This window comes from Clostridium chromiireducens, assembly GCF_003575225.1.
GTDB classification, from domain to species: Bacteria; Bacillota; Clostridia; order Clostridiales; family Clostridiaceae; genus Clostridium; species Clostridium chromiireducens.
The window spans coordinates 233,135-694,507 of the sequence record NZ_QXDJ01000003.1; the positions used below are offsets into that span (position 1 = coordinate 233,135).

General features: G+C 30.4%; 488 protein-coding genes, 14 pseudogenes and 3 other annotated features (2 of these 505 only partly in view). Of the genes and pseudogenes, 89 read left to right on the plus strand and 413 right to left on the minus strand.

Translation table 11 applies throughout. The features are described from left to right. From D2A34_RS12300 to D2A34_RS12315, 4 genes are all read right to left on the minus strand, one after another. On the minus strand, positions 1-1,692 hold the 5' portion of the coding sequence (locus D2A34_RS12300; RefSeq protein WP_119366807.1) for a DEAD/DEAH box helicase. Its footprint begins 1,563 nt before the window's first position; 1,692 of the gene's 3,255 nt are visible here — the first part of the coding sequence; the start codon lies at positions 1,690-1,692; its stop codon lies beyond the left edge, outside the window. Beyond that, positions 1,689-1,892: a hypothetical protein gene (locus D2A34_RS12305; RefSeq protein ID WP_079442330.1), complete on the minus strand. Its 204-nt coding sequence runs from the start codon at positions 1,890-1,892 to the stop codon at positions 1,689-1,691. The genes D2A34_RS12300 and D2A34_RS12305 overlap by 4 nt, the downstream gene beginning before the upstream one ends. 88 nt (positions 1,893-1,980) lie before the next feature. Further along, positions 1,981-3,921 (minus strand): ABC-F family ATP-binding cassette domain-containing protein, encoded by a 1,941-nt coding sequence (locus D2A34_RS12310; RefSeq protein ID WP_119366808.1) that lies wholly within the window; start codon positions 3,919-3,921, stop codon positions 1,981-1,983. Positions 3,922-4,111: 190 nt separating this feature from the next. Then, positions 4,112-5,074, minus strand: a complete 963-nt coding sequence (locus tag D2A34_RS12315; RefSeq protein WP_119366809.1) for a transglutaminase domain-containing protein — start codon at positions 5,072-5,074, stop codon at positions 4,112-4,114. 208 nt (positions 5,075-5,282) lie between these two features. Continuing rightward, positions 5,283-5,536, plus strand: a binding site (T-box leader). A gap of 104 nt (positions 5,537-5,640) precedes the next feature. Between D2A34_RS12315 and ilvB the strand changes: the two genes are divergently transcribed. Together ilvB and ilvN are read left to right on the plus strand one after the other, a co-directional pair. Beyond that, entirely contained in the window at positions 5,641-7,320 is a 1,680-nt protein-coding gene (ilvB, locus tag D2A34_RS12320; RefSeq protein ID WP_119366810.1) for a biosynthetic-type acetolactate synthase large subunit, read from the plus strand. After that, complete coding sequence (gene ilvN, locus D2A34_RS12325; protein WP_079442326.1) at positions 7,313-7,618, plus strand: acetolactate synthase small subunit; 306 nt, start codon at positions 7,313-7,315, stop codon at positions 7,616-7,618. The genes ilvB and ilvN overlap by 8 nt, the downstream gene beginning before the upstream one ends. Positions 7,619-7,787: 169 nt before the next feature. On the opposite strand, the gene D2A34_RS12330 is transcribed toward ilvN, so the two are convergent. The 10 genes from D2A34_RS12330 to D2A34_RS12375 all read right to left on the minus strand — a co-directional run bounded on the left by D2A34_RS12330 (position 7,788) and on the right by D2A34_RS12375 (position 19,603). Then, positions 7,788-8,192: a hypothetical protein gene (locus D2A34_RS12330; RefSeq protein ID WP_119366811.1), complete on the minus strand. Its 405-nt coding sequence runs from the start codon at positions 8,190-8,192 to the stop codon at positions 7,788-7,790. Between the two features lie 340 nt (positions 8,193-8,532). Then, a complete protein-coding gene (locus tag D2A34_RS12335; RefSeq protein WP_119366812.1) occupies positions 8,533-9,141 on the minus strand; it encodes a thioester domain-containing protein in 609 nt (202 codons plus the stop codon). Between the two features lie 195 nt (positions 9,142-9,336). Next, positions 9,337-11,199: a hypothetical protein gene (locus tag D2A34_RS12340; RefSeq protein WP_119366813.1), complete on the minus strand. Its 1,863-nt coding sequence runs from the start codon at positions 11,197-11,199 to the stop codon at positions 9,337-9,339. 225 nt (positions 11,200-11,424) lie between these two features. Next, the gene (gatB, locus tag D2A34_RS12345; protein WP_079441963.1) at positions 11,425-12,864 is read right to left on the minus strand and encodes an Asp-tRNA(Asn)/Glu-tRNA(Gln) amidotransferase subunit GatB; all 1,440 of its coding nucleotides are present in this window, start codon (positions 12,862-12,864) and stop codon (positions 11,425-11,427) included. Positions 12,865-12,876: 12 nt separating this feature from the next. Then, complete coding sequence (gatA, locus tag D2A34_RS12350) at positions 12,877-14,316, minus strand: Asp-tRNA(Asn)/Glu-tRNA(Gln) amidotransferase subunit GatA (RefSeq protein WP_119366814.1); 1,440 nt, start codon at positions 14,314-14,316, stop codon at positions 12,877-12,879. A 15-nt stretch (positions 14,317-14,331) separates the two neighbouring features. Further along, the gene (gene gatC, locus D2A34_RS12355; RefSeq protein ID WP_079441965.1) at positions 14,332-14,613 is read right to left on the minus strand and encodes an Asp-tRNA(Asn)/Glu-tRNA(Gln) amidotransferase subunit GatC; all 282 of its coding nucleotides are present in this window, start codon (positions 14,611-14,613) and stop codon (positions 14,332-14,334) included. Between the two features lie 166 nt (positions 14,614-14,779). Beyond that, complete coding sequence (aspS, locus tag D2A34_RS12360; RefSeq protein ID WP_079441966.1) at positions 14,780-16,069, minus strand: aspartate--tRNA(Asn) ligase; 1,290 nt, start codon at positions 16,067-16,069, stop codon at positions 14,780-14,782. A 246-nt stretch (positions 16,070-16,315) separates the two neighbouring features. Continuing rightward, positions 16,316-16,572 (minus strand) — a binding site (T-box leader). Positions 16,573-16,785: 213 nt separating this feature from the next. Next, on the minus strand, positions 16,786-17,337 hold the full coding sequence (locus D2A34_RS12365) for a GNAT family N-acetyltransferase (protein WP_119366815.1): 552 nt from the start codon (positions 17,335-17,337) through the stop codon (positions 16,786-16,788). 219 nt (positions 17,338-17,556) lie between these two features. Beyond that, positions 17,557-18,666 carry an amidase domain-containing protein gene (locus D2A34_RS12370; protein WP_119366816.1) on the minus strand — a complete coding sequence of 370 codons (1,110 nt, stop codon included), beginning with the start codon at positions 18,664-18,666 and terminating at the stop codon, positions 17,557-17,559. Between the two features lie 31 nt (positions 18,667-18,697). Continuing rightward, positions 18,698-19,603 carry a M15 family metallopeptidase gene (locus D2A34_RS12375; protein ID WP_079441969.1) on the minus strand — a complete coding sequence of 302 codons (906 nt, stop codon included), beginning with the start codon at positions 19,601-19,603 and terminating at the stop codon, positions 18,698-18,700. Between the two features lie 309 nt (positions 19,604-19,912). On the opposite strand from D2A34_RS12375, the gene D2A34_RS12380 reads away from it, so the two are divergent. Further along, the gene (locus D2A34_RS12380) at positions 19,913-22,822 is read left to right on the plus strand and encodes an ABC transporter substrate binding protein (protein ID WP_119366817.1); all 2,910 of its coding nucleotides are present in this window, start codon (positions 19,913-19,915) and stop codon (positions 22,820-22,822) included. A 454-nt stretch (positions 22,823-23,276) separates the two neighbouring features. After that, positions 23,277-24,473, plus strand: coding sequence for an IS110 family RNA-guided transposase (locus tag D2A34_RS12385; RefSeq protein WP_119365626.1), 1,197 nt, complete (start codon positions 23,277-23,279; stop codon positions 24,471-24,473). 459 nt (positions 24,474-24,932) lie between these two features. On the opposite strand, the gene D2A34_RS12390 is transcribed toward D2A34_RS12385, so the two are convergent. The 34 genes from D2A34_RS12390 to D2A34_RS12560 form a co-directional block, all read right to left on the minus strand. Continuing rightward, positions 24,933-26,036, minus strand: a complete 1,104-nt coding sequence (locus D2A34_RS12390) for an alpha/beta fold hydrolase (RefSeq protein WP_119366818.1) — start codon at positions 26,034-26,036, stop codon at positions 24,933-24,935. A gap of 97 nt (positions 26,037-26,133) precedes the next feature. Further along, positions 26,134-26,475 carry a hypothetical protein gene (locus tag D2A34_RS12395; protein ID WP_079441972.1) on the minus strand — a complete coding sequence of 114 codons (342 nt, stop codon included), beginning with the start codon at positions 26,473-26,475 and terminating at the stop codon, positions 26,134-26,136. A gap of 195 nt (positions 26,476-26,670) precedes the next feature. Beyond that, positions 26,671-26,850 carry a hypothetical protein gene (locus D2A34_RS12400; RefSeq protein ID WP_079441973.1) on the minus strand — a complete coding sequence of 60 codons (180 nt, stop codon included), beginning with the start codon at positions 26,848-26,850 and terminating at the stop codon, positions 26,671-26,673. Between the two features lie 107 nt (positions 26,851-26,957). After that, positions 26,958-29,114, minus strand: a complete 2,157-nt coding sequence (locus D2A34_RS12405; RefSeq protein WP_119367269.1) for a sensor histidine kinase — start codon at positions 29,112-29,114, stop codon at positions 26,958-26,960. Further along, complete coding sequence (locus tag D2A34_RS12410; protein ID WP_119366819.1) at positions 29,101-29,805, minus strand: response regulator transcription factor; 705 nt, start codon at positions 29,803-29,805, stop codon at positions 29,101-29,103. The genes D2A34_RS12405 and D2A34_RS12410 overlap by 14 nt, the downstream gene beginning before the upstream one ends. 465 nt (positions 29,806-30,270) lie before the next feature. Then, a complete protein-coding gene (locus D2A34_RS12415; RefSeq protein ID WP_119366820.1) occupies positions 30,271-31,524 on the minus strand; it encodes an HD-GYP domain-containing protein in 1,254 nt (417 codons plus the stop codon). A 270-nt stretch (positions 31,525-31,794) separates the two neighbouring features. Next, complete coding sequence (locus tag D2A34_RS12420) at positions 31,795-33,303, minus strand: IMP dehydrogenase (protein WP_119366821.1); 1,509 nt, start codon at positions 33,301-33,303, stop codon at positions 31,795-31,797. 135 nt (positions 33,304-33,438) lie between these two features. Continuing rightward, complete coding sequence (locus D2A34_RS12425; protein WP_119366822.1) at positions 33,439-34,053, minus strand: YdcF family protein; 615 nt, start codon at positions 34,051-34,053, stop codon at positions 33,439-33,441. 55 nt (positions 34,054-34,108) lie between these two features. Then, complete coding sequence (hisJ, locus tag D2A34_RS12430; RefSeq protein ID WP_119366823.1) at positions 34,109-34,909, minus strand: histidinol-phosphatase HisJ; 801 nt, start codon at positions 34,907-34,909, stop codon at positions 34,109-34,111. Between the two features lie 87 nt (positions 34,910-34,996). Further along, positions 34,997-35,377: a VOC family protein gene (locus tag D2A34_RS12435; protein ID WP_119366824.1), complete on the minus strand. Its 381-nt coding sequence runs from the start codon at positions 35,375-35,377 to the stop codon at positions 34,997-34,999. A 122-nt stretch (positions 35,378-35,499) separates the two neighbouring features. Continuing rightward, positions 35,500-35,982 carry a GNAT family N-acetyltransferase gene (locus D2A34_RS12440; RefSeq protein ID WP_119366825.1) on the minus strand — a complete coding sequence of 161 codons (483 nt, stop codon included), beginning with the start codon at positions 35,980-35,982 and terminating at the stop codon, positions 35,500-35,502. Between the two features lie 312 nt (positions 35,983-36,294). Further along, entirely contained in the window at positions 36,295-37,659 is a 1,365-nt protein-coding gene (locus tag D2A34_RS12445) for a permease family protein (RefSeq protein WP_119366826.1), read from the minus strand. A gap of 47 nt (positions 37,660-37,706) precedes the next feature. Continuing rightward, on the minus strand, positions 37,707-39,008 hold the full coding sequence (locus D2A34_RS12450; protein ID WP_182629402.1) for an acetyl-CoA hydrolase/transferase family protein: 1,302 nt from the start codon (positions 39,006-39,008) through the stop codon (positions 37,707-37,709). 27 nt (positions 39,009-39,035) lie between these two features. Then, the gene (locus D2A34_RS12455) at positions 39,036-39,293 is read right to left on the minus strand and encodes a hypothetical protein (protein ID WP_243128330.1); all 258 of its coding nucleotides are present in this window, start codon (positions 39,291-39,293) and stop codon (positions 39,036-39,038) included. Positions 39,294-39,311: 18 nt separating this feature from the next. Further along, the gene (locus tag D2A34_RS12460; RefSeq protein ID WP_079441890.1) at positions 39,312-39,581 is read right to left on the minus strand and encodes a NifU family protein; all 270 of its coding nucleotides are present in this window, start codon (positions 39,579-39,581) and stop codon (positions 39,312-39,314) included. 12 nt (positions 39,582-39,593) lie between these two features. Beyond that, the gene (locus tag D2A34_RS12465; RefSeq protein WP_119366829.1) at positions 39,594-41,048 is read right to left on the minus strand and encodes a 4-hydroxyphenylacetate 3-hydroxylase family protein; all 1,455 of its coding nucleotides are present in this window, start codon (positions 41,046-41,048) and stop codon (positions 39,594-39,596) included. Positions 41,049-41,662: 614 nt separating this feature from the next. Next, positions 41,663-43,450, minus strand: coding sequence for a sigma 54-interacting transcriptional regulator (locus D2A34_RS12475; RefSeq protein ID WP_119366831.1), 1,788 nt, complete (start codon positions 43,448-43,450; stop codon positions 41,663-41,665). Between the two features lie 110 nt (positions 43,451-43,560). Further along, complete coding sequence (locus D2A34_RS12480; protein ID WP_119366832.1) at positions 43,561-44,856, minus strand: acyl-CoA reductase; 1,296 nt, start codon at positions 44,854-44,856, stop codon at positions 43,561-43,563. Continuing rightward, complete coding sequence (locus D2A34_RS12485) at positions 44,853-45,950, minus strand: LuxE/PaaK family acyltransferase (protein ID WP_119366833.1); 1,098 nt, start codon at positions 45,948-45,950, stop codon at positions 44,853-44,855. Before D2A34_RS12485 ends, D2A34_RS12480 begins: the two co-directional genes overlap by 4 nt. Beyond that, entirely contained in the window at positions 45,947-47,428 is a 1,482-nt protein-coding gene (locus D2A34_RS12490) for a class I adenylate-forming enzyme family protein (RefSeq protein ID WP_119366834.1), read from the minus strand. Before D2A34_RS12490 ends, D2A34_RS12485 begins: the two co-directional genes overlap by 4 nt. Then, on the minus strand, positions 47,425-47,667 hold the full coding sequence (locus D2A34_RS12495) for an acyl carrier protein (protein WP_079441896.1): 243 nt from the start codon (positions 47,665-47,667) through the stop codon (positions 47,425-47,427). Before D2A34_RS12495 ends, D2A34_RS12490 begins: the two co-directional genes overlap by 4 nt. Before the next feature lie 234 nt (positions 47,668-47,901). Next, entirely contained in the window at positions 47,902-48,255 is a 354-nt protein-coding gene (locus D2A34_RS12500; RefSeq protein WP_119366835.1) for a hypothetical protein, read from the minus strand. 676 nt (positions 48,256-48,931) lie between these two features. After that, entirely contained in the window at positions 48,932-49,228 is a 297-nt protein-coding gene (locus tag D2A34_RS12505) for a hypothetical protein (RefSeq protein WP_079441796.1), read from the minus strand. 180 nt (positions 49,229-49,408) lie between these two features. Then, entirely contained in the window at positions 49,409-49,633 is a 225-nt protein-coding gene (locus D2A34_RS12510) for a hypothetical protein (protein ID WP_079441795.1), read from the minus strand. Between the two features lie 199 nt (positions 49,634-49,832). Beyond that, the gene (locus D2A34_RS12515; protein ID WP_079441794.1) at positions 49,833-50,294 is read right to left on the minus strand and encodes a hypothetical protein; all 462 of its coding nucleotides are present in this window, start codon (positions 50,292-50,294) and stop codon (positions 49,833-49,835) included. Positions 50,295-50,429: 135 nt separating this feature from the next. Then, positions 50,430-50,771: a zinc ribbon domain-containing protein YjdM gene (locus D2A34_RS12520; protein WP_079441793.1), complete on the minus strand. Its 342-nt coding sequence runs from the start codon at positions 50,769-50,771 to the stop codon at positions 50,430-50,432. A gap of 95 nt (positions 50,772-50,866) precedes the next feature. Beyond that, positions 50,867-52,087 (minus strand): adenylosuccinate synthetase, encoded by a 1,221-nt coding sequence (locus D2A34_RS12525; RefSeq protein ID WP_119366836.1) that lies wholly within the window; start codon positions 52,085-52,087, stop codon positions 50,867-50,869. A 62-nt stretch (positions 52,088-52,149) separates the two neighbouring features. Next, on the minus strand, positions 52,150-53,073 hold the full coding sequence (locus D2A34_RS12530; RefSeq protein ID WP_079441791.1) for a hypothetical protein: 924 nt from the start codon (positions 53,071-53,073) through the stop codon (positions 52,150-52,152). Positions 53,074-53,092: 19 nt separating this feature from the next. Next, a complete protein-coding gene (locus tag D2A34_RS12535; protein WP_119366837.1) occupies positions 53,093-54,127 on the minus strand; it encodes a J domain-containing protein in 1,035 nt (344 codons plus the stop codon). A gap of 10 nt (positions 54,128-54,137) precedes the next feature. Continuing rightward, positions 54,138-55,601 (minus strand): nicotinate phosphoribosyltransferase, encoded by a 1,464-nt coding sequence (locus D2A34_RS12540; protein ID WP_119366838.1) that lies wholly within the window; start codon positions 55,599-55,601, stop codon positions 54,138-54,140. Positions 55,602-55,612: 11 nt separating this feature from the next. Further along, entirely contained in the window at positions 55,613-56,152 is a 540-nt protein-coding gene (locus D2A34_RS12545; protein ID WP_119366839.1) for a cysteine hydrolase family protein, read from the minus strand. A gap of 248 nt (positions 56,153-56,400) precedes the next feature. After that, a complete protein-coding gene (locus D2A34_RS12550; protein ID WP_119366840.1) occupies positions 56,401-57,201 on the minus strand; it encodes a ribose-phosphate diphosphokinase in 801 nt (266 codons plus the stop codon). Positions 57,202-57,224: 23 nt separating this feature from the next. Beyond that, positions 57,225-58,118, minus strand: a complete 894-nt coding sequence (locus D2A34_RS12555; RefSeq protein WP_243128332.1) for an NUDIX hydrolase — start codon at positions 58,116-58,118, stop codon at positions 57,225-57,227. A gap of 294 nt (positions 58,119-58,412) precedes the next feature. Beyond that, on the minus strand, positions 58,413-59,201 hold the full coding sequence (locus tag D2A34_RS12560; RefSeq protein WP_119366842.1) for an RNA polymerase sigma factor: 789 nt from the start codon (positions 59,199-59,201) through the stop codon (positions 58,413-58,415). Positions 59,202-59,432: 231 nt separating this feature from the next. Between D2A34_RS12560 and D2A34_RS12565 the strand changes: the two genes are divergently transcribed. The 3 genes and pseudogenes from D2A34_RS12565 to D2A34_RS12575 all read left to right on the plus strand — a co-directional run. After that, positions 59,433-59,645 (plus strand): spore coat associated protein CotJA, encoded by a 213-nt coding sequence (locus D2A34_RS12565; RefSeq protein ID WP_079441784.1) that lies wholly within the window; start codon positions 59,433-59,435, stop codon positions 59,643-59,645. Between the two features lie 5 nt (positions 59,646-59,650). After that, positions 59,651-59,899 carry a spore coat protein CotJB gene (locus D2A34_RS12570; RefSeq protein ID WP_079441783.1) on the plus strand — a complete coding sequence of 83 codons (249 nt, stop codon included), beginning with the start codon at positions 59,651-59,653 and terminating at the stop codon, positions 59,897-59,899. An 18-nt stretch (positions 59,900-59,917) separates the two neighbouring features. After that, positions 59,918-60,265: pseudogene (locus tag D2A34_RS12575) on the plus strand (manganese catalase family protein); the annotation flags it as partial. Between the two features lie 226 nt (positions 60,266-60,491). On the opposite strand, the gene D2A34_RS12580 reads toward D2A34_RS12575, so the two are convergent. From D2A34_RS12580 to D2A34_RS12635, 12 genes are all read right to left on the minus strand, one after another. Next, the gene (locus tag D2A34_RS12580; RefSeq protein WP_119366843.1) at positions 60,492-62,204 is read right to left on the minus strand and encodes a methyl-accepting chemotaxis protein; all 1,713 of its coding nucleotides are present in this window, start codon (positions 62,202-62,204) and stop codon (positions 60,492-60,494) included. A 235-nt stretch (positions 62,205-62,439) separates the two neighbouring features. Next, entirely contained in the window at positions 62,440-64,053 is a 1,614-nt protein-coding gene (locus tag D2A34_RS12585; RefSeq protein ID WP_119366844.1) for a HAMP domain-containing methyl-accepting chemotaxis protein, read from the minus strand. Between the two features lie 25 nt (positions 64,054-64,078). Next, the gene (locus D2A34_RS12590) at positions 64,079-64,537 is read right to left on the minus strand and encodes a chemotaxis protein CheW (protein WP_119366845.1); all 459 of its coding nucleotides are present in this window, start codon (positions 64,535-64,537) and stop codon (positions 64,079-64,081) included. Between the two features lie 28 nt (positions 64,538-64,565). Further along, positions 64,566-65,612 (minus strand): protein-glutamate methylesterase/protein-glutamine glutaminase, encoded by a 1,047-nt coding sequence (locus D2A34_RS12595; protein ID WP_119366846.1) that lies wholly within the window; start codon positions 65,610-65,612, stop codon positions 64,566-64,568. Positions 65,613-65,646: 34 nt separating this feature from the next. Next, positions 65,647-67,698, minus strand: a complete 2,052-nt coding sequence (locus D2A34_RS12600; protein ID WP_119366847.1) for a chemotaxis protein CheA — start codon at positions 67,696-67,698, stop codon at positions 65,647-65,649. A gap of 19 nt (positions 67,699-67,717) precedes the next feature. Continuing rightward, the gene (locus D2A34_RS12605; protein WP_119366848.1) at positions 67,718-68,524 is read right to left on the minus strand and encodes a CheR family methyltransferase; all 807 of its coding nucleotides are present in this window, start codon (positions 68,522-68,524) and stop codon (positions 67,718-67,720) included. 385 nt (positions 68,525-68,909) lie between these two features. Next, positions 68,910-70,199, minus strand: coding sequence for an O-acetylhomoserine aminocarboxypropyltransferase/cysteine synthase family protein (locus D2A34_RS12610; protein WP_079439994.1), 1,290 nt, complete (start codon positions 70,197-70,199; stop codon positions 68,910-68,912). Positions 70,200-70,444: 245 nt separating this feature from the next. After that, a complete protein-coding gene (metA, locus tag D2A34_RS12615; RefSeq protein ID WP_079439995.1) occupies positions 70,445-71,362 on the minus strand; it encodes a homoserine O-acetyltransferase MetA in 918 nt (305 codons plus the stop codon). Positions 71,363-71,392: 30 nt separating this feature from the next. After that, entirely contained in the window at positions 71,393-72,226 is an 834-nt protein-coding gene (gene nifH / locus D2A34_RS12620; RefSeq protein WP_079439996.1) for a nitrogenase iron protein, read from the minus strand. Positions 72,227-72,510: 284 nt separating this feature from the next. Beyond that, a complete protein-coding gene (locus D2A34_RS12625; protein WP_079439997.1) occupies positions 72,511-73,860 on the minus strand; it encodes a nitrogenase component 1 in 1,350 nt (449 codons plus the stop codon). Between the two features lie 139 nt (positions 73,861-73,999). Further along, entirely contained in the window at positions 74,000-75,553 is a 1,554-nt protein-coding gene (locus tag D2A34_RS12630; protein ID WP_119366849.1) for a nitrogenase component 1, read from the minus strand. A gap of 435 nt (positions 75,554-75,988) precedes the next feature. Then, positions 75,989-76,642 carry a DUF975 family protein gene (locus tag D2A34_RS12635; protein ID WP_079439999.1) on the minus strand — a complete coding sequence of 218 codons (654 nt, stop codon included), beginning with the start codon at positions 76,640-76,642 and terminating at the stop codon, positions 75,989-75,991. Between the two features lie 453 nt (positions 76,643-77,095). Between D2A34_RS12635 and D2A34_RS12640 the strand changes: the two genes are divergently transcribed. Further along, on the plus strand, positions 77,096-77,356 hold the full coding sequence (locus D2A34_RS12640; protein ID WP_079440000.1) for a hypothetical protein: 261 nt from the start codon (positions 77,096-77,098) through the stop codon (positions 77,354-77,356). A 293-nt stretch (positions 77,357-77,649) separates the two neighbouring features. On the opposite strand, the gene hcp is transcribed toward D2A34_RS12640, so the two are convergent. From hcp to D2A34_RS27025, 6 genes are all read right to left on the minus strand, one after another. Then, a complete protein-coding gene (hcp, locus tag D2A34_RS12645) occupies positions 77,650-79,305 on the minus strand; it encodes a hydroxylamine reductase (protein WP_182629365.1) in 1,656 nt (551 codons plus the stop codon). 519 nt (positions 79,306-79,824) lie between these two features. Further along, on the minus strand, positions 79,825-79,947 hold the full coding sequence (locus D2A34_RS27430; RefSeq protein WP_279221620.1) for a hypothetical protein: 123 nt from the start codon (positions 79,945-79,947) through the stop codon (positions 79,825-79,827). A gap of 206 nt (positions 79,948-80,153) precedes the next feature. Then, positions 80,154-80,300 (minus strand): hypothetical protein, encoded by a 147-nt coding sequence (locus D2A34_RS26705; protein ID WP_182629366.1) that lies wholly within the window; start codon positions 80,298-80,300, stop codon positions 80,154-80,156. Positions 80,301-80,314: 14 nt separating this feature from the next. After that, the gene (locus tag D2A34_RS12650) at positions 80,315-80,623 is read right to left on the minus strand and encodes an MGMT family protein (RefSeq protein WP_079440001.1); all 309 of its coding nucleotides are present in this window, start codon (positions 80,621-80,623) and stop codon (positions 80,315-80,317) included. Positions 80,624-80,662: 39 nt separating this feature from the next. Further along, entirely contained in the window at positions 80,663-82,360 is a 1,698-nt protein-coding gene (locus D2A34_RS12655; RefSeq protein ID WP_119366850.1) for a methyl-accepting chemotaxis protein, read from the minus strand. Between the two features lie 266 nt (positions 82,361-82,626). Further along, positions 82,627-82,812 (minus strand): nucleoside triphosphate pyrophosphohydrolase family protein, encoded by a 186-nt coding sequence (locus D2A34_RS27025; RefSeq protein ID WP_243128333.1) that lies wholly within the window; start codon positions 82,810-82,812, stop codon positions 82,627-82,629. Here D2A34_RS27025 and D2A34_RS27655 point away from each other — a divergent pair. From D2A34_RS27655 to D2A34_RS12675, 3 genes are all read left to right on the plus strand, one after another. Next, a complete protein-coding gene (locus D2A34_RS27655) occupies positions 82,781-82,948 on the plus strand; it encodes a helix-turn-helix transcriptional regulator (protein WP_423243120.1) in 168 nt (55 codons plus the stop codon). The genes D2A34_RS27025 and D2A34_RS27655 overlap by 32 nt on opposite strands. Positions 82,949-83,361: 413 nt before the next feature. After that, positions 83,362-83,928: a flavin reductase family protein gene (locus D2A34_RS12670; RefSeq protein ID WP_079440003.1), complete on the plus strand. Its 567-nt coding sequence runs from the start codon at positions 83,362-83,364 to the stop codon at positions 83,926-83,928. 422 nt (positions 83,929-84,350) lie between these two features. Beyond that, positions 84,351-84,773, plus strand: a complete 423-nt coding sequence (locus D2A34_RS12675) for a hypothetical protein (protein WP_079440004.1) — start codon at positions 84,351-84,353, stop codon at positions 84,771-84,773. 42 nt (positions 84,774-84,815) lie between these two features. Here D2A34_RS12675 and D2A34_RS12680 read toward each other — a convergent pair. From D2A34_RS12680 to D2A34_RS12705, 6 genes and pseudogenes are all read right to left on the minus strand, one after another. Then, a pseudogene (locus D2A34_RS12680) lies at positions 84,816-85,223 on the minus strand (ATP phosphoribosyltransferase regulatory subunit); the annotation flags it as partial. Between the two features lie 269 nt (positions 85,224-85,492). Beyond that, the gene (locus D2A34_RS12685; RefSeq protein ID WP_079440006.1) at positions 85,493-86,005 is read right to left on the minus strand and encodes a heme-degrading domain-containing protein; all 513 of its coding nucleotides are present in this window, start codon (positions 86,003-86,005) and stop codon (positions 85,493-85,495) included. Positions 86,006-86,019: 14 nt separating this feature from the next. After that, a complete protein-coding gene (locus D2A34_RS12690; protein ID WP_119366851.1) occupies positions 86,020-87,195 on the minus strand; it encodes an iron-containing alcohol dehydrogenase in 1,176 nt (391 codons plus the stop codon). Between the two features lie 103 nt (positions 87,196-87,298). Further along, positions 87,299-87,655 (minus strand): winged helix-turn-helix transcriptional regulator, encoded by a 357-nt coding sequence (locus D2A34_RS12695; protein ID WP_079440008.1) that lies wholly within the window; start codon positions 87,653-87,655, stop codon positions 87,299-87,301. Then, positions 87,640-87,771, minus strand: coding sequence for a winged helix-turn-helix transcriptional regulator (locus D2A34_RS27660; protein WP_423243117.1), 132 nt, complete (start codon positions 87,769-87,771; stop codon positions 87,640-87,642). Before D2A34_RS27660 ends, D2A34_RS12695 begins: the two co-directional genes overlap by 16 nt. Before the next feature lie 325 nt (positions 87,772-88,096). Beyond that, on the minus strand, positions 88,097-89,110 hold the full coding sequence (locus tag D2A34_RS12705) for an aldo/keto reductase (RefSeq protein WP_119366852.1): 1,014 nt from the start codon (positions 89,108-89,110) through the stop codon (positions 88,097-88,099). Between the two features lie 249 nt (positions 89,111-89,359). On the opposite strand from D2A34_RS12705, the gene D2A34_RS12710 reads away from it, so the two are divergent. Then, entirely contained in the window at positions 89,360-90,241 is an 882-nt protein-coding gene (locus D2A34_RS12710) for a LysR family transcriptional regulator (protein ID WP_119366853.1), read from the plus strand. Positions 90,242-90,243: 2 nt separating this feature from the next. Here the strand turns inward: D2A34_RS12710 and D2A34_RS12715 are convergent, their stop codons facing one another. Further along, entirely contained in the window at positions 90,244-91,209 is a 966-nt protein-coding gene (locus D2A34_RS12715; protein ID WP_119366854.1) for an AraC family transcriptional regulator, read from the minus strand. 124 nt (positions 91,210-91,333) lie between these two features. Here D2A34_RS12715 and D2A34_RS12720 point away from each other — a divergent pair, with 124 nt between their 5' ends. Continuing rightward, complete coding sequence (locus tag D2A34_RS12720) at positions 91,334-92,428, plus strand: oxidoreductase (RefSeq protein WP_341467247.1); 1,095 nt, start codon at positions 91,334-91,336, stop codon at positions 92,426-92,428. A 25-nt stretch (positions 92,429-92,453) separates the two neighbouring features. On the opposite strand, the gene D2A34_RS12725 is transcribed toward D2A34_RS12720, so the two are convergent. Continuing rightward, the gene (locus D2A34_RS12725) at positions 92,454-93,035 is read right to left on the minus strand and encodes a TetR/AcrR family transcriptional regulator (protein WP_119366856.1); all 582 of its coding nucleotides are present in this window, start codon (positions 93,033-93,035) and stop codon (positions 92,454-92,456) included. 256 nt (positions 93,036-93,291) lie between these two features. Here D2A34_RS12725 and D2A34_RS12730 point away from each other — a divergent pair, with 256 nt between their 5' ends. Continuing rightward, the gene (locus D2A34_RS12730; RefSeq protein WP_119366857.1) at positions 93,292-93,846 is read left to right on the plus strand and encodes a nitroreductase family protein; all 555 of its coding nucleotides are present in this window, start codon (positions 93,292-93,294) and stop codon (positions 93,844-93,846) included. 253 nt (positions 93,847-94,099) lie between these two features. Here D2A34_RS12730 and hisS read toward each other — a convergent pair whose 3' ends face one another. Together hisS and D2A34_RS12745 are read right to left on the minus strand one after the other, a co-directional pair. Beyond that, the gene (hisS, locus tag D2A34_RS12735; RefSeq protein ID WP_079440015.1) at positions 94,100-95,389 is read right to left on the minus strand and encodes a histidine--tRNA ligase; all 1,290 of its coding nucleotides are present in this window, start codon (positions 95,387-95,389) and stop codon (positions 94,100-94,102) included. A gap of 623 nt (positions 95,390-96,012) precedes the next feature. Further along, positions 96,013-96,930, minus strand: a complete 918-nt coding sequence (locus tag D2A34_RS12745) for an AraC family transcriptional regulator (RefSeq protein WP_119366858.1) — start codon at positions 96,928-96,930, stop codon at positions 96,013-96,015. Between the two features lie 367 nt (positions 96,931-97,297). On the opposite strand from D2A34_RS12745, the gene D2A34_RS12750 reads away from it, so the two are divergent. The 4 genes from D2A34_RS12750 (at position 97,298) to D2A34_RS12765 (ending at position 100,824) form a co-directional block, all read left to right on the plus strand. After that, on the plus strand, positions 97,298-98,341 hold the full coding sequence (locus D2A34_RS12750; protein WP_119366859.1) for an NADH:flavin oxidoreductase: 1,044 nt from the start codon (positions 97,298-97,300) through the stop codon (positions 98,339-98,341). Between the two features lie 149 nt (positions 98,342-98,490). Further along, on the plus strand, positions 98,491-99,255 hold the full coding sequence (locus tag D2A34_RS12755; RefSeq protein ID WP_119366860.1) for an EFR1 family ferrodoxin: 765 nt from the start codon (positions 98,491-98,493) through the stop codon (positions 99,253-99,255). A 379-nt stretch (positions 99,256-99,634) separates the two neighbouring features. Then, positions 99,635-100,441, plus strand: coding sequence for a HipA family kinase (locus D2A34_RS12760; RefSeq protein ID WP_119366861.1), 807 nt, complete (start codon positions 99,635-99,637; stop codon positions 100,439-100,441). Between the two features lie 11 nt (positions 100,442-100,452). Beyond that, entirely contained in the window at positions 100,453-100,824 is a 372-nt protein-coding gene (locus tag D2A34_RS12765) for a DUF3037 domain-containing protein (RefSeq protein WP_119366862.1), read from the plus strand. A gap of 207 nt (positions 100,825-101,031) precedes the next feature. Here the strand turns inward: D2A34_RS12765 and D2A34_RS12770 are convergent, their stop codons facing one another. Further along, complete coding sequence (locus tag D2A34_RS12770) at positions 101,032-101,856, minus strand: TrmB family transcriptional regulator (protein WP_119366863.1); 825 nt, start codon at positions 101,854-101,856, stop codon at positions 101,032-101,034. 140 nt (positions 101,857-101,996) lie between these two features. On the opposite strand from D2A34_RS12770, the gene D2A34_RS12775 reads away from it, so the two are divergent. Next, positions 101,997-102,920, plus strand: a complete 924-nt coding sequence (locus D2A34_RS12775; protein WP_119366864.1) for a DMT family transporter — start codon at positions 101,997-101,999, stop codon at positions 102,918-102,920. A 1-nt stretch (position 102,921) separates the two neighbouring features. Then, positions 102,922-103,368 carry a DUF2000 domain-containing protein gene (locus D2A34_RS12780; protein ID WP_119366865.1) on the plus strand — a complete coding sequence of 149 codons (447 nt, stop codon included), beginning with the start codon at positions 102,922-102,924 and terminating at the stop codon, positions 103,366-103,368. Between the two features lie 145 nt (positions 103,369-103,513). On the opposite strand, the gene D2A34_RS12785 is transcribed toward D2A34_RS12780, so the two are convergent. The 3 genes from D2A34_RS12785 to D2A34_RS12795 form a co-directional block, all read right to left on the minus strand. Next, positions 103,514-104,395: an SDR family oxidoreductase gene (locus D2A34_RS12785; protein WP_119366866.1), complete on the minus strand. Its 882-nt coding sequence runs from the start codon at positions 104,393-104,395 to the stop codon at positions 103,514-103,516. 191 nt (positions 104,396-104,586) lie between these two features. Continuing rightward, the gene (locus tag D2A34_RS12790; RefSeq protein ID WP_341467248.1) at positions 104,587-105,420 is read right to left on the minus strand and encodes an AraC family transcriptional regulator; all 834 of its coding nucleotides are present in this window, start codon (positions 105,418-105,420) and stop codon (positions 104,587-104,589) included. A gap of 199 nt (positions 105,421-105,619) precedes the next feature. Further along, positions 105,620-106,039: a GNAT family N-acetyltransferase gene (locus D2A34_RS12795; RefSeq protein ID WP_079440025.1), complete on the minus strand. Its 420-nt coding sequence runs from the start codon at positions 106,037-106,039 to the stop codon at positions 105,620-105,622. A gap of 207 nt (positions 106,040-106,246) precedes the next feature. Here D2A34_RS12795 and D2A34_RS12800 point away from each other — a divergent pair, with 207 nt between their 5' ends. Together D2A34_RS12800 and D2A34_RS12805 are read left to right on the plus strand one after the other, a co-directional pair. Then, on the plus strand, positions 106,247-106,774 hold the full coding sequence (locus D2A34_RS12800; protein ID WP_119366868.1) for a PadR family transcriptional regulator: 528 nt from the start codon (positions 106,247-106,249) through the stop codon (positions 106,772-106,774). 5 nt (positions 106,775-106,779) lie between these two features. Continuing rightward, positions 106,780-108,144, plus strand: coding sequence for an MFS transporter (locus D2A34_RS12805; RefSeq protein ID WP_119366869.1), 1,365 nt, complete (start codon positions 106,780-106,782; stop codon positions 108,142-108,144). Between the two features lie 348 nt (positions 108,145-108,492). On the opposite strand, the gene D2A34_RS12810 is transcribed toward D2A34_RS12805, so the two are convergent. Beyond that, positions 108,493-109,386, minus strand: coding sequence for a LysR family transcriptional regulator (locus D2A34_RS12810; protein ID WP_079440028.1), 894 nt, complete (start codon positions 109,384-109,386; stop codon positions 108,493-108,495). 285 nt (positions 109,387-109,671) lie between these two features. Between D2A34_RS12810 and D2A34_RS12815 the strand changes: the two genes are divergently transcribed. Both D2A34_RS12815 and D2A34_RS12820 read left to right on the plus strand, forming a co-directional pair. Then, on the plus strand, positions 109,672-110,232 hold the full coding sequence (locus D2A34_RS12815; RefSeq protein ID WP_119366870.1) for a nitroreductase family protein: 561 nt from the start codon (positions 109,672-109,674) through the stop codon (positions 110,230-110,232). A 277-nt stretch (positions 110,233-110,509) separates the two neighbouring features. After that, positions 110,510-111,670, plus strand: a complete 1,161-nt coding sequence (locus D2A34_RS12820) for an FtsW/RodA/SpoVE family cell cycle protein (RefSeq protein ID WP_079440030.1) — start codon at positions 110,510-110,512, stop codon at positions 111,668-111,670. Between the two features lie 327 nt (positions 111,671-111,997). Here the strand turns inward: D2A34_RS12820 and D2A34_RS12825 are convergent, their stop codons facing one another. The 18 genes from D2A34_RS12825 to D2A34_RS12905 form a co-directional block, all read right to left on the minus strand. Then, on the minus strand, positions 111,998-112,432 hold the full coding sequence (locus tag D2A34_RS12825) for a hypothetical protein (protein WP_079440031.1): 435 nt from the start codon (positions 112,430-112,432) through the stop codon (positions 111,998-112,000). 59 nt (positions 112,433-112,491) lie between these two features. Next, on the minus strand, positions 112,492-112,926 hold the full coding sequence (locus D2A34_RS12830) for a hypothetical protein (protein WP_119366871.1): 435 nt from the start codon (positions 112,924-112,926) through the stop codon (positions 112,492-112,494). A gap of 347 nt (positions 112,927-113,273) precedes the next feature. Continuing rightward, on the minus strand, positions 113,274-114,068 hold the full coding sequence (locus D2A34_RS12835) for a nucleotidyltransferase domain-containing protein (protein ID WP_119366872.1): 795 nt from the start codon (positions 114,066-114,068) through the stop codon (positions 113,274-113,276). A 184-nt stretch (positions 114,069-114,252) separates the two neighbouring features. Further along, positions 114,253-115,509, minus strand: a complete 1,257-nt coding sequence (locus D2A34_RS12840; RefSeq protein WP_119366873.1) for an MFS transporter — start codon at positions 115,507-115,509, stop codon at positions 114,253-114,255. A gap of 123 nt (positions 115,510-115,632) precedes the next feature. Beyond that, on the minus strand, positions 115,633-116,850 hold the full coding sequence (locus D2A34_RS12845) for a MerR family transcriptional regulator (RefSeq protein ID WP_119366874.1): 1,218 nt from the start codon (positions 116,848-116,850) through the stop codon (positions 115,633-115,635). Between the two features lie 185 nt (positions 116,851-117,035). Further along, positions 117,036-117,905: an aldo/keto reductase gene (locus tag D2A34_RS12850; RefSeq protein ID WP_119366875.1), complete on the minus strand. Its 870-nt coding sequence runs from the start codon at positions 117,903-117,905 to the stop codon at positions 117,036-117,038. A gap of 54 nt (positions 117,906-117,959) precedes the next feature. Further along, positions 117,960-118,325 carry an ArsR/SmtB family transcription factor gene (locus tag D2A34_RS12855; protein ID WP_079440037.1) on the minus strand — a complete coding sequence of 122 codons (366 nt, stop codon included), beginning with the start codon at positions 118,323-118,325 and terminating at the stop codon, positions 117,960-117,962. 304 nt (positions 118,326-118,629) lie between these two features. Then, positions 118,630-118,866: a PHP domain-containing protein gene (locus D2A34_RS27225; RefSeq protein ID WP_242966020.1), complete on the minus strand. Its 237-nt coding sequence runs from the start codon at positions 118,864-118,866 to the stop codon at positions 118,630-118,632. After that, positions 118,854-119,192 (minus strand): hypothetical protein, encoded by a 339-nt coding sequence (locus D2A34_RS27230; RefSeq protein ID WP_243128334.1) that lies wholly within the window; start codon positions 119,190-119,192, stop codon positions 118,854-118,856. Before D2A34_RS27230 ends, D2A34_RS27225 begins: the two co-directional genes overlap by 13 nt. A gap of 294 nt (positions 119,193-119,486) precedes the next feature. Further along, on the minus strand, positions 119,487-120,419 hold the full coding sequence (locus D2A34_RS12865; protein WP_119366876.1) for an exonuclease domain-containing protein: 933 nt from the start codon (positions 120,417-120,419) through the stop codon (positions 119,487-119,489). Positions 120,420-120,760: 341 nt separating this feature from the next. After that, entirely contained in the window at positions 120,761-121,216 is a 456-nt protein-coding gene (locus D2A34_RS12870; RefSeq protein WP_119366877.1) for a zf-HC2 domain-containing protein, read from the minus strand. Then, entirely contained in the window at positions 121,213-121,701 is a 489-nt protein-coding gene (locus D2A34_RS12875; RefSeq protein ID WP_119366878.1) for an RNA polymerase sigma factor, read from the minus strand. Before D2A34_RS12875 ends, D2A34_RS12870 begins: the two co-directional genes overlap by 4 nt. Before the next feature lie 447 nt (positions 121,702-122,148). Continuing rightward, a complete protein-coding gene (locus D2A34_RS12880; RefSeq protein WP_182629367.1) occupies positions 122,149-122,523 on the minus strand; it encodes a hypothetical protein in 375 nt (124 codons plus the stop codon). Between the two features lie 84 nt (positions 122,524-122,607). After that, positions 122,608-122,844, minus strand: coding sequence for a carotenoid biosynthesis protein (locus D2A34_RS12885; protein ID WP_207669017.1), 237 nt, complete (start codon positions 122,842-122,844; stop codon positions 122,608-122,610). A gap of 8 nt (positions 122,845-122,852) precedes the next feature. Next, positions 122,853-123,785, minus strand: coding sequence for an oxidoreductase (locus D2A34_RS12890; protein ID WP_119366880.1), 933 nt, complete (start codon positions 123,783-123,785; stop codon positions 122,853-122,855). Between the two features lie 116 nt (positions 123,786-123,901). Continuing rightward, on the minus strand, positions 123,902-124,984 hold the full coding sequence (locus tag D2A34_RS12895; RefSeq protein WP_207669018.1) for a HAMP domain-containing sensor histidine kinase: 1,083 nt from the start codon (positions 124,982-124,984) through the stop codon (positions 123,902-123,904). Then, complete coding sequence (locus tag D2A34_RS12900; RefSeq protein ID WP_079440043.1) at positions 124,981-125,667, minus strand: response regulator transcription factor; 687 nt, start codon at positions 125,665-125,667, stop codon at positions 124,981-124,983. The genes D2A34_RS12895 and D2A34_RS12900 overlap by 4 nt, the downstream gene beginning before the upstream one ends. A gap of 17 nt (positions 125,668-125,684) precedes the next feature. After that, entirely contained in the window at positions 125,685-126,245 is a 561-nt protein-coding gene (locus D2A34_RS12905) for a class I SAM-dependent methyltransferase (RefSeq protein ID WP_079440044.1), read from the minus strand. Between the two features lie 131 nt (positions 126,246-126,376). Between D2A34_RS12905 and D2A34_RS12910 the strand changes: the two are divergent. Then, positions 126,377-126,705, plus strand: a pseudogene (locus D2A34_RS12910) (sigma-70 family RNA polymerase sigma factor); the annotation flags it as partial. Positions 126,706-127,024: 319 nt separating this feature from the next. Here the strand turns inward: D2A34_RS12910 and D2A34_RS12915 are convergent. Next, the gene (locus D2A34_RS12915; protein WP_079440045.1) at positions 127,025-127,897 is read right to left on the minus strand and encodes a carotenoid biosynthesis protein; all 873 of its coding nucleotides are present in this window, start codon (positions 127,895-127,897) and stop codon (positions 127,025-127,027) included. Between the two features lie 18 nt (positions 127,898-127,915). Beyond that, positions 127,916-128,869 (minus strand): SDR family oxidoreductase, encoded by a 954-nt coding sequence (locus D2A34_RS12920; RefSeq protein ID WP_119366881.1) that lies wholly within the window; start codon positions 128,867-128,869, stop codon positions 127,916-127,918. A gap of 567 nt (positions 128,870-129,436) precedes the next feature. On the opposite strand from D2A34_RS12920, the gene D2A34_RS12925 reads away from it, so the two are divergent. Then, on the plus strand, positions 129,437-129,964 hold the full coding sequence (locus D2A34_RS12925) for a TetR/AcrR family transcriptional regulator (RefSeq protein ID WP_119366882.1): 528 nt from the start codon (positions 129,437-129,439) through the stop codon (positions 129,962-129,964). An 864-nt stretch (positions 129,965-130,828) separates the two neighbouring features. Here the strand turns inward: D2A34_RS12925 and D2A34_RS12930 are convergent. After that, entirely contained in the window at positions 130,829-131,854 is a 1,026-nt protein-coding gene (locus D2A34_RS12930) for an SDR family oxidoreductase (protein WP_182629368.1), read from the minus strand. Positions 131,855-131,969: 115 nt separating this feature from the next. On the opposite strand from D2A34_RS12930, the gene D2A34_RS12935 reads away from it, so the two are divergent. Beyond that, positions 131,970-132,491, plus strand: coding sequence for a TetR/AcrR family transcriptional regulator (locus D2A34_RS12935; RefSeq protein ID WP_079440049.1), 522 nt, complete (start codon positions 131,970-131,972; stop codon positions 132,489-132,491). A 411-nt stretch (positions 132,492-132,902) separates the two neighbouring features. Here the strand turns inward: D2A34_RS12935 and D2A34_RS12940 are convergent, their stop codons facing one another. Genes D2A34_RS12940 through D2A34_RS12950 form a run of 3 tightly spaced genes read right to left on the minus strand, consistent with a single transcriptional unit; the run spans position 132,903 to position 137,525 of the window. Further along, a complete protein-coding gene (locus D2A34_RS12940) occupies positions 132,903-134,228 on the minus strand; it encodes an MFS transporter (RefSeq protein WP_119366884.1) in 1,326 nt (441 codons plus the stop codon). Between the two features lie 12 nt (positions 134,229-134,240). After that, a complete protein-coding gene (locus D2A34_RS12945) occupies positions 134,241-136,895 on the minus strand; it encodes a phosphoenolpyruvate synthase (RefSeq protein WP_119366885.1) in 2,655 nt (884 codons plus the stop codon). 15 nt (positions 136,896-136,910) lie between these two features. Continuing rightward, positions 136,911-137,525, minus strand: a complete 615-nt coding sequence (locus tag D2A34_RS12950; RefSeq protein ID WP_079440051.1) for a TetR/AcrR family transcriptional regulator — start codon at positions 137,523-137,525, stop codon at positions 136,911-136,913. Positions 137,526-138,057: 532 nt separating this feature from the next. On the opposite strand from D2A34_RS12950, the gene D2A34_RS12955 reads away from it, so the two are divergent. The 5 genes from D2A34_RS12955 to D2A34_RS12975 all read left to right on the plus strand — a co-directional run bounded on the left by D2A34_RS12955 (position 138,058) and on the right by D2A34_RS12975 (position 141,557). Then, positions 138,058-138,636 carry a sigma-70 family RNA polymerase sigma factor gene (locus D2A34_RS12955; RefSeq protein ID WP_079441951.1) on the plus strand — a complete coding sequence of 193 codons (579 nt, stop codon included), beginning with the start codon at positions 138,058-138,060 and terminating at the stop codon, positions 138,634-138,636. A 160-nt stretch (positions 138,637-138,796) separates the two neighbouring features. Next, on the plus strand, positions 138,797-139,309 hold the full coding sequence (locus D2A34_RS12960; protein ID WP_079441950.1) for a hypothetical protein: 513 nt from the start codon (positions 138,797-138,799) through the stop codon (positions 139,307-139,309). A gap of 190 nt (positions 139,310-139,499) precedes the next feature. After that, positions 139,500-139,697, plus strand: a complete 198-nt coding sequence (locus D2A34_RS12965) for a YvrJ family protein (protein ID WP_079441949.1) — start codon at positions 139,500-139,502, stop codon at positions 139,695-139,697. Between the two features lie 465 nt (positions 139,698-140,162). Next, on the plus strand, positions 140,163-140,570 hold the full coding sequence (locus D2A34_RS12970; RefSeq protein ID WP_119366886.1) for a FliH/SctL family protein: 408 nt from the start codon (positions 140,163-140,165) through the stop codon (positions 140,568-140,570). A gap of 345 nt (positions 140,571-140,915) precedes the next feature. Then, a complete protein-coding gene (locus tag D2A34_RS12975; protein WP_119366887.1) occupies positions 140,916-141,557 on the plus strand; it encodes a hypothetical protein in 642 nt (213 codons plus the stop codon). A gap of 47 nt (positions 141,558-141,604) precedes the next feature. Here the strand turns inward: D2A34_RS12975 and D2A34_RS12980 are convergent, their stop codons facing one another. The 10 genes from D2A34_RS12980 to D2A34_RS27235 all read right to left on the minus strand — a co-directional run bounded on the left by D2A34_RS12980 (position 141,605) and on the right by D2A34_RS27235 (position 150,722). Continuing rightward, positions 141,605-143,041 carry an MFS transporter gene (locus D2A34_RS12980; protein ID WP_119366888.1) on the minus strand — a complete coding sequence of 479 codons (1,437 nt, stop codon included), beginning with the start codon at positions 143,039-143,041 and terminating at the stop codon, positions 141,605-141,607. 106 nt (positions 143,042-143,147) lie between these two features. Then, complete coding sequence (locus D2A34_RS12985; protein ID WP_119366889.1) at positions 143,148-144,041, minus strand: SDR family oxidoreductase; 894 nt, start codon at positions 144,039-144,041, stop codon at positions 143,148-143,150. A gap of 314 nt (positions 144,042-144,355) precedes the next feature. Further along, complete coding sequence (locus tag D2A34_RS12990; RefSeq protein WP_079441944.1) at positions 144,356-145,243, minus strand: AraC family transcriptional regulator; 888 nt, start codon at positions 145,241-145,243, stop codon at positions 144,356-144,358. 186 nt (positions 145,244-145,429) lie between these two features. After that, positions 145,430-147,103, minus strand: a complete 1,674-nt coding sequence (locus tag D2A34_RS12995) for an AAA family ATPase (RefSeq protein WP_079441943.1) — start codon at positions 147,101-147,103, stop codon at positions 145,430-145,432. Between the two features lie 830 nt (positions 147,104-147,933). Continuing rightward, positions 147,934-148,482 carry a nitroreductase family protein gene (locus tag D2A34_RS13000; RefSeq protein WP_079441942.1) on the minus strand — a complete coding sequence of 183 codons (549 nt, stop codon included), beginning with the start codon at positions 148,480-148,482 and terminating at the stop codon, positions 147,934-147,936. Between the two features lie 155 nt (positions 148,483-148,637). Then, positions 148,638-149,018 (minus strand): winged helix-turn-helix transcriptional regulator, encoded by a 381-nt coding sequence (locus D2A34_RS13005; protein ID WP_079441941.1) that lies wholly within the window; start codon positions 149,016-149,018, stop codon positions 148,638-148,640. 29 nt (positions 149,019-149,047) lie between these two features. Beyond that, on the minus strand, positions 149,048-149,722 hold the full coding sequence (gene rpiA, locus D2A34_RS13010; protein WP_119366890.1) for a ribose-5-phosphate isomerase RpiA: 675 nt from the start codon (positions 149,720-149,722) through the stop codon (positions 149,048-149,050). Positions 149,723-149,782: 60 nt separating this feature from the next. After that, positions 149,783-149,953: a hypothetical protein gene (locus D2A34_RS26710; RefSeq protein ID WP_182629369.1), complete on the minus strand. Its 171-nt coding sequence runs from the start codon at positions 149,951-149,953 to the stop codon at positions 149,783-149,785. A gap of 129 nt (positions 149,954-150,082) precedes the next feature. Then, positions 150,083-150,361 carry an SDR family NAD(P)-dependent oxidoreductase gene (locus D2A34_RS13015; RefSeq protein ID WP_207669019.1) on the minus strand — a complete coding sequence of 93 codons (279 nt, stop codon included), beginning with the start codon at positions 150,359-150,361 and terminating at the stop codon, positions 150,083-150,085. Next, complete coding sequence (locus tag D2A34_RS27235) at positions 150,354-150,722, minus strand: MerR family transcriptional regulator (RefSeq protein ID WP_079441938.1); 369 nt, start codon at positions 150,720-150,722, stop codon at positions 150,354-150,356. The genes D2A34_RS13015 and D2A34_RS27235 overlap by 8 nt, the downstream gene beginning before the upstream one ends. A 303-nt stretch (positions 150,723-151,025) precedes the next feature. On the opposite strand from D2A34_RS27235, the gene D2A34_RS26715 reads away from it, so the two are divergent. Continuing rightward, positions 151,026-151,169 (plus strand): hypothetical protein, encoded by a 144-nt coding sequence (locus D2A34_RS26715; protein ID WP_169896812.1) that lies wholly within the window; start codon positions 151,026-151,028, stop codon positions 151,167-151,169. Between the two features lie 442 nt (positions 151,170-151,611). On the opposite strand, the gene D2A34_RS13030 is transcribed toward D2A34_RS26715, so the two are convergent. The 13 genes from D2A34_RS13030 to D2A34_RS13085 all read right to left on the minus strand — a co-directional run bounded on the left by D2A34_RS13030 (position 151,612) and on the right by D2A34_RS13085 (position 158,756). Continuing rightward, positions 151,612-152,067, minus strand: coding sequence for a GNAT family N-acetyltransferase (locus tag D2A34_RS13030; protein WP_079441937.1), 456 nt, complete (start codon positions 152,065-152,067; stop codon positions 151,612-151,614). 53 nt (positions 152,068-152,120) lie between these two features. Next, on the minus strand, positions 152,121-152,393 hold the full coding sequence (locus tag D2A34_RS13035) for a hypothetical protein (RefSeq protein WP_079441936.1): 273 nt from the start codon (positions 152,391-152,393) through the stop codon (positions 152,121-152,123). A gap of 94 nt (positions 152,394-152,487) precedes the next feature. Beyond that, entirely contained in the window at positions 152,488-152,874 is a 387-nt protein-coding gene (locus D2A34_RS13040; RefSeq protein ID WP_119367271.1) for a VOC family protein, read from the minus strand. An 80-nt stretch (positions 152,875-152,954) separates the two neighbouring features. Then, entirely contained in the window at positions 152,955-153,449 is a 495-nt protein-coding gene (locus D2A34_RS13045) for a GNAT family N-acetyltransferase (protein ID WP_119366893.1), read from the minus strand. Positions 153,450-153,507: 58 nt separating this feature from the next. Beyond that, the gene (locus tag D2A34_RS26720) at positions 153,508-153,681 is read right to left on the minus strand and encodes a nucleoside/nucleotide kinase family protein (RefSeq protein WP_207652340.1); all 174 of its coding nucleotides are present in this window, start codon (positions 153,679-153,681) and stop codon (positions 153,508-153,510) included. Positions 153,682-153,707: 26 nt separating this feature from the next. Continuing rightward, a complete protein-coding gene (locus D2A34_RS13050; RefSeq protein WP_119366894.1) occupies positions 153,708-154,406 on the minus strand; it encodes a CPBP family intramembrane glutamic endopeptidase in 699 nt (232 codons plus the stop codon). Positions 154,407-154,502: 96 nt separating this feature from the next. Then, entirely contained in the window at positions 154,503-154,928 is a 426-nt protein-coding gene (locus D2A34_RS13055) for a GNAT family N-acetyltransferase (protein WP_119366895.1), read from the minus strand. Between the two features lie 70 nt (positions 154,929-154,998). Continuing rightward, on the minus strand, positions 154,999-155,133 hold the full coding sequence (locus D2A34_RS13060; RefSeq protein WP_423236642.1) for a hypothetical protein: 135 nt from the start codon (positions 155,131-155,133) through the stop codon (positions 154,999-155,001). Between the two features lie 129 nt (positions 155,134-155,262). Continuing rightward, the gene (locus D2A34_RS13065; protein WP_079440675.1) at positions 155,263-155,499 is read right to left on the minus strand and encodes a hypothetical protein; all 237 of its coding nucleotides are present in this window, start codon (positions 155,497-155,499) and stop codon (positions 155,263-155,265) included. A 30-nt stretch (positions 155,500-155,529) separates the two neighbouring features. Continuing rightward, positions 155,530-156,231 (minus strand): alpha/beta hydrolase, encoded by a 702-nt coding sequence (locus tag D2A34_RS13070; RefSeq protein WP_119366896.1) that lies wholly within the window; start codon positions 156,229-156,231, stop codon positions 155,530-155,532. A gap of 67 nt (positions 156,232-156,298) precedes the next feature. Continuing rightward, on the minus strand, positions 156,299-157,057 hold the full coding sequence (locus D2A34_RS13075; RefSeq protein WP_119366897.1) for a nucleoside phosphorylase: 759 nt from the start codon (positions 157,055-157,057) through the stop codon (positions 156,299-156,301). Positions 157,058-157,113: 56 nt separating this feature from the next. Further along, positions 157,114-157,839, minus strand: a complete 726-nt coding sequence (locus D2A34_RS13080) for an ABC transporter permease (RefSeq protein WP_119366898.1) — start codon at positions 157,837-157,839, stop codon at positions 157,114-157,116. Next, complete coding sequence (locus tag D2A34_RS13085) at positions 157,836-158,756, minus strand: ATP-binding cassette domain-containing protein (protein ID WP_243128335.1); 921 nt, start codon at positions 158,754-158,756, stop codon at positions 157,836-157,838. Before D2A34_RS13085 ends, D2A34_RS13080 begins: the two co-directional genes overlap by 4 nt. A gap of 300 nt (positions 158,757-159,056) precedes the next feature. Between D2A34_RS13085 and D2A34_RS26725 the strand changes: the two genes are divergently transcribed. After that, the gene (locus D2A34_RS26725) at positions 159,057-159,200 is read left to right on the plus strand and encodes a hypothetical protein (RefSeq protein WP_169896812.1); all 144 of its coding nucleotides are present in this window, start codon (positions 159,057-159,059) and stop codon (positions 159,198-159,200) included. On the opposite strand, the pseudogene D2A34_RS27665 reads toward D2A34_RS26725, so the two are convergent. From D2A34_RS27665 to D2A34_RS13265, 38 genes and pseudogenes are all read right to left on the minus strand, one after another. Next, positions 159,140-159,289 (minus strand): annotated as a pseudogene (locus D2A34_RS27665) (hypothetical protein); the annotation flags it as partial. The gene D2A34_RS26725 and the pseudogene D2A34_RS27665 sit on opposite strands and share 61 nt — an antisense overlap. Before the next feature lie 372 nt (positions 159,290-159,661). Further along, positions 159,662-160,435 carry an SPL family radical SAM protein gene (locus tag D2A34_RS13095; RefSeq protein WP_119366901.1) on the minus strand — a complete coding sequence of 258 codons (774 nt, stop codon included), beginning with the start codon at positions 160,433-160,435 and terminating at the stop codon, positions 159,662-159,664. A gap of 270 nt (positions 160,436-160,705) precedes the next feature. Continuing rightward, positions 160,706-162,081, minus strand: a pseudogene (locus D2A34_RS13100) (IS1182 family transposase). A gap of 518 nt (positions 162,082-162,599) precedes the next feature. Continuing rightward, on the minus strand, positions 162,600-163,073 hold the full coding sequence (locus D2A34_RS13105; RefSeq protein ID WP_119366902.1) for a hypothetical protein: 474 nt from the start codon (positions 163,071-163,073) through the stop codon (positions 162,600-162,602). Between the two features lie 530 nt (positions 163,074-163,603). Then, a complete protein-coding gene (locus D2A34_RS13110) occupies positions 163,604-163,819 on the minus strand; it encodes a hypothetical protein (RefSeq protein ID WP_119366903.1) in 216 nt (71 codons plus the stop codon). A 70-nt stretch (positions 163,820-163,889) separates the two neighbouring features. Beyond that, positions 163,890-164,072: a hypothetical protein gene (locus tag D2A34_RS13115; protein WP_119366904.1), complete on the minus strand. Its 183-nt coding sequence runs from the start codon at positions 164,070-164,072 to the stop codon at positions 163,890-163,892. A gap of 417 nt (positions 164,073-164,489) precedes the next feature. Then, a complete protein-coding gene (locus D2A34_RS13120) occupies positions 164,490-164,744 on the minus strand; it encodes a hypothetical protein (RefSeq protein ID WP_119366905.1) in 255 nt (84 codons plus the stop codon). Positions 164,745-164,851: 107 nt separating this feature from the next. Then, positions 164,852-165,319, minus strand: a complete 468-nt coding sequence (locus D2A34_RS13125; protein WP_119366906.1) for a GNAT family N-acetyltransferase — start codon at positions 165,317-165,319, stop codon at positions 164,852-164,854. Positions 165,320-165,422: 103 nt separating this feature from the next. Continuing rightward, positions 165,423-165,887: a GNAT family N-acetyltransferase gene (locus D2A34_RS13130; protein WP_182629372.1), complete on the minus strand. Its 465-nt coding sequence runs from the start codon at positions 165,885-165,887 to the stop codon at positions 165,423-165,425. 75 nt (positions 165,888-165,962) lie between these two features. Next, positions 165,963-167,144, minus strand: coding sequence for a cation diffusion facilitator family transporter (locus D2A34_RS13135; RefSeq protein WP_119366908.1), 1,182 nt, complete (start codon positions 167,142-167,144; stop codon positions 165,963-165,965). 136 nt (positions 167,145-167,280) lie between these two features. Then, on the minus strand, positions 167,281-167,826 hold the full coding sequence (locus D2A34_RS13140; protein ID WP_119366909.1) for a GNAT family N-acetyltransferase: 546 nt from the start codon (positions 167,824-167,826) through the stop codon (positions 167,281-167,283). Positions 167,827-167,879: 53 nt separating this feature from the next. After that, positions 167,880-168,647: a GNAT family N-acetyltransferase gene (locus D2A34_RS13145; RefSeq protein ID WP_119366910.1), complete on the minus strand. Its 768-nt coding sequence runs from the start codon at positions 168,645-168,647 to the stop codon at positions 167,880-167,882. A gap of 31 nt (positions 168,648-168,678) precedes the next feature. Next, positions 168,679-169,380 (minus strand): alpha/beta hydrolase, encoded by a 702-nt coding sequence (locus tag D2A34_RS13150; RefSeq protein ID WP_182629373.1) that lies wholly within the window; start codon positions 169,378-169,380, stop codon positions 168,679-168,681. Between the two features lie 223 nt (positions 169,381-169,603). Beyond that, a complete protein-coding gene (locus tag D2A34_RS13155; RefSeq protein WP_119366911.1) occupies positions 169,604-170,230 on the minus strand; it encodes a type 1 glutamine amidotransferase family protein in 627 nt (208 codons plus the stop codon). Between the two features lie 99 nt (positions 170,231-170,329). Further along, entirely contained in the window at positions 170,330-171,292 is a 963-nt protein-coding gene (locus D2A34_RS13160) for a helix-turn-helix transcriptional regulator (RefSeq protein WP_119366912.1), read from the minus strand. A gap of 50 nt (positions 171,293-171,342) precedes the next feature. After that, complete coding sequence (locus D2A34_RS13165) at positions 171,343-171,504, minus strand: hypothetical protein (RefSeq protein ID WP_243128336.1); 162 nt, start codon at positions 171,502-171,504, stop codon at positions 171,343-171,345. Between the two features lie 245 nt (positions 171,505-171,749). After that, entirely contained in the window at positions 171,750-172,652 is a 903-nt protein-coding gene (locus D2A34_RS13170; protein ID WP_119366913.1) for an aminoglycoside phosphotransferase family protein, read from the minus strand. 214 nt (positions 172,653-172,866) lie between these two features. After that, positions 172,867-173,535, minus strand: coding sequence for a nucleoside/nucleotide kinase family protein (locus tag D2A34_RS13175; protein ID WP_182629374.1), 669 nt, complete (start codon positions 173,533-173,535; stop codon positions 172,867-172,869). 23 nt (positions 173,536-173,558) lie between these two features. Then, a complete protein-coding gene (locus D2A34_RS13180; RefSeq protein ID WP_119366915.1) occupies positions 173,559-174,164 on the minus strand; it encodes an NUDIX hydrolase N-terminal domain-containing protein in 606 nt (201 codons plus the stop codon). 90 nt (positions 174,165-174,254) lie between these two features. Beyond that, the gene (locus D2A34_RS26730; protein ID WP_169896811.1) at positions 174,255-174,398 is read right to left on the minus strand and encodes a hypothetical protein; all 144 of its coding nucleotides are present in this window, start codon (positions 174,396-174,398) and stop codon (positions 174,255-174,257) included. Positions 174,399-174,476: 78 nt separating this feature from the next. Beyond that, on the minus strand, positions 174,477-175,142 hold the full coding sequence (locus D2A34_RS13185; protein ID WP_079440664.1) for a Type 1 glutamine amidotransferase-like domain-containing protein: 666 nt from the start codon (positions 175,140-175,142) through the stop codon (positions 174,477-174,479). A gap of 43 nt (positions 175,143-175,185) precedes the next feature. Further along, positions 175,186-175,506: a hypothetical protein gene (locus D2A34_RS13190; RefSeq protein WP_079440663.1), complete on the minus strand. Its 321-nt coding sequence runs from the start codon at positions 175,504-175,506 to the stop codon at positions 175,186-175,188. Between the two features lie 248 nt (positions 175,507-175,754). Then, positions 175,755-176,210, minus strand: a complete 456-nt coding sequence (locus D2A34_RS13195; protein WP_079440662.1) for a GNAT family N-acetyltransferase — start codon at positions 176,208-176,210, stop codon at positions 175,755-175,757. Between the two features lie 78 nt (positions 176,211-176,288). Further along, on the minus strand, positions 176,289-176,717 hold the full coding sequence (locus tag D2A34_RS13200) for a hypothetical protein (protein ID WP_119366916.1): 429 nt from the start codon (positions 176,715-176,717) through the stop codon (positions 176,289-176,291). 90 nt (positions 176,718-176,807) lie between these two features. Beyond that, positions 176,808-177,131: a Rossmann-fold NAD(P)-binding domain-containing protein gene (locus tag D2A34_RS13205; RefSeq protein WP_119366917.1), complete on the minus strand. Its 324-nt coding sequence runs from the start codon at positions 177,129-177,131 to the stop codon at positions 176,808-176,810. 348 nt (positions 177,132-177,479) lie between these two features. Further along, positions 177,480-177,608: a hypothetical protein gene (locus D2A34_RS27435; protein ID WP_279221622.1), complete on the minus strand. Its 129-nt coding sequence runs from the start codon at positions 177,606-177,608 to the stop codon at positions 177,480-177,482. A 12-nt stretch (positions 177,609-177,620) separates the two neighbouring features. Then, positions 177,621-178,169, minus strand: a complete 549-nt coding sequence (locus tag D2A34_RS13215; RefSeq protein WP_079440661.1) for a GNAT family N-acetyltransferase — start codon at positions 178,167-178,169, stop codon at positions 177,621-177,623. A gap of 119 nt (positions 178,170-178,288) precedes the next feature. After that, positions 178,289-178,723, minus strand: coding sequence for a GNAT family N-acetyltransferase (locus D2A34_RS13220; RefSeq protein WP_119366918.1), 435 nt, complete (start codon positions 178,721-178,723; stop codon positions 178,289-178,291). Positions 178,724-178,833: 110 nt separating this feature from the next. Beyond that, a complete protein-coding gene (locus D2A34_RS13225; protein WP_341467252.1) occupies positions 178,834-179,175 on the minus strand; it encodes a WecB/TagA/CpsF family glycosyltransferase in 342 nt (113 codons plus the stop codon). Between the two features lie 59 nt (positions 179,176-179,234). Then, positions 179,235-179,972 carry a GNAT family N-acetyltransferase gene (locus tag D2A34_RS13230; RefSeq protein ID WP_079440658.1) on the minus strand — a complete coding sequence of 246 codons (738 nt, stop codon included), beginning with the start codon at positions 179,970-179,972 and terminating at the stop codon, positions 179,235-179,237. 92 nt (positions 179,973-180,064) lie between these two features. Next, on the minus strand, positions 180,065-180,496 hold the full coding sequence (locus D2A34_RS27240; protein ID WP_243128337.1) for a DUF4829 domain-containing protein: 432 nt from the start codon (positions 180,494-180,496) through the stop codon (positions 180,065-180,067). Between the two features lie 262 nt (positions 180,497-180,758). Further along, positions 180,759-181,163, minus strand: a complete 405-nt coding sequence (locus D2A34_RS13240) for a hypothetical protein (protein ID WP_119366919.1) — start codon at positions 181,161-181,163, stop codon at positions 180,759-180,761. A gap of 125 nt (positions 181,164-181,288) precedes the next feature. After that, on the minus strand, positions 181,289-181,900 hold the full coding sequence (locus D2A34_RS13245) for a hypothetical protein (protein WP_119366920.1): 612 nt from the start codon (positions 181,898-181,900) through the stop codon (positions 181,289-181,291). A gap of 129 nt (positions 181,901-182,029) precedes the next feature. Continuing rightward, positions 182,030-182,563, minus strand: coding sequence for an amidohydrolase family protein (locus D2A34_RS27560; RefSeq protein ID WP_341467253.1), 534 nt, complete (start codon positions 182,561-182,563; stop codon positions 182,030-182,032). Positions 182,564-182,572: 9 nt separating this feature from the next. Then, positions 182,573-182,983 carry a hypothetical protein gene (locus D2A34_RS27565; protein WP_341467249.1) on the minus strand — a complete coding sequence of 137 codons (411 nt, stop codon included), beginning with the start codon at positions 182,981-182,983 and terminating at the stop codon, positions 182,573-182,575. Between the two features lie 88 nt (positions 182,984-183,071). After that, positions 183,072-183,458: a VOC family protein gene (locus tag D2A34_RS13255; protein WP_119366921.1), complete on the minus strand. Its 387-nt coding sequence runs from the start codon at positions 183,456-183,458 to the stop codon at positions 183,072-183,074. A 32-nt stretch (positions 183,459-183,490) separates the two neighbouring features. Beyond that, positions 183,491-184,192: a hypothetical protein gene (locus D2A34_RS13260; protein WP_119366922.1), complete on the minus strand. Its 702-nt coding sequence runs from the start codon at positions 184,190-184,192 to the stop codon at positions 183,491-183,493. An 88-nt stretch (positions 184,193-184,280) separates the two neighbouring features. Continuing rightward, positions 184,281-184,577, minus strand: coding sequence for a hypothetical protein (locus tag D2A34_RS13265; RefSeq protein ID WP_119366923.1), 297 nt, complete (start codon positions 184,575-184,577; stop codon positions 184,281-184,283). Between the two features lie 316 nt (positions 184,578-184,893). On the opposite strand from D2A34_RS13265, the gene D2A34_RS13270 reads away from it, so the two are divergent. The 4 genes from D2A34_RS13270 to D2A34_RS13285 all read left to right on the plus strand — a co-directional run bounded on the left by D2A34_RS13270 (position 184,894) and on the right by D2A34_RS13285 (position 186,429). Continuing rightward, a complete protein-coding gene (locus tag D2A34_RS13270; RefSeq protein ID WP_119366924.1) occupies positions 184,894-185,205 on the plus strand; it encodes a hypothetical protein in 312 nt (103 codons plus the stop codon). A 43-nt stretch (positions 185,206-185,248) separates the two neighbouring features. After that, positions 185,249-185,566, plus strand: coding sequence for a hypothetical protein (locus tag D2A34_RS13275; RefSeq protein ID WP_079440649.1), 318 nt, complete (start codon positions 185,249-185,251; stop codon positions 185,564-185,566). A gap of 302 nt (positions 185,567-185,868) precedes the next feature. Then, positions 185,869-186,093: a DUF1659 domain-containing protein gene (locus tag D2A34_RS13280; RefSeq protein WP_119366925.1), complete on the plus strand. Its 225-nt coding sequence runs from the start codon at positions 185,869-185,871 to the stop codon at positions 186,091-186,093. Positions 186,094-186,210: 117 nt separating this feature from the next. After that, positions 186,211-186,429 (plus strand): DUF2922 domain-containing protein, encoded by a 219-nt coding sequence (locus D2A34_RS13285; RefSeq protein ID WP_119366926.1) that lies wholly within the window; start codon positions 186,211-186,213, stop codon positions 186,427-186,429. Positions 186,430-186,578: 149 nt separating this feature from the next. Here D2A34_RS13285 and D2A34_RS13290 read toward each other — a convergent pair whose 3' ends face one another. Beyond that, positions 186,579-188,075, minus strand: a complete 1,497-nt coding sequence (locus tag D2A34_RS13290; protein ID WP_119366927.1) for an MFS transporter — start codon at positions 188,073-188,075, stop codon at positions 186,579-186,581. Positions 188,076-188,304: 229 nt separating this feature from the next. On the opposite strand from D2A34_RS13290, the pseudogene D2A34_RS13295 reads away from it, so the two are divergent. Further along, positions 188,305-188,522: pseudogene (locus tag D2A34_RS13295) on the plus strand (IS1595 family transposase); the annotation flags it as partial. A gap of 137 nt (positions 188,523-188,659) precedes the next feature. Then, positions 188,660-189,322, plus strand: coding sequence for a Type 1 glutamine amidotransferase-like domain-containing protein (locus D2A34_RS13300; protein WP_119366928.1), 663 nt, complete (start codon positions 188,660-188,662; stop codon positions 189,320-189,322). Positions 189,323-189,626: 304 nt separating this feature from the next. On the opposite strand, the gene D2A34_RS13305 is transcribed toward D2A34_RS13300, so the two are convergent. The 10 genes from D2A34_RS13305 to D2A34_RS27440 all read right to left on the minus strand — a co-directional run bounded on the left by D2A34_RS13305 (position 189,627) and on the right by D2A34_RS27440 (position 197,659). Then, entirely contained in the window at positions 189,627-191,042 is a 1,416-nt protein-coding gene (locus D2A34_RS13305; RefSeq protein WP_119366929.1) for a family 43 glycosylhydrolase, read from the minus strand. A gap of 73 nt (positions 191,043-191,115) precedes the next feature. Then, a complete protein-coding gene (locus tag D2A34_RS13310) occupies positions 191,116-191,853 on the minus strand; it encodes a GNAT family N-acetyltransferase (protein WP_119366930.1) in 738 nt (245 codons plus the stop codon). A 405-nt stretch (positions 191,854-192,258) separates the two neighbouring features. Continuing rightward, positions 192,259-192,822: a flavin reductase family protein gene (locus D2A34_RS13320; protein ID WP_119366931.1), complete on the minus strand. Its 564-nt coding sequence runs from the start codon at positions 192,820-192,822 to the stop codon at positions 192,259-192,261. A 203-nt stretch (positions 192,823-193,025) separates the two neighbouring features. Beyond that, entirely contained in the window at positions 193,026-193,478 is a 453-nt protein-coding gene (gene def, locus D2A34_RS13325) for a peptide deformylase (protein WP_119366932.1), read from the minus strand. After that, complete coding sequence (locus D2A34_RS13330; RefSeq protein ID WP_119366933.1) at positions 193,479-193,715, minus strand: helix-turn-helix transcriptional regulator; 237 nt, start codon at positions 193,713-193,715, stop codon at positions 193,479-193,481. A gap of 302 nt (positions 193,716-194,017) precedes the next feature. Continuing rightward, positions 194,018-194,434, minus strand: coding sequence for an NAD(+)--rifampin ADP-ribosyltransferase (arr, locus tag D2A34_RS13335; RefSeq protein ID WP_119366934.1), 417 nt, complete (start codon positions 194,432-194,434; stop codon positions 194,018-194,020). 430 nt (positions 194,435-194,864) lie between these two features. Next, positions 194,865-196,010 carry a glycoside hydrolase family 113 gene (locus tag D2A34_RS13340; protein ID WP_119366935.1) on the minus strand — a complete coding sequence of 382 codons (1,146 nt, stop codon included), beginning with the start codon at positions 196,008-196,010 and terminating at the stop codon, positions 194,865-194,867. A gap of 447 nt (positions 196,011-196,457) precedes the next feature. After that, complete coding sequence (locus D2A34_RS13345; protein ID WP_119366936.1) at positions 196,458-197,102, minus strand: C39 family peptidase; 645 nt, start codon at positions 197,100-197,102, stop codon at positions 196,458-196,460. A 190-nt stretch (positions 197,103-197,292) separates the two neighbouring features. Then, positions 197,293-197,457 carry a GNAT family N-acetyltransferase gene (locus D2A34_RS26735; RefSeq protein ID WP_182629375.1) on the minus strand — a complete coding sequence of 55 codons (165 nt, stop codon included), beginning with the start codon at positions 197,455-197,457 and terminating at the stop codon, positions 197,293-197,295. Between the two features lie 70 nt (positions 197,458-197,527). Then, positions 197,528-197,659 carry a hypothetical protein gene (locus D2A34_RS27440; protein ID WP_279221623.1) on the minus strand — a complete coding sequence of 44 codons (132 nt, stop codon included), beginning with the start codon at positions 197,657-197,659 and terminating at the stop codon, positions 197,528-197,530. Between the two features lie 414 nt (positions 197,660-198,073). On the opposite strand from D2A34_RS27440, the gene D2A34_RS13350 reads away from it, so the two are divergent. Continuing rightward, positions 198,074-198,505, plus strand: coding sequence for a DUF3888 domain-containing protein (locus D2A34_RS13350; protein WP_182629376.1), 432 nt, complete (start codon positions 198,074-198,076; stop codon positions 198,503-198,505). Positions 198,506-198,615: 110 nt separating this feature from the next. Here D2A34_RS13350 and D2A34_RS13355 read toward each other — a convergent pair. The 9 genes and pseudogenes from D2A34_RS13355 to D2A34_RS13395 all read right to left on the minus strand — a co-directional run. Further along, a pseudogene (locus tag D2A34_RS13355) lies at positions 198,616-199,041 on the minus strand (CAP domain-containing protein); the annotation flags it as partial. 415 nt (positions 199,042-199,456) lie between these two features. Further along, complete coding sequence (gene dnaB, locus D2A34_RS13360) at positions 199,457-200,758, minus strand: replicative DNA helicase (protein ID WP_119366938.1); 1,302 nt, start codon at positions 200,756-200,758, stop codon at positions 199,457-199,459. 61 nt (positions 200,759-200,819) lie between these two features. Further along, on the minus strand, positions 200,820-201,587 hold the full coding sequence (locus D2A34_RS13365; RefSeq protein ID WP_119366939.1) for a DnaD domain protein: 768 nt from the start codon (positions 201,585-201,587) through the stop codon (positions 200,820-200,822). A 632-nt stretch (positions 201,588-202,219) separates the two neighbouring features. After that, positions 202,220-203,083: a RecT family recombinase gene (locus D2A34_RS13370; RefSeq protein WP_119366940.1), complete on the minus strand. Its 864-nt coding sequence runs from the start codon at positions 203,081-203,083 to the stop codon at positions 202,220-202,222. Beyond that, the gene (locus tag D2A34_RS13375) at positions 203,083-205,056 is read right to left on the minus strand and encodes an AAA family ATPase (RefSeq protein WP_119366941.1); all 1,974 of its coding nucleotides are present in this window, start codon (positions 205,054-205,056) and stop codon (positions 203,083-203,085) included. Before D2A34_RS13375 ends, D2A34_RS13370 begins: the two co-directional genes overlap by 1 nt. Beyond that, complete coding sequence (locus D2A34_RS13380) at positions 205,046-205,312, minus strand: AbrB/MazE/SpoVT family DNA-binding domain-containing protein (RefSeq protein WP_119366942.1); 267 nt, start codon at positions 205,310-205,312, stop codon at positions 205,046-205,048. Before D2A34_RS13380 ends, D2A34_RS13375 begins: the two co-directional genes overlap by 11 nt. A 160-nt stretch (positions 205,313-205,472) precedes the next feature. Beyond that, positions 205,473-205,658: a hypothetical protein gene (locus tag D2A34_RS13385; protein WP_119366943.1), complete on the minus strand. Its 186-nt coding sequence runs from the start codon at positions 205,656-205,658 to the stop codon at positions 205,473-205,475. Positions 205,659-205,748: 90 nt separating this feature from the next. Next, complete coding sequence (locus tag D2A34_RS13390; protein ID WP_119366944.1) at positions 205,749-206,543, minus strand: phage antirepressor; 795 nt, start codon at positions 206,541-206,543, stop codon at positions 205,749-205,751. Positions 206,544-206,596: 53 nt separating this feature from the next. Further along, positions 206,597-206,815 (minus strand): helix-turn-helix transcriptional regulator, encoded by a 219-nt coding sequence (locus D2A34_RS13395; RefSeq protein ID WP_119366945.1) that lies wholly within the window; start codon positions 206,813-206,815, stop codon positions 206,597-206,599. A gap of 251 nt (positions 206,816-207,066) precedes the next feature. Between D2A34_RS13395 and D2A34_RS13400 the strand changes: the two genes are divergently transcribed. Then, positions 207,067-207,513, plus strand: coding sequence for a helix-turn-helix transcriptional regulator (locus D2A34_RS13400; protein ID WP_079440626.1), 447 nt, complete (start codon positions 207,067-207,069; stop codon positions 207,511-207,513). Between the two features lie 33 nt (positions 207,514-207,546). Next, positions 207,547-208,011: an ImmA/IrrE family metallo-endopeptidase gene (locus D2A34_RS13405; protein ID WP_119366946.1), complete on the plus strand. Its 465-nt coding sequence runs from the start codon at positions 207,547-207,549 to the stop codon at positions 208,009-208,011. Positions 208,012-208,247: 236 nt separating this feature from the next. Here the strand turns inward: D2A34_RS13405 and D2A34_RS27570 are convergent. Continuing rightward, a pseudogene (locus D2A34_RS27570) lies at positions 208,248-208,337 on the minus strand (PhzF family phenazine biosynthesis isomerase); the annotation flags it as partial. A gap of 162 nt (positions 208,338-208,499) precedes the next feature. Here D2A34_RS27570 and D2A34_RS26740 point away from each other — a divergent pair. Beyond that, positions 208,500-208,769 (plus strand): annotated as a pseudogene (locus D2A34_RS26740) (IS1595 family transposase); the annotation flags it as partial. Between the two features lie 95 nt (positions 208,770-208,864). Then, entirely contained in the window at positions 208,865-209,185 is a 321-nt protein-coding gene (locus D2A34_RS13415) for a hypothetical protein (RefSeq protein WP_119366948.1), read from the plus strand. Positions 209,186-209,553: 368 nt separating this feature from the next. Here D2A34_RS13415 and D2A34_RS13420 read toward each other — a convergent pair whose 3' ends face one another. Both D2A34_RS13420 and D2A34_RS26745 read right to left on the minus strand, forming a co-directional pair. Beyond that, a complete protein-coding gene (locus D2A34_RS13420; RefSeq protein ID WP_243128338.1) occupies positions 209,554-210,027 on the minus strand; it encodes a GyrI-like domain-containing protein in 474 nt (157 codons plus the stop codon). Between the two features lie 233 nt (positions 210,028-210,260). Then, positions 210,261-210,608, minus strand: coding sequence for a hypothetical protein (locus D2A34_RS26745; RefSeq protein WP_182629377.1), 348 nt, complete (start codon positions 210,606-210,608; stop codon positions 210,261-210,263). Between the two features lie 113 nt (positions 210,609-210,721). Here D2A34_RS26745 and D2A34_RS13430 point away from each other — a divergent pair, with 113 nt between their 5' ends. From D2A34_RS13430 to D2A34_RS13450, 5 genes are all read left to right on the plus strand, one after another. After that, entirely contained in the window at positions 210,722-211,903 is a 1,182-nt protein-coding gene (locus D2A34_RS13430; RefSeq protein ID WP_119366949.1) for an MFS transporter, read from the plus strand. Positions 211,904-212,107: 204 nt separating this feature from the next. After that, entirely contained in the window at positions 212,108-212,551 is a 444-nt protein-coding gene (locus D2A34_RS13435) for a MarR family winged helix-turn-helix transcriptional regulator (RefSeq protein WP_119366950.1), read from the plus strand. 394 nt (positions 212,552-212,945) lie between these two features. Beyond that, positions 212,946-213,479, plus strand: a complete 534-nt coding sequence (locus tag D2A34_RS13440) for a hypothetical protein (protein WP_119366951.1) — start codon at positions 212,946-212,948, stop codon at positions 213,477-213,479. Between the two features lie 431 nt (positions 213,480-213,910). After that, positions 213,911-214,564: a response regulator transcription factor gene (locus D2A34_RS13445; protein WP_119366952.1), complete on the plus strand. Its 654-nt coding sequence runs from the start codon at positions 213,911-213,913 to the stop codon at positions 214,562-214,564. Beyond that, entirely contained in the window at positions 214,554-215,804 is a 1,251-nt protein-coding gene (locus D2A34_RS13450; RefSeq protein WP_119366953.1) for a sensor histidine kinase, read from the plus strand. Before D2A34_RS13445 ends, D2A34_RS13450 begins: the two co-directional genes overlap by 11 nt. Before the next feature lie 428 nt (positions 215,805-216,232). On the opposite strand, the gene D2A34_RS13455 is transcribed toward D2A34_RS13450, so the two are convergent. Then, on the minus strand, positions 216,233-217,195 hold the full coding sequence (locus tag D2A34_RS13455) for a ketopantoate reductase family protein (protein WP_119366954.1): 963 nt from the start codon (positions 217,193-217,195) through the stop codon (positions 216,233-216,235). Between the two features lie 159 nt (positions 217,196-217,354). On the opposite strand from D2A34_RS13455, the gene D2A34_RS13460 reads away from it, so the two are divergent. Further along, a complete protein-coding gene (locus tag D2A34_RS13460) occupies positions 217,355-217,921 on the plus strand; it encodes a TetR/AcrR family transcriptional regulator (protein WP_119366955.1) in 567 nt (188 codons plus the stop codon). A 68-nt stretch (positions 217,922-217,989) separates the two neighbouring features. On the opposite strand, the gene D2A34_RS13465 is transcribed toward D2A34_RS13460, so the two are convergent. The 7 genes from D2A34_RS13465 to D2A34_RS13495 all read right to left on the minus strand — a co-directional run bounded on the left by D2A34_RS13465 (position 217,990) and on the right by D2A34_RS13495 (position 225,821). Continuing rightward, positions 217,990-218,388: a hypothetical protein gene (locus D2A34_RS13465; protein WP_119366956.1), complete on the minus strand. Its 399-nt coding sequence runs from the start codon at positions 218,386-218,388 to the stop codon at positions 217,990-217,992. A gap of 355 nt (positions 218,389-218,743) precedes the next feature. Beyond that, the gene (locus tag D2A34_RS13470) at positions 218,744-219,352 is read right to left on the minus strand and encodes a hypothetical protein (protein ID WP_119366957.1); all 609 of its coding nucleotides are present in this window, start codon (positions 219,350-219,352) and stop codon (positions 218,744-218,746) included. 390 nt (positions 219,353-219,742) lie between these two features. Next, a complete protein-coding gene (locus D2A34_RS13475) occupies positions 219,743-221,062 on the minus strand; it encodes an SEC-C metal-binding domain-containing protein (protein WP_119366958.1) in 1,320 nt (439 codons plus the stop codon). Positions 221,063-221,276: 214 nt separating this feature from the next. Next, the gene (locus D2A34_RS13480) at positions 221,277-221,927 is read right to left on the minus strand and encodes a DsbA family oxidoreductase (protein ID WP_182629378.1); all 651 of its coding nucleotides are present in this window, start codon (positions 221,925-221,927) and stop codon (positions 221,277-221,279) included. Between the two features lie 82 nt (positions 221,928-222,009). After that, positions 222,010-222,378, minus strand: a complete 369-nt coding sequence (locus D2A34_RS13485; RefSeq protein ID WP_119366960.1) for a DUF1304 domain-containing protein — start codon at positions 222,376-222,378, stop codon at positions 222,010-222,012. 405 nt (positions 222,379-222,783) lie between these two features. Beyond that, a complete protein-coding gene (locus tag D2A34_RS13490; protein ID WP_119366961.1) occupies positions 222,784-225,207 on the minus strand; it encodes a flavocytochrome c in 2,424 nt (807 codons plus the stop codon). 14 nt (positions 225,208-225,221) lie between these two features. Further along, positions 225,222-225,821 carry an NADPH-dependent FMN reductase gene (locus D2A34_RS13495; protein ID WP_119366962.1) on the minus strand — a complete coding sequence of 200 codons (600 nt, stop codon included), beginning with the start codon at positions 225,819-225,821 and terminating at the stop codon, positions 225,222-225,224. Between the two features lie 442 nt (positions 225,822-226,263). Between D2A34_RS13495 and D2A34_RS13500 the strand changes: the two genes are divergently transcribed. Both D2A34_RS13500 and D2A34_RS13505 read left to right on the plus strand, forming a co-directional pair. After that, a complete protein-coding gene (locus tag D2A34_RS13500) occupies positions 226,264-227,211 on the plus strand; it encodes a LysR family transcriptional regulator (protein WP_119366963.1) in 948 nt (315 codons plus the stop codon). Continuing rightward, positions 227,204-228,142, plus strand: a complete 939-nt coding sequence (locus D2A34_RS13505) for an FAD:protein FMN transferase (RefSeq protein ID WP_119366964.1) — start codon at positions 227,204-227,206, stop codon at positions 228,140-228,142. Before D2A34_RS13500 ends, D2A34_RS13505 begins: the two co-directional genes overlap by 8 nt. A 145-nt stretch (positions 228,143-228,287) precedes the next feature. On the opposite strand, the gene D2A34_RS13510 is transcribed toward D2A34_RS13505, so the two are convergent. The 8 genes from D2A34_RS13510 to D2A34_RS13550 all read right to left on the minus strand — a co-directional run bounded on the left by D2A34_RS13510 (position 228,288) and on the right by D2A34_RS13550 (position 235,003). Beyond that, positions 228,288-229,055 carry a hypothetical protein gene (locus tag D2A34_RS13510; protein ID WP_119366965.1) on the minus strand — a complete coding sequence of 256 codons (768 nt, stop codon included), beginning with the start codon at positions 229,053-229,055 and terminating at the stop codon, positions 228,288-228,290. Positions 229,056-229,162: 107 nt separating this feature from the next. Then, on the minus strand, positions 229,163-229,825 hold the full coding sequence (locus tag D2A34_RS13515) for a response regulator transcription factor (protein WP_119366966.1): 663 nt from the start codon (positions 229,823-229,825) through the stop codon (positions 229,163-229,165). Further along, positions 229,818-231,098 (minus strand): sensor histidine kinase, encoded by a 1,281-nt coding sequence (locus D2A34_RS13520; protein ID WP_119366967.1) that lies wholly within the window; start codon positions 231,096-231,098, stop codon positions 229,818-229,820. Before D2A34_RS13520 ends, D2A34_RS13515 begins: the two co-directional genes overlap by 8 nt. Positions 231,099-231,580: 482 nt before the next feature. Beyond that, the gene (locus D2A34_RS13525; protein ID WP_182629379.1) at positions 231,581-231,991 is read right to left on the minus strand and encodes a retropepsin-like aspartic protease; all 411 of its coding nucleotides are present in this window, start codon (positions 231,989-231,991) and stop codon (positions 231,581-231,583) included. After that, complete coding sequence (locus tag D2A34_RS13530; protein ID WP_119366968.1) at positions 231,984-232,244, minus strand: hypothetical protein; 261 nt, start codon at positions 232,242-232,244, stop codon at positions 231,984-231,986. The genes D2A34_RS13525 and D2A34_RS13530 overlap by 8 nt, the downstream gene beginning before the upstream one ends. A 402-nt stretch (positions 232,245-232,646) precedes the next feature. Next, positions 232,647-232,970, minus strand: coding sequence for a hypothetical protein (locus D2A34_RS13535; RefSeq protein WP_147357741.1), 324 nt, complete (start codon positions 232,968-232,970; stop codon positions 232,647-232,649). 402 nt (positions 232,971-233,372) lie between these two features. Next, positions 233,373-234,038 carry a hypothetical protein gene (locus tag D2A34_RS13545; RefSeq protein ID WP_147357742.1) on the minus strand — a complete coding sequence of 222 codons (666 nt, stop codon included), beginning with the start codon at positions 234,036-234,038 and terminating at the stop codon, positions 233,373-233,375. Between the two features lie 206 nt (positions 234,039-234,244). Then, the gene (locus tag D2A34_RS13550) at positions 234,245-235,003 is read right to left on the minus strand and encodes an EFR1 family ferrodoxin (RefSeq protein ID WP_119366971.1); all 759 of its coding nucleotides are present in this window, start codon (positions 235,001-235,003) and stop codon (positions 234,245-234,247) included. 116 nt (positions 235,004-235,119) lie between these two features. Here D2A34_RS13550 and D2A34_RS13555 point away from each other — a divergent pair, with 116 nt between their 5' ends. Continuing rightward, entirely contained in the window at positions 235,120-235,680 is a 561-nt protein-coding gene (locus tag D2A34_RS13555) for a TetR/AcrR family transcriptional regulator (protein WP_119366972.1), read from the plus strand. Here the strand turns inward: D2A34_RS13555 and D2A34_RS13560 are convergent. The 8 genes from D2A34_RS13560 to D2A34_RS13595 all read right to left on the minus strand — a co-directional run bounded on the left by D2A34_RS13560 (position 235,653) and on the right by D2A34_RS13595 (position 243,457). Continuing rightward, positions 235,653-235,838, minus strand: coding sequence for a hypothetical protein (locus D2A34_RS13560; protein ID WP_119366973.1), 186 nt, complete (start codon positions 235,836-235,838; stop codon positions 235,653-235,655). The two genes, D2A34_RS13555 and D2A34_RS13560, sit on opposite strands and share 28 nt — an antisense overlap. A gap of 426 nt (positions 235,839-236,264) precedes the next feature. After that, positions 236,265-237,728, minus strand: coding sequence for a multicopper oxidase domain-containing protein (locus tag D2A34_RS13565; RefSeq protein WP_119366974.1), 1,464 nt, complete (start codon positions 237,726-237,728; stop codon positions 236,265-236,267). A 490-nt stretch (positions 237,729-238,218) separates the two neighbouring features. Further along, positions 238,219-239,448 (minus strand): tryptophan synthase subunit beta, encoded by a 1,230-nt coding sequence (trpB, locus tag D2A34_RS13570; RefSeq protein ID WP_119367275.1) that lies wholly within the window; start codon positions 239,446-239,448, stop codon positions 238,219-238,221. 54 nt (positions 239,449-239,502) lie between these two features. Further along, positions 239,503-240,063 carry a hypothetical protein gene (locus tag D2A34_RS13575; protein ID WP_119366975.1) on the minus strand — a complete coding sequence of 187 codons (561 nt, stop codon included), beginning with the start codon at positions 240,061-240,063 and terminating at the stop codon, positions 239,503-239,505. Beyond that, on the minus strand, positions 240,060-240,536 hold the full coding sequence (locus D2A34_RS13580; protein ID WP_119366976.1) for a permease: 477 nt from the start codon (positions 240,534-240,536) through the stop codon (positions 240,060-240,062). The genes D2A34_RS13575 and D2A34_RS13580 overlap by 4 nt, the downstream gene beginning before the upstream one ends. 5 nt (positions 240,537-240,541) lie before the next feature. Further along, positions 240,542-241,594: a histidinol-phosphate transaminase gene (gene hisC / locus D2A34_RS13585; protein WP_119366977.1), complete on the minus strand. Its 1,053-nt coding sequence runs from the start codon at positions 241,592-241,594 to the stop codon at positions 240,542-240,544. Further along, a complete protein-coding gene (locus tag D2A34_RS13590; RefSeq protein WP_119366978.1) occupies positions 241,591-242,430 on the minus strand; it encodes an MBL fold metallo-hydrolase in 840 nt (279 codons plus the stop codon). Before D2A34_RS13590 ends, hisC begins: the two co-directional genes overlap by 4 nt. Before the next feature lies 1 nt (position 242,431). Continuing rightward, positions 242,432-243,457: an ATP phosphoribosyltransferase regulatory subunit gene (locus D2A34_RS13595; protein ID WP_119366979.1), complete on the minus strand. Its 1,026-nt coding sequence runs from the start codon at positions 243,455-243,457 to the stop codon at positions 242,432-242,434. A gap of 327 nt (positions 243,458-243,784) precedes the next feature. Between D2A34_RS13595 and D2A34_RS13600 the strand changes: the two genes are divergently transcribed. Both D2A34_RS13600 and D2A34_RS13605 read left to right on the plus strand, forming a co-directional pair. Beyond that, positions 243,785-244,228, plus strand: a complete 444-nt coding sequence (locus D2A34_RS13600; RefSeq protein ID WP_079441368.1) for a MarR family winged helix-turn-helix transcriptional regulator — start codon at positions 243,785-243,787, stop codon at positions 244,226-244,228. Between the two features lie 271 nt (positions 244,229-244,499). Next, a complete protein-coding gene (locus D2A34_RS13605; RefSeq protein WP_119366980.1) occupies positions 244,500-245,096 on the plus strand; it encodes a DJ-1/PfpI family protein in 597 nt (198 codons plus the stop codon). A 137-nt stretch (positions 245,097-245,233) separates the two neighbouring features. Here the strand turns inward: D2A34_RS13605 and D2A34_RS13610 are convergent, their stop codons facing one another. Both D2A34_RS13610 and D2A34_RS13615 read right to left on the minus strand, forming a co-directional pair. Beyond that, a complete protein-coding gene (locus D2A34_RS13610; RefSeq protein ID WP_119366981.1) occupies positions 245,234-246,991 on the minus strand; it encodes a glycoside hydrolase family 28 protein in 1,758 nt (585 codons plus the stop codon). Positions 246,992-246,993: 2 nt separating this feature from the next. Then, the gene (locus tag D2A34_RS13615) at positions 246,994-248,511 is read right to left on the minus strand and encodes a GH39 family glycosyl hydrolase (RefSeq protein ID WP_119366982.1); all 1,518 of its coding nucleotides are present in this window, start codon (positions 248,509-248,511) and stop codon (positions 246,994-246,996) included. 196 nt (positions 248,512-248,707) lie between these two features. Here D2A34_RS13615 and D2A34_RS13620 point away from each other — a divergent pair, with 196 nt between their 5' ends. Next, a complete protein-coding gene (locus D2A34_RS13620; RefSeq protein ID WP_119366983.1) occupies positions 248,708-249,547 on the plus strand; it encodes an AraC family transcriptional regulator in 840 nt (279 codons plus the stop codon). 820 nt (positions 249,548-250,367) lie between these two features. Here the strand turns inward: D2A34_RS13620 and D2A34_RS13625 are convergent. From D2A34_RS13625 to D2A34_RS13635, 3 genes are all read right to left on the minus strand, one after another. Next, a complete protein-coding gene (locus tag D2A34_RS13625; protein WP_119366984.1) occupies positions 250,368-251,534 on the minus strand; it encodes an MFS transporter in 1,167 nt (388 codons plus the stop codon). 248 nt (positions 251,535-251,782) lie between these two features. After that, complete coding sequence (locus D2A34_RS13630) at positions 251,783-252,679, minus strand: PHP domain-containing protein (protein ID WP_119366985.1); 897 nt, start codon at positions 252,677-252,679, stop codon at positions 251,783-251,785. Between the two features lie 268 nt (positions 252,680-252,947). Next, positions 252,948-253,955, minus strand: a complete 1,008-nt coding sequence (locus D2A34_RS13635) for an ROK family protein (protein ID WP_119366986.1) — start codon at positions 253,953-253,955, stop codon at positions 252,948-252,950. Positions 253,956-254,270: 315 nt separating this feature from the next. Here D2A34_RS13635 and D2A34_RS13640 point away from each other — a divergent pair, with 315 nt between their 5' ends. Then, positions 254,271-255,167 carry an ankyrin repeat domain-containing protein gene (locus D2A34_RS13640; protein ID WP_119366987.1) on the plus strand — a complete coding sequence of 299 codons (897 nt, stop codon included), beginning with the start codon at positions 254,271-254,273 and terminating at the stop codon, positions 255,165-255,167. Between the two features lie 310 nt (positions 255,168-255,477). On the opposite strand, the gene D2A34_RS27445 is transcribed toward D2A34_RS13640, so the two are convergent. Continuing rightward, a complete protein-coding gene (locus tag D2A34_RS27445; protein ID WP_279221625.1) occupies positions 255,478-255,606 on the minus strand; it encodes a hypothetical protein in 129 nt (42 codons plus the stop codon). Positions 255,607-255,743: 137 nt separating this feature from the next. Here D2A34_RS27445 and D2A34_RS13645 point away from each other — a divergent pair, with 137 nt between their 5' ends. The 4 genes from D2A34_RS13645 to D2A34_RS13660 all read left to right on the plus strand — a co-directional run bounded on the left by D2A34_RS13645 (position 255,744) and on the right by D2A34_RS13660 (position 258,411). Continuing rightward, on the plus strand, positions 255,744-256,217 hold the full coding sequence (locus tag D2A34_RS13645; RefSeq protein ID WP_119366988.1) for a MarR family winged helix-turn-helix transcriptional regulator: 474 nt from the start codon (positions 255,744-255,746) through the stop codon (positions 256,215-256,217). Positions 256,218-256,281: 64 nt separating this feature from the next. Continuing rightward, positions 256,282-256,479 carry a hypothetical protein gene (locus D2A34_RS13650; RefSeq protein ID WP_242966183.1) on the plus strand — a complete coding sequence of 66 codons (198 nt, stop codon included), beginning with the start codon at positions 256,282-256,284 and terminating at the stop codon, positions 256,477-256,479. A gap of 70 nt (positions 256,480-256,549) precedes the next feature. Next, the gene (locus tag D2A34_RS13655; RefSeq protein WP_119366989.1) at positions 256,550-256,867 is read left to right on the plus strand and encodes a hypothetical protein; all 318 of its coding nucleotides are present in this window, start codon (positions 256,550-256,552) and stop codon (positions 256,865-256,867) included. A gap of 248 nt (positions 256,868-257,115) precedes the next feature. Next, positions 257,116-258,411 (plus strand): CynX/NimT family MFS transporter, encoded by a 1,296-nt coding sequence (locus D2A34_RS13660; RefSeq protein WP_119366990.1) that lies wholly within the window; start codon positions 257,116-257,118, stop codon positions 258,409-258,411. A 317-nt stretch (positions 258,412-258,728) separates the two neighbouring features. On the opposite strand, the gene D2A34_RS13665 is transcribed toward D2A34_RS13660, so the two are convergent. Continuing rightward, positions 258,729-259,493, minus strand: coding sequence for an SDR family NAD(P)-dependent oxidoreductase (locus tag D2A34_RS13665; protein WP_119366991.1), 765 nt, complete (start codon positions 259,491-259,493; stop codon positions 258,729-258,731). A 577-nt stretch (positions 259,494-260,070) separates the two neighbouring features. On the opposite strand from D2A34_RS13665, the gene D2A34_RS13670 reads away from it, so the two are divergent. Then, positions 260,071-260,919, plus strand: a complete 849-nt coding sequence (locus tag D2A34_RS13670) for a hypothetical protein (protein WP_119366992.1) — start codon at positions 260,071-260,073, stop codon at positions 260,917-260,919. Positions 260,920-261,341: 422 nt separating this feature from the next. Here the strand turns inward: D2A34_RS13670 and D2A34_RS26750 are convergent, their stop codons facing one another. The 5 genes from D2A34_RS26750 to D2A34_RS13690 all read right to left on the minus strand — a co-directional run bounded on the left by D2A34_RS26750 (position 261,342) and on the right by D2A34_RS13690 (position 264,934). After that, positions 261,342-261,479, minus strand: a complete 138-nt coding sequence (locus D2A34_RS26750; protein ID WP_182629405.1) for a hypothetical protein — start codon at positions 261,477-261,479, stop codon at positions 261,342-261,344. Positions 261,480-261,551: 72 nt separating this feature from the next. Further along, complete coding sequence (locus D2A34_RS13675) at positions 261,552-261,743, minus strand: YwbE family protein (protein ID WP_119366993.1); 192 nt, start codon at positions 261,741-261,743, stop codon at positions 261,552-261,554. A 269-nt stretch (positions 261,744-262,012) separates the two neighbouring features. Continuing rightward, a complete protein-coding gene (locus D2A34_RS13680) occupies positions 262,013-262,792 on the minus strand; it encodes a hypothetical protein (RefSeq protein ID WP_119366994.1) in 780 nt (259 codons plus the stop codon). Positions 262,793-262,875: 83 nt separating this feature from the next. Next, complete coding sequence (locus tag D2A34_RS13685; protein ID WP_119366995.1) at positions 262,876-263,319, minus strand: MarR family winged helix-turn-helix transcriptional regulator; 444 nt, start codon at positions 263,317-263,319, stop codon at positions 262,876-262,878. 706 nt (positions 263,320-264,025) lie between these two features. Continuing rightward, on the minus strand, positions 264,026-264,934 hold the full coding sequence (locus D2A34_RS13690) for a ketopantoate reductase family protein (protein WP_119366996.1): 909 nt from the start codon (positions 264,932-264,934) through the stop codon (positions 264,026-264,028). 142 nt (positions 264,935-265,076) lie between these two features. Between D2A34_RS13690 and D2A34_RS13695 the strand changes: the two genes are divergently transcribed. Beyond that, complete coding sequence (locus D2A34_RS13695) at positions 265,077-265,628, plus strand: TetR/AcrR family transcriptional regulator (RefSeq protein WP_119366997.1); 552 nt, start codon at positions 265,077-265,079, stop codon at positions 265,626-265,628. Positions 265,629-266,116: 488 nt separating this feature from the next. Here the strand turns inward: D2A34_RS13695 and D2A34_RS13700 are convergent, their stop codons facing one another. Next, on the minus strand, positions 266,117-266,683 hold the full coding sequence (locus D2A34_RS13700) for a TetR/AcrR family transcriptional regulator (protein WP_051144922.1): 567 nt from the start codon (positions 266,681-266,683) through the stop codon (positions 266,117-266,119). A gap of 100 nt (positions 266,684-266,783) precedes the next feature. Next, a pseudogene (locus D2A34_RS13705) lies at positions 266,784-267,092 on the minus strand (transposase); the annotation flags it as partial. Positions 267,093-267,415: 323 nt separating this feature from the next. On the opposite strand from D2A34_RS13705, the gene D2A34_RS13710 reads away from it, so the two are divergent. Beyond that, positions 267,416-268,384, plus strand: a complete 969-nt coding sequence (locus D2A34_RS13710; protein WP_119366998.1) for a carotenoid biosynthesis protein — start codon at positions 267,416-267,418, stop codon at positions 268,382-268,384. A gap of 287 nt (positions 268,385-268,671) precedes the next feature. Here D2A34_RS13710 and D2A34_RS13720 read toward each other — a convergent pair whose 3' ends face one another. Together D2A34_RS13720 and D2A34_RS13725 are read right to left on the minus strand one after the other, a co-directional pair. Next, positions 268,672-269,514 (minus strand): nitroreductase family protein, encoded by an 843-nt coding sequence (locus D2A34_RS13720; protein ID WP_119366999.1) that lies wholly within the window; start codon positions 269,512-269,514, stop codon positions 268,672-268,674. Positions 269,515-269,577: 63 nt separating this feature from the next. Then, complete coding sequence (locus D2A34_RS13725) at positions 269,578-269,757, minus strand: hypothetical protein (RefSeq protein ID WP_119367000.1); 180 nt, start codon at positions 269,755-269,757, stop codon at positions 269,578-269,580. Positions 269,758-269,955: 198 nt separating this feature from the next. Here D2A34_RS13725 and D2A34_RS13730 point away from each other — a divergent pair, with 198 nt between their 5' ends. Then, entirely contained in the window at positions 269,956-270,537 is a 582-nt protein-coding gene (locus D2A34_RS13730) for a TetR/AcrR family transcriptional regulator (RefSeq protein ID WP_119367001.1), read from the plus strand. A gap of 256 nt (positions 270,538-270,793) precedes the next feature. Here the strand turns inward: D2A34_RS13730 and D2A34_RS13735 are convergent, their stop codons facing one another. From D2A34_RS13735 to D2A34_RS13755, 5 genes are all read right to left on the minus strand, one after another. After that, a complete protein-coding gene (locus D2A34_RS13735) occupies positions 270,794-271,117 on the minus strand; it encodes a putative quinol monooxygenase (RefSeq protein ID WP_119367002.1) in 324 nt (107 codons plus the stop codon). 154 nt (positions 271,118-271,271) lie between these two features. After that, the gene (locus D2A34_RS13740; protein ID WP_182629380.1) at positions 271,272-271,697 is read right to left on the minus strand and encodes a MarR family winged helix-turn-helix transcriptional regulator; all 426 of its coding nucleotides are present in this window, start codon (positions 271,695-271,697) and stop codon (positions 271,272-271,274) included. A gap of 409 nt (positions 271,698-272,106) precedes the next feature. Next, a complete protein-coding gene (locus tag D2A34_RS13745; RefSeq protein WP_119367003.1) occupies positions 272,107-273,087 on the minus strand; it encodes a VanZ family protein in 981 nt (326 codons plus the stop codon). Between the two features lie 241 nt (positions 273,088-273,328). Then, positions 273,329-273,514 carry an SGNH/GDSL hydrolase family protein gene (locus tag D2A34_RS13750; RefSeq protein ID WP_243128340.1) on the minus strand — a complete coding sequence of 62 codons (186 nt, stop codon included), beginning with the start codon at positions 273,512-273,514 and terminating at the stop codon, positions 273,329-273,331. A gap of 158 nt (positions 273,515-273,672) precedes the next feature. Next, the gene (locus D2A34_RS13755; protein WP_119367004.1) at positions 273,673-274,338 is read right to left on the minus strand and encodes a hypothetical protein; all 666 of its coding nucleotides are present in this window, start codon (positions 274,336-274,338) and stop codon (positions 273,673-273,675) included. 262 nt (positions 274,339-274,600) lie between these two features. Between D2A34_RS13755 and D2A34_RS13760 the strand changes: the two genes are divergently transcribed. The 4 genes from D2A34_RS13760 (at position 274,601) to D2A34_RS13775 (ending at position 278,677) form a co-directional block, all read left to right on the plus strand. Continuing rightward, positions 274,601-275,533, plus strand: a complete 933-nt coding sequence (locus D2A34_RS13760; RefSeq protein WP_119367005.1) for an AraC family transcriptional regulator — start codon at positions 274,601-274,603, stop codon at positions 275,531-275,533. Positions 275,534-275,754: 221 nt separating this feature from the next. Then, a complete protein-coding gene (locus D2A34_RS13765; protein WP_119367006.1) occupies positions 275,755-276,810 on the plus strand; it encodes an aldo/keto reductase in 1,056 nt (351 codons plus the stop codon). Between the two features lie 377 nt (positions 276,811-277,187). Continuing rightward, positions 277,188-277,868: a TetR/AcrR family transcriptional regulator gene (locus tag D2A34_RS13770; protein WP_119367007.1), complete on the plus strand. Its 681-nt coding sequence runs from the start codon at positions 277,188-277,190 to the stop codon at positions 277,866-277,868. A 29-nt stretch (positions 277,869-277,897) separates the two neighbouring features. Beyond that, positions 277,898-278,677 carry an acyl-CoA thioester hydrolase/BAAT C-terminal domain-containing protein gene (locus tag D2A34_RS13775; protein ID WP_119367008.1) on the plus strand — a complete coding sequence of 260 codons (780 nt, stop codon included), beginning with the start codon at positions 277,898-277,900 and terminating at the stop codon, positions 278,675-278,677. A gap of 430 nt (positions 278,678-279,107) precedes the next feature. On the opposite strand, the gene D2A34_RS13780 is transcribed toward D2A34_RS13775, so the two are convergent. Continuing rightward, entirely contained in the window at positions 279,108-279,482 is a 375-nt protein-coding gene (locus tag D2A34_RS13780; protein WP_341467254.1) for a TetR-like C-terminal domain-containing protein, read from the minus strand. Here D2A34_RS13780 and D2A34_RS13785 point away from each other — a divergent pair. Beyond that, positions 279,402-279,746 (plus strand): annotated as a pseudogene (locus D2A34_RS13785) (flavodoxin family protein); the annotation flags it as partial. The gene D2A34_RS13780 and the pseudogene D2A34_RS13785 sit on opposite strands and share 81 nt — an antisense overlap. On the opposite strand, the gene D2A34_RS13790 reads toward D2A34_RS13785, so the two are convergent. The 23 genes from D2A34_RS13790 to dmpI form a co-directional block, all read right to left on the minus strand. Beyond that, positions 279,746-280,255 carry a GNAT family N-acetyltransferase gene (locus D2A34_RS13790; protein WP_079440879.1) on the minus strand — a complete coding sequence of 170 codons (510 nt, stop codon included), beginning with the start codon at positions 280,253-280,255 and terminating at the stop codon, positions 279,746-279,748. The pseudogene D2A34_RS13785 and the gene D2A34_RS13790 sit on opposite strands and share 1 nt — an antisense overlap. After that, complete coding sequence (locus D2A34_RS26755; protein WP_160359264.1) at positions 280,227-280,364, minus strand: hypothetical protein; 138 nt, start codon at positions 280,362-280,364, stop codon at positions 280,227-280,229. Before D2A34_RS26755 ends, D2A34_RS13790 begins: the two co-directional genes overlap by 29 nt. A 474-nt stretch (positions 280,365-280,838) precedes the next feature. Continuing rightward, positions 280,839-281,012 (minus strand): hypothetical protein, encoded by a 174-nt coding sequence (locus D2A34_RS26760; protein ID WP_182629381.1) that lies wholly within the window; start codon positions 281,010-281,012, stop codon positions 280,839-280,841. Between the two features lie 191 nt (positions 281,013-281,203). Further along, positions 281,204-282,751 carry a DHA2 family efflux MFS transporter permease subunit gene (locus D2A34_RS13795; RefSeq protein ID WP_119367009.1) on the minus strand — a complete coding sequence of 516 codons (1,548 nt, stop codon included), beginning with the start codon at positions 282,749-282,751 and terminating at the stop codon, positions 281,204-281,206. Between the two features lie 8 nt (positions 282,752-282,759). Next, entirely contained in the window at positions 282,760-283,413 is a 654-nt protein-coding gene (locus D2A34_RS13800; RefSeq protein ID WP_119367010.1) for an HlyD family secretion protein, read from the minus strand. Between the two features lie 15 nt (positions 283,414-283,428). Then, complete coding sequence (locus tag D2A34_RS13805; protein WP_119367011.1) at positions 283,429-284,415, minus strand: HlyD family secretion protein; 987 nt, start codon at positions 284,413-284,415, stop codon at positions 283,429-283,431. 413 nt (positions 284,416-284,828) lie between these two features. Then, positions 284,829-285,422, minus strand: a complete 594-nt coding sequence (locus D2A34_RS13810; RefSeq protein WP_119367012.1) for a TetR/AcrR family transcriptional regulator — start codon at positions 285,420-285,422, stop codon at positions 284,829-284,831. A gap of 11 nt (positions 285,423-285,433) precedes the next feature. Continuing rightward, entirely contained in the window at positions 285,434-286,132 is a 699-nt protein-coding gene (locus D2A34_RS13815) for an ABC transporter permease (RefSeq protein ID WP_119367013.1), read from the minus strand. Beyond that, complete coding sequence (locus D2A34_RS13820) at positions 286,129-287,052, minus strand: ABC transporter ATP-binding protein (protein WP_119367014.1); 924 nt, start codon at positions 287,050-287,052, stop codon at positions 286,129-286,131. The genes D2A34_RS13815 and D2A34_RS13820 overlap by 4 nt, the downstream gene beginning before the upstream one ends. A 355-nt stretch (positions 287,053-287,407) precedes the next feature. Further along, positions 287,408-288,316, minus strand: coding sequence for a macrolide 2'-phosphotransferase (locus D2A34_RS13825; RefSeq protein ID WP_079440872.1), 909 nt, complete (start codon positions 288,314-288,316; stop codon positions 287,408-287,410). A gap of 187 nt (positions 288,317-288,503) precedes the next feature. Continuing rightward, positions 288,504-289,100: a TetR/AcrR family transcriptional regulator gene (locus D2A34_RS13830; protein ID WP_119367015.1), complete on the minus strand. Its 597-nt coding sequence runs from the start codon at positions 289,098-289,100 to the stop codon at positions 288,504-288,506. A gap of 473 nt (positions 289,101-289,573) precedes the next feature. Further along, positions 289,574-290,338 (minus strand): ABC transporter permease, encoded by a 765-nt coding sequence (locus tag D2A34_RS13835; RefSeq protein ID WP_119367016.1) that lies wholly within the window; start codon positions 290,336-290,338, stop codon positions 289,574-289,576. Beyond that, on the minus strand, positions 290,339-291,100 hold the full coding sequence (locus D2A34_RS13840; RefSeq protein WP_119367017.1) for an ABC transporter ATP-binding protein: 762 nt from the start codon (positions 291,098-291,100) through the stop codon (positions 290,339-290,341). Positions 291,101-291,213: 113 nt separating this feature from the next. Then, positions 291,214-291,435 (minus strand): cysteine-rich KTR domain-containing protein, encoded by a 222-nt coding sequence (locus D2A34_RS13845; RefSeq protein WP_079440868.1) that lies wholly within the window; start codon positions 291,433-291,435, stop codon positions 291,214-291,216. A 15-nt stretch (positions 291,436-291,450) separates the two neighbouring features. Continuing rightward, a complete protein-coding gene (locus D2A34_RS13850; protein ID WP_119367018.1) occupies positions 291,451-291,801 on the minus strand; it encodes a DUF1048 domain-containing protein in 351 nt (116 codons plus the stop codon). Between the two features lie 9 nt (positions 291,802-291,810). Next, positions 291,811-292,158 (minus strand): DUF1048 domain-containing protein, encoded by a 348-nt coding sequence (locus D2A34_RS13855; protein ID WP_119367019.1) that lies wholly within the window; start codon positions 292,156-292,158, stop codon positions 291,811-291,813. Continuing rightward, positions 292,158-292,481 carry a PadR family transcriptional regulator gene (locus D2A34_RS13860; RefSeq protein WP_119367276.1) on the minus strand — a complete coding sequence of 108 codons (324 nt, stop codon included), beginning with the start codon at positions 292,479-292,481 and terminating at the stop codon, positions 292,158-292,160. The genes D2A34_RS13855 and D2A34_RS13860 overlap by 1 nt, the downstream gene beginning before the upstream one ends. Before the next feature lie 368 nt (positions 292,482-292,849). Further along, entirely contained in the window at positions 292,850-293,125 is a 276-nt protein-coding gene (locus tag D2A34_RS27030; RefSeq protein ID WP_139376252.1) for a Tn3 family transposase, read from the minus strand. A gap of 40 nt (positions 293,126-293,165) precedes the next feature. Further along, positions 293,166-294,179: a Tn3 family transposase gene (locus tag D2A34_RS27035; RefSeq protein ID WP_207669020.1), complete on the minus strand. Its 1,014-nt coding sequence runs from the start codon at positions 294,177-294,179 to the stop codon at positions 293,166-293,168. A 97-nt stretch (positions 294,180-294,276) separates the two neighbouring features. Next, entirely contained in the window at positions 294,277-294,837 is a 561-nt protein-coding gene (locus D2A34_RS27040) for a DUF4158 domain-containing protein (RefSeq protein WP_207669021.1), read from the minus strand. Positions 294,838-294,976: 139 nt separating this feature from the next. Then, positions 294,977-295,789, minus strand: coding sequence for a nitroreductase family protein (locus D2A34_RS13870; protein ID WP_079440865.1), 813 nt, complete (start codon positions 295,787-295,789; stop codon positions 294,977-294,979). A gap of 111 nt (positions 295,790-295,900) precedes the next feature. Beyond that, entirely contained in the window at positions 295,901-296,251 is a 351-nt protein-coding gene (locus tag D2A34_RS13875; protein WP_041897937.1) for a winged helix-turn-helix transcriptional regulator, read from the minus strand. A gap of 93 nt (positions 296,252-296,344) precedes the next feature. Then, positions 296,345-296,539 (minus strand): 4-oxalocrotonate tautomerase DmpI, encoded by a 195-nt coding sequence (dmpI, locus tag D2A34_RS13880; protein WP_119367020.1) that lies wholly within the window; start codon positions 296,537-296,539, stop codon positions 296,345-296,347. A gap of 503 nt (positions 296,540-297,042) precedes the next feature. Here dmpI and D2A34_RS13885 point away from each other — a divergent pair. After that, positions 297,043-297,624: pseudogene (locus tag D2A34_RS13885) on the plus strand (recombinase family protein). A gap of 138 nt (positions 297,625-297,762) precedes the next feature. On the opposite strand, the gene D2A34_RS13890 reads toward D2A34_RS13885, so the two are convergent. From D2A34_RS13890 to D2A34_RS26765, 7 genes are all read right to left on the minus strand, one after another. Next, positions 297,763-298,245 carry a DUF6790 family protein gene (locus D2A34_RS13890; protein ID WP_119367021.1) on the minus strand — a complete coding sequence of 161 codons (483 nt, stop codon included), beginning with the start codon at positions 298,243-298,245 and terminating at the stop codon, positions 297,763-297,765. 14 nt (positions 298,246-298,259) lie between these two features. Further along, positions 298,260-298,865, minus strand: a complete 606-nt coding sequence (locus tag D2A34_RS13895) for a class I SAM-dependent methyltransferase (protein WP_119367022.1) — start codon at positions 298,863-298,865, stop codon at positions 298,260-298,262. Between the two features lie 109 nt (positions 298,866-298,974). Continuing rightward, complete coding sequence (locus D2A34_RS13900; protein ID WP_079440862.1) at positions 298,975-299,550, minus strand: TetR/AcrR family transcriptional regulator; 576 nt, start codon at positions 299,548-299,550, stop codon at positions 298,975-298,977. A 195-nt stretch (positions 299,551-299,745) separates the two neighbouring features. Then, positions 299,746-299,997, minus strand: coding sequence for a cell division topological specificity factor MinE (minE, locus tag D2A34_RS13905; protein WP_119367023.1), 252 nt, complete (start codon positions 299,995-299,997; stop codon positions 299,746-299,748). 12 nt (positions 299,998-300,009) lie between these two features. After that, positions 300,010-300,804 carry a septum site-determining protein MinD gene (minD, locus tag D2A34_RS13910; protein WP_119367024.1) on the minus strand — a complete coding sequence of 265 codons (795 nt, stop codon included), beginning with the start codon at positions 300,802-300,804 and terminating at the stop codon, positions 300,010-300,012. 525 nt (positions 300,805-301,329) lie between these two features. Then, positions 301,330-302,049, minus strand: a complete 720-nt coding sequence (locus D2A34_RS13915) for a LytR/AlgR family response regulator transcription factor (protein WP_119367025.1) — start codon at positions 302,047-302,049, stop codon at positions 301,330-301,332. Between the two features lie 22 nt (positions 302,050-302,071). Beyond that, entirely contained in the window at positions 302,072-302,866 is a 795-nt protein-coding gene (locus D2A34_RS26765) for a sensor histidine kinase (protein ID WP_182629382.1), read from the minus strand. Positions 302,867-303,592: 726 nt separating this feature from the next. Between D2A34_RS26765 and D2A34_RS13925 the strand changes: the two genes are divergently transcribed. After that, complete coding sequence (locus tag D2A34_RS13925; RefSeq protein WP_119367027.1) at positions 303,593-305,059, plus strand: methyl-accepting chemotaxis protein; 1,467 nt, start codon at positions 303,593-303,595, stop codon at positions 305,057-305,059. A 706-nt stretch (positions 305,060-305,765) separates the two neighbouring features. Here the strand turns inward: D2A34_RS13925 and D2A34_RS13930 are convergent. Beyond that, on the minus strand, positions 305,766-306,779 hold the full coding sequence (locus D2A34_RS13930; RefSeq protein ID WP_119367028.1) for a DUF4489 domain-containing protein: 1,014 nt from the start codon (positions 306,777-306,779) through the stop codon (positions 305,766-305,768). 535 nt (positions 306,780-307,314) lie between these two features. After that, positions 307,315-307,626 (minus strand): glutaredoxin, encoded by a 312-nt coding sequence (locus tag D2A34_RS13935; protein WP_119367029.1) that lies wholly within the window; start codon positions 307,624-307,626, stop codon positions 307,315-307,317. 396 nt (positions 307,627-308,022) lie between these two features. Between D2A34_RS13935 and D2A34_RS13940 the strand changes: the two genes are divergently transcribed. Beyond that, the gene (locus D2A34_RS13940; RefSeq protein ID WP_119367030.1) at positions 308,023-308,658 is read left to right on the plus strand and encodes a hypothetical protein; all 636 of its coding nucleotides are present in this window, start codon (positions 308,023-308,025) and stop codon (positions 308,656-308,658) included. A 179-nt stretch (positions 308,659-308,837) separates the two neighbouring features. On the opposite strand, the gene D2A34_RS13945 is transcribed toward D2A34_RS13940, so the two are convergent. After that, entirely contained in the window at positions 308,838-310,742 is a 1,905-nt protein-coding gene (locus D2A34_RS13945) for an endonuclease MutS2 (RefSeq protein ID WP_119367031.1), read from the minus strand. A gap of 581 nt (positions 310,743-311,323) precedes the next feature. Between D2A34_RS13945 and D2A34_RS26770 the strand changes: the two genes are divergently transcribed. From D2A34_RS26770 to D2A34_RS13960, 3 genes are all read left to right on the plus strand, one after another. Continuing rightward, positions 311,324-311,500: a hypothetical protein gene (locus D2A34_RS26770; protein ID WP_169896834.1), complete on the plus strand. Its 177-nt coding sequence runs from the start codon at positions 311,324-311,326 to the stop codon at positions 311,498-311,500. A gap of 208 nt (positions 311,501-311,708) precedes the next feature. Then, positions 311,709-312,035: a hypothetical protein gene (locus D2A34_RS13955; protein WP_079440991.1), complete on the plus strand. Its 327-nt coding sequence runs from the start codon at positions 311,709-311,711 to the stop codon at positions 312,033-312,035. Between the two features lie 161 nt (positions 312,036-312,196). Then, positions 312,197-312,517, plus strand: coding sequence for a hypothetical protein (locus D2A34_RS13960; protein ID WP_079440990.1), 321 nt, complete (start codon positions 312,197-312,199; stop codon positions 312,515-312,517). A 176-nt stretch (positions 312,518-312,693) separates the two neighbouring features. On the opposite strand, the gene D2A34_RS27575 is transcribed toward D2A34_RS13960, so the two are convergent. The 6 genes from D2A34_RS27575 to D2A34_RS27455 all read right to left on the minus strand — a co-directional run bounded on the left by D2A34_RS27575 (position 312,694) and on the right by D2A34_RS27455 (position 319,955). After that, the gene (locus tag D2A34_RS27575; RefSeq protein WP_242966138.1) at positions 312,694-312,813 is read right to left on the minus strand and encodes a DUF6485 family protein; all 120 of its coding nucleotides are present in this window, start codon (positions 312,811-312,813) and stop codon (positions 312,694-312,696) included. 547 nt (positions 312,814-313,360) lie between these two features. Further along, positions 313,361-314,242: an immunoglobulin-like domain-containing protein gene (locus D2A34_RS13975; protein ID WP_119367032.1), complete on the minus strand. Its 882-nt coding sequence runs from the start codon at positions 314,240-314,242 to the stop codon at positions 313,361-313,363. Positions 314,243-314,440: 198 nt separating this feature from the next. Beyond that, the gene (locus tag D2A34_RS13980; RefSeq protein ID WP_119367033.1) at positions 314,441-314,668 is read right to left on the minus strand and encodes a hypothetical protein; all 228 of its coding nucleotides are present in this window, start codon (positions 314,666-314,668) and stop codon (positions 314,441-314,443) included. 1,112 nt (positions 314,669-315,780) lie between these two features. Further along, complete coding sequence (lysS, locus tag D2A34_RS13990; RefSeq protein ID WP_119367034.1) at positions 315,781-317,307, minus strand: lysine--tRNA ligase; 1,527 nt, start codon at positions 317,305-317,307, stop codon at positions 315,781-315,783. 145 nt (positions 317,308-317,452) lie between these two features. Continuing rightward, positions 317,453-317,707, minus strand: a binding site (T-box leader). A gap of 540 nt (positions 317,708-318,247) precedes the next feature. Beyond that, positions 318,248-319,702 (minus strand): glycoside hydrolase family 43 protein, encoded by a 1,455-nt coding sequence (locus D2A34_RS13995; protein WP_119367035.1) that lies wholly within the window; start codon positions 319,700-319,702, stop codon positions 318,248-318,250. 118 nt (positions 319,703-319,820) lie between these two features. Next, entirely contained in the window at positions 319,821-319,955 is a 135-nt protein-coding gene (locus tag D2A34_RS27455; protein ID WP_279221626.1) for a hypothetical protein, read from the minus strand. 155 nt (positions 319,956-320,110) lie between these two features. Between D2A34_RS27455 and D2A34_RS14000 the strand changes: the two genes are divergently transcribed. Beyond that, positions 320,111-320,893, plus strand: coding sequence for a class I SAM-dependent methyltransferase (locus tag D2A34_RS14000; RefSeq protein ID WP_119367036.1), 783 nt, complete (start codon positions 320,111-320,113; stop codon positions 320,891-320,893). A 279-nt stretch (positions 320,894-321,172) separates the two neighbouring features. On the opposite strand, the gene D2A34_RS14005 is transcribed toward D2A34_RS14000, so the two are convergent. The 3 genes from D2A34_RS14005 to D2A34_RS27460 all read right to left on the minus strand — a co-directional run bounded on the left by D2A34_RS14005 (position 321,173) and on the right by D2A34_RS27460 (position 322,827). Beyond that, a complete protein-coding gene (locus tag D2A34_RS14005) occupies positions 321,173-321,796 on the minus strand; it encodes a DUF4085 family protein (RefSeq protein ID WP_119367037.1) in 624 nt (207 codons plus the stop codon). A gap of 130 nt (positions 321,797-321,926) precedes the next feature. After that, on the minus strand, positions 321,927-322,511 hold the full coding sequence (locus tag D2A34_RS14010) for a GNAT family N-acetyltransferase (RefSeq protein WP_243128342.1): 585 nt from the start codon (positions 322,509-322,511) through the stop codon (positions 321,927-321,929). A 190-nt stretch (positions 322,512-322,701) separates the two neighbouring features. Next, positions 322,702-322,827, minus strand: a complete 126-nt coding sequence (locus D2A34_RS27460) for a hypothetical protein (RefSeq protein WP_279221627.1) — start codon at positions 322,825-322,827, stop codon at positions 322,702-322,704. A 143-nt stretch (positions 322,828-322,970) separates the two neighbouring features. Between D2A34_RS27460 and D2A34_RS14015 the strand changes: the two genes are divergently transcribed. Then, the gene (locus D2A34_RS14015; protein ID WP_079440980.1) at positions 322,971-323,339 is read left to right on the plus strand and encodes a DUF6568 family protein; all 369 of its coding nucleotides are present in this window, start codon (positions 322,971-322,973) and stop codon (positions 323,337-323,339) included. Positions 323,340-323,412: 73 nt separating this feature from the next. Here D2A34_RS14015 and D2A34_RS14020 read toward each other — a convergent pair whose 3' ends face one another. The 46 genes from D2A34_RS14020 to D2A34_RS14235 form a co-directional block, all read right to left on the minus strand. After that, entirely contained in the window at positions 323,413-323,832 is a 420-nt protein-coding gene (locus D2A34_RS14020; RefSeq protein ID WP_119367039.1) for an SRPBCC family protein, read from the minus strand. 20 nt (positions 323,833-323,852) lie between these two features. Further along, positions 323,853-323,975 (minus strand): hypothetical protein, encoded by a 123-nt coding sequence (locus tag D2A34_RS27465; RefSeq protein ID WP_279221628.1) that lies wholly within the window; start codon positions 323,973-323,975, stop codon positions 323,853-323,855. Between the two features lie 141 nt (positions 323,976-324,116). Beyond that, positions 324,117-326,441: a transglutaminase-like domain-containing protein gene (locus tag D2A34_RS14025; RefSeq protein ID WP_119367040.1), complete on the minus strand. Its 2,325-nt coding sequence runs from the start codon at positions 326,439-326,441 to the stop codon at positions 324,117-324,119. Then, positions 326,431-327,603 carry a DUF58 domain-containing protein gene (locus D2A34_RS14030; protein ID WP_119367041.1) on the minus strand — a complete coding sequence of 391 codons (1,173 nt, stop codon included), beginning with the start codon at positions 327,601-327,603 and terminating at the stop codon, positions 326,431-326,433. The genes D2A34_RS14025 and D2A34_RS14030 overlap by 11 nt, the downstream gene beginning before the upstream one ends. A gap of 17 nt (positions 327,604-327,620) precedes the next feature. Beyond that, positions 327,621-328,556 (minus strand): AAA family ATPase, encoded by a 936-nt coding sequence (locus D2A34_RS14035; protein ID WP_119367042.1) that lies wholly within the window; start codon positions 328,554-328,556, stop codon positions 327,621-327,623. A 244-nt stretch (positions 328,557-328,800) separates the two neighbouring features. Then, positions 328,801-330,534, minus strand: a complete 1,734-nt coding sequence (locus D2A34_RS14040) for an ABC transporter ATP-binding protein (protein ID WP_182629383.1) — start codon at positions 330,532-330,534, stop codon at positions 328,801-328,803. A 14-nt stretch (positions 330,535-330,548) separates the two neighbouring features. After that, positions 330,549-332,312, minus strand: a complete 1,764-nt coding sequence (locus D2A34_RS14045; RefSeq protein WP_119367044.1) for an ABC transporter ATP-binding protein — start codon at positions 332,310-332,312, stop codon at positions 330,549-330,551. A 453-nt stretch (positions 332,313-332,765) separates the two neighbouring features. Further along, on the minus strand, positions 332,766-333,077 hold the full coding sequence (locus tag D2A34_RS14050) for a hypothetical protein (protein WP_139376256.1): 312 nt from the start codon (positions 333,075-333,077) through the stop codon (positions 332,766-332,768). After that, on the minus strand, positions 333,068-333,502 hold the full coding sequence (locus D2A34_RS14055; protein ID WP_079440972.1) for a GNAT family N-acetyltransferase: 435 nt from the start codon (positions 333,500-333,502) through the stop codon (positions 333,068-333,070). Before D2A34_RS14055 ends, D2A34_RS14050 begins: the two co-directional genes overlap by 10 nt. A gap of 214 nt (positions 333,503-333,716) precedes the next feature. After that, positions 333,717-334,931 carry a DUF6688 domain-containing protein gene (locus tag D2A34_RS14060; RefSeq protein ID WP_119367045.1) on the minus strand — a complete coding sequence of 405 codons (1,215 nt, stop codon included), beginning with the start codon at positions 334,929-334,931 and terminating at the stop codon, positions 333,717-333,719. Continuing rightward, positions 334,918-335,136 (minus strand): helix-turn-helix domain-containing protein, encoded by a 219-nt coding sequence (locus D2A34_RS14065; RefSeq protein ID WP_119367046.1) that lies wholly within the window; start codon positions 335,134-335,136, stop codon positions 334,918-334,920. The genes D2A34_RS14060 and D2A34_RS14065 overlap by 14 nt, the downstream gene beginning before the upstream one ends. 11 nt (positions 335,137-335,147) lie before the next feature. Beyond that, the gene (locus tag D2A34_RS14070; RefSeq protein WP_119367047.1) at positions 335,148-335,627 is read right to left on the minus strand and encodes a DUF2975 domain-containing protein; all 480 of its coding nucleotides are present in this window, start codon (positions 335,625-335,627) and stop codon (positions 335,148-335,150) included. Positions 335,628-336,186: 559 nt separating this feature from the next. Beyond that, positions 336,187-337,197, minus strand: a complete 1,011-nt coding sequence (locus tag D2A34_RS14075; RefSeq protein ID WP_119367048.1) for a sensor domain-containing diguanylate cyclase — start codon at positions 337,195-337,197, stop codon at positions 336,187-336,189. A 179-nt stretch (positions 337,198-337,376) separates the two neighbouring features. Beyond that, a complete protein-coding gene (locus D2A34_RS14080; protein ID WP_119367049.1) occupies positions 337,377-338,243 on the minus strand; it encodes an alpha/beta hydrolase family protein in 867 nt (288 codons plus the stop codon). A gap of 91 nt (positions 338,244-338,334) precedes the next feature. Continuing rightward, complete coding sequence (locus tag D2A34_RS14085) at positions 338,335-338,586, minus strand: hypothetical protein (RefSeq protein WP_119367050.1); 252 nt, start codon at positions 338,584-338,586, stop codon at positions 338,335-338,337. Between the two features lie 262 nt (positions 338,587-338,848). Continuing rightward, the gene (locus D2A34_RS14090; RefSeq protein WP_119367051.1) at positions 338,849-339,535 is read right to left on the minus strand and encodes a hypothetical protein; all 687 of its coding nucleotides are present in this window, start codon (positions 339,533-339,535) and stop codon (positions 338,849-338,851) included. A 67-nt stretch (positions 339,536-339,602) separates the two neighbouring features. Further along, entirely contained in the window at positions 339,603-339,995 is a 393-nt protein-coding gene (locus D2A34_RS14095) for a hypothetical protein (RefSeq protein WP_079440964.1), read from the minus strand. A gap of 460 nt (positions 339,996-340,455) precedes the next feature. Continuing rightward, positions 340,456-340,755: a hypothetical protein gene (locus D2A34_RS14100; protein ID WP_079440963.1), complete on the minus strand. Its 300-nt coding sequence runs from the start codon at positions 340,753-340,755 to the stop codon at positions 340,456-340,458. Between the two features lie 548 nt (positions 340,756-341,303). Then, positions 341,304-342,002 (minus strand): hypothetical protein, encoded by a 699-nt coding sequence (locus D2A34_RS14105; RefSeq protein ID WP_119367052.1) that lies wholly within the window; start codon positions 342,000-342,002, stop codon positions 341,304-341,306. A gap of 373 nt (positions 342,003-342,375) precedes the next feature. Continuing rightward, a complete protein-coding gene (locus D2A34_RS14110) occupies positions 342,376-345,498 on the minus strand; it encodes an HD domain-containing protein (protein WP_119367053.1) in 3,123 nt (1,040 codons plus the stop codon). A 712-nt stretch (positions 345,499-346,210) separates the two neighbouring features. Further along, entirely contained in the window at positions 346,211-346,339 is a 129-nt protein-coding gene (locus D2A34_RS27470; protein ID WP_278337014.1) for a hypothetical protein, read from the minus strand. Positions 346,340-346,348: 9 nt separating this feature from the next. Beyond that, positions 346,349-347,260 carry a S66 peptidase family protein gene (locus D2A34_RS14115; RefSeq protein WP_119367054.1) on the minus strand — a complete coding sequence of 304 codons (912 nt, stop codon included), beginning with the start codon at positions 347,258-347,260 and terminating at the stop codon, positions 346,349-346,351. 45 nt (positions 347,261-347,305) lie between these two features. Continuing rightward, entirely contained in the window at positions 347,306-348,106 is an 801-nt protein-coding gene (locus D2A34_RS14120) for a M55 family metallopeptidase (protein WP_079441100.1), read from the minus strand. 77 nt (positions 348,107-348,183) lie between these two features. Then, positions 348,184-348,918, minus strand: a complete 735-nt coding sequence (locus D2A34_RS14125; RefSeq protein ID WP_119367055.1) for an MBL fold metallo-hydrolase — start codon at positions 348,916-348,918, stop codon at positions 348,184-348,186. A 170-nt stretch (positions 348,919-349,088) separates the two neighbouring features. Continuing rightward, a complete protein-coding gene (locus D2A34_RS27045) occupies positions 349,089-349,316 on the minus strand; it encodes a hypothetical protein (RefSeq protein WP_079441102.1) in 228 nt (75 codons plus the stop codon). A 318-nt stretch (positions 349,317-349,634) separates the two neighbouring features. Then, the gene (locus D2A34_RS14135; RefSeq protein ID WP_119367056.1) at positions 349,635-349,877 is read right to left on the minus strand and encodes an SHOCT domain-containing protein; all 243 of its coding nucleotides are present in this window, start codon (positions 349,875-349,877) and stop codon (positions 349,635-349,637) included. Positions 349,878-350,141: 264 nt separating this feature from the next. Beyond that, positions 350,142-351,518 carry a sensor histidine kinase gene (locus D2A34_RS14140; protein ID WP_079441104.1) on the minus strand — a complete coding sequence of 459 codons (1,377 nt, stop codon included), beginning with the start codon at positions 351,516-351,518 and terminating at the stop codon, positions 350,142-350,144. Then, entirely contained in the window at positions 351,515-352,192 is a 678-nt protein-coding gene (locus tag D2A34_RS14145) for a response regulator transcription factor (RefSeq protein ID WP_119367057.1), read from the minus strand. The genes D2A34_RS14140 and D2A34_RS14145 overlap by 4 nt, the downstream gene beginning before the upstream one ends. Before the next feature lie 255 nt (positions 352,193-352,447). Next, positions 352,448-352,699, minus strand: a complete 252-nt coding sequence (locus D2A34_RS14150; protein WP_119367058.1) for a permuted SH3 domain-containing protein — start codon at positions 352,697-352,699, stop codon at positions 352,448-352,450. A gap of 122 nt (positions 352,700-352,821) precedes the next feature. Then, positions 352,822-353,043 carry a helix-turn-helix domain-containing protein gene (locus D2A34_RS14155; protein WP_119367059.1) on the minus strand — a complete coding sequence of 74 codons (222 nt, stop codon included), beginning with the start codon at positions 353,041-353,043 and terminating at the stop codon, positions 352,822-352,824. 137 nt (positions 353,044-353,180) lie between these two features. Beyond that, positions 353,181-353,936: a DNA adenine methylase gene (locus tag D2A34_RS14160; protein WP_119367277.1), complete on the minus strand. Its 756-nt coding sequence runs from the start codon at positions 353,934-353,936 to the stop codon at positions 353,181-353,183. A 61-nt stretch (positions 353,937-353,997) separates the two neighbouring features. Next, positions 353,998-354,675 (minus strand): hypothetical protein, encoded by a 678-nt coding sequence (locus tag D2A34_RS14165; protein ID WP_119367060.1) that lies wholly within the window; start codon positions 354,673-354,675, stop codon positions 353,998-354,000. A 78-nt stretch (positions 354,676-354,753) separates the two neighbouring features. Then, positions 354,754-355,617: an N-acetylmuramoyl-L-alanine amidase gene (locus tag D2A34_RS14170; protein ID WP_119367278.1), complete on the minus strand. Its 864-nt coding sequence runs from the start codon at positions 355,615-355,617 to the stop codon at positions 354,754-354,756. A gap of 58 nt (positions 355,618-355,675) precedes the next feature. Then, a complete protein-coding gene (locus D2A34_RS14175) occupies positions 355,676-356,767 on the minus strand; it encodes an RNA-directed DNA polymerase (RefSeq protein ID WP_119367061.1) in 1,092 nt (363 codons plus the stop codon). Between the two features lie 304 nt (positions 356,768-357,071). After that, entirely contained in the window at positions 357,072-357,413 is a 342-nt protein-coding gene (gene avd, locus D2A34_RS14180; protein ID WP_119367062.1) for a diversity-generating retroelement protein Avd, read from the minus strand. Positions 357,414-357,544: 131 nt separating this feature from the next. Next, positions 357,545-358,708 (minus strand): SUMF1/EgtB/PvdO family nonheme iron enzyme, encoded by a 1,164-nt coding sequence (locus tag D2A34_RS14185; protein WP_119367063.1) that lies wholly within the window; start codon positions 358,706-358,708, stop codon positions 357,545-357,547. Between the two features lies 1 nt (position 358,709). After that, positions 358,710-359,066: an AAA family ATPase gene (locus D2A34_RS14190; protein ID WP_119367064.1), complete on the minus strand. Its 357-nt coding sequence runs from the start codon at positions 359,064-359,066 to the stop codon at positions 358,710-358,712. 10 nt (positions 359,067-359,076) lie between these two features. Continuing rightward, the gene (locus tag D2A34_RS14195; RefSeq protein WP_119367065.1) at positions 359,077-359,904 is read right to left on the minus strand and encodes a hypothetical protein; all 828 of its coding nucleotides are present in this window, start codon (positions 359,902-359,904) and stop codon (positions 359,077-359,079) included. A gap of 3 nt (positions 359,905-359,907) precedes the next feature. Next, a complete protein-coding gene (locus tag D2A34_RS14200; protein WP_119367066.1) occupies positions 359,908-360,201 on the minus strand; it encodes a hypothetical protein in 294 nt (97 codons plus the stop codon). Then, on the minus strand, positions 360,198-361,193 hold the full coding sequence (locus D2A34_RS14205) for a putative phage tail protein (RefSeq protein ID WP_147357745.1): 996 nt from the start codon (positions 361,191-361,193) through the stop codon (positions 360,198-360,200). Before D2A34_RS14205 ends, D2A34_RS14200 begins: the two co-directional genes overlap by 4 nt. Positions 361,194-361,197: 4 nt before the next feature. Continuing rightward, complete coding sequence (locus D2A34_RS14210; protein ID WP_119367068.1) at positions 361,198-362,319, minus strand: baseplate J/gp47 family protein; 1,122 nt, start codon at positions 362,317-362,319, stop codon at positions 361,198-361,200. After that, complete coding sequence (locus D2A34_RS14215; protein ID WP_119367069.1) at positions 362,312-362,683, minus strand: GPW/gp25 family protein; 372 nt, start codon at positions 362,681-362,683, stop codon at positions 362,312-362,314. Before D2A34_RS14215 ends, D2A34_RS14210 begins: the two co-directional genes overlap by 8 nt. Positions 362,684-362,688: 5 nt before the next feature. After that, positions 362,689-362,994, minus strand: coding sequence for a hypothetical protein (locus D2A34_RS14220; protein ID WP_119367070.1), 306 nt, complete (start codon positions 362,992-362,994; stop codon positions 362,689-362,691). A gap of 14 nt (positions 362,995-363,008) precedes the next feature. Next, complete coding sequence (locus D2A34_RS14225) at positions 363,009-364,067, minus strand: phage late control D family protein (RefSeq protein WP_182629385.1); 1,059 nt, start codon at positions 364,065-364,067, stop codon at positions 363,009-363,011. Positions 364,068-364,072: 5 nt separating this feature from the next. Continuing rightward, a complete protein-coding gene (locus D2A34_RS14230) occupies positions 364,073-364,675 on the minus strand; it encodes a LysM peptidoglycan-binding domain-containing protein (protein ID WP_207669022.1) in 603 nt (200 codons plus the stop codon). Positions 364,676-364,687: 12 nt separating this feature from the next. After that, entirely contained in the window at positions 364,688-367,204 is a 2,517-nt protein-coding gene (locus D2A34_RS14235; RefSeq protein WP_119367072.1) for a phage tail tape measure protein, read from the minus strand. A 68-nt stretch (positions 367,205-367,272) separates the two neighbouring features. On the opposite strand from D2A34_RS14235, the gene D2A34_RS14240 reads away from it, so the two are divergent. Continuing rightward, positions 367,273-367,554, plus strand: a complete 282-nt coding sequence (locus D2A34_RS14240) for a hypothetical protein (protein ID WP_119367073.1) — start codon at positions 367,273-367,275, stop codon at positions 367,552-367,554. Between the two features lie 99 nt (positions 367,555-367,653). Here D2A34_RS14240 and D2A34_RS14245 read toward each other — a convergent pair whose 3' ends face one another. The 42 genes from D2A34_RS14245 to D2A34_RS14435 all read right to left on the minus strand — a co-directional run bounded on the left by D2A34_RS14245 (position 367,654) and on the right by D2A34_RS14435 (position 391,145). Further along, positions 367,654-368,052 carry a hypothetical protein gene (locus tag D2A34_RS14245; RefSeq protein WP_182629386.1) on the minus strand — a complete coding sequence of 133 codons (399 nt, stop codon included), beginning with the start codon at positions 368,050-368,052 and terminating at the stop codon, positions 367,654-367,656. A 4-nt stretch (positions 368,053-368,056) separates the two neighbouring features. Beyond that, a complete protein-coding gene (locus D2A34_RS14250) occupies positions 368,057-368,494 on the minus strand; it encodes a hypothetical protein (RefSeq protein WP_119367074.1) in 438 nt (145 codons plus the stop codon). A gap of 3 nt (positions 368,495-368,497) precedes the next feature. Beyond that, positions 368,498-368,710, minus strand: coding sequence for a DUF362 domain-containing protein (locus D2A34_RS14255; protein ID WP_119367075.1), 213 nt, complete (start codon positions 368,708-368,710; stop codon positions 368,498-368,500). A 12-nt stretch (positions 368,711-368,722) separates the two neighbouring features. After that, the gene (locus tag D2A34_RS14260; protein WP_119367076.1) at positions 368,723-370,111 is read right to left on the minus strand and encodes a phage tail sheath C-terminal domain-containing protein; all 1,389 of its coding nucleotides are present in this window, start codon (positions 370,109-370,111) and stop codon (positions 368,723-368,725) included. A gap of 5 nt (positions 370,112-370,116) precedes the next feature. After that, positions 370,117-370,596 (minus strand): histidine kinase, encoded by a 480-nt coding sequence (locus D2A34_RS14265; protein WP_119367077.1) that lies wholly within the window; start codon positions 370,594-370,596, stop codon positions 370,117-370,119. Continuing rightward, positions 370,583-371,230: a phage virion morphogenesis protein gene (locus D2A34_RS14270; RefSeq protein ID WP_119367078.1), complete on the minus strand. Its 648-nt coding sequence runs from the start codon at positions 371,228-371,230 to the stop codon at positions 370,583-370,585. The genes D2A34_RS14265 and D2A34_RS14270 overlap by 14 nt, the downstream gene beginning before the upstream one ends. Continuing rightward, entirely contained in the window at positions 371,224-371,652 is a 429-nt protein-coding gene (locus tag D2A34_RS14275) for a phage protein Gp36 family protein (RefSeq protein WP_182629387.1), read from the minus strand. Before D2A34_RS14275 ends, D2A34_RS14270 begins: the two co-directional genes overlap by 7 nt. Before the next feature lie 11 nt (positions 371,653-371,663). Next, a complete protein-coding gene (locus tag D2A34_RS14280; protein WP_119367080.1) occupies positions 371,664-372,671 on the minus strand; it encodes a major capsid protein in 1,008 nt (335 codons plus the stop codon). 17 nt (positions 372,672-372,688) lie between these two features. Then, positions 372,689-373,231, minus strand: coding sequence for a hypothetical protein (locus D2A34_RS14285; RefSeq protein WP_119367081.1), 543 nt, complete (start codon positions 373,229-373,231; stop codon positions 372,689-372,691). Positions 373,232-373,250: 19 nt separating this feature from the next. Further along, a complete protein-coding gene (locus D2A34_RS14290; RefSeq protein WP_182629388.1) occupies positions 373,251-374,288 on the minus strand; it encodes a hypothetical protein in 1,038 nt (345 codons plus the stop codon). A 221-nt stretch (positions 374,289-374,509) separates the two neighbouring features. Continuing rightward, positions 374,510-375,331: a minor capsid protein gene (locus D2A34_RS14295; protein WP_119367082.1), complete on the minus strand. Its 822-nt coding sequence runs from the start codon at positions 375,329-375,331 to the stop codon at positions 374,510-374,512. After that, positions 375,324-376,604 (minus strand): phage portal protein family protein, encoded by a 1,281-nt coding sequence (locus D2A34_RS14300; RefSeq protein WP_119367083.1) that lies wholly within the window; start codon positions 376,602-376,604, stop codon positions 375,324-375,326. Before D2A34_RS14300 ends, D2A34_RS14295 begins: the two co-directional genes overlap by 8 nt. 12 nt (positions 376,605-376,616) lie before the next feature. Then, the gene (locus tag D2A34_RS14305; protein WP_182629389.1) at positions 376,617-378,278 is read right to left on the minus strand and encodes a phage terminase large subunit family protein; all 1,662 of its coding nucleotides are present in this window, start codon (positions 378,276-378,278) and stop codon (positions 376,617-376,619) included. A gap of 24 nt (positions 378,279-378,302) precedes the next feature. Beyond that, positions 378,303-378,575, minus strand: coding sequence for a hypothetical protein (locus D2A34_RS14310; RefSeq protein WP_119367085.1), 273 nt, complete (start codon positions 378,573-378,575; stop codon positions 378,303-378,305). A gap of 119 nt (positions 378,576-378,694) precedes the next feature. After that, positions 378,695-379,216, minus strand: coding sequence for an antiterminator LoaP (loaP, locus tag D2A34_RS14315; RefSeq protein ID WP_182629390.1), 522 nt, complete (start codon positions 379,214-379,216; stop codon positions 378,695-378,697). Next, entirely contained in the window at positions 379,209-379,769 is a 561-nt protein-coding gene (locus D2A34_RS14320; RefSeq protein ID WP_119367087.1) for a DUF3486 family protein, read from the minus strand. The genes loaP and D2A34_RS14320 overlap by 8 nt, the downstream gene beginning before the upstream one ends. Further along, positions 379,769-380,077: a hypothetical protein gene (locus tag D2A34_RS14325; protein ID WP_243128343.1), complete on the minus strand. Its 309-nt coding sequence runs from the start codon at positions 380,075-380,077 to the stop codon at positions 379,769-379,771. The genes D2A34_RS14320 and D2A34_RS14325 overlap by 1 nt, the downstream gene beginning before the upstream one ends. Next, positions 380,078-380,374: a hypothetical protein gene (locus D2A34_RS14330; RefSeq protein WP_119367088.1), complete on the minus strand. Its 297-nt coding sequence runs from the start codon at positions 380,372-380,374 to the stop codon at positions 380,078-380,080. Positions 380,375-380,493: 119 nt separating this feature from the next. Beyond that, positions 380,494-380,805 (minus strand): Mor transcription activator family protein, encoded by a 312-nt coding sequence (locus D2A34_RS14335; protein WP_243128344.1) that lies wholly within the window; start codon positions 380,803-380,805, stop codon positions 380,494-380,496. A 102-nt stretch (positions 380,806-380,907) separates the two neighbouring features. Further along, on the minus strand, positions 380,908-381,153 hold the full coding sequence (locus D2A34_RS14340) for a hypothetical protein (RefSeq protein WP_119367089.1): 246 nt from the start codon (positions 381,151-381,153) through the stop codon (positions 380,908-380,910). 32 nt (positions 381,154-381,185) lie between these two features. Beyond that, complete coding sequence (locus D2A34_RS14345; protein WP_119367090.1) at positions 381,186-381,404, minus strand: hypothetical protein; 219 nt, start codon at positions 381,402-381,404, stop codon at positions 381,186-381,188. Positions 381,405-381,424: 20 nt separating this feature from the next. Then, positions 381,425-381,610, minus strand: coding sequence for a hypothetical protein (locus tag D2A34_RS14350; RefSeq protein ID WP_119367091.1), 186 nt, complete (start codon positions 381,608-381,610; stop codon positions 381,425-381,427). Positions 381,611-381,658: 48 nt separating this feature from the next. After that, positions 381,659-382,084: a hypothetical protein gene (locus D2A34_RS14355; protein ID WP_119367092.1), complete on the minus strand. Its 426-nt coding sequence runs from the start codon at positions 382,082-382,084 to the stop codon at positions 381,659-381,661. A gap of 23 nt (positions 382,085-382,107) precedes the next feature. Continuing rightward, on the minus strand, positions 382,108-382,392 hold the full coding sequence (locus tag D2A34_RS14360; protein WP_119367093.1) for a hypothetical protein: 285 nt from the start codon (positions 382,390-382,392) through the stop codon (positions 382,108-382,110). Next, positions 382,382-382,606: a hypothetical protein gene (locus D2A34_RS14365; protein ID WP_243128345.1), complete on the minus strand. Its 225-nt coding sequence runs from the start codon at positions 382,604-382,606 to the stop codon at positions 382,382-382,384. The genes D2A34_RS14360 and D2A34_RS14365 overlap by 11 nt, the downstream gene beginning before the upstream one ends. Beyond that, entirely contained in the window at positions 382,599-382,841 is a 243-nt protein-coding gene (locus D2A34_RS14370) for a hypothetical protein (protein WP_119367095.1), read from the minus strand. The genes D2A34_RS14365 and D2A34_RS14370 overlap by 8 nt, the downstream gene beginning before the upstream one ends. Continuing rightward, complete coding sequence (locus D2A34_RS14375) at positions 382,826-383,200, minus strand: hypothetical protein (RefSeq protein ID WP_119367096.1); 375 nt, start codon at positions 383,198-383,200, stop codon at positions 382,826-382,828. The genes D2A34_RS14370 and D2A34_RS14375 overlap by 16 nt, the downstream gene beginning before the upstream one ends. Beyond that, positions 383,190-383,948 (minus strand): hypothetical protein, encoded by a 759-nt coding sequence (locus D2A34_RS27255; protein ID WP_243128346.1) that lies wholly within the window; start codon positions 383,946-383,948, stop codon positions 383,190-383,192. Before D2A34_RS27255 ends, D2A34_RS14375 begins: the two co-directional genes overlap by 11 nt. Continuing rightward, positions 383,941-384,105, minus strand: coding sequence for a hypothetical protein (locus D2A34_RS26780; RefSeq protein ID WP_182629391.1), 165 nt, complete (start codon positions 384,103-384,105; stop codon positions 383,941-383,943). The genes D2A34_RS27255 and D2A34_RS26780 overlap by 8 nt, the downstream gene beginning before the upstream one ends. A 68-nt stretch (positions 384,106-384,173) precedes the next feature. Then, on the minus strand, positions 384,174-384,590 hold the full coding sequence (locus D2A34_RS14385) for a regulatory protein GemA (protein ID WP_182629392.1): 417 nt from the start codon (positions 384,588-384,590) through the stop codon (positions 384,174-384,176). Continuing rightward, positions 384,583-385,245 carry a hypothetical protein gene (locus tag D2A34_RS14390; RefSeq protein WP_119367098.1) on the minus strand — a complete coding sequence of 221 codons (663 nt, stop codon included), beginning with the start codon at positions 385,243-385,245 and terminating at the stop codon, positions 384,583-384,585. Before D2A34_RS14390 ends, D2A34_RS14385 begins: the two co-directional genes overlap by 8 nt. Beyond that, complete coding sequence (locus tag D2A34_RS14395) at positions 385,238-385,480, minus strand: AbrB/MazE/SpoVT family DNA-binding domain-containing protein (protein WP_119367099.1); 243 nt, start codon at positions 385,478-385,480, stop codon at positions 385,238-385,240. Before D2A34_RS14395 ends, D2A34_RS14390 begins: the two co-directional genes overlap by 8 nt. A gap of 71 nt (positions 385,481-385,551) precedes the next feature. Beyond that, complete coding sequence (locus tag D2A34_RS26785) at positions 385,552-385,701, minus strand: hypothetical protein (RefSeq protein WP_182629393.1); 150 nt, start codon at positions 385,699-385,701, stop codon at positions 385,552-385,554. Positions 385,702-385,723: 22 nt separating this feature from the next. After that, positions 385,724-386,107, minus strand: coding sequence for a hypothetical protein (locus D2A34_RS14400; RefSeq protein WP_119367100.1), 384 nt, complete (start codon positions 386,105-386,107; stop codon positions 385,724-385,726). Next, the gene (locus D2A34_RS14405; RefSeq protein WP_119367101.1) at positions 386,091-386,276 is read right to left on the minus strand and encodes an aspartyl-phosphate phosphatase Spo0E family protein; all 186 of its coding nucleotides are present in this window, start codon (positions 386,274-386,276) and stop codon (positions 386,091-386,093) included. Before D2A34_RS14405 ends, D2A34_RS14400 begins: the two co-directional genes overlap by 17 nt. A gap of 72 nt (positions 386,277-386,348) precedes the next feature. Continuing rightward, positions 386,349-387,323, minus strand: a complete 975-nt coding sequence (locus D2A34_RS14410; protein WP_119367102.1) for an AAA family ATPase — start codon at positions 387,321-387,323, stop codon at positions 386,349-386,351. A gap of 11 nt (positions 387,324-387,334) precedes the next feature. Then, positions 387,335-389,431: a Mu transposase C-terminal domain-containing protein gene (locus tag D2A34_RS14415; RefSeq protein WP_119367103.1), complete on the minus strand. Its 2,097-nt coding sequence runs from the start codon at positions 389,429-389,431 to the stop codon at positions 387,335-387,337. A gap of 54 nt (positions 389,432-389,485) precedes the next feature. Then, entirely contained in the window at positions 389,486-389,743 is a 258-nt protein-coding gene (locus D2A34_RS14420; protein WP_119367104.1) for a hypothetical protein, read from the minus strand. 12 nt (positions 389,744-389,755) lie between these two features. Beyond that, positions 389,756-390,112, minus strand: a complete 357-nt coding sequence (locus tag D2A34_RS14425) for a hypothetical protein (protein WP_119367105.1) — start codon at positions 390,110-390,112, stop codon at positions 389,756-389,758. Between the two features lies 1 nt (position 390,113). After that, positions 390,114-390,344, minus strand: coding sequence for a helix-turn-helix domain-containing protein (locus tag D2A34_RS14430; RefSeq protein ID WP_119367106.1), 231 nt, complete (start codon positions 390,342-390,344; stop codon positions 390,114-390,116). 16 nt (positions 390,345-390,360) lie between these two features. Continuing rightward, complete coding sequence (locus D2A34_RS26790; RefSeq protein WP_182629394.1) at positions 390,361-390,516, minus strand: DUF6906 family protein; 156 nt, start codon at positions 390,514-390,516, stop codon at positions 390,361-390,363. Between the two features lie 410 nt (positions 390,517-390,926). Further along, entirely contained in the window at positions 390,927-391,145 is a 219-nt protein-coding gene (locus tag D2A34_RS14435) for a hypothetical protein (RefSeq protein WP_119367107.1), read from the minus strand. Positions 391,146-391,336: 191 nt separating this feature from the next. On the opposite strand from D2A34_RS14435, the gene D2A34_RS14440 reads away from it, so the two are divergent. After that, the gene (locus D2A34_RS14440; RefSeq protein ID WP_119367108.1) at positions 391,337-391,765 is read left to right on the plus strand and encodes a helix-turn-helix domain-containing protein; all 429 of its coding nucleotides are present in this window, start codon (positions 391,337-391,339) and stop codon (positions 391,763-391,765) included. Positions 391,766-391,819: 54 nt separating this feature from the next. After that, the gene (locus tag D2A34_RS14445) at positions 391,820-392,353 is read left to right on the plus strand and encodes a hypothetical protein (protein ID WP_119367109.1); all 534 of its coding nucleotides are present in this window, start codon (positions 391,820-391,822) and stop codon (positions 392,351-392,353) included. A gap of 365 nt (positions 392,354-392,718) precedes the next feature. On the opposite strand, the gene D2A34_RS14450 is transcribed toward D2A34_RS14445, so the two are convergent. The 3 genes from D2A34_RS14450 to D2A34_RS14460 form a co-directional block, all read right to left on the minus strand. After that, entirely contained in the window at positions 392,719-393,798 is a 1,080-nt protein-coding gene (locus D2A34_RS14450) for an efflux RND transporter periplasmic adaptor subunit (RefSeq protein ID WP_119367110.1), read from the minus strand. A 65-nt stretch (positions 393,799-393,863) separates the two neighbouring features. Beyond that, the gene (locus D2A34_RS14455) at positions 393,864-396,956 is read right to left on the minus strand and encodes an efflux RND transporter permease subunit (RefSeq protein WP_119367111.1); all 3,093 of its coding nucleotides are present in this window, start codon (positions 396,954-396,956) and stop codon (positions 393,864-393,866) included. Positions 396,957-397,106: 150 nt separating this feature from the next. Next, positions 397,107-397,286, minus strand: coding sequence for a hypothetical protein (locus D2A34_RS14460; RefSeq protein WP_119367112.1), 180 nt, complete (start codon positions 397,284-397,286; stop codon positions 397,107-397,109). Positions 397,287-397,754: 468 nt separating this feature from the next. Here D2A34_RS14460 and D2A34_RS14465 point away from each other — a divergent pair, with 468 nt between their 5' ends. After that, positions 397,755-399,386, plus strand: a complete 1,632-nt coding sequence (locus tag D2A34_RS14465) for a recombinase family protein (RefSeq protein ID WP_119367113.1) — start codon at positions 397,755-397,757, stop codon at positions 399,384-399,386. 618 nt (positions 399,387-400,004) lie between these two features. Here the strand turns inward: D2A34_RS14465 and D2A34_RS14470 are convergent. From D2A34_RS14470 to D2A34_RS14545, 16 genes are all read right to left on the minus strand, one after another. Then, positions 400,005-400,649, minus strand: coding sequence for an MBL fold metallo-hydrolase (locus D2A34_RS14470; protein WP_119367114.1), 645 nt, complete (start codon positions 400,647-400,649; stop codon positions 400,005-400,007). A 32-nt stretch (positions 400,650-400,681) separates the two neighbouring features. Further along, on the minus strand, positions 400,682-401,878 hold the full coding sequence (locus D2A34_RS14475; protein ID WP_119367115.1) for a multidrug efflux MFS transporter: 1,197 nt from the start codon (positions 401,876-401,878) through the stop codon (positions 400,682-400,684). A 76-nt stretch (positions 401,879-401,954) separates the two neighbouring features. Further along, positions 401,955-402,788 carry an AraC family transcriptional regulator gene (locus tag D2A34_RS14480; RefSeq protein ID WP_119367116.1) on the minus strand — a complete coding sequence of 278 codons (834 nt, stop codon included), beginning with the start codon at positions 402,786-402,788 and terminating at the stop codon, positions 401,955-401,957. A gap of 440 nt (positions 402,789-403,228) precedes the next feature. Next, positions 403,229-403,621, minus strand: a complete 393-nt coding sequence (locus tag D2A34_RS14485; protein WP_119367117.1) for a hypothetical protein — start codon at positions 403,619-403,621, stop codon at positions 403,229-403,231. Between the two features lie 82 nt (positions 403,622-403,703). After that, entirely contained in the window at positions 403,704-405,620 is a 1,917-nt protein-coding gene (locus D2A34_RS14490) for a serine hydrolase domain-containing protein (RefSeq protein ID WP_119367118.1), read from the minus strand. A 108-nt stretch (positions 405,621-405,728) separates the two neighbouring features. Beyond that, positions 405,729-406,733: a response regulator transcription factor gene (locus tag D2A34_RS14495; RefSeq protein ID WP_119367119.1), complete on the minus strand. Its 1,005-nt coding sequence runs from the start codon at positions 406,731-406,733 to the stop codon at positions 405,729-405,731. Positions 406,734-407,005: 272 nt separating this feature from the next. Beyond that, positions 407,006-408,214: a DUF5667 domain-containing protein gene (locus D2A34_RS14500; RefSeq protein ID WP_119367120.1), complete on the minus strand. Its 1,209-nt coding sequence runs from the start codon at positions 408,212-408,214 to the stop codon at positions 407,006-407,008. A gap of 306 nt (positions 408,215-408,520) precedes the next feature. Further along, complete coding sequence (locus D2A34_RS14505; RefSeq protein WP_119367121.1) at positions 408,521-409,033, minus strand: PTS sugar transporter subunit IIA; 513 nt, start codon at positions 409,031-409,033, stop codon at positions 408,521-408,523. Positions 409,034-409,257: 224 nt separating this feature from the next. Next, entirely contained in the window at positions 409,258-410,682 is a 1,425-nt protein-coding gene (ascB, locus tag D2A34_RS14510) for a 6-phospho-beta-glucosidase (RefSeq protein ID WP_119367122.1), read from the minus strand. After that, the gene (gene ascF, locus D2A34_RS14515) at positions 410,675-412,102 is read right to left on the minus strand and encodes a PTS cellobiose/arbutin/salicin transporter subunit IIBC (RefSeq protein ID WP_079441113.1); all 1,428 of its coding nucleotides are present in this window, start codon (positions 412,100-412,102) and stop codon (positions 410,675-410,677) included. The genes ascB and ascF overlap by 8 nt, the downstream gene beginning before the upstream one ends. A gap of 256 nt (positions 412,103-412,358) precedes the next feature. Beyond that, complete coding sequence (locus tag D2A34_RS14520) at positions 412,359-413,102, minus strand: MurR/RpiR family transcriptional regulator (protein WP_119367123.1); 744 nt, start codon at positions 413,100-413,102, stop codon at positions 412,359-412,361. Positions 413,103-413,459: 357 nt separating this feature from the next. Further along, entirely contained in the window at positions 413,460-415,181 is a 1,722-nt protein-coding gene (locus D2A34_RS14525) for an RICIN domain-containing protein (RefSeq protein ID WP_147357746.1), read from the minus strand. Between the two features lie 95 nt (positions 415,182-415,276). Then, on the minus strand, positions 415,277-417,484 hold the full coding sequence (locus D2A34_RS14530; protein ID WP_119367125.1) for an alpha-galactosidase: 2,208 nt from the start codon (positions 417,482-417,484) through the stop codon (positions 415,277-415,279). 39 nt (positions 417,485-417,523) lie between these two features. After that, a complete protein-coding gene (locus tag D2A34_RS14535) occupies positions 417,524-418,363 on the minus strand; it encodes a carbohydrate ABC transporter permease (protein WP_119367126.1) in 840 nt (279 codons plus the stop codon). Between the two features lie 14 nt (positions 418,364-418,377). Further along, positions 418,378-419,313, minus strand: coding sequence for a carbohydrate ABC transporter permease (locus tag D2A34_RS14540; protein ID WP_079441119.1), 936 nt, complete (start codon positions 419,311-419,313; stop codon positions 418,378-418,380). A gap of 66 nt (positions 419,314-419,379) precedes the next feature. Then, complete coding sequence (locus tag D2A34_RS14545) at positions 419,380-420,672, minus strand: ABC transporter substrate-binding protein (protein ID WP_079441120.1); 1,293 nt, start codon at positions 420,670-420,672, stop codon at positions 419,380-419,382. Positions 420,673-421,136: 464 nt separating this feature from the next. Between D2A34_RS14545 and D2A34_RS14550 the strand changes: the two genes are divergently transcribed. Both D2A34_RS14550 and D2A34_RS14555 read left to right on the plus strand, forming a co-directional pair. Next, positions 421,137-421,988 (plus strand): AraC family transcriptional regulator, encoded by an 852-nt coding sequence (locus D2A34_RS14550; RefSeq protein ID WP_079441121.1) that lies wholly within the window; start codon positions 421,137-421,139, stop codon positions 421,986-421,988. A gap of 23 nt (positions 421,989-422,011) precedes the next feature. Next, a pseudogene (locus tag D2A34_RS14555) lies at positions 422,012-422,254 on the plus strand (manganese catalase family protein); the annotation flags it as partial. A 153-nt stretch (positions 422,255-422,407) separates the two neighbouring features. Here the strand turns inward: D2A34_RS14555 and D2A34_RS26795 are convergent. The 16 genes and pseudogenes from D2A34_RS26795 to nifH (D2A34_RS14630) form a co-directional block, all read right to left on the minus strand. Next, the gene (locus D2A34_RS26795; RefSeq protein ID WP_169896838.1) at positions 422,408-422,572 is read right to left on the minus strand and encodes a hypothetical protein; all 165 of its coding nucleotides are present in this window, start codon (positions 422,570-422,572) and stop codon (positions 422,408-422,410) included. Between the two features lie 271 nt (positions 422,573-422,843). Further along, complete coding sequence (locus tag D2A34_RS14560) at positions 422,844-425,774, minus strand: helicase C-terminal domain-containing protein (protein WP_119367127.1); 2,931 nt, start codon at positions 425,772-425,774, stop codon at positions 422,844-422,846. Positions 425,775-426,109: 335 nt separating this feature from the next. Further along, a complete protein-coding gene (locus D2A34_RS14565) occupies positions 426,110-427,060 on the minus strand; it encodes an ABC transporter substrate-binding protein (RefSeq protein ID WP_182629395.1) in 951 nt (316 codons plus the stop codon). Between the two features lie 29 nt (positions 427,061-427,089). Further along, the gene (locus D2A34_RS14570) at positions 427,090-428,172 is read right to left on the minus strand and encodes an ABC transporter substrate-binding protein (RefSeq protein WP_119367129.1); all 1,083 of its coding nucleotides are present in this window, start codon (positions 428,170-428,172) and stop codon (positions 427,090-427,092) included. A 261-nt stretch (positions 428,173-428,433) separates the two neighbouring features. Then, positions 428,434-429,219, minus strand: coding sequence for a beta/alpha barrel domain-containing protein (locus tag D2A34_RS14575; RefSeq protein ID WP_119367130.1), 786 nt, complete (start codon positions 429,217-429,219; stop codon positions 428,434-428,436). 83 nt (positions 429,220-429,302) lie between these two features. After that, a complete protein-coding gene (locus tag D2A34_RS14580; RefSeq protein WP_119367131.1) occupies positions 429,303-430,223 on the minus strand; it encodes a homocitrate synthase/isopropylmalate synthase family protein in 921 nt (306 codons plus the stop codon). 224 nt (positions 430,224-430,447) lie between these two features. Beyond that, positions 430,448-431,686: pseudogene (nifB, locus tag D2A34_RS14585) on the minus strand (nitrogenase cofactor biosynthesis protein NifB); the annotation flags it as partial. 196 nt (positions 431,687-431,882) lie between these two features. Then, positions 431,883-432,266, minus strand: coding sequence for a P-II family nitrogen regulator (locus tag D2A34_RS14590; RefSeq protein ID WP_119367133.1), 384 nt, complete (start codon positions 432,264-432,266; stop codon positions 431,883-431,885). A 23-nt stretch (positions 432,267-432,289) separates the two neighbouring features. After that, on the minus strand, positions 432,290-432,616 hold the full coding sequence (locus tag D2A34_RS14595; protein WP_119367134.1) for a P-II family nitrogen regulator: 327 nt from the start codon (positions 432,614-432,616) through the stop codon (positions 432,290-432,292). A gap of 158 nt (positions 432,617-432,774) precedes the next feature. Beyond that, positions 432,775-433,746, minus strand: a complete 972-nt coding sequence (locus D2A34_RS14600) for a substrate-binding domain-containing protein (RefSeq protein ID WP_119367135.1) — start codon at positions 433,744-433,746, stop codon at positions 432,775-432,777. 148 nt (positions 433,747-433,894) lie between these two features. Beyond that, a complete protein-coding gene (locus tag D2A34_RS14605; RefSeq protein WP_119367136.1) occupies positions 433,895-435,238 on the minus strand; it encodes a nitrogenase component 1 in 1,344 nt (447 codons plus the stop codon). Then, on the minus strand, positions 435,223-436,758 hold the full coding sequence (locus tag D2A34_RS14610; RefSeq protein WP_119367137.1) for a nitrogenase component 1: 1,536 nt from the start codon (positions 436,756-436,758) through the stop codon (positions 435,223-435,225). The genes D2A34_RS14605 and D2A34_RS14610 overlap by 16 nt, the downstream gene beginning before the upstream one ends. Positions 436,759-436,894: 136 nt before the next feature. Then, positions 436,895-438,280, minus strand: coding sequence for a nitrogenase component 1 (locus D2A34_RS14615; protein WP_119367138.1), 1,386 nt, complete (start codon positions 438,278-438,280; stop codon positions 436,895-436,897). A gap of 52 nt (positions 438,281-438,332) precedes the next feature. Then, positions 438,333-438,674: a Fe-only/vanadium nitrogenase subunit delta gene (locus D2A34_RS14620; RefSeq protein ID WP_182629396.1), complete on the minus strand. Its 342-nt coding sequence runs from the start codon at positions 438,672-438,674 to the stop codon at positions 438,333-438,335. Positions 438,675-438,698: 24 nt separating this feature from the next. Next, entirely contained in the window at positions 438,699-440,114 is a 1,416-nt protein-coding gene (gene vnfD, locus D2A34_RS14625; protein ID WP_119367140.1) for a nitrogenase vanadium-iron protein, alpha chain, read from the minus strand. Between the two features lie 22 nt (positions 440,115-440,136). Continuing rightward, the gene (gene nifH / locus D2A34_RS14630; RefSeq protein WP_119367141.1) at positions 440,137-440,961 is read right to left on the minus strand and encodes a nitrogenase iron protein; all 825 of its coding nucleotides are present in this window, start codon (positions 440,959-440,961) and stop codon (positions 440,137-440,139) included. A gap of 858 nt (positions 440,962-441,819) precedes the next feature. Between nifH (D2A34_RS14630) and anfO the strand changes: the two genes are divergently transcribed. Next, positions 441,820-442,455, plus strand: a complete 636-nt coding sequence (gene anfO / locus D2A34_RS14635; RefSeq protein WP_119367142.1) for a Fe-only nitrogenase accessory protein AnfO — start codon at positions 441,820-441,822, stop codon at positions 442,453-442,455. Positions 442,456-442,528: 73 nt separating this feature from the next. Next, entirely contained in the window at positions 442,529-443,497 is a 969-nt protein-coding gene (locus D2A34_RS14640; RefSeq protein WP_119367143.1) for a hypothetical protein, read from the plus strand. A 97-nt stretch (positions 443,498-443,594) separates the two neighbouring features. Here the strand turns inward: D2A34_RS14640 and D2A34_RS14645 are convergent, their stop codons facing one another. Beyond that, positions 443,595-444,569 carry a substrate-binding domain-containing protein gene (locus D2A34_RS14645; RefSeq protein ID WP_119367144.1) on the minus strand — a complete coding sequence of 325 codons (975 nt, stop codon included), beginning with the start codon at positions 444,567-444,569 and terminating at the stop codon, positions 443,595-443,597. A gap of 303 nt (positions 444,570-444,872) precedes the next feature. Between D2A34_RS14645 and D2A34_RS14650 the strand changes: the two genes are divergently transcribed. Further along, the gene (locus tag D2A34_RS14650; RefSeq protein ID WP_119367145.1) at positions 444,873-446,423 is read left to right on the plus strand and encodes a hypothetical protein; all 1,551 of its coding nucleotides are present in this window, start codon (positions 444,873-444,875) and stop codon (positions 446,421-446,423) included. A gap of 209 nt (positions 446,424-446,632) precedes the next feature. On the opposite strand, the gene D2A34_RS14655 is transcribed toward D2A34_RS14650, so the two are convergent. The 10 genes from D2A34_RS14655 to D2A34_RS14700 form a co-directional block, all read right to left on the minus strand. Further along, positions 446,633-447,730, minus strand: a complete 1,098-nt coding sequence (locus D2A34_RS14655) for a FecCD family ABC transporter permease (protein WP_119367146.1) — start codon at positions 447,728-447,730, stop codon at positions 446,633-446,635. Between the two features lie 38 nt (positions 447,731-447,768). Next, positions 447,769-448,875 (minus strand): ABC transporter substrate-binding protein, encoded by a 1,107-nt coding sequence (locus D2A34_RS14660; RefSeq protein WP_119367147.1) that lies wholly within the window; start codon positions 448,873-448,875, stop codon positions 447,769-447,771. Between the two features lie 322 nt (positions 448,876-449,197). Beyond that, positions 449,198-449,980: an ABC transporter ATP-binding protein gene (locus D2A34_RS14665; protein WP_119367148.1), complete on the minus strand. Its 783-nt coding sequence runs from the start codon at positions 449,978-449,980 to the stop codon at positions 449,198-449,200. Further along, positions 449,977-451,056, minus strand: coding sequence for a FecCD family ABC transporter permease (locus D2A34_RS14670; RefSeq protein ID WP_119367149.1), 1,080 nt, complete (start codon positions 451,054-451,056; stop codon positions 449,977-449,979). Before D2A34_RS14670 ends, D2A34_RS14665 begins: the two co-directional genes overlap by 4 nt. Before the next feature lie 103 nt (positions 451,057-451,159). Beyond that, positions 451,160-452,263: an ABC transporter substrate-binding protein gene (locus tag D2A34_RS14675; RefSeq protein WP_119367150.1), complete on the minus strand. Its 1,104-nt coding sequence runs from the start codon at positions 452,261-452,263 to the stop codon at positions 451,160-451,162. A 27-nt stretch (positions 452,264-452,290) separates the two neighbouring features. Then, a complete protein-coding gene (locus D2A34_RS14680; protein WP_119367151.1) occupies positions 452,291-453,316 on the minus strand; it encodes a radical SAM protein in 1,026 nt (341 codons plus the stop codon). A gap of 34 nt (positions 453,317-453,350) precedes the next feature. Continuing rightward, positions 453,351-453,839 carry a hypothetical protein gene (locus D2A34_RS14685; protein ID WP_119367152.1) on the minus strand — a complete coding sequence of 163 codons (489 nt, stop codon included), beginning with the start codon at positions 453,837-453,839 and terminating at the stop codon, positions 453,351-453,353. 69 nt (positions 453,840-453,908) lie between these two features. Continuing rightward, positions 453,909-454,997 (minus strand): ABC transporter substrate-binding protein, encoded by a 1,089-nt coding sequence (locus D2A34_RS14690; protein WP_119367153.1) that lies wholly within the window; start codon positions 454,995-454,997, stop codon positions 453,909-453,911. 440 nt (positions 454,998-455,437) lie between these two features. Further along, positions 455,438-456,418 (minus strand): substrate-binding domain-containing protein, encoded by a 981-nt coding sequence (locus tag D2A34_RS14695; protein WP_119367154.1) that lies wholly within the window; start codon positions 456,416-456,418, stop codon positions 455,438-455,440. Between the two features lie 262 nt (positions 456,419-456,680). Beyond that, positions 456,681-457,847 carry an ABC transporter substrate-binding protein gene (locus D2A34_RS14700; RefSeq protein WP_119367155.1) on the minus strand — a complete coding sequence of 389 codons (1,167 nt, stop codon included), beginning with the start codon at positions 457,845-457,847 and terminating at the stop codon, positions 456,681-456,683. A 177-nt stretch (positions 457,848-458,024) separates the two neighbouring features. On the opposite strand from D2A34_RS14700, the gene D2A34_RS14705 reads away from it, so the two are divergent. Further along, positions 458,025-459,464 carry a DDE-type integrase/transposase/recombinase gene (locus tag D2A34_RS14705; protein ID WP_119365494.1) on the plus strand — a complete coding sequence of 480 codons (1,440 nt, stop codon included), beginning with the start codon at positions 458,025-458,027 and terminating at the stop codon, positions 459,462-459,464. Between the two features lie 190 nt (positions 459,465-459,654). On the opposite strand, the gene D2A34_RS14710 is transcribed toward D2A34_RS14705, so the two are convergent. After that, positions 459,655-460,812 (minus strand): ABC transporter substrate-binding protein, encoded by a 1,158-nt coding sequence (locus tag D2A34_RS14710; protein WP_119367156.1) that lies wholly within the window; start codon positions 460,810-460,812, stop codon positions 459,655-459,657. 27 nt (positions 460,813-460,839) lie between these two features. Continuing rightward, positions 460,840-461,373 carry the 3' portion of an ABC transporter ATP-binding protein gene (locus tag D2A34_RS14715; protein ID WP_119367157.1) on the minus strand. 267 nt of this gene lie beyond the right edge of the window, so only the last 534 of its 801 coding nucleotides appear in the window; the start codon falls outside the window, past its right edge; its stop codon occupies positions 460,840-460,842.

The following is a 461,373-nucleotide window of genomic DNA, read 5'->3' on the forward strand; positions in this document are numbered from 1 at the left end:
GAGTAAATTATCCATTAATATTAATGCTTCCTTTAATGAAGCTTCCTCTAAGTCTAAAAACTCACCATTTCCCAGTTTATAATACTTTAAGTTATCTCGAAAACTCCTAAGTATTTTAGCAGTCTCTTCCTCTGAAATATCTCCAATCTGGAACTCAAATTCAAAATAATTATACTTCCCTTTTCTTACTTCTCCTTTAAAGTCAGATTTTTTAATATCTTTTATACCCTTAAACCTTTCAGAATAAAAAACCTCCCCGTATTTTTGAAGTTTTTCTATCTCATATTTAAAAAATTTAAATGCATCTTCATCATCTCTTAAAAAATACATCCTGCCGTTTATTTCTTCAAAACCTAGACTTTTAAGGACTCCAAATACCTCATATTCTTTGTTACTATCTCTGTAAATAACTTTGTCTTTATATTCATCAAAATAGTTAAATTCATGGCCTTCATATGACACCTTAAATAATAGAGATATATCCTTGTCTTTATCAAAATAGAAACTAAAATTTACAGGTCCAATAACAACCTTATCTCTTATTTCCTTTGATAATATTAAATCATTTGAAACTTTCTGAACAGATGGAATTAATTGCGTTAATATCTTGTTTTCATCACTTTTTGCAAAACTAACTTTAGTTGTAGCACTGAAAATTTTTAAATATGGTGATAGTCGTTCACATTGTTCTACTGACGGAATATAAATTGCTGTACCGTATAAATAAACATCTTCATTTTGAGTTAAAGGTTCTGGCATTCCACTTTTCGCCTCTAAAATAATATCGTCCTTTTTACTACTTAATGAAAAAGGAATAGGAATATCATCCTCAATTACTTCAGATTCTAAAATCCTGTAAAAGAAACCATCCCCTAAAAATATTCTATTTTTCTTTATAATATTTAAAAACTCCTTAAACATGAAATCTGGGATTGTAATAGTTTTACCATCAATCAATTTGTCTTGAAATCGCCTAAAGTTCCTATCATTTTCAGCCAAACTTTTAATAGTATACATGAACCTTATTAATCTCTTATCTTCGAAAGAAAAAAAATGATTTTTTAGATCAACTATAAAGTCTTTCCCGTATTTTATAGGAATCTTATTGTATATAGATATTAAAAATTGATTTATATCTTTAATTATATACATTTTGTTACTTCTATTTCTTAGACCTATTTTAAATTCCACTTGAAGTTTGGATGACCAATTATTTTTATTTATAGTAATTTCGAATTTAAGTTTTTCCTTACCGCTATCCCCTATAAGTAAAGTTAATAAATCATCATTTGAGTTTTCTTTAATTTTCTTCTTTTTATTTTTAACATCAACATTATTAGAGATTGTATTTCTTAATTTTTCATCTTCATCGATTCTCTTTAAGAATGTATAAAAAGTGGCAATTAAATGCTTACAACAATAATTATCCTTTAGAAACTCATTTTTCTCAAAATCTAAACAACTACAATGAGTACCGATAATTTCTTTTGTTACATTATCTATTTCAAGCTTACATGAGTACTCACTTAGAAGGCTTTCTGACACTACAGACGAGTTTATTTTAATGTAATCTTTGTCTACAGTACAGTTTAACTCTCTAAGCAAGTCATTTTTTAATATGCGTTGACCTTTCATTAAAGATGAATTTGTTATATTCTTATTAAACCCTTCAAGTAATATCTGTTTAATCACTTTATATCTCCTTCATTTTCAATTGCCTTCATCTTTTTTATCAAATCAACACTTATGTATTGCGATTTAGAAATTCCTTTTCTAAAGTATCTTATTTGTTTATATTTCTTACCTTGAAGCTCAATATCTAAAGTATCTATGCGCTCTCCTTTAAATATAGTTGGCTCATCTTTTCCCTTTAAATAAATATGTAGTTCCATGATATATTGAACAAGTTTATCTTTAATTAACATATTTAATAATGATAAACTTATTATCCTCCTTGAATCAGATTATTTGTATATTAACCTAGTTACTACCTTTATACTCTTCGATAGCTTCTGCAATTTCATTTAGATATTCCCATCTTTCATATTTGGTATCTAATTCATTTTGTACTTGCTCTTTTTCTTTCATAAGCTCATTAAGTTTGCCGTAATTTGAAGAATTTTTACTCATATCTTCTTCAATATTTTTAAGTTTTTCTTCTAATTTAGCTATATTTTCATCTATTGTTTCATATTCCTTTTGTTCCTTGAATGTAAACTTAGGCTTATTCTCTTTAGTCTTCTCCTTTAGAAATTTACTCTTATCTTCCTTTGATTCATTTGTATTTTTCTCATTATTTGACTGTGAGCTGGCTTTTTCTAGTTCTTTAGAAATCAAGAAGTCACTGTAGTTTCCATTGTATTCTTTAATTAGCCCATTACCTTCATATGAAAATATTTTACTGCAAATTCTATCTAAGAAGTATCTATCATGGGATACAACAATTACTACTCCCAAGAATTTATCTAAAAAGTCTTCTAATATTTTCAATGTTTCAATATCTAAATCATTTGTAGGCTCATCTAAAATTAGAAAATTAGGTGATTCCATAAGAACTCTAAGCAAATGAAGTCTTCTTCTTTCTCCACCAGACAATTTTTCTATAGGAGTATACTGCATAATACTATCAAATAAAAATCTTTCGCACATTGTTGATGCTGTTATCTTTGTTCCATCCTCTACAGGAATGTACTCTCCGCCTTCTTTTACATAATCTATAACTCTTAATTTAGGGTCCATATTACTATTATCTTGAGAAAAACACCCTACTTTAACTGTGTCTCCAATTTCTATTTTTCCACTATCTAATGGAACTATCCCTCTAAGTAAATTTACTAAAGTTGTCTTACCAGCACCATTTTCACCGATTATACCAACTCTGTCACTTCTTAAAAATATGTAACTAAAATCTTTAATTAAAGTTCTATCCCCAAAAGATTTACAAACATCGTATAGTTCAACTACTTTTTTACCTAGTCTAGAACCTACAAATGAAATATCAACATCTTCTTGTCTTCTTATAATTTCAGTATTTACAAGATCATCAAATCTTTGAAGTCTAGCTTTTTGTTTAGTACTTCTTGCTTTTGCACCTCTTCTAACCCACTTTAATTCGTTTCTTATTAAGGCATTTTTCTTTTCTTCCTGAACTTGTTCAGTTTCCAGTCTTTCTATTTTTTTTTCTAGAAAAGCTGTATAATTACCTGGATATGAATATAAGTTACCTCTATCTAATTCAATAATTCTATTTGTAACTCTATCTAAAAAATACCTATCATGAGTGATCATTAATAGAGCACCTTTTCTCATATTTAAAAATTCTTCTAACCACTCGATAGAATCCGAATCTAGATGATTCGTAGGCTCATCTAGTATAAGTAAGTCACATGGAGTTATAAGAGCGCAGGCAAGTGCTATTCTCTTTTTTTGTCCCCCCGATAAATTACCTACTTTGTCACTATAGTTTTTGATTCCAAGTTTAGTTAATATAGTTTTAGCGTCACTTTCAATATCCCATAAATTTAAAGAATCAATTTGACTTTGAACTTTTATCAATTCATTATTTAATGATTCAAATTTATCAACTTCACAATTATTAATCTTTTCTAATAATTCTTCATATTTTTTTAGGAGATTCATTTCCTTAGTATCACCTTTAAATACTTGTTCTAAAACAGTTGCATCTATATCAAAAATTGGATTTTGATCTAAATACTCAATTCTAACATTTTTACCTTTAGTAATATTTCCCTCAAAAAATTCTTCTCTTCCAGAAATTATTTTTAAAAATGTTGATTTTCCGGCACCATTTAGTCCTATCAAACCAACTTTATCTCCTTCATTAATCCCTAAAGATATAGCATTTAATAATATTTTATCACTATAGCTCTTACTTATTCTTTCCAATGTAATAATATTCATTAACCTTAAATCTCCTTTATGTAAATATATACTCTCCTATTTTATCATAGTAAGCTCATAAACCCAAATGATTGATAATATAAAAAAAATCACTAACATTTCCAAGCTACTTCTACAGTTTCTTGAAAATATTAGTGAGATAAATTTTATTCAATCAATTATTAAGTTCTAGAAATTACAATGAAATTTACTACTTAGCACTTGGATATTTTGATGTATCCCAAGAGTGGTCTTTACTAATTTGATTATCTGTTAGATTAAAATAGTCATATCTTAAAATATCTCTAGATGATATTGGGTCGTCCCATGTAAGATCCACATGATGCCATTGGCCATTTATATAAACCATATTCCATGCATGACTCTGTCCATCTGCAGCACCTTCTATAAGAATTGATTTAATTCCAGCAGCTGTAAACATTTTTTGAGCAAGTAAAGTATATCCTTCGCAAACACCACTATGCTTAATCAAAGTATTGTATGGATCATAGATTGTATAAGATTGATCATATCGTGTATTCTTAATTATCCAATCATGGATTGCTCTTTCTTTTTCAAATAGATCCATACTATTTGGAGCAATATCTGCCACTATTTTTTTAACTCTAGAATCTAAATCTGATGCCATCGCTGCTGACATCTTATATGTGCAATTAATTTTAACATTTACATCTGATGAACCCCATCTTGATGTCATCTGAATATAATAATCAGATACGTTGTATGCTTCAAGTGGATTTGTATACTTAAGCTTGTCTATCTCAGATTGAATAGCATTTCCCACATTATTTATATCTCCATAATATTTTATAGAAAAAGAAGCATTCTCTAATCTAATGTTACTTAATATTGCCTGTCCTAATGAATCCAAATCTGATGCATAGCTGCTTTGTACAGAATTAGTCCATGCACCACTAGAATTTAAATAGTACCCATCTATGGTAGTATCGTGTGCCATATAACCATTAGAATAAAAATAATACCAGTTTTTATCTATTAATTTCCAACCCGTATAATAAGAACTACCTGACTTATACCACCAGCCATGATTGTCTTTTTTCCATTCAGCATTAGCTCCAACTGGATTTAATGCCATTACTGAAGTTACTACTAATGAAACTATTGTAAGCTTTACTAATCTAGATTTCTTCATCTTGTGTACCTCCTTAACCATTATAATATAATTGTATACTAATTTACCGCTTTGTGAAATAATACAATTATTAAAAATACATGAAATTTTTGCTTGAAATTATTTATAATGCGAATTTTATTTGAATATTCAGATTTTTTATTATATTTTGAAATATTCATTGACAAGTTTGATAATTTTTTACTATAATTATATAAAGCATAATAAGATAAAAACTGTGAAGAGGAAGAGTACATATATTATTGAAACGCAGAGAGAGAATGGTTGCTGTAAATTCTCATGAAGTATATATAGAATGTAGCCTTGGAGTTTTTAATCGAAATCTTTGGAGAGTAGAATTAAACGGACAGTCTACCGTTAAAGAGACAATAATATCGGATTTTTCCTGTATTATATTAATGAGTGTGTATTTAATAATACAAATTTAGGTGGTATCGCGGTGAGTATCTCTTCGTCCTATATAATTAGGACGAAGAGTTTTTTTATTACATAAACTAATATGAAATAAATTTATATATATTTCATATTAATTCATATAACTTAATTTTACGTAAGGAGTGATATTCTTGAAATATAGTGGTTCTGAAATTGTTATTAAATTATTAGAAAATGAAGGTGTAGAATATATATCAGGTATTCCTGGCGGGTTTAATCTCCCACTTTATGATGCATTATATAAAAGTAATATTAAACATATATTAGCCCGTCATGAACAAGGGTGTGGTTTCATAGCACAAGGAATCTCAAGAAGTACTAATAAAGTAGGTGTATGTTTTGCAACATCAGGCCCTGGAGCAACAAACCTTTTAACTGCTATTGCAGATGCTAAGCTAGACTCTATTCCTCTTGTTGCGATAACTGGTCAAGTTCCTCTATCTGCAATAGGTACTGATGCTTTCCAAGAGGTAGATGCATATGGTCTTACAATTCCTATAACAAAGCATAATTTTTTAATTAGAAATATCCATGAACTTTTTACGGTAATTCCTGAAGCTTTTAAAATAGCATTAGAAGGCAGGCCAGGTCCTGTACTTGTTGATATACCAAAAAACATTCAAACAGAGATTATTGAATTAGAAGAGTTTCCTAATAAAAATGTTAAAAATAATTCATTTCAAAGAGAAAGTTTAAAAGGATCTACCCTTTTATGTATTGCAGAATTGATAAATAATTCTAAGAAACCTATTATCTATGCCGGTGGAGGTATCATTAATTCTAATGCATCTTCAAACTTGTATGATCTTGCAAAGAAAAATAATATACCTGTTGCTTTAAGTCTTATGGGATTGGGAGCATTTCCGTGTGATGATGATTTATGTCTAGGAATGCTTGGAATGCATGGAGCTCCTTTTACTAATTACCTACTTAACGAAGCTGATTTAATATTAGCACTAGGAGTAAGATTCGATGATAGAGCTACAGGAAACGTAGAAAAGTTTTGTCCTAATGCATCAATAATTCATATTGATATAGATCCTTCAGAAATAAATAAAGTTAAAACTAGTAGTTTATCAATGGTTGCAAATGTTAATGACTTTTTAGAAGATATTCTACCACATATAGAAGATAAGCCAAGGGATACCTGGAATCAAAGAGTTAAATGTTATAAGGAAAAATATCCATTACCTACTTATAATAATGAATTACATCCTTCAAACATTATTCCGTATGTTGGAAATAAAGTGCCAGAAGATGCTATAATTACATCTGATGTTGGTCAGCATCAAATGTGGGTAGCACAAAGATACCCATTTAAAAAAGCCAAGTCATACTTATCATCAAGCGGCTTAGGAACTATGGGATTTGGGCTTCCTGTAGCCATAGGTGCAGCCTTATCAAATAAAGATAAGACAATAATTTGTTTTAGCGGTGATGGTTCAATTTTAATGAATATTCAAGAACTAGCAACACTTGCTGACTATAATCTTAATGTTAAGATTATCATACTAAACAATCATCATTTGGGTTTAGTTCGTCAACAGCAACAACTATTTTATAGTGAGCATTATATAGCGTCACATTTTATATCAAATCCAAACTTCAAAATTATTGCTGAAGGCTTTGGCATACAATCATGTGATTTAGGCTGTGAGGAGAATCCTCTTGAAAAATTAGAGGAATTATTATCAATAAATGGCCCTTGTTTAATTAATGTACCAATCGAAGAAACTGAGAATGTACTTCCTATGGTACCACCTGGAAAAGCAAATATTGAAATGATTGGTGGTGAATATTTATATGATTAATACAAATTTTTATCTTATTGAACTATTAGTTAGAAATCATTCCGGAGTGATGAGCCATATTACAGGATTATTTGCTAGACGAGCGTTCAATCTTGAAGGAATATTATGTGCTCAAACTGGTGATGGTTCAACTAGTAAGATGTTTTTATTGGTTAAAAACGATTCTGTTTTAGATCAAATTATTAAACAATTAGAAAAACTATATGATGTGCTCGAAGTATCCTTACATCAGGATTATGATCAATCTGTTTTTGAGAGCCTTGACAAAGTTTTAAAAATTAAACACGAAAGATTATAAATACTGTTTAAAAAAATAATCATTAATTTAGTCTAAATAATTATTGTTTAAACTATTAATTTTTTTATGTGATTGGTGGCAGCTACAGCTGCTACCCTTTTATCAGGTTTGTTAAATAAAAAAATACAGCCAAATTGTTGACTGTATAAAGAAAAAAGAAAAACCTGTGTTACTTAACCTCAAAGTTTTTAGTAGCTCTTGTTATATATCCATTATTATCTATTTCAGCATATGTTAATACATTTATACATGCAACTGATACTATTCCTTTTGTCTTATCTTTTTCGTTTATTAAAGTATAATAGTCATAGCCCGAATTTTTAATTTTGTCTTTATAGAAATTACTTAAGGATTCCTCGGTTATTTTATCAGGATTATATTTTACTATACCCCTTTTGCCAATTTCTTCTCCTAAATTATTTAATACTTTATCTTCCTTTATCTCCTGCATATTTATTCCTGAATACTTAATGTTATCACTAAAACTTGTCCTAATTTTGTCTGCAAAATTACTATAACCAATTAACGAAAACAATATAATTCCAAATATTAATCCAAAAAACGTTTTTTTCATTTATTTTTCCTCCTAAACCTTATAACATAATTGTATATTGTTTCATACTTTTGTCAAATATACATAACAATTAAACTTATTCACATGAATCATATAATAAATGAATGTAAAATTTAATAGTATATATAAGATTTACAAAATAATATAATAACAATTTTAGAAAAAAGAGCAGTACTAACTTCCTAATACTGCTCTTTTTAAGTAAATAATTTGAAAAGTGTTATTTTTAGATATATTTTAACATAATACTACATTATGCACCACACTTTTTTGTTTTATTAATCTGAATACTTACATATCGTATGTTATTTAGTTTTGATAAATACACCTTAATATTTTTTTATCCTTCTTGTGGCGGATATTCAGATTCCATTGACTCAACTTGTTCTTCAATAGTGAGATCGTCATAAGATATAACTACTACATCTTGTACTGACTCATCACTTGTTTTATAAATTCTACTTTGAAAGATACTATTGTATTTTGCAGCAACCCCACCAGCGTATATTTTTTTTATGGCCTCTATAATTTTAGTATTTTGACTTTTAATTGCATTAACATCATAACCCTGAATTAAACTCCATATTGCAATTTGAGTAGCAAAATATGCTTGATTATCATTATCTACATTTAACTCACTCGCAGACTTGTTAGGGTATCCTGCTGCAAGAATGTTATTAAGTTTCTCATTAATATCTGTACTCATCGTATAACTATGACCTGATGGATAATGTCTATTTATCTCTAAGCAATATGTTACATTTTTACTTCCTTCAATTCTTAATCTATGTACCGAAATATTATTACCATTATACTGAACTGTATTTATTGCCTCCTTTTCTGTAATTATTTTTATCTTTTCTGGCATAGTGGCCCCAATAATATTACTTAATAAAACCATACAAATCATAAATATAGTTGATACTCTTATAAACTTACTTAATTTCATTATAATCACTCCTAACATATTTATATGTATTAAGTTTTTTCTTTTTTTAGCTTATATATACATAATAATCTAAAATTTATATTATAGTTCAATATCAGAAAATAGAAAAACTTCAGTAATAGCTACTTTAACTATTACTGAAGTTTTTCAAAGCATTTTAGTTCTCAAAATATTATTATTTCACTTGAATTATATCTAAATTGATTGAAGAATAACTTCATATCTTAGTATATTATCACTTATTTTTCTAAAGGCCTCTTGAAAAGCACTATAAAAATCATCAATAGTTATATTTTTTTCTATTTCTAAAGCTTTATGCAAATTATTAGTGTTAAATTTATTTTTTGTTACTTCCATTAAGAAAGAGTTTTCAAAATAATTAATTGCGCTTTCCTCCAATCTACCTTTAATTGATTTCACAAGTTTTTCCTTGTCCTCTTTAGATATTTCACCATTAACATTTACTATAATCTTATTTTCAGTAGAATCAAAGCCAACAATATTATATCCATAGTTTAACAACAATTTCAAAATTTTTTTACTATCTTTATTATCCCCACTTTTTAAACTGAAATCGATTATATGTTTCTCCTCTTCATCGCAACATAGGATATAGTTCTGATAATTATCTTTTCGATTTCTAATAATAATTTTATTTTTGCTATAACAATATACACAATTCCTTCTATTACTAATAACGCCATTCCAAACCTCAACTAAATATCCATTATATCTCTCATAAAGCATACTAACTAAAGCCTGCACACTCATTCTTTCTTGATTTAATGATATATTTATTATATTCTCTTTATTCTTTGATTTTATTTTTATTGTTCTTCTGTAACTTTCGCTTTCTTTTTGTATAAGTTTAACTAATTCGATAAAATCACTATTAGTACATGAATTTTCTAATGAATCCTTATGGATCTCATTAAGTTGCATAGTTCCAGCAATTTTATCTTTTGAAATACCGATTTTCTTAGATACATCTGATTTTAATAGATCAGCAAGACTTTCATAATCATTATTAATCCATTTTTCTTTAAACTTTAGTATTTGTTCTTTAACATAACTTCCATCAGTTATAATGCAAAATACTCTATTATTTAGAGTTTCACTGCTAATTTTTTCTTTTAGTACTGAAAGGCTGTTTATATCTTTATTAGATTCTATATTAAATAAAAATACTTCCTTATAATCTTCACATATTCTCTCTTCTAATAGCCTTGTTAAATTATTGCATTGTGTACTTTGTAAATAATCAATAAAAACAACACCTGAAAACTGTTCTTTTTTAGATGGAATTTCCATGTAAACTCTATCAATCATAAGAGAACAAGAACTTCTGATTCCATATAATGCTTTGCATAAATTTTCAAGATCTTTATTTATATAATTATTTGAATTTTCTTGCTCCTCGTTAATGTATTCATAGCCTTCATCGCTATGTATATAATACTTGGAGATTAATTGTAACCACTTATAATATTGATTTTTTAAACTAATTTCAAATTTATTAAAATATAATTCCCAAATATAATCATCCTTTTCTTCACTTATATCCTTCAAATCATTTAATTTTTTTATTTGTTCAAATAATTCAGTAAAGTCTATATCCTCATTCATTTTACTCATAATATCATCTATTCCATAATATTTACTTAGAGATATACCATAAAATTTATTTAGTATTTCAATGAAGTTATCTTGAAATCTTTTTTCTATATTTTTAAGTATAGAGTTTTCATCTTCAATGATGACATCTATTTTGGAATAGGTTTCGTGTAAGGCCTTTAAAATATTATCTTTTAATTCTGATATAAGATTTTCCTCATTCTTCAATGCTAAATAAATAACTATATTATTATTTTCAGATGCTGAACATAATATTTCTGTTGGAAAAGAAACGGGAGTATTTAAGTCTATAGAATCTTTCTCAAAAAAAATTCTAGGTTTAATTATTGATGCCAAAAACCTTTTCTTATATGAATTTGCCGAGCCTATTATGTTGATTCTTGTTTTAGTTTCTTTTTCAATCTTCATTTTCAAATTTCTCATAATACTCTCCTTATTAAACTTTATTTTAAAAAATATTTTTATGTTCTAAATATCTACTATAATAATATTATTATATTTACTTAATATTTATTCCATTTGCTATAACTTCTATATAAATAAAAGATCTCTATTTTTATAATAATTCAGCTGCTATTAGATGTGATTAATTGAAATAAAGAAAGACCATGCAATTCAATTTTGCATGGTCTTATTAAAACTATTGTTCTATAATTCACTAAGTTTTTTATCTACAAGCTCTTTAGCTAACTTTGGATTTGCTTTTCCTTTTGAAAGTTTCATCACTTGACCCATTAAGAATCCAGCACTTTGAGTCTTTCCTGCCTTATAATCTTCTACAGATTGAGGATTATTAGCTATTACATCGGCAACTATTTTTTCTAATTCATCAGTAGAACTAATTTGCATAAGTCCCTTTTCTTCAATTACTTTCATTGGGTCTTTATTTTCATCAAAGATTTCTTCAAGTACTTCTCTACCTACATTGTTACTGATTTTTCCTTCCTCAACAACTTTAAGAAGCTTTGCAAAGTTCTCAGCATCTATTGTAATATCTTGTGATTCTATTTTTCTATCTTTTAAAATTCTTAAAATATCTCCTAGAATCCAGTTTGCAGCAATTTTAGGCGCAACTGCGAATCCTACAACTTTTTCAAAGAACATAGCAAGACCTTTATCTCCTACTAGGATCTCAACTTCTTTTTCTGTAAGTTCATATGCTTTTAGGAATCTTTCTCTCTTCGCATCTGGCATTTCAGGTAGAGAGTTTTTAGCTGCTTCAATTTGTTCGTCGTATATTATGATTGGTGGTAAATCTGGTTCAACAACATATCTATAGTCATGAGCTTGCTCTTTAGATCTCATTGAAATTGTTTTACCCTTTGCAGCATCCCATCTTCTAGTTTCTTGAACTACTTTATGACCTTCACCATAAGTATAAAGTTCCATTTGTCTTCTTTGTTCTTTTTCTAAAGCCTTTTGAAGTTCTCTAAATGAGTTGATATTTTTAAGCTCAACCTTAGTTCCATATTCTTCTTGGCCTACTGGTCTTAAAGAGATATTAGCATCACATCTAAGTGAACCTTGTTCCATACGGCAATCTGAAATCTCACCATATTCTAAGATTGATTTAAGCTTCTTCATAAACGCTACAGCTTCATCAACACTTCTCAAATCTGGTTCTGTAACAATTTCTGCAAGTGGAACACCAACTCTGTTATAATCCACTAATGAAACTGGTTCACCTTCTACGTGAACTAATTTTCCTGCATCTTCTTCTATATGGATTCTATTTAATCTAACCTTAATATGTTTTCCTTCATGTTCAAATTCAACATTTCCACCTGAACATATTGGCTTATCAAATTGTGATGTTTGATAATTCTTTGTAAGGTCAGGATAAAAATAATTTTTTCTATCCATCTTATTGTATTTGTTTATAGTACATCCAAGTGCAGTACCTGCTTTTATTGCTAAATTTACAACTTCTTCATTTAAAACTGGAAGAGTTCCTGGTACCCCTGTGCAAATTGGACATGTATTTGCATTAGGCTCTGATCCAAATTTGTTCGAACAAGAACAAAATATTTTCGTTTTTGATTTTAGCTCTGCATGTATTTCTAGTCCTATTACTGTTTCAAAATTCATTTTTGTCCCCTCCTATAATTCAAGTGCTAATGCTTGTTCTAAGCTATACGCAGCCTTAAATATTTTCTCTTCGCATAACATATCGCCCATTAACTGAATTCCTATTGGTAATCCTTCATTACTTATTCCTGATGGAATTGAAATTGCAGGGTTTCCTCCTAAATTTGCAGTTATTGTATAAATATCGGCCAAATACATAGCTAATGGATCAGTATTTTTCTCACCAATTTTAAATGGTAACACTGGAGATACTGGTCCAGCAATTAAATCGTATTTATTGAAAGCTTCTTTTAAATCATGTTTTAATTTTGTTCTAAACTTATCTGCTTTATTATAATAAGCATCGTAGTATCCTGAAGATAATGCATATGTACCCATCATTATTCTTCTTTTAACTTCTGGACCAAAGCCCTCGCTTCTGCTGTTTTCCATTAATTCATCTATGTTAGTATAATTAGGTGACTTATATCCATATCTTATACCATCATATCTAGATAAATTTGTACTTGCTTCTGCAGAAGACATTATATAATAGGCAGCTAAACCGTCTTTTATAATTGGAAGAGAAAAAATTTCAACTTCTGCTCCTAGTGCTTTTAATGCCTCTAAGCTGTTATTAACTGAAGCTTTAATTTCTTCATCTAATCCTTCACCAAAGAATTCTTCTGGAACACCTATTTTCATTCCCTTAATTCCTTCTTTAAGTGAAGATGTATAATCAATTTCTTTTAAATCTCTAATGCTAGTAGAATCATATTGATCAGTTCCTGATATTATATTTAAAATATAAGCACTATCTTCAACTGAGTTTGAAAATGGTCCAATTTGATCTAAAGATGAACCAAAAGCTATAAGTCCAAATCTTGAAACTAATCCATATGTAGGTTTAAGACCTACAACTCCACAAAATGCTGCTGGCTGCCTTATCGATCCTCCTGTATCAGAACCAAGTGATACAGGTGCCATTTTTCCTGCAACAGCTGCAGCAGATCCACCTGATGATCCTCCTGGAACTCTAGCTAAATCTCTTGGATTCAAAGTTTTCTTAAATGCTGAATTTTCATTAGATGATCCCATTGCAAATTCATCCATATTAGTTTTTCCTATAATTATTGCATCTTCAGCCAATAATTTTTTTACTACTGTTGCATCATATGGTGGAATAAAATCTTCTAACATTTTAGATGCACACGTAGTGTTAACTCCTTCTGTACAGATGTTATCTTTTATAGCTATTGGAATACCTGCAAGTCTTCCTAAACTTTCTCCTGCTTTAATTCTTGAATCAATTTCCTTTGCTTTAGCTAATGCTTCTTCACAAGTAAGCGTTAGGAAAGCATTTACTGTCGGCTCTGTTTTAACTATTTCATCTATATATGACTGTACTAGTGCTTCACTAGTTAACTCTCCAGTTTTAACTTTATCTACCATATCTTTAATATTCATTTTCATTATGCTTTCACCACCCTATTCAATAACCTTTGGTACTTTAATATAAGTATCTTGCATGTCTTTAACATTTCTGAATAAATCATTACATTCAAATGACTTAACTTCATCTTGTCTAATTACTGGTTTCAATTCTACATTTTCGTTATCTTCGTTTATATCTAAATTCAATTCATTTAAATATTGAAAATTATCTAAAATACTTTCAAATTCTTTTGCAAATTTTGCAGCTTCATCATCTGAAAATTTTAATTTAGATAATTTAGCTATATATTTTACTTCATCAATACTAACTTTCATTGCTTTCACCTCTTTAAAATTTTAAGTATCTCTATAACTTAATAGCGTTCTAATTCCTAACTTCCAGAGCACCATATTAGTTACTTATGGATTATTAGAAATTCTATTTAGGAATTTCTAATAATCATATTCAAACTTCTTGTAATTTATCTAATGCTGCCTGAAACTATGGAGTTAATCTCTTCATATCTCTTGGGAATAGAGATGCTTCTCTTATATTACCAAGATTTAAAATTTGCATTGTGATTCTTTCAAGACCAATAGCGAATCCTCCATGTGGCGGCATACCATATTTAAATGTATCTAAATAGAAAGCAAAGTCTTCGATTTTTAATCCCCATCTTTCCATCTTAGCTTTTAGTGCTTCATAATCATGAATTCTTTGACCTCCAGTAGTTATTTCAACACCTTTGAAAATCAAGTCGAAACTCTTGGTCATTTCTGGATTTTCTTCACATTCCATTGCATACATTGGTCTTTTTGCTGTTGGGTATTCTGTTAAAAATACATAATCACAATTATATTTTTCCTTAATATACTTATGGAATAACGCTTCACCTTCATTATCAATATTTCCTACTGGCGATTTTTTATTAAATTCTGTTAGTAGAATTTCTTGAGCCTTAGCAAGTGGAATTCTTGGAATATTAATTTCTTCTGGTAGAACTACATCAAATAGCTTTAATTCTTCAGCACATTTTTCATTTAAATGCTTATATAAAAATCTTATAAAGTTTTCTTCCATATCCATAAGATCTGTTTCGTCTTTAATAAAGCCCATTTCAACGTCTAAACTCACGTATTCATTTAAATGTCTCCATGTATTATGAAGTTCTGCTCTATATGCATAACCAACTTCAAATACTCTTTCAAATCCTGCTCCAACCATCATTTGTTTCCAAAATTGAGGACTTTGTGATAGGAATGCTCTTCTATTAAAGTAATTAACAGTAAACATTTCAGATCCACCTTCAGTTCCTGAGTGAGTTATCTTTGGTGTATGTATTTCCTCAAAGTCATTGTTCTTAAAGAACGTTCTAAATGCTTCTTCAATTTCATTTTGAATTTTAAATATTGCTTTCTTCTTAGGAATTCTAAGACTTACTGTTCTGTAATCTAATTGAGTTTCAAGCGAAGCTTTCTCTTTATAGCTTTGTATTTCAAATGGTAATTTATCGTAAAATACCTTACCTTGTATTTCTAAATTTGTTACTTCAACTTCTATGCCTTTAGGTGATTTTTCATTAGCACGAACTACCCCAGTTACTTCGATTGCATTTTCTAGTCTTAGTCCTTTGATTTGCTCTTTAGTACATACAAGTTGAACTATCCCTGACTTATCTCTAAGCATGATGAAAGAAACATGTGATAGATCACGGATTTTATGAACCCATCCTTTAAGCATTACTGTTTCATCGCCATTTACAACTAAATCTTTAACAAATATTCTCTTCATTATTATTACTCCTTTTTCAATTTATTGCTTATTTTTACATTTGGTTTTTATCCGATAGATAGCATCCGTAAAACTCCAACTTTTTGAAGTTAGATATAACGGCTGCACGCTCCTGGACAATGTACCCCTTGAGGATATAAGTTCAACTAGGATTCAGATGCCTGAATCAAGTTTCACTTTATAAATATACTCTTTATTAAGAGAATTTTTTCAAATTAGGTAACAAAAAAGTCCCTATGCTTAATGCATAGGGACGAGATTACTTTCGCGGTACCACCCTAGTTAGTTTATAAAAAACTCACCTCAAACAAGCACAAAACAGCTAATATGTTTTATACCCTCCAATTTTAACGGTATGGACCCGATTAAGCCTACTCTTCTTTCAAATTTCAGTTAATTGCTCCGAAGTGTTCTTCAATTCAAGATTCATACAGATATTCCACCATCATCTGCTCTCTTAAAATCATCTATTTGAATTTACTTTTCTTCATCATAGCATATATAAATTTTCATTTCCAAAAATTAAATTCTTAAATTACTTATAAGCCTATCGCTTATGAAATTCATTATATTGCAAAATAATTCATAAATCAATACTTTTTTCTAAAAATTTGTTAACATTTTTTCAAATAATACTGCTTAATGAATATTTTACCGCAGATTTACTTGGTTTAACAATTGAATATATTTATATTAAAATTAATAATTATACAGTATTATAGATTTTTCATTAACACGTATCTATTCAAACCACCATATTTTAATTTCTCAGTGATAATATTATAACCAAGTTTTTTAAATGTATTTAAGCTATAGATATTTTCAGGAGCAACAGTTGCACAAATGTAATTCATTTCTCTTCTGATTCCTATATCTTCAAGACTTTCGCACATAATTTTTTGCAGGCTATTTCCTCTGTACTCTTGTTTTACTAAAGTGGATTCAATTTGTCCAACTTTTAAAAGTTCTTCTTTTTTAATATTTACATCATATCCATAGTTATGTTCTTCATATCCATACTCAATATATACACCAATAGCGATTAACTCATCCTCATTCATAGATAAACATCCAATAATTTTTCCCTTACTTTTTATAGTTTCCTCAAATTCTTCTTTCTCAGAACAAGCATAATGATTTTTATCTTCTAAACCATTATAAATAATTTTTTGAAAATCCATTATTTTATTTATATAAGTTAAATCTAATTCTTTTAACTGTGCCTCTATTTGTCTTCCGTCTTTTCTATTTAAAATTATTTTATTCATTTTTATCCAACAAGAATATATCTAAAACTAATAATTCTTGTCAATTTCCCCCTTAATATTATTTATTTGAATTATAATATATCTAAATAGTATATGCAAATTTTATCTGATATGTAGCATTGTGAAATCCCACCGAACCAAATTTAATTTAATACTTTTTATGCAAAAACCATTAAAAAATGCTTTAAGACACTAATAAATCCTAAAGCATTTGTGAAACTAATAGTGTACTCTGATGAGCCAAAACTTTATTTTTTTATCGCTCCAGCCTAAATCCCATGGAACATCATTTCTATCAGAATTATGGCAAGTAACTAATGAATAACCTTTTGAATCAGCACCTGTAACCATAGATACATGGGTGATATCTCCCTTTTTTTCATAAGCAACAAAATCACCTGGAAGAAGCTTATAAGATGCTTTATATACTTTTTCATAGCTTCCTTTAGCAACAAGAGAAGCTCTTCCGCTGTTTAGCATATAATATGTAAATTTCCCTGCATTTACCCAAGGTCCTGTAGCACTTCCGTTATCATAATTCCATGTTGAATTCTCTTTAAATTTTGCACCTTCATGCAAAATTTGTGATGCAAAATTTGCACAATCGCCACCTTCTGGATTAAAATCCCGATATTTATTATTATATTTAAATCCATATTCTTCTTTTGTAGCTGCACCACAATATTTATCTGCATATTCCTTTGCACCTTTTCTTTTATCATTAATTCCAGATAAATCTCTTGAAGGTTGAGAGGCTATATATTCTTTAATTGTATCAACTTTAATTGATTCTAAACTTAAAGAATCTGCAAATGGATCAGTATACCATTCTTTAGTAATTATCCATCCACTATCTCTTTTTGTTAATTGAAATGAGTGATATGTACCAATTCTTGAACTATTTATTTGTTCAGGTTGATCAGGATATATATATTTATATTCTGCATTACATAATATACTAAATGAGCATTTGTTATCTCCAACTTTAGACTTTCTTATAACGATCCTTGGAATTATATCAACAAATTGAATCCCCTGTTTTTCCGCCCAATTATTTACATACTTCGCTTTCCTTTGTTCATATTCATATGCCCACTGACCATATTTGGTATCAGTGGCATATAAAGATTTTATTGAGTCTAAATCTTTATTTAAGATAGCTTTATTTTTTATCGAAAAAATATTTTGAACTATATCACATATTTCATCATTTGAATTGTTATCAGCTAGTGCAACTAGTTCAATAGGTTTAAATAGTGAAATTATTATATAAATAGTAGAAATACTTGTGATAAGTAACAAACTCTTTCTTTTTTTAGAGAGTCGCATATTTAATACCCCTTTCTAAACGAATATCATTCTATTGTAATGCATTATCTATTATTTCGATGTGATTTTTAGTGTTCTCATCTACTGGTGAACCGTCATACCACTCATGATTCCCATCCCATTTTCCAAAATATTTTGCTTTTAAAATTATTTCTGGTCTATATTCAAAATGTAAGATATCAAAATGATTCCATTTTCCACCCCAAACAAAGTTATTCCTCTCAAAAGCTTCGACTAATTCTTTTGGGTAATCTAATAGCCTCTTCTGCCCTTGTATTTCTGAACTCCATTTCCAGTAATCCCTTTTATCACTTTTTAAGTCAATAGCAATTCCATAAGAATGTGGACTGAGCCTTCCTGTTCCTGAAATAACTCTGTAATTATAGGTTCCACTAGCTGGATAAAGAATGCTACCAATATCTCCTCTTGTTTTAGCTAAGGGTATAAGCTCTTTAAAGACAGCATCTAGAGATGCATTAGCTTTATTATTTTTATTAAATTGATAATTTGTATATCCAAATTTCAAGTTAGTTAAATTTTTCTCTATAACTCCTTTAGAACCACCATAAACTTCACTAAAAAGTTCATAATGCCTTGCTCTGCCTGGATCAAAATCTTTTTTCATAATCTCGGTAGTCATTTGCAGTGGATATTCCTGCTCTAACATGTCTTGTAAATCTGGATTAGCCAATTTTTCCTCATGATTCTTATTTTTCATATCATCATATATAATTTTCTTTCCTGATTTCATTATTAGGTAAACTTCATCATCACTTTTCTTTTCCACACCCTGAATATACTCAGGGTAAGCTAACATAAGGATTAATACATCTTGTTTCATCTGTGTTTTATAATCTTTTTCCGCAGGCACCTTTGATATTACAGGTATGTTAATAATAATTAATATTGATACAATAAAAATATTTATTTTTTTCATAAAAATTCACCACCTTTTTTGACCCTATAAATATATACTGTCCCAAGAATAATCATACTATGTACAATAATTTATTTGTAATGAAAAGATATAGGTTTATATTTGTAAATTTCTGAAATTTTTATCTAGCTTTTGTGAGTATATATAAATTATTATCATTATTTTTTTACATGACATATTTTTTTGTTAAATATCATGTTATTTAATGTAGAGAAAAGAGGTAATATAAGGTATAATTGTATTTAAATATGTTCTAAACTTATTTAGTTAACTTTGATTATTAAAAAATAAGAATAGGAGGACTACCATATGAAAAATACCTTAAAAATCAAAAGAAGATTAGCTATAGTACTTTTCTTAACATGCATATTAATAAACTTTGAGAGCATTTCTGTAAAATCCAATGAACTTAATAAAAATATTCTAATCTTAAATTCCTATTCTAGTGGATATGATTGGACAGACGGACAAAATCAAGGAATTGTTGACACTTTAGACTCTAAGGATAATATTATAAAATACGTAGAATATATGGATTGGAAAAGATATAATTCAAAAGAAAGTTTAAATAATTTCTATGAATATTGTAAAAACAAATATTCAAACAAAAAAATAGATTTAATAATTACAACAGACGACGCTGCTTTGAACTTTGCAATAAAGTACAGAAAGGATTTATTCTCAGATGCACCATTAGTATTTGGTGGCGTTAATAAGGACTCTGCCGATACAATATTGAAAGATATTTCCAATGTAACAGGTGTTTATGAATGTATCGATCCTGAAGGGACTATTGAAGATGCATTAAAAATTAAACCTGAAACAAAAAATATCTATGTAATTCATGATAATACTGAGACTGGAATTGCCTATTATAATTTAATTGAAAAATTTGTATACTCACTAAATAAAAATCTTACTTTATATGATTTAGGTAACTATAGCTTTGTAGAAATATGCAATATAACTTCATCTCTAAATAATGACAGTATTATTCTTTTAGATGCTTATAGTTCTGAATATAATGGTTTTTCTCTTCCTTTAAAAAAGATTTCACATATAATTTCTAGTAACAGCTCCGTACCTGTTTTTACCACATCAGAAGCATTAGTAGGTGAAGGATGTATTGGTGGTAGTACACTTAGTGCTAAAGTTCATGGAAAGGATATTGGGGATCTTGCACTTAGAGCTCTTGACGCTGAAGATATAAACACAAATTCTTACGGTGATAAAAAATCACTCCGCTCTATCTATGACTACAATGTACTCAAAAAGTATAATTTAACATCAGCAATACTCCCACAAAATAGTATTGTTATCAATAAGCCATTTTCATTTTATGAAACATATAAAGTCCAAATTTATATTGTTTTATTAATATTTATAATTCTTATAATATTAATCATATATCTAATAATTAATATTAGGAAAAGAATTGAAGTTGAAAAAAAGCTCATTGAAAACAATGAGGAAATTAATGCCCTATATGAAGAGCTGCTTGCATCTGAAGAATCATTACAAATGAATTATGGGGAATTGAATAGAAGACAAAATGACCTGCTTTTAAGTGAAGAAAAATACAGATTAGTAGCTGAATCTACCAATGATATAATTTGGGAGGAAGATGTAAAAGATAATACAAGGAAATTCTCTGATAAGCTGTTTGAAATACTTGGTTATACTGGTAATGAATTAAGTACCTATTTTGATTGGTATAACATAATTCATCCAATGGATAGAAATATTGTAGAGAAAGCAAGAGAACAATATCCCAATAGAAGCGTTGAAGAAAATAACATCGAATACAGAGTTCGATGTAAAAATGGACAATATAAATGGATTACTTCAAATTCTAATCCACAGCACGATGAAAATGGAAAAATAATAAAAATATTTGGGGCTTATAAAGATATAAGCAAATTGAAAGAAAATCAATTAGAAATAAACGACCTTGCATTTTATGATTCAATTACTAAACTTCCCAACAGAGTATCCTTATACGATACAGTACCAAAAATAATAAATTCAGCAATAAATTTTACAATGTTTTTTGTGGATCTTGATAATTTTAAAATAATAAATGATTCTTTTGGTCATTCAGCTGGAGATAAATTGTTAGTATTGGTAACTCAACGTCTAAATTCTATGACAAAAAATGAGTTTACAGCTTTCAGACTTGGCGGTGATGAATTTATTATAATTTATAAAGGTCTAAATGATAAAAAAAATATTGAAGATATAGCAGATAAAATCCTTTATAAAATCTCACAACCATATAAAATAGATGATAATTACTTTTATATAAGTGCAAGTATAGGTATAACATCTTATCCTGAAAACGGTAATGATCTTAGTGAATTGCTTAAGAATGCTGATACTGCAATGTACAAATCAAAAGAATCAGGAAAAAATAAATATACATTTTTTAATGCAGCCATGGGAGAAGATACCTTAAAGAAAATAAATCTGCATAATAATTTACAAAATGCAATCAAAAATAATGAATTTATTTTATATTATCAACCAATAACAGATGTTATTAGTGGAAAAATAGTTGGTATGGAGGCTTTAATAAGATGGTTTAATCCTAAAGAAGGCTTAATTTCTCCAGATAAATTTATAGCTGCTGCTGAGGAATCAGGACAGATTATTGAAATAGGAACTTGGGTCATAAAAAATGCTTGTCATTTTGCCAAAGAGCTTTTAAATAAAGGACATAGAGATTTCTATATCTCAGTAAATGTATCTGCAGTGCAACTTATACAAAAAAATTTCAAAGATGTATTATTTAGTATCATTAATGAAACAGGTATACTTCCTGAAAATTTAATGTTAGAGATTACAGAATCTGTATTTATGGAATCTTTTCACGATATGTCAACTCTATTTTCAGATATTAGAGAGCGAGGTGTAAAAATAGCTCTTGATGATTTTGGTTGTGGGTATTCTTCACTGACATATTTAAAAAATCTTCCTATGGATTCAATAAAAATTGATAAATCTTTTATAGATGACATCTTAAGTACTAATGAGAAAAATTGCATTGTTGGGTTAATAATAACTCTCATGAAACAGCTTGAATTTAAAGTTATAGCTGAAGGGATTGAACAAAAAGAGCAGCTAGAATATATAAAAAAATACAAATGTGACTATTTTCAAGGCTATTTAATCAGCAAGCCAGTTACAAAAGATCAAATTCTAGAACTACTCGATGTATAGATAACCCAACTATAACTTAGACTTATGCATATAACCAACCGAAAGAGAAGGTACTCTGTTTCTCGGTTGCTAGAAAAAATTAACTGTGGATTTCTACCAGCAAAAGTTGCACCAGTCCTGCTTGCTCCTTAGGCAAGCTAATGACAAGCAGGACTGGAACAACTTTTACTGAAGAAATACCTACAGTTATTTTGGTACTGTATATAGTGTAAATACTACCCAAGAAATAAGGTTAGTATTTGCACTTATTTTATTTATAATTAAGGGAGTAATTGGTCTGACGACAGCTATTTTGGATTAATAACATCCGTTTGAGAAACTGTCAGCCATCCTTTATTATAAAAATTCGATTAAGCAGGTTGAAACCTTAGAGGCTTTCGTGTAACTAACCAAAATGAATTCTAATAAGTGTAGATGGGTACAATTACGAAAAAAATATATCTGGAGGTCACTTATGATAAGTGTAGGAATTGATGTATCAAAAGAAAAAAGTACAGTATGTATATTGAAACCATGCGGCGAGATTGTTAAATCTCCATATGAGGTTACTCATACAGAAAATCATCTATTGGAATTAACATCATTGATAAAATGTTTTAATGAAGAAGTAAGAGTCGTAATGGAAGCGACAGGAACTTATCATTTGCCAGTACTTAGTTTTCTTAAAGAGCATGGTATTTTTGTAACTATTATTAATCCACTAGTAATGAAAAAATATGCAAGTATAGTTCTTAGAAAAGGAAAAACAGATAAGTTAGATGCTATAAAGATTGCTAGCTATGGAATAGATAACTGGTTTCATTTAGTTAACTATGAATCAAGTGAAGATGTTTATAATGAACTACGTCTTCTTGGAAGACAATACAGTCACTACATAAAACTCAGGGTAGAAAGTAAATTATCATTAACTTCAATGCTTGACCATACAATGCCAGGAATTAAAAAAATGCTACAAAATCGATCTGATAAACCCGAAAAAGATAAATTAAATGATTTCGTTGAAGAATACTGGCACTATGATAACATTGCAGTAAAAAGTAAGGAACAGTTTATTAATAGTTATAAAAATTGGGCAAAAAAGAAGGGATACCAACAAAGCGAAGCGAAAGCCATAAAGATATATGACTTGGCTCAACAAGGAATCCCTACTCTATCTTCCAATGCCCCATCGACCAAAATGTTAGTATTGGAAGCTGTTAGAGTTCTTCGTGAAGTAGATAAAACTCTTGCATTGATTTTATCACAAATGCAAGAATTAGCAAAGTCTCTAAAGGAGTATGCTGTTGTTCGTGAAATGGGTGGAGTAGGTGACATTATTGCACCAAGACTAATAGCAGAAATAGGCGATATCAGAAGATTTCATAGCGGAAAAGCTTTAATAGCATATGCAGGCATTGATGCGCCACCATATCAATCAGGGCAATTTAACGGAACGCGAAGGAGAATATCTAAGAGAGGTTCTGCTACATTAAGAAAAACTGGATTTGAAATAATGAAATATTTAAAAATTAATAAACCTGAGAGTAATTCAGTATATTTATTTATACTAAAAAAAGAGGCGGAAGGAAAAGCTTCAAAAGTAGCAAAAATTGCTGGATTAAATAAATTTTTAAGAATATATTATGCTAGAATAAAAGAAGTATATAAATAGAATCTAATTTAATAATCGGAAGCTTGGACCAGAAAAATAGCTGGTCTAATTAGTATGCAATAAAATATAAAAAATAATTAAAAAACCTGCTATAAAAAGTATTGACTTTCATTAGCAGGTTTCTCAATGCAACACTACGAAAAAGAGTACCTTCTCTTTCTGGTATGGAAAGCATTTCAAGGTATAAATCAAATTCGTAGTTTGGATATCTATAAGGGGGTGTGATTAACCATAATTTCACATTAGATAAGCCCTTATGAATTAGTAGATTAGACATTTGATTTTCCATATCTTGATGTATAAAAAAGACTTTATCACACTCTCCTATAGATAAGCAACATGTAACCTTAACATATACTTTGAAATATAACCCAAGTAGAAATGAGTAGCATACTTTTGTGGAATGTTTCATAAGGAATAAAAGTATGCTACTTATTTCGGTGAGTTTATTACATAAATCTAATTCTTATCATAAAATTCAAAGACTTCTTTTAAGTAAGGCCTTTGGATTTCATCTTTTTCGAAATATATTTCGTGCCTTGAGTTATCTACTTTTATTATTTTACAATCCTTTGCGGCTTTTGCAAATTTATTTTCTCCTTCTGGTTTTACATAGGTGTCATGTCCAGCTTGAAATAATAATACGGGAATTTCAACTTTTGAAGCATTTTTCTCTTTTACAATTTCCTCAGTTGTTATAAATGCTTGCTTTGTCCAATTATAACTTGCGCCACCTCTTTGTAGCTTTTCATTATCAACAACGATATTATGGAAGTACTCATATCGATTAAGAGAGGTTGTACCAATTTCATCTTTATTGTATACAGGTGTGTAGGGCTTTTTACCTAATACATATGCTCCACCATTTCCAATTGCAACTTCAAAATCAACAATTATCTCTGCTAAAAATTTAGGAATATTTCCTGTATTAACTTCTAACATTGGCGCATTTAATATAGCAGCATCAAAATAATTAGGATAATCTTCTAAAAATTTTGTTCCAATTGCTCCTCCCATAGAATGGGCAAATAAGAATATTTTTTTATTATCTTTGTTTGGTATAACAATTTCATCCATGAAACTTTTGAAATCAGTAACATACTGATCGAAATTCTTTACATCTATTTGAGTTTTGTCTGCTATTCCAAGTGTCCCTGATCTTCCATGTCCTCTATGTTCAATTCCAAAGACATTATATCCATTTTTAAGAAAATAATAAATAATTTCATGGTATTTTTCTAAACTCTCAGTATATCCATGTGAAATTACTATACTTGCTTTTGCATTTTCAGCTTCATACTTTTCATAGTATAATTTCACGTCTTCATCTCCATTAATATATCCTGACTCCATTCTTGCATTTATATACGGTTCAACAATACTTTTCATATCACTCTCATAATTATTTTCTGAAATATAGAAATTGTCTGTATTATTATTTGTAGTTGAAGCATTTACAACAGGATTTAATACATTAATATTCGCAAAAAATTCTACAAATAGCATTATAAATATGAGCAACACTTTTAATCTAAACTTTAATTTTTTAATATCGTAATTCATCGATTAATCCCCCTACTCAGTTAAAGGTTTAGGTGTTATTTTGACTAAATCTTCTGTATAAAATAAAAAGCTGTATGTACAGCTAATTATCTCTTAATTATTCTAAAATTGAAATTACCCATTTACTGCAAGCAGTACATTTGTGAACAGTTATAACAAACAAATCAAATTTCTTATTATGTGCAATTATACCCATTGCATCTCTTTCTTCTTTTGTAACAAATTCATCATTCTCATCAATATATCCTATAATTTCAACTAAGTAATTTTTCTTAGTTTCATCGCAGCAACCATTCGATCCAGCTACTTCTATCATTTCATAATCTAAATCTGGACTTAACTCACTTATGATGTCTATTATATCTTCATAATCTTTAATATCATCAACGAAATCCTCCTCATAAAATTCTAAATCTTTTACTTGAAATAATTTATTCATATTTTTAACTCCTCTTTTGAATTTCATAAAAACCAATCATAATTAAAATATTATAATATGTTATATTGTTTTGCAAATAAATTGATATAATATGCATTCATTTTTTTCCACTAGTTCTAATTATACATTAATTTAAGCACAAAAAAATAGTAGATTCATCTTTTTAAAGTATAAATAATGAATCTACTATTCTTCTTAATTTTCTTCTATAAGTTTTCTCAGTTTATTTTGAACCAGCCATAATTTTTTTTGCTTTCTATTAAAAGCAACCATTCTATTTTTGTTATTTTTATTTTCATCAATCAGCCTTATATATTCTGCATCTGCAATTTTTAAAGCATCTTCAATTACTAAAAGATCCTCTTTAGTAAACATTAAATCCCCTCCGTTAATAATAGTTTTTATAAATCATATTAATATTTTCCGGAGTTAAATTTTATCACTAAAGGATGAAAAATTCAATAATAGAAGTTCTTCTTTGACTATTTTTTAAAAATAATTATTACTTTAAATAAATCCCCATCGATATCAATATTAAAAGTTCCTCCTTGAACCTCAACAAAACTTTTTGCAATTGCAAGTCCAAGCCCTGAGCCTTCAGTATTTCTTGATTTATCTCCTCTTTGAAATCTCTCCACTATATCAAAAGGATCAAATTCAATTTCTTCTGCAGACATATTTTTTATTGTTATTTTAACTTTGTCTTCTTCATCTATTATATCTACATATACTCTTGAACCTTCCATTGCATATTTAACTACATTAATTAAAAGATTTTCAAAAATTCTATATGTCTTTTGGCTATCTAATTCCAAAATAGTTTTATCTTTAGGATAATTGTTCTTTATATATAGTTTGGATTTCGTTATTTTGTCATCTAGTTCAATTTGTGTCTGTCTCATTAATTCTACAATATCTACATTCACAAGATTTAGACTTATATCTCCACTCGTAGCTCTGCTCACCTCAAATAAATCTTCAATCAAGAACTTTAATCTCTGAGATTTTTTATCTATAGTATCTATATATGATTTGCATTCTTCATCAGCTATATTGCTTTTTTTTAGTAAATCAACATAAGTTATTATTGATGTTAGCGGTGTTTTTAAATCATGTGAAACATTCGAAATAAGTTCTGTTTTCATTTTTTGGCTTTTAATTTCTTCATTAACTGCTTTTTTTAATCCACTTTGTATTTTTTCTATTTTATCTTTTAAAGGATTAAACAAACCTAAATCACTATTAATTTTTACATCTATATTGCCATTGGAAATTTTTTCGGTCTCATTGGATAGTATTATAAATTTATTCTTTATATCTTCATAGTGTTTTCTTATTAAATAAAATAACCCAATGCTATAAATCAGTAAAAGAACTATTCCAAAAAACCAGAATATGCAGCATATTGATGTAATTAACAAATTTATGCCAATAACTTTTATAATAAACTTATTAGATTTGTCATTTAAATCTATATGTCCTATATAATTAATTAAGTTATTAAAACACTTTTTCAAGAAATTCACTATTTTTATAATTAACAATCTTTCCTTAAGATATTTAAGTATTCCAGTATTAATTATAAACTTTAAGAGCATAGCCCCTGCAAAAATAGCATAAATAGTTATAGTCCATATAATTACATTCATCGTAATTATGGCAAAATTTTCTAATGATTTATCCATTCCAGGTCTAATGAGTGTATTCTTTAAAGTTTCAATAATAGTAGATGCAAGGACAAATCCAGAACCAATTCCTCCAAAACCTAAAATCAAACAGTTAATCTCGAATGATAACTTTTCTAAATACTTAATTCCAAATACATTTCTTCCAATTCTATAAGGTACTAATAACGCTAATATTAACATAAAACCGAATATTGATAAAACAACAGTAGCTACAGCTCTGTTATATATTCTATTTTGTGAATTATCTACAAGTGAACTTATTGTATCGGAATATTTTAAATCCTTAGGAATTCCATAGACAAAAGTCACATTTTTAATAGGATTAAATTTTATATTATTTATAATGATATAATTATCATTCCAAACTTTTTTCATTGTAAGATCTAAAAACCTATTTCTTATTACATAATCATCAGAACCATAAACCTTATTTACAGCGGCTACTCCATTTTCATCATACTTTACTACCATGTAAAACGCATATTTATCGGTTAAAGATTGACTTTTAGTTTCATCTTCTAATAAACTTAAATCATTTTCCGTATTAGTCTTCTTCATAGACATATCGTTACTATGAACTAAATAATTCAAATTTTTATAGTCATTATTTAGATTATCTTTCCATGAGTCTAAAATATTATCAAAGTTTCTAGGTACATCCAAATCATTATTTGACTCTCCATTATTATTTGAATTTTTCTCATATGATTTTATATAAATTTTCTCAGCGCTTAATTCTTCTTGACTTGTTTGGCTCAAAAGGTCTTTATATAAAACATAATTACTTTGATACATAGTTCTCATCAATTCATAATCTTCATAAGGTTGTGAAGGTTCTCCCTTCGACAATTCCTTTATCTTTGGATAAAAGTTAAAAATGCCCATTGACATTATTATAAGTATTGTAAATGCTACTAAATTAGTAATATATAAATTTTTACTGCTTTTCAATTTTGTATCCAACTCCCCATACCACCTTTAAATATTTCGGATTTTTTGTATCTATTTCTATTTTTTCTCTTATATTTCTAATATGAACCATTACTGTATCTGTGTTAATCGCCTTCTCATTCCAAACTATTTCATAAATTTCTTCAGCTGAGAAAACTCTTCCTGGTTTTTTCATAAGTAAATGTAAAATCTTAAATTCTATTGGTGTGAGCTTTACTAAATCCCCATCTAAAGTCACTTCTTTTGTATTAATATTTAGTTCTAATCCGCCAATTACAAAATTATTATCCTTTTCTGTTGAATCATTTACTACTCTTAAGTATTTTGAATATCTCCTAAGTTGAGAATTAACCCTAGCTAATAATTCCATTGGATTAAATGGCTTAGTCACATAATCATCTGCACCTATATTAAGTCCAAGTATCTTATCCATCTCTTCAGATTTTGCCGTTAACATAATTACTGGAAATTCATAATTCTCTCTTAATTTCATGACCATTGTTACGCCATCCATTTTCGGCATCATTATGTCTACTATTGCCAAATGTAGATTTTGATTTTCAATAACCTCTAATCCTTCTACTCCATTACTTGCTCTAAAAACATTGTAACCCTGATTTTTTAAGTATATTTCTATGCCATCACCTATCTCTTTTTCATCTTCTACAATTAAAACATTATACTGATTCATAATTATTAAACACCCTCACTTACTATAATTAACATTCTATTATAATATCACATAAATTTTATTCTATATTATTATGAGAACTATGTTATAAATTCATTAAAATTTGAGTTTTTCCTTTTAATAGTATTGGTATTTTTAAAATGTAAGATATTGAGTGCATAATAGTACTAATAAGGATTTAATTTTCAAAGCAATATAAATAAAATATTTTAACATCTTATCTCACCCTAATTTTTATTTCTTTCATATTTCACCTCAACCTTTCTTAAATTACGCCAACTTCTCATAACTACAATTAATAATATATAATTTAAAAATTAAGATAAACTATATTTAAAACGAAAGAATTTCTAAAGAAAATATTAATAATCTATTAGATTACTTTAATAGATTATTAGATTACTTTAATAGATTATTAAAAAAGGCCACATACATATTCTTTTGCGAATATTATGTGACCTTTTTCTAAGAAAAACCCTTTAATAAATTATTATATTCATCTGTTATATTTAAATATTTAGCCATTAAATCACTTGACTCTTTTGTTGCTTCTTTAATAATAAAATCGTAATTTTCTATAAATAGGTTTGCGATATTCTTATCAATTTTATTATACTGAGTCATGTTTTTTAAAATTTTTATTACTTTTTCTTTATTAAACTCTTCTTTATAACTTCTAACGCCTAATAAAGCACTTACTATATCTCCAATTGCTACAATTCTCATTTCCGGCGTTATATCACTGTTCTTAAGCCCAAATGGATATCCAGAACCATCAAGTTTTTCATGGTGAAGAGTACCAATATCTCTTATGTCATCTACTTTTAAATCACTTAAAATATTATATCCAATTATTGCATGACTTTTCATAACTTCGAATTCTTCATCTGTTAACTTTCCTGGCTTCTCTAATATTTCTATTGGTATAGCTATCTTTCCTATATCATGTAGTGCTGCTGCAACCTTTATTTCTTCTAAAGTATCCTCATCTAAACCGTACAATTTTGCTATTTGATAACTTACAGCTTCAACTAATATTGTATGTTTGACTGTTGCCTCGCTTCTGAAATCAATTGAGTATGCCAACATTTTGCTATATGAAATTATTTCTTCTCTTGTAACTGTTTTAGTTCTCAAAAAATCATATAATTCTTCCACATATGATCCATCTATTAACTTATCAATAAGGTTATTCTTCGCATCGGCATCAATTAATAGTTCAATATACTCTATTAAATATTCTTTTTTATTATTCATCATATAATCAATTGTTGAAGCCTTCTTAAACGAATATATTCTATCTATATTATCTGCAAAATTCAATAATAACCCTTCTTCAGATATTATATCTATCTTATTTTCCGTATAATACATAGATGAAAAATGGTGCGTTAATACTACCTTATATAACTTTGAAAGTGGAGAGAAATATTTTATAAATAAAGATCCATAAATTGCATGATCAAATGGAGCTACGGTATCAATTGTCACTAGCTTGTCCCTCTCAGCCACTTTGTAGGCACCAATATCGTGAAAAATAGATATTGCACAAAGTTCAAGGATTTCTTTTTCACTATGACGCCCCTGTGCTCTTAGTAAATTTAACATTATGTATGCAACTCTTTCCCCATGATTTAATAACCTATTATCTACTGAATTAATTGCTCTATGTATAACTTGAATTATTTGCTTTAATGTTACTTCCGATTTTTTCTTCATTTTTCCTCCTGATTGCAAGGAATAAGTTTGATAAAAGTTAAATATATTTTTTATCAGCTAAATTATATAAATACTGTTTAATACCCATAATAATTCCTTTATGTATTAATATTATTATAACACCATTTATCAATACAAAAAAGACATATATCACCATAAACCGCGGATAGTAACATTAACTAGTAATTTTTCCTTATAAATAAAAAGTTATCTTAGAGATAATAATCTCGTAAGATAACTTTTATTGATTTAATTATTTATCTTATATCTCTATTGTTGAGTACTATAAGTATTATCTTTTAACATAACATCATGAGAACTTCCTTCGACAATACTTGTTGAAGATACTAAAGTCATTTTTGCATTCTTTTGCAATTCAGGGATAGTAAGTGCTCCGCAGTTACACATTGTTGATTTAACTTTATTTAACGATATTGTAACATTATCTTTTAAGCTTCCTGCGTATGGAACATATGAATCAACACCTTCTTCAAAAGATAACTTCTTATCGCCACCAAGGTCATATCTTTGCCAATTTCTTGCCCTATTAGAACCTTCACCCCAATATTCTTTCATATAGCTTCCATTTATATTAACCTTATTAGTTGGACTTTCATCAAATCTAGAAAAATATCTGCCAAGCATTACAAAATCTGCTCCCATTGCCAGAGCTAAAGTAATATGATAATCATGAACTATACCACCATCTGAACATACTGGTATATAAACTCCTGTTTTTTCAAAATATTCATCTCTAGCTTTAACTACATCAATTAGTGATGTTGCTTGTCCTCGGCCTATTCCTTTTTGCTCACGAGTTATACAAATAGAGCCTCCACCGATTCCCACTTTAACAAAATCAGCTCCTGCTTCTGCTAAAAATAAGAAACCATCTCTATCAACTACATTTCCAGCTCCTACTTTAATATGTTCACCAAAATTTTTATGTATATATTGGATTGTAATCTTTTGCCATTCCGAAAAACCTTCTGATGAATCAATGCATAAAACATCTGCTCCTGCATTTATTAATGCAGGTACTCTCTCCGCATAATCTCTAGTATTAATTCCGGCACCTACTACATATCTTTTTTGAGAGTCAATAAGTTCGCTTGAATTTTCTTTGTTGGCCGAATAATCTTTACGGAATACCATGTATTTTAGCTTTTGATCTTTATCAACTAATGGTAGCATATTTAATTTATTATCCCAAATAATATTATTAGCTTCTTTTAAAGTAATATTAGCATCAGCATATATCAATTCATTAAAAGGTGTCATAAACTCTGATACTTTAGTACTCATATCCATTCTAGTAATTCTATAATCCCTGCTTGTTACGATACCAAGAAGTTTTCCATTAGGTGTCCCATCTTCAGTAACCGCCACTGAAGAGTGACCTGTCTTTTCCTTCAAATCTACTATTTCAGCTAGCGTAGAATCTGGCTTAACATTAGAATCACTAGTAACAAAGCCTGATTTATAATTTTTAACTTTTGCAACCATGGCCGCTTCATTTTCAATCGATTGTGATCCGTAGATAAATGAAACTCCGCCTTCTTTTGCTAAAGCAACTGCCATATTATCATCTGAGACAGATTGCATAATAGCTGAAACCAATGGAATATTCAGACTTAAAGATGATTCTTCACCTTTCTTAAATTTAACAAGAGGTGTTTTCAAACTTACATTCTGAGGAATGCAGTCTGTTGAAGAATAACCTGGTACTAGTAAATACTCTCCGAAAGTATGGGATGGTTCATTGAAATAATATGCCATTTTATCTTGCTCCTTTTTACAATTTAGATATTTTATTCTATATAATAATACACTTTCCATGTTATTGTCAACATACTTATTATACTAATGAAAGGTTTATATAACCCTATTATTTAAAGACTTTTATAGAGTAGTTTAACAATTTTCAAGCCATATTGGAATAGCTTTCTTAAGCTGGCCTCCACAACGAGATAATTCTCCCATAACATGTTCAATTCCACTTTCTGTTTTAAACCAGTTATCCTTAGTGATATCTTCTATATCAACAGGACATACAATGAATTCTGCTTCAGGATATGCAAGGCTGTAAAACATTAGGCAGCGTTTTGCGTGAAAGGACTTGCAACAAATTATAGCTTTTTTAATCACTAAATTGTGTTTGTCAGTAACTTCACGAGATTTAAATGCATTTTCTCTTGTCCAAACCGCATCATCTTCTTTAAGTATTGCAGTTTCATTTACTCCATAGGACATAATAACATCTTTCATAAATTCCCATTCTGTTTTAAAGTTTCCCCTGTATTTATCTTTTTTAGTCATGGTTCCTGGGAAGTATCCCTTACTCATGCTATACTTTCCCGAAGGTAAGATATAAGGAGCATGTCCATCAAGCCAAATTTTTGCTGCATTTTCTGCTGGCTCTGGCCAGGAACCACCCGGAACAAAAATAATATCAGCTTTTTCAGGTTTGTCCTCAACAAAAATATACGAAGTTATTTCCTTAATAAATTCCATACCCTTTATTCCCATAATTCTCCCCTTTATTAAGATATAAAAATATTAATGCATTTCAGTTTTGATAAAGTTATTCATTATCAAAATCTCTCCCAATATCACTTGCTGTATGCGAGTCAGATCCATAAACTTGATTAACACCATATTTATTTACTAATTCCTTGAATATTCCGGATACATAGATTTCACCACAATATGGCTTTCTAAGACCAGCTGTATTAACATCTAATTCATAATTTCTATTTTTAATCTCCTTAACTATTTCCTCTAAAAGTTTTGTGTTTTTATACTCAAATGGATATAATTGATTAAAAATTCTAATTAAATTTGGATGTCCAATTCGACGTGGTTTATAGTCTCCTAAATCAGCTTTAATCGCTTTGAGTAATGTTTCATAATACTTATCATAGACACATTCAAGTGTTCCTAGTATCTCCAAAGCTTCTTCAAATCCTTGTTTCCAGTCAATAGCTATATATTGATCTTCTATCTTTATAAAATGTACTGAAAGTAATCCATCTTCAAGCTTTGGACCATAAATATTTAGGAGTTTCTTTGTTTCTTCCTCATATCCGTCTATGAAATCAACTTCTAATCCTGAATTAATCTTAATTTTATTTTTGTATTTTAATTTTGTATTTTCAACATCTTTAAAGTATTCATCCATAACATCTTTACTTGGAGCACATTCATCTTGAAATTCTTTATCCTCTACGAAATAACACGGAAATGGCATATGTTCAGTAAATGTTATTTCTTCTAAGCCCTCATTAAGTGCTTTTTCAACATACATTTCAAATGTGTCCTTAGTTCCATGAGGACAATATGGAGAATGAATATGTCCATCTCTTACTACTTTTTTGTTTCCCATAATAGTTATTCAAAGAGAGATTGCAATAATACATCCGCTCTTTAAATGTTCACTTCCTTTCTATTTTGGAATTTATAATTAATTTGATTATTTATCCTCACGAAGCATATAATCATTTTTATCTAAATCCTTAAAAGAGAACATTCTACCATAAGGCATATTCATTAATTCTCCTACTTCTACAGAATTATTTTTCATTTCTGAATAAACTTTATCTATATCATCTGTACTTAAAATTATAGAAGGATGCTCAACGTTCATGTTTGGATTTTGAACTTTCATTAAATTTTTATCATATATTATAAAAGTCGTTTGTGAATCCATACTTGGAGCAACTTCAATCCATTTCATATTTGGTCCGATTTGTTGTTCAAATTTAATAACGAATTTTAATTTGTTAACCCAAAATTCTTTTGCTGCCTCTTGATCTTCAACATATATTGTTATTTTACTTATATTATTTATCATAATTATCCTCCTATCTTTATATAAAATATTTATTTGTTTTAAATTCAAAGTTTTCTTAAAGCATTGAATACTTCCTTATATTATGTAATAGACAATTTACTATTCAATACTTTAGTCTTTACTTATTTTTCATACTCATACATATGATAATTACATTCACACATACCTAATGATTTATATGTAGCTTTAGCATTTACATTTTCCTTTTCTACATACAATCTTATACCAGCTATATTTTCATCATTATCACAGATATTTTTAACATTATGGTATAACTTTTTATATATACCTTTTTTTCTATAATCAGCATCTACATATACGCTTTGCACCCAAAGAAATGTACCATTTCTCCAGTCACTCCATTCATAAGTATACATAATCTGCCCAACTACTTTATTATCTACTTCATATACGTAATACTGTCCCTTTGAAGAATCAGTTAGTATTGATTTGACACCTTGGCTAAGAATCTCTAAATCTAATTCTTTATCTTCGGTTTCTTTGGCTAAATTATAGTTAAATTTTACTACAGTCTCTAAATCTCTTATTTCAGCCTTTCTTATTTTTCCAAACGTTTCATTTTCATAATTTGTTATATTACTCATTTGTTTCCTCCATATATTTATTACCTATATTTTAGCATTTAACTCTTATGTTATACAGTATTTTTATTGATTATATTTAAAATCTCATGAGTCTTTGTAGCTGTACTCGCTATTTTAAAGCAAAAAAAGAAGTAGAAATTTTGATATCCTACTTCTCTTGATAGTTACTTACTACTATTTATTCATAACATTCAGGTGCATGTTTTATTGTTTTAAAAAGGCATTTTATATCTAAATATAATTTTAACATAATAGCTAATTGATTATTTTCTTAATTTCCCAATAAGTTTAAATACATGAAAAAATAAAAATTTACTCCGCATTACTTTGTTGAAAAATATTCACATCATAATCTTTTTTATTTCCAAGTTGAATTAATAAACATAATATTATACCTACAGCAAGTCCCCATGCTGCACCCCTAGCGATTACTACTGCAGCCATGACCCCTGCAATTCCTAAATCGTTTGCAGTGCGTACCTTCTGAACTCCAATTTTAACTGAAACATAACCTTGTATTAGCATTGTTGAAGCTAATGCAATATCTAAGATAGGTGTAACAAGAGTTACTATTGGCAACAAGAAATATCCTGTTAGGGTACCAAATCTAAAAGAACCCGTACCACCATGAAGAGAATCCATTGATTTTCGACCATGCTTATACCTATCGCTAATAACTACTTGCATTGCAGCCCATAGTGGCCCACACATACTAATATCTGGTCCTATTATTGACATTATCATATTACGTAGCCCAAATACCATATGGGATCTGTTTGGATTATAATCTACAATTTCATCTGTACGTGTTTTACCAGCATCCTCTATCAATGCCTGTGCTTGTATCATTTCACCAAATAAAATTATATAAGCAGAGAAGACCATTGGAAAAGCATTTATAAACATACTTAAAGGAGGAAAACCAGTGCTGAATATTGTCCAATTACTCCAGAGCTCACCAAAAGCAGGCTTTGAAAATCCAAACTCAATAGCTGGCCATGCAGTTTCTTTAAATATAGGTCCAACTATAACTGCTAAAATCATTATTGGAAGAATCCCTAAATTAGATATTGTAACTAGTAATTTATTTTTGTTTCGTATGCTTTTAAAGTGATTTGAGAATAAGAGATAAAAGGCTAATCCAATGCAAATAGTAATTGAATAAGGAAATCTTTCAATTCTTCCGCCTGCATTAAATACTACGTTTACTGCAGCAAGACCAGCACCCATAATAATGCCTGCTTGCATTGCATTAGGTATTAAACTAATTATCTTTTTACCAAGACCTGCAACACCTATTAAAAAAGCTGTTATTCCTAATAATAATTCAAAAGCTACTAAAGCCTGTACCCTTTGAGGTCCCATTGGATAACCATTAAGATACAGTATTAAAAGTGGTATAGCAGGTGTTACCCATCCTGGGACAACTGGATCTCCTAAAAATACATGCGCGCAATATAAAATTCCATTAAGAACTACAATAGCTAAGGCAACATCGAATGGCATTCCCAAGTATTCCTGAAGAACAGGAATTGCACTTAAACATACAGCACACATAATAAGGCCTTGAACATAATCTGCAACTTCAAATTTGTAATGAACTCCTGGTATTCGGATTTTAAAAGGACCTGCAGAAATAAATGGTTGTTCTTTTCCATCAATTCTTTTCTGTGGCATATTTTTGCCCCTTTCTAATTTGATTTAAAAATATACTTTAACTTAATTTAAAATTTACATTTGAATCTAATTTCAAATTCATTTGATAGTGATTCTCTAAAGTCTGGATGCGCAATATTTATAAGTGCTCTTGCTCTTTCTTTTAATGTCTTACCTTTAAGTTCAGCTATTCCATATTCAGTTACAACATAATGAACATCGTTTCTTGAAGTTGTAACTGTTGATCCTTCATCTAAAAGTGGAACTATTCTTGAGACTTTTCCTTTACTTGCAGTTGATGGCATTGCTATTATTGATTTGCCATCTTTAGCCATTGCTGTTCCTCTTACAAAGTCAACCTGGCCACCTACACCACTGAATTGCTTGAAGCCTATTGTTTCGGATGCAACTTGTCCCATAAGATCTATTTGAATACATGAATTTATAGAAACCATTTTATAATTTTCTGCTATAACACATGGATTATTTACATAGTCTACAGGATACATTTCTACACTAGGATTTTCATTAACATAATCATAAAGCCTCTTTGTACCCATTAGAAATGTAACTACTGATTTCCCACAATGTAAAGTCTTTGCTTTATTGGTTATAACACCTGATTCAATTAATTCTACAACTCCATCGGATATCATTTCCGAATGAATTCCAAGATCTTTCTTATCCTTTAAGAATAGTAATACTGCATCAGGTATTGCACCAATGCCAAGTTGAAGTGTAGAACCATCTTCTATAAGTTTTGCACAATTTTCACCAATAGATTTTTCTACTTCTCCTATTTTAGGTGGCATGAGCTCTATAATTTCATTCGAGGTTTCAACTATATAGTCAATTTCAGAAATATGAATAAATGAATCTCCTGATGTTCTTGGCATTTTGTCATTTAATTCGGCAATAACAATTTTTGCTGCTTCTGCTGCAGGTTTTGTATAATCATTTGAAACTCCAAAACTACAATAGCCATGTTGATCAGGAATGCTTAATTGAACAATTGCCACATCTACTGGTAAAGTGCCTTCCTTAAACATTTTAGGTACTTCTGAAAAAAAACATGGTGTAAAATCTGCTCTTCCCTCAAGAATAGCCTGTCTTGTTGTTCCACCTGCAAATATAGAATTATGGCGGAAATTAGCAGCCAGTTCAGGTTTACAATATTCACTTTTTCCCATTGATACCATATGAACAATCTCAACATTTTCATATAAATCTTTGTTTCTAACCATAGCATCTATTATTTCTTTTGGTTCTCCACATGCATGTCCAGTTACTACTCTGTCTCCACTCTTAATTTTTTTTACAGCTTCATCGGCTGTGACTACCTTGCTCTTGTATAAATCCTCCCAGCTAATTTTAGACACCTCCTAAAGATAACCTAACTAAAATTCTTTTAGATTACTTAATAATTTTGTATAATCATTAATACTTTTGATAAATATTTTATTATTTGATATATATTTTTCATGACTTACACAGCAATTAAAACATCCACATACTAAAATTAAATAATCATATTCTTTATTTTCCTTTGCAATCTCAAAATTGTGAATGCTATCAAGATTTTTGATTAATTTTGTAACAAAATCTTTCCTGTCATAGCTAGCATTACATCCACCACAGTATCTAATACCTATCACCAAAATTCCACCTGACCTTTATTTTCTAAGTAATTGCCTAGCAAAATCTAGCATTTCGCTGCTAATTGGATCAGCCATTTTTACATCTTTTACTTCTGGTATCTCTTTTAGAACACTTGAAACTAATTCTTCCATTGTGAATCTAGCGGAAGGACAGCCGCTGCAAGCACCTAAAAGTTTTACGTAAACTACGCCGTCATTCACTTTTGCAAGCTCAATATCACCATTATGTTCTGCAAGTATTGGTCTTATTTTAGAATTTATGGCATTATTAATTTCATCCAACATTTGCGGCTCCTATTATTCTTCAATCTTAGCAATTTTCTTAGCTATCTTCTTCTTAGCTGCTAAATTTCCTTGTCTAGCTATCATAATTCTTTGAGCTTGTGGTGAACCAGCCCCATGCATTGACTCTGTTCTGTACCCAACAGCAGCAGTTCCTAAACAAAGATTTTCTATTAATCTTAATATTCGCATTCTATTTTCAGTTGAAACAGAATTAACGCCTCTTAAATACTTCTCTATATATGGACCTACTGTTTCATCCTTAAAATCTGCTTCTGAAGGCATAGTAACCATTATTCCACCTGCAATATCTTCTGCTAATCTGCATATTTCATAAGGAAATCTTGTTACATTTTGTTTACATACATTTGCAAGTAAATTATCAATATAATAATTTCCTGATTCTGTTTTAGTTCCCATTGCTGAACATGCAATGCCGCAAGAGTATAGAGTTTCATTTAAATGAGTCATTTCAATTAATTTATCTTTAACATGTGATGCTTTATGAGCTCCATTATAATCAGCGGCTACTGCAGCGGCACCAATTAGGACATCTCCTACACCAACTTTACATCCACCATAGCTTTGTCTATGATATCCGGCAAATCTTTCAACAATCATTCCAGCGAAATCAGTTTCTCCATTTAAGAATATTCTTTCATTTGGTACAAATACATTATCAAATATTGTTAATGTTTCTTGTCCGCCAAATTCAGCATTTCCAAGATCAATATCAGCGCCTGGTTCTAACTTTCTTGTATCACAAGATTGTCTTCCATATATATGAATTATTCCTTCTGTATCTGTTGGTATTGCAAAAGATATTGCCCACTCCTTGTCCTTTGGAGTTAATGCTATTGTTGGCATTACTACTACTTCGTGAGAATTTAACATTCCAGTTTGGTGACACTTAGCTCCTCTAACAACAACACCATCTGGTCTTCTTTCAACAACTCTTAAGAATAAATCACCGTCAACTTGATTACTTGGCGATAATCCTCTATCTCCTTTAGGATCAGTCATTGCACCATCAACTGTTAAATCATTTTCCTGAACATATAATAAGAACTTTTTAAAGTTTTCATGATAATTAGTTCCACAAGCTTTATCTAATTCAAAAGTTGAACTAAATATAGCATTAAAAGCATCCATACCAACACATCTTTGGAAACAAGATGCAGTTTTTTGGCCAAGTAATCTTTGCATTTTTACTTTCTTAATAAGATCATCTGTGCTTTGATGTAAATGCACAAACCTATTTACCTTTTCACCTGTTAAGTTTGAAGTAGCAGTCATTAAGTCTTCATATTCTGGCATTTGTGCTAATTCATAAGTCATAGCAACTGAATTTAATGATGGTCTTATAATTGGATGATCAACAACGTTGTCAACTGGTTTTCCAAACATGTACACTTTTAAGTTTAATTTTCTAAGACTTTCAATATATTGTTCCTTTGTTTTTAATGGCATAATATCGCTTCCTTTACTTATTTTTGTTTCTAATAATTATATAAGCAATAAGCGTGCCAAAACAAAATAATTTGCCTATAAGTTAATACTTCCCATAATAATTTCCAAAACACTCCCGCTAATACTTGTAATTAATTCCATAATATTACTTTCAGTTGCAAAAATGCAACTAATTCTTTCATAAATTTTTGAAGAAACCTCACAAACCGTTTACACAACACCATAGTTGTAAAATATCTTTCATTGTTGCATTTTTGCATCATGTTTTAATTTTGCAACGGGTTCTAATATGTTCTTGTTAATTATTATATTGGGTTGAGCATACTTTAAGTTCTCGTTGAGGAACCCTATATAGATATCCAGACTATGAATTTGATTTATGCTTTGAAATACTTTCCATACCAGAAAGAGAAGGTACTCTTTTTCGTAGTGTTGCATCGAGAAAATTGCTGTAGGTATTTCTTCAGCAAAAGTTGTTCCAGTCCTGCTTGTCATTAGCTTGCCTAAGGAACAAGCAGGACTGGTGCAACTTTTACTGATAGAAATCCACAGTTATTTTCTCTAGCAACCGAGAAACAGAGTACCTTCTCTTTCGGTTGGTTATATGCATAACTCTAAGTTTTGTATTGGGTATCTATATTATTTATATATTTTTGCCTCTTCCTTACAAATGTTGATGGATCTATACCTAATGATTTTGCTGCTGCTCTGACATTTCCGTATTTATCATAAGCTTTCTTTATTAGTTTTCCTTCTATAGAATCTAAGGTTTCTTTTAAGTTTATGCCTTCTTCAAATGTATTTAAAGTTACAACCATGCCATTAGATCCATTTATATTTTTAGGAAGATCTAACCTTTTTATCTTATCATCTTCACTCATTATTACTACTCTCTCAACTATATTTTTAAGCTCCCTAACGTTTCCAGGCCAATTATATTCATACAAACAATTTAAAGCATCTGAAGCAAATACCTTATTAAAATTGTATTTTTTATTAAGTTGAGTAAGAAAAAAATTTATCAATGGAAAGATGTCCTGCTTTCTTTCCCTAAGGGGTGGAATATATAATGGCACTACATTTAACCTATAATATAAATCCTCCCTAAATTGTTTTTTCTTTATCATTTCCTCTAAATCTCTATTAGTTGCAGCTAGAACCCTAACATCAATTTTTATTGACTTTGTTCCACCTATTCGCACTACTTCCATTTCTTGAAGTACTCTTAGAAGCTTAACCTGCATATCCATTGGAAGCTCTCCAACCTCATCTAAGAAAATAGTACCTCCAGACGCCAGTTCAAATAAGCCTATTTTACCTTCTTTATTTGCTCCAGTAAATGCCCCTTTTTCATATCCAAAAAATTCCGATTCTATTAAACTTGTAGGTATCGCTCCACAATTGACTTTAATAAATTGCTTTTTGCTTCGTTTGCTCACTTTGTGTATATGTTTTGCAATTTGATCTTTTCCAGCTCCAGTTTCTCCAAGCATAAGAATCGTAGTGTCCACTTTTGCAATTCTATTAGCAAGCTGAATAATTTCAATAGTTTTATGATCCTCAGCTACAATTTCAGAAGTATTTAATAGTTGAGTTCTCATTTCTTCAATCTCAGAAACATACTTACGTGTAATTTCTTTATTTCTTTGAAGCTGTTCTTTTAACTCATACAACTGTGTCACATCTCTTACATTTGTAACCACCATTATTATTTTTCCACTTTTATCAAAAATAGGATTGCTGCTTACTAATACCTTAACTCCCGTATTGAATTCCTGTTGAATTGTAGTCGTTTCTCCATTTTTAAGTACCAAAAGAGTAGCAGATTGTGATATAAAACCTTCCAACTCTAACTCTCTCATATTTCGGCCTAGAACCGCTTCCTTTTTAAGCCCTGTAATTCTTTCATATGCATTATTTACTTTTATAGTGTTACCTTCTCCATCCGTTATATAGATTCCATCATAAGAGCATTCAATAACAGAATCTAACTCCATTAAACTTAACTTTGTATTTTTCAGATCTCTATATTTTTTTGTGATTTTTTCAACTAAATTGTTAATCAAATCAGTCTGAGTTATAATACCTATAATTTTATTATTTTTATCAATAATCGGAAGACGACTAACTTTATATTTTAATACATCTTCTAAATTCATTTCACCATTTATTGTTGTTACTTTTTTAGGTCCTAACGTCTCAATTCTTTCATTCATTTTCCATTTATTAAGAATAGCCTTCATTAAGTCCGTTTTTGTTATAATGCTAATTAACTTTCCATCTTTATCTACAACGGGTGCTCCATCTATGCCATTTTCAATAAAAAGCTTTGCTGCCTCTTCAAACGTATTATTAGGTTTTAATACCAATACCTTTTTTGTCATCAATTCTTTTACTTTCACATTCTCCACACCCTATATCTTATTTATAAAAATTTATAATCCACCAGTAACATAATACTGGTTATAAAACAAATCTGAAGATTTGTCAGTTACTTAAGTATTTTTCATTTTCAATTTAGATTCAGCACTGTCCATTTAACTATTTGGTTAATAAAAAGCATTCCATCCCAAGGCGAATCATATAGATTCATAAAACCTACTCTAACTAACCTATCGACTCCGTTTAAACTAACTTTGTTTGCAAAATTTATAATTTTATTATTATCTTCAGAAGCTATTCCAATAGTTTGTACCCTTGGAGTTACTAGCTTGCATACTTCGAAGATATCTTCTACCTCTTTTAAAAATATAGTTCTATGCTGAATTGGTTCCTCAAGAGCTATATCTTTATCAATTAGTATTGTATATTGCAGATCTCTACTACATATTATATCCTTTTCTGGAGATAAAAGATATTCTCCTCTTTTGTTTATTATATTAGCAGATGTTCCTTGGTTAATTTCGGTTTCAGGATAACGTTTTAATACTCTTTCTAAAGATTTCGATAGCTTAAGTGCTGCTTCCTTTAAAGTTACATTACTTTTTTCTATAAATAATACTTGAGGCGAAGAGCATGCCTTTTGATCAAAGCTAATTATATCCTTTGCAAAATCATCAAAAGTTTTAGATAGATTAAGACTTTCCATAGCAGATTTTTCAAATACAGCAAAGGAGTATTTAGGTCCAAATATGATATCTTTACAAGTGGTTTTCTTCTGAAGAGTAGATAATGAATTTACAGCTTTTTCACCACCACATATTACTCTTACATCTGCTACCTTTGACATTTCAGTATTTAATTCTATATTATCACTTGAAAAATTTATTACTGAAATACTTTTTAATAATGTAATACCATTATACTCCACACCATTATAATTTACTTTAATGTCCAATAAAGGTTTTAAAAGTTCTGTAGCTATGCGTATGCTTTCAAGTGGTACTCTGCATATATTAATATTTTTGCAAAGAAGAGCCTGAATTAGATAATATATTGGAAGAGTAGGCACGTTTCCAGCCATAAAATGACACACAACTCCCCTTGGCTGGGCTTTCATAAATTTATTATCTTCAATTTGTACAAAATCATCTAAGTACTCCTGCTTATTTAAATCTAAACATAAAAGCTTTATAATATTGCTCTTTTTAAGCCATAATGCTAAAAAGGGCACACCTTCGTAATTCAAGAACTTTCTATCCCTTGACAATATTTTACTATATTTATTAATTATTTCAACTATGGCCCCTGAAGGATAAGAGTAAATTACTTCTCTATTTTTATTAAGTTCTTCTATAATTCTATCTAAATTTTGATACTTCTTAGGTTCTGTAAAAAATTTATCTCCTAACATAAAACAACTTATCATGTCTTATCCCTCTTTTCTGCAAAAGTGTCTCCACATCCTCTTGTTTCAGATTTTTCAACCCTATTTTTAAACTTGAAGTATTTACCTTTCCTTCCGCACTTGCAGTCATCTATACCTATAAATTCACCAATATCCTCAGTTAATATGGCTTGACCTGGGTAACTTGAAGTAAGGCCGCTCAAAACTTCTATAAATCCACACTGACCTTTTTCTACTTCCTTAAGAGTTGAAAAATCTCTTATAATAATTTCTCCAAAGTCAGGGACGTGTTTATATCCGCATTCACAGTCAAGAAAAACTACGCCTAACTGTTCAACCATTCCGTAGAAATCAATTATATTTTCAGGATCAGTACCAAATACTTCAGCCACGGATTTATTAAATTCTTCCTTTTCAACCTTTTGATCATTTAGTTTTTTCCATCCTCCACTATGAAGTAGTTTTATTTTTCCCATGTTTAACTTTATGCCTTTTTCTTTTAAGATCTTAACAAATCTAGTCCAAATAATATAGGTAAAGCCATATACCAATATGTCTGCATCTTTATATTTTTCTTCAAATTCTTTAAGCCTTTCTACATTAAGTACAAGATTCCCATCTACCAAATCCATTACATAAGTTAAACTTTTGCCAAAACTGCTTACTCCTCTTATGGCAGCTCCTCTAGCAGTTAGAGTTTCATTTTTTTTATTAACCTCTTTACTATCAATTACTAACATGGGCCTTCTATAAGACCCTAAAAAGCTTGTTAATGTTGATATTAACCCGCTAGATTGCCTTATCGAAGTTTCTTTATCAATATATATCTTGCTTGGCTCATTTCCAGTTGTAGAGCTTGAATTTAATATTCTAACCACATTTTCTTCACTGCAAGTTCTAAGGTCAAAATACTTAAACATATTTACAGGAATAAAAGGGATTTCCTCCAGGGATTTTATAGTATTTATATCAACTCCTAGTTTTTTATACATGCTGTTTAAGTTTTCATTTTTTCTATTTTCATCTATCTGTGGCTTTAATATATCTAATAATTTACTTTCTTTATCTTTTTGCAACAATTTAAACTGCTCATTATTTATAATTGTATCTATCATTTCAAATCACCTATCATTACTTTACCAGAAGAATTTTTTGGAAGCGCGTCTAAGAACACCACATGCTTAGGTACTTTATAGGATGGCAGATTAGCTTTGCAATACTCAATTATAAACTTTTCATTAACTTCTAAATCTTTATTATTTAGTACAATAAACGCTTTTATTGCTTCTCCTAATATATCATCAGGTGTTCCAATTACTGCAGCTTCAATAACACTTGGAATTTGAATTATTATGTTTTCTATTTCTTTGGGACTTATTCTATTTCCGCCACTTTTGATGATTTGTTTTTCTCTTGCCACAATATAAATATATCCATCCTTATCCACTGTAGCCAAATCTCCTGTATATAAATATCCATTTCTAATAACCTTATCTGTTTCTTCTTTGTCATTGAAGTAACCCTTCATTATATTCCCACCAGACGCCACTACTTCACCAATATCACCTGCTTTTATCTTATTGCCTTCTTTATCTATAACCTTAAGTTCAGTCCCAGGAATCCCCTTACCTATGGACCCCAATTTTTTTTCAAGCATATTAGGTGGAAGATATGAAAGTCTTGCAGTTGCTTCAGTTTGTCCATACATTATAAATATTTCCACGCCACTAAGAGTTTGTATAAGTTCTTTAATAAAACTGTCAGGAAGTTTTCCTCCAGCTTGTGCTATATATCTTATACTTGGTAAATCTCTATTTTTAATACTCGACTTTCTAAGCAGTATTTGATAATTACTTGGAACTCCGGCAAATCCTGTACACTGATATTTTTCTATATCATCCAAGACTGACTCAGGAAACATAAATTTATTATTTATTACTAAGCTTCCGCCAACTCTAAAATGAGTATGGAGTAATGATGTTCCAAAGCAATAATAAAATGGTAGAACTACTTCTATTCTATCTTTACTGCTTAACTTAAAATATTCTATTATGGAATTTGTATTATAACGAAGATTATAATGTGTAAGCATTACCCCTTTTGGTTTTGCAGTAGAACCAGATGTAAATAATATTACGGCTACATGATTTTTTAAGTCACTTTCTATCGCTTCTTCATCAACATTAAGATTCTCTTCTATTTCTAGAAAATCATTTAATGATTCTTCAGTAATTATTTTAATATCTTTATTTATAGTTGTACATAACTTATCTAAAAAACGCTTTTCTATAAAAATTGCATTAGAATTGCAGCTATTAATAATATATTCAATGTCCTGATTACTTAAGGTCGGATTTATGGGTACACAAGTGCACCCACTTTTTATTATTCCAAAATAACTTGCTATGAAGAAAGGCGAATTCTCTGATATTAAGAGAATTCTATCTTCATATCCAGCTTTAGTTCTTTTTATCCCATTCGATATCATTAATATTTTTAAATATATTTCTTTATAGCTAATATTGCCTTTATGGATTATTGCAGTTTCATCAAGCTTTGAGGAAAATTCAAAAATATAATCAGTAAAATTCATATTTCAACTCCATACTTTTCTAGTGTCTTTTTAATATCTCCAATAGTATATAATCTTGAAACATCTTGGACTGCTATTGATATTTCAAACTCTTCCTCAAGGGCTACAATTAATTCAATATGACTAAGTGAATCCCATGCCTCAATTTCATCTGGTCCAAAACTATCTTCAATTTCATCAACATTATTGATGCTCCAAACAGATTTTATTATTTTCTTAAAAGTTTCCAAATTACTCATTTCTAATTCCTCCAATAATTTAAAATATTTAATAATATTAGTAGCAAGAATCATGCCAATATTAATATCTACTTATTTTAAATATTAACGAAATTTCACCTGAAAGATAATATTGAGCTATTTAATGCATAAAGTCTAAGATATTTTTTTCAATAAGAAAGCACCCTGAATGTTAGATTCTGCATAACATTCAAGGTGCACTTAAACTAAAGTTATAATAAAACCATTCACAAGTTAATATCCTAATATTAATCTTTGCCTACATTCTGATTTTTGACCAGGAGACATCTTTAATATATTGGATTCCATCCATCTTCGTTGTGGGTAAGAAAATCTTTCCCCAAAGAATAGCATAAATTGATTAATCTGAAGTTCATCTGTCTTACCATATTTTGATTGGGTAAACTTAATAAATCCCAGTGTTTCTAATAATGCTGTATCATGAAGATAAATAGATTTGTCTTCATCAAACCTTTTTAAATCTAACTCTTTCTCCAATCTAGATGCTAAAAGATTATGTTTTGATTCTCCACACTCATAAAATTTCCCTTCTCTAGATAGCCATCCACAAATACCTAATTCACTCATTCAATCAATAGGATAGATATTTCTTAATTTCTGTCTGCTAACAAAAATATACCTACCTATTTTCCCCCTTTCGTACATAAATATTTTTTATTAATTATGTTTTTTTATAGCGTTTATTTAAATACAAAAAATAATAAATACTCTATTTTTATTTTATATAGGGTTCCGAAATGAAAATCGAACTTATGTATATACTCACCGAAATTGGATACATGTTTCTTCCATAGGGCTATGAAAATAAGCTGAAAGGTTCTAAATGCCTATTTAATATTATGACCCTTGTGGTTACAAACATGTATTCAATTTCTAGGTTGAGCATACTTTAAGTTCTCGATGAGGAACCCTTGTATATTATATAATTATATATAAATAGAGAAATTCCTGCTAATTATGACTAGTTATAAAAGAAGGCTTTAACAAAAATATCCTGTACAGTTTTATAAATCTTAAGTACAAATTTAAGACTTCAACTTTACAGGATATTTTGTATTAAGGGTATAGGATATAGTTTTGTGGGAATAACATCCAATTTAAATCAAGGAATATACTATATTGGATTTTTATTCTTTCATTATATAATTCGATACTTAATATTAATTTCTGACATTAAACACAAATAAATATTAAAAATTCTTTTGTTTATGTACTTATTGATATTTCACTTTTTAGTGAAGACCTAAGTTTTCTTCTTCTTACTAACCTTTTTATTTACGCATTTTGGTTTATTCAGTATTAGTTCATTACTTTTTTCTACTAATCTTGTTCCAAACGTTACTATTTCTTGTACATCTATTACAGTTATATAATCTGTTTTTAATTCTTTTAATTCAAAGCTACCTCTCATAAGTTGTTTCTTAGCAGTACTTATAAGTTCTCTTAGCCTAAAAATACTTTCTTCAGTTGGATCGTCTTCATTTATTGGTGTAAAATACCCGATGTATCCACTTTTAAATAATATTTTTATTTCTAACATTCTGATTTTCCTTTTTGCAGAATTACTATCAATACATATATATTCATTTAAAATTGAAATGCTATTGTTGCAAATTTCAAACTAACAAAATTATTTAAGAGGTAATATTATACTAACCTTATTATTTAACAATGGTTTATATGAATATAAAAAGAACCCTATCACTAGAGTTCTCAAAAATTACGCTGAAACATCTACATATATCTTTGCTATATAAATATTTCTACGTTCTACCTTTAATATTTTAACTATGTTATGTTCCCAAATGTATTCAATAGCTTCACTAAAACGCTCAGTATTTAATTTTGTATCGTTACTAGATAACACTACTATTGATTGTTTACCACAACGCACTTTAGGCGTAACCTTTATTTTTTCTAATATCATATTTACATCATTATTCATCCGCTCACTCCATACAAGTTATATATATGATTTTATTCAGTCAATCTATATAATATACGTTGTTTGTACTATTTTTCTGACACAAGAAGCAAGTATCACGCTAATAAACTATATTTTTATTTATTATATTGTAAGCACACACTTTTAAATCCATATAGCATGGCACTAAAATCATATATCTTTATTTTTAACTTACTGATTATGCCAATATATCCTGAATAAGAACTAAATCAATTGAAATAAATCTTCCATAATCCTTAAAAACTGAATTAAAGCTAGGGGCACTTTCTAAGCATCTCCTAAATTCACGTTGTACTTCTTCACGCACTTTATTAAATACTCCCTCGAAATCATCTGACAAAAGTGAATTGTCATTTGAAGGCAGTACTGGATCAAGTAATTTTTTCGCTTTTATCTGTAAATCACTTAAACATTGTCCCATTTCGTTATTTATTGTTTCTCGTAACAATGGTGATTCTTCTAGTGGAAAACTTACTATTATAAAAAGTTTGCCTTTAGCTTTATACTGATCTCCCCAATCAGCTTCTACTAAATATTTAAGATCGTTTATCTCCATAGTTATGCTATCAAAAGCTTGCCGATAAATATTTTCACTCAAAATATTACAATCCAATATATACCCTTGATAATTTTTATCCATTTTTTTCTCCAATAAAATACTCTTTAACTTATATATTATTCGATAATAATATTTTCGTGAAATTTATTATTTTAAACAACGAAATAAGGAGAGCCAAATCCATCTCGATTTGCTCTCCTAAATACTCTAATAAGTTTATATCTTTTTAACGAATTCAGATTTTAAACTCATAGCTCCAAATCCATCAATCTTGCAATCAATATTATGATCTCCATCAACTAAACGTATATTTTTTACTTTTGTACCTTTTTTTAATGCTGATGAAGCACCTTTTACTTTAAGATCCTTAACTATTGTTACAGAATCACCATCACTTAAAATATTTCCGTTAGCGTCTTTAACAATTTTATTATCTTCACTATTTTGGCTTTCTAATCCTGCAGACCACTCATGAGCACATTCTGGACAAATTAGAAGACTCCCATCTTCATAAGTATATTCTGAATTACATTTTGGGCAATTTGGTAAATTATCCATGAATTCATTTCTCCCCTCGTTCTTATTATTTCTAAGAATTACATGATACCATACTCTTCACTAATTAACAAACGTTCCAAAAGTTTATCTATATTTCAACGCTTTGTAATAGTGTTTCTGGTTTTTCCATAACTTAAATAACAATTATCTGGGTTGATTTTTTCACATATTTCCTCGACGAACCTATTGGTGCTATTTACGTACAACTGATTATTCTTATAATAAATTGCCTTATCATCATCTATTTGATCTAAACATGTTAATCCTATTGATTTTTTTAGGTTGCAATATTCATGTTGTTTTACAGGCAGTATCTTCGTATAATCATTTTTTATATTCTCTTCCAATAAATCTATATCTAATGGTGCAAATCTCAATGTCCCTTGAAATTCATTGGAGATGTTTGTTGAATCAATAATGTTTTTATATGGTTTTTCTTGAACTTCATTTAGCAAAGGTCCAGCCCCATGCCTTGTTAGATAACTTCTTGTAAGGTAAATTACTTCTATATCTAATTGATCATTATTTATTTCTTCTAATAAATTTACTACATTGCTTACACCAGTTTTTGAATGTGTTACATGGGGAAAATATTTATAATCCTCTGATAACATTAACCCTTGAGCTCCTTCAAAAATCAGAGTATTATATTTTTCTGCTGCCTTTTTTATATTACTAAAGTGTACTTTCGGTATAAAATACTTCTCGATATCATTAATAAAATGAGTAATTAGATTATCATCATATAATTTTTCCATTAACTTGTCTTTACAACCAACTAAATTTAACTCCTTGAGTCTATCTTTTATATATTCATTTTTTATAAGCTCTAATTTATCTATATAATTCTTGTTTAAAAGCTCACTGCATGTTATCTTATATCTTTCAATATTATTTCTTATAATAGATTCGTTATATCCTAGCCCACAGCTGCCATGCCTATCATCTCCTCTATATCTTTCTACTATTTGATTTAAAATCATATCTTGAGGGATAATCACAGGACAAGTTAAATCAATCATAGTATACGGGTCAACATTTTTCATTTTCAACTCATCATATTCCTTTATAAATAATAATGGATTTACTGAAAAATAATTGCTTAAAAATGTTGGAATGCCTTGTAAACTTCCTGAGCAGAAATGACCAAATACATGCCTTTTACCATCTGGAGTAACTACTGTATGACCTGCTTGTGCAGAAGAGTTAAATCTAATTACAATCGGATTCTCATTTATAGAACACATGTAATCTGTCATTAACCCTTTTCCTTCATCTCCAAAATTAGAACCTATTATCACTTTTATGTATTTCATGTTCCACTCTCCTTTTATGATATTAAACACATCCCCCCATTATAAATAATAGGGGGATAATATTAAAACTTTACAAGTCCATTATCATCTTTTGCATTTGGAACTAGTTCTTTTATAGCATTTCTAATTATTAAATTTGTACTTCCATCCCAGCTATCTGAAACTATATCTTTATTTTCACCATTCAATACTTGAAGTGTTGATACTATAAGTTCAGGAAGCTTTGTATAATCTGATAATTTTAAAGCTCTCTGCCCCAATATTTCATTCCACGATTTTATTACCTCATCTGGCTGATAACGCATATGGTTTCCTTCTTCAATAATAATGTGAAATACTTCATATTGCTTAGATACAAGCCTTAATAAATCTTGAGCCGACATACTATCAGTCTGGATTGTATCTCCAAAGACCTTTTCAATTTCGCTTTTTAGGACTGTTTTCGGACACTCTTCATCTCCTATAGTAAATAAATATCCCTTTTTTCCTCTTTTTATATAATTATCACATTTTGTATGCATCCCAGCAAACCACCAAGGCAGAGTATAACTTTCAGAGTTGTTTCCTCCCCCGCCGTGTTCTACATAAATTTTAGTTAGCTCTTTTGCAATTCTAATATCAGCTTCAAATTGTGTTACTTGTAAAGGAGCCGAATCATACTTTACATCACCAATCCCCATAAACATTATATGAGGGTCAGACACAGGCTTTCTATTATATACTTCAGTCGCTAACTTTTCTAATCCTACCCTTGCGATATTGTCAGCGATTATACCCATTGAACCAGTTACATCTAATCCAATAATAATTGGTGTTGAGTTTGGATTATCACTGCTGTCACAGCTTTCCCTAAAACTCACTTTATAAGGATTCAAGGTTGGATCAAGACTCCTTGCCGCAAATACATCATCTACTGTTTTCTTTCCTCTTATTGCCGCACTTGAATAGCTATCCCAAGCCCTTGAATCCCATCTTCCTGTTCCCATTTTAATACCTCCTAAATTCTCATATTTTATTGGTATATAATTTATCTTTATCAATATTCATTTCTATAAATTTTCTCGCTCCATAGCTTTCGTTAATAACTTTATCCCAAAGCTTATATTCTTCTATAGGGTTATTTACCGAAACTCCTCTAACACAATCAATAAGCGGTTTCGGTATATCTGGATCTCCAATGATATCTATTCCATTTTTATCTCCAAGTAAAGTTCTACCAATCAATCTTATAGATTCCAAATCTAAGAGAAACGTTCCCTTTTTAGTAGATTTCATATCTGGAGACATGATATTATAAATTTCATTAGATACTCCAAGCATCTTCCCATCTAGAGGTACTGTATACCACCAACCACCTAATAAAAATCCATTATGATATGATGGAGATATAAAGTAATTATCAATAGTTAATCCATTGTGTGACAGATTATTATAATATAGAAAACATGCTATATTGTATAAACTGCTTAAAATCCATGTTACATGTCTTGGTGGAACTTTATTACTATAATAGCTTAATATATCTTTAAGAGAAAAAGCATCTTCTGATTTTTCTATAAGAATGCCTATTTTTCCATCTATGGTTTCGAATTTTCTTGATACTTTGGGAAAATACTTTTCAAACTCAAATTTCATATTGTTATTCTCGTACTTTAAATTTTTGATTCTGTCTAATGCATTATCTATAAATTTTAGATGTACTTTATCAATTAAATATAAAATTGATCTATTTCCAATATAATATTTTCCAAGCTCAAATGAATATTGTACATTATATTTCATTGAGTATTTTTCACCATCAGAACTGGTTATTTTAATCAATCCATCTCCTATCCAATTCCCATTCACTAATAATTTAATAGCTTCAGTATATAATTCATTAATTTTACTTGCAGCCTCTTTGTATTTCTCTGAATCTTTATGCAAATCAGGATGAAACATTTTAAGAAGATTAATGTGCTCTTTTTTCGCTATATCCTTGTCACCTGTAAAAAGTTCATAGGGGTATTTCATTCCAAGTATCTCATCAACATTAAACAAGATCATCACCTCAACCGTGTAACCTATCCCTTATTTCCTTAAGTGAATAATCTTTGATTAAATTTCCATCCTTAAAAACCACTTCTAATAAATTGTCTTTAAACTCGTCCTGCTCTTTTATAGTAAGCTCGTCCCTATAAATAATATCTTCTCCATCTTTGTATACATAGCACATACCCTTTTGAGATTTTTTGAAATTCCCTGTATCAGTTTTAGGATCTTTAAAGATGAATTTTTCTTCACCATTAATTACTGCATGAGTTGCTTTTAGAGCGAATCCAAAAGTATCACGAGTATTATATTGATAAGTGTATGATCCAATTCCAAAAGTACAGTTGCTTACTGCAAATCCTTTTTGTTCAAGGCACTTACAGATCTCTTCGCATCTTTCAACTGTAATACTATCACCATAAATTGTTCCTATATGAGAATTTAAGACTTTATACCCTTTAGCATTAATTTCTCCGCCAAATATATCCCATAGAAGTTCAACTGTTCCTTTGTATTCAGGACTATCTTTTGGTGCTTCACTATCTCCACAGATTATTTTAACTGGATCTCCGCTATCCCCTCTAATCACTATCTTTCCATCTCTATTTAATATATCTTCTTTTAATGTTGGAAGTATATTAGTTATAAGATTCCAATAATCATAGGTATCTGAAACAATACTAAGAATACCACTAGGAAATACTTCATTAATCAATCTCTTATAAGCCTTAAGCTCATCAGTTCCATAAGTGCACATCACACTATGCTCAGTTGATGGAGTTCCAAGACCTACTATTTCATTATCAATATTACAGTTATAATATTTTTCAAGGTAAAGTATTGAAGAAATTGTTGCTGTTCCTGTAAATGAGAGCAAATGTCCTGCGCTACTGACCTGTGCACTCTCAATAGAGCTAAATCCTCTCATACTAAAATCTCCACAAGCTTTTTTTACATCGCCATTTTCCATGGTTAAATCAAAATACTTTTCTACAATTTCTCTATACCTATATGCAATTGTTGCACTTGTCATAGGCTGCCATATATTACAACTCATAAAAGTTTCCAAATAATTTACAAGCCACGCAAATTCATCGTGAGTATTAGTTATTTCGATCATAGGTGTTTTTATATTTACTCTTGTTCCTTCTGGAACTGCTTTAATTTGTATAGGTAAATAGCCTAAATCATGCAATTTCTCTATATGAGCTGTATCTGCAGCTATGCTTCCCATGGTTTTAGATATTACTCTCCTATACTCCATAACAACTTCATCCTTAGGAACCATAAAGAAATTTTGGTTGAAATATTCTATTAAATATTTTTTTATAAAAGACTGAAGTCCAAACATAACTACTTTATTCATGTCTTCTTTTCTGGACATTCTAGGAGTCCAATAACTTACAAGCTTTGTGAGTCCTGGTGCATAACACATATGATGTATTGTTTTATAAAAATCAGTTAACAATAATGGATCTATCATTTATATCTCTCCTATCTTATAACCTTAATGCCTAGTGATTCAATTACATCTAATGCTTTTTCATGAAGACTATCATCAAAACTTGCACATAAAGTTCCGTCTACACTTAAGTCTGCATTTATATACTGAGATTGAAATGTAATCACATTGCTTATCACGCATATATTCGTAACAATCCCAACAAACTCTATTTCATCTATATCTTCTCCAACATCTTTTGATATCTTTAGCATATCCTTTGGTGCTATTCCAAAAGAGTTCTTATTATAATGAAAAGTATTTTCTACACCTACAAATTCTTTTAATTCTCCATAAAGATTGTGACCTTCAGTATATATATAACAATGAGGTACAGGTAAATTCTTTCCTTCTCTTGTTTCTAGATAATTTTCAAAATGAGTATCATAAGTGAATAAAACCTTGTAACCATTATCTAGATATTTTTTTACTTTATTATATATTCCCTCTTCTAAGCTCTCTGCTTTTTTAAATCCTAAAGTACCATTAACGAAATCCTTTTGATAATCTACAACAACTAATAATTTATTCATAATCTTCTCCCCCAATTTTACTAATTAAATTTTTAAATAATTTCACTATTTCCATGTCATACTTTCTCAATACATTGAAAACACTATAAATTGTTAACTTTTTATATTTTTATCTTTAAAAATATTTTTGTTTTTAAATTTATTAATTTAAAAGTTCTAAAATTCTTTTATTTTTAACAAGTAAACTTTATTTCTTTTTAAACATTTAAATTTATATAAATTACTTATCTTGAACTTTTTACGTTTATTTATATAATTATAGTGACTTCTAATTTCTCATGAACTTTTGATAAAATACTATTTGTGGTAAATACTTTAGTGATTAAATCCGTCTTTAAAATTTCACCATCAAAAATTGAATCTTCACAATGAGTAACTACTAAATAGATTTCAGAAGCCCCCATTTCTTTTAATTTTTTTGCAGTTAAAATGAAAGTTCCACCCTTTGAACATAAATCATCTACTATAATTGCTTTGAAGTTATCATCATCAATATTTCCATTCATATCAAGCTTTTTTATATATCCTGTCTTAAAATCTCTTTCTTTATTGGCAGTTAGTATTTTTTCATATTCTATTTGTTTTCCATATCTTTTAGCAGCACCTGCATCTGGATAAACTAAATAAACAGGTTCTTGACTATTATTTAGTTTTTCAAGCACATTATTTGCTAACTTTTGTGACATATCTATAACCTTAACTCGATCCAATAAAGCAATACATACATCTGAGTGAGGTTCGTAAATTAAAACTTCTTCAAATCTTAAGCGGTTAATAAGTCTGCAAAAATATTTTAAAGTAAAAATTGTCATTCCTTCAGTCCTATCCATTCTGCTGTAGGGCATATATGGAATAACCAAATTACTTTTTTTATTTAATTCATCTAAATGTTCTTTTAAAAACATTAGGTGAGTAATGTCTTTATCATCTTGAAATTTAACTTTTATTTCATTGATATCTTCTTGTATCTTCAATTCTTTGGAGTTTATTAGGCTCTCTCCATTTGGAAATTTTGTAATAGATACTTCTTTACCATTTAAATAAATCATTTTATACCCCTCATTTCTCTTATTTAAAATTCATGTTCAAAATTCTCATTAAACTTAAAAACCTTTGCTGGTCTAAATGGCTTACCTTCGATTATCTCATCGGTTTCTATAATCATATTATCCATCTTTCTTCTAAAATTAAGAATTTCTCTCCCCATTATAGCTTCATAAACATTTTGGAGTTCTTTTACTGTAAACAACTTTGGTAAAAGATTTAAAGCAATAGGAGTATATTCAATTTTATTTCTAATTCTATCAACTGCGTAATTAATTATTTTATTATGATCAAAAGCTAACTCTTGGTCACTATTACTTAGTAATTTAAACTTTTCTTCTTTTTTTCTAAAAATACTTCTTTCAATCTTTTCAATTATTTCATATTCAATATCTATCTCATTATCTTCGCTTTGAAAATTCAATTTATATCTGTTTGTAGTAAAGCTTTCATCTTTACTAGAGTCTAATAGGCTTTTTTCAACCCAAAACCAGTTTGTTTCTTTGCTATTCTTTTCTTTTTTCAAAGTAATTTTATCCTTTGATATTAAAGCTATATTTCCTATACTTATAACTCGTGTTCTAGGATCTCTATTAAGTTCACCAAATGTATATAGCTGCTCAGTATACACATTATCAATCCCCGTCTCCTCTTTTAATATTCTAATGGCTCCTGATTCTAAGCTTTCATTATTTCTAACAAAACCGCCTGGTATTGCCCACTTACCTATATCAGGATAATCATCTCTTTTAATTAAAAGAATCTGCATACCTTTTTTAGGAACTTTCCTGGAATTCTTTTCAATACGATCACTTGTAGTAAATATTATTACATCATTTGTAACACTCGGTCTTTCGTAAATGCTTACATCATATTTCTTTAGGAACTCTTCTTCATTCTTATATAAACTATTACAACTCAATTGCAGCACCTTCTTCATTAATTTTTGCGATATTATATCAATTAATCTTGTATCAATTTAATATTACTAAATATTAATCTGCCATATATCTCTTGTTTTAATCATTTAGATATTATCAAATTGACTTTATGTATTTATCATACTTCTAAATTTTGTATTTGTAAATACTTTTCCAAAATATTTTTCTATAAATTATTTATCCATATCAATTTTGTATATAAGAAAAGCCGCATCTATAAATAATGCGACTTTTCTTAATTAACATTTCTTTCATTGCAAAATGATGTAGAAGGGTTAATTATATTTAATTTCATTAGTTTTATGTAAAGCTGTAATTACGCTTGTATACCATTCATCTGAAGGCTTCTTATCTGGCATATTTTCATATAGGTATTTAACTTTTTTTCTTACTTCCTCATCATACTTGTAATCTTTCTCTTTATAATCTAAATAGTTAACCAACTTAATTTTTTCTACTTCTTTCTGTAAATCACTTCTTCTTTTAGAAAACTCAATCCAAGCACTGCAGCTACATGGATTATCAATGCTCAGAATATTGCAATGGTCTCCAAAAAACGAATCAAGATTCATTCTTGCTCTATAAAGGAGTCCTTTTGTAGCAGCTTTAGAAAGTTGTAATATTTCTGCAGTTTCATCTACCTTTATGCCAAACATATCTACAAGTGAAAATGCTATTCTTTGATTTAATGTTAACCTTCGTACCATTGCCAGAAAACAACCATTTTGTAAATCTTTAATTGATTCATCAACTATTACATAATCTTCTGGAAGAGGATCATTAGATGTAAAAAGCTTCCCATCTCCTTCTAGTTCATTAATTTCTTCATAAGATAATTCCCTAAATCCTTTTTCTTTTCTCATTTTCATCCTAAAAATATTAAGACAAATTATTGTAATCCATTTTTTTATTGCATTGTCATCTTTAAGTTGCGAAATGTTTTCCCAAACTTTAATTAAAGTTTCTTGAGCTATATCTTCAGCAACACTAGGATTGCAAGAAAGTTTAAGTGCATAATTATAAATATATTTACTATAATTTTCAAATACATTATCAAAATTCATAATCCTGTCCCCCAATAAATTTTAATTCTTAAAATTCTTCATCTTTAATTTTACCTTCTTAAAATAAATTAACACCATAACCATTATTTGTAAACATATTTATATAATTTTTATCTATATTACTACAAAAAACATTCTAATTCTAAAATTTGTAATATTTTATATCACATTAATTTATAATCTGCATAGATTATTAATTAAGTAAGTCACAAACAAAGGAGAGTAAACCTTATGTACAGACATGATGACTGTATGTGTAAACCAGAAAAAGAATATGCTCGTGCATATATAATTCCTCAAAAATATGAAAATTTGTATTCAATCAAGGAAGGATTTCTTAAAGGTACAATCTTTAAAGACCTTTACAGACCATACCGTGCTCATGATCATGGGGATCCAAATGAGCATTATTATCAATACAAAAAAATGAAATATGAGAGGTGAAAAAAATGCACGCTAAAGATGCACTAGATACTATAAGAATATACCAATTTTCTGCCATAGAACTTAATCTTTACCTTGACAATTTTCCAGATGATAAAAATGCAAAAGATGATTATGACAAAGTATCTTGCAAGTTAAATGACTTGATTAATCAATATGAAAAAGATTATGGTCCACTAACTAATCTGGGTTCTGCTCATGTAGAAAATCCACGCGCATGGGTCGAACAACCATGGCCATGGGAAAATTGTTAATAGGAGGAATAAAAGTTTATGTGGTATTATGTAAAAACATTAGAATATCCAGTAAATCTTAAATGCAAAGATTTAACTATGGCCAAATACCTAATAACTCAATATGGTGGTCCAGATGGTGAATTAAGTGCTGCATTAAGATATTTAGATCAAAGATTTACAATGCCTACTGGTAAATCTAAGGCACTTTTAACAGATATAGGAACAGAAGAAATGGCTCATGTAGAAATAATTGCTACTATGGTATATCAACTTATGGAGAATGCAACTGTGGACGAAATTAAAAAAGCAGGTCTTGCCGGACATTATGCAGAACATGGAAAAGCTGTATTCTATACCGATGCAACTGGAAATCCTTGTGCTGCTAAACAGCGATATTTTTAGGGAGGAAGAGTTCTGAGGAAAATGGGAAATTCAGGAATCTTATGCATGTATGGTAATTTATCATAAGCTAAAGGAATTGAATATACCATAATAAATTGAAGCAGCAAAAGGAACCAGGGATATTTATAACCCCTAGTTCTTGTTTAAATTCTTGGCAATTCAAGAAAATCTCAGCTTACCGGTCACTATTTGATTTATATTTAATAAACTAGACTATAAATTTTGAAATTTCTTGTTTTAATTTTTCTGAGCTATCTTGTGATTTATTTGATAGGTCTAACACATTACTAGATTTTAAAGTAACGTCAGCTATTCTTTGGGAAATATCAGTTGTTCCCTCAGCTCCATCACTAGCTGCTTGTGCCACTTCATCAATAGTCTTTAATACATCCTGTATTGATGCTAAAAGTTCTTCTGATGTTGAACTGAACTCTGTAACAAGATTCTCAACAAAGTTTGCATCCTCTTTATATTTATCTGCAACCTCAAGCATTGTTTTATAATCCTCATACACATCAGTAGACACAAATTGAAGGAGTTTATTTGAACTGACAGTAAGTTCAGTAAATGAATCTGTTACCTTGGTAGTAATATTTTGAATCTCAATTACGGCTTCCTTAGACTGTTCAGCTAATTTTCTTATTTCTTCTGCTACAACAGAAAATCCTTTTCCTGCTTCCCCTGCTCTTGCGGCTTCAATCGCTGCATTTAATGCAAGTAAATTGGTTTGCTCAGTGATCGCCATTATTGATTGTGATAAAACATTTATCTGATTTACTATCTTAGAATTCTCAATTGCTTTTTCAAGCTCTCCTTTTGTTCCATCAAATATATCAGCTGCCTTCTTTTGTGCTATATTAACACTTTCTTTTGTATCTGCTGCTCTTTTATTAATATTTAAAACTTCAACTGCACCCTTTTGTGAATTTTTAGCTATAGTATCTATAGCTCTTTCTATTTCCTGTGTGGCAGCTGTCATTTCTTCTGAACACGCTGCTGTTTCTTCCATGTTCGCTGCTAACTCTTCTGTTCTTGCAGAAACATCCTCTAAATTATTATTCATAATATTTATATTATCTAAGCTTCCATTTACATTTTGATTAACATTTATTGCTTCATTTTTAACCATTTCAATTAATTTCTTTAAAGATCCTTGCATAAGAAAAACATCCATTGACATTACTCCAATTTCGTCCTTTACGCTACGCACATCTTCAGGAACCTCTACAGTAAAATCTCCATTTTTCATAGAATTTAACGTAAGTGATAAACTTGACATTGACTTTCTGATATTCTTAATAATATATAAGCTAATACCTAAAGCCGTAGTAATAGCTAAAATTACAATAAAAAATGTAATACGTTCTGTATTTTGTGCATTTGTTTTATAATTGTCATAAATAGCTTTAGCATTATTTGAGTTATAATCATTTAAATCCCTTACACTTGCTTGATATGTTTCTAATAAATTAACACTATTACTATATGATTTATAGGCTTCATCAACTTTATCAGCTTTTACTAGATCTACCGAATTCAAAAACTCCTTTTGATAAGCTGCTAAGTTATTTTTTATTGTTTGGTACAATTCCTTCTGTTTGTTATCTGCTGATAATTCATTTAATTTATCCATATCATCATTTATAGTCTTTTTTCGCTTTTCAATATCATTATTTACTTGTGTTCTATATTTTTCATCTTTTGAAATGATTAAATCGAGCAAATTAGCCTTATTAGCTCTTGTCTGTGTTCTTAAGTCTCCTCCAATTTCAATGGATTTTTCGCTATTATTGTACATCTTATCCATATTAGCAGTAGCTATTCGCCCATTATAAATTGAGAATAATCCTACAATAATCAAAGCAACAATTACAACTGATACTAATATACCTAATTTCGTGCTAATTTTGAAGTTTCTCATTTTGATTCCCCCTAATGTTCAAATTTCATTTTAGATCGATTTTATCGCTAAATTTTGCTAATTAAATATTAAAAAATAGCAGAAAGTTTTCTATTGAAAACAAAACTTTCTGCTGTAGTCCCTTATCTATCAAATATACTTTTTATATTTGCACTGATTCAATTTATAATCATCTTATTTAGGCAAATTCAAAAAATAATTAATATATCTGACAGCATATTTTATTTCATATGCCTTAAAAATCATCATCTTCATTTAAAGGGATTATATCTTCTGGATTTGTCATAGTTTTAGTATATTTTACTTTCTTGTTCTGTAAAGAAGATTTTGTATTATAGTATGAAGTCCCTTTACTTTTTTTCTTTCCCATATTATTTTTAATATTCATATTAAATCCTTCATCATCAATCTCAATAGCACCCTTAACCATTAAAGTAAGGCTTTCAACTATCTTTTGTAATATGAGTGCTTGAGCTTTCATTTCTTCTGCTGCTGAAGCACTTTCTTCTGCTCCAGATGCATTTTGCTGTGTTACTGATTCCATCTGACTAATAGCTCTATTCACCTGTTCTATTCCTTGAGCCTGTTCTTGGCTAGCAGCGCTAATTTCTGAAATAAGATTATTTAATTTATCAACCTTAGACGAAATATCATCTAATGCAGTATCTACCTTCCCAGCAGCATCACTTCCACGTCCAGAAAGTTGTATATTTTTCTCAATGATTCCTGCTGTATCTTTAGCAGCATCTGCACTTCTTTGGGCTAAATTTCGTACTTCTTCAGCAACTACAGCAAATCCTTTTCCTGCATCTCCAGCTCTTGCTGCTTCTACTGCTGCATTTAGTGCCAAGATGTTTGTTTGGAATGCTATTTCATCAATAACTTTAATTATTTTCCCTATTTCTGAACTAGACTGCTTGATTTCCTCCATAGAAACCATCATGTCCTTCATTTCCAAACTAGCTGCAGTTGAAGCTTCATTAGCTTGATTTGCAAGGGTTGAGGCTTGTCTTGTATTTTCTGTGCTCTGAATCACCATAGAAGATGATTCATCCATTGTTGCAGATACCTCTTCAATAGAAGCCGCTTGTTCAGAACTTGCTTCTGCTAATTGCTGGCTTGAAGCTGCCAATTGACTTGATGCTCCAGCAATAGACCTAGCAACTTCTCCTAATTTGTTAGAATTCTTTGTTAGTGGCTTAGTAATAGATAAAAGTATCAAAACATTTACTGCTATAGAAGTTACTGTACCAATACATAAAAATATTATAGTTCCTATTTTAGTAGCACTATATGTGGAACTGAGATCATCAGTATCTTCCTTTGAAAGCTTTTGATTAAATGCAACTAAATCATTAAGAAGCTTACTAGCATCGTCAAAACTTGGAAGTCCCTGAGTTTCCATTAATTTCATAGCATCTGCAGTTTTCATATCCCTGCTAAGTGCCGTTACTTTAGAGCTTGCCTCCATATAACTATCCCATTTTTGTTTAACAGAATCTATTAATTTCTTGTCTTCATCGTTAGAAATCAAATCTTTACTATATGTTTGTATTAGCTGCTGTATTTGTGAATTTTTATCCACCATGTTTTTTTCTAAATTTTCCATTTGACCTTTATCCTCTGAGATTACATGACGATATTGCAATGATAAAAAATCACTCGTTGCCGTATTTATGGCATTGGCTGTATCAATACTAGGCAGACTATTTGTAGCTATATAACTTCCACTGTCATATATTTTTCCAGTTGCGAATATTGCAACAACACCCATTGTAACAAACATTATAAACGACATTATAATACTTAAAATGATTTTGTTTTTTACTTTCCAATTATTAAAATTCATCTTCTTTTCCTCCAATTTCTAATTCTTAGATTACATCCTTTTCATCTGTTGACATAATATTTATAGGTTCAAGCAGCATAATAACTTTATCTTTTATCTTTCCTATTCCTGTAAGATAATCCTTATTGACTCCTCCAAAACATGATGAAGGTAATTCTATTGTTTCGTTATTTATATCTAAAACTTCAGAAACTGTATCAACTACCATCCCAGTTAAACGAGTTTGATTTGATACTTCTGTTTCAATAACAATAATGCAAGTTCTAGCATCATATTCTCTACTTGGTATTCCAAATCTAATTCTTAAATCCATTACAGGAATAATCTTACCCCTTAAATTTATAATTCCTCTTATATATTCTGGCATTTTATGTACCGGAGTAATATCTAACATGCCAATTATCTCTTTAACATTTAAAACTGGTATTCCATAAAACTCTTCTCCAATATTAAATGTAAGAAATTTATTCAATTCTAATGCCATTTCTATACCTCCACTCTGATTTAATGATTTAATTATTTAAATATTGAATTATGTCATCTACAATGTGATTTAGTGAAACTATTTTTTTAGCAGCTCCCATTTCGATTGCTTCCTTCGGCATTCCAAAAACCACACAACTTTTTTCATCTTGGGCAATAGTATATGCGCCCTCATTTTTCATATTCAAAAGACCAGCTGCACCATCTTTTCCCATACCTGTAAGTATAACCCCTACAGCATTCCTTCCTGCATACTTTGCGACTGAATCAAAGAGAATATCCACTGAAGGACGTTGATGATAAACCATAGGTCCATTATGAAGCTGCACATAATATACTGCTCCGCTTCTTCTTAGTTCCATGTGCATATTACCAGGCGCTATTAATGCTTTACCAGGAGAAAGTATTTCCCTATCTTCTGCCTCTTTTACTTCTATGGCACATATTTGATTCAGCCTTTGTGCAAAGGATTTCGTAAAATGCTGAGGCATATGCTGCACTATCATTATTGGAGGTGCAGATGGAGGCATTTTTTCTAGTAATTCTTTCAATGCTTCTGTGCCTCCTGTAGATGCACCAATCGCAATAATTTTATTTGTAGTTTTAATTAGAGACGATTTCTTATTTTCACTAAAAACAGCAACCTCTTTTTTATTTTCTTTAATTCCTACTTTCCAATTTGGAATTTTTGAAACAGCTAATATCTTTTCTATGAGCTGTTCAATCATATCATTTACTGAATATGAAACTGATGGTTTTGCCACTACTTCTAATGCACCATATTCCAATGCCTTTAGAGCTGTTTCGCTGCCATTTTCTGCTATGGAACTAACAATGATAACTCTAATTGGATAGTACTTCATTAACTTGCGCAAAAAAGTCAATCCATCCATTCTAGGCATTTCTATATCTAAAAGAACAATATCAGGTTTTAATTTTATGATTTTATCCCTTGCAATATAGGGATCTGGTGCTGTATCAATAACCTGAATTTCTTTTGTTTTTGACAGTTCACTACTTAACATTTTCCTTACCATAGCGGAGTCATCCACTACCAATACCTTTATCTTATCCATATTAATTTCCATCCTTTAAAAACAGTTTTAATTCCTACATTTTAAACATTTCCTCAACATCTAATATAAGAGATACCCTTCCATCCCCAAGTATAGCTGCCCCTGATGCATAAGAAATCGAAGAAAATTCACTTTCTAAAGGTTTAGATACAATTTCCTGCCTTGCAATAATCCTATCAACAGGAAATGCTAGTAATTTTTGATCCATTTCTAATATAACAACTTCTCTTAAATTATGTAGTGTATCGCTTTCAGGAATATTAAACATCTTAGGCACATCTACAACTGAAATAACGTTGTTTCTTATGAGTAATGCTTCCGTTTTATTTTGAATACTAATCAAATTACTCTTATCTACTATAAAAAACTCTTTAATAAATAAAGTAGGTATAATATATCTTCCTCCTGCTGCTTCAATTATTGTTCCATTCATTACAGCAAGATTCATAGGGATTTTTACTGTAAAAGCACAACCTTCCCCTAAAACATTTACTACATCAATCTTTCCACCCAAATGCGAAATAACTTCTTCTACTACATTCATTCCTACACCTCTGCCAGAAATGTTATTAACAACTTCTTGTGTAGAGAAGCCAGGCTTAAAAATAAATTTTATAATTTCTTCTTCACTATATACTTTATTTTCTTCAGCCATATTTAAAGTTAAAGCTTTTTTAAGAATTTTTTGCGTATCAATACCTTTTCCATCGTCAGATACCTCTACATAGACACTATCTCTTTTACTATAAGCTTTTATTTTTATTGTGCCGTCATTCTTTTTACCAGCTTTTATTCTTTCTTCTTCCTCTTCTATACCATGAGAAACAGCATTTCTAACCAGATGCATTAATGGATCAAATATTTTTTCTGCTGCACTTCTGTCAATTTCTGTTTCTTCCCCTTCAATTATTATGGAGATTTTTTTATTAAGTTCAGCCGCTGTATCCCTTGCAACTCTATGAAGTCTATGTAATGTTGGTTTAATTTCTATCATTCTAAGAGACATAGATGAAGCTTGTATTTCCTTAATCAGCTTTGATGACCTTGATAAATTATTCATCATCGCAGAATTTCTTCCAAAAGCTTCACTAATCTGCTGCTCAAACTGAGAATTTAAAATAAGAAGCTCTCCAAGCATATCCATAAGGCCATCGACTTTCACTACAGGTATCCTGATAAAATTATCTGCCTGCTTTTCACTCGCTGGGCTTTGTTTTATATTCCGCGAATTTGATGCATTTGCTTTTTCATCAATAGTAACTTCATTTTCTTTTTTGCTGCCTTCTAGTTCTTGCTTAATTAAATCTATAACAATTTCTTGCTTTTTTACTTTGGTTACTTCTGATGTATTGAACAATTCATTAATTAGCAAATCTACATCTTTATCAGTAACAATTAGGAAACTAATGCTATTATTATTAATTATAAATTCTTCATCACTTCCTAGTTCCTCTTCACTTGGGCATTTAGGCACAGATGAAATTATTGAACCATAAGCACTTGCTACTTCAAAAACAAGCCAGGTTCTAATAGATTTCATTACACACTTTTCATCTATAGTTACCTCAATCCAATATGGTATAAACCCTCTATTAAAATTTTCTAATATTCTATTCCATAATTCCGTATCACTCTTAAATTCTTCTAGTTTGCTTAATATCTCATCATGTTTATTATTATTTTCAGATGATTCATCTATATCTGGCGCATTTCCTGTTAAAATTTTTATTAATCCTTCAACTATTTCGGTAATAACAATATTTTCATCACATTTATCTTTATTAATAAATGTAAGACAATCCTCCATAAAGTCATGGAAAGAATACAAAATATTGATAATTTCATCTGTCAAGACTCTCTGACCGCTACGTACCTCTTGAAGAAGGTCTTCCATCTTATGTGTTACTTTTTCTATATTATAAAATTCCATAGCTGCTGAATTACCCTTAATTGTATGAGCTACTCGAAAAACGGTATTTATTACATCATTTTTGGTATTTCCTTTTTCCATTTCCATTAAGGCTTCATTTAAACTCATTAAATTATACTTTAAATCTTCAATATACCCCACAAGTATTTCATTCATATTTTTATCTCACTTCCAATCACTTCATATATATAGCAGGTCCAATATATTGATATTTGTGGGATTTACTAACTAAACTTTCAGAATGGCCAATAAATAGTAGTCCTCCCTGCACAATATTGTTATAGAATTTATTAATTAACATTTCCTGAATAGGATTACTAAAATAAATCATTACATTTCTACAGAAAATAATATCAAATCCTTTTTTAAAATTGTAATCTTGCATTAAATTAAAATGCCTATATTGAATCATGGATCTAATTTCTTCTTTTATAGAAAAACCATTTCTAACTTTATCAAAATATTTATAAAGAAATTCTTCAGGTATATCTTTACATTCAGAGTAAGAATATATCCCCTTTACTGCTTTTGATAATATTTCGCTATCTATATCTGTTGCTAAAATTTTAATGTTTATGCGGTTACCAAAACACTCTCTAAAAAGTATTGCTAATGATACAGCTTCCTGTCCTGAAGAAGAAGCTGCACTCCATATTCTAATTTCATTCTTACTTGCAATTCTAGGGTTGTTTTTCATTATAAATGGTATATTATTTTCTATAAAATCAAAATGCTGCTTCTCTCGAAAGAATTCAGTTGTATTTGTAGTCATATCATTTATAAATTGTTGAAAATGCTCTTCACAATCATATTTCTGCAAATATAGTAAGTATTCATCATGATTGTGTATATTTAATTTTCTCATTGACTTCTCTATTTTCAATTTGAAGGTTTCTTTTTTGTTTTCTTTGACAAATATGCCCGTCCTTTTGTATAGCAGATCACAATATTTCTTAAAATATATATCTGTAAATTCATCCATTATATCTTCACCTCCAAATCACTGTCGTTAATTATATTCGACTATTTACTACATTATTCCTTTATATATTCGACTATATTTTTATAAACTTTATCAAATAACATAAATATATATATATTGAAATAAAGGTAAATAATATACCCTCTAATAATTATTACCATATATTAGATTATAGTTATTATGATATTTCTTATATTATTAAGGACAACTACGTTAAACTTCTATAATCTCATTAATAAAATAGCAAAAGACTAATTATTTCGTTAAATTTATTTAACAAAATAATTAGTCCCTAGTTTTCTAGTCGACTATTCTAAATATAATATTTTACTATTTAATAATGTCAACTATTTCTTACAAAAATTCATTCATTCGCATTTTTAACTTAACTTTCAAAGGCTTGTGATAAATCATAGATTATATCATCAATATGCTCAGTTCCTATAGAAAGGCGAACTGTATTTGGCTTAATTCCTTGATCTAATAATTCTTCTCCACTTAATTGTGAGTGAGTAGTACTTGCTGGATGTATTACTAATGATTTAACATCTGCAACATTTGCAAGTAATGAGAATATTTCTAACTTATCAATAAATTCTTGAGCTTCTTTTGCTTTGCCTTTAATTTCAAAAGTGAATATAGATCCTGCACCATTTGGAAAATATTTATTATATAATGCGTTATCCGGGCTATCTGCTAATGATGGATGATTTACTTTTTCAACTTTTGGATGTTTATTTAAGAAATCTACTACCTTTAATGTATTTTCAACATGTCTTTCAAGTCTTAAAGAAAGAGTTTCCAATCCTTGTAATAGTAAAAATGCATTAAATGGACTAATTGATGCACCAGTATCTCTTAGTAGAATTGCTCTTATTCTTGTTACATAAGCTGCTGGTCCAACTACTTCTGCAAATTTAATTCCATGATAGCTTGGATCAGCTTCTGTTAATTGTGGGAACTTTCCTGATCCTATCCAATCAAATTTTCCTGAATCTACAATTACTCCACCTAATGATGTACCATGTCCACCTATAAATTTAGTTGCTGAATGAACTACTATATCTGCACCATGTTCAATTGGTCTAAATAAATATGGTGTTCCAAATGTGTTATCAACTATTAGTGGAATTTTATGATTATGTGCAATTTCTGATAATGCATCAACATCTATAATATTTGAATTAGGATTTCCAAGTGATTCTATAAATATTGCTTTTGTATTATCTTTAATTGCATTTTTAAAGTTTTCTAAATTTCCTGGATCTACAAATGTTGTAGTTACTCCATAATCAGCTAACGTATGTGCTAATAAATTATATGTTCCTCCATATATAGTCTTAGCTGCTACTACATGGTCTCCTGCCTTTGTTATATTTTGAATTGAATACGCTATTGAAGCTGCCCCTGATGCTACTGCAAGACCTGCTACCCCTCCTTCTAAAGCTGCAACACGCCTTTCAAAAACATCTTGTGTAGAATTTGTTAAACGTCCATATATATTTCCTGCATCTGCTAGTCCAAATCTTGCAGCTGCATGTGCTGAATTTCTAAATACATATGAAGTTGTTTGATATATTGGCACTGCTCTTGAATCTGTTGTTGGGTCTGCTTGTTCTTGTCCCACATGAAGTTGTAACGTTTCGAATTTTAATTTTCTTTCTTGATTACTCATAATTTTTCCTCCATTATTTTTATCTTTATTTTTATTAATCATGGTTATATGATTAATTTACTATGATTTCCACGCGATTTTTTTCTCAATTGTTAATACAAGCTGTCCTATTTTTTATTAATATATAATTAATTCTTTTCCTAAATCTGCAAGCCTCGCCCCCTTTAATTATTATGACTTATTAATCGATATCCATTTTTTATATCATTATTTAATAACTGTAATTTTAGTTTTGTGATTTTAAATTAATGAAGTGTTTCAATATCATAAGGTGTATTTTGATATACACAATAGTTTAGCCAATTACTAAAAACTATATTTGCACTACCTCTCCACGAATGAATAGGGATTTCATTTGGATCATTATTCTTAAAATAATTTTTAGGAATATCTATTTTTTCTCCTTTTTCTTTATCTCTTATATATTCATCATTTAATGTGTTTCTATCATACTCAAGATGTCCTGTAATATAAATTTTTCTTCTATCTTGTGTCGCTACAATAAATATTCCTGCTTCTTCTGATTCAGATAAAATCTCAAGATAATTAACTTTTTCTATATCCTCTCCTTTAACTTCAGTATATCTAGAATGAGGAGCATTGAAAATATCACTAAGCCCTCTTGTAATATCAGCTTTCTCATCATTTACGCGATGCAAAAATATTCCAAACATCTTTTCCTTTAAATCATATTTAGGTACATTATGATGATAATATAACCCTGCTTGAGCTCCCCAGCAAATATGTAGTGTTGAGAATACATTAGTCTTACTCCACTCCATAATTTCAGTAAGTTCTTTCCAGTATGTTACGTCTTCGAATTTCATTTTTTCTACTGGCGCACCTGTTATTATAAGTCCATCAAACTTTTCATTCTTTATTTCATCAAAATAATTATAGAACTTCTCTAAGTGGTCTAACAGTGTGGTATGAGAGACATAGCTCTTTGTTTGAATCAACTTGATTTCTACTTGTAATGGTGTATTAGACAAATATCTTAATAATTGATTTTCTGTTACTATTTTCTTTGGCATTAAATTAATAATTGCTATTTTCAATACTCTTATATCTTGGGTATCTGCCCTTTCACTGTTAATTACAAATATATTATCATCACGTAACACCTTAAATGCAGGTAATTCAGCAGGAATTTTTATTGGCATTGCTCTGCTCCTTCCCTTATTTTTAACATTTTAAGCATCTAATCCATATTCAGATAATATTTCTTCTAATCTTTCTTGTTTCATTGGTTTTGGTATTACAAACAATTGATTTTCTTCTATTTTTTTAGCTAATGTTCTATATTCATCAGCTTGTTTTGCTTCTGGTTCAAATTCAATAACTGTCTTTTTTCTTATCTCTGCTCTTTGTACTACATTGTCTCTTGGAACAAAGTGTATTAATTGTGTTCCAAGCTCCTTTGCAAAAGCTTCTAAAAGATCCAATTCTCCATCAACATTTCTGCTATTACAAATTATTCCCCCAAGTCTTACTCCACCTTTTAATGCATACTTTTGAATACCTCTTGAAATATTATTTGCTGCATACAATGCCATCATTTCTCCTGAAGCTACTATATATATTTCTTGTGCCTTTCCTTCTCTTATTGGCATAGCAAATCCACCACAAACAACATCACCAAGTACATCGTAAAATACGTAATCTAAATCTTCTGTGTAAGCTCCTAATCTTTCAAGTAATCCAATTGATGTAATTATTCCTCTTCCTGCACATCCAACTCCAGGTTCTGGCCCTCCTGATTCAACGCATTTAGTATTTCCAAATCCAGTCTTTACAACTGCATCTAAATCTATATTCTCGCCTTCTTCCCTTAATGTATCCAATACTGTTTTTTGAGCTAACCCTCCTAGTAATAATCTAGTTGAATCTGCCTTAGGATCACATCCTACTACTAAAACATGCTTTCCAAGTTCAGTAAGTCCTGCTGTTAAATTTTGTGTTGTTGTTGACTTACCTATTCCTCCTTTTCCATATATAGCTACTTGTCTTAATCTTTTTCCTCCCATTTATAACACTCCAATTCATTAAAATTTTATACAAAAGTTAGAGGCCAGTATATTCTTAAATATTTAAGAATATACTTAGCCTCTAGTTTTCTAGTCAACTGTTTATTATTAAATTATATTTACCAACAAATCACATCCATTCCTAGGATATTACTTAAGCTTTTATGCATTCATCTTAATTGAACTCTTCTGTTCTGTCATTTTCTGCATGGATAAAATAGAAAAGATATTTTTAATTACCATTGTATAAAGTATTTCGTCTATATATGTAATATAGATAACTTTTATTTTCCACCTACAGTTGACGTGTAAATTCTTTCTATAAACTGTAAAGCACCTCTATATCCTATGTGACTTCTATTCAGTACTACTGTCTCAGAAGAAGGCGGATCTATTTCTATTAGTAATGCATTTTTTTCTCGTGCTACTTCAGATTCCCATGTCGAACCTAATATCAATGGAACTCCTGAACCAAAATCAGCTTCTGAAAGTGATTTTTCTGCAAGATAACCATCTTCAATATATTCTACCTCCACAGACACACCTTCTGATAGGTTTCTAAATTCCTTACTTATTTCCTCTCTAAATTTCTCTGGTGGATTATCCGTAATTATTTGTTTTACTGGTATAAGTCCTATTTGATCTGCCAAAAACTTTGTATATGCAAGTGTATAAGCACTGTCTCCCACAACAGCAAATCGAGAAGGTAAGCCATACCAATACTCTGCAAACATATGTGAAAAAGAATCTAAAAAGTAATAATACAATTCTGTTTCTTCTGCAATAAACGCTTCTGATTTTTCAGCATCAATTCCTGAATATTGAACTAATTGTCTTATAAAAGCAGTAGTAGCTTCCTCACCAACAGGTATTACAGGAATATGCAAATAAGGCTGATCATATTTTTTTTCTAAATGTTTCGCAATATTTACCCCTACCCAAGGCGAAATTACAAGATTAAATTGTGCTTTAGGAATTTCCTTCCATTCTTTTGCACCGCCACTTTGTGGTCCAAAAAGTACATTTACTTCAAATCCTATGCTTCTTAAGATTCTTACAATTTCCAAGTAATCTCCACGCCAATTTGTATTAAAAAATGGTGTCTCAAGCCACAAATTAATTAATCCCTTTTTCTTTTCACCTTTATAATCTCCAACAAATTGATCTATTATTGCTTGCACAACAATTTCATGACCTATAAGGTTTGAACCTTTAAAGCCCGCTGTATCTGCATATACTATAGGATAACCTGCCTCACGATATTTCTTTACAATTGATCCAACATCATCTCCTATAAGTTCTCCAGTACATCCTGTAGCTACCACAAATAATTCACCATTATAAATTGCTAAAACTGATTTTATTAAATCATCAAGTTTTTTTTCACCACCAAATACTATGTCATTCTCACCTACATTTGCACTAGGAACATTACCGCCGCCATAACTAGTAGAACCTTGAAAACCATTTTCAAACCCCATAAAAAAATATTGCTTGTACATACATCCAGGACCACAATTTGCAATCGGAACCCCACCCTTAATTGCTACTGTAGTATATACACCACCAACCGCACAAGCATAATGTGGATGTACTATTGTATTACTTTTTTTCTCTATATTAATCTTAGTCATTCTAATCCTCCTTATATATTCTTACAAAAATTCTTCTCCTGAATTTTCTCGATTTTTTATTTTTTTAATTATTTTATCGTAACGCCAATAGTTATTGATTCCCCTTACCTCTCTTAACCAAAGTCTCAGTGTAACTCACTTACAAAAGTTTAACTCGTTCGTCAAGAACTTCAGGATGTCTTGCAAGCAAAAATGGATCATTTTGACTAAGCCACCATTCATTATACGGACTTTTAACATGTCTAGAAAGAACTTCATTAAATTTCTTTCTAGCAAGAATATCTAACAAAACCTCACCTGTCCGAATTATTCCATCATAACCAACAGGGAAATGTTCATCACCCATGGCTAAAGATGGGATACCAAGCTTTGCTGCCTCAGGTGCAAGTCCTTGATGTCGAATTATTACAAAATCTGTCTCCACTCGTTTAAATAAAGCATTTAGTTGGAATGCCTGTGTTTTACTTACTGTAAAATTAGGAATGTCTCCATAATTGCTGATGAGTTCATGCAGGGTATCTTGTTTCTCATGTCCACCATCATAAACAGGATCGTGATGAAATACCACCGAACCATCAACTCCTATTCCTAATTCACGTAAAACTGAAATAAGGCTATGTGCATAGGATGAGCCTGTCATAACAAATCCTTTAATTCCCTTAAACTTTTCGCGCAATTTTTGAATTTGAGGGAGCACTCTTTCATGCTCAGTCTTTATATACTCTTCGGTTTCTTTTTCTTTGCCAACAATCTTTCCAATTGCTCGGAGCCAAGCATCCGTACCTTCGATTCCATAAGGTTGAGGTGCATCAACTTGAGGAACATCAAATTGTTCTTCAAGCACTGTAGCCATATAAGAACCAAGTGTGTGACAAAAAGTTGCAGTAGCCACTGCTTCAGAAGCCTGAGCAAGTTCATCGTAGCTTGCCATGTCTATCATATAATTTACTTTCAAACCAAGAGGTTTTAATATTTCTGTAAAATAATCAGTTCCCCACAAAGCTACAATGTTAATTAAATCTTTCTGCTTTTCAGGGTTACGCTTCACTATTTGACGTAAAACTCCATGCTGTGAAACATCAAATCCAGTACTCCAGTGTTTTGATCGAAACCCTTCGCAATGCAACGGAATAACTGTTATTCCAATTTCCTCCTCCATCTCTTCTGCAACACTATCTATATCTTCACCTATAATAGCAGTAGCACACGACATGGAGATAAAAATTGCTCTAGGATTAAAACGTTCCTTTACATCCCGTATTGTTTGTCTTAGTTTATCCGATGCGCCAAAAACCATATCATTTTCCAAAAGATTTGTGCTATAAATCTGTAAATTTTGTGGTGGCTTATTCCTTCTTCCAAGCCCCATGTTAAAAGCAAGATTAAACCAAGGATTATCTGCTGAGCACCCAATTGGAGCATGCTGAATAAGTATACAATCTGTAATATTTCCTATTTGACATTCAACAATCGCATTGGCACACATGGTCTGTTGATTTAACGGCGAATCTAATTCACACAATCGACAAGCTTTTTGGTTTCCAGCACAGCCATTTTTTCTTTGACTTCTCAATTCATAATTTGATTCTTTCCACAACTCCGTTGCTGAACCATCCCAAGCAGTTATAGTTCCTAATCTCATTTCTCTGTTATCTACTTCTGTTAATTCAATATTTATTGTTTTTTTTGACATTGTATCACCCTCTCTATACATATGGAAAAATATCTTTATGTAAAATACTTTTCAAATTATAATTATAACTTTGAATAAAGTTATATATAAAAAGGACATGCTTCTATTCTTAGAAACATGTCCTCTGGTTTACCAGTCAGATACTGTTTGATAAATTTTATTATTCAATTTATTAATCTAGGATGTATTCTATATAAGTTGCATTTTGAATTCCCATCAGAAAAATTTTCCTAATGCACTTATTCCCTTCACTGCATTAACTTCATATAAATATCCTTTTTTTCATATTACTCCTATTAACTTACTATGTTTTGCTTATTACCAATTATATTCTATACATGTATATTTAGTCAATAATATTTTTATTAAAAATTACTACTAAATTATAATGTTGCATTTTTGCTTGAATAATCTATTCCATATATCAGCACAAATCTATATTTCGGTTTTTTGCTCTTCAGCTAACTTAGTATATAAAGTTCCCATTGCTAAATCGATATATGGAGTTAGAAAAACCATTCCAACAGATGCAATTATGGTAAAGTATTGTTGATGCCAGTATCCAACAATAGCAGCTGGAACAAATATTAATGCTATCCAGCCAATAAAACTTAGTCCTAATGTAAATATATCCATTATATGCCCATCAGTCATTTCAGTACTTCTACTTATTGCTTCATTAATGCCAATGTTTGGATTATCTACCCATACATAAAAAGTCATAGAATATTTAATTGCTGCTATAATTCCGGGAATTATCAAAAGCAGTGACCACAATATAGTATAAATACCCACTACTACGTTTATTGCTAATGCTTTTAAAAACCTTCCAGAAAGCATATCTTTTAATTTAATATTTTGGCCTCTTACTAGTTTCAATATTACGGATGTGTATCCAAACAAAAAAAATGATCCATAGATAGTAGAAATAACTGACATTAGAACAATCACTAAAGTACTTGATTTTGGAATGAAATCCCCAACAATGTCAACAAGCTTATATACCAGACTAATTAATATTATAACCTTCCAAAATCCTTTCAAACTCCGTCTTGCTTCCGCTCTGATATCCTTACAATTAATTATCATAACTAACTTACCTCTATCAATTTACTTATTTTGTTAATTATAGCATATTTACGAAAAATTTTAAACTATATAATATAGTAAGTCGTTCATAAACTCTAGGCCACTACCCCTTAGGTCCTAATGTTGGACCTAAGGGGTAGTGGCCTAGAGTTTACTTATTCTCTGGAATTTATCTATTGCAATTGAGGCATTAGTTATTATAGTTTCACTATTACCTATCGTAATAGTGCATTCAAGTATTATTACAAGAAAATTTATTATAACAATAAATATCAATGATTTCTTTAATATATTATTGTGTGCAGTATTAAAATAAATATACCAGTATTACTACTGTTAAGTTATGCCATAAATAAAACCATTCCGACCGTTCAAATATACATAAATATTAAATTTACTATACATAATAATACTGAAAATGTTTTCTATGAAAAAAGGAGATTGAGTTATATTATGGATAAAATCAAATTGAATGACATTGAAGAAAAACTTCTACGAGATGCTTATACATCATATTTAAAAAATAAAAAATGGTGTATTTGCCATCATTCATATCGTCACTCATATAGTAATGAGGATAGACAGATTACTAAGGCAAAAATAGATGGTTTAGAACATTTAAAAAAAATTATATTTATTGAAGTTGATAGGTGTGTGGGTCTTACAAGCTATAACATATTACCAGACGGTATAGGATATATTCAATCTAAATAATAAATGTATCATCAAGCTGTTTAAATCTAATGATACGCTTTAAGCAAGTCGTTCGTAAACTCACGACTATTACCCCAGAGGTTCTGAGCGAAATGAATAACAAATTAGTATTGTATAACTTCTGATGAGACAAAATTTAAAGTTTGCAATTATGCTAAATCATAACAAAGCCTATGATGTACGTTTATAATAATACAAAAAAATCTAATTGATAATATAACCTTCATCAATTAGATTCTTTTAAATAGTTTATAACACTTTTATTAATATTGTTAATGTATTTTTTTTATATTTTACACACCTTGTTGCAAACAAGTTTTTAAATCATCATCTGGTTCACTTATAGGTCTTATGTTAAATGTATCCACTAAATATTGTAATACATTAGGGCTTACAAATGCTGGAAGTGATGGTCCAAGGTAGATTCCTTTTACGCCTAATGAAAGTAATGCTAAAAGGTCAGCAACTGCTTTTTGCTCATACCATGAAAGAATTATTGATAATGGTAATCCATTAACATCTGTATTAAATGCATCTGCAAGTGCTGTTGCAATTCTAACTGCCGAATATGCATCATTACATTGACCTACATCTAATAATCTTGGAAGTCCAGCCACTTCTCCGAAGTCTAATTTATTAAATCTATATTTTCCACATGCCAGTGTAAGGATAATACAATCTTTTGGTACCTTTTGAGCAAATTCAGTATAATAACTTCTTCCTGGCCTTGCACCATCACACCCACCGATTAAGAAGAAATGTCTAACCTTTCCTTCCTTAACCGCATTAACAATTGCTTCAGCATGAGATAATGTTGCATGATGTCCAAAGCCCACTAAGATTTCTTTTTCTTCTTCATCTTCTTTAAAGCCGCCTAATTCTAATGCTTTATTTATTATCTCACTAAAATCCTTAGTTCCATCTTCTAGAACATCGATATGCTTTATTCCATCCCAGCCTACAACACTTGTTGAAAATATCCTATCTTTATAGGTTTCTCTTGGTCTCATCAAACAGTTAGTAGTCATTAAAATACAGCCCGGAATTCCATCGAATTCTTTTTGTTGGTTTTGCCATGCAGAACCAAAGTTTCCTACTAAATGTTTATATTTTTTTAGTTCTGGATATCCATGGGATGGCAACATTTCACCATGTGTATAAATATTAATTCCTTTACCTTCTGTCTGCTCTAAAAGCATTTCTAAATCCCTAAGGTCATGACCAGATACTATAATAAATGGACCTTTTTTAATATTAACATTTACCTTATGAGGAGAAGGATTTTTGTATCTAGTAGTATTAGCTTCATCTAAAAGCTGCATTACTTGCACGCTCATATCTCCAACCCTCATTGTCATACGTATCATATCATCCAAGCTTAAGTTATCATTTGTAGTAGCTTCTAATCCTAAGAAATAAATATTATCTACCTGGTCATTATTGTAATTAATAAACCTTGCTTGATGCCCATAAGCAGCCACACCTTTTAATCCATATAGAATAGTTGATCTTAAGGAACGAATATCAGCATCTAGATTCTGATCATACATTATCCCTGCTTTTACTGAATCCTTTAACATCTCTTCTTTTGTATCACTTAAATTGTATGTAGCTGCATCTGGATATTCTCCTTCTGGTGCTTGATCTCTTAATGATTCTTTTATCTTTTGAGATTCCTTCAATAATCTCACATGAACTTCAGCATCAAAGTTTACATTTGTTAATGTTGTAAATAAACCATTCTCTACAAATTTAACTATTTCTTTATCTATAATTTTACCTTGTTCAATTAAAGGTTTTGCATAACAAGAAATTCCCTTTAATTGATATATTAATAAGTCCTGTAAATTTGCAATTTCTGGTGTTTTTCCACATACACCAATCTTTGTACATCCTTTTCCCCCTGCTGTTTGTTCACACTGATAGCAAAACATAGGATTTTCATCCATAAATATCACTCCTTAAATATTAGTCTATTTTATTGTCTTCATAATATTAGATAATATTCTTTAATGGCTTAAGTAATCTTTCGATTTTTAGAAAATATAAGGCAGAGAAATAAAATAAAACCAGGGCTTATTCTTAAACCCTGGCTTCTTTTGAAATAAGTGTACTTATGGGGATTTAAAAGTTATTTTCGGAGTAATCCCCAAATATCATCTTCAAAATCGTTTCCCATGACAATCACCTCTTTCATATATTATTTTGTGCAGTTTTAAATTATATATACCAGTATTACTACTGTTAAGTTATGCCATAAATAAAACCATTCCCACCGTTCCAATATACATAAATATTAAATTTACTATCCATAATAAGATTGAAAATGTTTACTGTCGGAAAAGGAGATTGAGTTATATTATGGATAAAATTGAATTAAATGAAATTGAAGAAAAATTTCTACGAGATGCTTATACATCATATTTAAAAAATAAAAAATGGTGTATTTGTCATCACTCATATAGTAATTATGATACTTTACTTAAAAAGCTCTTTGCATAATCTCTATCTTCAATTATTAACCCTTTCGAAATTAAATTATCAATTTGATAATCTATTGAAATTGGATTTTGCAAAGTTTTCTTATCCATACTTTAAAAAGCTCCTTAAATCAAAATAACCTAACGTGGTCCGCATTGTTAAGAGGCGTGTTAGGTCTTATTAATTATAATATACGCTAAATTAATTCTACTGTCAATATTAAAAACTTTGACTCATAGATTAAGTCATCATTGGTTGAAATGTATAGCCGTTGGTATTTTTCTCTTAATATCTATTATCTTAGATTTCTAATATTTTAATGGATATACCTCAATCCGGCTATCGGTACAATTGCCATATTACTTGGTTTAGATGCCTTGTAGTGCAGCTTTTTTTTATTTATTTGCAACAAATCGCCTTCCTTTTTTTGATCTATCGAATTTAAATAATTCTGTTTATTCATCTTGCATAACCATCCTAACAGTCCCATTGATTTTTCTTCATATCAACATGATTCTCATCTTTAAAGGATACACCTTCTTCTAATAGCAGAAATCGTTGTTCCTGCCATCCCGGTGCCAACCTTCCAGCATGATTTACCACTCGATGGCATGGATATCTACCATAAAATTCTGCCTGGCTAAGAGCCTTCCCCACAAGCCGTGCATTTTTTTCTCTGCCAATAAGGCTGGCAATTTGTCCATATGTAGCTACTTTGCCTGCAGGGATTTCTTCCACAACAGAAAGTATTTCATAAATTAATTGTTCATTCATAATCTTTTTCATATATTCACCTGTGATACGAATCCTTATTTGGAGATATTGTTATACTTTAAAATTATTAACCATTCCGACTAATTTATTTGTACTAGTGTTAACTTCTTTTATTAATTGCACCACATTATCAGATTTTTCAGATATAGTATTCAATTTTTCAGCAATATTATTTGTTCCATTTGCAGATTCATTATTTGCATTAGTTATTTGATTTACGGATTCTGCAACTGTAACCATTGAAGTCATTATTTTATTGGACTTTTCACTAAATTCAGTTGTCATATTGTTAATCATAATTGCATCATTATTATACTGCTCGCCAGTATTAACAATCATTTCGTAATCCCTTATAACTTGAGTGTTTATGAACTCAATTATATCTTCTGATGTAGCCACTAAGTTTTGTACTGTTCCTACAACTACGCTGCTAATATTTTGTATTTCTGATACAGTGTTTTTTGAGTCTTCAGCAAGTTTTCTAATTTCTTCTGCTACCACCGAGAAACCTTTTCCAGCCTCTCCTGCTCTTGCGGCTTCTATGGCTGCATTTAATGCTAGTAAATTAGTTTGAGATGCAATTTGTAAAATAGCTTCAGATAAAACACTTATTTTCTCTACTTCTTTAGATTTTTCAATAGCATCTAAAAGCTTGTCCTGTGTTTTGTTATTAATTTGCTTTGCTGTTTCTTTAGAATAAACAGCTTTATTTTTAAGATCATTTGCTCTATCTTTAATTTCTGATGATTTTTCAGCTTCGTTCTTTGCCTTTTCTGCAATTGATTCTATTTCTAACTCAATTTGAGAATTTGCTACACTCATTTCTTCTGTTGATGCTGCTGTTTCTTCCATGCCGCTAGATAATTCTTCTGTTGTAGAATAAACATCTTCAATCAATAAAGATAACTGATCAATATTTTCATTAGTTTTCTTAACTTTATTTTCAACATTTCTAGATTCATCAATAACAACACTAATTATTTCTCTAAATGAATTTTGCATTAAGTTAAAGTTATTTGCAAGTTCACCAATTTCATCTTTACTAACAAAATCAATATGCTTTGTTAAATCTCCTTCACTACTTGCCATGTCTTTTAATTTTGATAAAATTAAAGTTATTGGATTAGCAATATTTTTGGTAACATAGATCCATGCCATTATAGATAATATTATTACAGCTAAAATAGATACTACTATTAAAATTATTGTATTTGTTATTGATTTTTCTATATTTTTTATAGAAACTTCAATATTTTGAGAAGCTAAAATCTTAAAGTTATCAACTTCACTGTTAATTGCTTCAGCAGTACTATCAAATTCTTCCATAGATAAATTACCTTTATCAGGGCCCCCATCAATATATGCTCTAGCCATTGTTTTTCCTGTTTCATAATATGGATCAAAACTTTTCTCTATTTTTTCAATTTCTCCTGTACTTTCAGGATTTATTTGTTTAAGCTCTTGTATAACAACTTTTACATCTTGTGCATAGGTTTCAGCCTTATCAAATCCATCATCAAATCCTTTTGCTGCTCTTGTTGCACTTATGTCCGTAAGCCACTGTTGAACCTCCACAACATCAAGTTTTAATTTATCAGTTTTGGAAATAGTAGAAAAATATTTTGTATTCATTTCTTTTACCAATTTTAAATTATTTTTCGCGAAGATAAACTGAATTGTCATGAAACCCACAAAAAATATAATCATTAAAAAAAGTGGTAATAATATTTTGATCTTTATACTTCTCATAAATACCCTTCCCTTCTTTTGTATATACGTTTATTTTAACATCAATATATTATTTAATAAACAAAAACTGTAAAAGGTTACTCAGATTTAATAATTTCTTTAATTTCTTTTAATCATTGATATATATATTCGTCAAATAGTTCTAAACGCTAGATAAAACAGAACTTTCAACAGTCGAAACTTGTTAATACTCTAAGCATAAAAAACCCCTCACTAAACATTAACTTAGTGAAGTGCTTCACTTATATCAATATTTATACGATTAGCTAAAACAACCAGCCACCATATACATTCAGCAAGCTATGTTCAAGTTCAGAAGTTGTATATCCCCCTTTAGGCCAACGCTCTTGCTGAGACATGGTTAAACGTCCAACCAAACCATCATCTGTTAAAAAAGTAAATACTTCTCGCAAAAAATCCATAACTGCTAAAGAATTAGCTGAAAACTTCAAAGTATCAACACGAACTATTTATCGAGATGTTGATGTTCTTTCTTCCGTTGGCGTACCTGTATACATGAGTAAAGGTAATGGAGGCAGAATACATTTTGGGGAAAATTATACATTGAGCAAAGCGCTTTTTTTCTGATTTAGAAATCAAAAACTTAATGTTATTACTCAAAGCCATGCAGGCAACTCAATATCATGAATTAGACAGCGTACTTGAAAAGATGGGCCACTGCTTCTCAGCCTTTAATTAACTTTGCTAGTTTATTCAATGAAAATCATCATTTCATTTCTAACTTTTTATTTAGTATAAAACAAAAGAATACATACTACAATTATCTGTAATTAAATTATATAACTATGTCTTTTTAAATTAAGATGAATTTCTGTGGCTAAATCGCGATTTCCCATCGTGACTATTATACTCAAAAAAATGAAGAAAGAAGAAAAATAAACAACTCTAACTTTAACATGACATACTGTCGTCAAGTTTGACATGATAATATGATGACAATGACAATATGTATTAAAAACAAATTTTGGAGGTAGCATACATTGAAGAAAATTAGTATTGAGCCAAGTTTAATATTCTTTCCACAACCTATATATATTATTGGTACCCAAAATGCCGATGGTTCACCCAACTTCGGTACTGTCACATGGCTAGAGGTAACTATTGACAATACTCCGCATATTGTTATGACCATCGGGGGGAATAAACAGACGAGAATTAATCTCCTAAGAGAAAATAAGTTTTCTGCTAACTTAGTCAGCAAGGATATGATTTGGCTTGCAGATTATTTGGGATCAACTACGGGTACTAGCGAAACAAAAAATAAGGTCAAATATGATTACATATGGAATGAGGATCAAAATATACCTATGCTTGAACAAAGCAGATGGATATACGAATGCAATGTTAGCAAAGTAATTGAGTTAAATGGAAGTCATTTATTCATTTCAGAAATAGAAAATATACAAATAGATGAGGCCTTAGAAAATATAGATTTCAGTAAGATCGATCTAAACAAACTGGATCCTGCTATTTATGCCCCATTTAATTATTATGCTATTGGTAATAAAATTGGAAACCGTGGAGACTGGATGAAATATTTGAAATGATTCCGATATTTTTCCTAATTATTTTTTATGTTAATATCAGCATTAAGCGCTTTCAATTAATCTACTCCCTATGTAAATCAATATCAAGCGCTTAATGTATCTCCTAACACACCTCAATAATTCATTTACAGCATTAATAATTTATCTGCTACTCTTATGGATATATGACTAGTGCTATAAAAATCATTAAATATTAATACTTTTATAAAAAATCACTCTCAATCCGCATTTTAGGCGCATATTCTTTAGAATATATATTTTATTATGTTTTAGAATATATATTCTCCTATGGTAATATTCTGAAGAATAAGTACCCGTAACTCTTTAATATATTGAATATAATTTATATGATTTGTATAATAATTCTAAAGTAATATTTAAGATTGTATAGTTAAAATATAATGATGGGAGGCAGTACATTAATGAATATCTTAAACTTAAAAAAATTTATGATAATTTTTATTCCTATAACAATCTTTATTTTATACTATACAAATTATGATTTTCATCTTATTATTAAAAGTACTTTTTTTGCAACTAATAATTACACGGTGCATTACAAAAAAGATAAAGAATTATCTATTCCATTACCATCCAACTCTGCTTTTTTATTTAAAACTCCAACTGAAATTTATTATAATAAATATGACATAAATAAATGTAAGTCTTTTTTTGATTCAACTTTAAATAAAATGAAACAAAATCAACAAATTGGTAATTATAATTTTAATGATAGTGAACAAAAATATATAATAGAAATAGATGACCAGCTAACTGTTGAAATTTATCTTATAGGAAATGAAGATTCAAGAAGGTATGGAATTTCTAATTCTATTAATAAATAAACATTAATAAATAAATTCTTTCTTACATATTTATTAATGGTATATTAATAACATTTTATATATCTCGACGCAATATTCTAGTGTATCCCCAATTGGTATAATTAAATATTCCATGGGTTTTTCTACCTTATAATTATCTAAAAACCCTATTTCTTTTAATACAAAAAATAATCTTGTAAGCCCAATAGATATTCCTACCCCTGGTAAGATGTTATCTGTATAATTTTCAGCTAGGTTATCGTACCTTCCTCCTGAACATATGGAACCATAATTTTCATTTCCAATTAAAAATGTTTCAATTACTGTTCCTGTATAATAATCAAGTCCTCTTATTATTTTAAAATTTATTGTATACTCATTATCGTCTACTCCTAAGATCTCTAGCATTTTTCTAACTGTTTCAATTTCTTCTATGCCCTTTTTAAATTCCTCTGAAATCAAATATAATTTCTAGTTGCTCTTTTTTGTACCATTTTATCATCTTATTATCTCTTTAAAATAGAAAAAGGAATACTCAAAACTTCTATTGTTATGAGTATTCCTTTTATTTTGATTATGATAATATATACTTATATCTTAGTTTAATACCTTTTAAACTTCACATAAGAAAACTCCGAACTACCTTTATGTAAATTAGTTATTTAAAACTATTCTGATTCTTTTGATAGCCCTAACTGCTTAAAAATTAATAGAATCACACAGTTTTCTGCCTTTTCAGACTAATATGACAGTGATAAATCTATTTCAGGAACGTTATCAATACCGAGCCAATCACTTAAAGCTTTTACTATAAAATCATGATCCAACTCGTGTGGAAAATTAGATACGATCAAAACCGCAACCATTTCCCCCGTTTTCAATCGAATTGGAAATCCACCTCCGCAAAATATATAATCTTTCTCAGTCAATCCATGGGTACTAACCACTTCACCAGTAGTAGCGGCAACCGCCCATGCACCTAGTGAACTTCTTTCCATTAAGGATACTGTATTATATTTTCTATCCATCCAGTTTTGATTATTAAGGTTTGTTCCTTCTGTACAATGCTGAAAGAGAATATTTCCATTTAATTTTCGAATAGCAATAGCTAATTCCTGTTTCTTTTCATAAACTTTATTTACCATATAATTTCCTAGTTCCCAAGCATCTCTATTTGAAAACTGCGGAAATCTAAGCATCTCTTCCTGTTTTAATATAATCTCATTCAATTTAATATAATCTTCACTAGTCATATCATCTAATCTCCTTACAGCATCAAACGATAAATATTTACAACATCTTTTTCGTTTAGCGTTACAAAGCCGCCTAAATTACCAACTTTCACATCTCCATAACAAGCAGTATGAGCCAATTTTTCAATGTCTTCTTCTTTTGCTCCCAGTTCCTCAAAGTTCTTTGGCATGCCAATGGAAATCAAGAATTGACGAAATGCCTGAATACCAGCTTTTGCTGTCTCTTCTGGATGATTAAAATTCATTTCACATCCCCATACCCTGCATGCAACTTGAGCAAAACGCATAACATTATGCTCCATGTTATATATCATAACTGCTGGCATCGTTACTGCTAAACCAGCACCATGAGCACAATCATATAGAGCAGATAACTCATGTTCTATATCATGACTTGTCCAATCTTGTGACCTTCCCACACCACATGAATTATTATGTGCCATCATTCCTGCCCACATAATATTAGCACGTGCTTGATAATTATCTGGATCGGCAATAACTCTTGGTCCTTCATGAACCATAGTCATCATCAATCCCTCTATTATACGATCTGTAACTTCAACTTCTTCAGTATTAGTAAAATATCTTTCATATAAATGTGCAAGAATATCCGTAATTCCACACGCAGTCTGATATTTTGATAAAGTTTGAGTCAATGCTGGATTTAGAATAGAAAATTTAGGTCTTAGTGCTTCTCCTGTTGTAGCACGTTTAAACATTCCATTTTCATTTGTAATAACAGAATCTGCTGATCCCTCACTTCCAGCAGCAGAAATTGTGAGAATTGTGCCTATAGGCAATGCCTTTTCCACTACTTTCCCTTGATAATAATTCCAGAAATCTTCGTCATAAACTGCTCCTGCTGCAATTGCTTTCGCCGAATCAATTGCACTTCCGCCTCCTACAGCTAGAATAAAATCAACTTTTTCTTTCTTACAAATATCAATACCTTCATATACCAAACCACTTCGTGGATTTGGCTTTACGCCACCTAATTCCACATAAGATAAATTTTCCTTTTTCAAAGCTTCTTTTACTCGATCCAATAAACCAGAACGAATAACTGATCCACCACCATAATGAATTAAGACTTTAGTTCCGCCAAATTTTTTTATATATTTTCCTGTCTCATTCTCCGTATCTTTTCCAAATGCAAAATACGTTGGTGCATAAAATGTGAAATTCTCCATAGTAAATACCTTCTTTCTCTTAGTCTAAATATATTTTATTTCCAAATGAAAACAAATACAAGAAGGCACTTTTTTTTGCCTAGGTTACTTATATGTACCCTACTTACTCCTCACAACACTGCCTATTTGTCACTTCATATCTATCCCCTTCGTTTTGACTGCCCCATTCACACATCATTTCCAAAATTGGATATAACGTTTCCCCGTGCTTTGTGACAGAATACTCTACCTTCACTGGAGTTGTTGAAAAAACTTTCCTTTGTATAATTTCCTGTTCTTCTAGTTCGCGTAACTGATTCGTCAAAGTTTTTTTAGGTGCACTTTCCAAAAAATGCAGAATCTCATTATAACGTTTTGGTCCTTCCTCCTGCAAATAATGCAAAATAAGAGGTTTCCATTTACCACCAATCACTTTCAACGTAATTTCCATTTCACAAGTAACTTTTATTTTCTCCGACATAATTTCCTCCACATTTTTATATTAGTTAATGAATATTCTACCTTTGATGGAACTTCTAGACATACTTTGCACTCTATAAGTTGATACTTTTCTAAAGTACGAAGTTCTTTTGTCAAAGTAGCTTATGTTACATTTGGCAACAACCTATCTAATTCTCCAAAGCGAATAATTCCAGTTATAGTATATCATGATAACTCATCCCCAACAATTTCCATACAATTATTCTAGTATCTCAATCTACTATATTTTAATTGTAAACATAATAAAAAAAGGTTTATAATGCGTTATTCAAATATTTGAACGCCTCATAAACCTTTCAATATCAATTTATTGCTCACTTTATCATTTATTTATAATATGGTCCACAGTATTATTTATTTAGCACTAATGTAAATTTTTTTTATATTCCCTCAGTCGTTTCTTATATAACATACTTTATTATTATCTTGTTTGAGGTTTAAAATTGTAATTATTCAAAGAGGCATGAGGTTTATAAAATTCTTCTAATGCTGCTATTTCATCCTCTGATAGCTCTAATTCCACCGCTTCTACAGCATCTTTTATATGTTGTTCTTTTGTTGCACCTACTATTGGAGAAGTAATTACACTTTTTGAAAGCAGCCATGCTAATGCAATTTGTGCCATAGGTACTCCTCTTCTCTCTGCAACTTCAGCTAATCTATCAACTACAGGCTTATCTAAATTTGTTGTTATGTTCAACTGTGATGCATGTGCATCAGTTTTTCCTCGTTCTGTAGTCTGCACACCATCCGCCCAAGGACGAGTTAATCGACCGCGCGCTAATGGTGACCAAGGTGTAACACCTATCCCCTCACTTTCACATAATGGAAGCATTTCTCGTTCTTCTTCCCTGTAAAGAAGGTTATAATAATTCTCCATTACCACAAAACGATGCCATCCATTGGCTTTTTGAATACCAATAGCCTTCATAAGCTGCCATGCATACATAGTTGATGCACCTAGATAACGTACCTTACCAGCTTTCACTAAATCATTAAGAGCCTCTAAAGTCTCTTCAAGAGGTGTGTTATAATCAAAGCGACCTATTTCATATATATCAATATAATCTGTACCGAGTCGCATTAAACTATCATCTATTTCTGTCATTATTGCCTTACGAGAAAGCCCCATGCCATTTGGAACAGGACGCATTGGTGCAAATACTCTATCCGCAATAACTATATCATCTCTACGAACAAAATCTTTAATTGCTCGTCCAACTATCCTTTCAGTGTCCCCATCAGAGTAATTATTTGAAAGATCAAAATAGTTCACACCGTTATCTAGAGCTAATTTTATAAATTTCCTACTCTCCTCCTCCCTTAAGGTCCATGGTCTATCATTTATACCTGTACCAGTATTTCCATAGCTCATGCATCCTAAACATATTCTAGAAACTTCTAATCCCGTATTACCTAATCTCGTATATTTCATAAATAACCTTCCTCACTTTCTTCTATAAAATGTATTGCTCCCTATTTAAAGTTATATTCTCAAATTTCCTTAAAATATCGAAAGTCCTTTAAAAACTGCTTTAATATTGAAGCTATGCATTTATAATTATTGTTTTCTATTTTCTTTAATGTTATTATAAAATGCAATTAAGTATTAGTAAAACGGAAATATCGAATAGAATGATTTCGATTTATCGAATTATCTATATACAATGAAGGAGGAAGTATTTTGGACATTCAAGTTGTAAAAACATTTTTCAGCATATTAAAAAATGGCAGCTTCCAAGAGGCTGCAAAAGAACTTGGTTACGCTCAATCAACTGTAACCAATCATATACAAAGCCTTGAGACAGAACTTGGAGTGGTTCTTATGGAAAGAGGCAAGAAAATACGATTAACTCAGGCTGGAGAATTATTTAAAAATCCTGCAAAACAAATGCTCACTGATTATGAAAATCTTATGATGTCTATAAATGAATTTTCAGATAACACAAAGGGAACTGTACAAATTGGTGCAAATGAACCCATCGCCAGTCGCATATTACCTAAAATTCTAAATGCTTTCCACAAACAATTTCCGCTTATTAATGTTGAAATTACAATTGATACCAGCATTGCTTTAAACAACATGGTAATTGAAGGCAAACTAGATCTTGCTATCTGTACCCTATCCATTAATAATAATGACATGAATTTTATCCCTATTCTTGAACTTCCAATCCTCTTAGCGGTTCCTATATCACACCCACTTGCCTCAAAGAAAAAGATATATTTAAAGGATTTACGAAATGAACGAATCTTAATGCCAAGACCACAAACCTCAGCTTTAAAAAAATTAGAGGACTTATTAGATAAAAGAACAGGCCCCTATGTTTCAGTTAAAATTACAAATATGATTTCACCAATGGCTTTTGTACAAAATGAATTTGGTATTGGCTTTTTAAATAGTCTCAAGGTAGAATCTTCAATGCCAGGAGTTGCGCTAAAGGAAATAGAAGATTTAAAAGATAAAAACGTAAATGGAATCTTTATAAAAAAAGATAGCAGACTTCTTACTCCAGCTACTCGCAATTTGGCAGCTTTTATAAAAGACAGTAGTTTTTTACTTTAGAATCACATAAAGTTCATCTTAGTGTTTATACGCACTTCTTTTATATCCTGAAGAGGTGGAAGTCCAAATAATCTTCGATATTCCCTGTTAAATTGTGAATAACTTTCATAACCAACTTTTATAGCCACATCTCCCACACTCATAGATCCACTAACTAATAAACGTCTTGCCTCTTGAAGTCGAAGATTTTTTTGATATTGTAAAGGTCCCATGTTTAATGTAGCTTTAAATTTGTGATGAAGTCCAGACACACTCATGTTGCAGAGTTTTGCCAGTTCTTCAACAGTAAATGATCGTGATAGATTTTCTTTTATCAAAGTAATTGCTCTACCAATACTATCTATATTGGAATCAATAAAGGCTTGTTGAAGAAACAATTGACCATAGTTCCCTGTAAGTAAATGATATATTATTTCACGTTTAATCAGTGTTGACAGAAAAGGAATAGAATCAGGCTTATTAAGTAATCTTAGTAATCGCATAAGCAGATCTAATAGCTCAAAATTGGATTTTCCAATGAATGCAGCCATATTTAAGTTATTATCTTTTGAATTCACATTAATTTTTGCATCCATCATCACTGAGAAAATTTCTTGGGCAGTAAATTCAACACGTAAGCCAATATATGGTTTATCTTCGCTTGCGCCAATGACTTGTGCTGAAACAGGAAAATCAATCAAAGATGCTACATAGTCTCCAGGATTATATTGAATTATATTCTGCTTAATATGAATATTTTTTTCTCCTTGTAGAATAAGACAAATTGATGGCGTTAAAATTCCAGGAAGTAACGGTGTTTCCTTGCTGCTTTTATAAAGTGTTATAAAAGGAATTGCTGTCTCCATGTCTCCATCTGATGTAAGATTTTTTTCGCATAAAGCAGCCAGTTGATTTAGAACTTCTTGATAACTCGTATTTGACTCTACATAAGCTTCTTGCCTTGTAATACCTTGTTGCTGCTTAGACATACATTTTCACCTTACCTTAATTTACATAATAGAAATAAATATTTTTATTATACGTTACTAGCTAAGATAATTCAATCTTACTCTAAAAATATCTATTGCAGTATTAGGCAATTTTTATACATTAATGTGTCTAGCTGTTTCTATCCTTTTAGGGCATAATTTCGTCATAAAGATTTTAAAAATAAAATCTTATTATTTATTAATTTTTATGGAGGTATTTTTTATGAAAACAGAACAAAAACCTATAGGCTCAGGTTTTGGAGCCGCTTCTACTACTAATGACGTTATTACTGGTATTAGCCTTAAAGGTAAAACAGCTATCGTAACTGGTGGTTACTCTGGACTCGGAAAAGAAACTGTTCGTACATTGCGTTTAGCAGGTGCTGAGGTTATAGTGCCTACAAGGGACTATGAACGAGCTGAAGCAGCCTTGAAGGATATTGATGGTGTAAAAATTGAGTTAATGGATTTACTTGATCCTTCTTCTATCGATGCCTTTGCTGATAAATTCTTAGCATCTGACCGCCCATTGCACATCTTGGTAAACTGTGCAGCTATTATGGCATGCCCATTGTATCGTGATAGTAGAGGCTATGAATTTCAGCTTGCAACCAATCATCTAGGACACTTTCAACTAACTACAAGACTTTTACCAGCTCTACGTAAAGCAAATGGATCTAGAGTAGTCTCTGTATCTTCTTGGGGGCACCACTTTTCACCTTTTGTGTTCGATGATCCCAACTTTGAGAATCGTAATTATACACCTTGGGAAGGTTATGGTCAATCCAAAACTGCTAACGTCTTATTTACGGTTGAATTAGATATACGCTTTAAAAAAGATGGTATAAGAGCCTTTTCTCTTCATCCAGGCAGCATTGCTGGAACAGGCTTAGGCAGGTACTTACCAGAAGAGGCACTTTTAGCTTCTGGTTCTTATGATGAACAAGGAAATCCTATAATCGATCCTTCAAAAAATCTAAAATCCATTGAACAAGGTGCAGCTACTATCGTATGGTGTGCGGTAAGTCCTCAATTGCACAATATGGGCGGCGTATATTGCGAAAACTGTGATATAGCTTACATAGATTTTAATAATTATGAAAATTGGAAAATTGAAGATACAACAGACTTTTCAGGTGTAATGCCTTTTGCTATTGATAATGAAGCAGCTGAAAGCCTTTGGAATTTAAGTGAACGACTTATTGGCGGAAAACAATAGTTATTATTTCTATTACACTCTAATTTTAAAGCAGTGTGAAATATGTCATTATAAAAGGTAACATTTCCTCAACTAAAATGATGGAATTTACCTTTTTACCTAAGCTATACCAATACTGAACGCCATCATAAATAGAACTGCTTATCATAGTAAAAATTAATTCTATTTTCATTTTATCATGGGCAAACTTATTTTCATTTTTTATAAAAAGTGTAAGCATTACCTGGCGCAATTGAACTTTAGCTTTAATCTCTATTACAGAGGCAAAAGAGCGATAGCTATATTTACAACGCTGACTTAAATCTTCATGGTAATCACATATGGACAGAATCAAATTCCTTATAACTTCTTCTGTTATTTCTAATTTGTCGCCAATTCTTTTAGAAATAAAATATTCTAACTGATCGGAAACAATTGATTCTAATAAATCATACTTATCATGAAAATGAGCATAGAACGTTGACCTGTTTATTTCGGCCTTTTGGGCGATATCACTTACTGTAATAGTATCGAAGTTCTTCACCTTTGATAAATTAAAAATTGTTTCTTGAATTAGTTTACGTGTTTTAATTACTCTTGGATTCTTTTCATTTATTGATAATGCCATAATTAATCCCTTTCCTTTTCAACATAAAATTCTGTTAAACACCCAACAGAATGATTTTATTGTTGGTTGTTTCGAGTATTATTATGCACTATAATAACATATATACAAGACATAAACAACACATGTTGTTTATGCTTTGATATAGATATTCATGAAAATCTTTAAAATTCAACAAAATATTTTTGTATTAAATATAATAGGTATACCGAAAAAATTCAAAATGTATTTTCAAACAACGAAGAAAAGGAGAAAAAATATGAATGAAGTATTAAAAACAATAAAAAATAGAAGAAGTATAAGATCTTATCTACCAGATCAAATAAATCAGGAAGAATTACATTTAATCATAGAGGCAGGTATTTATGCACCTACTGCACACAATGATCAACCTTGGCATTTTACAGTAATACAAAACGAGGAATTGCTTTCACATATAAACGAAAAAACTAAGGAATTAATGGCTAAGTCTGAAGATAACTTTATAAGAACTCTAGGGTTAAATCCTAAAATAAATACAATATATAATGCTCCTACTTTAATTATAGTTTCCGGAAAAAAAGATGCTCTTGAACCAAAAATAGACTGTTCAGCAGCAATTCAAAATATGCTAATTGCTGCTGAAAGCTTAAATATCGGCTCTGTTTGGCTTAGTTTTATGACTCCTTTGTTTAGTTTACAAGATGAAGTAGAAAAACTCGGCATACCAGAAGGATATGAGCCTTATTATGGTGCAGCGTTTGGTTATAAAAACATAGAGAAAGAGTTAACTGCTCCAAAAAGAAATGTTGATGTAATCAATCATATTAAATAAACAAATATACTAAAGTAAAGCCTTCGATATTCACGAAGGCTTTATTACAATACTATCTAAAATCCCGGTGCAGCGAAAAGTATTTATATATGCTTCACTATCCGGCTTGTTTAAAACTATAAAGAATTTTTCATCTAGTCAAATAAAACAAGAATTTCGTCTTAAAGTCTTGTTCCTCCTCCATTTACTTATATTTACATTTATTTTAACAGCCTTAAAATAAAATTTCAAACAAATATCAGTATACTTATATTCAAAGTAGATTAATAACTTTTTCTTCCCCACTAGCCATATCCTTAATTTTTATTTCTCTTTTTAAAACTTCATTTTCTCCAATTAATATTACATTAGGTATTGCTAATTTATTTGCATAATTAAGTTTTTTCTTTAATTTATCTTCTTCTAGATATATTTCTGTATATTTTCCTTTAGCCAATAACATTTTATATATCTCGACGCAATATTCTAGTGTGTCCCCAATTGGTATAATTAAATATTCTATGGATTTTTCCACCTTATAATTATCTAAAAATCCTATTTCTTTTAATACAAAAAATAATCTTGTAAGCCCAATAGATATTCCTACCCCTGGTAAGATGTTATCTGTATAATTTTCAGCTAGGTTGTCGTACCTTCCACCTGAACATATTGAACCATAATTCTCATTTCCAATTAAAAATGTTTCAATTACTGTTCCTGTATAATAATCAAGTCCTCTTATTATTTTTAAGTTTATTGTATACTCATTATCGTCTACGCCTAAGAGCTTTAACATTTTTCTAACTGTATCAATTTCTTCTATACCCTTTTTTAATTCCTCTGAATTCATATCTAATTTCTTCAACTCAGCTAATATTTCTTCATTGCTTCCATTAATATTAATGATTTTATTAATATAATCTGCTTTTTCTTTACCTATTAATTCAATTAATGAACTTTCAAATTCTGCTGCTCCTATTTTGTCGTACTTGTCAATTAATATCAAAACTTCTGTTGTATTCGTAATTTCTAACTCCTTCAAAACAGATGATAATATTTTTCTATTGCTTATTTGTAATTTATAATCCTTTAAACCAATGGCTTTAAAGGCTCTTGAGGCCATACTAATTACTAAGGCATCATTATTAATACTCAGTTTATTATTCCCTATAATATCAACATCAAATTGATAAAACTCTCTATATCTTCCTCTTTGGTTTCTTTCCCCTCTATATACCTTTCCGATTTGATATCTTTTAAACGGGAATATTAACTCATTAAAATACTGAGCTGAAAATCTAGCGAAAGGCACTGTCAAATCAAATCTTAAAGATAAATCATTACTTCCTCTATTAAATCTGTATACTTGTTTTTCTGTCTCACCTGCACTTTTAGCTAATAATACCTCCGACTTTTCAATTATTGGTGTATCCATCTCTAAAAAGCCATTTTTCTCATAAACATTAGTTATTTTTCTTATTATATCCTTAAATATTTGTTGCTCTCTAGGTAATAGCTCCATAAAGCCGGGTAATATACTTGGTTGTATTTTATTATTTTTCATAATCTCTTTCTCCTTACTTATGATAAATTTTGAATCAATAAAATTAATTTAATCTTTATTTTGAATAACAAAAAACCATGCAGGCATATATCCCACATGGCTCAATAAATTATTACTAACATTTAATTTATCATCACCAGAAGATACAAGCCTACAAATTATAGACTTGCATCTGCTTTTGAACAGACCAAGTCTTGCTAGTGATGATGATGTATGAAGTTTACTACTTTCAAATTAAATGCTTTCATAATATTTCCTCCTAGAATTTAATTGTTAGTATTATACGATATATAAATTTAATTTTCAATGCTGACTCAATTAATGTATCATTTAATACCTAGCTTGTGGCATAAAAATCTTTAAATCCACATACTCAAGGTAAGCATGAGCAATTCAGCACTGCATAATCAGTTTAAAATAGTAACTAGCATGAGTCATCTTCAATATCAAAAGCTTGTATGATTACAGGATACTCGTCGCTTACTGCTATCAGAAATATTAGACGCCGCTATCATTAGTTTTCAGGTTGGTTATGAAAGCCTATCTCAATTTAACAGAGAATATGCCAGATAGAAAGAAATTGACTTAAAAGCAGTTCTAACTTTCTTACATCACCATTTTTCTTAATTTATGCTTGCTTTTGTTAATATATTTTTAATATCTTTCAAAGGTGGCAAGCCAAAAAGCCGCTTATATTCACGATTAAACTGAGTCATACTTTCATACCCCACCTCTAAAGCAGTTCTAGTGACATCAACTCCACCGCTTAAAAGTATTCTTCTTGCTTCCTGAAGTCTAAGCTGCTTTTGGTATTGTATTGGACTAAGTGTAGTAATTACTTTAAATTTATGATACAAAGTAGACATACTCATATTGCAGACACGGGCGATTTCTTCCACACTAAGCGAATTTTTGTAATTACTTTTTATATAGTTAATTGCTTTATTAATACTTAAAGCTTCATTATGTAAAAGCATATTATTATAAAACATATCACCATCTTCTCCAGTAAGCAGGTAATATATAATTTCTCGCTTCATTGCTGGTGCAAGAAAGTCAGCGGCCTTAGTATCCCCTATGAATTTGAGCAATTTTTCAATTACTAAAAGTACATCAACTCCTATTTTCCCAACGCATGCACCCTCCTTTAATTCAATTTCCCTTCTTGACTTAATATTAGCGTTTAATGCAACATCTACAAATTCATCGGAAGTAAATTCAATTTTAATGGCTATATATGGTACTTCATTTGAGGCTTTAGAAACATATCCACTAATTGGCATATCAATATTTGAAGCAATATAATTTTCAGCTTCTAAATCAATGGACTTGTTACCTATATATAATTTTTTATTCCCTTGAATTAAGATGCATATTTGTGGATTGAGAAATCCATGCTCAAATTCAGTGGGGTTAGCTGCTCGTAGTACAGAAAGAAATGGAATATTAGTTTTGAAAAATCCATCTGTAAATTGAAACTTTGAAGTTATTTCTAAAAGATCGTTTATCACAGACGCTGCTGTTTTAGAATTTAAAGACATTTTATGTTTCCTTTCATATGCTTATATTCTTATCCTCATAAAGTAAAACTTGATTCATGTGTGGCTTGATTCCTATCTGGAATCTAGTTGAACTTATACCCACAAAAAGCACAATGTGACTACAAGGGTACCTCATCTAGGATCATGCTTAACTCCCACTTGTAGAAATTGGAGTGTTACAAAGGCTAAACATCAAATAAATAAATCGTAGTTTTAGGCAATAAATAAGCATTATTTAACTATAATCTCAATTATAAATCATTTATATTTAAATACAAGGGCATCTATATAAGAACTATTATATGATAATCTTGATAGTTTATGAGGTGATTGCTTATTAACAAATTAAATGGAGGAAATAATTATTATGGAGAAAAACTTATTTGAAAAAACTAAAATTGGAAATATGAATATGAAAAATAGATTTATTGCAGCTGCCGTTACTAGCTTTCATGCTATTAATGGTCATATGACAGAAAAAGATTTTAAAGTTTATGAAGATTTAGCCAAAGGAGGCTCTAGTACAATAATAACTGGTTATACTTATATATCTCATTATGCTGTATCAGATGGTATGCTTGGTATTTATGATGATTCTTTTATACAAGAATATAAAGAGCTTACAGATGTAGTACATCAACAAGATGCCAATATTATACTCCAATTAGTACACCCTGGTTCTGTAACTTTAGTGAACACTCATGTAGCTAGAATATTAGGGCCAAGTGAAGTTGAAAATCTTCTTTCTAAAAAAGTTCCCTTTGAAATGACAAAAGAAGATATAAAAAAGGTTCAACATTCATTTGCTGATGCTGCTCTAAGGGCTCAAAAAGCTGGATTTGACGGAATAGAACTACATGCAGCTCATGGTTTGCTGCTCAGTCAATTCTTAACTCCATATTATAATCAACGTACGGATGAATATGGCGGATCAGACGAAAATCGAGCAAGGATGTTAGTGGAAACCATTCAATGCATAAGAGAAAAGGTTGGCTTAGAATATCCGATATTTGTGAAAATAAATTGCAGCGATAATATTGAAAATGGAATTACATCTGAAGGTTTTCACACCGCATGCAAGCAAATTATAAGCTCTGGTGTGAGTGCTATTGAGGTAAGCGGCCCTTGGATGATATTTAAAAATACAGACTCGTTTTACTTCCTTGATCATACTAAGAAAATTGCTGAAGAAAAAGAAATTCCTATAATTTTGGTAGGAGGGATAAATGATATTGCCACAGCAAATAAAATAATAAACGATACTTCAATAGAGTATCTTTCACTAGCTAGACCATTAATTGCTGAACCTGATTTAATAAATCGCTTAGCATCAGGTGATACAAGTAAAATGAAGTGTATTAGATGCAACGGATGCGCTCAAAATTCAGGACAATGTGTTCTAAATCAATAATAATTTTTTAGTTTGTAAAACTATTTATGGATTATTAAAGCTAATAATCATTTAGATTTTATTATACAAATTTGAAAACTATCCTTAAAACTTGACAATCATTTCGATGATTGTCAAAGTATTAAAATTTTGAAACATGGAGGCTTATTATGAAAATTTTTTACTTTACTGCTACTGGTAACAGCTTGGATATTGCTAAAAGATTTGGCGGAGAACTCTATTCAATACCAAAAATCTTGAAGGGCGATATATTTAATTTTGAAGATGACAAAATCGGGATAATTTTCCCTTGTTATGATGCTGCTGCGCCTAATATAGTACGTGAATTTATAAAGAAAGTAACCTTAAAAAGTCCTTATATATTTACAATTATGACCTATGGAAATTTTACTTTAGGCGGTATTAATTGGTTTGTAAAATTTGCAGAAACAAATAATATTCATATACATTATGCAGATAAGTTACTTATGATTGATAATTACTTACCAGTTTTTGATATAGAAAAACAAAAACTTAAACAAAAAAATATAAACGAAAACTTCAATCGCATATTAAATAACATCAAGGAAAACAAACACTATATTAATAGTAGCTCATTCCTTGCTTCAATAGTCACAAGTGCCGCTCATAGTATGCTAACATTACCAAACCCTAATTCTGCCAAGAAGTTTTCCGTTGAAAATAGTTGCAATGGCTGCAGCACATGTTCAAGGGTATGCCCTCGTATCAATATTACTTTTAACAAGAATATTGATAAATCTAAACCGATTTTCGGAGAAAACTGTGAATTTTGTCTTGCTTGCATAAACCTTTGTCCAAAAAAAGCAATTAAATTAAAAAATGAGAAAAATCCAAATGCAAGATTTATGAATGAAAATGTTACTTTAAAAGAAATTATAAATTCAAATGATTAAAAAACGAATTCTTAATGCCAGTATTTATATAAGAAAATAAAGGCTTTTCATTTATTTACCCACAGGGGGCACTATGCGAAGAAGGCATTGAAAAATGAGCTGATAAAGGTTTTTAGCTGTAGGTTGTCACATTTTAGCTTGTCACACTGAAAGCGGGAGCATGCTTAAATGTGTGCAACATGCTGCTTAGAACCTTCAGCGATATTTTTTTAGTCCTTTGGGGCATTGTGACCCTTGAGGTTATAACAATATTTATGATTTCGGTTAGTTCCCACATAATTCTAAGTTCAAATTTGGATATATATATGTAAAATATGATATAATTAAAACACTTATCTTTTAACTATAATTATCGAACTATGTATAGGAGGATTAAAAGTTGGACACGTATCATGTAGATGAATTATTATATCCAATAGGCAATGGAGCTACTATTCCTATACTTGGAGTTGTTAATAATAAAAATTATATTATAAAAACCTTTAATAATATCGAAGGAAATAAAACTTTAATAAATGAATTGGTTTGTCATTACATAGCTAAAAAACTAAACTTTCCAATTCCTGATGCAAAATTAGGGATTATAGATGCAAACACAGTAATATCTAAAAAAGTATTAGACTTAGAGGACTTTTCTGATGACTGTTTTGGATTAGCCTTTTGTTCAGAATTTTTAGAACCTGTTACTGTAGTAACCTCAAGCAAAATGCTGAAGCTTGCAAGTAATTATAAATGGTTATTGCCTAAATTAATGTTATTTGATCATTTAATTTATAATAAAGATAGAAATAAGGGTAATCTTCTTATTTCACTTTCAAAATCCAATAGACATCTATATATTATAGATCATAGTCATACTTTTAATCTAGAAGCCTTATGGAATACCCATGCACTTGAATATAAGATTATTGATGAAGACTTTAAAGATTCTGCTATAATGGCTGATAATTGGTACCATTATGCAAAATTCAAATCAGTCTTAGAGCTTGACCTTATTGTTATGAAAGAAACAGTAGATTATTTCAAAGAAAATTTAACAAAAGACTTTTTGGAAAGTATCGTTGATAAAATCCCTGAAGTATTTGAACATAATAAAAATGAATTAAAGGCATTAATTCAATATTTACTGTATAGAATGGAGCATATTGACTACTATGCAGATTTAATTCTAAATACTAATTATTAGGAAGTGATTTCATGTTTACTATAGATTATTCTATTTTATGCCATCATCCATCTTTAATTTCAAAAGACTGCATAACATTAGCTATTTTATTATTTAATAGAGATACAAAAGAAACCGCTTTAATTTCAACAAAAAATTGGGATAGAGTACATTTATTTAATGAGAACTTAGATATCGATTTAGTCAAATTACAACTTGAAGGTATCCAAGATGAGATTGTGGATATTGCTAAAGCTCCTAAATTTTCATTAGAGAAATATACCAAGTTTTATATTAATGATTTAAAATTCACAGAAATTATTTCAACTAAGGCAGAAAACTTTGAAGACTTTGTAAAAAAATGCTCAAGGCAATATTTAGTTTCTGATTTTAATAAATCATAAAGCCCTTCCACCATTTCCGAGGTATTATCATAAAAAACACCTTGGAAATGGCCATATATAATATAAACCCAATATTATTCTAGCTCCACACGATGCAAATGTGAAACTTCAATGATTCTTTAAATCATCGGTTATACTCCCTATTCAGCTTGCCTATTAACAAAACTACGACTCTCTTGCGCTCAAATATATTACCATCTAGATTAATTATACATAATGTTTCTTCAAATCTTGGTAGATAGAAAATTTCTTACGAAGTTCAATAAGATTTTTTCCAAAGCTTTCTTCTAGTAACTCTCTATGCTTCTCCATTATTTCCATAATATACAGATCGTGAATCATGACTTCTGTAATAGGCATAACCAATCCTTGGTGCATAGTCCACGCTGCTCTGCTATCTTTTCCGAGCGAAACAATACCTGCTACAACTTCTGAATTATCAGCACTTGCTACAAGCCAGCGTCCTCCATATTCTTCTGTAATTTCTGCACTCATATCATGTAAGTAAACATTTGCGAAAGTAGATGTTATTTCTCCATAAGCAATAATAGTTACTACTACCCCTCTGTCAGCTGCCTTATTTAATTCAGTTTCTAATTCCTTGAATTCCTCTTCCCAAAGTTCAATCAAAATTCTATGTTTTGCTGAAAGGATACATTCTTTCACCTTATCAAGTATTTCATCATGACCGGTTATATTCCAGATATTCTCACGATTTTTTGATGCTTTATTATATTGCTCTAAAGATTTTTCTGCAAGCTTAAAGTTTTCTTCTGCTTTTACTCGACGATTCTTAATAAGTTCTTTTGCTGGAATTGGGACGTATTGTTGTGTATTTCCATGACTAATCAAAATATCTCCACGCATAGCAAGACTATCTAAAACCTCGTATATTTTTGAACGAGGTACGCCTGAATTTTTTGCTACTGCATAGCCTGTTAGCGGTGATTCCTCTAATAAAGCAAGGTATGCCTTAGCTTCATATTCCGTAAAATTTAAATTCTTCAATGTATCTAAAATATTATCTTTCATAAACCCTCCAATAATATTAGTTGCTACTTTAGTAACTAATATTATAACCAAATCTATTGACACAATCAACCAAAACTGATATCGTAATTAAAAGTAGTTACATAGGTAGTCACTAAATATAAAAAAGGGGGATATATTTAATGTTAAAGGCCAAACCATTAATAGATAATCAAAAAATGGATTTATTTAAAGGAACATTACCTCACTATTACTTAGCTAGTACTGGCGCCGTTATATTGTGGAGTGCATCTTTTATTGCGACAAAATTAGCTTATGAAACTTTTGCTCCTATTCAATTAGGTGCAGTTAGAACACTTTTTGCTGTAATTATCTTTTGGTTCATACGAAGATTCACATCAAATAATGAAAAAATAAAAAAAGAATATCGTATACGTATTGCATTCAGTGGATTTTTAGGCATTACACTATATTTTGCAATAGAAAACATTGGGGTTAGTATGACCTCTTCTTCAAATTCTGCCTTGATAGTAGCTTCCTTTCCTGCCGTTACAACGTTACTGGAATTTTTTATTTATCATTTAAAACCAAATTTTAAAAAGGTACTTGGAATTATAATCGCCGTCATTGGTGTTGCTATTCTAACTCAAATTAATGTGGATGGTGATTCTAAATCAATGCTCGGAAATGTAATTCTAATAGGAGCCGGAATTGTATGGGCCTTCTACAACTTTATTACTAGAGATCTAACAAATAAATATTCTGCTATAACATTAACTTATTATCAGATGAAGGCAGGTTTAATCTTCTTTTTACCACTTGTTCTCATTGAGAATAAGACATGGAAAATGCCAACTATCACTTCAGCAAGTGCATTAATATACCTAAGTATAGGCTGCTCTATTGTTGCATTCCTATTATATAATTTGGGGCTTAGAAAACTTTCTGCTAGCATTTCAGTATCTCTTATGAATCTAGTTCCTGTTTTAGGTTTGATATTTTCAATATTAATCTTGCATGAAAGTGTATCTGCCATACAAATATTAGGCGGAATTATTGTCATCTTCGGTGTTATATTAAGTTCTATTCAGAGAGGAGAAAATTAAAATGTATAATGAAAATAACGAATTTTTAACTGTATTATCTGAAGTCCCAACTCGCTGTACTATTATCATGGACAGCTCTTTATCAGGTGGTCTGCTTGCGAATGCAATTGCTGTAATAGCACTAACAGCAGGTAGACGTCACCCTGCACTTCTTGGAGAACCACTCATTGACGCATCGGGTGAAACACATCCTGGTTTAATTCCTACTGGAATTCCTATGTTGTGCACAACTCAGGACGATTTACAAGCTCTCCGTAAAGCTGCATTAGAAAAAGGCTGCGATGTTATAGACTTCCCTGTAGAAGGTCAAAAAACAAAAAATTATGAAGAATTTCTAGCGATCACAAAAGATATACCATCAGAAGATATGAACTACCTTGGAATAGCTTTAGTTGGTGCAAAAAATAAAATTAGCAAACTCACTGGGAAATGTGAAATGATAAAATAGCAGATGACTTTCGCAGCTTAGCACCTGCTATACTTAGAGCCCAACAATAAAGGCAGACTAAATCTCTACAATTTAATCTGCCTTTATAATGTTTATATAATTAGTCATAATTATTATTTTATCTAATTCTTTCAATAAAAATAATTTATTTCATTCCTAAATCAGCTAACAATGTAGGCCCCTCTGGTTTCCATCCTAACCACTTCTGTGTAAGTTCATTAGACGTAGGATTATCGCTTACAACGAAACCTGCAAGCCAAGTAAAATGTCTGTCTGCTGCTTCACTAGAAATGCTTTCAACTGGTAGATTAAGGCGATGCCCAATTGCTTCGGCAATATGCTTAAATGGTATTCCTTCTTCACCGACACCGTGCAAGCATGAACCAGCAGGAGCAGATTCCAAAGCCATTCGATATAATTTTACTGCATCAAGCTTATGTATAGCTGGCCAACGGTTGAGTCCATCGCCAACATAAGCTGAAACACCTTTTTCACGTGCCATATAAGTCAAAGCTGTAGCAAAACCTTGACGATTTTCATCATGCACACATGGTGCAAGTCGTACTACCGAAACACGTACACCATATGGTACCATCTCAAGTGCTACATTCTCAGAAGGAATACGTGGTGCTCCGATAGAATTTGGATCAGTTTCGTCATTTTCCGTTCCAAGACGACCCGCCTTAAGGGCTGTGATCACTGAAGTGGTGACAAAAGGTTTATTGGATCCTTTAAGAGCCTCTCCTAGTGTTTTTATGGCACGGCGATCTATTTCACATACATTGGCTAGATCTAATAAATCATTTGTAAATCCTGTATGAATCACACCATCTGCAGCGGCTGCTCCACTGCGCAAACTTTCAATATCCTCAAGAGATCCACGATGCACCTCTGCACCTGCTGCCAGTAATTTTTCTGCTGCCTCATCAGAACGTGCAAGCCCCAACACCTGATGCCCTGCGCTTATTAATTCTTGAACAATAGCTGAACCTATGAAACCTGTTGCACCTGTAACAAAAACTCTCATTATTAATTCCTCCTAAATCCTATTAACTTAGAGTTAAATCCTCCTTAGCATAAGACATACAAAAAACAACTAGTGCTTAGCTTAGTTAGATGTAATACTCTGAATTTATTATAATCTAGGTCTCAAAAAAATTGTTGCTGCTTACTCTCAACTTATTGCCTGATTCTCTTGTTGTAAATATATTTCTTCTACTAACTGTCATATGCTTTATCAGATTTTTTAAGCTGCTGATATAGTATAGAAATATCTTTTTTGGGCGGATTTCCAAAATAGTTGCTATAATCCCGACTGAATTGTGATGCACTTGCATATCCTACCAACTGACATGCAGTAGTTGCATCCATTTTCCTAGATAACATAAGATGTTTAGCTTCTTGCAATCGTAGTACTTTTTGGTATTGCAAAGGGCTCATAGATGTTGCTTCTTTAAAATGCTTGTGAAAAACAGAAACACTCATATTTGAAATAGTCGCTAAATCAGAAACCTTCATTGGCTGAGAGAAGTTATTTAACAGCCACTTAATAGCTTTTGTAATATGCTGCACCCTAGACTCTGCAAAACCTAATTCCGCAATTTGAATACCAATCGGGCTGCGCAAAAGACGCATTAAAATCTCATCCTTAACAATTGGCGCAAGTAATTCTGCATCACTAGAACTTTGCAAACATTCCATAAGCCTCGTCACTGCATTTATAATACCTGCATCAGCTTTTGAAGCATAGGCAGCACTCCGTTCTGGCATAGGTGGCAGACCTTTGGGATAAACTTTTGGGACAAATTCCGCGATTTTTTCCGGTTCCAAAGTTAATCCAATGCCTAGAAATGGCTCTTCAGAACTAGCCTGTATAGTCCTTAGAGCAACTGGTACCCCAACTGGAAGCATTAGTATACAACCTTTGTCTATCTGAAAGATTTCCTTTCCTATCCTAACAGCCTTTACCCCCTGTGCAACAATTATCACAGAAGGAAAGTAAAATGATTTCTCCCAATCCTTGCTTATTTTGGAGTAACGTCTGGTATGCAAGCCAGAAATACTTTGACTAAAGGTACCATCCTTCTGAGAATTATTATAGATTAAGTTGACCAACCTACTCATTTCTGTTTCATTTGATGCCTGAGAATTAATTGTACCTAATTCTTCACAATATTTGCCTAACATTATTAAAGCACTCCTTTCCTAATAGCAATAATCCTATACTTGTTTTATTCAATCTATTATTCACCTAATAAACCTTTCTAAATCCTCTTACACTATCTGTAAATCCATGATTCTCATAAAATTTATGTGCATTCTTTCTAAAATCAGAAGATACAAGAATTGCATAAGCACAGTTTTTTCTTTCAGCAAAATCATCAAGTGCTTTCATTAGTTTTCCGCCTATGCCTTTTCCTCTTAATCCATCTTTAACTACTACATCTTCTATTACTAAAAAAGGTACTGCTAATGTTTTGCAACATATTCCAGTTGCAGTACCAATAATTTCTTCATCTTCTTTAGCAATTACCAAAAAATAATTTTCATCCAACAACATTTCCTTATATGTCTCAAGTGCCTTATCAAATGATATTTCAAACGGAATAATTGTACTATGTAATTCTAATACCTGGGAAAGTTCCTCTATTTTTAGCTTTTCAATAATCATAATATTTAAATATCCTTTCCTTGAACACATATTATAATTTTAACCACTAAATTATAGCATGTTTACAAATATTGTACTATTTAGTTTTTACGAACCTTTTTGATTATCAAATTTTTTTATTCAAAGAACTTGCAATATGTATCTAAAAGATATATATTAAATATATCTTTTAGATACATATTTTACATATACAGGAGGAATAAAACAATGAATGAACTCTTTATTTTAGGTGAATTAATGGAAGAACCTCAAAGTGGTTATGATCTACGTAATGCATTGCAGGTTTCTTTGGGCCGTCACCGTAAAGTCAGCTATGGAGTGATTTATCCCCTACTTGAAAAATTAGAAAAAGAGGGGCTTGTAGAAATAACCAATGTTGGTTCAGACGGAAAAAATAAGAAGATGTCTACTATCACAGAAAAAGGAACAAAACGTTTTTTTGAACTAATGAAAATGCCAGTTCCAGGTAGTGCGCACAACGCCGATATCTATTTAATAAAGCTTGATGTAATGCAACACCTTGCTATTGATGAACAAATACAAATATTAGATCAATTCTATCAGGAGCAAAAAGATATCATCGAAGATGCACAAATTGCATTACAAAAGTTGGCTGAAGAAAATTCAAAAGATCACTGGTATGCAAGTAAAAAGTTTGAGTTACGACTTCAGCAGGCCAATGTTGCAATTGAATGGATCGAAAGATTTAAGCAGGAAATGAAGAAAGAATGGTGAACATAATGACAAAAGAAATTAAAATAGCCTTATTAATGGCTGCAAGTCTCTTTATGGAGATTTTAGATGGAACAATTGTAACTACTGCCCTGCCTAGAATGGCTCAATACTTTAGTACGAGTTCAGCAACAATTGCTTTACTTGTCAGTGTGTATTTAATTACCGTTGCCGTTTTTATCCCTTTAAGTGGGTGGATGGCTAATCGATTTGGGAAAAAGAAAATTTGGATTATTGCCGTTATAATTTTTACTCTTAGTTCACTAAGCAGTGCAATAGCACCTAACTTCTCCTTCCTTTTGATAATGAGAATTATACAAGGAATTTCTGGTGCTTTGATGACACCTACAGCAAGATTAATTGTATTAGAAAAGACACCTGCTTCACAGCTATTAAGGATGTTTAGTTATCTCATTTGGCCTGCACTTATAGCTCCAGCAATAGCTCCAGTGGTTGGAGGCTTTATTGTTACTTATTGGAACTGGCAGTGGATTTTCCTAATTAATATACCAATAGGATTAATTATCGTATTAATTGGAACAAAGCTAATCGATAGTGATAAAGTAAAAACGGAAGCTGCTTTTGATTTTTTAGGATTTATAGAAATTGCATTTTCATCCGGTATTATTTTAGTTGGAGCAGAAGTAGCGACTCGTGGAGAAAATTATTGGCTTATTGCATTAGGATTAATTATTTTAGGATTGATATTAGCCTTTGTTGTTTTCAAGCACCTAAAAACAATAAACAATCCATTATTTTCACTGGATTCATTAAAAGTAGCTTCTTTTAGAATCTGCCAAACAAGTGGTTCTGTTATGTGGCTATGTGTTGGAGCATTACCTTATATATTAACAATCTTTTTACAAACTGTCTTTCATTGGTCTGCAGTAAAAGCTGGAAGTTATGTGTTATTTATTTTTGTTGGAAATATTGGAATCAAGCCTTTCACTAATCCGATTATTCGTAAACTAGGATATCGTGGTTCACTATTATCATCATTTGGAATGGTATTTATTACATCAATTGCCTTAGCATTTATTCAAATTGATACCTTACCTATTTGGATAATGTTTCTTGCATTAGTTTCAGGTGTTGGACGTTCATTAGCTTTAACTGCTTACAGTGGACTTAGTTTTTCTGAAATAGCTCCTAAAGATCGTAACAGTGCAAATACTTTAAATGCTGTAGTATCAACATTGGCCCAAGGAATGGGAATATCACTTATTACAGTAATTGTGAATTTACTTCAAATTTACTTTTCAATTACTTTAGCATATAAATTAGGTTTTATTTTCCTTGGTCTATTGATGCTATTTCCAGCAATTGAAGTACTATTTCTACCTAAAAATATTGGACATGCTACAATTAGCTAATTTTACTTGCTATCTAAATTGTTGCATGAGATATTCGCCTAATAGAAGAATATCTGAAAGTAAAGAAATTATATAAATACATGTAATTTCAAAGAAAATAATACAATTAGGTATTTGAAAATTAACTGAAAAAAGCACTTAATAAAGGATTATTTTACTTCTGCTTATCAAAATAGTATTTGAATCAAGTTGAAGTAATGCAACCTTTCATTTAGTGCTTTTAGTGATATTTTCATAATTTAAAGAAGTAAACATTTATATTACTTGGTTTGATTTTCACATAAACCAAATTATAATTCGGAAATCAACTGTATATTTCCAGAGTCTAAACAAAATCAACAAAACCTATTAAATTATGATTTTTGAGGAGGCCTCTATAACAAAATCTTTAAATATTTTAGCTGAAGGCGTCATATATCCATTCTTTAACCATCCCATATGTACAGTTCTATAGCAATAAGGTTCTTTTATTCTTAATACTGATAATTCATGGGTTATTAAATTTGGGGTATCGGGAACTATAGAAATACCAATTCCTGCACTAACAAAACCTGTTACCACCATACTGCTTTCATTAGGTCTCATGGACACTTTCGGGATAAAACCAAGATTTTCAAAAACAGAACACATTTTTCCTTTGATTCCCTCTGAAAAAAACACAAAAGATTCCTCTTTTAAATCTTTTAGAAATACTTCTGTTTTATCAGCAAGATGATGATTTTTAGGCACTATTACAACAAGTTCCTCATTTTTTATTGGAAATGACTCTATTTCTTCATACTTTTTAATATCTTCAAATTCGTCATAGAAACCAAAATCAAACTTACCATCCTTAAGACCTTTTAAAATATTAGATGTTGATTGAATCCCAAATTCAAATTTTATATTTGGACTTTCCTTCAAAAACTCACTTATGATTGAAGGAATAAAATGTGTTCCAATAGTGTAGAGTGAGGAAATAGAAACAGTACCTGTCATGGGATTAATTATATCCTGTAATTCTTGAACTCCTTCATTAATTTCTTTTATTGCAATATTTGCGTGCTTTAAAAACATAATGCCAAAACGAGTTAACTTTATATTCCTACCACTTTTCTCAAATAAAGGTACATTTAGCTCTTCTTCTAATTTGGAAATAGACTTACTCAAGGCTGGTTGAGTTACAGAAAGTAAATTAGCCGCTGATGTAAAATTTTGTGTTTCTGCTACGGTTTTAAAATATTCTAATTGCTGCCAATTCATAATATGCACCCCTTAATCTATAATATCTCAAATTATAAAGCATCTATAACTTATAGTTATGGATTTAATGAAAAATATCAATTAGACATATTCTATACATATTGATATCATTATACTACTTTATAAATTTCATTTAAATTTCGATTAGTTAATTATAAAATTATTTTATATATTAGTCAAACATAGCAATGTTCTTTATAAAGTAAAAGTCTAATATATTTTTTCATCATCTAGTAAATACTAAGATAGAATGAAAATGTCTTTTACATTGAAAGGAGAAAAATTATGAATGAAGTAATCCAAAATATTTTAACAAGAAGAAGTATAAGAACTTATAAAGAAGATCAAATTTCCGATGCTGATTTAAATACGATCTTAGAAACTGCCCAATTTGCTCCAAGTGGTATGAGCAAACAAAGCTGGCATTTCACAGCAGTTCAAAATAAAGAAGAGATTGAAAAGCTAGTTTCTGCAATAAAAGAAGCTATGCTAAAATCTTCTATAGAACAATATAGAAAGATGGGAGAAAATCCTAATTTCAATCCATTTTATAATGCGCCTACAATAGTTATTACAGCTTATGATAAAAATTCACTAACAAAGGAATCTGATTGTGCAGCAGCACTTCAAGATATGCTTTTAGCTGCTCATTCACTTAATATTGGATCATGTTGGATTCACATATTAGCTCTTACTGGTAATGATCCTAATGTTAGAAATGTACTTACAGAACTAGGCGTTCCAGAAGATTATTCAGTATATGGTACTGCTGTTTTAGGTTACAATAGCAAAGAAGAACCTAAAGCAACACCAAGAAAAGAAGGAACTATTAATATAGTAAAATAACATTAAAACGCTGGTAACAAGCTTTTTTGCTTATTACCAGCGTTAATTGCATCCCAATATTTTTTTATTTTAATTAGTCTGTGAGTAATTAATGTTCCAAAAACTTTCAAAATCGGTATTAAGTATTTCTATAAATTGTAATAATTTCTTATAACTTAAAAATATATTACAATTATATGTATTTTAATGAAAATAACTCCAAATATGATATAGTCAAAATGGATATTTTTTTAATATGACAAAACAAATGCTATCAAAAAAGGGGGGCCTTATATTTATGTTAAAAAAATACAATCTAGATTTTACATCATTAAAGAAATTGGATTTTAAATTATTAACTACTTTAGTTCTCCTTACATCATTTGGTATTATTAACATATACTTATGTACTAAAGGTGGGGTTTTCAATGATCCTTTTTTATTTACAAGAAAACAATTAACATGGTTTTTTATTTCACTAATTTCAATTTGTTTATTTTTAACTTTTGACTATAGAGTTATCTATCAATATGTTCCAATAATATATTGGATAACAATTGCACTCCTAATTGCAGTTTGGATACCTGGAATAGGTATAAATATTAATGGGGAACGTGGTTGGATAGATTTAAAAATTTCTTTATTGCAGCCATCTGAAGTGGCTAAGTTTTCTATAATTTTAATGTTATCTAAATTGCTAGATGATATGAATTGTCATATTAATAATCGGGATAATTTCAGAAAAATTTTACTTTATGTTTCACTTCCTGTGGGGTTAATTTTAATCCAAAAAGATATGGGAATGACAATGGTATGTTTCTTTATTATTTTAGGCATGATGTATATAGCCGGATTAGATGAAAAAATAATATTAGGTGGATTTTCAATCTTGGTATTAGCTATAGCTCTTTTATGGAATTCTGGATTAATCTTTCAACATCAGAAAGATAGAATTCTGGAGTTTTTAAATACCAATAATAATACAACAGGTAAAGGGTATCAGCTTGATCAGGGGCTAATTAGTATTGGATCTGGCGGATTATTAGGGTATAGTTTATCATTAGATCCAGAAGTATCCCCAGAATATGCTGGAACTCATGTTCCCGAAGTTCAAACAGACTTTATTTTTACTGCCATAGCTGAACAATGGGGCTTTATAGGATCATTGTTTCTATTATTTTTATATGCAATATTAATTATACAAATATTAAAAATTGCAAAAAAAGCTCAGGATAGATTTGGAGAATTTATTTGTGTTGGTATGGCTTCATACATTTTATTCGCTGTAACCCAAAATATTGGAATGACGTTAGAATTACTTCCAATTACAGGTATAACTTTACCATTTATAAGTTATGGGGGGAGTTCTTTATTTACAACAATGATTTCTATGGCATTAATTCTTAATATAGAAATAGGCACAAAAAAATTAACTTTTAGTAAATCAAATATAATATAGTTTTATGTTAGGTTTATTCAATATACCCACAGATATGTAGGTAGTAACATATGTACATCCGAAGTTACATTTTCTAATCTGTAATACAATGGCTTACATATCCAACCATCGCCGCTAATGACTAGCAAGTCCAGTCATTTGGCTTTCACAAAACCCCTGGGCGTGCCTCTAAGGCCGAAGGACTGAAGTTGATCATTGTAATAAAAATATGAAAAAGCTCATCTAAAAATAAAGATTAAGTTTTGTATTTTTAGATGAGTAAAATGAAATTAGTTCATGTGTCTTAATTTAAAATTCTATCATTTTTACTTTTTGTAATTAATGGTGTTATTTTCTAATTCTAGCAGCTGTAAAGGTAATTGGTCCATCAACAAATACATTTTTATTACCTGTTGTTTCTTGAATAGTTATTACATACTTCACATTAGTAGCATTTTTATCTATAACATCTACATAAGACAATGGAGTATTAACTAAATCTCCATCGCCTTCTTTATCAACCTCTGTAGAAATTGAATAAACTTGTTTACTTGGGATAAATACATCCCCTTTAAATATTTTTATATCAAAGGAAGCATAAGTTGTTTCATTGTCATTATCAAGACCACCAACCACACCAGTTAACCAAATAAGATCACCTACAATTACTTCATCTATAACTAGTTCACCTATTACAGTAGGAGTGCTTGTTACTGGAATTAAATTATCAGTAGCTGAGGTAGCTCCAGTGAAAAAGTCAAATTGTTGTATAGTTATTGCCATTTTAGTTCCTCCTCAGATTATAGCTTTTAAATTGTGAAAAGATATATTTTTTAATCTATTCAAGGTCTTATGCGTAATGCTGTAAAGGTAATTGGCCCTCTTATAAATACATTTTTTACATTACTAGTTAATTGTACTGTTAACACATACCTGACATTTGTAGCAGCTTTATTTATAGCGTCAACATAAGAAAGAGGGACATTTGTAATATCTCCATCTCCATCTTTATCAACTTCTATATAAGACGAATATATTTCCTTTCCTGGTATAAAAACATTTCCCTTATACAAATTAATGTTAAGTGATGCGGCTTTAGTTTCATTGTCATTATCCACACCACCAATTACTGCATTTATCCAAATAAGATCCCCAGGAATAACCTCATCTATAAACACCTCACTAATTACATAAGGCATAATTGATACTGGTATTTCGGTGCTATTGAATTCATTAGGATTCAGCTCAAAATACTCGAATTGTTCTATCGAAGCCATTTTTACTCCTTCCAAACATTTATACATACTAGTTAAGAATATAATCCCTAACTAATATATTGTATGACAACCGTATCTTATTAGTTACTACATTTTACAATTAAAATATTATTTTTTATATAATATAAGTAAGTCAAAATAAGAAGAGGCAGCATACATTTGTTACCTCTTCTTTTCATTATAATCTTAAATTTTTTATTCTAGTTTTGCATTTGATTTATCATCATTTTTGCATTTGAAAGAACAAGCTCAGTCATTCTTCCTTCACATGAAGGCCGAAGAGCTGAAGTTGCTAAAGGAGCGACCACAAGACACCTTATAGAAGTAGGTGAAAGAAATTTTATGGATTACTTATTCCCATGATTTATTTTATTTAAATAATCTACAGAACATTTTTCAGCTTCTACACGTTTCACAAAATCTTCCGTTATAAAGTATTCTCTTAATTCCAAATATATTTGCATTATCACCTTTAACGATTTTATACAACTTTCTATGCTATATGATGGTATAGTATCTTTCAATAGGCTTATGCTATCTGGAGCAACAAATTCTATTTTTCTAACTCCCCTTGGTAATTCTCCATTTTTCATTAATATTAGTGGACCTATTACCATTTGCCTCAATGATGATATAAATTCTATAGTCTCAAAAATTTCACCTCGGCCTATTTTGGTAGCTCCATAATGAATCCAAACCCAAAATCTATCCTCTATCCATTGTAGTTTTGGAATTGGAAATTTTGCATTATCTTGCTTTAATGCTTCTGATACACAATTGTCTCGTTCCCACAAAATAACAGGATCTTCAACTCTATGTGCTATATCATTTATTGATACAAATTTCAAATCAACATGTAGCAATTCTGGACCATATAAGCATATTAAGAGTCGTGGTTCTCCAACATGTTCTCCTGTAAATGCTGATAATAATGTACCTAAATTTGCTGCTATTTTAGTCCTCTCATTCATTACTTCTTCATAGTAGTTAGAATCTACTGCAATTATAAAATCAATATCTGAATATTCATCCATTTCATTTGTAATATATGATCCTCCTGTTGCAACTCCTACAATTCTAAAGTCATCCTTTAAAACTTTTATTGAATTATCTATAAAACTTTTATGATTTATTGGTATCATATCAACCATCTCCTTTTAAAATAGCCAAACTTTAAAATTAGGCATTAGTATAGAATATCATATTCTTAAAAATATTACTATACTCTAAAAAAGCTTTTAAATTTTAATGCTTAATTCATCTTCCAATAAATATTTAGATAATTTAGTAGGTTTATATTTTATAATCATTTTTTCTCAAGTAAAGCTAGTCAGCTTTAGCATATAATATACTAAAAACATAAAGTCCTACTCCACTTATTATTGGTAATATATATGCCGGTATACGATTTATAAGAGCTCCCGCTATGATTAGCGCGATAGGTAGAATTATTTTAGCTATGCTAATTCCTATACTTAATACTCTTCCTCTAAAACTTTCTGAAATAGTTTGTTGTAGTATATAAAAAATAGGTATATCAATCGAAGATACAGCTATGCCTGCTAATAACATTATCAAACTGAAATATATTAAATAAATGTTTTTATCATATATTTTATAGTGCATTATAACAGAGATTCCTATTGCTATCATACATATTGATAATATGATATTAGAGGATTTTATAATTTGGAGATAGGAATACTTATTCATAACTTTTTTTATTATTAGTGCACCAGCAATCATTCCTACAGAGAAAAAAGCCTGTATTATGCCAAAAAAATTAGCATTTAATTTTAAAATATTATTGATTATATATGGCATTGGCACATTAATTGAAAGTCCAATAAAAAAATTCAATGCTATAAAAATTCCAAACATATTTATAATACTTTTTTTACTTCTTAAATATTTGATGCCGTCAATAATATCAATGAAAATATTAAATTTTTCTTCAGTTTTCTCATTTTTATCATAATTGAACTTAAAATTCATAAATAGCTGAAGTAATGCTGAAATACCGAAAGAAAAACCATTAATTATTATGAATAACCTTATATCTAACAAAGCAAAAACTATACCTCCAACCATTGGACCTAGTATAGAAGAGGAAGCTTCAATTACTTTATTGATGGAATTTATATGAATAAGCCTTTCTTTTGATACTATATTAGGTTTTGCTGCTTCAATACTTATTGCATAAATAGTAGAAGATACATTTAAGAAAAATGTACTTAAATATATAATTGTTAGATTTAGATTCTGTTTTGCAGTTAACATAAATATACCTAATAATAGAATTCCATTTAGTGCATCTGTAATAACGGCAAGCAGTTTTTTATCAATTCTATCAGCAAGTGCACCTGCAAATGGATTTACAAGAACGGTAGATAGAATGGCAATTATTAATGTAGTTGCAAAGCTTAATCCTGAACCAGTAAGCTTTAACACATATAGGCTGATGGCGAAATTATATATTGACGTTCCAAATAGAGATATAAAACTTGCAATTGAAAATAAAAATACATTTACTAGCTCCGCATTCTTTAGAAGCTTTTTCAATGATAAGACTGATACTAACAATTTAATTCCTTCTTCCTTAAAAATAATATTTCTAATTTCATTGTAAATAGTAGTCTTATCACCATATCAATTGATTAATTCAGTAAAATTTTGTGCTAAAATGAAGAAAAGATAGGGTTAACCCTACCTTTTTCCAAAAATCAAATATGAATATACCTTTTCTCCATCTCTAAAATAACTTTCATATTTTCCGCCTTTTTCTATATAGTTTGATATATTTTCTTCAAAGATATTATAGTTAAGTTTTGAAAGCTGATTCTTAACATTATCTATTGTGAAGTTTTTTCGGTATTTATCTTCTATTAAGCAGTTTGATGCAAAATTTTTGAATAGAATATAGCTTCCTATTATATCTGCACTATCCTTTACATAATTATTAACTTGATTTAATAAAAACTCCTCATGATCAAAACTGTAGTTACTTGTTCCTGAAATATCTAAGAGCATATCAACAGATTTATCTTTTATTGGAATTTGCTCAAAATCAGAACAAATGAATAATATATTCTTTTTACAATTTATACTCTCTAAAATGCTTTTTAAGAATAAATGTTTATTTATATCGTGATCTACAGCAATATATATTGAATCGTCAGGTAAATTTTGATAAACATTTCTTAAAAAAAATCCAATTCCAGAACCTAGCTCAAGTAAAACTTTATTTTTTAAATTCTGAAAATCAATTTTTTTATATATCCAATCCATTCCACGATAAACATTTTCAAGATAAGCTTCATTAGTAGAATTTATATAATCTATAATGTAGTTAAAGTCAAAATTAAAATCAGAATCTACTTTTGTATTAGAGACCCTTAATATGCCGTCTTCAATTATATATTCCTCACCACAAGAGCATTCCAATTTTCCATTAATAATTTGATTATTTGTTATATTACCTTCAAGAAGTTCTAAATCTTTTTTGCATCTAAAACACTTTAAAATATTAAGTGCTCTAATATCTATACCTATAATAGATTTATCTTTGCCTTCTACATTTGAAAGATCACTTAATTTTGTTTCGAGCTTTTGCTTCATTCCTCTAAGTTCTTTTATCTGATTTTCTATTTGCTTATATTTATTTATGAAAAATGTTTTAAAACATTCCTCTTCCTCATATTTAGTTAGTTTCCCTAATCTTTTAAACATAAAAATTGATTTAATTTCGCTTAATGAAAAACCCATTCCTTTAAGCAGGAGCACATCTTCCAAATCACTTTGGCATCTATTATCAAAGTTGTATTGTCCACCTTGCTTTTCGGGTATTATCAGAGTCATATCCATATAATGTCTTATAGTATCTATTGTCAAATTGTTGACTTTAACAAATTCACCAATTTTCATGTTATCACCTCATATCCAGTAAGTTTTAAAGTAAATAATTATTACCTAAGTCTATACTTATTAGTTAACTATGATGTATTTATATTAGAGATTATAGCATATTTTTACATAACGTACGACCTACACCATTTATTTATATATTAACCGTAGAATATTAATCGCTGATTTTAGGATAGAGTCCCAATCTACTTAAGGAAAATTTTCATCAGTTTATTATAAAGGGGATTAACCATATAACCTGAAGGATTGTGAGAATACCTTTTGCCTGTATTTAGTTGATTAACTTTTCCCATTTCTTCACTGGATAATTCAAAATCAAACAGCTGAATGTTTTCTTTTATTCTTTTTGGATTTGATGATTTTGGGATAATAATAATTCCCCTTTGCGTATGCCACCGTAGAATGACTTGAGCCACTGTTTTTTTATGATCATTTGCAATTTCCTCCAACACCTTATTTTTCAATAAATCTTTATTCCCTTGCCCTAAAGGTGCCCAAGCTGCATGTAAAATTTTATGTTTAATTAAATAATCATGTAAATCATTTTGCGGGAACTCTGGATGAGTCTCAATTTGATTAACCATAGGTGCAATCTTGGAATGTTTCATTAATTCTTCAAGGTGCTGAATTTCAAAATTCGCAACTCCAATGACTTTGATTTTTCCTTCAGAATACAAATCCTCCATAGCTCTCCATGCTTCTAAATAACAAGGGGCTGCAAAATGAATTAAATACATATCAATATATTCTACATTTAGATTTTCACAAGTTCTTTTAAATGCTTTCTTAGTAGCTTCATAACCAAGATCCGTATTCCAGACCTTAGAAGTAATAAAAAATTCCTCTCTAGGTATCTTACTTTTTTGAATTTCCATCCCTAACTTTTTTTCATTTCCATAAATTTTAGCTGTATCAAAATGACGATAACCATTTCTAATAGCTTCCCCAACTGCATTCTCAAAATCTTCTTCCTTAATTAGTTTATATACTCCGAACCCTACTTGTGGAATTTTCACCCCATTAGCTGCCTTTATTTCTCTGTTAGCTACATTCATTTATTTACTCCTTTCAAAACAATTTAAAATACTATAGCAATTGTAAATTATTATTTATATCTCTTTTTCATCCAAATTCTCTTTCCAGCAATCAGACATAAATTCTTCAAGATGGGAAAATAACAATTTCACCAAAGCCAATCCACTTTTTGCTGGATTGTTTATATGATAAAAATTCATCGTACCTTGTTTTACCACATTCACAATTTTTGCTTCTTTCAATATTTTCAAATGATGCGAAACGGCTGGGCGTGATAAGTTTGTTCTTCTAGTTATTTCTCCAACTCTCATTCCAGGATATGTTCCTTTAGACAAACTTAAAATAATTAATTGTCTTGTCTCATCCCCAATAGCAGTTAACACAGGTCTACATTCTTTGAATTCATTTTCTAGCTTTTTTAAATTTTCTAATTCATTCATTGATATGCCTGCTTTAAGTAAAGAATCAAATAATGAATGGTTAACTCCTTTTACAATAAATCAACTCATTCACGTATTAATGGTTTAATCTTTTAATCAATAATAGCAATTTATAATTACCTTATCAACATCGGGAAAGTAAATCGAGACGAATACTTTATCATATAAATTAACTTGCTAAAGATAAATTCTTTATATCTATAAATGGAAAATCAGATAAACTAAAATTTGAAGCATACACAAAAGCACTATCCTATACAGAATAGTGCTGTAATCTCTTAAATCTTTATATTAAATTTTATTTTCATATTAGAAGCTCTTTTAATCTTGATATAATATTCTCTTCACTGTTTTCACAGTCTGTTCCATCAATAGATATACTTGGTTTAGTTTTACCATGAAAATCACTTCCACATGTTAAAATCAATTTATTTTTTAAAGCAAATTCCTTATAAAAATCTACTTGTTCTCTGCTATGATAACTGCTGTAAACTTCTATACCTTTAATGCCACAAGAAATAATATCTCTTAATAGAGGCATATTTTCTTTAACATTATTTCCAGGGTCGCTAAAACAGGTATTCCACCACTTTCTTCAATAATTTTAATTGCTTCTTGCAAGTCTATAAGCTTTACTTTCGCATAAGCAGGCTTCCCTTGAGCACAATAATCCCAGTAAAAATTAACATACGGATTATCATGTCTTGAACCATTTTCATAATACGGCATAAGTAGTGGATTTTTATGTTCCTTATCGAATTCCATAGCAGCTTCAGCAATCATCTCACCATTAACTACCCCATTCCTAGATAATGATGCAATAACTTCATCTGAAAAATCTATTCCTAATTCACGAATCAGCTTCATACGTTTTTTTGATGCAGCTTGTTCCTGCTGTATAATATTTTCTTCAATTTCATGAAATATAGAATTTTTATAATCTATGCCGTAACCTAAAACATGTAAGTTAACTTTATCAATAGTGCAATCTAATTCAATTGCCGGAATAATTTCAATATCCTTGCCAATTCAATATTCTTTTGCTTCCTCTATTCCATTTGTACTATTATGGTCTGCAATAGAAAAATATTTTATTTTATATTATTTATTTTTAATAATACATTATATCCCCAAAATACTTAGATGTCTTATTCTAAGACTTTATAAAGGCGCCTCACATAAATTCAAGAATTCTTCTTCATTTAATAACTTTATATTTTGCCCTTTTTGCTTTAAATCCATCACTTTTTTAAGCTTATTACTCATTTCCTCTCTATGCAAATCTTCTATATTTTTCGTATTAGTGACTATACAGGTTGTTTTCTTAGTTACAGAACTTCCTACAGTGCCACTAAGCTTTCTAACTAGATTTATTGCTTCATCTCTTGTCATAGAAGCTAATCCACCAGTAAATACAATAATCTCATTTTCAAATGCAGTAGAATTAAGATTTTTTACTGTATTTTCATTTTGTTTTGAAAACTGTTTATTAGATTTTTTTAAAACTTTTCCTTTTATTGAACATGGAGTATATTCAATTTTATTTACTGTACCTAAAGTCACTCCAACTAATTTTGATATTTCATTAATATCTTTACAGTTTAATTCTTTACTTATATTAGTTAAGATATTACCACAAGCTATTGCATCTGCTAAAGCATCATGGTGTTTAAATTCATATCCTAAAAAATTATTTACTGTATTAAGCCTTGCATTGTCAAGATTACTATAAAAATTTCTAGAAAGCTTCATTGTGCATATATACTGAAATTTTGGCATTTCTATTTCATAAAGCTCTAATGTTCTTCTTAATACAGATATATCAAAAGAAGCATTATGAGCTATTATCAAATTATCATTAAAATATTGCTTAATTTTTTCCCACACTTTATCAAATTCTAATTCATCCTTTACCATACTAGGTCTTATTCCATGAATTCCAATATTTATTGGCATAAATCTCATTTCCTTAGGCTTTATTAAGTGATGTTCTTTTTCTACAATCTCACCATTTTTTACAACAATAATTCCTATAGAACATGGACTATTTCTTTTTTCATTTGCAGTTTCAAAATCTATTGCTACAAAATTCATTGATTTTTCTCCCATATCTTTAATTATGATACTAATTTTTTATCATAAATTGATGTAAATTACAATGGAAACTCAGTTTGCATAGAACTCATTAATTCATGTTAAGATTAATATTTTTATACTTTCTATGGAAATCAAAAAGAGGTTGTCGCACAAAAAGTAAAAACTCTCGATATTTCTATAGTGAGTTTTTACTTTACGCTCTACTTTTAACCAATGCTTATAAATTAGTATCTTAAAAGTTATCAGGTTAATTTGTCCACTTTTATTTTTAGTCGTCTATTAAAAATAATATGTAATACAAAAGCTATGTATTATACTATATCCCTTGTTGTCCATGTCTAAAAAAGATGTAATACATTTTTCATCAATAGATAAATCCCCAATATAGTAAAGATAATTATTGTAACAATAGCTCTTCCTAGAAAGAAATTTTTCATATACCTATCCCCTTTCAAGTCAAATTTAAATATTAGTAAACTTACAAAAACAATACCTAAAACAACAATTATTGCTGGCATAAAGTTTGAAGATGAATTTTTATTTAATGCCATTCCGATAAATGCTCCAATAAATAATAACGCTGACATTACAAGAAATAGCTTTTTCTTAATTGAGGATACTACTCTTTTATCATCTAATTCTGTTTGAATTGGCAAAGTATGTCTTCCAAGCTCTAGTTTACAGCTTTCGCAGCTTTTTATATGCTCTGTAACTAATTTAATACTATCTTCACTCGCAACGTTATCTTTAACTAGCGGTATTAAATCCAATATGACATCACATGATATGTTCAAATTAATTCCTCCTTTTTCAAAACGGATTTGAGCCATTTCTTTGTTCTAAAATCTAGTACTCTTGCCGAGTTTTCAGAAATACCTATTTTCTCTGATATTTCACAGTAACTTATCCCATCGACACGCATACTTACTACCTTTTGTACTTGCTCATCTTTGGTTTTTAAGAGTTCACACACTCTATGTGCTATTTGTTTTGTATTAAAGTTGTCAAAGGCACTATCTGCAATATATAACTCTAAAAGATCACTATACTCCACAGTAGGCTTGTTTTTTCGTAAATTTTGCAACCATAAATGGCGAGCTATGCTAAATAACCAGGTTTTAATTGATGAATTCCCCTTAAAGCTTCCAATAGAATAAATAGCCTTTATAAAGGTTTCTGAGAGCAAATCTTCTGAAAGGGTCTGATTATGAGTAATACTAAGCAAATAATTATATATATCCTGCTTATATTCTAAGTACAATTTTTCTATTTGCTTCATTTAAATCCCCCTTTCATATAATTAGTCACATTAAAACTCAAAATATTACACTACTCACAAAAAAAATTTTAGCGTGCCAGTTTTAGACACGCTTGTAGTAAATATAAAAAATCTTGTGCTACAATAGAAATTTGATTTCATCTATATTATGACCTAGTTTCATAAAAGTATCTACATGGACACTTGTTTAAAATGGATTCTTAAGTTATACAAGACCAACAGATGTACTTAAAAAGGCTGATAATGAAAAACAAGAAGTTTTCAAGAAAGAACCGATTAGTTCATGCCCATGCTGGGCACACCAAAAAAATAGCAGAAAAAGTCAATGCTTTTTCTGCTATTTTTATAAATGACACTATTTAAATTGTAATGTTAATTCTACTCTAATGCATTCATGACAATTGTTATCTTTTTGAACATCACTAACAGTACATTTATTATACTAATCTATCTATGAACGTACTTAGCGGATATAGTCGCCGTAGTATGAAGTGCAATAAATATGAAAACCATGTTTTGGGGCTGGCGATATTCAATAAAGAAATGACCAAATACCAGCCAGGCGCCTGCTGCAAGATAACTAAGTGCAATTGTGGGCAATTTCTTTAGGATTCCGAAAGCATACCGAGCAACTAAAAGTGCAAACACTCCGAATATAATTTGTCCCATTCCATAAGCGATATTCAAGCCCCAATAAAGTGTTGTTTCGGCACTGGGTACACGGGTATTTCGGAAATATTGCGAAACAACGTCAATTAATATGTGCATTGTTCCACTAAAAGTTAGCCAGCCATATGCTGCGTAAATAAGAATTTTATTCATATAATTTCTCCCTTTCAAATTTTACTGCATTTATTGGTTGAAAAGTAATTGTCCTACATCATAACAGCGTCACCTACTATCTATTCATGATGATATTACTTTTATCATGAATATAATTTGTAGAAAAATATAAACCACTAAAAACCAACCTAAATAATTTGAAATAGGAACCCCAAAGTAACTGCCCCCATCTTCCCATATCCATACTTTATTTACTGTTGCGGTAATTGGATCCATAACAACATCCCACATTACCATAATAAAGGTTGCAATAAGCGGTACTAGGAATACATTGATCCATTGGGCATAAATTTTCCTCAACAGTTTTATTAAATAAACTTTATCTTTGTCAGTTTTTCAGATACTTCCCAAAGATTTGAAGCCACCTCAACATCCATAGCTTGTGGTGCAACTTTAGCTATCGTAGGATACCCTCTCATCTCTTTCATTTTTGATGGACCATAATATGTTCCGCCTTTTACATTTTCTGCTGTCGCAGCATAAAGTGATGGCCATGCTCCATGAGCTGCTGGCTGAAATAAAAACGGACCCATTAAACGTCTTACAATTCCAGTTGGGCTATTCTTTCCAGCTCCATTAGGGATTAATTCCGTTCTTGATATCCCCGGATGTGTACTCATGCTAGTAATCCCCCAGCCAGCTGCACCACTTCGTCGTTGCAATTCAAATGCAAACATAAGGCATGCGAGTTTTGACTGACCATAGGTTACCATTGGTTTGTAATTGTGTTCTGATTGAAGATCACCAAATTCTATAACTCCTGCAGTATGAGCTAAACTACTCAATGTGATTACCCTAGGCTTGTCTCCTTTCTTAAGAAGAGGAAGCATTTGTGCTGTTAATGCAAAATGTCCAAAATAATTTGTACCCATTTGTAGTTCAAATCCATCTTTTGTAACCAAACGCTTAGGCGGAGCCATTACCGCTGCATTGTTTATAAGAATATCCAAACTTTTGCGCTCAGATCTCATTCGTTCACCAAAGGCCTCTATAGAAGCAAGATCTGCTAGGTCAAGTTTTTCAAAACGTATATTGCCATTAGGATTTATTTTCTTAATCTTTCTTATAGCTTCTTCTCCTTTATCCTTGTTTCTACCTGCCATTATAACTTCAGCTCCAGCACGTGTCATCTCCAATGCTGTCTCATATCCAATTCCACCTGTTCCAGTAATAACAACTGAACGACCTTTTTGTGAAGTAATATCTTCTGAAGTCCAATTTTTTTTCATATTTTTTGCCATAATAACAGCTCCTTATTATTTTATAATTATTGAGATTCCGTAAATGAGTATTATGTCTACTTCGTACCTTTAAGCTAATCTATAGGTTTTATTGGAACTATTGAGTATAACGCAATTTAATTGCTAATAGGCAATTTAATATGTATTCTTATCATATCATCCTCACATTCAGCCCAAACCTCACCATTATGAAGTGCTATAATTTTTTGTGATATTGCCAATCCCAGTCCTGAACCTTCGATTTTGCTTGATCTTGAAATATCAACTCTATAAAATTTCTCAAACATTTTATTCAACTTGTCCTGTTCAATATGTTTACCCTTGTTTGAAATAGAAATATGAGTGTAGTCTGACTTGTTTTCTGCCTTGATAATAATTTCTGATGGTTTAATACTATACTTTTCTGCATTATTTAAAATGTTATCAAAAACTCTGACTATTTTTTCAATATCTATTTTAATTGGGATTTCTTCAGCTATATCTGTTATAATACTTAAACCTTTAGTTTCAAGCACTGGAGTATATTCTCCTAGTATTTGAATAAGTATAGAACTCAAATCCACTTCTTCAAGTTTTAAGGATATATCTCTACTAGATAGCTTTGTGTACTCGAATAATTCATCAATAAGATTTTTCAATTTTATTGATAAGTTATATGTTGAGATTAAATGTTCCTTCTCTTCTTCTTTACTTTTATATTTTTCATTTTTTAAAATATCTATATATCCAATTATCGCTGTTAAAGGAGTTCTTAAATCATGAGAAACATTGGTTATTAACTCAGTCTTTGTATTTTCTATTCCTCTTTCATGTTCAAACTTATCCTTTAGCTCCAAAGACATAGAATTAATGCTTTTGCAAAGTTCTGCTAATTCATCATTCCCACGTACTTTCAAGGTTGAACCTAATTGTTCATTTGCAATTTTAGAGACTTCTTCAGAAATATATTTTATATATTTTATTTTCTTATTTACTAATAATAAAAATATGACCAAAAAAGCTGCTATTCCAATTGCAGAGATAATAAAGCTTATAATACAATAATCTATTACTTCCCCAGCGTTATCTCTTGCCAAGAAATAGGGTATAGTAATAAAAGTCGAAGATATATATACTAACAAAAATGCAAATGAGACAGAAATTATAATTGATAATATAAGTTCAACACTGATTTTTTTTGTAAATATTGAAAATTTCATATCTTATACCCAACTCCCCAAACAGTCTTGATATATATAGGTTTTCTTGGGTCTTCCTCAATTTTTTCTCTTATCTTTGTTATATGCACCATAACTGCATTATCTGATTTATAAAAGATTTCTCCCCATACTCTTTCGTAAATCTTTTTTATACTGAAAACAATTCCTTTATTACTTGCAAGAAGTTCAAGTATATCAAATTCTTTTGGTGTAAGTCTGATCTCATTGCCTCCTGAATACACTTGCCTTGTATCGGTATTTATTATCAAGTTACCAATTTCAATTATATTCTTTGCTATATTTTGGGGAGTGGAGTATTTTGTATATCTTCTAAGCTGCGACTTAACTCTTGCAATAAGTTCCATAGCATTAAAGGGCTTTGTTATATAGTCATCAGCACCTGATGCCAGACCATGAATTTTATCAAGTTCTTCTGATTTTGCAGATAAAAAGATAATAGGCATCATATTAACTTCTCTAATTTTCATACAGAGTTCTATCCCATCCATAATCGGCATCATGATGTCTAAAAGGATAAGATCAATATTATATTCATCAATAAGTTTAAGAGCCTGTTCTCCATTTTCTGCTTTTAACACCTCATAGCCTTCGTTTTCTAAATATATCCCTGTAATTTTTCTTATTTCACTATCATCATCAACTATTAAAATTTTGTTTGACATAAAGTTACTCCTTTTCTTTAAGAATTTTGACATTTTAGTACATAAGCTGGCGGAACATTAAGTACCACTCTTTCTAAATCTATTTTTTTAAAAAATCCTGCAATAAATTCTTTCTTTAAAAGAGTGTACTGAAAAGTTATAAATAACCCATCTTTCTTCAATATACTTCTAGTTTTTCTTAATATGTTATTTGAAACATTCTTAGGTAAACTTGCAAAAGGTAGACCTGAAACTACATAATCAACTTCATTAATATTGTGCTCTTTTAAATATTTATCTACATTTTCAGCAGAGTCATTTTTTAAGATAATTTTATCATATCCCTTATATCTTTCCTCTAGTTGCTTACAAAATTCTTTATTAAATTCTAACAGCAGTAATATCGTGTCCTTTCTTTTCCCCTCTACAAGCTTGTCTGTAAATACACCTGTACCTGGTCCGTATTCAACTATGCACTTTGCATTTTCAAAATCAATATCTCTGATCATTTTCTCAGCTAACCTTTGTGAACTAGGAGCCACGGCTCCAACAATTCTTGGCGATTTAAAATATTCTCTCAGAAATTTTACTATCTTCACACTAAATCTTCCCCCTTATTTTTAATAATTGATGGACAGCTATTGCTGATTTGTTTTAAGAATTATTACATGGTCCTAGTATAAAGATAAAAGCTTAACATTCTCCCCCAAAAAATCTTAAGAATTCTTAAGAAAATGAATGTTACAAATCATTATTCAAATGTGTTTCCATGTGCAATTTAGAAAGACATAGATTTGTTGCCTATGCCACTAATTCAATTAAAAATAACATGAATGATCTTATAAAACGAATTAAAACTAGAAGCTCAACTGGAGGATATGATGCTTTAAGTCTCCTTGATGATTTTGAAAAAGAACTTTAGATTTTATTTTCTTTAAAAACAATACAGTTCAAAAATATACTCATTTTTAAAATATGTGCAACTCTACAGCTACTCGAAAAAAGAAAGTTGCTTTAAATAAAATCTTCAACTATATTTCCTTAAATTATCAAGCTTAAGAGCTCCAAGATTACTAAATTCTTGGAGCTTTTATTTTCATAATGAGATTATTAAGTTCAGATATACTGTCAAATGAACTTGTTATTTTTTGATTTTGCTGACGCACTCTTGTTAAATGTGTGAAAGTTCTGAATTGCAGCATAGCTGCTTTTTTTATAGGTGTATATTCTTCTATGGTAATATTCTTCAGAATAAATATTGTTTAGAATATCTATTCTAGTATTCTTTAGATGCATCCAGCAAAATTCTCAGCAACTGGAATAAATGCATGCACCTTATTTCGGTAAGTTCTATGCTAAAGTATAGTTTTCAACTTGTTTATCTATATCTAAGCTCATTTGAATTGTATATCGTTATGGCGGAGAGAATACTCACAAACATCATCGTAAATACACAAACTAAGCCCATAGAACTAAATATTTCTCTATTTCCCGTTTCCACCAAAGCTTGCCCTATAAAGCTCAAGCCTTGTATCCCATATATGATTGATGCTTCAAGCCAGAATGTTTTCTTAAAATCATCTCTTTTTTCCACTATATCATATCTTGAGATGTAGATGGAAAAAATCTGTAGAAATATATAGACTACTAAAAACCAACCTAAATAGTTTGAAATTGGAACGTTAAAGTAACTGCCTCCATCCTCCCATATCCATACTTTATAAACTGTTGCAGTAATAGGATCCATAACTACATCCCACATTACCATAATAAAAGATGCAATTAACGGTACTAGGAATACATGAGCACCTTTAAGTCTTTTGCCAGTCTGTCCATTTAGTATGTTTGATAAAGTCCATGCCATATAACCCATTCCAAAGTAAGCAGGCATTATTAATAATGGGACTTCCAATATTCGTGGACCAGACATGGTATAGTGATAATTCCCAAAAGGAAACCCCATGTAAATACTTAAAGCCTCAAAGGAATTACTGACTATCCACGTAACTACAAAAAATATAGCCATATTTTTGAATCCATAACGCTTACCCCCATGAATAAACGCCAAAAGGCATATGCAAAGAGCACCCGCAGGCCTTGCAACGTCACTTAAAGGGTTGTGTGGGGCAACTAGAATTGAAGTATACAGTATAAATACAACTGCAATTAATGACCATCTTAAAAAACTAAATTCTTTATTTTTATTCGTTGTTATTATATTTTCATTTAAACTAATTGAACTATTTGACATAGCTTTTCCTCCTCATTTTTATTTTTCACACATTGATGCTATCTTGTCAAAATCTACACTCGTTAACTGTTTTGAAACTTCCCATAAGCGTTTTGCAACATTTACATCTTGTGCTTTAGTCGGTATCTTAGCTTGTCCAGGTAGACCTTTAATTTCATAAAATCCACCCGGTCCGTAATACCCTCCGCCTTCAGCATTTGGTGCAGCTGCTGCGTACAGGGAAGGTAACGCTCCATTTTGAGCCGATTGTCGCATAAATGTAAAGATATTTAACATCCTTGCTAATAAACTTTTTTCACCTGGACCATTAGCCATCAAATCCGTACTTGAAATTCCTGGATGAGATGCGATGCTCATGATACCCCAGCCTGCTGCATCACTACGACGTTGAAGTTCTAAAGTAAACATTAAATCTGCAAGTTTTGATTGATCATAAGCATCCATTGAGTGATAATTACGCTCTGACTGCAAGTCATCAAAATTAATTTTAGCTTTTCTTTCTCTGTTTGCCATACTGCTGACAGTGACCACTCGCGGTTTATTTCCTTTTCTTAATAGTGGCATTAGATGAGCAGTTAATGCAAAGTGCCCAAGGTAATTTGTCCCAAATTGCAACTCAAATCCATCCTTAGTGACTTTTCGCTTTGGTGGCGTCATCACACCTGCATTATTGATAAGTAGGTCGAGGCTTTGACGCTGATTTTTTATACGAGCACCAAATGCTTCTATAGATGCAAGATCAGCTAAGTCGATACTCTCAAAGCGTATATTAGCTGAAGGAACTATTGTACGAATTTTATTTACTGATTCAGCTCCCTTTTTTTCATTACGACCTGCCAAAATGACCTCTGCTCCTGCACGAACCAAAACCAATGCCGTCTCGTATCCCAATCCACCTGTACCTGTAATGATAACTGAACGACTATGTTGTTTGGGAATATTGATATTTATCCATTCTTCTGATTTTTTCATGCTTTTTCCCCTTCCTATCTCTAATTAATGTTATAAGTTGCAACTCCCTTGTGGTGAATATTCTTGAAATCTCCTGTTAATTGGACATTGTTGTTTTGTTTTTTACTTAAGATAAAATCTCGTTAATTTGTTAAACTTTTTATCGTTCCGTTATATTTGTAACGTTACATATGCAACGGATTAATTCTTATATTATATTGCTAATCACCTGAAGTCAATACTCTCAAGGCCGTCTGTTACAATAGAGAAAAATTTGTTACGCATGATTCATAAACTGAAGCTCAAAAAATCACATGATTTCAATATGGTTGCAATGGTACATCATAATCTATACCTATGTTTGAGTTTGCTTGTACCTTAGGCAATATCCGCCCATTATAAATCTGGGAAAATTCTTAATGAAGAAATGAGATTTATGGAATTGTTATTTCGGAACATCTGTAGTTATCCATTTTCTAAATTACAAGTGTAACGTTACACTTGTAATGGATTTATTCTTATATTATAATGTTAATTATTGAAATTTATATTCCCAAAGTCATCTATTACATAAAGGGGGAATTTATTTTGCCTGATTCTTATACCGAGGTCCAAAAAAAACTCACAAAAGAAAGTATATTTATTGCCCTGATAAAATTATTAGAAAAACATCAGTTTAATGAAGTAACCATAACGCAGATAACTAATCTTGCAGGTGTATCAAGAATGGCTTTCTATAGAAACTATAATGTTAAAGAAGATATTATAACCACCTATCTGGATGAGCTGTTCAATGAATTTATGAATGAAATTAAAAATTCAAGGGCCAGCGAAAAATACGATGTTGCGTTGCTTTACTTTTCTTATTTTAAAGAAAGGAAAGATTTTATTGAAGTATTAATTAAGTCAGGATTGATATATATCTTTTATGATAGATTGAGTTATTATTTATTCAACTTTCTTGAGAGTATAGGTGGTAATAACTTGCCATATAATAATTATCTTACAAGATACGCATCGGGTGGCCTCTACAGCATTTTAATAGAATGGATAAATAACGATACTAAGGAGAGTGTTGAAGAAATGGCCAAACTTATTGCTGAAATTAATATTTAATGTCAATTCTTATAATAAAGAAATACATATGAAATACTACAAAATGAAAAACCTAATCATATAGATAAACAATGTGTAACTTAGACTTATGAATGCAACTCGCCGAAAGAAAGGGTATTCTGTTGCTCGGTTGCGAGAGAATACCCTTTCTTTCTGGTGAGGAATATACTTCAAAGTATAAATCAAACTCTTGTTTGGGTTATCTATAGTAGGGGCAGTTTTTTCAGTGCTCTCCAGTTACTAAAGAAAAATAGGCTTTACCTTCAAAACGTTAACATTTTGAAGGTAAAGCCTTATTAATTTACAATTCTTATGTGCATGTTGAAGCACTTATCTTCAGAGCTGCCAATCCATCAAAACTAATATACTACTGTTCTATCATTTTACTCCTTATGAAGAAGATAATATTAAGCTCCATACATATTTACATCATTAGCTAGCTTCCGAGACGATGGCTATTCCGTATCCTAGGTGGCTGATATTCTAGGATTTGGCAGCGTATCATATTTCTCCAAAGTATTTCGCATCGTTAATTCCTGTTCCCCCCAAGATTTTATTCGTGATTATAGTTATTAACCCGTCATAAAATTAATTTATAGATTATTCATCTTTTACAAAATATATACAATTAAGCCACCAGACAAGAAAAAACCATGACCACCTGTAAATAGCTATTTAAGCCATATACAAATGATCGTGGATTTCATGGTGGAGGCAAAGCGTTCTATACACATGTTCAAAAAAATACGTTATTTATGATACGGTTCCCCGTATCGCTACTAAGCACGATTTTTGCTTAATGGAAGACAACTCAAAAACTTAATGATTGCCTGTTATTTAGAGGAACTTAATATATTTTAATGTCTATTTATCAATTAATCCAAGTTCAATCATACTTTTTGCAGTTGCCACGATTGCTTCTTCTGCTGATCTTGGCTGCCAGCTAAGTAACTTTTTAGCTTTTGCATTGCTGCAAGCTGTGTTTTGTCCTAAAAATGTTGCTGGCATGCGCAAATCCTTTTTAAAAATTGCCATAAATTTAATTATAAAATCCGGCAGTACCTTAGTAGATACTTTTTTTGCTGTACTTCCTAAGTATCTCTGCAAAATTTTAGCTTCTTCTTTATATGTCAGATTTTCACCCGTAGTAGCAATAAATCGCTCTCCCGCTGCTTCTGGACATGTCATTGCAAGCAAATGTAATTCTGCAACATCTCTCACATCAACGTAATCAAATCCAATTTTTAAGAGGAATGGCATATTCCCGCTGAGCATCGCACGAATAATCTGATTAGAGTGAGAAAAATCCTGTCCAAGTACAGGTCCCATGACTGCCACAGGATTAACAGCAGAGAGTTCCATATTCTCTTTCTTTGCAAATTTCCAAGCCGCAAGCTCTGCCATAGTTTTTGAACGTTGGTATGCATCAATATCCCCTGACAAGTCAGTCCAATCTTCCTCTGTGAAAATCTCCGGGTGAGACTTATGGCCTGCAAGCACTGCCCCGGAAGCAGAAGTTAGGACTACACGTTTAACACCTGCCGCTTTCGCTGCCTTCATCACGCGCAATGTACCATCAACCGCCATTTTCACCATTTCATCACCATCATCAGGACGTGTGGCTGGTGTTGGTGATGCCACATGAATAACGTAAGTCGCATCAGTTGCAGCCTTCATCCAGTTTATATCACTTGTCAAATCTGTCTGTATAAACTCAAGGTTTTCAAAATTAACTGCTCCACCTTGTTCAAGCATTGACTTAACCTCATCCTGACGTGACAATGTGCGAAGTGTTGTACGAACTCGATATCCCCGTTTCAAAAGCTTTAATATTATATGGACGGCAATGAAGCCGCTTCCGCCTGTTACTAAAACTAATTCTTTTTCCATAATAATTCCCCCTCACTAAAGTTTCACTTGTAACCTCTGTGCCATTAGCATATACTATTATCAAGATGAAATCAACACAGAAACGATCATATGTGACAATAAGGAAGGTATTGTAATGGCAGCAACAAATCACTCGCAAACCATCAAAAAAGATACAAAGGATTTTATTACAACTGCTATGTTGCAATTGCTTGCAACAGAAAAGTTATCAGAATTGACAGTTTCACAAGTTTGTAAACGGGCAGGGGTAAGCCGCATGGCTTTTTACCGAAATTTTAACGATCTCGAGCAGATTTTGTATGAGTATTACAAGCCAAAGATTGCGGCTGTATTTTATACGATTCAGCAGAATCCACCCTTCTCTGATAAATTTGATATCCAATTAAAGTTTTTCAGTACCTTTAGTGATGATTTACTTTCATCTGTTGACCGTGGATATGAACCAATTATTCAGCAGATTTTCATAGAAGAAATAACCAAATTTTATGCTCCTGATAGTGGTGAATACTGGACAACTTTCATGTCAGCGGGTGTTTATGCTGTTTGGCGAAAATGGTTTCTAAGTGGCCAGCAAAAACCACTCCAAGAAATAATGGAATTTTTTAAGCAATTTGATACATTAAAAAAGACTTTTTAAGATTTCTGCATCTATCACTTATCGTACATTTTTTATTAATTGTTGAGCAAATACTTTTAGTCTCAATCTTTTTATCTGGTATAAATTCAGATTTATAACTAAAATTTCTTTCGACAGGCATTCCAATATCTCTTAATTGAGAATGCTTACAATAAATTTAATGTAGCTTAGTCTTAGGCAAAATTATAGAAGCTTATCCGTGTAAAAAATATCGGATAGGCTTCTATTTTTATGCCTTCTATTTGGGGAATTTATTCGAAGTTTTGCTCTGCTAGTTTGCCATGAATAATTTTTTGTTATTCTAGTAACTCACCTTCTAGAAAAGAACACTTCAAATATTCTAGACTGCTATAACATACTGATAGATTAAAAAATAAAGTCTAAATCTCCTATTACAAGGATGATATAAAATTAAATACTTTCATTAACTAACCCTGCAATGCAAAGCAAACTTAAAAGTACGAAAACCCCTAAAAATTGTGTTGTATTATTTATCAATTTCACTTCAGGCGCCATACTTGTGAGAATTATCACTCCAATAGAAGCACCTAAATATCTGCTGAGTTGAATTAATCCACTTAGCACAGTTCTATCTTCACTGTTTACTGCATTTTGAGAATTTGTTAGAAACATTGCCATAATCGCACCAGTACATATACCAATAATTATATTTAATGTATTAAGTACCATTAGATTTCCTCTATTTAAAAAATATAATATTAAACTTGAGCTAAAACATAATATAATCCATAATATTCTTGTCATCTTCATTGAATTTAATTTTACTAATTCTCTTCCACCTATAAGCATTCCAACAGTAATTCCTAACATAAAAAAGAACAGTATTCTACTTTCATTTATCAAAGCTCCCTGCTTCATAAAAGCAATTCCGCATAAAGGAAGAATTGTAATAAGACCATACATAATTGCTCCAGAAATTATTGCACTAAAAATTGCCCTTCTAATAATTTTATTTTTAAAGAATTCTAGTTTTATAACTGGATTTTTATGACGTTTTTCATTTGATACAAATAATAGTATTAATATTACTACTCCTATTAGTAATAAACTTGATTCTATATCAAATTTACGATGCTTGCTAAGCATATCAGAAAAACCTACAAGAGCAACACAGAAGCTTCCAAAAAGTAATCCTCCTTTAATATCAATTTCAGATAATCTGATTTGAGAACTAGTTTCTAATACTTTAATACCAACACTTACTAAAGCCATTGCAAGAAGTATCATAATCGCAGTTACAAAAAATATCCAATGCCAGCCTAACTGTCCTGTTATAAAGGTTCCAATAGATGGACTTAAAATATTTGATAAGAGCTGAACAAATCCAAAAAGCCCTATCATCTTTCCTCTTTTACTCTCCTCAAACATATCAGAAATCATAGCTAAGGACACAGGCGTTATAATTCCTGCACCTAACCCCTGAAGCACCCTTGAAATAACAAGCTGATACATATTGGGCGCAAATCCACCATAAATAGTTCCAAAAGCAAATATACAAAGCCCTAATAAATAAAATTTCTTTTTTCCAAATATATCTGCAAGTTTTGAAAAGATAGGGATAGTTATAATAGATGAAAGCATATAACTCGAAAAAACCCAGCTATATAGACTATCCCCTCCAATTTCATTAACTATATAAGGAAGTGCAGTGGCTAGTACCAGCTGCATCATTCCCATAGCAAACATGCTTAAGAGTATTCCCATAAATCCTATCATAGAAAACACCGCCTATTCTTCTATTACCATCACATACCCGTTATTTCCGTCCACTCTGATTTTTTGACCTGTTTTAATCTTTTGGGTAGCTTCTGATATTCCTACAACTGCTGGTATTCCATACTCTCTAGCTACTACAGTCCCATGAGTTAGTAGACCTCCAACTTCCATGACTAATCCAGCTGCATTTATGAAAAGTGGTGTCCATCCTGGATCCGTAAAAGGTGCTACAAGAATCTCCCCTTTATTCAATGCTGCCTTTGAAGGATCAGTTATTACCTTTGCAATTCCCTCAATAACTCCTGAAGAAACTGGAATGCCTGGAAGTGCTCCTTTTGGAAGATTCCCTATCTTATATCCTCCTTTTATTTCTTCCCCTTCACTTGTAATAACACGAGGAGCATTTAACTTTTTATAATGTTCATATTCTTCTTTTCTTTGTTCTACTATTGTTTTAAGACTTTCATTATTTTCAATCGCTCTATATAATTCACTGAAATTTACATAAAAAATATCCTTTTCTTCATTTAAATTACCTTTAGCAACCAAATTTTCTGCTTCTTTTAGCAATTCCTTCTTAAAAATCATACAAAGTCTCATCATCATAAATTTGTGATGTTCTCTTATTGGAAAAGAATTTCTTAAAACAAATATAAGCCTTTTTGCAACTTTCGCTTTAATTTTACCATGCTTTTTTTGTATTTCCTCTATCATATTTTCTGTTGCTGCCTTAGCTTTTTTTATAGTATTTTTGTATTCTTCCCTATGAGCGCCTTCCTCTGATGTTTTAATAGTTGCAAGTATCGATTTCACAAGTGGCTCTGGGTTTTCTGTCCATCTATCTCTAGCTATATCTATTTCTCCTGAGGCACGCACTCCGTACATATTTATGAAATCATTGAAAAAAATCTTAAATTCCTCATTTCCTTTAACTTCATTTATTCTTGAAGCCAAAGTTTCATAATCTTCATTTTCAAACTCATCAATTAAGCTTTGAGATCTTCTCACCATATCCGCCAAGTCTCCAGTAAGTAATCCCATTTCTGTTGTAATGTTACCTTCTAAACCTTTTGCAATTATATTAGTATAATTATTTGTTCCTAGAAGCTTCATTTCCAGCTTTTCAAGAAGCTTAAAAGCAATAATTCCTGGTGCTAAATACGGAATTACTTTTTTAGCATCCTCATAAAGACTTGCTTTTTCATATATTATATTTAATCTTTCAGCACCTTGCTTTGCATTTAAAATAGTCTTCAAGGTATCTTCTTCACGCTGTTTAATGTAGTTATTCATAAACTCTATTGTTCCCTCAGGATTAGTGAAAATAAGATTTTTCATAACTTTAACTGCTACTGGAGCTATATATTTCAAGAAAGGTTTAATGTTAGTTTTCTTTCCTCTAAACTTTTCCTCAAAATCTTTTCTTTTTAGAAGCTCCCCTAAAGCTTCTGCCATCAAGGCATCTGCATTTTTTAATAAGTCTAAACTCTTTTCCTTTATTCTCTCTGAACACATAAGACCACTTACATCTGCATAAATTCTACCACCTGCTGAAGCCAAAATCTTATATTTTTCTTCTCTTTTAATATTTTTTCCAAAAGGCAGCATATCCCTAAATAAATCAATCCCTAAAGGAGACATTGGATCTGTCATAACTTGAAGATGATTTATAGAAATATATACATGTGCGTTATCATCATTATTATTAGGAGTTGGAAGTGGAAATAATGATGTAATTGCACGACTCTGCACAATATACAGCTCACCATTTTCTAGACACCACTCAATATCCTGAGGGCAGCCATAATGTTTTTCTATCTTCATTCCAAGTTCAGCAAGCCTTTTTATCTCAGAATCCTTCATTACCTGGTTAGTAGATTTTTCACCTGTAATATCAACTTTTTTAGTTCCCCCACCTTGAATTGGCATTATAGCAAGTTTCTTTTCTGCTATAGTCTTATCTATTATTTCCTTTTTCTTCTTATTAAATTTATATATATCTGGGGATACAAGACCAGAAACTAACGCTTCTCCAAGTCCAAAGCTTGCATCAATAGAAATAATTCCTCTATGTCCTGATACGGGATCTGCAGTAAACATAATACCAGCTATATCTGGTAAAACCATCTTTTGAACTACTACAGACATATGTACTTTTTCGTGCTCAATTTTATTTTGCAATCTGTAAAGTATAGCTCTATCAGTAAATAATGACGCCCAACAATTTCTTACGGAATTAATTAGTGAAGCTTTTCCTTTAATATTAAGATAGGTATCTTGTTGACCTGCGAAAGAGGCAAAAGCTAAATCTTCTGCAGTAGCACTGGATCTAACAGCATAATAGTTATCAATCCCAATCTTATCAGCTGCTTTAATGATTTCTTCTTCTACTTTTTTAGGCATTTCTGCTTGTTCTATTTTTTCTCTTATTTTAGCTCCTATGGTAGCAATATTTTCAAGATTTGCATCTTTAATTTCTTCTATAATAAAATCATAAAGTTTATTATAATTTATAAATTCCTTATAACTTTCTGTAGTTACACAAAAACCAAAAGGAACTGGAAAACCAGCCTTAGTCATCTCTCCTAGATTTGCACCTTTGCCTCCTAGAAGTGATAAATCTTTCTTATCTATTTCATCAAAATATAATATGTAGTTGTTTTCCATGGCAATCATCTCCCTCTAATTATTTTGTGCCCCTGCTCCATTTATAAACAATTCTATAATTTGTGCTTTTGATATCTCTAAATTAATATCTTCATTTCCATAAACACTTGAAATGAAATAATTCATATACATGAATTGAAAATTTCTCGCCATTATTACTGAAGGAATATCATTTCTAAGCTCATTATTTTCTTGTGCATTTTTTATAACTTCTGAAATCAAATTTTCCAATCCACTTCTATTAGGATTATCTAAAGGATTGACGCTAAAAAGTGTTTGGAGTCTGTATCTAAAATAAATTGCTGTATATTGAATATTTCCACTAAATATATGATTTATGAAATCTAATATCTTATTTAATGTTTCTTTTATATCTCTTGTTTCTTTGAATTTTTCACTAACTTCACTAAAATTATTATCATGATTATTTATAAGACCCTGAAAATAAGCTGATAATATTGACTCTTTATCTTGGAAGTAATTATATAATGTACCTTTAGAAATATCAGATTTAGTAGCTATTTCCTCCATATAAGTCTCTTGAAAACCTTTTTCTTCAAATAGAGATAATGCACTATCTATTATTATTTCCTTAGTCAATTCTTTTTTACGTTCTCTTCTATTTATCATTGTAATTCCTCCCAAAATTTATTTTTGAACTAAGTTCATTTTTATACTTCGTATAATTTTATACTACATCAAATATTTTTAGAAGTCAATATTCTTTATATTAAGACTTTGAAATAAAAAACACGACCATCTGTAAGCAGCTATTTAAGCCACATACAAATGGTCGTAGTTCATGGTGAAAGCGAAGCACTCGTTACTTCTGTTCAAAAAATAATATGTTATTTATGATACGGTTCACACTTCATCATCCTAAACTTTTTTCAATATTATAAGTCTTTTATTATATTCGCTTCATCTTCCCATTATAAACATTATGAGAGTAAATCGCTTGCTCATCTGACTTTAGGAAGAGGAGTTTCATCTATAGTGGGAGTGTTACGGATGCTAGCTATCGGTTAAAATTTTTCATTTTTATACACCTCGTTGGAGATATATGAAATTTCACCATATATACTATATGTAGAGAGAATTTTATATTTCGCACTACATATAGTGGTAAAATAATTTTATATAATACTCATAGGAGGTCTGTATGGATTTTAATTACATTGAAGAATTAGTTTATAAATGTAAAAATGGAGATATGTTATCAAAAGATAAATTGGCTGAAGAATTTAGACCTTTAATCTTAAATGTTTCTAAAAAAACTTTTATTGATGGATATGACATACAGGATCTTCATAATGAATGTTACAAATCATTATTTAAATGTGTTTCCATGTACAATTTAGAAAGGCATAGATTTGTCGCATATGCCACTAATTCAATTAAAAATAACATGAATGATCTTATAAAACGAATTAAAACTAGAAGCTCCACTGAAGGATATGGGGCTTTAAGTCTCCTTGATAATTTCGAAAAAGATCTGCCATCTCATGATATCAGCTTAGAAGATTTATTTTGTGAGGAATGTGATTATACGGATTTGAGACTAGCCCTTAATTATTTAAACGATGATGAAAAAGAACTTATAGATTTTATTTTCTTTAAAAACAATACAGTTCAAAAATATGCTCACTTTAAAAATATGTGCTACTCTACAGCTACTCGAAAAAAGAAAGTTGCTTTAAATAAAATCTTCAACTATATTTCCCTAAATTATCAAGCTTAAGGGCTCCAAGATTACTATTCTTGGAGCTCTTATTTTTGTAATAGAATAGTACAATATCTATTCTAATATTCTTTAGAATATTTATGGCCTGCCATATTAGAATATCCTCTTCTTAGTCATATATCTTAAGTGATGATATTAAGTAAAGGAGATTATATTTATGGCTAAGAAAAAAATATCAAAGCCCCCTAAAAATGATTTTGCTCCTGTGGAGGATCTTGAAATATGTAGCTTCTCTTCTGAACCCGTTATAAATGGAGATTGTATTTCTTCATTTTCATTTGATGGTGATTCTAACGAAAATATTTCTATAGATAACAATCAGACTAATGAATCTTCACCTGGAGCCGTTAATTCTGTAAATTTGAATATTTCTTATGGAAATACTCAAGGCAATGCAACAACTGCTTCCTCATCAAATAATAAATCTATATCAAATGATAACAGCATATTAGCTGGCAAAAGGAAAATTCCAATAGCAAATGGCATGGCACCTCCAATTGATGGAGAATTTCTTGATGTCAAGAGAACTTACATGCTTAGAAGTTCCACTGTTAGAAAGCTCAATGAACTTAAGAGTATTCACCCTGAATTAAATACTTATGTCAGTACAATAGTTGATATGGCTATAGCTCATTACTATAATCACATAATTAATGAAGGTGGCAATTAATAATTACTCATAATAATAAAACCTAGACAGAGGATAATACTTAAATTTATGCCATCTATATCTAGGTTTCTTTACATTTTCTATTGTTCTTTTTGAATCAATTTGCCTTCATTTATTTATCACTTTTTAATCTGATTTCATGAAATTATATGCTTCTGATCATATATCCATTATGGGAGGTGATGGAGTTGTGGAAATAAATGACTTAATTAATCTGGTAGTTAATAATGGATTTGCTGTGGCTGTTTCAGCGTATTTGCTGATTCGGTTAGAAAAGCAAATAAATGGACTATCAGCTTCAATTAATAAACTAAATACCATAATATCAGCAAAGCTAGGAGTTGCTCTTGATGTAGATTCTAATGACGATTCTCATAGAGTAGCTTAAATAAAGGCAATAAACATTATAAATTGATGTTTATTGCCTTTAAAATTATTTTTATTGTTAATTATTTTTTAAATTTATAGTATCTAATAAGAACCAGGTGTTATATACAGCTCTTCTGTAATACATGTTAGTATAATATTTAACATTGATATATAGATTATTACAGAATTCCTGAATAGTTCCCGAGAACTTACTCTTGTGGTAGTTCTTGAATTCTTCATATATCTTTGAAAAATTAGGGATCTTTTCTTCAAAAAATTATAATTATCAATAATTCTTGAAGAGCAAACTCAATTATAACAAGGATTTATTATAAATGTTTTTTTATTTTATTCAGTTGTAAAATTATTCAAGCATTTTTTCACTATAATAGTCTTAAAATTAATAGCAAATTAAAATATTCAGCATAATATATATTATAAAATTAATTATAATAAGTAAATTAATTATACGGAGGATGAAAAAATGGGAGATTATGAATTAATGGTATATGGAAAAGAAGACGATTGCGAAGAAAAAAAAGATATTTGCTGTGGAAAGAGAAATTATCCAACAGCTGATGCATTAGAGGAAGCATTTAATGCAGGTTTAAGAAAAGGATATTGTGAAGGTTTAGAAGCTGGAGAAAAGGAAGGTTTCCATAAAGGTTTTGAAGAGGGCTTAGAGAAAGGCTTCCGCAAAGGCTATGAAAAAGGTAGAAAAGAAGGCTTTGAAGAAGGCTTTGAAAAAGGTAAAAAAGAAGGCTTTGAAAAAGGCTATGAAAAAGGTGTAAAAGAGGGCTTCAAGGAAGGCTATGAAAAAGGTGTTAAAAACGGATGTAAGGTTGCTAAAGAAAAGGCTTTAAATTGTATAGATAAAATTGAATGCTGTTAATGGTTAATTTTTAGTAAACAGAATTAAAAATAAGTAAAAATCAAGGCTTTGTTTGATATAGTATAATAATATAGTGGGATATATAGATTAATTAATAACTATATATCCCATTTTTATTTTTAGGTTCTTCGAATGGTATAGGAATTATAACTTTGATGATATTGCTATTATCTGCATTGTTAAAAAAATATATTCTTATTTTGCAATATAGAATGTTAGTGTAAACTCAAAGGTTATTATAGTTTAGTAATATATCAAAATGCACTTTCATACACTTATTATTGATACCAAAAACTTTATAGTTAACATATAAGCTATATAAAGATTATTGATTGGAGTGCATCTATGAGTACAAATAAATTAAATAATAAAGATGATACGAATGATAAACTTATCGAGTGTCCATTTGTTATTAATGCAGGTGGTACTCCTTCTATCCAAGAAGGGCCTATCATAGAAAGACCTGCACCCAAAATTAAGGGCAGACTTTATTTAGATACTAAGCAAGGTATTCTTTATCGTGATACTGGAAAATGGTGGGTGAGGCTACAACTAGGACCTCGGGGACCTCAAGGACCAGAAGGGCCTCAAGGGCCTCCTGGGCCAGATCCAACTACTCGCTTTCAAGTTAGCGGTGATGTAGGTGGAGCTGATAATTTTAACTCTGGAATACCATTTAACTCATTTAGAAATTTGCAACGTATTTCTATAAATATACCTAGTGGGACGCAATTGGTTATTAATAGGATACGGTATTATTTTGCTAACAGTTTTCTTCGACTACGCATTGCAGTAGGTTCCACAATATTTCTATCCTCCAGCAATGCGAATGAAGAAACACCTGCTTTTGTCCTTTATAACAACACTACTGCAGTTCCAATATTAGTAACTTTAGAGATTGGTACACAAAATACAAATCCAGATCCAAACACACCAGTAAGAGCTTCTGGAGCAGATGGTTGGTGGATTGACCTATCTTTTGTATAAAATTATTATTTTCTTATAGAAATATAATAGTTAAATTAAATTATATTTCAAAACAAACTCTCTCTAATCTGGCTGTCCCCTCGTTCTTTTTTTGAGGAAAGTGCTATTACTCCTATGATTAATCCACAAGCCATTATCAGTGCCGCAATTAAAAAAGTATTGTGTATACCTGCTGTGATATTCTCAGGACTTGAACTATCCATTGTTTTAGTTTTATTAAAAAGATAAAATATTGCACCTATTACAGCAGCCCCTGTAGTTTGTCCAATAGTGCGCGATAAGTTAAGAAGACCAGATGCGAGTCCACGCTGCTCAGGTTTTGCCATAGAAATAATAGAAGCATTGTTAGGTGTTTGGAAAAATGCCAGGCCACCATTAAATACGAACAATACTATGGCAAATAACACAGCACTTGAAGATAAATTCATCATGGACATCAGCAAAGTTCCTATACACAAGGCTAAGATTCCAAATATCATAACAGTAAAATTTCCAAAGCGTTTAGCAGCCCTTCCTGCTATAGGTGTAAAAATTGCACACCCTATAGGCCCAGTCATCATTAATAGTCCTGATGACGCTGTTGTAAATCCTTTTGCCTGTTGGAGATAAAAAGGAAGAATAACAACAGCTCCTGATATAACCGTATAAACTAATATACTTATAACAAGGCTTGAACTTAACACACTGTTTCTAAATATTTTTAAATCTATCAAAGGAAAAGTACTGTTTTTTTCTAAAAATATAAATAGTATTATTCCAATGATTGCCACAATTGCAAGTATAATAACTTCAGCACTAAATCCCTGTTCTTCCGCTAATGTTACAGAAAGGACATAACAAATAAGCGTGGAAGTTAATATTAACATCCCTAAAAAATCAAATTTTTGTTTCTTTTTAGATATTGGAATTTCATGAAATTTTGTAGTCAATATTAATGCAAGAATCCCCATTGGTATGTTAATAAAAAATATGTATCTCCATCCAAATAAGCTTATTAAAAAACCTCCAACGGATGGTCCAAGAGCAAATCCTATGGGCAGCATTGACGTAAGTACTCCCATACTTTGTATTAGTTTTTCTTTAGGAACCAAATCTCCTGCAATTGCAAACGATAATGTTACAAGTATTGAACCACCTATTCCTTGCAAAGCTCTAAATATAATCAGTTCATAAATTGATGTTGAAATTCCACATAACAAGGACGCCACAGTAAATATTATAATTCCATAAATAAAAATATTTTTCTTACCAAATATATCTCCTATTCGTCCTATACCCACTATAAGAGACGTAACTGCCAGAAGATAACTAAGTGCTATCCACTGTAAGCTTGCAAAATCGGCATTGAATGCTCTTGCTATAGTTGGTAATCCTATATTTACAATACTAGTATCAATAGCTGACATAAGAGTTGTAAGTGAGAGAACAAAAATCACTAATCCTCTACTTGCTTTATTTAAACTTAATCTATTTGTTTTTTCCATTATATTTCTTTCTCCTTATATTTTTACATAAATGATTTCTCTAGTAACATGAGTTTTCCTAGAATTCATGCCTAAAGTATTAAGACGCCACAAATGCGGCGCTAGTTTACATTTCAAAATAGCACGAACTATTAAGATCTTCCATAAGACCAAGTTGTGTAGGATGCCACCCAAGCTGTTTTCTAGTTATATCACTAGAAGATATAATATCCATCATTGCAAAATGATTGAACCATGTAAAATAATTATTTGCTTCATCCAAGGTTTTGCTTACAACTGGCATGTTCAGTCTGCAACCAATCACATTAGCAATTTCCCTAAAAGGAACTCCTTCTTCAGCTACTGCATGATACACTCCTGAAACTCCCTTTTCAAGAACAAGTCTAAAGAGATGAGCCGCATCTAATCTATGAACCGCAGGCCAAGTGTTATCCCCTTTATCTACAAAGGCTGCAATACCCTTTGCGCGGGCAATGCCAATCAAGTTAGAAACAAAACCATGATCACCCACGCCATGAACAGATGGAGGAAGTCGTACTACTGACACCTTTGCACCTCGTGCTATAGCAGAAGCTACAGCCTCTTCTGAAGCTACTCGAGGATTTGCATTAGTCCCAGAGACTGGTAAAGTTTCTTCTGTAACAATTTTACCTTTAGGAAGAATTCCTATAGCAGATGTAACAATCAATTGGCGGTCAGATCCAGCGAGAACTGAACTTAAAGCCTCTATTGCATTCTTATCTTTTTCACAGTTTTCTTTAAATTTTGAGAAGTCATGATTGAATCCTGTATGAATTACAGCATCTGCAAGGGCCGCTCCCCTGCGCAAACTTTCTAGATCTTCAAGATCGCCTTTATGTACCTCAGCGCCAACCTCTATAAGAGACTTAGCCGCCTTCTCTGAACGGGCAAGTCCAATTACTTGATGCCCATTATTAATTAATTCCTGAACAATAGCAGAGCCAACAAATCCAGTCGCTCCTGTTACAAATACACGCATTATAATCCCTCTTTTCTTTTATTTTAGCTATAGTATCTCTGTTATTTTCTATAGGAGACTATTGGCTAATATCCCCTAAAAGTGTTTTGCACTTTCTATAATAAATTTATCATATCTAAATTTCAGGTTCATGAATTATTCAATCAGAATATAGCACAATTCTATCATTTAGAAAGAAAAAAGACACTCCATTAGTAGAATGTCTTTTTATTCTTGTATAAGATATTAGCATAATCTTATGATCAAAAGCTTTAAATAATCATCTCACTTTTATTTTTACAAAGAAAAATCAGGAGACAAATGTTTTAACTTCTTCATCCTCTTAAATACCTTTCCCTAAATTCACTAGGAGTTTCGTTACGGCATTTCTTAAAAGCTCTGCTAAAATAATTCCCATCATTAAATCCTGTGTCCATAGCGATTTCAACAATAGTTTTATTAGTATTTAGCAAAAGTTGAGCAGCTTTCTGAACCCTTATTCTATTTAGATATTCCATTGGTGAAAATCCTGACACGATTTTGAAAACTCTAGAGAAATGGTTAGGGCTTAAGTGCGTTACTTCTGAAAGCTCTACAAGAGTGATTTTTTCTGCCATATGCGTCTCCATATATGTAATAGCTGGTTTGATTTGCTTCAATCTTCTATACTGCATATCCAATTCTGATTGATCTGGTACTGTCTTTTTATGCCGCCTCAAAAGAGCTATCAATATCTGACAGGCTAATCCTCTAACTACAAGTTCATAGCCTTCTTCTTTCTCTTGAAACTCTTCAATGATATTGTTCATGATTCCAAATATATAATCATCATAGTTGATTTTATTTTCAAACAATAAGCGGTTTTTTAAAAGCGGCTCCGTATATATATTTTGCTGTAAATCAGACTGGTTTCCTAAAAGTAACAAAAGATCAATTTTTATTAAATAATACTCTAAATCCGAATTTAAAGTTTCTATGGAATGTATTTCATTTGGGTTCACAACAGCAATTGAATCCTGCTCTGCTAAAATTCTTTCTTCCCTACACTTAAGCAGCAATTCCCCTTTTTTAATATACATTAGCAGAAGTTGCTCATGCCAATGAGGCGGAAAAACACTTCCACTTCCACTCACAAAACAGTGCTCTACATGAACCGAGGCTCCTCCTACATTCTCTAATGAATAACCATACATATTCTCATCTATTATAAAATCTTTTCCCATGTTTCCCCCCAGATTCTAATACTGTACTGAATTTTTGCTTAATCATCTAAAATTGTATCTAGCAGACAACTTTAAATTTTTATAACTTAATAATACAATAATAAATTACATTTGATAACAAAAAAATGGCAGAGAAAGTCAATGCTTTTTCTGCTATTATTATATATTATCTCTTTGTTACTACATTTATCTTTCTTTAATATATAATTCTTTTCCTTTAAATACTATAGCAATTTCTTTCATATTATTTATTCCACGTGCTTCTAATGTAGTAATATATTTCTTGTCAGAAATTTGCTTTAAAGCTATATCTGCTGTTTCTTCCAATGTTTCATCATCGTCAGGATCTAACTTTTTAAATTCTATAACGATACCAAGTTTAGATATATCCTTTGGTATTATCATTACATCGTATCTGCCATAGCCACTTTCCCTGTTGGATAAAACTTCATGGGTATCATTTAGGGATATTAACATTCCAAGTACAAAGGCATGATAAACCTTTTCCCCCTCATATCCACCTACATCAAAGTAACTTATGCTTTTTAAAACAAATTGCCTTAATAGCTTGCCAAAGATTTTAATATCACCATTTATAAGACTATTTATCATAAGCTCATAATTTTCTTTAGTTATTGTATCTTCAAACCATTTTTCAATTAAATCATAGTAAAGTGTTGTAACTTCTAAATTAGGTATTGAAAGAGTATAATAATCTTTCAACCCCTTTCTTTTCTTAGAGTTAACTTTTAAATATCCTGTGAATAATAGAAAACTCCATAAATTATCAGCAGATTTTTCTATATCTTCCATTACTATATTTTCATCTATTACTTTTTCTATATTATTTCCATTAACTAAATCCTCAAGGTTTTTCTTAACTTCGTTAGATCCTTTTGATAAAAGAATCCCAACTAAGTCATTTGAACTACTATTTACCCAATATGGTTTGAGTCCTGCTTTAGGGCTTGATAAGTAGTTTAATATTGACCAGGGATTGTAAATGGTAGTTTCTCCAAAATAATAACCATTGTACCAATCTTTTATATTATTAAGCTCTTCTTTTATATTATAATCAGAAACTAATTGTTCAATTTCTGAATCAGTAAATCCAAATTTATCAGAAAGATTATAACTTAAAATGCTTTCAACTTTAAGATTGTTTAATCCTGAGAATATAGACTCACGAGCAACTCTAAGTATCCCTGTAATCATTCCCTTTTGAAGAGAATTATTATCCTTAAAGGCTCCACTTAGTAAGTTTCTCATAAATTCTATAGCTTCATTATAATAGTTATTTATATAAGAAGCTTGAATTGGCACATCATACTCATCTATTAGAATTATTACCTTTTTACCATAATAATCATACAGATATTCCGATAATTTCTTTAACGTATTAGACAAATCAATTATATCTGCTTCTTTATTTGTTATTGAATTATAGTATTTTTTATCTATAGCATCCATCTTATCTGCGTTTAAACAATACTTATGATCTTGATATAATTTACCTAATATATTTCTTAAACCAGCTTGCAAATATTCAAATGAGCTATATTTTTCATCTTTAAAAGTTAAATATATAACTGGATATTTTCCTTGAAGCTCCATAATATCCTTATGATTTTCTATTTCAAGTCCTTTAAAAAGATAATTATTATCTTCATTACTATTTTCGAAAAAATATCTTAACATACTCATATTAAGAGTTTTACCAAATCTTCTTGGTCTTGGAACTAATATAGTTTGCCCGTTACTTTCCCAAAACTCTTTTATTAATTCAGATTTATCAACAAATAAATAATCTTCCTCTATTAATGTTTTAAAATCACTTATTCCTATTGGTATCTTTTTCATGTATATCACCTACCTTATTTATGTATAGGAAATTATCAAGTGAAACTTGATTCAGGTGGGGTTTGATCCCCATCTGAATCTTAGTTGAACTTATAACCTCAAGGGTCACAATGTCCAGGAGCGTGCAGCCGTTATCTCCCACTTAAAGAAGTGGGGGTGTTACGGATGCTAGCTATCGGATCAACCTTTTAGTGCCTATAATATAAATCTTATATCTGATGCATCCACTTTTACTGCTAGAGCTTCCTTATATACTTCTTATTATACCCAATTGACATAAGTTAAACAACATTACGCACTACCCTTTCATATTCTTTGGAATACAATAACTCCAAGTAGTTTTAATCACACCATAACATAGTTTGTAAATTTTTACATACTTTAATAAGTATTAATGTTTTAGAATGCACATAAAAAAATACCACACTCTCTTTCCGAATAATGTGATATTTCACCATACTTTTTATATCTTTATAGATATCCAAATCTTAAATTTGATTTATGACTTGAAGTATATCCAATACCAGAAAGAATGTGTACTCTTTTGTTGTAGTGTTTCATTGATAATTGGGCTGTAGGATTTCTTAAGCAGAAGTTGTTCCATTTGAGCTTGTCATTTGCTTGCCAAAGGAGCATGCTCAAATGGGTGCAACTTCTGCTTTTAAGTAAGAGTCCAAATCTTGTATTTGGTTACTCGAACTTACTCAGGGAACGAATGTGAGTCGAGTTCCATTTCCCACAGCCTAATTATCTAGAAACCGAAACAACAGAGTATACATTCTTTCGGTAAGTTATATTCATAAGTTTAAATTATGTGTTAGATATTAACTTTATCTATCTACAAAACGCATTATTTCTTCAGCATCTTTTCTTGGAGTTTGCGCTGCATGTTCTCCATCTTCATAACCATAAACGATAAGTGCAGCTACTGTTTCTTCTTCTGGTAAATTTACTATTTTTGATATTGATTTTTCATCTATAACTCCCATTATACATGTGCCAACACCTTTGGCATGTGCTGCTAAACAGAATGTTTGACATGCAATACCTGCATCAAATACTTCCCAAACATTAGCTTTTGATGTTACATATGCTTCATTTATCTTACCACTTTTCCCTTGAACAAAACTTAACACTGCAACACCCTTTGCATTTTTTAAAGTATCTATATTATAAACGAAGCCATTAACCCCTTCATTTGCAAGCTCTTTAATTATTGATTCATCATCAACTAATGTATATCTAGCTATTTGATAGTTTACCCATGATGGAGCCCATTTTGCTATATCAACTATTTCTTTCATAGTTTCTCTATCTACTTTTTCATTTTTAAATTTTCTTACACTTCTTCTTTCCTTTATCATTGTTATTGCATCCATTTTAAGTACCTTCTTTCTTTAAATTTACTAATGGCTACATTATATATCCTATCATATCACTCAACAAGTACTGACATTATTAGCCGTACGGTCATTTATGTACAATTTTGCAAAAAAAAACGCATTACGAGTTAACGTATTGCGTGGCTAATTTATTATGAATTTTTATATTCTTCACAGTCATCCTCGAAATCAACTTTTCCATACTTAATATTTTCATTATATTTTTTACCCCAGTTACCTAAATCATTTAAAATAGGTGCTAGTGTTTTGCCTATTTCAGTTATTGAATACTCTACCTTAGGAGGCACTTCATCATAAACCTTTCTAATAATTAATTGATTTTCTTCCAGTTCCCTAAGCTGTCTTGATAATACCCTTTCATTGATACTCGGAATTTTTCTTTTTAGTTCTCCATATCTAATAACTCCAGATTTCCCTATATGATGAATAATAAGCGGCTTCCACTTACCCCCAATTATGTCTATTGTAAGTTCAACATTACAATAGAATACCTTTTTTTCACTTTTTGCCATCTAAATTTTTCTTCCTTTCTGTCAATCTACTAAATCAAGCTATTTTCAATAACCTTTACACCACTATCAGTACCAACAATAATGCGCTTACACATATTAATAAATAATCCTGTTTCTAAAACTCCTGTTAGTCCACTCACTTTATCATAAACATCATTAATATCCATTGGGTTTCCTATATGCAAATCAACTATATAATTACCATTGTCAGATATAAAAACATTACCATCTTTCACTCTTATTGCAGGATTTAAAGAGTAACTTTTTAATTTTCTAATAACTTGTGTATAACCATAAGGTAATACTTCAATTGGTAATGGAAACGCTCCAATACTATCAACTAACTTACTATTATCCATAATCCATATTACTTCATTGGCCAAGTTAGCAACAATTTTCTCCCTAAATAATGCTCCACCGCCACCTTTAATTGCATTAAAATGTTTATCTATTTCATCAACACCATCAATACATAAATCAATTCTATCTACTTCGTCTATATCTACTAGAGTAATATTCAATTCTTTTGCTAAATTCTCTGTATTTCTTGAAGTTGCAACTGCCTTTAAATTCATACCACTTCGAACCAGTTCTCCAACCTTTTTAATCATATAATAAGCTGTAGAACCAGTACCCAACCCTAATATCATTCCATCTTTTATATATTCTGTTGCTTTTTCTCCAGCTATTCTTTTTTGTTCCATACTTACCTCCAAAACTTCACAATAAATTTCAGTTGTAACACACTTTAATAATAAGACGACTTACTTTAATCTTCGCTCATTCCATAAATTAATAAGTGCTCTAATAAGATTTAACATAATTGAAGTCATCAATAAAACAGTTCCTATTATATGAGTATTATTATTCCATAAAAAAGGGATTGAGACAACCAATATAAGAATTGATATTATTAACATAAATTTTGTTTTCATAATGTTCCCCTTTCATTCAACTTAATAGATTACCCTATCGCATCATCCATAAAGTCATCTTATTTAAAATGCTTACAGGCAGTATTTTAGAACAAGCCACCATAATTTTATTATACCAACCGGGTATAATTACTTAAAGCCAGCATTATTAATTAAAATGTCTATTGTTACATTCCAATCTTTTATACTTTGTTCTATTATATTTACTGCATTTTCATTATTCAGATCGCACGTGATATATTTAATATTTCTATTAGTACTTAATTCCTTGGCTTGTAATCTTAACTTTTCGTGATTTCTGGCAACCAAAATAACATTATAACCTTCTAACACAAATTTTTTAGCAAATGCCTCACCAATTCCACTGGTAGTTCCAGTAATTAAAACTGTATTCATAAATTCACTCACTTTCTTTAAACATCTTCCATTCATCTAAATATGTGAGGTCAATACAATTCTGGCTTTTAATTTTTTCGTAAAAACTTAATTTCGAATGTATCAGATTCAATCCATTTTGAATGCTTTCTAGATCTTTTATCATTTTTTCTTTATATTCTTTAATGAGATTAATTCTTTGATCAATAGTACGACTTCCTTCTAGCAAAAGTTTAACATAAATCTTAATACTTTTGACTGGAACATTTGCACATGCTATACCAAGTCTTTGCTTCATTCCTAATGAAAAATTTCTAATTTTCTTATCTCTATCTCTTAAAAGATCCATTTTGTCTAAACACTCATCTATTATATTTTTATCTGTTAATCCCATATAGTCAGCATGAAGCTTCAGATTCTCATAAGCAGTTAGATTTTATAGGATGAAGGAGATTCTATAATAGAACCTATGTCCTTTAAATAAGAAACATCACCTTTATTAATAAATTATAGCATATTTGTTAAATACTACACTGTTCATTTTTCATGAACATATTTTGTAAGTACAGCATTATTCAATTTTCGAAGAACATTATTTTCACTAATTACCAAGTATTCACTACATATTGTTTAAAATCAACTTTACACTTATAATAAACTAAAGATAATTAATTTAACTAAATAGGAGGTATTCAAGATGGCTGGTTGTAACGAAAAAAATTGTACATGCCCAAACGTTGCTTGTGAAAGACATGGTAAGTGTTGTGAATGTGTTAATTTTCACCGTAGTAAAAGTAATATAGTAGCTTGTTTAAGAGACTTTAAAGTTGAAAGTAAATAATCCACTACTTTATCTGGTAAACTCTTCATCATTTCATTAAGATCACATTCTAAAACTTTACAAATTTTATCGAGATAATCTAAATTGGCTCTATCATATGTATATTTTCTTTAATATGTGGCAATTATTATAAATGAATTAAAACTAAGTTAAAATCTAACTCTCTGTGAAGAGATAGTACCGATGATCACCTGTACTATCTCTGTTTATTGTTTATATATTACGCAATAATAGTTCATAATATATTGGTAGAACTAAATCGCTAAAAGAAACGGATTGGTTTGGCGATTAAATAGAAGTATATATTAAAAAAATAAGAAGTGAAGTTCTTTCTCAAGGAGCTTCACTTCTCACATTTTGCGGGCCTTTTAATATGTTCAATTTCATATTCTTTTGAGCCACAATAATTTACTGTTATGACTCAATTTAAGAATGTTGCGTCTTAAATTCTTTTTAAAATATAATTTCCGATATGAAAACCATAACGTTCATAAAAGGGTAATGCCTCATCATTTGCATAGACTACATTAATTTCAATATATGTTACTAAATTTAATTCAAACCAATTTAAAGCACTTCTCATAAGTTTGTCCCCTAATTTAAACTTACGATACTGACTTTCGATAAATATGGATTCTATTTCTCCTAGATTATCTTCAATGGAACTTAAACAATATCCTATATAATTCCCAGTTTCATTATCTAAAAGCATATCAATCCTTATAATGCCGTTTTGTGCCTTTTTATGAATAGATTCCATTCTTCTATCAAAAGTGAATTTTTCATATTTACTTTTAAAATAAACCGATTTGTTATAGTGTATTGAATTAAGTTTTTCCCATAATGGCTTTATTAGTTCAATTTCTGTTATATCTTTCTCAACTAAACAAATATTCATGCTATTCCCTCCAATTTGTATTTTCCTATTCATCAACTTATTATTATGACATTTTATGGGTGCAAAACCTTATTAACAAGATATTTTGCCTTAGCATAATCACTTTTGCGAACAGAAATAGTATACTGGATTTGATAGTCTATGTTCACTCCAACCCTACTTAAACTAAATCTATCACCATATCTTGAATCATTTATTGCTTCGTGAGTATATTCGATATTGTTCTCTTTTAGAATATTTATTACTTTTGATACTTCTTCAATTGAATATCCAATGTATACATCTTCCTTAATAAACGAACGGATTATCTTGCCTAATAAAAACATTACCTATCTCCCCTTATAAACTTTCCTTATTTTGCAATGTTATAGTTGTGACGCCTTAATTTACTATTGTGACACAATTTAAGAAAACCACGTACTAATTAATTTCCGCAAAAATTTCATGTATATTTCCATCTGGATCAGCAAATAGTGCTGTTCTTTGATTCCAAGGCATATCTTGTGGTTCATGAACGGAGGTTGCTCCTTTAGAGATTAAGTCCCTAAATGATTCATCAACATCATTAGGATTTTCACATGTAAAAGCAAGTTCAAAGCCTTGTCCAAATGACTCTTTCCTATATTCGCTACTATACACATACATAACATCTCTCATACAAATAGCAAACCTTGCTCCATCGTTTTCAAATTCAACATAATTACCAAGGTCATTTTCAATTCTAAATCCGAGAACTTGATTGTAGAAATTTTTCATTTTATCTATATCATTTGTCCAAATCGTAATCAGATTAATCTGTGCTTTCATCATATATTTTTCACCTTTCTTAATTTAACATTTAGTTCTATAAGTAAATCACGTAATAGTTACTACTTTAAATTATATTATCAATACAACTTTGCCATATAAAATTCGTCTACATATTCACCATCAACCAACATAGATCTCTTTTTTATACCTTCTATCTCAAATCCATTCTTTTCATATAAATGTTTTGCAACAATATTAGGACACATTACTGTCAATTCAAGTCTCGTAATTAAATTTTCTTTTGCCCATAAGTCCAATTCAGAAAAAAATTTTGTTCCAATTCCTTTTCCACGATGAATCTCACGGATTCCAACAACGATATACGCTGTATGCTTAATTCTTTTCAAAATCCCCTTTTGAGCAGAAAGAAAACCTACGATATTATCTTCGTCCTCTGCAACTAATAAAAGATTAGAACCATTGATACTCTGCTGTATCATTCCTTGTACTCTGCTGACATCATTGTCTCTTTCATTAGGTTCTAACAACATATAGTTAGTTTCTTTATCCAAAGACAATAACATACTTAATAAATTATTGGCGTCTTCTAATTTAGCCTTACGAATAATCATTTAAAACGTCTCCTTCTTTATTCACAATAATTTACTTTTGAGGAACACTTTAAGAACATTACGAATTACATTCCTTCGTTTTGCACTCATAATTTATTTTTATTATATTCATAATTTGTTTGACAATTTCGTCTAACTGCATACTGCTATCTATAACATAATCTGAATTTGGAAGAATAGTATTTAACATTTCTTCATATGCAATTCTTGCATATTTCAAATAAAAACTCATAGTACTTACATATTATGTGTTGTTACTTATAACATATCTAATATACCATGTACAAATGAAGGCAATAGAATATTGTTATTTCGAGTATAAATGTATATAAATATTAAAGCAACTATTACTCCACCTCCAATATCAATGCTTGAAGTGTTACCAAGTACAACCGTATCATAAAATGTTTTATTGTTATATACAATATCCATTGGTATATGCATTGCTCCAAAAAATATTCCACTAATAATAGTTCCTAACACCTTACCTAAACCTACTACTAATCTTGGCCATAAAAATCCTCTGAAAATTAATTCTTCATAAAATCCAACAAAAATTATATAGAATAAAGTTTTGTATATAAGTTGTTCAATCGATCCATTATTTATAACAAAATGTACTGATACTGACAAAAGTAATATGCTGCCTATTAATATAGAAAATTTTGTCCCTTTCTTTCTAATACCAATAGTAGATATAAGTTGTTTTCTATATTTTAAAATTAATAATACCCCTAATAATCCAGGTAAATCCATAATTAAACCATATAATAAGTGATACCTCATATTTGTTTCTTCTTTAATTAATGAAAATAACGGTGAAACTTTCACTATATAAAAAAGTGCAAAAGTGGTTATAAAAAGAATAAGAAAGAATAATACTGCTATTATTGAATCTTTCTTTTCTATATTCTCAAATATATCATTAGAAAATATCGTCTTATTAACTATATTCATATTAGCCCCTCTAAAAGTTGTATTATTTTAATTGTACTGTTATTTTACTAATTCATAATAATTTACTGTTGCGACACACTTTAATAATATGTTGAACTATATATTCTTTTTCATATAATAACGTTTATGCTCCATTGGGTAATCATCTAATATACCAAAAACCTCATATCCATGTTTAAGGTAAAAATCTTTCGCTTGAAAATCAAAGGTATCTAAGTGAATTAAATTGCATCCTTTTTCTTTCGCAATTTTTTCTACTTCATTTAAAAGTACTGAACCGTATCCCTCTTTTCTATACTCCTCTTTAACCCATAAAACATCTACATGTAAGCAATTCGAAAAGTATAATTGACTATTTATTCCTGCTAATGCATCTCCATTCAAATCTTTTATTACTCTATTAATTGAAATAGAAGAATGTTCTTTTGTAAAAGGAACTTTGGATAAATTATATTCAACTATCCCATTATCAACCAAATCATATTCTTCTCTTGTACTTTCTTCAATAAGATAAATTTTCATATTCGGCTTCCTCCTGCTTATTTATGTACGCCTTAATCTACATTAGGTATTAGTTATATTTTCTTTCAGTTTATAATATCTTTTTCATATAATATCGTTTATGTCCTAAAGGAACATTATCTAATTCACCAAACACTTCATATCCATTCTTTAAATAAAAATCTTTTGCTTGTAAATGTGCTAAATGACAGCTATTCCAGTCCAAACTAAATCCTCTTCATCTTTTGAACTTTCTTTAATGCTATACAAAATACGGTTCCCCCCTTTATTTAATTAAACACAAAATACTCTGTGGAATGTAGAAATTTATTGACTCATATTAATCTCCTTAACATTATCTCTTGATATACTCAGTAACGATTGTTGATAATTCCTCTGAAACAGAAGCAACAATATTATTGCCGTACGAAGTTAAGTCGCATAAAAAAGGTAATTCAAGATACTTTCTTGCATTTTGATTGCATCTTGAAATTACAACTTTGTTTTCAAATCTTTTAAAGTCATCCATATGGCAGTTACTATCGATGGCAGACTGCTGCATAGCTATATTCAATATATCATTATTTGTCATATACTCTCCTCCTATATTATATAAATCCTATTAAATGTACTTTCTTAACCACTGTGCAACATCTTGTGATTGCTCCTTCGTATGAAAATCATGTTCACTTCCTAGTGATGCTGTTAAGTTGCTACTGAACTTTTTTGCAAAACTATCTATAGTAGCACGATTTTGCAAATTATCTTTTGTTCCATAAATAATTTCAGTAGGTATATTCCATTTATCAATTGGATGTTTTTTTACATAGCAATAGTAATCCCATGAAAGAGTATCAATTGGCGTAAATATTTCCCCTTTTTCTTTAAGAAATTCTTCTGTGACATTAAACCATTTGAACATTTTATTTATCAAATGTTCCATATCAACAATAGGTGACTGAAATAAACATTTTTTTACCGGAAAATTTTTATATGCAAGTAAGCTAAAATACGCACCAAGGCTACATCCAAATAAGTTTATCTCCTTCCAATTTTGTTGTGCATATGTTCCAATTATTTCAACATCATGTACCCCATTCCAAACATTGCATTTATAATTTTTATCTTCTCGTTCACCATGTTCTGGAAGGTCAAAGCTAAGAACCTGATATCCTCTTTCGACTGCTATCTCAGCAAATCCATATGCACTTTCCTTACTTGACATTTTTCCATGAACAAATATATATATTTTATCTGAAGGTTTTCCCCATAAAATCGCTGGAATATTTTCTATTTCCATTCTTCTTGTATTTATAATGTTCATAATTAACTCCTTTTCATTGATGAGGCAATTGATCTTTCCATAAAACTCCACTATAAATTAATATTTATTAAACTCTCAAAGCTAATTCTAAAGCTATATAAAAATTTTTCAACTGATGATTTCTTTCTTCATCGTCACCTAATATTCTTCGGTCCCATTCCTGCGAATCAAGTAAATCTCCACTAATTAAGAAATCATAGTATTCAAGTCCTCTAAAGTCACACACAGCCTGTACACCAGCACATTCCATCTCTACTGCAATACAGCCTTCTTTTTTCCTTTTTTCCATATTAGCTTTTGTTTCGCGATAAATACCATCAGTTGTCCATGTTTTCCCCTTTACATAAGGAATACACATATCTTCAAAAGCTTTTGCAACAATATCAGCATTTCTAATTGTAATGTAATCGGCCGCTGGAACATAGTGATAAGAAAAACCCTCATCACGGTAGGCTTCTGTTGGAATTATTGCTTTCCCTGCAGCAATTTCTTTATCTAAACAACCACAAGAACCAAACATTATATATTTTTTGGCACCAATTAAGCAATGAGCTTCTTCAATACATGTCCCTGCACCTGTTGACGAAATCATCGTCATATAAAATGCAATTTCTTTTCCTTTATAATTCAATTTATAAATTGGAGTTAATCCATTAGCTGACGCTATATCATCAATTTTTTCACATCTAAATGTTTGTAAAACATTCTCTATTACAACATATGAAAAAGTTATAATACAACTCTCACATACTTTTTCTTTTTCTCCATAAAAACTTTCAGGACTAATTATAGCTTCTGTTTGATCATCAAAAGTATTAATTATCATAAAATAATTTCTCCTATATAAATTATAATTTATTTTTTCAGTATCATATATATGCGCTATTCAACATATTTATATTTTCTAATTGATATAGTGAGACCAATTAAAAAAATAACTACTAAAGATATCATATTTAAAGTATATGGAATATAAGTTCTTCCCACTCCTTCATGTGGACTTAGTAAAACCGGTGCGCTCCATGGATAAAATGCTGATAAATGTGTATTTACCACTACTAAATTTATAAAAGTAGCTGAAATGACAAATATTATGCTTGGTAATACACTTTTGGTATAAATAGCTACTGCACAAGTTATGCAAACAAGCATAAAGTGAAATATTATCATCTTTAAAAATGATACAAAATAATATATAAGAAAATCTATAGTTAAGCTTTCATGCTTTATTAAAAGTCCTAAAATTAACGAAGTAAAAAATGCTAAGATTAAAGTGCTTGCTATAATATAAAAAATACATCCAAGTTTAGAAATTAAGAGCTTCATTCTATTAATAGGATAAGTAAACATCACATTCATAGTTTTGGTTTCATATTCATGTCCAAAGATATAAGCGGATATTATTCCATAAACTATGGGAGCTACAATATCATTTAGAAAGTTTAATATTACATTGAAGTAATCTTCCCATATAATTAAATAATTATATTTTTCATTAAAACCATATATTATAAATGAAATAACAATAGGAATAAACAATACTATTGTGCAGAATCTAATCTTTGCCTTTCTATACTTGAAAATTTCTGCTAAGACATATTTCATCATAATCTTACTCCTCCTGAAACTCTTACAAAATAGTCTTCTAGACCTTCTTTATGTGTAGTTAATTCAAATAAATCTAAGTTACTATTAACCAGCACTTTACTTATATAGTTTGTACCTATATCTTTTCCTTTTATGTTAAGTCTTATATAGGCATTATCAATTAATGTACTATTTAAATTCAAACGTTCATTTAAAACTATTTGTGCTTTTTTAACATCATTAACTTTAACATCAACATATTCCTCATAACTATTATTAATTTGTTTCATTGAGGCTTCATTTAATAAAACACCTTTTTCTATGATACCTAACTTAGTCACTATAAGTTCAAGCTCACTTAAAATATGGCTGGATATTATAAAAGTAAAATCATCCTCATGAGCAAGTCTTAGTATGAAGTTTCTAAGATCTCTTATTCCTAGCGGGTCTAGACCATTAGTAGGCTCATCTAAAATTAAAAGCTTTGGCTTATGAAGAATTGCACGTGCTATACCAAGTCTTTGCTTCATTCCTAATGAAAAATTTCTAATTTTCTTATCTCTATCTCTTAAAAGATCCATTTTGTCTAAACACTCATCTATTATATTTTTATCTGTTAATCCCATATATTCAGCATGAAGCTTCAAATTCTCATAAGCAGTTAGATTTTCATAGGATGAAGGAAATTCTATAATAGAACCTATGTCCTTTAAATAAGAAACATCACTTTTATTAACTTCTTTTCCTAAAACTATCATACTTCCACTAGTTGCTGGTATTAATCCTAATACCATTTTTAAAGTAGTAGTCTTCCCTGCACCATTTCTTCCTATAAATCCATATATCTCTCTTTCCTCAACATTAATGCATAAATTATTTACACTTAATTGTTCGCCATAACGTTTAGTTAGATTATTAGTTCTCAATATATAATTCATATTAATATTCCTCTCATATAATTTTTGAAGCAAGGTAATCTTGTTCATTAATTTGTCGTCCTTAATAAAGTTTTCATTAAAATTTATAAGTATTCACCTTTATTAATAAATTATAGCATATTTCCCAAATATTATACGATTCATTTTTCATGAAAATATTTTGTAAGTACAGCATTATTCAATTTTCGAAAAACATTATTTTCACTAATTACCAAGTATTCACTACATATTGTTTAAAATCAACTTTACACTTATAATAAACTAAAGATAATTAATTTAACTAATTAGGAGGGATTCAAGATGGCTGGTTGTAACGAAAAAAATTGTACATGCCCAAACGTTGCTTGTGAAAGACATGGCAAGTGTTGTGAATGTGTTAATTTTCACCGTAGTAAAAGTAATATAGTGGCTTGTTTAAGAGACTTTAAAGTTGAAAGCAAATAATTCACTACTTTATCTGGTAAACTCTTCATCATTTCATTAAGACCACATTCTAAAACTTTACAAATTTTATCGAGATGATCTAAATTGGCTCTATCATATGTATATTTTCTTTAATATGTGGCAATTATTATAAATGAATTAAAACTAAGTTAAAATCTAACTCTCTGTAAAGAGATAGTACTGATGATCACCTGTACTATCTCTGTTTATTGTTTATACATTACGCAATAATAGTGCATAACATATTGGTAGAACTAAATCGCTAAAAGAAACGGATTGGTTTGGCGATTAAATAGAAGTTTATATGAAAAAAATAAGAAGTGAAGTTCTTTCTCAAGGAGCTTCACTTCTCACATTTTGCGGGCCTTTTAATATGTTCAATTTCATATTCTTTTGAGCCACAATAATTTACTGTTGTGACACAATTTAAGAATATTGAGCATTATCTAACACTTAATACATTAATCGAATACAAACTTTACTCGAGAATTATTTTTCCATGTATTTCTTAATTCGCTAATATATTCATTTGTATCATTTAATACAATATCTTTATATATAGAATTTAAATTGGGATATTTATTATTTATATATTCAAGCATTTTTTCTGCTGGTACACTATCTTTTTTTATTCTCAATTTATCTAAAAACACTGGTATATCTTTATTTAAACTTCCTATCATTTTATTTACATCTGTAATACCTGGTAAAATTGGAGTTATAAAAGTCCACACTTTTATTCCTTGTTCATATAATGTATTTGCTAATTCAATATTTTTGACTGTATGAGATTTCTCCAAACTTGACAACTGATTTAAATTTGATAGACCTAACAATACAGTTAAATCTGCTTCATAATTTTTTAGTACATTTATATCCCTATAAATAATCTCATGGTGTGCTTTTGTAGTAATCATTGTTGGTATGTGAAGTTTACTTAATTCTATTAAGCACTTTCTCGTCAATTCATATTTCTTTTCCATTTCCATGTATGGATCGCATTTACCACCTATATATATAGTTTCCCTTTCCTCCCAGTCTTTTAATCGTTCTTTTATTAACTCTGGCATATTTAACTTTATAATTAAATCCTTATTCCAATTTGGATTATTTCTTTGAAAACAATAAGGACATCCCATTGTACACCCATCATATGGATCAATAATAGGAATGGTTCCTCCATCTGGCGGATATTCAAACGTAATTGGTTCTTTTGCATATATTTCTTTTATCATAGTACATTTCTTCTCCTTTATAATTTAAACTTTTTATTATAATCAAATGTACTTGCAAGTTAATCTGATAATGAAATTTTATCACTTTTCCCACATATTACTAGACTTATAATTCTCCTTATGTTATCATAGTTTCATAGGTGTTTGAAAAATCACTAGAATATTTCTAGTGATTTCAGATTGTAGACAAAAAGCATTTTCTTAGAGAGAAGAAAATGCTTTTTGTTAGTTTTAAGATAATATTTATTGAGATTCTTATTATTAAAATGTTTAAAGTGCTATCGACGAGATAGCTACCATTCCTTTTCCATAAGCGATTTGCCATCTTTTTAAATTCATGCATGCAAAAGTAAGCGTAACCTCCATTTTCATTTTGGCTAAGCCTCTTAAGTGTGTATACCTCATGCTGTGTTTTTCCTTAGCATCAGCGAAAACTCTTTCTATTGTTTCTTTTCTGCATTTGTAAACAGAGTTTACGTATCTGTCATGTCTACGATGATTTGCTTCTTCAATATATTTCTCCAAACATGCCTAGTTACAAGTTTTTGATGATTTTTACTACTTGTACATTTATTTATATATGGGCATTTTGGGCATTCACATGGATTAGATTTATATTCTCTATAGCCCTCTCTATTGGTTGTACTGTATTTTAATATTTTGCCATTCAGACAAATATTAAAATCATTATATTCATCATAAACATACTCATACTTTTTGAAAAAACCATCCTTAGCATTGGTCTTTTATATGGAAGTGTAGGTAAAATATTATCGTCAAATAATATTTTACATATGTATGGTGTGATATATCCCGCATCCATAGCTATTACTAGGATGTCGTTAATGTCATGCTTTTCTTTCAAACTTTTGTATAAATCAATAAATCCAACGCTATTATGTACATTTCCGGATGTAACATGAGAATCTAAGATATAGTTATTGTTATCACAGGCGGTATGAGCTAAGTATGCGAAACATTTTTCTTTCTCATTCTTATAGAACATACCGCTATCCTTATCAGTAGTGCTTTCCACAATTACCTTCGTGTCGGCTGATTTTTCAGTTTTTTTTAAAGGTTTTTTTATCATGTTTTTCTCTATCTTCATCTATTTCTTTTTCCAATTGATTCTGATACTTTTTGGCTTCCGTTTCAATTTCTTTTTTAGTATATTTTCTCTTATTAGCACTAGCTTTTATATGAGTAGAATCTATATATATTTCAGATAAATTTATAAATCCATGTTTATCAGCTTCCTCTAATATTTTAGTAAAGATTACATTAAATAAATCAGTATCTTTAAATCTTCTTTCATAGTTTTTATTAAAAGTTGAAAAATGAGGTACTTTCTCATTAAATGAATACCCAATAAACCATCTATATGCTATATTTACTTCAATTTCTCTTATCGTTTGTCTCATGGATGGAATACCAAACAAATACTGAATCATAATGATTTTAATTAACACTACTGGATCAATGCTTGGCGCGCCGAACGCAGAGTATAACTCTGCAACTTCATCATATATAAAATTAAAATCTATTGCTTTATCAATTTTCCTAACTAAATGATTTTTAGGAACTAATGCATCTACACTATTAAATTCAATTTGAAATCTATTATCTACATCTTTTCTCGTCATCATTTTTATCACCCAGTATAATTTTAATTGAAAAATTATAAGCTGTCGACTTTGTCGACAGCCTGAATCACTAGAATATTTCTAGTGATTTTTTTGTTTATTAAGAAATTATTATTATTTATTTTACTAATACTCAATAATTTACAATGGAGAAATAGTAAGGGCATCCGTAATTGGCTGCCCCTATCGCGTCATATTAGAATGTAACTCAATAAATATACTTACTAGCATCGTACATATACCCCAAAAAATATAATTTCTCTACACTTAATAAAAGATATTATAAATATAATTAAAAATATAGCACATGGTATAAAATAGTTTCTTGAACTAAATGTTACACCCCAATTAACACCCATAAAATTCATATATTACTTCACTTCCTGCTTCATTATTTGTAATTCTTACAACACATATAGACAATTATGATATACTTTTATACTTCAATATTCAATTTTAAAAACATCTTAATTCACAATTCTACAATTACGCCATATATTAAAAACGAAAGTTATCCTTTATTAATTTAATTCGGACAAATCTATCAGAATTTCTTTTACGGCACTTCTTATAAAAGGATTATGGTGGCTTTCATATCTTATAAAAACTGGTACATATTTAAGATTATAGGTGTGACCTAGCGCATATAAAGCATCTTGAAGCAAATCAGGTTCTGACTCTAACTCTTCTAATTTTTCAGCCAAATAATCCAATGATTTCTTTGAATAGTCTCTTAACAACTGCAAAATATCCTCTTTAACTTCCTTAGTGTCTGTTAAGAATAATTGTTCTTGAAGAAGTATAAAAATATCATCAGAATAAGGTAAATTATATCCGTAATAGGGGTCAAGATATTTGTCTAAGCAAAATAACAAACTTCTTTTTTCTGCTATATCTGTACCTTTTAAAACTTTACTAATTGCATTTATACCACTTTTTACAATAGAACTATGGTCATTTGTATATGTTACAAAATCAACTTTATTTTCACTCACTCAATATACCTCGCTTAAATCTACATTCCTTGTACAATTGATATTACTATTACATCATACAAAAATATTGTGAATTAATTATTAATAAATCAGTATTAGTGTTACATCAACCCCCGCCACCAGACGCAAAAGCAAGATATCTGTCGTCATCCAAATGCAAATATACTACTTTCCCATTTCCAATGAAGTCTTTCTCTTTACTATAAATTCTTTTACCTGTGAGTCTGTCAATTTTTCGACTTACATCATATTGAGGTTTTTCATTATCTTTTAATATTACAATTTGTCCAATATTATAGCGATATACATCGAAATACAGCTTATTAGGATAACTAAATATATTCCAAGTACCGTATACTGTACGATTTGCGAATGATATAGATACAGTAATAATAAATAATACTATTAATCCTATTATAATTCTTGATTTCTTTATTTATATATCCTCCTTGCATATGCATATAATGAATACACAAATCACTAATGCATTTTATTTATGCAAATATTGTGCCATAATTATAAATTCATTGCTATTTTTTGTGTACTGTCTTAATCGTGTCAATAATCAGTAAAATGCTAAAGTAAATAATACATATAAGTCCAATGATTGAAAGTAACCTAAATATAACCTCTGTAACGTATCCATTCAAGCTTCCAAAAGCCATTTGTAATTGAAATACACCATATATTTGTGTAAGAAAAAAACCTCCAATCATCCCAAATAAAAGGCTAAATCTTCTCTCCAACTGAATCCCTCCTAATGCATAATAATTTACTGTTGCGACACACTCTAAGAAGAGTGTGAAATAACTAATTTTATTCATTACTAAAAAAGTTTCTATTTACTCGATTACCCCATCCATGAAATTCTGTAACTTTTGACTTTTTAAATGGCTTTAAATCTGGTAATCCGATATTATTTACTTCCAACAAATTAGCAACCTTTATTGTCGGAGCTATCGTATATTCACTTTTAAATCCACCATATGCATTTGCCATTCCAATCTCAACTACTTCAAGAATTACGTTTGTAATGGTTTTTTGATTATCTTCATCAAGAAAATCATACCCGAACTTAATTGGAACTTCATAAGTATAATCAGGCAGAGCCTCGTTTATGTGTTTATCCCATATACTTTAATCATCATAAGATATAAAAGTCCACAGAAGTTCAATTAATTTATTCATCTTTTGTTTTTTTACCTGCCATACTTCGCAAAGACGTTCCAAGCAAGTTACTCCAAAAGCAAATCTTCCAGTTATCTATATAGGTTCAAATAATGATTTTTCCACTATGCTATCTCCTTTAATCCAATATCATATTATAAAAAGGTGCAACACTTTATAAGAATAATATTAACCCAAAAGAAAACATTATATACCTTCAAGAGTTCTATATGGTCTTGATAAAGGCAATTAACATAGATACCTTACTAATTCTTCATACTCTTTCTGCGTGATTTCGAAAGATTCCCATTCTCCAGCACGAAGATAATCACCATGTAATAATATCTTATTTAATATATTAAGTTTAGGAATCACTTTGTCAAAGTCCGAATTTAGAAGCACTCCAGTATCTATAATCAAATCAGCTACAGTTCCTTCTCTTGAAGCAAATCTGCCTTCAGAACCATACGATTCTGGAAATAAATCATATTTTAATGTTCTCACTTTATCACTCCTACTCTTATCTGTTAAATATTAAGTTAAGTTCACCATAATTTACTATTGCGTTTTATAAGAATATAACGAATTAATTTATTCCCACCATGTTCATTTTATTTCGATATTATCTTTTCATATTCAAATAGATAAAATCCACCCTTTTCTACTTTAGGTAATGTTTCACCTATTTTCATATATCCCATCTTCTTATAAAAATGATGATTTCTGTAATTTTTATATGGAGTATGCAGTCTCCATATTCGGGCTTGCGAAAATTCTTTTTCAATAAATTCAATTGTCTTAGTACCAATACCTAAATTTTGATGTTGTTTATCAATATAGATTCCCCCCAGCCAAAATACTCCATTTCCTTTATCTCCACAAGTTATCCCACCTATTATTTGTTCATCTAATACAATTTTATATGTCGGATAGCTTGTGATATTTTCCTTTTCCTTATCAAAATCATCATAGCCACTTGGACCAAACCCATATTTTTTTACATCATCTGAAAAAGCATCTATTTTTGCTTTCATATATTCATTAATATCCTCAACCGTTGCTCTAATAAACTCCAACATTTTTAATCACCCTAACTTTGCTATACAAAACCTTACTATTATTCCTTAACTCAGCCAGATATTATACTCTTTTTGCTCAATCACACAAATTGTAATTTATCCATTATTTGAATTTTTCCAGTCTGTATAATAGTTCATCATCAACTTTATTAATTCCATTCTTATAGTCATAACCAAGTTTTCTATAAAATTCAACAGCAGTAATTGATGCAGGAATTTCTACTCTCCTAGACCTTAAAAAATATTCATCTTGTTCTAATGTTTCAATTATCTTTCTTCCAATTCCTCTTCCTTGATATTCAGGTAAAACGAATATTGTAAATAGACTACTTTCTTCTTCGCTCCCCCAATACGGACCTATTGAGCCACAACCAACTAATTTATTATCTTCATAAACCACATAACTGTGTGTACATTTTGACCTCTCTAATAAATACTCTGCCGTTAATATTTTTACGTCATTTTCAATATATTTCACTGAATAGTCATTAATATTTGTTTCTCTCAATGTTCTTGCTATTAAATCTGAAACCTCTTGCGCATCACGTTCTTCAAATCTTCTAATCATAATAAGATTCTCCTTTCATTAATCAGTATAAAGACTTCTGATGAGTTAACAGGCATTCCTGTTATCATACATCATTTAGTAAAACTCTCTATCGAAAGTAATGATACTCCTATAAGAAGGATTAATACTATATATGATATCTTGTATTTGAGCTTGCAGTTCTTTTTCTTCATTATCTTTAAAACTGGTCTTTTCCAATACCACATCAAATAATATGGTTTTTTCTTCACTTCCTCCAACAACTCTAAAATCATGCATAGATACTATGCCATTTATCACTTTAATCTTTTTATAAACTTCTTCTTTTAAGCCTATGATCTCAGGGCTGTCTGTATTAATTGGGTCCATATGAATAGAAAGATATACATTCATTCGTTTACCAATTTCCTTCTCAGCCTTATCTATAACATCATGCAGTTCCATAATGGATATATTACTTGGAACCTCAGCATGCAAAGAAGCCATGTATCTACCTGGACCATAATTATGAATTACAAGATCATGCACTCCGCATATATATTTATAACTTATTACGCTATTTTTTAGTTCTTCTACAAATTCTTTTTCTGGTGCTTTCCCGATTAAAGTACCAAGCATTTCTCTTCCAAGTTCTATACCTGAATGAAAAATAAAAAGAGATACTATGACTCCTATATATCCATCAATAGGAAAAGTCGTAAACCTTGTAACAAGCAAAGAAAATGTAACCATAGATAGCACTAAGATATCAGTAAAGGATTCTAACGCTGATGCTTTAAGTGCAGATGAATCAATAACATCACCTATATAATTTGTAAATCTGTTAAGAAAAACTTGAAGTGGTATTGCACACAGCATACAAATAAAACTTACTTTATTAAAAGGTATATTTACAGGATGTAAAACACGTAAAAATGAGCTTCTTAGAAATTCAAATCCTACTACAAGTATGGCACCAGAAAATAAAAGCGCAGTTATATACTCTATTCTTCCATAACCAAAAGGATGTTTATCATCTGCCGGACGATTTGCAAGTTTAAAACTAAATATTGTAACTAACGAAGATAATGCATCAGTCAGATTATGAAAAGCATCTGCTGTAATGGCTATACTGTTTAGAAATAAACCAATGACAATTTCAAGAACAAGAATAGAAGAATTTATTATTATCCCAACATTTCCTCCAAGAGTTCCGTAAGATTGTCTGACTGATTGGGAATTTACATTTTTGTGGTCTTTCACAAATTTTCTTATTAAAAAGTCAAAAATAGATTTCATATATCTCGCCTTTCACCATTTTATCTTATTTACTCTACATATGTTTATATATGCGTTTAATCAAGAAATTAAAACTGGAAATCAACTCAATAATCCAGTGTATTATTAATACTGATGAAAATTCACCATCTGTGAATTAGATATCTACAGAGTACTCCATTAGCCAACAATCCTTCAATTCTCCTTCATGCAACTCATGCTTAGGAAGGATTTTAGTTTTTATAAATCCACTCTTTTCATAACACCTAATGGCTCTTTCATTCCAAACTTGAGGATCTAGTATTATTTTCTTTGCGCCTTTTTCTCTTATTAGAAAATTTACCATTGACTTTATTAATAGCGTTCCTATTCCTTGTCCCCAGTATTTAGTTTCACCAATAAATTGATCTGTACCAAATACAGTATCTTGAAAATTTTGATATCCGTACTCTTCACATTCTTTTTTATCAATAGAGTAAAATTGTATATATCCTATTGGTATTTCAGAATACTCTATTATGCACCTTGTTTCATTTTCATTACTTTTATAAAATTTTTCTTCAACCATCTCTTTATTATATGGATTATCCCGCCCCTCATAATATTTAAGAACTTCATTATCTGAAAGCCATTTAATTATTAGGCACTTATCACTATATTCTAAACTACGTATAATTAATTCACCATTTTTATAAAACATCATTTAAGTAGCCTTTTCCTTTCTATAATATTAATTTATAATTCATCTCCTTAGCATTATCTATTGATATCGAATATAAAATCATTTGTTCTAACAGTCACTTGGACCCAAGCAGGTTTAAATCCGCTTTTAATTGCATTTCTAGCAGATTTTATATTTGACCACGCACAGCAATAAAACGGAATAATATTTCTTGCTAAAACTTCAAATGCAAGTTTATTTGTCAAACAAGAAGCTATTCCTTGTTTTCTGTAAGCAGGTAAAACATCAATTCCGATTTGCCACATAGAATCGCAATCTGCAGAACAACCAGCAAGTCCGATAAGTTTTCCCTTGTCATATGCACCAACAGCTAAAATATCTAAATGCTTGCGCTTTTCACACAGAGCATTGCTCCATTCAGGCAAATATAAATCTTTAAAATCCGCTGCTTCTAAAATTTTCGTTTCATAATCACATTCAATGGGCTTTATAACTGTCATATCAGGTAAAAAATATTCAGCCATAAAGCAAACATTCATATTAAACGGCTTCAATTTTTCTATCAGCACATGTAAATTTGGTGTTTCAAAACAATGCTCTACAGGATATTTATTGATATACTCAGTAACGATTGTTGATAATTCCTCTGAAACAGAAGCAACAATGTTATTACCATACGAAGTTAAGTCGCATAAAAAAGGTAATTCAAGATACTTTCTTGCATTTTTATTATCTCCTGAAATTACAACTTTGTTTTCAAAGCTTTTAAAGTCGTCCATATGGCAGTTACTATCAATGGCAGACTGCTTAATAGCTATATTCAAGATATCATTATTTGTCATATAAATGTCCTCCTATATTATATAAATCCTATTAGATGTACTTTCTTAACCACTGTGCTACATCTTGTGATTGCTCCTTCGTATGAAAATCATGTTCACTTCCTAGTGATACTGTTAAGTTGCTACTGAACTTTTTTGCAAAACTATCTATAGTAGCACGATTTTGCAAATTATCATTTGTTCCATAAATAATTTCAGTAGGTATATTCCATTTATCAATTGGGTGTTTTTTTACATAGCAATAGTAATCCCATGAAAGAGTATCAATTGGCGTAAATATTTCCCCTTTTTCTTTAAGCAATTCTTCTGTGACATTAAACCATTTGAACATTTTATTTATCAAATGTTCCATATCAACAATAGGTGACTGAAATAAACATTTTTTTACCGGAAAATTTTTATATGCAAGTAAGCTAAAATACGCACCAAGGCTACATCCAAATAAGTTTATCTCCCTCCAATTTTGTTGTGCATATGTTCCAATTATTTCAACATCATGTACCCCATTCCAAACATTGCATTTATAATTTTTATCTTCTCGTTCACCGTGTTCTGGAAGGTCAAAGCTAAGAACCTGATATCCTCTTTCGACCGCTATCTCAGCAAATCCACATGTACTTTCCTTACTTGACATTTTTCCATGAACAAATATATATATTTTATCTGAAGGTTTTCCCCATAAAATCGCTGGAATATTTTCTATTTCCATTCTTCTTGTATTTATAATGCTCATGATTAACTCCTTTTCATTGATGATTTTACTAAAATTTATAAGTATTCACCTTTATTAATAAATTATAGCATATTTTCCAAATACTACACTGATCATTAGAAATTTATATGGAAAAAATAAGAAGTGAAGTTCCTTCTCAAGGAGCTTCACTTCTCACATTTTGCGCGACTTTTAAAAGGAGTTATAAGGTGAAAAGTAGCTATTTCACCCACTTTAAGCCATTTTATTGAATTGAGTTCATAAGCTCAAAGAAATATTTTGACTCTTTTGTTTTATAAAGATTGTACCAAGAATCTAGTGTTTGTGGTAAGAATACATCTAGAACTTTCAACATATGCAAAGCAAATTCAAGAGGAGCTATTCCCGACGCAGTAATCAAACTTCCATCAGTTACTACACACTCCTGCTTATAATACATCTCTCCATCATAGTTTGGACAGACCATTTTAAGATACCCCAGGTCATTGCTTGTATGATATCGCTTATCCAATACTCCCCCCATAGCAAGTGCTATTGTAGCACCGCAAATTGCCCCTACAACAATACCTTCCTCCAAATATTTTTCAGCCATTCTTATAATGGGAGCATTAATTGCTTCTGTCCATGTACTCCCACCAGGTAGAATCAAAGCAGCAGTATCTTTAATACTACACTCCTTAACTTCAATTTCTGGCAATATTGTAAGACCTCCCATTGTAGTAATAGGGGTCTTGTTAATTCCTACAGTTACTATTTTTTGCGGCATTAATCCCTTTTTGTAGTACCTTCCCGAATTGATTTCAGTGCTTAAATAACCTATTTCCCAGTCTGCCATTGTATCAAATACATAAAGATATACAACATTTTTCATTTTCTATTCCTCCACATTCATTTATGGTTACTATTTACTACAGGATGCTTTCAAGCTCCATCTTGATCTATTGTATATTATCTTCACTGACAAATTCAGTCAGTTAAGATAATGCTCCATCAAATCTCTAAGAATTGCTGCCATAGCATCTTTAAAACTATTTGGTTCAAGCACCTTTATTGATTTACCATATTGAAGTAGAATATGAGGAACATAGGTATGGATTGAGTTTTCATCCATTAAAAAATTAGCTCTGCATTCAGTTCGTTCTATCAGATGATATCCTAAAAACCAATGCGCACAAAGGTCATTCAATGCTTCTGATTTGCCCTCAATTACTAAAGTGCAAATTCCTACTTTGCTTTCCACATCCGATAATAAGTTTTTTGTAAAAAACTCACGTGCAGAAAAGGCTTCAGGACGCTTAAACGTATTTTTAGTGCTTATAATATTTACTACTCTATCTACCCTAAAGCTGCGAATTTCATTCCTAAGATGGCAAAATGCAATAGCATACCATTTATTGTTCCAGTAAAGCATCCCATAGGGGTCAACAACCCTAAGCCTCGGATGCCCTTCATAACCTGTACAGTATTCAATTTCCATAGAACATTCATTAGCAACAGCTTGCTCAATTTCCATTAATATAGGTTTGACAGCTGGATCACAAATACGGCTCACTACTTCAAATCCGACTAAATGACGATTAAGAACTTTTTCTTGTTCTTGATTCGAGAACATCTTTAACTTTGATGTCGCACTATTTAGTGATTCCATAAAAGGATATCCTGCTTCCATTGCGAAAGTGGCAGCATGTAAAAGTGATTTTTTCTCTTCAAGATCAAAAAACAGGGGTGCTTGGATAAAATTGTTAAGCAAACTATATCCGCCGTTATGACCAGGCTCCGATATTATTGGCACTCCACTAACACACAATGCATCCATATAACGATATACTGACCTTATGTTTATTTCTAACCTTTCGGATATTTGCTTTGCAGTTATTTTTGTACCTGAATTCAGCATCCATAAAATTGCTAGCATATTATCATTTTTTGGCATAATGCACCCCACTTCCCTAGATTTTTAATAGTATCATTTATAAATAAATTTTACTGTTTCTTATCTTTTGTTATTTTAACATCTGAATTGCTACTAACAGAAATTCTTATTTTCCCGTCTGCATTTGCTCCAAAATTTCTGAATCTATACTTTCCTTTTGTTAATTTAATTGTTTTTCTGCTTTTCTCAGTTCCTTCTAATATAGTTTCCACTTCATTTTTAGGATTAATCAAAACTGCCTTAAACTTACCATTGTCAACTGTTGAATCATAGTTTAATCATTCCTTTTTGAATTATTATTTGATTAATTAATTTTAATTTTCTTCACCAAAAGTTACTAGTGTAACGCACTTTGAGAATATTGTTCACATTAAATTATATATAACTTCTTAGATGAATTGCGATTTGTAGTCTTTATACTATCCTTATTAATAATTGAATAGGACAAATCACCACTTTATATCAAAAACTCTGAACGATACCATATTGGAACAACATTCTTCATAGCATCAAACCAATGAAGAATATCCTTATTTAAATTTAGAATAGAATATAATCTCTCTGGTGCAAAATACTTTGACCATACAATAGAAGTTATTGCACTTGTCGATAGGTAATATGCTAATAATCTCCAAAATTCTTCTGGCGGTTTATGATTAAAATAACCATCAATTTGTCCTGACGCAAATGCAGGAAAATCTATACCTAATCGATTAAATTCATACCAAGGGTCTCCATAATTATTAAAATCAACAGTATTCCAATCAATAACAAATAAGCTTCCCTCTTTAGATTGGATCATATTTCCCATATGATAATCTCCATGATGGTAACATTGAGGTCGATTTTCTAATAAAGATTTATTATTTTCAATATAGTCTAAAATTACTTTATCTCCCTCGAAAGGTACACCTTCAGAACGAAATGCCTCCAATCGTTCATTTATGACTGAAGAATAACGTACTGACCAATCATCAATCCCTTGAGGAGCAGACATACTATGAATTTTACGAAGGGTTTCTCCAGATTTTATACCTAATTTATATTGATCTTTTTTTGTCAATGTTGATAAAGTAGTTTCAACTTCATTGCCTTCAATCCAACTAAGTAAAGTATACACACTTTTACTCTCATTACAAATACCGAAATCAACAGGAGAAGGCATAGGGACACCAAGGTTAATCATATTCTTTATTAATTCATACTCCGTTTTTTTTTGATTATATTCTGAAAAATCCGCAAGTCGAAGCAGTAAGTGTTTTCCATCCACAGTTTCAATATAATATTTTTTGTCACCTGACATTCCTTTATTTATTGGTTCAATTTTTTCAAAAGTGTTGTATAGAGGTATTTCTCTCATATTAATCTCTCCTAACCTGTATGATATTGTTGTATAAATAATACACTTATTCCATTATCTCTTTCTTACAAATTCCTATTTATAGGTTAGTTTAATAAACAACTAAGTCACACTTATTTACTATTGCGTTTTATAAGAATGTAGTGCATTTCTTTAAGTAAGCGTTATTTTCATTTTATGTTGTCACTCCATCCTCTTACTCCTTTAACATCTACTAATATAGAAAATCAACAAAATGACGTTTAACTGTTTCTTCTACTGTCTCTAAAGAATTATCAATACATATGTTTATATTGATATCTATATATAACTCTTGTTCTAAATACCATTTATCTACAAATTCTACTCCTGCTGTCCAGCAAGATCTTTCTTTATCTCTTGTAATACAAATATCCCTATTAGGAACTAACACACGAAAGACTGGATTAATATTAAATTCAGATAAGTAATTCTTATATTTCTCAGTATCCTTAATATTAAAGACATATCCAACAACAACATTGTATCCCAGCCCCAATGTAATAAGCATTGTATTTATTGTTTCTGTATGGCATATGTATTCATCACGTTTAATAGTAGTGGCAGTTTTCATCATATAATTTAATTTTTTGCTTACAGCATCGCCATCAATAAATATGTAATTATATTTTTTTTCAATATATTGTCCTATTGTTGACTTTCCTGCACCAGCAGTTCCACTAATAAGTATTACTTTCTGCATTGAAGATATATTGGTTAATACATTTTCTACTGTAATTGGAGTTCCACATTGGTCACATGATGGTGCTATAATTCTTGACCCATTTTTCATTGGATTTATAACCTTTGTCTCTAATATATGATGTTTAATTAAATCACAACCACAAGCACTACATCTGTTCATTTTGCATAACTCCTGTAAAATTATCATACATTGATTTTCTTATTATATTCATTTAAAAACTCTATCGCTTTCCGAGCCATATCAAGATGGTCTCTATGCCATTCAGTTATCTTATTAAAGTCATGGAATCCAATCTCTATACTTTCAAACGATGCTTTTAAGCATCCATCTATTACCTCGCAATAAAACAATATATGATATGATGTATGGGGTTGTCCGAAATCTCCTGGTATCCTCGTAAATATGTCTATGATTTCCTTCACTTCTACATTAAGTCCTGTTTCTTCATAAATCTCTCTTTTTATTGATTGTTGAGGGCTTTCACCTGTTTCAGTCCAACCACCAGGAATGCCCCACAATTTATCGTCAGCACGTCTTTCTAAAAGAATTTTTCCTTCTTGTGATATAATTACTCCATTTACGCCAACCTTAGGAGTTATATAACCTAACTCTTTTTTAAATCGTTCAACAATTAATTTCTCTTCAATATTACATATCTGAGAATATTCATTAGATGCTAATTCAAGTAATTTTTCATATCTTTCATGGTCATATGGGTCTTTTGCATAACACAATCCAAGTTGTGCTATTGAGCGTATTTGTTCTAAAAGTAATAATATATTATCCATATTTCCCAACCTCCCTACAATTTCTAAAAATCATAATTCAGACATATTCTATCATTCCTGTTTTCATACCATCTTGATTAATAGAAATTTTTATTCGAAGTCCTTCTTCGTAGCGTTTTTTATACCATTCAATTTTTTTATTTTACCTTCTTTAAATTGAACTTCACTCCCACACAATACTCCTGTTTCATAGATATTGTCTGGTGTAATTTCAATAATCTTCTCGCTGTCCATCTATAACCCTCTCCTTTCTATATATATCAATCTTTTATGTTATCTAACTGTTGCGACACACTTTAAGAATTTTGTGTATTACTGTTTACTAAATGTCTGAATATTTCCTAATAAGGCTATTTTTTTATTATCAATAATTATTCCACCAGTATTTGTAATTGCATATACCTTCTCTCTTTTTTCTTCTAGCACCCTATTAATATATTTATCCTGAATTTCAGTTTCTTCATAGTGAACTTCAATATCAAAATCTTTAATCAAATTTAGTCCTGTATTGTATGTAAATATATTATAATCTTCATCTGGAGTAATGTGATATTCTGATATTTGAATCATTGCTCCTGCACTACTTCCAATAATAACACCTGTAAAATTTTGAATATCATCAATAAAATCAAACTCTTTTAAGCGTAACATCATTTTATCTGGCAAACCACCAGTAAAAAATATTATATCGCTATTTTTTATTTTAACTTTTGCATTTTCCTTTGTATCTTTAAAATAATTTATCAAATCTATATTTTCTTCTTTAATTCCGTAATTCAAAAATGGTACAATAATACTTTTATAATATCTACCATTATTCTTACTATACGCATTCTGCCAATCATTATCACCACATATATTTTCACCAAATGAAAATGGAATTATTAAAACTTTGTCATTAGAATTTATGTATTTCGATACTATATCTTTTGCCCAACTTTCGTGAAAATTATATAAACTAAATAACATATTTACCATAAATATTCTCCCCCTATTAATACACAACAGTTTCTATTACGTTTTAAAAATCGACTTTTGTATACACTTCATCAAACATTAGACCTTTAATTAGAAATGTTTCTTCTTCATCAAACCCCTCGAGTTTAATAACCCATGTAATAAATATATATTCAAGAATACTCTCTCCTTTAACAATACCTATAGCTTTTTCACGCTTTATATCACCATTTGAGTATTTGATAGATAGTTCAGGATTTCCTTGATACATAACATTGTGTTTCATTACTAAAATACCATCCCACCTATATGGATTAAAAACCTCAAACTTCAAGTACAATACACTTATAATAACTAAAATACCTATTAATAATTTTTTCATCATAACTATATTCTCCTCGTAATAATTTACAATTATGTATTGATAATGACATATTTTGCAAGTAATGTGTTCTTAAAAATTCATTTAGGGAAAACTTCGTAAGTAATTGGGGGCTAGTGGTGTTGAGATACTCAGTAAAAAATTCTTCAATACATGGGGGGATATAAAAAATATCGCAAATCCATTAGAAAACTTGACACCAATGTAAATACGAATTATACCAACTAATCTAATTGGATAAGCTATTACCCCTATCTAACTTTTTCTATCTTAATACACTTAAAGCCATACTTTTCATAAAGATTTACAGCTTTTTCATTCCACTTTAGTACACATAATTTTATCGGTTCTATTTTATTTTTCTGCATATAACTGATTGCAAAGAAAAGAAGTTTTTTCCCATATCCTTGACCTTGATATTTTTTGTACACGATTAAGTCATCAATTTCATTACCATAAATTGCAACAGAACCTATTATCTCATCATCAGCAACAAGCAAAAAAATATCTGACTTTTTCTTATCAAGTATGTCTTTTGAATCACAGCAATTATATGGAACTAATTCCAAAGCTTTTCTCATTTCATAAAAACATTGCTCATACACTATTTTATATGACTCATAATATTTATCTTCATAACAAACTAAATCTATATTTGAAACTATAACATTCCCTAAATATTGCATTTTGTAGGCTATAATCTCCATGTTCTTCTTTCCTCCTCATATTTTAATCCTTACTTCGTAGTAAATTACTGTTGCGACACACTTTAAGAATATTGTACATTACTCTAATTTATCATTACTCTCATCTAGCTTTGTGATTTCTTTCTTAACTTTACGTGATACTAATATAGGTATGTATACAATAAAGTTTACTAAAGGTATAGCAATCAGCAACGCTAAAGGAAAGAAAGGGGCTAAATCCATAAAATAAATTAATGGAAAATTAAGTACAACCATAAGTAGAAATACAGCAATCTTAACTAATTTATTTAGTTCTGAATACAACACAGATGAAAAGACCTTTATTAATATCGCCACATATATACCTCTTAATGACCATGCGATAGCTTCAATTACCCCACTCATTGTACGATGGAGTCCCTCTTCGGCAGCAATCAATTGATTCTTTATGCCCCCTATAATTATAAATGTGATTAGAGTAATTATAGGCAAAATTCTAGAGATAAAAATCTTTACTAATTTTTTCATAGCTCCCCCATAGATTTAATTCATAACTATCTACTATTCCGTTTTGTAAAAATATTATGTATTAAAATTCACTTATATTGTTACTATCATTCAAATGTCTTGTATTATGGTATTTAGCAGAAGTTTTCTTCTATCGTTACTTAAATTATGATATATCGATTCTTCCTTGTAATCAGGTATTATAAAACTGTTATCAATATTCATTAGACTTGCTAAATATTTATTAAAAATATAATGACTCACTGGCTTTTCTCCTGATATATTTATTGTTCCTGTAAAATAATTATATGCAAGTTCAATTATTGCGTCTGCTAATTCTTCTACATTAACAAAACTGGCATACATATTTGCTGTTCTTGAATACTTTTTGCCTATTTTTGAAATTTCAAGTAATCCTTTCATTCTACAATCCATTTTGCCATCATAATCATACCCATATATACTCCCAGGTCTTACAATTACATGATTAGGGTGCTTTCTACCTATGTTTTCCCCTTCAATTTTACCATTAACATATTTATGTAAATATTCATCAGATTTACGTTTATGAGGATTTATATCTTCAATCTGGTCTTTTCCTTTTCCAACTGTAGTAGAAACATAAATAAAGCGTACATCATTATTTACTGTTGCGACACACTTTAAGAAATATGCGAATTAACTGAGCTTAAAATTATGTTAATTCAACTCTACGAAATTGTAATTTATATAAAACGTTTTACTATTTCTAAATTATATTCCAAATCACAATTCCATATAATGTCATCTCATTACACTGGAGCATTTTCTCCATTCGTCATGTTTTGCTTTACTTCTCATATCTATATCTCCATTGTCATATGCAGCAGCCCATTCTAAAAATTCCATATGATCCTTTATACATATCTCCACCAATATCTTTGCTTATTCCCATTCATCTCGTATTATTCCGAATAAAGTACAATCTTGAAAGCCGTCACGGGTTTTATAGTTGTGTCGTGAAAAGCCTTCATAGCGCATTCCAACCTTTTCCATCACTTTCCCTGAAGCAGGATTTTCTACCGAGTTATATGCATCAATTCGTTCAATATCCGTATTTTTGAACATATAATCGATAACTGCTCTTGCCGCTTCGCTAGTATATCCTTGACCCCACCAACGGCTACCGATCTTGTAACCTAATTCAGCCTTGAAGTCATGTTCTGAAGTTATTATGATACCAATCGAGCCAATCATTTCGCCGTCTTTTAAATACATTCCCCAGTAATAGGTGGAATCAGATTGATAGTTGTTAACCCACATTTGAATCATGTTCTTGCTATCATCTATTGTTTTATGTGCGTCCCACCGCAAAAAGCGTGTAACTTCATCATCGCTTGCCCAATTCCTAAACATCATTTCGGCATCAGTAAGTTCGAGTTTCCGTAATGTCAATCGTGTAGTTTTTATTGCTTGTGTTCCTGCATGCTTCAAGTGTTTATTCCTCCTGTACTAAATATAAAATTTTTACATAGTATTCAATAAAAATAGTGAACTATCCTCTCGTTTACAAATTACTATTTATAACACTCAACCTTAAATTGTAATTTATCTTATATCCACTGTATAAAAGCAGTCTTATCTTTTTTATTATATCCTGCTTGCTCATAGAAATTTAGTGTACTCTCTTTTTTTGAACCCGTTAGTAACATTAATTTATAGCAATTCTCTTTAACTGCTATCTCTTTTGCATAATTTAAACACGCTGTAGCAAATCCTTTTTTTCTATATTCTTTATCAGTTACTACATTTTTAATAAAAGCATACGGTCTTTGAGTATGTGTGAAATTAGGTATTATTGCGCAAACACACGAAGACACTATCTTTCCATCTTTCTCAATAATGATAATGTGATAATTTTTATCTTGCAAAACTCTATTCCACAATTCCATTATTTGAGGCGTTTTTTCGGGCATTGGATTATCACCCAGTTGCATATATAGTTCCATTAACCCACTAAAATCTTCTTTTACTATTTCTCTTATCATAATACCCTCATCCTTTCAAATTACTATTTATCGTAAAGATTATATAATAATCTTTAGTTCGTGCTTATTTACATTGTTGCAGTAACTAAAAATTCTGATTGCTACACCTTTTATGAAGATTGGATTTTATTCATAGGAAGTATTTCAATAAAAACCCTGTATGCAAAAACTTTTAGCTTTTTCTGCCTTGCCCTTCTTGAAGGTTGAGTTATCCTTCTATGTAACCATTCTAAATTTAACTTTTTTAAAATTTCTGGAGTACGTTTCACTCTTCCACTGATTACATCAAGACTTCCTCCCACACCAAAAACAACTTTAGTATTAATGTTATTTTTATTGCTATAAATCCATTTATCAGCAAGTGGTGACCCTAATGCAACTATAAGAATATCAGGATTTGAAATTCTTATTAATCTTGAAGCCCAAACAATCCCTACTCCATCAGGAGTTATTAGATCTGCACCAAGTGTAGATTATGCTCATTTTGTTCATCAACCCATAAATATCTCCTCTAGGATTTCAATAATTCACTCAACCTTGTTCTAAAGCAATGCGACCATGCAGGGAGATAACCCGCTTGAACTGCCACGCGTTGAGAAATAACATTGCTACAATCTGTACTGTAATATGGAATATATCCACGATTAAGTACTTCAAGTGTTAATGTATTTACTAGAATAGTGGCAAGTTTATTCCCTCTATATGGCAATAAAACATCAACACTGATCTGCCACATAGTCTTGCATTCAGCACTTGCGCTTGCTATCCCAACAATCGTATCTTTATATTTAGCTATAGCCGCTACCATTTTGGGATTTTGACTATTAATATCATATTGCAATGCATAATTAAAATCTTTCAAATCATAAAGCTTTTGTATATCATCTTTTTCAATAGTTACATATTCAAACTCTTTATTTCTACTCGAAAGAGTAATCTTGTCTAAATCCGGAAGAAAATAAGGGTTCACACCGTAAATGAATGGCATATTCATTACTTCATATCTTGTCTTACCTTCAAGCTGTTGATAAACTAATGGCAAAATATCTGTAGATGCATTTATTACTACGCCGTTTCCCATTGTAATCATTTCCAATCGCGGTGTTATCCACGGAAAAGTTCGTCTTCCTTCATTTTGTTTTGCTTCTGTAAAAATAATCCCTTCTTTTAGGAAATCATCTGGAGAGCAATTGTAATCAATAGCAAGTTGATTGTATACGCATTCCATCATAATTTTCTTATTAATCATATACTTAGCACCCTTATGTAAACATAATATCAATTCGTAATAGTTACAACTTTAAATTATATTATCAATACAACGTATTTAGTTATTTTCTTTTAATATCCACGATCATCAACTTTCCAATTATCCATTTTACTGCCCCTTATTAATATCCAATTATAATTATCATAAGTTGAATTTGGATTTAAACTTCCATCCCCACCTGATGGATCTACATCAAAATTTGATAGCAAAACAATTACATTTTCAGGTTTGACACCATTCACTGAACCTCTCCCATTTTTCAAATAACCTTCAATAAATTGATCCGATTTTTTTTCATCATACCATAATTTTGTCAGAGTACATCCCTTATAACTTTTAAAACTTTTTTCTACGCAATTCACTGCATCATTTAATTCATTCTCACTGAACTTGTCAGTTGCTCCAATACTCACTACAACATTATCAGTTTTTCCAACTTGTTTATAAACTACAAAAGAGACTACTACTAAAATTAGACAAAGAAAAGATACTACTTTTCTCATATAAATTCCACCCCATTTAAAATCATATAATTAATATTATTCCGTTTAATAAAGTTAACAATTTTTTCATATAAATACTCCCGATAATTTCATTTTTTCATATATAATAATGCATTATGTTCACCATATTTTACTATTACATTAATTTAAAAAATATGGCTAACCTTTGCATATACTTTCCTTTTCTAGTGTCTCCTAACACAAGTAATATGTCTAATGAAACAATCTCATAGGAAGATGAATAATTAATTATAAATTGAGACTATACACATTTCCTTAATATAAATTCAACTGCTTCTGAATAATTTTCTACTTTTTTCACAACAAAATACTTCTCAAATTCTTTCGTCCACATATCCATTTCTTCTTCTATTTCTTTAACTTCATTCATTATAAACACAACATATTTACAATCCGTTTTTGCCATTTCTGGAAGCAAAAAAGAAAATCCCCATTCAACATCTGCTTTATCATCTTCAAATCCATTTCTTGCATCAACAACAAAATTGCTATTAGGATATTGTTTCATTAACTCTGACGCAAACATTGTTGGTTTTCTATAATCATCTAAGCAGCAGAATTTCTTCCAAGTTAAAAATACTATATTATCCTTCTCAATGTATTTTACATTACAAAATTCTGAATCAAATTCTATTTTACTATTCATTATTAACCTCCAGATTATATTTATTTTATTTCGCAGTTTAATTATAGTGGTGATAGCAGCTTCAAATTTTATTTTTAGCTATGTTAAAGAATAGTGTTGATAATATAGCATATTTAAATATAATATTATTCCATGGAAGTAATATCATATCTTATTTCTACTACTCTATTTTCCACATTCCAAAATTCAATTGTTACATTTCTTTCATGGTCTACATATCCAATTACTGGCGAACTAGGCATTTGTTCCTCAGTTCTCTTATAATAGTTAGTCCCATAAGCATTAATTATATCATCAACTGAACTGCCTAACCCAATACCTTTACTTGTCTTCATATTACTTTTGACATCGCTATTAATAACAACTCTAATAATTTGCCTCTGCTTATTTGTAGCAATTTCTAAACCATCACTTAGTTTATAGTAGTCAAATAAAGCATTATCAATTCTTTCGAGGTTTGTACCATACTTTTGTACAAATTCCTTACTATCAATACTCTCATACATTGAAATACCATCTATGTTCTCTTGGCTAAGGGGTGTTGTTTTGGTAAACATAAAACTACTTGACCTCTGTAAATATTTATAAGCACCCAATGCAGTACAACTTATTAATAGTAAGATAATAATTATAATTTTAAATGCCTTCTTTATTGTGAACTTTTTCTTTATGAATTCTATAATAAGAACTGTGGCTGCTAACAAGAAGATACTTATCATAATTCCACTAATACTCATAGCTGCTCCTCCTTATTTATACGCCATAATTTTATTGCTATCATATATCAATAATTTTCAATTTAATCTCCACTCAATTGGAATCTATCATTCAGGTACATATGAAAATTTAAGACTGTTCCATAGTTCTCACTTACTTAACCCATTTACCCTTATGCTGTCAAGCTCTTCTGCTAACAATACATGGTTTTTATATAATCTTAGATATTCCTTTGAAACATCACTATCAAAAATTAATAAATCATCAGAATTAATAGTTACATCTACTCCTGCTCTATATAATTCTTTAATTGGATGCTCACATATAGATCTTACACGACCTAGTTTCTCATTACTTGTAGGCGCTATATTTAATCTTATTTTATTATCTATTAAATATTGTATAACTTTACCTGATTCCACAGCCGAAATTCCATGTTGAATTTCATCAAGCCCTAATATTTCAACACCTTTTTTAATATCATCAGCATTTCCCCACTCACCAATATGTGCCTTTAATCTTAGTCCATTATCCTTAGCCTTTATATATATAGGTTCAAAATTTTCTATTGGTTGTGCTAATTCATCTCCATATAAATCAATTGAATAAAATTCTTTTCTTCCCCAAAAATTTTCTAAACAATCTAATAAATAATCAATGGAACAATGTCTAGAAAGACCTATTTGTAGTCTTTACTCTGTTTCTGGTGCAAATCTCTTATTTGATTCCGAAAAAGTATTAATAAGCTCTTCAATATCATTATTAAAAAACTCTCCTAACCCCCAGACATCTTCTCCGATTTCAAGTATTTTAATACCATCTAAATTAGCTTGTACAAACGTAGCATCAATTTGAAGCTTTCTCATCTCCCTATTATTGAATCTCTCACCTAAATATATGCTATTCCATTTATGCATATCATCCATAGATTTCAATATACCTTTATAATATGGTATTTCTATTTCTGTAACTTCTCTAATGTATTCTCGATTTCCACCAAGTGCAAAATGATTATGTAAATCAGCCTTTGGAATCCCCCTTAAAGCTTTTATATCTTCTTTTTCAAGTGCATCTATGAATTCATTTGAAAATCTGTCCTTCATTCCATCACCTTTTCCCTTCTATAACTTTATAATTTATAGTACTCAATATTAAATTAAAATTTGGGATCATATTACTCCAAAAGTCGCACTAAACAAATAAGCACCATCTAATGCCATATTTATCAATAAAATCTGCCATAAGTGGACTGAATTCACATGGTGCAAGAGGCACTAAGATTTTAGCATCAGTTTTTAAAACTTCATATGCTTTCCGCACCTTTTCTTCATTACCTTCTCCATAATGTAAACAAAACTGCATTACGTTGCCCGTAACCGTTTCCTCACCAATTATGGCATATTCTGAATTTCGTTCTGCCACAGCTAAAATTTCCCCGTGAATATCAAGTTCTGAATGGCAAAATGTTCCATCTTCATTTGGATAACTGCTAATTAGAACAGCATCAAAAGCCTTTTGGTAAAGAGCTACCGCCTCATCACTTCTTGTAACATATGCTTGCATCATTGATCTTTTCATAATAATTCCTTCCTTCATTACATATAAATTTTTTAATTTAATTCATCCATTTGATATTCATCTAACTTGCCTTTAAAAAGCGATTCCCCTTTTTCATTAAACAATATATATTCAAATGCTTTTGAGCTATAGCCTGAATATTGGCTTTCTTTATCTAATTTTATTACTTCATTTACATTTAAAGTTTCTTCTTTATTTTGAGGTACTGTAAACTCATTTGTTAATGTAATATAATCTTTACTTATATCTTCTTTTACTAAAAACGGAGCCTTAACTTTTATCTGAAATTTTTGTTCATTATTACTACAATTTACTATATGCATTGTTCCATATACAATAAGCTTATCTTTATCTCCATGAAGTTCTACAGAAGTTTTCTCTCTATCAAGGTATATGGCATTTAAATCATTAGAAAATCCTTTATATATTTGAATACAATGCACCCACACTGCAGAAAAAATATTCATTAGAGCAATTGTTATAATAATTCTTCTAAATGATGTGCTAATTAAGAAGTTTTCTCTAATTTCATTGAAATTTTTTAAACAATAATATGTTCCTACTATAACTATTAATCCAGCATAATAAAACCTCCAGCTATCACCTCTTATTGGAGCAAATATCCTTTCAACAAAAGTTTCTGGCACATTATTACTATTTCCCATTAATATAAACAATGTTATTATTCCCAAGCAGCTAAGTATTCCCTTTTTCATTTTAAATAGCTTATCCAAATTCTCACCCCTAATAACACAAATAATTATAATAAAACAAAATTATTTATGGACTGTTTAGCCATTCCTTCAATACTTCTATTAATTGTTAATCATGACGATTACGATTTAATTTTACTGGCAATGCCCAAACAAAAATAGCTGTTGCTGGTCCAATAACAAAAAAGCTCTCAATCAAAAATCGGTATTCTTTTGTAATATTTAAATTTTCTATAATTAATGAGCCAACAATATTAAATAAAAAAGAAATTAGAACCAGGCCAATTCTTCTGATTATTTTACCACTTATGAATTTTTCTATATCCAATTTTAAGCCAACATTGAAACATATTAAAAAAGATATAATAAACGTTGCAGTTGCCACAAAATAATAATAACCTTTCATAAAAATAATTCTCCTTAAATAAATAAATCATTTTTCTAACATTATATGTTAATTATAACATATTTTTAAAAAATAATTTGATTTTATTACGTGCATAGTATTTTTTTGTATATGAAATAAAGATATTCGGAATTTCATCGTTGCTTATCCTTTGAGGTTCAGTTTATAAATAATCTTCGGGTCATACTTTTTTAGATTTAATAGTAAGCTCTCTCCATTAAATCACTAACTTAAAATTTGAATATTTGATTTTAAATTTCACATAATAATATTATTGATAATTGTTGTTTATATTATATCTTAAGGTGGTTATACTATGAAAAAACTTATACTACTACTCTTAATTTCAATATTTTTATTATTTAATCTGACACTCTCCGCATTTGCTGCTAACCTTTTTAAGGAGGGTATTTATAAAGCATCTGATTTTAATTTTTCGCCAGAAAATACCTATAGTGTTCAAAATGTATCTCCGAAAGATAGTGTTTATATACTTCTGTTTGATGAAAATCAACTTCAACTGCAATCTATACGATTAGCCCCTCAATCTGGGAAATATAATTTATTACCACTTAAACCGGACTACAGAATTGCGATAGTTGGCAAAGGAGATGTTTTTATTGATTAAAAAGTGACATTTATATTACTTATTTGGAAGGTGATCTTATATTATGAAAAAAAATATTACAGTGACATTGATTTTAGTATGTTTATTCTTTAATTATCTTGCATTAATTCCCTCATTTGCAATAACTTCATTTAAGGAAGGTGTTTATCAATTATCTAACCTCAATATTACGCCTAAAAATCGTTATACTATTCAAAATGTATCACTTGATAATAGTGCTTATGTAGCACTTTTTGATGAAGAGCAACGTCAAATACAATCTATTCATTTACCTCCCAAATCAGAAAACTATAGCTTGATTCCTCTTGAACCTAGTTATAGAATTGTAATTATCGGAAAAGGTGAAGTGATTATTGCTTAAAAGACACTTATAGCGTCTTTTTGTTATACACAATTTCTACTTGTTAAACTGATTTTAAACGCCATCCTATCTTGTTTTTCTTAACGGCTAAAATAATTAAGCAGCAGTTCGTTCTTCATTCTAAATTATTTATTACTCTGCAAATTCTTTTAATTTACCTTTGAGTTAATCATAACATATATTGTAAATTTTGATTAATTACTACTTACTTTCTTTTTTGTTATATTTTTTATGAAAATAGGTAATCTTTCAATTTTGTACATATATCCTCTATGAAAACAAAATAAAGGAGGTAAAAAACTATGGCTGTTACTAAATCAATTGAAACTGCATCATTAAGCATTGAAGTTCAAAGCGGGACAGATAAAGCCGGCGATGCAATTTACAGTAAAAAAACTTTTTCTAATGTAAAAACAAATGCTGCCCCTCAAAATGTCTTTGATGTTGCTGATGCAATTAAAGATGTTTTAGAAGCTTCAACTAGAGATTACCTTATTAATGAATCTTCTAGTTTAGTTAATGCTTAAGCAGATAAGTGAGATAAGTGAGAGTCCAAATCTATGATTTGGTTTCTCGAACTTAGTTAAATCATGTATATGATTTAACTTCCTTAACTCTAAACCCAATGAAAGGAGGTAAATTAGATGGAATATACTTTAGTTATGACTTTTTTAACTATAGATGGTGAGAAGAGTACTTTAAGCATTTCTGGTGTTAAATCTACTCTCACTAAAGGTGAAGTAAATACACTTATGGATACAATCATCGCCAAAAATATTTTCAAAACTAATTCTGGCGATTTAGCTAAGAAATCCGGTGCTCAATTAACTCAAAGACAAGTTACTAAATATGAAGTAGCATAAAATTGAGTTAGAAAAATAAAGGCTTATCCAAAATCAAAATTGGATAAGCCTTTATTTTTTTATATGTATCGCCCTTTACAATAAATCCCATTTAATAATTCCGAGCTATGATGCGCTCTTCTTAAATGAATATCTAACTAAAATTCTTCCTATCTTGTATAGTCTAGTGAAACGTTATACAATTTTTCTTTCTTGATTTTCAACTGCATTCCAAGATTGAAAATCAGAGCAATAGTTAATAAAACTAGTGCAACTATCATGATATCGTGTAAACCACCATACATAATTTGTTGCATAAGTGGTAATAAATTTTTAGGCAAATCTACTGCACTTTGAGAGTCACTTAATTTGTTTAGCATATCAATAGAAATTTTTCCATTAGATTCAGCTACACCTTTAATTAAGGCATGATTTAGTATTACTCCATATATTGATGACATAAATGTTTGGCTAAGAATACGTAAAAGGTATGCAAATGATGTTGCAATTGGAATATCTCTCTTTTCTGCATCTTCTTGTACACTTATTTGTAAAACATTAAAACTTAAACCTAGACCAAAACCTTGAAATGCCCCTGCTACTAATAAAAACCACAATGGTATAGTTATTCCGGCTAATACCATAATGCCAAAGGAAATTATAAAAGCTAAGGTTCCCAAAGCAACTATACGGTATTTACCCAATCTTGAGTGCATAGATGATCCAACTACTGAGCCAAGAAAGTTTGTAATAGAGCCTGGAATCTGAGTCGCACCTCCAATTAAAGCACTTAATCCAAGCAATCCTTGCGCCCACATTGGTATGTATATATTAAAAGCAACAAACGCTCCCCATAACGTAGAAAATAATATGAAATCAACTACTAATGGACCATTCTTAAAAAGTCTATTAGGAATTATAGGATCAGCTGCCTTTTCTTCGACTTTAAATAATACTATCAATAAAACTAAACCGACAATAATTAAGATACTAACTAAGCTTAATGAACCTGTCTCTATCATTTGAATACCTGTTAAAAGTGTTACTAAACTGATTACCATAATGCCAGCACCTAAATAATCAATTTTTTCACCGGCAGAAATTCTTTTAGGCTCTTTAAAGAAAAATTGAACACTTAGTATTGAAATTAATGCAATTGGAGCATTAATATAGAATACCCAATGCCAACTAAAAGTATCGACTATAAAGCCACCAATTAGTGGTCCAATAATTGAAGCTGCACTAAAGCTTGCTGTAGCATACCCAATAACCTTTGCCCTCTTCCTTAAGTTCTTATACAAATCTGCATAAATAATAAACGGGATAGTATTCATTCCGCCTGCGCCTATTCCCATAACAGCTCTTGCAATCAAGAAAAAAATAATATTACTTGATAATGCTTGAAATATTGAACCAATAGCAAATAATAATGTGGCTATTTGATATGTTTTTTTGTTTCCGATGCGTTCTCCTAATTTACTCCAAAGCGGAGTTACTACTGCCATTCCCAGCAAAAAAACAGCTACTATCCAACCCATGTATTGAATTCCATGTAAATCACTTATGATTGCTGGCAATGCAGTGTTGACAATTGTTGCATCTAAACCCGCCATTGCATTTGATAATAATAGCGCCAGCGTTACAATCAAAGTTCCTTTGTTACTCATCTTCAAAAAACTCCTCCTTTATAATACCATTAAAAATTAAACGACTTTCTAATTCTACACCTTAGAGTCTACTCCAAGTCAATAAATATCTTAATTTTTTTTCCTAAAATGAAAAACTAAATTCGTGATTGCAAGGGTAAATTCATTATTAAAGAATTTAGTATTGCACTATTTTTTTGATACAAGGTGGATACAATTTATATGAAAGTGGATTCCTCTAAGTTTATTGGATGAACTATTCTTTGCAGAAAGTTTTAAAGGTACAAAAGCTTCTAACATGCCAAGAAACTCTCATAAAAGAGACAAACAAGTTACGAAAAGGGGATTTCTAAGGAACAAGTTTGCATTGCTACTGCTATTGATAGTCAAGGTAATTTAATTATGGAATTAGCATGTAAAGGTAGAATTACATTTAATGAATTAGAAACATTATATGATGGACATATGCCAATATATGTATAGTGTATGTGATATTATGTAAATTATGTTATAATAAGTGTTATTATAAACTATAATCTAATTAACAATAGTAAATTAGAACTACAGATTATTTATAGTATATAAATTTTACTACGGAGGTACTTATGAAAACTCACTATTATTTCGGTTGGTTTAACGATGTTTTTCTTGAGAAGCTGGTCAGGTTGTTGCATGAGGATATAACTGATAGAAAATCGCTTGTTATGATTAGCGCGAATCCATTTCTTCATGAAGATGAGGAAGTTGGTGCTACTGAACGCTCGTGGCTTGACCAGGCCAACATTATGTTTGATGAATATTATTTAATTGATTATGGCGTACAGAAGGAAGAGGCCAAAAAATTAATTCAAAATGCTTCGGTCATTTTCTTGTTGGGTGGAAATACCGTTGAACAGAACGGTATTTTGATTGAATATGAATTGTCGGATTTGATTAAAAAAAGCAGAGCCGTTGTGATGGGAACAAGCGCTGGTGCAATAAACATGTCCGCTAAATGGTTATGCTCGAAATACACTGACGATAAAGGTAAAATAAGCTCTATTTACGACGGTATCGGACTTGACGATTTTTCTGTCCTGTCTCATTGTGATCTTGAAAATAACATTCCGCAGATTCAAGGCGAACTATCTCCCTTATTAGAAGAAATGAATGTTTATGCGTCGAACAAAGATTGCGCTGTACGTGTAAAGGGAGACAAAATCGACATTTTAGGCAATGTATATTTAATTTCCCATTCAAAGATTCAGAAGTTGGATGAGACACTTTAGTTGTGGTGAGTGGCTATGGCTTAACTGAATTAATTTCTTTATGCAAAACTTCTGCACAGGCAGGTCATGGTCACGTACAGTATAAGCATTAATCTACAGTAAGCTTATTAATACACAATATTCTTATTATGAGTTATAGGTGGACAATCCACCTATAATTTTTATTTAGCTATATTGCAACATTATATTAAAACATATCAATAAATTCTTAAAAAGCAATTAGGACCAATTGATATAAACATAATCTCTTCCGCTATACCTTAAGTACAGCGGAAATTAGAAGCTGACATTCCTCCACTTCTTCTTATTCTAAAGTAAATGATGCAAGGCTTGCGCTTCCATCGCCTGTAAAGGTAATATATATTGCTTGAATTCCATCAGGGATTACAATATCAGATGAATATTCCTTCCACACATTTGAAAATCCAATTGATATTTTTCCAAGAGCCGGACCATTCCATGATGTTTTTACTTCAAAGTCACCGCTGGCATATCCACGAGCTTTAATTTTAACTTTCCTTATGCTCTTGCAATCAAAATATTTAAAGCCGGCAGTGGCAGAATCCTTCATATTAGCAATATATCCGATTTCTTCATCACCGTCTTTTCCATCCTGAGTTATCTTTGGAAACTGATTATTCATCCATGAGGCTGTAAAATCAGTATAAATAGATTCTTCTTTACAGAATAAATTGCATGCAAGATAAGCTGGATATTCTCCAAGTCCCTTTAGTGGACCATCATTTGAACCGCATGAAGTCATTTCCACCTGCGGAATTATTCCACTCGGTAAAATTTCAATTTTCTCCATGCAGCCCTGTCTGCTGAAATTTGTTCCGTTAGTATGTCTATGATAGAAAATATACCATTGTCCATTAATTTCAATTATACTTCCATGATTGTTGCCGCCATAAAACATTGGTTTTTCAGCAGGCTTATAAGAGCTGATATGAAGATCATTATTACTTATAATTACTCCACCGTATTTAAAGTCCTTCGTTGGATGTTTACTAGTAGCATAGCATAATTCGTGCATTGATATAGAGGAATATATAAAATAGTAAGTATCTCCATGTTTTCTGATTGATGGAGCTTCAAAAAATTCGAAACCTTCAAAGTCTGAGCCTTTACCATAAGGTTCACTTGGAACGATAAATACAGGTTCTTCAATAATTGTCAACATATCTGGACCAAGCACTGTAGCCATTGCTCCACTTCTAGATTTGTCCCCTCTTGCACAAAAACCTGTATACAAATAGGTTCTATCTCCCTCTCTAAGTACTCCAGGGTCAAATTGAGGTTCATCCCCCTCCCTATTTCCAAGATATGTTCCGTCAGAATAATGAACATATCCATAAAATTCATATTTGCCTGCTGGTGTATCACATACAACAACAGAAACGATAGAACGCTTGCTGTCAACATAGTATAAATAATATCTGCCGTCTTGTCCTACTGCAACATCTGGAGCGTATAGACAACTATCACGGTCTTCATTATTTTCAACATCAGTAGCTTTTAAAATAACACCTTCATAACGCCAATCCGCAAGGTTGTCCACCGGGGCAGACCAACACACATAGTCATTTAAACAGTATGCATATCCGTTAAAACGATCATGAGATCCATATATATATACTCTGTTGTCAAAAACATAAGGTTCCCCGTCAGGGATATATTCCCACGATGGAAGATAAGGATTAAAGCCTTGTTTTTTCATTTTTTACTCTCCTTTAATTCGGTAAATTTATCAGGCATATGAAAAAATACCTGAACCCGTTGATTTTACTATTTTATAATTCCAAATTCTTAACATAAATATTATAAGGCGAACTACCATCAAGTATATTACCATATGTATCAATCCAATATGGTATGTAACCACTGCGATTAGCCACCATCTGAGAACCAAGATTAGTTATTGAAGCAGAATAAAAAGGAACTATCCCTTGCTTAATAATATCTAATGTTAAGTTAGATACTAACTTTGTTCCGAGACCACCTTTGCGATATTCAGACTTCACATCTACCCCTATTTCCCATAATTTTTCTGTTTCTTCTCCTGCCCCTGCCAGCCCAACAATTTCATCATCTTTTTTAGCTAAAAATACAATCTTTGTTGAGGTATTGCCATTGCAATCAAAAACTATTGAATTATCAAAACCTTCAATACCCCTCAACTTATAAATATCATTGCCTTGCAATAATTCATATGTATACTCCTCAAGAAGTTCTACTTTCTGAATCTTTTTAACATCTGGTATATAATGTATTGTTTGTCCATATATAAATGGAAACTCAAATATTTCATCCCTGCTTTTATTACTCAATGCTGATTTAACCTTTAAATGAATAGATTTAGAAGTATTTATAATTACACATTTATTAAATGCCATAATTTTAATATATGGTGATTTAATAAGACTATTTATAGTAAAAGTAGTACTGTCTTCTTCTAATACTGATAAATTGGAAAAAAACTGTTCTGCTAAATATTTCTTAATTATGCTATCTATAAAAAATCTCTCCATAAAATGTAATCTCCTAAATAAAATTAATTAACTTGCTTTGTTTGCTTGAAATGAATATTCACAAAACCTAAATTATTACCATTAAACATGTAATTGTATACAATGGTACTATATTTTCCAATTTTAATCAATATAATAAGTAGAAGAATTTATAATTAAGCTAGATTTTATTATTCTTTATTGTCGATATATACATATTAAAACAGATAGTTCAATTTTGAACTATCTGTTAATATACAAATTAAGTAAAAGACATACTAGACAAATACGCTCATGATATATTTTTAATAGTTTTTGGTGCACGCCTACAACAGCAGTGATGATACTTGTTGCTAAAATACCCATAAGACTTAAACCTGCAGGGTCATCTGCAGGGTCATCTCCTGTGGCTTTAATTAGTGACTTTTATCTAGGTTCATCGGTACTCATGCTCCTATATGTTTTAAATAATGTACCAACTTTATCCTTTAAATCATAGTACCCTGGATACATCATAATTGTTGGCTTAACCTTTAGGGCATTTGGTGTTCCATTTTCCAAACAGTCTTCATTTGCATATACTGCAACAATTTCTCCAATAAACATCGTAAAATCAAATATAGGAATTGTCTGTATTACCTTACAAAGATAATTTACAGGACATTCTTTTATCATTGGTGCATTTCCTGCATCATCATAAAAAGAATCAAATACATTGGATTTATCCTCTTTATTACCAGAGACGCACCCACAAAGATCAGTCTTATAAACAGATTCAGAGGATGGTATGTTTACACTGAAGAATCCATTTTCTACTACGCCTGAAGTTGTATAGTGGGAATTTTTCAATGAAATATACAGTACAGGTTTCTCACTTACAACACCATATGCACCTATTGTTGCATAGTTTGGCTTTCCATTAACCATGGCCCCTGCTAAAACTGTAATAAATGGTCCAAAAGGGATATTTGCTATTTTCTTCTTTATCATATTCTTTCTCCAATTCAATTATTTATTTGTTGCAACAATAATAATTATATAGATAAATTTCAAAAAATATAGACTATTTCTTTTCTATAAGTTATCATATAGATAGATCACGCCCCAAAATAATTGTAATTTAGCATTATATAGAAAAAATACCGCAAACTCATTTTTGAATAATACGGTATCTGAAAATCTATTATTTATAATTATTTTATATAATCTGTAACAAAATCACTAAAAAGAATGCCATCCAAATGGTCAATTTCGTGGCAGAAACATTTTGCTAAATCTCCTGTACCTGTTAATATTATTTCTTCCCCATTTTCATTAAGTGCTTGTACTTTTACTACTTGGGGTCTTAATAATTTTCCAAATACATTAGGATTGCTTAGACATCCCTCAACGACTTCTTGACTGCCTTCCTTACTAATTATCTTTGGATTAACTAATTTTATAAGTCCTTGCCCCATATCTATAACAACTAATCTTTTTAGTATACCAATTTGAGGTGCTGCTAATCCACCACCATTTTCTTCATTATACATGGTTTCTGCCATATCATCTAAAATCTGTCTTATCTTTTCATCTATAATTTCAACTTCCCTGCTTTTCTTTCTTAATATTTCATCACCAAAAAGTCTGATTTGCCTTAATGCCATTTAAATTGCCCTCCTGCTTTGTTGTGATCTCGATTTTCTTTCACTTTTTTCAAAAAGAAAAACTTCTTCAATGGAACAATGAAATATTTGTGAAATATCATAAGCTAACCATATAGATGGTTCATATTTTTCTGTTTCAATCGAATTTATTGCTTGTCTTGATACTCCAACAAGTTCTCCCAATTGCTCCTGTGTTAATCCAACAGCTTCTCGAAATTCTTTTAATTTGTTTTTCATTTAACCATCACTCCTGTAAAGTTTACCTTACATAAAAGTATATTCCAATTTAAATTTCATGTCAAGTCAACATTACATTAAGTATATTTCTTAAGTTTAAAACTTTTTGAGTGCAATATTATTCACTTTTAGTTTTAATATTTTTTTACTACTGTATAATTAATATTCCACACTAAAAAAATCGCAATTTCAATTTCTTGAATAGTGCGATTTTACAATTTATTATTTATTTTTATTAATTAATGATCTAAGAAAATAGCTCATCAATTGCCTTGCAATGTTGCTAATTGTATACTTATGGATTAATCGTATATTACATTTTTTCCTTCATCACTTAACTTTTTTAAAGATGAAAGCATATGATTTATTTCATCATCGGAATGTCTTTCCCATGAACCCAATTCGGCTACTATTTTTAAAGGAGATTTAGATCTATAAGAACGTGTTGGATTTCCAGGAAACCTCTTGTCAGTTAAGTTAGGGTCATTTTCAAATTCACCTAATGGTTCTACAATATAAATTCTTTCTTTTGATTTCGATGTCGCTAATTCAGCACCCCATTTAGCAGCATTTAATGTCGCAGTAAAATAAATATAGTTAGATTTTTTATTTTGGTAATTTGATAAGTGTTGTGGTTCTAATAAATCTCCAATTTTTAGTTCTGCTTTAGTGCCATGAAAAAAAGGACCATTATCTAAAACATCTTTTTTATCATTCATGCTGATACACTCCTTTTATATTTTCAAATTTATGTATGATATTATAGTATCCAAATTACAAAAAAACTGATGAACAATATCTTACCATTATAGATTTATTATAACATAGATTGTAACTGTCACATTCTTCAATTTTCATAGAACTTGCTCTAATTTACTACGTCAAATCTACACTTTTCGAAATAACTTCGATTTAATTCAAATCTTCTTACTTCTTATATTGAATAATCTACTGCTCCTACTGCTTTAACCTCATTTTTAAATATCTCTAAATATGATTTATTTGATTTATGATTTAAAAATGATTCTTCTGTTTCTTTAAATTTATTATTCACTAAATCTCCTCGGTAACATTTAAAAAAATATCATACACGTAACTTTATATAATAATTTCTCTATATATTATTTATTTTTATAAATACAACCAATTTTACCGTTCATTACTATACCAATTTCTTATAACTACTGTACTTTGTTGACTTGGATAATAATGCTTATCATTACTTTGTTCGCCTATTGCAAAAATAGAAAATCCTAAAAACCAAGGTTCGTTTTCGAACTCTCTTCTATAGGCTTCAAAACAATTAGCTTGCTCAACACCAGTAATAGAATTATTGTTATTGTATGGATTCCAGTTCCATGGTTCATGTGATGCATAATTAAACTTAGGGAAACCAAGTTCTCCAAAGAAAATAGGTTTATTCCATTTATCATAAAAATTTTTTATTTCTTGTTTTATATTTTGATGTCTAACATTTCCACTAATTGATATTTGTGAATTTTCTATTGATTTTGAAAGATTTTCAACTGTATTTGTGGCATTATCAGTAAGCTCAAAATAAGCTGCTATAGAAATAAAATCTACTTTTGAAAATAATTTATTATTTAACTTATTATTATATGCAGTAATACTATCTGGTGCCCATGAAGCAGTATCCCATTTATTAGTTCTATATGTCACTAATCCTTTATAATGTTCTCTTACATAATCTACAATATCGCACCAATCATTTTCTCTAGATTCCATATTAACAAAATTACTTCCTATGTTTAATGCGGTTACATTATATGGTACTGCAATATCATCTATTAATGTTTTTAGTACATTTGTCTTCCAAGTTTGAAAAAAGAAGTCCATATTGCCAGGGCTCCATTCAGTTTCAGCTTTCATTCCATTTGCTATCCAAGGATATGGCTCTAATATTATGTTTATATTTTTATTTGAATTTTTTATTTGTGTAATTAACTCTATTGCTTTACTTTCACTTGTTTTATCAACTAACATACTGCTTGAATTAGTATCATTTATATTCACCATTACAGGTATATTTAATGTATTTAATTTAAATTTATCTACATCAATTAATACTTGTTGAATGGTATAGTCTGTTGATAAACTACCTGATTTAACCTTCTTTCCATCAACTGTCCATCCTATTGAATTTAATGTTTGATCATTAGTAAGCATTGCAGCCTGTACACTATTTGAAACAAGAAATAGGCTAGTGAAAGTAGCTGCTACTAAGGCTATGTTTCTCAGTTTACGAATTATTTTACAATTATTCTTATAAGTCATTTATTTATTTTTCCCCCTTTGTTCTATATCTCTACAAATCCCATATGGTAATTTTTTCAAACACATTGTTATTATAGCATAATTTTAAATATCGCATATCAATTTTCAAAGACCATTTTAATAATTTACTACATCATGTCTACATATTCTCTATTTGCAAAAATTCATTTAGGGAATTTTTCGTGTACGAATGAGGAAATGTGGTCTGAAATAACCCTTTCTATTAAGTTTTACATAGACGGGGGGAATATAAATTAAAATCTTTTTTTATTCGCCCCTAATTAGTATTGCGTAGTATTTTGAGCATAAAAAATACCGCAAATCTATTCTCATTATAAATACTGCGATATCCTAACTTATTATTAAATTTTCAGATATAATAACATGTAAGGTAACTCTACAAATTTTGAATTTATCGGGTATCACTCGATTATTAGTAACATATACTTAACTTTTATCTTTTTTAGGACTAACTACAATATAAGTGTTACTGTATAGTGGCATATATATATTCTTTATATTCCACATTATTTTAAAATCCTTATAATTTACTTTACGGTTACATATCCCTTTTTCATTGGTAATATTACTTAATTTTTCAATAGATTCTGCCATATAAAATCCATCTTCATCATATCCTGTTACAGGAACATAATGACTTCCTTTTGAATTAGGACTTGAATGAATAAATACAATTACTGGCGCTCCATTATTTAAATCTTCTTTTAAATTATATATACTACCTTTTTTATATTTAGTTTTTAAATTATGCTTTCTTAAAACAATTCGAATTCCAAGTGGTGTGACACCACCTGATGGAACTTTACAGGGAAAATGTTGATACAATGTATTGCCATCAGAATTAATGTTAAAATGTCTTAAAACATATGCAGTGGCAAAAGCAGCACATTTATTTCCATGTTGAAAATCAATCCTGTTTTTCATATTAATGCTGAACTTTAGTGGAATTTCCTTTCTCTTTTTTAACTGTAGTATCGGAACAGACATAATTAATGCATCAATTACTATAATGGAAAATATGGTTCTAATAACATATTTCAGGAAATTAAGAATTTCAATATTAACACTCATACCAAACCTCCCAAGTATCACATAAAAGTATTTATTATGTTGTTTTACAAAGTACAATTCATCCTTTGGTTAATTATAGCACATTTGTAAATATCGAACTATTTTGTTTTCAAAGAACATATTTTTTATTTACTGCGTCAAATCTACACATGGTGTCTTAAATTACTCTTTCTTAATATAGAATCATAACCTAAAATGCAGCTTTTCCAAACTCTGATATTCTTTCAAAATAATTAACTTTTTTGAAACCCAGACGTTGATATATTTTTATTGCACGTTGATTAAAACTTGCTACTGTCAAACGAAATTCTTTTGCTAGTAGTTTATTTCGTGCAAAATCTAAACCACTACTCAAAAAAATCTCTCATAATCCTTATATTTGATTCAGTAACCCTAAGCCTAAATCACTACATTTTTCAAGAAAGTTATGGCTCATTTTCTTTATCTATCTTCCACTCGCACTTGTATGTTTCACCTATCTTTTCAACCCTTAGAACACCTTTCCCATCTTCATATTTCCAATTACCTAAAATATATTTTTCATAGAAACTATTCATTAACTTCACCTTCACTTTAATTAAATCTTTTCAGTTTAGAATAAGTTTGTAATACCAGATTATTCGATTTACAAATCTATTAACATATTTCATGCTGGTTATTTCAATATTAAAAAATATCTTACAAATTAGTTCAACAGAACTAAACTCCCTATTATACAAAATAAAAGACTTAATCTCTTTTTATGAGCAACAACTTTCCTTTCAATTATCACCAGTACATTTTCCCATATACATCAAATTATAACATATTTAAGCAAATAGAATTCTTTTAAAATTTTATTTAGGATATAAAAAAACACATCACTCAATTTGAATAATGTGTTATAGAGTATTATACAATTTCTATATATTATGTATCTGAAAAATATAATGTGGCATACTAATAAAAATAGCTGCTGGAAGGTGATAATAATGAAAAAAGTATTATTTATCTGCTATTTAATAATGTGTTTTGTATATTGTACTCCTCAAGAAGTTATTGCCGAACAAAATAATAATGCTAAACAAGGCATACCTTATGAATACACTCCAAAAGAAGGCTCTATAGAAGAACTATATAAAGATATAATAGTTACATTGATAGTCCCTTATATTAGTCGTGAAGTAGAAACTCATTATGGTCAACCACTTCTATATGATTTATTTGGTATAAAATTTTTAAAAATAGAAAGACCAAGTTATCGTTCATTCGAATTCATAATAAAACTTCAAATCAGACCTTTTGTTGGAGCACACAATACTATAGGAATTGATGATATTACAATAAGAATAAGTCCAAGTGAAACTCAGGTTGAAGAATTTAAGCATATTAAAAGTTTTCCGATTCCACCTAATTTAAAATAATCTTATAAAAACTTAAAGCAGTAGATGGATTTTTCCTTCTACTGCTTTAAGTTTTAGTGAGAAAAGGTTATAAGTTTAAATTACTATCTATCTAATTATATTCATCATTATTAATTTGAGAACGTTTGTGTACCCATGATTTTCCCATTTCCTTGAATAACACCTATACCAACTTTATTATATGAAGAGTTCATCATATTCGCTCTATGACCTGGTGAATTCCACCATTGATTGAATAATTCAACCGCATCATATGTATTATATGCAATATTTTCTCCTGTTGATGTGTATTTATATCCTATTGTCTGTAACCAGTTTACCCACTTTGTTCCGTCTGGATTTGTATGGCTGAAGAAGTTGTATTGTATCATATCATCACTCTTATATCTAGCCACTTGTAATAATGTATTATCCATAGTTAATGGTTTTAAACCAGCTGCAGTTCTCTTAGCATTCATTAATTCAAGGATTTTTTGTTCAGCACTAGCTTGTACACTTATTGGATATTTTGTCGGTAACTTCGGTAATCCTGTTACACTGATTGTAGTTACAGCTTTAGATGTACTAGCTGTTGTTGTAGTTGTGTACGGGCTAACTGTTGCTGCTGATACTCCTAATGATGAGAAACTTGCCATAGTTGTAGCTGCAATAACTGCCGTTACCATCTTTTTACATAAATTCTTTCTCATTAGTTTTTCTCTCCTTTTAACTATCTTTTATTTGACCTCTTAATTTTTCATATAAACAATAATCATTTAATTAATAATTGTTTTTAAAGTTTGTTGTTTTCGAGTGAGGTCATGTCTCTATAATAACATCTTTTCGACATTATTCAACATAACATTCTTCTGATTAATCCCTTTAAACAATATTAACTCTATAACCCTTGATTATGTTTTCGTATAATCCGTTATACGTTATGATATAACTTAAACCATTACACTGTAAGGCCTAGTCCCCTATCTTCTGATATCTATCTACATACGCAAACTTTAAAGTTCCAGTTCTTCCATTACGCTGCTTGCTTATGATCCATTCAATTATTCCTTTATCTTCGGATTCTGGCCGATAATAATCATCTCTATACATAAACATCACTAAATCTGCATCTTGTTCAATATTTCCAGATTCTCTCAAATCTGAAAGCATAGGCCTTTTATCACTTCTTTGTTCTACAGCTCTTGATAATTGACATAAGAGGATAACATTCACATCTAATTCTTTTGCTAAAGCTTTAAGCCCCTTTGTAACTTCTCCTATTGCCAAATCTCTAGTCCCTCTTTCTGGAATGTTCATTAAAGTTAAATGGTCTATTATTATTACATCTAATCCATGAGCTTGCTTTATGGCTTTTGCTTTTGCCTTAATTTGAAGCAGTCCTTGGTTTGAACTACAATCTGTGAATACTTTATTTCTCTTTGCTAATTCATTAGACATCATTGTAATTTTTAAAAAATCATTATCGCTTAATTTCCCAAATCTTAATTTTTCAGCTTCAATATTTGCATTGTAAGACAACCTTCTTATTCCAAGAGATTCCTCTGTCATTTCTAATTCTGATAAATACACAGTGTACCCATTCTTACCTAGTCCATCCATTATATTTAATGCGGCTAATGTTTTTCCCATAGATGGCCTGCCAGCTATTATGACTAATTCTCCTTTTTGCAATCCTCCAGTTCTCTTATCAAAAGTAGTAAATCCAGTTTGCATCCCTGGTATTTCTCCGCCCTTTTTATACCTATTTTCTATTTCTGTTAATGTCTTTACCATTAGATCACTATCACTGAATATCGAACTTTTATTTTTTATGTCATTTGCTAAATTTTCTGACATTTTGCTTATAGCATCAGCAGGTGTAGAATTTTCATCATACATACACTTTATAGTTTTTGATAATTCTTTAATAGCTTTTCTTCTATAGGACTTGTCCTTTAAAATCTTTATATATTCTTTTGCTTTTATTGGCAGTCCACCTATAGCTATATCAGTTATATAGGTTATTCCACCAGCCCTTTCAAGATTATTTTTGCCTATCTCATTTACTAAAAGTGTAATATCAATATCCTTCCCTTCGGCAAATAGCTTACATATAGCAGCATAAATAATTTGATGTGATGCTTGATAAAAATCTTCTACTTTAACTTCATTAATTATTTCCGCTAATATTTTATTGTTATAGAATATCCCGCTTAATATCTCCTGTTCACACCTAATATTATTTGGGAGTGTTTGTATATTATCTAAGTTCATGCTACCCCTCCTACCTCATATATTTAATTGGATAGTTAGCTTTAATTAACTTCCATTCATCTTAATTGTCTAAGACACTGTCTCCAAAATCTTTATAAGCACCAGCATTGGCTCTTTGCACTGCTGCTTTCTTATCTCTTCCATCTGCTTTCCAGTTTTGCAATATAGCCAATAAATATTGATAATTTATCTTACCTCTTTTCATGGATTCTGTGGCTGCATCTATCAGCCATTTAGCTGAATATACTTTAATATCTGCTGCTATAAATTCCATAAACTTAGGCGACATGGTAAATCCACATTTTTCAAAATGTTTAAAAACTTCATTGTTAGAATGGACAACTATTGGCAGGCTTTTTATATTATCCTTAACTAAACTGCTCTTATCTCTCTCTAAATTACTCTTATCTATACTAATCTCATCTAATCTTATCTGAGTATCCGTTTTGTATACAGATTGAATACAACTTTCTGAACCATTAATTTTCCCCAGTGTATAAGCTTTATTTTCTTTTAATGACAACATAGATTTTTCTTCTCTATAAACAGTTTCCTTATATCTGTCCTTTTGAATATAGTTGTGAATTCGCCAATGCTTTATAACAATTACGCCACTCTCAAAAATAATCACAAATTTTTTAGCTATTAGTAGCTTTAAATCATCCTCACCGCACCCTATCATTCGTTGTATTTTCCTTGGATTATTTATAAAACCATCATCATCTGCTCTCATTGATAAATGAAAATATAAAGTCTGCGTTGATAAAGGCATATCTAAAAATGCATCACTATCAATTATCGTCTTAGAAAACATACGTTTATCTGCCATAATTTCACTCCTTGCTGAATATTTGTAAAGATGTGTATTTAGAGTTATGTGGTAACTTACCGAAAGAACTGGTACTCTATTGTTTCGGTTTCTAGAGAATTCAGCTGTGGATTTCTACCAGCAGAAGTTGTACCCATTTCTGCATGCTCCCCATAATTCAATGTGACAAGCAGTAAATGCAACAACTTCTGCTGAAGAAATACCTACAGCCCAATTCTCAATGAAACACTGCACAAAAGAGTACCAGTTCTTTCTGGTGTAGAGTACATCTCAAAGTATAAATCTAGTTCAAGATTCGTTTACCTATATAGATAACAACTTAAACTATGTAATATCTGACAACCAGAAATGAGTGATATACTTTTGCAGAATATTTCATTGGCAATTTTGATGGATGTGATTCTTTGGCTATAAATTGTTCCAAATGTACTTGTTCAAAAAGTGAGAATCGAAAAGTGAATATCCAAATTTTACATTTGGGTATATGAACCTTCTCTGTGAGCGTTTGTTATTTGAGGCTAGCACTTTGAGTGCAACTTTATAGCCTTAGAACCACCAATCAGGATTGCCCAAAAACTGTAACAAAAGTATATTACTTATTTCGGTGAGGTATACGCATAAGTATAGATTTATCAGAATGGCTCGTCCACTATTTCTACATGTTTATCTGCTCCGTTATTAACTTCTTCCACTGAAAGATCAGTAATTTCTTGATTGGAGTTATTATTGATTTCTTCTTTAACTTCATCCAGTGTTGATTCAATAATATCTTCATGAGTATATTCATTGGTGCGGGTTATTGACTCTATTAATAAGTCACTATCATCACTAGTACACACGAAATTCTTGCATGCCTTATTTATCACTGTTTCTTTAGCCATTTCATGTGCAAAATTTTTGTGAGCACCACTTTGCCCTTCTGACTCACCTTGATTCCATGAACTTTTAATTTGATTAATATTCATTATTTCAACGTAATTTAAATTATCTTCCTTTACTACAACTGCATAGGCACCTTTGATTTTGTTAGTATCAATATTTTCAAACTTTTGCTCATGCCTCTTTATCTCTTTAAGTCCAGTTTCTAAGTTTAGTTCATATGAAAATTCATCTCCTTCGTATAATACATTTGCAAATACATTTCTAACGCCTTTTAATCTCTTTGTTGCTGCTATATTTCCTAAATATGATTTCGTAAGTTGAAGTTTTCCATCAAATTCTATGAAGCAACATTGCTTTTTAGCTGGGCTTAGGCCTTGAATTATCATGTCCAATAATGTATTTATAATGCTTGTTTGACTGCAGCTTTGTAATAATGGTTTCTTTTCTTTGTCTAATGTTTCACTTAAAATTGAGTAGGCACTTTTAAGAACATTTGAATAATTATAATTAGGTGACATTGTTATATCTCCTGCCCCTTCTAATGCTTCAATTCTGCTTAACACCTTTTCTGTAATATTTTTTTCCTGAACTGACGCTGCATTGTTATTTTCCATTATGAAGCCACCTCAACTTTCAATTCTTCATTTAAACTAACTACTAATCTAATTAATTGACTGTCTGTATGAATTATTTGATTTATGGATTCTGCATTATCAATAAAGACTGGTGCATAAACTCCGTAGTGTTCACATAAAGTGTTTAATATACTGAGTCCAGCATTCATTTTACTTGCAGTATTTGCATCACTAAATGGAACTCCATTTATAAGAGCTTCACAGGTTTCACTTAGTCCTCCATTTATTTGGTTTTCAAATAATTTAAATGTTACTGCACCTTTGAATTTCTTATTGATACTATCTTCTAGCAGCTCAACTTTTGTTCTTATAAACTCTTCGCTAAGATAAAGCTTGCCTTCAAGTTCTGCAATTTTAATTTGCAGCTTCTTCTCTTCTTGATTAAGTGCTTCCATTCTTTTTTTCAAATCTTCATTAACATCTTTCTTACCTAAGGTAATATTTATTTCTTCTAATTCATCTTGGAAAGTTTTCTTTTTTACTTTATGTTCACTATTGTCATTAAGTTTAAACTTGTCCATTTCAGCCCGTATTGCATTAATTTGAGTTTGCAATTCTTCTTCGCCTTCAAATTTTATTATTTGGGGATGTGTTAATAGCTCTTTTTCCTTCTCAAGTTTTTCTAGATCTGTATCAAGATTAGATTTTTGAGCTTCTAATTCAATTACTTTTAGACGTAGTGATTCTGCATCATTTTCATTATTCTTAATTTTTTCCGTAAATTCTATTATGTCTGCAGCTGCTTTTTTACCTTTAGTTGTGATTACTGCTAAAACATTTTCTTTTGATTTATTAAATTTAAATAATGCATCAGCTTTAATTTCTTGAATTTTATCTACATCATATTCCCTGCCGCAATGAGGACAAGAAACTAGTTCAGTATCAAATTCAAATATCCTGTCATACTCAAGGTGGTATTTATTAAGTAAAGTTTGTTTTTCTGACTTTAGTTTTTCTAATTCTTCTTTTGCTGATTCTATATAATTAAAGATTCTTTCTCTTTTACTTTCAAAGTTTTTTATATTAAAAGCAGCATCTTGAATTTTATTCCTAGTTTCATTGATTTTATTTTGAATATCATTTAATGGTTTAACTGACTCTAAATGTGCCCTATTTCTTTTCTCACTAAGCTCGTCTGTTAGTTTGAATAATTCTTCCTGCAATTTTAATTTTTCTTCACTAGCCTTGCTGCTATCTGCAATTTGTTCATCAAGAGAATTTATATAACCCAAAATAACTTCTTTTCTAAGCTTAAGTGCAGCTGCATCAATTACTTTTATATTGTTATTACATTCATCAATCCTAGCTGGAATAGACCTAACTTCTTCCTTAAGCTTTGCAAGACTTGCTTTAACTCTTTTATTAAAGTTATCAACGCCATCTGTAAGTAATGGTAATAGCACCTTAAGCTTTGAATTATAGTTGATTACCTTTTCGTCAGTTATGTCACCTATAATATCTAAAAGAATTTCCCTTTGCTTTTGCCAATTCATGTTAGGAAAATATAAGGGACTTGTAATCATCTTAAATAAGTTTTCATCTATTATTCCATTAATAATTGCCTGATATTCTTTTTGTTTAACTGGAATTTCATCCACATCAAAATCAGTTGTACAGCCCTTAAACTCCTTTTCAGCCTTTCCATTAGGTTTAACCCAACGTTCTTTTAAAGTTCTTTTCAATGTTTTGTGAGTTCCATCTATATTTAAAACTAACCTTACTGAATGTTCTAAGCCATGAATTACATTATTGTCAGGATCTAATGTCTGTATTTCAAAATCGCTTCTGCCATGTGAATCCTTTCCAAATAATGTCCACATGAAAGCATCAAATACAGTTGATTTTCCTGTTCCATTTTCTCCTAATATTGTTGTTAAGGCTGCAAAATTTATTGTTAATTCCTTAATTCCCTTGAAATTTTTTAGAATCAATTTTTCAAGTTTAATTTTCATTTTCATCCTCCAATAAACTTTTAAATTTACCTATGCAGTTTTTACAAAGTATAATTCCATCTACTTCCTTTAAATCGCTTTTTACCCTTTTACAGCAACTGCATCCTGAGGAATATTTCTTAATTGTTACTGAATCATTCTCCACAAAAAATTCAACTCTATCCTCTTCATTCCAGTTAAGTTGTCTTCTTAATTCTTTTGGTATAACCACCCTCCCTAATGTATCAATTGGTCTTGTCACTCCAGTTACTTTCATTCTTTCATTCCCCTTTTTTTAAATTTATAATCATGTAAATTTCTATTTCTTACATTTTCTCTAAGTTTCTCAAACTCTTCATTAATATGTTTTATTAATTTTTCTTTTTTAGTCTAATATTTGATTTCCTGAATATAGATATCAAATTTACGAATTTGATTTATAATTTCGGTAAGTCACCACACAACTCAAGATTCACATTCTTCAATTTCTCTAAAATTTGTTTTGCTATCTCTACACCATACTTAGCTACTATTGCATCTGCTAAAATATGATGATATTCTCTTCTCATTTCATCGGTTATAATTCCTTTAACTTCTACTATAATTTCTCTATTTCTTTTCATATTAATCACCTACATAGAAATTCATAGTATTGTATTCATTTGTAAATAAATTTGATACAAATTATTTAGGCAGATGGACTTGTTATATTTTTATCGTGCCTTAGTACAAGCTGTTTCTTTCAGTAAACTCTCTTCTAGCAGTTTCTTAATAATATATACTTGTCCTTTTCCAGTTACTTTTGTAGTATGATAAGTAAAAGTTTTTTCTTTAGACGTCCTGCAGCCTTCAACAATTTCAAAGTGTCCTTTATCTATAAATTCCTGCTTAGGTTCTGTTGTATTTTTAAAGATCATTTTCCAATCTCTAAGCTTTTGCCATAATCTTTTTTCTCCAATAATTATTCCTTGCTTACATGCTATCTTTGCAACTTCTCTGACCAATAAACTATTTTCAGAAATGGCAATTTGATTAATAAATTTGCTTTTATCCTCTAACTCAACATCTTTAGCTATTATAATTTCATCTTTTTTTAATATAGTGTTTTGAGATATTTGTAGTGCTCTTGCCATTATTTCAAAATCACTCATATTCTCATTTACTGGAATATATCCTCCTGTTATTCTTATCTGCCTAAGAACTGCTTTAACTTCCTTTTTGAATTTCTTAGCTATCACTTTTCTGCTTTGCATTAAAACTTCATATAAGCCATCTTCTTTTAAATAAAGCTTGTTTCCACCACTATTACTATTTGTAATAGTCACTTTTTCGTCATCATCAATAGAAATTAACATTTTTGAAACGTTGTAATAGCCTTCACTTGTTTTTGAATAATCAATCCATTCTGCTACATCTTTAGCTAAAAATAATGGGTTTTCTGCGCTGCCATAAACTTTAAAGTCTTTTCCTAAAAGCTGTTGCTCTCTAATAACCTGTAAGTTTTTCACTCTTTCTCCTCCTACCACTTAGAATATTTTCTTAGGAACTGGACAAAATAACCTCATATAGTATTCAATAAGTTTACCTCATGAGCAAAAAAAAGCTGTTCTATTGGCACATTTAAGTAATCAGATATCTTTTTAGATTCATCAAGTGAAAATTTAGTTTTTCCAGTTTCTTTATTGCTATAAGTTGTTAATGTAATTCCTAATATTTTTGCAATTTTTTCTTGCTTAATACCTTTTAACATTCTATAAGCTTTCAATGTTTTATTTGCCATTCTATTAACACCCCCTTGAGTAAACTTTTTGTTTACCGAACATATTAATATCATAGTAAACTTTTCGTTTACTGTCAACAGCTTTTTTATAAACTTATTAAAATTATATTCAATTTGTTTACTCGTGTTTTATAAAGTCAACTAAATGTTTATAATTAATTACATAAGAAAGTTAAGACACATGAAAATAACTGACAAGTCCAATGGATTTATTATTTATTTGAAAGTGCCTAAATATAGGAGTGAGAAATATGAGTAATACTCTTAATGAACGAATTAAAGAAAGAAGATTGTTATTAGGATATAATCAACCAGAATTAGCTAAAATAATGAATGTCAGTAAACAAACTGTTTCTAACTGGGAAAATGGAAATAGAACCCCTGATGCTGAAACGCTGTCTAAGTTAAGTGATTTATTTTCCGTATCCGTTGATTATCTTTTAGGAAAAACAGATATAGTTGCATCTCCAACTGTTGATGGATTAGATCTAGAATTAACTAAAAAAGATGAGAAAGATATAGAAAAAACTTTAAATAAAACTCTTGAAATGTTAGAAAAGCAAGAAGGCCTAATGCTCTCAGGAGAACTTATAGACGAAGATGACTTTGAATTAATTAAAGCAGCTATTCAAAATGGACTTGAATATGCTAAAAAGGTAAATAAAAAGAAATTTACACCGAAAAAATTCAAAAAATAAAAATGGTAATGGTCAATAATTGGGGGTATTTATTTGAATAAAATTATCAATAAAAAGGTCGCTCAGCTAAAGAAGAAATATCACACGAAAAATCCATTTGAACTTTGTGAATATCTTGGAATAAAAATTTTATATGAGAATCTTGGTAAAAATATAAATGGGTTTTATCAAGCTGCTCCTCGTAATAAAATAATTCACATTAATATAAATTTAGATGAATCTTCAAGATATTTCACATGTTCACACGAATTAGGACACGCTCTCTTCCACAGCAAACTTAACATATTGTTTTTAGAGAAAAATACTTTTATCATTAAAAACAAACTGGAAAATGAAGCTGATTTTTTTTCAGCTAATTTAGCTATTGATGATGATGAATTAAAAGGCGATAATTTCGAAAATATGACTATTGAACAAATAGCCGCACAGCTCCATGTGCCTATAGAATTATTAAAATTGAGATTAAAGCATATCTCAAAATTAGTAACTAACCACTAAGCAGCTCCCCTACTATGTAATCCTTTTATATTTGACATTTAAGTCTAGAATATTTAAGTATTTTTTTTATTAAATTATAATGGAATTTTATTGCTTGTAAGTAAATTTTTAAATCATTATGTATTAACAGGTAGTCTAAACTTAAGTTAAAACCTGACTACCTGTTTTTAGAGTATCTATCAATGATTTAATCTAACATAGGTATTTTTTAATATTGTTATGGAAGCCATCTGAATAGTTAATCCATATGCATTTGATATTACTCCTGCTGGATTTACTGTAAACTTTTCTTTTGTAAATGAATCAACTTGATATAAAAAACATATTTAAATTTATAAATATTGTCTATGTCTGTCTAATAAAATTAAAATTTTAGGCTCTGTTAAAAAATAATGTTGAAAATTAATCAATAAGAAAATGTGAAAAGATAGTTGAAATTAGCATACCTACATCATTTTATTGGAGGCACAAAATTTTAGACGCTATTAGAACAAATTAAGCGTGGTAAGCATAAAGAAGGTATATATCATATACAACACATTAACGCATTTCATAGCAAACTAAAAAAATGGATGGATAATTTTAATGGTGTTGCAACTAAATATCTTGCTAATTATATGTATTGGTTTAAATGGTTAGAAGTCTTTAATACAGAGAAAGATACTGTTAAAAGTAAAAATCTATTGGTACAGTCTCATGCTTGTCATTCTGATACTAAATTAAAGGATTTTAGATTTAGAGAGGAAATTTATATATAGTTATACTAAGTATTTGAATATTTGCAGTTATGTAGTATATAATTAAACAAATGGACAATTGTAAATTATGATGAATTAGATAGAGGTGGAGTGAAATGAACTGGAATGGTATACTACCAGTTTTAACTGGGGTAATTTATTTAATATATTCTGTTTTAGTTAGAGATAAAGTTAATTATAAAAACAGAAGATTTAGTAGAAGAAACGAAATGACAATCATAAAATTAAATGAATTTTTGAGGTTACAGTTGAATTTTTCGGTATTAAGTTCCATATGTTGTATGATATCTGGAATGTTAATAATAATATTCAATCTTAATGATTTATTTATTTTGGTAGTGCCTATAGTATTCGGTCTGATGGATTTTTTATTAGTAGTAAAAAGTAAACTGAAGGGGTATGTATACTATAAATAATATATAATTGAGGGTTAGATTAAGTCGTATCTTTCTACAATGGTGAAATAATGGAACTCTTGAAAAGGAGTTCCATTATTATATGCTATATTATCAACACTATTTGTTAATATAGCTAAATTTTATTGATAAATACATACCCCACTACTTAATGAATTTCTAAAATTACTTTCATAAGATTCTTACTCATTACCGCAACGCTTTTACTTGGTCTTGTCAAATACTCCGCCCTCCTTTCTTGAAATTCAAATAATTTTGAATTTAAAAACACATCATTCATTTAGAATGATGTGTTTTGGAGTTGATACACAAGTTGAGAATATTATGCATGAATCTTGGTACCGGAAATGTTTATTAGGCATAGAACTTTATTCTTTAATAACTGGTATCCAAATTTCGCTTTTGTAGTCAGTTGCACTCAAATCACCTTTTGAGTACCACTCCACTTCTGGCGCTTCTGCATGCTTATAACCAGATGTAGGAAACCATTCTGAAAAAATCCTTCCCCAAATTTCTGCCATAGCTGTAGGCATAGGACCGGTTATTTCAAATATCGCCCATGTAAGAGATGGTATTTCAAGTTCACACAATGTTTCGGGACAGCTTTTTTTCGTTGTGGTGGCGATATAGTAGTCAGTTGTATTGTCATCATACATTCCACTGTATACGCCTAATAAACCATATGGTTCAGTGTCCCCCAGTCCAGCGATTTGCTCAAATGTGTCTGATGAGGTCTCACTCCACATCCTTCCGATGTTTTCACCTAAACCTTCAATATGCGAAAACCTTTTCTTTACACCTACAATAGTAAACGAATCTTTTTGCTCAATTCTGTAGTTCATTTCAACCACTCCTTTTAATATTTGGATTCTTAGAAAGCATAATCGTAATTCTTGTTTTATACAAAGGATTTTCCATCATCTGAATAACTTTATGCATTTTGAACCACCCCAGTAACTTATACAAAATGATTTTTATCCATTACCTTTATTCCTTCATCTAATTATGATTTATACATAATTAACTATTATGCATAAATTATAACATATTTCGTAATTTGTGTATTATCAAAATTTCATTTAGGGAAAACTTTGTAACTAGTAAAGAGCTGTGTGGTGTCAATCAATCCAATAAAAAATCCCCCAATAATAGGGGGGATATAAACCAATTGTAAATGATAGCCCCCTCCTCTTATATTTGGTGGGGTTCCCAGATCACCATCATTATTATTTGAATTTGTTACTTCATCTAATATTAATGCTGAAGATATTTTCACTAGCCATTTATCTCCGTTCTCTAAAATATCGTTTGATGCTACATCCTCAAGCCAATTAAAAATTTCAAGTGAAACTTGTTGCGTTTTTATCCCTGCTTTCTCAATTATTGCAACTGAATATTTTGTTCTTTGAATTGCCTCTAACATTTAAAATTTCATTTAACCGAATTCGCCAATCAAATTAGTTGCATAAGAAACTAATTTGTGGTATTTTAATATTAGTTGCAAAGGAAACTAATATTATAAAGGAGAGAACATTCATGGAAAAAGATAAACAAAAAGACAACGTTCTTTGGACAAAAAATTTCGTTATTATCAACGTCATAAACTTATTAATATTTTTCGGATTTCAAATGTTATTACCTACACTTCCGATTTATGCAAAAAAACTTGGAGGGACAAACTCTGTCATTGGATTAGTAACTGGAGCATTTGTAGTATCTTCAGTAATAATTAGACCAATCTCAGGATTACTTCTTGATAAATTAGGCCGACAAAAGGTGTTTTTAGTTGGATTATTTATATTTATTATATCTGTATTTTCTTATTCACTAGTTCCATTTATTAGTGCAATTCTTATACTACGTTTTATCCATGGCTTTGGATGGGGTGCAGTAAGTACAGCTTCTAATACAATTGCTTCTGATAATATACCAAAGGATCGTTTTGGAGAAGGTATGGGATATTTTAGTTTGACAAGTAGTTTAGCTATGGCAGTAGCTCCTACGATTGGACTATTTGTAATATCAAAATATAACTTTCAAATTCTATTTCTAGTATCTACCCTACTAGCGGTGCTTGGAGGCATTGTTGCTTTTAAATTAGAATACAAAAAAATTGAGAATAAAGAGCAAACTAAAACAAAGACCTCCTTGTATGAAAAAGTATCTATAAATCCTTCTATTATAGTATTTTTTATAACAATAACTTATGGTGCATTAACCAGTTTCTTACCTCTTTATGCTTCACAAAAAGGCATAGAAAACATTGGAGTTTTCTTTACAGTCTATGCAATATCCTTATTCATATCTAGACCAATATTCGGTAAAATAATAGATAAATTAGGTTTTGACTATGCGATCATTCCAGGTTTTATATGTGTGATTATATCAATGGCATTGTTATCTGAGGCTTCAAATATCAGCATGTTTTTAATCTCCGCATTTATTTACGGAATAGGCTTTGGAGCAACTCAATCTAGTTTACAGACAATGGCAATGACTGGGGTTCCACCTTCGCGTTTAGGTGCTGCCAATGCTACATTTTTTACTGCATTTGATTGTGGTGTAGGATTAGGTGCAGTAATTTTAGGAGTAGTTTCAGCAAACGTTGGATATGCTCAAATGTATCTTTGGGCAAGTGGATCAGCTATTATAGCTTTTATTCTTTATTTTATTATTGGTAGAAAAAGAAAACTTCAAAGTAAATCATTGAAACTATAATTATTTATCTATATAATTTAAGATGGTTTTATCCGATAGCTAGCATCCGTAACACTCCCTTTTATTTAAGCGGGAGATAACGGCTGCACGCTCATGGACAAGGTGCCCCTTGAGGGTATAAGTTCAACTAAATTAAGCTGGAGTTAAAACTCCACCTGAAAAGTTTCACTTTATAGGAAACTAATGTAAAGGAGATAAGTAAATATGGAGAACATTAGTAAACTTAATGCAGCAATTTATAGAAATGCTCAGAGTATAATAAATTCAAAGCTTATAGATTTAAATATTAGAAGCGGTCAACATGATTTTTTATATGTGATTTCAAAAAATGAAGGTATAAGTCAGAAAGAATTAAGTGAATTTCTGTATGTGGGTAAATCAACTACTGCAAAAGCAGTTAAAAATCTAATAGAAAATGATTATGTAAAAAGAGTTCAAGATGAAAGTGATAAGCGTATTTATAGATTATATTTAGCAGCGGAAGGAAAAAAAGTCATTCCTAAAATAGAATCAACATTTTTAGAATTAGTTGCTATTTTTTCTAAAAACTTATCAAAGGAAGAAGAAGAACAAACAGTTATTATTCTAAAAAGAATCCTCCATACCATTTCTGAAGAAAAAAATAAAATAAATTCTGATATTGATTAATTTATAGATTATTTCATCTTTTGCAAATGTACATAGATAAACAAACTATGACTTAGACTTATGCATATAGCCCACCCCACCCCACAACCACCTGTAAACAGTTATTTAAGCCACATACAGATAATTGTGGGGTTTATGGTGCAGGCGAAGCTTGACCTTTGAAATCCACTATAAACAAAAGAAGGTTTATATTTGTGTGATGAAGATGAAACTTCTCCGTTTTAAATTCACAAAACTCACAATCCCCGCTTGGGGATTTTTTTTATAGATAAAATGAATATGTATTTTAAAACATATTAAAATCCCATTTCCAGGTTAACCAATTCTTAACTTTTTATTTGTTATACTGTACTCACAGGTTGCAACACTGATAAAAAATCTGGAGGTAATTATTATGTTAAATAGAAAAATAAAAAAAATAGGAACTTTAATGTTGACTTTAGCAGCACTTTCAATGGGAGGGCAAACAGTTTTTGCAGCATCCCAAGAAAATATTCAAGTTGCTCAAGAGGGAAAGACAACAGTTACTTTTGATGGTAAGGATGCAATTGCAAATAAATTAGTGAAAGATGGTGTGATAATAAGAAATTATGGCGATAACTCTAATTCAGAAATTACTATGGCTCGAACAACAAATGATGAAGAATTTATAAAATACATTAAAGAATTAATAACAAAGGATACTAAAATTATTGACAAAGCAAGTGGAAAAATGGTTAATGCTTCAGATGCAGATTTAACTAATAAAGAAACATTAGATGAAATAATAGATGAATTAATTAAAGAAGGTAAGATTGTAAAAGCAGATGCAGCACAAAGCATGGAAGCAGGAACTACTGAAGCAAGAGCAATAAATGATGGGAAGATTGCAAAGGCCGTTGAAATTCAGAAGACAGAGAACGGAGATATAAAAATTGAGAAGTGTTAGTAAAAGAAGGTAATATTGCGGGAGCTACTAATACTTAGATAATAAAGATGCAAACTTTGAGTTAACAATAGAAAATAATTAATTATGCAAAAGTATGAAATAATGAATATATAAGATTTATAATATTTACTTCTAGCCTTTAGGCAGCAGCATAATATGATAATCGAAATATAGAATAGATGATATAGCAGTTCCCTTAGAAGAACTGCTATATTTAGTTTAATGTTTAAAAAAAATGATAATATTGTTGCATTATATTATAATGTAAGTATTAGTTTAAACTAAAAAAATACTGTATAAATCTAAAAAAGTTTACAAAACATGCTGTAGCAACAAGGATGTTAGTAGTTTTGGCTGATTTCTTAACTATTTCTTAACTATAATATTATTATAATGGAATTAAGTATTTTACTATGTGTATGGAGGAAACTATGAAAATATTAATTATAGAAGACGAATTATCCTTACAAACAGCTCTAAAAAAAGGATTTACAAAGCTATGTTATGCGGTTGATACTGCTTCCAATGGTAAAGAAGCATTGGAAATGTATTATAGTGCTACATATGATTTAATTATATTAGATTTAAATCTTCCTAGAATTGATGGTATCGATGTTCTAAAAGAAATACGTAAAGAAAACATTGAAATTAAAGTTATCATTCTATCTGCAAGAAGTGAAGTAGAAGATAAAATTATAGGATTAGATCTAGGAGCTAATGATTACATCTCGAAACCCTTCCATTTTAAAGAGTTGGAAGCTAGAGCTAGAGCATTACTTAGACGTAGTTTTATCGTGAAAGATACAAAAATTACTTGTAGTCAAATTTTAATTGATACATCGTTAAAAAAAGTCTTTTTTAATGAAAATGAAATTGAGTTAACTAAAAAAGAATATGCAATATTAGAATATCTTGTTATTAACCAAGGTTCTGTAGTAAGTGGCGAGGATTTAATAGAGCATATATGGGATAGAGAAGCGGATTTATTTTCTAATGCATTTAAGGTTCATATTAATTCTTTAAGAAAAAAACTTCCAGAAGGTATGATTAAGAATATAAGGGGACAGGGTTACTATGTGGAATAAAATATCCTTAAGATTAAGACTAACTTTTTTGACAGGAGCTATTTTAACGGGAATATGCATAATTTTAACAACCATCTCGGTTTTTAATGCTGAAAGGAATTTTGCTGTACCAATTGATTATATAAATAATCCAATTGGATATAAGGAAGCTGCAGATTCTGTATTTATATATTCAGCATCTGACCAAGAAAGAAAAGAACCAGAGGGAGCACTGATAATTGCTGGCAATTATGGAGAAACTGCAACTTTTGTACCAGGAAATTCAGAAAAAGTATATGATCAAGATGGAAAAGAATTAGAAAGAGCGTCAGCAATAAGTGCAGTGCGGGCAACTCAATTGTTTGAGACTTCTAAAACTGGATTTGCAAAAGAAAGTTTAGCTTACATGATTGCAATTATTTTGGGAGGAGCATTTTTTGTATGGTATGTAGCAGGAAGTGCATTAAAGCCAGTAACAGCACTTAGCGAAACCGTTGAAAGTATTGATGAAAATAACCTCAATATAACACTTCCCTTTCCAGAAAGTAAAGATGAGATTGCAAAGCTTACTACATCATTTAATCGTATGCTTCAAAAAATTAATAAATCATATGAAAGTCAAAAAAGATTTTCACAAAATGCAGCACATGAATTAAAAACACCATTATCTTCTATGCTAACCAATATAGAAGTGATGGAATTAGGCGAAAAAGCAGCTACAATTGAGGAGTATAAAGAAACATTTTCTGTCCTAAAGCAAAATGTTGAGAGGATGAGTACTTTGGTTGCTGATTTGTTAACATTAAATGCGTCTGCAAATGAGAACGATGTTTGTGAGATTTCGAGTGGTAAATTTTTTAAAGATATTTTAAATGATTATTCTGATAATATAAAGGAAAATCATTTAAATATCTCAGTAAATGGAGAGATAAACTTTAAAGGCAACAAATTTTTATTTGAACGAGCTTTTTCAAATATAATTCAAAATGCAGTTCGATACAATAAGAAAAATGGCCAAATTACAATTGAGTGCAATACTAATGAAATTATTATATCAGATACAGGCATTGGAATCCCTAAAGATGAAATTGACAATATTTTCGAACCATTTTATTGTGTAGATACTTCTCGTTCCAGAGTACTGGGAGGAAGTGGTTTGGGACTTGCTATTACGAAGCAGATTTTTGATAAATATAATATTCAAATTAATGTTGAAAGTGAACTAAGAAAAGGAACTAAATTTAAAATTACTGGATTCTAGATAATAACTGAGAACGTATAATATTTTTAGCAAGTTCAGTCATTCTTCCTTTACAAATATCCCCAGGGGTGCTTCTGAAGTCCGAAGGGCTGAAGTTGCTAAAAGAACAAGCGCTCACAGAGAAAGTTCGAGAATCCAAATGTAAAATTTGGACTCTCACTTTTTAAACAAGCACATTTGGAACAACTTTAAGGAAACTCGACTCGCTTCACTCCCTGAGTAAGTTCAATTCACCAAATCGTAGATTTGGAATTTCACTTAAGAATCACAACCATCAAAATTCCCAATGAAACATTTCACAAAAGTATATTACTGATTTCTAGTTGGGATATATTTTAAAGTTTAAGTATGGTTTATGATTGTGCTATCTATAAGCCTTCCCCGCCCCACAACCACCTGTAAACATACATTTAAGTCATATACGAGAACTACAAAAATTGTTTATAAATAGGTGAATCTAAAGATTCAAGCCTAGGAATGGATATCCCGAGTCTTCGTGCTTCAGCAAGAGTATCGCGTACAAATATTACATTGCTTTCAGCTTTTAGACTTTCACTCCCACTAGCACTTCTCATTATTTCTCTCGGTAAATTCCCTTTTGCTAATGCTAATTTCATTACAAAAGCTACAAGGCCTGCAGGTAAATTTACTGCAAAATTTGTTAATGCACTAACCTTAGATCCTTTAGCATCCATCAATGATATAAGTTCCCTTAATCTTAAGGTAAAATCCTTAAGAGCATTTGTAGAGTCAAACAGATTATTTAAAGAGCCTACTTTTGAAGCTGCAGACATCATACTTGCATTACTTATGAAGTGGAACCATAGCCAATTACGCATATCTTTCTTTTCAGATATACCAAAACCTGCTTTTTTAAATAAGCGATTTACTTTATCATACCTGTTTCTATTTGTACTATCATCAATAAATCCCATAAAGATGTTTTTCATAAATCCACCATCTAATGTGTTTTTATTTATAAAAGATCCGCCGGCTCCAGGGAATCCCCAAACAACTTGTTCCTTTGGAATTGATCCAATTGAATCTAATGGTTCATCAATAATATTATTAAATAGTAAAACGGTTGAATTATTAACACGTGGCTCTAAATAACTTATGACATTACTTAGCTGATTGTGATTTACGCTAATCATTATTAAATCAAAATCATGGTTAGATGACAGTTCTTCTATCATTTTAATTTTCCAAGCTTTATTTACGGAATCACCCTTTTTATTCTTTCTACCATCTAATATTTTTAAGTTGACTATATCTCCATAATGATCTCTTCTTCCTGGACGAACATAAAATGTTACATCATTGCCTGCTTGTTCTAAAGCCCATCCATATTGAGTTGAAATTACTCCTCTGCCTATTATTAATATTTTCATAATATACCTCCTATTATACATGTGTTGTTTAAAATGCAAGTGTATGTTAATATAATATTTAATTACACACATATCTACAACCAATAGATTTTTTTATGTGTTGTGTAAGCAACATTTTATAAAATCTGTTGTGTTAATAAAGGAGATTAATGATAAATTATGAATGAAAAAGATCCAAGAGCAGTAAGAACAAAAAATTTAATTAAAGAAGCTTTTGTCAAATTACTTGAGGAAAAAGACTTTAAAAATATAACTATTAAGGATATTACAACAAAAGCAACAATTAATAGAGCAACTTTTTATGCTCACTATTTAGATAAATATATTTTACTAGAAGAGCTTGTTATAGATTGTTTTGAAGAAATGTTACCAATAGAAATTTTAAACGCTACAGATTTAAATGAAGAAATTATAAAGGAACTTATTTTCTTCCTTTATGAATACTATATTTCTTTTTATCAAAAGCGTAAAATTGATTCAACATCCATAGCTTCTACTGTAGATAATTTATTAAAATATAAAATAGATAATCTTATTGAAAAAATATTAAATAGTATGGCAATTAGAAATGAGTTAGATTCTAAAGACACAAATATATTAGTCCAACTAATTTCATCATCAGTATATGGTTGTGCTCACTATTGCTATTTTAATAAAAATGATAAAGAATACAATATAAAAAAAACACTTAGCTTTATTATGAATGGGATAAACGCTGTTAAATAAACCCATTCTCTAAATTGATAAGCCGCAGTGCTCAAAGGTAGAACGTAGCATACTAAGCTGCTACTTTATTATTCAAGTTTTTTACATATTATCTCGTAATTTCCTTTAAATTTATCTCCTTCTATAAAAAGATTATATTTGTCGGTTTTCTCTATTTTTATATCCTTTTCTCCCTTTTTCCCTGTATCAAACTCATATATTAAGTTTCCTTGGGAATCAACAAATCTTAGCAATAATTTTCCATCCTTAATAGTTGATTTATAATTAAATCGTATAGTATCCCCTTGATTAAAAGTAATTGTATAAGGAATTTTTGAAGAATCTGTCCATTCTCCATTTGTACTCATACACCTAGTTATTGATGTTGTTTTATTATTTTCTTTTATAACTGTGTAACATGATAATAATGTAATTAATACAAAAAGTATAATGCATACAAAAGATTTTTGATAAGAATTTAATTTCATGATATCCTCCTTTATTAAAATATTGAGATAAAAATATAATCAGTTTTAAAGAATCATGTATTAGTTTCTTAATAAATCATAGATATTCTACAATCATATAAATACTATGCCATCTTTCCTTCTAAAGATCTTATTTTTACCGGCTATATTCCAATAATAAACATAATTTTTAAAGAATACCTTGCTATATTTCTAAGGATTTTCTAAAGATTATTTAACTTAACTTTATTCTTATACCTTGTCTATAAAAAGTGATCTGTCACATAAAAAATATCACTACAGCTTTAAAAATCTTTATCAATAAAAAAGAATTTTAACAATGCTCTGGTGCATTATTAAAATTCTTTTTAAATAATTATAATTTTTTAACCTTGAATTTATCCTTGTCATTTACTATTTTAATATTTAAATTATTTAATACTTTATCTAAACTTTTTATTTGATTAATATATTTTATATTATCTTTTTTAATTACCTTTTCTATCATTTTAATTATAGCTTCTTTTTCTTCAGCTTCTAATTTAATTCTTTTACATATATATTCTCTGTTAATGTGAATTAATGTAGTCCAAATTTGTTCTTCTACTATGTTATTAATATTCATCATAACCCAAGTAAAATCTTTTCTTCTATCTTTTACAGGGTATGCCTCCTTAAAGAATTTTATAAAGGCATCTTCTTCTTTAGGCTCCTTTTCAACTACATATTTACCAAACTGATTTTTTAATTCATTTTGAAGATACATAATAGTATTCGGTTTAACTTTATCTGACATCTTCTCAATATTATCATAGATAAAATTATAAGTATCTTGAATCTTTTCTGGGTCAGCTTCACCCTTTTTTAGTATCTTAGAAATATCAATATATTCTAAAATGTTCTTCTTACAATTTAATTCTTTGTTATATAACTTTTCCCATATTTCTTCTGAATTCAGATTTTCTAAGCTTAAGTTTTCTTCCATGCTTACACTCCTTGGTATCTTTTAAGATACTATGTATTAAAATAATTGTACTCGTAAAAATATTTGTATTAATTTATTATAAAGGTACGCGATAATTTTATCACACTAAAATAAAAGGAGCAATTATAATGAATAATTTCTTGAAATTTTATTTTTTCTTTAAGAATCACTTAACTTTTAAATTTAAACATTAGTGGTTCTTCGTTTTTAGCAAGTTCAGTCATTCTTTCTTTACAAAGATCCTCAGGGGTGCTTCTGAAGTCCGAAGGGCTGAAGTTGCTACAAATTAACAAGGAACCGTCAAAAAAATAACTAATAATTATACTTGTATATTTTGTATACTTTACTTGTTATTTTATTTCTGGTTCCTTAATTAAAGTAATCTAATAATTATTCCAATAAATAAATAACCTTCTCATCTTTACCGCAACACTTTTTATATTTTTTCCCGCTACCACATGGACAAGGATCATTTCTTTTTATATCCTTATTTGCCTTTAAGCTAACTACATTTGATTTAATATCATTAGTGGTTGAACCCTTATATCTCCATAATCTAATTTTCTTAACAAATTTATTCATCATACTAGATGCAACATATCTGGCTTCTTCATTTTCAATATTAATTAATTCTATCATTTTATCTACTGCATCTTTAGGTTCATTTTCTTGAACATCAAAAATCAAGTCTTCCATCATAGCTATTAACATGTCTCTATCTACTCTGAACATATTGGTAAACTCTTTATAAAAAGTTTTTCCAGCTTTACTATTATAAACCCAATTTTCTTCTAACATATTTAATAATTCTTCTTTCGAAATCATGGCATAACTCAAATCTTTTTCTGTATCTATATCCTTTAATAGTTCATCAAAATTATCTATTTCATTATTAACAATAAACATTCCTTCTTCTCTATATTCATTGTAGTAATATGTTGCCTCTCTAATTAACTCTTCTAATTTACAATTTTCTATATTTAAATATCTTTCTATTATCTCTTTAGCATCTTTTAGTTTTAAAATACCATATACTTTATTCATTGCCCTAAAGATATTTACAATTTCACTATTGAATTTAATTAAACGTCTATATTCAATATTATTTCTTTCTTTGATTAATCTTTGTACCATTTCAGGCATTAAAAATATCGATATCCCATCTTTTACAATTGGAAAGAGCATTCCTTGCTGTATAAAATATACGCTTTTATCTGCTTCATCTTCATCAATATCATCAAAAAGTTTTATACCTTTGCTATCCACATAACTTTTTAAAATCTTATATCTTTCTTCGTCAAAGAATAAAGCTCTTTTTTCAACCAAATTCTTATATTCTTTAAGTAATGTTTCAATTAATTTTTCTTTATTTAAACCTGATATCTTATTTACTCCAAGATTTCTTGCTATATTATATATTTCATCTTTAGATAAACAATTTATTAATTCATTTAAATCAAAAGAATAAACTCTTTTACTTAGCTTTTTCTCTATTTTATTAGCGAGTTTATCTAACCCATCTTCTATGCTCCTGCAATCCTCACATAGCCAACCATTATTTTCATCACTAAAATAACTTGCTTGTTCTCCACAGTTTTTGCATTTATTATTTTCTATTTCCTCTTCATTGCACTTTTTCATCTCAATGCATTTACCTGTATTCTCTTTTCCATTTTTTATTTGTTCATTATAATCATTTTTTTTCTTCAAACAATTCTATCTCCTCTGTATATAAAATCAAATTAATCCTTAAGTACAAATTTGATTTTATATATAAATTAAATTTAAGTCAATAACTCATTAGTACTTTCTATTTTATCTGTTAAAATACCAAAGGCTATTTCAAAATTGAAATTAAATTCCTATTTTGAAATAGCCAAGTCTTAGTTATTTATTAATTTTTTAAGAAATCAACTGTAAATTTCTATACTGGTAATGAGAGTTCTTCTTTTCTTACTTTCTCCAATATCTCTGAAAACAACTCAGGTTGTTGCGCACCAGATATTGCATATTTATTATTAAATACAAAGTAAGGAACACTGTTTATTTTAAGATTTGAGGCACTTTCTTCGTCCTTTCTCACTTCCGCTCCATACTTATCTGATTCCAATACTTGTAAAGCTTTATCAATATTAAGACCAACTTCACCAGCTAGGCCAGCCAATACTTTATAATCAGATATATTTAGTGAATCTATAAAGTATGCTTTTAAAATTCTTTCTGATAATTCATTCATCTTTCCTTCTGTTTTTGCATAGTGTGTTATCCTATGTGCATCAAAAGTATTAGTTGGGATTAAATTATCAAAATTATAGTCAAGACCAATAGCCTTAGCTTGTTCAACAATTTGATTATTTGATGCTTTAGCCTGCTCTACTGATATGCCATACTTTTTTGCTATTATTTCATGAATATTTCCATCAAATTTCTTTTTAGCTGCTAAATCAAGCTCAAAACTTCTAAAAACTAATTCAACTTCATTCCTATGTTCAAATTTATTTAAAGCAATTTCTAATCTCCTTTTGCCTATATAGCAAAATGGACACATAAAATCAGACCATACTTCTATTTTCATTTCTAACACTTCCTTCCTAGTATTTTTATTATAAAATTTTAATTAAAAATCAAACCTTCTCTTAATTCTCTCATGTTAATTCCTACATTAAATAAATTAATAGAATTATTGCTAATATGGCTAAACCACCTTGCTTTATAAAAATATTTTTGTTGGATGTAATTGCTCCATATATAGCAGCAATAATTACACATCCTAAAAAGAAAAATCTTAATTGAGTTGACATTGATTCTGGTATAAAAAAGCTCCAAAATAATCCTGCAGCTAAGAAGCCATTATATAATCCTTGATTTGCAAACATAACTCTTACTTCTTTTTTATCAAGAAGTTTACTATCTATATTAAAAGTTCTTTTAGCAACTGATGAATTAATAAAAAACATCTCAAGCAACATTATAAAAATATGTTCAATTGCTACTGCAATGACTAAAATATCTAGGACAATCTGCATAATATCCTCCTTTGCACATCCATAATCTTATTTCCTTGTAAGTATCCATTTCTTTCAATTTAATTGTAATAAATACAATTGTACTTGTCAATATATTTTTTGCTGTAATTAGTATATAACTTCAGTAGCAATTATTCTTTATCTGCAGTCCTTTTACCTTTTTCGATATCATGTATACTCTACCGAACATTTAAAAGAAAAACTTAATTTTTATAATGAATTCATTTCTTTAAAATAAAAAAACACAAAAATCAGTTTAGATTTTCGTGGGTTTCATGATGGAAGCTAACCGTATCGTATCAAATGTACAATATCTAATGAAGAATAAGAGAAAGAGCCTATAACAGCATTTTCACTTATGCGTGTTATCGGCTCTTCGTCTTTGTATCTTTATCTAAACATTAACTATTTCATTTCATCAATTGCAGTTTTACCAGCAATTCTTCCGAAGGTAAATATATCAGTTAATGCATTACCGCCAAGACGGTTACCTGCATGGATACCTCCAGCAACTTCTCCAGCAGCATAAAGATTTTTAATTGGTTTATCATTTTCATCTAATACGTGGGCTTTAGTGTCTATCTTAAGTCCACCCATTGTATGATGAATTGCTGGCTTTCTTGGAGTAGCATAAAACGGTGCTTTCTCTACTTTTAAACTAAATGTATCCTTATGGAATTCAGGATCAAAGCCGCCATCAACATATGAATTATATTTATTAATAGTGTCTACAAGAACTGAAGGATCCATACCAACTTTTACTGCTAGCTCTTCTAGGGTATCTGCTCTAAATAAAGTACCTGCTTCTACCTGACGGTCTAGCTTTTCTTGACTTGTATTAGCTGCAGTTTTCTTTATTTCATCATCAGCTATAAGGTAGAATAAACCACCTTGGTCAATAGCAGCTTTTGTTAAAACATCTCTTCCAGAGAATTCATTAATAAATCTTTTTCCTTCTTTATTTACCATTACAAAGTTTTCAGGAGGTACTTGAACTCCACTGAATAACTCACCAGTTTCAGGATCAGCTACAGGCATCATTTGAGTAAAGCCCATTCCTGTAAGTGCTGCACCTACAGTTTTACCAAGCAATATTCCATCACCAGTCATAGCGTATGAATTAGTAGTTTTTATATCATCAGCAATTTCACTCCAGTAAGTGTTGTATTCTTTTAGCATCTTTGTATTTGCACCAAAACCACCACTTGCAAGCACTACTGCTTTTGCATGAACAGTTATCTTTTGTCCATTAACACCAGTTGCTATAACTCCTTTTATTTCACCATCTTCTATGATAAATTCTTTTACAGGGCTATCAGTAATGATTTTTCCTGAGTTATCTTGTACATATTTTGTTAGTGCAAGTATAAATGATGAGCCATGGCTTTTGGTAGGCTTATGACCACGACGCCAAAGCGCACCAACAGGAGCAAATACTATGCTCTTATCATACTCAACCCCTATTTCTTCTAGCCATTTAACACTTTCTAAAGCTCTGTCTGTAAGTATCTTTACTAGGTCATATTGTCCATATATGGTGTTGCCATTAAGGTCAGTTCTTTTACCACCAAAATATGTTTGCATTCTGTGAAGTAGTGGAGAGTCAAATAGATGTCCCTTTTGTGCGCCAAACTTTTCCTTATAAGTAGAAAACTCTTTTCTAAGTGCACGGAAATCATCTATATATTCTGGATGAATTAAGCTCTCATCTGTATCTAGTAGTTCTTCAATTGTATGTCTTTCTCCTTTATTTTCTTCAAACTGCATCTGCCACTCTGGATCTGCAGCATTGACAGGACCACCTGAACGTATGGTATTTCCACCTACTGCTGGATATTTTTCAAGAACAATAGCACTTTTGCCATTTTGCAGCGCTGTTGCAGCTGCACTTAATCCAGCACCGCCTCCACCTACAACTACTACATCACAAGTATATTCTTCGTCTTCTTTTATAAGACTGCTAGCAGGCTTTGGACGTCTCTTAAGTATGTCAGGGTTAACTCCTGCAAGCTTAACTGCTTTGGCTACACCATCTAATACAGCATTACTAGTTTCCGAAGCACCAGAAAGAGCATCAACATTTAATGTCTGTCCTTCAATTATTTTATCTGGTATTCTTACAAAAACTACATCTGCAAGTCCTTCTGTCTCGCCCTCTGTATTTATATCTATACTTTCTATTCTGTTCTCACTAAAAGATACTTTTATTGGAAGACTTCCACTATGACCTATTGCATCTACCTCATATACTCCTGGGTTAAATGTAAACTCTTCTTCTTCGTTGAGTTGATTTGAAATCTTTGCAAAACGCATAAAACGTAGGAAGCATATTTCTAGGAAGTCTATGGTTCTTTCATTGTTTAGATTACCTTCCTCATCAAATGCTTTGTGTGCGCTTCCAAGTAAAAACTCATATCCTGGCATTACATTTGCATCAACACCTGGTGCATCTAAGATTTGACGAAGATGTAGCTGTGCACGAGAAGAACCTTGAACATCAAGAGAAGCTCCAAGGATCATTACTGGTTTGCCAGCAAGTGGATGAAGATCAAAGCTTAGCCATTCAATTAAGCTTTTAAGACTAGATGGAATTGAGTGATTATACTCAGGAGTAGCTATAATAACACCATCACTTGCTGTAATCTTATCATTAAACATCTGTATCACTTCACTTGAGGACTGATTATCAGATTGATTAAACATAGGAACATCTGTAATCTCAAGTATCTCTATTTCTGCCTTTGACTCAAAGTATTTTTTCATAAACTGAAGTAGTTTACGATTATATGATCTTTTTGCACTAGTTCCAACAATTGCTATAAATTTCATTGATATTAATCCTCCTACTCTTCCCAAGTGAATTTTTTAACTTTTTTATGTAAAACTTTTTCTGCTAAAAGTTTTGATGTAATATCTGTAAATAGAAGAAACTCTCTGAAAATTTCATCAAGTTCTGATAGCTTATCTGAATAGATAAGATTCCCTGCGCTATCAAATGCCCCCTGTGATTTTCCTAAAAGGAATTCACTGCTTGGCATGATTCTTGCAGCAAGCTCAGGTGAATCAAGTATTTGTCTAAGATGTGCCTGTGCACGAGAAGAACCAAGTGTACCAAGAGAAGCCCCAACTATTAAAACAGGCTTGTCAGTAAGTGCCTGACTAGTGTAACTAATCCATTCAAGAGCACTCTTTAAAACCGCAGGTATGGCATGATCATACTCTGGAGTTGCTATTATTACTCCATCTGATTTTAAAATTTTATCAGATAATTCTGCTACCTTTTCAGGAATATCAGAATCCTCTGGTTCATTAAAGGCAGGTAAATCCTTAATTTCATATAGTTCCATCTCTGCCTCATTCGAAAAATGCTTTTGCATAAATTGAAGCAGCATACGATTAGTTGACACGTCTGAGTTAGTGCCTACAATTGCTAAATACTTCATAGTAATCCCCTTTCTGTATTTCAAAGTTTCATAATTTAAGGCACATGAAAATAAATAATAAGTCCAAAGCTGCTATGGAATGTTCTTAAATGTGCTTCGCACTTTTTCTAAGGTGCATATTTTTCATCAGGCAATAAAGCAAAGTGCCATCATAGCGGGCTATTATGACATTTTGCTGACGCAGGATGATGGAAAATAGGCTAGCAGATGGACTTGTTATTTATTTGATTGTGCCTTAGTAATTCTTTGATATAATTTTAACATGTTAAATATATTATATCTAATAGTTATTTATTGAAGTTTGATAACATATTTGTTATAATCGAACACAAGATTAAATGAGTAAGGCACTATCTGATAAATAACAAGTCCACTTGCAAGGCTATTTGGGACTCGTTATTTATTTTCATGTGCCTAATTATTTCACAAAAGGATGAATTAAATGTCAAAATACTATTCTCAGGATATTTTGTATTATATTGATGCCATTTTAAAGCACAGTAATTATGGCAAGGCTGCCAAATCACTTTATATTTCTCAACCTCACTTGACACAGGTTATTAAAAGGATAGAAAGTCAGTTAAACTGCGAGCTTATAAGTCGTAACAAGCTTCCCTATCGATTAACCGAGCAGGGGAAGATATATTATCAGTATTTAACTTCAATAGAAAATAATTATGCGAGGCTCCTTAGGGAAATATCAGCTGTTTCAGATATAGATAGCAAAGTTATAAAGATAGGAGTGCTTCCTAGCCTTGGAACCTACCTTTTACCTCTTTTTTTACCAAAGTTTTTGGATATACATCCAAACTGTCGAATAGAGCTTTCAGAGGCTTTACCAGAAAAAAATGAGAAACTCATTCTGAATGGTGAATTGGATTTTTGGCTTGGACAAAATTCAAGAAATATTTCTCCGAACTTAAGCTCGATTACTTGGGGCAGACACGGATACCGTGCTATTATTCCTCGCTGCTGTGATTTATATCAGAAAAACATCGCCATTATTCCAGAAGGAACTATCGACATAAACAATATATTGCGTCAAAAGCTGATACTAACTTCCAAGGGGTCTGCTATAAGAAAGCAGATAGATCAGTTATTAAGCGTTTATAAGGTGGAACCAAAAGTCATAATGGAAAGCACCGAAATCAACACTGCACGTAACCTTGCAGCGAGTAATTTGGGACTGACCTTTATACCAGAAAGCGTCTATGTAAAGGAGTGCCCATCTGAATACAACATATATCAAATTCCAATTGATGAGCTGAATTTAGATTATTTTATAGCATATCATAGTGAAAGAAAACTAACTGATATTGATAAAGACCTTATAGATGCATTTCTAATTCATGGGCAAAATAATTACACTGTAGGAGATCAAGATGAATGAGTATACGAAGATAATATATCTTATGGGAACAAAAATCTCTCTATATATAAAGGGAGAGGCTACTGAAAAACTTGCAGAAAAGGCTTGTGATATGCTGATTCATTATGAAGAAGTATTTAGTGCCAACAGTGATAACTCACAGCTTGCAATGCTTAAAAAAATAGCTTCATTGGCTCCGCAAGAAGTGGATGCGGAGCTATACGAGCTGATAAAAATAGGAAAAAAACATAGTCTATGTGAGAATACATATTTAAATATTGCAATAGGACCATTAATAAAATTATGGAGAATAGGTTTTAAGGAGGCACATGTACCAGATAAAGAATCTATAGCAAAGGTACTGGAACTTTTAAAGCCTGAAAATATACAACTAGATGATGAAAAAAAGACCGTCTATTTCTTAAAAAAAGGCATTGAAATAGACCTTGGAGCCATAGCTAAGGGCTATTTTGCTGATAAAGTTATGGAATTTTTTAAGGAAAATGGAGCTGTTTCAGCTATGGTAGATATGGGCGGCAATGTTCTAGTTTTTGGAGAATCACCATCAAACAGCGGTGACTGGAATGTTGGAATACAAAATCCGTTTCTACCAAGAGGAAATGCAGTGGCACTTGTCAAAATAAAAGATCAATCCGTTGTAACCTCAGGAATATATGAGAGAGTGCTCGAAAAGGATGGACGTAAATACCACCATATATTTGATAGCAAAACAGGCTACCCAATAGAAAGTAATATAGCTTCTTTAACTATTATTGCTGATAAATCCATAGACTGCGATATATATACTACAAAATTGTTTGGATTAGATGCTGCTTCAATTATTCATAGAGTTAATAGAATTAAGGGTATGGGTGCTGTTGTAATAACTGTGGATGGAAAACTGGCCCATACAGATAATCTTCTAGGAAAAATATCTCCATTAACAATGTAATTTTCCCTACCCTTACTCTTCAAAAAACACAACCGCTTGTAAGTAGATATTTAAGGTACCTACAGGCGGTTGTGAATATTTATGGTTGAGGCGATGCGTGACCTTTGAAATCCACCACTTAGAAAATTCAATTATATTAATTATTTTACTGATAATAATTTTTAATATAATCCACCCATTCATTGTATATATCTTCATCAGATTTTCCAAATACCGTTTCATAGTCTTCTGTTTTAATTATTGCCATTAATTTTTCCCATCCATATTCTTCATCTATATACTCTATATAGGTATTTGCAAAGGTGTATCCTCCCATATTAGAAAATTTAACTGGGTTGCTAGTCTTAATTTCTGAAAAAGCTGGAATGTGCATATTGTAGGTATATTTTTTGTAAAAAGGTTCTGCATTGGATAAATATAAAGCCATTCCTTCAGTTAACCATAATCTGATATGTGGATTTATTATGCTTACGTAGGCATGAACCATTTCATGTAAAGCAGCTTGCTTATTATTATCATAGTCATGAACCTTTCCTGGATTTGCAGGAGATGTCAGTATAACATTAGTTCCTATATTGTCACCAATATACCAGTCTAGCCCTAACATTGGCCCTATTAGCCCATATTTTTTCATTTGCATTGTAGACTGATGGTCATAAATATAAATATTAATATTTTGCTTTTTACTAAACCCTAATTTTTTAGCTAATTCACCAGCTCTTGCATTAGCTAACTGAAAAACATCCTTAGCTGCTGCCTCTTCATCTTCATAATAAACATTCACCCATTCCCCTTCAATAATATGCATATTTGATGTTTTTAATCTAAGAGTTGGAATAAGATTAATAAAAATAAGTAATGCGGCTATCACAAAAATAATTCCAAATACTTTAACTGATTTATTTCTTTTCATTTCTTTTTCCTCATTTCTTCTTCATTTTCTATAGAATAACTAAAATATCATTCATAAAAAAGTAACCAGAGTCATTATTTTCATATGACTCTGGTCATGTTTAATTATTAAGAAAATATTTTTGCAAGCTTTAAGGCTAACATGGTCCTATCCTTTATTTCCGTTTTATCATAAATAGTACTTATATAATTTTTTACTGTACCTTCAGAAATATATAAGAATTCTGATATTTGAGAATTTGTATATCCATCAGAAAGCAACTGACAAATCTCTATTTCTCTTTCAGTTAAATTGTTTAATAAGTCAACGTTGTGGTATTTGTTTTTATCCATATTTTCATTTGAGCATTTTAACATTATATTTGCTAATGCAGTCATTACTTTACTATCAAGCATGCTTTGACCATTCATAACATTAAAAATTCCTTGGACAATGACTTTTGTTCCTGCATCTTTTAATAAGTATCCATCCGCCCCATGCATCACTGCCTTCGCAATGTTTTCTTCATCATAAAAAGTTGTCAAAACAAGTATTTTCATCTTAGGATATGTTGCTTTTACCTTTAATATCAATTCCTGTCCCGACATTCCCTCCATATTTAAGTCTACTAATGCTATATCTACTTGCTCTTTCTCTAAAATATCTAATGCTTCTTTTCCATCATGTGCTAATCCTGTTATTGTAAAAGATTCATTCATAGATAGGATTAACTCAAGGCTTTCTAAAAGAAGTTTTTCATCATCTACTATCAGTATTCTAATTTTATTCATTCTTATCACCTGCTCTTGTTGGAATTATTAGCATTACCAGAAGTCCTTCTTGATTTTCTATTTTTAAAATCCCACCTATAGAAATTAAGTAGTTTCTAATTTTTTTAATTCCAAATCCAGAGTCCAATAATTCCTCATAATTTCTCATACTTTCTATACCTGTTCCATTGTCCTGAACTATTATATTTATATTATTTCTATCTATATTTATAATAACAATAATAGCCGTTGCATTTCCATGTTTTACACTATTTGTAACTAGTTCCTGCAATGCTCCTATTAAGAAGTCAATTCTTTCGATACAAATACTCTGCGTTTTTAATTGCTGTTCACTATAATCGATTTTGGCTCTTATTTTAATATTAAAATCCTCTTTTAATTTATCAATATTTATATTTATCAATTTCATCACATCTTCTATGGTTTGTCCATTTTCTTTTGTGTTTACCCCACGTACTGCTTTTCTAATTGCTTCAAGACTCTCACGCATTCTTATATTAGCAAATTTTATTTTTTCCATTGCTTTTTTAGAATTCTTATTGTAGACTGCTTCTGCCGCATCCAAACTCATAATCGCTGCCATTATTGTATGACCAACGCTATTATGTATATCTCTGCTTACCTGCTCCCGCTCCTCATATTTTATCTTCTGCAGAGCAATAGATTTTTCCAGTTCAAAAACCTCTTTATCTTTTATGAACTTATGGTAATTAAGCATGAGTCCAGAAGTACGATTACATAATATATAAAACAAACTTCCACAGCATAAATATTGAAGTATTCTTGGCACAGCTCCATATAGCATTATATTTTTTAATCCAGTAAAGGGTTCAACCCATGGTTCCATCAAAAAATAAAAGCTAAGTAAATGGGCTATCACTATATTAAATACTGATTCAATAATCACTACTATAAGCTGTTTTTTTCTAAAATACATAGATGCCAATATTGTTGGAATAACAAACATTAAAACTGTTTGAAATGTTAATAATGTATAACATATTCCTGTAGAAATCACAGCACAAGTAAGAATCAAATACTTTATCCATACTTTCTTAAGTTCAAATATATCTACTAAAATTGTTGGCAGCAAAAGAGGAATTGTAAGTAATACATTCATTTTTACCATAACATTCTGCACTGCATCAAATACATGAATTAAATTTAAAAATCCTGCTGCAAAGCAAAAATACAAAACAATACGCATCGCCTTTGATACTGTTTTATTTGTCTCTATTTCATTTTTCCATAATAATTCATCCATCTGATTCATCTTATCCCTCTTGTCTATAATATTAATTGCATAAAAATATTCTTAACTTAAAATCTTCATTTAAATATCTTAAAGTTCTTCAAAATTATTTATATAATTTTATTCAATACTTTGATATTCTTATGCTCTTTCAGTCGATATTAACAACCTAATTTATAAAATCAACTCCATCACTTGCTAAAGATGGATTATAATTAGTATAGCATAAATAAAATACTCCAAAAAATCCAAATTATAGATTTTTAGATTTTTATGGGTTTGATTGTGCGCTACCATGTGGCAATAAAAAACCACGAACACCTGTAAGCAGCTATTTAAGCCACATACAAATTGTCGTGGATTTTATGTCTAATCTCTATAATTTTAATACAATTTAGCGACTTAATTAATATATTATTAATTCTATTATCACTTAATTGTATGAGTATTGTTAAAAGGTATATCCCTTATATTGATATGTTGCCTTATACTGGGTGAGAGTATTAGCAAACATTTTTATTTTCCTTATCACTGCTACTATATACTTTCATTTTCTCTAAATCAATAATTGCACCAACTTGTTTTAAAAAATCTATTCCAATTATTCCATCAATCTCAAATCCATAATCCATAATCCCAATTTCTACTTTTACATCTCTATTATATAAATTACCAAGCTTAATTTCATCGATAATTTTTTTATATACAAACTCACTTCCCCCTACACCATGTATAGTTTCAATTGAATCATTCATATCTATAGTTATATTAATTTCTTCTACCCTATCCATTTTTAATAATGTGCCTCCAGAACCTGTATCTATAAGAACATTATTTAATGTAAGTCTTCTATTATTATGAATTACTTCTATCTTGCAAAATGGTAATCCATATTTAAACTCAAAATCAACCATTTATTCTTACTCCTATCCAAGCCCTTTCCTCTATCTCCAAAGTTTCATGAGTTGTATTATAAACATAATACTCTTTTTGTTTGTTTTCCTTATGATAAATTGCATAATCCTTTAATGCATCATTTCCTTTATCATAACTTTTAATAACTGCCAAATCAGTTACAATTCTTTTTCCTGCTTCTGAATAAGCATAAATAGCTTCAAATAGTATCCACTTATTTTTATAAACTTCTCTTGCATCACTATACTTCATATTAATGACCCCTCTCGCTAATCTTATCTTAATTATATCCTATAATTATATTTTGAACACATCTCATTAATTAATTCCGTTAAAAAGTGCACATCACACCTCAAAATGCACACCCATAATTCCAAAAACATTAGGGGTGTGCATTTCTAACATAAAATTCTATAAATCTAATCTAAAACTCAAAATTTTCTACCACAGTTTTTCCTATAAAACACTGAAGGCCACTTAAATCAGTGGCTTTGTATTGTATCACAATCTCCGTGATTATATGGTGGAGGCGAAGCGTGACCTTTGAAATCCACCAAATCTTCTTTATACAGAATTTTTATCGCAAATTACTTTTACTACATATTTAAGCCCATTTTTAAAATAATTTTTTAATGATCATTTGTAATCTACTCATCATCTCTCAAATATTTTTTGACTTAACATTCTAATTGAACCTATTTGTTTCTCAAACATTAAATCCCAGATATCAAGACATTTTTTAGATATCTCAATTAATTGAGGTTCTAAAGATGTTGAGCTCTCATCGTATAATCCTATAATTAACTTTGAAATTTCATCCTCTATTCCCCAATATCCTATTAATTTTTCACTATCATTGCTAAGTAAATGACAACTCATTGATAAGATTATATTTTTATAATCTACTATAGATTTTGAATTTTTTTCAAGATAATGTACAAAAGCATATATAGTTCTATTACTTAGATTTGATTGCATAATCTCTATTAAAAATTCATTATCTCTTTCTAAATTAATCTTGTTCTGATTGAATAAATTTGATATTGGAAAATCTAAATCAAATTCACTTGTTTTAAATTTTAGTATTATCTTTTTACAAATATTAAAGAGGCAACAGTAAAAATGCAAAAAAATATAATAAAATCACTAATACTAATTCCTATTATATTTGCTTTAAGTTTTTCATTTATTGAAGTCAATTCATAAATGTAGATAACTCGAAAGATGAAAATTCTGCTTACAATAACTTAATTTCAACAGGCGTTACTATATATGAAACTAGCGAAAAAGATGGAGTTTCAACATATGCAACAGGAGAAAATTGGAATTTAGAAAACTAATATTTTCATAACGGGGGCTGTTGCAATAGCCCCTTTTCTTTTATGATAAATTAGTATCTATTGCGTTACATAAATAAGTGGTTAAACGCTTTGTAGAAATAATCATGAAAGTAGAAACATTCTCCGCTGTAACCTTGCCATTTTGATACAAAACTGTAAAGAGCGCAGTTTCCTCTGTAGTAACAAGACCAATTCCCTTATGCCCTAAAAACATGATATCATCCACATTTCTTGTGTTATAAACAATAGCATTGTTAGCAACCCATATTTCATTTACATGCATTGGTGCATTTTGTGGGTTTTGAGACGGTAAGGATAAGAAATTAAATCTAGCAGCAATAAAGTCCTTTAATGACATTACTACTTTTGATACTATCTTAGTATCTATTACATTTAAATTCATATCATAGGTCCTTGCAAGTAAATGTTCTGACTTTAGGACTACAGTTCCTGATATATAATTGAAATATAGAAAGAATTCATCAGTTGTTCTATAAGTTTGAAGTAAATCTCCACTTACAGAAGCTAATGAAATTGTTGCATGAACTCCGTTAGAGTTCCCAAGATCAGCTTCTCTTTGTTGCTTCTCAATCTTTTTAATCTCTGAATAATCTACAGGTACATCTTCTGGTAGAACAATCACTACTTTCCCTTTTGGCAGATTTATTTCCACCGTTTTTATTTTTTCTTTTAAATCATACATCACACTATACCTCCTAAATCTTCGGTATAGTTCAATACATGATTAATTCTATTAAGATGTTACATAATTTAACATCTCAAAAGGTACCTTGTCAGGACATTATACTATACCAGAAACAGAGTACCTTCTCTTTCGGTTGGTTATATGCATAAGTCTAAGTTATAGTTGGGTTATCTATAATCAAACATTCCTTTACCACCTAGAATAGATTAATTATTTGCCTCTATTATTTCCTTCAATTTAACATTTTTATTAATAAATCTAGCTTTACTTTTTTCCTGTTTAAGTCGTATAGCATTCTGTGGACAATGATTAATACAGGCTAAACACTGCTCACAATTTCCTTTATAAACAGGTTTAGTATCTACATTTATATTATTTACTGGGCAAACTTTCTCACAAACTTTACAGCTATTACAGGTATCTTCTACATAGAAATTCTTATCATATTCAGCGTTAGCCTTATTCTTAGAATGAACCTTTTTTAATATTGCTTCAATAGATCTTATAACTGCAGCGTGTCTCTTGATATATACTTTTTTAACCTGGATATCATTAATTATTTGCGCAAGACTTTCTTCTATTTTTTTCTTTGGCTCTTTTTTCATCTCTTTAGCCATATCAAACACTGGGAGGTAATTGTCAACCATAAGTATTTCATTAATGTATGAAAACTGGATTTGATTTCTTTTTCCGATTTCTAAAAGCTCAGGTATGACTGCTCCTGAAAGAGATCCAAAAGACACTACGGCAAAAATATATTTACTTTTTAGTTTAACTTTATTTAAAAATTCCTCAACAATTTTAGGAACCCCTCCATAATAACTTGGGAATACAATACCAATCTTATCATCTTCAAACTCAAACTGTCCTAATTTCATTAACTTAGGAATAGAATAACTTTCCCCTCCAATTCTCTTTGCCACATATAAATTGTTGCCAGTTGCTGTAAAATAAAATATTTTCATAACGCTCTCCTTTCAGATGTTTCACTTGTAACCTCTTATGGGTTATAGTATAATTTGATCACTTAAATAATTCAAGTGAATATAGGCTAGCTGTTACAAAAGGAGGAAAATTGTTTATGACTAATAAATATAATACTGAACAGAATAAGATTACAAAAGAGAGTATTTTTGGTGCTCTTATGACTTTAATGGAGAAAAAGGACTTTAAGAATATTTCTATTACCGAAGTATCACAAAAAGCTGGTGTATCACGAATGGCTTTTTATCGTAATTACGGCATAATGGAGGATATCATTATTGATCATCTGGATGACATTTTTAAAGAATATTCAACCCTTTTAAATAATAAAGAAATAAGTAATTATGAAATGACGCGATTATATTTTTATTATTTTAGACAACAACAAAAATTTATTGAGAACCTACTTCGATCTAAATTAACCCATTTAATACTTGAACGATCTGTTGAATTTCTTAATATCTTATCTACTGCTATAACATGCACCATGGACTGCTCTCCTGAATTTGAAAAATATAATATTGACTTCATTGCTGGAGGCTTTTTTAATGTATTGATATCATGGTGCAAAAATGGCATGATAGAAAGTGACGAGAAGATGGCAGAAATGGTTCATGAGCGACTTTCAAATCATATTGCTAGAATCTCTTTTATATAATTCATTAGTGCCAATGAATTATATCCTTTATCATGGGATTGGGTGAAATACCGATTTAATATTTTTTCTCCTGCTTTTCCTTTTAACTTCATTTCATTTTCATGTTTTTCATAATAATATGTTCCAACTATATCTTTTTCTAATGGATAAATACTCATTCTAATTGGAATGTTATTATTTATTGTGCCATTATAATCATAATATCCTTTTTCAAATTGGCTTTTCGTAGTATCTATACTTTCAAGTAAGTTAGAATTTATATTACTATTTGTATCTTTAATTTCAGGGGATGTATCTTCTGATTGTGGCTGTGATTGTTGATTACTACTTAATGAGGCATTTTCATTAACGGTATAGTTAACATTAGGTTTACCAGAATTATCAACGCTATTCTTTGCACTTGAACAACCAACTAATATTATTGTTGCTATAATTACTATTTATAATACTCAGCCTTAGATTGTTACTTATACTGTCATTTCAAAAACACGGGTTAATTTTTTCGAGAAGAAATTAACCCTGCTTTTTAATTAAAATTATTCCTAAATTAGAAGATTAAGTTTTTGAACACACTAAAGTTCTTTCTACATTTTATTATCTGGTCTATCTACTTGAATCATTGTTAATTGTCCACCTGGATATTTTCCATTATTAGTAACTTTATAGTCATCATGATTATGCATTGGATAGAATTGTGGAAAGAACTTATCATTTGGATTTTTAGGATTCTGAGCACAAATTTCTATATAATTTATTAGTCTTATTGAATTTGGGTCCTTACAGTTTATTGGTTCTTCTGGAATATCAAAAATAGCATTATTATCAATTCCAGAAATCACATTAAGCTGCTCGCAAAGGGAAGGGAATCCATCTTGACCATTCACAATATAATTTCTGTATACTTTTCTCTTATCATCCGCGCTAATAATTAAATCATAGGTTTCTCCCGATCCAATAGTATTAGTAAATCCCATTTCTGTTAATTGGTGATTAATGTGTTTATGAGCCTCAGCAAAGGCTAAAAATGGACTTAAATGGCTATCTTTCCCTACAACCATAAAGTGCCAGCCATGAATGTGCCATGGAACCACTTGGTATCCCATATTAATCATTCGTAGTAAGAATTTTTCATTAGTTTTTACATGGACATAAGATTCATAGTTAATTTGCGTAAGATTTGAATTACTTCCAGCATCCGGAGTTAAAGGATGTTGGGTAAGTGTATCAGGAAAAGCTCTTCCATTAACTAGCCAAAAGTCTGGTTTAAAATCTACTGGATTAAAAGGAGCAGGAGGATTTGGCTGACCTTGATCATAAACATTTTGATGCCATCTTGAATCTATATCAGATAGAAGCATCACATATTCCTTATCAAAATAACTATGAATATTGTTATAAGCAAAATTTCTATTTGTAGCTGTTTTAGGAATATGGTATAATTCCTCTCCATATAGTTTCCAGCAGCCACATTTACCACATTTCGTAATTCCGTTTTTAGCCAAACTTCCCATAGAAGGATATATTACTAATGCCCCATACATTCCCATTTGAACATGTTCAGAAGCTTCTACATGACAGTGGTACATTAAGGTTCCGGGATCTTCTGGGTGAAAGTAATAAGTTGCATTAGGTGGTGCTTCGGCTGTATTTTCCCACATAGGAACACCAAAAGAACTTTCAGGAAAACCATCTAATTGCGTAGCAACGTGGGCACCATGCATATGAACTGTGTGAAGGTCCATAAAATCTGGAAGTTCTTTCATCCCAATATTAATAAGAGTAATATATATATTATCACCCACTTCTCCCCAAATCATAGGACCTGGAATAGTAGCTGTACCTTTCTTATCTAAGATCTTATTCCAGTTATTCGAATCGTTATAATCTAGATACTCATTTTCTTTTATTTTCTTTCCATCTACTTCTAAAAGTCCACCTGTAAATCCAAAGATATAAACTTTTTCTCTATTGGTAGTACATAGCTGATCATCTAAAGGTAAATTTATAAATCCATCTGTAGCTAATAAAACATAATGTCTAATACTCATTTCATCATCTCCTAGTACTTAACTTTGGTATTTCATTTGGTTACTTCATTATATGCACTTAATAATAAAAGTGTAATTATGTTCAACTTAACAATACCAGAAAAAATGACATTTAATTCAATACAATCTATCATTATGCTTATTTGATAAGTGGTGTCAGCCTTCCCGTAGCAAATTCGTTTCGCTCATAAAACCCCCGGGGGTTTTTGTGAAGGAAGAATGATTGAACTTGATATAAAAATATGCACCCACTCATTTGGATGCATATTTTAATTCTCATCTTCTATTCTTAATTGTTATACAGACTTTTGTACCTTATTCAAAATTATATTTAAATACATTAATGTTTAATCATATTGTTTAGTACTCATTCCTATACTCAACGTATTTCTTAAATCATCTTGAATCTTCTTTAAAACAAGATCATATAATGATTTATCAAATTTCTAATAAAATGACCCACATTATATAACTTCTTATACTTATATATTTATTTCTCTGCCTTATATCTTTTAATTTCTTCCTCTAAAAAATTGAACCATTTTGATTTATCGATAGCTTTTGCAGTTATAAATATATCTTTATCTCCTCTACCAGACACATTTACAATTATATTTTTTCCCTTTTCTAGGGTAGGTGCAAGTCTTATAGCTTCTGCTAAAGCATGTGATGACTCTAATGCAGGAATAATCCCTTCATGTTTCGCTAAGAATTTTACTGCATTTATTACAGCTTCGTCTTTAGCACTTGTAAATTGTATTCTATCAATTTCTCCAAGATAAGCTAGTTGAGGTCCTATTCCCGCATAATCTAATCCTGCACTTATTGAATGTGTAGGAAGTAATTTTCCATCGCTATCTTGTAAAAAAAGTGACTTATATCCTTGTATAGCTCCAACCGTTCCCTTTGTACCAGTCATTCTAATAGCATGATCACCATAGCTATTACTACGACCTCCAGCTTCTACACCAATAAGTTTAACATCCATATCATCAAGAAAATCACTGAAGAATCCTATAGAATTTGATCCTCCACCAACACAAGCTATTAATATATCTGGTAATACTTTATTTTTTTCTAAAAACTGTTTCTTTGTTTCCTTTCCTATAATAGATTGAAATTCCCTTACCATATCAGGATAAGGGCAAGGTCCCAAAGCACTTCCTATTAGATAGTATGTATCTTCTGTTCTTGTTGACCATACCCTAAACGCTTCATCGACTGCATCTGTTAAAGTTCTTGTCCCACTAGTAACCGGAATAACCTTTGCTCCAAACATCTCCATCCAAAATACATTTGGTCTTTGTCTTTCAGTATCTATTTCTCCCATATATATTTCACAATCTAATCCCAGTCTTGCACAAACACAAGCTGTTGCTATACCATGCTGTCCTGCTCCTGTTTCCGCAATAATACGAGTTTTCCCCATTTTTTTTGCTAAAAGTGCTTGTCCTATAGCATTGTTTATTTTATGAGCTCCTGTATTAGCTAGACATTCCAGCTTTAAATATATATTAGCTCCACCTAAAGCTTTAGTTGTATTTTCTGCAAACATAAGAGGTGTAGGTCTTCCAACGAAGTTTTTTAATAAACCATAAAACTCATCCCAAAAAGCATCCTCTTTTACACATTCCTTAAAAAATCCTTCTATTTTTTCTAACTCTGAAATTAGTGATTCATCAACGTAACGTCCACCGAATTCTCCAAAGAAACCACTCATTTCATCTGGATTAAATTTCATATTAACCCTCCTTAAACTTAATTATTTTATCAATTATATATCTATTTCTTCTATTCTTTCTTTTTCCATAAATTTATTTTTCTTATTTTCAACGTATTTAATTACAGCTTCACACAATATAGCAATTAAAAATATTACTATACCTGTTACAATCCAGCGAACTATAGTAACATGTAATCCTAATATTTTAATTTCAAATGGAAGTAAAGCTACTTTTAAAGTTGCCCATGTACTAAGCATTATTATAACCACACGAATTTTAATACCATGTTCCATAAGTATTTTACTCAGTGAAAAACCCGGATAAATTGGACCGCTCACTAAAAGTCCAAATATATATCCAAACATAATACTCTTTATTCCTGTGTTTTTCTGTATCCCTTTTTGCACGGCATCAGAATTCATGCCTACTTTTATAAATGCTAATAGAGCAAACATTAAAATTAATATTGGTATTGTACTTTCACATGTATTTAAAAAGTTTATTAAAATATCCATTCCCTTATTATGATCAAATATCCATATGATTATGGTAGCTATTACTGCTGCTGTTAATAATAAATTATTTTTTATGGTCTTAATAAATTTATTCATATTATAACTCCAATTAAATATCCTATTAGTATTGATGCACTCAGTGTTATTACAAATCTAACTACTGTGAACGTAATCCCTAATTCCTTTTTCTCTAAAGGAATTGCAACTAATCCAACCATTGAAAAAGATGAAATAAATGCTCCTACTGCCGCTATACTTGCTCCACTTACAAGTAGGCTTGCTCCCAAAACAAATGCTATTATAGTTGGTCCTTCAAAAACACTTCCAAATACAGCAGCTAGAATTGGAGCGATTAATCCGCTATCCTTTCCAAGTAATGAAACTATTATCTCCTTTGGAATGCATACCTGTATAATACTAGCAATCAATATTATACCGAGCACATATGGAGTTAGACTAAAAGTAACCTTTCCAAACCCCACTCCAGCTACTTTTAATTTATTTTTATCATTAATATATAAGTAAACTGAAAATATAATAATTATAGCCAGATATGTTAACTCAACCATAACTCTTATTCCTCATTTGCTCTGTTTACTATATTTTCAAGTGCTTCTATTAAACTTTTATTTTCTTCTGAATTTCCAATACTTATTCTCACATATTCAGGATATCCAAACATTCTACATGGCCTAATTATAATATTTAAATTTTGTAGCTCCTCACACCATTTTTCACATTCTTTACCGAACTTTGCAAATACAAAATTTGCTTGAGATGGTATATACTCTATATCTAATGTTTTAAATGAGTCATAGTAATATGTTCTTTCCTTTTCTATCTCTTCATAATATACATTATCAAAAAAATCACTTTTCTTTAAAACTTCAATAGCTGCTGCTTGTGCTAAAGAATTAACATTATAAGGAGATCTTAATTTATTAACGCTCTCTATTACATCCTTATTTCCTACTGCATATCCAATTCTTAAAGCTGCTAACCCAAAGAATTTTGAGAAAGTCCTAAATACAATTATATTAGGATATTTATCTATAAATTTTACAGACGATTGAAGTTTCCTAGGATACACAAAATCAAAATAAGCTTCATCTATAACAACTATTACATCTTTAGGAATATCCTTAACAAAAGATTCAATCTCTTCATTTGAAATGAATGTTCCTGTTGGATTGTTTGGATTACATATAAATACTATTTTGGTCTTAGCATCTATACTGTCTTTCATAGCCTTTAAATCATGGCAAAAATTCTTTCCTTTAACTAATCTGCAATTTCCACCTGCAAGTTCCGTTAGATCTTTGTATCTAAAAAAGCTTGGATCAGACATTATAGTATTATCTCCGTTATTGACAAATTTCAATGCTGTAAGTGTTATAAGCTCATCAGAACCTGCTCCAATAAGTATATTTTCAGACTTTACATTATACCTGTCTGCTATAAGCTGCTTTAATTCTTCATTATCAACTTTTGGGTATCGATTTGTAAAATTTATTTCTTTATATAAGCTTTCTTGTATATCTTGTGATAATGGATATGAACTTTCATTTGTTGCTAAACAAACTACTTTAGATGTATCTACCCCTTTATACGGTGATTTATATTTCATATTAATTCCCCCTTATTAAATTCATAGCCCACATAATTATTGATAATTTCAACATCTTTTGGGAGTTGCTCTTTCATTAAAGTTATAGCATCAAGCCCTGTACAATGTCCTACAATAAATCTTTTTATACTAAACCTTTTAAGTTCATTTATAGTTGCTAGTACATCTTCCTTTGATGCAAATGTTAGATGCATTCCTCCAATAAACGTATTTATTTCATTTATGCCTGTAACTCTTTGTGCATGTTCTAATATATTTATTATTCCACAATGAGAGCATCCAGATATAACTACAAGACCTTGGGATGTTTCAATTGCTAAATTTAATTCATCTTGAAAGGTATCATCTTTTATATTCCCTTGCCTATCCTTAATTAATAATCCTTTTTCTAATCCACAATATCTATTAGATACTTTTACATTAGAAATACACCATATTCCCTTAACTATTTCAAAACTTCTATCTATACCTTGTCCTATATTTTTCAGATAACTTAACTTATTGCTTATGCCTATGTCCATAATTTTCTGTTTATTTAACCTAATCCGTTCTTCAAAAGCATTTTTATCTATAATTACTTTTTGATAATCTATTCCGTTGCATTTTAAGTAACTCAATCCCCCAGCATGGTCTAAATGCCCATGACTGATAATAATGTTTTCACATGCACTTAAATCTATACCTAATATTTGTGCATTTTCTATAAAAACACTGTTTTGTCCAACATCATAAAGCAAATGATGATTTTCATGTTCAATATATAAAGACAATCCGTGAGATGCTTTCAATCCAAAACTTGGTTCTAATCTATTTTCACATAAAGTTATTACTTTCATTTTATAACTCCATTGCTTTTAAATTCTTGTGCTCTATAATGTATTCAGTTAATCTTGTAACTCCAATTCCTGCACCACTCTTTATTATTTTTTTGTCTTCATTAAAAGCAAATAAGTTTCCTCCACCAGCAACAGCGTACTCATATTCAGGCAGACGGGCATCAAATAGTAAGCTATCACATGCGTCCCAACTTTTACCCATGAATGGTATTATTTTTATATTTTCATCTTTATGTTCTTTTTTTAACTCACGTAATACCTGTCTAAGAAATTCTATTCCATTATGAGATATTGAATTATTTGTAAACGAATCTAATATATCCAATGTTAATTGTTGATTTTTATCTAAATCCAATAGTTGTCCTACTTTTTCTGCAATCTTATTATCTCCGCATTTCTTTATATAATAATTTTTAAATGTGGTACCATCTTCATTACATTTATCAATTAAATAATATATTTCTCTTCTTTTATCTAATGGTAAATCAATTATTAATCCTTCTAATATCCTCTTGTCCGATACTCTAAAATAAACATCATCAAAATTAATTGCCTTAAAACAATTAATTAAAGTTTTTAATACAAGGAGACTTGACTCTATTTCTGTTTTTCCGTATATTTCAAATCCAGTTTGCCAAAATGATATAGTTTTTCCTTTACCAACATCTTCTTCTGATTCATTTCTTAAAAATTCTTGAGAATAAAAAACTTGTCCTGAATGATTGTGAATCTTATTATTTCGATTTAGATAATCATAAACTCTAAAAGTGCCTTCTGGTGAAATTATAGTTCCTATATCCTTTCCATTAAGGCTAAACTCAATACAATTATCAATAAATCTTTCGCCTAAATTAGAAATATTTTCTTCATAGATTGATTTTTTCGATACTATTCCTCCATAAAAATAATTAAAGTTTTGATTTAAAAGAGAATTCTCCAGACCATTTCTTAAATCCATAAAAACTTTAGCTTCATATCCAAACCATTCTCTTACGCCTGGTACTAACAATATTATTCCTCCATTCATTATTTAGTTGCATTACCATTCTATATCCACCAATTCCATATGTCAATATTTTGAATTACATGTATTTAGTTACATTTAATGACTACTTTTTGTTTATTTGCACAATATATTTCAAATTGCATACCCAATTTTATATGAACTAATATAATCTTATAATATTTTATAAATATTTTTAAATTAATTGCAAATACATCATATATTTTCAATTTCAAAAAAGTTTTCAAACAAATCTTCTATTTAAAAGAATTGCATATATATCATTTATTTGTTATATTTAAAATAATTTCAAATACATCATAATTATTATTAACTTTAGGAGGAAACTATATGGAAGATGAATCCTTTGGCAGGTACATTTCTGTAATTTATAGACACTTACACATACTTCTTAATAATCGATTAAAGCCTTATGAGGTTGGTAGTGGACAATATATTTTTGTTTCTGCTATTTATAATAATCCGGGAATCTCACAAAAGGATTTGACAGAATTAATCAAAATTGATAGGGCAACAACTGCAAAAGCTCTACTTAAATTAGAGACAAATGGATACATTGATCGAGCTCAAAACAAAGATGATAAGAGATATAACAAATTATACCTAACAAAAAAAGGAATGGATTTTATTCCAATTCTAAATAATATACAAGCTGATTTAACTAATATGCTAAGTCAAGGAATGGACTCTAATGAATATTCAGAATCTATTAGATTGTTAAAATTAATTTTTAATAATGTACAAAATTCTGTAGCACAGCTAAAAAATGATTAGAATCTATAAAAGTCCAAACATAAATTTAGTGAGTTTGATTGTAGCGCTACCCTAGATGCTCTGCTGCTTTTGTAAACCCATCAAGTTCAACTATGTTTGCAAATGCCTAATTTCCATTACTTTCATTCCTTTATCCCTAAAATATATACTATAACAATATCATATATTTCGATTATTAACTTCATTTATTTCAATTTTACTGATGATATGTGTAGTACTATAATCAAGAAAAACAAGTCTTAAAGATATATAATTAAAGGAGATGTTAAGTGTGAAAAAAGTATTACTACTTCTTGCCAATGGTTTTGAAGCTGTAGAAGCAAGCGTTTTTACCGATGTTATAGGTTGGAACAAATCAGATGGAGATGGTACTACAGAGTTAATAACTGCTGGAATAAGAGAGAATTTGAAATGCACCTTTAATTTCACTGTGATTCCTGAAATGAAAATCAGCGAAATCAATATTCATGAATTTGATGCACTTGCCATACCAGGCGGATTTGAAGAGGCAGGATTTTACGAAGATGCTTATAGTGAAGATTTCCTAAACATAATCAGAGAATTTGATAGAGCTGGCAAAATAATAGCATCTATCTGCGTTGGTGCACTACCTATTGGTAAAAGTGGAGTACTAGTTGGCAGAAATGCCACAACATATAATTTTGGAATAAGACAAAAACAATTATCTGAATTTGGTGTAAATGTTCATGGCACTGAACCTATTGTTATAGATAATAATATAATCACCTCTTATAATCCTTCAACTGCTTTCGATGTTGCTTTTAAACTTTTAGAAATGCTTACATCTAAAGTAAATTGTCAGAATGTAAAAAGACTAATGGGTTTTTATCAAGATACGAACTTGTAAATATATTTAGAGGTTATTAGAACCATCTAAAATAATTAATTGTATTTAAAATAAATGACCCACGACAAATTATCGTGGGTTTCATGGTGAAGGTGAAGCGCGACCTTTAAAATTCACTCCAAATTTAAAGAAATAATCTACACTTCTACTATTTTCTTTCGTACGTCTTCTTCAGTAACAATTGTCTCACAACTGTCAAAAACTACATTTTCAGTGTGTCGTAAATAATATGCTGATGCAGGAAGCTGCTTATACATATCGCTTTCTGGATAGACTGTTCCTGAATACTCAGGTGGATTATTGGGTTGTTCTGTTAGTCCACCACGAAATTCTGCTTTCACATTTTTGAAGAATATATTTTTGACATTGTGTATTTCTCCATCTTTTTCAACCCCAGATATATAACTTCCGTAATTTTTGAGCAGATTCTCAACATAGATATCTTCAAAATAAATATCTTTAATACTTCCTATGCGATGAGTTCCCCCTGGCGGAATATTAGCTCTATCACCCAGCACAATAAAAAATGCAGAACCAGCATCCTTAACTTCTATACGCTCAAAATGTATATTTTCTGCAATACCACCATCAACAACTTCTACACACATAGCACAAAATCTTGTATCTTTAACTACACAATCACAAATTGTACAATTAGTAAATCCGCCATAACTGAAGGTTCCAAACTTAATTGCATTTGCCATAGTGCTTACAATCATCATTTGACGTACTAAAATATTGTCACAACATCTTTCATGACCACTCTTAAAACATACAGTATCATCATCTGCAGTAAAATAACTATTTTCAACCAAAACATCATGACAATCACATAAGTCGATTCCATCTCTGTTTGGGAACCAATATGAAGAAATATTGACATCTCTCATATAGAAACTGTCACACTCTACTAACGGTATAGTCCACATACCAGCATTATTTACTGCAATATTTTGTATTTTGGAATTATTGCAGCCTACTAACAAAATTGCACTTGGCCTGCTGCTTTCTGATCCATAATCCCCTGGAAAATTACCACTTCCATCAATTGTTCCTCCTCCTTGAATAATAACTCCATTCACTCCATCAGCATATATCAAAGCTTTTTGAGGTCCTTGCTTTATCATATTCCAATTAGGATTATTTTTAGAAGTCATAGTTGGATAAGCCTCAGTATCAGTAACTCCCTTAAGCGTTGCATCAGTTTCTAAATACAATTCAACTCCACTCTTAAGTTCTATCATTCCAGAAAGATATGTTCCTCCTTGCAAATATACAACTCCGCCACCGTTCTTTGAACACTCATCAATAGCTTTTTGTATCTTATCTGTCACAACTGTCACGCCATCTGCAATAGCACCAAAATGTGTCACATCATAAATTTTTCGTTTACCAGCTGCTTCTTCTATTGATTGGACAGGGTTTTTATATACAAAAATCTGTTTTTCCATAAAACTTCCCATTCGTAAACCTGTTTCATACGAAGCAATTTCACTAACAGGATTCATAAATAGTGCACCACTCAAGCATTTTTCACCATCGACACAAACATCATAAGTTTTACTATTAGTATCAAGGGACACCCATACACTAAACCAAAATTCGTCCTTATATCTATATATTTTTTTTCGAACATTGCCATCATAAGCAAGAATGCACATACCATCACACCATATTGATATGGCTGGTTTTCCATTTTCATCATACAATGTCATAATGTTTTTTCCACGACCTGTTGCACAAAAACGAAACATGGCAGAAGCAATCACTTTTCCGCTTACAGACTCAAATGTATATTTTTTATTTTCCCCACTTTCAAGTAAAACTGTATCCATTACAGATAATGAATATTTAATGTCAGAAAATTTTTGCACATCAATTTTATCTTTTTTCATTATTACTTTTCTCCTCTCAAAATTCGCTCATAGGAATATCCACGATCACTTTTTCTTTCCACTTTCTTCAATTCAAAATAAATAACTGCATTTGGTTTTAGCTGAAAACTAATATCTATTACCAATTTTGTTGAAACGATACTTTCTGATTTTATAAGTGGTACTGCATGTTCCTTCAACAAAGCTAACTGTTCTGTTGACAAATTCGCCGGCTCTCCCATATCATGCCATAGCTTAAGTGGATTACAGCACTCCTCATCCACTGTTTTAGAGATCAAACAATAATCAGCATGTTTACTTGGTAATTTAATTTCAAGTTCCAATGATTCGCCAGTATAATTAACATCCATGTTCCACAAAATTCCACGATAGTTTCCATCCGGCAATTGTACTATAATTGCTTCCTCTGAACGATGAATACAATTTCCTTGCAACTGCTTATAGAAAGCAAATGTCCAAAATGTTGGTTTTGGTATACATCCATTTGCTACCATTCCAAATCCACCATGAAACGGAGTAAACGGAACCCCTTTTTCCTCAAAAACATCTCCAAATGTCCAGTAGGAGTATGACGCATGTTTGTCTCCCAAGAGTGACAACATTGCCGCTGTATAAGCAGCATTCAAGTTAGTATCGTGAAGTGGACAATCAGGTACATATGATGTGTTAAACTCTGTTATGTGTATATCCATTCCACAAAATTCATCGAAACTATCAACAATTTCTCGAGTTGTCTCTAACAACTGGAATGATTCTTTAAGATCATGAAGTTTTGTATACTCATAGTGACCTGATTTTTCAGGAAGATATGTTGCATAATGATGCCGCGTAATAAAATCCAAAGGAAGTTTCCTCTCTCGAACATATTCAAGAAAAGAACGAATCCAAATTTTATCAGTTCCACCACAAACCGCAGGTCCCCCAATTTTAAAAGCTGGATTTACTTCTTTTACCGCTAATGCTGTATACTCATACAATTTAAAATATTCCTGCATGTCACCATCTTTCCAAAAGCTCTTAAGATTTGGTTCATTCCATACTTCAATAGGCCACTGCGATACATCTTCTTTACCATAGCGTTCAATTAAATGATGTAACAACGCCTGAACCATAGCTGTCCAATCATTATAGTTTTTTGGTGGAGTCACATTGCCTTTCCAGTAAAATACTGTCTGATTTCCAGAAGCCATTTTCTCTGGCATGAACCCCAGTTCCAAGAATGGTCGGAGTCCAAGACTTATATAACTATCCATAACCCTGTCCAGATAAGTAAAGTTATACTCAAATACTTGCTTTCCACATTCATCCTCATAGCTCTGACAAATTGCCATATCGTCGCAGAACAAACCGTGACCGCGTATATGTTTGAAACCAATTACATTCTGCACCAACTTTAATTGCTCATAATACTCTTTATGCAGTGCTAGACCCATCCGCCCAGTACCCACACAAAAATCCATTCGGTTGTGAAAAGGTATCTCAATTCCATGTTCAACCAAAATGCTCTTTGCTTTACTCATATATAAATCCTCCCTTTATTTAATCTGAAATGCCAGTATTCTCATACTCCAACTAACCCTTAAATATCAACTGATAAGTTTTGAACTATTAAACACTTAATTGACACTTCTATATTCAAATGATATCATAATAAAATGCAATATTTATTGCGTATAAAATGTACTTTATTGCGTGAAATCGAGGTGAGCTTATTATATGCCTATATCTAACAACCCATATTTAGAGGCTACAGACAGAGATTTAACCTATAAAAATAAATCAACAATCGGTGATGCTACTTATCCTTACCATCGTCATAATAATTGTGAAATATATTTATTTCTGAAGGGGAATGTTAAATTTTATCTAGAATATGCCTGTTACCAATTGTCTCCCTATGACCTTATAATAATGAATCCTGAAGAAATGCACCGAATTGTCTGTGATGATGATTCACTGTACGAGCGTATCACCATTAACATAAAAAAATCCTACATGGATAAATTATCTAATTCAGCAACTGATTTATCTGCCTGTTTCTATCATCGCCCCATTGGAACAGGTAACATCTTAAGTCTTACACCAAAACAATCAGAGGATTTATTTAATTTATGTAACTTGCTCGACAACGCAATTTCATCTACTGATTATGGACACAGCATACAGAAAGATGCTTACCTATCTTTACTGCTTGTATTAGTTAATTCAATTTTTGAAAAAAATACAAGCAATAGTATCAGCATCATGCCTAACTACCTTATTGAAACAATGCAATACATAGAAAATCACTTAAGTGAAACTATTTCTCTGCAGCAACTTGGAAACAGATTTCATCAAGATAGAAATTATCTTAGCCACCAATTCAAGAAACATACTGGAATGACACTGCGTCACTATTTGCTAGATCGCAGAATTGCACGCGCAAAATCACTTCTTCTAAGCGGATGTAATGTAACAGAAGCCTGTTATCAATCAGGCTTCAATGATTATGCAAATTTTATACGCAGTTTCACAAAACTCGAAGGAACCTCACCTGGAAGATTCAAAAAAACTTAGACTCATAAGGGAATTTTTTAGGGCAAAACTCCCTTAATTCCTTAAATATAGTGGCTGTCGCACTAAATAATTAGTGCACAGCTGCTTCTTTTATATGGGAAATGTTTTTAATTGCAGCACAGCTGCTTCTTTTATATGGGCAGAAATTTTTAGCAGCTATAAATTTTATAAGCTGCTACTATGGAGATATGTTTAAACTTTAAAAATTACATTAAAATCTCATTTAAATTTATATAAACATTCCCTCAGCCCGCATTTTATAAGCATATTCTTAAGTAGAGAACCCAAATCTATGATTTGGTGTGAATCACTTATCCAGCGAACGTACGTGAGTCGGATTTCCTTTGATATTCTCACATTCTTAAGAATATATATTCGTGTATTCTTAAATTCTAAAGAGTATATATTATTACATTCTTAAATTCTAAAAACTTTAGAATATACAATACTATTATTTCTACAAAGCTTGGGGGTGTTATAGATGCAGATGGATCCAGTAATGATTCTAATAAAGTGGCTTGAATAGCAAAAAGGCAATGAACTTATATTTGGAGTTCATTGCCTTAAATTTGCTTATTCTTTTGTTTTTACTATTTGATTTATGCAATTTAAATCACCATCTTAAGATCTGATTATCTGTTGATGTATAAACTAACAATTTAGTATTTAAAATCCTTTTAATAACTTATAACAACATAAGTGTGTTTGTTGGAAAAAGAATATTTCTTATTATATAGTAAACAGCTTATGGAGCTGGATGTGGATAACAGTTATGCTCGACCTCAGGGAGATTTTATTCTTTATCTCCTAAATTGATACCTTATAATATTTTCTTATATACATAGCTTGCAATGCTAAGCTGTAATGCCACAAGCCCTGCAAGTAGGCCAAACGATATATATAGACTTGTCTGTGATGCTATAAATCCGATAATTGCTGGCCCCATAAGAATTCCCATATATCCCAGTGTACTTACTGCCGATACCGCCATGTTTAGAGGCATAATCGTCTGTTTACCCAGTAGAGAAAAAAATATTGGTACAATGTTCGCACTTCCGATTCCAATAAGGAAAAAACCTGCATAAAGAAGCAGTTGCCAAGGTGCCAAGATAACACACAAGAAACCAATTACAGATAACACACCCCCACCAAAAATGATAGGCTTACTACCAAACTTTTGCACAAGCCAGTCTCCTATTAAGCGCATCGTAAGCATCGCAGCTGAAAATACTGCAAATCCTGTTCCAGCCAGTGACATATCAAGACCGCGCACAGTTGTAAGAAATACGCCACTCCAATCCATAATAGCGCCCTCGACTAAAAATGCAATCATAGCAATAACCGAGATAAATACCACAATTCCACGTGGTACAGAAAAAATCGAAGATTCTTCCTTTTCACCACCGTCAATAAGCAAATATCTACCAAAAAACACCAATAAAACTATCATAATTCCACTCGCACAAACTGTAGCAATGAACGCCGTTAAACCAATCTTCAGCCATAGGCCAAATATACCAGCTCCAATAAAACCACCCACGCTCCAAAGTGCATGCATACCAGACATCAATTGTCGTCCAGAGGCTTTCTCCACGATAACAGCATGTATATTTACGGTAACATCAATCATCCCCATAACTGCACCGAATAGTAAGAGTGCTGGTACTGCGAGTATAAAAGAATCCACTCTGCTCAGACTCAAAAGCATTCCTGCATAGACTACTGTAGCAACACTTAGGACTCTTCGACAACCAAAACGAGCTACTGCACTCCCAGTGACTGGCATCATGATCAACGAACCAACTCCAATGCAAAGAAGCAACATACCAAGCATATCATTATCAATTCCTAAACGAGCTTTCAAGAGAGGTACCAAAGGTGCCCATGAGGCTGCGCCAAAGCCACCTATGAAAAAAAACGCGCGCGTAGCATGCTGTTGCCATCTACCTGGAATCGCCTGCACTAAATTATCACACGAATCTATCATTAAATCACCTCCCCTTCATATAATTTGGTCCCTTCAACTTCATATTTAGATGCTAAAGCTCTCCATAAAAAATCCCTCAGAAAATTATCTAAACTTTTACAAAACATATAAAAAAACCTCCATTTATAGCTAATACTTAAATTGTTAAAATTAAGTATTAATCTAGTAAAGTGTATTTTCACGCTTATCTTGCATACCATAATTAAATTACATTAAAATGCTATACAAGATAAGAGAACCATTCGCCTTTAAATCGAATTTAAATGTATAATCTCTTTTAATTCAGATATAATAAGCTCCTCATTGTTTTCACAATCTGTTCCACCAATAGATATGCTAGGTTTAGTTTTTCCGTGAAAATCACTTCCACAGGTTAAAAGCAATTTATGTTTTAAAGCAAATTCTTTGTAAAATTCTACTTGTTCTTTACTATGATAGCTGCTATAAACTTCTATTCCCTTAATACCACAAGAAATAATATCATTTAATAACTTCATATCTTCTTTAACATTATTTCCAGGATGAGCTAAAACAGGTATTCCACCACTTTCTTGAATAATTTTAATTGCTTCTTTCAAACTTATAAACTTTACTTCTGCATAAGCTTGTCTACCTTGAGCACAATAATCCCAGTAAAAATTAACATATGGATTATCACTTCTCGAACCATTTTCATAATATGGCATAAGTAATTGATTTTTGTGTTCCCTATCGAATTCCATAGCAGCTTCAGCAATCATCTCACCATTAACTACTCCATTCCTAGATAATGAAGCGATAACCTCATCTGAAAAGTCTATACCTAATTCACGAATTAATTTCATACGCTTTTTTGATGCACTTTGTTCCTGCTCTATAATATTTTCTTCAATTTCATGAAATATTTTATTCTCATAATTTATTCCATAACCTAAAACGTGTAAATTAACTTTATCCATAGTACAATCTAGTTCAATTGCTGGAATAATTTCAATATCTTTGCCAATACAATATTCTTTTGCTTCCTCTATTCCATTTACACTATTATGGTCAGCAATAGAAAAATATTTTATTTTATTTTTTAAACACAAATCAACCAATTCCTGTGACTTAAATTCTCCATCATCACTACAATTTGAATGCATGTGTAAATCAATAGAACTCATATAAATCTCTCCTTTTTTCATTTCATATTATTATCCCATATAACTTTATTCTCATATTTAAGATAATTTCTAATTTAAAATATATTTTTGTAATATACTTAAACTTTTAGTATCAAATATTTATAAACCAACTTAATAAAGTGAGTTTACAAAGTGTTTATGATCTTATTATTGATTTATAATAAATGCGCCAAATATCCTCGCCACTCCTCATTCCATATATTGGCACAATAAATCACATAATTTAATAGATGTATTTAAGATTTTCTTACAACTTTAATTGTAAAATCGGTTCTAAAGACTTCAAAGCAATATGCTTTATTCCAATTTCAAAATCATGACTTAATTCATTAGAAATAATTATTTGTGGAATCATAATTTTTTCAATTTCAGAATTACATTTGCTTTCAAAATCTGAAACAATTGTGTCAGTTATTTCTTCTCCATATATAATAATAATATCCGGATTATACATACAGCAAAAAGCAAATAATGTTTTAATAATTATTTCTTTCATTTGCGCTTTGTTAAAATCAAAGTTTTCCCAATCTACTTCAAACGGAAGATATTTAATTTCCCCTGCAAGCCCATTTCTACCTTTGTAAATACCTCCATTAATATAAATTCCAGCACCTGGCGGATATTTACTTGGAAAATATATGCCTATTACACATTGTTTTTCTGTTACTCCATGAGAATAACAATATCCTTCAACAGCTGCATTAATATCATTTTCAAATATAACTGGTAATTTAAATTTTTCTTTAATGTAAGTTGTGAATAACTGATCTTTAAGTTCTTTATAATCACTAATTAATAATCTTCCATCTACCTCTTCTCCAGGCATTCCAAAGCTAATCACTTTTATATTAGGATATTTTGTAAGCATTTTCTCAATTAAATTATCAAAAGTATCCTTTTTTATTTCAACCATTTTTTTCTCAATTTTATCTATAATTTCTCCATATAAGTCTGAGACAGCAACAAATATTGTATCTTCTCTTCTTTGTTCATACATATATATGACTAACGCCAAGCTAAATTCACTATTAAATCTATATGCTGTCGCTGGTCTTCCTCCATTAGATGGCAATATTATATCCTCTATTACTTCTCCATTTTCAACAAGTATATTAACTAAAGAATTAATTGTTACCACACTTAATTCTGTTAGTTCTGCTAATTGTGGTTTTGAAGCTATTTTTTTGATTTTAAATGCATTTCTCAATTTATTTAAATTAATTTCTTTTACTAAATTGGCATTAACATTGCTCATCAATTTTCCCCTTTTCTTTTTTAATCAACTTTATAAAGTGTCTTTACAAACAATATAAATCATATAACTTAGTCTGTCAATAAAGATAAAACCTCTTTTGAAAAATGATAAACTTGTTTCATTTATTTATTATAAAATGTAATTTTTTTCGTATTGCTCCACCCTTTTGCCTAATTTATATATGAATAATGTATAGTTTTATTATAAGCAACGGTTCTACCTTAAAACCTAGCTTAAACTAGATTCTCTCTTTTATCTTATATTGACAAAATATCCAGTATAGGGTTAAGATTTATAATATGTGAGGTAAGATAAATGGTAGCAACAGGTTTTATTTTTTTTATGGCGATTTTATTTTTTACCAGTTTTCTTTTAACAGTACCGTCAATAATCGGACTTATAGTATGCAGGCGATATAAGAAAAAGAAAGGTAAAAAAGCAAAATTAATAATTCGCATATTATTAATTATTATACTACTAGCTGGATTAGTAATGTTTGGGGTTCCGGTAGCTTTTGGGGGTATGATTATGTACGACAACTATCATGTAGCACAGTATAAGCTGACACTACCATCAGTTGCGGGCAGAAGAGATTTAGCAGGTGTAAAGCAGCTTTTAGATAGAGGAACTGACCCAGACCAGAACGATGGACTTAATTATACTGCATTAACATCTGCGTGTTCAGAAGAAGGTAACTATGATATTGCAAAACTTCTTATAGAACATAAGTGTACAGTGGATATAGAGATTAAAGAATATATAGATCAAAAAGATGTAGGATATACACCTCTCATGTATGCTGCAAATAAGGAAGAAAAGTATGACATTGTAAAATTACTTATAGATAACAATGCTGATGTAAATCATAAAGCATCATCAGATGGATGTACTCCGCTTATTATAGCGACCAAGTATCCTAATCATTCAAACGATAAAATTGTAGATATTCTAATTAAAAATGGGGCAGATGTTAATGCTGCCGATAACAAAGGCAAGACAGCTCTCGCATATGCGTGCAATCAACCTGCCGATGAGACAAGCTATGCTATTATAAAGAATTTATTAGAGAATGGTGCTTTAATTAACACTAAGACAACCACTTTACAAGATCTTCTTACATTAGCAAAACAATATAATGTATATGATGGGAATAGCGGGAATGAATACTATAATAAGATTGTGAGTATTTTAAACGAGTATAGCACTAAATAAAATATCTTGAGAAAAAAGCTACTACATAGTTAACTGTGTGTTAATTATGTAGTAGCTATATTTTTGCTAAGGAAGACCCAAAAAGTACTATGAGCTACTTGTTTCTTGACAGTGAGGGAAACCTATTAGAAGGATAACCACTTTTTTTGTGGTTATTCTTTTTTATTTAGCTCATGCTTTTGCTCTTCTGCTAAAAATGTAAGAACCGCTCACGTATTAATCTTTATATTAATCTCTTCATTCGAAGCCTTCCCTAAATTATCCCAACCCTTTCCAACACTGTTTTTCTAATCAAATACCCAAGTTAACTTCAAAAGCCGTATGACTTACACCCTTGATAATAATTTGCTATGAATTGATCATATGCTCCCCTGACATAATAATCTAAGCATGCATCTTGTGAATCAAATCCAAATTGATTTTTTAATGCTGTTTTCATATGCTTTAAATAAAGAGAGTATTACTTTACAAAGCAGTTTTTTAGCCTTTCCCTATTATATATCGTCTCTTCACTATATAAAAAAATTAATTCAATACTGACTTGACAAAAGTGTATAGCAACCATATACTATTGACATGGATAAATATATAAATAACAAACATCAAATTGCATATGATTCTCTGGAGTTAGGGTTTGCTTTGACTGACCTTGATAAAAAGACTCGCTACTTCGGAACGGATGTACCGATTTTTCACTCTGAAATACATGTAATAAAGGTCATTGCCGAGCATCCTGGCATTCATGTGGGTGGACTTGCCGATATTCTAGGAGTAACAAAAGGATCTGTTTCCGAAATTCTCAAAAAGCTAGAGAGAAAGGCTCTGGTTATAAAAGAAGTTGATGATCTTAATTTATCTAGATATTCATTAAGTCTGACTGAAAAAGGTAAAAAAGCTCATAACAACCATATGCTCTATCATTCTATTGTAAATAATATGGTTGAAGATGAACTACAAAATGCCTCCGAACATGAATTGGAGTTTTTGTCAAACTTTTTGTCGAACCTGATAAACAAGGTTAAATTTTTTAACGAAAATTTTGATGAGTAAAAATTTTAAGCAAGTGTATGGTTGCTATACACATTTTATTATTATTAAGTTAGGCGGTGTTAACATGAAAAGAAAAAGATCATCAAAGCCATATATGGCTTCTGATAATAATGAAGTAAGTGAGCAAATGTATAAACAAATACTTGAAGCTGATGAAAGGGCTTTATGGGTTATCTATAATTCTTTAGCCTCATGCGTTCCATTTAGTTTTTGCTCATATAGATTCCCAATATTTCCACCATTCAATTTTTTTAATAAATAATAAGTTGGAAAATAATAAAATTAATAAACTCTTAAAAAAGTAAGATGAATAATCAATTATACTCAAGTGTATGGTTGCCATACACACTTTTAGTATAATTAAGTTAGGAGGTATTAGCATCAAAAAGAAAAAATCATCAAGGCTATATATGAGTTCTGATAATAGTGAAGTAAGTGAGCAAAAGTATAAACGTAAAATACTTGAAACTGATGAACGAAGTTTATGGGCTGCTGAATTGAGCTTATGGGCTATCTATAATTCTTTAGCCGCATGTGTTTTCTTTGGTTTTTACCCATATGAATGTCCAATATTTCCACCAGTCAATTGTTTTAATAGCAAGTTTGAAAGTAATGAAATTAATAACCCCTTAAAAACGCAAGATGAATAACCAATTGTATCCAAGCGTATAGCAACCATACTCCTTTTGCCTATAATTTATGCATATAAGATTAATCATGTATTAAAACATGAGTTATTCTTCCTGGAAAAATCTATTCTCTCAAAGGAAGAATATTAAAAAGTTATAAATAAATTAAAGGTATTATTTTCACCATTTAAAACGATGCAATTAGATACTCTAAATATAATAATTAATGTAAAAAAGAACATATCACATTTTAAGGAGAGACTATATAAATGAAACAATTACATAACGAACATGAAAAGAACCTATATTCAAAAAGAAATACACCTATAATGCTGATAATAGGAATTGCATTTATTGCAGCAAATTTGCGTTCACCTTTAACAGCGGTTGGCCCGTTGGTCGATCAAATTCGTGGTAGCTTACATATTTCAAATACACTAGCAGGTATGATTACAACTCTTCCGCTATTCGCTTTTGCAGGATTCTCACCTTTCGCTCCACGATTGGCGCGAAAATTTGGAACTAAATTGGTGCTGCTTTGGTCACTTATTTTTCTGACTTTCGGAATTATATTGCGTTCATTGTTTGGTGGGTTGGGACTATTTCTAGGAACATTAATCCTTGGATTGTCCATTTCTGCCGGCAATGTGCTAATACCAAGTCTAATCAAACATGAATTTTCTAAACAGGTCGGCTTGATAACTGGCATCTATACTGCTTCTATGGGCCTTTTTGGGGCGATAGCATCCGGTATCAGTGTCCCTGTTGCTGCAAAATCGAGATTGGGATGGAGCGGAGCGTTAAGTATTTGGGCTGCACTTAGTTTCTTATCCATTATAATCTGGATACCTCAAATAATGCGTAGAAAGCAAGAAATGTCCATTATTAAAGGAACTATTAATAATGATATTAAAACAAAAGTAAAAGACGTCCATGAAGAAAAAAATGAAATAGACAGCATTAAAGGAGATGTCATTAATAAGGTTAATCTATGGAAATCTACTTTGGCATGGCAGGTAACGGTATATATGGGATTACAGTCTATGCTACTCTATTGCATGGTTGCATGGTTGCCGGCTATTTTAATCCAGCAAGGTATGAATTCAGACAAAGCAGGATGGATGCTCTCCCTTTATCAATTGGTATCGCTCCCTGTATCATTTTGGGGTTCTGTCCTTGCTCAACGTAAAGCCAATCAACGTCCATTAGTTATCATTGCCTCTCTATGTGTTTTGGTGGGACTTTTAGGCATATTCTTAAAATGGACAGGGCTTACATTCCTATGGATGATTATGTTGGGAATTGGCGGAACACTTACTTTTTGCCTGGCTATGATATTTTTTAGTTCTCGTACAAGAAATGCAGATGAAGCGGCAAGATTGTCCGGCATGGCACAGTCAATCGGCTACCTACTCGCTGCTTTTGGGCCGATGCTTTTTGGTTTTTTACATGATGCAGCTAACAACTGGGAATTACCACTTATTGTCTTAATCAGTGCTTCCGCATTATGCTTGTTTGCTGGGCTGGGTGCATCACGAGATCTGCATATTAAGTACAACTGTTGATAATAACGTTACACATAAATATTCTATTTTAAATTTAGATTAATGCAGTAAACTATTTTAAATTCAAAAACAAGACATAGAGTAATAAGATATTCTTATATCACTCTATGTCTTATCTATGTTAAAATATCTCTTACTAAAATCAGATAAAGCGAAGTTTATTATATTCTCACTTGAAATTTTATTAGATTCTCTGAAGCATAAGTAGCATTCAGATTTTCCTAAATCTCTTCATTACTAATCTATTAAAAATTTTTAAAGGCTATTACCCTTACTAAGCAATAGCCTCTAAATATTCTAAATATAAATATTTTTAATTATAGTAACATACCGCCAGATGCTTCAATACGTTGACCGGTAACCCATCCCATTTCATCTGTGCATAGACTAGCCACAACCCCTCCAATATCAGAAGCTTCTCCAATTCTTCCGAATGCAGCATAAGAACCAATTGTATCTTTCAAACCTGGATTTTTAATATAAGTATCTCCACTAAATTCAGTGTTAACAGCTCCAGGGGCTATAGTATTCGCTCTTATACCTCTAGCTCCTAATTCTTTAGCCAAATATCTAGTAAAGACTTCTACTGCACCTTTTGCAGCAGCATAAAGTCCAGAACCTGGGGATGTAAAACGGGTCAATCCTGTTGAAGTGTTTACAATTCCGCCTTTGTCAGCAATAAGAGGAATTAGTTTCTGTGTCAAAAAGAAAACTCCTTTAAAATGTACATTAACTATTTTATCAAACTCTTCTTCTGTAACTTCTAAAATAGGAGTATGGTTTGAAATTCCAGCATTATTAATTAAAAAATCAAAGTGCTCTCTATTCCATTTATCCTTTAAAACATCTGATAACTTAGATGCAAAGGAATCAAAGGAAGATATATTACTTACATCTAGCTGAATAGCAGCAGCTTTACCACCATTTGCTTCAATTTCTTTTACAACTTCATCTGCTTTTTCTCTTTGATTATTGTAAGTGATAATTACATCTATTCCCTTTTTAGATAATGATATTGCAGAATCTCTGCCAATTCCACGACTTCCACCTGTAACTAATGCAATTTTACTATTTGTATTCATAAAGATTTCTCCTTTAAATATTTATTAATCATTTCGAAATTAATATCTCATTATTTATACTGCTACTTATATTTCAAAGCTAGTATTAACTTAGTCATCATTTTAATGTTAATCCAAGAATATATAAGTTACTTAGAAATTAATTTCATATGATTTATACTCATGTTAATACCTAGAGATATATCTAGGTCAAGCTTTTTTTAAATAAATTTTTCTGGGATCAGTAAAAATAATATATATGATATCCACTAAATAAAAAAAAGCAGCTAGTTAAATCCTTATATTCATAGATAAAATCTATAGGACATAATAATTTTTATAGAAAAACTTAACTATTTATTTACCTTAAAACAATACAAGGATAATAATGGTAATTTATAATTAAATTACAACCTTTGATTCAAACATAAGATCTTTAGTATACCTTCAATTAAAATTAAACTTTATTCATTAAATTGAAAGGAGATGAGATATTGCAATATAAATATTAAATTATGTTTTTAGCTACGTCCCTAAGTTTATAATTTATTATCTAATTTCATACAAAATTTTTTTGAAAGTTAGAGGTGTAAAGATAATGAAAAGAAAATTTAAAATTTGCTCTATGATGACCTTAATGCTCACTCTATTAAATTGTTCATTAGCATATGGAAAAACTGTAACTCCTGCTGTCCCTAACTATGAGGTAAAAATATATATGAATCCTTCCGTAGTATTAGATTCTGATAATAAATTAAAGCAAGAGGTACTGGACACCTTCAATATGCCAAGTACTGTTACAAAGATGTCAGTAGAATATTTAGATTCTAGCAATTTAGATTTTAATGATATTGGTTGGGATGTAAGACTTCGAAAAATGGAAGGTGATGCTGACTTTGAATTAACCTATAAAAAGAGATATTCTATAGCAAATGGAAACATAGATTCAGCACTTCAAACCGCAGCCTTAGATGGTTTTGATAAGAGTGAAGATGATTATGATGCTCAAGTTGATTGGGGTTATAATAAACAAACCCTTAGCTTTTCCAATGACAAAGATGTTAGCATATCAGGTTACTCTGGCATGGATTTACCTTCTAGTAAAGATTCTATAAAAGCTGCCGTAAAAAAAATCCCTGGTAAATTAAATAATAGTATATCTAATAATTATGGAACCACTATTTTACAAAATTCTCATATATATGGTCCTGTAGACGCCAAAAGATCTATAGGTACTTGGAATGGAGAGAAATTTTATATTGAAGTTTGGAAGATTAAAGCAACTTCCGGAAGTGGTTACGACTATGTAGTAGAAGCTTCCTTTAAAACTGACGATAGAAGTTCTGCACAAGAAGGCCATGATCAATTGATAGAATTGTTTAATGAAAAAGGCTGGCTATTGCCAGAAGATCAATTAAAAACTCAAATGATATTAGATAGATATTAAAATACTTATAAATAATAATGGGTAAGATACTTAATTATTAAAGTTTCTTACTCATTAAAAATGAATATTTTACCTAAGCATATATATGACTCTTTTACATTTATAAGCTACGCTTCCCTATGGACATTTTATATTTTTTCATTTCAATTTATGGAGCTGTTGCACAATGAATAAAAACCACAATATATTGTATTGAATTTTTTAATTCTGATCCAACATATATATTATAGCTATTTTTAAATTTGACAACTCCATTTTTTATCCTCCCCCCGCATTTTAGGCGCATATTCTTTAGAATATATATTGTAATGTTATTTAGAGTATATATTCTTCTATGGCAATATTCTGAGGAATAAATATTGTACAGAACATTAGAATGCACCATTCATACATTCTGACTTAAATACCTATGCGAATATTAGCTATAGCCCATATCCTAAAAACTGTTTATAAGGTAAACTTACTTTTCCATCTGCAAATCTCTTTCTTTGGCCCCAAGTAACATTCTCACTTATGGATCTACTTTCTTCTTGTAATAGGTACTCTAAATAAATCCGCAAAATTGTACCAATTCCTAGTTGCTACTCTCTATATTTTTTAGCAATATTCCATACTTTTATATATAATAACTGTTACTTTATCTCTTTCACTCTACCAACAATACCATTATCAAGCATCACTTTTATACCATGATGATGCTCTGATGAATTGGTAAGTATCTTTGCCACTATTCCTTCTGTTAATTTTCCTGTACGTTGATCTTGCTTTTGAACAACTAGAACTGTTGCTCCTATTTTAATATCACTTCTCTTTGTTCCGTTCATTTCAATTTCCTCTCATCTATGCTTAATATTTATCTTATTTTACACTAAACTAATTATTATTTAAATCTTTCACATAATAATTTTTACCTTAGAACAGTTAATCTATTCTACGCACTTATTTCTAAACCTAATTAGTCTCCTACCTCTCTATATCCTTAGAACGATTATTGGGTGGAGGCGAAGCATGACCTTTGAAATCCACCGATAGAATTTCTCTTTATTTATTACAAAAAATAATTGTCTCTTATTTTATATACTTATCATCATAATCAACTGTTAGAAACTGTCAATTTCAAGGGTGTCAATCCGTTTCTTACTTCTATTAATATTGGTGGTTTACTAAAATAATAATGTTTTTTATAGGATTCTTCAAAGCTTAGAAAATATAATATAAAGGTCTGTTCGTAGGTATATCCTAATAAATCTTCGAATATAATCTTAATATTATACTCTTGATTCTCATTTTCTTCTATAATTTCTTTTTTTAGATTTGCGTATATTTGAATTTCGCAAGATTTTTCATTCTTTTCAAGACTTCTATTTTTATATAACATGTTCTTTAACTCATTACTATTCCATGTTTTTTGCACGTTTCTTATATTAACTGCTGAATCTCTTCCAACATTTTTAAATGTGATTACAAAAGGCATCCAAGCGCTTGTTTTATAGTTTGTGCTATTATTATCTAGTGCAAACGCTTCAGTTTCCTTAATATTACCCTGTCTTTCAACTATGATTTGCAAATATGGCAATACATTTCTTCTCTGGTCTTCTTCATCCCTTATTATATTATTTTCCCTATCTATTCTTGCTTCTATTTGATTATGGTTAATAGTATACTTAATACCTAATAAAGTGACAAAACCTGCAATAATTGATCCAAGAATATTTCCACTATAGCTGCCTAAGAAACTTAAAAACTCACTACTGCTCAAATTTGAATTAATGGCGTTTCTAAAAATAATCCGTTCTAACACTAAGGGTACGGAGGTTAAAATTAATACAAATATGATTCCACAGATAATGATAATCTTCTTATTTTTTAACATCATTTCACCTCTAAGTTATTTTAATTTACTACTTTAAGATTTCTGCTAGTAAACAATTAACTGTAAGAATCGTCATGCTTACTTTAATCATCAAATCCATCTAATTTTCGAATATTAAGTAAGATTTTTCTTAAAGATTGCATGGTAATAAGTATTTCTCCTTCCGATAAGCCTTCTGTTATTTGTCTCATCATTTTTTCAACATCTGCATTCATTTCTGGTAGAACTTCTTTTGCTTTTGCTGTCAGATATAGCTTATTAGATCTACCGCCTTTTTCATCTTGTTCACTGTAAACATAACCAAGCTTTATTAATTTAGCTATTGTTCTTGCAGTCATTGCCCTATCATTATCGAGTTCTTTACTTAAACCTATTTGACTGATTCCTTCGTTCTTTTCAAGATTAAATAGATATGGGCGGGAACCACTGCTTATTTCATATTTCTTTAGCACTTTATCTAAATAAATCTGCTTATACCTAAAAATTTTACTAATAAGCATCATGAAATTCATGTTTTCTACATTCATTGTCATCCATCCTTCACCATAAATTGACTTGTCAACTTAATTATATTCAGATTAAATTGACTTGTCAACCTAATAAATTGAAAAATATCACATATTATAAGTATTTTAAAATATCTTACAGCACAGTAAATCATCTTAAGCATGTCAATATCCATTGATAAATGGTCTTTATAACTTCATTATTAGATAATTCCATACGGCATTATCTATCCATCACCAAGTTGACTTGTCAACATAATTACATATATTTATTGCTGACTTATCAGCAATACTTAGAACTTAGTCTGTATATCCATTTTCTCGATTATCTTCTTTATAACTTTCTTATTTGTAATTTTTATGTTTATAGTAAACACTTTAACTAATCTTGAAGGTGTAAAAAATGCAATTCCCTTTGTAACAGCTTTATAGAAATATTATCAACTGACCTTTTATTCTTACTTGATGATTTAAGCACATCTGATATTTTGAATTCTGTTCGTTAATTACTTTTTTACCTACAACAGATATTAATGAAATTAATATTAAAGGAGTAGATATCCTTAAAGGATTATCTTAAATTTAGCTTATATGGTATTTTAATTAAAAGAAATTAAATAATCCACGACATATGTCGTGGATTTTATGGTGGAGGCGAAGCGTACCTAACCCCTGCCCTATTCTCCAATTTTAATAACTTTCGCATTCACTTACCATTTTTTCGTTCTTACATTATGACATCATTTTGATTTAGCAATTTTAATAAATCTTTATTCAGTTGTACAGTTTCGTTGTTTGCACCATTAGCATAATCCGGCAGCATCATATCCTTTACCATTTTAGTCCGTAGCCACATCATAAAGAAAAAATCCAGAATGAAATTTGGACATTTAAGCATAATTTTAAATGAAGATGGATTAATAGCAACTCCAGCTTTTTGTATTGCACTTAAATATGCTTTTAAAGTGATTGTTATTCTGTGTGCCGTTTTTCTGGTTGTAGCGGTTTCCTCATCAATTATCTTATTATCAAAATATAAACTACCCAACAGTGCAATATCCGATACTGAATGTGTTATTAGAAATGATTTCATATCCTTATTAATTGTATAGGGAAGTTTTGCTGTTATAAATAATTCTGCGAGGTTTTTTACACGTTCTGTTTCTAAACCATTAATTTCTCCAAACATAGTAGCAAATAGAACCTTTGGTGGAATTCGAGCATACAATATTCCATCTTTAATCTGTCCGCCAGCGCCGGGAAAACCTGGTAAAAGTCTATCTCCAACTATATCTAACCATGAAGAAAATCCAATTGAATTATTAGTCATTGTAACAATATTTTTACTTTGATTGTCTTTTAGTGCTAACAACGCTGATTCGGCTTGATCGTAACGAACTGTAACGAAAATAAAATCATATACATCATCATTTTCAAGGGTATCAATTACATTTACTTTTATAGATTTAACCACACCTTTATCATTATATTTTAGGCCATTTTCTTTCAATGTTTTAAATCTATTAGAACGTGCAAACATAGTAACATCCATACCTGCTTCAATGAATTTCATTGCGTATATGCTCCCTATGACACCTGCACCAAAAATTAAAATTCTATTTTGTTTTACTGACATAAAAATCACTCCTATTTATTTATATCTTGACTATGCAACAACGCGTTGTATAATAGAATTGTAAATGGTTATTACAGCTTTATCAACCATCAGATTTTTATTATTTGTTGGTTGATATATTTGTTTGCAAAAGGAGGATAAAATGAAAAAGCAACCTGAAGTTACAGAAAAAACAAGGCAAGCGTTTATAGATGTTTTTTGTGAGTTATATAGTCAAAAGCCCATTGAAAAAATCTCGGTTCAAGATATTGCCAATAAAGCGGGATATAACCGTAGTACATTTTATCAACACTTCGCTGATATTTACGAATTATTAGACTCTGTTGAAAGTGATTTATTGAGCTACATGAAAGAGGAATTGACAAATATGAAAGAATCTACGGCTTCTATCCAAAATGCACTTAATTGTATAGAAAATAGCAAGCATATCTCAGTTCTTAAGGCTCTCTTGGGTGACTATGGAAGTGTTCATTTTTTGGAGCGCTTGAAAAAAGAAATTCCCTTTGATGGATTGGACTTGAACTTTCAAGAATATGATTTCTTAAAGCCATACTTGATTGAGTTTTACATATCAACATCCCTTTCCTTATTTCGCCTTTGGATCAAGCAAGAAAAGGATTTATCCTCAGAAGAATTTTTCAAGTTAGTAGATACCCTATATAAAAATGGGATAACGCCTTATTCTAAAAAATAATGGGCATATTCCTGCAAGCTACCAAAACGCACAAATTTTACTGCTCATATGTTTCCACTAACTACTGAACTAAAAAATCAGCAACACTTCCTACCAGTGGATATGTCTACATAAAAAAAGCGGCAAGGTCAGTTTTTTAACCGACCTTGCCGCTTTACTATATTCTTAGAAATATAGTAAGCCTTTCAATTAGTACTCCTTTGTTCATAAATCAGTTCATGAATATGCTATACTCTTCTATTTTTCATACATTTAATAATTAATTGCTCAGCATTTGATATTATATTAGAGTTACGCATTACTTGTACAAAAAAATACCGCAAATTCATCTGAATAATACGGTATTTCAATAAAGACTAAATTATGTTAATGCTCCCTTTTTAACAATAGTCCCATACTTATCTTCACTGTGTTTATAGCTCCAAGCAAACGCCCTTTTGTTCTTTCGTTATTGTACAATTTATCGGTTATCATAATGAAAGGGAGTATCAATAAAAATCTTTCGATACTGCTTCTGTCGCTTTATTAATAAAAGCAGCAATTTTACTTGGACTTTCCTTCATACCACTATTTACCCACTTTTCTATTACGGCTATAGTGCCATATGCGGTAAATGTGTACCAATTATCAAATAGTTTTTGATCAATATATTTTTCTTCCTTCTTCCATTTCTCAATATTTAATTCGTGGCTGATATAAATAATACGTTTCAATAATTCTTTATCCCCGTTCTCTGAAAATAATACTCCACATATATTGCTATTTGCTTTTATATACTTACAAATTTCATATGATAGTTTTTCATAAGTTTCAAGGTTCAAAGTACGTTCCGCAACCTGTCTGATTTCTTCATATAACTCACCTTCAATATTTGAAAGAAGTTCAAACTGATTCGCATAATGTGAATAAAAAGTATTGCGATTGATATCTGCTTTTTTGCATATATCTGTCACTGTAACTTTGCTGATAGGACGCTCTTTCATAAGTTCCAGTAAACTGTTTTTTATAACACTCTTTGTATATCTAACCCGGCGGTCTGCTTTTTCGTATGCCATAATACCGTTGCCAAAACCTTATAAAACTATATAAAGCTTGTTTAATTCCCTGTTCAATGTGTCCTATTTGTAATTCTAAAAGAATATACTACTTTCATTGAAGTAATCTAATCTGCTTTTCAAGTTTTATACTGTTGCTAGTTTTGACAACCTTCCTCCCTTCTTTATTTAACTCATATTTTCTTGATAGTTTACGCTGCAACCTACGTAATCCTTTTTCTAATTTCTTAACTAATCGTGTTTTATTTATATTTTTAAAAGTCATTCCATTATAGCATATAGCTAGTTCTTTAATTCCGACATCTATGCCTATTGATTCAGTGGTTAATTCCATTACTAGTGGTTCTTTTTCTACGCCTACAGATGCATACCAATACTTACCATCAAAACTCACTCTTGGATTGGTATAGAATCCCTATAATTCTTAATCTTCTTCATTTTAAGTATTAACTATAATCTCAGTAATAATTCCACATTTACTACATGGATTTTCTATAATTTAAAATCCCAAAAATATTTTCTTGCCTTAAACTAAAAAAATGATTGAGTTGTTATTATTTACCCTCCCTAAATAATTCAGTGAACGAACAACACTTATCTGATTTGTAAGATATCGAACATAATGTTAGCGAACTGCCTGTTGATTAAGTAGCACTGTGTACTTATAATATATTTAACATACAACATATTTGAACGTTCAAATAAATTATAATTTTAAATGGAGGTAACACAATGGGAAATATAACTATAGTACCTGTATGGATTATTCAAGATATTTTAGTTCTAATCATCGCCACATTAATGGTCTTCTATATAATTAAAAACGAAGAACGTCCAAAGATTGTATTAATGCAATTCATATGTTTTGTCTTTTTCTACGCCTCAGCCTTTGAAAATGTTGCGGCAACTATGGGAGTTATGGGGAAAGAAGGTTTTTACTCATATGGGCACAGTATCCTAATGATATTCAATATACCAATAACTGTTCCAATTATCGAGTTTCTTATAGTTTACTCAACGTTGCGTGTTTTAAAGATGGTCAATATACCTTTTTGGAGTAAACCATTTATTGTTGGACTCATGGCTATGATTTTTGACTTTTCCATGGATCCGGTGGCCATTAAACAGATTTTTCATACTGCGGAAGGAATTATTGGAAGGTGGAGCTTTATTCCACTTCCTGGTGAACCTTTAATATATGGTGAACCTGTCATGAATTTTACAGGATGGATTTATATAGGCGGGTACTGGACTGTATTCATATTAATGGGTGAATGGTGGCATAAAAAGAAAAACTATAGTAATATAATTGGCTACATATATCCGTTTTTGGCTGCAATTCTTTCTCTAGCCTGTTTGGTTTCACCTTTATCCAACTTTTTTAATTATATGGGACCATTTTTCTCCAGAGCTTCTAATATGCAATGGGTAATGTTGATCTCTCTTTCTGTAATTTCAGCGGGAATTTTAGTGTTAGCTTTCGTCAAGTTCTGGGATCGTAAGGTCATTAGTTCTATGGATTACAAAAACGATTTTCCTATCATGTTTACATTCCTGGGTTTTCCTCTAGTTAATACCATATTTTGCATTATAGGTGGATACATGCAGATACTATGGCTTGTTGTCCTGGCACAGGTGTTATTATTGCTATGCTGGATTGGAATTCATATTTTGAGTAAAAAAGTTATTCTCAAGAAATGAAGTGCCCCAACAAGTTAGATAAATATTCGCACAATAGAGTTTTATATTGTCTTATTCTATTGAGCCATTAATTAGCAACCAATGAAAATCTCGGATGTCATCTATAAACAGGGCAAAAAAATCGGGCTGAAAAACGCATTTTTCAGTCCCGATTTTTTCTCATTTTTCACAATAAATAGTTATTCTTAAAATATTTGCACCAAATAAGTAATAAACTCTTATAATTTAATTCAGTAACAGAATTACACATTTTATGTAATTCGTTTATATGTGATGCTATAACTTTCCTATTTTCTAACCCAAGAAATAATATATTTTTTATTATCTTGAGAAGAAAGTTGCAGTTTCTCCCAATGTCCCTCTAACCCTAATTCTGCTGAAGTTAACTCAAAATGACACATAGCTATACCAATATCTATTTTGTGCATATCATTATAACTATCACTTTTTGAGTCTTTACTTTGTTCTAAATAGAAATCGTATGAATTAGAACTTTTAATTATTCTCCAAGGTTGCTTGTTTGCTGCTGAAGGTGCAAGCCTTACCATTTGAAGTGGAATAAAATACTCTAAGCTTTCCAGCTCCTTTAAAGGTGTATTGAAATCTACATCAAAAAATAGTTTAGACCAGGCTTTTCTATTTTTAGAACCTGCCATAAACCTAACGAAAGTATCCATACCTCTTCTTGCTTCACTAGAATAACCTACAGGTATAATTATTGGAAGGATTTCATTATCTTTAAGCTCCATAACCTCTGCAAATTGACCTTTATTAAAGGTACCACCTAGCCAACATGTACCCAAATTTAAATCAGTTGCATACAATACTGCTCTTTCTAATGAATATCCTAAATCAACTAATGCATTATCTGATTTTGGAACTGATGAGACTATGAAGGTAGAAGTTCCTTTTATAACACCATAGGTTCCAAGCTTTAAATCTGAATCTTTAGAGTTTATCAGCTTTACTCGTATATTTGTGCCAAAAGGTGCTTTAACCTGATTTATAACATCTATTATGCTATCGCCTATTGTTTTGTCCAAAGGCACTCCATTATATGACCTCATGGATGTTCTTGCTTTAATAACTTCTGTAATTGGCTTCTTGAAAATCGGATTATCTAAATTCATATTTCAACACTTCCACCCTTTTTATTTTATATTAAGTCCGCATTTGAATTGCTAGGTTGCGTGCTAAGAATGTAACTTTAACTTATATATTAATCCTTTAGTTACGAATTTAACTGCACCAGCCTGACAATATGTTTGATTAAGATATGATTGTGATTTGTGATACTCTTGACAGGCCTTACAATTCCCGTGATTTTTACAGCTTTTATTTATACATTTACAGTTCGGATTTATAGTTGACATATTTACCTCCTAGTAATAAATATTTATTTCAAACAATTATTCTAGCAACCTATATTGCAAAAACAACTCGTGTTGCTTATAATGATTATAAAATTAGCTTATATATTTTTCAACCAACAAAATTGATAAAGTGTTGCTTGCATAACACTAAATCTTAAGTGTGAGTTTAACTAAAATTCTTTTAAATGAGGTAATAATATGTTAGTAAATATAAATAATCCTAGAGTAAAAAGAACCCGTGATCTTATTATCAATGCTTTTATTTCACTAGTTACTAAAAAAGGCTTTGACTCCATTACAGTCAAGGATATTACTACCGCAGCCACCATAAACCGTGCAACCTTCTATGCACATTTTACAGATAAATATGCACTACTTGACACCGTCATAGTAGAGAAATTCTCTGAGATCTTTTCCAATAAGCTACAGAGCAAGATGCGTCTAAATGAGAATACTATACGAATCCTCATTCTTTGCGTTTGTGAGTACTTCGAAATGGTAAAAAGCATCTGCAAATGCGGTTTTGCCTCTATTTTACCTTTAATAGGAGACAAAATAACTTGTGAGCTATATTCTACAATTTATGCGTTGCTAATAAAAGAACATGAATTAGCTGAAAATGAACAAATACGAGCCCAATTAGTTGCAACAATGATGAGCACTTCTATTTATAATGTAATTTACAAATGGGAAGTTCAGAATAGACCAATCCCTCAAGAACTTCTAATTTCTGAGATTATTGGGTTTGTTTTTACAGGTATGAATACTTTAAAAGGATGAAAAGAACACTATATCAAATAGCGTTCTTTTCATCCTTTATTGTGCCAATTTCATTAAGCTTTTATTAATAATATTCACTGTATTTTAATTATACTAAACCTCAAGTTCTTAAATGCTTATTCTAAAAATAGTCTGCGTCATTTGTGGTAGTATTCACCGTATCAGTAGCAAATGTAATTTATAATTTTATAATTAAAACTTCTAATAAGTCAACAATCAATGAATTCCAGCTATTTTATGTATAGTGTCCCCATATCTACAGGGCTGATCTTCCGATTTGATTAAGGATACTGATCCTAGGCATATCCCGCAACATCTCAGTTGCCTCTTTAAGACCTGATTTCGCAGCACTCATGTGAGCTTGAAAGGCTTCTACATTTTCCCATTCTTGAATTGAGTATAATGTCCCTTTATCACTACTGTCTTCAAAAATTTCATAACTCAAAAGTCCAGGCTTTTCCGTTGTTGCTATCGTTGTCGTGAACACCTTTCGTGCAACCTCTTCTTGACCATCTTTTGCATGAATTTCAATTAATATTGTTACGCTGTTATAGTTTTTGCTATTTTCCGATATGTTCATACTGCTTCCTCCTCTTTTTCTGGTTTTTCTAATTTGGCTGAACTATTATCTTGCTGGGTTCACATAAAAATCAAGATATTCCTCATACCACATGTCACTAATTAAATCCAATTTATTTCTTTTGAGTATATATATTATTAATCATTATTTATATTTACTTATTAAATTTGATCATGAGATTTTTCAGAGTTTGTGTTGTTTGTTTTATGAGTCCTACATCCTCGTTAGTAAGGTTATTTAATATACTGATAGATGACTTAATTAGTTCTGCTGCTGACTCATCTAAAAAATTTTTTCCTTCATCAGTAAGTCGGATCAAGAATACTCTTCTGTCGCTGCTGCTACTTATCCGTTCAACATAGTTCATCTTAGTAAGCTTATCAATTAACACTGTTATGTTTGGTTTTGTAACATGGAGAATTTCACTCAAATCACTCATTGGAAGTTCTTTTCCGTCCACCAGTGCATGTAAAATTCCAAAATGTGTTCTGCCCAGTCCTGTCTTATTTAATTGCTCATCAATAAATTTAAATGCTTTACTGTTAAATTCATTAAGAACATTTGAAAATTCCCTAATCATTAACAACATTTCATCATTTTGCAACTTATCACTCCCTTAGATTTTTAAATACATTCATAATAAAACTTTATATTTGCTCTTCATCATATATAGTTAAATATTTAATAGTTAAACATTTAACTATTTTTATAATAATACACTATTTGCTAAATGTCAAGATACGAATTAATACAATAAAAAGCAGACTGGACGCACTGATATATAATGCCTCTAGCCTACTTTCGCATTTACTTTTGGTACGGCTCACCCTTCATCATCCTAAAATTTTTTCATTATTATAGGTTTTATATATATATTCGCTTAAACTGCTCATTATAGACATAACAAACACTTAAAGTATTATTTCCTACCTTCTTGAAAACAAATTAAAAATAGAATATGTCTCTATCAGTTAATTATTAAATGGTAATTACTCCCACCAATGCTTTATTTCTGAGATGCTAACATCCCATACTTTAGCGTTTCCACTAACTATAATTTTAACGTCTTTTATTTCTGAATCAAAAAACGTCTTTAATTTAAACATATGGTTATCTTTGTCTTCATCAGTGAACTGAACAAACTCTTCCCCATTAATCATAATCGTAACGGAACCTTTATATTCTTCTCCGTCGGGAATACCATAATTAGCATAGAGCCATAGATTTTTCTTTCCTAAATTAAATAAATATTCCTTACTTATTCCCTCATTGCTGCTAAGTAAATTAAATTCGGGCTGTACTTTTTCCCCTTGCACTATAAAAGTTGAAAAATTTTTAGTTATTGGTATGCTTGTATTTGCTTCGTTTAATGCTTGAATAGGTCCTATTCTTTTATTCACATTTACACCATAATCAATTGTTTCAGAAACAACCATAACTCCAACGATTAGCATAAGCATAGATGCTACTGATGCAACGAGTTTTTTAAAGTTAAGCTTAGAAGAAAATCCTACTCTATGTCCCACAAATCCTATCATCGCGCCTAATGTATTGGATATTACGTCCATAATATCAAACGTACCCATGAAAGTTAAAGATTGCAACACTTCTAAAAATAAAATCGCTGATATAAATAATGCTATAAACTTTCTAAAACGTACACGATACAACAATGGAATTACTATTCCAAAAGGAATAAATGCAGCGATGTTTCCAAAATCGTATAACCATGACATGGTTAGTTCTGGACACCTTAAGGGAATTCCTTCTGGGACAAGAATAAACGTATACTGATTATATACGCTTCTACCTTCTATTCTATTAAACCCCAAGAACATGAAATACAATATTAAAATTGTATATACAATGGTTCCTATAAGAATATATATACGTAATTTATCCTTAATAACCTCGGAACTATCCGCTAACACTTCATTGCCCTTTGGAATTTCTTCTTGCCCATTTTTCATAATTTAAATCTCCTTTTAAAGAATATCACAGATTTTATATCTGTTTATATTATCAAATACTTTGAGTACAATAGCATTTCAATTGCTTATATACTCATATCATTATTTGATAATTTCTAAATGATGAGTAGATTAAATAGTTCAACTCTCCAAATTCCATTCTCTAGCTTTAATAATTTAATGGCCCTACTCTCTACTTACTCCATTATACTATCATCAGACTGCACCTTCAATAAATCTGTCATTTTCCAGCAAGTTGATTTGCCATCACTTCATGAGTTTTCACGCTAGGATGCCAATCCTCACCAAGTCCATTGGATGAATTCTGTCGAGGAAATTCAATAAAATGAACCTTATTATCTCTTGAATATTCTTTTAAGTTAACCTTTACATCATCAAATGCAGGTGTTATAGGTAACAACGCCATGGAAATAGCTAGTAAAAACAGCCCTTAAGGAGCTGACCGTGAAGTTTATGCGGTTGGCGGACGATTCAATATGTCTTTAGACATAGCTAGTAAAAGCCCTTATATGGCTAGAGCATGCAACGTGTTTTACGCGTGGTTATGACTTCAAACCATCAATCCTAACCCGCCTCATCATCCACCACAATACTAATTTGCTTAATAATGCTATTATCAACTTTAAAATTTATATATGGGGCAGTAGAACCATAATTACCTTCATCATTAAACAAATACTCCCCTGTTGTAGTAATGCCATTGGTAACCAATTTATTATTTTTATCTGCTATTTGCATTTTTTTATATACTTCTGTTAACTTTTCTAATTTATCTCCAACTGATATATTTCTCTTTGTTCTAAATTTAGGAGAATATACTGTTACTGACTTAGTTTTATCTCGACTTTCGTCTGAATCAACAATTAATGTACATATAGTTATTCCATCAAACTCTCTTTCTCTCCATAGACAATTTCCTGACCAGTCCACTTTTAATTTTTTATCTGACCTAATAGCTCCTAACTTATTTATAAATCCACTATAATTAGCAGTATTCAATGATATATACTCATTATCAAAAATTAAGGAATATTCATCAATATTATTTAAACTGAAATTATCCTTATTTGTACGTTCATTACCAGTTTGAGTAGGCGTATCGGTAGTAATTACTACATTTTCTTTTGAAGTAGCTGTAGAATTAGATTCTTGAGTAATTATATTAGAGTTGCATCCAGTAATAAGTATAAAAATTAAACTAACAACACTAACAACAAAAATTTTTTTCATTATTACCTCCATATTAATTACAAAATTTTCTCTATTGTATCATATATTCAAATAAGTACCCACTAATTCTCATATCCTTATTTCAATATTAAAAAGTAGCAATTTCCTTATAACTGTATCCAAGTGTAATGAGATAAAAAAATGATACCAATATACAATAATTTGATATAATTTATTAAAAGATAATATAAATGACACTTTGGGACGAAGGTATTTTCTTTGCTTAGGCCTTAAAGAATAAAGATTTATACAGGAGGATCTTATGTTTAATCAAATAAGTTATTTTCAAGAGGAGCTTGCTGATCTCGTTTCTCGACATACCCACATGGAAGGCTATAAACATACACAAATTCCGTGCCTTGGTTTTTCACGTTATTCCACTACTCATTATTCTACATTAGCTGGCCCTCCACGTGGACTCTATAATCCTTCCCTCTGTATCGTAGTTCAGGGTTCAAAGGATATTATACTTGGGGGTGAACGCTTAAGGGGCGGTCCATCTAATTATATTGTATCATCTATAGATTTACCGATTATCTTCGAATCAATGGAATCCTCCCCCGAAGTCCCCAACTTGTATTGCAAAATTGAATTTACTCCAAGCCTTATTTTAGAACTGTTAAGTGCTGAAGAGTTTAAGGTAACTGGCAAGAGAACATCAAAACGTGGTGTGAATGTTGCTGAATTAGATGTATCCATGCTAGATGCTGTGGTAAGACTCGTTCGACTTCTGGATAAACCTGCCGATATCCCTTTCCTTGCCCCGCTTTTTACAAAAGAAATATTATATAAAACATTGCAAGGGGATTATGGCGATTCATTAAGACGAATTGTAACTGATGGGAGTCCAACTATTCATATTAGAAACACAATACAACATATGATGAATAATTTTCAGAATCCTTTTCGCATTGAAGATCTAGCAGATGTGGCAAAGATGAGCATTCCATCATTCCATAGACATTTTAAAGAAGTAACTGCAATGAGTCCAATTCAATTTCAAAAACAATTGAGGCTTCAGGAAGCTCGGCGTCTAATATTATCAGGGTCAATGAATGTGGCAGATGCATCATTTCATGTTGGCTATGAAAGCCATACTCAATTCAGTCGTGAATACTCTCGAATGTTTGGTTTTCCACCCAGAGAAGATGTTAATCGGCTTAAATGGATTAATGATACAAGTGTGGATATTTAAGAAATTCAATAATAAATAATTTAACCTATTAAAGAGCGTGAAGGACATTTTAGCTTACCGCTCTTTTTGTTATAACTATTTTATCATCAAAGCTACATTGTATAGTTTGATAGGATTAGGCAACTTTTTGATTGGATTGTGTTACCGATGACTTCAGAGCTACATGTATAATATAAATAGATTCAACGAACAAATATAACATATTCTTAGGAGGTATTTATATGCAATACATTAAACTAGGCAACTCTGGTCTTGAAGTTTCTCAGATATGCATCGGCTGCATGGGTTTTGGGGACCCTGCTAAGGGCCATCCTACTTGGGCACTTGGTGAGGAAGGCAGCCGCCCTGTAATTAAACATGCAATAGAGGAAGGTATTAACTTTTTTGATACTGCCAATCTATATTCTCAAGGAACAAGTGAAGAGATAATTGGCAAGGCGCTGAAAGAATTTGCTAAACGTGAGAATATAGTCATCTCTACAAAGCTTGGTGCCCCAATGAGGTCTGGGCCTAACTCGTTTGGACTCTCACGAAAGGCGATTATGACGGAGATTGATCATAGTTTAAAACGCCTTGGAACTGATTACATCGATCTTTATCAGATTCATAGAGCTGATCCATTTACCCCATGGGAAGAGACTTTGGAAGCACTCCATGATCTTGTAAAGATGGGAAAAGTGCGCTATTTGGGAGCCTCTACAATGAGAGCTTGGCAGTTTGCTAAGGCTCTTCACATCCAGAAGGTTAATGGTTGGACACGCTTTATATCAATGCAACATAATTATAATTTGGTTGCTCGTGAGGAAGAGAATGAAATGATTCCACTCTGTGCTGATGAAGGTATTCAGACCATGATCTACAGCCCGCTTTCCCGTGGTATGCTAGCTCGTCCATGGGGCGAAAAGACAACTCGCTCCGAGGCTGAAGCAGGAGCTCTAAATTACTTTGAGGCAACTGCAGTAGCCGATGAGAAAATTGTTGAAGCTATCGGTAAAGTTGCAGAAGAACGTGGGGTCAGTCGTGCAGAAATCTCGCTTGCTTGGTTATACCGAAATCCAGTTGTTGCAGCGCCTATCGTTGGAGCACTTAAAACTAGCCACATAGACGATGCAATTAAAGCCCTCTCAATCGAGTTAACCAATGAAGAAGTACATCGATTGGAAGCATACTACACCCCACGTGTTGACGTGAACGTTAAAAATTCCGACCCGAAAGCCATAGCAAAAATGGCGGCAACAGTTGGAGTCAAAATTCCGGTACCAACTGGTTCTAAATAATTTGAAAAAGCTGAAAAAGAAGGACAAGTCTCTGATGAAGAGAGGCTTCTCCTTCTTTTTTATCTATGAAATATCTCTTTAACTTTTATTTAAGATTAGTTAGTTTAAAAATATGATACAAAATATAACACTATTATTTTACTTAAAGTTAGTGATATTAATGATTTAAGTTAAAGTCTACATCATTTATGATACGGTTCACCATAACTACTGCAAATGAGGTTTTTCCATTTTATTTTTCAACTTGAGAAACGTATTGTAGCATTTATCAAAGATATCCATAAAATTATCTCCTGAATTTTATATTGACAACCTATATTTTTAAGTCTACAATGAATTTGAATTCAGATTCAATTTTGCTTCGGGAGTGAATTTTTATGGATAATATTATTTTTAAAAAAACAGAAGAGAAAAAAGAATTAAAGAGAAAAGTAATCTTAAAAGCAGCTGCGGATGTTTTTTCCAAAAAGGGCTATATAGATGCTTCTATAAAAGATATTACTAATGAAGCTTCTATATCTGTAGGCTCTTTTTATTCTTACTTTAGCAATAAAGAAGAGATATTAATACAGATCTTTGAGGAAATTTCAAATATGAGTATGGAAGCTGCTTCTGAAAGTTCAAAGATTTCAAAAGACAATATAATCGAACAATTTACAAGTTCAATGACAAGTGCAATCTGTATATACGCCAAAAATAAAGAGTTCGCCAAAATATTATTTGTAAAATCTATGGGAATTAATGAATTATTTGAAAAGAAACGTTCAGAAATACTAGACAGAACAACTTTTTATTTAAAAATGATGTTAGAACATTTAAGTAAAAACCATTTGTGCGTTATAGATAATATAGAAATAACATCAGTTCTTCTTACACATAGTATCTTTGGTGTAATAACTAATTGGCTTGATGAGAGACTTAAATGCAGTATAGAAGATATAATCTTCTCTTTGTGCACTTATCATCTCAAGGCTTTAAATATAAATTACACAGCTGAGAATGTAAATAAATATATAAAGAAAGCTATTAATTCAGATTACAAAGAACTTCTTAAATAAAAAATTCAAATTAATGGAGGTATTTAAAAATGGAACAATACAGATCAAAGGAAATTTATGCAGACTTTTACGAAAATGAAGGAAAAACATTAGCAGTTGTTATGAGTGGAAGCGTACCTGGGCTTCCAACTCATATAAATGATGATTTATCAAATTATTTAAAGCAAAACTTTAATGTTTTATTCTTAGCATACTATGGAATCGGAGAACTTCCAAAGTCTCTAGAAATGGTGCCAATAGAATATTTCATAAATGCTATAACCTTTATTAAAGAAAAACAGAATATTCCTGATGATAAAGTAATTATTATAGGTCAATCTAAAGGGGGCGAAGCTGCTTTAGTATTAACAAATTATATAAAATCAGCAATTACTATAGCAACAGTTCCTAGTTCATATGTTTTTCAAGGTTTGCCAGAAGATCTTTTCAGTATCTATAAGGCGCAGCCCAAAGCTTCATGGTCTTTTAATAATGAAGAATTACCATATATCAAATTTTCTTTTGATGAAGCTTCCATGAATTATGCAAAGAACAAAAATTTCTGCAAGTGTCATGAAACTTCCATAGAAAAAAATTTTAATCCCGATGCCTTAATAGATCTCGATAACTATAAAGGTAAGGTGCTGCTTATTTCATCTGAAAATGATCAATATTGGCCAAGTAAAAATATGTGCAACACTCTAATGGAAAATAGCAAAAACAAAGATAACATTAAGCACGTTTCTTTAAACTTAGAAGATCATTGCTTTTTATGGTATGAAGAATCAGTCATAGAAATAATAAGCTATTTAAAGGCAAATGTACAATAACTTAAATAATCCGTACACTTATATTTAGAAGTTTTAATGATTCTACATTTTGTAATAATGTCATAAATCTGCAAAAAGAAAACCACCCGATACACTTAACAGATGGTTTTCTTTTTTATTATATTTTTTGGAAATTTCTATATTTAAGTTCAGCTAAACACCAAATATACTTGCTATGTCATCTGCTTCTTCATCTGATATTTTCATTATTATTTACTATTTCTTTAACATTTTCTTTTATTATAGAGATAAGTTCTTGAAATCTTATGCCAACTAGAAATATATTGCTTTTTTAGTGATAATTATATCAATTTAATTATTTTTTCTTACTATCCTTTATTTATGATATGGTTCACCCTTCATTATTCTAAACCTCTTTTAATATTTCTTATCTATATTTAAATAGATTTGAATCAGTCTAGATTAATGATTACAAATTTCTCTCTATCAATATGCCTAAATGTTCTGCCAAAACCTCAGGAGAAAAAGGCATTCCATTTATAAACCACCATTCTATCAATCCTACTATAGCTTGCCCAAAAAATTGCTTGACAGCATCTTTCCTTAACCCTGAATTTACTCCTTCTGCAACATTTACTTCATCCTCTAATTTATAAGTAACCAACTCAATGAAGTGATTTCTAAAATAAGGGGCCCTTTTACTTGCTAACATCGTCGAAAAGAATAAATAGTTATTTTCAAAATATTTGCACCAAATAAGTAAGGAACAAAAGCAATTTCTGGATGTGTGGGGTGTTATTCTTGCATCAAAACAGGCAGATGCTTTATGAATGACCCAGTAAATGAATTTTTAGAAAAGGTAGCTTGTGCAGATGGGTTTATTTTTGGTTCGCAAGTACATTTTGCTTCTGCTTCAGGTATGCTAACATCATTTATGGACAGGGTATTCTCTACCAATTTTTCAAATGACATTTTATCTTATAAACCTGCTGCAGCAATTTCAAGTTCCTGTCGAGGTGGTAATACTGCTACATTTGATCAAATCAATAAATATTTTACAATAAGCAATATGCCTGTCGTATCATCTCAGTATTGGAATATGCTAAATTACATACTCTTTTGGAACACAAACATTCCATCCCCTCCATCACCAATAAAATCTTCGGATGTACCTGGTGCTGGATTATATTCATTTTGAAATTCCACTATATGAAACCTGCATTTATTTACATAAAAATGAATATTTCTTTTTTCAAAATATGGAGTGCAAGTTTCCCATACCTTTGTATCACAATGCAATTTTTCAATTTGACTCCAAATTGCATAACCAATGCCTTTTGTTTGAGTGCCATATTTCACATAGAGCAAATCAAGATGATTATATTGCGTTAAGCTATCAATGACTACAACAGCACCACCAATCATTTGACCATCAACAACTGCTTTGTATGCAATAGCGCCTTTTTCATTCAAGGAACAGTCGATATCCTTTTCAGGAAGAACAATGCCTTCCGTTTTGCCATAGACATCTTCAAACCCTTTTTGAAAGGCCTCCTGCATATCTTTCTTATATTGCATTAAGTCTTCATCATTGATTTTTGCAAGCGAGAATTCCATTATTACACCCCTTTTCAAAATATTTACTATTTACAGCGAATGAAATTTCTTCAAGTTCTGTCAAATATGTAAGTTCTTCTTCCTTGGTCTGTTTTAATATAATATTCATTTCATACCTCCTAAAAATAAAAATACTCGGCTATTACATATACGTAATAGCCGAGCTCACTCGACATCTTATCTGACAGGCGGCCTGCAAGCAGTGCGCTTACTATCCCCTACACTACGGTGTACTGTCCTCCGATGATACTTTTTACTTTTTTATTAGAATACCATTTGTCTTTGACGATGTCAATGGTATCTTTACCGTCCACTCAACCTACTTATTTTTTAATTCTTTTTCTACACCTCGTCATGTTCTCGTGAACGGATTTTGGCGTTTTAGGTTGAGTAGCCAAGATAGACTACTTCTTCTTAAAATATAATAAGTATAAACCTCCTTAATCTTCTAAAATAGCTTATCCTTATTATATTTCAATATTTAATTACATTACTATGGCAATATGGGTAAACATATAAATCTTCATCAGGTATAACTTCACCATCACAACTATCACCAAACTCCTCAATAACAGCAATAGATTTAATTTTTACCTATACCTCGTTCTTGTTCTCTCTTCAACACTAACTCAGATAAATCAATATAAAAATCCAGTTCTTCTTTTGTTTTTGCTTTTTTAAATAGTTCCATAAAATCTGTATATGAGTATTTTAAAAACTGCTCATATAAACTATTTTGTTCATTTATCTTTTCCATAGAACTTCCTCCGATAAATAATCCTTTTACTATATTATTACCTAATAAATTGCTAATACGAAATCACTCTCGTCCCGCATTTTAGGCGCTTATTCTTAAGAATATATATTCTACTATGGCAATATTCTGAAGAATAAATATGGTACAGAATATTAGAATGCACTATTCATAATTTCTGACTATTATATATCTTATCCTTCTGCAACTACTACTTTTGCTTCTTCTTGTTTACCTTGTTTTAGTAACAGTGTCGGAATTATTACAATAACGGTAATTATAGAAATTACAAACATAGTATCATTAAGAGCTTGGAGCTGTGCCTGAAGTGCAACCTCTCCAAACATCTTGTTTAAAGCAATTCCTTGAGCATTGCCTGCTGACATCCCGCTTTTAATAAACATCCCTTGAAGCATTTCATATAGCTTCATACTATTTTTATTAAAAGATGTGACTTGTGAAGCTAAGTTAGAGTAATCAATCACATTTCTATGCTGCATAACGCTTGTTATAATTGTAACACCTATGGAAGTCCCTACTTGTTTTACTGTATTAGTTAAAGCAGATGCGTTTGACATTGCTTCCTTTGGCAATCCACTAAACCCTATTGTTTGAACAGGTGCCATGAGAAATCCGACACCAAAGCCTCTAATCATTAATAGAATAGTAATAGTGATATTAGGTGTATCCAACGTAATTTTTGACATACTATAGCTGTTAATGCCTATTAAAATCAATGCAAATACAGCAAATAATCTAACGTCAAATTTATTACCGATTTTCCCGTACAAAACCATAGATATGGCTGTCGCTATTGCTTCTGGGAATAAAATCAGCCCTGTATTCATTGAATCAAGTCCCCTTATTTGTTGAAGGAATATTGGCATCAGAAACACACCACCATAAAGAGCTAGCATTGCAACGTTCATGATAATATTACTCATGCAAAAGGTATAATTCTTTAGTAGTTTTAAATCAAGCATAGGTTCTTCAATGAGTAATTCATTCACAACAAATATTACAAGACTGTAACACCCAACAATCATAAGGAGGATATTTTTTATATCGCTCCAGTCTAAATCACTTTTTCCAAGCACATAAAGAACGCATGACATTCCAATGCTTGACGTTAAAAATCCAATAATATCAAATTTCTTTGAAGACTTATGTTCTGTTTTTTTGAATATGAGTATAGCCATTATTGTGGCAACTATTCCAACTGGAAGATTTATAAAAAAAAGAAATCTCCAATTAAAATTTTGAATAATATATCCCCCTAAACTTGGCCCTAAGGCTGGGGCTGCCATTACACACATTCCCATTACTCCTATGGCCATTCCAAGTTCACTTTTATCAAAAGTTGTCATTAATATTGCCATACCAAGAGATATTATAGAGGCTCCTCCAATACCTTGAATTACTCTTGCAATTATCATTACAGTTTCATTCCATGAAATCCCGCACAATAATGAACCTAAAGTAAATAAAATTAACGCAGTAATAAATACGTTTTTAGTTCCAAATCTATCTCCAAAATAACTTGTTGATGGAATTACAACTCCTAAGGTTAGGGTATATGCGCTAACAACCCATTGGATTTGATCTATGGATGCATTAAAGGTCTGCATCATTTTAGTAATAGAGATATTAATAATGCTGGTATCTAGATTTACCATAAAAATTGCCATAATTACAACGCTCATAATAAGCCATTTAGCTGAAGATTCTCTTTTATTTTCCATACTCCCACCTACTTTATATGTATCTTTATATCTGCATTTGTTCCAGGTAGAAGATTTTCATGATTTTCCTCAAGTTTGATTTTCACAGGTACCTTTTTAACAACCTTAGTGAAAGTTCCACCTGAAGAGGATGGGAGAAGTGAAAATGCTGAATTTGAAGCCTTTCCTATATATTCAACTTTACCTTGAAATACTTTTCCCTCAAATTGATCAATTTTTATATCTACATTTTGCCCTTCTTTTAATTTTTCCACCTTAGTTTCTTCTATATTTGCAGTTATATAAATTTTTTCTTGGTCAACCATTACTGCAAGTGTAGATCCAGCTGGAATATATTGTCCCTCCTCAGCTTCTTTTTTAATAATTAATCCATTAATTGGCGCTCTAAGTAATGAAGAATTAACATTTTCATCGGCTATTCCATTTTCATCCATGTGCCCTACTATTTGATCTTTAACTAAAGTTTCTCCTTCTTTTACACTAAATTCAAGAAGACTTCCTGAAATTTTTGGAGTTATATCTATAAAATCTCCAGCTACCTGTGCATCTTCAGTTGAGACAAAATACTCATTTTCATACCAATAATATACTCCGACTCCTCCAAGAGTTATTAACATAGCTATAACTATACAAAAAATTATTATTTTACGTTTTCCTTGCATTCTTATCATCCTTTCCTAACTTCTCACGCCGACTTCGGCAAACATACCAGGTTTCAATTGTGAATTTGAATTTACTAAAGTTATTTTTACTAAAACATTATTGCTCTGAGAATTTAATTCTGAATTTATTACTGATATGGTACCTTCAAATTCTGAATCCTTTATTCCTGACACTTTAACAGTTACAGCTTGTCCTTCTTTTAGATTCTTTACAATACTTAAGGGTGCATATGCATTCACGCATAAAGTATCAGGATTAGATATTGAAATAAGAGTGCTGCCAGGTGATGCTATTTCACCTTTATTTATATTTTTAAGTGTAACTTTCCCTGAAATAGGAGCTGTAATAGTTCCATTATTTAATACTATTTGTGCTGTTTTTAATGCTTCTTCGGCTTGCTGCACTTGTGCCTTATAAACATCTATACTTGTTTCTGTAGCACCATTTTTTAGCATTTCTAGTTGTTCCTCTGCTGATTTTTGTCCTGATTCTGCTGAAGTAAGCTGCTGCTTAGCAGTTTCAAGCTGTACCTCTGTAGCTGCCCCAGCATCAGTTAAGGCTTTTGTACGATCATAATTCTTTTTAGCAATATCATAAGTTGCTTTAGCGCTGTCCAAAGCTGCTTGTGCTTGGTTTATTTGTTCAGGTCGTGTACTGTTCATAGCATTAGTTAAATTTGCATTTGCAGTATTTACTGCTGCTTGTGCTTGGTCTACCTGAGCTTGCAAATCCTGAGTATCTAATTTAATGACAGTATCACCTTGATTTACAGCTGTCCCTACATTAACTGATATATCTGAAACTCTCGCAGAGATTTTTGAAGCTACATTTACTTGATTATCTGTCGCAAGCTTTCCAGCCATGAGATATACGGATTTTTGTTCATTAATCTCTTCTGCTTGAACAGCATTCTCATTTCTATTATCCTTTGCAGCGCATCCTGACAATAAAGATGTTCCTATAAGCGCTGGCAATACAATTAACATAATATATTTTTTCATAATCACTTACTCCTTTAACAAATTAATTATAAGTGTAAAAAGTACTTCTTATTTTCCATCAGAAAATCAACGCATATTTTATAAGTAAAATCTATTGCAATAAAAACACTTTCACTAAATTTGTTCACAATATATTTGTCTAATATTTTGAATATATGCATAATAATGGTAATATTCAAAGTCAAAATGGCCCTTAATATCTTTATTCCTGTTGTTTTACTTATACTGTTTATTTCAAAAATCCAAAGATTTTTCCTTCCTTGACGCTATATTCCAAGCTAGTTCCAGTATGAAATTTCCTTAAAATTATGACAGGCTTTCTGATATAATCGTATTTATTCTATGAATGCAACTTCTATAAGAAGTAACAAGGGAATCTTAATTATAAGTCCCTGTTATTCTTACTTATTGAATTATTTATGTACTTTATATATTGGAAGCAAAATATTATCAATAATATCCTCGCTACTCGTCTCATTAGGCCTTCCATACAATACAATTTCATTGATAATTAGTAAAGTAGGCAAATTTAGAGCCCTTTCAGAAATAGTATCTATTGAAAGTGAAATCTCTTTACGATGATTTGCTCGCGTTATAATAGTTTCCATTAATTTTCGGATACCATTTTCGTGATTAACAACACTAAATAGATCGTAAGATGTAGTATCGGAAAACTTATCTGAAATCACCTCTCGTAGATCCTCAGGTCTGATAATTTCAAAAATTGGATCTAAAACCTTAAATAGAGCAATTAAATCTTCTTTTAGTGAACCATGATCACTGATTTCTAATTCTATTGGTGGTGCTTTTCGCTCTACAGCAGCAAGAATAAGGTGACATTTTTGTGGCCATCGACGATAAATAGCATTTTTGTTGGTTTTTGCAGCACGGGCTACATCATCCATAGTCAATTTGCTATATCCTATTTGATCAAGCAATAACCAAGCCTGATCTAAAATCGCATTTTCAAGTATAACGCCACGGCGCCGACTAACATTGTCATTCATGATACAACCTCCTATTTTTGGTCTACATAATTCCACCATAATATAGTACCATAAACACCAATAAATAAAATAACAAAAATCGTCAATTTACTAATCCAATTAATAAGATCAGGATTGTTTAAGTATATTCCTGAAATTGTCCACGGGATATAACGCCCTAGAGGCTGTGATCCAAAAATAGCAGCTACAATTACAGCTCCAAAAGAAGTACTAACGGGAGCTAATATTCCTCGTGTCATGCTGGCGATAAGAGGGAATAGAAAACTAAGACCAGAATTATAAAGCGTTGCTATCCCTAACCTTTTTAAAAGAGTTCCAGTCAAAAGCACATTAAAATTTTTCAAATCTAAGCAAGAACCTATAGCAAATGTCGCACCAATTGCTAATACCGTTATACCTAAAAAACATAATCCTAAAGCAAAAAATTTTGCACATACTAAACTAGTACGAGAGATTGGCAATGATAAAAGATCTTTAAAAGTTTGATCCTGATACTCTCTACCAAATACCCAGCTGCTTAAAATACCAAAGCCCATTAATCCAATAACAGTAGAATACATAAAAAAAGTATTTTTCAAAAATTCTCCCCACGTCTTATCCTGCATATGGATAAGTAACAAAAAGCTATAAAAAGCTAAAATGTAAATTGGTATATGACCTCGCATTATTTTATAAAACTCAATTTTAGTCATTGACCATATCTGTTTCATAATGATTTGCCCTCCTTAATTGTTCTAAGAAAGAATTCTTCTAAGCTTTCATTTACAGGTTGAAAAATCATGGGATTCAATTTCTGATTTTCTAACTGCTGTAATAAAGCAGAATATTGGTTAATAGATATATCTGAAACAAGTACTTCCTCTTCACTTACCGATGTGAATTGCAAGCTTTTTGTAGCAAGGTAATGTGCGAGATTCTTTATGGATCCCTCCGTCTTTATGTACAGCTTGGATTCTCTGCAGGTTTCAAATTCTGAAAAATTTAATTCTCGTAGCAGGCATCCATGTGCTAATATCCCAATTCGACTTACCAGCTTTTCCATCTCATCTAATAGATGGCTTGAAATAAAAATAGTTGTCCCATTTTTAGCCATTTCTAATAGAGAATTACGAACAACTACAAGCCCCTCCGGATCTAATCCGTTTGTTGGTTCGTCTAACAAAAGAATCTTTGGTTTATGAATAAGTGCCTTTGCTAATCCAATTTTTTGATTGTTTCCTAAGGAAAGATCTTTCACCTTAATCTGACGATAATTATCTAGCAATAGCTGCTGTGAAATGTCATCAATTCGTTTCTTAATTTCTGAATCAGGTATTAGTCTTTTCTTTGCATATAATATAAGATTTTCTTCTACAGTAAAGTTTGGATAAGCATGTGGTGTTTCAATTAAGTAACCAACCTGATTCCAAAATTCAGAAGACAGCTTCGAAATTGATTTTCCAGAGTAATAAATTTCGCCAGATGTAGGATTAATCATTTTAAGCAACATCCTCATTGTAGTTGTTTTTCCTGCACCGTTTAAGCCTAAAAAACCATATATTTCACCTTCATTAGCAGTCAGATTAATATCATAAACACTATTTTTTGAGCCGTAACTCTTTGTTAAATTCTTCGTTTGTATTATTGACAAAACGCAAACACCTCCAATGTTATACTTCATTTAAGGTACTGCAGTACCTTAAATGAAGTATAACATTGGAAAATATAAAACGCAATACTAAATATTTATATTTTTTTATTTATTCTTCTCATTATGTGAACACATAGCCAATGAAGGCTGAAAGCAATAACTCCTATAATAAAATAAACCTAAACATAAATATATACTATTATAGTATTTATCCATGTTTAGGTTTCAATTTACTGTTCATTTTAAATCAATGTACATTAACATAATTAATATGCTCATTAATATTAGTTTTGTGTAAAGATACCCCTCCTTAAAATACGGGAGGGGCTATAAAAGATTTGTATATGATTTATATTTAAATATCACTAACTTCCAGTGCTTGTCTTGCCATTTGCTCATATTCATCTACACCAGATATCAGGGCAAATTCAGCAATTGCAACTGGGTATGCAGCGACCAATTCAATGATATGCTCTTTCATCTTAGGCCAATAGTATCCCCCTACTTCTTTATAGGCCTTAATAAGGGATTCAAGACCTTCCTCACCAAAGGCTTTATAATGAAACACAAAATCATTGGATACATCTGCAATCTTTGCTTCAGTCCAATCAATTAAACCAGTCACATTTGCAGCTTTATTTATTAAAGTGTGTCCTGCATGTATATCCCCATGAATAAAACCTGTTTTTTTCGGCCAAAGCTCATCATTCTTTAACCATGTCTGCCATCTATTCCACAGCGACTCTCCTACTCCAAATTTGGCCTTCACAGCATCCATACGATCTTGCATTGACTGTCTTACCTCTTCTGCTGTGTGAAGCACTAGTCCGGCTTCTACTACCTTATCCCTTGGGATACCATGCAGCTCTGCCAGTACCTTTCCAAGTGTCTCATGAAAACAGGCTGGTACATTATTAATATCAATTTCCCAGATATAGTTTCCTATAGCATGATCAATTGTCCCTGCTGGTATACCCTCTAATTTTTTATATGCAATTAATTCCTCTGTATAGACAGACCAGTTTGGTGCTTGAAAGTTAGTGCAATATTGATTGACCAAATCTAATGCCTGCTTTTCATCCTTAGTTCTTGGCATTACATCTTCACGTCTAGGCATCCGAAGTACCCATTCGCTACCTTGTTGATCCAGAGCAAATACTGCCAGAAAATCAAGCCCAGATTCATTGAATACTAAAGTATCTTCCTTAAGATTCAACCCGTGTTTTGTTGCAATTTCAATAACTTCTCTTTTTGTTTTACTCATTCTTGCCACATCCTAATTATTATTATTTTCTTGCTAATAAACTTCTTTTATACTGTACATCTATCTATTCTAATCTCTTATATATCCTGAACTTTTAACATGGAAACTAAAATTATTATAGAAGCTAGTATTATTAGTTCAGTGGTGAACACCATGGTACTATACAAGGCCCATCTGAATTTAAAGATTAGTTTGTAAGTTCATTTGCTACAGCATTGAAAAGTATTTCTTGAACATTGGGATATATATCCTCCCCTATATCTTTTTTATGAATAATCATTGCTAAAGCTCCACGGATAACACCTGCAATAACTTCGATATCCTCATTTATTAATTTTTTTAACTCTTTATTCTTCTTTATAAATTCCATTAGTGGGACAATGCTTCTTAGTCTCTTGGTAGCCGAATATTCTGGATCTATCTTTCTAGACACCATGTTATATTCTTCCAAATTCGTTATTAATCTTTGTGTTAATATATAAGATTCCAACGCAGAAGACATTTCAAGTAGATAAACCTTTATTGCTTCACGTATATTTTTCTCTCTTTCCACCTTGGGCCAGACTCGCCTTTCAATTTCTTCTCCCTCGAAAGCTAATAACTCAAGGTAAAGCATTTCCTTTGATTCAAAAAAAACATAGAAGCTGCTTTTTGCTATAGACACTGAAGAAGTTATCTCTTCAATAGATGTATTTTTCAACCCCTTAGCAATGAAACACTGATGCGCAGCATGCATCATATCCATTCTAATTCTTTCTTTTTCTATTTCTGTAAATTTCGGCACTGTATTTTCACCTCTAATTAATATTTATAATTAAAACATAAAAACAAATTAAATATTTGTTTTTATTGTAGTATAGTCTAATTATGATGTCAATCAAAAATCTTATTACAAAATCTCCTTTACTATAAAAGCAAATATGCAAAAACCAAACATTAACACAAATACCCTATTTCTGCGTAAAAGAAATCCCCCAAACTCTTAAGTCTGGGGGAACACAAAACACACTTTAATATTAACTCGAAAACCTTCAAAGCCTTTGATATCAGCCTGTTTTTTTCTCTATCCTAATAACTGTCTCCACATGTTTTGATAGAAAAATGATACTAATACGCATTAATATTGCTTTTGCGTAAATATGTACCCTTAAAATCAAGGTGTCTTGGAATTCTGCTAGTTTATACTATTATGCAAAATGTTATTAATATAATAAATCTATCGCTGTGGGCGAGTACTATACTTAGTATAAAGATAGGCTATAATTTCTTATAACTCCTCATTGCAAAGATATAAGCAACAACTATTATTGCTATGCACCAAGCAAGAGCAATCCAGATATCATTTCCTACTGGTTGATTTGCTAATAAATTACGAATAGCTTCCACGATAGGAGTTACAGGTTGATTTTCTGCAAAAGCACGTACTACAGAAGGCATCGTATTTGTTGGTACAAAGGCAGAACTGATAAATGGTAAGAAGATGATTGGGTAAGAGAATGCCCCTGCGCCATCTGGTGTTTTAGCAGCAAGTCCCGCAATTACAGCAATCCAAGTCAAAGCAAGTGTAAATATCCCAAGAATTCCAAATACAGCTAGCCACTCTAAGATTCCTGCTGAAGAACGGAAGCCCATTAATAATGCAACAAGTATAATCACTACTACAGAAATTCCATTAGAAATTAATGAGGTTAATACATGTCCCCATAATACTGTAGAACGAGCGATAGGCATAGAATGGAAACGTTCAAAGATACCACGCTCTTTATCTATAAACAAACGATAAGCTACATATGCAATACCACTACCAATAGCCATTAACATTATACCTGGTAATAGATAATTAACATAATTTTCTGTACCAGTTTGGATTGCACCACCAAATACATAAACGAATAATAACATCATCGCAATTGGTGTGATACAAACTGTAATAATTGTATCCATGCTTCTAAAAATATGACGCATAGAACGTCCAAACATAACACCCATATCTTTGAAAAAATATTTATTTGTAGATTCCATTTATTTCTCCTCCCTTTTACCAATGATTGTTAGGAATATTTCTTCTAATGTAGGTTGTTTTTCAACATATTCAACTTTTGCAGGTGGTAGTAATTTCTTCAATCCTTCTAGCGTATCTAGAGCAATGATTTTTCCTCCATGAAGAATAGCGATTTTATCTGCAAGTTGCTCTGCTTCCTCTAAATATTGAGTCGTTAAGAATACTGTAGTTCCTGAAGATGTTAACTCTTTTACAATTTTCCAAACTTCTAAACGTGCTTCTGGATCAAGACCTGTTGTTGGCTCATCCAGGAAAATAATCTTTGGATTTCCAACAAGACTCATTGCTATATCAATTCTTCTTTTCATACCTCCAGAGTAAGTACCCACTCTGCGGTCTGCAGCCTCTGACATGCCAAAACGACTAATTAACTCATCTGCTACTTGATTTGGTTTTTTAAGATGTCTAAGTTTTGCTATCATTTGAATATTTTCACGTCCAGTCAAAATTTCATCAATAGCAGCAAATTGGCCAGTAAGACTGATAGAACCTCTAATGTCTCCTGGATTTTTTTCAACATCAAAACCATTGATTATAACACTTCCAGTATCTGCTTTAAGTAAAGTTGCCATGATTCTAATCATCGTTGTTTTTCCTGCTCCATTGGAACCTAGTAGTGCAAAGATACCGCCCTCCTCTACTTCAAAATTTACTCCTTTTAGTACTTCTACATCTTTATAATCTTTCTTTACACCTTTAATTTGTATGATATTTTTTTTCACTTTCTTTTCCTCCTATACAATATAGTAACCTTACTCAAATCTGCACTAATCCTTTTAATGCAACTTGAAGAATTATCATAAAAAAGAGCCGATAACTGCGATTTTACTCACGGTTATCGGCTCTGCGTCTTAGCGTCTGGCTCTTTGATAACAGATATATTCAGTTGTTTTGCATTTATTATAGTTTCCTGTTTACACTTAGGACAAAATAGTGGGAAGTTTTCAAGCACCGTATCGACGCCTATCTTGTCTCGTGTTTTGTTGCCACAGACTGGGCATAATATCCAATCGTATTTACACACTCTACCTTCCCTTACTTCAATTGCTTTTTTCATCCCGATATCTCCCTTTTACTTTGTTTTATTCGTGACCTTTTTCATAGCCTCGTTAACTTTCTTGTCAACAGATTCTTGATAGATGTCCGCGTAAGTTTTTGAATCTTTAATTAAATCGTCGCAGAAAACAGCTACGTCACTGCCCGTCACTTCAAGCACACCTTTTCCCAAGAATGCGCCCTCTTCAAAAAGATCTATAATCCCAGAAAGTAAACCTATCCCGTTGGTTAGCTCAACAGGGCCAACCTTAAAGAGATATTTTTGAATCTCTTTATAAACAATCTGATAATCTTTCGGTAGTGCTTTGACACGCGCCACGTGTGCTCGCCACTCTTTTTTGCCTTCGATGATTTCTTGTATTCTCATTTTAACCTCCTATTTACCTAATTTTTTAGCAATATTATTGTTTAGTTGTTCACGCCATTTGTCGCGATAAGACTTTGCACCTTCTTCGCCTACCAGTGCTGCGCAGAAACCTTTGATATCGTCACCCAAAACCTCTTGTACACTCTGACCGTCCGCAGCCGTTTCTTCGAGCAGGCCAAGCACACCATCAAGAATTGGCATGAGATTGCGACCAGTGAAATCTGAGTGCGGCCAAAGATTGGCTTTAATTTTTTCCCATGCCTCTTGATACTCAGCTGGCAGCTTTTGGGCTCGCATTTCAAAAATTTTCATTTCTTTAGTCATGTCGCTTCCAGTAACCTTTTCCCAAAAATTCATTATTTCTTCTCCTTTAACTCATTAATTTTTGATGATACGAATTTCCATCTTTCCCAGAACCTCCTCAGTTCCTCACGCCCTGCATCGTTGAGCTTGAAGAACTTTCGCGGTGGTCCCATATCGGATGGTTTTTTTTCTGTGTCCACGAGTTTATTCTTCTCAAGCCGCACCAAGATGGTATAAACTGTTCCGTCAACAACATCTGAAAATCCGAGGGCATTCAGCCTCTTCGTAATCTCGTAACCATATATCTCCTCGTGGCTGATGATTTCAAGAACACAGCCTTCTAGTACACCTTTTAGCATTTCCGTTATATTTTCCAGACAAATCACCTCTTCACTATCTAGTAATACAGGTATTTAGTATTACTTACTACCACTATATAGTATCACGCAGTAGTACTGATGTCAATATGATATGTTTATTATTAAAATTTTTGATTATCCTTTGACACACTTATCCAATGGTATTATATTCATATATAACACTAGTTAACAAGAATACTATAAGTGAAATGAGGATGTCATGAAATCAACTTTGGACAGTAATCGTCTCATTTATCTGCAAATCAAAGAGGCCATTTAGGAGGATATTCTCAATGGACAGCTGGTACCTGAAGAACATATGCCTTCAAATAGGGTACACGCCGAGATACGTGTAAAAACCAGTAACTTGATGTAAAAAAATAACATTAAGTTACTGGTTCTATTATTTCTTCAATATCTATTTTACTAATTGGTTGAGGAATTTCATTTAAATCAATAACATATTCACTAAATCTTTTAATATGACTTGTCATATATGGACTTAAATTTTTTATATCTTCTCTTAAAATTAAATTACCATCTTCATTTAATCTTTTTAATGCATTGGTTATATCTATTACATTATGTAAGATAATTGCATTAGACAATAAATTATTATATTTTATAATATTAATTTGTTCTTCAGTATTATTTTCACACATAATTCCGTCTCCACCAAAGAAAAACCATTTAGAAAAGCCATTATATCTCAATATGTTCGTATTTTAAGTTTTTACTTTCTTTATAAAAATTAAGATCTTTCCAATTGCGTATTCTTGGCATTAGTTTTATTCCTAAAAGATATGTGAGAGCAAATAGTGTTGCAGATTGCCCTTGAGTGTCAGCGTGTACTGTATCTGGTTGGATATCTGATTTATTTTTTAAGAAAGCATCAATTATGTATATAGCTTTCCAAACCCCACAAGGAATAAAATGACTAAACAATGCTATATATGTGTCAGAAACATGATGATAAGCAATTCCACCATAACCTAAATAACGTATATGATATTCTGATAACAAATTCTGTTCATATAAATCAATTTTTGTTCCATCTGCTACTGAAACATTAACATCTCCCCATATTTTAGGTAATTGAAATTTATCATAATAATTAATTATATCAGTTATTGCTCTATCTAATTTTTCTTCTGTAATATGTCGTTTATTTGTGAAATGTATCATGTGAGGAGATATATTTCCCCTAATATGTTTAGAGGTTTGAGTTGGTCCCATATTAGAACCATCTCCAAATGTTAATAGTATATATCTTTCTTTAGCATTATCAATTTTAGGTTCAGAACCAGATAATGGACCAAAATGTCTGGTGAAATTTAACAAATGTTCTATATTACACAATATTTCCATTATACTTCTTTCAGGCATGTACATTTCTAATTGTTTCTTAATTTTTTTTATTGAGCTAGTGTCTGCAGTACTCTTTCTACGTTTTAATATTGCTTCACCTTTATCTGTTATAACAAGTTCGCTATTTTTAGGATAATTTATGTCTAAAGCTTTTGATTTTTCTTTTAACATACTTTTTAAATGATTAATAAACTGTTTTATATCTATTGGAAAATTCATCTCTACACAATAATCTTCAATTAATTGTTTACATCCTTCTAATGAAAGTAATTGATTTCTATGATCTGAATCTTCTGTACAAATATCTCCAGTTTTAAATTCAGATGCAATATGTGAAAATACACACATTTCAAAATAACGTCTAGAATAGACTTCTTTTCCATCAAATTTACATTTAATAATTTTTTGCCATTTATCACTAGCAAAAGATATATCAACATATGGCTCAATAAATTCTGATTTTTAAATTACTAAAAACATATTCAAATATATCGTTATTAATTGCAGCTCTTTTACTGTTAATTACCCTTTCAAGTGTACTAAAAGCAGGCAATTCATAATTGTTTTTGATTAAAATTTCAATTACTGCATTAAAAACGTCCGCCGGATGTTCCATAATAGGATCGAATTCTATAACTGTTTTTAATACTAAATTAGTTATAAATTCCTTATCATCTATTATATTTAAGTATCTTTTTATAATTAATTTGTATCTTTGAATAGTTTTTTCTGATACATTTATCTCATTATTATCACATATATTAGTGCTTACTTTTATATGTTCAATTATCCTATTAGGTATACTCTTATAACTTGGAAAATAGTTAAGTACTTTAAATGTTTTTAACATTACAATAAAAACAGCTATATTAGGTAGTCCTTTTGCATATTTATATGCAATTGAAATATCTTCATCATGTGGAGTATACAATTTTATTAGTTCATTTTTACTTATAATTCTACTAAATCTTGGATATATCGTACGTTCAATTAAAGCTATTAGCATCCTTCCTGATTTTCAATATTATTGTGAAAAAAATTAAATATATTCAGTGTTTGTTTATGATATAAAAACTATAAAGCGTTGATACCTTATAGTTTTTTTGATTTCTATACGTTTCTTTCTATTTATACGAATTAGTTGATTAACGCCAAGTTACTTTCAATTGAGACCGATCTACTAGTCGTTTATAACTGTATTTAGGATAACCAACTATAATCCCGCCAGTGACTATTAACTCTTCTGGAATATCCAATACTTTAAGTAAAGGCTGATAACCAGACCTAGCACACGCCTCGACAAGGCCTGCATAGCACGTTCCTAATTCAAGACTTGATGCAAACAATTCGGCATACGCAAGAGAAAAATGGGTGTTATCACGTCCACGCGAAAAACTTTTTTCGGCCAGTGCTAGGATAAAGCATGGTGCATTCCGCAAAATAACATCTAGCCCTGTTTTATGATAGTGTTCCACTAAATCTGTAAAATAAGCTGCCGATGATTCCCCTTGTGAGATTGCTTCATCCATCCAGGCTATCGTAGCTTCTGTAATAGCCTGTAGTGTATTCTTATTATCTATAACCAAGTACTGCACACCCTGGGTATTATTACCCGTAGGGGCTAATCTTGCAATATCTAGTAGCTTTAGGATTTTGTTTTTTGGAACTGCATCTTCTTTATACACCCGTATAGAGCGTCTGCCCCGAAGAAAACGTTCCGCCATCTCAGCGCTCAAAACTGGAGTCTTATCTAATAAAACTTGACCTTTAAGCGACGCGTGAACATGATCTAATGCCGATTGGGGACAGACAGCAACACATTGACCACAAGCGATACAGGTAAGTCCGGCATCGATAGGGATCCTTTCCTCAGTCATTCCAATATAATTCTTTGGACAAACCTCAGCACAAACGCCGCAGCCAATACATTTTTCCTTATTCACATTAAGCAAACTCATTCAAATTCATCCTTTCTTTTATAAAAACTATAGTACTGTAAAATTAGCTATATACCACATTCTGTATGCCGTAATTTGTTTTTATAATCACATCATTTTACAAGAGCATATTTAATTGTCGAGTGGTTTTGAATAGTTGAATACTTCTTTTGACCAAGTACGTGACCACTCCCCAAATGGTCGCAACAACTCCATGAGTTCTTTTCCACGCGTAGTTAATTGGTACCCATCATTAGTACGCTCTACAATATCGACTTCTCTAAGCTCCTTGATACGGGTGTTTAATATTGTAGGAGAGATTGACTCGCACCGTTTCTGAAGTTCTCTGAAGGTAGAAGAGCCCTCCTGCAAATTCCAAATGATACCCATCGCCCAATTCTTACCTAAAATATCAAAGAGAGCCATAATTGGAACGCCAGATTTGGATCCTCTAACTGGTTTACCTGGACATGGAACTGACATAGTAATTCCTCCTTAAGAAATATCTTTCAATATAAATTTTTTGAAATGCTTCTCACTCGTTATAGAAAAGCGATGAACTTAAGTATTTTTATCTTATTTGTTAGCTGATTTATCAAGCAATGTCTGACCACCGATACCAATACTATCAGGATCATATTCTTCAATAAAAACAGTAAAAGCGCTTGCTGGAGAATTGGTAACTTCAACAGCTGCAGAAGTTAATTTCTCAATCAATTCCTTTTTCTTTTCTGGCTGAGTTTTTTTCATTTTCATCGTAATTACTGGCATAACTGCACCTCTTTCTAATATGTATATTTAATATGCGAGCTACAAAAAAAGTAGCTTGCTACTGATATTGTAGCATGATACTTTTTTTGTAGCAACATTTTTTGAAATTTTATTAAATTAATACCTCAAGTGAAGGATTAAAATATGCTAACCCCAAAAAAGTGATAGTACTAAATTCGGACTGGAAGATTTCTTTAGCATGGGTAATACCATTAAGAGTATCCTGTACTGAAAAGCAATGGCTGAATTGAATAGAAAAGTATAAGTTTTTATACATTATAGGATGTGACCAAGATTCATGTAAAACACTCATATAAGATATTATATACCAATTATGAAAACAGTTATCCTAAAAGGTATACCTTTTAGGATAACTATTTTTTCATTTAATTTACGTTTATTAAAGTATACAAAATTATTTATAAACGTTTAATAAATAATATATACTTTTTAAAATAACTTTGTATAATAATCTTAAAAATACTTTGGAGGAAAAAGCACAAATGAGAATTTATGGATATTGTAGAGTTAGCACTAAAGAACAAAATTTAGATAGACAATTAATAGAACTTGAAAAGTATGTTGATAATAGATTTATTTTTACAGAAAAACAAAGTGGTAAAGATTTTGATAAACCGCAATACTAACTACTTAGAAAAGTTGCACAAGTCGGATATATTATATATATTAAATCATTAGATCGTTTAGGAAGGAATAAGCAGCAAATTAAGCAAGAGCTCGAATACTTTAAAAATGAAGGGGTTAGACTTAAAATATTAGACATTCCAACAACTATGATGGATATACAGCAAGGTCAAGAGTGGCTATTGGATATGATTAATAATTTATTAATTGAAGTTTTAGCTACAATGGCAGAACAGGAAAGGTTAAAAATAAAATTACGACAAGCTGAAGGTATTGTAGCCGCAAAAGAAAAAGGAAAACATTTAGGAAAACCAAATATTAATTTTCCTCCAAACTGGCTAGAAATATATACAATAACTGCAGTAAAAGCCATGGAAGAGTTAAACTTAAAGAAAAATACTTTCTATAAATTAGTCAAGCAGCATGAGGGGTTTAGATGATTATAATTGAAATTGTAAAATATATACATCAAGTTACCTCTTTTTACATGTATCTCGGCGTGTACCCTTTGTCTGTCGGTGGCTGCGCTGCAAATACTTGCAATGAAAAATAAAGAAAATATAAAAGTAAACATAACACTATTTAAATATTAAAAAATATAAAGTTGGAACACAAATCTCAAGAAATATTGATAAATCTGTTATTGTTACAAATACTTCAGTTAAATTTTTTTGTTTTCGAAAGATATGTTGAAGTAATGCCAATAGATAATATAATCCTCCAATCATTATAGCTGCAATTCTAAATTTTTCATTAAAAAGTGATACTATTCCACAGAGCCCTATGCAAATATTAGCAAAGCCTAATTCTCTAACAATTGGATATGTTTTTTCATCATATGAGCCAAATATATCATTTGCAGTAAACCTAGGTTGAAGAGCTTGTTTTAAACCACATGTGAATAATCTTAATCCAATTCCCCAAAAAACAACCCATTTTACAATAGTTTCAACTATTAACTTATCCCCTCTAATCATCAAATTTATCATTATGCTAATTGCAGGTAAAATATAAAAAAATAAAATAACAGATACTTCAAACATTCCTATTTTTCTTTTCATATTCTTATCCTTTCTTATGCTTTAGCAATATACAATATTGTACGATTACTCGTTTTTTTCACTTCATCAATTATAAACCCATTATCTTCTAACATTCTAATAAATTCATGTTTACCATAGCTTTTAAAATCACCGCTATCCGAAAAATGAAATGATAAATTAAGAATCGCTCTAAAAGGTTGTATTGCATAGCCTTCTCCAATCAATAACCTTCCTCCACTTTTAAGAACTCGTTTCATTTCCTTTAATACTTCTTCTGGATGTGGGTAATGGTGAAAGGATGCATTACAAATTAATACATCAAAGAAATTATCTTTATATGGCATATGTTCTGCATCTGCAACTTTTATTTCTGCACTATCTTCCATCCTTTTACTACATTCTCTTACCATGTTTTCGGACAAATCAATTCCAAATAGCTCCCTTTTTCCATTTACTAATTTACAAAGAATATTTCCTGTGCCACAACCAACATCAAGTAATTTACCTTCTACATTTTTATCTAACTCATCTAATAAAGGCTCATACATTACCTTTACAAATCTGCCGTCAAACGAACTGTCATACTCTCCTGCAGTACTGTTAAAATGTTTAATTGATTTTTCTTTTTCTTCTTTCATGATTTATTCCTCCTTTTAATTCCTATATTGAATGAATTTCATTCATTTTATTTGCAATATTTAGTCCCCATATGGGGACTTTTATGTAATTACTAATATTTATTACTTTTTACGTTTTATATCTTCCTATTAAATCTAATAGAAATTCGCTAATTCTTTTAGTTCTTATCTTATCATTTATACTTGTATCAAGTAATATTCCTAACTGTCCATATACACAAAAAGAGGCTAACATTGCTGAATCAGGAACTTTTAATTTTCCATTAAAAATTTCCTTTTCTATTTCTTCCTGAATATATGGAGTAACTTTTCTGCAAATATTTATAGACATACGATCATGTAAAGGTCTAGCATTTTCTCTATGAAAAACCTTATAGTATGAATCCTCTCTTTTCTCCAAATCATAAAAATTCCACTTACTTGAAATTTTATCTTCGATAGACATATGTGGAGATTTTATAACCTTTATTATTTCATCAGCTATATTACTCGCATATTCATCAATTGCACTTTCAAATATTTCTTCCTTTGATTTAAAGTATCTATAACACAAGCCTTGGGATATTCCTAAAAACTTAGAAATATCTGAAATAGATGTTCTATCATACCCTTTTTCACTAAAAAGCTTCATAGCGCCATCTAATATTTCCTGTCGTCTTTCATCAATTGGTTTAATTGTTCTCAAGCAAATCACCTTCCATATTTAGGATTATAAATGAATATTATTCATTTGTCAATGAACGATATTCATTTATATATTTTCCCAAAATATTACGGATTTCTGCAATGGATTTATTTCTGCCATCGCCTTATGTATTGTGAAAAATCTCTATTAAAATCTTTCTATGAACGATAATTTATGTAGTTTTCTAAAAGGTTATTAATTATAGTTGTTAATTGGAATATTAGCAACTAGCACTGGTGATTTGCCTTCTTCTATATCATTGGTAATTAATTTAACTTCTACTTGTGAATTATTTATCCGAACATACTTAGCAATAATATTCATTATTTCACTTTTTATTGTTTCTAAAAAATTATCATCTAAGCAAGCTCTATCATGAATTAATATAACTTTTAGTCTCTTATTTGCTAAATCTTTTGAAGATACTTTATCATAAATATTTTTCATCGAATATACCTCCTACCTATAAGCAAACAATTTCTTAATTACATCAGTAAATCCACTATCATTTTCCTTATAAAATTCAAAAGAAACTTCTTTTCCTGTTATTCTTATAGCTATTTCTTTAAAAGCTCTTCCCACCTTAGAATCTTCATTTAATGTGATGGGTTTTCCTCTATTTGTAGATATCGTTATTGCTTTATCACTTGGAACTATACCTATAAGCTCTATTTCTAAGCTATCAACTATATCTTCTACATCTAGCATATCTCCATTTTTAACCATTTCATAATCAATCCTATTAACTATAAGATGACTCTTAATTCCTTTATTTTTAAGCATCCCAAGAACTCTATCAGCATCTCTTATTGAAGTAACTTCTGGATTTACTACAACTATTGCTCTATCTGCTGCGATTGCAGCATTTTCAAAACCTTGTTCAATTCCAGCGGGACTATCTATTAATATATAATCAAAATCGCACCTAAGTTCATTAATTAATTTAAACATTTGCTCAGGTTTTATATCATTTTTATTTTTTGTTTGTGCTGTTGAAAGCAAATATAGGTTTTCATATTTTTTATCTTTTATTAATGCTTGTTTTAAACTACACTTCTTTTCTATTACATCAAAAAGATTATAAACAATTCGATTTTCAAGCCCAATAAGTATATCTAAATTTCTAAGTCCAGTGTCACCATCAACTAATGCAACTTTTTTGCCAATTTCCGCAAGTGCGGTACCAATATTAGCTGTATTAGTAGTTTTTCCGACTCCTCCTTTACCTGATGTTATTACAATAACCTCACCCATAATATTTAACCTCCTAAAAGAATCAACCTCTCAAAAGAATTCTTAATACCTTAAGATATTTTTAAAATTAGTCTTCTATAAATGGAGCGCCTTGTCCATTATGAAATATAAAACCAACTTTGAAAAATTTGTAAATTACATTAGCTTGACGAATTGATAATCTGCTAACAATTTTATTAACCATAAAAATACATCTCCTTATATAAAATTTAAATAAATATCTCCTTTTTTCTTTCTATAATTAATTCTTTTATTAACTTAATAATTATTAAATCTTTTTTTCAAATTCTATAGTTAAATTCAATCTGTTTGACAAATAAATCTCCCCCTTGTTTATTTATGATAGATCATTACTAAAAATATATCATAAATAAGCGTATATACACTATCGATGTAAAAACTATGACTTAAAATGTAAAAACTTAAAAAAACATAAGGATGTCGCACTAAATAATTAGTTCACAACTCATTTTTATGCAAAAAAAAGGCATACATGATGTATATTACTCATATATGCCTATCTTTTTATACTTCTTTTAGTAAATAATTAAAATACTTTTCCTTTATTACTGCCATATTAGAACTGGTTATAGGTATAATTACGTTATTGCACATAAAAGCAGAATTACTTTCTATCTTTAAAATATAATCCATATTTACAAAAAAACTCTTATGACATCTAAGAAATCTTTCATCCTTAAGGCTTTGAAAAAAATCTTCAAGCTTTGAATAAAAACTAATGACCTCACTTGATTTCAAATATATATTCACGATTCTTGCTTTACTTTCTGCATATAAAATATCTTTATATGAAATTCTATAGTTTCCTTTTTTATTCATAATAACAAAGTGTTTATTTTCTTTAGTTAAACTTTCTATAGCTATTTTAATAGCATTAGTAAGTTTTTCTTCATTTATTGGCTTTAAAATATAATGAAGAGCGCTTACATCATAACTATCTACAGCATGCTCTTTTGAAGAAGTTATAAATATAATCTTACATTCTTTATCAAAGTCCCTTATTCTCCTTGCAATATCAATCCCATTAGAAAATTTCATATAAACATCTAAAAATATTATGTCAAAGTTCTGTTTAGATGAATTTATATGTTCAAGAAGATCTTGTCCTTCACTAAAGGAGCTTATTTTAAAAGGTATATCTAATTCTTTAATATTTTTTGATACACAAGAAGAGATTGTCTCAAGTTCTTCTATAATATCATCACAAATTGCTATATTTATCATGTCTATCCTCACCTTATTTGCCTTAGTTATAATTCATAATAATATCTACTTCAAATTCCTTATCATCATGCTTAATATTTAAATAACCATTATATTTTTCAGTTACATTTCTAATATTGGATAAACCAATGCCATGTCCTTCTCCATTTTTACTTGTTTTTATAACCTTGCCGTCTTTTATAACTTGTCCATTAAAGCTATTTTTAATCTTAACTATTAATTGAAATCCCTTAATTTCAGCATTTATATTAATGTACTTTTTGCTTTTATCCTTAATATTGTTACATGCTTCAATAGCATTTTCAATACAATTGCCCATAACAATAGATAAGTCAATATTATCTATATTAATATTTTCTGGTATATTTAGATTAACCTTAAACTCAATATTGTTCTTCATTGCAATACTAATATAATGTTTTAAAATCGAATCTACAGTAAAATTATTACATAATTTCCCAACATTTTCGAATATTTCATTCTCAGTAAATTTCTCCATGTATTCTGCGGCTTCTATATAGTTTTTCGTATCCATCATTGATTTCATTACTAAAGCATGATGCCTTATATCATGTTTAAATGCATAATAATTTTCAATAGATTTATGTAGATTTTTGTAATTTTGTTTTTGTAATTCTACTTGAGTATCTATAATTTTAACTTTATATTCTAGTTCCATATTTTTGTTTATAGACCAAATAGCAATGAAAACTACTATATATGATACTATAATGATAATTACATTTAATATACTATTAAAACCCGAATATAACTCCACACGATCATTATAAAAGTCATAATAATTACTTAAAAACAAAAAGATTGCAATAGTGTAAAAAGATATTATACCTATTAGGTTATTAGATATTGATTTTAACATTTTTTTATATGGATTTCGGAAATACAAATATATTATAGGAAGTAACGCTGATTGAATAAAAATTCTTAATAATATTAGGTACAATGAATAGATATTATAATCCTCAATATAATTTATACTTATTATATAAGATGATATTATTAATATAATATGTGAAAATACCCATACAGTAAACATAGTAAATATTTTTTTAAAAATAGATTCTTCAAAAATCAAATAAATAGATATAATCATAGTGCATCCCAAAAACGTCGAACTATATCTATAAAAAATACTATCCTCAAAAAATGTAGGTAAAATATAACATCCTGATATTATTATTAAATAATTAATCATGAATATGAATGTAGAATATCCAATGCTTCTTTTTCTAGTAAGTAATAAATGGATATATGCAAAATCTATAAATAATATAAAACTAGTAACTATTCCAATATACATTTTTTCACTCCTATTATTTTTATTAAGGCATATTCAAAAAATAACTAATCAGTAACTAGTCTATTTTATGTCCTATTCCTAATGCATACATCTTATGCTTTTGTCCAATAAAGGCAATGTCCTACACATAGTGTAATAAAAATATATTTTACCATTATCTTAATAAAATCATATATAACTTTTTATTAAAAATCAATACTCAACGCCTAATTACAAATTGCCTTGAGTAATCTTAACCAAATTCAAAAAATTGAAAATGAAATAATAAACGACTTATTCCCAATAAATACTACACTTGAAAAAATCAATGTTGAATTAGTTAATGATGAAATTCCCAATATTGAAATCATAAATAAATATTTTGATTCACAAATTGAACTTGTTAAATCTGGAAATATCGAAACTGCACGTGATAGGCTTAGTGCTGGTAAAGGTAATATGGATGCATTAAAACATATTCAAGATAAATCAAATAATGAAATAGATGAAATGCTTGCAGATTCATTTACAAGTAGTGAAAAAGCAACCTCTCAAGCAAAATTATTAATGGGAATAATTTTTATAATTAGTTTTTTAATTAGTTTAATTATTGCTATACTTTTATCAGGCATGATTGCTAATGCATTAAAAAGGTGTGTTCTTTCATTACAAGAAATTGCTCAAGGTAACTTATTAATTGAACCTATAAAAGTTGATTCAACTGATGAATTTGGACAGTTAGGTAATGCTATTAATTTTATGCAAATATCCATAAAACAAATAATTAATTCAATAATTACTGAAACTGAAAATGTAAATAAATCATTAATTATTTCAAATGAAAATGTACATAGTCTTACATCTAAATTAGAAGATATATCTGCTACAGTGGAACAATTGTCTGCTGGGATGCAGGAAACAGCTGCTTCAACAGAGGAAATAAGTGCTACTTCACTTGAATTAGGAAATACAGTTCAATCTATCGCAGATAAAGCAAAAGATGGGTCAATATCTGCTAATGAAATTAGTAAAAGAGCTATGACCTTAAAGAATAATTCCTTAATACTTGAGGTAGACGCTAATAACACACGTGAACAGATTAAAAAAATGATGGACTTAGCTTTAAATAAGATAAAAGAAATTGACAAAATCAAAACTTTAGCCGATGGTATTTTAGACATATCTTCTAACACAAATCTTTTAGCATTAAATGCATCAATTGAATCAGCAAGAGCAGGTGAAGCAGGTAAAGGATTTGCAGTAGTTGCAGAAGAAATTAGAAAGCTTGCAGAAGTTTCAAGTAAAACTGTTAATGAGATACAAAATACAATTAATGAGGTATTTATAGCAGTTGAAAGCCTTTCAGACGCCTCAAAAACCACCTTAGATTATATTGAAACAAAGGTGGTTAAAAGCTATGAGGAGTCAGTTTTAGTTGGCGAAAATTATGATAAAGATGCTATATTTGTTAATGATTTAGTTGTAGGTTTAAGTGCCACATCTGAAGACCTGCTAACTTCTATAAAAACCGTAAATGATGCAATGACTGGAATTTCTGACGCTAATACTGAAGGTGTAAATGGTATTAATGATATTGTGGATAGAGTTTCAGAAATAATGGACAGAGCAAATGAAGTACAAGCAGAAACAACTCACGTAAGTCAAAGCGCAGAAAATCTTAAAAACATAGTTTCGCAATTTAAAATATAGATATATGACTTGGATACAAGATTGAAGGTCTATATAAATCTAAATAAAATACATTTTTCTGAAAATGGCTAATCTATAAGCTGGTTTTTGTATTGTACAAGAAAAAAGAGGAATCACATTATAATTGTGATTCCTCTTTTTTATCGACTATCGAACAGAAACTCCCAGTCTCTGTAATAATTCGTCAAGTAGACTAGTTAATCACTTCCCTATCCCCTCTGAGAACCGTACGTGCGGATTTCCCGCATACGGCTCCTCATATTATTATTCACAGAATTTTAATTCAAATATATTAACATATACCTTAGCTTTAGGTATATGGAAGTATTTGAACATTACATCAAAGTTAGTCCAATTATAACTTCTTCTCCGACTTCTAATCTCTCAATATCATCGCTCTTTCCACGTTCTAGCATTTCGTGGCTACTAGTTTCAGCATTCGCTTGCGGCCTGGTACCTTATTTGTCAACACTTAACTTATTACCCAAGACTAACTAATGACTGGTTACTAACCTTTATCATACAGGGGTCCCACCTGCTATATAGTAATGATGAAAGCTTTGCTTTCATCATCTTTTACGCCCTTGCTTGGCGTACCAAGAAGTCCTAATTTAAAATAAAGTGCTCAAATCTCATTGCCTCACAAAATAAAAGGCGCCGATAATTATTAGAGCCTTTTATAGCAGCAAATTTTTTAAATTCTGTGTTAACAGCATCTGCAGTTATTATCTGCAGCTATTGCAGAAAGTCTTGCGTTGGTAATAGTAACAAAAGCATCAGATGTAGCTGTAGTTGCTACTAATGAATAGGTGCAGCATTCATGGTGGCAAGTGTCACAATCACAAACAAAGAAAGAAAATGTTGAATTGCCAGAAAATCCAGGGCTTATAGGTGGATCTATTAGCGTTGTAAACGGAACCGAAAAAACCAACTGTGGCCCAACTGGTATCGGGTTACGCTGATTGTCGCAAAGTTTAAATAGCTGGAAGTTTACAACTGTGCTCTCAATAGTACTAAGGCTTGAATAAGCTAAATTACTTGCAAATTCAAGCTTTACACATGGATCACATAAGCAGGAAGTATTTAAAGTAAGAGTACTAACGTTAAAAGTAGTGCCTGCTAAAGTATCTGGAGTTATTGATATTGCACTGCCTGGTGTTCCGCATTTTAAGATAGTCCTGTTTTCTTTATGGCAAAGTTTATTACATGGGTAACAGTCATCATCATGATCCGGATTATCTGCAATAATTGTGGCTAGCCTTGCTGCGAAAATGCCAACATTACCAATAACAGTAGTAGGTCCACCAGGTGAAACAACAATACTATAGGTGCAACATTCATTTGAACATGGATCACAATCACATACAAGAAATGTGAACATATTGGCAAAAAGAGCTGCTATCGGTTGTGTAAAAGAAAATCGTGGACCAATAGCAATTGGTAGTTGATTATTACAGGATCTATATAATTGAAAGTTTAAAGTTCCTTGAAAAAGTGTTCCAATTATATTAGATGTAAATTCAAACATTATACACGAATTACAAAATTTAGAAGTATCTAGAGTGATAGTAGCAGCAGGTACAGAAGTTTCTATACTCGCACCATTAAATAATAATGCTTGACCGACCTCTCCGCATTTTAGTATTTGTCTGCATGAGTCACTGCTTTTATTACTATTTTCATAATCATTCTTAAAATTAGCTTTTGATGCTAAATTCATATTATTCACCCCTCCACATTGAGAATTTTAAAAATTCAACTTAACAGTACTACATACTTATAAAGAATAGGTTAATGAAGTAAGTTATTTATTCGTTTACCTAACATATAATATGAGATAAATGAATAAAAGTGATTATTTCTTATAGACATTTACTTGGCAAATACCGGCTTCTGATGCTCACAAATCAAAAATATTAAAACTGACCATTACCCACTTTAGTAGACACGATAAATAGAAAGATTCCCTCAAACAAACCAGCCTGAGAAAATCATTACTGTCTCCAATTAATTTCTATAACAAAGTCTATTTCTGCCAAAAAGTGCACACCCCAACAAAAAAAGAATCAGGGGTGTGCATATCCAACATAAAAATATATAAATTTACTCTCTAAAAATTAAATTTTCTACTAATGTTTGTCCTAAAAAACACTAAAAACCACTGAAATCAGCGGCTTTGCATTGTTTTAAAATTCCACTTCCTATCTGGCGAAGGCCAAGCCTGACCTTTAAAATCCACTATAAGTTAACATCTATTAACATTTACCACTACCATCAATAGAGCAACTATTTACAGCTTTCTTAGGCTTTTCTATATCTAAATAATCAAAAATGTCTAATGTTTTTGTTCCATCTTCTAAAACAAAAAATGGGATACCTATTTTTCCCTCTTTAACAACATTAGTAAACATTTCATCATTATCACGATAAGATAAAAATTCCTTTAACAATTTAGTACTCTCGGTAATATTTTTATAGTCTAATTCTATATCCTTATGTTTTTCTAAAATAACTTTTACTTCAACACAATCTGGACAAATTGCTGTCCCATACATTGTTATTTTCATGTTATTTTCCTCCCTTTTTTAAGTATTTAATATACTTAATAATTATACTTTTTGTATTAATCTAACGAACAAGTATCAAACCTATGTTAAGTTATAGTAACACATTTCTGTTAGTTTCTTTTTTATGAATGTTCATATTTCATGAACTCTTGAAACTTTATAAGAATTGATATTATGGAACATTATAATTAAATTTCCTCTCCAAAATCTCTCACTATCCTATGGCAATATTTTATCATATATTATATATTCTTCAATAAAAGAATAAAGAGATTTATCTATATATTATTTATATTAAATATTATGGTAACATCAATAATCACTTCACCATATAATGAGGTATCAATGCGAAAATATTTATTTCTTAGGATAAAACATTATTATGGAGGAGTACAAATGAATGCCTTTAATAAAAAAGAAACTGATACAGTAAATGAAGCTACTAAACCAACTGATTTAATGATAGAATCATCAAAGCTTTTATTTAGAGTTCCCGTATTTTTAAGCCATCCAAGCAGACTTAATTCTACTCAGCAACAATTTGTTGATGCAATAATTAAACAAATAAAATCTGCTCTATTATTTCCCCGCACCTTACCTATTACTGAACAATATCCCGAAACTCCACTGACAAATATAAGAAGAATGATGTTATCTAGTTATGGATTAGTGGCACTTAATCTTAAACAAAGACAAGTAAGTGTAATTCAAAATAATCTTGGCCAGCCTCAAGATTTAGTAGTTTGGGAAGGTAGTCCTTTTGCTCAAATAGAGCCCGCTATGGCTTATCAATATGGGCTTCCTATTTTGCTAATAAGGGAAATAGACGTAGAGCAAATTGGAATTTGGTCTTTTGGAATTGGACCATTTCTAATTTTAGAATGGAATTCTAATGCACCCCTTGGAGATTTCTTTACAAGTAATGCCTGGTTAGAAATTTTTCAAAATTGGATATCTCAAGTACGAAATGGATTCTACATTCAAACTCAGCCTCCATTTCAATATACTTGTAACAATGATAATGCTAAATAAATTCAATATTTTGGGGATTTACTACAAAAGAGTAAATCCTTATTTACTTATCAATATTTGTTTTTTATTTATTCAACAACCAATATATTTATAATAAATTTCAAGTTGATACCTAAGCACTATCAATAAAATAACAAGTCCATTTGCCAGCTTTGGACTTGTTATTTTATTTAATCACCTTATTTTTGAGAATTATTTTTGTCCTTTGATTCTTTTCTTATCTTCTTTAAGGCCTTTTTAGAACCTCTTTCAATATCTCTTTCAAGCTTTCGTTCTTTATAGCTTACAAATAACTGATTTAAATCGTAACCCTCTGGATATAGCTGACTTGCCTTTATATCTAGTTTTATTCTCTTATAATTTACTTCAATCAATTCATTATTATATAGTAAAGTAACATTGTTTAATTTATCTATCTCTTTATACACAATAGCTGATTCATTATTATCTAAAAGAATGACTCTGTCACCTACTGAGTATTTATAAAAATCTTCCTTAATTTGTGGTTCTTTATTCTTCATGACTTTACTTTCCTCAATTAGAGAAAAATTATAATTTTTATTATCAAAATATTGTCTTGCCCTATTAATAATAGAATCATCTAATCCCATCTTTTTAGAAATATATAAGGCATTGCTGCTGCCTACTTTTCCTATCCTAAGTTTATATAAAGGCTGCAAAGTTTCTTTTTCAAATTCCATAGCTGCATTTTCAAAATCAGGGTGCATCTTTGAAAAATTCTTAATTTCTCCATAGTGCGTAGTTGCTATAGTTATACACCCCTTATGATATAATTCTTCAAGTATTGCAATAGCTAAAGCTGAGCCTTCATTAGGTTCTGTTCCGCTTCCAATCTCATCAAACAAAAGTAACGTTGATTTTGAACTTTTCTTAATAATTTCAGCTAAGTTTTTTACATGGGATGAAAATGTGCTTAAAGCATTTTCAATACTTTGGTTATCCCCTATATCCACGAATATATTTTTAAATACCGAAAGTTCTGTCCCTTCTTCAGCTCCTATATGAAATCCAGATTGCACCGCCAATGTTAATAGTCCAATTGTTTTTAACACTACAGTTTTTCCACCTGCATTAGGTCCTGTTATTATTAAGCTCCTATAATTTTTTCCAATCTCAAAATCTAAAGGAATGTTATTTTTAATGAAAGGATAGGTACCCTTAATTATTTTTATATATCCGTATTCATTTAATTTAGGTTTACTTCCATTTATGGCTTTACTGCATTTAGCTTTAGCCCATATCATATCGTATTCTGATATTACCTCCACGTTCAATTTTAAATCTTTTATTCTTTCAAAAAGCATTTCTGTTAATGCAGCTAATATCCTGTATTCTTCCACACTTTCTTCTGCCTGCAGAATACTTAACTCACTTGTATATCTTGAGATAACATCTGGTTCCATAAAAACAGTAGTTCCTTTAGAAGAAGTTTCAATAATAGTTCCTTGAACAAAATTTTTATAGGATGCCTTGATTGGAATAGTATATCTGCCATTTCGCTGACTTATAAAAAATTCTTGAATATACTCTTTATTTTGAGCGTTTTTAAGAAATTTATCTAATTTTTCTTTTATTTTACCTTCGCACATATCAATATGTCGCCTTATTTTCTTAAGCTCCTTGCTGGCATTAGAATCTACCCTGCTTCCCCTGATTGATCTATTTATTTCATCTTCAATATATTCTAAATCAAAAATATTTTCTCCATAAGCACTTAAAGTCGGAGCATAACCTTCTTTATCCTTCATAAAAGTTTTAACTTTTCTACAACCTCTTAGAAAATTAGATATTATGGTTAAATCTTCTGCTTCCAAAGATGCACCTTTTTCAATTTTCTCAATAAATGGGAGAATATTAAAAATTCCTTCTAATGGAATAGTATAAGAAGCATCTAATAATCTTCTTCCCTCTGTAGTCTCATCTAACATTTGATTTACAATTTTTATATTACTGCTAGGTTCTAATTTATCAATTAATCTTTTTCCTAATCCGCTTACACAATATTCTTTTACTATTTCTTTAAGCTCATAGTAATGTAATTTCTCAAAAGTTTCTTTATTCATAATAATAATCCTCTCCTAAAACTTTATTAACATTACAAGCCTACGAATTATCGATAGATCTCCAAATTTTACTTTTAAATAATAAAAAGCCATGGATACTTCCACAGCTTAAAATTCAACAATTAATAAAGGTAATTATATTACCTCTGTATAAAGTAAATTCGTGGACTTGTATCTTCAATAGTACAAATTAATTCCATAGCAAATAAAAGGTATAAAACCTCCCATTTTTTGAATTAATATTAACTTAACTATTTAGATACTAAACACTCACAAAAATACCTCTCTTTTCTGAAATCTATTAAATATAATATACATCAAATTTATTTTATTTGTCAATCCATTTAATGTGTTGTTTATGAATTATAAATATAGATTTGGAACTTACTTAATTTTAGAATGTTTCATTAAGTCTTCAAGGTGCTGAATTTCAAAATTAGCGACTCCAATGACTTTGATTTTTCCTTCTATTTAATGAATAACATGATATTGCTGGTATTGTGCATTAATATATGTATATTAATCAATAATAACGGTCATAATAGAAGTATAAATAATAAATTAAAGGAGATGTTTTATACATGCTCAGCTATAAACATAATGAATACGAATACATATATGATGAAAATAATGAGGACAATCTAATAGAAATCAGAAAAGATGATGTAATTGTTAATAATGTACAATCACCAATATCCAATTTAGAGGATGCAAAAGCTCTTCAAAATACTGTACTGATGTTAGGAATTGAACAATAAAGTATATATCTTTTTATTAGAATTGCGCTGAACATTAACTTTATAGAATTCCAAAAGTTTTCTGTTCTAACACTTTCATATCCCCCAATATCATTGACTTAAATTATAGTTTCTAATTCATAAGAGTATATATTTTTTTCACTTCCACATAATAAAATAGGCTTATTTAATTGGCTCAATTTTATTATCCTGAAAGGCGTGTAAGATTATGAAAAGATTAATTAAAATATTCTCTATTATTTTACTCCTATCGTTTAGCATTAATACTACTATAACTACCGCTCAAGTAACTAGTCCTAAATCATTAGGTCAAGGTATTTATAGTGTAAGGGATGCGAACTTACTAGTAGGTACTCCAATTAATGTGCATATTACACCCGCTAATGCTAAAGCTATTATTCTAGTAATTGATTCTGATCATACTATAGAGGCACTAGTGAGATTAAATAGTAAAATTACCGAACAAACTTTACCTCCTCTTAACTATGATTCCTCACTTATTATTTTTTCTAATGGGAGTGTAGTACTTTCATAATAGACACTTTTAAATTGTCTATTTTTATTTATTTTGCTACTTAATTTCTACAACTTGTTATTTGGGTATTGCGTATTTAGTTAAACTAATATTTTGAATATCAATTCTCGACTTTCGCATAATAAAATTTGAACTATTTAATATTGAAAGGCGGTTAATATATGAAAAAACTTATAATGCTTATTTCTATTTTTTTATTGCTATCATTTAATATAAGTACAACGACTGCTTTTGCTGAACCAAAAGAATTTTCACAAGGTTTTTATACTATGAAAGATTTAAACTTATATGAAAATAATAATTATTTTGTTGAAAACAAATCATTGCATACTACTGGCATGTTAATTATCATTGATAATAACTCAGTAATGCAGCAAGTCATACGGTTAGGCCCTCAGTCTCCCAAGTATCCTTTAGTATCTCTTTTGAGCAACTATAAATTTATAATATATGGTGAAAATATCAAGTTAGTTTTATCTTAAAAGACACTTTTATAGTGTCTTTTTTTCTTCATGTTACTGCACGCTTTCTACATGTTGTCAAGTAAAAAAATCGCCAATTCACTTCTTGAATAATGCGATTTTACAATTTCGTATGTATTTTTACTGATTAATAATTAAGTTAAATATATAAATATCAAATATAGTATTATTATTCTTTATTTTTTAAGTACAAGTTTAGCAAATTCTTCATAAGAAGCTTCTTCAACATTCCTAACATCCCTCAACTCTTCTGAAACATCTCTGAAAAAGCATGATGGAAGTTCACTTTTTTTCATTATAAAGTTAGTTAATAATTGTCCTTTTCTTTCAACTTCTTGTTGTTTTACTGTAAAATAGCCACGTTTTTCAAAAAAAGGCTTTGCAGTTATTTATGCTTCCTCTGTTATAATTCTAATATCATTTTCTTTATAATCTTATATTCATATTACAAAATTTCTCCTTTTTATTAAATAAAGTTTATATTATCTTTTACTTATTGTATTATATTCAAACTACCTCACTATGCAATTTTCAAGGAAGACTATTTTTATTAAATATTACTCACATTTTAAACACTACTTTTGACCAATAAATGTAATAAAGATCCTATATCATTTTTCAAAATAAAAATCTCCTGCATTATAAAATACAAGAGAATTTTTTATGCAGCTTTACACTCACGCTTAAACAGTCAGTATATATTAATTAGCATCCTTTTTGTTTGGTTCATATTTTAATATGTCTGTAAGATCACATTCTAATACTTTATATATTTTAGTAATATGAAACAAATTACTGCATTCAAGTGAATAATACGTTACTTAAAATCTGCTATTTATTTTTTTATTGTAGTTCAAATTCTGCTGCTACATGTGAATAACCTTCTGAGTTTCCAACTTCTGCTACCATCCTACATTTTCCTGCTGCTAGCTTATTAAAATCTTTTAGTATACTTAATCTACAAATATCCATACTTGTTCCTTTTGCTGGCAAAAGTGCTGCCATATCAGTAAAAGTTGCATGTTCCGCAAAATCTAAATTATGCCACTCATTATTTTCAAACTTATCTATTTGATAATATATTCCACCATATTCACATTCTAAATTCGTATTATTTGTTATATCAACTCTAATCTTATCTGTACCGATAGGATATACACTTTCTTCAGTCTTCATAGTAATATCTTGTAATTGTGATTTACCTTTAGTTGTATCTAAAGCTCCATCTACCCCCAAATAATAACCATCAACAATTTCATCCTTTGCTAGAGCCCCTTCAAAGCTAAAGTAATAATACTTTCCATTAACTAATTTCCAACCTTTAGATACACTATTTTCCTTATACAATGTATCTCTCACTTCTACAGGATAGCCACCTGTTTTCAACGTATTTTTAAATTCATTAATATCAAAATTTTTATACTCATTAGTTGTAACGTTTTTTGAATTTGATAAATTATTTGATGCAGCTTGAATCCATGCACCATCAGAACCCAATTCGTATCCATCTATTGCTGTATCGTGTGCCATATATCCATCTTGTCTAAAATAATACCATTTTCGATCAATCTCCTTCCACCCTACTGACCATGAACTTCCTTCTGTATTCCACCAACCGTTTGAATCCTGTTTCCATTCTGCATTTGCTCTTACAGGATATGCTGTCAACATTGAAGCTACTGCTAATAAACTAGCTATTACTTTTATTATTTTAATTTTTTTCATTTTCAACCCTCTACTTCCATTTAATCCTTATATCTCTATAATATACAACTGTTTCATATTCTTTCGGTACCGTACTATTCAACTTTCAAAGAACACTGTTTTTATAGATTAATACATATTGGGTAACATTTTAGAATTGCGTAGTATTTTAATCAAAAAAATATCGCAAACCATTTGATATGCGATATTACAACTTAATTATTTATGTTTTAGATCAATATTTCTTATTATTAATGTTATGGAGAATAGCACTAACAATATAATCCCTATAAGCGATAATATATTACTCAAAACAATTATCAAGCGACCCACTAAAGTACCTGCATCAAACAATCCAAATTTAGCACCATTAAAAATCGAATTATTTAGTAAAGCAAGTACAATGCTTCCTAAAATACAATAGAGTAACTTAATGTTTTTGTCCATTTCAATCCCCCCACTCCATAATTTCCATATATTACAGGTTAATTATAACATAAATTGTAAACATCACACTATTCAGTTTTCAAAGAACATTTTTATAATTTGCTACGTCATATTTACAGTTGATGTAGCTTCATCCGTTGTTAGAATTACGCATTAAAAAAATCGTAAATTCAATCTCTTGAATAATACGATTTTACAATTTGCTATTTATTTTTAGTGATTCATAATTATTGAAAATTCTGACCAACTAATATGTTTATAATTAAATGTTATTTTTTGTACACTTCAATCCACTTGCCATACTTTAAAATAAGTCTACCGATAAGATGAACAGTCCAAATGAGTAATAAAAAGATAAAGAGTGAAATAAAAAATGTACTTCCAAGAAATTTTATGTGAATGGATGTCGATACTCCAAAAGCCAGTATAAAACCAATAATATCTACACACCAATAAACAATTCGCCAAAGCAGGCTTAATCTTATACTGCAACCACAGTTATCACAAGGTAGGCTACGAAAAAACGGTTGAGGGAATCTGAATGAGTAACCTACGATGTACTTATGTTTGCATTGTTTCTTTTCATTACTGTCCATAATACTCTCCTTAATTCTTATAATGTAACTAGTTATAATTTCGTATTTGCATACTATTCAGTATTCATTATAACATATTTTGTAAAACCTACATTATTCAATTTTCAAAGAACATTTGTATAATTTACTACGTCAAATCTACATGTTATGCACATTATTACACTAATTAGAATCATCACAACATGTCCAATTATATGAATAATTGGAATTTATACAAAGTCGTATGAAACCTCTTGTACACCATTGTCTAGTACATTCATATTTAGGTCATTTACTTCTTTTGTAGTTTCTTTATACTGTTAACTTCTATTTCTGCAATATTCTCCTTTGATTCCAATTTTTCACATTTAATTCCTCCTCAAAATATAAAAAGGAATACTCAAAGTTTTGCTTGCTTTAAGTATTCCTTTTGATCATATCAGTATAATATATATTTATTTTTATTCTTGTTTCTCTAATTTAAATATTCAGAAACCATATTTATTTATAATTATCTAGTATTTATATTTTTTGTCTTTATCTTTTAACTAAAGGAAATGCAATAACATCCTTTATTGTATTTGATTCAGTTAGAAACATTATCATTCTATCAATCCCAATGCCCAAACCTCCAGTTGGCGGCATTGCTGTATCAATAGCTATAGCAAATTCTTCGTCCATTGGACTTGCTGTTTCAAGTCCTCCTCTTAATTTTTCAGCTTGTTCATGTAATAATATACGCTGTCTTAATGGATCATTTAATTCTGAATAAGCATTTCCAAGCTCTACTCCATAAGCATATGGTTCAAATCTTTCAATTAAATCTGGATTTTCCCTATGAACTTTACAAAGTGGTGATGATTCTTTAGGAAAGTCTATAACAAAAGTAGGTTGTATTAATTTCTTCTCGCTATATGCTTCAAAAAGATTTACTATTAATTCTCCTTTATAAGCTTCATTTATATTTAAGCCTTCATTTTGTTCTTCAATCAAAAGAGAATTCTCTTTAATTTTACTTATAATTTCTTCTTTAGTTAAATTCTCTACATCGATACCTGTATCTTGTTTTACAAGATTGCACATAGTTTCTCTTTTCCATGGAGCTTTAAAATCAATTTCTTCTTCACCATACTTTATTTTAGTAGAGCCATTAACATACATAAACACATATTCATATATTCCTTCCATAATTCTCATCATATCTTCATAATCCGCATAAGACATATAACATTCCATTAGAGTAAATTCTGGATAATGAGTTCTATCAATTCCTTCATTTCTAAAAGATCTTGCAAATGTATAAACCCTTTCTATTCCTCCAACAATAAGCCTTTTTAAATATAATTCTGGAGAAACATTCATATATACTTCACAATCTAAATCATTAACAAAAGTTTTAAATGGTTTTGCTTCTCCTCCACCATATTTAGTGTCAAGTACAGGAGTATCACATTCAATAAAACTCATATTATTTAAAAATTCTCTAATTGCAGTAATTGCTTTAGAACGTTTAATAAATCTTTCTTTAACTTCTGAATTCATTATCATATCTAAAGATCTATGTCTTTGCCTTAAATCTGAATCCTGAATTCCATGATATTTTTCAGGAAGGGTTCTTATTGATTTAGATAACAATTCAAATTTGTTTGCTCTAATAGTTATTTCTCCTGTCTGAGTCTTAAATACAGTTCCCTCTACTCCAATAATATCTGAAACATCGATTAATTTTAAAACATTGTAATTTTCATTTCCGATTAACTTTTTACTAAAAAATAGTTGTATATTTCCTCTTTCATCTACTATATTAGCAAAAGTTGCATTTCCCATTCTCCTAAGAAACATTATTCTTCCTGCTAAAGAAAATACTTTACTCTCATCAATAGTATCAAAATTATCACATATCTCTTTTGTATAAGTTTTTTTGTTAAAATCGTAATTATATGGATATGGATTTATTCCAAGTTCATTTAGTTTATTTAACTTTTTTATTCTTTCTGTTATAAATTCATTAGCATTTGTCATTATATTTTCTAATTCATCTAACTTTTCATATTGCTCATACATTTTTGTTACCACCTTTACTTATTTATTGATTAATTTAGGCACATGAAATAAAATAACATGCTAGACCTACTATCGGATTGACTTGTTATTTTTTTGACATTACCTTAATACAAATAAAAAAACCTTCACCTCCAAGATTTCTAATCTTGAGGACGAAAGCTATAAATTCGTGGTACCACCTCAGTTTATGTATGCGTTGCCGTATACACCTCTTCAAGTACATCAAAAAATGAGATACTCTATACCTATAACGGGGTATACCGTCACATCCTACCTCTGCAAAACAGACTCAGTGTGCAGCTCCAAGATCTTCTTCAATAAAAATCCATTGCTCCATTCCACCATCTAGAGCTCTCTGAAAATGAACTATTTTATCTACTCTTCTTTTCATTGCTTTTTATATAGTTTACAATATAAATCCGTTTTTGTAAATATAATACACAAAAAAACTCTCCTCTTTATCTAGATATCTATTTACCTATAAATAAAGTTAAGTAGTTATCTAGATTCATTTTTATCTATAAGCATATTTACATATCTTTATAGATATATGTTTTTATTCTTATAGATAAATCTATCTAAATATTTATATTTGAGCTGGCATTAGGTCTGTTACATTATGTTGAGAGAAGGCGTGGTGGACTAATGAGATATATAGTCTTGATGGGTATTAATTTGCTATTGGTAAAAAATATAACTTATTAAAATATGTGATTTTCTAGCTTTGCCATCGGGAGTTTTTATTATAAAAAATGATGGTGGATGATGATAAAGATGAATTAAGTGAAACCAAATTGGTTTCACTTAAAAAACACTAAAATATCAACACTATTTTTAAGCATAGCCTAGAATTTAAGGCACTATATTGTGTTTTTTGTGGGACAGCCACTTTTGTTTATATGAAAATTTTGGTCTAACAGAGGCTGATTTTAAAATAATCTTATTTTTCAAATTTCCAGCAGTCAAACTGGAAGCCTTCTCCAGAAAAAACAAAGAATAAATTGTGCATTCCTTTTGCATTCTTAATTTCTACAGTCACATTTTTATATTCATTATCACTACCTGTGTTTGGCACTTCCAAATAGCCGATTGCTTCTCCAGATGGACTATCTAAACAAATTTTTATAGCGTTTCCACTTATCTTGCTTGATAATTTAGCTGTAAATGAACTTGCACCTTCTGTTCCAAAATCAACATTAGATAAACCTATCCAATTACCAGTTTCAAGAACATTAACTACAAGATTAGTTTTACCATATACTGCACTTTCTTCTTGGGTAGAAGTTGTAGTTATTCCAGCCATCCAAGCAAAAGTTTCTGCTTCATTTACAATAAATGGATCTAAATTTTTAACTTGTTTAACGCCAGCACGTGTTCCTATAATAGGCTTAATAGTTCCGTCATCCAAAACTTCCACTTCTTCAACATTAGTTGTACGGTACCCAGTAGCTGGAAGTGACATATCATTACATAATAAAAGGGAATGATAGAACATGTACCACTTTTCTTTGAATTTTATCATAGAGTGGTGGTTATTACTCCAAGCTTCAAAGAAAGTTCCTGGATTCTCTAATATAGATCCATTATATGTCCATGGACCAAGAGGATTTTTACTAGTCATTATAATAATTTCCGCAATTTTAGGTACATATTTACCTACTGCATTATCACGGCTTGACCAATTTGAGCAATAACTATAGTAATATGTGTCACCAATTTTATTGATACCTGAATCCTCGAAAAGATATGGAGCTTCAATAGTTACTGGAACTCCTACAATGCTAATCATATCTTCACCTAATTCAACTGCCCTTGCAGTGTTTGGCATTGCTTCTTTGCCTTCTGGTACTCCGCCTCCGAAGTATAAATATGCTTTTCCATCATCATCTACAAGAACAGCAGGATCAAAAAGCCATTCAACATTAGAACAATTTTCTATTTCCCTTGTAATCATAGGTTTTCCTAATGGATCAACCCATGGACCAATTGGACTATCACTTGATAAAACACCAATAGTACTTGCATTATTTGCGTAATATAGGAAGAATTTTTCTTTCCCGTTAATAGTCTTATGTGCAGCTGCAGGAGCCCATGAATTTTCAGCCCATGATGAAGCACCATTTGGACCTGCCACTTGAATTATTCCATGATCTGTCCAGTTCACTAAGTCATCAGAAGAAATGCAATTTAAATTTTGAATGATTTTATAACTATTTTCTATTAATTTTCCATCGTTGTCATACTCATATACATCATTTGTTGTATAAATGTAAATTCTTCCATCGTATTCCATAGCATAAGGATCAGCTCCAAATCTTTGAAGCAATATAGGATTGTTATTTTCTAAACTTTTGTATCCTTCTGTTAGCTTAATATTTTTAAATAAATTCTCCATGATTATTTTTTCCCTTCTTTGTATGCCAATAAATTTTTATTCTTTTATATGTCTCCAAAGTGTATTAATTAGATAAAAAGAATAAGTAAAATTATATTAACCTTTACCATGTTTTTTCTCAACCATATAAATTATAGTAAATATACAAAAAATAATAGATTAATATAAAAATAAGAATTCCTTCTTCGATTTTTTCTCTATCTCTTTCTAATAAAGTCATATAAATTCTTGGTTGTGCTTCGCACTTTTTCAAAATGTGCACCTCCACTGAAATATCATTTTAAATCCTGTTGGAAAATATGAAATTATATAACTATTAATTATATCTTACATAAATAATATGTATTTCAGTTATAGTATTTTAAGGAATATAATGAAAATACAAATATTAAGGAGAGTGATTAATATATGGCATTTGATTTTGATGGAAAAAGATATAAAGAGGCATCTAAACACCAAAAAGAATGGGGTAATAAAATTATTCAAGAAATGAATATAAAGGAGGATTCTTTTATATTAGACTTGGGATGTGGAGATGGTGTATTAACTCAAATTTTAAGTAGTAAAGTTCCAAAGGGAAAAGTTATTGGTATAGATGCATCAAAAGGTATGATTGATACGGCAATTGAAATAAGAGAAGAAAACTTGGAATTTAGATTTATGGATATAAATAATATCAATTTTGAAGAAAAATTTGATTTGATATTTTCTAATGCAGCACTACATTGGGTCAAAAATCATAAAGAATTGTTTTATAAATGCAATAATGTTTTAAAAGATGGCGGAAGAATTAGGTTTAATTTTGGAGGTCATGGTAATTGTCAAAACTTTTTTGAAGTAGTAAAAGAGATTACAAAGTATGAAGAATATAATACTTATTTTAAAGATTTTGAGTGGCCTTGGTACATGCCTTCAACTCATGAATATAAAGAATTAGCAAATGAAGCCAAAGTTTTTAAAAATATAAATATCTATGAAGAAAATGTAGATAGGTACTTTCAAAATGAAGAACAATTAATTGGATGGATTGATCAGCCTACTATAGTGCCATTTATTAGTATATTACCTGAAAATATAAAACAAGAATTTAGAAACAAATTGGTAGAAAAAATGCTTGAAAGAACAAAACAAGAAGATGGAACTTACTTTGAAACCTTTAGAAGAATAAATATCTTAGCAGAAAAAGCTTAAAGGAGGCTATAGATTATGATAAATCCCTTGTTATAATTGAGTTACCACACAACAATAAGCAAGTTTATGCATTCTTCCTTCACAAAGACCCCTGGATGCTTCTGAACACCGAAGGGCTGAAGTTGCTATTTATATATATTAATTTTTAGTAGTTTTCAGCCTGCACCTGTTCCAGGCCAGTTAAAATACAAAATGCCATTCTTTGTTATAAATGAGTGATGCTCTGGTCCGATTGAGGGATTTTTACAAGAATAGAACTGCCCATACTTTATACACTAATTACCATGTTTTACTTTCAATAACAACATCATCTGCAATAACTCTAAATTCATGTAAAGTTAATACGACTTGAGAAGAGCAAAATAGAACTTGAAAATCAAATTTGCCCATATCTGACAAATGCACTTCCTTATAAAGCAAACTATCTCCAACGATATCATCTGTTATTTCAAGTCGGCTGACATCTTTAAATGTTAATGAATATCGATCTAATTCTATATTAAGCATATTATTACTATCTTTTTTTATTGATAATACTATACTATCATGAAGATTTAAATTTATTAATGTTTGCATATTTAATGGTAGCTTGTGCTTTATTTCCTCATGTTCTGCTTGGCACATCTTGCATACAGTTTTCCATTCATAGGCCATTTCTTTCATTCTTTTATAAAGTTTTTCTACTACTTCTTTATCAGTAAATTTTTTACCTTGGAGAATATCATCTTTTACCTCTGGAATATGCTGAAATACCCATGCCTTAAACTCTTTGTCCTTCTTGGCATGGCATAGATTATAAAACTCTTCCCACTGCTTCATCCATTTATCTTTATCATCAACCCTTAGCGGGAACTCTCCCCTTATCTGCATTTTTTTATATATATTACGTGTAAAGTACATCATTACTAATGCATCAGCCTCCCCATATTTATCAGACTTTAATGTAACATTAAATTTGTATTATAATTCATCAATACTTTCAACCATAATACACTTCATATTTATTTAGTTTATCCAACATGGAATAAAATGCTTATACTATGGTGCACTTTAGCTGTTTCCTCATTACAAATTTTTGATTTGTTTCTGCATGAATAGTAAAGCCCAAGTTTTTATACATATCAACAAAACCCATAAAATGTTTACGTTCATCTGTAGTTTCTTTTTCGGGATATACTTCAACATAATCATAATCATCATTCATCGCGTCTTGGCAAGCATATTGCAATAATTGTTTTGCTATTCCTTTTCTTTTCATATCAGGTGCAACAAGAAAACAATATATAGATTTTACTTTATCATTTGCGTCAATCTCCAATTCATTTACTTGGGGCATAAAACGATACCAACCGATACAGTTCAAACATTCTGTCTTTGTATTTGCGTTACACCAACCAACGATACAACCGTCAAAATATGCTAAATATCCTTGTATTTTTCCACTCCTAACATATTCAATAGCCATTGCTTTTCTTTCTTCACGAGATGGGATACCTGTTCCGAAACGATGGTCGGCACTACACCAACACTCACAATAACAGGTATGCTCAGGGATATTATCATCATGTGGCGTCGTCTCGAAAAAGTTCATATATTCTTCTACGTGAGCAGGTGTCAATTTTTTAATTTCAACATTCATTCCATTACCTCCACTAATATAAATAATCTGCAAATTACAACTTGCTTTTCAGCCAATGATAGCCTATCTTGTGAATAATATACTATTTAATACTCATAAAAACAAGTTCTATTTACATCCAATCTGAGCTTATATTATTAGCCTAATGAATAACTAATATAAAAATTTTTTAAGATTTTATTACTTCATCAAATGATATTATAAGTAAAAATAATGCTGATGCTAATTCTCCTGCTAATTTTATTTTTGCTTCATACTCCAAATGCATCTTCTTTACTACGATAATAAAACACATTCGCTAGATGATATGATCACCATCATATTATAGATAGTTATAATATCTTCTATAATTTCACAAAATAACTACTAGAAAAGCTAACTAAATTGATTTAATAATTTAGCCTTGATATAATATAATAAAAAACAAGGAGGATTCAAATGTTTGAAAAAGATAGCTATGAAGAAGATGTAAAGTTATTTAAAAAAGTGATTTCTACACAAGCAGACGAATTATTATCTAATGAAGACTTAGCTGTTGCTTATATTGGTCGTGCAACATGCCCATTCTGCCGTAAATTTGTTAAAAAATTAAGTGGCTTGACTAATAAAATTAACACAACTATTTACTATGTAGATAGTTCTGATTTTTCAGATAATTTTATTAACACATTTAGAGAAAAATATAATATTGTAACTGTGCCAGGATTTATTGTTAGTAAAAATAGAGAAATAGAGGTTCGTTGCGATTCTTCAATTACAGAGGAAGAAATATTAGATCTGTTAAAATATGATTTTCCACCTTCTTAAAAACAAATTAAGAATAGACTATCTATTTACCATAAATAATCTATTCTTATTATACATTAATATTTCTAGTTACTTATTTTTGTTCTGCATATTTTTTAAAACTATCCAATATTGCTTGCCAGCCACTTTGCTGCATTTCAATTGAATTTTCGTTTTCTGCTTCAAAAGTTTCAGTTATCTCTGTGACCTTTTCTCCACCAATAAAATCAATCTTAACTTTTCTTCCATCATCTAAAGTATAAGCAATAACCTTATATAATTCCACTTCATTATAAATTCCACCAAAGTCAAATCCGAAACTTCCATCTTTGGCTTCCATTCTTGAAATAAATATACCTCCAACTCTTAAGTCATTTTCTGCAAGCGGTGTATACCAGTCCTCTGAGGCACTATTCCATTTTTTTATATATTCTGGTTCCGTCCAATATTTCCATACCTTTTCTACCTGAGCATTCACTGTTGTTTTTATTGTTATTATTTGCTTGTCTTCCATATCCTACTCCTCCTCGTATATTATGCCTCTTTCCAACGCTTTAGAGTTGATAATAAAGCTGTCATTTCTTTTCTCTCATCTTCTTCGCCTATTGCTCTTCCCTGTAATTGAATCCAATGACTTATCTTCAAATACATCGACATATAGATAGTTAACTCTAAAAATTAACCCTGAACTTCATTATGTTTAAATTATAATGTACAGGCATTAATATAAATAAGATCAATTGTAGAATTAACTATCTATAGAAATTATGGACTACAAAATCCACAGAATCAATAAATTTATTTCCTATTTGCTGCAATAAAATGTTCAACCCATGAAATATCTTCCTCTGTAATGACTTTACTGCTATAACGTATATCTTGAAACCATTCCAACAATTTAACGATATCAATATTCTCAAAAGTTTTGTCATTTTCCAATCTTTCTTTAAATTCCTTCAAAGTCTCTCCTTCCATTAACACATATCCCTGTTTCTCTAGATTTGACATGATTTTTTTCATACAAATAAACGTTTTTTCTCGATTACTAGATTTCTTATATATCCTTTTTTTATTCCATATAATCATGCCTATCACAAGCAAGATCAAAGTCGCTGAAAATGTAACTCCTAAAAATATATATTTTAACCATAATAATATTGTTCCAAAAATATTTTCTTCTGATCTTTGTTCTTCATTTTCTTGCACTGAGATTTTAAATTTATCCTCTAATTTATTATGCGTCGGATCAACATATATTTCCCCGTTACCACCATTAATTTTCCAATTCTCTATATCTTTATAGCCTGGAGTTGGGTCCATGCGTATCCATCCAAACCCTTCTATATAAATTTCTGTCCAAGCATGGGCTTCCTTTGTTTTTACTTTGTACCAATTTTCATCCATATCGCTATAAGCAAGAGCAACCCCATCAACATATCTTGTTGGTATATCTAAATATCTACACATGATTGCCATGGCGCTTGCAAAATAAATACAATACCCTTTCTTTTGCTCAAATAAGAAATTATCCACTGCATCTTTTCCTTCTGGAAGCTGATTAATTTTAGTTGTATAAGCATAATTGTCTTTTAAATAATTGCATATAGCTTCTGCTTTATCATATTGGTTTGTGCAGTCCTTAGTAATTTCTTGTGCTAACTTACGAACTCTTTCCGGTGTTGTACTTGAAGTTTGCAGATATTCTTCTTTTATTTTTTTACTTCTTTCATAAAGACGCTGCCTAAAATAATCTGAAGTAATATAATTAATTTCATCTTCTTTAAATTTAAATGGATAAATAGCTTCTACAAATAGACTGTCCTCAAAATTACCCTTTTCATCTTGAATCTTCTTATAGTAATCCCCATTTTCATTAAGGCCCCTTAAATATTGTTTTAAACCGGCATTATTCATATTCATGACTACAGCATAAACATCGTATGAATACCCTTTTTCCCTTTTGCTTGGAAAATATATATTATTTCCAATTACATCAAAATCATTCTTTTCATTGCCGCAATCTATGTCATAAGAATTTTCTGGCCTAAAAATTGTTTTAGTCTTAAGTTTATCAAATTTTATTTCGTAGTGTATATTCTCAGCAAAATGCTCATTAGGAGACTGTTTCAAATTGGTATGATATAAATTGTATAATTTCTCATATAAATCCATTTTATATTCTTCAGTATAATTGTCATAATCACCTTCATCTTTTTTCCACTGACTTCCTGTATAAGTGTTGAGTATAACCCCATCTAAATATCCTGTTCCAATACCATTTTTTATTGATAGAAAGAACATATTTCTTTCCTTCCCGTCAATAAGCTTACCAAAAGAGCTAGTCCCTTCATCAGAAAATCCTGCTTTCTTTACATCAAATTCATTTTTAGTCTCATTACCCATTTGATCGATGTTATAGACAAGCTCTTGAACATTATCGCTGATGCTATTTAATGTGTGATTTACCCATACCCACTTAATCGGCTCCTTGTCTGAAGGAAGACACATTGCTAAAAATACTGCTAGTGCAATAAATGGGGTTAAACATGCTTCTGCATACCTTGCGGTTCCTCCAACCTTAACTAAATGAGCTTCAACTATAATATCAAAACAGTAAAATAGCATAATTCCAGTCAAAACTGAACTCCATTGTATATTATTCATGCCACATATAATCATAAATATCAATAATATAACCGCCGTTATAAATTTTGAACTTATATTTTTCTCAACCCTGATTATAATCTGCATTATGATAACAGAAAGTATGCAAATGGTTACCATTGAATATGAAAGATTAAACTCTTTAATCCCTTTAACGTATTCATAATTCCAAAAGAAAGCTTTTCCCAAAAATGAGAAAACATTTATATTAAAATACAATATTAATATAATAAATATTATTACAACAAACATAGCTGGAATTACAACAATTACCTTTTTAACCCTATTATCACTAATAACCCCTGTAATTATTGCCATCAAAAGTGAAGCTATAAACAAATAAAAAGTGGGGATTTCCCAATATAATAATTTAAAGATACCATATAAAATTAACATTGTAATAAAAAATTCCCGTGTAAACTTATATACTTCCGATACCATTTCACTTTTAATCTTCATTTTTACCTTCCTCCGCTAAAGTGATTAGTCGAACTGTAAAACCATTTTCCTCAAAAAAGCTTATACTATTTTTTTCTCCTTCGCCCAATACACTTATCATTAAAAGAATGCAAACCTCTATCCCCCTATATGAAGACTTCAGTACATCATAGAGTTTAATATTTAATTCATGAGTAACAATAATAGTATGTTTTACTGTTTCCAGCCATTGCATGCCTATTTCACATAATTCACTATTCTTCATTCTCCCAATAAATGCAAGCTTTGCACATAACATATAAAATTCATTCCATTCACTTGGGGCTTGTATGGATAATCTGTTACAACTATTTTGTTCAAAGCAGACAAAACAAGGTATTTGCCTTACATAGCAATAATTTGCAACCGCTAATGCTTCCTCAATAATACCATCTTCTAATGCCAGATTGTTCACTTCATTATTTCCAATAGGGCTCAAATCAAGCACAATCATCACTTCAAGTTTTAAACTAGCATGATGAATTCTAGTCATTAATTCTCCTGTCTTAGCTGATACTTTCCAATGTACTTGTCTCATGGGATCTCCTGGAGCATATTTCCGTACTTGTACATCTATCTGGTCTTCTTCCTTCATAGAATAAATAGTATTCTTTTCATCCTTATCTTCCTCTATTACATCCGAATTTCTCCATTTTACAATTCTCGGTAAAACCGTAACAGGAAGCTGGGATTGCACTTTATAAGTAATATTAAATAAATGAAGATAGTCAGTTATTATAAATGATTTAGCTCCTGCAAAATATTCTCCACGATATCTGCAGCATAGCTTTGTCTTAACTTCTTCCACTTCTCCAGGCATAAGATAATATTCTTTTGTTTCACTGAAACCCATAATATAAGAATTATCATGTAAAAAATAAACTTTTATACCACTATAAAAAAAACTGTCTTCATTTCCTACACTAAAAAAATAATCTACAGGTTCCCCTTTTATTAATGTCCTTTTTCCTGTCTTCTGATAGAACTTAAAACGCATCCTGACAACTACAATATATATTAGTGATGTTATCGGCACAAGGAAAGAAAAGTAGAGTAAAGCGTAAGGAATTGTTCCACCATAATTACTTGCTAAAATTCCACTTGCCAAAATTAGAATAGCTGAAATAATACGATTTTTCTTCATTCCATTATTCCTCCGCCCTATAAAATTGGTATTCTAATCATTCCCCTTATATCTGATAAAACTTTCTTCTCAGAAACCCGCTTCATCCTAGTTTCTGATGAAAGAAGAATTCTATGTGCTATAATCGGTTCAAATACTTCTAAAACATCATCTGGAATGACATAATTTCTTTGTCTACAGTAAGCCATTGCTTGAGCACCCTTTATCCAATCCAATGTAGCTCTTGGACTAATTCCTAGTGTAATCTCTTCATTATTTCTGCTCAGCTGTGTAATTTTTAAAATATAATCAACTAAATCTTCATGAATCTCAACCTTTATCACTTCATCCTGCATGTTGCAAATTTCATATTCATCAGTAACAGAATTCACTTCTCTCCATTGTCTATTTAAAAGAAACTTATTTACCATGTTCTTTTCTTCTTCTTTATTTGGATATCCCATAGATAATTTCATAAAAAAACGATCTAGCTGAGCCTCAGGTAAATGGTATGTCCCAATACTATCAATACTATTTTGAGTAGCTATTACCATAAATGGCCTAGGTAAAATATAAGTATTTGCATCAACTGTCACTTGCCTTTCTGCCATTGCCTCCAGCAAACTTGCCTGGGTTTTTGGTGAAGCCCTGTTTATTTCATCTACTAAAACTACATGATTCATTACGCTTCCTTTTACAAACTCAAAACTCCCCTTCTGCATATTATATATAGAAACACCTGTAACATCACTTGGTAGCGTATCGGGAGTGAATTGTATACGATTAAATCCACATCCAATAGTTTTTGCTAGAGTTTTAGCAAAGGTAGTCTTCCCCGTTCCAGGAACGTCCTCTAGTAATATATGCCCTTCTGATAAAATAGAAATCATAGCAAGCTCAAGTATCTTTCTTTTACCTACAATAACCTTCTCTATATTTGAAATAATTTTATCTACAATTTTATGCCCCTCCATCATTATCCTCCCTCAATCTCCAAATTATTAATTTTGATATAAAACCAGTTCCTTTTAAACAAAAATTGAAAAAATTATCTTTAGCACTTAGTTCATTATCTAATTATATTATTGTAAATTAGAGTATATTATCATAGCTAATATCATTTCTTTCTTCTTTTGTCATAGTTAAAGTGGTTGGATTATTATGATCTGGCGTTAAATAAATGCCATGAATTTATTTCAAAAATAATTTCAAATGTTATCAATAAGTAATTGATGTATATAATTTTCTGTATAAACTTATTCCTTGCATTAACTCATCATGTTTACCTTGTTCCACATTTTTTCCTTTGCTAATTACATAAATCATATCAGCTTCCTTAATTGTAGATAATCTATGAGCAATAATTAATACCGTTCTATTCTTCATAAGTCTATCCAATGCTTCCTGAACATATTGTTCGCTTTCTGAGTCTAATGATGATGTTGCTTCATCAAGTAAAAGTATCGGTGAATTTTTTAGAAATGCTCTGGCTATCGCTATCCTCTGTCTCTGGCCTCCTGACAGCTTTATTCCTCTTTCACCTACATTTGTTTCATAACCTTTATCAAGTTTTTCTATGAATTCATCTGCATGTGCATTTTTTGCAGCTTCAATTATTGCTTCTCTATCAGCATCATATCTTCCATATCTTATATTATCTTCAATAGTCCCATCAAAAATATAAGAATCTTGTGGAACATAAGCAATTTGTTCTCTTAATTCTGTCATTGAGTAATCAGCAATTGATTTTTCATTAATAACAGCCTGACCTGATGATAAAGTATAATACCCTAAAATAAGCTTCATTATGGTGCTTTTCCCCCCACCACTAGGACCAACCAACGCTACAACCTGACCTTTTTTCACAGTTAAATTTATGTTTTCTAAAACCTTATTTTCATTATCATAAGAAAAAGCAGCATTTTTTAATTTAATCATTACATTTTTTTCATTTTCTGAAACCCCCAAGACCCTTTTATGTTCTTCAGGTATTTTCAAAAGCTCGGTAACTCGCTTTGAGCCTGCTATATATCCCTGTAACTGCAATAACATGCTGTTAGTATCACTGAACATTCTATTCACATTTCCCACTAAGAAAATCAATGAAACAATAGACCCAAGATTATTTGCGCCATTGAAAGCAAGAAACGCTGCTAATGCAATAATTCCTGCAAAGTTAATTGATTCAAAAAGAAAATTACGGCTATCCATAATTGCATTTTTCTTTGTTAATTCAATATTACTATTAAGTATTTCGTTATTTATATTATCAGTCTTTTCTAGCATCATTTCCTCAAGTTGATAATTTTTAATCGTAAAAAAACCACTTAAAATATTCGAAAGATTTTCAGTATATTTACCCATACTCTTTTGAATATCTTTATTTATCTTTCTTATAATATATTTATGCCTAGAATTAATTACTACAGATATAAAACCAATGCTAATTAAAAGAATACTTACTCTCCAATCTAACATTATCATTACTGCAGCAGAAGTAATTCCAACAAATATTGAAACAATTATATTTCTGAGGGGCCATCCATATGAAGACTGTATAATATTTACATCATTATTAAGTCTAGAGATGGTATCGCCACTATGATTCTGTTCTACATATGATATAGGTAAATGTAGAATATGATTGAAAAGCCCTGTTCTTATTTTGGCAGTTGTCTTATGCATAATACTAAAGAAGAAGAATTCAAAAGTTCCAAACAGCACTATTCCTAATAAACAAATTAATGCAACTATAAAAAAACCTTGCTTAAGATTATTTATATCTGACTTAACTGAAGCATCAATCATTAACTTCATAACCAAAGGTGTAAGAATATAAAAGCTTGTCTCAACTATACAATCACATATCAATACAAAAGAATATATAAGCCTTCTGGGTTTTATGTTATTTAATATTTCAAGATAATCATTAATTTTCATTTTCTCACTCATCATAAACTCTCCTATTATATCGATTCTTGTATATCATAATCATTAAATTGTTTGGCATATAATTTAGAATATAAACCATTATTCTTTACAAGATTCTCATGTTTACCTCTTTCAACAATGCAACCATTATCCATTACAAGAATTTCATCTACATGTTTTATTGATGATAATCTATGAGCTACAATAATAGCAGTCTTTCCTTCCATAACCTTTTCCAAAGATTCCTGAATGACTGCTTCTGACAATGTATCTAATGCTGAAGTAGCTTCATCGAGAAGAATAATAGGTGCATTTTTAAGTACAGCACGTGCAATGGATATTCGCTGCCTTTGACCTCCCGATAGTTTTATGCCACGTTCACCTACCATAGTATCGTACCCTTGTGGTAATTCTAAAATAAATTCATGTGCATTTGCTATTCTAGCTGCTTTTATAACTTCTTCTTTTGCAGCATGTAAATTCCCTACTAATATGTTGTCCAATATTGAACCTGGAAAGAGATATGTATCTTGAGATACATACGATATCTTTGAACGAAGATGGTTTAAGCTCCATTCTTTAGAATTGTTTTCGAAAAACTCTATATTCCCACTTTGTATATTATAAAAACTAGCTATAAGCTTTAATACTGTGCTTTTACCACACCCACTTGCGCCAACTAACGCTATTTTACTATCCTTTTTAATATCAAAACTTAATTCCTTCAGTATATTCGTCCCTTCATTATAGGAAAATGAAACATTCTTAAAACTAATAGAATTTTTTGTATCTAAGCTTTCAAAGCGCTTTCCATCTTCTCTTTCAGTTGAAGTATCAAGAACCTCAAAGAATCTCTCAGAAGCGCCTATAGCGTTTATCAAACTACTTATTGTTGAAGGTAAAAAAGCAAAAGTCCATACTATATTACCCATTAAATATGTAAAAGAAAGCAATTGACCTGTAGATATTTCTTTATTAATTGATAAATACGCACCATATATTAAACAAATTGCAAAAGGTGTTGATCTAAGAATAATATTAAATGGTGGTATGAATTTTAATCTATGTACCCCTTTAATATTGTATTTCAACCCATTTTTAATAACCTCTAAATATTTATCTTGAAATAATTTCTCTAGATTAAAGGCTTTAACAATAAATATGCCACCATAAGAATCCTGAACTATGGAATTTGCCTGTCCTAAATTTCTCGATGCTTGCTTAAAATATTTTTCCATAGGCTTAGAAATTACGTTAATCATAAAAAGTGCTGGAGGTATTACTATAAATGTAGCTATAAACAGCTTTAAATTTATTGCAATCAAATATATCGAAGTGAAAATAACAGATATAATCTGTATAAGTGTCTTAAATAAATCGTCACCTATAAAAGTCTGCACTGAAGAAAGATCATTGGTAAACCTAGAAATAATATCGCCTGAATGATTTTTTTCCATAAAAGACAGTGGAAGTTTCTCAAGATGTGCTATAGCAGACTTTCTAACATCAAGCATTACTCTTGTTTTAAAGATACCATAGGAAAGTGTTGAAAAATATGTGATAACCAAACCAACTATAATAATTACAGCCATTTGAAAAGTGTAACTATATAATTTATTCTTATCAAGATTTATGGCAGAATTTATTGACTCATTAATTAAATTAGCTAAGAATAAATTAACTCCTATATTTAAAACAGATAAAATCATATATATCGTAATTAATAATTTGTATTCTTTTATAAACGTATACATTCTAATCATAACTTTTATAAAACTATATTTGTTTCTTTCCAACATCTTATCACTCCATATCCAACTTTAGTCAAAATATTAATTTGCTCTAAAAAACATTTTTAATCTTGTATTTCAAAATATAAAACAGTAACTCCTACAATATTACCGCTTTTATACAGTAAATTCAATATATGTATATAAGAACTATAATTTGTAGTATTTTTCATAGAATTATTAGTATGAAAATACTAAGCATGTATAAAAGTAATTTTATAAATTGTTTTTTGAGTGCATAAGTTTTTTGTAGTAATAAAAACCCACAACCATCTGCAAGCAGCTATTTAAGCCGCATACAAATGATCGTGGGTTTCACGTCTGTGCCGTTCAGTTACTGTCAATTCTGAATTTAATGCCATCCAATATATTAAATTTGATAGATTAATTTTACTATAAATCGGTTATACTTACTTTCAATAGTTACTTATGAAAGTATATTAATAAGTTCTTTAAAATCTTCTATATATTAATATCTATTTTCATTTTATTGATAATATCTTCAATTATTTGCTTAGGACTTATATTCTTATTTGTTGCTCTCTTTAAATATAATTCTTCATTTTCGGCATATCTTTCCCATTCCTCTTTTGTTATTCCTAATATATCATTTTCATTTCTTAAATCACTATATTTAGGTGTTACAAGCGTAAAGAATAAGTCAAAAAATACAATATTTATATCATTCGTCATACAAAATCCCCACTTTTTTGAAATATCATTGGTTCCAAACGAATAAGCAGCTCTACAAATTAAAATTTTTATTATATCCACTGTATAAAAGCAGTTTTATCATTTTTATTATATCCTGCCTGTTCATAGAAATTTAATGTACTTTCTTTTTTCGAGCCTGTTAATAGCATTAATTTATAACACTTTTCTTTAATAGCTATTTCTTTTGCGTAATTCAAACAAGCTGTTGCTAATCCTTTGTTTCTATAATCTTTTTTAGTCACTACATTTTCAATAAATGCGTATGGTCTCTGATTATGTGTAAAATTAGGTATTATAACACATACACACGAAGATACTATTCTTCCCTCTTCTTCTGCAACAATAATATGATGTTCTTTATCTTTCAAAATTCTATTCCATAATTCCATTATTTCAGATGTTTTCTCAGTCATAGGATTATCATGTAATTGCGTATATAGTTCCATTAACCCATTAAAATCTTCGTTTACTATTTCTCTTATCATCCCATCATCCCCACAAATTATTATTTGTCTTTCAGCTAATCCTCACAACATATTTTCAAAATACCCTACTTCTCAATTCTGATTTAATAAGCTTTTATAATTCCAGCTTAATATCAATGCGGTTCCAGCCAAATAACATAATATATCTTATTTTATATGCTTTTTTATTATTCTCACCACTCTTTCATATTTATTGTCAACCAATTTTTATTCCCTATTTTTGAGGCAGATACTGCACCGCAATCCGATTTTCTGGATTCACATCGCAGAAATACAGTACTATCAAAAATAGCCATTCTAATGGCTTCATAATAAAATACACTATATCTGCCATATATTTGGAATGTATCGTCTTCGCAATTGGAAATCCATAAGTATCATAGAAATGCCGGATATTCTTATGAAACATTGGGATCCTCTCTTCCAGAATCTGCTCAAATGCATTTGCCACGCAGAGCTGACGATTCACAATCACCTGATGTCCATGGCGCTCACCTAAACGAATCGGTTTAACGATGCGTGGATGACCTCCCGCCGCAACAGTACATAGATAATGTTCATCATAAGTAACATTCTGAGGAGCCACACGATGTGACAAATTCCAATCACTAGTTTCCGTCCATGCTTTTATAATATTATCTGGCTGCTGTCCAAACAAGGCAAGAACACAGATTATAACACCAAGAATAGGCCACATCAGAACAAATGCAGTAATTGGCCAGTATCCCGAATTTATCATTTTCTGATTTAAAAATGCCAGATACTTATTATTGAATAATCTGGTCACATTATCTTTTTTTGTATTCCATTCCAGGATCTTATATCTTATGGTTTTTGCAGCTATGATAATATAGTTAAGCGGAAATAGACACAAAAGTATATAACTTGACGAAAATATCTGAACAATCCATAACACACATTCCAGAATACCAAGATACATTCCAGCTATGGCACTGACAATAACAAGTGGCGGCATTTTTTCTATCTTAATACAAGCTAAAGCAAGATATCCTATAACTCCAATACATGACAAGCAGACTACTGTGGGATACGATACTGTCCAGATAGGCGTATGAACTTCTGCATTTTTCAAAACTTTTAACCAGTCTGCTTGAAACTGTATATCTAAAAAAACTAGACCTATTCCACTATAAAAGAATCCAAATATCATAGCCATATACTCAAAAATCCTGATATTCTTGACCCATTCCAGATTTTCTGATTTCCAAAATAGTGTAACAATATTAATTATGGTGAGCACGAATGGATAAATCATAAAATTCCCTGCTAGCATTGAGAAAAATATACCTCCAATAATATCACCTGGATGTTTCCAATTATCACTTAAAAAAATAGCACCAACAATTATACTTATAATTGTTGATAACAGTAAGGAAAATAAAATTGGATGATTCTTAATTCTTTTCATCTTCATCCTCCCTGTATTCCAATATATCTCCCGGCTGACAATCCAATGCCTTGCATATTTCGTTCAAAGTAGTAAATTTTACCCCCTTTACTTTTCCAGTCTTTAGCACAGACATGTTTGCATTTGTAATGCCAACCCTTTCAGCTAATTCTTTTAATGACATTTTCCTTTTCGCCATCATTATATCTACATTAATTATTATCATCACACTCTCCCCTATATATAAGATTCATTTTCTTCTCTCAAAAATGCTGCCTTTTCCACTAAATGTGATAAAACCGCTGATGCCACTGCTACACATACTCCAACAAAACAAATTAATATTGATAACATAAAAATTCCTGGATGATTCATATTAAGTAACAGTAATACAACATTTCCAACGAGAAAAAATCCCGAATCTGTAAGTGTAGCAAGCATGATCCGCTTTAAATACATTGCATTTATCCTGGAAAAAGAATTATCCTTCCCTACCTCATCTGCTATTCTCCACATGCAAAATAAAACCAAATAGCATGGAATAGCCGTACACCAAATAAAAATCAGCCATGGCCAATAGCAATATTGGAGTTCCTTTTCCTGCTTAACAATACTATTTGCTATATATGGTATTGCCTCAAAATATATCATTGCACCACACAACACCATTGCCATTACAATAATCTTAATCCATTTTGACAAACTCTTCTGATTCATAAACACCTCTCAAAATCCATATTTTTCATTTTAAGTGTATACTTACCTCTTTAAATTGTCAATAATAAATTATCGTGTTACGATAATTTATTATCCTTAATTGATATATAATTTTTAAGTGGTATTCACAATACAAAGATCCAAAGTTAATTGAAAGACGAGATGCCACTTTGTAAAACGAAAAGCTATGTTTGTAGTCCGAAACTTAATTTTTGTAAATGAAACGCAGTTTGATTTTAGTATGATTGGAAAAAATGAGCATGCCAAAAGGAGGTCGACTCCCTCTCGATTTTTTTGTAATCGGAGAATCCACCCCTGAATGTTTGGTCAGATGACATGTTGGCTGCGTTGCTTATTTACTGGTTACTTTTTGAGAAGAGCTGGTTTTAGCATGATGTCTCCAATGGCAACCGTAGCAAATTCGCTTCGCTCATAAAAACCCCCGCGGGTTTTTTGTGAAGCAAGAATGACTGAACTTGATAATGTATTTCCATATAGAAGAAAAACACACTGACAAAATTATCGGTGTGTCTTTTATTATAGTGCTTAAAAATTTTTATCAGCGTACATTCTCATGTCCTTTACGCACTCTTTTTACTTTATACATTGATTTATCTGCTTTTTCAATTAAAACATCTATTTCAATTCCGTCTTCTTTAAAAAGGGCATATCCGATACTTGCTCTAAGATTTATTTCTTGACCTTCAAATTCGAAAGATTTTGTTATTTCAAAGTCTAATTGCTTAATCAATGTCTTGATTTCATCGCTATGCTCTATCTTTGCAATAATGATTCCAAATTCGTCTCCACCAAGTCTAGAAACTGTGTCTGTTTCATGCAAAGTGTTGTTAATTCGTAAAGCAACTTCTTTGATTGCTGCATCTCCTGCTCTGTGGCCGTAGTTGTCGTTAATCTCTTTAAGTCCGTCCATGTCTAGTGAAATGATTCCGAACTCCTCTTCTTTTCGAGAAGCATGTGACAACCTTTGTCTCAAATTATCATAGAATAAAGAACGGTTAGATATCCCAGTTAGACTATCATGTGTTGCTTTATAAAACAACTCACTTTCCCCATTTTTCATTGCATTAAACATCTCTGCTGCAATGAGTCCTGACATAAGTTCTAGTACTTTAATGTCATCATCGTTGAAATGACCAGCTTTCGAAGAAAGAACTTTCAATACACCAACCACTTCATTCATGCATATTAAAGGCATTACAATCATGGAATTAAGACCGATTTGCCTACATGCCTCTTTATTAACTCTGTCATCACTTTCAATATCATTACTAATCAGAGGGATTCTCATATTTATACATTCCCCTGACAGACTATTTTCCATATTTAATCGTAACCCCAAAAACCTCTCAGCCATTCCAGATGCAGCCCTATACACTAGCTCCTCATTCTCAATTAATTCTACGGAAGCACCATCTGCATTAGTAATAAGCTTAGTTCGCTGCGTTACTAAATCCATTATGTTACCAAGATCCATACCCTGCTGAGCCACCTCAGTCTGTACTTTAATTATTTCTAGTAACTTATCATTGCTTATACTATTTTGGTTCAAAACTATCCAACCACCTTTTCTATTGCTATTAAAATCAATTAGCGTTATAGAAAAAATTATACATTAAATATCTAATAACATCAATATTCGATATCCTTTTCACCTCATTTAACCTGACTCCTAAGGACTTCATTTAGCCAATTAAAATTTGTTTATTAGCTTATATATTGCACAATAATTTAAGACAATTTTTCATCAAGATAAGCAAGTATCTCTTTTGGTAATTGTGCATGGAATTCTTCTCTATCAAATCCTTCTGGATCAGTTGAAGGTAAGAACTTCGCGCTTTTCATTGACTCAGGAAATGGACTCAGAAAAGAAAAATGACCAGCATTTTCAATTTGCCTAAAAGTAACCAGTGATTTATCCGAAATGCTCTGTAATACAAATTCAGCATTCCAAGCAGGAGTTATTGGGTCATGTTCTGCTGTTAACATAAGGATTGGAATTGTTACATTATCCAAACCATTTAAGAACCAGCCTGCTCCAGGTGCAAGTAAAACTACTGCCTTAACTCTTTGGTCAGGACTAGTCTTTATTATTTTACCTTCTCTAGTTCTTGGAACACCACCTGCCAAGGCTAGAGCTGTGTATCCACCCATTGAATGTCCTATGACTGCTATCTTGTCCTTAATAATATTCCTACTAAAAAAACTATCTGAAAGAATTTTATCAATTGTTAAGCTAATATGCTTTGGTCTTAAAATAAGATTTTCTTCTGAGTTTTCTAATTCATTATTATTTCTATTGTTACCATAATGCTCTACCATTGCAACAATATAGCCATTTTTCGCAAGATGGGTGCTAATTGTTCTATAAAGAAGATGTGAACCTCCATTACCATGAGAAATAATGACAAGTGGAAACTCACCATCTAATAATTTAGCATTAATACAAACATCCATTGTGTATGGACCAAATGCAATAGGCATAGAAGGTTCATTTGTTGGATATTGCACAAGAACGTTAAAATTAATAGCTTTATTTTCATCTCTAATTTGAATTTCTTTACTTCCCACATAGGTATTGTACTTATTGCTATTCATAGTATATCTCCTTAAATCTTCAGTAATTATAATGTAGAAACTGATTAAAATAATTATATCATCTTTAAAACTTAATATAAATCACTACGAATTATGAATTAGTATCAATACTTTTTAATATTCCTAATCCACCTAACACGGAAAGAATTGACCCTAGAAATCTATATTTTGTAATAGACTGTTCTAAAAAAATCAAATAGGCATTTGTATCAATGCTACCGCCATTGGACTGTATAATATTTGCTACTTCATAATCACCTAAATTTACGCTATACATAAGTATAACAAGTCCTGTAACAAGGATGGCTCCAAAAATTTTCACGAATAAATTAACCTTTATCATAAATTCCTCTCCCGTTTTTTATATACCCTATTTTAATATATATAGAAAAAAATATCACAAATTCCTGTATGAAAATGTGATATCTATGTCTGCTTAATTTATTACTTTATCCTTCTTTAAAAAGATAACACCTTGTCTCACTTATATAACAACTTCTTTTACCAATAGACGTCTGTATGTCAATTGGTTTTATATACTATTATTTAATAAACTACTATTCACTTAAAAATAGTAGTCAAAACTTTTTAAAAATGAATTTTTCTTAATTTTCTACTAAATAATTTCCTATGAAATATGACATAATTCCAATAATAACAACTAAGAATATGTTTAAACTATAGAACACATATCCCTTTGCAAACTTTGAAATAGTATGCATTATACAAATAAATATGATTAGTATATACATTTTAAATTTATTCTTCTTTTCATTACTTATGACAGGTTTAGTAAAACAACTTTCCTTAATCCAATTCATCAAAGAAAAATAAAAAGTAACCGCAATCAAAAATGTTGTAATAAATCCAAAGTCGAAATCTATATATGAATAAAATGAAAAATTATTAAACTTAAAATTTTTAGACATAAGTATAGTTAAATTTTTTGTAAAACTACCTAATACTGATGTTACTACGACCAGTATTCCGACATACATTAAATATTCTCCACTGCGTGATAGTATGTTATACCTTGATTTATATGTAGCTACTATTTCTTCACAATAACCTCTTATATCATCTGTTCCTAACATACCTTCAATGCTTATTCCTTGCTGCTGTGCATTTAAGAAGCTATCTATCATCTGTTGAAGAAATTCTTCTCCGTCTCTTGTTTTTAAATTTGATGTTCTTATGAATGCTATAATATCATCAAATATTTCTCTATTTTCTAAAGATAATTTTTCAACAGATTCATTTAATTGTTTTCCTAATAAACTTAGTTTGATCATTTAAATTACTCCTTAATAGTTGGCTAACTGACTTTTAAATTTTATCCTATGATACACAAAATCGAATCTAATTCGTATCCTTTTTCAAAAATGTAACATCAATGAAAGTGACACAAAAAGAAAGACTCCCTGCATCTGAAAGTGCATCAAGGAAATCTATATTTGGGCTAATAAAAACATAATCCAATATGCAATTTAAAACAAAAAACATAGCAAAGCAAATAACAAATTCTTTTAAAAGCTTTTTAATGTATTCCAATTTTAATTTCCTTGCGTTAACTATAGTAATTATAGGAACATACAATATAAAAAATACACATAACAATGCATACCCTAATACAAATTTAATAGCTATATTATTATTAATATCATTATAAATAATAATCCCTGAAATTATCGCGCCTATGATAATCAAGAAATAAAGGCTCTTTGTAAAAATTAATGTCTTATTTCTATTCATTATGCACCTCTGATGTTGTTTATCGAAATATCTTTTTAAAATTTGAATATGGCGAAACCTACTGAAGCTTCATAAAATATTACATAGCAGGTATTAAGACAAGTATTAAGAATAAAGCAAAGGCTATAAGAAGAATGCACATGGCTATTGAAATAATTAAAACTGCTTTATTCTTTTTTATTATGCCTATTGTTAGTCCTAAGCCTGCTATGAAAAATACTAGTATAAAAATTGTTGTTAAACTCAATTGTATTCTCAGTTCTGATTCTTATAAAATTGTTTTGATTATATGAATAATCCGAAGTTTAATTTATAATTATTAAAACTATTCCAACATCGCTTAAACCTACAAACTTTTTTAGAATTGAGTATTAAAAAAATCGCAAATTCAATCTCTTGAATAAATGCGATTTTACAATACGTTATTTATTTTATCGATTTATAATTTAAGAATAATGTATTATTCAATATAAATAGTCCATTTCTTGCATTTATTACACAGGTATATAGCGAAATCTAATGTTTCATCAGCGGCATCTAAATTGAAAGTAAAAATGTTTTCTTCTTCGATGACTCCTATATCCCTACGCCAGACACTAAATTTTTCTGCATTACATTCCAGGCACTCAGAATCACATCTTCCTACATACTCAAAATCATCAATCGTTATTCCGTTATCCTGTAAAAATTGAACTATAACTTCTTCATAACTTACATCTGAATGTCCAATAAAATTCTCTAATTTCAAAAATTCACTCATACAAAACCTCCCATAAAATACTGTACATGTTATAAAAATGATTATAACTAGAACCATATGCAAATTCAAACTACAATAACCTATTTAATATCTATCAGAATATATTAAAACTAATATCGTACAAATTTTACAGATTTTCAAAGTATATATTGACTATCTATCATTTTTAGGATATTATATACTGCCTTTTCTAAATATAAATCTAATAATTCACAATGTTTTACATATTATAAATATCGCATTATTCAATTTTCAAAGAACATTTTCACTAATTACTTCACACTTTCTACATATTGTGTAGATTATATGAATAATGGGAATTTTAATTTATTCTGAATTGATTCTAGTTCAGTACTTATATATACGTCCCTAATTAGTATGACGTATAAAAAATCATGCTTCTAATCTCTTGACTAATACTATTTTAATATTTCCTAATTATTTATTGATTCATAACTTAGGAGTATTTACCGATATAAAACTTGTACTCTTTTATAAACAATATAAATAGTTTTAAAAATTAACATTATAATGATTGTTCTATTATTTTATCTTCCTAAAGAGACTACAATGTCCAACAATTCTTCAATTACTTTGTCTGTTTTCTCCATAAAACCTTCTAAATTAATAGATTCACATTGATCTTTATCTGTATGTTTACTTAAGAAATCAAAAATACTATATACTTCTGTAATACGTTCTAGTAATAAAGGGTCTTTAAAATATTTTTTAATAAATATAAAACTTGTTAAATTCTTTTCCCATTTTTCAACCTCAAACTCTGTGCATATCTGTCCATATGAAAATTGATTATAGTTCTCCAATTCAAACAGTTTATAAAAACTCCAATTTGTCCCGTCTCTCTCTTTTTTATAAGCATCTCTGTTGTTTCTTAATTCAATTAAAATTTCATTTAGCATAAGTCCTACTTCCTTCTTTTCTGAAAAAACTTTTTCTTTTGCTTCATCAGAATATTTACCTAAAGTTATTTTATATAGCAAGTAACTTAGAATACCTGTTACTTCAATACTTAAAAAACAACTATAATAATAAATAAATTCTGACTGAGTAACTATTTCATTCGTATTTATCCTTAATATAATTAATTTATTAGGCAGAAAGCTAGACAATGCTATTCCTATATTTAAAATCAACCCAATTGCTGGAATGCAGAAAAAAGGAATACTTAGTATAATTATTATCATTATACTAATGTGATTCTTTAACCAATTTATTATTTTCTCCAAAACCTTTACCGCCTCCAAATATATTTTCAAAAAGAATTATTAAACATTTCTTATTTCAATAGTTAATTCTTAACAATCCGCTATAACGAATCAATTATAGCATAAATTGTAAATATCTCATTATTTAATTTAAAAAGAACTTACTACGTCAAATCTCATATTATACACATTATTAACCTAATGATTATATGAACAATATAAAGTTTTCTTTGCGATGGACAAAATGATACTATCTAGTTGGTTACACATATATATTTTTTAACTTAAATAGAAAAAATATCACATATCATTTTAATTTTAATGTTTATTGTAGTTTAAATTAATAATTTAGCACTATCAACGTTTGTTTCAAGCTTATATTAATATTTATAGATTATTTAATTTTCTTTTTCATAAGTTCAAAATATTTTCCTATTATTTCTTTATATAACTTATCTATCACTTCTATTGTAACAATTTTTTCAGAAATTCTATTATTCATTGTATAGAATAATAAATTTTTATAATCTTGTCTTACTGTAATGCTTTCTATAAATAATTCTTTATTATTAACACTTTCAATTTTTTCTTTATCTTTTCTAGTTATTGGAGATATCAGTTGTTTCATTTTATTAGATTTATAAAACGCTAGTCCCGCTGGAATAGTTTTAATTGCTAGCAAATTATATCCTGAAAATGCTGGAATACAATTTCTTTGACTCCTCCACCTTCCTTTTGAATAATTTAAAGAATCTTGAGGATTTGATACTAATAAGTCAATTAAATACTCTTCTGTTTTTTCGTTAACATTAATAATATCTCTATTTTCACGCCCCGCACTGTAAAGTAATAAATCTCTACTCAATTCTGATTCAATACATTGTATTTTATTTATTCTAAAGTCATTTTCCAATATTTTAATAAGGTTTTTATCTACTATTACTATATCTTCCTCAATATCTGATATATTTTTATTTAAATAGCCTTCCATAATTGCATAGTCATATTCCTCTTCTACATTATTTACTCTTTCTATTTTAAAAGAATTAATATTTGCATAAGTTAAATTTGGATATTCATCTATGATATCTACAAAATCAACTTTTTCCAGAATAAACTTATTATCATTCTTTTTCATTACTGATATCATTATTCCTCTATCTAATAAAAATTTATAATCTGATGCCTTAAAATTATTAATTATCATACTCCCTGATACAATAAATGCGATCTTATCAAACGGCATTTCCTTTGCTTTTTCTTTTAATATATCTATATTTTCTTTTAATTTTGCTATATAAAATTGTACACCTTCATCAATTGTTTTCCCTACATCTTTTCTAGCTTCTAGCGTAAGCTCATCTCTACTTAGTTTTAGTGATTCTTTGGTGTCCATTCCATATATATCAACGCAAATATATTCCCAAAGTGCATAGCTTTCTCTTTGCCTATCTAATTTAATACCTTTAAAATAAAAGTCTATTGTCTTGGGTGATCTTTCTAAAATATTTCTATCCGAATCGTATTCTTGCATACGAATATTTAAGTAAATATCTTTGTCTTTAACCCATAATTTCATCTCATCAAGACTATTGGCAATGTTATATGCATAATTACCTTCCTCGATCATACCGGCATCAAATAAAGTTACTATATCAGAATTAAAAGTCTCGTTATCTTTATTATCAATATTAATATATATAGGTATAACACTTCCTTCGCAATTCCTTTTTGCTGAATCAAGAATTTTATATATAAGCAAATTATCACTTGATATAGGATCAAATAAATTTTCAAAGTGTTTTTCAGCATGTCCTCCATAATTAAGCGAATAATTTGCGTCCTTCTTTAATTTGAAATAAAATTCTGTACCCCTTTTTATATTCTTCTCTGATTTTCTAACTTGAATGTAACCATCAGATCTTTTCCTTGATTCAAATGTTATCTCAATTGCACTATTACCACCTGTTCTTGAATGTGCTTTGAATTCATCAGCCACTAAAAATCCTGATTGCAATCCAATACCGAACCCTGCTGTGGGTCTTAACCAAGCTGGCATTTTATTTATCTCTTTTTTTAGTTCTAACTTTCCACTATAACTCGACCCAACATCACACATAGCTTTTAATGCATCTATTGATATTCCTATTCCTCTGTCTCTAATACTAACCCCTACATAATTGCTATCTATATCTTCAATAGTAACTTCAATTATATAGTTATTATAAATTTCTTTCAGAATATCAAAAGGCATCAAATTTTTTAATTCTTTCTTAGTCTTAATCCACGAATTATACATGCCATCATTCAAATCTCTCCATAGCTGAATCTTTGATGCATCTAATGAATTTTGTATAAATTCTCTAACAAATATATATTTATCTTCATATATATTTGAGCCTTCTATTATGTCAAATGCTTTTTCTTGAGATATCTCGAATCTTAAATCTGTAATATTATTCAAATCTGGTTCACCCTTCAAAAGAAGCTCTTTTTGGGTTAATTTAGGTGCATATCCTGTTAAATTACTTGGGATAATATCTATCCAATTCATTGTTAAATTTTTAATCTCTTCCTCGAGCCATAAAAACCAACTTCTAGTTTCTCTATATACTTCTTCATTAGGGCAGTCTGCACTTACTTCTATGTTCTTAGGTGTTATCAAAACATGTCTTGTTGATTGATGCTTTTCTTTATGATCTTTTGATAACTTAGGTAATCCTCCAATTACTTTTTCTACATAACTACTAAATCTACCATTATCTAAATCTAATAAATCTCCTAATCTTATCATCTCAGCTATAAATCTAGGATGAATATAATCTGATTTATATCCATTAGACTCATAATTTAGTTTCATTACTTTATCAAAATCTTGAGTATGTAAAAATGATATCTCACCAATTAGTTTTATTAGCCTTTCATGAATAAGATTATTATGACTTATATCTATTTCCCATTTTTCTAACTGATCTAAATATTCCTTAGTTAAACTTGAATGTTTTGATCTAAAATAATCAGCTATTATATAAGTAACATATTTACGAATCTTCAATGGCCAATTTTTTTCAAATTTATCATCTTGTAAATTAATATTCAACTTGTCAATATATTCAATTGCTTCAGCTATATCATTATTAAATGAATGCCTTTTCTCTTCTAAATATTCTTTAAATTCATCTGTTTCCCACTCTAATTCAGCTTTTTCACTCAATAGTGCCATCCCAAAATCATGTAAATAAGCACATTGTAGAATCATCCAAGTTTCAGTAGGTGATAACCTCTTTATTCTCTCTTCTCCTAATAACATCTCAATATTTGTTATTATGCTTTCTGAATGACTATCATCATGCAAACTATAGTGTGGATAATTCATTACTACAGTTTTCAGCACGCTACTATATATCTTTTGGTTCAATTTCCATGTTGCATATAAATTTGCATATTCTTCATTTGAGTCACAAATAACCTTTAAATGTGTTTCTAACTTATATGTATATTTTAAATAATCCTCCATCAGTATCCCCCCGTACAGTACTAATATATTTAATAAACTTAACTTACTTTATCTTTACCAACTTCCCATTATAGACATAATAACTATCTCAAAGTTTCACGTCTTAGTTATTTCAAAAAACTTAGTTTACTAAATAATTACAACTAGTATTCGCTTCCTAATTATACCTCAATTTTACATATTATTCTTTATTTTTCCTAATAAAATAAGTATTTCTTATTTCATTCCATTTATTATTAACCAAAATCCTAAAATCACATATCTCAATCATCCATAATATACTTGAAATTTACTACAATAAAATTTTAGACGTATCTAAAAAATTTATCTCTCAATAGAAATTTTCCTCTAAAAAAATTAGCAGTAAAAACAGAAAACCCACTTCTATTTTTACTGCTGCTATTTTTAAATTTTACGTACTTAAAATCCAGTATATTGACCATATTGTTCACAATATATATTCTCCTATGGTGATATTCTTCAGAATAAACCCATAAATATTCTTCACCATATAAGAATATGCTGATTCCATCTCAATTTAAAACCAATTAAGAAATTTATCAAAGCTAAGAAAAACAAAACACCATAACTAAAAAATGTTTTGCCACACTCTCAACATTGACCATTGAGCATTGAAAATTGACCATTATAAAATTCAAAGGAGCCTTGCTCAAAATTAACCCTTAATCCTTCGCAAAGCTCCCTATCAAATTTATTTCTCCAAAAAATTTTCATGCTCAGATATATATCCATCAATTTCTGGCCCTGGATTCTCCATAAAGTTATTCCATGCTTTTGAAACAGTTTTACAACTTTCAAAAACTTCCATTTCTACGAACATAACCCAATATTATAATATAGTAATTTCACTTTTCTCACCATCAATCATAACTTTTGCGCCAAGTGGAAGGCTTAAGGTTGGAAGACAATGCCCGCAAACTAAATTATACAAAGTTGGTTTGTTTTCTGGCACTATAATTTCATTGAATACTTCCATTAAACTTAAACTACGATCATCTTTAGGTTCACAATCTGTAAATGCACCTAAAATTATCCCATTTGCATCTTTAAATTTCCCGCATTGTTTTAACTGCAATAGCATTCTATCTATTTTATAAGGCTGTTCATCTATATCTTCTAAAAATAGAATTTTCCCCTTTGTATTTATTTCATAAGGCGTGCCCATTGATGAAACTAAAACAGAGAGGTTCCCTCCAACTAATTCCCCTTCTGCTATTCCTTTAACTAATGTTTTTATTTCCTGTCCTCGAGGATTTTTAAGCACTCCTAAAGGTTTATTTGAAAATATATTTTCCTTAAAATAATTCATTGTATAATCATCTACGCCATCGTAAAATTCAGATGCTGCCATTGGTGTATGAAATGCTATAAGATCGCATTTTTGATTAAGGACATTATGAAGAGCTGTAATATCGCTATAGCCTGCAAATACCTTTGGATTTTTCTTAATCATTTCATAATCAAGCATATGAAGCAGCCTATTTGCTCCATAACCTCCCCTTAAAGCAAATATACCTTTTATATCTTTGTCCCTAAACATATCATTAATATCATTAGCTCTTATTTCATCACTTCCAGATAAAAAGCCATGAGATTCCATGCAGCTTGCACCAAGTACTACTTCTAAGCCTAAATCTTCCATAGCTTTTATTGCAGGTTCAATTCTATCTCTTTTTGCTGGACTTGAAGGGGCAATTAAACCTATTTTATCTCCTATTTTTAAAGGGGTTGGTCTTATCATCTTATAAATCTCCCATTTATTTTGCTTCTATTAATATTCTTATGCTTATGTTAGGAAATGTATCATTCTTAGAACTTCATAATATTCTTTTGTTTTAAATTCAACTGTTCTCGGTGCAATAAATTCTGCCCCTGGATAAAAGGAATTTTTATAGGCAACCTTATGGTCTTTATATTCAATTTGTACTTTAAATTCTTCTGGTGACTTAACTTTCATTGAATCTAAGTCTTTATTTAATGCTTCTTTAACTAGTTTTTCTGTTTCTATAACTGCCTTTTTAGGATTCATATTTATAGTTGCGCCGCCAATACCATCTTTAACTCCAAGAGTCACTATATTGGAATTGAATTTATTAACTTCTTTAGTAAGTCCACTGTCTCCGCTAACAAATACAACCGGAACCTTGTATAAAGCACCTGCATATGCATTAAGTAAAAATTCACTTGCATATTCATCATTGATTTTAATAGTTAATACGCTAGATACATTCATCGTATGAACTAATGGATTTGTTATTGTTCCTCCAGCATTATGATATCCAATAAAGATGAGTGCATCAAAGCTTTCATCTATTCCAGCTACCATAGATAAAGGATCTCCTGTCCATCCCCTAATAAGTTTTACTTCTTCAGGAAGAGCTTTAATATCTATATTTCTTCCACTATCATGAGCATCTTTTACTATTATTTCTTTAGCTCCAGCTTTTACTGCACCGTTTACTGCTGCTAATACTTCTTCAGTCATTTGTTTTGCAAAGGCCTGCCAGTCAGGATGATTTTGTTTTGTTTCATCCCAATCTGTAACTCCTGTTATTCCTTCTATGTCTGCACTAATATATATTTTCATCTGCTTTCATAGTGAGAAATATTACTTTATCTATCAATAAATTTCCCACTAAAGTTCACTTCCTTTCTTATCATTTATTAAATACAAAGCTCTGCTATACGTTTGTTTACATCGCCTTTATATATACCACCATGGTAACAAATCACCTTTTCAATATCATATTCCATTAATTTTTTTAAAGATTTCATGTTTAATTCATTATCAAAATTAATACTTGGATCAGCATTCACAAGTAACCCCTCTTTGACACTAAGAATATCTCCTGCAATTAATATCTTGTACTTCTTAAGGTATAAGCAGATATGTCCTGGTGTGTGACCAGGTGTGTGCAGAACTGTAATACCTCCGCAAAATGGTAATTCCTGATCATCAACTAATGTTTTATCTACATTTACTATGCTATTTTGAAAACCACTCTTTAGTTTTTCATATATTAGTTTCATATTCTCAGGAAGATAATCCAAATTGCCTTCGAGACTTGCAAGTTTAACAGGCGTTTTTTCTCCGTTTATATATTTTTCTTCTTCCTCATGAGCAAAGATTTCAACTTTGCTTACCATCTCTTTTAAGATAGCTAGAGCACTTCCAATATGATCAATATCTTGATGAGTTAAAATTATCGACTTTAATTTATTAAATGATATTCCTTCTTTTTCAAAAGCTTCACGAATTTGATTTATTTGTTCTGGAAATCCAGCATCAATTAAAACGACTGAATCATTATCATAAATCATAGTTGGATTGATTATACTGGCCTTCCCCATTAAATTAGCAGATAATTCTAGCATATAAATTCCATTTTCAATTTTCATTAATTATCTTTAGTGAGAGAGTGTATAACAAGTATCAAACCCTCACTAAAATTCACCTCCATTCTTCTTATACTATTTTATGTGTATAACATAACATGTTAATAATAATTTAATTTGTCTCTTATGCTAAAAGACTCTTCATACGCTTTCTCAAGCACTTCTTTTGATACTTAAATTTTATTATTGATATCAACAATTTCTGCTCTACACAATAAATGCTTATTAATAGTTTTGTGCATTTTTACAAACAACTTTGCTGATTTAATATAGTTTTCATCAAACCTGTTAGATGATAGCGTCCTTTGAATTATGCCCTGTAACCTTGGTATATTTAATTCTAATGGTATAATACTTATTTGATTCGGAAAAATTGTCTCATTAAATATAAATGAACACATAACGATAATATAAGGGGTACAATATATATAACCCCTGGAAAATTAAATGCTGTAGTCCAAGGAAAGCTTGTAGTTGGGTTGTTGTATATACTTATTGCTGTATATGCAACATGAATAATAGAAATTATTAATATAGTTATAAAAGTCCAAAATGATATTATCTTACTGTTTAAGATTTTTTCATTTTTACACGCCCCTTGCATAGCAAATTGTATTCTAATTATAACAAAATTTACAATATAATATATACATTTGAAAATTACAAAAAAAGCTCCACTCTAGACTAAAATCTAATCAAGAGCGGGGCTCTAATAATTCTTATTCTTCTATTTTTTGCTTCTTTGATATATATTCTTCTTCGCTTATCTCACCTTTTGCAAATCTCTCATTTAAAATATTCATTGCTTTTGATGAAGATGTATCAGTAGAATTATTTTTGTTATTATTAAATGCTTTATGAATAAAATAGACAGTAATCAATAAGATTAATATCATTGGTATCATCATAAAAAAACCTCCTCCGCCATAAGGTCCTCCAAAACCAAATCCGCTACAAAACATATATAACACCTCCACTTTTCTTTTATTTTATAACAATATTGTGAAGAAATTATGTAGAACTTTCATAGTATGATTTTTTATTCTCAACTATGAAAGTTTATTGAAAGCAATAAGGTAATCTTCCTGGATGAGCTGGAAGCATTACATCAAATATTTTTTCCATCATATCTTTAGATACACTTGGTTTTTCAGCACTCTTTATCAAATTCGCTTAGCTCATAAAACCCCATGGTTTTTGTGAAGGAAGAATGACTGAACTTGATACTATTTTTTCAATTCTATCTTAAAAGATACTCCAACATTTTCATTGGCCGCCCATATATGCCCGTCATAAGATTCTATAATTCTCTTAGCTATTGCTAGCCCCAATCCAAATTTACCTTTTTTACCTTTTTTGAATGGCTTAAATAACTCATTTAACGATGATTCTTCAATAAATTCTCCATCATTATATATTTCAAGTAATATTGAATCACTACTTGTCTTTACACTAATTCTAACTTTACTTCTACTATATCTAATTGAATTCTCTAAAATATTTTCAACTACGACTTTCCACTGTTCATAGTCTCCTAATATTATTATATTTTCTAGTTCTAGCTTCCAATTAAGCTCTTCTCTTCTGAACCTAAATCTATCGACGGTTTCCTCAATTAATTCTTTCATATTAATAAGTTCTTCTATTCTTTTGTGCTGCAATAAATAGTCAAGCTTAGTTAAATAAAGCAGATCTTTTATTCTCTTCTCCAGTCTTTCTGCTTCACTATCAATTGTAAGCATTGTACTACTCAGGTCGCCTTTAGGAAATATTCCATCTCCAACAGATTGAGCATAACTTCTTATAACCATCACAGGAGTTTTTAATTCATGGGATATATTTTGAAGCATCCATTGCTGAGCTTCATCATTTTTTACAAGCTGCTGCCTCATGGATTCAATGGCCTCAGATAATTCACCTATCTCATCTTTTCTATCTACACTTATTGGAGTATTCCATTCCTTTTGACCTATCTTCTCCACGTTTTCTTTTAATGACTTTATAGGTTTTGATAAGTAACCTGCAAGTTTTCTAACTATTATTAAACTAAAAAAGCTTGCAATGATAGTCATTAAAATGATCTTTCTAGCTATCTGCTTATATAGTTTTTCAGCCTGAACATCTCTTGTATATGAAAAGATAAAACCACTCTTTTCATTAGAACTATATTTTGTTATTACATAAAATAGCTCATCATCATTACCGGCATATGTATATCTTTGGCTATCTGTTTTTTGATTTTTATATTGAATTAATACTTTATTCCATAGATTCTCTGAAGATTGCTTATCAGAAAGAATATGATCTATATTTTCATTGGAGTTACTTGGATAAATAATATGATGTAAAGGCCTTTTGTCATTGTCAGTATCAGAATCTATATTCGGAAGCTGAATATAACCATTATTCTCCTTAATATTTATAATTGCATTTTTTTGAGCACTTTCAATAACTTCAAAAGCTTTATCATAAAGAAAATTTTTGAAATTTAATAAACTCATAGTTACTAACATACCTATTATTAGAAGCATCATAGCTGAGAAAACAATCCATATTTGAAAAGCAATTGATTTATTACTTAGAAATTTCGAAACTCTGCTCATTCCTTAACCATCCTGTATCCATAACCATAAACTGTTTCTATTTTAAGGTTTGGCATTCTTTTTCTAAGCCTTCTTATAAGATCATCTACAACTCTGTCACTTCCGAAATACTCATCTCCCCAAATATTATGTAATATTTGTTCTCTTGAAAAAGCAATAAGCTGATTTTTAACAAATAACATGAGAATATCAAATTCTTTTGAAGTTAAAGCAATCGTTTCTTCTCCACTCTTTACTATACGTTTATTTTCATCTATAGTGTAACCACAAATCTGAGATACTGTCTGAACATCTCTTTCTACTTCTTGGCCATATACCCTTTCAATAAGTTTTTTTGTACGTATAACCAACTCTCTAGGTAGAAATGGTTTGGCAATGTAATCATCACTGCCAAGCTCCAGGCCAATCACTCTATCTAAATCAGCATCACGTGCAGATATAAAAATAACAGGTGTTTGCTTATTGTTTTCTTTAATTTCTTTTATAAGCTGATATCCATCTATATCTGGCAGCATAATGTCCAATATCCATAAATGTGGATTAACTTCAATAGCTGCTCTTGCTGTTTCACCATAAAAAAAAGAAGTTACATTAAAGCCATCTTTTTCAAGATAAGATTTTAATATCTGATTTAAATTTTCTTCATCTTCTACTAAGTAAATATTATAATTCATCTTAACACCACCTTTATAGGCTAAATTAAATTCCTATATATTTTATAATTAATTGCATAGTTCATACTCTAAAGTCTGTTTTAATTTCTAATAAAATATTATAAAGCAGAATATCAAATCAATGGTTCTTTATGTATAACGTTGTTCTTCTATTATAACATTACCACTTAATTCTATCCTGTTAGTTATTTAATATTATTATTAGATATTCTGACGTCCTATATTAACTTTTTTATTGTATTATTACTATAAATTTTAGGAATTACTTATATTGACTTGGTCGCCATCATTTAAAAAACTCTGTCCTTCTATAATAACTTTATCCCCCAGTTCTACCCCGCTAGTTATTTCGGTATACTTTCCATCAGAAATTCCAACACTTACTGATATTTTTTTCACTTTATCCTCAACTACTTCATATACATATTGAACTCCATTGTTCACAACTATTGCTGTAGCTTTGCATTTTTCTTGGCAAATTTTTTCACGTTTCTTGGCAAAAAACAAGCAAGTATCAAATGATTTTTTATCATAAACATACTTGCTTTTTATATATATTTTATATTAATTTTTGTATTATGTATAGGTTCTATTATATATTTTAAAGTAAACATCTGGTTTACAGATGTTTAACGTATTTTCTTTTTCTTATTTGGTACATACTCTAGTATATCAGATATATCGCAATCTAAAACTTCACATATTAAATCAAGATGATCTAAATTTATTCTTTCAATAAGTTCATTGTATATTTCAGATATTGTATTCGGTCTAATTCCCGTCTTTCTTGCAAGATCTGCTTGTGTCCATCGCTTCTCACCTAATATTCTTGAAAGATGTATCCTTACCATATTACAATCACCCCCTATAACCAATTTAGGGACATTGTAACGCTATTTATTATTTTCAGGCTTAAAACGATATATAATATCAATTTACGTTATAATAAGTGTAAAAAAAATATGTTTTTTTGTTTTTTTATTTGATTTTAGTAATTTCTTATTATCAATTCTTTATAAACATTCTCTTTATCTGTATATCTACCAACTAAATTATGCTGCCTATTTATCTCTTCAATATTAAACTCTTTGTATATCTCTCTTATATACTCACAATCATTATATGACAGAATAAATTTGCCTTTTACATTCTTTAAAACACTATTTAATCTTTCATGATCATCTTTGCTAAACTGAGCACTATAATACTTTTCAGTTCCATAATAAGGTGGATCAAGATATATTAATGCATCAGATTTATCATAAACTTTGATTAATCCTTCAAAATCTTTATTTTCAATAACTACCTTGCTTAATCTTTTCTGTATATCAGTTAAATATTCAATCATAACATTAATATCTTTTTTTACGCATCCATATGTTTTTATAGTAGAACCATAACTTGTTTTAATTAGCATAAAGAATCTAGCTGCTCTTTGAATATCTGTCATTCCAGAAACATTATATTGTTCTACAAAATCATGAAATAATTCTCTTGAATTAAGCATAAAAGATAACTCTCTTTGTAATTCTTGACAGTGATATTTTACACATCTAAATAAATTTACAAGATCACCATTTGCATCATTATATATTTCTAAATTAGCATGTTTTTCCTTAGAAAATAAAACCCATCCTGCACCTCCAAATACTTCAACATATCTTCCTATTTTTTCAGGAAACCTTTTAACAATCTCATTTCTAAGTAATTTTTTTCCACCAATCCATCCAATAAAACTATTCATATTTTTTATATCCTCCTTATAAGTAAACTTAAAGTGGCCCATATGAGCCACCTTTTAATTATTAATTTATTTCAACACTTTTTACTATTTCATGTATTTGATTCAATGCTTCTTGTGGTGATAACTGACTAATTATATTTTGAGTAACATTAGATTGAGATGCTTGATTGCTTGTTTCTTGTGCTATTGTTTGACCTGTATTTGTGGAAACTGGTATAGATATATTAACTGTATTTGCAGTTTCTCCTGATTGATTAGCTTCTAAAATAGTTTTTTCATTAGTTCCCATACAAGCATTATCATCTAACGAAACTGAATCAACCTTTTCTGATTGATTTTCAACAGCAACTTCTGTTGCAGAATCTAAAATATTAGATTCTTTTACTACATTATTAACATATCCAACTACACTTTGTCTAAAATGATCTATTTGCTCTTGTGTTAATCCAGGTATTCGTTCTAGTAAGTATTTATCGAAAGCTTGACTTTTCAACATTGATACGCCTATCTGTCCTCTAAATTCTTCTTCCACCCTATTGTATACATCTAATGCAATACCTCTGTAAAAGTTATATTGGTCGTTTCCAATCGTAGCAATTACAGCCTGTTTCTTAGCCTTTAAAAATTCAATAGCAATTTGTCCAGCACCTTTTGCAACATAGCTTAAAATAGCTAAAATTGCAGTTATAGCTATCCCTTCTGAGTAATTAACTACTTGATTAATAATTTGTTGATACATAATAAAATTCCTCCTTGTATATTTTTATTTTTGATAAATAAAGAATGCCTATTAAGCACCCTTGTTAACGTTATTAAATTATTCTAACAGTGCATTCCAGGTATTATATCCGATAATTCCATCAGCACTTAATCCATGATTTTTTTGAAACGCTTGTACAGCACTTAAAGTAGCTGGCCCAAATAAGCCATCAACATCAGCTCCTACATTAGCTTGTATCCATCTAGTAATATTACCATTTGCTCCTTGCCTTAAAATAACATTTGAGGCTGCTGCCATTGTTAAAGGCCCAGCACTATTATCTTCTTCAAGTCCTGCATTAAACTGAACATTAAGTTCATGTTGTAAATATCTCACATCATACTGAGTAGTTGATGTTAAAACTGCATCAGTTGAAACTTCAGACTGCGGTGAATAATCACCACCTATAGTAGCAATTATTCCTTTTGCAATTGCATTTCCTAGTGCTGTAGGTTCATATAAATTAACATCTATCTGTGAATCACAAAAAAATGGTTCAATCAGTATAGCTGTCATATTTGTATGTTTTGTAACATACAAACTAGGTCTATTTATACCTCTTTTAGTAAAACCTAATGCAACTATTTCACTTAATACAGATACTGCATATTTTTCTCCATTATCAGAAGCAACTTCTATCTCTGCTCCATGTGCAGATCCATCAAAGGCATTAACATGAAAGCATATATGAAGCTGACTTCCACTTTCATTTGCTTTATTCACTCTATATGCTAAGGAATCCATCACTGACATTCCACTCCCATCCGAAGGAGTGCAATTTATACATTGATGTCCTGCCCCCTCTAAAGCCGCAATGCATACAGGAGCATACTTTCTTATCTCTGCATATTCATATACAATTCCATTTGCTGATATATCCTTTCCACCTTCCATATGTCCAAAATCATAACTAATTATCATAATATTTCCCTCCTAATTTTTTGTAATAAAATAAGACCTACAATTACTGCAAGTCCTTTTAATCATTTTTTTCATATTCTTTTTTTAGAACAAAGTTTTCAAAGATTTTATTTTGTAGACTATAAGTGTTACAATGCTTCAAAATCCCCATATAACTCTGCACAGTTGCATTTACTTTATTCAAAGGTATATTATCTCTTTCATATTGTTTCTTAACATATTTAAGCCTACGCTTCATCTTAAGCGATGTTGATTTTCTTACTTTTAAATGAGTTGGAAATACTTTATAGCCAACAAATTCTACACCTAGAGCAACAGGCCTAATTGCAGTTTTATTATTTAAATTCAGCTTTAATTTACTGCCTATAAACTCTTCTATTAATGTTTTATATTGATGAAGCTTTATTTTATCTTCAGATAAAATAATTACATCATCCATATATCTAACATAGTATTTAATTCCTAATTGCCTCTTGCAGTACTGATCTAATTCATTAAGATATAGATTAGCAAACATTTGACTTGTTAGATTACCTATAGGCATACCTTTACCTTTTAACCTATCTGCTGGATCATCTACATCACCATTTAACTTTAAACCAAAAGCAACACCATCATAATTAATAATAGCTTCTAAAAGCCATAAAAGTTCTTTATCTGCTATTTTAATTCTTAATAGCTCTATCAATGCCTTATGGTCTACTCTATAAAAATACTTACTCATATCAAGCTTTAAATAGTAGTATTTCTTTTCTTTTTTTCCTACTAATTTGAGCCAATAATATAACCTCTGTACAGCTTTAAGAGTACCTTTGTTGTTTCGGCAACCATAACTATCAAATATATACCCTTTATCAAATACAGGATTAATAAGCTGATATATTGCCCATTGAACAACTCTATCTTTAAATGGCAAAGCCATTATAAGACGTTTCTTAGGTTCATATATAAAAAATTCTCTATAGCCACCAACTGAATAAGTGTGATTTATTAATTCATCTCTTAGCTCCAATAAAAATTCTTCAACATTAAAGGAAAACTGAAGTATCTCATCTCTGAATCTTTTACCTTTTCTAGCTTGAAGATATGCTTCATATAGATTTTCATAACTACAAAGCTCTGGATAAACATTTTTAATTTGCTTTGCCATTTGTATTACTCCAATTAAATATGCCATGCTTTGCGGATTTCATCCAAATTAATGGACTACTCTCGGCATTCACAGCTAATATATTTTTCACCAATAGGTGTGGAAATAGACCCCTTTACGTCTCTTTGTACTGGAAATAAGCCCTTGAGCTTATTACTGCTGACCACAAGAGTAGAGCGGCGCGGAACCCGACATTGTTGTTACTATTAGTTCGATTATTATTCAAATTGAGCGCGAACAGGCCAGCAGAGGCCCCATTATTGAAGGAACCGCGGGTTATGGTCTATTCCCAAAAAACAAGTTTTTATTGTTTGGCGGATTTAATCCATCCACCAACCATTTTACCTATTTCAACATTATATTTTGACCAAACTTCATATTTCTTAAATGGCAAAAATCCCAAATCCTTCGCAAGTCTTGTATATGCTTTTAATTTAGTAACTTCCACATCTAATTCCTGAAGTGTAGTTTTTTTATAATATTTTTTATGGGCTACGATTGTATACTCCAAAATTTGATGCATACATTTTTTCATATCAGTTCCAAGTGCATATTTTTCACTCTTCGGGAATTGTGCTATTGCCTGATATCCATAATTTATCATATCATATGTTTTTTGAAGTATAATTAAATCTTCTGTTGCCATTTATATCACCATTTCAAAATTTTATCACATTCTGTTATTCTATTTTTATTTTAGTTATAATATATCATTTTGTGATACATTGTGTTTTTTAAGGTCTACTATCGTAGCCCACCCAGAACACAGCAACCGAATTATAAGACGTAAGCGGCGCGGAACCCGACATTGTTGACACTACTAGAACGATTATCAGTCAAAGCGAGCGCGAACAGGCCAGCAGAGGCCCCATAATCGAAGGAACCGCCTCTTAATGGTAATCTTTCACCATAATTTCTAATCCATAATCCATCACCACCACAACTAGAATCTATAGGAGCTATTCCTAATGCCTTTAAAAGAGTTGGGACTGTTACTCCATTTTGTGCTGCTAATGATTCAAAATTACAATTGCTATATCTATAATAATCATTGACATCTCCACCAGTATACATTTTGTTTACTATAGTAGTATTTAATATAGGATCTCCCCCAACATCATTACTATCTTGTATAGAGCTACCGGCAGTAGTGTTATCTATTTTTAAAGTTGCAGTTGTTCCAGGAGCAACTAATGAACCATCTTGCAAAATTGCCTTCCATAAAGTGCTTGAATCACTATGATCTGAATTTAAAATAGCTGCGTTATTATCTGGAATAACTTGAATCTCTCCATTTTTTAATCTTAGTCCAGATGTCCACTCCCATACATTTCCGTTAAGATCATAAATACCATCTGGAGTTCCATCATGCGACCAACTACATGGCCCTGAGCCTGTAGCCGTCCTTCCAGTATGATGATATCCTGAACTATCTTGTTTGTTAGACTTATTATTCCAATTATAGTTCAATATCCAATCATATTTTTCTACACCTTTTTCATATTGTGCGTCTACATCACAGCCAGCATAGTTATTACCTCTTGGCATTTTTCCATTCTTCTTACACCATAAAGCTATAGCTGCATATTCTGCATTAGACATAAGATGCCATCCTTGTCCTTTTGCATAACAGTAATTTAGTGCCTGATCAAAGTTAATCCATGCAGCTGGATCTTGTCCTGGTAAAGAATAAGCTTTATTATCCTGCACAATATTTTGATACTTTGAAATATATATATAAGGTTTTTCAACTCCATTAACAATAAAAGCAGGATGTACTGTATGCGGAGCGCCAGTTATAACATCATCAAGATAGAATTTGGGTATTACAACCATAATTGATGGATTGCCTTGATCATCATAAAGAACTGTATTTTTTCCTCCTGTTGCTGCCTCAACTGCTGATCTATAAGTGTCTTTTATACTATAAATAAATGCCATATTAGAATGCACCTCCTGCTAAAGCTGTATAATTTACTGGTAAAGTCCATAAAACAAGAGTAACATCATCCATATTTAATGGTTCTGCTACTCTATCATATATTTCATTTTCTTTATCATCTTTAGTGCCTGTATCTACCATATTATATTTTCTTGGTGGAATTATAATATTAGCAGCATACCATTTTCCTAAACCTGTAGTAAGTTGCATATTGTTATCAATACATACATCAATAACATTTTCAAAATCCTTTTGATATCTTGCAACATTAACACTTATAGTTTCATCAAAAACTATTGTAGATTTATTAACAGCATAATTAATTTTTTGACCTTCATTTTTCTCTTCTATGTTCATAGTATCCCTCCTATTTTATATCTGGATTTAATAGAGTCCATCTTATTTTAATATTATCAGCACTTCCAGTAATTTTAATTTTGAATCCATTAGCTTGCTTATCATATATTATTATTTCTCCAACAGCCATTACATTACTTGATAATTCAACTGTTGCATTGACATCATAGTCTCCTGCATCTAACATTGGAAATCCTGGTATATTAACTAATACATATGGCTCTGTATTTCTTATTGTATTAATTGCTTCTATCCTTCTCACATCAGTTAATGTTACCGAAGCAAGATCCATTCCAGTATCATTTGCAGGCACAGTTATTTTATATAGAGTAAGCTTTCCATCTGGAACAGTAGCCGCTAAGTAACTTCTATATCTGCCTTGAGTATTATCATAATCAATATATAAATAATAGACATCCGTTATCGAATCTGTATTCATAGGTACCATTGCTATCATTTGCTCATCAGATATTCCTACATATTTACCATCAACAGATACTTTTGATACATTGCCTGCAACATAAGTTCCTGTCAAACTGATTTGAAGATATCTACTATTAGACATTTTACTAACTATACATCCAGTAATTACATACTTATTGTATAAATAGACTAAACCTTGTTGTAATCTTTGTTTTTGCCATTTTTCTAGTTCTTTATTTATAGCTCCAACTTTTTGAAGTGTCTCTGCAACTATAAATCCAATAACATTATCCGCAAGATCGATACCATCCTCCATTCTATTCATATTTTTCTGAGATAGTGGCGTTCCTTTTTGTATTAAATTGCCGTTTTGGTCTTTAACTTCATCAATCCACTTAAGTTTTTCATAACTCATCTATCACACCTCCTGTAGTTGAATTTCAAATAAAACTAAAAGACCTCTATCATCCTTAGAAAGATTTTCACTTCTCTCTAAAAAGTTTTTTCCATCAACTGAAATAAGTCTATACTTAGTTATTTGTCCAATTGCATCTTCATCCACATATGCATAAATTTTTATTGAGTTTCCTGAAAGCTCGGTTCTATCTATAGGAACATCAATAGTAGTTCCAGCTGCTAAAGCTATCTGAGCTTTCAAAAGATTACTCTTTATTAATCTATACAGCAGATTAATTCCATCAGTTGTAATCAACTTAAACCATCTCCTTTACAATATATTTCTTCACTGGTTACAGGTAATTTAGTTAAATATAAACTTCCTGAGGCACTTATTAATTCTTCATTCTGATCATATAACGCTGTATTTATTAAATTTTCACTACAACATTTTAATGTTGAATAGTTATTAGTAACACTGTCCTTAACTGTTTCTTGATAACTCTTTCCGATAGTTTGATCATACGTATAAAGTTTGCTTGAAAAATAAGAATTCCCCTTAATTTGAATCTCTTCAATGAAACTTTTTCCGTAACCTGTAATGAAAGTATTTTCAGAGCAATTAAAAAACAGCTCTGAAAAATAGCTGTTTAACTTATCATATATCTTCTCTATATAGCTTTTTCCCATACCAATAGAAAAAGTACTCTCTGAAGCAACAATTAGTTTGCTCGAATTATATGTTTTAAGTATTTCTTTGAGTATCTCATCATAAGATCTACCTAAAGTAGTTACAATTTTATTTCCTGAAACATCAATTGTGCCACAAGGTGTAAGTATTTCACTAAAATAACGATTAAAAAGTACCCTAATACTCAATATAGTAAAATAGTCCAATACAAGTTCATAACTTAAATGTGCTGGTTTTCTTAAATCTATCTGATCAAATATAAAATTAACTATGTTTCCAAATTCCTCACTAGATTTTAGTATTACTTGAAAAAGATAGCTACTTTTAAACTCTATTTCAGCATCATAGATTATAGCCTTAAGTGGTGAAGATAATGGTTTTAACGAAGCTAATTTTGCATTAATCCTTTTTCTTCTTTCCTCAATAGGATATAAACTTGTTTTTATTCCTGCCTGCTTATCCCAATAATCGAGCATCCATGTAGCAGTATCTACATAAAGCTGATTTATACAATCATCATAAAATGTATCAATCTTATTAAACTGGGATTCTCCTAGACCTACTAAAGCCTTAAAATTCGTAGTATTCTTTAAGTAATTTGGTAAAAAATCAAGCATTGAATTATTCAACCATATCACCTACAATCGCTAATGAAGTAACTGGTACTGCGACATTTTTATTTTGACCATTAATAAACAAATTTGAGTAATCATCAACACCATCAGTACTAAATATTATATTGCCTATATAGTTATATCTTATATCGACATATCCTGTCTTTAAATCTTCAAGTGTCAATGTTTTGTAATACTCATTAATGTTTTTTCTTATATTAGCTTTTACTTCATCTTTTATATAGCCAGTTCTAATTGTAAGTGCATAAGATAAATTGGTCTTATACATATCTACCGTAGTCACTGTTACTTCTGCACCAACTGGAGCCATTCCTTCACCCATTCTATGCACTGGATCAATATACTTTTGAGCCTTTGCTATTAGTTCATCAGAAGCAGGATCTGTATTAGTATCGGTTACAACTACTTTTACCGTTCCAGTACCAATGCCTTTCCATTCAGGAATGCATAATACTTTTCCAACTCCTGAAACTTCCTTTGCCCACTTAATGTAATGATTTTTATTTCCACTACCTGCTGGATTTTGAATATCATATAGCAGTCTCGCTTTTACTTCATCATCACTTTCTCTTTCGTTGCCTCCAAATAAGCCTAATTCATCAACTTTAATCCACTCAACTTCACTAATTGCTACACCTGAATAGGTAAGTCCTGTGAAAGGTACTAGATTCCCGTTTTTTCCTATGCTATTACATTTTACTGGCACCTTGATGCTTGTACTTCCAGCAGTAATATCTGTATCCTTGGTAACTACTAACTGAATAGTACCATCTAATGTTTTAAATACAGTGTCTTTAAAAACAACAGCATTAAGAATATATGCACTATTTTTACCAAGAATAATGCTACCTACTGCTTTGCTTCCTTCATATCTTTCAGGAAGTCCTCTTTCTTTTAATCTTTTATCAAGCTCTTTGTCTACAGAATCTTCAATAAAATATTGTCTAACTATATCTGCAGCTCTGTATTCAGCAATTTGAACTTGATGTGCTGCCGTCTCAACAATAGAATAAATTACAGGGCTTGAATTAAAATCAGTTATATCAATTCCTTTAGTTCTCAATTCATTAAGCATTTCAAGAATAATTTCATCCAAAGTTCTAACCAATTTCCTCACCCCAATCTAAAGAATCTTCAATTCCATATTCAGAAAGATAATACTTTATATAAAAATTCACAGTTCTTTTTTCATTTTCAAATGAAGAATCGATACTCTTTACAATAACGGTATCATCTTGTTCAATACATTCTTTTACATAAGACATTGCTTTTTTAAGCCATAATTCTGTTATATTATCAGATATCATCGAATATAAATCATTCCCATAGTCAGGATGAAACATATTTGAGCCCTTCCTAGTTTTAAGCCTCAATACTATAGACTGCCTTTTTGATTCAACTTGAGTGACTAAAACAATATCACCTGAATAATTTAATTTTAAATCTTTAGCAAATAATAAATCTATACTCATAATACTTACTCCTCAATCCATGAAGTTACAACACCATTTGAGGTGTCACCATTAATAAAAGTAACAACCACTTGACTTTTTACACTTATACCTTGTTTATGAGATAGATCTGCAGCACCATTTATATTTCCTAATGAGTCACTTTCTATATTTATGTCGTATTGATCAGTCTCATCACATATAGGAATATTTCTTGCTATCTTTATATATCCAGTTTCAATTTTAAATAAGGGCAAATATACCTTTGCAGTTCTGTCAGAAGTTGAAAGACTAGTAATAATACCGAACTGTGGAAAGTTTTCATTTTTCATAAGACCTCACCCCTTTAGTACTTCTTACCGTTGTTTTCATAGATATCACTTCTATATTGTTGAGCATCATCTGGTCTAACATTTGTAATATCAAAAGTATTGATATAGCCTTCATTTTTACTAAGCTGATGCACAACCTTATTCAAATAGTATGATCCACTGAATCTACCACAATTAACAGTATTTACGATACCTTCAGCATACAAGTTTGGATTTCCAGGATACCTAGTTCCATTCCCTGTAACAACCTGTCTTGAATATTCTTTAAGCAATTTATCTGCATATCCTTTAGCTATTCCATCAGTTGTAGCCTTTGCAACATACTCTATTCTTTCCTTTGTTTGCCCCATTTGACTTATTAAAAAATCATTTTGACTTGATGCTTCAATAAGCTGTTTTCTTTTATGAATCCAATGTCTAACAGTTACTTTATTTATTACATCAATAGATGAATCATCAAATTCTATTTTACAATTTGATTTTAAACCTTGTGTATAAACAAAGGTGTCTATAGCACTCTCATTAGCATTTCTTTCACCAAAATATAACTCTTTATCTTTTGTAACATAACAAACAAATCCTTCCTCATCAGCCAGCCCCTGAAGAACTTCCCATTCTTTTTTATTAATCCACATATCTCTATCAACTTTATTGTCTGTGGCTGTAACTATAGGTTTCAACCCATATTTTTGTGCTAACAGGTTTGCAATATCACTACTGCTTGCATCATTGTAAGAAACACTATATTCTGTATCAATCATGGTTTCAGAATAATCTCTTCCAATTATTCTCACAGTTTTTGACGAATCGAAGTTAGGTTTAACACCATCTATCTTCCCTGTAAATATATGATTAAGCTGGCTCTTATCCCATTCATGTATATTTTTTACATAACCTAAGTATATTCTAACCTCCTGATTTTTTCTAAGCCAATCAGAAAGCATTAAGCTATTATTAAGAGTACATTCAAAGCTATCTGCTGCTAAATATACAGTATTTTCAACAGATAAACTTAAAAAATCATTCCATTTTATATCTGCACCATCAACTTCAATAATTGCTCTTGGCTCCAAAAATATCACCCTTTCGGAATTTTTACTTCATATCCATCTGGAATTGTGCGTGGATTTGAAATACCACTAGCATCTGCAATCTTTGGCCATGAATTACCATCACCGTAATATTGTACTGCCAACCCCCACAGTGTATCTCCTGATTTCATAGTATAGGTGTAATAATCAGGTTCTGGTGGAACTATAGGATTAGCAACAGCTGCTGCTACCACTTGTACAACACTTTCTATAACATTCGTTACAACACTTGCTACAAAAGGTGCTGGCTCATTTTGAATTTCAATAAGAGTAATTGAATACCTTATATAATTTTTTCTTATATAACTATAATTGAATTCTCTTATTCTAGTTGTCTTATTAATCATTCCAGCAATCAGCTTCAAATCAGAAGCTGATTCTTTTAATTTCAAAAGTGCTTTACAGTCCCTTTCAGCTGAATTTCCTCGCAATACACCACTCCATGCATATGTATGTTCATCCTCACCCATATCCTGATAAATAGGTGGTGCACCAGGGACATCAAGTTTTGCCATAACTCTAGGCCCTGTAAAATCAATCTGCTTTTCAGGGCCTAATGCAAAAGTAAATTTACCAAGCATAACTTTCATAGATTATCACTCCTAACTGAACCTTGGATCTCTTGACCTTGTATACTTATCATCGCTACTAGATACTTCTGAAGCTGCAAGTCTTGGGTCTGTACTATTTATGTTATAGGTTATATTCCTATTATCACTATAACTACTGCTATTAGAATTATTAATAGTATCTTCACTATTTCCACCAGTTATCAATCCTTCAATTTTTCCACCAAGCCATTTAGCTCCACCTATTATTCCTTTTACTATAGGATTATCTAAAAGTTTTTGTACATATCCCCATAATGTGTTAAGTTCATTGCTTATCCAGCTTATAGCTGAATTCCATGTGTTTTTAATTCCATCTACTACTCCACCTATAAAAGAGCCAACAACTGAAAATATCTCCTGAGCTTTATCTCTAAATCCTAAAAAATTTGTGTTCCATGCTACTACAGCTGCAACTACAATTGCTGTAACAGCTGCTATTAGTATTCCAATAGGCCCTAATCCAATAATCCAAGCTAATGCCATTTGACCACCAGCAATTAAAGCCTTAGCTCCTGTAGCTAAAAACTGAACTCCTACAGATAAAATAGTTTTTATAGCATTAAGTGCTGCAGATCCTGCTGCCTTTAACCAAACTCCTGCCATCTGCACTCCTGAAATTCCTGCTTTTACACCAGTTTTTAAGAATTCTAAACCAACGTTCCCAACAACTTTAATCACTTTTAATGCATTTGCACCTCCAGCTTTTACCCATACAGCTGCCATTTTAGCACCTGAAACCGTAGCCTTTATTCCAGCTTGTGCAAATTCCACACCAATTCTAGCAATATTTTTGACTACATTTAGCGAGGCTGAACCCATAGTTTTAAATACACTTCCAACCTTACTTCCTAAAGACATAATTCCTTTTGTCACTCCATCTAACTTAGTTCCAAAAGTAAAAGCTCTAAAGAATGATGATATCTTTCCACCTCCCATTGCCTTGGTCAAGAAAGAAAAAGATTCCCCAAAGCCTTTAAAATATCTCGCCGTCTTTAAAATTGCTGTACCTCCATTTGCAAAAACTCCAAGTAAGTTACCAAATAAAAGTTTTGTGGCTCCCATACCAAGATTAAACATTGCAAGATAACCGACAATCTGTAATATGGCTGTAGCAACCTTTGGATTTGCAGCAGTCCATGCAGTAAGTTTATTTATGACATCTATAATATTATTGCCAATACCTTTTAATGAGTTCATTAAAGGTGTACTTGCTGAAGTAAGTAGTGTTTCTAAACTTCCTTTTATAGATTCTGCAATACCTGAAAAAGTTTGCTGCATTTCCTGAACCTGTGATTCGATAGCTTTAGCCTTATTTGCCTTTTCTGTCATATCTTCAAATGATCCTTTTCCTGATACCGTTAATCCAACAGCCGCTCTCATACCTTGTATACCAAAGGCTTTCTTCATATTGCTAATTACTTCATTTGCCTTTTTTCCTCCAAACTGCTTTTGCAATTCTTCATCTGATAGCATATTTCCATTTGCATCAAACATTTGTTTAGGATCAATATGTGCATTATATAAAGTCTGTCTTATCTTTGTTACAAGATCCTGGGCACTTCTTAAATGTCCAGTTTCATCAAACATACTACTTTCTCCACCAACAATTTTAGTTTTTCCTGTTTTTGTTTTTGTTACTGTAGCACCTTCTAATAGACCTAAACTATTCAAAGCTTTTTCTGCTTCTGGAGATACTGCATCAAGTCTCAAAAGTAAATCATTTAAAAAAGTACCTGAAGCATCACCAAGCCCCATATTGTGCAATGTACCTAAAAGCAAAGTCGTATCTTTTACGTTTAGTCCTAGCATATGGGCAGTTTGTCCTGTTTGTTGCATATCATGCATAATATTTTGAACTCCAGCACTTGATGCATTAGCAGCTCTATTAATATCATCTGCTGTTTGCATCAATTGACTACCTTGCAACTGAAACATATTTGTTACCTGTGAAATTGCATCACCAGCACTATCACAAGATATTTCTGCTGTCTGTGCAAGATATACAGCTGCCTTAGCACCACCTTCAAGAACATCTTTATAATCCATACCATTTTTTATCAATGTTAATTCAGCCTTAGCTGCATCTGTATTTGAAAAAACTGTATCAGCACCAAGCTTTAATGCTAAATCTGATAGATTTTTCATTTGCTCTGCTTGTAACTCTAGTGGCACATTCGCATCATAGTTTGCAAGTTCTACTTGTTTCATTACTTTTTCAAATTTAGCAGCACTATCTACAGCTTCCTTTACTGCACCCAGTTCAACAGTTCCTGTAATTATCTGATTTTTACCATCACTTTTTAACTTCTCACTTTCAGTTTTCAATTTTTTCATATTTTCCAATTGAGTATTAAAAAACTTATCGTCCCATTTTCCTGTAGGAGAAGTATTCCCTAATCTATTAAAACTTTCCTGAACCTCTCTAACTTGACTAACAGCCGAAGTTAATGCAGGCCCCATATTATTAACAGCAGATAAAATCAGTGCAACTGAAAGAGAACTTTCCATAAAAATATTTCACCTCCTTTGAATTAATTTCTTTAAAATTGGTGTATAATGACATTGAGGTGATATTAATGAAATATTTAGAATTATTCTTTAAAATATTGCTTGGTCTTCTCAAACTTCTTATTGTATTATCCTTCATCGCTATAACTTTTGGTATAAGTTATGGTTTAGGGTGGATTGTAGGTTCATTATCAGGAATAAACATAACCTTATGTAGGGTTATATCATTTATATTGATCACAATTTCAGTGTTAAGCACAATGAATAATCCTCAAGTTTATCATAATAACTTTGGTAAATTCTTTATACTTGGATACTTATTACGTAATAATTCTCATAAAAAGGAATAAGCAAAGGAGCTGTACGTTAAGAGTCAGCTCCTTCATTTTTCTTATCTACCCACCATTGAACCGAATAAAATACTGCATTCCTTTCTAAGTCAGTCATTTTTAGCCATTCGCTGTAAGCGATGCCTGTAAATTCTGCACATTGCACCCATCTGAGCAAGTCACATTGTTTAGCAAAAAAGCTACTGCATCATCTGCTTTCTTTTCCATCTCCTTACTATTTCCAAAGAGTTTATTACAAATAAGTGTATAAAAATTAACATCAGTATCAAGCCAATTATTAAATAACTCTTTATAATTTCCATCAGTAGAGTTTCCATCAATTTCTGTTATGCATTTAGCTTTTACATAACTGTCAATTATAAGTGCACTTGACACAATAGACTCCTCATCTATTTTCATCATTTGGATAATATTCATCCTGTCACTTCCGATTGGTGCTCTAAATTTAATTTTCTTTCCTGATGGCAATTCTAATGGCCCATAAATTTGATTTTCCATAATATTAAACCTCCTCTAATCCTTCCGCTTTAAAACTAAAATCATTTTTTACAACATCTTTACCTTTTGACATACTGACTGAAAGTTCTGGAATAACAACATTTAATAATTTATACTTACCAACAAGTCCTAGATTAGGAGCGTTTATATTGGCTGTAATCGTAAATCTTGGACTTGCTGGAATGCTTCCACCACGTTTTAATGTAGCCGTACCAAAGCAAGATTTTACAATACCAAGGTTTATCATTCCTCGTTTAAGCTTTCCTTCAATTTTTATTTCTCCATCAAGTATAGCTGCAATTCTTTCACCAAGCTCCAAATATTCTTCAGTACCATTTTTAATAGAGAATTCCAATTCTTGAAATTCTCCAGCAAGTTCTGGCCCCGATGAACCAGTTACAAGTGTTGAAACATTAAATCCTTGAATAGGTCTATCCGCCATTAACTATTCCTCCTTTTTATGCTGTTTATTTTCTACCTTTTCTGTTGTATCTTGTTCATTGATAATAATTCCAATAGGGCAAGCCTTAGCACAAACTCCGCATTGGATACATTCATCCTTATTTATTACTGCTTTTTTATCAAATTTAATAGCATTGGTAGGGCATACGTTCTTGCATGCACCACAGTTTGGACAATTATCTTTAACTACAAACATATATTTTCACCTCTAATCACCTAAATATCTTTCAATATGATGATCTACATAATCAGCTGCAAATACTGGTCTAACCTTAATTTTAGTTTTAAGCATTCTAGCAGCCATTGTTTCTGGAGTATTTATAGTATCATCACAAACAGTTGCCTTAAAGTCATAGATTTTCTCATCATCTTTTCTTATTTGAAGAGCTGCATCAATTTGTTCTGCAACTGCCTGCATTATTTTTTTAGTTATATTTTTAGACTTAACCCACCTTGTAGATTGATATATCTCCATTTCAATTTCATCAAATTCTCGCCTTATGTTTGTTTGATTTGAACTTGAATCAGAAGAAAGAGTAACACCATTCATAATTCTAAAACCTGAATCCGGAAGAATTGGAGATATTCTAGCTTTTGTTAAGGTCTTCACATCACCGCCACTTAATTCTATTTCTTGAGATACTATCCCATTTACAACTTTATTTGATGGTGATTCATGAGCTCCTCCAGTTGCAAGGACTCCAGCATAAAAACCATCTGGTGCAATGAATTGTCCAGGTATATCCGTAAATTCATTCCAAGGGTAAGTTAAAATCCCTCTTGCTGTATCCAAATTAGCTGTAAGCTCACAAACTTTATCTACATCAAGTCCTTTAGTTGGGTTTAATACGGATATTCTTAATCCATCTCTAACTATTGCATTCATGCAGTGCGTAACTAAAGCATTTCTTATAATATCTGAAGATTGTTGAGCACATAAAATTATGTTTGCATTTACTGTCTCCATTAATTTGAGACCTGTTCTTTTTCCGTTTACAATTGAACCAATATAATCTGCATCGGTAGTGCTGGCACCATCATTTCCAGATGTTAAAGGTACTGCTGAAATATTTTTAGGAATCGCAGCAGCTCCTGAAACTAATGAAATAATTACGTAATCTGAACTTACAGTTCCTATATTACTTAAAGTAAGATTATCAAAGGTTTCTGTCTTTCCTCCGTATATTACAATAAGTTTAAATGTATTATTTGCAGTTCCATTTGCAACTGCAACAAGAATATCATTTCCCCAGGTTCCTTCATTTGCTGCTGTAACTATAATAGAATCTTTGTCGCTGCTATCTTTTAAAGTAATTGATGCAGCCTTAACAGTAGAGCCTCCAATTCTTATAACTACAAAATTCTTAGCACCTTGAGCCATAGCTGGTAATATTGATTTACAGCCAGTTAGTCCTGCTTTATCATTACCAAATGTTTTTACAAGACTATCAAGTGAAGTTATAGTTTTCTTTTCATTTAATGGGCCTTTTTCAAAAGTACCAACCACACCAATAACATCAGAAGTTACAAGCGTTACTGATGGGGTACTCTCATCTTCGATTACCTCAATACGTGGTTCAATATAATCAACTGACAATAAAATCACATCCCTTCTAAATCTATTTCAATTTCATCACAATTAAAGTTTATATCATCTGCATTCTCTTCTCTTTCAGAATAGAATGTAACTCGATATTCTATCATAGCAGCATGCCAAATTAAAGTATCAGAACTATCAGCATAAATAAACTCAACTTCTTTGATTTCTCCTGAAGAAATCGCACCTGAAAGAGTGACATCCTTATTGAGTATATTTCTCATAAGGTCTGATAGTTCCCTTATTTTCTTTTCGCCTTCTTCAGGATCTGCTTCCTGAGTATAGACATAAATTACTATAAATGCCTCCGCCTCATCAGTTTTATTATCATAAACTTCATATTTCACCTTTTGGCAGCCAACACTTATATTTGTTCCAATATCCGGTAGAATACCATTTATTTTTCTATAATTGCACACTTCGCTTAATCTTGTATCTGATTTAAAAGTATCAATTATTTTATCAAGAACATCACTTACTACCATTCTCTAAACTCTCCTTATAATAATCTTTTACAGCGGAGACAATCTGCCTATTTTCTTTATCCGTGATTACAAGATAAGGTCTTGCTGGCATAGTAACACTTTTTACTTTTATCACTTTACCACCACCAACTGGTATACATAAGCAACCACCATTCTTAGGCTTTATTACTCCACCGAATTGATGAATCCTAGCATAAATAAGGCTAGAACCTACTGCAACAGAATCATTATTTGCTACAAAAGTGATACTCTGTTTTAATCTACCCGAATTTTGAAGAATTTTATTTGATGAAGCGTTATCAAATATAGAAGTTTTATTTTTCCCTAGAGCCTTGGAACTTCGTTTATTTTCTCCAAATAACGAGTTATACATAAGCTGCTTTCCTCTTTTTGTACTTGTGAAATTATCATAGGCTCTATTACCGTAGGCTTCATTTGTAAAATCTTTTCTTTGCTGCCATTTGTCTGGCCTACCTTCCACCTCAAAGTTTTCAGTTACACCGCCAACCATTATCTGACCTATTTGTCTAAAAACAGGTCTTAAGTTTTGCCCCCTTGAAGCCATATTACTTAGCACATTAATTACTGGATTTAGCCCTTTAGTTTCAATCTTAACTTCAATTTGTTTTACCATTTTGTGAGAGCCTCCTCCATGTCACTTCTTTTTCTTGTTTTTTTCATGCACGGTGTTTGAATGTTTTCAGGTCTGTTAATTGTAATAACTCCTTGATATCTATCAAGTAAGCCATTCATGACAATGTTTTTAAGATCTGACTCAGCTCTTTTAAAATACACATCAGCAAGGGGCGTTTGTTCTTTGCTTCTTGCTAAGTCTGCATAATATTTATCAATAATAAAAGAAGCTGCAAAGTCAGAAGCAACGCTTATAATAAGCGGTGGAGTAGGGGATGGCAGCGGCAAGATATATCTTGTAGCTAGCACTGCATCAATTCTTGCCTCTGCCTTAACAATAAACTTTTGAACTTCTTCTGGGCTTATTTGGTTTGTCCCAATTTTATTACAAAGACTTCTTACATCATCCTCCGTAATATACATATTCATCACCCTTAGCCAACATTTGCAGATACTACCCAGTTAGGATGATAAAGTCTTGGAAGTCCATATATACCAACTGTAATATCTACAAAAGGATTCTTTGATTGTTCTGACTTATCATCAACAATAGAAAACTTTCCTGGTTGTGGTTTGTCAAGTCCACCATTGTGAAGGCTTATTGTAGTACCAAAATCCATCATATCTTCGCCTGATTGTCCTTGCCCTACAAGTAAGAATTTCTTGTCAGGTATAAATGAGTTAAATTCTCCTTTCACATCTACATACCCTTCATCATAAATAACAAAGTCAATTTCAGGATAGAAAAGTTTCATAGCTTGTGAAATATTAGTTGCTGATAAAAATGATGAATAATTTGTGTTTTTTAAAAGTTCTTTTATTCCTTCATTAGCTGCTAAGTATCCAGCCACTTTATAATTAAAATAGGCTTTAGTTGCTTTTGCTCCTGTACCTCTAAATAGTAAAATATAATCATTTAAATCCTGAAGAATATCTGCAGTTGGATCACTCCACTTTTTCGTTGGTACTGGCATATTTTTATTTGGTATATCATATGCCGCAGTATATTTAACACCATTTTCGTTAATTTCAACCTTACCATTAACAAGTGGCTGCCATGTAAGCCATTCAATTCTTGTCTCAAGCCTATCATCAAGCTGCATTGATTTTTCAATAACTAACATTCTTCCAGCTCTTTCATTGTAACTTCCAGCTGCTCTTGCATATAAAAGTTCTTTTTCATCAACTCTCTTGGTTTCTTTCCAATAACCAGTTCCAACTTTCTTAGTTTTCATCCCAGAAAGCTTTGTAAGTTTTGGATCTGCACCAAGATTATGAGCAGGAGTCATACCTGCTGAAGCTTCGATAACATCAAACTCAATTTCTGCTGAGTAAACCTCTCTTATAGGACAAAAGCTCCTCCCTATAAATCTTGTAGGGTCGATAGCTCTATTTCTAACAACATGTGTAATTTCCTTAGTACTAGGAAACATCATAGGCATAATTCATCATCCTTTCTTTATACAATCAATATATTATTTACGACTCTTGCATTTAAATCTTTTATAGATAAACTATCAATTCCAGTAACAATATCTGTATCAAAAATTCCTTCAATATAGACATTTGCTTGAATCTCACTACCATCATCACTAATAGGTTCTGCTAAAACTCCAACAGCCTTTTCAGATCCATCTTTAACAAATAAAAAAGACCCTGTTGCATGTGCAGCAGTAAGCCCTGTAGTTACTGTAACAGTTTTTGTAGCGGTATTTATATCAGTTACAGCTCCAAGGTTTTCAAGGGCTGAACCATCAACTTTCATGATATAAACGGAATCACCTTTATTTACTGGTATGCTATCAAGTACGAGTTGTGTAGCACTAGCTGCTGCATCTGCTGTTAAAGCAGCTCTTCTTACTCTTTCTCCATACCCATCACTTTTTATTCCTACAATAGCTCCACACTCAATGTCACCACAATTTTGAAAAGTTAGTGGAATCTTAACGCATTCCCTTGCAATATAGCGAGGGTCGTTGTCAACATAAATAACTTCGCTCATTTAGTTCTCCTCCTTCAAATTAAAGAATATATTTTCCATCTTCAGTTATTTTACCGCCAAGAGCTTTTATATCTTCATCTGCAAGTTTTTTATAATCATCTTCTTCACCAGATTTTTGTGAATGTTGAGAACCAAACTGATCATACTTAACTCTTGAAGCTTCTGGAAGACTTGAAAGCATTTCATACACCATATCAGAAAGTTTCTTTTCAGTGTTATCTGCAAGTTTTATAGTGTTTGAAGTTGGCATTGCAAGAAGTATTTCCTTAGCTTTATCACATAAAACTGGAGGTATACCCTTAATCTTAAGCTCTGATAGCTTCATTTCTACTTCTTTTTCTTCATTATTCTTTTTTATTACTTCATTGTCACTTAACAAATTGGTGTTTGTTTTTTCAATATCAGCAAGTTTCTGCTTCATAGTTTCAAATTCTGCTAAAAACTTAGCATTTACATCTTCATTCTTTGGAGGTTCTCCCTCCTTATTAGGTTCAGTATGTGGCTCATCTGAAAGTTTCATTTTAGTAGTCATTGCAGTAAAAAACTCTGATAACTTTTTTAAAAATTCATCCATTTTATTTTCCTCTCTTTCTTCAAAATCAAGATAAAATTCATTATTGTTTATATCTGATAACACTACATTTTCAGGAAGGTGTGTTAAAAAAGGTTCATTCGTTAAGGCTATAGCAGAAAGCACAGTCCCAACATTTTTTCCTGTTGTTTTTTCATGATAGTTGTCATCATACTCTGCCGAAGCAAATCTGTATTTTTTAGATTTTATTAAATTCTCTACATTTTCATCACAAGGTTCACATAAAGCATAAAGTACATTTCCTTCCTGAACTATATCCTTTATCCATGCTTTAGCTTCAGCATCTCCAAAAGTAGTAGCTGCACTTTTATCATGACCAATCCTTATAAAAGGAGGTCTACCAAGCACATTCCCTTTAAAGTTATCTGCAAACTGTTTAAGTTTACTTGGAGTACCTTTTATAGTTCCATACTTTGGATGTTTCCATTCCCCAAGTCTAAAAAAAGGAATCTTTAAAAGTCCCATTTACCCTTCACCTCCTTTACCATATAATAATTTATATAATAAGCAATTTTTTCATCAAATTATGATTTTAAAATTACTTAGCGTATGGACAAGCATTTTTATACCGTTATAACGCGTCATAACGCACTTTTAAGCAAAAATATATTTAATTAGGTATATTTCTTCGAGTTAATACAAAAAATCCTTAAAAAGGCTCTTATGCGATTACTTTTAAAAATTAATTATGCAACTCTCCAACCAGGTGGTAATGGAGCAGCCATAGACCAATCCATTTGCTTCTCAGAAGGCTTTTCGAAGTAAGGTTTTAAAATACTTCTACATCTTCCATGTAGTGGAGGAGTATTCATTGCAAGTTCTGCTGAATCAGTTCTCATAATAAGTCCATGCCTTGATCTGCATTGTTCGCTTGTTCTTCCATCCATTACAGCTGAAAACTGTATATATTCCACTCCATCATCATAAAACGAAGTAATTCTTCCCTTATTATAATAATAGGTACTTTCTGTAATACTAATAAGTTCAGCTCTATCCATTGAAGATTCAATTGTACTTGCTATTTGCTTTTCAACTTCAAGTTCACCTGCACCCTTAATCTTTTCTCTCATAATATTTTTAACAGCTTCAATAACATCATCTGTTACATTACCTGAAAGCACTAGTTGTCTTCTTTTTATAGCTTCGATAGCTTTTTCAGGATATAGCCAAAAATTTATACTCATTTCACCTGGAAGTGGTTCAGCTAGTTTTAGTGGCTCAAGCTTTTTAAAATCTTTAACAGGTCTACCAGCCGCTATAACTTCATATTTTGCATGAAGCCTTCCCATATTGAAACAATTAAAGCCATGCTGTTCAAATATTCTAGCGAAAGTTTTAGCATAGCTTTTTTTAATTTTATTAAATTCATCTTCCATAGCTGCAACACTTAAAGGCTTATACTTTGATGCAAACTTCATAAGCTTATTTATATTTTTGCCATATTCTTTGAGAAATCGTATATCTTCATTGTCTAATTCTTTTTTGAATTTACTATCCAACTCATTCATTTGTATCACCTATATTACCTTTATACCTTTTGTAATCATTAAGTGCATTGTTCATGGCTTCAATATCTGCTGCAGTATCTTTCTTTATTTCTTTTGGTGGCATATCAAGAGACGATCTCATATAATCAAGATCAGCCTGATCCTCTGCATCTAGCGTTCCGATATCCACTGCATCCTTAAATATCTTCATTAATGTTTCTTTATTATCATCAGATATTTTTTTCTGAGGAAACTTTCCATAGTTGTCCTGTGGCCCAAAATTAAATTCAATAAGCCTTCGTATAAGCTGTTCAATCAAAACCTCTGTTAGATCCTGATAAATACTATCCAGAATCGTATCAAATGTTTGAAAGTGTTTTTCTCCTAATGAATAAGACCCTGATGAACCTTCATCAGAAATAAGTGACGGAATCAGAAGTCCTCTATAAATCATTTTATTTATATAAGTAAGTGCAGAAATAAAAGCTTCTCCAACTCCTGTCCCCCCATTAGTAAGTGTTTTAACATCAGCTTTGTTTTCTCCAGAATTAGTCATTGCAATAGCTTCTTGGCTTTGTAAATCTGCCAAAATTCTAAGCACATAATCAAGCTGCTGAACCTTTTCACCTGGTTTATCAGGATCATTTATTTGCCCTTCAGGTACCATTGCAACTACAAGTGGAGTTCCAAACTTATCAAGAGCTCTTGCCATCATCTTAAGAATTGGGTCTTTAAGAAGCCAATTTTTATATACTCTTCTAAATGCACTTTTACCATACAAATTCCCAAACCTTGAGTTATAAGTATAAATTATGCACTTATTTGTTGGTATATCAACATGAGACCCTGTAATTAAATACTGCTTAACTCCCATATCAAGAAGTCTTCCTTTATCATCAACATTAAAATAAAGACCAAAGGGATGATATGTACTTAAGCTGTCTAATACAGTTTTTCCGCTTTCCATAGCATAATTAATTTCAGTAATAGAAAAGCCTGCCCATATTGCAGAAAGTATCTCCTCACAAGCAAGATAAATACTTCCCTTCATCCTTTCAAATTGATTATTTATAAAATCTTTTATCTCAGGATTTTCATGATCATATTCTCCAAGTTTAATAAGTACTCCCAAAGTTAAAAATTCTAATCCTTGGGATACAGTTTCATCACTATCAAGCATTTTTTCATAATCTATAATTTTAAGAGCATCTGGATTAACAATAGCATTATCAAAAATTTTAAAAGTAGTATTAAGTTGAGAACCTATCTGTCCCATAATTCTAATATCATCCAACGACAATCCCTCCTAAAACCTATCAAATATTTCTTTAAGTTTGCTCATAACCTTGCCACCTTTAAAATTCTCATCAAAATAATATTTTTTATATTCCTTACTTCCAAGAATTGCAGATGCAACTTCATCATAGTTAGCAGCATGAGCAAAGTGATCAGCCTTAGCTCCTTCAAGATATGTGTAAAACTGATTACCTTTTTTATCAAATTGTTTAACCTTACATGGAGCCATTACCTGTTCAATATATCCATCCCTGCCATCATCTCTTATATCTCTTGGAAGAATTATTTCTCTGCTTCTAAATCTATCAAAAGTATAATCAAGAGATAATGTTCTATTAATATTAACAGTAAGCTCTGAATGCTTTCCTTCTCCAATAACATAATAATCAGAATCTTTCATATTAGGATAATAAGCTAGATATACCCTTCCCTTAAATCTAAGTGCAAAATCTCTTGCACTCTTATATTCAGGATTCGCATCAACCACAGCTACAGAAATGTCATATTTCTTCATTAAAGTGTCTAGTTCTCCAAATTCATCTACTGTATCAGCTCTCAAAACTTTCTTTTTATTTCCAAAGAATCTTGATATTTGATAGTTAATCTTTCTTCCAATATCCACACCCATAGTACAACCTCCTTCATCAGGAGAGTATAATGTAGAATAATCGCCCATGCACGCAAAAACTTCATCACGATTAAGACTTCCACCTTTTGGAGTATAAGGCAACCCTAGTTTTGATTTATAAAACTCCTCTTCATTCTTTGGATTTTTCTGAAAATCTATGAGAAACTTTACAGATATCGCTGAAGAATATAATTGTGATATATGGTAACTGTGTACATCCCTATCTCTAAAAGTCGGAACCCATTCACCCCTTTGTGTATGATCAATAGGTTTTCTGCATTTTCTGCATAGCCTATGTTCAATAGATATATCTGGATTAATGTTATCTTCCCATGTTAAAGCCTGCCACTCTCCACAATGTTCACATTTTATAAAATAGTATCTTTGATCACCAGCTAAAAATGCTGAATGTATTCCATACTCAGGATATGTAGGAGTAGAAAGTGATCTAATCCATTTATATGGTGAGTGGTCGATACGTGACTTTGCAAGGGGAATATTATCTTGAACCATCTCATCATATTCATCAAGTACAATAAGGTCTCCATCCACAGATTTAAGCTGCCTTGCATTTTGTGAACCTCTTAAATACATAAAATGATTTCCAATCTTTTTAATAGATACCTTATCAGCTGCATCCTTCTTTCTTCCTTTTCTCATATCGGAACTAATTTCACCTTTACCAACAATAGAATCAAGAAAGTCAGAATAATCAATTACTGGATTAAATCTTCCCTGAACAAACTCACCAATATGAGTAGATGTAGGGAATAGGTATACAACATTTCCTTTTGTAATAGCAAAATGAGTAGCAAGTCCAAGCATTATTTCAGAAATCCCCATTTGACCTGATTTCATAACAACTATTTCATTTGCAGTATCTTTAAGGATTCCTTCTTGATACCAGTGTCCATCTAATGAATATTGCATCCTATCAATTTTACCTTTAACAGACCAATTATCATTCAGGAACTTAAGTGGATCTTCAGGTACTTTATAAATACTGCTACCGTCATTTTCAACAAGTTCACCTACCAGTCCCAATGTATCCACCTCCATAATAAAATCTTAGTTATCATTATTTTTTAAATACTCATATATATCTTGTATATTTTCTCCAAAGGCATAGCCTATTATTTTTATTTCATTAAAAGTTTTTAAGGTTAAATCCTCATTATATGCTCTTTTGTAATATACTAATTTATTATCAAAATTTTCTCTTTCATTTATGATTAATTCTGATTTTTTAAAACCTTTCATTTGAATTAATACACCTATAAATTTTTGATTAGTTTCTTTTGCCACCTTAAAACAATTTTCTAATTTACTTAAATTTATCATGTCTTAATTACCTCCTTCAAAATGGCGTGCTTCGCCATCCACAGTTTTTTAATTAAACTGCAGCTAAAAGTTCTATGTCCCCAGAAGTTTTTGCCACCGCCGAAACAGGTTTGCAAAACTTAAGGTTCTTTTAGATCAACACAAAATTCAATTTCTTTTGGTTTATCATAAAGATAAAATTTAACTTTAACTCTTCCTTTACGTTTGTCCACCTTTGTGATAAATCTTTCCATACCACACAATGCACCTGATATAATTTTAATTTTGTTATTTTTCATTACAGCTTTTGAAATCTCTATAGTATCATTATTTCCTGCAAATTGAAGTATTCTTTCCATTTCATAATCTGGAACAGGATAGGGAACACCACCTACATCATTTTTGCCAAGAATTCTAATTACATTAGGAGTATTTTTTATACCATAATAAACATCTGTATTAAGCTCTCCATATATAAACACATAGCCTGGATATAAAAGTCTTAAAACTCTCTGCCATTTACTGAAATCTGCATTCTTTTTTCTTTCCATCATTTCTCTTTTAAATACTCTGACTTCGATTTCTGGTATATCTCTTTTTAAAACTTTTTCAACATCATCCTCACATCCGGTATTTACATGGAGCACATACCATTTATCCATTTCCATCACTCTCCATTTTTCTTGATACCGAATCTGCAAGCTCACACATTTTTTTAAAGAGCTCTGGCTGCTGTCTAAGTTCTATTTTTAATTCTTCTTTTAATTTACTTAATGCATCTCCAACTCCACGCTTATATTCAAGTTTAAATTTTTCTTTATATACAGCACTTCTTTGAAGTTGAACAATAAGTCTGCCAGCTTTATCAAGTGGCATATTTTCAAATTCTTCTTCAGCAGTAGCTAGTCTTTTCATAAGTGCATCAATCAATATTGTTGTTGCTGCTTCTGATGCATCTAAGTCTCTGTTTTCTTTTACAGTTTCAACTAAAAGTTTTGTAGTTTCACAAGCTTCTTTCAGCCTTTGTGTAGCTTTATTCTGTCTTAATGCATATCGTCCTATACTCGACTTACTTATTGGATATCCTTTTTTAGTTATTTCTTCAGCAATTTCTGTATACGTAAAATTAATATCAAGAAGCATTTCATCCAAAGCCTTTTTAATTTCTTCTGGAAGTTCGTTAACCCTTGACTTAACTCTGCTTTTTTTACTCATTACATATCAACTCCAGCATCATTAACCGTACCTTCAATAAGATCAACACCTTTGGCAGTAAGTTCTACCAAATCGCCATCTTCAATTTCGGTTATTTTGGCTTCTGTAATCCTTATATATTCCTTATCAGCTAAATAATGCAGTACTGTAGCAGTCTCGGCTGAAACTGTTATTCCTCTTGTAAGTAATGCACTTTTTATAGTGCCTACATCAACCGCTGTAGGATAAAAAAGGGAAAGTGTTCTAAGTACCTGACCACGAAGTCTTTTATTTTTCATAACCTGTACAGGTGTAATTCTTCCATCCAATTAGCCTTCACTTCCTTTCTTGCACATGGTGTAATAAATTTTATCAAGCTTTTCATCTAAAATGTCAAAGCGTTTATCTACTGTAGTTATAGACCTTACAAAATCTTCTTTCATAACATATTTATCAGCAACCTTTTCTTTAAAATCCTCTAGATCTTCTTGTACCTTGGTAATTTCACATTTATTTTGTAAATACTTATCTTCAAATCCTTTTTTAACATCTTTAAGAAAATAAGCAATAATAGCTAATACCACTGTAAGGACTAACTGATATATCCATTGAACTGAACCTTCCACATTTGCCACCCCACTTTCATAAAAAAATCAATAAAAAAATACCAGTAAGGAGGTTTCCCTCTATACTGGTATTTTAAGCCTTTTCATAAAACTTAGAAATTTGCAAACTTCCAAGAGATTCATATGTTATCAAACAAATTAATTTGTCCATCTATAACTGGTGTAACTCCATCACATATGTTTCTAACGGTTCTCTCACATACATTATACTTGATGGCTAGATCCTGATAATTATATCCGTTGAATTCTTTCTTTATCTTTTCATTTCTTAGATTTCTAAATATGCTGTCGTACTTTGGTATATATATTGTTGTACCACCAAGTTTTTCAGCCATTTTGCAAAAGTTATCCATGCCTATTATTTTAGCATAATATCCATATGGCTCAGGAAGCATATCTGGAGTCATAGAATCTTTATTTAAATTATCCAAAGTACCACCCTCTATTCTAATCTATTTTAACAAAAAATTAAATGGTAAAATTTATATTGCACCTATTTTGCCATTAAACATGAAACTTTATGTGATAAAGTTTTAATCTTCATCATCCTCTTTCGTAGTAGATTTTGGATTATAAAACATAAGTTTCAGTGTAGCAGCTGAAGCAAATTTAAAAGCCTGTTCACTTGAATATCCCTTTTCTTTCATTGCTAGAAATACTGTTTGATGATAACCAGCAAACTCTGTAACTTGACTCCTAAGATCCTCCATTCCTTCTTTAAATTCTTGCTGTGCTAATAATTTGTTTACATTCTTTAATATTTTCTTTTCTTCACTCATTCTGATGCTCCTTTCTGATTTTAATATTAATTTTAATCTTTTTCAAATCCTATTAGATCTGATACTCCTAAGTTTCCATCATCGCAACTGCATATATCAGTCTCAGTTAAAATAAATCCTCCCCATTCCTCTGGTAACGGAATTTTATTGAGTATAGAATTTAAAGCGTATAATCCATCCGGTACCTGTGTATTTTTATTTAACTTTCCACATCTCCTGCATTTATAGACTAGACGTCCTTTTTCTATCATTTTTACACTCCTTAGTTTTATTAAAAAACTATGCCAAACATTAACTTATGTATAGCAATAAAATATGCCTTTGTATGATTAATTTGATTTTTTAAAATTTTTAATCTAGGTCTGTTTAATACTGCAAACATGAAACCAAATTTACTAAATTTAACTGTGAATCCCTTTCTGTTTTCTATCAATTTAATTTCTACATATCTATTCATCAATATCCTCCACTCACACATATTACGTAATAACATTAGTGTTATGCATTAACTCCATTCAATTGTATCTCCATTTTCTACACAATCTTTAAAAATATTTTTTAAATCAGAAAACATTGCACAATCTGACCTCCCTGCATATCCATAGCAGATATTATCATCATAATCCTTTATCTTTTCATAAATCTGTTTTGCTTGGTCTTGGTCAATAGAACCTTCGCAATCTGATTGATAACAAAAGTTTGCAATTTCAACAGTTACTATATTTTCTTTGATTAATTCATTAGTTTTTGCATCATATTTCTTGAAATATTCTTCTATTTCAGTTCCAAAAAGAAACATTGTATTTTCTAATTTAGCATAATGTTTTCCAAACTCTACATGAGAAAGTTGAGCAACCTTAGTTCTAAATCTGTTAAACCCTCCATATCCCATATCTGCACTAAAATTATTAGATTCTATTGTAACTCCCATTAATATTCCTCCTTTTTTCTGCATTAACCAAATACTATAATTCCTTTAGATGTTCTTATGCAGCCTGTTAGCCATCCAAAAGAATCTTTTTCTCCTGCAAATACATTAAATCCATGTTCTTTTAAATAGCTTATACTCTCATAGTTTGGTTTGCCCTCTGAAGTTATAAGAACTTCATCTGCCAATCTTACAGCTTCTTTAACTAATTCCTGTGGTTCTCCGTTAGTTAGATATTGCTTTGCTTTGATATAATCAACTTTTTCTATAGCTCCTAAAACATTCAATAAGTTTTCTATTTTACTTTGCATTATCTACATTCACTTCCATCCAAGCCAATATTGTTACCATTGAATTTATTGCTGTATCAAAATGTTTTCCTAACTCTGCTGCATCAATTTCACCTTGTTTTCTATCTTTTCCATTTCCGATTCTAGCTTGTTTCTGCAAAATAGGCTTTAAACTTTCTAATCCTGGTATCGCTTCTTCTAAATCCTCTTTACTTATTTTTAATACTTTAAACATTGTTATCATCCTTTTTCTTCTCTTTGTATTTTTTATATTCACTATCTGACATAATTTCTATATCTATTTTCTTAATATCTTTTCTCTGATAAACTATCCCATCTCCGAAATTAATACTTGGATTTTTACTTGTCCAAGCAAGAAATTCACCTATTTTTTTCATTTCTTTTGGTGCTACAATTATTTCCTCACTAGAAACCAGATCATTATTACAAATTCCTATTTTATACCACATTTATTTGTCCTCCCACTTTTTTTCTTTCTACGCTTAGGCTTAGGATTAAACTTATTTTCTAATCTTTTCATCATAGCATCATATTTTTTATCTACTTCAGCTTTTGCTTTTTCCTCTAGTTTTTTAAAAAACTCCTCTTTGGTAATATCACCTTTACTATAGTCGTCATACCATATCATACTTTCAAATAAACTTGTAACTTTCCTTGCAAAAGGCTTATTAATATATTTCTTTCCTTCAGCTAAACCACTTAATTCTCCTTTAAATTCTGCATAAGCTTGGAGACATGTAGCATATCCAAATTCATTAACTCTATCAAGTATTCCTTTGGCCCATTCTTTTTCTTGTTTAGGTGTCATAGTTCTCACCCCTTACTTTTATTCCTTTTCTTAATGAACACATAGTACATGCCGATTTCATATTAGGATTTTTTAATATTTTTCTCGCAAGTTCAGATTCCCAGCACTCTTTTCCGCATGATGGACAATATACAAGCTTCCAATCTTTATGCTCTGGATCAGGAATATTACTTTTCAAGGGAAGGCAAATATATCCGTTATCTTGATTCCAAGGACTTATACTTATTGCCTCACTAACTGCTATATGCTCACGTATAAATTGAACATTTCCTTTATCTAACACAATTATTTCATCTTCGCTGCGTCTCAAAAATAGTGCTGTAATATCTCTTTTTTTGATTTTATATTCTTTAATTGAATCAGCACCTCTTTCTTTCGCAAATCTGAAGGCAGTTTCCTTATTTAAAGTATAAGAAATCCAATCACTTTCATTTTTTCTATGTGCTCTATAAGCAGTCACAAACCATCCTAATTGGTCATATGCTTTAACCTCTGAAGGTTTCATTAATGATTTCTTTTTACCTGGTCTATCTGATCCAAACAATGACTTCCATAAGTTTAAATCTGAATATCCGGAATAACTTACCCATAAAGTTGATAGAAAGAACCAATATCCATAGTTAGTTAATCCTTCAGACTTTTCAGCAAAATACTTAATAGCTTCTGGTGTTCCTTCAAGCTCTAAAAGCTTTTTTGCAACTGCTGCATCATAAACATTCCATTTAAAATTGTTTGATATATCATACATTTTTTAACCACCTGCATCTTCTTTCAATCTTATAATGATTTTCAATTATGTGTCCCATAACATCATTGTAATTCTTTTTTTGCTTTTCCTTTTTGGCTTGTTTTTTCTTATTCTGATATTCTATACAAAGTGAAACAAATTCAGCTTTACTAAGCATTTTAATTAACTCCTTTTAAAAAAAATCCCGGCAACCTTTATATCAATGCTGCCAGGTAATATTATTTTTTAGTTTTGAGCTGCTACTTTTCTTTCTTCTCTAGCAATAACCTTCTTAAGTGCTTCTATAAGATTTGAAGCTTTATCAAAAGTTAGCCATTTTTCATTATCAGTCTTGCAGTATTTTCTCATAAAGCCTTTAAGCCGCTTTGGATTATCACTCCATCCCAGTTCACGTTCTAAAGCATGTATTTTATAAATTTGGTCATCTGTAGCCATATTACTTCTATATGGTTGCTTTCTAACACCAGTTTTTTTATATTCAAGTTCATCAATTACTTGATTTGCTTCATAAGATGTAAGCTCTGAGATATGTTCACGTCCTACTATGTTAAATATAAACGTATGGAGGAGATCATTGTCCAATTGAAGCTCCTTTGCACTAGCATATATTTTTTTTATTTGACCACTACTAAGCTTATTCATTTTCATCATCTACCTTATATTCAATTCCTATTTTAATACCTTCATCTACAATAACAGCCTTTTTTAAGTTATCCAAAGCTTCCATGAACTCTTCAGTTCCTTCTTGATATCCTGAAACCTTTAGAAAATGACTTACTTTTTCCCAGGCATTTGCTTCGCTTATAAAATAAGCCCAATGCTCTGCATCCTCTGAGCTTAATCCAATGCTTATTAAAAATGCTTTGTCTTTTTCCCATACCCCTTTTAGTTTTTTCCTTGCAAGTTTTTTATTATCATCACTTGTAGGAATCTGATCAATAACATCAGCTACTTTCTGCTCAACATAATCACCTAAACAAATAGGAGCCAGCATCTTTTTAAATGCATCTGTCATTTTGTAGTCTTTTTCTTCTTTTATAAAATCAGCAAGCACATTTTCAGGAACCATTTGTTTTAAATACTGTATACTTATTAATTTAACTGATTCAGTACTTGTGGCTATAGCACAATTACTATCATTTCCCCAAAATTTAACTTGCTTTGTCTTTGAGTTTTCTAATTTAGATACAGCTTCTTTCTGTATATCTGCTTTATATTTATTAATCTCTTTCTTACCATCGTCAACTAACTTATCCCATTCAGCGTATTTATCAACTATTTCACCTATATTACTCATGGATTAATCCTCCAATCTCCTTTATACATTTGCTGCAAATTCTCTTGTTTTTATATACAACAACCTCCTTATCACTTTCACAAAATAAACATTTTGGTACATAAGGTTTTACAATAATATTTCCTCTGTCCACAACTAGATCCACCGCAGATCCTGAATCAATTCCTAAATCTCTCCTCAATTCTGCTGGAATAGTAATTCCACCTGATTTTCCTATTTTCTTAAACTTACCCATTAATATTTACCTCACTTTCTTTTATATCTCGTGCAGCAGGTGCTACACGAGATATTCTTAGAGAATATATTTTAAGCTATCTTTTCAGTATAGCTATATTCAGCTGTGCCATCATTGCATTGAAAGCAAATTCCAAATTCATCATGTAAAGTTATAATTTCTGAAATTGGCAAATTACTAAAAAATTCTTTGTCTTTTCCAGTGAGCTTACGCATTTCCATATACATCCCACCTCTCAATCAATTACATCAATTCTTCCTTAACATAAACCTTTATATAGTAATTGTACTCACCCATTACTGGCATGAGCCTAATCCAATAATTACAATTACCGTATGATACAAACCTGTCTGTTTCATGTTCATATCCTTCAGCTCCACAAACTTTTACAACTTTATCAAATGTATTTAAAAGCCTAAATTCAATATCATTTACTACTTTTTGAACCTCAATTATAGCTTTCATATGAAATTTATTTAGAAATATTTTTATTAAACTAGATGTATCCCATTTATTTGCTAGGTATCCATCATTAAAGTCTACCTTCATAGTGCCAATTCTTAGCTCTTCCTTCACTGCAAAGCTAAATTCATCAGCAGTACAAAGTTTCTCAATAACAACTTCCATATCTAACGCTCCTTAGATTATTTTTCATACTTACTTGTCCACATTTTGAAGGCATAATCTTTGCAATAATTTTATCAAGCTCCTGTGATTTTCTAATGGTTTTATCATCCTGAAGACCATATTTATCGATACATTCATATAATTCGTTTCTAACCTTCTCTTCATTCATACACTGTGTCTCCTTTTCATATTGGAGGGAAAATATCCCTCCCTTTGTTTTTGCCATAATATATGAAATTTTCTAATAAAGCATTTTATAATTTTTTGCATTTCTTACGATACTTCCGGTAATAACTTCGCCTTTTGTTTCTTGTAAGCAAAGTTCCAATATTTCTGTAAAGTTTCCCATACCTCCATGCTTATAGTCAATTGCAAGTGCTACAAGCAAGTTTTCAGCTTCTTTATTAATGTTGTACTGGCTTAATATCTCTCGAACTTCCTTTTCCTTTATACCTTCAAGCCTAATCTTATAAATTCTTCTATAGAGCTGTGATAAGTTTTCCTTAAAATTGCCACCATGTGTTAAATAATCTTCTAACACCTCAGTTCCTACAAATAAAATCGGTATTTTGGTGTTATCCCATATTTTTCTCAAGGTATCAAACTTTGATACATCCCATTTCTTTAAGTATTCTGATTCATCAATTATGAACATTATTTCTCTTCCATCATATTCATCAATTATTTGTTTAACCAATTTGTAGGCTGATCCTCTTTTCAGTGCAATTCCCAAATTTTCAGCTATAATTTCCATCAAATCCTTTTCCCTCATTCCTTGAAAAGCTTCGATATAAACTACATTCTCAATACTTCCTGCATATTCTCTTATAATTGTTGTTTTACCACTTCCGGGATAGCCTATCATACATCCCATTTTTCTTCTATTTCTTATATCCTCAATAAATCCTAAAGCCTTTTTAAATTCAATTGTAGGGAATATTTCTATATCTCTTTTAAACTCTCTAGCATCATCATCTTCAGGTATTTCATAATACTTATATAAGAATTTTTTGATTGCTGCTATAACATCTGAATTAGCTCTATGTTGATTTACAAGTGTTGATACATAAGACCTGCTTACATTTAGCTGCTTTGAAATCTCTTCAAATGTTATTCCTTCATTTTCCCTAAGTTTTTTAAGTTCCTCGCCAATTTCTTCAATAGTCATACTGTTAAAATTCTTATTTTCATTAAGTTTTCTTGCTACTGCTTCCATCTAAAAACCTCCTATTTGTTCATTACTTTCTTTAAAATCTCTTCTCCAGTTCTAAGGAATTTTTGATCTACAATTCCAGCTTCATCTGCAGCTTTTTTCTTATTGCCTTCAATAGCTTCCTCATAGGCTTTCATAGCCTTTTCATGCTCAATACTTGTTACATTACCTTTATCCTTTTCAGAAATATCTCCAGTAAGAATATTGGATTTTGATTTTTTAAGCTCTTTAGGAGCTGGCTTTCCTGTAAGTTGTGCTATTTTTGCCTTAACTTCTCTTTCCTGTCTTCTTTGACCAGCTATATGTTCAGCAACCTTGTCTTCATCTTCTCTTACCATTTTTAAATTTTCTTTTACATTAGCGGCACATATGAACTTACCTTCATGAATAACAATGATTGTATCTTTATTTTCACGATTATATCTAATTTTTACCTTTTTATTTATAAGATGACGGTCTGCAAGTTCTTTATTCCAGTAAAGTTTATTATCAAAGGTAATGCCTTGAGTGGTAATAGTCCTTTCTGTAAATTCCATTTTAAGAATGCTAAGAACTGCCCAGCTTGGCTTATCATACCTTGCTTTTTCACCTTCTGTATAAATATCAATAGGTTTTCTGCCCCCATATCCACTATGAGGTATATTATGATATTCATTTAAAACCTTTATAAACCAATCCCTAAGCTCTTCCATCGTTAAAATTTTATCTTCTTTTACAAGTTTTTTAAGTTCCTTGTCATATCCTTCTGGTCTTTCTTTTGGATTATTTCCACACCATCCGGGAAGCTCCCTGACATAATTTCCTGCAAAAGTACCGAACCATCTTTCTATTGGTTTGGCCCATCCATGATATGCCTGTGCATGAGTATTTTCTATACCAAGTTCTTTTAATATTCCATCAGTTTCAATATTAAAAGGCATTCCTTTTCCATAAGATTTTTCAACTATATTTCCACCTTCAAAAGCGTGTGACCTGTAATCTTTTCCGTTATCTGTGTAAACCATAGCTGGCAAACCGTAGAAAGGAAAATCTTTCTTCTCACATACCCCGTAGGAGAAAGCCTCCGCAATTGTCTGACTGTTTGGATTAGTATTTAAACACCATCCAACCATGCAGCCAGATGCTGCATCATACCAAGCTGTAAGCCACGGCTTAACTATCTTGCCATCTTTATCTTTTATAAATACATCTAATACGTGATGATCACCAAACCAGACCTCATTAATAATATGTGGTTTTTCCCTGGTGGCTTTATGCATATACTTAGCTTCCCAAGCTTTCCTTCCTTTAAAAACATAATGCAGGACTTCTTCAGGAATCTCATTTTTGAAAATCCTGCTTAAAGTTGCAATACTCCGTGATATCTTAAGTCCATTTTTATTTTTCATATCACATTCAGCAAATTCCAAGCCGTCTTCCTGTGCATGTTTCCTTGCTTCTGAACCCTCTCTAAATATGCAATTATCACACGCTTTCTGTCCCTCAATGCTCTCAGCATATTCAAGTACTCTTTTAAAACATACAGTTTCTCTTCTTTTAATTGATTTATCAAGCCTCATTTGAAAAAGCATTATTTTGGCAGCTTGACATGTACTTGAGGTCTTTCCCTTATTACTTCTATCAATTTTTTTCATTAGTGCTTTAGCTCCAAACTCTTTAAAGCCTTTAACCCATCTGTCAAGATTACGTTTTGAAACTCCATTGTTTTTAGCAAGTTCTCCCCATAAATATGTTTTATTTCCCTTTGCTGTAAGTTCTATCTCCAATGCTCTCTGAACCAGTTCATACTTATCAATAAATTCTTTCATTCCTTCATCACCAAACTTTTCCTTATATGCTGCCATATCAATATCAATAGTTATTTCTTCTTCCATTGATGTAGCGGAAATTTCATCATTCTGAAAATTTTTGCACTTTTCAAGAAATTTAAGTTGTGCATCCATCGGAAGGGAAGATACAAGAATTTGAAGTTTTAATCCTCCTCTACCTGCCCCTGCATCCTGTATGCTTTTTGATATATATTTGCTTTCTGTAGCTTTTCTTCTAATAGTTGAAACGTGTTCTCCTGTAAGTTCAGCTGCAACTTTTACATCAATGTAGCTCTCAATCATTCTTGGTGATCCTCCTTTCTTTTAAGCTCTTGAAAAATTCTCCATAATATGTTATTATGAAGTTGAATTTTTAGAAGAGCCTTTGGCTTCTTTCAAAATTTCTAATAAGGATTCGAGTTTCACATTACTCTTGAAAGATTCTTCAAGTATTGAAGATCTAACCCGTGCAAAGGTTGAGTATGAAGGAACTCGGATTCCTTTTTTATTGCAGCTTTCTATAGTTAGTTTGAACTGGTCTTTCTTTTTCAGTATTCTTCTTTCTTTGGAGTATACAAGAACCTCAGCAACTATTAATTTAAGTGCTTTATTCATAGCCAGCCTCCATTATCTAATTTTTTCAACATCACTTTCAGTTTCTGCATCCTGTAATTCCTTAAGCTTAATCTCCGCAGCACCTGTGTCTTTTGTAAGTACCATCCATAATTGTTCTACTGAAGCCACATCACAGCTTAATGCTATAATCTTTTTCTTAAATGCAGCAGTTTCTTTTTCTATTTCGCTTAGTAAAGCTTTTTTACGATTTTCTACTGCTACTGTTTCATTATTTAAAAAATCTAACCTATTCTTGTAAAATTGGATTTTGCTTTCCTTATCCATTTTTTCAACATCAATTTCAATGCTTGAAGCGGCATTTTTTACAATAGTCTCTATACTTCTAACAACTACATTATCAATGGTCATCTTATATCACCTCCTTTATTTGTCTGAGTTGTTTTTCTTCTTCATCAAGATTTAATTTTCGAGTAATTGCATCCTTGTACTTTGTACCAGAGCGTCTGCCTTGTAAAATATCTGTCAAATAATTTTCATTAACTCCAATTTCACTAGCAAGCTGCCTTTGTGTCATGTTAAGCTCTATAAGTCTTTTTTTAACCTTCACTCCAAAAATAGGTATAGTTTTATTCCTCCTCATAAATGTCAGCTCCTTCCTATGCCTTTTTAAAGTTCTTTATATTTCCTGATTCTTTATGAACCATTACAAATTCTTTACTGTTATCTTTAACAACAAGCCAGTTTTCTGGCTTAAACTTCTTGCTTTTAATGAAAATTTTTTGATTCCTGGTTGGTCTTTTGCCATGTTTCAAATTATCAGGCCTCCTTTATTGTGTAATATAATTAATTCTGGTTACCACCCAGTAATAGGTTATAATCTACAATAATTTTTTATGGTTGCTACCCACATATAAGCTATAAGTTCCAATATTTTATTGAGATAAACTCAATTATCAAAGCTGCTGATGCAGCTCTCATAATTAAGTACAGTTCTTCGCAATGACCATATCATGTATTATGGTGTGGCTCTCCTAAAAAGGATCTTCGCTCACTCTCGCTCCCTGTAAATAAAATTCATTAATTCTGTCAATAATAACTATATTAAATTTTCAAAGAACTATTTTTTGACACTTGGGAAACCCATAAAACCCGGTGCAGTTTTATATTTTTATGCTTATTTTAAGCTGCCAAACACATAGCCGCTTTAGCTCCAAAGTCTTTACTAAATAAGTTTTCTATATTTAGGATCTAAAGCTGTAAAAAATAAAATGTTTAAAGTATTTGTATCTGGCTTACAAGGAACTCTTTGATTTTTAAATCTTATATAAAGACCATTTTCATCTTGTCTAAGTACTTTAACATGGCTTTTAAAACTAATAACTATTTTTACTTTTTTACCAATTAATTCATTGATTTGATTTTGTTGTCTATCAGTCAGCATTGTTAAATTCCTCCTTGCAGCGATACATTGGTTTTTATGATATATATTTTTTTTCCATTAATTGTGATAAACTAATGATGTAAATTCTTATCATAATCAAATTATACGTGTCAATTGACACGTTGTCAATATATTATTTGTCATTTGACATTATTTTTATGTCAAATGACTATTTATAAGGAGGATATATTATGATTGATACTTTAGGAAAAAGAATAAAAATGTTAAGAGAAAATCTAGGAATTACAAAAGCTCAACTTATGAAAGAACTTAATATAAACAATTTAGGAAGGTTTGAAGCAGATGAAAGGACACCAGGTATAGATATAATTATTGCACTTTCAAAATATTTTAACGTGTCAATTGACTTTCTTGTTGTTGGAGAAGAAGCTAAACAAGAATTTTCAAACGAAGATTCCAAAGTTAAACATATTTTGGGAGACCTTTCAGATGAAGAAATACATTTTATTGATCTACTTAGACAAGTAGATGAAAAGGAGAAAAATAAAATAGAGGGAATGCTTGAGCTTAAAATTGCTGAGGCCCAAACTAACAAAAAAGGAATGTCATCTACTTATCTAAGTGGCGATGAAGCTGCTACTAAAGAGAATCTTGCTTAATTTTTTGTTTTTTTGACGTGTTTTCGTATCATTTTAAGAAAGGAAGTATAATGAATGTCTACTTTAAAAGATTATTTGGAAAAAAAGCAAAAATTGAAAGAAGAATCTGAAAGATATATAGACTATTCAATAGATGATGGTCTGCTAAAAGTCAAAAAGCTTGACTTTTGGGGAAAATATTTTCAATCACCATCTGGCATATATATTTTAGGGATTAATTCTGGATATCTTTACAACAAAAAATTTGAAAAAGGTAACTTTATCCTAATAAAAAATAATCAATTATTACTCAATGAAACTATGTTTAATCCATGCAATGCTGTAATTTCAGACAATGGAAACTTCGTAATTGATGATAACATTTATGAAATGCATTCAAAATTTAATAGTATACTACATTTTTTCTCTGAAAAAGGAAAACTTTCTAGTAAAAATTTCTATGCAAATTTCGAATCTATAGAACTATCACTCGATGGTAGGTACTGTATAGCAAAAACTCTAAATTGTACTTATGAACCTCAAAATCGTAAAATCATAACTTATGATCTAGAAAATAATAGGATACATTCAAAGCATAATTTATTCTGAAAACTACTTTTATTTATGCTCTTAGGGTCTGTAAGCATATATTTATTATAACCGTGATTTTTCAAAGGTTTCAGGCAATTTTCATCTATGCTCTTAGGGTGCTTTTAGGTACAAGCCTAAAAAGAGGGTTATTCACAGCATGTTAATAATGTGAATAACCCTCTTATTTGGCTTAAATTCAAAGTTTAACGAACTTTAATAACGCGTCATAACGAATAACGCTCAAAATTAAAATTTCTGAGAAAAGCTGCAAAAAATAAAAAAAATGTGAATTCTTTCGCCAAAATAAATGAAACTACTTTTCCCACCATAACCCCGGAAACCTTTTGTAATATCGGCATTTCCCGGGTGTTTCTTTTAGTAATTCATTTTAGACAAGTTATATGATAATCTACAATTGCATTACTCGGAAGTGCAGGTATATTATCTTTTTTATCATTTGTAAGCAATATTTTCACTACCATTCCTGATTTTAAATAAGAGTCATCCTTCGCAAGCTTCATTTTTACATTATATAATTGAGTTTTAGAATCAGCTGTTGGACTTATATTATCTATAACTCCTTCAAAATTCTTACCTTCAAAAGAATTAACTTTTACTTCCACTTTCTCTCCTACTGCTATACCAGATAAATCCTTATCCCTTATATTTATTTCACCAATAAAACTGCTGTTATCTGCTATAGTAATTACACTTTTTGAACTTGATACTATTTCTCCTGCATCAGCATCTCTTTCAGAAACAACTCCATCAATAGGTGATTTAACTACAGCATTGTCTAATTGAGCCTGTACCAAATCTACTGCACCCTGTGCCTGTTCCACCTGAGACTCAGCTACAGCTGCCGTCTGACTTCCAATTTTATTATTTAAAAGATTTAAGTTATCATTAGCAGAGTTAAGCTGCGTCTCAGCTGAATTAAGTTTAGATTGTGCATTATCTAAATCCTGCTTTGTAGAAGCTTCTGCCTCATATAGTATTTTTACCTTATCAAATGCACTTTTAGCATCATTATATGTATTTTGTGCTAAGCTTTGATTTGTCTTAGCCTGAATTAATTGCTGCTTAAACTCCGAATCACTTATGAGTGTTAAATTAGCTTGTGCTGAACTTAAGGCACCCTGTGCCTGCTTATATTGTGCCTGTAATTCAGCTGAATCTAATGTAAATAATACATCACCTTTTTTAACTTGTTGTCCTACTTCAACATTCATAGTTGCAATTCTACCAGATATTTTTGGAGCAACTATTACCTCACTATTTGCTTTTAATGTACTTCCATACTCTGTGTAATTTTCAATAGAAGCTGTACTAACAGCAACCGTTTTAACATTCTTAATATCATTTGTATTACTAGCACTTTTACCACATCCTGCAAGAACCATTGACGATGTTAAGATAATACTTGCTAATATTGTATATTTTCTAAGTTTAATACTTTTCATAATTTGTCTCCTTTCACTTTAAATATCACACGCTGCAGGTATTTTATCCTAGCTGAGTTATACCTCTATAATTCATTTGCTGCACCCTTTTTACTATTTCTTCTCTCTAAAATTTTCTTTTTCATATCATCAATCAATGTATACACAACTGGAATAAGCACTGGAGATAATATTGTAGAGGTAATCATGCCCCCAATAAGTGCTATAGACATTCCTGATCTATATTCACTTCCTTGCCCCATAGCCAATGCCGTTGGAATCATACCAACAATCATAGTAATTGTAGTCATCATGATTGGTCTAAGTCTTGTATTTCCAGATTCTATAAGAGCTTCTCTTAAGGACATTCCTTTCTTCATTAATGTATTAGTATAATCGATAAGCAAAGTTCCGTTTTTAGAAGCAAGTCCATCAAGCATTATCAGCCCAATCATTGTCACGATATTTAAAGTATTTCTAGTAATGACCAAAGCTATTAATGCTCCGATTATTCCACATGGAAGTGATAACATCCTTAAAAAAGGTGTAAGCCAAGATTCATATAGAACAACCAATATCATATATACAAGTATTATAGATACAGCCAAAGCTTCAATTAGAGATTTAAAGGAAGTAGCCATATTTTGCTGATCCCCTCCATAAGTCACTTCATAGCCTGTAGGCATATTCTCATTTTCAATAGCTTTTTTAATATCTGTATTTACACTTCCTACTGTTCTGCCTTGTACATTTGCATATATAGTCACCATTTCATCTCTATTCATTCTTAATTGTTCCTGTGGACTATCACCTAAAGACACATTTGCAACTTGATCTAATGGTACTTGTATTCCAGATGAATTAGCTATCATTATTGAAGACATCTGATCTTTAGTTTTAACTTGTCCATCTTCAAATTTAACAACCATATCATATTCATCACCATCTTTTCTATATACGCCAGCATCTGTGCCTTGATTAGATGCTGCCTTAAGAGCACTTGCAATATCAGATGGCTTAATTCCAAATTGTGTAGCTGCTGTTCTATCAACTTCAACATCAATTTCATTTTCGTTAGCTTTCATGCTATTACTAACATCTGTTGTTCCAGGAATAGCTTTTACCATGCTCTCTGTTTTATCACTTAGATCTTTTAAAACTTCTACATTAGGCCCAATTATATTTATAGCAATAGGCTTTGCTCCATCTCCATTACCTTGTGAAAGTCCATTACTTTCATTTACAGAAATATTAACACCAGTTAAACTCTTGCTCCATTCCCGCAGCTTTTGAGCAACTTCACTTTGACTATTCTTTCGTTTACTCTTCTCTATTAAATTAATATTAATCGTTGCTGAAGATTCATTGTCACTCCCAATTACAGTAAAGTATTCACTTACTTCTGGTACATTTTTTAAATGTTCTTCTAATTCTTTTACTTTTTCATCTGTATTCGTTATATCCGAACCAGGACTTAAATTAACATTAATTATAAATTTCCCTTGATCTGTTATTGGCAAAAATTCTGTCTTAATAGCTTTAAACGGAATAAGTAATATACTAAGTATGAACATTGCCATGACAATACTTACAATTTTCCATCTATGATCTAGTGACCAAAGCAAAAACCTTTTATATTCTTCACTTGCTTTATTAAATAACTTTGTCATAAATCCTTTTTTAGCTTCAACTTTATAATCATCATCTTTTTCTTCCTTAAGTAATCTCGAAGCTAACATTGGAGTTAGAGTGAAAGAAACAATAAGTGAAAATATTGTTGCAAATATTACTGTAAGTCCAAACTGTCTGAAAAATTGTCCAATCATTCCAGACATAAAAGCAACTGGCCCAAAGACTACTATGTCACATAAGGTTATTGATATAGCTGCCATTCCTATTTCATCACGCCCATCTATAGCTGCTCTTATAAGTCCCTTCCCCTGGCTCAGATGCCTTTGAATATTTTCAAGTACAACTATAGAGTCATCTACCAATATTCCTATTGATAAAGATAAAGCTAAAAGTGACAAAATATTAAGCGTAAAATTAAAAACATACATCATAAAAAATGTAGCAACAAGGGATGTAGGTATTGCAACAAGAACTATTAATGAAGATTTTATACGTTTTAGAAATAGAAACATTATAATACTTGTTGTGATTATACCTTCAATAAGACTTATTTTAACTTCCGATAAAGATTCATTAATAAATGTAGAAGAATCGTCTGCTATAGTAACATTAATTCCACTTGGCAAAGTCTTTTCTATACTTTTCAGCTTTTCTTTAACAGTCTTTGTCGTTTCAACTATATTGGCATCACTCTGTTTTTTAACGAATATACCTATGGAGCTTCCTCCATTTAACCTTACTAGTTCACTTCCGTCTGGATAATCCAGCTTAATATCTGCTATATCCTTAAGTCTTATAGTTCCCCCATTTGTCATAGGTATTTGAATATTTTCTATATCTTCTATATTTTTAAACTCACCAAGAACCCTCATAGTCTCTTTAGAATTTTCCTGCTTAAGCTGACCTGCTGGAATATTTACATTTTCACTTTTCAGCTTGCTTACAATAGTATTAATGCTTATGCCATATTGCTCCATAGAAGTTTTATCAACATCAATCATTAATTCCTTTTGAACGGCTCCTTCTAAAGTCACCTCACCAACTCCACTGATCTTTTCTAAAGATTTTTGAATATCATCTGCTGCGTTATAAAGTTCGCCATAAGGTAATGAACTTGAAACTGAAATCATCATAACCGGAGCTGAATTTTTATCTGCCTTTTTTATAACAGGTTTTGAAGCGCCTTCTGGAAGTTTATTTGAAACATCCCCTAATGCCTGTTGAACATCCATAAATGCCGAGTTCATATCTGTATCCATGGTAAATTTAATTATGGTATAACCATAACCTTCCACTGATCCAGACTTTAAGGTATCAATACCGCTTATGCCAGATACCGCATCTTCTATTGGTTTTGTAACATTTTCTTCTATCTCTTTGGTACCTGCTCCACTATATGTAGTTGTTATGGTTATAACAGGAGCATCAATTGCTGGAAATAAATCTGCTCCTAAATTTGCATATCCGAATATTCCTAGTCCCATAATCAAAGCAACCACTATAATTATGCTTAAAGGCTTTTTTACTGCTAATTCAGTAATTTTCATTTCCTCTCCTCCTAATCGAATAAAATAATTAGATATATTAATTTCACTAAGAAAATTCATTTCTTTAAGCTTGTTTTCATTTTAATCAATCTTTATGTAAGAATTATCATAGAATTATGTGAAATTGTGTGATAAAAAAATAAGCACCTACTATTTAGTAAGTGCCCCTAATATCCATCGTATCTTATTTTTAAATATCTCTTGCATCTTTATATATAATCTAAATCCTGCATATGCTGATGTTTCTCTTGCTATTTCTTTATATTCATTAGGTAACAAATCATAACCATATAATTTAAAGAACATATCATCAATCTTTTTATCATCCACATTATCACCTTCATGTATAATTATAATAAATCAATTTTCTTTATATATAATTATATATAATGGCCAATCTATTATGAATGATATTTTCATTTTCTACCATATTTAGTTTTGTTTACACATAAAAACACAACTAAGCATCAGTAGCTATTATGCTATTACTTCCCACAATACACTTTTCATAAACAGAAATATTTTAAATTTGATAAATGGTTTTCTAGCTTTTATTGTATGAATAATTAGAAGTTTAAATATTTTTCTATATCGTCCAGTATTTTTATGTTGCTCAAAATATTCAACTTTTAATTATGTTGAGGTGTTTTCAATTTTTGAGCACAAAAATTAACTATTACCAAAAGTAATAGTTGACCTACCTAATCTAAAATATCAGTATTAATGCACGAACAATTAGAATTTTTGAAACATAACATGAATATAAATGTTTTGAACTAAATAATGAGGTTACAGCAAATGAAAATAGCTATTTACAGTCGTAAATCAATATTTACTGGTAAAGGTGACTCTATAGAAAATCAAATTTCAATGTGCCAGGAATATATATATTCTAAACTCGGAAAAGATGTTGAAATTTCAATATACGAAGATGAAGGTTTTACTGGTAAAAATACTAATAGACCAGAATTCCAGAGGCTTATGAAAGATATTAAAAATAAAAAAATAGATAGAATAGTCTGCTACAAACTTGATAGAATTGGCAGAAGTGTAGCCCAGCTTTCCAATATGTTTGAAATGCTAGATAAATATAATTGCTCATTTACAAGTATCACAGAGCAGCAATTTGATACCACAACCCCTATGGGCAGAGCTATGATAAACATTGCTAGTACATTTGCGCAGCTTGAACGTGAACAGTTAGCAGAACGTGTTAGGGATAATATGCTTCAGTTATCTAAATCTGGCAGATGGCTTGGAGGTCAGTCCCCTCTTGGATTTACTCCAGAGAAAATGATCTATATAGATGAAGAAATGAAAGAAAGAACTTTAATGAAACTTACACCCGATGAAGAAGAATTAAATATTATAAGATTTATCTTTAAAGCTTATTTAGAAGAACGTTCAATAAATGAAGTTACAAGACAATTAAATATTAAATGTGTTAAGGGCAAAAATGGTGGAAATTTTGATACTACACAGGTTAGAAGAATTCTTAGAAATCCACTTTACGTTAAATCTGATGAAAGTACACATAAATATTTAAATGACATTGGAACAAACGTATACGGTGAATATAATGGAAATGGATATTTGACTTACAATAAAAAAAGACAAACTACCATTGGAAGAAATATTGAAGATTGGATTGTTGCTATTAGCAATCATAAAGGAATAATAAACTCTGAAGAATGGCTGAAAGTACAATGTTCATTAGATAAAAACAAAGCTAAACAATCTATAAGACTTGGAACTGGCAATAGTAATAATGCATGTCTATCTGGAATCTTAAAATGTGCTAAATGTGGATGTAATATGATAGTAAAACATGGACACCCTTCTAAAGTTAATGGCTATAAAAAATTTGATTATTATGTATGCAGTAATAAGCAAAATAAATATGTAGATAGATGTGATAATCCAAATATAGGAGTAGATAAATTAGATCCAATAGTTATTGCTGAAATTAAAGCTTATAACAAGGACCTATTAATTGACGAGCTTACAAAATCTTTAATAAGTAGTGATACGACTCTTGAAAATGGACAAATTAAGGAACTTAACACACAAATTAAAGCAAAAAGATTAGCATCCTCCAATTTAGTAAAACAACTTTCACTAGCTCCAAATAATGATGTTGCAGGTATTATCATGAATGAAATATCTTCTCTTAATGATGAAATTAAAGAATTAGAATATAATTTAAATAATATAGAATCCGATAAAAATGATATTATAAATCAAACTGTAAATTTAGAACTTATAATAAACTCTCTTAAACATTTTAACGAAAATATGGATATAGTAGATGATATATCGAAAAAAAGGCTCTTAATACAATCTGTTGCGCGTAAAATTTTATGGGATGGAGATAACTATAAAACCACAGTAGAAATATCAGATATGGATAATTCTAAAAAAATATTTTAGCTGATCAATATATTAATCACCAAGTGCGAAAGGCTTTCATTGATGTAGGATTTAGACTATATTTAAATCAAGAAACATTAGTTGGTCGAGCACCTTAAGATGTCATTTGGAATCAGACTATTTTATTTTAAAAAAAGAAAAATAATCCCCATTAAATAATAATAAAAAAATTAGAAATGTAGATTAATCCGCATTTCTAATTTTTTTAGTGGGAGTGCATCCGATTTCGTGTAAAATTGAGACCAATTTTGATTTATGTTTGTTTGCAGTTGAGAAATCCCTGTATAAAAAGTTTTCTCTGCTTAGATCTGCCAAACTCTAGAAAAGTTATAGAACTCTACAATAGTATTTTTAAATTCTTCTGTACATTGATTTTGTTCTCTTGCCATCGTGACTCTTCTTTTCCTTATCTATCTATTAATAAATATTTTATCCTATAGGGGGCGTTTTTTACCCCCATTTTATTTCGTCTCATATAAAATTGTTGCCTCTATTTCAACCTTATCAGAGTAAATGAAACATCCTGCAATCGAGTACAAATTAATTAATAAACATTAATTAGCCTAGATGTAAAAACTATATTGCTCTAACATGCCTTTTAATAAGATGCACCAAATATTAATCATATTTAAGAACAACTATCCCAGAATAATCATCAACATTCGCTTGGCTTAATTCCAGTACATCATACTTCTTTACTTTCAGCCCTGAAGCTGATATAAATTTATCAACATTGGCAAACAAGAATCCAAATATCCCTAATGCTTTCGTTCTGTAGTGCATAGGTATAACCACTTTAGGGTTTAACTGCTTCATTACATTAACTGCATCAATAGCATCTATTGTAGCCCCCCCTCCAACAGGAAGTAGCAGTATGTCTACATTACCTATTTCCTTCACGAGATTAGGATCCAGAGTATGTCCAAGATCTCCACAATGACAAACATTTATTCCGTCAACTTTAAAGTTATATATGGTATTTTTACCTCTCTTAGCTCCTGAAGCTTTATCATGAAAAGTCTGTACGCCCTTTATCTCAATGCCATCTTTTGAAAAGCCACCTAATTCATTTATATGAATAAAATCACCTTTGACTGCCGTTATATTATTATGATCACCGTGATTATGACTTGTAGATACTATATTTGCTTCAATTTCAGGCAATTTATACCCCAACATTTTTTTATAGGGATCTGTTAATATTTTAGTTCCATTTTTAGATATTATCATAAAACAGGATTGACCGTACCATTTAATCTCCATTTAAATTATCCTCCTTAAATATTTGATTTTCTTCAATTTACTAAAGTATTCATTCTTTTATAAACTTTAAAATAAACTAGCATGGCATTTATCAATAATAAAGCACCTGTAGTAAAAAATACGTATCTGATGCCAAACCAGGCTGCTACTTGTCCACCTAAAACACAGCCTCCAAATATGCCTAAATATCCTGCTGACATATTAATTCCAAAAACCCTGCCTGTAATTTCACTTGGAGTAATTTTCTTAATCAGTATATTTACAGAAGGTATCAGTCCCGCGCTGGCTAATCCTAATATAAATCGAAGTCCCATTAACTGCCAAGAATTTGTTACAAAAGCTTGTGGTATAAAATCTAGTCCTGCCACAATAAGCGATACCAATATAACTTTATGTACTCCAATTTTATCTGATAGTTTCCCAAGTCTCGGCGCAGCAATTATATTTGCGAGTCCAGAAGCTGAAAATGCCAAGCCCGCCAAAAGTGCAATATGACTACTGTTTCCCGATAACTGACTAATATATACTGTTATAATTGGTTCAGCAGAATATAATGCTGCTGTTAATATAAAAAAGGTAACAAGCATGGTGATTGTCAAAGTCTTTTCAGGAACAGACTCCCATACCCCTTTTAGGCTAATCGTCTTTTTATTTGAAGGAGTAAAAGATTCCTTTACAAATAAAGCCACAGTAATAAATGCTACAAACAACAATCCGCCAGTTATAAAAAATACATTTTTGAGTCCAAAATACTCTGATATATACCCACCTATTACTGGCCCCAGCAAAGAACCTGCTATACTTGCAGTTGAAAGTGTGCCTAAAGCCTCACCAGCATGTTCCTTTTCAGTCTGAGTTGCAATAAGTGTAGTACATGCAGTGCTGAAACCTGTTATAACTCCTTCCAATAATCTTAATCCAACCAATACATACGCATTGGTCGCAAACCCCATACAGCCTATAATTATTGCCATACCTAGACTTGATCTTAAGAGCATTGGTTTTCTCCCAATTTTATCAGCAACATGACCCCAAATTGGTGAGAAAACAGCTGAAATTATATATGTAATCCCAAAAGCTAATCCTGATAACTGTGCAATTGTAGCTGAGTTAGTAATTCCAAGATGTTTTATATAAAGCGGTAATACAGGAGCAATCTGGCTCATTCCAATGCTCGATACAAACATTCCAAACCAACATACAATTAAATTTTTTTTCCATATCTTCATTCGTACATTTCCCCTCCATGATATATAATTATGTTCTAATTATAATCACGAAAATGCCTTTATTCCATGCAAAATTTTAATATCCATGGACATTTTTGTGATAAAACTCTAAGGGACTTATGCCCTCAATTTTTTTAAAGATCCTGCTAAAGTAAAATTCATCAGTGAAGCCAAGCATTTTAGCTACTTCTTTTATTTTTTTATCACCATCTATAATTAGCTCTTTGGCTTTATCAACTTTTATCTTATTAAAAAACTCTATCACAGAATATCCGGTAGTTTCTTTAAAAACTCTGGATAAATATGCAGGAGACAAGCACACCAGTTCAGATAATTCCGTCAAAGTAATTTTATTAGCTATATTTTGGAGCATATACTCAATTACTTTATCAACCTTTAAGGATGTTGAATAGTTATTGTTATTATTTTTTATATTTTGAAAAATCTCAAATAATAATTCCTGAAATAAAATTTTCGCTGTGAACTCATAATTCGGTAGTTTTGCCATCCAATTTTCCACTAGCTTTTTAAATACATTATTAACTAAATAATAGTCCTTTAAGCTTTGCACAAAATCTAATGGTAAAGTATCAACTTCATCTGTAATATCCCATTTATCATTATCAAAGCCTACAATTGCATAACTGAAATGTACTGAAAAAAAGCAAATAGGTTCCACAGAATCTATATCTATAGAGTATTGAACATTTGGGCAAAGATATAACAAAGTACCTTCCTTAAGCTGATAGTTTTTATGTGACTCTCTAATATGTCCCTTACCCTTGGTAACTAAAATAAATTCGTGATGCTGCAATGTTCTATTAATTTTACTTGAATATTTCAATACCCCACCAGGCTGCCTGCAATTGCAATAGTGAAGATGAAAAAATAAGTTTTTTATTATATTCATAATTTCCTCCATGATAATCTAATATTGAAAAAAGGACTGTTTTATTAAGTAAACCAGTATGTCGTTTCATACTGCACTTATGACATTCTAAATATGAGGCAAGTCTTCTATATAGATTACTCCAAATTTGTTATTTGTAAAGTATCTATATTAATATATTATGATACATATGAGAAAACCATCATATAATAAAAAGGCCAATCAAAGTGAAACCAACTCACTTTAACTGGCTATAATAATATCCTTTATTTTATTTCACATTCAATCTCTGCGCCCCTAGCAAGGTAACAATAATATCAGTCTGAAGGAACATAAAACACACTTCAATATTTACTTAAAACCCTTCAAAGCCTTTGATATCAACCTATTTACGTAATAGCTTCACGACCGTCTCCACGTGAAGAGTATTAGATAACATATAAAATTAATTACTTTCTAAATTACAACTTGCATAACTTTGCATTATTTATATTTTCATTTATATCATTATCAAAATATTTAATACCATAAAACTCAAATATACGCAACAGCTCTTTTCCAATTTCAATAATTCCGTCCTCATTATTTATCCACTTAGGATATTCATGATATTTCACTATCAAATAATATTGTACCATTTGATAATAATCATATATTGGCTTATTCATTTCCTTTATATCTTCAAAAACTTTTATATATTTATAATCACTTGTCACTGCATAATATGCTTCATGAGCAACTGTCGCATTTATAAGACTCTTTATATTAGATAAACCCCTATTATTAGCCAGAAAATGATTTGCTATCTCAATCCATTTTCTGGACCTCTGGGGAAGTGAACAAATTGTGAACACAATTTGTTTGCTAAAATATTGATATAATTCACCTTGCTTATAACATGCTCTAAAAATATTTTGAAATTTAGACTGAATTAATTCATATCATATTCCAAAATTTTAAACACATCAAAAACATCAACACTGCTATTGTATATATGGTGAAAATATATCGTTCTATTCTTGTCCAACAACTATTTTTCCATGCTAATATACTAATTGCTAATAAGCATACTAAAACACCACAAAGCAATATTGGAATTATTAAAATAACTTTTAAACTAATAGGTATACCAAACATAAAAGCATATTTCCCTAATTTCAAAGTAACAATAGCAGTACTAGTACAAAATATAAGTATTAAAACTGATGAAAACAATCCTATATATCCTGCATACTTTTCTAAACTACTTCTTTCTGCACTTTTAGCTTTTTTTCTGATAAAGGTTTTTATCCATACAAAAGTACTAGCTATAACAACAAATAGTGAAAACAGTGCAAAAATAATTGAAATCATAGGGTTTTCATACCATTTTACCTTTTCAAAAGCATTATTTCTAATATACAAATACCCCCTATTCTCCTTAGAATTACTTTCATTAAAAGTTATTATGTCTTCGCCATTTACTTTTTGAAATACTTCTGGTTCTATCTCAATATAGTCTCCCATATCTTCACCATAATAACCTGTAAGTTTTAAAGTACCATCTTTATTTGCTTTTGCTTTTACCAACCCATCTGACATTAAGACTTCCAGCTTATCCAAAGTATCCCTTGGTTTTTCTACATTCCAATATAGACCGTTATATTTATTAACTCTTTCCTCATAATCCTTTAAAGGAGTCACTGTTTCAGAATCTGCCACTGGATAAAATTCATCTAAGAAACTTGTTAAAAATTCTGAGCGAAGTTTTTCTGATGCTAGATTATAACAAAGCATAAAACCTATATTTTCTTCTGGAATCATATAAAGCATGTTTGCATATCCATCTGAAGTTCCAGTGTGAAATAATGCCATTTTATTATTTTCAAAACTTTCCCAAAATCCATAAGCTTGACCAGGCATTTTCTCATTATTAGTAAACTGCTGCTTATGCATCTCTTCCATTGTAGTTTCTTTTAAAATCTGATTTCCATCATATTTTCCACCGTTAAGATTTGCAATTATAAATTTAGACATATCGCTGACAGTTGTATAACACCCATCTGAAGGTACTAAATAATCATACATTGGCTCTGTTCTAAAGAAGCTTTGTTTTTGACTCCAATAGCCATAACTTACAGCTTTATTATGCTCCATACTTTCTGGCACTGGCTGTTTGAAACTACTATTATCCATATTAAGAGGCTTAAATATTCTTTCCTGAATATAATTCTCAAATTTCGTTCCTGATGTATTTTCTACAATATACCCAGCTAAAGACATTCCTTGATTGGAATATGAAAAAAAAGTATTTGGTTCATATTCCCTTTTAGGTATTGCTGTTTTTAGATAATCCCCTAATTCTTTTACTTCCCTTGGATCTCTAGCTCCAATGCCTATACTTGATTGAATAAAACCTGACGAATGAGTTAACAAGCTCTTCATAGTAATAGGCTCTTTAAAGGTATCATTAATTATAAAATCTTGAAGATATTCATTAACATTTTTATTTAAGTCAATATTACCTTCTTCATATTGCTGCATTACAGCTGTTGCTGTTAAAAGCTTACTTACAGATGCTATTCCAAACACTGTTTTTTCTGGATCTACACTTATTTTATTTTCAACATCTGAATATCCATAACCCTTCATAAAGGAAACCTGTCCATCTTTTATAAAAGCAATTGCAGCACCCGGCACATGATATTTATCCATATTTTCTGCAAAAAATTCATCTGTGAATTTCTCTACATCTTTCATATTAATCGATGTTGTTTTTTCATTTGCCTTCACTTCTATACTAGGCATTAAAATAAATAGTAATATTAAAAGAATAGTAATATATTTTTTTATTAATCTATTTTTCTTTAACAATTATAAAAACCTCCCATTGCACTATTAACTTTGTTTTACTGAAGTTAATAATACACAGAGAGGCTTATAAAAACTATCGAGAAATAGTATGATTTTATAAAAATTGCCCTACAACTTTTGTACGACATCTTGATTTTGCCTAGGTTCATCGCCATTTATGAGATTAATCAATTGAATTTTATTTTTCACTTCTGCTTTTCTATATATATTATGCACATGTGTTTTTACTGTAGTTAAAGAAATTGAAAGTTCCTCAGCTAATTGATTATAACTATTCCCCTTAGCTAAAAGTAATATTATTTCCTTTTCCCTATTAGTAATATTAAACTTTTCAAAGAATTCATTCTGTTTATTCTGAACTTCTACTATATCTTTTTGGCCATTCAAATAATGAGATTCATTTATATCTTTCTGACTATTTAGATTATATGATTCACCGATAGTATCTTTGTAATATTTTGCAATAAAATATATGCTCAATAAATTCCACAACATGTAAAATAGCGGAAGTGATAAAAGCCCATAAGGAAATATCCTGCTTAAAATTAGTATTTGCTCTGACCTTGTATCTAAATACATATATGGGAAAAATAATATTGTAATTGTTAAGAAAGACTTTAAAACTCTCTTTTTATAATCATTTTTTAAATATTTATAATTTAAACATATAAAAGCCAAAGCATAAAATATAACTAAAAATAAAATACTGCTTGATAATATATTCATAAGATTTTTATATGAGGTTGTATAATACATTATTAAACTCAAAATTGGAAATAGCGTTGCTCCTTTGAAAAAAACTTTCTTTTTACTTGTCCATTCTCTTTCGATAACTTCATGAACAAATAACGGTAAAAAATATATAATAAATCCAACAGCAGTATATGATGCTATATTTAATATTGCGGTTAAACTTGTAGACTGTACTGTATTTATTATGTTATAGGAAGTTATAGTCTGCCCTAATAATATTGTTGTAAGTGCTATTATAAAAATATTATAACTCTTTATAATACTAATCTTATACTTTATATAGGTCAGAACTGATAAAATAATCCCAGTAAAACCTACTAAAAATGATAAGATATGAAAGAAAACTATAAAATGCTTCATTACTTATACTCCTAATGTTCTGATACTTTACATACATTATACATACTTTGGTATTTTGAAATCAAGTTCATGATTTTATATTTAATACTTATATACACAATGATTGTATTATAATAAAATAACCCACGAAAATCCAAATTTTAGATTTTCGTGGATTTTATGGTGGAAACGAAGCGTGATCTTTAAAATTCACTAGCAAATCTCATCTTATTTTAATTTCCAACATATTATATATTAACAACTTTGTCTTTAAAACAAACTTTACATTTATACTAATGATCTTTTTGTTCTTCAGCCTTTTTCGCTTCTTCCCTTAATTTTTCTCCTTCTTTTTTAACTTTTTCCTCAGTCTTCTTTGCTTCCTCTTTTACCTTTTCTTGTGATTTCTTATCCTCTTCTCTAGCTTTCTCTTCTGACTTCTTCTTTGCTTCCCTTGATTTTTCTTCTTCTTTTTTAGCTTTTTCCTCAGCCTTTTTTTCTTCTTTATTTAGCTTTTCTTCTGTTTGTTTAGGTCCTTCTATAGCTTTTTCCTCTACTTTTTCAATATTATCATTTGCCTTTTTAATTTGCTTCATACCAGCTTTAATTTCTTTTTCAGTTTGCTTAGAAAGCTTCTTTATTTCTTCCTTTGAAGAATTTGCAGCATCCTTTAAATCCTCAGCTTCTTTTACCTTTTCTTCAGCGCTTGAAATTAAAGCTACATCACCGCTTTTATTTGCTTCTTCAAGTTCTTTCTTTGCTTGTTCAAGTTGATGTCTTGCTAAGAAGAAAGCCTCTTTAGCTGCATAAAATCCTTTAACATCGGTAATGTCTTTATCCTGCTTATTTAATGCATTTTCAATAGCTAGCTTAGAGTCTTCTGGAGCCTTTTCAAGTATAGTTTTTAATATCTCCTCACTTTTTTTGTATGCTTCCTTAAGCTCTTCAAATTTTTGTACAGCTTCATCCTTAGTCTCAATTGCCTTATTTATATGCTCCGTAGCAGAAGACAGTAACTCTACATAATTGTCTATTGCTTTACTTGCAAGTTCATCTTGCCCTTGATTTGTCATAACAACTGCTTCTGATGCTCTCTCTGCAGCAAACTTTGCCTTAAGTGCTGCTAGTTCTTCATCACTTTTTGTTATTGAAATCTGAAGCTGCTCTATCCCACGTTCTATCCTGTAAAAAGGTGAATTAGGCAATATACCTGCAGAATCATTGACCTCTTCTTGTGTGATTTCACTTTGAGTATTTGTTGTCGATTCATTTGTAGCTTCGTTTTCATTTTCCACTGTGGTGCCAGACACATTTTCAGATGAAACCTCATTTTCTTCTGTTGTAGTCTCTGTTACAGTCCCGTTTTCTTCTACTATAGGCTCAGATGTTGTTTCACTTGTTACCTGACTTGTATTTGTGGCATCCTCTGGATTTGCATATGCATTATGAGACATCCCAGTTAATACAGCTACTAATACTATTAAAGCAATTTTTTTCTTCATTTGTTATTCCCCCTATATATAAATATTTAGTTCTTATTCACTCAATATAATATTCGCTTTTATATATCATTTTCTGACACAAACATATGAATTTCAGTAAACTTATTTTATAACACCAGCTGATATACCCTATGATTAGTGGAGCTACCCGTAATAATAAAAACCCACGACCACCTGAAAGCAGCTATTTAAGCTACATACAAATGGTCGTGGGCTTCATGGTGGAGACGAAGCGTTCCTTTGAAATCCACCAAAAAAATCTTATTTTATTTTAATACAAAATATACTACATATTAACAACTTTAATTATAAAATTTTGATAAGCTTTTCTGATTTTTTTGTATGACCTTGTGCAAGTACTTCTATATCTTTATATTGATCGGAGTTTGTTATAATTATTGCTGTAGTAGTCACATATCCTGCTTTTTCAATATCAGATATAGAAAATGTCATCAGTGATTGCCCACATTTTATTTTATCTCCAACTTTCACTAATGGATTAAAGCCTTTTCCATTCATTTTAACTGTATCCATTCCTATATGAATTAGTAGTTCTATTCCATCACAGCTTTTCAATGCAATTGCATGTTTTGTTTCTGTAATCAAAAGAATTTCTCCATCAAAAGGTGCATATAATTTTCCATCGATCGGCTTCATTGCACATCCTTTTCCAAGCATTTCTTCTGAAAATACACCATCATTAATTTCTTTTAAAGGAATTACTTTGCCTTCCATTGGTGCATAAATAAAACCATTTTCCGTTTTTTCTATAATTGTTTCTTCTTGCTTTTTATTTATAAATTTTTGAAATATATTCATTATATCACTCCTTGTATTTTACTCTTATTTTTTAATCAACTAATTCCTCTACTTAAATTTCTTATCTAAAAAGGGAATCTAAAATAATATATTAATTTTCAGATTCCCCTTTGTAAAAATACTTACATAACGTATAACTTAATTATTTCATATACCTGCCTAGCATTGGATCAGCTGCATTTTTCTAATTTCTTGACTATTCATACATAACAATCATTACTTTTTTAAATTAAACATTCACCGTTTGTTTCTATTACTTTTTTATACCAATAAAAAGATTTTTTTCTTTTCCTCTCTAAAGTTCCAGTTCCATCATCTTGTTTATCTACATATATAAATCCATATCTTTTACTCATCTCTCCAGTGGATGCTGCAACTAAATCAATACATCCCCAAGATGTATATCCTAATAGTTCAACGCCATCTTCCATGGCTTCTTTCATTTCCACGATATGCTGTCTAAGATAATCAATTCTATAATCATCGTTTATTGAGCCATCTTCTTCTATTGTATCTTTAGCACCTAGTCCATTTTCTACTATAAATAAAGGTTTTTCGTACCTATCATATAGAGTATTCATAGTTATTCTAAGTCCTAACGGATCAATAGCCCATCCCCATTCACTAACTTCTAAATGAGGGTTTTTTATAGATTTAACAACATTAGCTTCAGTTTGATTTTCCATATCCTTAGATGCACATCTAGAAGCATAATAACTAAAAGATATAAAGTCTACTGTATTTTTTAATATATCCAGATCATTTTCTTCCATTACAATATTAACTTCTTTTTCTGCAAATACCCTCTTTGAATATGATGGATACTTACCTCTAGCCTGTACGTCTATGAAAAATAAATTTTCTCTATCCTTTGCATGAGCCATCCATACATCCCTTGGATCACATGAATACGGATAAAAATCTCCTCCTGCCAGCATACATCCAACTTTATTTTCTGGATTTTGTTCATGAGCTATTTTAGTTACTAAGGCACTTGCTACTAACATATGATGCGCTGCCTGGTACTTAACCTGATCTTTGTTTTCACCTTCCTTGAAATATAAACCTGCTCCCGAAAAAGGACTATGTATTAATATATTTATTTCATTAAATGTCAGCCAGTATTTAACTAAACCATCAAATTCCTCAAAGCAGCATCTTGCATACTTTTCAAAAAAGCCTATCATTTCTCTGCTCTTCCATGATCCGTATTTATTAACCAGTTCCATTGGAACATCAAAGTGACATAGTGTTACTAATGGCTCTATATTATATTTTTTACATTCTAAAAATAAATCTTTATAAAATTTAATCCCTGCTGCATTAGGTGTGCTATCATCTCCATTAGGGAATATTCTTGTCCATGCGATTGAAGTTCTAAAAACTTTGAATCCCATTTCAGCTAGCAAAGCAATATCTTCTTTGTAATGATGATAAAAATCAATTGATTCATGACTTGGATAAAATTCATCATCTTTCAAAGTCAAATCTTCTTCTAACCCTAATTTCACTTTCATTCTGTTTATTCCATGTGGTATAACATCTACAGTGCTTAAACCTTTTCCATCTTCTCTATAAGCACCTTCAGCCTGATTTGCTGCAATAGCTCCACCCCATAGAAATTCTTCTGGAAAACTGTATTTACTCATTATCTGCCCCCATTATTTCCATATTATCTTCTGCTGGAATATCTTCAAATCCAAATATTAGAGTTAATACGAAAGATAATACGACTGCCAGTATCATTATTCCAATTATCCAAATAAGGCTTGATGGATTTTGTGGATCAAAAAACTGAACACTTGTGAACAAACCTGGTGCAGCCATAGATCTACTTGCAAGTCCTGCTATCCCTGCTACGGCACCACATACACCACCTGATATTAATGATGCTATCATAGGTCTTTTAAATCTTAATGCAATCCCATACAGCGATGGTTCTGAGATTCCCGCAATGATTGCAGAAGAAGCAGCTGCAATTGCAGTTTGTCTCAATTCTTTATTCTTAGTTTTAAAAGCAACAGCTAAGGCTGCTCCTCCTAATGAAAGGTTCGCACCTATTTCTGAAGGCATTACCATTCCTTCCATTCCTGTTTCTGCTATAGTTGTTAATATAGTTGGAGTAAATACTCTATGCATACCAGTCATAACAAGTAGTGGCCATAAAGCTCCCATTATTGCTACAGATACCCATCCTAATTTGCTGTGAACAAAATAAACTAAACCTGATATTGCTGTACCAATCCATATACCTAAAGGTCCTATCAATCCAATTGCTATTGGAGCTGCAATCAATACTATAATCGCTGGTTTTAAGAAATTTTTAGTTACTTCTGGTGTTATCTTATCTACAAATCTTTCAATATATGATAATATCCAAGTCATACAAAGTGCTGGTATTACCGTATACGTATACTTAACGGATGCAATAGGAATAAATGCTAAAGTTACAGCCTTACCTTCTGATGCGCTTACCATTAGTTTCATAAAATCTGGATGTACCATAAGTCCTGCTATTGCAATAGCTAAATAAGTATTAGTTTTAAATTTCTTCGATGCTGATACTGCCACCATAATTGGAAGGAAATAAAATGCTGCATCTCCCATAGCATTTAGTAATGTATATGTAGTACTGTCTGCTGGTAGTACTTTTAACATAGATAAAATCATTACTACTAACTTTACCATTGAACCACCAATAATTGCTGGTATCAATGGTGACATTGTACTTACTAATGCATCCAATATATTAGTTCCAACTTTTTTGATAGTTAGCTTTTCTTTTTTTATCCCTTTTGCAATGTCACTTTGATCTCCAAAGTTTCCTAATTTTAAAACTTCCTTATAAACATAAGATACATTATTTCCAATAATAACTTGATGTTGTCCACCTTGGTTGACATATCCCATTACTCCATTAATTTTTTTAATCTCATCTACATTTACTTTTGAGTCATCCTTTAAACAAACTCTTAAACGAGTCATACAATGAGTTACACTCTCAATATTTGAGATATCGCCTAAATTTTTTACAATCGTTTTCGCAATTAACGCATAATCCTTTGCCATTTTATTACCTCACTTATATTTATTATTTTCGAATAGCTATTGAATTTATCTTAATGTTAATTGAAAACGCGAATTTTGTCACTATGTAAACCATTATAAAAAACATGTCTGTTTTTTAATAATTTGTTATTGCAAAAAAACAAAATGTTTTTTTAGAAATCAAAGAAATAATTAAAATAAGCTTTATCAACTTGAGTTAAAAACTTCAAATTAATAAAGCTCTATGTAAAATACTTTTATTTTTATGTATAGCTATTTACTCATCTTGTATAGATTCTTCTCGACAATTTTGCAATTTCCTTCCAATTCTTTCTATTATACTGATTATTGGAATTTGAGTGGTAATATCATATATTCCTACTCTAACATATGGTACATAATATGGGATATTATAATCAGACATTTTCGCTATAGTGCAATTTTCAGTGTTAGTAATACTAACAATACAGCAATTATCTTTTTTAAATCGATTTATATGGCCTATAATATCTTTTGATTCTCCAGACACAGAACATACTATCACAACTGAATTTTCATAAAATTTACCTGTAGTCGGGTAATACGGATCATCAATGCATAAACTAAATTGTCCAACACTTGATAGATATCGTGCTCCATATCTTGCTACAATTCCTGACATGCTGCTTCCTATAAAAATTGTTCTTTTTGCTTTTAATATAGCTTTCACTATATCCTCTATCTTTTCATCATATTCCTCAGTATTTGTTTTCTTAAAAAAATCAATTATTTCTGTATTATCTTCACTAACTTTTTTAATTTCTTTTTCTTCTATAAATAATTTAAATTTTAATTTAAACTCTGAATAACCACTACAACCCATTTTTTTGCAGAAATTTAATATGGTTGTAGTTGATACATGAGATTCAACTGCTAATTCCCTTATTTTCATATATCGGACCTTATCTTTATTATCCATAATAAAATTATAAACAGAAATTTCTAAATCATTAAGACTTTTGATTTGACTATAACTGAACATATAATACTTCCTTCCATTGGACTATTGCCTCTACATTATATAAACTATGAACTTTATTAATTCGATTTTCAGCTTGATCCATTTATTTCATAATGCACCGCATTTTTTCTATTAATTTATATCATCTTTATATACTTATATAATATCATATTAATATTTCAATAAACCACAAAAATCTAAATCACAACTTTTAGATTTTTATGGCTTTGATTGTATCGCTACCCATTGTAGACACTATGAAAATATACAAATTACTTTAACTGTTTAAACAATAGGCGTATGTTTTAATATAAAACACCTCCAAATGTTATATTTTATTGTAACATTTGGAGGTGCACTTAAATATTTATTTCTGAATTACGAAGTTACAATCTGCCACTGTTGGTTGTAACCACCTGTACTGATCCACTGCAAAACATTAGCACCGTCTGCTGTTGACTTGTTATCTACATCCAATAGTTTGCCGCTGTTTACATTTACTAGATTGTAATATCCATTTCCTAAATCTACAATATTCCATAACTGATTTTTCTGTCCATTATCAGTCCACTGTATGACGTCAGCTCCGTTTTCTGTTGAAGTATTGTAAACATCCAACGCCTTTTTACTATTAACATTTATAAGTTTATACCCATTGCCCATGTTTGTAATAACCCATTTTTGATTATTGCCGCTGCCAGTGCTCCACTGTATAACATCTGCACCATCTGCTGTTGAACTATTGTAAACATCTAAAGCCTTTCCACTTTCACGGTTGATCAACTTATATGTTCCTCCAGACACAATACCAGAAGTTGCTGGAGTAACATAGATACGATATCCTGAACTATTGTTGCAACCTGTTAATGGTACTGTAATTTGTCCATTCACAACTGGATAATTAGATGTTGAGATTGTTGATGGCCCAGAGGATACAGTATCCTTGCTTACCCAATCAATTTTCTCTACCTTAACTGATGCTGTGGATCCGATAAAGGATGGAATGTTTTTAAATGTTGTACTTATAGTACCGTCATTTGGTCCTCCAAAAATAAAACTTATGAACTTGCTATTGGAATCAACACATGCAGCTCCATCTACAAGATTACTGTCATCATTTGGAGGTGTTACATTAACCATTTTTCCAGACATATCTCCGTACCATTTATAGAAATACCAGCCTGCACCCTTTTGCGTGTCAGTAGCAAGAAGACTTCCTAATCTACCTGGAGTCGGAACAAACCACCAAGTTATACATGCACTTTCAACCTTATAACGCTCAAATTTCCCTATAAAACGTGCTGATGATCCTGGCTGCCCTTCAAGGTTATGATCAGCATCACAATATTCGTTTATACTAATTGGTAACGCGCTTATCCCCAAGGAATTTTCCAATTGTCTATAATCTCTTAAATTCGGTGATACTCCTGCTATTCCACTAAGCTCATGCCAGCTAATTATATCAGGAAGACAATTGTTTGTTTTACAGAAACTTAAGAAGCTGCTCAATCTAGTGCGATTATAATAGCTGTAGCAAGGGCCTATGATTTTAGCCCCTGGATCATTTGCACGAATAGCATTGTAAGTCTGCTTCCACATATCATTGAAATCTCCGTTAGCAGTATTCCAAGTACCATCAGGTTCATTCCAGATTTCATAACCATAATAATTGTTACGACCGGATGCTTTCTTATCAGCGATAAATGAATTCACCTGATTAAGCCAGCTTGTCATACCTGGCCATTGGTATGGCCAGCCTGGAAGCATATCTGCCAGATCAATTGACACCTTAGCACTTTGAACTGAGGCAAGTTTTTCCGAAACAGGTATAGCAGCACCAAAGCTATGCTGGTTTCCAGATCCACCTCGGGACGGATTTCTCATTACATATGGTTTAAGTGGAGCTACGAGACCATTAACATCCGCCGGTTTAGTTTCAGTGATTCCATAAAGTGAACCACTTGCACAATGTGTTGCATCTCTGAGTACATTTGTACAATCTACAGTCATAGAGTTGCCTGTCGCTGCTGATATTTTTGAAGCTGGAGCCATTGCTAGCATCATACTTAAACATAATGCTGTTACTAAAACTTTTTTCATATACATAACCTCCTGAATTTCTTTAATTTTTTCTAAATTGTAAGATTTACTTAATTTTGAAATCATACTGTATCTCCTTTGATTTCAAAGGAGATCTATGCTTCTTTTAAATAATATAAAACTGATGTAAAGTCTCCATCCTTGCTGCAAAAATCTTCTTGTTTTACTGGAATTCCAGCATACATTAATTCGTCACCAAAAAATACATTCTGTTTATTATCATTAATATTGTATTTCTTATTTGAATCTAACCCGTGCAATTTAATTCTCTTAAAACCGTCATTTGCCGTATTTAATATTTTATAATATCCAACCAAGGCCTCGCATTTATCTTCTGATACAACCATCCAAGAATTTATATTATTTTCAAAAGGGCTTACTAGTCTATAAAAAGTCCCTTTTTGTATTAATTCTCTTTTTTCTTTCATAAATTCAACTTGTTTTTTTACCAATGCTCTTTCTTTTTTGGATAAATTATTTAAATCTAGTTCATATCCAAAAGCTCCAAAGTATGCTACATTTGCTCTAGTTTCAAGAGGAGTTGTTCTAATCACCTGTTGATTTGGCACTTCTGATACATGGGCTCCCATGCTGCTTATAGGATATACAAATGATGTTCCATATTGTATTTTCATTCTTTCAACTGCATCTGTATTATCACTTGTCCATCCTTGTGGAGCATAATAAAGTATTCCTGGATCGAATCTTGCACCACCACTTGAACATGATTCAAATAAAATATATGGGAATTCAGATGTTAATTTTTCATATAATGAATATACACTCAAAATATATTCGTGCATTACCTTCCCTTGATTTTCTGCCGTTTTAGCTACGCTGTAGCATTCAGTCATATATCTATTCATATCCCATTTTACATAGGATATTGAAGCTTCGCGTAATACTTTTGACATAGCTTCATATATATAATCAACTACTTCTTTTCTAGAAAAATCTAATATATATTGATTTCTACAATGAGATGCTGATCTGTTTGGTGTATGAATAATCCAATCAGGATGATTTCTATATAAATTACTATCTTTATTAACCATCTCAGGCTCAAACCAAAGCCCAAATTTCATTCCCATTTCTTCTATTTTCTTAGAAAGTCCAACTATTCCATCTGGAAGTTTCTTAGTATTTACGTACCAATCTCCAAGACCTGCCTTATCATTATTACGTTTTCCAAACCAACCGTCATCTAATACAAATAATTCTATTCCAAGATCTTTTGCAGTTTTAGCAATATTAAGTATTATTTCTTCATTAAAATCAAAGGTTGTAGCTTCCCAGTTATTTATTAATATTGGACGTGATTTATCTCTCCAATATCCCCTAGCTAATCTAGTTCTATATAATTTATGATAAGCTTTGCTCATTCCATTTAATCCCTCATCAGAATAAGCCATTACAACTTCTGGAGTTTGAAAGCTTTCATTTTCATGTAATATCCATTCAAACATATTTGGATGGATTCCTAACATAATTCTCGATGTGTTATGAGTATCTACAAGTACTTCACCTAAAAAATTACCACTATAAACTAAGCTAAAACCATAAACTTCACCTTGAAATTCAGTTGTATTTGGCCGTTTTAATGCTATAAAGGGATTGTGTTCTGCACTGCTTGTGCCTCTTAAGCTATAAATTGATTGGATTCCTTGTTCTAGCTTTTTATTTTTCACATGCCTTTCTCTACTCCAAGCACCTGCTAAATGTACCATTTCATAATCATAGTCTGGCAAATCTAAACTGCAGCTCATTGCTTTTGTTAAAATAATTTCTTCTTTCCCCTCATGCAGAAATTTTGCGTTTCTTGTTATAATAGGCAGCGCCTCATAAATAGTATAGCTTAGCAATAATCTTGTTTTTATGATCTTATCGTACAATATTATTTCTAAGGTTTGTGCTTCAATTTCATTTTCTACATAGGTTGCAGGAAGTTTTTCTAGTTTCTTTTTACCTTTAAAGATGTTATAAGCCTCAAATTCAAAATTAGTTATCCTGCTTCCATTTTTCTGCTTTATTTCAAAGGCAGGGTATCTAAAATCTGTTGTTCCATAAGAGGGATATTCTTGTCTTGTATGTTGCAGCGAAAAGTTCGTATCACCTTCAAATACATATGCTGCTAAGGGGCGCATGCCTCCTTCAAAAAGATATGAAAAAGATTCTTTGTGATGAATTCTTTTCCCATAATATAGATTTCCCAATTGATTATTGTCCAATATTTTTATGATATAGCTGATGCTGCTATTATATAAATGAAATTCTCTAGATTTTTTATTAAATTTTATTGCCATATTACTTCCTCCTATGCATTTCTATTAATTATTATTAAACTAAAGTTTTCCTCCGGAAGTTGCAATACCTTCGATGAATTGCTTTTGGAATACAATATATATTGCAAGCATTGGCCAAATAGCGAGCACTGAAGCTGCCATAAGCTGTGGATAATTAACTGAATATGCACTTTGAATTTTTGCAAGTGCTGATGATAAAGTCGCTGAATCAGCACTTGAATTAACAATTAGAGGCCACATTAAATCTTTAAATGCAAATAATGCTGTAAATATCCCAAGTGCCACCAAACCTGATTTTGTTAGAGGTAACATTACTTTCAAAAAAGTTTGTCCTATATTGCATCCATCTAATCTTGCTGATTCTTCTAATTCCTTTGGAAGTCCCATAAAAAATTGCCTTAATAAAAATGTACCAAATGCACTTACAAGTCCAGGGAAAAGAAGTGCAAATACTGTATTTCTCATTCCAATTTTATCTACCATTAAATATTGTGGAATTATGAAAAGTTGAACTGGAACCATCATTTGAAATAATACTATTCCAAATAAAAAGTCTTTTCCTGGAAATTTCAATCTTGCAAAAGCATAAGCCGCCATAGCACTAAATGATACAGAACAAACTATTCTTAAAATCATCATTGCAAATGTATTAAAATATAATGTAATGAAACTATTTTGTCTTATTGCCTCTAAGTAATTCTCAATCTTCCACTCTGCTGGAAAAAATATAAATGGATTCATTGAAGTAGATTCTGAAACAGTTTTAAAGGATGTAAGCAGCATCCAAGCAAATGGTAATATCATAAATACTACTCCAAGAATTAAAAATAAATGTATAAATAACTTTGAAGAATTTTTTTTATTTTTTATACTAGTCATAATGATCCTCCTTTCTACATGTAATTAACCCATTTCTTTTGAACTTTCATTTGGAACACTGTAATCATCATAATAATAACAAGAAGTAACATTACAATAGCTGAGCCATAGCCTTTATCTGCATATTTAAATGAACTGTTATAGAATAAGTAAACTAATGAAACTGTTTTATCATATGCAGGGCTGGTTACATCTATCATCATATAAATCACATCGAATACCTGCATTGCTTGAATTATGCTTGTGACAACAACGAAAAATAGCGTCGGCGATACTAGTGGTAATGTAATATTAAAAAATTGTCTCACTGGTTTAGCACCATCAATACTAGAAGCTTCATAATAATCCCTAGGTATTTCTTGAAGTCCTGCAATAAGTAATACCATACTGTAACCAACTGTACTCCATATTCCTATAATTGCTATAGAATAGAGAGCTATGTTAGGATCATCAATCCAATTTACAGGACCAATTCCAATTTTAGATAACATATAATTAATAAGTCCGAATTGATCGTTATATAACCATTTCCAAACCATAGTTACTGCCGCTGGAGCTGCAACCATTGGAATAAAATATATTGTTCTATACATACCTTTTCCTTTAATTTTAGAATTTAATAATACAGCTAAAATCATTGCAATAATTACTGTCATTGGAACAACTATAACTGTGTATGTCAAAGTATTGCCTACTGAATGCCATACTTGAGCATCTCCAAACATCTTTTTATAGTTACTTAAACCAACAAATATATTTCCTTTCCCAAAATCACCACTCTTAAAGAAACTTAGATACAATGTTTCAATAATTGGAATAATATTTAAGATTATAAGTCCAATAATGGTAGGAGCAACTAAAGCATATCCCCATTTCCATTCATTTACGGTTTGTTTAGATGGCTTTTTCGTATTTATTTTTGTATTTTGTGCTGTTATTTCTTTTACCATAAATTCATCTCCTATAAAGATATTTTAAAAATTACGGCAACATGTATTTGTCGCCGTAATTAACTCTTATTTTTCTTCTTTTAAGCAATCATTCATCATTTTGGCTGTCTCTTTACATGCATCTTCTACTGTCTTCTCTCCAGTAAATGAACCTTTTAATAATTCATAAGCTTTATCTTCCCATTTTGCAGTAGTATTAGAATATGGTCTTATCTGTGCATATTTAACCATATCAATAAAGCATTTAATATTAAATGTTTTATTAGAATTTACCCATGCATCTGCAGTTCCATTGTATGCTGAAATTGCAACTCCAAGCTCAGCTTGTTTTGTTTGCCCTTCTTTTGAACTTAAATATTCAACCCATTTCCAAGCCTCATCTGGATGTTTTGTATTAGCTGAAATTGCATTTCCAAGTCCATTAAATATACTAGCTCTCTTTCCATCATTTGCTGAAGGTAATACTGCAACATTGCAATTTTTAGACATATAATCATTTGATGCAAATCCACTTAAATTCCACGAACCAAATAATCCCATTGCACATAATCCATTTTGCATTGCTTGTCCACGTGCTGCATCATCAAAAATCTTAGGTGATAAACCATCGTTAACAAATTTAACATAGTATTTCATTGCTTCTATTGTTTTAGGATTATCATATCCTGATTCTTTTTTATCAGTTATGATTGTTCCACCATTTTGATATACAAAATTATAATATCCTTCTTGATTATGAAGTGGTGCTAAGAAACCATACTGCTTACCATCACCAGTTGTTAATTTTTTAGCTGCTTCATATAGTTTGTCCCAATTCCATGTTTCATCTGGATATGAAATTCCTGCTTTATCAAACATTGTTTTATTATACCAAAGGCCTATTGTATCGTAATCTTTCGGAACTGCATATTGTTTATTATTTTGATTGTATATTTTTACTAATCCTTCTGGATAATTTGATAATTTTACTTCATTACTCTTATTAATCTTATCAGTCAAATCCATAAGCATGTTGTTAGATGCATATTTATAAATTTCATTTGAATGCATCCAGAAAGTATCTGGAAGAGATCCTCCTGTTGCTGCCGCTTCAAGCATTGTCCAATAATCAGCCCACCCTACAACTTGTAAATCAATTTTTATACCAGAGTTTTTTGATTCAAATTCATCTGCCATTTTTCTAATACCCTTTTCTTGATTTGAATCCCAAAGAGCATAAGTAATGTGTACATCTCCCCCACTAGATGCTTTAGATGCATCTTGTCCACTAGTTGCTGCTGTATTTGAGTTGCCGCATCCAACTAAACCTGTAACAGCCATCATACTAGTTAATAATAAAGAAATAATTCTCTTTTTCATTAATAATTCCCTCCTATTTGTATAAAATCAAATTTGAAAGCATGACTTTATATTTAATATATAGCTTATTACACTAATATTAAAAATCTAATTTTACGTTTTTCATTTCACCTAATGTCACTATATCTTTTAATTAACAACAATTTTGTAATGCTTTACAAAATAGCCAAAAACTATTAATATAGAATTAGTATATTATTTTTATTATTGAATTTTTTAAGCTTTGCTTTTCAAGCTTATTATGTTTATTGACCTTAATGTTCATATATAACCATTTCCTTCCTTTCCATGATTAAATTCTAACATTTAAATGAAAACAAATACATAGAATATAAAAGTTTAAAATATACACTTTTGCTATATTATTCAATCATTGTTCAATAATGGACGCAAAAGTATATATTCTACCTTATATTAAGAAAATATATTCTCTATAAATTTTGCCGAAAGGTGGTATAAAACTTATGTCTGATTTTAAAAGCTATATATTTAACAATATTAATTATGTTGATATTATTCTTTACCAATTTGGTTCAGAACGCTGTGATTCTCTACATTCTTTTGGACCAACTGTTAAAAATCATTATCTTTTTCATTATGTTTTATCTGGAAAAGGGAAACTTTACTCAATTAATGATCGAACTAATAAAACCTCCACCTATACCATAAAGGCAGGCGAAGGTTTTTTATTAACTCCTAACATAATAAATACCTACGAGGCAGATAAAGATGACCCATGGAACTATATATGGATAGAATTTGAAGGCTTAAAAGCTGAACGATACTTAACCGAAATAGGAATATCAGGAAAAAATCCCGTATATATACCAAAAGAATATAATTCCGAGAACTCTATTATAGATAATTTTAGATTTTTGCTAGATAATCCAAGTGCACCAGATTCAGCTATACTTGGACATACTTATCTGCTTTTTTATGCCCTCTTAGAAAATTCTGCTTCTAACAATATGAATAAAGCTGCTACCCTTCAAGAATTCTATGTTAGAGAAGCTATAAATTATATTGAAAAAAACTATGACAATAACATTTCTGTTGAAGATATTGCAAAATGGTGCAACTTGGACAGAAGTTACTTTGGAAAAATATTCAAAAGTTCTATGAAGACTACACCTCAAGAATTTTTAATAAAATATAGACTGTCCAAAGCCTGTGAAATGCTTAAATGCAATAATGCATCAATTAAAGAAATTGCTGAACTCACAGGATATCCAAACCAATTTTATTTTTCCAGAGCTTTTAAAGAGGTCTATGCTATGTCTCCACGGAAATGGAGAAATGAAAATAAATCATTCTAATGTACATTTATCGTCATTTACTGGCACAAGCAAATCCATGGACAGCAGCTTATATACAAGCAAAAGGCGATGTGATTGCAGATTTACATGAAGATTTAGCAGCTGAACAAAAAGCTAGAGCAACTTATGAATGGTTAATTAATTTAACTGATGAACCACAAATCAAAGAAATTTTAAAATTCTTAAGAGAAAGAGAAGTAGTTCATTACCAAAGATTCGGTGAATGCTTAGAGCATGTTCAAGATGTTGTGTGCATAAAAAAATAAATACTATTTATTATATAACCAAATTATATAATAAAAGACTGCCCTAAAATCAATAAATTTTAGGGCAGTTCTTATATATTTTTTCTTTGAAATTATATTTCAAAGGATTCATTCTAATTCATATTGTCAGTTTTTTCAGTTTTTTGCTTGACCTTAGCTAAGTTGCTTCTCTAATTGTTCTAAATCTCTTATAACCATATTTATTACTTCTATTTTTGATTTAGCATATTCATTTTTGGGCAACCATTTTAGTCCGCTTTCTAAGCATTCCTTAGTACTTCTATATTCTTGTAATAATTGTGTTACATTCTCGACCATACCCTACACTTTCCTCTCTTTATGTCTTGCACTATGCAATTTATATATATTTCTAAAATCGAATCTTTTCTATTATTACCTCCTTAACTAAAATTATACTTAAGTTTTTAACTACATATAAATGTATATAACTATTTATCTATATTATACCATATATTGCTTATTTTTTAACACTTTTATATTATTTAATTAATATTTAAAACAGGATTCCTCATAGATAATTAAACTCATACTGTGATATAGTGCCTAACTTGAAAGTAATTTAAAACATTTAGATCTTGCCATTTAACTTAAAATTAATATTTTCAAAATAATATTCTCCATTATCAACTTTACTTAACTCCCAAAACAACTTATGTTTTTTAGCTTCATTATTGAATTCTTCTTTCAAATCTCTATTGTTTTTCTTGATACTATTTATAATCGTATTAATATTAGTTCTCTTCCAATTATTATAGTCAAACTCCATTTCATCAAGTATTTTAATTGTTGGTACAACTTTAATACTAGGACCATTTAAATCTCTTTCTAAATTTCTTATGGTATATGTGTTTTGGCCTGGATCTAAGATTATAAAATACCCATAATCAAAAGTGCTTCTAATTAGCCTTCCATATATTTGCTTCATTTTAATACAAACCTGAGGATAATTAACATCCTGATACCCTTTTTTCTGATATGTTGTTATTGCTCTTAAAATAGGAAATTCAGGGCTGTAGTTAGGAATTTTATCTAACATTACACAGCTTAGTGCATCACCTGGTACATCTATTCCTTCAAAGAATCCCTTACTACCTAGGATAATAACCTGCCTATTTTTATCATTTAATACAGCAATAGATTTTTTACTAGTATGAACCTCTATTTTGGTTCCTCTAATAAGCACTTCTAGTTCTTCATTTACAGCCGTTCTTCTGGCATTGTTATTAAATAGAACAAGAATATGCCCATTAATTTTTTGAGATATATTAAATATAAATCTTGCAACATTTTTAATATATGATGGTTCATCATATCTTCCAACATCATTTAATGCAAAAATTTTCGTTCTTCGCTTTAGATCGAAGGTTGGAGGTATTAAAAATTCCTTTGCTTTTTCCTGACCTAAGTGTTTTTTTATTTTATTAAAAGAGTTTTCAATTTTAAATGTCGCTGATAAAAAGGTTGTGCTCTTAACATCTTTAAGCATATGCTCATTAACTAATTCCCCAACATTTAATGGAATATTTCTAAAATAAAACTCTTTATACTCAGCATTTACTTCTAATACCTTTGCATAAAATACAGAGCTTTCTAAAAATTTATCCAAAATGTCGAAATTAGACTTAAGTTTTGCTATATAATCTGATAAATTTCTATGATCATTATCGCCATTAACTTCATCATCTAATGTGATATTTGAAACATAATCATTTAAAATTTTATATAAAGGATAGATACTTTCTTTTAACATAGATATTTCCGGACCTAGTGCTTTTGTCATTCCTTTTAAATCATCTCTGGGAATAAAAAATTCAGTAGTAAAATTATATTCCCCACTAACCAGTCTCATACTTCTAAAATCATTTAATAAAATATTAATATTAATATTGATTTCATTAACTAAATATGTAAGTTTATCTTTTTCTATGGTTTCCCTATATCCATAGCTAGCATTTAGATTTAAGAGCATAGCTAAAATGCTTGGATGCCCTTTCTCAATCATATCCAATAATTCACTCAAACTTGATGAAGAGAATTCCTCCGCAAAAAAATCATAACACTTTTCCATCAAGTTATGACCTTCATCTATTATAATATGATTTATCTTCTTTTTTTCTGAATATGGCCAGCATGCTAAAAGGGAATGATTTATTACTGTTATATTTTCTTCTGGAAGTTCGTTATATCTTTTCCTTAAGAAGCAAGGTCGTATACACTTTTCAAGATTACATTGCTCACTATCACAATTAATTTCATTGATGTATTTATCTAATTCAAAATGCTTCTGAGCAGAATAATTTATACTTTCTATATCCCCGTAATTACCATTCTCACTGAGCCTTCTTAGAAAAAGCAGTAATAAATTTTCCTTTTCTCCTATAGTTAGACTTTCACATTTGTTAATTCTTTCTATACAAAGATAATTACCCTTCCCTTTCATAGCTCCATAATTCAACTTATCATTTAGCATGAGCTTTTTAAGTATGGTTGGTATATCTCTTTCAATTAGTTGATTCTGCAGTTCTTTTGTATTTGTAGATATAATAAAAGCTGCATCATCTTTCCTATTTTTCTTCTTATTTAAATAAGTTTCAATAGCTGCTATTATTACATAAGCAAAAGTTTTACCACTGCCAGTTGGTGCTTCGATAAATATTCTTTCGGATTTTTCAAAATTTTCTCTAATTCTCTTGGAGAATTCTTTTTGATCTTTCCTATACTGGTAACCAAAATCTCCACCATTATTCCAGATTTCTTCATTTTCAAGCAGATTTTCAAACTGTGAATAATCTATGGTAATTTTCTTTAATTCATTTTCAATCATTTTATTTTCTTCATAGTTTACATATTCATAATTATCAAGAGTAAGGAATGGAGGTTTTAATAAATATTTAGTCCATGGCCACTTTTTCAAATACATATATTCTTTTATTATCATATTATACAATGATTTATTTCTCTTTGTACTTCGTTCTTCTCTATCCCATTGCCTTAAAAGAAGAGAATTTACCACTTTTAATGTATCAATTGAGTCTGATAATCCTCTATGTAACTCATTTTTTCTTAAATTTGTTATTTCTCTAATTAAAGCATCTAAATTATATTCTTTTCTCCAAGGCTCCAAAATCGCCGCAAATTCCATAGAGTCAATTATCTCATTTTTTATTTCCGGAATATGAAACCCAAGAAACTTTCTTTCAAAATTTGCATTATGACATATCAAAGGTAAATCTTCTAGAAATTCTGCAACCTCTGATCTAATAGCATTTAAACTCTTAGCACTTAACAAATCTTTTTCATTTAAGCCATAGCAAAGATTATAAATACTAATAGGTACCCGCCCTCTTGGTCTTATTAAAGTTTCATAAGTAGTTATAATGCCATCTTTAATTTTAATTGCACCAATTTCTATAATTTCCGAACTATTTTCATCAAGTCCAGTTGTCTCAATATCTAAATATATCACATTGTCTAAAATACTATTTAATCCTTCTAGCATATTTTCTCCTATTTATGTTGTACAGTTAAATACTTCTTTGCCAAGAAAATTCTTAAAGTAAACTTCCAAAAGTGAGCATGCTTAAAATAATATATTTACTTAGAAAATTCGCCACTTCTTCACTTTTTAATTTATTCATAATTAATTTCTTTTTATCTTTTAACTGCATTTTGCTCACCTTACAATTAATATATAGTTTAATTATTTCTGTAAGTAATTATATCATAGTTTAAATAATTAAACTTCAATTGATTTTTTTTACGGTTAAAATCTACAAAGGATTCAGTACATCCTATTGGAAAATGATTAATTCTTACATTCTATTAACACAAAATTCATCTTAACAATTTTTTTAATGAATAAATATTATTTTCCCTTATGAATTTCCAACCCAGCCATTTAATTTTAGAAGTTCTTGGTATATTATTTTTAACTAAAGAAGAAGCTGATAAATAAAAGGATTTAGCGATAATATTTCCAAACTTTTCTTTAGAAATAACATTATATATTTCTCTTGATGTCTCATTTAGTGATTTCTTCGAAATCAAAAACATAGGACTAATTATTGCTCCATCCTCTGGCCAAATAACCATTATTGATTTAACTTTTGGGCAAGCCTTAGCAAAAATCCAAGGTATTATATATATTGCTGCTCCATCCTCACTAGCATTTCCTGCAATCCAAGCCATTTTAGAGCCATGCCAGGTATCCTTCACATTTAATTTTATTTTTGAAATTCCTTTCATCCCAAATTCTTTAAATATATAAAGTAAGAGTACAAAAGATATCTTTCCTTTTTCTCCATTAACTATTATTTGATTCCGATAACAATCCTTTAAAAGATCCCCTAACTTTGTTGGTATAGGTCTATTTCCAAGTTTATTTTTATCTATTAAAAAAACATATGGTGTTGCCGCGAAAATTTCATAAATACCTTCAGGATCAATACAGCCAGACTTATCAAATATTTCATTGATTTGCCCATTGTTTTTAGAATAAAATACACCCTTTTTTATAAAGTTTTCAATAAATTCATCATCAAATATTTGTTCGAATCCTACACTAGTAATAATATCTGGTAAATATTCTTCATTATTTACTTCAATAAGTTTTTTTCTCATATACTTTGCATTAGAAGGCAAAACAACTTTGAAATTAACACTTTTCCCTTTATTCTTCTTAATTTTATAAGCACTTTCTAACATCAATTCATTTAACGAAGGATTTAATGTCATTGCTACATTTCCTATAAAGTTGATCTTTTCTTTGTTACCATAATCAATCATATTAGTTACTCCTTCATACATAATGTGATTTATTTATGTGGATGCATTATATCTTTTAATTCTTCATCATTAATTTCATACTTATAATAAGTCTTATAAAAATTTTTCACTTCATTTTCGATATTTATATCTTCAAATAATTCTGGATGAAATATTTTAGCAGCCCATAAAGGTTGTAGAGCTCCATCTGCACTTCTAGCAGACCATACATTTACCCCTTTAGGATTTACATATACTTGTTTTTCTTTAACAGCTGTTATATCTTTCCACTTATCATCATTTAAAATAGCATCTTTATTCTTATAATCTCTAACAATTATTATTTCTGGATCCCACTTGATGACTTCCTCCATAGACACTGTAGCACTTATTTTTTCTACTCCGCCTTCTGCTGCCACGTTAGCACCACCTGCAATATTTATCCATGATGTAACAATAGATTCTTTTCCTTCTGTGCTAAGAGGATTATCTGTGACGTAATATACTCTCTTTTTTTGTTCATTAGTTAACTTATCAGTTTTTGAAGTAATTTTATTTATATTTGACTCATAATATTCTGTAAACTCTTTAGCTATTTTGCTTTCTTTTTCTCCAAGAATTTCTCCCATCAAAGTAATTCCCTTTTTAAATTCTTCATTAGTAGAATAAAATAAAATCACATAAGGAATTCCAACTTCATCTAATTTCTTTTGTATTTCTTCCGTACCACTCCATAAAGTAACTACATCGGGCTTGGCCTTTAAAAGTTCTTCAACATTTATTCCTTCTTTAGAAAAAGGTTCTGGCAAGTTACTAATCTTAGGGAATATCTTTGTTACCCATTCATTTGATTTTAGTGCTGGTAATGTTGTTACAATTTTTGACTCCGCTCCTAAAAATAACATTAACTGATTTTGTGCTGCACCATTAGAGCAAACTCTATTTATTTCCTTTGGAAGAGTAACTTTTCTACCAGCCATATCTGTTACCACACGAGTAGTCTCCTCGGTACTACTTTTATCTTCAGTATTTTTTGTCTTACTGCATCCACCTATGAACATACTTAAAATCAGTATATAAACAACTACTATACTAAAATTCTTTAAATTAAATATAAATTTATTTTTTTTCATATTTATTCACCTCATTATTTTTTACTATATTTTTTATTTAGCTTAGTGATTCACCTGGAAGCATTTTATAGAATAAAAAGCACCAAATAACAAAGAAAACTTTCTTTACATTAGTGCCCATCATGAGCTTTATTTCGTATAATTATACTTTTAATACGTATACGCCAAAAGGACACTAGTATGAAACTAGTGTCCTTCTTTGAACATTTTAAATTATCTATTACTCATGTTTCACAAAATTTAAAGACAAACCAAAATAATTTAAAAATTATTTTTCACTAATTTTTTATTTCTTTCTAAAAAGACATCTGATATTCTAATAAATTCTTGTAGGTTGCAATTTCCTGTTCTTTCTCCAATACCATCTAATGTACAATCGACATACTTTGCACCATTTTTTACAGCTTCAAGTGAAATAGGAATTGCCATTCCAAAATCATTATGGGCATGTATTTCAATTTCAATACTTGTATTATCAATTATAGTTTTAACTGCACCACCAACTATAGAAGGCATCAGTATTCCTATTGTATCTGCATATCTTACTCTTTTAACATCAAATTTTTTAACAATTTTACATAAATTAATAAGATAATTTATATCTGCTCTTGAAGCATCTTCAAATCCAATTGTAACCTCATAACCATTATTCTTTGCGAGATATACACATTCTCTTAAATTTTCTTCAACCCATATTTTATCTTTTCCCAAATTTGAATATATTTGTATATCAGAAGTAGGTACACTTATATGAATTATATCTGGTTTACAATCTATTGAATTTAATATATCATTCTTATTCATTCTATTCCAAGTAGAAATTAGAGACTTCTTTCTAGCAACTAATATTCTCTTAATACACTCCTTCTCTAAGTCTCCCATCGCAGGTATTCCAGCTTCTATTTGATAAATATTATTTTCGTCCATATATTTTGCTATTTCTATCTTTTCATCAATTGAAAAAGCTTTTCCTGCACATTGTTCTCCGTCTCTTAAGGTAGTATCTACAATATATATATCTTTATTGAATTTTCCTTGTGAATTCATTGTCTTATCACCTCATTCTACTTTTATAGTTTAAAATTATATAAAATTCTGTGTTTTCTTATTTGACTATATAAAATAATATCTCAATATAAGTTACTGCATTTCATATAAATTTCTTTTATTTCCTGATCCATTAGTCCTCTCCTTTTTTCAGTACTTATATTTCTTACTTCTTCTAACATGCTAACTAAATTACAATATTTATATTCTATGTCCAATTCTTTTAACTTAATTTTCAAAGCACTAATTCCTGAATGTTTTCCTATTATTATTTTTCTCTTTCTTCCAATTTTGCTAGGATCATAAGGTTCATAGGTACTTGGATTTTTCACAATTCCATTTACATGTATTCCTGATTCAACATTGAAAATGTCTTTTCCTATAAATGGCATATTTGATTTAATTTCACTTTCAGTTATTTCTTCAAATAACTGAAGAACTTCTGGGAAGAGAACATAATCCCCTCTTATTTCCAACCTTTCCAAAAATCCAATAGACCCTAAAATACTTTCTAGAGGTGCATATCCTCCGATACCTGTAAAAGTTGTTACTATTTTTTTACCTCCAGCTCTAATCCACTCTAAACTCATAGCTATAGATGATCCATATTCATTTTTAATGCACATATCAATATCACAACCAAATGACTTTTTTATATCAGAAAATATCTCTTCATAATCATAAAATATAAGATCATCTAATCCAACGAATCTAATATTTTCATTGTTATTTATATCTAATGACTCTTTAGAAATATTTTCAAAAACATCATGTTTCCCCATAATTTCTATCAAATTATTACTTAACTTAAATTTTATGTCTTCTGAAAACGGACCTAGTTCTTCATATAATTCTTCAGTAATTTCTATATAATCGCTTCCTATTGCATAAATTAATTTTACTAATTCCCGCAGCTGTGGAATTTTTTTTCTAATCTTTTCTCCATATATTGAATCAAGCACAACTAATGTCTTATCAGTAATTTCTAGTTTTCTGTTATTCATAATTCCACTCCTTTTCAAAAATATTTGTTGGGATAAATACTAATTAAACTGTAGTAATCTTTATCTGATGTCTAGCCACTGTAACACTCCCCATCCGAATCAAGTTTCACTTGATATAAAAAGAGCTTATTTAGTGTAATGTTATTAACATTACACTAAATAGGCTCCTTTGCCGCTAAAAAAACAATCCAGGAATTAACCGCTCTATCAAGTCTTCTATTTATCTAAACTCTTAAAATATCTTTAATATCCTCATCTTTTAAAATAGATTCAGCAGCCTTTTCTACTGCACTCTTTACCTCATCGCAACTCATAAACACATCTATATCTCTACCTTTAAGCTTATTTGTAGGACTACTTCCTATTCTTAATGCAATTACTCCATTACAATCTTCTACTACATTTATTAATTTTTCAAATTTATCTATTTCATCATCACAAACATCTTTACCATTACAATACTGTTCAACATTTCTTTTTTCTATAAATGTCACACTGCCTTTTTTATAATCATATATGTAAAATTCCGTAGCATGTCCAAAATGTAAATCAACTATATTTCCTGTTTTTGATGCTACTGCAAACCTTAATGTTTTTTCTGTATTGATATGATTGTTGAATTTTTGAGATTGATCATCTCCAAGCAATCCAACAGCATCAGCTCTACATTGTTTACAGTGATACATTTGTTTTATATTTCCTTCATATTTTTTTCTTAAATCCATTATTTCCTTATTACTTGTAAGTGGCATATTTTCAAATACACTGCCTTTAACAGGTATCATTTGCATTATATTTGTTATTGTTGCACCTAATTCTTTGACTTTTTTAGTTATATCTTCTATATGATGATCATTTATCCCCTTAAGCATCACAATATTAATCTTACACACAATTCCTCTATCTGTTAAATACTTAAGACCTGATAGTTGATTAATTAATAATATTTGCGCTGCCTCTTCACCAGTGTAAGTAACTCCTAAATAATCTACATATTTATATACATTAGCAGTTATCTTAGGATCTATAGAATTCATCGTAATTGTTACATGACTTACTCCTAAATTAATTAGCTCTTGTGCATAGAACGGAAGCATTAATCCATTTGTTGAAAGACAGAATGTTATATCATTATCATCTTCCTTTATTAGCTTAAGAGTTTCTCTTACTGCATCAAAATTAGCTAGTGCATCTCCTGGGCCTGCTATTCCAACAACCTTTAAGTTATCCATCTTAGATTTTACCAGTTTGTATTTTGCAAACGCTTCTTTTGGAGATAATACCTCAGTTGTAACTCCCGGCCTGCTTTCATTAACACAATCAAATTTTCTCAAGCAATAATTACAACTAATATTACACTTTGGAGCTATAGGAAGATGCATTCTTGCATACTTATGGGCTGATGAGCAGCTAAAACAAGGATGGGTTTCTGTTTTTTCTTGTATAGCTTTTATATTAATTTTTTCCACAATAATTCGCCTCCTTATAAAATAATTATTAATCAAATTTCTATTAAGCAGGAATGCATGTCCCGTAGATATATCTTGCTTTTTCTAATCTACAGAACTTGCACCCATTTAACATATCTTTTAGTTTATACTTAATTTCACACACTATACTTAATTTATAAGTTACATTTCATTTAATTTTTACACACTATTATAATATTTCCATTCCTAATTTTCCGTCTCTTACTCTATAAGCTTCCTTTACTGGTAAAACAAATATTTTTCCATCTCCAGGAGATCCTGTTGAATTAATTGCTAATACTGTATCTATAACTGTCTTTACTTTATCATCACTTACCATTAAAGTAATTAATCTCTTAGGAATTAATCTACCCTTTTCAGATACACTTTCATCGTAAGATGCTGGCACTTTTTTTCCCGCATGTATATAAGTCTCTGCTATTGCTTGATCTATTGATTTTTTTCCTCTACCAAATACTTTAGTAAACGTAACTGCAGGAAAACCAGCTTCATAAAGAGCTTCTTTAGTTTGACTAACCTTATTTAGTCGGATAATACACATTATCTCTTTCATAATTACTTCTCCTCCTCGCTTTTTTACAAGCCTTGCTTTCCACTACTAACTGTATATACCTCTTCAACTTCTGTTACAAAAATCTTTCCATCTCCAAAGGTTCCTTTATCTCCTGTTCTTGAATTATCCATGATAATCTTTATTACTTCATCCTTATCATCATCATTTACTGTTATCATAAGCATTTCTTTAGGAAGCTCATCGTATTCAACACTCCCAACTCTTATCCCCTTTTGTTTACCTCTCCCAAATACATCCATCTTAGTAATCTGAGGAAATCCGGCTTCTAATAATGCTGCCAAAACCCCATTTACCTTTTCTGGTCTGATAATTGATCGAATCATGTACATAATTTAACCACTCCTATCTTTTAATATATTACTAAAGCAAGATTTCATTATTATTAATTATGACATCTGCTTTGGTACCAAAATTAATGTTTCTTAAAAAAAAGAAGTCTAATCCATTACATGAATTAGACTTCTTTGTCACTATTGTTTTATATATTTTAGGTTTCACCGACTATTTCACCTATTCGTGAAACATCATATCCTCCCAAACTAGATACTTCTGCCTTAAATCCTTCAGATCTAATAATATCCAAAACAGCATTTACTCCTGGAATATTTAGATCCTCTTTCCTAATGACTATATCATATTGTTCTTTTTGAAGTGGTACAAATTCTACATCCCTAACTTGATAAGATGCTTTTTCTGAACCTAATCCAAAATCTGCTTCTCCTCTGGCAATAGCACTAGCAACCGCTATATGTGCAAGACACTCGCGTTCATAACCTATAATTTTATTAGATGGAATCTTCATTTCCTGTATTCGTTCATCTAATAAAACCCTAGTTCCACTACCTTTTTCTCTATTTATCATTGTAATATCGCTTCTCTTTAAATCATCCCAAGTTAAAATGTTTTTTGGATTTCCTTTTGCCACATAGTATCCTACGTTTATATACGCTAGATTTATCAAAATACAAGGGGTACCTGGAAGCATTTTCTCAACAAAAGGAATATTATAAATTCCGGTTTTACTATCCCACATGTGAGTTGTTGCCATAGTTGCCTTGCCTTTATAGAGTGAATATAAGCTATTATAGCTACCCTGATAATATCTTAAATTATGGATACCACTAACACGCATTTCTAAATAACGAGATAATATATCTAAAATTATATCTTGACCACAAATAATAAATTGGGATGACACATTATAATTTGTAATAAATGAGTTATTGAGACTTCCAATTAACGGAGTTGTATGCGTTTCTTTAAAGCTACCTTCCTCAGAATTTACTACTGTCTTTGTTTTATTTTTATATTTTTCTACGTCTTTTAAATCTATGCGTAATTTTTTTCCGACCTTATATGAGTTTATAGAATTTTTCTTAATCAATTCATAGACAGTACTTTTAGATATCTTTAACATGTCAGCAACTTCTTGAGGGGTCAGTGGGGTATTATTCTCCATAACATACATCCTTCTTTCTTAATGTAATACAATACTTTTACTATAGCAATAAACTTATGTCATTTCAATAACCTGTAAAAGGTCCCAATTTCTAATTCCTCCGTCATGCTGCTTTAAATTCCTTAACATTTTTATAAAAATATGATATCTATTTAAAATTTTCCGCCCAATCAATCTCCTTTGATCGATAAGATCTTTCCCAATCATTCCCTATTATCTCTAATATATTAAGCATTCCATCATATCCCATATAAGCTCTATCAACATACACATCTCGGTTTGTAGGAGAAAAATTATCAAAAGAAAGTTTAATTCCAATTTCTTCTCCTATATATTTCTCCCATGAAGAACCTATTATAGAATCCACATAAACAGATTTTAAAGCTTCTTTTATCTGATAGCCATCAACGCCAAAAGCAACTTTCGGATTAATACATAATTCTTTTAATTCCTTATCTAAAATTTTACTCATTTCACTGTTACTTGATCTTAAAAGTATTAGTTCAGGAATCATTTCTAATTCCTTAAATAACATTCTAATAAGGCCTATTCCCATTGTGGCATCGGCTGATATTGCTATCTTACAGTTACGATATCTCGGAATAATCATAAGTGCTCTTCTTCTAAGAATGCTAATTACAGAATCTTCTCCTTGTTTAATTAACTTTTCTACTCTTTTTTCAACTTTGAAATATTTGCCTAATTCCCTTAACCATCTTGCTGTATTTTCCAAACCAATTGGAAGCGGAATATCATTAAGTATTAATGGAATATTAAATTCTTCCTCCATCTTCTTACAAAACTTATATCCGACATCTTGACTGAGTAAAATATTCGCAGATGCTTTACTTGCATCTTTTAAATCTTCTAAAGAAATGTCATATGGTATTACAGTTTGAACTCTTATTCCCAAAAAGTCCAATGAACTCTTTAACCAATTTAAGTCTGCCCACCACGTTGGATTTATGCTGCCTTGAGGAGCTATTATATTTACAGTATTGGCGATTTTATCTTCACTTTTTTCAATAAAATTCAATAATTCCTTAAGACCTATATCTATACCGTCATAAGTATTTCCTCTAAACCCACCTGCAAATACTGGTATTAATTTAGATTTAACTTCACTTTGAAGAGAATCACATAATCCTTTAATATCTTCACCAATAATATCTGCAGCACAAGTTCCTACTACAAACATTACTTTTGTATTAAAAGTATTATCAGCTTCCTTTATAAGATTTTCAAGTTTTTCTGCTGCACCTAGGATGATATCTGATTCAAATAATCTTGTACAGCCTACTTTTCTCTTAGTAAAATCAACTTCATGACTATCAAAAGCTGATGCAACTGTAGATGAACATCCTTGAGGAGAATGTATTACTATACTTACATCTTTTATTCCAGCTATTACACTTGCAACTCCCTCAAGAGCACATCCTATTAAAGGATCTTTGCTATGATTACAATTACTAAACTTTAACTCATCATACATTTTCCCCTTCTCCTTTCTCCATACATAGTACAATCAGGAAGGTCATTTCCAAGCTTAGACGTAAGCGAATTTGAAGTTAATCCTACATTTTCTTCTGGAAATACTATTTTCTTAAACATTGCACTACGTTCTCTAAATGAATATTGAAGGGCGGTGTTAATACATTTAGCAACCTTCAATGCACCTTTAAATCCAAATCTAGGTCTATTTAAGATTGCATTTAAATCAACAACAGGAATCTTAGGAAAACTCAACGAAGAACCAAAATAAACTGTAGTTTCCGGCTTTAAATCTCCAATGAAATTCATTAGTTCTTCCTCTGTCTGTTTCATAGATTCATATTTTCCGAAAGCTAATGTTCCTTTTGTAATTAAGATTTTAGGATCCATACCTGTCTCTAATAAATAGTCTATGCTAGTTTGTCTTGCATCTGTGCTCCAAGGATGAAAATTATATATTATAGGATCCATTTCAAAATCTCTTTCTAACATATGTGCTATAGATAAACATTTTACAGCATCATGCCCTTCTATTATTGCCGTTTTTCCTTTTAACTTAGCTTTAGCTTCTTCAAATTCTTCTTCTATTTCTTTAAATTCTTTCTTTATTAAGGCTTCAGCCTCAGCTTCCATATGTAAATATTTTGCTGCACCCATAAGCCACTTTTTTGTTGCTTCTATACCATATGGTAATATTGTTGAATTTAATGGCGTATTAAATTCTTTTAGCATAGTATTTCCTATAGCATAGCCTATATCTAAACATAAAGCACAATTAACTGCTACGCTTGGTGCTTTCCTTAATTCTTCTAATGTACAATTACCTGCTATAACAGAATTAACTTTAGCTCCCATATCTGTTACAAGTCTTATTAATTCTTTAACATCTGTTTGAACTTCCGTTCTCTCAGCACCCATTTTACCACCAACAATATTTACTGAATATTTTAGTTCTTCTTTTAAATCTTCATTTGGCGGATCCATAAGCTTTACTATCTGTTCAAAAACCAAATCAAATCCACTTCTATATTCTCCTGCAAACCCTTCACAATGTATTGCCATAATTTCCGCATCTATTTCTTTACTCTTTTTTTCAACAATTGCATCTATATTATCTCCTATAATGCCTGTAGCACAACTCGACGCTACAAAAATCACGTCAGGATGATATTTTTCATATACTTCTGAGATTGCCCCATCTAATTCTTTATCCCCTCCATAAACTACTTTCTTTTCATCCATGTTAGTACTTATAACGGGTTCATATATTGATCCACTATTACGAGAATTTGTTAACTTATAGGTCTTTTTAACTCCATAAGCACACCCGCTTGGACCATGTGTAATAATAACAGAATTATTTATTCCACTTAATATTTTGGTTGCTGTCCAAAATTTACAAGGACGTGTATGACTACCTTGAAGACTTGTTGGAATTTTTCCTTCCTTTGCTAACTTATACAGTTCGCTTAATCTTCCTTGAAAAACTACACTACTATCATTATCTAACTTTTTATTCATAACAATCGCCCTCCTTTTAATATAAATTTTTAATTGAATTATTAATAAGGAATATGTCCTAATACCTATATTAGGACATATTCACAATATTATAAAATGGTGAGATTTTATCAGTTTTTATTATAGGTATAGGTTTTTACCAAACATTTAATACCCATTCTCTTTCATGCTTATACTCCATATGTGAGAATAATGCATTTGCAATAGTTTCAGCCAAATATATAGCTCCATTGTAACCAATTACTGGATTTCTATATAATCCTGCTCTATCAAAAGTTGGGAATCCAACTCTAACCATAGGAATTTCATTGTCAATAGCAACATATCTGCCTTTTGAATGTCCCATAATTAAATCTAACTCAACTTCTTTATTTTTTATTCTGCTTTCTAAATCCCATAAATCCGCATTAGTAATAATTTCCATATCGAAATCAACTTTGTTTTTTAATTCCTCAATTCTTGTATCTTTGGCATATCCTTTATTATCATCGCCTAATAATAATAATACAGGTTTCATTTCACATTCTATGCAGAATTCTGCTAATGCTAAAACTAAATCAGGATCACCATAGATAGCAACTTTCTTATCAGCAAAGAACATATGTGCAAGGTCAGCTATTGCATCAATTGCTTTACCACGTTCTATTGCCAAAGACTCTGGTACTTTTCTATCAGTTAATTTAGTAAGGTTCATTAAGAATTTATCTGTATTTTTTATTCCTATTGGCATACTATCAATTACTGCTGGTACCTTAAACTTAGTTTCTAAAGTTTTAGCTGCTTTACCACCTTCATATTTACATAGAACTACTGATGCTTTTGCATTAGCACTATCTTCTAAATCTTCAACAGTAGTGCTTCCATGGGCAAAAGAATCTTTACCTGGCATAGTTGGAGCATCAAAACTCTCAGTATCCATCAAGAAATTACCTTCTATTTGCATTTCCTCGAATATATGTTTAACTTCTTTTACATCTCCTGGATTTACCCAACCAGTAAACACATTAATTTTGTTATTTTTCTTGCCTTTTTTAGCTACCTTTGTTACAATGTCATTAATAGCGTTATCGTAACCACTTATTTGACTACCGGTATAGCTTGGTGTGTGGACTGGTACTAAGATTACTTCACGATCAGGGAATTCCTTCTTAATTCTCTTTTCTAATTTTAGTACTAACCCATCTACATCATCACCTATTGTTTCAGTTGAACATGTTGTTATAATAGGAAGAATTCTTAAATGCGGATATCTGCCTATCATTGTTATTACAGCCTCCTCAGCTTGAGATAACCCACCAAAAACAGCAGTACTCTCATGAACTGATGATGAAGCAATATCAAAGTTCTCATTAAAATGTTGTGCGAATAAAAGTCTTACGAACATACAACATCCTTGACCACCATGAACTAATGGTATACAATCTTTAATTCCTATACCTACAAATTGAGCACCCGCAGGTTGACAAGTGAATATAGGATTTATTATTCCTTTTCTTTCTTTTTCCTGTAAAGAACAAGACATACTTTCACCTCTTCTCCTAAATTAATGCTTTTGTGTTTTAAAAATATCGCCTTTAATAATATCCAACATTAAGTTCGCCATTTAATGAATTTGTTACCGTAACATCAATTAATTTTGCCTTAACTCTGTCTATTAACTCTGCAATACCCTTTTCATTTAAACCTTCTACAAATTTCAAATCTCTTTTAATATCACTTACAACAATTTTAGCTTCACTATAATAATGTCTATCTGTTAAGCCATCGCCTAAAGAACATTTTCCGGTTATTAGCAATTCTTTTGCTGCATCCAAAATGCCGTTAATGTTATTTTCTCTATCCCAATTTCTTGAATAGAATTGCCATAAATATTTTTGTTGAATATATTTATATAATTCATTTACATTACTTTCCACAATCTTCACCTCTCTAAATAAGTATTAAAACGATCCACTTATTATTGCTTTTGATTGTGCCACAATATCATCAGCAGCTAATTTCATCATTGGGCTGTTTACAGCATTATATATATCTCTTGCCATATTTACTGCACCTTCAAATCCCATATATGGACCATTGTGATAAGCATGTCCATTAACATATGGTAAATGAACTTTCTTAATAAGCTCTCCAACTCTAGGTCCTGTGAAAACTACATCTGGATGTACCATTTCTAACACATCAAAGAATTCTAGTTCATTAGCATCATCAATATATATAGCACCTTCATGACCTCTTGAAATAACTTTTTCAAAATCTTCTTGATGACCGAACTTTGAAGACATCGCAACAACTGTCATTCCTAAATCATCTTCTAATGCTTTAGTCCAGTGCCACAATCTTGGTCCTCCTGTCCAAATAGCAACTTTTTTACCACTTAAACGTTCCTTATACCAATCCATTTTAGCTTTGTATTTTTCCATTTCTTCTTCAATAAGAGCTTCAACTCTATCTTCAATACCAAAGAATACGCCTACTTTTCTAAGTGCTTCAGCAGTGTAACTAAATCCCCAAGTATCTACATCAAGTCTTGGAATCCCGTATCTCTTATTAAGTTCATTTGCTAAATATCCTGCTGATCTCGCGCAGTTTACAACACTTACTTGTGCTCTATGCATTGAACGACACTCATCATAAGTTGCATTTCCAGTAAAGTCAGCAACTATTTGAATTCCTAACTTTTCCATATAACCATGTAATACATATGCATCACCTTGAATATTATAATCACCAATTAGATTAACTGTATATTCACTAGTTATTTCTGGCTCAACAGTTCCAACTTTTTCATTTATCCAACCAATATTAAGAACATGGTGACCCTTAGATTGACTTACACCTGCAAATCCTGGACATTCAACAACGAATATATCTACATCCCCTAATTCTTTTTCTACCTGTTTTGCAACAGCCTTAGGGTCATCCCCTATTAATGCAGTAGCACATGTTGTATAAACAAACATTCTCTTTATATTTGGCATTTCTTTAAAAGCTTCAATCATACTCGCTTTTAATTGTTTTTCTCCACCAAATACAACATTACTTTCTTTCATATTTGTTGACCAAACATATTTCAATTGGAAGTTGTCGTTATCACTTGGATATCTTTTTGTATGCCAAGTATCATAAGCGCATCCAATTGGTCCATGTATCATTTGAATTGTATCTTTTAAAACTCCACCTATAACCAGCTTAGCTCCACAGAATGCGCATCCTCTTTCTGATAATGTACCAGGAATAGTTTCCTCATTTGAAAGTGGTAAAAACTCTGTTATATCTTCTCCTGGAGCTTTTATATAAACATGTTTTTTACGTTCTGGTATAAGCTCGTCACTTTTAAACAACGTTAATGGCATTTGCTACACCTCCTACTATTTTTTATTCAGCTATTCCGTATTTAACAACCATAGCTTCTAATTCATCCATACTTAATGGAGTTGGAATTACAAAATTTTTATTATTTATGATCTTTCTTGCAAGTTCGCCATATTCTTTAGCTTGATTACATTCTGAATCATATTCCATTACTGTTTTCTTATTGAATTCTGCTACTTGAACTACATTGTCTCTAGGTACAAAATGTATCATTTGAGTTCCAAGTGCATCTGCAAATTCTCCCATAAGTTCTTTTTCTCTATCAACATTACGGCTGTTACAGATTAATCCACCTAATCTAACTCCACTTTGATTTGCATATTTAAGTAATCCGCGGCAAATATTGTTTGCTGCATATACTGCCATCATTTCACCTGAAGTTACAATGTAAACTTCTTGTGCTTTACCATCTCTGATTGGCATTGCAAATCCTCCACATACAACGTCACCTAATACATCATAGAATACATAATCAAGATCTGAAGTATATGCTCCTAAATCTTCCATTAAATTAATTGCTGTTATAACTCCTCTACCTGCACATCCAACTCCTGGTTCTGGACCTCCAGATTCAACACCTTTAATTCCTAAGTAACCATCTTTAACAACTTTTTCTACTGTTATTGCATCTTCACCTTCTTCTCTAAGCATGTCCATTAGAGTATCTTGTGGTTTACCTCCTAGGATCATACGAGTTGAATCTGCTTTTGGGTCACACCCGTGAATAAATACCTTTTGATTGTAGAATTTAGCCATTGCAGCTGCAGTGTTTTGTTGTGTAGTAGATTTCCCTATTCCACCTTTTCCATAAAATGCGATTTTTTTCATAATAAAAACTCCCTTCATGTTTAAATATTTTTTTATATATTTTAATCATTATAAATAAGAAGCAATATTATTTATTGATAATATCTTTTTTCAATAATATAAATCTTATTTTTTAATGATGTAAAATCTAATAATTATATATAAAGAATATGCGCCATTGCACTTGTATGAAGTTTAATTGTAAATTCAAATATTTTTGTATCTTAATTACATAAAATTTAAATATACATCTTTGTATAAGGAAAATTTTTAGATTTGATTAAGAACAAATACTGTATGTTATAACTACTTTAAGTAACTTAACTATACGTCTTTGTATAATAGAAGCTTTAGAATTATAAGATATTGCGTTATAACTATCTAGGACTATAATTATACGCCTTTGTATAAGAATGTTTAATTGGAATTACTGAAATAAAACATGAATACCTTCAATTTTTTCTATATTCCATTTAATCACGTTTTGTATTATTTAATTTAAGAATTAATAGTTGTTGTACTACTATTTTTTGATCTTGTAGTTATTCTACGTTCATTTTAATTATTTGTCAATAGTTTTTGGGTTATTTTTTCCGATTTGTTATGTCTTGTGTTGTTTAATACAAATTAGCACTTTTCATTCTTGTCTTGTTGTCATTTTACGCACTTTTTTAGCTATTGTCAACATGTTTTTATGTTATTTTTCCCATAATTAACAATAAACTTTCTGTAAAAATTAATTTCTTCTAACAAAAATTAGTTGATTTTATATATCATCACCTCTATAATTATAACAATACATCATGTTTAGACCAATTTCACACAATTCGTCTGAGTTGATTGTATTCGAATATATTATTTTTTAGGAGAGTGATTTATATGAATTCAATTGCAGTTTTATTAAATGGTAATGGTGAGACATGCTCTTGGCTGGATGATGGAGAAATTAAACTTTATAAAAGAGAAAATCAAGAATGGATAGAATCTAAAAGTCTGCCATATTCAATCTCAACAAATAGCAACATCATTAATATAAGAAAAAACTTATCTGACTTAGTAGAAAAACTTGATGATTGCAAAGTATTAGTCGCAAAAGAGGTTTCAGGGCAGCTATTTAGTATTTTAGAATCATATTTTTTCAATGTCTATGAACTCAGTGGAACACCAAGTAACTTCTTAGAATCCGTCCTTATATCTGAAACCAAACTTCAGAAAGAAGAAAAACTCTTAGCATCTCAAGCCTCAAACAAATTTTTCCCCGAAAAAATAGATAATTACGGAAATTACACTATTGATCTAAAAAAACTTTTACAAGAGGATGGAACAGTTTCATCTAAACAAATTTTAATTCCATTTTTAAAAGACGAAGAATTCGAAAGTTTAGAAGTCGTTTGTGATCATGTTCCTAAATGGTTTGACAGAGAATTAGCTCATATGGGCTACAACTTTCACACCATTACTCGTAAAGACGGTAATATCAGCGTATCAATTTTCCCTAAGCGCAACTCAAAATAAATAACTTAATAAGAATGATACAAAAACCAGTTTAAACTAGTGATTTTATTGTAAATATAGAGGAGGAATAACAATGGAAACTTCAGTAACTAATTATGGATCAATTTCAGGAATATCTAGTTATAACCTATACGAGAATGGCAACTTAAAAGATTGTACTACTAATAAACCTAATATTTTAAAAACAAAATATGGAAATTTGATTCCTCAATACGACTATATTGATATTAGGCGTAAATATATTAAATCAATTTCGTTTTATCCAGACGGAGTGATTCAACGTATTTCATTAAACAACCAAACACCAATCGAAACGTCTATAGGAATTATAAACTCTGAATTAATCACATTTTACCCTAATGAAAATATCAATAGGATTTTTCCTTTAAACGGACAACTTTCTGCTTATTGGGACGAGGAACAAGAATATAGCTTGAGTAAAGAAATAAACTTAACCCTCCCTTTTGGAAATTATAATTTAAGAACAACCGGAATATATTTTTACGAAAATGGTAATGTGAAGGGCCTATCCCTATGGCCAAAAGAAAGATTAGAAATTAATACACCTCTCGGCATACAATCAGTTCGACTTGGTTTTTCACTTTATGAAAACGGAAATATAAAAGCTTTCGAACCAAGCGCTCCAATTTCCATTCCAACTCCAATAGGAAACATTTCAGCATTTGATGCAAATAATTACACATTCTTTAAAGAAATAAAATCAGTTAATTTTTCCGAAGATGGCTATATTGAATCTCTTCTTTCATCAAAGAATAAGGTCACAGTTATTGATTCTCTTGAAAAAGTCTATGAATTCGAACCCAAATCTTATGACGATCTTGGTAATGGTGATTTTTATATTTATCCGTTAAAAATAAATTTCTTCGACACTTCAGTTTCATTTGATGATGGCGTTAAGTTTGAAATTGAAGAATGCACCTTTATAGTTGAGGAGCTTCAATTAGATGATACTCCTAAATGTACAAGCGATTGCTCAACTTGCGGAGCTGCTTGTTCACCTGGTGGCATTTCACTTGTATAAATAACCCGAAACTATTTTGCATGAATATTATATTAAAATAAAACTTTATAGATATCTATAAAGTTTTATTTTAGGATTAAATAATATATTTATGCTTTTAATCCTGCAAAATAATCTTTCCCGTCTCACTGATGTCGTATCCACCTATTCCAAGCAGCTCTAATTGAAATTCTTTTGAATTAAGAATTTCCAATACAGCTTGAATTGGCGGAGTATCCAAATCTTCTTTCTTCATTATTAAATCATACCTTTCTTTTTGTAGTGGTATGAAGTCAACATTACTAACCTGAAGCGAAGCTTTTTCATTTCCTACTCCTACATCTGCATCACCTCTTGCAACAGTACTTGCTACAGCTAAATGCGATAATTCTTCATTTCCGTAACCACTAATTAGCTTAGGAGATATTCCTAGTTTCTTAAGCTTTTCATCAATTAAAACTCGAACACCACAACCCTTTTCTCGATTTATCATCAAAACATCTGCACGAGTTAAATCCGACCAAGTATTTATATTTTTAGGATTGCCTTTTGCTACATAAAACCCTTGCATTCTGCAAACCAAATGGACAATAGCACAAGGAATACCCGGAAGTAACCTTGGTATGTAAGAAAGATTGTACTCATCAATATTTCCATCCCACAAATGAGATGTTGCAACAGTTACATTCCCCCTATATAATTCAACCAAACCATTATAACTACCTATGTAACACCTGAGTGCTTGAACCCCTTTAGGATGACGTTCTAAATGCCTTGTTAATACATCAAGTAAGATATCCTGACCACAAATTATAAAATCTTTTTTAAAATTTGTAACCGGTAGAAATTGCTTCGAATTATAATTAATACCAAACAATTCCTCATTCTGATTTGTTTTCACTTGAATATTTTGCTTTAGATTAGTTCTGCTTTTATTTTTATATTCTTCAATATCATTTTCATCAATACGAACTTTTCGTCCAACTCTATATGAAGGAAGCTCTCCTCTTTTAATCAATTCATAAACCGTATTTTTCGAAATATTTAGTATTTCAGCAACTTCTTGAGTAGATAGACCTGCACTTGATTTCACTTTAAACATCCACCTTTCAATCATCTAGTAATATACTTATTATCTGATAGATTTATATGTTTTTCAAGCATTCTGTCTTAATTATGAAACTTTTCATATATTATCTAACAAATTAACACTTTCTTATTTACAAATTTTAAACAAAGCTATTGCAATACTAAAGTATACACTTTATAATATTTTTAATACCATTTCGTAGTGTTTTATACAATCTTGTATCGTTATGTAATGAATTATTTTAAACAAAGCATATGAGTTATTAATGTCATATGTTTTCCATTTCTTCAAGGGGGTGTTTTGCAAATGGAATCCATAAGAAAAACAGCATATTCAGATAATCTAAATATTGAAAGCTTTTCAAAAATGCTTGGAGAAGAATGGAATATATCTTCATCAATTTTTAAAGATTATATTTTAGCTAATTTAAGCGTATCTATAGCCAAAAATAAGGAACTTATTAAAAACATCAATAAAATATATCAATCGGATATGATTAAATATAATAATGCTGCTATAAACTCAACTTGTATTAAACACGTTATCATGACTCAAGGTACTCTTGAACAGGAAATTCACGGAAGGAAAGCATTAGGAATTCTGTTAATAGCTGAAACAGACTACGTTTTAAGAGACACTATAATTAACTTATTAAGAAAGTTTTATCCTGTGCTTTTTAACGCTGCTAAAAAGCACGATAAAAGAGATTTAGCAAAAAGATATCTTAAAATGGATGAAATCACGAGAAAAATCGAAGCAAGACTAGATGCATCGATGTATTTCTATTTTTGCCTATATCGCTCAAAAGAAGTAGTTGATCAAGGTTTCGTTCTTTCAATAATTGAAGATATGAAATATTTTGAATTTTATGATCCAATAACAAGAATAATTGATAAAGAAATTGAACTTCATAAAAAAGAAATACAGGAAATCAAAAGTTTATTAAAAAAAGAATTTGGAAAAATAAATAATTATAAAGATATTTTAAGAAATGATCAAGAAACCATTAATGAATTTGGTGAAATATTAGAAAATATCTTTATCATAAATAAATATGATATCAATCATCTTTTTTCTAATTCAGATTTTCTAAATATTGATGAAATAATATTATCCTATATAAAAAGAAAAACCGGACCGATAGATATGGATTTATTGTTTCAAACTTTAATTAGCGGTATTTTTATAAAATCATTAATTAATGAATATACGAATTCTAGAAATATATACTTTAATAATAATACTGATACATCTTTATTAGAAATAAATTCTTTAGAAAAAAAACTAGAAAAATCAGAAGAAGAAAATACTAATCTAATAATAAACATTAACTCTCTAGAAAAAGAAAATGAATCACAAAATACACTTTTGAATAATATAACAAATGATTTAAATAAAAAACATAATTTTGAAATATCAACTCTAAAAAACAGAATTGAAGAACTTGAAAATCAATTATTATCAGAAAAAAAATATAGAAATGAATTAAATGAAATAAGAGAATATTTATTTAAATCAAATAATTCTTATGTACCGAAACTTCCTAAGAAGACATTAGATTATTTTATTGCACTATATAATATAATTATTATTGGAGGCACTAAAGAATGGCGAAGAAAATTCAGAGAAAAATATCCTACTTTACGCACTCTAAATGGATTTAATGGAAGTTTTGATCCTAATATTTTAATAAATTATGATTTTGTTTTTTTCTATACAGGATATATGGATCATGCCACTTATTATAGGGCAATGAATTTTATACGCCCCCATGATATGAAGTTCGGGTATATCGGAAAAACAAATATGGAATTAGTTGAAGACGAACTCATTGATGAACTCGAAAAATATAATTAAAATAAATATTATTCATTTAAACTCTTAATAGATAAATAACATGTAACTTGTACCTATGTGATAATTTAAAAATCATTATTAAATCAAAACAAGTTGTCCTTTATTATAATTTAGGACAACTTGTTTTATTGTACTTTTTATTAGTTGACATTAGAAATATTTCAAGTCAACTATTGTCGTTGATATAAATATTTATATTTTCTATTCTATTAAATGAAATTATCTCTATTTGATTTAAGTAGTAAGTAGAAAAATAATGGTGCTCCAATTAACGATGTCAAAATACTAAGCGGAACTTCTTTAATTAAAATACCTCTAGCAATATCATCAACTAAAAGTAAAAATATACTTCCAATTAACATGGAAACAGGTAATAACTTTTTATAATTGGAACCTACTATAAAACGTGCAATATGCGGTATTATAAGACCGATCCAGCCTATTTCTCCACATATTGACATAGATGATGCAGTTAATAAAGTCGAGCATATAATTATTACTATTCTTGTTTTATTAGTATCAATTCCCATGGCTTGTGCTTCTTCTTCCCCAAATGATAGGATATTTAGTCTCCACCTTATCAAAAATAACGGAACAATTCCTAAAATGAATGGAAATATTAATATAATTAAATCTTTGTTTCTTATAGAAGACAGACTCCCCATTAACCAAAATGTAATTGCTGGCAATTTAGTTTCAGGATCAGCTACATATTTAGCAATCGATATAAACGATGAGAAAATTGTTGAAATTACCATACCTGTTAATATTAAAATCAAGACTGTGTTATTTCCTTTACTAAGAAATTTACTAATAAAATATGTTAAAGATACTGCTGTTAGTCCAACTAGAAGTGACGATAATTGTATACCTACTATATTCCAAGATAATAAAATTGCAATGGCTGCTCCAAATCCCGAACCAGCAGAAACTCCCAAAATATCAGGTGAAACCATTGGATTTTTAAACATACCTTGATATGCAGCTCCTGACGTAGCTAAGGCAGCGCCTATTAAAATAGCCGCAAAAATTCTAGGAATACGTATATTAAATAGAGCTGTTTCCATAGTAACATCCCAGGTAACTTGTAAGTTTAATAATTTTCCTATAAAAATCTTAATCAATTCAGGTAGTGAAACAGCATAATTTCCTATAGAAAATGATAATAGAAATAATATAATTAGCAAAATTACAAGACTATAAATAATAATATTATCTTTAAGATTATTATTCTGTTCACTAGATAGATGATTTCTAAATAATCCTTTCCCCAATCTAAGTCTGCCTACTGGTTCTATATTAATCACTCCTTTAATAACAAATTTTTCAAATAAAGATTTAACTTTTACTTATTCAATGCAGCATTATTCAATAACTCTTTAACTTCATCATCGGTTAAATTATATTTATAAAAAGTTTTATAGAAATTCTTTATTTCTGTATTTATATCTAACTTTACGTAGTCAGGATATAATAAATTTGCTAGCCATTGTACTCCAATTATTCTTACAGCTGACGGTGGTCTATCAAAGAAATTAAATGGCAAAGCCGGGATTTTATATACTTTTCTATCCTTTACTGCCTTTATATTTGCCCACTTTTGATCACTATACACATTCTTAAAGAAATTTCCTTTAACTGCTGTGGCACCTTCTAAAATAACATCTGGATTCCAAGATAAAACTTGCTCCATGGATACACTTGCCATAGATCCAACCTTTTCTTCAGCAATATCTGCAACGTTTTTGCCTTGTACTAAATCTAAAACTTCAGTATGCACATTACCTGAAATATCAGTTTGAAGTCCTTCTCCACCTTCAGCATAATATACCTTTACCTTTTTATCCTCAGGTATTTTTTTCACAAGAGATTTTATATTATCAATAGTTTTCCTCGAATAATCTGCGAGCTCTTTTCCACGTTGCTGCTCACCAAGGCATTCACCTAAAAATTCATATACTTTATCAGTAGATTCTAAGTCTGTTGATACTTTTACAACTGGAATTTTCAACTGTTCTTGGATATCATCCGCTGGATAAACCTCATCTTCATCTGAACAAACAATTAAATCAGGCTTTAATTTTAATACACTTTCATAGTCTAGCTTTTTATCAGAGGTTGTCCCAAGTACAGGCAAATTAATAAATTTTTCTCCTAGATATTTTTTAGCCTCCGGCTTTGGTGTGAAACTTAATCCCACTAACTTATCAGGATTTAAAGTATACAAATCAACAGTAGTATTGTTACTAAGAGAAACCACCTTATTGACTTTTGTTGGGATTGTAACTTTTCTTCCTGACATATCAGTTACTTCTTTAGTTAAAGCTTCCTTATTTTCAGTTGTTTTTTCTTGTGATGTTTTACTACATCCTACAAATAGAAATACACATGTAATTGCACATATTATTTTAATAACAAAACTTTTATAGTTGATACTAATATTATTTTTCATAAATATACACTTCCTTTACTATCTTTTATTTAATTTTTATTATTACTATAAAATCACTTAACATTCTTCTTTAATATAAAGATTTTTAAATACTTCTGATTTATAGCACTATTTTTGTATTGTTAAAGACCAATAATATAATTTGATACCACTCGAAATAAATATATAAAATAAAAACTTATTGAATTTTTAATCCCCATCTTCATCTCCTCCTTTAAAATCTGTTTTCATTTTTCTCTTTTTGTAAAAAAGCACTAGATAATTCATAAAATTAAACTTTTTCTGTATTTAGCTAACATAATTCATTTTCTTATATTACTATTTAATTTAACAACGGCACACATGTACTTATTTCTTCTCCATTACTTCCTATAGTCTTGACTATGCTTACCTTTACGCCATAAGCCTCTCTTAGATTTCTTTCTGTTACAATATCATTAACAGAACCAACTTTAAATTTATTATTTCTTTCTAAAAGTGCCACCTTTGATGAACAAAGAAACGCATGATCTGGAGAATGGGTCGTCATTATAATAGCTAACCCCTTTTTTGCCAACTCATTAACTTGCTGCAACAATCTTACTTGATTGCCATAATCTAAGTTAGAAGTTGGTTCATCCATAATTAATATCTTTGGCTGTTGTGTTAGAGCACGAGCTAACAATACCATTTGCCTTTCTCCACCGCTAATCTCTGTATATATCCTATCCTTTAAAAAATATATACCTAATGCTCGTAAAGATTCCTCAGCTATCTCTACGTCCTTTTTAGAAGGCGAGGACATTGCTCCTATATATGCTGCACGCCCCATAACAACAACATCTAATACTTTGAATTCAAAAGACGAGTTATGAGCTTGCGGAACATATCCAACAGCTTGGGCTATTTTTTTTCTAGGCCATTTGCTTATATCTTCCCCATCAATCATCACATTTCCGCCTTTGACCTTTAAAAATCCCAATAAGCTTTTAAATAAAGTGGTTTTTCCAACTCCATTTGGTCCAAGTAAACATAATACCTCTCCAGATTCAACAGTTATTGAAATTCCATTAACTACTTTTCTATTTCCATAACCACATATAATATCTTTTATTTCCATTATCATTCTTTTTGTCTCCTCTCTTTAAATAATAAGTACAAGAAAAATGGAGCACCTATTATTGAAGTTAAAATACCAATTGGAATTTCTATACTTAATAAACAACGCGCTACATCATCAACTATAAGCAAGAATATACCACCGATAAGTGCGGATGCTGGTAATAAAACTTTATAATTGGGTCCAACAATAAGTCTTGCAATATGAGGTATTATTAGTCCAATCCAACCTATCATTCCTCCTATAGATACAGCTGATGCAGTAAGAAGAGTTGAGCAAAATATTGTTAATGCTCTTATTTTTCTGGTATCTACACCCATTCCTTGAGCTTCTTCTTCACCAAAAGAAAGTACATTTAATTTCCATCTTATTAAAAGGAGTGGGATAATCCCAACTAGGAAAGGAAATATCATAATCAATAAATCTTTTAAACTTACTGATGAAAGCCCCCCCATCAGCCAAAATGTTATAGCTGGAAGTTTGTCATCTGTATCTGCTAAATATTTTGTAATAGATATAAATGAAGAAAATAATGTATTAACTACCATTCCAGTTAATACCAATGCCAAAATGTTATTATTTGATCTAGCGACACATTTGCTTATTATAATTGTAATTAATACTGCAGCTAATCCAAAAAGAAATGCTGATATTTGAATTCCTGATGAACCAAAAGATAATAAAATTGCTATTGCGGCACCATATCCTGCACCAGATGATGCTCCCAATATATCTGGAGATACCATAGGATTTTTAAACAAACCTTGATATGCTACTCCCGCAATAGCCAAAGCAGCACCTATTATAACGGCTATGAAAACCCTGGGGATTCTTATCTTAAACAATACAGTTGACACAGATTCAGGCCAACTTACAGCACCTCCAAAAGTTTTATATCTGATGATTTCAAAGAGTTGATTTAATGTAACTGAATATCTGCCAATTGTAAAAGAAAAGAGAATAGCTGATATTAGAACCGCTAATAAAACTAACAAAATGGAACTCTTACCTTTAACATTTCTGAATATATCTACAGTAATTTGTCTTTTTTCACTTTTATTTGTACTTAATTCATTAACCATTAATATTGTCACTCCTTAACACAAACTATTTTTATTTAATAAAAAAGTACTATTTAAAAGAAACTTTCTTTTAAATAGTACTCACCATTGAGATTGTTATAGATTATGACTTAGGATTCATAATATCATTTATTTCCTTTTCACTTAGGTCATAATTATAATATGTTTTATAGAACTCTTTAACTTTTTGCTTCATATCTAAATCTTCAAACAAATCCGGATGTAATATTTTACCCAACCACAAAGGCTGCAGTGCACCTTCAGCACTCCTTACTGACCAAAGATAAGTTCCTTTTGGATTCAAATAAACTTTATTATTTTTCACAGCACTAACATCCTGCCATTGACTTCCATTTGATTTATCCATTATATAATCATAAGCATCCTTAGTATTAGCTATTATGACATCAGGCTGTTCTTTCATCAGAAACTCAAAATCTTCTGATACTGTTCCAGATGTTGGACCTGTAGATATGTATTTTGATACTATATTCATCCCCCCTGCTGCATTTATGTACTCTGTATTTATATCTTTATCTGGAATAGTACTTATTGAACCCTTCGAACCATTTCCACTTGCTACAAAAACCTTAACTTTATTTGCTGATTTAGTTCTTTCTTGCACATAATTCATATTATCAGTATAATATTTTACAAATTCTTCTGCTTTTTTCTCAGCGCCATCCCCAAGAACTTGTCCAACAAGTTTCACTGTGTTTTTCATGTCATCTGTAGTTACTAATTTGACTCCAACCATTGCTACCCCAGCCGATTCAATCTGATCTCTCTTATTCTCATCAATAGATGAAAATACAACTTGAGGTTTTTGTGCCAAGACAGTCTCTACATTAATTGTTCCTGAACCTGCTCCAGAATAAGCTGATGTTACTTCTTTTATCCTTGGATATACAGTAGCAAAAAAACTATTCTTCAACGAATCTTGTGTTGCCACTATTTTTTCTCCACCACCTAACAATAATACTATCTGATTTAATGCACCAGTTGTTGAAACTTTATCAACTTTTTCAGGTAACTTAATATTATGTCCAAATGCATCTGTAATTAATCTTTCACTATCTTTCTTAGTATTTTCCGTTTGTGATGTTTTATCAGCAGTGCTAGTAGTTTCTTGCTTAGCAGCGCATCCCCCCATCATAGCTACAGAAAATATAACGGTAAAAATTATCATAATTGCTCTTTTCAACATTATCGCCTTCCTCCTTTGCAATCCATTTTATTTATAACAAAACGCTATTGAATCATAATAAACACATTTTCCTCTGCAATTTACTTTGTTTGTACATTTATTTTTGCAGTTGTTTTGCATTATATCTTTTCTGTAAGAACTATATTTATTTGTCCAAATGTCATTAAAGTCGTAATTTCTAAGATTATATGAAAATCTATCATCATTAGCAAAAGAACATGGCTGAACATTCATTTCTTCGTCAATATATACAGAAAAAAATCCACATTCACAAGAATCAATATAATCAACATTAACTTTTGTATCCTTCATTAATAATGGTACAAAACAGGCATCAAAGCCTATTCTTACACTTGCCATATTACTATCAATTAAACTTATAAATTTATTAAGCACATCATCCATATCTAAGCATTTATCTAAGCCCGCTCTGCCTTTAGGCTTATATGTAAGAAAAATTACTCCATTCACACCTTTCAGCATATCATTATATTTTCCTGAAAGAATATCAATCCCTTCATATATAGATTTATTGTCTAAAACAAAATGAATATTTGTCTTTATACCTGCATCCATAAGAAGTTTTATTTTATCGATATTTAATTCTTCTATTCTATTAACAGATATTGCAACAGCTCCAATTTTATTTTTTATATTATTAACTATATCTTGATTCAAATGTATTCCATTAGTTGTGAAATTTGCTACAATTCCTTTTTCATTTGTTATATTAATTATATCTATAAAATTCGGATGTTCTAATGGCTCACCCCCACCCAACGCAACTTGAAATACATTCCCCCACTTCTCACTTTGCATAGAAGATAAAACGTGCTCATATTGTTCAATCGTCATGAAAGAGTTATTATTAGTACTTCCTTTATAACAAAATTCGCATCCTTTAGTACAGTGATTGCTGATTGATATATCCGCAAGTTCTGGCCAAGGTGCAAACTCTGGATTAGCATTAATTGAATCTCCCCACCTCATTGTTAATCCTGTTTCTGTGTCACCAAAAAAGTTATAATCTTTACTATGTCTTCTAATCTTCATATTCACACCTCCAATAGTATATTCATAAGTGTAGTTAAGCTTTAAATTTGTGACATTTCTCCGTTCCTTTTCTTTCACAAAAATTACATGCTTCACCTTCGCAATTGTTTCCCAATGATGTCTCAGCATCTTTTATAACCTGAACAGAACCAAAACCTTTAAACTCATTGGAAAGCCTTCCATTTACAAAATATTCACCATATATATATGACCATAATTCTTCTTCGCTTAAAGCACTAAAATCTATTTCTTCTATAGATTTATCAAAAGAATCATCATACTTACAATCTCTTTTTTTAACAAGTGCATATCTTTTTGAATACACTTCCCTATCTAGCAATTTCAATTTCTCTCCATTATCAATTAAATCTTCTCGTACTGCATTATAAATTCTGCTTCTTTTTACATCACCTGTATAAAATTCTGGTTTCTTTTTTTTCATAAATTCAATAAACTCCAAATTCATTGTAATAATATAACTTACTGAACTGCTATTCGTTACAAAATCAGTTCTAATTTTCATAAAATTCAACTCCATTTCTTATTTTTATTATTAAAAAGTTAATACTCAATAAATATATTTTCTACTATATTATTGTGGCGGTTCTGCTTTTAAAATTCTTTGAGTCTCATCATCCGAGAGCTCATAATTGAAAAACGTTTTGTAAAACCATTTAGTTTCATTCAGAACATCTATATCTTTAAATTTATCAGGATACATAGTTTTTGCTGCCCATTGAATCTGTAGAGCTTCTTCTGCGCTATATCTATCCCACGAAAAGGCTCCATCAGGATTAATATATACCTTTCCATTTTTAACAGCACTTAATTCTTTCCATGTATCATCATTCAACATTTCAACAGCACTTTTTTTCCTGTCTGAACTTCCTACAGTACTACTTAAAATAATAACATCAGGATTCCAATTTATTATCTGCTCGATCGTCACCCCTTTAGTACCGCTAAAATCTGCGGCATTTACACCACCTGCGGCTTGTATCCAAGCATCAATTATTGTATCCTTCCCATCAACTTTAATTGGTGAAAAATCTGCTAAATGAAGTATTTTAAGTTTTTTATCCTGTGGAATTTTTGACGTCTCATCAGTTACCATCTTTAATTTTTCATCTAAATAAGAGTTATATTTTTCAGCTCTTGCTTCACCTTCTTTACCAAGTATTTGTCCTGTTAAATTTACACATTCCTTTAAACTATTAAAATCTTTAAAACTAACTTGTACAACCGGAATACCTACATCTGTTATCTTACTTACATTTTTATTTCCTTGAGACATAAATAAAATATCTGGTTTATTTTTAACAAGTTCTTCCATGTTTATATCTGTTGCATCTACATTAAAAGCAAGTTCTGCTTTACTTATTGCTGGTGTAACCTTAAACAGCCATGGCTTAGTTTTTTCAGTGAGAGTAGTAGCCGATATTTTATCACCTGCTCCCAACATTGCCACAATAGCATTGTGAGCCCCCCAAGCATCTGCAATATTACTAATATTCACAGGAATCTCAACATTAGATCCACTCGAATCAGTAATTGTTACTTTTTCTGCTTTATGTACAACACCAGCTTCTATTGTTTTAGTATCAGTAGCTTTTTCACAACTTACAATTAAGCCAACACCTACCACCAAACTTAATACTCCCCAAAGTAATCTTTTTATCATTTTATCACCCTCCTTTAGTATTTATAAACTCCAAACACATGATTAAATATAATAAAAAAAGCACTCTATTCAATCAAGAAATTACCCTCATTGAATGTTGTGCTCATCATTGAACTTATTAATTATTAAAAAATTTCTCCTTATGATCATGTGATATAAAAAAAGCACTAACAAAAAGAATTAATTCTTTTTTATTTAGCGCTCAACTACGAGTTTTATTATGAAATACTTTTATGTTTTGTTGGTTTATATTAGTTTATATTAGTTTTCGTTTGTTTGTATTTATATTACTATCTTTCCATTTTATTGTCAAGTATTTGTATTTATTTTTTATAAATTTAAATACAATATGCAACGATTCATAATTGGTAAATAAAAAATAAGTATTATATATATTTAATTTACAAATATATATAATACTTATTTTTTATTTAGTTTTATTAAGTTTCGCCCACTATTTTACCCGAATCTGAAAAATCATATCCTCTAAGTTCAGTAAGTTCATCTTTAAAGCTCTCAGATGAAAGTATTTCCATAATAGCTTCAATTTGATATTTAGAAACTGTATCTTTTCTTATAATCAGATCATACCTTTCCTTTTGCATTGGGATAAAATCAATTTCTTTAGAATGTAAAAAAGTACGTTCCGTACCTACGCCTAAGTCAGCACTTCCCCTTGCAACCGCGCTTACAATTGCCATTGGAGAGAAAGTTTCTTTTTCATATCCTTTAACATCACTAGTGTTAATCCCATTTAATCTCAAATATTGATCTAACAATACTCTGCTTCCACTACCTGGCTCTCTATTAATAACAGTAATATCTTCTCTCTTCAAATCTTCCCAGCCTTTAATTTTCTTTGGATTATTTTTAGCCACATAAAAACCTTGAACTCTATAACATAAGTTTATAATAACTGTTGCTATACCAGGTAACATTCCTTTAACAAATGGAGTATTATATTCTCCAGTTTCTCTATCCCAAATATGTGCCGCAACTGCTTGAACTTGATTTCTATATAATGCGCACAATCCATTATAACTGCCTTCATAAGCTCTCAATACATTATTTCCTTTTGAATGGTATCTCAAATACCTGGACAAAATATCTAAAATGTTATCTTGGCCACAAATAATGAAATTGTTCAAATTACTATTATTATTTTCAATTTCATTATATGCATTATATTGCTGTGAATTAGATTCAGAAACTGTATCATTTTTATTTTTTTTATTTACTTTTTCCTCACGAAGCTTTCTATTTTTAAGCTTATATTCTTCTACATCACCAATATCTATTCTAAGTTTATTACCTACTTTATATCCATTTAGTTCTTTTCTTTTTATCAATTCGTACACTGTACACTTAGATATCTTTAACAGATCTGCAACCTCTTGAGGCGTTAATGTTTCATTTGGCATCTAGATTAACCTCCATTCTTTTTCCTATGTCTGTCTTATTTATTTACTCAAATTGAATTTATTATATTTTAACATTAAATATATAAATTTACTATATTTTATACTATTAATATTAGCACCTTTTCTTTATTCATAATTTATATATTCTTTTGATATCTATGCCTATTATTTAGTAAATAGAAAGTTGATGTAAAATAATTTTAAAATCATTTTACATCAACTTACTTACATTAATTATCACTTTTCAAAATACAAATAACTTTTATTTCCAATCTTCGAAAAATACTCCTGAATACTCAATAGGCATATATTTAGAAAAGAATTCCTTCAAATCTGCATTTGGATCAACATTTTTAAATTGTTCTGGCCATAATTTCTTAGAAATATATTCAATCATTGCAAAACCATAAGGATACTTAGCATAGTTAAAGTGGAATCCATATAGTCTGCCATTTTTAATCGCTGAAAGATCACTCCAGCCTGCTCGTTTTGTATATTCTTCTAAATGCTTTTTGGAATCTTCCTCATTCATAAAATACCCAAATCTCATAATATTTGACGTTGGGTTCCAATTTGCCCCACCTATCATAATCATATCAGGATCTGAAGTTAAAACTATTTCAGGATTTAACGCATCCATGCCATGACCCTCTCCTATGTTTTCAGCACCTAACCTCTTAAGCAATGCTCCAAGACCACTAGTAGTATCCCCTCTGGTTGTACCAATTTCTCCAGGTGTTACATTTCCTAATTCAAAATAAACAGATGGTTTCTTTGCATTTTGCTTTGCTGCGTCGCTGGTAATTTTTAATAAATTATCAATTTTACCCCTTGCATATGAGACCATTTCATCTGTCTTTTGTTTATAACCCAACATTTCTCCTAACATAGCCATACTATTAAGCATGCTGTACAATGGATCGTTTTTAGAATTAGAACCATCTCCGTCAATAACAACTACAGGTAATCCAGCCTCCATCAATTTTTTAACGCTGCCTTTTTCTATAAAAGCATAATCAACAATAATAATATCTGGATCAAGCTCTAATAGTTTTTCACTACTCACTGAATCATCATACACACTTCCACATTCTACAATCTTACTCATATCAAAGGTTTGTGAATATTTATTATACATATCCATATCGTTAGCTTTTAAATCCTGTCCTACAGATATTACCTTCTTATCAATATCTGTTCCGAGTATTGCCGCTAAAATATTTGTATCCATATAACGTAAAGTAACAATTTTCTTAATATCTGTTGATAAGGTTACTTGTCTACCTGCCATATCTGTATATGTTTTTGTTTTAGGCGCATCCTTTGCAACGTCCTCTTTTTTTGCTGCTACTCCACCACAGCCTACAAGACAAAAAACCGTTATTATTGAGATTAATAGACAGATTAATTTTCGACTAATTTTTTTCATTTGAGTTCCCCCTCTTAGTATGAGTTAGTGTAAAGTATTTACACTACTCTTTTAAATTTTTTCTTTATATATCAAGGGTTCGAGCGTTTTTTTGTACAAAAAAACAATGCCCCCCTAATTTCATGTTATAATCGAGTTCCGCAACACCAAAACAACATCAAAAGAAAGGTCATTGTCATGGATTCAATTATAACTTATTTACTTTTATATAATCAATATTTAGTTAAAACTATTTATAAACTTGTTTTGTTTATTTCAAAGAATATACCATTAAATCAATGGGCATTCGACGATTCTAACAGCCCAGAATATCAAAAATTTAAAGTAGACAAACTTCCTAAAATTATTCGTTTTGAAAAAGTTGACTATCAATTTCTTTTAGCTTATTACAAGCACAAATATAACAAGGTAGTGAAACCCGTCCAACGACGGAACGGCAAGTCTATTCCTAGTGAAACTATTTGCCCAAAGTGTGGTGCACCTCACCATTATATCTACGATAATAACGGCAATCGAGGTCAGTTCCAATGCAAGGTTTGTGGTCAAAATTTCAACGAAAGCAATTATGTTACTAAGCCTATAGTACTTGTGTGCCCTCATTGTGGCCATACTCTTACTCAAAAGAAAAACCGTAAGCATTTTCGCATTCATAAATGTATAAATCCTAAGTGTTCATATTGCTTAGCTGGTCTTAAAAGACTTCATAGTGATATAAAATCTTCTGAGAAATATAAATATAAGCTTCACTATATTTATAGAGAATTTACTTTTGATTTCTTTAAGATGAATTTACATACACTTTCTAAGCGTGCTATCAACTTCAGTTTTAAAAAGTTTAATCCTCACATTATGGGTTTATGTCTGACCTACCATGTTAATCTTAAGCTTTCAACTAGACAAACCGCTCACGCTTTAGCGGAGATACATAGTATAAAAATATCACATACTATGGTTGCTAACTATGCATTAACTGCAGCTACTGTAATTAAACCATTTGTAGATACTTTTGATTACAAACCTTCTAATATCCTTTCTGCTGATGAAACTTATATAAGAGTAAAAGGTATCAGGCATTATGTTTGGATTGTTATGGATGCTTGTAAAAAGTCCATTCTTGGCTATCAGGTATCTGACACAAGAGCTGTTGGTCCATGCATACTTGCGATGCGGATGGCTTTTGATAAATTTCAAAGCTTTCCTGGTAAAATGTTAAAGTTTATTGCTGATGGTTATAGCGCTTATCCACTTGCTAAGCAACAGTTTGAGCTAGAAGAAAATAAAATTTTTGATCTTACTCAAGTAATAGGACTTACAAATGATGATTCGGTTTCTAAAGAATACCGTTGGATTAAACAAGTAGTTGAACGCTTAAATCGTACTTTCAAATCATCATACCGTGTTACTTGTGGTTATGGGAGTGAAGACGGTGCCCTTTACGGAGTCTCTCTTTGGGTTGCATATTACAACTTTCTGCGCCCACATCCTTATAATTATTGGCGGCCTCTAAATGAGATTGATCAATTAAAACAAGCTGATAACATGCCTGCTAAATGGCAAATACTTATTAGTCTTGGTCAGCAAACTATACTTCATATGCAAGAAAATCAACTCTCCTAAAATAAAGATAAACTTAATACATTTTACAGTTTTTGCCTTCGGCGACGGAGGTCTTTTGTCATACACAAAATCAAATGATAAATTGTAAAATTAAACATTTTTACTTAATAGTGTAGATTGATTTTTACTTCTATTTTTTCATAGTTTACTTTACACTATCTAGTATGAATTTATTTAAATATTCCCTTAATTACTTATGCCACTTTGCCCATTGTATACCCGAATATGGCATCTCCATATATTTGCTAAAAAATTCCTGAATATCTTTCTCAGGGTCTAAATCGCTAAATTCTTTAGGATATAACATCTTTGCCATTTCTTCAACACCTGCAAAGCCGTAAGGACGACCATAAAGATTGTAATGAAGTGCATGAAGCCTTCCATTTTTAATAGCGTTTAAATCAGACCATCCAGCTCTTTGTGTATAAAGACTTAAATGTTCACTAGCACTTTCCTGTGTTGCGAAAAATCCAAGACGCATAATATTATCAGTTGGATTCCAGTTAGCTCCGCCTATGATAATAATATCAGGATTTGAAGCAAGTACCTTTTCTGCATTTAACGGCTGACCAGTAACCCCAATACTGATGCTATCTGCACCAAGCTTGTCCCATACGTAACCCCAGCTGGTTTTCACATCACCATCTGTCTGACCAACCTTATCTGGAGATACATTACCACATTCCCAATACAATACTGGCTTTTTAGTCCCACTTGAAGTGACCTTTTGAACCCTTTCTAATACAGCATCTGTTTTTCCTTTAGCATAACTTACCATTTCATCAGCTTTTGCTTCTTTTCCCAGCATTTTTCCTACCATCTGCATACTCTTTAAAGGTCCATAAAAAGGATCAGAATTATTATCCATAAAAACAACTGGCAATCCTGCTGAAACCATTTTTTGTATACAATTTTTATTAAAAAATTGTTTATCAACAATGATAATATCTGGATTTAGATCTACAACAGATTCTACATTTATTGCATCATCATAAACACTTCCAAGTTCTTTCATAGTATCAAGATTTTTATATACTTTTGAAAACATATTATATCCATCAATATCGCCCTCTTTGAAACTTTGCGCAATAGCCACTAGTTTTGCATCTAGTTCTTTCCCTAAAATTGAGGAAAGCATATAGATATCCATTGTTCTAACTAGTGCAACACGTTTAATATTGGTAGATAATGTCACTTCCCTGCCCAGCATATCTCTAAATACGGCAGTAGAAGGAGCCGATGCGGCTTTATCGCTTTTTCCTGCTGTACCACATCCAGCTATTGATATGAGCATAACTAAAATAAATATTACACTTAAAATTTTTCTTTTAATATATATTTGTTCCATTGATTATTCCCCCTCGTATATAATTATTTAAATTTGAGATACCAATTTATATTTTTCAGTTTCGGCAGCAATATCTACGAATTCAATGACTTGCTTACCTTGTTTATTAACATAGATTTCACTATCAATTTTATAAATTTCTCTTATCATTTCTTTTGTTAAAACTTTCTTAGGTATTCCATGAGTGTAGACCTTACCTTCCTTCATGACAACAATATTATCAGCATATCTAGATGCGAGATTAATATCATGCATTACAATTATGACAATCATTTTTTTCTCATATGCCAAGTTTGATATTATATTAAGCAATGAGAATTGACGATGTATATCTAAATTATTCAAAGGTTCATCTAGTATTAAAATTTCCGGTTCTTTGATTATTGATTGTGCCAATAACACCATTTGGAGCTGGCCACCACTTAATTCATTGATTCTATTTCTTGCTAAGTGTTGCAATTCAAAAGCATCTAAAATATCATTAACTTTCTGCTCCTGCTTTTTATTAATTCTAAGGGTTAGTGTGTTCATAAGCCCTAAAAGCACAGCTTCAAAAACAGT

Excerpts from the sequence above, each read along its gene's own strand:
- D2A34_RS27460 (WP_279221627.1), bottom strand. The coding sequence starts at position 322,827 with ATGTGTTTTATTATCGTAGTAAAGAAGATGCATTTGGAGTATGAAGCA.
- D2A34_RS14190 (WP_119367064.1), bottom strand. The coding sequence starts at position 359,066 with ATGAACATAGAAGAGAAAAATGAAGGTCAAAAAATTAATTATGCTGTT.
- D2A34_RS13790 (WP_079440879.1), bottom strand. The coding sequence starts at position 280,255 with ATGGAATTCTCGCTTGCAAAAATCAATGATGAAGACTTAATGCAATAT.
- D2A34_RS12715 (WP_119366854.1), bottom strand. The coding sequence starts at position 91,209 with ATGTCTAAGCAGCAACAAGGTATTACAAGGCAAGAAGCTTATGTAGAG.
- D2A34_RS12630 (WP_119366849.1), bottom strand. The coding sequence starts at position 75,553 with ATGTCAAAAAAAACAATAAATATTGAATTAACAGAAGTAGATAACAGA.
- D2A34_RS13070 (WP_119366896.1), bottom strand. The coding sequence starts at position 156,231 with ATGAACATTATAAATACAAGAAGAATGGAAATAGAAAATATTCCAGCG.
- D2A34_RS12330 (WP_119366811.1), bottom strand. The coding sequence starts at position 8,192 with ATGAAAAAAACGTTTTTTGGATTAATATTTGGAATTATATTGTTTTCG.
- D2A34_RS13220 (WP_119366918.1), bottom strand. The coding sequence starts at position 178,723 with ATGATAAGAGAAATAGTAAAAGAAGATTTTAGTGGGTTAATGGAACTA.
- D2A34_RS14090 (WP_119367051.1), bottom strand. The coding sequence starts at position 339,535 with ATGATCAAACTAAGTTTATTAGGAAAACAATTAAATGAATCTGTTGAA.
- avd (WP_119367062.1), bottom strand. The coding sequence starts at position 357,413 with ATGGCAACAGAAGATTTAATTATACTTCAAAAAACATATGATATGATA.
- D2A34_RS12570 (WP_079441783.1), top strand. The coding sequence starts at position 59,651 with ATGCACGCTAAAGATGCACTAGATACTATAAGAATATACCAATTTTCT.
- D2A34_RS14575 (WP_119367130.1), bottom strand. The coding sequence starts at position 429,219 with ATGAATTCACAAGGAAAATTCAATAAAGATATATATATTGTAGATACT.
- gatA (WP_119366814.1), bottom strand. The coding sequence starts at position 14,316 with ATGAAAATGAATATTAAAGATATGGTAGATAAAGTTAAAACTGGAGAG.
- D2A34_RS13725 (WP_119367000.1), bottom strand. The coding sequence starts at position 269,757 with ATGTCAACTATAAATCCGAACTGTAAATGTATAAATAAAAGCTGTAAA.
- D2A34_RS14195 (WP_119367065.1), bottom strand. The coding sequence starts at position 359,904 with ATGAGTTATGAAAAACTTAAGTGGATTGATGAAGTTAAAGACCAAAAC.
- D2A34_RS13760 (WP_119367005.1), top strand. The coding sequence starts at position 274,601 with ATGTTTAATCAAATAAGTTATTTTCAAGAGGAGCTTGCTGATCTCGTT.
- D2A34_RS13575 (WP_119366975.1), bottom strand. The coding sequence starts at position 240,063 with ATGAATAAATTTATTAAGACCATAAAAAATAATTTATTATTAACAGCA.
- hisJ (WP_119366823.1), bottom strand. The coding sequence starts at position 34,909 with ATGGGAAACAAAAAAGTAGTAAGAGATGGACATATTCATTCTCCATAT.
- D2A34_RS14280 (WP_119367080.1), bottom strand. The coding sequence starts at position 372,671 with ATGCCTATGATGTTTCCTAGTACTAAGGAAATTACACATGTTGTTAGA.
- D2A34_RS14215 (WP_119367069.1), bottom strand. The coding sequence starts at position 362,683 with ATGAGTATAGATTTATTATTTGCTAAAGATTTAAAATTAAATTATTCA.
- D2A34_RS14355 (WP_119367092.1), bottom strand. The coding sequence starts at position 382,084 with ATGGGAGTTACAATAGAATCTAATAATTTTAGTGCAGATATGGGATAT.
- D2A34_RS13150 (WP_182629373.1), bottom strand. The coding sequence starts at position 169,380 with ATGAGCATTATAAATACAAGAAGAATGGAAATAGAAAATATTCCAGCG.
- D2A34_RS12940 (WP_119366884.1), bottom strand. The coding sequence starts at position 134,228 with ATGATAGGATTTATGGGAATACTCTTAAGCATGTTTGCTATGGGAATG.
- D2A34_RS14040 (WP_182629383.1), bottom strand. The coding sequence starts at position 330,534 with ATGAGTGAGAAAATGAAAATTAATGATTATCTTGAAATATTAAATAAC.
- D2A34_RS12380 (WP_119366817.1), top strand. The coding sequence starts at position 19,913 with ATGAAAAATACCTTAAAAATCAAAAGAAGATTAGCTATAGTACTTTTC.
- D2A34_RS13460 (WP_119366955.1), top strand. The coding sequence starts at position 217,355 with ATGAATGAAAAAGATCCAAGAGCAGTAAGAACAAAAAATTTAATTAAA.
- D2A34_RS12415 (WP_119366820.1), bottom strand. The coding sequence starts at position 31,524 with ATGAAGAAAAAATCGGAAGTAACATTAAAGCAAATAATTCAAGTTATA.
- D2A34_RS14110 (WP_119367053.1), bottom strand. The coding sequence starts at position 345,498 with ATGGAGGATTATTTAAAATATACATATAAGTTAGAAACACATTTAAAG.
- D2A34_RS13940 (WP_119367030.1), top strand. The coding sequence starts at position 308,023 with ATGAATGCCTTTAATAAAAAAGAAACTGATACAGTAAATGAAGCTACT.
- D2A34_RS12950 (WP_079440051.1), bottom strand. The coding sequence starts at position 137,525 with ATGATAAATAGAAGAGAACGTAAAAAAGAATTGACTAAGGAAATAATA.
- D2A34_RS14410 (WP_119367102.1), bottom strand. The coding sequence starts at position 387,323 with ATGGAAGCAGTAGCAAGAAAACTTAATGAAAATAAGAATTTTAACAGT.
- D2A34_RS13675 (WP_119366993.1), bottom strand. The coding sequence starts at position 261,743 with ATGAACGGAACAAAGAGAAGTGATATTAAAATAGGAGCAACAGTTCTA.
- D2A34_RS14550 (WP_079441121.1), top strand. The coding sequence starts at position 421,137 with ATGTCTGATTTTAAAAGCTATATATTTAACAATATTAATTATGTTGAT.
- D2A34_RS13065 (WP_079440675.1), bottom strand. The coding sequence starts at position 155,499 with ATGACAAATAATGATATATTGAATATAGCTATGCAGCAGTCTGCCATC.
- D2A34_RS14465 (WP_119367113.1), top strand. The coding sequence starts at position 397,755 with ATGAAAATAGCTATTTACAGTCGTAAATCAATATTTACTGGTAAAGGT.
- D2A34_RS13520 (WP_119366967.1), bottom strand. The coding sequence starts at position 231,098 with ATGAATCAGATGGATGAATTATTATGGAAAAATGAAATAGAGACAAAT.
- D2A34_RS14615 (WP_119367138.1), bottom strand. The coding sequence starts at position 438,280 with ATGTCTTGTTCTTTACAGGAAAAAGAAAGAAAAGGAATAATAAATCCT.
- D2A34_RS14045 (WP_119367044.1), bottom strand. The coding sequence starts at position 332,312 with ATGTTGGAAAGAAACAAATATAGTTTTATAAAAGTTATGATTAGAATG.
- D2A34_RS26755 (WP_160359264.1), bottom strand. The coding sequence starts at position 280,364 with ATGAATATTATATTAAAACAGACCAAGGAAGAAGAACTTACATATTTG.
- D2A34_RS12485 (WP_119366833.1), bottom strand. The coding sequence starts at position 45,950 with ATGATAGATACAATTATAAATAATGAGCAGTTTAAATTGTTGCAAAAA.
- D2A34_RS13300 (WP_119366928.1), top strand. The coding sequence starts at position 188,660 with ATGAAAACTCACTATTATTTCGGTTGGTTTAACGATGTTTTTCTTGAG.
- D2A34_RS13745 (WP_119367003.1), bottom strand. The coding sequence starts at position 273,087 with ATGAAAAATGGGCAAGAAGAAATTCCAAAGGGCAATGAAGTGTTAGCG.
- D2A34_RS26745 (WP_182629377.1), bottom strand. The coding sequence starts at position 210,608 with ATGTTAGAGGCAATTCAAAGAACAAAATATTCAGTTGCAATAATTGAG.
- D2A34_RS12780 (WP_119366865.1), top strand. The coding sequence starts at position 102,922 with ATGTATAATGAAAATAACGAATTTTTAACTGTATTATCTGAAGTCCCA.
- D2A34_RS12770 (WP_119366863.1), bottom strand. The coding sequence starts at position 101,856 with ATGAAAGATAATATTTTAGATACATTGAAGAATTTAAATTTTACGGAA.
- ascF (WP_079441113.1), bottom strand. The coding sequence starts at position 412,102 with ATGGCAAAGGATTATGCGTTAATTGCGAAAACGATTGTAAAAAATTTA.
- D2A34_RS14135 (WP_119367056.1), bottom strand. The coding sequence starts at position 349,877 with ATGTTTTGTAGCGGATTTGGTTTTGGAGGACCTTATGGCGGAGGAGGT.
- D2A34_RS12545 (WP_119366839.1), bottom strand. The coding sequence starts at position 56,152 with ATGAATAAATTATTAGTTGTTGTAGATTATCAAAAGGATTTCGTTAAT.
- D2A34_RS13850 (WP_119367018.1), bottom strand. The coding sequence starts at position 291,801 with ATGAGAATACAAGAAATCATCGAAGGCAAAAAAGAGTGGCGAGCACAC.
- D2A34_RS12370 (WP_119366816.1), bottom strand. The coding sequence starts at position 18,666 with ATGCGACTCTCTAAAAAAAGAAAGAGTTTGTTACTTATCACAAGTATT.
- D2A34_RS14205 (WP_147357745.1), bottom strand. The coding sequence starts at position 361,193 with ATGCTTGATTTTTTACCAAATTACTTAAAGAATACTACGAATTTTAAG.
- D2A34_RS14170 (WP_119367278.1), bottom strand. The coding sequence starts at position 355,617 with ATGATAATTAGTTATGATTTTGGACATATGGAAGGTGGAAAGGATATA.
- D2A34_RS13420 (WP_243128338.1), bottom strand. The coding sequence starts at position 210,027 with ATGAACTACAGAATTGAGCAAAAAGATTCGTTTACTATTGTAGGTGTA.
- D2A34_RS12795 (WP_079440025.1), bottom strand. The coding sequence starts at position 106,039 with ATGATTATTGAAAAGCTAAAAATAGAGGAACTTTCCCAGGTATTAGAA.
- D2A34_RS14665 (WP_119367148.1), bottom strand. The coding sequence starts at position 449,980 with ATGATAATGGAAATAAAAGATATTATATGTGGTTATGGAAATAGAAAA.
- D2A34_RS13640 (WP_119366987.1), top strand. The coding sequence starts at position 254,271 with ATGGTAGCAACAGGTTTTATTTTTTTTATGGCGATTTTATTTTTTACC.
- D2A34_RS14120 (WP_079441100.1), bottom strand. The coding sequence starts at position 348,106 with ATGAAAATATATATTAGTGCAGACATAGAAGGAATAACAGGAGTTACA.
- D2A34_RS12945 (WP_119366885.1), bottom strand. The coding sequence starts at position 136,895 with ATGGAAAACAACTACATATTATATTTTGATGAAATAGATAAGAAAGAT.
- D2A34_RS12375 (WP_079441969.1), bottom strand. The coding sequence starts at position 19,603 with ATGAAAAAAATAAATATTTTTATTGTATCAATATTAATTATTATTAAC.
- D2A34_RS14670 (WP_119367149.1), bottom strand. The coding sequence starts at position 451,056 with ATGGTTAATGAATTAAGTACAAATAAAAGTGAAAAAAGACAAATTACT.
- D2A34_RS13195 (WP_079440662.1), bottom strand. The coding sequence starts at position 176,210 with ATGGAGATTATAGCCTACAAAATGCAATATTTAGGGAATGTTATAGTT.
- D2A34_RS12920 (WP_119366881.1), bottom strand. The coding sequence starts at position 128,869 with ATGAAAAAATCAGAAGAATGGATAAATATCAATATTCCCAAACAACAT.
- D2A34_RS26705 (WP_182629366.1), bottom strand. The coding sequence starts at position 80,300 with ATGAATAAACAGAATTATTTAAATTCGATAGATCAAAAAAAGGAAGGC.
- D2A34_RS27230 (WP_243128334.1), bottom strand. The coding sequence starts at position 119,192 with ATGAAGCTGATTCGTGAATTAGGAATAGATTTTTCAGATGAAGTTATT.
- D2A34_RS13980 (WP_119367033.1), bottom strand. The coding sequence starts at position 314,668 with ATGGACAAAAACATTAAGTTACTCTATTGTATTTTAGGAAGCATTGTA.
- rpiA (WP_119366890.1), bottom strand. The coding sequence starts at position 149,722 with ATGGAACAAAAAAGAATAGCTGGAGAAAAAGCAACAGAATATATAAAA.
- D2A34_RS14530 (WP_119367125.1), bottom strand. The coding sequence starts at position 417,484 with ATGGCAATAAAATTTAATAAAAAATCTAGAGAATTTCATTTATATAAT.
- D2A34_RS13085 (WP_243128335.1), bottom strand. The coding sequence starts at position 158,756 with ATGAATTATATATTGAGAACTAATAATCTAACTAAACGTTATGGCGAA.
- D2A34_RS13655 (WP_119366989.1), top strand. The coding sequence starts at position 256,550 with ATGGTTGCCATACACACTTTTAGTATAATTAAGTTAGGAGGTATTAGC.
- D2A34_RS12395 (WP_079441972.1), bottom strand. The coding sequence starts at position 26,475 with ATGAATAAATTATTTCAAGTAAAAGATTTAGAATTTTATGAGGAGGAT.
- D2A34_RS14035 (WP_119367042.1), bottom strand. The coding sequence starts at position 328,556 with ATGGAGGGGCATAAAATTGTAGATAAAATTATTTCAAATATAGAGAAG.
- def (WP_119366932.1), bottom strand. The coding sequence starts at position 193,478 with ATGGCATTAAGGCAAATCAGACTTTTTGGTGATGAAATATTAAGAAAG.
- D2A34_RS13005 (WP_079441941.1), bottom strand. The coding sequence starts at position 149,018 with ATGGCAAAAAGTGAAAAAAAGGTATTCTATTGTAATGTTGAACTTACA.
- D2A34_RS13845 (WP_079440868.1), bottom strand. The coding sequence starts at position 291,435 with ATGAAAAAAGCAATTGAAGTAAGGGAAGGTAGAGTGTGTAAATACGAT.
- D2A34_RS14395 (WP_119367099.1), bottom strand. The coding sequence starts at position 385,480 with ATGGGTAAGTTTAAGAAAATAGGAAAATCAGGTGGAATTACTATTCCA.
- D2A34_RS13600 (WP_079441368.1), top strand. The coding sequence starts at position 243,785 with ATGGAAGATGAATCCTTTGGCAGGTACATTTCTGTAATTTATAGACAC.
- D2A34_RS13445 (WP_119366952.1), top strand. The coding sequence starts at position 213,911 with ATGAAAATATTAATTATAGAAGACGAATTATCCTTACAAACAGCTCTA.
- D2A34_RS12390 (WP_119366818.1), bottom strand. The coding sequence starts at position 26,036 with ATGAATTACGATATTAAAAAATTAAAGTTTAGATTAAAAGTGTTGCTC.
- D2A34_RS12890 (WP_119366880.1), bottom strand. The coding sequence starts at position 123,785 with ATGGCAAAAAATATGAAAAAAAATTGGACTTCAGAAGATATTACTTCA.
- D2A34_RS13400 (WP_079440626.1), top strand. The coding sequence starts at position 207,067 with ATGAGTAATACTCTTAATGAACGAATTAAAGAAAGAAGATTGTTATTA.
- D2A34_RS13645 (WP_119366988.1), top strand. The coding sequence starts at position 255,744 with ATGGATAAATATATAAATAACAAACATCAAATTGCATATGATTCTCTG.
- D2A34_RS26760 (WP_182629381.1), bottom strand. The coding sequence starts at position 281,012 with ATGGAAAAGATAAATGAACAAAATAGTTTATATGAGCAGTTTTTAAAA.
- D2A34_RS13795 (WP_119367009.1), bottom strand. The coding sequence starts at position 282,751 with ATGGAAAATAAAAGAGAATCTTCAGCTAAATGGCTTATTATGAGCGTT.
- D2A34_RS12435 (WP_119366824.1), bottom strand. The coding sequence starts at position 35,377 with ATGATAAATAATATAAGTAAAATAACAATATATGTTGAAGATCAAGAG.
- D2A34_RS12835 (WP_119366872.1), bottom strand. The coding sequence starts at position 114,068 with ATGATACCAATAAATCATAAAAGTTTTATAGATAATTCAATAAAAGTT.
- D2A34_RS12565 (WP_079441784.1), top strand. The coding sequence starts at position 59,433 with ATGTACAGACATGATGACTGTATGTGTAAACCAGAAAAAGAATATGCT.
- D2A34_RS14445 (WP_119367109.1), top strand. The coding sequence starts at position 391,820 with ATGTCTACTTTAAAAGATTATTTGGAAAAAAAGCAAAAATTGAAAGAA.
- D2A34_RS13440 (WP_119366951.1), top strand. The coding sequence starts at position 212,946 with ATGTTAAATAGAAAAATAAAAAAAATAGGAACTTTAATGTTGACTTTA.
- D2A34_RS14270 (WP_119367078.1), bottom strand. The coding sequence starts at position 371,230 with ATGGTAAAACAAATTGAAGTTAAGATTGAAACTAAAGGGCTAAATCCA.
- D2A34_RS13380 (WP_119366942.1), bottom strand. The coding sequence starts at position 205,312 with ATGAAAGTAACTGGAGTGACAAGACCAATTGATACATTAGGGAGGGTG.
- D2A34_RS12915 (WP_079440045.1), bottom strand. The coding sequence starts at position 127,897 with ATGTCAAATAGTTCAATTAGTTTAAATGAAAATATAATAACAACGAAT.
- D2A34_RS12675 (WP_079440004.1), top strand. The coding sequence starts at position 84,351 with ATGAATATCTTAAACTTAAAAAAATTTATGATAATTTTTATTCCTATA.
- D2A34_RS13430 (WP_119366949.1), top strand. The coding sequence starts at position 210,722 with ATGGAAAAAGATAAACAAAAAGACAACGTTCTTTGGACAAAAAATTTC.
- D2A34_RS12935 (WP_079440049.1), top strand. The coding sequence starts at position 131,970 with ATGGCAGCAACAAATCACTCGCAAACCATCAAAAAAGATACAAAGGAT.
- gatC (WP_079441965.1), bottom strand. The coding sequence starts at position 14,613 with ATGAAAGTTAGTATTGATGAAGTAAAATATATAGCTAAATTATCTAAA.
- D2A34_RS12880 (WP_182629367.1), bottom strand. The coding sequence starts at position 122,523 with ATGAATAAAATTCTTATTTACGCAGCATATGGCTGGCTAACTTTTAGT.
- D2A34_RS12580 (WP_119366843.1), bottom strand. The coding sequence starts at position 62,204 with ATGAGAAACTTCAAAATTAGCACGAAATTAGGTATATTAGTATCAGTT.
- D2A34_RS13370 (WP_119366940.1), bottom strand. The coding sequence starts at position 203,083 with ATGGAAAATAACAATGCAGCGTCAGTTCAGGAAAAAAATATTACAGAA.
- D2A34_RS12505 (WP_079441796.1), bottom strand. The coding sequence starts at position 49,228 with ATGTTAGAAATAAAAATATTATTTAAAAGTGGATACATCGGGTATTTT.
- D2A34_RS12775 (WP_119366864.1), top strand. The coding sequence starts at position 101,997 with ATGTTAAAGGCCAAACCATTAATAGATAATCAAAAAATGGATTTATTT.
- D2A34_RS12785 (WP_119366866.1), bottom strand. The coding sequence starts at position 104,395 with ATGAGAGTTTTTGTTACAGGTGCAACAGGTTTCATAGGTTCAGCTATT.
- D2A34_RS12460 (WP_079441890.1), bottom strand. The coding sequence starts at position 39,581 with ATGTTGGATGAAATTAATAATGCCATAAATTCTAAAATAAGACCAATA.
- D2A34_RS13530 (WP_119366968.1), bottom strand. The coding sequence starts at position 232,244 with ATGAAGTATAGTGATGCAAGAGAAGTTTATAAAAATAAGTGGATACTA.
- D2A34_RS14125 (WP_119367055.1), bottom strand. The coding sequence starts at position 348,918 with ATGAAAATTGAAAATGGAATTTATATGCTAGAATTATCTGCTAATTTA.
- trpB (WP_119367275.1), bottom strand. The coding sequence starts at position 239,448 with ATGAGTGGTTTCTTTGGAGAATTCGGTGGACGTTACGTTGATGAATCA.
- D2A34_RS13125 (WP_119366906.1), bottom strand. The coding sequence starts at position 165,319 with ATGTTGGAGTTTATTAGAGCAACGGTTGAGGATATTAATGAATATATG.
- hisS (WP_079440015.1), bottom strand. The coding sequence starts at position 95,389 with ATGAAAAATAATAAAATACAACCAAGTATATTACCCGGCTTTATGGAG.
- D2A34_RS26770 (WP_169896834.1), top strand. The coding sequence starts at position 311,324 with ATGCTCAGCTATAAACATAATGAATACGAATACATATATGATGAAAAT.
- D2A34_RS13045 (WP_119366893.1), bottom strand. The coding sequence starts at position 153,449 with ATGATTATTCGTAAGGCTAAATTAGAAGACGCCAATAATTTATTAAGT.
- D2A34_RS13720 (WP_119366999.1), bottom strand. The coding sequence starts at position 269,514 with ATGAATTTAGATAATCCGATTTTCAAGAAGCCAATTACAGAAGTTATT.
- D2A34_RS12705 (WP_119366852.1), bottom strand. The coding sequence starts at position 89,110 with ATGAAATATACGAGATTAGGTAATACGGGATTAGAAGTTTCTAGAATA.
- D2A34_RS14285 (WP_119367081.1), bottom strand. The coding sequence starts at position 373,231 with ATGAGCGAAGTTATTTATGTTGACAACGACCCTCGCTATATTGCAAGG.
- D2A34_RS14455 (WP_119367111.1), bottom strand. The coding sequence starts at position 396,956 with ATGAAAATTACTGAATTAGCAGTAAAAAAGCCTTTAAGCATAATTATA.
- D2A34_RS13285 (WP_119366926.1), top strand. The coding sequence starts at position 186,211 with ATGGAATATACTTTAGTTATGACTTTTTTAACTATAGATGGTGAGAAG.
- D2A34_RS13695 (WP_119366997.1), top strand. The coding sequence starts at position 265,077 with ATGAAAAAGCAACCTGAAGTTACAGAAAAAACAAGGCAAGCGTTTATA.
- D2A34_RS13130 (WP_182629372.1), bottom strand. The coding sequence starts at position 165,887 with ATGATTAGAAGATTTGAAGAACGTGATGCGCAAGAGGTTTCAGATTTA.
- D2A34_RS14680 (WP_119367151.1), bottom strand. The coding sequence starts at position 453,316 with ATGAAGATTAGAAGACATAGTAAAGATTATAACTTTTTTGGTGACACA.
- D2A34_RS13775 (WP_119367008.1), top strand. The coding sequence starts at position 277,898 with ATGGAACAATACAGATCAAAGGAAATTTATGCAGACTTTTACGAAAAT.
- D2A34_RS14265 (WP_119367077.1), bottom strand. The coding sequence starts at position 370,596 with ATGGTAGTAAGTGATGTTCTTGATAAAATAATTGATACTTTTAAATCA.
- D2A34_RS13490 (WP_119366961.1), bottom strand. The coding sequence starts at position 225,207 with ATGAAATTTATAGCAATTGTTGGAACTAGTGCAAAAAGATCATATAAT.
- D2A34_RS12495 (WP_079441896.1), bottom strand. The coding sequence starts at position 47,667 with ATGAGTAATTTGGAAACTTTTAAGAAAATAATAAAATCTGTTTGGAGC.
- D2A34_RS12655 (WP_119366850.1), bottom strand. The coding sequence starts at position 82,360 with ATGAGAAGTATAAAGATCAAAATATTATTACCACTTTTTTTAATGATT.
- D2A34_RS13030 (WP_079441937.1), bottom strand. The coding sequence starts at position 152,067 with ATGAATATTTGTTTAGTTGAGAAAGATATAACAGAAATTGAACTAATA.
- D2A34_RS12995 (WP_079441943.1), bottom strand. The coding sequence starts at position 147,103 with ATGAAAAAGATACCAATAGGAATAAGTGATTTTAAAACATTAATAGAG.
- dnaB (WP_119366938.1), bottom strand. The coding sequence starts at position 200,758 with ATGAACTTAGATAATATACAAACACTCCCAAATAATATTAGGTGTGAA.
- D2A34_RS13700 (WP_051144922.1), bottom strand. The coding sequence starts at position 266,683 with ATGGCATACGAAAAAGCAGACCGCCGGGTTAGATATACAAAGAGTGTT.
- D2A34_RS12800 (WP_119366868.1), top strand. The coding sequence starts at position 106,247 with ATGAATGAACTCTTTATTTTAGGTGAATTAATGGAAGAACCTCAAAGT.
- D2A34_RS13810 (WP_119367012.1), bottom strand. The coding sequence starts at position 285,422 with ATGAATGACAATGTTAGTCGGCGCCGTGGCGTTATACTTGAAAATGCG.
- D2A34_RS14360 (WP_119367093.1), bottom strand. The coding sequence starts at position 382,392 with ATGCAAAGTAAAATAGAAAACTTATTGAATGTTTTAGGAGCTATAGAA.
- D2A34_RS13055 (WP_119366895.1), bottom strand. The coding sequence starts at position 154,928 with ATGAAAATTTATCTTATTGAAGAAAGTACAAGAGAAGAATATGATTTG.
- D2A34_RS12400 (WP_079441973.1), bottom strand. The coding sequence starts at position 26,850 with ATGTTTACTAAAGAGGATCTTTTAGTAATTGAAGATGCTTTAAAAATT.
- D2A34_RS13915 (WP_119367025.1), bottom strand. The coding sequence starts at position 302,049 with ATGATAAATATAGCAATTTGTGATGATATTATAGAAGAACTTGAGACA.
- D2A34_RS13615 (WP_119366982.1), bottom strand. The coding sequence starts at position 248,511 with ATGAGTAAAGCAAAGAGCATTTTGGTTGAACATGGAATTGAGATACCT.
- D2A34_RS12855 (WP_079440037.1), bottom strand. The coding sequence starts at position 118,325 with ATGAATGAATTAGAAAATTTAAAAAAGCTAGAAAATGAATTCAAAGAA.
- D2A34_RS13480 (WP_182629378.1), bottom strand. The coding sequence starts at position 221,927 with ATGAAAATAGAAGTATGGTCTGATTTTATGTGTCCATTTTGCTATATA.
- minD (WP_119367024.1), bottom strand. The coding sequence starts at position 300,804 with ATGGGTGAGGTTATTGTAATAACATCAGGTAAAGGAGGAGTCGGAAAA.
- D2A34_RS12635 (WP_079439999.1), bottom strand. The coding sequence starts at position 76,642 with ATGATAATTAATTGTAAGGATATCAGAGCGGAAGCAAGACGGAGTTTG.
- D2A34_RS13835 (WP_119367016.1), bottom strand. The coding sequence starts at position 290,338 with ATGGAATCTACAAATAAATATTTTTTCAAAGATATGGGTGTTATGTTT.
- D2A34_RS12585 (WP_119366844.1), bottom strand. The coding sequence starts at position 64,053 with ATGAATTTTAATAATTGGAAAGTAAAAAACAAAATCATTTTAAGTATT.
- D2A34_RS12960 (WP_079441950.1), top strand. The coding sequence starts at position 138,797 with ATGGCTAAGAAAAAAATATCAAAGCCCCCTAAAAATGATTTTGCTCCT.
- D2A34_RS13680 (WP_119366994.1), bottom strand. The coding sequence starts at position 262,792 with ATGTTAAAAAATAAGAAGATTATCATTATCTGTGGAATCATATTTGTA.
- D2A34_RS14340 (WP_119367089.1), bottom strand. The coding sequence starts at position 381,153 with ATGAGTGAAGAAAAGAAAATATTAAAGAATGTAAACAAATTATTAGCA.
- nifH (WP_079439996.1), bottom strand. The coding sequence starts at position 72,226 with ATGGGAGGAAAAAGATTAAGACAAGTAGCTATATATGGAAAAGGAGGA.
- D2A34_RS12305 (WP_079442330.1), bottom strand. The coding sequence starts at position 1,892 with ATGGAACTACATATTTATTTAAAGGGAAAAGATGAGCCAACTATATTT.
- D2A34_RS14345 (WP_119367090.1), bottom strand. The coding sequence starts at position 381,404 with ATGATAGAAAAAGGACGTCTAGTCTATAAATGCAGGAGATGTGGAAAG.
- D2A34_RS14500 (WP_119367120.1), bottom strand. The coding sequence starts at position 408,214 with ATGAAGAAAAAAATTGCTTTAATAGTATTAGTAGCTGTATTAACTGGG.
- D2A34_RS13855 (WP_119367019.1), bottom strand. The coding sequence starts at position 292,158 with ATGAATTTTTGGGAAAAGGTTACTGGAAGCGACATGACTAAAGAAATG.
- ascB (WP_119367122.1), bottom strand. The coding sequence starts at position 410,682 with ATGAGTAAATACAGTTTTCCAGAAGAATTTCTATGGGGTGGAGCTATT.
- D2A34_RS13495 (WP_119366962.1), bottom strand. The coding sequence starts at position 225,821 with ATGAAGTATTTAGCAATTGTAGGCACTAACTCAGACGTGTCAACTAAT.
- D2A34_RS12850 (WP_119366875.1), bottom strand. The coding sequence starts at position 117,905 with ATGAATGTAGCTAACAGAGAAATAAAGGCAGCTAATGGGGTGAAAATT.
- D2A34_RS13415 (WP_119366948.1), top strand. The coding sequence starts at position 208,865 with ATGAACTGGAATGGTATACTACCAGTTTTAACTGGGGTAATTTATTTA.
- D2A34_RS14220 (WP_119367070.1), bottom strand. The coding sequence starts at position 362,994 with ATGAAAAATGAAAACTTTCCACAGTTCGGTATTATTACTAGTCTTTCA.
- D2A34_RS14560 (WP_119367127.1), bottom strand. The coding sequence starts at position 425,774 with ATGCTAGAAGGATTAAATAGTATTTTAGACAATGTGATATATTTAGAT.
- D2A34_RS13175 (WP_182629374.1), bottom strand. The coding sequence starts at position 173,535 with ATGAACAGATGTAGTGCTTGTGGTTGTGATTTAATTAAACATCATATA.
- D2A34_RS14025 (WP_119367040.1), bottom strand. The coding sequence starts at position 326,441 with ATGAAGATTAAAAGTGAAATGGTATCGGAAGTATATAAGTTTACACGG.
- D2A34_RS14385 (WP_182629392.1), bottom strand. The coding sequence starts at position 384,590 with ATGAATAAGCTTAGTAGTGGTCAAATAAAAAAAATATATGCTAGTGCA.
- D2A34_RS12830 (WP_119366871.1), bottom strand. The coding sequence starts at position 112,926 with ATGGCTTCGATAGAACAATTCGAGTATTTTGAGCTGAATCCTAATGAA.
- D2A34_RS14520 (WP_119367123.1), bottom strand. The coding sequence starts at position 413,102 with ATGTTCAGTTATAGTCAAATCAAAAGTCTTAATGATTTAGAAATTTCT.
- D2A34_RS14175 (WP_119367061.1), bottom strand. The coding sequence starts at position 356,767 with ATGGCAAAGCAAATTAAAAATGTTTATCCAGAGCTTTGTAGTTATGAA.
- D2A34_RS14435 (WP_119367107.1), bottom strand. The coding sequence starts at position 391,145 with ATGCTGACTGATAGACAACAAAATCAAATCAATGAATTAATTGGTAAA.
- D2A34_RS13580 (WP_119366976.1), bottom strand. The coding sequence starts at position 240,536 with ATGGTTGAGTTAACATATCTGGCTATAATTATTATATTTTCAGTTTAC.
- D2A34_RS13805 (WP_119367011.1), bottom strand. The coding sequence starts at position 284,415 with ATGAAAAAATATATTATGTTAATTGTATTGCCAGCGCTTATAGGAACA.
- D2A34_RS13255 (WP_119366921.1), bottom strand. The coding sequence starts at position 183,458 with ATGAAAAGATCAATGATGCAAGCATATGTTACAAGAAGTGATGAGGCG.
- D2A34_RS14055 (WP_079440972.1), bottom strand. The coding sequence starts at position 333,502 with ATGATAAGAGAAATAGTAAACGAAGATTTTAATGGGTTAATGGAACTA.
- D2A34_RS12975 (WP_119366887.1), top strand. The coding sequence starts at position 140,916 with ATGAGTACAAATAAATTAAATAATAAAGATGATACGAATGATAAACTT.
- D2A34_RS14185 (WP_119367063.1), bottom strand. The coding sequence starts at position 358,708 with ATGGCATTTATTTATAGTATAAAAGACACTTATAGATCAGCAGTTGAG.
- D2A34_RS12970 (WP_119366886.1), top strand. The coding sequence starts at position 140,163 with ATGGGAGATTATGAATTAATGGTATATGGAAAAGAAGACGATTGCGAA.
- D2A34_RS12725 (WP_119366856.1), bottom strand. The coding sequence starts at position 93,035 with ATGGCATTATCAATAAATGAAAAGAATCCAAGAGTAATTAAAACACGT.
- D2A34_RS27445 (WP_279221625.1), bottom strand. The coding sequence starts at position 255,606 with ATGAAAACAGCATTAAAAAATCAATTTGGATTTGATTCACAAGATGCA.
- D2A34_RS27045 (WP_079441102.1), bottom strand. The coding sequence starts at position 349,316 with ATGTGTTCATTTATATTTAATGAGACAATTTTTCCGAATCAAATAAGT.
- D2A34_RS14595 (WP_119367134.1), bottom strand. The coding sequence starts at position 432,616 with ATGTACATGATTCGATCAATTATCAGACCAGAAAAGGTAAATGGGGTT.
- D2A34_RS12745 (WP_119366858.1), bottom strand. The coding sequence starts at position 96,930 with ATGTCTTTAAATTCTAAAACAGCAGCGTCTGTGATAAACGATCTTTTA.
- D2A34_RS13665 (WP_119366991.1), bottom strand. The coding sequence starts at position 259,493 with ATGAATACAAATAGTAAAATTGCATTAGTTACAGGTGGAAGTCGTGGA.
- D2A34_RS14425 (WP_119367105.1), bottom strand. The coding sequence starts at position 390,112 with ATGACCATTGATAATGTAGTTGTTAGAAGTATAGAGACTATTGTAAAA.
- D2A34_RS14255 (WP_119367075.1), bottom strand. The coding sequence starts at position 368,710 with ATGTTTGTAGTTAAAGATAATTGTCCAAACTGTGGTGCATGCAAGAAC.
- D2A34_RS14245 (WP_182629386.1), bottom strand. The coding sequence starts at position 368,052 with ATGGAAAATCAAATTTATGGGCCATTAGAATTGCCATCAGGAAAGAAA.
- D2A34_RS12695 (WP_079440008.1), bottom strand. The coding sequence starts at position 87,655 with ATGTCGGAGAAAATAAAAGTTACTTGTGAAATGGAAATTACGTTGAAA.
- D2A34_RS13595 (WP_119366979.1), bottom strand. The coding sequence starts at position 243,457 with ATGAATGGAGGAATAATATTGTTAGTACCAGGCGTAAGAGAATGGTTT.
- nifH (WP_119367141.1), bottom strand. The coding sequence starts at position 440,961 with ATGAAAAAAATCGCATTTTATGGAAAAGGTGGAATAGGGAAATCTACT.
- D2A34_RS12465 (WP_119366829.1), bottom strand. The coding sequence starts at position 41,048 with ATGCCATTAAAAACAAAGGAACAATATATTGAAAGTCTTAGAAAATTA.
- D2A34_RS13485 (WP_119366960.1), bottom strand. The coding sequence starts at position 222,378 with ATGCAGATTGTCCTAGATATTTTAGTCATTGCAGTAGCAATTGAACAT.
- D2A34_RS12425 (WP_119366822.1), bottom strand. The coding sequence starts at position 34,053 with ATGGGAATAAAGGGTATGGAATTTATTAAGGAAATAACTTCGTATATT.
- D2A34_RS13515 (WP_119366966.1), bottom strand. The coding sequence starts at position 229,825 with ATGAATAAAATTAGAATACTGATAGTAGATGATGAAAAACTTCTTTTA.
- D2A34_RS12720 (WP_341467247.1), top strand. The coding sequence starts at position 91,334 with ATGTGTCTAGCTGTTTCTATCCTTTTAGGGCATAATTTCGTCATAAAG.
- D2A34_RS12445 (WP_119366826.1), bottom strand. The coding sequence starts at position 37,659 with ATGCCACAGAAAAGAATTGATGGAAAAGAACAACCATTTATTTCTGCA.
- D2A34_RS26785 (WP_182629393.1), bottom strand. The coding sequence starts at position 385,701 with ATGGAAATGCGTAAGCTCACTGGAAAAGACAAAGAATTTTTTAGTAAT.
- D2A34_RS14505 (WP_119367121.1), bottom strand. The coding sequence starts at position 409,033 with ATGAATATATTTCAAAAATTTATAAATAAAAAGCAAGAAGAAACAATT.
- D2A34_RS14310 (WP_119367085.1), bottom strand. The coding sequence starts at position 378,575 with ATGATAAATTTAAGTAAATTAGAAAATTGTTTTAAGGTGGCAAAAGAA.
- D2A34_RS14060 (WP_119367045.1), bottom strand. The coding sequence starts at position 334,931 with ATGAAAAGAATTAAGAATCATCCAATTTTATTTTCCTTACTGTTATCA.
- D2A34_RS13945 (WP_119367031.1), bottom strand. The coding sequence starts at position 310,742 with ATGAATAAAGAAACTTTTGAGAAATTACATTACTATGAGCTTAAAGAA.
- D2A34_RS27035 (WP_207669020.1), bottom strand. The coding sequence starts at position 294,179 with ATGTGTGTATTTTCACATATTGCATCTGAATTTAAAACTGGAGATATT.
- D2A34_RS13470 (WP_119366957.1), bottom strand. The coding sequence starts at position 219,352 with ATGGAAGAAAACTTAAGCTTAGAAAATCTGAATTCAGAAGAAATATGG.
- D2A34_RS14480 (WP_119367116.1), bottom strand. The coding sequence starts at position 402,788 with ATGAATATAATAAAAAACTTATTTTTTCATCTTCACTATTGCAATTGC.
- D2A34_RS13080 (WP_119366898.1), bottom strand. The coding sequence starts at position 157,839 with ATGATGAAATATGTCTTAGCAGAAATTTTCAAGTATAGAAAGGCAAAG.
- D2A34_RS13535 (WP_147357741.1), bottom strand. The coding sequence starts at position 232,970 with ATGCAATCAAATCTAAGTAATAGAACTATATATGCTTTTGTACATTAT.
- D2A34_RS12640 (WP_079440000.1), top strand. The coding sequence starts at position 77,096 with ATGGATAAAATCAAATTGAATGACATTGAAGAAAAACTTCTACGAGAT.
- D2A34_RS12420 (WP_119366821.1), bottom strand. The coding sequence starts at position 33,303 with ATGGCATATTATTTCAATGAACCATCCCATACTTTCGGAGAGTATTTA.
- D2A34_RS13240 (WP_119366919.1), bottom strand. The coding sequence starts at position 181,163 with ATGAATAGTAAAATAGAATTTGATTCAGAATTTTGTAATGTAAAATAC.
- D2A34_RS27430 (WP_279221620.1), bottom strand. The coding sequence starts at position 79,947 with ATGGATAAGAAAACTTTGCAAAATCCAATTTCAATAGATTATCAAATT.
- D2A34_RS13650 (WP_242966183.1), top strand. The coding sequence starts at position 256,282 with ATGAAAAGAAAAAGATCATCAAAGCCATATATGGCTTCTGATAATAAT.
- D2A34_RS27565 (WP_341467249.1), bottom strand. The coding sequence starts at position 182,983 with ATGAAGGACAGATTTTCAAATGAATTCATAGATGCACTTGAAAAAGAA.
- D2A34_RS14160 (WP_119367277.1), bottom strand. The coding sequence starts at position 353,936 with ATGAATAGTTTTATTGGATGGATTGGTGGAAAAAAATTACTTAGAAAT.
- D2A34_RS14440 (WP_119367108.1), top strand. The coding sequence starts at position 391,337 with ATGATTGATACTTTAGGAAAAAGAATAAAAATGTTAAGAGAAAATCTA.
- D2A34_RS14545 (WP_079441120.1), bottom strand. The coding sequence starts at position 420,672 with ATGAAAAAGAGAATTATTTCTTTATTATTAACTAGTATGATGGCTGTT.
- D2A34_RS12365 (WP_119366815.1), bottom strand. The coding sequence starts at position 17,337 with ATGAATAAAATAATTTTAAATAGAAAAGACGGAAGACAAATAGAGGCA.
- D2A34_RS14580 (WP_119367131.1), bottom strand. The coding sequence starts at position 430,223 with ATGAATAACAGAAAACTAGAAATTACTGATAAGACATTAGTTGTGCTT.
- D2A34_RS13975 (WP_119367032.1), bottom strand. The coding sequence starts at position 314,242 with ATGAAAAAAATTAAAATAATAAAAGTAATAGCTAGTTTATTAGCAGTA.
- D2A34_RS13670 (WP_119366992.1), top strand. The coding sequence starts at position 260,071 with ATGAAAAGAAAATTTAAAATTTGCTCTATGATGACCTTAATGCTCACT.
- D2A34_RS27255 (WP_243128346.1), bottom strand. The coding sequence starts at position 383,948 with ATGTATGATATATCAAACAATTTTAAATGGAATGTTTATGATGCAGCA.
- minE (WP_119367023.1), bottom strand. The coding sequence starts at position 299,997 with ATGAAAAATATTTATGATAAAGTATCTTCAAAAGATTTAGCAAATAAG.
- D2A34_RS12990 (WP_079441944.1), bottom strand. The coding sequence starts at position 145,243 with ATGGGAAAAGATTTTATAATAGATGAGAATATGTATGGTTATTCATTA.
- D2A34_RS13160 (WP_119366912.1), bottom strand. The coding sequence starts at position 171,292 with ATGCCAAAAAATGATAATATGCTAGCAATTTTATGGATGCTGAATTCA.
- D2A34_RS13505 (WP_119366964.1), top strand. The coding sequence starts at position 227,204 with ATGAATGAGTATACGAAGATAATATATCTTATGGGAACAAAAATCTCT.
- D2A34_RS26730 (WP_169896811.1), bottom strand. The coding sequence starts at position 174,398 with ATGGACAGCGAGAAGATTATTGAAATTACACCAGACAATATCTATGAA.
- D2A34_RS12595 (WP_119366846.1), bottom strand. The coding sequence starts at position 65,612 with ATGGATAAGATAAAGGTATTGGTAGTGGATGACTCCGCTATGGTAAGG.
- D2A34_RS14685 (WP_119367152.1), bottom strand. The coding sequence starts at position 453,839 with ATGAAAATTAGAACTGATTTTGTAACGAATAGCAGTTCAGTAAGTTAT.
- D2A34_RS13685 (WP_119366995.1), bottom strand. The coding sequence starts at position 263,319 with ATGAATGTAGAAAACATGAATTTCATGATGCTTATTAGTAAAATTTTT.
- D2A34_RS13395 (WP_119366945.1), bottom strand. The coding sequence starts at position 206,815 with ATGGCAAATAAAACATTGAAAGCTTATAGAATGTTAAAAGGTATTAAG.
- D2A34_RS12605 (WP_119366848.1), bottom strand. The coding sequence starts at position 68,524 with ATGGATGAATTTACAGATATATATTTTAAGAAATATTGTGATCTGCTA.
- D2A34_RS12765 (WP_119366862.1), top strand. The coding sequence starts at position 100,453 with ATGTTTACTATAGATTATTCTATTTTATGCCATCATCCATCTTTAATT.
- D2A34_RS13040 (WP_119367271.1), bottom strand. The coding sequence starts at position 152,874 with ATGAAAGCACAGATTAATCTGATTACGATTTGGACAAATGATATAGAT.
- D2A34_RS12510 (WP_079441795.1), bottom strand. The coding sequence starts at position 49,633 with ATGAATAATGATGTAAATATGATATTAGAAAAAATAAAGGTTACGCCT.
- D2A34_RS13320 (WP_119366931.1), bottom strand. The coding sequence starts at position 192,822 with ATGATAAAGAAGAAAATAGCAAATATCCCTTTTGGACCATTTATTACA.
- D2A34_RS13755 (WP_119367004.1), bottom strand. The coding sequence starts at position 274,338 with ATGAAAAAAATTTTTGTTGTTAGTGTTGTTAGTTTAATTTTTATACTT.
- D2A34_RS14415 (WP_119367103.1), bottom strand. The coding sequence starts at position 389,431 with ATGATTGAGAGCTACATTGATGTAAAAGTTGCAGCTGAACTTACAGGA.
- D2A34_RS14375 (WP_119367096.1), bottom strand. The coding sequence starts at position 383,200 with ATGACACCTAAACAAGAAAAAGAATGGGCCAAAGGAATACTTGATAGA.
- D2A34_RS12955 (WP_079441951.1), top strand. The coding sequence starts at position 138,058 with ATGGATTTTAATTACATTGAAGAATTAGTTTATAAATGTAAAAATGGA.
- D2A34_RS14570 (WP_119367129.1), bottom strand. The coding sequence starts at position 428,172 with ATGAAAAAAAATAAATTTATATTTAATTTAAAGAATTTTAGTATAGTA.
- D2A34_RS13385 (WP_119366943.1), bottom strand. The coding sequence starts at position 205,658 with ATGAAAAGAAATAGAGAAATTATAGTAGAAGTTAAAGGAATTATAACC.
- D2A34_RS13895 (WP_119367022.1), bottom strand. The coding sequence starts at position 298,865 with ATGAAAGAAGAAAAAGAAAAATCAATTAAACATTTTAACAGTACTGCA.
- D2A34_RS14230 (WP_207669022.1), bottom strand. The coding sequence starts at position 364,675 with ATGAAAGTTATGCTTGGTAAATTTACTTTTGCATTAGGCCCTGAAAAG.
- D2A34_RS14140 (WP_079441104.1), bottom strand. The coding sequence starts at position 351,518 with ATGAGCAGAGTTTCGAAATTTCTAAGTAATAAATCAATTGCTTTTCAA.
- D2A34_RS12845 (WP_119366874.1), bottom strand. The coding sequence starts at position 116,850 with ATGAAAATTGGTGAATTTGTTAAAGTCAACAATTTGACAATAGATACT.
- D2A34_RS14015 (WP_079440980.1), top strand. The coding sequence starts at position 322,971 with ATGTTTGAAAAAGATAGCTATGAAGAAGATGTAAAGTTATTTAAAAAA.
- D2A34_RS12730 (WP_119366857.1), top strand. The coding sequence starts at position 93,292 with ATGAATGAAGTATTAAAAACAATAAAAAATAGAAGAAGTATAAGATCT.
- vnfD (WP_119367140.1), bottom strand. The coding sequence starts at position 440,114 with ATGCCATTAACGTTGTTTAAAAGTGACGAGCTTATACCAGAACGTAAA.
- D2A34_RS13815 (WP_119367013.1), bottom strand. The coding sequence starts at position 286,132 with ATGAAACAGATATGGTCAATGACTAAAATTGAGTTTTATAAAATAATG.
- D2A34_RS26725 (WP_169896812.1), top strand. The coding sequence starts at position 159,057 with ATGGCTGGTTGTAACGAAAAAAATTGTACATGCCCAAACGTTGCTTGT.
- D2A34_RS14600 (WP_119367135.1), bottom strand. The coding sequence starts at position 433,746 with ATGGAGAATAATACCCCACTGACCCCTCAAGAAGTTGCTGACATGTTA.
- D2A34_RS14290 (WP_182629388.1), bottom strand. The coding sequence starts at position 374,288 with ATGGGACTTTTAAAGATTCCTTTTTTTAGACTTGGGGAATGGAAACAT.
- D2A34_RS14695 (WP_119367154.1), bottom strand. The coding sequence starts at position 456,418 with ATGCCAAATGAAACATTAACGCCTCAAGAGGTTGCAGATCTGTTAAAG.
- D2A34_RS13095 (WP_119366901.1), bottom strand. The coding sequence starts at position 160,435 with ATGATAAAAGAAATATATGCAAAAGAACCAATTACGTTTGAATATCCG.
- D2A34_RS14590 (WP_119367133.1), bottom strand. The coding sequence starts at position 432,266 with ATGAAAGAGATAATGTGTATTATCCGACTAAATAAGGTTAGTCAAACT.
- D2A34_RS13550 (WP_119366971.1), bottom strand. The coding sequence starts at position 235,003 with ATGAAAATATTTTATTTTACAGCAACTGGCAACAATTTATATGTGGCA.
- D2A34_RS13960 (WP_079440990.1), top strand. The coding sequence starts at position 312,197 with ATGAAAAAACTTATAATGCTTATTTCTATTTTTTTATTGCTATCATTT.
- D2A34_RS13690 (WP_119366996.1), bottom strand. The coding sequence starts at position 264,934 with ATGTCAGTAAAACAAAATAGAATTTTAATTTTTGGTGCAGGTGTCATA.
- D2A34_RS13465 (WP_119366956.1), bottom strand. The coding sequence starts at position 218,388 with ATGAAATTAAATTCTTATCAAAAATCTTTTGTATGCATTATACTTTTT.
- D2A34_RS13710 (WP_119366998.1), top strand. The coding sequence starts at position 267,416 with ATGGGAAATATAACTATAGTACCTGTATGGATTATTCAAGATATTTTA.
- loaP (WP_182629390.1), bottom strand. The coding sequence starts at position 379,216 with ATGGATAAATGGTATGTGCTCCATGTAAATACCGGATGTGAGGATGAT.
- D2A34_RS12525 (WP_119366836.1), bottom strand. The coding sequence starts at position 52,087 with ATGAAATACATAAAAGTGATAATAGGTTCTAATTTTGGAGATGAAGGA.
- hisC (WP_119366977.1), bottom strand. The coding sequence starts at position 241,594 with ATGAAATATAAATCACCGTATAAAGGGGTAGATACATCTAAAGTAGTT.
- D2A34_RS12875 (WP_119366878.1), bottom strand. The coding sequence starts at position 121,701 with ATGAAGCAAATAGAAAAATTGTACTTAGAATATAAGCAGGATATATAT.
- D2A34_RS14660 (WP_119367147.1), bottom strand. The coding sequence starts at position 448,875 with ATGAAAAATAATATTAGTATCAACTATAAAAGTTTTGTTATTAAAATA.
- D2A34_RS13560 (WP_119366973.1), bottom strand. The coding sequence starts at position 235,838 with ATGAGTATTTATCCATTAGAAAAAGATATAGTTGGAACATATTATTAT.
- D2A34_RS14070 (WP_119367047.1), bottom strand. The coding sequence starts at position 335,627 with ATGAATCAGAAGAGTTTGTCAAAATGGATTAAGATTATTGTAATGGCA.
- D2A34_RS14100 (WP_079440963.1), bottom strand. The coding sequence starts at position 340,755 with ATGAGTGAATTTTTGAAATTAGAGAATTTTATTGGACATTCAGATGTA.
- D2A34_RS26715 (WP_169896812.1), top strand. The coding sequence starts at position 151,026 with ATGGCTGGTTGTAACGAAAAAAATTGTACATGCCCAAACGTTGCTTGT.
- D2A34_RS13340 (WP_119366935.1), bottom strand. The coding sequence starts at position 196,010 with ATGACTTATAAGAATAATTGTAAAATAATTCGTAAACTGAGAAACATA.
- D2A34_RS12310 (WP_119366808.1), bottom strand. The coding sequence starts at position 3,921 with ATGAATATTATTACATTGGAAAGAATAAGTAAGAGCTATAGTGATAAA.
- D2A34_RS12930 (WP_182629368.1), bottom strand. The coding sequence starts at position 131,854 with ATGGAAAAAGAATTAGTTTTAGTAACAGGCGGAAGCGGCTTCATTGCC.
- D2A34_RS14065 (WP_119367046.1), bottom strand. The coding sequence starts at position 335,136 with ATGATAATAATTAATGTAGATATAATGATGGCGAAAAGGAAAATGTCA.
- D2A34_RS14085 (WP_119367050.1), bottom strand. The coding sequence starts at position 338,586 with ATGATAAAGGTTAATTTATTCGTGAAAATTTTTGGAGCCATCCTTGTT.
- D2A34_RS13280 (WP_119366925.1), top strand. The coding sequence starts at position 185,869 with ATGGCTGTTACTAAATCAATTGAAACTGCATCATTAAGCATTGAAGTT.
- D2A34_RS13635 (WP_119366986.1), bottom strand. The coding sequence starts at position 253,955 with ATGAGCAATGTTAATGCCAATTTAGTAAAAGAAATTAATTTAAATAAA.
- D2A34_RS14705 (WP_119365494.1), top strand. The coding sequence starts at position 458,025 with ATGGATTCAATTATAACTTATTTACTTTTATATAATCAATATTTAGTT.
- D2A34_RS13375 (WP_119366941.1), bottom strand. The coding sequence starts at position 205,056 with ATGAAAATTAAACTTGAAAAATTGATTCTAAAAAATTTCAAGGGAATT.
- D2A34_RS27235 (WP_079441938.1), bottom strand. The coding sequence starts at position 150,722 with ATGGGATTAACAGATAAAAATATAATAGATGAGTGTTTAGACAAAATG.
- D2A34_RS13870 (WP_079440865.1), bottom strand. The coding sequence starts at position 295,789 with ATGAGTTTGCTTAATGTGAATAAGGAAAAATGTATTGGCTGCGGCGTT.
- D2A34_RS12825 (WP_079440031.1), bottom strand. The coding sequence starts at position 112,432 with ATGGCAATAACTATACAACAATTTGACTTTTTCACTGGAGCTACCTCA.
- D2A34_RS13660 (WP_119366990.1), top strand. The coding sequence starts at position 257,116 with ATGAAACAATTACATAACGAACATGAAAAGAACCTATATTCAAAAAGA.
- hcp (WP_182629365.1), bottom strand. The coding sequence starts at position 79,305 with ATGGATGAAAATCCTATGTTTTGCTATCAGTGTGAACAAACAGCAGGG.
- D2A34_RS13800 (WP_119367010.1), bottom strand. The coding sequence starts at position 283,413 with ATGCAAGGAAAACGTAAAATAATAATTTTTTGTATAGTTATAGCTATG.
- D2A34_RS13190 (WP_079440663.1), bottom strand. The coding sequence starts at position 175,506 with ATGATGAAAAAATTATTAATAGGTATTTTAGTTATTATAAGTGTATTG.
- D2A34_RS13290 (WP_119366927.1), bottom strand. The coding sequence starts at position 188,075 with ATGAGTAACAAAGGAACTTTGATTGTAACGCTGGCGCTATTATTATCA.
- D2A34_RS14700 (WP_119367155.1), bottom strand. The coding sequence starts at position 457,847 with ATGAAAAAAATTAGTCGAAAATTAATCTGTCTATTAATCTCAATAATA.
- D2A34_RS13620 (WP_119366983.1), top strand. The coding sequence starts at position 248,708 with ATGCCTATATCTAACAACCCATATTTAGAGGCTACAGACAGAGATTTA.
- D2A34_RS14390 (WP_119367098.1), bottom strand. The coding sequence starts at position 385,245 with ATGAGTAATATAGGTGAAATAGTTGATAAATACGCTGAATGGGATAAG.
- D2A34_RS12980 (WP_119366888.1), bottom strand. The coding sequence starts at position 143,041 with ATGGAAAAAACAAATAGATTAAGTTTAAATAAAGCAAGTAGAGGATTA.
- gatB (WP_079441963.1), bottom strand. The coding sequence starts at position 12,864 with ATGAATTTTGAAACAGTAATAGGACTAGAAATACATGCAGAGCTAAAA.
- D2A34_RS14420 (WP_119367104.1), bottom strand. The coding sequence starts at position 389,743 with ATGAATAAAGCACTTAAATTAATAGTTGCTGAGGTTCTTGTATACTCC.
- D2A34_RS14610 (WP_119367137.1), bottom strand. The coding sequence starts at position 436,758 with ATGAATAAAAAGTTAGATAATGATAGTAGTGTAGTTTTTCAAGGAAGA.
- D2A34_RS12335 (WP_119366812.1), bottom strand. The coding sequence starts at position 9,141 with ATGAAATTAAGTAAGTTTATAAGAGTATCAACTATATTTATGATTTGT.
- D2A34_RS13035 (WP_079441936.1), bottom strand. The coding sequence starts at position 152,393 with ATGTTTTTATTAGGCAAGATAATCCGTTCGTTTATTAAGGAAGATGTA.
- D2A34_RS13435 (WP_119366950.1), top strand. The coding sequence starts at position 212,108 with ATGGAGAACATTAGTAAACTTAATGCAGCAATTTATAGAAATGCTCAG.
- D2A34_RS14320 (WP_119367087.1), bottom strand. The coding sequence starts at position 379,769 with ATGAGTAAAAAAAGCAGAGTTAAGTCAAGGGTTAACGAACTTCCAGAA.
- D2A34_RS13525 (WP_182629379.1), bottom strand. The coding sequence starts at position 231,991 with ATGGTTGATTTTGAGTTTAAATATGGATTACCATTTTGCAAGATAGAA.
- D2A34_RS27470 (WP_278337014.1), bottom strand. The coding sequence starts at position 346,339 with ATGTTCGTAGAAATGGAAGTTTTTGAAAGTTGTAAAACTGTTTCAAAA.
- D2A34_RS14605 (WP_119367136.1), bottom strand. The coding sequence starts at position 435,238 with ATGTATGATGAGTTAAAGTTTAGTAATTGTAATCATAGCAAAGATCCT.
- D2A34_RS13450 (WP_119366953.1), top strand. The coding sequence starts at position 214,554 with ATGTGGAATAAAATATCCTTAAGATTAAGACTAACTTTTTTGACAGGA.
- D2A34_RS12690 (WP_119366851.1), bottom strand. The coding sequence starts at position 87,195 with ATGGAGAATTTCACATTTTATGCACCAACGTATTTTGCATTTGGAAAA.
- D2A34_RS14145 (WP_119367057.1), bottom strand. The coding sequence starts at position 352,192 with ATGAATTATAATATTTACTTAGTAGAAGATGAAGAAAATTTAAATCAG.
- D2A34_RS13625 (WP_119366984.1), bottom strand. The coding sequence starts at position 251,534 with ATGATAGATTCGTGTGATAATTTAGTGCAGGCGATTCCAGGTAGATGG.
- D2A34_RS13735 (WP_119367002.1), bottom strand. The coding sequence starts at position 271,117 with ATGAACATATCGGAAAATAGCAAAAACTATAACAGCGTAACAATATTA.
- D2A34_RS13305 (WP_119366929.1), bottom strand. The coding sequence starts at position 191,042 with ATGAAAAAACAAGGCTTTAATCCTTATCTTCCATCGTGGGAATATATC.
- D2A34_RS14235 (WP_119367072.1), bottom strand. The coding sequence starts at position 367,204 with ATGGAAAGTTCTCTTTCAGTTGCACTGATTTTATCTGCTGTTAATAAT.
- D2A34_RS14000 (WP_119367036.1), top strand. The coding sequence starts at position 320,111 with ATGGCATTTGATTTTGATGGAAAAAGATATAAAGAGGCATCTAAACAC.
- D2A34_RS13510 (WP_119366965.1), bottom strand. The coding sequence starts at position 229,055 with ATGAAAAGAAATAAATCAGTTAAAGTATTTGGAATTATTTTTGTGATA.
- D2A34_RS12590 (WP_119366845.1), bottom strand. The coding sequence starts at position 64,537 with ATGGCATTAGAATTGAATAAATTTCTTACATTTAATATTGGAGAAGAG.
- D2A34_RS14400 (WP_119367100.1), bottom strand. The coding sequence starts at position 386,107 with ATGGAAGTTGTTATTGAGAAACTTTGTACTGCTGATGAATTTAGCTTT.
- D2A34_RS12750 (WP_119366859.1), top strand. The coding sequence starts at position 97,298 with ATGGAGAAAAACTTATTTGAAAAAACTAAAATTGGAAATATGAATATG.
- D2A34_RS14275 (WP_182629387.1), bottom strand. The coding sequence starts at position 371,652 with ATGTATATTACGGAGGATGATGTAAGAAGTCTTTGTAATAAAATTGGG.
- D2A34_RS26780 (WP_182629391.1), bottom strand. The coding sequence starts at position 384,105 with ATGCTTAGTAAAGCTGAATTTGTTTCACTTTGTATAGAATATCAGAAT.
- ilvN (WP_079442326.1), top strand. The coding sequence starts at position 7,313 with ATGATTAATACAAATTTTTATCTTATTGAACTATTAGTTAGAAATCAT.
- D2A34_RS14450 (WP_119367110.1), bottom strand. The coding sequence starts at position 393,798 with ATGAAAAGTATTAAACTTAGAAAATATACAATATTAGCAAGTATTATC.
- D2A34_RS14495 (WP_119367119.1), bottom strand. The coding sequence starts at position 406,733 with ATGAAGCATTTTATAGTTTTCTTTCATATCTTATCATTTTTAGTAGGT.
- D2A34_RS12810 (WP_079440028.1), bottom strand. The coding sequence starts at position 109,386 with ATGAATTGGCAGCAATTAGAATATTTTAAAACCGTAGCAGAAACACAA.
- D2A34_RS14030 (WP_119367041.1), bottom strand. The coding sequence starts at position 327,603 with ATGAAGAAAAATCGTATTATTTCAGCTATTCTAATTTTGGCAAGTGGA.
- D2A34_RS13270 (WP_119366924.1), top strand. The coding sequence starts at position 184,894 with ATGAAAAAACTTATACTACTACTCTTAATTTCAATATTTTTATTATTT.
- D2A34_RS12685 (WP_079440006.1), bottom strand. The coding sequence starts at position 86,005 with ATGACTAGTGAAGATTATATTAAATTGAATGAGATTATATTAAAACAG.
- D2A34_RS12550 (WP_119366840.1), bottom strand. The coding sequence starts at position 57,201 with ATGATTTATTTAAATGGTAAAGAAGTATCTATTACAAAATTTCCAAAT.
- D2A34_RS13730 (WP_119367001.1), top strand. The coding sequence starts at position 269,956 with ATGTTAGTAAATATAAATAATCCTAGAGTAAAAAGAACCCGTGATCTT.
- D2A34_RS13245 (WP_119366920.1), bottom strand. The coding sequence starts at position 181,900 with ATGAGTATTAGTGGAATTATGATAAGTATCTTCTTGTTAGCAGCCACA.
- D2A34_RS27465 (WP_279221628.1), bottom strand. The coding sequence starts at position 323,975 with ATGTCGATGTATTTGAAGATAAGTCATTGGATTCAATTACAGGGAAGA.
- D2A34_RS13770 (WP_119367007.1), top strand. The coding sequence starts at position 277,188 with ATGGATAATATTATTTTTAAAAAAACAGAAGAGAAAAAAGAATTAAAG.
- D2A34_RS12600 (WP_119366847.1), bottom strand. The coding sequence starts at position 67,698 with ATGAATGAAATACTTGTGGGGTATATTGAAGATTTAAAGTATAATTTA.
- D2A34_RS13930 (WP_119367028.1), bottom strand. The coding sequence starts at position 306,779 with ATGAATTTAGCATCAAAAGCTAATTTTAAGAATGATTATGAAAATAGT.
- D2A34_RS26720 (WP_207652340.1), bottom strand. The coding sequence starts at position 153,681 with ATGAGTTTTTATTTGAAATATGCAAGAATTGCATATGAAGAAATGTTA.
- D2A34_RS14565 (WP_182629395.1), bottom strand. The coding sequence starts at position 427,060 with ATGATTGATTATGGTAACAAAGAAAAGATCAACTTTATAGGAAATGTA.
- D2A34_RS27440 (WP_279221623.1), bottom strand. The coding sequence starts at position 197,659 with ATGAATAGTTTCTATGAAAAATATATTTTAGGTAATTGGAAATATGAA.
- D2A34_RS14370 (WP_119367095.1), bottom strand. The coding sequence starts at position 382,841 with ATGTGGTATAAAATAGGAATTTGTAATAATGATCTGGTTTCTAGTGAG.
- D2A34_RS13170 (WP_119366913.1), bottom strand. The coding sequence starts at position 172,652 with ATGAGAGAAATACCTCTATACAACACTTTTGAAAAAATTGAACCAATA.
- D2A34_RS12340 (WP_119366813.1), bottom strand. The coding sequence starts at position 11,199 with ATGAGAAATTTGAAAATGAAGATTGAAAAAGAAACTAAAACAAGAATC.
- D2A34_RS14295 (WP_119367082.1), bottom strand. The coding sequence starts at position 375,331 with ATGAATGAGTTGGATAGTAAATTCAAAAAAGAATTAGACAATGAAGAT.
- D2A34_RS13740 (WP_182629380.1), bottom strand. The coding sequence starts at position 271,697 with ATGATTAGGGAATTTTCAAATGTTCTTAATGAATTTAACAGTAAAGCA.
- D2A34_RS12815 (WP_119366870.1), top strand. The coding sequence starts at position 109,672 with ATGAATGAAGTAATCCAAAATATTTTAACAAGAAGAAGTATAAGAACT.
- D2A34_RS12755 (WP_119366860.1), top strand. The coding sequence starts at position 98,491 with ATGAAAATTTTTTACTTTACTGCTACTGGTAACAGCTTGGATATTGCT.
- D2A34_RS12530 (WP_079441791.1), bottom strand. The coding sequence starts at position 53,073 with ATGGGAACAGGAAGATGGGATTCAAGGGCTTGGGATAGCTATTCAAGT.
- D2A34_RS13330 (WP_119366933.1), bottom strand. The coding sequence starts at position 193,715 with ATGAAAAACAAATTAAAAGAATTTCGAGAAGCTGTTGGATTAACACAG.
- D2A34_RS14675 (WP_119367150.1), bottom strand. The coding sequence starts at position 452,263 with ATGTTGAAAAGAGCAATTATGATAATTTTTACCGTTATATTTTCTGTA.
- D2A34_RS13000 (WP_079441942.1), bottom strand. The coding sequence starts at position 148,482 with ATGGATGCAATAACAATGATAAAGGAAAGAAGAAGTGTAAGAAAATTT.
- D2A34_RS14250 (WP_119367074.1), bottom strand. The coding sequence starts at position 368,494 with ATGGCGGATAGACCTATTCAAGGATTTAATGTTTCAACACTTGTAACT.
- D2A34_RS13145 (WP_119366910.1), bottom strand. The coding sequence starts at position 168,647 with ATGACAAATAATGATATCTTGAATATAGCTATTAAGCAGTCTGCCATT.
- D2A34_RS14650 (WP_119367145.1), top strand. The coding sequence starts at position 444,873 with ATGGAATCCATAAGAAAAACAGCATATTCAGATAATCTAAATATTGAA.
- D2A34_RS12900 (WP_079440043.1), bottom strand. The coding sequence starts at position 125,667 with ATGTCAAACAAAATTTTAATAGTTGATGATGATAGTGAAATAAGAAAA.
- D2A34_RS13935 (WP_119367029.1), bottom strand. The coding sequence starts at position 307,626 with ATGAAAATAACAATGTATGGGACAGCAATTTGTCCAGATTGTGTTGAA.
- D2A34_RS14405 (WP_119367101.1), bottom strand. The coding sequence starts at position 386,276 with ATGAATGAAGAGAAGGTTAGAAACGAATTATATGAATGTATCGATAAA.
- D2A34_RS14020 (WP_119367039.1), bottom strand. The coding sequence starts at position 323,832 with ATGGAAGACAAGCAAATAATAACAATAAAAACAACAGTGAATGCTCAG.
- D2A34_RS13825 (WP_079440872.1), bottom strand. The coding sequence starts at position 288,316 with ATGAGTAAAACAAAAAGAGAAGTTATTGAAATTGCAACAAAACACGGG.
- D2A34_RS12820 (WP_079440030.1), top strand. The coding sequence starts at position 110,510 with ATGTTAAAAAAATACAATCTAGATTTTACATCATTAAAGAAATTGGAT.
- D2A34_RS13345 (WP_119366936.1), bottom strand. The coding sequence starts at position 197,102 with ATGAGTGTTAATATTGAAATTCTTAATTTCCTGAAATATGTTATTAGA.
- D2A34_RS12515 (WP_079441794.1), bottom strand. The coding sequence starts at position 50,294 with ATGGATAAAAATTATCAAGGGTATATATTGGATTGTAATATTTTGAGT.
- D2A34_RS13155 (WP_119366911.1), bottom strand. The coding sequence starts at position 170,230 with ATGAAAAATGTTGTATATCTTTATGTATTTGATACAATGGCAGACTGG.
- D2A34_RS12500 (WP_119366835.1), bottom strand. The coding sequence starts at position 48,255 with ATGAGTGAATTAGGTATTTGTGGATGGCTATCTAGAGAAGGGAAATTT.
- D2A34_RS27240 (WP_243128337.1), bottom strand. The coding sequence starts at position 180,496 with ATGAGAAAAGTAGTATCTTTTCTTTGTCTAATTTTAGTAGTAGTCTCT.
- D2A34_RS12410 (WP_119366819.1), bottom strand. The coding sequence starts at position 29,805 with ATGAATCAGTATAATGTTTTAATTGTAGAAGATGAAAAAGAGATAGGT.
- D2A34_RS13265 (WP_119366923.1), bottom strand. The coding sequence starts at position 184,577 with ATGAAAGGTTATTATTATTTTGTGGCAACTGCAACGTTTATTATATCT.
- D2A34_RS12315 (WP_119366809.1), bottom strand. The coding sequence starts at position 5,074 with ATGAAGAAATCTAGATTAGTAAAGCTTACAATAGTTTCATTAGTAGTA.
- D2A34_RS13995 (WP_119367035.1), bottom strand. The coding sequence starts at position 319,702 with ATGGAGAATTTATTTAAAAATATTAAGCTAACAGAAGGATACAAAAGT.
- D2A34_RS12540 (WP_119366838.1), bottom strand. The coding sequence starts at position 55,601 with ATGATAGATCCATTATTGTTAACTGATTTTTATAAAACAATACATCAT.
- D2A34_RS13590 (WP_119366978.1), bottom strand. The coding sequence starts at position 242,430 with ATGAAAGTAATAACTTTATGTGAAAATAGATTAGAACCAAGTTTTGGA.
- D2A34_RS13135 (WP_119366908.1), bottom strand. The coding sequence starts at position 167,144 with ATGAAATCTATTTTTGACTTTTTAATAAGAAAATTTGTGAAAGACCAC.
- D2A34_RS12440 (WP_119366825.1), bottom strand. The coding sequence starts at position 35,982 with ATGAGTAATATAACAAATTATGAAAATGAAACGTTTGGAAAAATAAGA.
- D2A34_RS13205 (WP_119366917.1), bottom strand. The coding sequence starts at position 177,131 with ATGGATTGTAGAATGAAAGGATTACTTGAAATTTCAAAAATAGGCAAA.
- dmpI (WP_119367020.1), bottom strand. The coding sequence starts at position 296,539 with ATGCCAGTAATTACGATGAAAATGAAAAAAACTCAGCCAGAAAAGAAA.
- D2A34_RS14535 (WP_119367126.1), bottom strand. The coding sequence starts at position 418,363 with ATGACTAGTATAAAAAATAAAAAAAATTCTTCAAAGTTATTTATACAT.
- D2A34_RS14165 (WP_119367060.1), bottom strand. The coding sequence starts at position 354,675 with ATGTATCAACAAATTATTAATCAAGTAGTTAATTACTCAGAAGGGATA.
- D2A34_RS12560 (WP_119366842.1), bottom strand. The coding sequence starts at position 59,201 with ATGAATTTTGATAATGTATTTGAAAATTATAGTAAATATATTTATAAT.
- D2A34_RS14475 (WP_119367115.1), bottom strand. The coding sequence starts at position 401,878 with ATGAAGATATGGAAAAAAAATTTAATTGTATGTTGGTTTGGAATGTTT.
- D2A34_RS14640 (WP_119367143.1), top strand. The coding sequence starts at position 442,529 with ATGGAAACTTCAGTAACTAATTATGGATCAATTTCAGGAATATCTAGT.
- D2A34_RS13455 (WP_119366954.1), bottom strand. The coding sequence starts at position 217,195 with ATGAAAATATTAATAATAGGCAGAGGAGTAATTTCAACTCAATATGGA.
- D2A34_RS13310 (WP_119366930.1), bottom strand. The coding sequence starts at position 191,853 with ATGGAGAGATTTTTTATAGATAGCATAATTAAGAAATATTTAGCAGAA.
- D2A34_RS27225 (WP_242966020.1), bottom strand. The coding sequence starts at position 118,866 with ATGCCTCTATTAAGAGATATTATTTCTTGTGGCATTAAAGGTATAGAA.
- D2A34_RS13230 (WP_079440658.1), bottom strand. The coding sequence starts at position 179,972 with ATGATTAATAAGAAAATTATGATGGAATGCGTATACAATCAACTTGCT.
- anfO (WP_119367142.1), top strand. The coding sequence starts at position 441,820 with ATGAATTCAATTGCAGTTTTATTAAATGGTAATGGTGAGACATGCTCT.
- D2A34_RS12610 (WP_079439994.1), bottom strand. The coding sequence starts at position 70,199 with ATGAGTAATCAAGAAAGAAAATTAAAATTCGAAACGTTACAACTTCAT.
- D2A34_RS12895 (WP_207669018.1), bottom strand. The coding sequence starts at position 124,984 with ATGAAATTTTCAATATTTACAAAAAAAATCAGTGTTGAACTTATATTA.
- D2A34_RS26710 (WP_182629369.1), bottom strand. The coding sequence starts at position 149,953 with ATGAAAACAAAATTTATGTTAATAATATCAATTCTTATATTGGTTGTC.
- D2A34_RS13140 (WP_119366909.1), bottom strand. The coding sequence starts at position 167,826 with ATGATGTTTTATAAAAATGGTGAATTAATTATACGTAGTTTAGAATAT.
- D2A34_RS12650 (WP_079440001.1), bottom strand. The coding sequence starts at position 80,623 with ATGAAAAAGATTATGAATGAACAATTAATTTATGAAATACTTTCTGTT.
- D2A34_RS13555 (WP_119366972.1), top strand. The coding sequence starts at position 235,120 with ATGACTAATAAATATAATACTGAACAGAATAAGATTACAAAAGAGAGT.
- D2A34_RS14240 (WP_119367073.1), top strand. The coding sequence starts at position 367,273 with ATGAAATATTTAGAATTATTCTTTAAAATATTGCTTGGTCTTCTCAAA.
- D2A34_RS13275 (WP_079440649.1), top strand. The coding sequence starts at position 185,249 with ATGAAAAAAAATATTACAGTGACATTGATTTTAGTATGTTTATTCTTT.
- metA (WP_079439995.1), bottom strand. The coding sequence starts at position 71,362 with ATGCCAATAAAAATTCCTGCTGAATTACCTGCATTTAAGGTGTTACGT.
- D2A34_RS12625 (WP_079439997.1), bottom strand. The coding sequence starts at position 73,860 with ATGACTAAGATTAATATAGAGAAAAAAAGTAATACAATAGTACATCCA.
- D2A34_RS14005 (WP_119367037.1), bottom strand. The coding sequence starts at position 321,796 with ATGATGTACTTTACACGTAATATATATAAAAAAATGCAGATAAGGGGA.
- D2A34_RS12865 (WP_119366876.1), bottom strand. The coding sequence starts at position 120,419 with ATGAATTTTGTAGCAATAGATTTTGAAACTGCAAATGAAAAAAGAAAT.
- D2A34_RS13765 (WP_119367006.1), top strand. The coding sequence starts at position 275,755 with ATGCAATACATTAAACTAGGCAACTCTGGTCTTGAAGTTTCTCAGATA.
- D2A34_RS13350 (WP_182629376.1), top strand. The coding sequence starts at position 198,074 with ATGAAAAAAGTATTATTTATCTGCTATTTAATAATGTGTTTTGTATAT.
- D2A34_RS14540 (WP_079441119.1), bottom strand. The coding sequence starts at position 419,313 with ATGGTAAAAGAAATAACAGCACAAAATACAAAAATAAATACGAAAAAG.
- D2A34_RS13185 (WP_079440664.1), bottom strand. The coding sequence starts at position 175,142 with ATGGTAAATATGTTATTTAGTTTATATAATTTTCACGAAAGTTGGGCA.
- D2A34_RS12480 (WP_119366832.1), bottom strand. The coding sequence starts at position 44,856 with ATGATAAGTTGTTTTATGTTAGGAGATAAATTTTTTACAGAACCTAAG.
- D2A34_RS26795 (WP_169896838.1), bottom strand. The coding sequence starts at position 422,572 with ATGGTCGAGAATGTAACACAATTATTACAAGAATATAGAAGTACTAAG.
- arr (WP_119366934.1), bottom strand. The coding sequence starts at position 194,434 with ATGAATGATAAAAAAGATGTTTTAGATAATGGTCCTTTTTTTCATGGC.
- D2A34_RS27575 (WP_242966138.1), bottom strand. The coding sequence starts at position 312,813 with ATGAAAAAAAGTGAACTTCCATCATGCTTTTTCAGAGATGTTTCAGAA.
- D2A34_RS27030 (WP_139376252.1), bottom strand. The coding sequence starts at position 293,125 with ATGTGTGAAAATAATACTGAAGAACAAATTAATATTATAAAATATAAT.
- D2A34_RS13890 (WP_119367021.1), bottom strand. The coding sequence starts at position 298,245 with ATGAAAAGAAAAATAGGAATGTTTGAAGTATCTGTTATTTTATTTTTT.
- D2A34_RS13955 (WP_079440991.1), top strand. The coding sequence starts at position 311,709 with ATGAAAAGATTAATTAAAATATTCTCTATTATTTTACTCCTATCGTTT.
- D2A34_RS13365 (WP_119366939.1), bottom strand. The coding sequence starts at position 201,587 with ATGGCAGATAAACGTATGTTTTCTAAGACGATAATTGATAGTGATGCA.
- D2A34_RS14525 (WP_147357746.1), bottom strand. The coding sequence starts at position 415,181 with ATGAAAAAAGTTTTAGTAACAGCATTATGTTTAAGTATGATGCTAGCA.
- D2A34_RS13875 (WP_041897937.1), bottom strand. The coding sequence starts at position 296,251 with ATGTCAGTTCCATGTCCAGGTAAACCAGTTAGAGGATCCAAATCTGGC.
- D2A34_RS12490 (WP_119366834.1), bottom strand. The coding sequence starts at position 47,428 with ATGAATTTTACTGATTATATTTTTGAATTTTCCTCAAAGCTTGATGAA.
- D2A34_RS13500 (WP_119366963.1), top strand. The coding sequence starts at position 226,264 with ATGTCAAAATACTATTCTCAGGATATTTTGTATTATATTGATGCCATT.
- D2A34_RS12385 (WP_119365626.1), top strand. The coding sequence starts at position 23,277 with ATGATAAGTGTAGGAATTGATGTATCAAAAGAAAAAAGTACAGTATGT.
- D2A34_RS13050 (WP_119366894.1), bottom strand. The coding sequence starts at position 154,406 with ATGAATATAGTTAATAAGACGATATTTTCTAATGATATATTTGAGAAT.
- D2A34_RS12805 (WP_119366869.1), top strand. The coding sequence starts at position 106,780 with ATGACAAAAGAAATTAAAATAGCCTTATTAATGGCTGCAAGTCTCTTT.
- D2A34_RS13200 (WP_119366916.1), bottom strand. The coding sequence starts at position 176,717 with ATGAAAAAATTAGTAAAGATTTTTATCTCTAGAATTTTGCCTATAATT.
- D2A34_RS13750 (WP_243128340.1), bottom strand. The coding sequence starts at position 273,514 with ATGGCGTTGTTACCTATAACACCTGCATTTGATGATGTAAAGGTTAAC.
- D2A34_RS14080 (WP_119367049.1), bottom strand. The coding sequence starts at position 338,243 with ATGAATAGCAATAAGTACAATACCTATGTGGGAAGTAAAGAAATTCAA.
- D2A34_RS13180 (WP_119366915.1), bottom strand. The coding sequence starts at position 174,164 with ATGGATAATATATTATTACTTTTAGAACAAATACGCTCAATAGCACAA.
- D2A34_RS12520 (WP_079441793.1), bottom strand. The coding sequence starts at position 50,771 with ATGGATAATTTACCAAATTGCCCAAAATGTAATTCAGAATATACTTAT.
- D2A34_RS14470 (WP_119367114.1), bottom strand. The coding sequence starts at position 400,649 with ATGGAGATTAAATGGTACGGTCAATCCTGTTTTATGATAATATCTAAA.
- D2A34_RS14155 (WP_119367059.1), bottom strand. The coding sequence starts at position 353,043 with ATGGTAAGGATACATCTTTCAAGAATATTAGGTGAGAAGCGATGGACA.
- D2A34_RS27040 (WP_207669021.1), bottom strand. The coding sequence starts at position 294,837 with ATGCTAATAGCTTTAATTGAACGTACGATATATCCAAGATTTAGTAGA.
- D2A34_RS13610 (WP_119366981.1), bottom strand. The coding sequence starts at position 246,991 with ATGAAAAAAGATAAAATTGATGTGCAAAAATTTTCTGACATTAAATAT.
- D2A34_RS14430 (WP_119367106.1), bottom strand. The coding sequence starts at position 390,344 with ATGAGGAGGAATAAAACTATACCTATTTTTGGAGTGAAGGTTAAAAAA.
- D2A34_RS12985 (WP_119366889.1), bottom strand. The coding sequence starts at position 144,041 with ATGCGTGTATTTGTAACAGGAGCGACTGGATTTGTTGGCTCTGCTATT.
- D2A34_RS13565 (WP_119366974.1), bottom strand. The coding sequence starts at position 237,728 with ATGAGTATTAGACATTATGTTTTATTAGCTACAGATGGATTTATAAAT.
- D2A34_RS13075 (WP_119366897.1), bottom strand. The coding sequence starts at position 157,057 with ATGATAATTAATACTTTTGATGATCAAACAGAAGCTATAATTAGTCCT.
- D2A34_RS13115 (WP_119366904.1), bottom strand. The coding sequence starts at position 164,072 with ATGGCAAATGCATATGGTGGATTTAAAAGTGAATATACGATAGCTCCG.
- D2A34_RS14095 (WP_079440964.1), bottom strand. The coding sequence starts at position 339,995 with ATGAATAGAAATAAGACATTAATTTTTACAAAGAGCCTTTATTTCTTG.
- D2A34_RS14365 (WP_243128345.1), bottom strand. The coding sequence starts at position 382,606 with ATGTTTAAAGTATTAAAAATAAGTAAAGAGGATTTAGAAGAAGCGATA.
- lysS (WP_119367034.1), bottom strand. The coding sequence starts at position 317,307 with ATGTATGAGCAATATGAAAAGTTAGATGAATTAGAAAATATAATGACA.
- D2A34_RS14710 (WP_119367156.1), bottom strand. The coding sequence starts at position 460,812 with ATGGAACAAATATATATTAAAAGAAAAATTTTAAGTGTAATATTTATT.
- D2A34_RS13630 (WP_119366985.1), bottom strand. The coding sequence starts at position 252,679 with ATGAGTTCTATTGATTTACACATGCATTCAAATTGTAGTGATGATGGA.
- aspS (WP_079441966.1), bottom strand. The coding sequence starts at position 16,069 with ATGAAGAGAATATTTGTTAAAGATTTAGTTGTAAATGGCGATGAAACA.
- D2A34_RS14350 (WP_119367091.1), bottom strand. The coding sequence starts at position 381,610 with ATGAATAGATATGTAGAAATTAAATTGATAGAAAACAGAAAGGGATTC.
- D2A34_RS14115 (WP_119367054.1), bottom strand. The coding sequence starts at position 347,260 with ATGATAAGACCAACCCCTTTAAAAATAGGAGATAAAATAGGTTTAATT.
- D2A34_RS14690 (WP_119367153.1), bottom strand. The coding sequence starts at position 454,997 with ATGATAAAAAGATTACTTTGGGGAGTATTAAGTTTGGTGGTAGGTGTT.